The 453,395-nt window shown below is 62.3% G+C and carries 422 protein-coding genes and 30 pseudogenes (2 of these 452 running past the window's edge); 240 read left to right on the forward strand and 212 right to left on the reverse strand.

Annotation, left to right across the window (positions count from 1 at the left end; genetic code table 11):
• The 3 genes in view from IVB07_RS10950 to IVB07_RS10960 are tightly spaced (at most 5 nt apart) and all read left to right on the forward strand, a layout consistent with a single transcriptional unit that may run on beyond the window.
• Positions 1-146: the 3' end of a branched-chain amino acid ABC transporter permease gene (locus IVB07_RS10950; protein WP_085359164.1), read on the forward strand. The gene continues 811 nt to the left of window position 1, outside the view; 146 of the gene's 957 nt are visible here — the last part of the coding sequence; its start codon lies off the left edge, out of view; it ends in the stop codon at positions 144-146.
• On the forward strand, positions 146-889 hold the full coding sequence (locus IVB07_RS10955; RefSeq protein WP_018460416.1) for an ATP-binding cassette domain-containing protein: 744 nt from the start codon (positions 146-148) through the stop codon (positions 887-889). Before IVB07_RS10950 ends, IVB07_RS10955 begins: the two co-directional genes overlap by 1 nt.
• A 5-nt stretch (positions 890-894) precedes the next feature.
• Positions 895-1,557 carry an ATP-binding cassette domain-containing protein gene (locus tag IVB07_RS10960; RefSeq protein ID WP_039801403.1) on the forward strand — a complete coding sequence of 221 codons (663 nt, stop codon included), beginning with the start codon at positions 895-897 and terminating at the stop codon, positions 1,555-1,557.
• 51 nt (positions 1,558-1,608) lie between these two features.
• Here IVB07_RS10960 and IVB07_RS10965 read toward each other — a convergent pair whose 3' ends face one another.
• Both IVB07_RS10965 and IVB07_RS10970 read right to left on the reverse strand, forming a co-directional pair.
• Positions 1,609-2,085 (reverse strand): hypothetical protein, encoded by a 477-nt coding sequence (locus IVB07_RS10965; RefSeq protein ID WP_247361257.1) that lies wholly within the window; start codon positions 2,083-2,085, stop codon positions 1,609-1,611.
• 1,185 nt (positions 2,086-3,270) lie between these two features.
• Positions 3,271-4,677 carry a DHA2 family efflux MFS transporter permease subunit gene (locus IVB07_RS10970; protein ID WP_018460412.1) on the reverse strand — a complete coding sequence of 469 codons (1,407 nt, stop codon included), beginning with the start codon at positions 4,675-4,677 and terminating at the stop codon, positions 3,271-3,273.
• A gap of 197 nt (positions 4,678-4,874) precedes the next feature.
• On the opposite strand from IVB07_RS10970, the gene IVB07_RS10975 reads away from it, so the two are divergent.
• The 5 genes from IVB07_RS10975 (at position 4,875) to IVB07_RS10995 (ending at position 9,603) form a co-directional block, all read left to right on the forward strand.
• Entirely contained in the window at positions 4,875-5,183 is a 309-nt protein-coding gene (locus IVB07_RS10975; protein WP_026234026.1) for a hypothetical protein, read from the forward strand.
• Positions 5,184-5,203: 20 nt separating this feature from the next.
• Entirely contained in the window at positions 5,204-6,091 is an 888-nt protein-coding gene (locus IVB07_RS10980; protein WP_018460410.1) for a sigma-70 family RNA polymerase sigma factor, read from the forward strand.
• A 1,009-nt stretch (positions 6,092-7,100) separates the two neighbouring features.
• Positions 7,101-7,295, forward strand: a complete 195-nt coding sequence (locus IVB07_RS10985) for a hypothetical protein (RefSeq protein ID WP_018460409.1) — start codon at positions 7,101-7,103, stop codon at positions 7,293-7,295.
• Positions 7,267-7,719, forward strand: coding sequence for a hypothetical protein (locus IVB07_RS10990; protein WP_051113078.1), 453 nt, complete (start codon positions 7,267-7,269; stop codon positions 7,717-7,719). The genes IVB07_RS10985 and IVB07_RS10990 overlap by 29 nt, the downstream gene beginning before the upstream one ends.
• A 57-nt stretch (positions 7,720-7,776) precedes the next feature.
• Complete coding sequence (locus IVB07_RS10995) at positions 7,777-9,603, forward strand: SDR family oxidoreductase (RefSeq protein ID WP_026234024.1); 1,827 nt, start codon at positions 7,777-7,779, stop codon at positions 9,601-9,603.
• Here IVB07_RS10995 and IVB07_RS11000 read toward each other — a convergent pair.
• The 12 genes from IVB07_RS11000 to IVB07_RS11055 all read right to left on the reverse strand — a co-directional run bounded on the left by IVB07_RS11000 (position 9,563) and on the right by IVB07_RS11055 (position 21,998).
• Positions 9,563-11,941, reverse strand: a complete 2,379-nt coding sequence (locus IVB07_RS11000; RefSeq protein WP_018460406.1) for a glucose/quinate/shikimate family membrane-bound PQQ-dependent dehydrogenase — start codon at positions 11,939-11,941, stop codon at positions 9,563-9,565. The two genes, IVB07_RS10995 and IVB07_RS11000, sit on opposite strands and share 41 nt — an antisense overlap.
• A 26-nt stretch (positions 11,942-11,967) precedes the next feature.
• Positions 11,968-12,336: a c-type cytochrome gene (locus IVB07_RS11005; RefSeq protein WP_018460405.1), complete on the reverse strand. Its 369-nt coding sequence runs from the start codon at positions 12,334-12,336 to the stop codon at positions 11,968-11,970.
• Between the two features lie 16 nt (positions 12,337-12,352).
• A complete protein-coding gene (locus tag IVB07_RS11010) occupies positions 12,353-12,988 on the reverse strand; it encodes a cytochrome c (protein WP_026234023.1) in 636 nt (211 codons plus the stop codon).
• Entirely contained in the window at positions 12,988-13,827 is an 840-nt protein-coding gene (locus IVB07_RS11015) for a substrate-binding domain-containing protein (protein WP_018460403.1), read from the reverse strand. Before IVB07_RS11015 ends, IVB07_RS11010 begins: the two co-directional genes overlap by 1 nt.
• Positions 13,811-15,667 carry a PQQ-dependent dehydrogenase, methanol/ethanol family gene (locus IVB07_RS11020; RefSeq protein ID WP_026234022.1) on the reverse strand — a complete coding sequence of 619 codons (1,857 nt, stop codon included), beginning with the start codon at positions 15,665-15,667 and terminating at the stop codon, positions 13,811-13,813. The genes IVB07_RS11015 and IVB07_RS11020 overlap by 17 nt, the downstream gene beginning before the upstream one ends.
• A 111-nt stretch (positions 15,668-15,778) precedes the next feature.
• A complete protein-coding gene (locus IVB07_RS11025; RefSeq protein WP_026234021.1) occupies positions 15,779-16,567 on the reverse strand; it encodes a heme-binding protein in 789 nt (262 codons plus the stop codon).
• 58 nt (positions 16,568-16,625) lie between these two features.
• A complete protein-coding gene (locus tag IVB07_RS11030) occupies positions 16,626-17,564 on the reverse strand; it encodes a cytochrome c oxidase assembly protein (protein ID WP_018460400.1) in 939 nt (312 codons plus the stop codon).
• Entirely contained in the window at positions 17,552-17,905 is a 354-nt protein-coding gene (locus IVB07_RS11035; protein ID WP_018460399.1) for a hypothetical protein, read from the reverse strand. The genes IVB07_RS11030 and IVB07_RS11035 overlap by 13 nt, the downstream gene beginning before the upstream one ends.
• Positions 17,902-18,501: a cytochrome c oxidase subunit 3 gene (locus IVB07_RS11040; RefSeq protein WP_018460398.1), complete on the reverse strand. Its 600-nt coding sequence runs from the start codon at positions 18,499-18,501 to the stop codon at positions 17,902-17,904. Before IVB07_RS11040 ends, IVB07_RS11035 begins: the two co-directional genes overlap by 4 nt.
• Positions 18,498-20,411, reverse strand: a complete 1,914-nt coding sequence (gene ctaD, locus IVB07_RS11045) for a cytochrome c oxidase subunit I (protein WP_018460397.1) — start codon at positions 20,409-20,411, stop codon at positions 18,498-18,500. The genes IVB07_RS11040 and ctaD overlap by 4 nt, the downstream gene beginning before the upstream one ends.
• Positions 20,408-21,391: a cytochrome c oxidase subunit II gene (coxB, locus tag IVB07_RS11050; RefSeq protein ID WP_245288577.1), complete on the reverse strand. Its 984-nt coding sequence runs from the start codon at positions 21,389-21,391 to the stop codon at positions 20,408-20,410. The genes ctaD and coxB overlap by 4 nt, the downstream gene beginning before the upstream one ends.
• Before the next feature lie 139 nt (positions 21,392-21,530).
• Positions 21,531-21,998, reverse strand: coding sequence for a hypothetical protein (locus IVB07_RS11055; RefSeq protein ID WP_198293419.1), 468 nt, complete (start codon positions 21,996-21,998; stop codon positions 21,531-21,533).
• A gap of 17 nt (positions 21,999-22,015) precedes the next feature.
• Here IVB07_RS11055 and IVB07_RS11060 point away from each other — a divergent pair, with 17 nt between their 5' ends.
• Positions 22,016-22,483 (forward strand): metallophosphoesterase family protein, encoded by a 468-nt coding sequence (locus tag IVB07_RS11060; RefSeq protein ID WP_026234020.1) that lies wholly within the window; start codon positions 22,016-22,018, stop codon positions 22,481-22,483.
• Positions 22,484-22,503: 20 nt separating this feature from the next.
• Here IVB07_RS11060 and IVB07_RS11065 read toward each other — a convergent pair whose 3' ends face one another.
• On the reverse strand, positions 22,504-22,692 hold the full coding sequence (locus IVB07_RS11065) for a hypothetical protein (RefSeq protein ID WP_083926604.1): 189 nt from the start codon (positions 22,690-22,692) through the stop codon (positions 22,504-22,506).
• Between the two features lie 443 nt (positions 22,693-23,135).
• Between IVB07_RS11065 and IVB07_RS11070 the strand changes: the two genes are divergently transcribed.
• Positions 23,136-23,336: a hypothetical protein gene (locus tag IVB07_RS11070; protein ID WP_083926603.1), complete on the forward strand. Its 201-nt coding sequence runs from the start codon at positions 23,136-23,138 to the stop codon at positions 23,334-23,336.
• 503 nt (positions 23,337-23,839) lie between these two features.
• Here IVB07_RS11070 and IVB07_RS11075 read toward each other — a convergent pair.
• Positions 23,840-24,055 carry a hypothetical protein gene (locus IVB07_RS11075; protein WP_018460391.1) on the reverse strand — a complete coding sequence of 72 codons (216 nt, stop codon included), beginning with the start codon at positions 24,053-24,055 and terminating at the stop codon, positions 23,840-23,842.
• A gap of 423 nt (positions 24,056-24,478) precedes the next feature.
• Here IVB07_RS11075 and IVB07_RS11080 point away from each other — a divergent pair, with 423 nt between their 5' ends.
• The 5 genes from IVB07_RS11080 to IVB07_RS11100 all read left to right on the forward strand — a co-directional run bounded on the left by IVB07_RS11080 (position 24,479) and on the right by IVB07_RS11100 (position 27,362).
• A complete protein-coding gene (locus IVB07_RS11080; protein WP_247767637.1) occupies positions 24,479-24,988 on the forward strand; it encodes a DUF2243 domain-containing protein in 510 nt (169 codons plus the stop codon).
• A complete protein-coding gene (locus IVB07_RS11085) occupies positions 24,960-25,124 on the forward strand; it encodes a hypothetical protein (RefSeq protein WP_157643156.1) in 165 nt (54 codons plus the stop codon). Before IVB07_RS11080 ends, IVB07_RS11085 begins: the two co-directional genes overlap by 29 nt.
• 38 nt (positions 25,125-25,162) lie before the next feature.
• Complete coding sequence (locus tag IVB07_RS11090) at positions 25,163-25,948, forward strand: succinate dehydrogenase iron-sulfur subunit (protein WP_018460386.1); 786 nt, start codon at positions 25,163-25,165, stop codon at positions 25,946-25,948.
• Positions 25,949-26,021: 73 nt separating this feature from the next.
• Positions 26,022-26,501: an NUDIX hydrolase gene (locus tag IVB07_RS11095; RefSeq protein ID WP_247767638.1), complete on the forward strand. Its 480-nt coding sequence runs from the start codon at positions 26,022-26,024 to the stop codon at positions 26,499-26,501.
• Complete coding sequence (locus IVB07_RS11100; RefSeq protein WP_018460384.1) at positions 26,502-27,362, forward strand: SIR2 family protein; 861 nt, start codon at positions 26,502-26,504, stop codon at positions 27,360-27,362.
• Between the two features lie 109 nt (positions 27,363-27,471).
• Here IVB07_RS11100 and IVB07_RS11105 read toward each other — a convergent pair whose 3' ends face one another.
• The 4 genes from IVB07_RS11105 to IVB07_RS11120 form a co-directional block, all read right to left on the reverse strand.
• Positions 27,472-27,708: a DUF3551 domain-containing protein gene (locus IVB07_RS11105; RefSeq protein WP_083926601.1), complete on the reverse strand. Its 237-nt coding sequence runs from the start codon at positions 27,706-27,708 to the stop codon at positions 27,472-27,474.
• A 182-nt stretch (positions 27,709-27,890) separates the two neighbouring features.
• Entirely contained in the window at positions 27,891-28,226 is a 336-nt protein-coding gene (locus IVB07_RS11110) for a hypothetical protein (RefSeq protein WP_143273835.1), read from the reverse strand.
• A gap of 73 nt (positions 28,227-28,299) precedes the next feature.
• Positions 28,300-29,169, reverse strand: coding sequence for an MBL fold metallo-hydrolase (locus IVB07_RS11115; RefSeq protein ID WP_026234018.1), 870 nt, complete (start codon positions 29,167-29,169; stop codon positions 28,300-28,302).
• A gap of 29 nt (positions 29,170-29,198) precedes the next feature.
• On the reverse strand, positions 29,199-29,786 hold the full coding sequence (locus IVB07_RS11120; protein ID WP_088930861.1) for an NADH-quinone oxidoreductase subunit B: 588 nt from the start codon (positions 29,784-29,786) through the stop codon (positions 29,199-29,201).
• A 224-nt stretch (positions 29,787-30,010) separates the two neighbouring features.
• Here IVB07_RS11120 and IVB07_RS11125 point away from each other — a divergent pair, with 224 nt between their 5' ends.
• Entirely contained in the window at positions 30,011-30,508 is a 498-nt protein-coding gene (locus IVB07_RS11125; protein ID WP_026234016.1) for a ferritin-like domain-containing protein, read from the forward strand.
• A 107-nt stretch (positions 30,509-30,615) separates the two neighbouring features.
• Entirely contained in the window at positions 30,616-30,876 is a 261-nt protein-coding gene (locus IVB07_RS11130; RefSeq protein WP_018460379.1) for a hypothetical protein, read from the forward strand.
• A 43-nt stretch (positions 30,877-30,919) separates the two neighbouring features.
• Here IVB07_RS11130 and IVB07_RS11135 read toward each other — a convergent pair whose 3' ends face one another.
• The 15 genes from IVB07_RS11135 to IVB07_RS11205 all read right to left on the reverse strand — a co-directional run bounded on the left by IVB07_RS11135 (position 30,920) and on the right by IVB07_RS11205 (position 46,618).
• Positions 30,920-31,987 (reverse strand): UDP-glucuronic acid decarboxylase family protein, encoded by a 1,068-nt coding sequence (locus IVB07_RS11135; RefSeq protein ID WP_018460378.1) that lies wholly within the window; start codon positions 31,985-31,987, stop codon positions 30,920-30,922.
• A gap of 10 nt (positions 31,988-31,997) precedes the next feature.
• Entirely contained in the window at positions 31,998-33,122 is a 1,125-nt protein-coding gene (locus IVB07_RS11140) for a glycosyltransferase (RefSeq protein WP_018460377.1), read from the reverse strand.
• Positions 33,119-34,207: a glycosyltransferase gene (locus IVB07_RS11145; protein ID WP_204511967.1), complete on the reverse strand. Its 1,089-nt coding sequence runs from the start codon at positions 34,205-34,207 to the stop codon at positions 33,119-33,121. The genes IVB07_RS11140 and IVB07_RS11145 overlap by 4 nt, the downstream gene beginning before the upstream one ends.
• Positions 34,204-35,334: a glycosyltransferase gene (locus tag IVB07_RS11150; RefSeq protein WP_018460375.1), complete on the reverse strand. Its 1,131-nt coding sequence runs from the start codon at positions 35,332-35,334 to the stop codon at positions 34,204-34,206. The genes IVB07_RS11145 and IVB07_RS11150 overlap by 4 nt, the downstream gene beginning before the upstream one ends.
• The gene (locus tag IVB07_RS11155) at positions 35,331-36,434 is read right to left on the reverse strand and encodes a glycosyltransferase family 4 protein (protein WP_247767639.1); all 1,104 of its coding nucleotides are present in this window, start codon (positions 36,432-36,434) and stop codon (positions 35,331-35,333) included. Before IVB07_RS11155 ends, IVB07_RS11150 begins: the two co-directional genes overlap by 4 nt.
• Positions 36,431-37,717 (reverse strand): TIGR04295 family B12-binding domain-containing radical SAM protein, encoded by a 1,287-nt coding sequence (locus IVB07_RS11160; RefSeq protein ID WP_018460373.1) that lies wholly within the window; start codon positions 37,715-37,717, stop codon positions 36,431-36,433. Before IVB07_RS11160 ends, IVB07_RS11155 begins: the two co-directional genes overlap by 4 nt.
• Complete coding sequence (locus IVB07_RS11165) at positions 37,714-38,778, reverse strand: GDP-mannose 4,6-dehydratase (protein WP_018460372.1); 1,065 nt, start codon at positions 38,776-38,778, stop codon at positions 37,714-37,716. The genes IVB07_RS11160 and IVB07_RS11165 overlap by 4 nt, the downstream gene beginning before the upstream one ends.
• Positions 38,778-39,890 (reverse strand): NAD-dependent epimerase/dehydratase family protein, encoded by a 1,113-nt coding sequence (locus IVB07_RS11170; RefSeq protein WP_026234015.1) that lies wholly within the window; start codon positions 39,888-39,890, stop codon positions 38,778-38,780. The genes IVB07_RS11165 and IVB07_RS11170 overlap by 1 nt, the downstream gene beginning before the upstream one ends.
• A gap of 209 nt (positions 39,891-40,099) precedes the next feature.
• Positions 40,100-41,305: a phosphopentomutase gene (locus IVB07_RS11175; protein ID WP_204511965.1), complete on the reverse strand. Its 1,206-nt coding sequence runs from the start codon at positions 41,303-41,305 to the stop codon at positions 40,100-40,102.
• Positions 41,293-42,246, reverse strand: a complete 954-nt coding sequence (locus tag IVB07_RS11180; RefSeq protein ID WP_018460369.1) for a beta-xylosidase — start codon at positions 42,244-42,246, stop codon at positions 41,293-41,295. Before IVB07_RS11180 ends, IVB07_RS11175 begins: the two co-directional genes overlap by 13 nt.
• Positions 42,243-43,010, reverse strand: coding sequence for a TIGR04290 family methyltransferase (locus tag IVB07_RS11185; RefSeq protein ID WP_018460368.1), 768 nt, complete (start codon positions 43,008-43,010; stop codon positions 42,243-42,245). Before IVB07_RS11185 ends, IVB07_RS11180 begins: the two co-directional genes overlap by 4 nt.
• Positions 43,007-43,816 (reverse strand): nucleotidyltransferase family protein, encoded by an 810-nt coding sequence (locus IVB07_RS11190; RefSeq protein WP_018460367.1) that lies wholly within the window; start codon positions 43,814-43,816, stop codon positions 43,007-43,009. Before IVB07_RS11190 ends, IVB07_RS11185 begins: the two co-directional genes overlap by 4 nt.
• Before the next feature lie 2 nt (positions 43,817-43,818).
• Entirely contained in the window at positions 43,819-44,922 is a 1,104-nt protein-coding gene (locus IVB07_RS11195; RefSeq protein ID WP_018460366.1) for a glycosyltransferase, read from the reverse strand.
• A complete protein-coding gene (locus IVB07_RS11200; RefSeq protein ID WP_018460365.1) occupies positions 44,919-45,518 on the reverse strand; it encodes a histidine phosphatase family protein in 600 nt (199 codons plus the stop codon). Before IVB07_RS11200 ends, IVB07_RS11195 begins: the two co-directional genes overlap by 4 nt.
• Complete coding sequence (locus IVB07_RS11205) at positions 45,518-46,618, reverse strand: inositol-3-phosphate synthase (protein ID WP_026234013.1); 1,101 nt, start codon at positions 46,616-46,618, stop codon at positions 45,518-45,520. Before IVB07_RS11205 ends, IVB07_RS11200 begins: the two co-directional genes overlap by 1 nt.
• 354 nt (positions 46,619-46,972) lie before the next feature.
• Here IVB07_RS11205 and IVB07_RS11210 point away from each other — a divergent pair, with 354 nt between their 5' ends.
• Positions 46,973-47,260: a hypothetical protein gene (locus IVB07_RS11210; protein ID WP_018460363.1), complete on the forward strand. Its 288-nt coding sequence runs from the start codon at positions 46,973-46,975 to the stop codon at positions 47,258-47,260.
• Positions 47,261-47,272: 12 nt separating this feature from the next.
• Positions 47,273-48,235 carry a hypothetical protein gene (locus IVB07_RS11215; RefSeq protein ID WP_245288576.1) on the forward strand — a complete coding sequence of 321 codons (963 nt, stop codon included), beginning with the start codon at positions 47,273-47,275 and terminating at the stop codon, positions 48,233-48,235.
• Here IVB07_RS11215 and IVB07_RS11220 read toward each other — a convergent pair.
• Positions 48,210-48,992 (reverse strand): Crp/Fnr family transcriptional regulator, encoded by a 783-nt coding sequence (locus tag IVB07_RS11220; protein WP_085348983.1) that lies wholly within the window; start codon positions 48,990-48,992, stop codon positions 48,210-48,212. The two genes, IVB07_RS11215 and IVB07_RS11220, sit on opposite strands and share 26 nt — an antisense overlap.
• 574 nt (positions 48,993-49,566) lie before the next feature.
• The gene (locus tag IVB07_RS11225) at positions 49,567-50,574 is read right to left on the reverse strand and encodes a cupin domain-containing protein (RefSeq protein ID WP_198293418.1); all 1,008 of its coding nucleotides are present in this window, start codon (positions 50,572-50,574) and stop codon (positions 49,567-49,569) included.
• 209 nt (positions 50,575-50,783) lie between these two features.
• Here IVB07_RS11225 and IVB07_RS11230 point away from each other — a divergent pair, with 209 nt between their 5' ends.
• The 5 genes from IVB07_RS11230 (at position 50,784) to IVB07_RS11250 (ending at position 55,455) form a co-directional block, all read left to right on the forward strand.
• Entirely contained in the window at positions 50,784-51,341 is a 558-nt protein-coding gene (locus IVB07_RS11230) for a methyltransferase domain-containing protein (RefSeq protein WP_247295128.1), read from the forward strand.
• Positions 51,342-51,392: 51 nt separating this feature from the next.
• Positions 51,393-51,818, forward strand: a complete 426-nt coding sequence (locus IVB07_RS11235; protein WP_018460358.1) for a hypothetical protein — start codon at positions 51,393-51,395, stop codon at positions 51,816-51,818.
• Between the two features lie 154 nt (positions 51,819-51,972).
• On the forward strand, positions 51,973-52,575 hold the full coding sequence (gene mddA / locus IVB07_RS11240) for a methanethiol S-methyltransferase (protein WP_345946484.1): 603 nt from the start codon (positions 51,973-51,975) through the stop codon (positions 52,573-52,575).
• A gap of 316 nt (positions 52,576-52,891) precedes the next feature.
• Complete coding sequence (locus IVB07_RS11245) at positions 52,892-54,067, forward strand: helix-turn-helix transcriptional regulator (RefSeq protein WP_018460355.1); 1,176 nt, start codon at positions 52,892-52,894, stop codon at positions 54,065-54,067.
• Positions 54,068-54,246: 179 nt separating this feature from the next.
• Positions 54,247-55,455, forward strand: coding sequence for a multidrug effflux MFS transporter (locus IVB07_RS11250; RefSeq protein WP_026234011.1), 1,209 nt, complete (start codon positions 54,247-54,249; stop codon positions 55,453-55,455).
• Here the strand turns inward: IVB07_RS11250 and IVB07_RS11255 are convergent.
• Positions 55,452-55,867, reverse strand: a pseudogene (locus tag IVB07_RS11255) (RidA family protein). The gene IVB07_RS11250 and the pseudogene IVB07_RS11255 overlap by 4 nt on opposite strands.
• A 328-nt stretch (positions 55,868-56,195) precedes the next feature.
• Here IVB07_RS11255 and IVB07_RS11260 point away from each other — a divergent pair.
• The gene (locus IVB07_RS11260) at positions 56,196-58,517 is read left to right on the forward strand and encodes a molybdopterin guanine dinucleotide-containing S/N-oxide reductase (protein WP_018460352.1); all 2,322 of its coding nucleotides are present in this window, start codon (positions 56,196-56,198) and stop codon (positions 58,515-58,517) included.
• A gap of 83 nt (positions 58,518-58,600) precedes the next feature.
• Here the strand turns inward: IVB07_RS11260 and IVB07_RS11265 are convergent, their stop codons facing one another.
• Positions 58,601-59,584 carry an AraC family transcriptional regulator gene (locus tag IVB07_RS11265; RefSeq protein ID WP_018460351.1) on the reverse strand — a complete coding sequence of 328 codons (984 nt, stop codon included), beginning with the start codon at positions 59,582-59,584 and terminating at the stop codon, positions 58,601-58,603.
• A gap of 354 nt (positions 59,585-59,938) precedes the next feature.
• Between IVB07_RS11265 and IVB07_RS11270 the strand changes: the two genes are divergently transcribed.
• Positions 59,939-62,821 carry a winged helix-turn-helix domain-containing protein gene (locus tag IVB07_RS11270; protein ID WP_247767640.1) on the forward strand — a complete coding sequence of 961 codons (2,883 nt, stop codon included), beginning with the start codon at positions 59,939-59,941 and terminating at the stop codon, positions 62,819-62,821.
• Between the two features lie 49 nt (positions 62,822-62,870).
• On the opposite strand, the gene IVB07_RS11275 is transcribed toward IVB07_RS11270, so the two are convergent.
• The 4 genes from IVB07_RS11275 to IVB07_RS11290 all read right to left on the reverse strand — a co-directional run bounded on the left by IVB07_RS11275 (position 62,871) and on the right by IVB07_RS11290 (position 68,505).
• The gene (locus tag IVB07_RS11275) at positions 62,871-63,827 is read right to left on the reverse strand and encodes an alpha/beta hydrolase (RefSeq protein ID WP_247361268.1); all 957 of its coding nucleotides are present in this window, start codon (positions 63,825-63,827) and stop codon (positions 62,871-62,873) included.
• Between the two features lie 122 nt (positions 63,828-63,949).
• Positions 63,950-64,651, reverse strand: coding sequence for a type 1 glutamine amidotransferase domain-containing protein (locus IVB07_RS11280; protein ID WP_085384006.1), 702 nt, complete (start codon positions 64,649-64,651; stop codon positions 63,950-63,952).
• Positions 64,652-64,835: 184 nt separating this feature from the next.
• Positions 64,836-65,543, reverse strand: coding sequence for a hypothetical protein (locus IVB07_RS11285; protein ID WP_085348991.1), 708 nt, complete (start codon positions 65,541-65,543; stop codon positions 64,836-64,838).
• A 118-nt stretch (positions 65,544-65,661) separates the two neighbouring features.
• Positions 65,662-68,505 (reverse strand): winged helix-turn-helix domain-containing protein, encoded by a 2,844-nt coding sequence (locus IVB07_RS11290; RefSeq protein WP_018460345.1) that lies wholly within the window; start codon positions 68,503-68,505, stop codon positions 65,662-65,664.
• A gap of 331 nt (positions 68,506-68,836) precedes the next feature.
• Here IVB07_RS11290 and IVB07_RS11295 point away from each other — a divergent pair.
• The 7 genes and pseudogenes from IVB07_RS11295 (at position 68,837) to msrA (ending at position 74,071) form a co-directional block, all read left to right on the forward strand.
• Positions 68,837-69,507: pseudogene (locus tag IVB07_RS11295) on the forward strand (sensor histidine kinase).
• A gap of 33 nt (positions 69,508-69,540) precedes the next feature.
• Positions 69,541-70,266 (forward strand): VOC family protein, encoded by a 726-nt coding sequence (locus IVB07_RS11300; protein WP_018460343.1) that lies wholly within the window; start codon positions 69,541-69,543, stop codon positions 70,264-70,266.
• A 264-nt stretch (positions 70,267-70,530) separates the two neighbouring features.
• Positions 70,531-71,844 (forward strand): epoxide hydrolase family protein, encoded by a 1,314-nt coding sequence (locus IVB07_RS11305; RefSeq protein ID WP_018460342.1) that lies wholly within the window; start codon positions 70,531-70,533, stop codon positions 71,842-71,844.
• 62 nt (positions 71,845-71,906) lie between these two features.
• A pseudogene (locus IVB07_RS11310) lies at positions 71,907-72,754 on the forward strand (enoyl-CoA hydratase/isomerase family protein).
• Positions 72,732-72,959, forward strand: coding sequence for a hypothetical protein (locus IVB07_RS11315; protein WP_247375524.1), 228 nt, complete (start codon positions 72,732-72,734; stop codon positions 72,957-72,959). The pseudogene IVB07_RS11310 and the gene IVB07_RS11315 overlap by 23 nt, the downstream one beginning before the upstream one ends.
• A 1-nt stretch (position 72,960) precedes the next feature.
• Positions 72,961-73,383 carry an OsmC family protein gene (locus IVB07_RS11320; protein WP_018460340.1) on the forward strand — a complete coding sequence of 141 codons (423 nt, stop codon included), beginning with the start codon at positions 72,961-72,963 and terminating at the stop codon, positions 73,381-73,383.
• Positions 73,384-73,555: 172 nt separating this feature from the next.
• Complete coding sequence (gene msrA / locus IVB07_RS11325; RefSeq protein ID WP_026234007.1) at positions 73,556-74,071, forward strand: peptide-methionine (S)-S-oxide reductase MsrA; 516 nt, start codon at positions 73,556-73,558, stop codon at positions 74,069-74,071.
• 49 nt (positions 74,072-74,120) lie between these two features.
• Here msrA and IVB07_RS11330 read toward each other — a convergent pair whose 3' ends face one another.
• Positions 74,121-74,849: a TetR/AcrR family transcriptional regulator gene (locus IVB07_RS11330; RefSeq protein WP_247767641.1), complete on the reverse strand. Its 729-nt coding sequence runs from the start codon at positions 74,847-74,849 to the stop codon at positions 74,121-74,123.
• Positions 74,850-74,896: 47 nt separating this feature from the next.
• Between IVB07_RS11330 and IVB07_RS11335 the strand changes: the two genes are divergently transcribed.
• The 3 genes from IVB07_RS11335 (at position 74,897) to IVB07_RS11345 (ending at position 78,567) form a co-directional block, all read left to right on the forward strand.
• Positions 74,897-76,042, forward strand: a complete 1,146-nt coding sequence (locus IVB07_RS11335; RefSeq protein ID WP_018460337.1) for an HlyD family secretion protein — start codon at positions 74,897-74,899, stop codon at positions 76,040-76,042.
• On the forward strand, positions 76,039-77,535 hold the full coding sequence (locus tag IVB07_RS11340; protein WP_085361028.1) for an MDR family MFS transporter: 1,497 nt from the start codon (positions 76,039-76,041) through the stop codon (positions 77,533-77,535). Before IVB07_RS11335 ends, IVB07_RS11340 begins: the two co-directional genes overlap by 4 nt.
• Before the next feature lie 93 nt (positions 77,536-77,628).
• A complete protein-coding gene (locus tag IVB07_RS11345) occupies positions 77,629-78,567 on the forward strand; it encodes an aldo/keto reductase (RefSeq protein WP_026234005.1) in 939 nt (312 codons plus the stop codon).
• Between the two features lie 23 nt (positions 78,568-78,590).
• Here the strand turns inward: IVB07_RS11345 and IVB07_RS11350 are convergent, their stop codons facing one another.
• Positions 78,591-81,431 carry a winged helix-turn-helix domain-containing protein gene (locus IVB07_RS11350; protein ID WP_247295119.1) on the reverse strand — a complete coding sequence of 947 codons (2,841 nt, stop codon included), beginning with the start codon at positions 81,429-81,431 and terminating at the stop codon, positions 78,591-78,593.
• Positions 81,432-81,718: 287 nt separating this feature from the next.
• Here IVB07_RS11350 and IVB07_RS11355 point away from each other — a divergent pair, with 287 nt between their 5' ends.
• Positions 81,719-82,708, forward strand: a complete 990-nt coding sequence (locus tag IVB07_RS11355; protein ID WP_018460333.1) for a tripartite tricarboxylate transporter substrate binding protein — start codon at positions 81,719-81,721, stop codon at positions 82,706-82,708.
• Between the two features lie 6 nt (positions 82,709-82,714).
• On the opposite strand, the gene IVB07_RS11360 is transcribed toward IVB07_RS11355, so the two are convergent.
• The 7 genes from IVB07_RS11360 to IVB07_RS11390 form a co-directional block, all read right to left on the reverse strand.
• On the reverse strand, positions 82,715-83,854 hold the full coding sequence (locus IVB07_RS11360) for an MFS transporter (protein WP_247767642.1): 1,140 nt from the start codon (positions 83,852-83,854) through the stop codon (positions 82,715-82,717).
• Between the two features lie 860 nt (positions 83,855-84,714).
• Positions 84,715-85,947 (reverse strand): Zn-dependent hydrolase, encoded by a 1,233-nt coding sequence (locus tag IVB07_RS11365; RefSeq protein ID WP_018460331.1) that lies wholly within the window; start codon positions 85,945-85,947, stop codon positions 84,715-84,717.
• Entirely contained in the window at positions 85,940-86,725 is a 786-nt protein-coding gene (locus tag IVB07_RS11370; RefSeq protein WP_018460330.1) for an ABC transporter ATP-binding protein, read from the reverse strand. Before IVB07_RS11370 ends, IVB07_RS11365 begins: the two co-directional genes overlap by 8 nt.
• Entirely contained in the window at positions 86,722-87,495 is a 774-nt protein-coding gene (locus IVB07_RS11375) for an ABC transporter permease (RefSeq protein ID WP_007601313.1), read from the reverse strand. The genes IVB07_RS11370 and IVB07_RS11375 overlap by 4 nt, the downstream gene beginning before the upstream one ends.
• A gap of 73 nt (positions 87,496-87,568) precedes the next feature.
• A complete protein-coding gene (locus tag IVB07_RS11380; protein WP_026234003.1) occupies positions 87,569-88,513 on the reverse strand; it encodes an ABC transporter substrate-binding protein in 945 nt (314 codons plus the stop codon).
• Positions 88,514-88,619: 106 nt separating this feature from the next.
• Positions 88,620-89,348 carry a histidine utilization repressor gene (gene hutC, locus IVB07_RS11385; protein ID WP_018460328.1) on the reverse strand — a complete coding sequence of 243 codons (729 nt, stop codon included), beginning with the start codon at positions 89,346-89,348 and terminating at the stop codon, positions 88,620-88,622.
• On the reverse strand, positions 89,345-90,703 hold the full coding sequence (locus IVB07_RS11390) for a formimidoylglutamate deiminase (protein WP_018460327.1): 1,359 nt from the start codon (positions 90,701-90,703) through the stop codon (positions 89,345-89,347). Before IVB07_RS11390 ends, hutC begins: the two co-directional genes overlap by 4 nt.
• A gap of 84 nt (positions 90,704-90,787) precedes the next feature.
• Here IVB07_RS11390 and hutI point away from each other — a divergent pair, with 84 nt between their 5' ends.
• The 3 genes from hutI to hutU are packed head-to-tail and all read left to right on the forward strand — an operon-like array spanning position 90,788 to position 95,239.
• On the forward strand, positions 90,788-92,002 hold the full coding sequence (gene hutI, locus IVB07_RS11395; RefSeq protein WP_018460326.1) for an imidazolonepropionase: 1,215 nt from the start codon (positions 90,788-90,790) through the stop codon (positions 92,000-92,002).
• A complete protein-coding gene (gene hutH, locus IVB07_RS11400; RefSeq protein ID WP_018460325.1) occupies positions 92,002-93,558 on the forward strand; it encodes a histidine ammonia-lyase in 1,557 nt (518 codons plus the stop codon). The genes hutI and hutH overlap by 1 nt, the downstream gene beginning before the upstream one ends.
• A gap of 13 nt (positions 93,559-93,571) precedes the next feature.
• Positions 93,572-95,239, forward strand: a complete 1,668-nt coding sequence (gene hutU, locus IVB07_RS11405; protein WP_026234001.1) for a urocanate hydratase — start codon at positions 93,572-93,574, stop codon at positions 95,237-95,239.
• A gap of 7 nt (positions 95,240-95,246) precedes the next feature.
• On the opposite strand, the gene IVB07_RS11410 is transcribed toward hutU, so the two are convergent.
• Entirely contained in the window at positions 95,247-95,522 is a 276-nt protein-coding gene (locus IVB07_RS11410) for a hypothetical protein (protein WP_083926599.1), read from the reverse strand.
• Between IVB07_RS11410 and IVB07_RS11415 the strand changes: the two genes are divergently transcribed.
• Positions 95,515-96,831 carry an alpha/beta hydrolase-fold protein gene (locus IVB07_RS11415; protein WP_247295114.1) on the forward strand — a complete coding sequence of 439 codons (1,317 nt, stop codon included), beginning with the start codon at positions 95,515-95,517 and terminating at the stop codon, positions 96,829-96,831. The genes IVB07_RS11410 and IVB07_RS11415 overlap by 8 nt on opposite strands.
• An 11-nt stretch (positions 96,832-96,842) precedes the next feature.
• Here IVB07_RS11415 and IVB07_RS11420 read toward each other — a convergent pair.
• From IVB07_RS11420 to IVB07_RS11430, 3 genes and pseudogenes are all read right to left on the reverse strand, one after another.
• Positions 96,843-97,107, reverse strand: a pseudogene (locus tag IVB07_RS11420) (TonB-dependent receptor plug domain-containing protein).
• A 62-nt stretch (positions 97,108-97,169) separates the two neighbouring features.
• Positions 97,170-98,237, reverse strand: a complete 1,068-nt coding sequence (locus tag IVB07_RS11425; protein ID WP_157643161.1) for a hypothetical protein — start codon at positions 98,235-98,237, stop codon at positions 97,170-97,172.
• Between the two features lie 292 nt (positions 98,238-98,529).
• Positions 98,530-98,814, reverse strand: a complete 285-nt coding sequence (locus IVB07_RS11430) for a hypothetical protein (protein WP_018460320.1) — start codon at positions 98,812-98,814, stop codon at positions 98,530-98,532.
• A gap of 172 nt (positions 98,815-98,986) precedes the next feature.
• Here IVB07_RS11430 and IVB07_RS11435 point away from each other — a divergent pair, with 172 nt between their 5' ends.
• Complete coding sequence (locus IVB07_RS11435; protein ID WP_026234000.1) at positions 98,987-99,796, forward strand: substrate-binding domain-containing protein; 810 nt, start codon at positions 98,987-98,989, stop codon at positions 99,794-99,796.
• Here the strand turns inward: IVB07_RS11435 and IVB07_RS11440 are convergent.
• Both IVB07_RS11440 and hisC read right to left on the reverse strand, forming a co-directional pair.
• The gene (locus tag IVB07_RS11440) at positions 99,770-100,468 is read right to left on the reverse strand and encodes an ABC transporter permease (RefSeq protein WP_018460318.1); all 699 of its coding nucleotides are present in this window, start codon (positions 100,466-100,468) and stop codon (positions 99,770-99,772) included. The genes IVB07_RS11435 and IVB07_RS11440 overlap by 27 nt on opposite strands.
• A 217-nt stretch (positions 100,469-100,685) precedes the next feature.
• Positions 100,686-101,738 carry a histidinol-phosphate transaminase gene (hisC, locus tag IVB07_RS11445; protein ID WP_026233999.1) on the reverse strand — a complete coding sequence of 351 codons (1,053 nt, stop codon included), beginning with the start codon at positions 101,736-101,738 and terminating at the stop codon, positions 100,686-100,688.
• A 222-nt stretch (positions 101,739-101,960) separates the two neighbouring features.
• On the opposite strand from hisC, the gene IVB07_RS11450 reads away from it, so the two are divergent.
• The 5 genes from IVB07_RS11450 to IVB07_RS11470 all read left to right on the forward strand — a co-directional run bounded on the left by IVB07_RS11450 (position 101,961) and on the right by IVB07_RS11470 (position 107,904).
• Complete coding sequence (locus IVB07_RS11450; protein ID WP_247767643.1) at positions 101,961-103,439, forward strand: FAD-binding oxidoreductase; 1,479 nt, start codon at positions 101,961-101,963, stop codon at positions 103,437-103,439.
• A 258-nt stretch (positions 103,440-103,697) separates the two neighbouring features.
• On the forward strand, positions 103,698-104,549 hold the full coding sequence (locus IVB07_RS11455; RefSeq protein ID WP_018460315.1) for a 3-hydroxybutyryl-CoA dehydrogenase: 852 nt from the start codon (positions 103,698-103,700) through the stop codon (positions 104,547-104,549).
• A 139-nt stretch (positions 104,550-104,688) separates the two neighbouring features.
• Positions 104,689-105,153 (forward strand): group III truncated hemoglobin, encoded by a 465-nt coding sequence (locus tag IVB07_RS11460; protein ID WP_247295107.1) that lies wholly within the window; start codon positions 104,689-104,691, stop codon positions 105,151-105,153.
• Positions 105,154-105,406: 253 nt separating this feature from the next.
• The gene (locus IVB07_RS11465; protein ID WP_018460312.1) at positions 105,407-106,060 is read left to right on the forward strand and encodes a Rieske (2Fe-2S) protein; all 654 of its coding nucleotides are present in this window, start codon (positions 105,407-105,409) and stop codon (positions 106,058-106,060) included.
• A gap of 116 nt (positions 106,061-106,176) precedes the next feature.
• On the forward strand, positions 106,177-107,904 hold the full coding sequence (locus IVB07_RS11470) for a methanol/ethanol family PQQ-dependent dehydrogenase (protein WP_018460311.1): 1,728 nt from the start codon (positions 106,177-106,179) through the stop codon (positions 107,902-107,904).
• 306 nt (positions 107,905-108,210) lie between these two features.
• Here IVB07_RS11470 and IVB07_RS11475 read toward each other — a convergent pair whose 3' ends face one another.
• From IVB07_RS11475 to xoxF5, 7 genes are all read right to left on the reverse strand, one after another.
• Entirely contained in the window at positions 108,211-108,471 is a 261-nt protein-coding gene (locus IVB07_RS11475; RefSeq protein WP_018460310.1) for a hypothetical protein, read from the reverse strand.
• A gap of 57 nt (positions 108,472-108,528) precedes the next feature.
• Positions 108,529-110,841: a molybdopterin cofactor-binding domain-containing protein gene (locus IVB07_RS11480; RefSeq protein ID WP_085384846.1), complete on the reverse strand. Its 2,313-nt coding sequence runs from the start codon at positions 110,839-110,841 to the stop codon at positions 108,529-108,531.
• Position 110,842: 1 nt separating this feature from the next.
• Entirely contained in the window at positions 110,843-111,295 is a 453-nt protein-coding gene (locus IVB07_RS11485) for a (2Fe-2S)-binding protein (RefSeq protein ID WP_007601363.1), read from the reverse strand.
• Positions 111,296-111,937: 642 nt separating this feature from the next.
• Entirely contained in the window at positions 111,938-112,501 is a 564-nt protein-coding gene (gene gfa / locus IVB07_RS11490) for an S-(hydroxymethyl)glutathione synthase (RefSeq protein ID WP_018460308.1), read from the reverse strand.
• Between the two features lie 33 nt (positions 112,502-112,534).
• Positions 112,535-113,644: an S-(hydroxymethyl)glutathione dehydrogenase/class III alcohol dehydrogenase gene (locus IVB07_RS11495; RefSeq protein WP_018460307.1), complete on the reverse strand. Its 1,110-nt coding sequence runs from the start codon at positions 113,642-113,644 to the stop codon at positions 112,535-112,537.
• A gap of 61 nt (positions 113,645-113,705) precedes the next feature.
• A complete protein-coding gene (locus tag IVB07_RS11500) occupies positions 113,706-114,194 on the reverse strand; it encodes a c-type cytochrome, methanol metabolism-related (protein ID WP_007601366.1) in 489 nt (162 codons plus the stop codon).
• 109 nt (positions 114,195-114,303) lie between these two features.
• Positions 114,304-116,109 (reverse strand): lanthanide-dependent methanol dehydrogenase XoxF5, encoded by a 1,806-nt coding sequence (xoxF5, locus tag IVB07_RS11505; RefSeq protein WP_018460306.1) that lies wholly within the window; start codon positions 116,107-116,109, stop codon positions 114,304-114,306.
• 512 nt (positions 116,110-116,621) lie between these two features.
• On the opposite strand from xoxF5, the gene IVB07_RS11510 reads away from it, so the two are divergent.
• Positions 116,622-117,590: a helix-turn-helix domain-containing protein gene (locus IVB07_RS11510; protein WP_007601369.1), complete on the forward strand. Its 969-nt coding sequence runs from the start codon at positions 116,622-116,624 to the stop codon at positions 117,588-117,590.
• 58 nt (positions 117,591-117,648) lie between these two features.
• On the opposite strand, the gene IVB07_RS11515 is transcribed toward IVB07_RS11510, so the two are convergent.
• From IVB07_RS11515 to IVB07_RS11535, 5 genes are all read right to left on the reverse strand, one after another.
• Positions 117,649-118,074 carry a hypothetical protein gene (locus tag IVB07_RS11515; RefSeq protein ID WP_085350671.1) on the reverse strand — a complete coding sequence of 142 codons (426 nt, stop codon included), beginning with the start codon at positions 118,072-118,074 and terminating at the stop codon, positions 117,649-117,651.
• 130 nt (positions 118,075-118,204) lie between these two features.
• On the reverse strand, positions 118,205-119,194 hold the full coding sequence (locus IVB07_RS11520; protein WP_085384845.1) for a tripartite tricarboxylate transporter substrate binding protein: 990 nt from the start codon (positions 119,192-119,194) through the stop codon (positions 118,205-118,207).
• Between the two features lie 113 nt (positions 119,195-119,307).
• Complete coding sequence (locus IVB07_RS11525) at positions 119,308-120,237, reverse strand: transporter substrate-binding domain-containing protein (protein ID WP_018460303.1); 930 nt, start codon at positions 120,235-120,237, stop codon at positions 119,308-119,310.
• Entirely contained in the window at positions 120,234-120,590 is a 357-nt protein-coding gene (locus tag IVB07_RS11530) for a c-type cytochrome (RefSeq protein WP_018460302.1), read from the reverse strand. The genes IVB07_RS11525 and IVB07_RS11530 overlap by 4 nt, the downstream gene beginning before the upstream one ends.
• 10 nt (positions 120,591-120,600) lie before the next feature.
• Entirely contained in the window at positions 120,601-122,265 is a 1,665-nt protein-coding gene (locus tag IVB07_RS11535; protein ID WP_085350564.1) for a methanol/ethanol family PQQ-dependent dehydrogenase, read from the reverse strand.
• Positions 122,266-122,610: 345 nt separating this feature from the next.
• On the opposite strand from IVB07_RS11535, the gene IVB07_RS11540 reads away from it, so the two are divergent.
• From IVB07_RS11540 to IVB07_RS11555, 4 genes are all read left to right on the forward strand, one after another.
• Positions 122,611-123,003, forward strand: coding sequence for an EF-hand domain-containing protein (locus IVB07_RS11540; RefSeq protein ID WP_026233996.1), 393 nt, complete (start codon positions 122,611-122,613; stop codon positions 123,001-123,003).
• Between the two features lie 171 nt (positions 123,004-123,174).
• Positions 123,175-123,255: a pyrroloquinoline quinone precursor peptide PqqA gene (gene pqqA, locus IVB07_RS11545; protein ID WP_018460299.1), complete on the forward strand. Its 81-nt coding sequence runs from the start codon at positions 123,175-123,177 to the stop codon at positions 123,253-123,255.
• A 36-nt stretch (positions 123,256-123,291) separates the two neighbouring features.
• Positions 123,292-124,197 (forward strand): hypothetical protein, encoded by a 906-nt coding sequence (locus tag IVB07_RS11550; RefSeq protein ID WP_018460298.1) that lies wholly within the window; start codon positions 123,292-123,294, stop codon positions 124,195-124,197.
• Between the two features lie 118 nt (positions 124,198-124,315).
• On the forward strand, positions 124,316-124,525 hold the full coding sequence (locus IVB07_RS11555) for a hypothetical protein (RefSeq protein WP_018460297.1): 210 nt from the start codon (positions 124,316-124,318) through the stop codon (positions 124,523-124,525).
• 170 nt (positions 124,526-124,695) lie between these two features.
• Here the strand turns inward: IVB07_RS11555 and IVB07_RS11560 are convergent, their stop codons facing one another.
• From IVB07_RS11560 to IVB07_RS11575, 4 genes are read right to left on the reverse strand one after another with little or no spacing between them, the layout of a single operon-like run.
• Positions 124,696-125,049 carry a hypothetical protein gene (locus IVB07_RS11560; protein ID WP_018460296.1) on the reverse strand — a complete coding sequence of 118 codons (354 nt, stop codon included), beginning with the start codon at positions 125,047-125,049 and terminating at the stop codon, positions 124,696-124,698.
• Between the two features lie 47 nt (positions 125,050-125,096).
• The gene (locus IVB07_RS11565; protein ID WP_018460295.1) at positions 125,097-125,807 is read right to left on the reverse strand and encodes an ABC transporter ATP-binding protein; all 711 of its coding nucleotides are present in this window, start codon (positions 125,805-125,807) and stop codon (positions 125,097-125,099) included.
• Positions 125,797-126,534, reverse strand: coding sequence for an ABC transporter permease subunit (locus IVB07_RS11570; protein WP_018460294.1), 738 nt, complete (start codon positions 126,532-126,534; stop codon positions 125,797-125,799). Before IVB07_RS11570 ends, IVB07_RS11565 begins: the two co-directional genes overlap by 11 nt.
• 1 nt (position 126,535) lies before the next feature.
• Entirely contained in the window at positions 126,536-127,516 is a 981-nt protein-coding gene (locus tag IVB07_RS11575) for an ABC transporter substrate-binding protein (protein ID WP_204513979.1), read from the reverse strand.
• Between the two features lie 88 nt (positions 127,517-127,604).
• On the opposite strand from IVB07_RS11575, the gene IVB07_RS11580 reads away from it, so the two are divergent.
• Positions 127,605-127,964, forward strand: a complete 360-nt coding sequence (locus tag IVB07_RS11580; RefSeq protein WP_018460292.1) for a hypothetical protein — start codon at positions 127,605-127,607, stop codon at positions 127,962-127,964.
• 120 nt (positions 127,965-128,084) lie between these two features.
• On the opposite strand, the gene IVB07_RS11585 is transcribed toward IVB07_RS11580, so the two are convergent.
• Together IVB07_RS11585 and IVB07_RS11590 are read right to left on the reverse strand one after the other, a co-directional pair.
• Positions 128,085-128,903 carry a quinoprotein dehydrogenase-associated SoxYZ-like carrier gene (locus IVB07_RS11585; protein ID WP_026233994.1) on the reverse strand — a complete coding sequence of 273 codons (819 nt, stop codon included), beginning with the start codon at positions 128,901-128,903 and terminating at the stop codon, positions 128,085-128,087.
• A 50-nt stretch (positions 128,904-128,953) separates the two neighbouring features.
• Positions 128,954-129,877 (reverse strand): quinoprotein relay system zinc metallohydrolase 2, encoded by a 924-nt coding sequence (locus IVB07_RS11590; protein WP_026233993.1) that lies wholly within the window; start codon positions 129,875-129,877, stop codon positions 128,954-128,956.
• A gap of 127 nt (positions 129,878-130,004) precedes the next feature.
• Between IVB07_RS11590 and IVB07_RS11595 the strand changes: the two genes are divergently transcribed.
• Both IVB07_RS11595 and IVB07_RS11600 read left to right on the forward strand, forming a co-directional pair.
• Positions 130,005-130,886, forward strand: a complete 882-nt coding sequence (locus IVB07_RS11595; RefSeq protein ID WP_247295105.1) for a substrate-binding domain-containing protein — start codon at positions 130,005-130,007, stop codon at positions 130,884-130,886.
• Between the two features lie 10 nt (positions 130,887-130,896).
• Positions 130,897-131,454 carry a PQQ-dependent catabolism-associated CXXCW motif protein gene (locus tag IVB07_RS11600; RefSeq protein ID WP_018460288.1) on the forward strand — a complete coding sequence of 186 codons (558 nt, stop codon included), beginning with the start codon at positions 130,897-130,899 and terminating at the stop codon, positions 131,452-131,454.
• A 127-nt stretch (positions 131,455-131,581) separates the two neighbouring features.
• On the opposite strand, the gene IVB07_RS11605 is transcribed toward IVB07_RS11600, so the two are convergent.
• From IVB07_RS11605 to IVB07_RS11630, 6 genes are all read right to left on the reverse strand, one after another.
• A complete protein-coding gene (locus tag IVB07_RS11605) occupies positions 131,582-131,881 on the reverse strand; it encodes a copper-binding protein (RefSeq protein ID WP_007601401.1) in 300 nt (99 codons plus the stop codon).
• A 137-nt stretch (positions 131,882-132,018) separates the two neighbouring features.
• Positions 132,019-132,633, reverse strand: coding sequence for a hypothetical protein (locus IVB07_RS11610; RefSeq protein ID WP_026233992.1), 615 nt, complete (start codon positions 132,631-132,633; stop codon positions 132,019-132,021).
• The gene (locus IVB07_RS11615; RefSeq protein ID WP_247361277.1) at positions 132,630-133,478 is read right to left on the reverse strand and encodes an ABC transporter permease; all 849 of its coding nucleotides are present in this window, start codon (positions 133,476-133,478) and stop codon (positions 132,630-132,632) included. The genes IVB07_RS11610 and IVB07_RS11615 overlap by 4 nt, the downstream gene beginning before the upstream one ends.
• A complete protein-coding gene (locus tag IVB07_RS11620; RefSeq protein WP_018460285.1) occupies positions 133,475-134,281 on the reverse strand; it encodes an ABC transporter ATP-binding protein in 807 nt (268 codons plus the stop codon). The genes IVB07_RS11615 and IVB07_RS11620 overlap by 4 nt, the downstream gene beginning before the upstream one ends.
• On the reverse strand, positions 134,278-135,258 hold the full coding sequence (locus IVB07_RS11625; RefSeq protein WP_026233991.1) for a YVTN family beta-propeller repeat protein: 981 nt from the start codon (positions 135,256-135,258) through the stop codon (positions 134,278-134,280). The genes IVB07_RS11620 and IVB07_RS11625 overlap by 4 nt, the downstream gene beginning before the upstream one ends.
• 10 nt (positions 135,259-135,268) lie before the next feature.
• Complete coding sequence (locus IVB07_RS11630; RefSeq protein WP_018460283.1) at positions 135,269-136,450, reverse strand: ABC transporter substrate-binding protein; 1,182 nt, start codon at positions 136,448-136,450, stop codon at positions 135,269-135,271.
• Between the two features lie 127 nt (positions 136,451-136,577).
• Between IVB07_RS11630 and IVB07_RS11635 the strand changes: the two genes are divergently transcribed.
• On the forward strand, positions 136,578-137,078 hold the full coding sequence (locus tag IVB07_RS11635) for a DUF3280 domain-containing protein (protein WP_018460282.1): 501 nt from the start codon (positions 136,578-136,580) through the stop codon (positions 137,076-137,078).
• 9 nt (positions 137,079-137,087) lie between these two features.
• On the opposite strand, the gene fghA is transcribed toward IVB07_RS11635, so the two are convergent.
• Together fghA and IVB07_RS11645 are read right to left on the reverse strand one after the other, a co-directional pair.
• The gene (fghA, locus tag IVB07_RS11640) at positions 137,088-137,933 is read right to left on the reverse strand and encodes an S-formylglutathione hydrolase (RefSeq protein ID WP_018460281.1); all 846 of its coding nucleotides are present in this window, start codon (positions 137,931-137,933) and stop codon (positions 137,088-137,090) included.
• Between the two features lie 70 nt (positions 137,934-138,003).
• Positions 138,004-138,624: a response regulator transcription factor gene (locus tag IVB07_RS11645; protein ID WP_018460280.1), complete on the reverse strand. Its 621-nt coding sequence runs from the start codon at positions 138,622-138,624 to the stop codon at positions 138,004-138,006.
• Positions 138,625-138,770: 146 nt separating this feature from the next.
• Here IVB07_RS11645 and IVB07_RS11650 point away from each other — a divergent pair, with 146 nt between their 5' ends.
• From IVB07_RS11650 to IVB07_RS11690, 9 genes are all read left to right on the forward strand, one after another.
• Positions 138,771-140,129 (forward strand): histidine kinase, encoded by a 1,359-nt coding sequence (locus IVB07_RS11650; RefSeq protein WP_026233990.1) that lies wholly within the window; start codon positions 138,771-138,773, stop codon positions 140,127-140,129.
• A 153-nt stretch (positions 140,130-140,282) separates the two neighbouring features.
• Positions 140,283-142,802: a TonB-dependent receptor gene (locus IVB07_RS11655; protein ID WP_018460278.1), complete on the forward strand. Its 2,520-nt coding sequence runs from the start codon at positions 140,283-140,285 to the stop codon at positions 142,800-142,802.
• A 131-nt stretch (positions 142,803-142,933) separates the two neighbouring features.
• A complete protein-coding gene (locus IVB07_RS11660; RefSeq protein WP_085384859.1) occupies positions 142,934-143,233 on the forward strand; it encodes a hypothetical protein in 300 nt (99 codons plus the stop codon).
• On the forward strand, positions 143,230-143,463 hold the full coding sequence (locus tag IVB07_RS11665) for a hypothetical protein (RefSeq protein ID WP_018460276.1): 234 nt from the start codon (positions 143,230-143,232) through the stop codon (positions 143,461-143,463). The genes IVB07_RS11660 and IVB07_RS11665 overlap by 4 nt, the downstream gene beginning before the upstream one ends.
• A 169-nt stretch (positions 143,464-143,632) precedes the next feature.
• Entirely contained in the window at positions 143,633-143,800 is a 168-nt protein-coding gene (locus IVB07_RS11670) for a hypothetical protein (RefSeq protein ID WP_162847266.1), read from the forward strand.
• A 60-nt stretch (positions 143,801-143,860) separates the two neighbouring features.
• Positions 143,861-144,268, forward strand: coding sequence for a hypothetical protein (locus tag IVB07_RS11675; protein WP_018460275.1), 408 nt, complete (start codon positions 143,861-143,863; stop codon positions 144,266-144,268).
• Between the two features lie 863 nt (positions 144,269-145,131).
• Positions 145,132-146,595: a GH1 family beta-glucosidase gene (locus tag IVB07_RS11680; protein WP_247767644.1), complete on the forward strand. Its 1,464-nt coding sequence runs from the start codon at positions 145,132-145,134 to the stop codon at positions 146,593-146,595.
• A gap of 148 nt (positions 146,596-146,743) precedes the next feature.
• Positions 146,744-147,976, forward strand: a complete 1,233-nt coding sequence (locus IVB07_RS11685; protein WP_247335377.1) for an acetyl-CoA C-acetyltransferase — start codon at positions 146,744-146,746, stop codon at positions 147,974-147,976.
• Between the two features lie 357 nt (positions 147,977-148,333).
• Positions 148,334-148,636 carry an HU family DNA-binding protein gene (locus IVB07_RS11690; protein ID WP_007601427.1) on the forward strand — a complete coding sequence of 101 codons (303 nt, stop codon included), beginning with the start codon at positions 148,334-148,336 and terminating at the stop codon, positions 148,634-148,636.
• Between the two features lie 70 nt (positions 148,637-148,706).
• Here IVB07_RS11690 and IVB07_RS11695 read toward each other — a convergent pair whose 3' ends face one another.
• The 5 genes from IVB07_RS11695 to IVB07_RS11715 form a co-directional block, all read right to left on the reverse strand.
• Positions 148,707-148,862 (reverse strand): hypothetical protein, encoded by a 156-nt coding sequence (locus IVB07_RS11695; protein ID WP_247295101.1) that lies wholly within the window; start codon positions 148,860-148,862, stop codon positions 148,707-148,709.
• 5 nt (positions 148,863-148,867) lie between these two features.
• Positions 148,868-151,273 carry an endopeptidase La gene (gene lon / locus IVB07_RS11700; RefSeq protein ID WP_247767645.1) on the reverse strand — a complete coding sequence of 802 codons (2,406 nt, stop codon included), beginning with the start codon at positions 151,271-151,273 and terminating at the stop codon, positions 148,868-148,870.
• An 8-nt stretch (positions 151,274-151,281) separates the two neighbouring features.
• Positions 151,282-151,665, reverse strand: a complete 384-nt coding sequence (locus IVB07_RS11705; RefSeq protein ID WP_007601432.1) for an Hsp20/alpha crystallin family protein — start codon at positions 151,663-151,665, stop codon at positions 151,282-151,284.
• A gap of 154 nt (positions 151,666-151,819) precedes the next feature.
• A complete protein-coding gene (locus IVB07_RS11710; protein ID WP_085384836.1) occupies positions 151,820-152,386 on the reverse strand; it encodes a ferritin-like domain-containing protein in 567 nt (188 codons plus the stop codon).
• A gap of 100 nt (positions 152,387-152,486) precedes the next feature.
• Complete coding sequence (locus IVB07_RS11715) at positions 152,487-152,693, reverse strand: hypothetical protein (RefSeq protein ID WP_007601434.1); 207 nt, start codon at positions 152,691-152,693, stop codon at positions 152,487-152,489.
• Positions 152,694-152,782: 89 nt separating this feature from the next.
• On the opposite strand from IVB07_RS11715, the gene IVB07_RS11720 reads away from it, so the two are divergent.
• The 3 genes from IVB07_RS11720 (at position 152,783) to IVB07_RS11730 (ending at position 156,021) form a co-directional block, all read left to right on the forward strand.
• Positions 152,783-153,409: a MarC family protein gene (locus IVB07_RS11720; protein ID WP_247335370.1), complete on the forward strand. Its 627-nt coding sequence runs from the start codon at positions 152,783-152,785 to the stop codon at positions 153,407-153,409.
• 158 nt (positions 153,410-153,567) lie between these two features.
• Positions 153,568-154,221, forward strand: a complete 654-nt coding sequence (locus IVB07_RS11725; RefSeq protein ID WP_198957640.1) for a class II aldolase/adducin family protein — start codon at positions 153,568-153,570, stop codon at positions 154,219-154,221.
• 12 nt (positions 154,222-154,233) lie between these two features.
• Positions 154,234-156,021: a chloride channel protein gene (locus IVB07_RS11730; RefSeq protein ID WP_085361046.1), complete on the forward strand. Its 1,788-nt coding sequence runs from the start codon at positions 154,234-154,236 to the stop codon at positions 156,019-156,021.
• A 50-nt stretch (positions 156,022-156,071) separates the two neighbouring features.
• Here the strand turns inward: IVB07_RS11730 and IVB07_RS11735 are convergent, their stop codons facing one another.
• Entirely contained in the window at positions 156,072-156,329 is a 258-nt protein-coding gene (locus tag IVB07_RS11735; protein WP_085350586.1) for a DUF2798 domain-containing protein, read from the reverse strand.
• Between the two features lie 286 nt (positions 156,330-156,615).
• Between IVB07_RS11735 and IVB07_RS11740 the strand changes: the two genes are divergently transcribed.
• The gene (locus IVB07_RS11740; protein WP_247335410.1) at positions 156,616-157,005 is read left to right on the forward strand and encodes a hypothetical protein; all 390 of its coding nucleotides are present in this window, start codon (positions 156,616-156,618) and stop codon (positions 157,003-157,005) included.
• A 923-nt stretch (positions 157,006-157,928) separates the two neighbouring features.
• Here IVB07_RS11740 and IVB07_RS11745 read toward each other — a convergent pair.
• Positions 157,929-158,147: a hypothetical protein gene (locus tag IVB07_RS11745; protein WP_007612884.1), complete on the reverse strand. Its 219-nt coding sequence runs from the start codon at positions 158,145-158,147 to the stop codon at positions 157,929-157,931.
• A gap of 227 nt (positions 158,148-158,374) precedes the next feature.
• Between IVB07_RS11745 and IVB07_RS11750 the strand changes: the two genes are divergently transcribed.
• The 4 genes from IVB07_RS11750 to uraD all read left to right on the forward strand — a co-directional run bounded on the left by IVB07_RS11750 (position 158,375) and on the right by uraD (position 160,987).
• Positions 158,375-158,653, forward strand: coding sequence for a hypothetical protein (locus IVB07_RS11750; protein WP_018456703.1), 279 nt, complete (start codon positions 158,375-158,377; stop codon positions 158,651-158,653).
• Positions 158,654-158,742: 89 nt separating this feature from the next.
• Positions 158,743-159,156 (forward strand): DUF3830 family protein, encoded by a 414-nt coding sequence (locus IVB07_RS11755; RefSeq protein ID WP_018456702.1) that lies wholly within the window; start codon positions 158,743-158,745, stop codon positions 159,154-159,156.
• Positions 159,157-160,092 (forward strand): allantoinase PuuE, encoded by a 936-nt coding sequence (gene puuE / locus IVB07_RS11760; RefSeq protein ID WP_018456701.1) that lies wholly within the window; start codon positions 159,157-159,159, stop codon positions 160,090-160,092.
• A 7-nt stretch (positions 160,093-160,099) separates the two neighbouring features.
• On the forward strand, positions 160,100-160,987 hold the full coding sequence (gene uraD / locus IVB07_RS11765) for a 2-oxo-4-hydroxy-4-carboxy-5-ureidoimidazoline decarboxylase (RefSeq protein WP_018456700.1): 888 nt from the start codon (positions 160,100-160,102) through the stop codon (positions 160,985-160,987).
• On the opposite strand, the gene IVB07_RS11770 is transcribed toward uraD, so the two are convergent.
• Both IVB07_RS11770 and IVB07_RS11775 read right to left on the reverse strand, forming a co-directional pair.
• The gene (locus IVB07_RS11770; RefSeq protein ID WP_018456699.1) at positions 160,984-163,710 is read right to left on the reverse strand and encodes a molybdopterin cofactor-binding domain-containing protein; all 2,727 of its coding nucleotides are present in this window, start codon (positions 163,708-163,710) and stop codon (positions 160,984-160,986) included. The genes uraD and IVB07_RS11770 overlap by 4 nt on opposite strands.
• Positions 163,707-164,534, reverse strand: a complete 828-nt coding sequence (locus tag IVB07_RS11775) for an FAD binding domain-containing protein (protein WP_018456698.1) — start codon at positions 164,532-164,534, stop codon at positions 163,707-163,709. The genes IVB07_RS11770 and IVB07_RS11775 overlap by 4 nt, the downstream gene beginning before the upstream one ends.
• Positions 164,535-164,687: 153 nt before the next feature.
• Between IVB07_RS11775 and IVB07_RS11780 the strand changes: the two genes are divergently transcribed.
• A complete protein-coding gene (locus IVB07_RS11780) occupies positions 164,688-166,040 on the forward strand; it encodes an 8-oxoguanine deaminase (protein ID WP_247383993.1) in 1,353 nt (450 codons plus the stop codon).
• 109 nt (positions 166,041-166,149) lie between these two features.
• On the opposite strand, the gene IVB07_RS11785 is transcribed toward IVB07_RS11780, so the two are convergent.
• The 4 genes from IVB07_RS11785 to IVB07_RS11800 form a co-directional block, all read right to left on the reverse strand.
• Positions 166,150-167,226: a BMP family ABC transporter substrate-binding protein gene (locus IVB07_RS11785; protein WP_026233223.1), complete on the reverse strand. Its 1,077-nt coding sequence runs from the start codon at positions 167,224-167,226 to the stop codon at positions 166,150-166,152.
• 78 nt (positions 167,227-167,304) lie between these two features.
• Positions 167,305-168,222 (reverse strand): ABC transporter permease, encoded by a 918-nt coding sequence (locus IVB07_RS11790; RefSeq protein WP_247297941.1) that lies wholly within the window; start codon positions 168,220-168,222, stop codon positions 167,305-167,307.
• Positions 168,209-169,300: an ABC transporter permease gene (locus IVB07_RS11795; protein WP_247338200.1), complete on the reverse strand. Its 1,092-nt coding sequence runs from the start codon at positions 169,298-169,300 to the stop codon at positions 168,209-168,211. Before IVB07_RS11795 ends, IVB07_RS11790 begins: the two co-directional genes overlap by 14 nt.
• A complete protein-coding gene (locus IVB07_RS11800; RefSeq protein ID WP_247383997.1) occupies positions 169,284-170,855 on the reverse strand; it encodes an ABC transporter ATP-binding protein in 1,572 nt (523 codons plus the stop codon). The genes IVB07_RS11795 and IVB07_RS11800 overlap by 17 nt, the downstream gene beginning before the upstream one ends.
• A gap of 571 nt (positions 170,856-171,426) precedes the next feature.
• Here IVB07_RS11800 and IVB07_RS11805 point away from each other — a divergent pair.
• Positions 171,427-172,536, forward strand: a complete 1,110-nt coding sequence (locus tag IVB07_RS11805) for a hypothetical protein (RefSeq protein ID WP_247383999.1) — start codon at positions 171,427-171,429, stop codon at positions 172,534-172,536.
• A gap of 136 nt (positions 172,537-172,672) precedes the next feature.
• Here the strand turns inward: IVB07_RS11805 and IVB07_RS11810 are convergent, their stop codons facing one another.
• Genes IVB07_RS11810 through IVB07_RS11835 form a run of 6 tightly spaced genes read right to left on the reverse strand, consistent with a single transcriptional unit; the run spans position 172,673 to position 178,545 of the window.
• Positions 172,673-173,158 (reverse strand): nucleoside deaminase, encoded by a 486-nt coding sequence (locus tag IVB07_RS11810; protein ID WP_085361054.1) that lies wholly within the window; start codon positions 173,156-173,158, stop codon positions 172,673-172,675.
• A 13-nt stretch (positions 173,159-173,171) separates the two neighbouring features.
• The gene (locus IVB07_RS11815; RefSeq protein WP_247384001.1) at positions 173,172-174,704 is read right to left on the reverse strand and encodes an ABC transporter ATP-binding protein; all 1,533 of its coding nucleotides are present in this window, start codon (positions 174,702-174,704) and stop codon (positions 173,172-173,174) included.
• Positions 174,701-175,384 carry an isochorismatase family cysteine hydrolase gene (locus IVB07_RS11820; protein ID WP_247338205.1) on the reverse strand — a complete coding sequence of 228 codons (684 nt, stop codon included), beginning with the start codon at positions 175,382-175,384 and terminating at the stop codon, positions 174,701-174,703. The genes IVB07_RS11815 and IVB07_RS11820 overlap by 4 nt, the downstream gene beginning before the upstream one ends.
• Before the next feature lie 11 nt (positions 175,385-175,395).
• Positions 175,396-176,322: an ABC transporter permease gene (locus IVB07_RS11825; RefSeq protein ID WP_018456688.1), complete on the reverse strand. Its 927-nt coding sequence runs from the start codon at positions 176,320-176,322 to the stop codon at positions 175,396-175,398.
• 1 nt (position 176,323) lies between these two features.
• A complete protein-coding gene (locus IVB07_RS11830) occupies positions 176,324-177,436 on the reverse strand; it encodes an ABC transporter permease (RefSeq protein ID WP_247767646.1) in 1,113 nt (370 codons plus the stop codon).
• On the reverse strand, positions 177,433-178,545 hold the full coding sequence (locus IVB07_RS11835) for a BMP family ABC transporter substrate-binding protein (protein WP_247478464.1): 1,113 nt from the start codon (positions 178,543-178,545) through the stop codon (positions 177,433-177,435). Before IVB07_RS11835 ends, IVB07_RS11830 begins: the two co-directional genes overlap by 4 nt.
• Positions 178,546-178,948: 403 nt before the next feature.
• Here IVB07_RS11835 and IVB07_RS11840 point away from each other — a divergent pair, with 403 nt between their 5' ends.
• Both IVB07_RS11840 and IVB07_RS11845 read left to right on the forward strand, forming a co-directional pair.
• Entirely contained in the window at positions 178,949-180,232 is a 1,284-nt protein-coding gene (locus IVB07_RS11840) for an allantoate amidohydrolase (RefSeq protein ID WP_247767647.1), read from the forward strand.
• A gap of 72 nt (positions 180,233-180,304) precedes the next feature.
• The gene (locus IVB07_RS11845; protein ID WP_247767648.1) at positions 180,305-181,678 is read left to right on the forward strand and encodes a hypothetical protein; all 1,374 of its coding nucleotides are present in this window, start codon (positions 180,305-180,307) and stop codon (positions 181,676-181,678) included.
• Between the two features lie 10 nt (positions 181,679-181,688).
• Here the strand turns inward: IVB07_RS11845 and IVB07_RS11850 are convergent, their stop codons facing one another.
• Both IVB07_RS11850 and IVB07_RS11855 read right to left on the reverse strand, forming a co-directional pair.
• Complete coding sequence (locus tag IVB07_RS11850; RefSeq protein WP_247338209.1) at positions 181,689-183,008, reverse strand: dicarboxylate/amino acid:cation symporter; 1,320 nt, start codon at positions 183,006-183,008, stop codon at positions 181,689-181,691.
• Between the two features lie 213 nt (positions 183,009-183,221).
• Positions 183,222-183,443 (reverse strand): hypothetical protein, encoded by a 222-nt coding sequence (locus IVB07_RS11855; RefSeq protein ID WP_018456680.1) that lies wholly within the window; start codon positions 183,441-183,443, stop codon positions 183,222-183,224.
• A 351-nt stretch (positions 183,444-183,794) separates the two neighbouring features.
• Here IVB07_RS11855 and IVB07_RS11860 point away from each other — a divergent pair, with 351 nt between their 5' ends.
• Positions 183,795-183,992: a hypothetical protein gene (locus IVB07_RS11860; RefSeq protein WP_247767649.1), complete on the forward strand. Its 198-nt coding sequence runs from the start codon at positions 183,795-183,797 to the stop codon at positions 183,990-183,992.
• 3 nt (positions 183,993-183,995) lie between these two features.
• Here IVB07_RS11860 and IVB07_RS11865 read toward each other — a convergent pair whose 3' ends face one another.
• The 3 genes from IVB07_RS11865 to IVB07_RS11875 form a co-directional block, all read right to left on the reverse strand.
• Positions 183,996-185,372 (reverse strand): VWA domain-containing protein, encoded by a 1,377-nt coding sequence (locus IVB07_RS11865; protein WP_247564374.1) that lies wholly within the window; start codon positions 185,370-185,372, stop codon positions 183,996-183,998.
• A 5-nt stretch (positions 185,373-185,377) separates the two neighbouring features.
• Positions 185,378-186,325: a MoxR family ATPase gene (locus IVB07_RS11870; protein WP_007601482.1), complete on the reverse strand. Its 948-nt coding sequence runs from the start codon at positions 186,323-186,325 to the stop codon at positions 185,378-185,380.
• Positions 186,326-186,473: 148 nt separating this feature from the next.
• Positions 186,474-186,674 carry a hypothetical protein gene (locus IVB07_RS11875; protein ID WP_247564371.1) on the reverse strand — a complete coding sequence of 67 codons (201 nt, stop codon included), beginning with the start codon at positions 186,672-186,674 and terminating at the stop codon, positions 186,474-186,476.
• A 223-nt stretch (positions 186,675-186,897) separates the two neighbouring features.
• On the opposite strand from IVB07_RS11875, the gene IVB07_RS11880 reads away from it, so the two are divergent.
• Positions 186,898-187,872, forward strand: a complete 975-nt coding sequence (locus IVB07_RS11880; RefSeq protein WP_247297903.1) for a quinone oxidoreductase — start codon at positions 186,898-186,900, stop codon at positions 187,870-187,872.
• 143 nt (positions 187,873-188,015) lie between these two features.
• Here IVB07_RS11880 and IVB07_RS11885 read toward each other — a convergent pair whose 3' ends face one another.
• Both IVB07_RS11885 and IVB07_RS11890 read right to left on the reverse strand, forming a co-directional pair.
• Positions 188,016-188,291 (reverse strand): hypothetical protein, encoded by a 276-nt coding sequence (locus IVB07_RS11885; RefSeq protein ID WP_085395314.1) that lies wholly within the window; start codon positions 188,289-188,291, stop codon positions 188,016-188,018.
• A 96-nt stretch (positions 188,292-188,387) separates the two neighbouring features.
• Complete coding sequence (locus tag IVB07_RS11890; RefSeq protein ID WP_007612810.1) at positions 188,388-188,996, reverse strand: S24 family peptidase; 609 nt, start codon at positions 188,994-188,996, stop codon at positions 188,388-188,390.
• A 165-nt stretch (positions 188,997-189,161) separates the two neighbouring features.
• On the opposite strand from IVB07_RS11890, the gene IVB07_RS11895 reads away from it, so the two are divergent.
• Together IVB07_RS11895 and IVB07_RS11900 are read left to right on the forward strand one after the other, a co-directional pair.
• Positions 189,162-189,689, forward strand: a complete 528-nt coding sequence (locus IVB07_RS11895) for a GcrA family cell cycle regulator (RefSeq protein WP_247338212.1) — start codon at positions 189,162-189,164, stop codon at positions 189,687-189,689.
• Positions 189,690-189,735: 46 nt separating this feature from the next.
• Complete coding sequence (locus tag IVB07_RS11900) at positions 189,736-190,305, forward strand: hypothetical protein (RefSeq protein ID WP_247452794.1); 570 nt, start codon at positions 189,736-189,738, stop codon at positions 190,303-190,305.
• A 40-nt stretch (positions 190,306-190,345) separates the two neighbouring features.
• Here the strand turns inward: IVB07_RS11900 and IVB07_RS11905 are convergent, their stop codons facing one another.
• Entirely contained in the window at positions 190,346-190,702 is a 357-nt protein-coding gene (locus IVB07_RS11905) for a hypothetical protein (protein WP_247452796.1), read from the reverse strand.
• A 243-nt stretch (positions 190,703-190,945) separates the two neighbouring features.
• Between IVB07_RS11905 and IVB07_RS11910 the strand changes: the two genes are divergently transcribed.
• From IVB07_RS11910 to IVB07_RS11920, 3 genes are all read left to right on the forward strand, one after another.
• Positions 190,946-191,146 (forward strand): hypothetical protein, encoded by a 201-nt coding sequence (locus tag IVB07_RS11910; protein WP_247338215.1) that lies wholly within the window; start codon positions 190,946-190,948, stop codon positions 191,144-191,146.
• A 311-nt stretch (positions 191,147-191,457) separates the two neighbouring features.
• Positions 191,458-191,643: a hypothetical protein gene (locus IVB07_RS11915; RefSeq protein ID WP_247297873.1), complete on the forward strand. Its 186-nt coding sequence runs from the start codon at positions 191,458-191,460 to the stop codon at positions 191,641-191,643.
• Positions 191,644-191,774: 131 nt separating this feature from the next.
• Positions 191,775-192,116 (forward strand): phasin, encoded by a 342-nt coding sequence (locus IVB07_RS11920; RefSeq protein ID WP_018456669.1) that lies wholly within the window; start codon positions 191,775-191,777, stop codon positions 192,114-192,116.
• Positions 192,117-192,303: 187 nt separating this feature from the next.
• Here IVB07_RS11920 and IVB07_RS11925 read toward each other — a convergent pair.
• Positions 192,304-192,495: pseudogene (locus IVB07_RS11925) on the reverse strand (cytochrome c); the annotation flags it as partial.
• Positions 192,496-192,588: 93 nt separating this feature from the next.
• Here IVB07_RS11925 and IVB07_RS11930 point away from each other — a divergent pair.
• The 6 genes from IVB07_RS11930 to IVB07_RS11955 all read left to right on the forward strand — a co-directional run bounded on the left by IVB07_RS11930 (position 192,589) and on the right by IVB07_RS11955 (position 197,893).
• Positions 192,589-194,145 (forward strand): ISL3 family transposase, encoded by a 1,557-nt coding sequence (locus tag IVB07_RS11930; protein WP_247767650.1) that lies wholly within the window; start codon positions 192,589-192,591, stop codon positions 194,143-194,145.
• Between the two features lie 330 nt (positions 194,146-194,475).
• A complete protein-coding gene (locus IVB07_RS11935) occupies positions 194,476-194,964 on the forward strand; it encodes a hypothetical protein (RefSeq protein ID WP_018460212.1) in 489 nt (162 codons plus the stop codon).
• 276 nt (positions 194,965-195,240) lie between these two features.
• Entirely contained in the window at positions 195,241-195,468 is a 228-nt protein-coding gene (locus IVB07_RS11940) for a hypothetical protein (RefSeq protein WP_026233969.1), read from the forward strand.
• Positions 195,469-195,574: 106 nt separating this feature from the next.
• Positions 195,575-196,078, forward strand: coding sequence for a hypothetical protein (locus IVB07_RS11945; protein ID WP_157643149.1), 504 nt, complete (start codon positions 195,575-195,577; stop codon positions 196,076-196,078).
• 1,127 nt (positions 196,079-197,205) lie between these two features.
• The gene (locus IVB07_RS11950) at positions 197,206-197,427 is read left to right on the forward strand and encodes a hypothetical protein (protein WP_018460208.1); all 222 of its coding nucleotides are present in this window, start codon (positions 197,206-197,208) and stop codon (positions 197,425-197,427) included.
• Between the two features lie 58 nt (positions 197,428-197,485).
• On the forward strand, positions 197,486-197,893 hold the full coding sequence (locus IVB07_RS11955; RefSeq protein WP_247338217.1) for a hypothetical protein: 408 nt from the start codon (positions 197,486-197,488) through the stop codon (positions 197,891-197,893).
• 596 nt (positions 197,894-198,489) lie between these two features.
• On the opposite strand, the gene IVB07_RS11960 is transcribed toward IVB07_RS11955, so the two are convergent.
• Positions 198,490-199,557 carry an acyltransferase gene (locus tag IVB07_RS11960; RefSeq protein ID WP_256470637.1) on the reverse strand — a complete coding sequence of 356 codons (1,068 nt, stop codon included), beginning with the start codon at positions 199,555-199,557 and terminating at the stop codon, positions 198,490-198,492.
• 294 nt (positions 199,558-199,851) lie between these two features.
• On the opposite strand from IVB07_RS11960, the gene IVB07_RS11965 reads away from it, so the two are divergent.
• Positions 199,852-200,160, forward strand: a complete 309-nt coding sequence (locus IVB07_RS11965; RefSeq protein WP_018460205.1) for a hypothetical protein — start codon at positions 199,852-199,854, stop codon at positions 200,158-200,160.
• A 208-nt stretch (positions 200,161-200,368) separates the two neighbouring features.
• On the opposite strand, the gene IVB07_RS11970 is transcribed toward IVB07_RS11965, so the two are convergent.
• Entirely contained in the window at positions 200,369-201,304 is a 936-nt protein-coding gene (locus IVB07_RS11970) for a phosphatase PAP2 family protein (protein WP_247296969.1), read from the reverse strand.
• A 215-nt stretch (positions 201,305-201,519) separates the two neighbouring features.
• Between IVB07_RS11970 and IVB07_RS11975 the strand changes: the two genes are divergently transcribed.
• On the forward strand, positions 201,520-201,660 hold the full coding sequence (locus IVB07_RS11975) for a hypothetical protein (RefSeq protein ID WP_157642927.1): 141 nt from the start codon (positions 201,520-201,522) through the stop codon (positions 201,658-201,660).
• Between the two features lie 54 nt (positions 201,661-201,714).
• Here the strand turns inward: IVB07_RS11975 and IVB07_RS11980 are convergent, their stop codons facing one another.
• Positions 201,715-202,836, reverse strand: coding sequence for an acyltransferase (locus IVB07_RS11980; RefSeq protein ID WP_026232836.1), 1,122 nt, complete (start codon positions 202,834-202,836; stop codon positions 201,715-201,717).
• A gap of 563 nt (positions 202,837-203,399) precedes the next feature.
• Here IVB07_RS11980 and IVB07_RS11985 point away from each other — a divergent pair.
• Positions 203,400-203,687, forward strand: coding sequence for a glyoxalase superfamily protein (locus tag IVB07_RS11985; protein WP_245288406.1), 288 nt, complete (start codon positions 203,400-203,402; stop codon positions 203,685-203,687).
• Between the two features lie 72 nt (positions 203,688-203,759).
• On the opposite strand, the pseudogene IVB07_RS11990 reads toward IVB07_RS11985, so the two are convergent.
• The 4 genes and pseudogenes from IVB07_RS11990 to IVB07_RS12005 all read right to left on the reverse strand — a co-directional run bounded on the left by IVB07_RS11990 (position 203,760) and on the right by IVB07_RS12005 (position 207,785).
• Positions 203,760-204,012 (reverse strand): annotated as a pseudogene (locus IVB07_RS11990) (PilZ domain-containing protein).
• Positions 203,975-204,382, reverse strand: a complete 408-nt coding sequence (locus tag IVB07_RS11995; protein ID WP_247767651.1) for a diguanylate cyclase — start codon at positions 204,380-204,382, stop codon at positions 203,975-203,977. Before IVB07_RS11995 ends, IVB07_RS11990 begins: the two are co-directional and overlap by 38 nt.
• A gap of 619 nt (positions 204,383-205,001) precedes the next feature.
• The gene (locus tag IVB07_RS12000; protein WP_018454885.1) at positions 205,002-205,832 is read right to left on the reverse strand and encodes an alpha/beta fold hydrolase; all 831 of its coding nucleotides are present in this window, start codon (positions 205,830-205,832) and stop codon (positions 205,002-205,004) included.
• Positions 205,833-205,988: 156 nt separating this feature from the next.
• Entirely contained in the window at positions 205,989-207,785 is a 1,797-nt protein-coding gene (locus tag IVB07_RS12005; protein WP_247335314.1) for a POTRA domain-containing protein, read from the reverse strand.
• A 130-nt stretch (positions 207,786-207,915) separates the two neighbouring features.
• Here IVB07_RS12005 and IVB07_RS12010 point away from each other — a divergent pair, with 130 nt between their 5' ends.
• Positions 207,916-209,208, forward strand: coding sequence for a FecR family protein (locus IVB07_RS12010; protein ID WP_247767652.1), 1,293 nt, complete (start codon positions 207,916-207,918; stop codon positions 209,206-209,208).
• 59 nt (positions 209,209-209,267) lie between these two features.
• Positions 209,268-211,997, forward strand: a complete 2,730-nt coding sequence (locus IVB07_RS12015; protein WP_247767653.1) for an EAL domain-containing protein — start codon at positions 209,268-209,270, stop codon at positions 211,995-211,997.
• Positions 211,998-212,377: 380 nt separating this feature from the next.
• On the opposite strand, the gene IVB07_RS12020 is transcribed toward IVB07_RS12015, so the two are convergent.
• The 6 genes from IVB07_RS12020 to IVB07_RS12045 all read right to left on the reverse strand — a co-directional run bounded on the left by IVB07_RS12020 (position 212,378) and on the right by IVB07_RS12045 (position 216,320).
• Positions 212,378-213,121 carry a hypothetical protein gene (locus IVB07_RS12020; protein ID WP_247335308.1) on the reverse strand — a complete coding sequence of 248 codons (744 nt, stop codon included), beginning with the start codon at positions 213,119-213,121 and terminating at the stop codon, positions 212,378-212,380.
• Complete coding sequence (locus IVB07_RS12025; protein ID WP_018454880.1) at positions 213,118-213,534, reverse strand: phage holin family protein; 417 nt, start codon at positions 213,532-213,534, stop codon at positions 213,118-213,120. The genes IVB07_RS12020 and IVB07_RS12025 overlap by 4 nt, the downstream gene beginning before the upstream one ends.
• Positions 213,531-214,211 (reverse strand): hypothetical protein, encoded by a 681-nt coding sequence (locus tag IVB07_RS12030; RefSeq protein ID WP_247767654.1) that lies wholly within the window; start codon positions 214,209-214,211, stop codon positions 213,531-213,533. Before IVB07_RS12030 ends, IVB07_RS12025 begins: the two co-directional genes overlap by 4 nt.
• Positions 214,212-214,222: 11 nt before the next feature.
• On the reverse strand, positions 214,223-215,206 hold the full coding sequence (locus tag IVB07_RS12035; protein ID WP_247335348.1) for a DUF3618 domain-containing protein: 984 nt from the start codon (positions 215,204-215,206) through the stop codon (positions 214,223-214,225).
• Between the two features lie 406 nt (positions 215,207-215,612).
• Positions 215,613-215,798 carry a hypothetical protein gene (locus IVB07_RS12040; RefSeq protein ID WP_247767655.1) on the reverse strand — a complete coding sequence of 62 codons (186 nt, stop codon included), beginning with the start codon at positions 215,796-215,798 and terminating at the stop codon, positions 215,613-215,615.
• Between the two features lie 261 nt (positions 215,799-216,059).
• A complete protein-coding gene (locus IVB07_RS12045) occupies positions 216,060-216,320 on the reverse strand; it encodes a hypothetical protein (protein ID WP_247335302.1) in 261 nt (86 codons plus the stop codon).
• Between the two features lie 267 nt (positions 216,321-216,587).
• Here IVB07_RS12045 and rocF point away from each other — a divergent pair, with 267 nt between their 5' ends.
• The 4 genes from rocF (at position 216,588) to IVB07_RS12065 (ending at position 219,917) form a co-directional block, all read left to right on the forward strand.
• A complete protein-coding gene (gene rocF, locus IVB07_RS12050; RefSeq protein WP_247335300.1) occupies positions 216,588-217,565 on the forward strand; it encodes an arginase in 978 nt (325 codons plus the stop codon).
• Positions 217,566-217,726: 161 nt separating this feature from the next.
• Positions 217,727-218,989, forward strand: a complete 1,263-nt coding sequence (gene soxC, locus IVB07_RS12055; protein ID WP_247335297.1) for a sulfite dehydrogenase — start codon at positions 217,727-217,729, stop codon at positions 218,987-218,989.
• Entirely contained in the window at positions 218,976-219,518 is a 543-nt protein-coding gene (locus IVB07_RS12060; RefSeq protein ID WP_247335291.1) for a cytochrome c, read from the forward strand. Before soxC ends, IVB07_RS12060 begins: the two co-directional genes overlap by 14 nt.
• Positions 219,519-219,620: 102 nt before the next feature.
• Entirely contained in the window at positions 219,621-219,917 is a 297-nt protein-coding gene (locus IVB07_RS12065; protein ID WP_007601505.1) for a hypothetical protein, read from the forward strand.
• 5 nt (positions 219,918-219,922) lie between these two features.
• Here IVB07_RS12065 and IVB07_RS12070 read toward each other — a convergent pair whose 3' ends face one another.
• Positions 219,923-221,137: a mandelate racemase/muconate lactonizing enzyme family protein gene (locus IVB07_RS12070; RefSeq protein WP_247335289.1), complete on the reverse strand. Its 1,215-nt coding sequence runs from the start codon at positions 221,135-221,137 to the stop codon at positions 219,923-219,925.
• Positions 221,138-221,304: 167 nt separating this feature from the next.
• Between IVB07_RS12070 and IVB07_RS12075 the strand changes: the two genes are divergently transcribed.
• Complete coding sequence (locus tag IVB07_RS12075; RefSeq protein WP_247335286.1) at positions 221,305-221,493, forward strand: hypothetical protein; 189 nt, start codon at positions 221,305-221,307, stop codon at positions 221,491-221,493.
• A 148-nt stretch (positions 221,494-221,641) separates the two neighbouring features.
• On the opposite strand, the gene IVB07_RS12080 is transcribed toward IVB07_RS12075, so the two are convergent.
• Together IVB07_RS12080 and IVB07_RS12085 are read right to left on the reverse strand one after the other, a co-directional pair.
• Complete coding sequence (locus IVB07_RS12080) at positions 221,642-222,928, reverse strand: divalent metal cation transporter (RefSeq protein WP_247335282.1); 1,287 nt, start codon at positions 222,926-222,928, stop codon at positions 221,642-221,644.
• Between the two features lie 269 nt (positions 222,929-223,197).
• Entirely contained in the window at positions 223,198-223,383 is a 186-nt protein-coding gene (locus IVB07_RS12085; RefSeq protein ID WP_018454867.1) for a hypothetical protein, read from the reverse strand.
• A gap of 250 nt (positions 223,384-223,633) precedes the next feature.
• Here IVB07_RS12085 and IVB07_RS12090 point away from each other — a divergent pair, with 250 nt between their 5' ends.
• The 5 genes from IVB07_RS12090 (at position 223,634) to IVB07_RS12110 (ending at position 226,022) form a co-directional block, all read left to right on the forward strand.
• Positions 223,634-223,873: a hypothetical protein gene (locus tag IVB07_RS12090; protein WP_018454866.1), complete on the forward strand. Its 240-nt coding sequence runs from the start codon at positions 223,634-223,636 to the stop codon at positions 223,871-223,873.
• A gap of 450 nt (positions 223,874-224,323) precedes the next feature.
• Positions 224,324-224,515 (forward strand): SANT/Myb-like DNA-binding domain-containing protein, encoded by a 192-nt coding sequence (locus tag IVB07_RS12095; protein ID WP_247335279.1) that lies wholly within the window; start codon positions 224,324-224,326, stop codon positions 224,513-224,515.
• A 107-nt stretch (positions 224,516-224,622) separates the two neighbouring features.
• Positions 224,623-224,799, forward strand: a complete 177-nt coding sequence (locus IVB07_RS12100; RefSeq protein ID WP_198293354.1) for a hypothetical protein — start codon at positions 224,623-224,625, stop codon at positions 224,797-224,799.
• Between the two features lie 541 nt (positions 224,800-225,340).
• Positions 225,341-225,589 (forward strand): hypothetical protein, encoded by a 249-nt coding sequence (locus tag IVB07_RS12105; protein WP_085350655.1) that lies wholly within the window; start codon positions 225,341-225,343, stop codon positions 225,587-225,589.
• A 163-nt stretch (positions 225,590-225,752) separates the two neighbouring features.
• Positions 225,753-226,022, forward strand: a complete 270-nt coding sequence (locus IVB07_RS12110) for a hypothetical protein (RefSeq protein WP_247335274.1) — start codon at positions 225,753-225,755, stop codon at positions 226,020-226,022.
• Here IVB07_RS12110 and IVB07_RS12115 read toward each other — a convergent pair.
• Both IVB07_RS12115 and IVB07_RS12120 read right to left on the reverse strand, forming a co-directional pair.
• On the reverse strand, positions 226,016-226,222 hold the full coding sequence (locus IVB07_RS12115) for a hypothetical protein (protein ID WP_018454859.1): 207 nt from the start codon (positions 226,220-226,222) through the stop codon (positions 226,016-226,018). The two genes, IVB07_RS12110 and IVB07_RS12115, sit on opposite strands and share 7 nt — an antisense overlap.
• Positions 226,219-226,419, reverse strand: a complete 201-nt coding sequence (locus IVB07_RS12120) for a hypothetical protein (RefSeq protein WP_247767656.1) — start codon at positions 226,417-226,419, stop codon at positions 226,219-226,221. Before IVB07_RS12120 ends, IVB07_RS12115 begins: the two co-directional genes overlap by 4 nt.
• A 475-nt stretch (positions 226,420-226,894) precedes the next feature.
• On the opposite strand from IVB07_RS12120, the gene IVB07_RS12125 reads away from it, so the two are divergent.
• Both IVB07_RS12125 and IVB07_RS12130 read left to right on the forward strand, forming a co-directional pair.
• Complete coding sequence (locus IVB07_RS12125; protein ID WP_247767657.1) at positions 226,895-227,671, forward strand: DUF4261 domain-containing protein; 777 nt, start codon at positions 226,895-226,897, stop codon at positions 227,669-227,671.
• Between the two features lie 229 nt (positions 227,672-227,900).
• The gene (locus IVB07_RS12130) at positions 227,901-228,497 is read left to right on the forward strand and encodes a DUF1629 domain-containing protein (RefSeq protein WP_247767658.1); all 597 of its coding nucleotides are present in this window, start codon (positions 227,901-227,903) and stop codon (positions 228,495-228,497) included.
• Between the two features lie 208 nt (positions 228,498-228,705).
• Here the strand turns inward: IVB07_RS12130 and IVB07_RS12135 are convergent, their stop codons facing one another.
• The gene (locus IVB07_RS12135; protein ID WP_247361429.1) at positions 228,706-229,143 is read right to left on the reverse strand and encodes a hypothetical protein; all 438 of its coding nucleotides are present in this window, start codon (positions 229,141-229,143) and stop codon (positions 228,706-228,708) included.
• Positions 229,144-229,181: 38 nt separating this feature from the next.
• Here IVB07_RS12135 and IVB07_RS12140 point away from each other — a divergent pair, with 38 nt between their 5' ends.
• Positions 229,182-229,496 carry a hypothetical protein gene (locus IVB07_RS12140; RefSeq protein ID WP_247767659.1) on the forward strand — a complete coding sequence of 105 codons (315 nt, stop codon included), beginning with the start codon at positions 229,182-229,184 and terminating at the stop codon, positions 229,494-229,496.
• Between the two features lie 367 nt (positions 229,497-229,863).
• On the opposite strand, the gene IVB07_RS12145 is transcribed toward IVB07_RS12140, so the two are convergent.
• The gene (locus IVB07_RS12145) at positions 229,864-230,982 is read right to left on the reverse strand and encodes an acyltransferase (RefSeq protein WP_247767660.1); all 1,119 of its coding nucleotides are present in this window, start codon (positions 230,980-230,982) and stop codon (positions 229,864-229,866) included.
• A gap of 591 nt (positions 230,983-231,573) precedes the next feature.
• Between IVB07_RS12145 and IVB07_RS12150 the strand changes: the two are divergent.
• Positions 231,574-232,056: pseudogene (locus tag IVB07_RS12150) on the forward strand (transposase); the annotation flags it as partial.
• 261 nt (positions 232,057-232,317) lie between these two features.
• Here the strand turns inward: IVB07_RS12150 and IVB07_RS12155 are convergent.
• The 3 genes from IVB07_RS12155 to IVB07_RS12165 form a co-directional block, all read right to left on the reverse strand.
• Positions 232,318-233,856, reverse strand: a complete 1,539-nt coding sequence (locus IVB07_RS12155) for an FAD-dependent monooxygenase (protein WP_247767661.1) — start codon at positions 233,854-233,856, stop codon at positions 232,318-232,320.
• Between the two features lie 244 nt (positions 233,857-234,100).
• Positions 234,101-234,445, reverse strand: coding sequence for a response regulator (locus IVB07_RS12160; RefSeq protein WP_085384639.1), 345 nt, complete (start codon positions 234,443-234,445; stop codon positions 234,101-234,103).
• A gap of 81 nt (positions 234,446-234,526) precedes the next feature.
• Positions 234,527-234,727 carry a hypothetical protein gene (locus tag IVB07_RS12165; RefSeq protein WP_247361438.1) on the reverse strand — a complete coding sequence of 67 codons (201 nt, stop codon included), beginning with the start codon at positions 234,725-234,727 and terminating at the stop codon, positions 234,527-234,529.
• Between the two features lie 352 nt (positions 234,728-235,079).
• Here IVB07_RS12165 and IVB07_RS12170 point away from each other — a divergent pair, with 352 nt between their 5' ends.
• The 5 genes and pseudogenes from IVB07_RS12170 to IVB07_RS12190 all read left to right on the forward strand — a co-directional run bounded on the left by IVB07_RS12170 (position 235,080) and on the right by IVB07_RS12190 (position 239,346).
• On the forward strand, positions 235,080-235,379 hold the full coding sequence (locus IVB07_RS12170) for a hypothetical protein (protein ID WP_085384722.1): 300 nt from the start codon (positions 235,080-235,082) through the stop codon (positions 235,377-235,379).
• A 62-nt stretch (positions 235,380-235,441) separates the two neighbouring features.
• Positions 235,442-235,867 (forward strand): annotated as a pseudogene (locus tag IVB07_RS12175) (GNAT family N-acetyltransferase).
• 234 nt (positions 235,868-236,101) lie between these two features.
• Entirely contained in the window at positions 236,102-237,370 is a 1,269-nt protein-coding gene (locus IVB07_RS12180) for a CoA transferase (protein WP_247361441.1), read from the forward strand.
• A 185-nt stretch (positions 237,371-237,555) separates the two neighbouring features.
• Positions 237,556-238,785 carry an acyl-CoA dehydrogenase family protein gene (locus IVB07_RS12185; RefSeq protein WP_247767662.1) on the forward strand — a complete coding sequence of 410 codons (1,230 nt, stop codon included), beginning with the start codon at positions 237,556-237,558 and terminating at the stop codon, positions 238,783-238,785.
• Between the two features lie 9 nt (positions 238,786-238,794).
• The gene (locus IVB07_RS12190; RefSeq protein ID WP_247767663.1) at positions 238,795-239,346 is read left to right on the forward strand and encodes a flavin reductase family protein; all 552 of its coding nucleotides are present in this window, start codon (positions 238,795-238,797) and stop codon (positions 239,344-239,346) included.
• A 16-nt stretch (positions 239,347-239,362) separates the two neighbouring features.
• Here IVB07_RS12190 and IVB07_RS12195 read toward each other — a convergent pair whose 3' ends face one another.
• Positions 239,363-240,289 carry an NAD(P)-dependent oxidoreductase gene (locus tag IVB07_RS12195; RefSeq protein WP_247767664.1) on the reverse strand — a complete coding sequence of 309 codons (927 nt, stop codon included), beginning with the start codon at positions 240,287-240,289 and terminating at the stop codon, positions 239,363-239,365.
• A gap of 173 nt (positions 240,290-240,462) precedes the next feature.
• On the opposite strand from IVB07_RS12195, the gene IVB07_RS12200 reads away from it, so the two are divergent.
• The 6 genes from IVB07_RS12200 to IVB07_RS12225 all read left to right on the forward strand — a co-directional run bounded on the left by IVB07_RS12200 (position 240,463) and on the right by IVB07_RS12225 (position 246,817).
• The gene (locus IVB07_RS12200) at positions 240,463-241,446 is read left to right on the forward strand and encodes an ABC transporter substrate-binding protein (protein ID WP_247767665.1); all 984 of its coding nucleotides are present in this window, start codon (positions 240,463-240,465) and stop codon (positions 241,444-241,446) included.
• An 80-nt stretch (positions 241,447-241,526) separates the two neighbouring features.
• On the forward strand, positions 241,527-243,221 hold the full coding sequence (gene ilvD, locus IVB07_RS12205; protein ID WP_247767666.1) for a dihydroxy-acid dehydratase: 1,695 nt from the start codon (positions 241,527-241,529) through the stop codon (positions 243,219-243,221).
• Between the two features lie 121 nt (positions 243,222-243,342).
• Positions 243,343-244,188: an ABC transporter ATP-binding protein gene (locus IVB07_RS12210; protein ID WP_247767667.1), complete on the forward strand. Its 846-nt coding sequence runs from the start codon at positions 243,343-243,345 to the stop codon at positions 244,186-244,188.
• Positions 244,185-244,970 (forward strand): ABC transporter permease, encoded by a 786-nt coding sequence (locus IVB07_RS12215; RefSeq protein ID WP_247361454.1) that lies wholly within the window; start codon positions 244,185-244,187, stop codon positions 244,968-244,970. Before IVB07_RS12210 ends, IVB07_RS12215 begins: the two co-directional genes overlap by 4 nt.
• Positions 244,967-245,734: an ABC transporter permease subunit gene (locus tag IVB07_RS12220; protein WP_247361456.1), complete on the forward strand. Its 768-nt coding sequence runs from the start codon at positions 244,967-244,969 to the stop codon at positions 245,732-245,734. Before IVB07_RS12215 ends, IVB07_RS12220 begins: the two co-directional genes overlap by 4 nt.
• A 36-nt stretch (positions 245,735-245,770) precedes the next feature.
• Positions 245,771-246,817, forward strand: a complete 1,047-nt coding sequence (locus IVB07_RS12225) for a peptidase M29 (protein ID WP_247767668.1) — start codon at positions 245,771-245,773, stop codon at positions 246,815-246,817.
• On the opposite strand, the gene IVB07_RS12230 is transcribed toward IVB07_RS12225, so the two are convergent.
• The 5 genes from IVB07_RS12230 to IVB07_RS12250 are packed head-to-tail and all read right to left on the reverse strand — an operon-like array spanning position 246,814 to position 252,520.
• On the reverse strand, positions 246,814-247,806 hold the full coding sequence (locus IVB07_RS12230; RefSeq protein ID WP_247767669.1) for a 3-hydroxybutyryl-CoA dehydrogenase: 993 nt from the start codon (positions 247,804-247,806) through the stop codon (positions 246,814-246,816). The genes IVB07_RS12225 and IVB07_RS12230 overlap by 4 nt on opposite strands.
• Before the next feature lie 3 nt (positions 247,807-247,809).
• Positions 247,810-248,898, reverse strand: coding sequence for an NAD/NADP-dependent octopine/nopaline dehydrogenase family protein (locus tag IVB07_RS12235; protein WP_247767670.1), 1,089 nt, complete (start codon positions 248,896-248,898; stop codon positions 247,810-247,812).
• The gene (locus IVB07_RS12240; RefSeq protein ID WP_247767671.1) at positions 248,895-250,418 is read right to left on the reverse strand and encodes a long-chain-fatty-acid--CoA ligase; all 1,524 of its coding nucleotides are present in this window, start codon (positions 250,416-250,418) and stop codon (positions 248,895-248,897) included. Before IVB07_RS12240 ends, IVB07_RS12235 begins: the two co-directional genes overlap by 4 nt.
• 2 nt (positions 250,419-250,420) lie before the next feature.
• Positions 250,421-251,710: an acyl-CoA dehydrogenase family protein gene (locus IVB07_RS12245; RefSeq protein WP_247767672.1), complete on the reverse strand. Its 1,290-nt coding sequence runs from the start codon at positions 251,708-251,710 to the stop codon at positions 250,421-250,423.
• Positions 251,711-251,722: 12 nt separating this feature from the next.
• On the reverse strand, positions 251,723-252,520 hold the full coding sequence (locus tag IVB07_RS12250) for an alpha/beta hydrolase (RefSeq protein WP_247767673.1): 798 nt from the start codon (positions 252,518-252,520) through the stop codon (positions 251,723-251,725).
• A 214-nt stretch (positions 252,521-252,734) separates the two neighbouring features.
• On the opposite strand from IVB07_RS12250, the gene IVB07_RS12255 reads away from it, so the two are divergent.
• The 4 genes from IVB07_RS12255 (at position 252,735) to IVB07_RS12270 (ending at position 258,128) form a co-directional block, all read left to right on the forward strand.
• The gene (locus IVB07_RS12255; protein ID WP_247767674.1) at positions 252,735-253,496 is read left to right on the forward strand and encodes an SDR family oxidoreductase; all 762 of its coding nucleotides are present in this window, start codon (positions 252,735-252,737) and stop codon (positions 253,494-253,496) included.
• 43 nt (positions 253,497-253,539) lie between these two features.
• Positions 253,540-254,376, forward strand: a complete 837-nt coding sequence (locus tag IVB07_RS12260; RefSeq protein ID WP_247767675.1) for an enoyl-CoA hydratase family protein — start codon at positions 253,540-253,542, stop codon at positions 254,374-254,376.
• Between the two features lie 94 nt (positions 254,377-254,470).
• On the forward strand, positions 254,471-256,822 hold the full coding sequence (locus IVB07_RS12265; protein WP_247767676.1) for a bifunctional salicylyl-CoA 5-hydroxylase/oxidoreductase: 2,352 nt from the start codon (positions 254,471-254,473) through the stop codon (positions 256,820-256,822).
• A gap of 55 nt (positions 256,823-256,877) precedes the next feature.
• Entirely contained in the window at positions 256,878-258,128 is a 1,251-nt protein-coding gene (locus tag IVB07_RS12270; protein WP_247369609.1) for a flavin-dependent oxidoreductase, read from the forward strand.
• 9 nt (positions 258,129-258,137) lie between these two features.
• Here IVB07_RS12270 and IVB07_RS12275 read toward each other — a convergent pair whose 3' ends face one another.
• Positions 258,138-258,593, reverse strand: a complete 456-nt coding sequence (locus tag IVB07_RS12275; RefSeq protein WP_007601580.1) for a cupin domain-containing protein — start codon at positions 258,591-258,593, stop codon at positions 258,138-258,140.
• A gap of 29 nt (positions 258,594-258,622) precedes the next feature.
• Entirely contained in the window at positions 258,623-259,798 is a 1,176-nt protein-coding gene (locus tag IVB07_RS12280; protein ID WP_247297006.1) for an ABC transporter substrate-binding protein, read from the reverse strand.
• A gap of 250 nt (positions 259,799-260,048) precedes the next feature.
• Here IVB07_RS12280 and IVB07_RS12285 point away from each other — a divergent pair, with 250 nt between their 5' ends.
• The 3 genes from IVB07_RS12285 (at position 260,049) to IVB07_RS12295 (ending at position 262,884) form a co-directional block, all read left to right on the forward strand.
• On the forward strand, positions 260,049-260,567 hold the full coding sequence (locus tag IVB07_RS12285) for a MarR family transcriptional regulator (RefSeq protein ID WP_204511875.1): 519 nt from the start codon (positions 260,049-260,051) through the stop codon (positions 260,565-260,567).
• A 147-nt stretch (positions 260,568-260,714) separates the two neighbouring features.
• Positions 260,715-262,406 (forward strand): benzoate-CoA ligase family protein, encoded by a 1,692-nt coding sequence (locus IVB07_RS12290; RefSeq protein ID WP_247767677.1) that lies wholly within the window; start codon positions 260,715-260,717, stop codon positions 262,404-262,406.
• Between the two features lie 13 nt (positions 262,407-262,419).
• Positions 262,420-262,884, forward strand: a complete 465-nt coding sequence (locus IVB07_RS12295) for a RidA family protein (protein ID WP_201263214.1) — start codon at positions 262,420-262,422, stop codon at positions 262,882-262,884.
• 35 nt (positions 262,885-262,919) lie between these two features.
• On the opposite strand, the pseudogene IVB07_RS12300 reads toward IVB07_RS12295, so the two are convergent.
• Positions 262,920-263,890 (reverse strand): annotated as a pseudogene (locus IVB07_RS12300) (CHAD domain-containing protein).
• A gap of 12 nt (positions 263,891-263,902) precedes the next feature.
• Complete coding sequence (locus tag IVB07_RS12305; RefSeq protein ID WP_247767678.1) at positions 263,903-265,435, reverse strand: bifunctional aminoglycoside phosphotransferase/ATP-binding protein; 1,533 nt, start codon at positions 265,433-265,435, stop codon at positions 263,903-263,905.
• A gap of 192 nt (positions 265,436-265,627) precedes the next feature.
• On the opposite strand from IVB07_RS12305, the pseudogene IVB07_RS12310 reads away from it, so the two are divergent.
• From IVB07_RS12310 to IVB07_RS12330, 5 genes and pseudogenes are all read left to right on the forward strand, one after another.
• Positions 265,628-266,465 (forward strand): annotated as a pseudogene (locus tag IVB07_RS12310) (universal stress protein).
• Positions 266,466-266,534: 69 nt separating this feature from the next.
• Positions 266,535-269,228 (forward strand): bifunctional acetate--CoA ligase family protein/GNAT family N-acetyltransferase, encoded by a 2,694-nt coding sequence (locus tag IVB07_RS12315; protein WP_247767680.1) that lies wholly within the window; start codon positions 266,535-266,537, stop codon positions 269,226-269,228.
• Between the two features lie 103 nt (positions 269,229-269,331).
• Positions 269,332-270,468, forward strand: a complete 1,137-nt coding sequence (locus IVB07_RS12320) for an MlaE family lipid ABC transporter permease subunit (RefSeq protein WP_247767681.1) — start codon at positions 269,332-269,334, stop codon at positions 270,466-270,468.
• 2 nt (positions 270,469-270,470) lie between these two features.
• On the forward strand, positions 270,471-271,238 hold the full coding sequence (locus IVB07_RS12325; RefSeq protein WP_247767682.1) for an ATP-binding cassette domain-containing protein: 768 nt from the start codon (positions 270,471-270,473) through the stop codon (positions 271,236-271,238).
• Positions 271,239-271,241: 3 nt separating this feature from the next.
• Complete coding sequence (locus IVB07_RS12330) at positions 271,242-272,345, forward strand: MlaD family protein (protein ID WP_247767683.1); 1,104 nt, start codon at positions 271,242-271,244, stop codon at positions 272,343-272,345.
• Between the two features lie 6 nt (positions 272,346-272,351).
• Here IVB07_RS12330 and IVB07_RS12335 read toward each other — a convergent pair whose 3' ends face one another.
• A complete protein-coding gene (locus IVB07_RS12335) occupies positions 272,352-272,669 on the reverse strand; it encodes a cytochrome c (protein ID WP_247454416.1) in 318 nt (105 codons plus the stop codon).
• A 148-nt stretch (positions 272,670-272,817) separates the two neighbouring features.
• Between IVB07_RS12335 and IVB07_RS12340 the strand changes: the two genes are divergently transcribed.
• On the forward strand, positions 272,818-273,528 hold the full coding sequence (locus IVB07_RS12340) for a helix-turn-helix domain-containing protein (protein ID WP_247767684.1): 711 nt from the start codon (positions 272,818-272,820) through the stop codon (positions 273,526-273,528).
• 496 nt (positions 273,529-274,024) lie between these two features.
• A complete protein-coding gene (locus IVB07_RS12345; protein ID WP_018454810.1) occupies positions 274,025-274,753 on the forward strand; it encodes a Crp/Fnr family transcriptional regulator in 729 nt (242 codons plus the stop codon).
• Here the strand turns inward: IVB07_RS12345 and IVB07_RS12350 are convergent.
• The gene (locus IVB07_RS12350; RefSeq protein ID WP_018454809.1) at positions 274,750-275,526 is read right to left on the reverse strand and encodes a cyclase family protein; all 777 of its coding nucleotides are present in this window, start codon (positions 275,524-275,526) and stop codon (positions 274,750-274,752) included. The two genes, IVB07_RS12345 and IVB07_RS12350, sit on opposite strands and share 4 nt — an antisense overlap.
• A gap of 321 nt (positions 275,527-275,847) precedes the next feature.
• On the opposite strand from IVB07_RS12350, the gene IVB07_RS12355 reads away from it, so the two are divergent.
• The 4 genes from IVB07_RS12355 (at position 275,848) to IVB07_RS12370 (ending at position 279,567) form a co-directional block, all read left to right on the forward strand.
• Positions 275,848-276,819 (forward strand): TRAP transporter substrate-binding protein, encoded by a 972-nt coding sequence (locus IVB07_RS12355; protein WP_247767685.1) that lies wholly within the window; start codon positions 275,848-275,850, stop codon positions 276,817-276,819.
• An 86-nt stretch (positions 276,820-276,905) separates the two neighbouring features.
• Positions 276,906-277,454, forward strand: coding sequence for a TRAP transporter small permease (locus IVB07_RS12360; RefSeq protein ID WP_247767686.1), 549 nt, complete (start codon positions 276,906-276,908; stop codon positions 277,452-277,454).
• Entirely contained in the window at positions 277,445-278,737 is a 1,293-nt protein-coding gene (locus IVB07_RS12365; protein ID WP_085349490.1) for a TRAP transporter large permease, read from the forward strand. The genes IVB07_RS12360 and IVB07_RS12365 overlap by 10 nt, the downstream gene beginning before the upstream one ends.
• Before the next feature lie 23 nt (positions 278,738-278,760).
• A complete protein-coding gene (locus IVB07_RS12370; protein ID WP_247488504.1) occupies positions 278,761-279,567 on the forward strand; it encodes an SDR family oxidoreductase in 807 nt (268 codons plus the stop codon).
• Positions 279,568-279,576: 9 nt separating this feature from the next.
• On the opposite strand, the gene IVB07_RS12375 is transcribed toward IVB07_RS12370, so the two are convergent.
• From IVB07_RS12375 to IVB07_RS12390, 4 genes are read right to left on the reverse strand one after another with little or no spacing between them, the layout of a single operon-like run.
• Entirely contained in the window at positions 279,577-280,275 is a 699-nt protein-coding gene (locus IVB07_RS12375; RefSeq protein ID WP_247767687.1) for a substrate-binding domain-containing protein, read from the reverse strand.
• Entirely contained in the window at positions 280,272-282,404 is a 2,133-nt protein-coding gene (locus IVB07_RS12380; protein WP_247767688.1) for a molybdopterin cofactor-binding domain-containing protein, read from the reverse strand. The genes IVB07_RS12375 and IVB07_RS12380 overlap by 4 nt, the downstream gene beginning before the upstream one ends.
• On the reverse strand, positions 282,401-282,871 hold the full coding sequence (locus IVB07_RS12385) for a (2Fe-2S)-binding protein (protein WP_247767689.1): 471 nt from the start codon (positions 282,869-282,871) through the stop codon (positions 282,401-282,403). The genes IVB07_RS12380 and IVB07_RS12385 overlap by 4 nt, the downstream gene beginning before the upstream one ends.
• Before the next feature lie 15 nt (positions 282,872-282,886).
• Positions 282,887-283,843 (reverse strand): tripartite tricarboxylate transporter substrate binding protein, encoded by a 957-nt coding sequence (locus IVB07_RS12390; protein WP_247767800.1) that lies wholly within the window; start codon positions 283,841-283,843, stop codon positions 282,887-282,889.
• 252 nt (positions 283,844-284,095) lie between these two features.
• Here IVB07_RS12390 and IVB07_RS12395 point away from each other — a divergent pair, with 252 nt between their 5' ends.
• The gene (locus IVB07_RS12395; RefSeq protein ID WP_247767690.1) at positions 284,096-286,186 is read left to right on the forward strand and encodes a molybdopterin-dependent oxidoreductase; all 2,091 of its coding nucleotides are present in this window, start codon (positions 284,096-284,098) and stop codon (positions 286,184-286,186) included.
• A gap of 140 nt (positions 286,187-286,326) precedes the next feature.
• Positions 286,327-287,109, forward strand: coding sequence for an enoyl-CoA hydratase/isomerase family protein (locus IVB07_RS12400; RefSeq protein WP_018454799.1), 783 nt, complete (start codon positions 286,327-286,329; stop codon positions 287,107-287,109).
• 47 nt (positions 287,110-287,156) lie between these two features.
• Here the strand turns inward: IVB07_RS12400 and IVB07_RS12405 are convergent, their stop codons facing one another.
• Positions 287,157-288,458 carry a hypothetical protein gene (locus tag IVB07_RS12405; RefSeq protein ID WP_247767691.1) on the reverse strand — a complete coding sequence of 434 codons (1,302 nt, stop codon included), beginning with the start codon at positions 288,456-288,458 and terminating at the stop codon, positions 287,157-287,159.
• Positions 288,459-289,884: 1,426 nt separating this feature from the next.
• Here IVB07_RS12405 and IVB07_RS12410 point away from each other — a divergent pair.
• A pseudogene (locus IVB07_RS12410) lies at positions 289,885-290,532 on the forward strand (ArdC-like ssDNA-binding domain-containing protein); the annotation flags it as partial.
• A gap of 88 nt (positions 290,533-290,620) precedes the next feature.
• On the opposite strand, the gene IVB07_RS12415 reads toward IVB07_RS12410, so the two are convergent.
• The 3 genes from IVB07_RS12415 to IVB07_RS12425 are packed head-to-tail and all read right to left on the reverse strand — an operon-like array spanning position 290,621 to position 293,822.
• Positions 290,621-291,613, reverse strand: coding sequence for a tyrosine-type recombinase/integrase (locus IVB07_RS12415; RefSeq protein WP_247297730.1), 993 nt, complete (start codon positions 291,611-291,613; stop codon positions 290,621-290,623).
• A complete protein-coding gene (locus IVB07_RS12420) occupies positions 291,610-292,551 on the reverse strand; it encodes a tyrosine-type recombinase/integrase (RefSeq protein WP_247767692.1) in 942 nt (313 codons plus the stop codon). The genes IVB07_RS12415 and IVB07_RS12420 overlap by 4 nt, the downstream gene beginning before the upstream one ends.
• Positions 292,548-293,822 (reverse strand): tyrosine-type recombinase/integrase, encoded by a 1,275-nt coding sequence (locus IVB07_RS12425; RefSeq protein ID WP_247523560.1) that lies wholly within the window; start codon positions 293,820-293,822, stop codon positions 292,548-292,550. Before IVB07_RS12425 ends, IVB07_RS12420 begins: the two co-directional genes overlap by 4 nt.
• 81 nt (positions 293,823-293,903) lie before the next feature.
• On the opposite strand from IVB07_RS12425, the pseudogene IVB07_RS12430 reads away from it, so the two are divergent.
• Positions 293,904-294,080, forward strand: a pseudogene (locus IVB07_RS12430) (zincin-like metallopeptidase domain-containing protein); the annotation flags it as partial.
• Between the two features lie 115 nt (positions 294,081-294,195).
• Here IVB07_RS12430 and IVB07_RS12435 read toward each other — a convergent pair.
• From IVB07_RS12435 to IVB07_RS12450, 4 genes are read right to left on the reverse strand one after another with little or no spacing between them, the layout of a single operon-like run.
• Positions 294,196-294,855, reverse strand: coding sequence for a tyrosine-type recombinase/integrase (locus tag IVB07_RS12435; protein WP_247767693.1), 660 nt, complete (start codon positions 294,853-294,855; stop codon positions 294,196-294,198).
• Entirely contained in the window at positions 294,852-295,193 is a 342-nt protein-coding gene (locus IVB07_RS12440; protein ID WP_346659455.1) for a site-specific integrase, read from the reverse strand. The genes IVB07_RS12435 and IVB07_RS12440 overlap by 4 nt, the downstream gene beginning before the upstream one ends.
• Positions 295,190-296,566, reverse strand: coding sequence for a tyrosine-type recombinase/integrase (locus IVB07_RS12445; RefSeq protein WP_247767694.1), 1,377 nt, complete (start codon positions 296,564-296,566; stop codon positions 295,190-295,192). The genes IVB07_RS12440 and IVB07_RS12445 overlap by 4 nt, the downstream gene beginning before the upstream one ends.
• Positions 296,563-297,792 carry a site-specific integrase gene (locus tag IVB07_RS12450; RefSeq protein WP_247361518.1) on the reverse strand — a complete coding sequence of 410 codons (1,230 nt, stop codon included), beginning with the start codon at positions 297,790-297,792 and terminating at the stop codon, positions 296,563-296,565. The genes IVB07_RS12445 and IVB07_RS12450 overlap by 4 nt, the downstream gene beginning before the upstream one ends.
• Before the next feature lie 144 nt (positions 297,793-297,936).
• Here IVB07_RS12450 and IVB07_RS12455 point away from each other — a divergent pair.
• From IVB07_RS12455 to IVB07_RS12475, 5 genes and pseudogenes are all read left to right on the forward strand, one after another.
• Positions 297,937-298,071, forward strand: a pseudogene (locus tag IVB07_RS12455) (antirestriction protein ArdC); the annotation flags it as partial.
• 108 nt (positions 298,072-298,179) lie between these two features.
• Positions 298,180-298,416: a hypothetical protein gene (locus IVB07_RS12460; protein ID WP_247410217.1), complete on the forward strand. Its 237-nt coding sequence runs from the start codon at positions 298,180-298,182 to the stop codon at positions 298,414-298,416.
• Positions 298,416-299,477 carry a toprim domain-containing protein gene (locus IVB07_RS12465; RefSeq protein ID WP_247405938.1) on the forward strand — a complete coding sequence of 354 codons (1,062 nt, stop codon included), beginning with the start codon at positions 298,416-298,418 and terminating at the stop codon, positions 299,475-299,477. The genes IVB07_RS12460 and IVB07_RS12465 overlap by 1 nt, the downstream gene beginning before the upstream one ends.
• Before the next feature lie 330 nt (positions 299,478-299,807).
• Positions 299,808-300,731: a DUF2493 domain-containing protein gene (locus IVB07_RS12470; protein WP_247361522.1), complete on the forward strand. Its 924-nt coding sequence runs from the start codon at positions 299,808-299,810 to the stop codon at positions 300,729-300,731.
• A 1,144-nt stretch (positions 300,732-301,875) separates the two neighbouring features.
• The gene (locus IVB07_RS12475; protein ID WP_027562526.1) at positions 301,876-302,196 is read left to right on the forward strand and encodes a DUF736 domain-containing protein; all 321 of its coding nucleotides are present in this window, start codon (positions 301,876-301,878) and stop codon (positions 302,194-302,196) included.
• Positions 302,197-302,291: 95 nt separating this feature from the next.
• On the opposite strand, the gene IVB07_RS12480 is transcribed toward IVB07_RS12475, so the two are convergent.
• Positions 302,292-302,528: a helix-turn-helix transcriptional regulator gene (locus IVB07_RS12480; RefSeq protein WP_247361528.1), complete on the reverse strand. Its 237-nt coding sequence runs from the start codon at positions 302,526-302,528 to the stop codon at positions 302,292-302,294.
• A 146-nt stretch (positions 302,529-302,674) separates the two neighbouring features.
• Between IVB07_RS12480 and IVB07_RS12485 the strand changes: the two genes are divergently transcribed.
• The 13 genes and pseudogenes from IVB07_RS12485 to IVB07_RS12545 all read left to right on the forward strand — a co-directional run bounded on the left by IVB07_RS12485 (position 302,675) and on the right by IVB07_RS12545 (position 313,605).
• Positions 302,675-302,947, forward strand: coding sequence for a DUF2285 domain-containing protein (locus IVB07_RS12485; protein ID WP_247361530.1), 273 nt, complete (start codon positions 302,675-302,677; stop codon positions 302,945-302,947).
• 166 nt (positions 302,948-303,113) lie between these two features.
• On the forward strand, positions 303,114-303,308 hold the full coding sequence (locus IVB07_RS12490; RefSeq protein WP_247405952.1) for a DUF6499 domain-containing protein: 195 nt from the start codon (positions 303,114-303,116) through the stop codon (positions 303,306-303,308).
• A gap of 187 nt (positions 303,309-303,495) precedes the next feature.
• Positions 303,496-303,888, forward strand: coding sequence for a DUF2285 domain-containing protein (locus tag IVB07_RS12495; protein WP_247385471.1), 393 nt, complete (start codon positions 303,496-303,498; stop codon positions 303,886-303,888).
• Positions 303,889-304,019: 131 nt separating this feature from the next.
• Positions 304,020-304,301, forward strand: coding sequence for a helix-turn-helix domain-containing protein (locus tag IVB07_RS12500; protein ID WP_018454787.1), 282 nt, complete (start codon positions 304,020-304,022; stop codon positions 304,299-304,301).
• A 21-nt stretch (positions 304,302-304,322) separates the two neighbouring features.
• A pseudogene (locus IVB07_RS12505) lies at positions 304,323-305,203 on the forward strand (replication initiator protein A).
• Positions 305,204-305,368: 165 nt separating this feature from the next.
• On the forward strand, positions 305,369-305,833 hold the full coding sequence (locus tag IVB07_RS12510; protein ID WP_247767695.1) for a DUF2840 domain-containing protein: 465 nt from the start codon (positions 305,369-305,371) through the stop codon (positions 305,831-305,833).
• On the forward strand, positions 305,830-306,342 hold the full coding sequence (locus tag IVB07_RS12515) for a S26 family signal peptidase (RefSeq protein WP_247299381.1): 513 nt from the start codon (positions 305,830-305,832) through the stop codon (positions 306,340-306,342). The genes IVB07_RS12510 and IVB07_RS12515 overlap by 4 nt, the downstream gene beginning before the upstream one ends.
• Positions 306,343-306,572: 230 nt before the next feature.
• Positions 306,573-307,022: pseudogene (locus tag IVB07_RS12520) on the forward strand (lytic transglycosylase domain-containing protein); the annotation flags it as partial.
• A 103-nt stretch (positions 307,023-307,125) separates the two neighbouring features.
• A pseudogene (locus IVB07_RS12525) lies at positions 307,126-307,359 on the forward strand (IS110 family transposase); the annotation flags it as partial.
• Between the two features lie 547 nt (positions 307,360-307,906).
• A complete protein-coding gene (locus IVB07_RS12530; protein ID WP_247403484.1) occupies positions 307,907-309,670 on the forward strand; it encodes a DUF3363 domain-containing protein in 1,764 nt (587 codons plus the stop codon).
• Between the two features lie 37 nt (positions 309,671-309,707).
• Complete coding sequence (locus tag IVB07_RS12535; RefSeq protein ID WP_247767696.1) at positions 309,708-311,723, forward strand: conjugal transfer protein TraG; 2,016 nt, start codon at positions 309,708-309,710, stop codon at positions 311,721-311,723.
• 6 nt (positions 311,724-311,729) lie between these two features.
• Positions 311,730-312,158, forward strand: a complete 429-nt coding sequence (locus IVB07_RS12540; protein WP_027519220.1) for a CopG family transcriptional regulator — start codon at positions 311,730-311,732, stop codon at positions 312,156-312,158.
• Between the two features lie 112 nt (positions 312,159-312,270).
• Positions 312,271-313,605 carry an MFS transporter gene (locus tag IVB07_RS12545; protein ID WP_247531070.1) on the forward strand — a complete coding sequence of 445 codons (1,335 nt, stop codon included), beginning with the start codon at positions 312,271-312,273 and terminating at the stop codon, positions 313,603-313,605.
• Between the two features lie 10 nt (positions 313,606-313,615).
• Here IVB07_RS12545 and IVB07_RS12550 read toward each other — a convergent pair whose 3' ends face one another.
• A complete protein-coding gene (locus IVB07_RS12550; RefSeq protein ID WP_247531069.1) occupies positions 313,616-314,935 on the reverse strand; it encodes a type II toxin-antitoxin system HipA family toxin in 1,320 nt (439 codons plus the stop codon).
• A complete protein-coding gene (locus IVB07_RS12555; protein ID WP_247403472.1) occupies positions 314,935-315,186 on the reverse strand; it encodes a helix-turn-helix domain-containing protein in 252 nt (83 codons plus the stop codon). The genes IVB07_RS12550 and IVB07_RS12555 overlap by 1 nt, the downstream gene beginning before the upstream one ends.
• A 440-nt stretch (positions 315,187-315,626) precedes the next feature.
• On the opposite strand from IVB07_RS12555, the gene trbB reads away from it, so the two are divergent.
• From trbB to IVB07_RS12610, 11 genes and pseudogenes are all read left to right on the forward strand, one after another.
• Positions 315,627-316,541: a P-type conjugative transfer ATPase TrbB gene (gene trbB / locus IVB07_RS12560; protein WP_247531068.1), complete on the forward strand. Its 915-nt coding sequence runs from the start codon at positions 315,627-315,629 to the stop codon at positions 316,539-316,541.
• A gap of 1 nt (position 316,542) precedes the next feature.
• Entirely contained in the window at positions 316,543-316,869 is a 327-nt protein-coding gene (locus IVB07_RS12565; protein WP_085394394.1) for a TrbC/VirB2 family protein, read from the forward strand.
• Entirely contained in the window at positions 316,869-317,132 is a 264-nt protein-coding gene (locus IVB07_RS12570; protein ID WP_247403469.1) for a VirB3 family type IV secretion system protein, read from the forward strand. Before IVB07_RS12565 ends, IVB07_RS12570 begins: the two co-directional genes overlap by 1 nt.
• 10 nt (positions 317,133-317,142) lie before the next feature.
• On the forward strand, positions 317,143-319,584 hold the full coding sequence (gene trbE / locus IVB07_RS12575; RefSeq protein WP_247403464.1) for a conjugal transfer protein TrbE: 2,442 nt from the start codon (positions 317,143-317,145) through the stop codon (positions 319,582-319,584).
• Positions 319,581-320,313: pseudogene (gene trbJ, locus IVB07_RS12580) on the forward strand (P-type conjugative transfer protein TrbJ). The gene trbE and the pseudogene trbJ overlap by 4 nt, the downstream one beginning before the upstream one ends.
• The gene (gene trbK-alt / locus IVB07_RS12585) at positions 320,313-320,669 is read left to right on the forward strand and encodes a putative entry exclusion protein TrbK-alt (protein WP_247403461.1); all 357 of its coding nucleotides are present in this window, start codon (positions 320,313-320,315) and stop codon (positions 320,667-320,669) included. The pseudogene trbJ and the gene trbK-alt overlap by 1 nt, the downstream one beginning before the upstream one ends.
• Positions 320,666-321,895, forward strand: a complete 1,230-nt coding sequence (trbL, locus tag IVB07_RS12590) for a P-type conjugative transfer protein TrbL (RefSeq protein WP_247403458.1) — start codon at positions 320,666-320,668, stop codon at positions 321,893-321,895. Before trbK-alt ends, trbL begins: the two co-directional genes overlap by 4 nt.
• A 100-nt stretch (positions 321,896-321,995) precedes the next feature.
• On the forward strand, positions 321,996-322,679 hold the full coding sequence (gene trbF, locus IVB07_RS12595; protein WP_247403513.1) for a conjugal transfer protein TrbF: 684 nt from the start codon (positions 321,996-321,998) through the stop codon (positions 322,677-322,679).
• 17 nt (positions 322,680-322,696) lie between these two features.
• Positions 322,697-323,710 (forward strand): P-type conjugative transfer protein TrbG, encoded by a 1,014-nt coding sequence (trbG, locus tag IVB07_RS12600; RefSeq protein ID WP_247392692.1) that lies wholly within the window; start codon positions 322,697-322,699, stop codon positions 323,708-323,710.
• Positions 323,707-324,909 (forward strand): TrbI/VirB10 family protein, encoded by a 1,203-nt coding sequence (locus IVB07_RS12605; RefSeq protein WP_247767697.1) that lies wholly within the window; start codon positions 323,707-323,709, stop codon positions 324,907-324,909. Before trbG ends, IVB07_RS12605 begins: the two co-directional genes overlap by 4 nt.
• A gap of 4 nt (positions 324,910-324,913) precedes the next feature.
• Positions 324,914-325,153: a DUF2274 domain-containing protein gene (locus IVB07_RS12610; protein WP_247364588.1), complete on the forward strand. Its 240-nt coding sequence runs from the start codon at positions 324,914-324,916 to the stop codon at positions 325,151-325,153.
• Here IVB07_RS12610 and IVB07_RS12615 read toward each other — a convergent pair.
• From IVB07_RS12615 to IVB07_RS12630, 4 genes are all read right to left on the reverse strand, one after another.
• The gene (locus tag IVB07_RS12615) at positions 325,126-326,082 is read right to left on the reverse strand and encodes a LysR family transcriptional regulator (protein WP_247361554.1); all 957 of its coding nucleotides are present in this window, start codon (positions 326,080-326,082) and stop codon (positions 325,126-325,128) included. The two genes, IVB07_RS12610 and IVB07_RS12615, sit on opposite strands and share 28 nt — an antisense overlap.
• A gap of 1,740 nt (positions 326,083-327,822) precedes the next feature.
• The gene (locus tag IVB07_RS12620) at positions 327,823-328,821 is read right to left on the reverse strand and encodes an SIS domain-containing protein (protein WP_247361558.1); all 999 of its coding nucleotides are present in this window, start codon (positions 328,819-328,821) and stop codon (positions 327,823-327,825) included.
• 11 nt (positions 328,822-328,832) lie between these two features.
• Positions 328,833-329,786, reverse strand: a complete 954-nt coding sequence (locus IVB07_RS12625; protein ID WP_247403455.1) for an N-acetylmuramic acid 6-phosphate etherase — start codon at positions 329,784-329,786, stop codon at positions 328,833-328,835.
• 19 nt (positions 329,787-329,805) lie between these two features.
• Positions 329,806-330,744, reverse strand: coding sequence for a BadF/BadG/BcrA/BcrD ATPase family protein (locus IVB07_RS12630; protein ID WP_247403453.1), 939 nt, complete (start codon positions 330,742-330,744; stop codon positions 329,806-329,808).
• Between the two features lie 117 nt (positions 330,745-330,861).
• Here IVB07_RS12630 and nagA point away from each other — a divergent pair, with 117 nt between their 5' ends.
• The 4 genes from nagA to IVB07_RS12650 all read left to right on the forward strand — a co-directional run bounded on the left by nagA (position 330,862) and on the right by IVB07_RS12650 (position 336,489).
• Positions 330,862-332,037: an N-acetylglucosamine-6-phosphate deacetylase gene (nagA, locus tag IVB07_RS12635; protein WP_247767698.1), complete on the forward strand. Its 1,176-nt coding sequence runs from the start codon at positions 330,862-330,864 to the stop codon at positions 332,035-332,037.
• Between the two features lie 1,138 nt (positions 332,038-333,175).
• A complete protein-coding gene (locus IVB07_RS12640; protein WP_247403447.1) occupies positions 333,176-335,107 on the forward strand; it encodes an adenylate/guanylate cyclase domain-containing protein in 1,932 nt (643 codons plus the stop codon).
• 65 nt (positions 335,108-335,172) lie between these two features.
• Positions 335,173-335,832, forward strand: coding sequence for a hypothetical protein (locus IVB07_RS12645; RefSeq protein ID WP_247403445.1), 660 nt, complete (start codon positions 335,173-335,175; stop codon positions 335,830-335,832).
• Positions 335,833-336,489, forward strand: a complete 657-nt coding sequence (locus tag IVB07_RS12650; RefSeq protein ID WP_247767699.1) for a hypothetical protein — start codon at positions 335,833-335,835, stop codon at positions 336,487-336,489. It abuts the gene before it with no gap.
• Between the two features lie 151 nt (positions 336,490-336,640).
• Here IVB07_RS12650 and IVB07_RS12655 read toward each other — a convergent pair whose 3' ends face one another.
• Positions 336,641-337,219 (reverse strand): hypothetical protein, encoded by a 579-nt coding sequence (locus IVB07_RS12655; protein WP_247767700.1) that lies wholly within the window; start codon positions 337,217-337,219, stop codon positions 336,641-336,643.
• 668 nt (positions 337,220-337,887) lie between these two features.
• Here IVB07_RS12655 and IVB07_RS40640 point away from each other — a divergent pair.
• Positions 337,888-338,081, forward strand: a pseudogene (locus IVB07_RS40640) (cold-shock protein); the annotation flags it as partial.
• Between the two features lie 888 nt (positions 338,082-338,969).
• Here IVB07_RS40640 and IVB07_RS12665 read toward each other — a convergent pair.
• Entirely contained in the window at positions 338,970-339,155 is a 186-nt protein-coding gene (locus IVB07_RS12665; protein ID WP_247403436.1) for a hypothetical protein, read from the reverse strand.
• A gap of 247 nt (positions 339,156-339,402) precedes the next feature.
• On the opposite strand from IVB07_RS12665, the gene IVB07_RS12670 reads away from it, so the two are divergent.
• The gene (locus tag IVB07_RS12670; RefSeq protein ID WP_247403433.1) at positions 339,403-339,570 is read left to right on the forward strand and encodes a hypothetical protein; all 168 of its coding nucleotides are present in this window, start codon (positions 339,403-339,405) and stop codon (positions 339,568-339,570) included.
• A 419-nt stretch (positions 339,571-339,989) separates the two neighbouring features.
• Here IVB07_RS12670 and IVB07_RS12675 read toward each other — a convergent pair whose 3' ends face one another.
• A complete protein-coding gene (locus tag IVB07_RS12675; RefSeq protein WP_247767701.1) occupies positions 339,990-340,202 on the reverse strand; it encodes a helix-turn-helix domain-containing protein in 213 nt (70 codons plus the stop codon).
• 188 nt (positions 340,203-340,390) lie between these two features.
• On the opposite strand from IVB07_RS12675, the gene IVB07_RS12680 reads away from it, so the two are divergent.
• The gene (locus tag IVB07_RS12680; RefSeq protein ID WP_247403428.1) at positions 340,391-340,693 is read left to right on the forward strand and encodes a hypothetical protein; all 303 of its coding nucleotides are present in this window, start codon (positions 340,391-340,393) and stop codon (positions 340,691-340,693) included.
• 2 nt (positions 340,694-340,695) lie between these two features.
• Positions 340,696-340,941, forward strand: a complete 246-nt coding sequence (locus IVB07_RS12685; RefSeq protein WP_247403425.1) for a PilZ domain-containing protein — start codon at positions 340,696-340,698, stop codon at positions 340,939-340,941.
• A gap of 570 nt (positions 340,942-341,511) precedes the next feature.
• Here the strand turns inward: IVB07_RS12685 and IVB07_RS12690 are convergent.
• Complete coding sequence (locus IVB07_RS12690) at positions 341,512-341,688, reverse strand: hypothetical protein (RefSeq protein ID WP_247403422.1); 177 nt, start codon at positions 341,686-341,688, stop codon at positions 341,512-341,514.
• Between the two features lie 166 nt (positions 341,689-341,854).
• Here IVB07_RS12690 and IVB07_RS12695 point away from each other — a divergent pair, with 166 nt between their 5' ends.
• Positions 341,855-343,021: a methyltransferase domain-containing protein gene (locus IVB07_RS12695; protein WP_247767702.1), complete on the forward strand. Its 1,167-nt coding sequence runs from the start codon at positions 341,855-341,857 to the stop codon at positions 343,019-343,021.
• A gap of 1,283 nt (positions 343,022-344,304) precedes the next feature.
• On the opposite strand, the gene IVB07_RS12700 is transcribed toward IVB07_RS12695, so the two are convergent.
• Positions 344,305-344,574 carry a hypothetical protein gene (locus tag IVB07_RS12700; protein ID WP_247403417.1) on the reverse strand — a complete coding sequence of 90 codons (270 nt, stop codon included), beginning with the start codon at positions 344,572-344,574 and terminating at the stop codon, positions 344,305-344,307.
• A 1,632-nt stretch (positions 344,575-346,206) separates the two neighbouring features.
• Between IVB07_RS12700 and IVB07_RS40645 the strand changes: the two are divergent.
• From IVB07_RS40645 to IVB07_RS12740, 9 genes and pseudogenes are all read left to right on the forward strand, one after another.
• Positions 346,207-346,319 (forward strand): annotated as a pseudogene (locus IVB07_RS40645) (IS66 family insertion sequence element accessory protein TnpB); the annotation flags it as partial.
• Between the two features lie 42 nt (positions 346,320-346,361).
• Positions 346,362-346,493: pseudogene (locus IVB07_RS40650) on the forward strand (porin family protein); the annotation flags it as partial.
• 480 nt (positions 346,494-346,973) lie between these two features.
• Entirely contained in the window at positions 346,974-347,411 is a 438-nt protein-coding gene (locus IVB07_RS12710; protein ID WP_247403415.1) for a helix-turn-helix domain-containing protein, read from the forward strand.
• Positions 347,412-347,565: 154 nt separating this feature from the next.
• Complete coding sequence (locus tag IVB07_RS12715; protein ID WP_247403412.1) at positions 347,566-348,294, forward strand: hypothetical protein; 729 nt, start codon at positions 347,566-347,568, stop codon at positions 348,292-348,294.
• Positions 348,295-348,347: 53 nt separating this feature from the next.
• Entirely contained in the window at positions 348,348-349,595 is a 1,248-nt protein-coding gene (gene istA / locus IVB07_RS12720; protein WP_247767704.1) for an IS21 family transposase, read from the forward strand.
• 50 nt (positions 349,596-349,645) lie between these two features.
• Positions 349,646-350,454 (forward strand): annotated as a pseudogene (istB, locus tag IVB07_RS12725) (IS21-like element helper ATPase IstB).
• 291 nt (positions 350,455-350,745) lie between these two features.
• A complete protein-coding gene (locus tag IVB07_RS12730) occupies positions 350,746-351,219 on the forward strand; it encodes a transposase (protein ID WP_247564001.1) in 474 nt (157 codons plus the stop codon).
• Positions 351,200-351,553, forward strand: a complete 354-nt coding sequence (gene tnpB / locus IVB07_RS12735) for an IS66 family insertion sequence element accessory protein TnpB (RefSeq protein WP_148750250.1) — start codon at positions 351,200-351,202, stop codon at positions 351,551-351,553. Before IVB07_RS12730 ends, tnpB (IVB07_RS12735) begins: the two co-directional genes overlap by 20 nt.
• Before the next feature lie 52 nt (positions 351,554-351,605).
• Positions 351,606-353,177 carry an IS66 family transposase gene (locus IVB07_RS12740; protein ID WP_247384585.1) on the forward strand — a complete coding sequence of 524 codons (1,572 nt, stop codon included), beginning with the start codon at positions 351,606-351,608 and terminating at the stop codon, positions 353,175-353,177.
• 918 nt (positions 353,178-354,095) lie between these two features.
• Here the strand turns inward: IVB07_RS12740 and IVB07_RS12745 are convergent.
• Together IVB07_RS12745 and IVB07_RS12750 are read right to left on the reverse strand one after the other, a co-directional pair.
• The gene (locus IVB07_RS12745; RefSeq protein ID WP_247403405.1) at positions 354,096-354,524 is read right to left on the reverse strand and encodes a heme-binding protein; all 429 of its coding nucleotides are present in this window, start codon (positions 354,522-354,524) and stop codon (positions 354,096-354,098) included.
• A complete protein-coding gene (locus tag IVB07_RS12750) occupies positions 354,517-357,528 on the reverse strand; it encodes an FAD-binding and (Fe-S)-binding domain-containing protein (protein ID WP_247403402.1) in 3,012 nt (1,003 codons plus the stop codon). The genes IVB07_RS12745 and IVB07_RS12750 overlap by 8 nt, the downstream gene beginning before the upstream one ends.
• A gap of 241 nt (positions 357,529-357,769) precedes the next feature.
• Here IVB07_RS12750 and IVB07_RS12755 point away from each other — a divergent pair, with 241 nt between their 5' ends.
• From IVB07_RS12755 to IVB07_RS12775, 5 genes are all read left to right on the forward strand, one after another.
• Positions 357,770-358,969: an aminotransferase class V-fold PLP-dependent enzyme gene (locus IVB07_RS12755; protein ID WP_247403399.1), complete on the forward strand. Its 1,200-nt coding sequence runs from the start codon at positions 357,770-357,772 to the stop codon at positions 358,967-358,969.
• 27 nt (positions 358,970-358,996) lie between these two features.
• Positions 358,997-359,794: an enoyl-CoA hydratase/isomerase family protein gene (locus IVB07_RS12760; protein ID WP_027519069.1), complete on the forward strand. Its 798-nt coding sequence runs from the start codon at positions 358,997-358,999 to the stop codon at positions 359,792-359,794.
• A 140-nt stretch (positions 359,795-359,934) separates the two neighbouring features.
• Positions 359,935-360,921 carry a tripartite tricarboxylate transporter substrate-binding protein gene (locus IVB07_RS12765; RefSeq protein ID WP_247403396.1) on the forward strand — a complete coding sequence of 329 codons (987 nt, stop codon included), beginning with the start codon at positions 359,935-359,937 and terminating at the stop codon, positions 360,919-360,921.
• 227 nt (positions 360,922-361,148) lie between these two features.
• Positions 361,149-361,691, forward strand: coding sequence for a tripartite tricarboxylate transporter TctB family protein (locus tag IVB07_RS12770; protein ID WP_247403393.1), 543 nt, complete (start codon positions 361,149-361,151; stop codon positions 361,689-361,691).
• 12 nt (positions 361,692-361,703) lie between these two features.
• Positions 361,704-363,203 (forward strand): tripartite tricarboxylate transporter permease, encoded by a 1,500-nt coding sequence (locus tag IVB07_RS12775; RefSeq protein WP_247403391.1) that lies wholly within the window; start codon positions 361,704-361,706, stop codon positions 363,201-363,203.
• 47 nt (positions 363,204-363,250) lie between these two features.
• Here the strand turns inward: IVB07_RS12775 and IVB07_RS12780 are convergent, their stop codons facing one another.
• The 3 genes from IVB07_RS12780 to IVB07_RS12790 all read right to left on the reverse strand — a co-directional run bounded on the left by IVB07_RS12780 (position 363,251) and on the right by IVB07_RS12790 (position 367,611).
• Positions 363,251-363,739 carry a hypothetical protein gene (locus tag IVB07_RS12780; protein ID WP_247403388.1) on the reverse strand — a complete coding sequence of 163 codons (489 nt, stop codon included), beginning with the start codon at positions 363,737-363,739 and terminating at the stop codon, positions 363,251-363,253.
• Between the two features lie 2,147 nt (positions 363,740-365,886).
• Positions 365,887-367,080, reverse strand: coding sequence for a CoA transferase (locus IVB07_RS12785; protein WP_247403385.1), 1,194 nt, complete (start codon positions 367,078-367,080; stop codon positions 365,887-365,889).
• 135 nt (positions 367,081-367,215) lie between these two features.
• Positions 367,216-367,611 carry a hypothetical protein gene (locus IVB07_RS12790; RefSeq protein ID WP_345946359.1) on the reverse strand — a complete coding sequence of 132 codons (396 nt, stop codon included), beginning with the start codon at positions 367,609-367,611 and terminating at the stop codon, positions 367,216-367,218.
• A 117-nt stretch (positions 367,612-367,728) separates the two neighbouring features.
• Here IVB07_RS12790 and IVB07_RS12795 point away from each other — a divergent pair, with 117 nt between their 5' ends.
• The 3 genes from IVB07_RS12795 to IVB07_RS12805 all read left to right on the forward strand — a co-directional run bounded on the left by IVB07_RS12795 (position 367,729) and on the right by IVB07_RS12805 (position 372,865).
• Positions 367,729-370,815: a M10 family metallopeptidase C-terminal domain-containing protein gene (locus IVB07_RS12795; protein ID WP_247767705.1), complete on the forward strand. Its 3,087-nt coding sequence runs from the start codon at positions 367,729-367,731 to the stop codon at positions 370,813-370,815.
• 198 nt (positions 370,816-371,013) lie between these two features.
• Positions 371,014-371,856, forward strand: coding sequence for an epimerase (locus IVB07_RS12800; protein WP_247361586.1), 843 nt, complete (start codon positions 371,014-371,016; stop codon positions 371,854-371,856).
• A 1-nt stretch (position 371,857) separates the two neighbouring features.
• Positions 371,858-372,865, forward strand: a complete 1,008-nt coding sequence (locus IVB07_RS12805) for a glycosyltransferase family 2 protein (RefSeq protein ID WP_247403379.1) — start codon at positions 371,858-371,860, stop codon at positions 372,863-372,865.
• Between the two features lie 290 nt (positions 372,866-373,155).
• On the opposite strand, the pseudogene IVB07_RS12810 reads toward IVB07_RS12805, so the two are convergent.
• From IVB07_RS12810 to IVB07_RS12820, 3 genes and pseudogenes are all read right to left on the reverse strand, one after another.
• Positions 373,156-374,178: pseudogene (locus IVB07_RS12810) on the reverse strand (acyltransferase).
• Between the two features lie 343 nt (positions 374,179-374,521).
• Positions 374,522-375,310, reverse strand: coding sequence for an ABC transporter ATP-binding protein (locus tag IVB07_RS12815; RefSeq protein ID WP_247403373.1), 789 nt, complete (start codon positions 375,308-375,310; stop codon positions 374,522-374,524).
• A 2-nt stretch (positions 375,311-375,312) separates the two neighbouring features.
• The gene (locus IVB07_RS12820; protein ID WP_247403370.1) at positions 375,313-376,086 is read right to left on the reverse strand and encodes an ABC transporter permease; all 774 of its coding nucleotides are present in this window, start codon (positions 376,084-376,086) and stop codon (positions 375,313-375,315) included.
• Between the two features lie 293 nt (positions 376,087-376,379).
• Between IVB07_RS12820 and rfbC the strand changes: the two genes are divergently transcribed.
• The 5 genes from rfbC to IVB07_RS12845 are packed head-to-tail and all read left to right on the forward strand — an operon-like array spanning position 376,380 to position 380,865.
• The gene (gene rfbC, locus IVB07_RS12825; RefSeq protein WP_247403368.1) at positions 376,380-376,943 is read left to right on the forward strand and encodes a dTDP-4-dehydrorhamnose 3,5-epimerase; all 564 of its coding nucleotides are present in this window, start codon (positions 376,380-376,382) and stop codon (positions 376,941-376,943) included.
• Between the two features lie 12 nt (positions 376,944-376,955).
• Complete coding sequence (rfbB, locus tag IVB07_RS12830; protein ID WP_247403365.1) at positions 376,956-378,005, forward strand: dTDP-glucose 4,6-dehydratase; 1,050 nt, start codon at positions 376,956-376,958, stop codon at positions 378,003-378,005.
• Positions 378,006-378,013: 8 nt separating this feature from the next.
• Positions 378,014-378,898 (forward strand): dTDP-4-dehydrorhamnose reductase, encoded by an 885-nt coding sequence (gene rfbD, locus IVB07_RS12835; RefSeq protein ID WP_247403362.1) that lies wholly within the window; start codon positions 378,014-378,016, stop codon positions 378,896-378,898.
• A gap of 14 nt (positions 378,899-378,912) precedes the next feature.
• Positions 378,913-379,782, forward strand: a complete 870-nt coding sequence (rfbA, locus tag IVB07_RS12840) for a glucose-1-phosphate thymidylyltransferase RfbA (protein WP_247403359.1) — start codon at positions 378,913-378,915, stop codon at positions 379,780-379,782.
• Positions 379,783-379,818: 36 nt separating this feature from the next.
• On the forward strand, positions 379,819-380,865 hold the full coding sequence (locus IVB07_RS12845) for a hypothetical protein (RefSeq protein ID WP_247767706.1): 1,047 nt from the start codon (positions 379,819-379,821) through the stop codon (positions 380,863-380,865).
• Between the two features lie 72 nt (positions 380,866-380,937).
• Here IVB07_RS12845 and IVB07_RS12850 read toward each other — a convergent pair whose 3' ends face one another.
• From IVB07_RS12850 to rfbF, 10 genes are all read right to left on the reverse strand, one after another.
• Positions 380,938-382,770: a DUF5672 family protein gene (locus IVB07_RS12850; RefSeq protein ID WP_247403354.1), complete on the reverse strand. Its 1,833-nt coding sequence runs from the start codon at positions 382,768-382,770 to the stop codon at positions 380,938-380,940.
• 6 nt (positions 382,771-382,776) lie between these two features.
• Positions 382,777-384,336, reverse strand: coding sequence for a class I SAM-dependent methyltransferase (locus tag IVB07_RS12855; protein WP_247403351.1), 1,560 nt, complete (start codon positions 384,334-384,336; stop codon positions 382,777-382,779).
• On the reverse strand, positions 384,333-385,700 hold the full coding sequence (locus tag IVB07_RS12860) for a Wzt carbohydrate-binding domain-containing protein (RefSeq protein ID WP_247403348.1): 1,368 nt from the start codon (positions 385,698-385,700) through the stop codon (positions 384,333-384,335). The genes IVB07_RS12855 and IVB07_RS12860 overlap by 4 nt, the downstream gene beginning before the upstream one ends.
• Complete coding sequence (locus IVB07_RS12865; protein WP_247403345.1) at positions 385,693-386,466, reverse strand: ABC transporter permease; 774 nt, start codon at positions 386,464-386,466, stop codon at positions 385,693-385,695. Before IVB07_RS12865 ends, IVB07_RS12860 begins: the two co-directional genes overlap by 8 nt.
• Positions 386,467-386,834: 368 nt before the next feature.
• Positions 386,835-387,971 (reverse strand): putative sugar O-methyltransferase, encoded by a 1,137-nt coding sequence (locus IVB07_RS12870; protein WP_247403329.1) that lies wholly within the window; start codon positions 387,969-387,971, stop codon positions 386,835-386,837.
• A 904-nt stretch (positions 387,972-388,875) separates the two neighbouring features.
• On the reverse strand, positions 388,876-389,718 hold the full coding sequence (locus IVB07_RS12875; protein WP_247403327.1) for an NAD(P)-dependent oxidoreductase: 843 nt from the start codon (positions 389,716-389,718) through the stop codon (positions 388,876-388,878).
• On the reverse strand, positions 389,715-390,938 hold the full coding sequence (locus IVB07_RS12880) for a class I SAM-dependent methyltransferase (protein ID WP_247403324.1): 1,224 nt from the start codon (positions 390,936-390,938) through the stop codon (positions 389,715-389,717). The genes IVB07_RS12875 and IVB07_RS12880 overlap by 4 nt, the downstream gene beginning before the upstream one ends.
• Positions 390,935-391,486 carry a dTDP-4-dehydrorhamnose 3,5-epimerase family protein gene (locus IVB07_RS12885; protein WP_247403323.1) on the reverse strand — a complete coding sequence of 184 codons (552 nt, stop codon included), beginning with the start codon at positions 391,484-391,486 and terminating at the stop codon, positions 390,935-390,937. The genes IVB07_RS12880 and IVB07_RS12885 overlap by 4 nt, the downstream gene beginning before the upstream one ends.
• Complete coding sequence (rfbG, locus tag IVB07_RS12890; protein WP_247403320.1) at positions 391,486-392,565, reverse strand: CDP-glucose 4,6-dehydratase; 1,080 nt, start codon at positions 392,563-392,565, stop codon at positions 391,486-391,488. Before rfbG ends, IVB07_RS12885 begins: the two co-directional genes overlap by 1 nt.
• A 2-nt stretch (positions 392,566-392,567) precedes the next feature.
• The gene (rfbF, locus tag IVB07_RS12895) at positions 392,568-393,335 is read right to left on the reverse strand and encodes a glucose-1-phosphate cytidylyltransferase (RefSeq protein ID WP_247403299.1); all 768 of its coding nucleotides are present in this window, start codon (positions 393,333-393,335) and stop codon (positions 392,568-392,570) included.
• 1,065 nt (positions 393,336-394,400) lie between these two features.
• Here rfbF and gmd point away from each other — a divergent pair.
• Together gmd and IVB07_RS12905 are read left to right on the forward strand one after the other, a co-directional pair.
• Positions 394,401-395,471, forward strand: a complete 1,071-nt coding sequence (gene gmd, locus IVB07_RS12900; protein ID WP_247403295.1) for a GDP-mannose 4,6-dehydratase — start codon at positions 394,401-394,403, stop codon at positions 395,469-395,471.
• Entirely contained in the window at positions 395,452-396,390 is a 939-nt protein-coding gene (locus IVB07_RS12905; protein WP_276578207.1) for a GDP-L-fucose synthase, read from the forward strand. Before gmd ends, IVB07_RS12905 begins: the two co-directional genes overlap by 20 nt.
• A 332-nt stretch (positions 396,391-396,722) precedes the next feature.
• Here IVB07_RS12905 and IVB07_RS40655 read toward each other — a convergent pair whose 3' ends face one another.
• Complete coding sequence (locus IVB07_RS40655) at positions 396,723-396,980, reverse strand: ERF family protein (protein ID WP_346659456.1); 258 nt, start codon at positions 396,978-396,980, stop codon at positions 396,723-396,725.
• Between the two features lie 369 nt (positions 396,981-397,349).
• Between IVB07_RS40655 and IVB07_RS12915 the strand changes: the two genes are divergently transcribed.
• From IVB07_RS12915 to IVB07_RS12945, 7 genes and pseudogenes are all read left to right on the forward strand, one after another.
• Positions 397,350-397,754, forward strand: a complete 405-nt coding sequence (locus IVB07_RS12915; protein WP_247403294.1) for a transposase — start codon at positions 397,350-397,352, stop codon at positions 397,752-397,754.
• Positions 397,755-397,793: 39 nt separating this feature from the next.
• Positions 397,794-398,024, forward strand: a pseudogene (locus IVB07_RS12920) (transposase); the annotation flags it as partial.
• Positions 398,025-398,027: 3 nt separating this feature from the next.
• Positions 398,028-398,216 (forward strand): hypothetical protein, encoded by a 189-nt coding sequence (locus IVB07_RS12925; RefSeq protein ID WP_247296968.1) that lies wholly within the window; start codon positions 398,028-398,030, stop codon positions 398,214-398,216.
• Complete coding sequence (gene tnpB / locus IVB07_RS12930; protein WP_007601228.1) at positions 398,213-398,566, forward strand: IS66 family insertion sequence element accessory protein TnpB; 354 nt, start codon at positions 398,213-398,215, stop codon at positions 398,564-398,566. The genes IVB07_RS12925 and tnpB (IVB07_RS12930) overlap by 4 nt, the downstream gene beginning before the upstream one ends.
• 69 nt (positions 398,567-398,635) lie before the next feature.
• The gene (locus tag IVB07_RS12935) at positions 398,636-400,225 is read left to right on the forward strand and encodes an IS66 family transposase (RefSeq protein WP_247767707.1); all 1,590 of its coding nucleotides are present in this window, start codon (positions 398,636-398,638) and stop codon (positions 400,223-400,225) included.
• An 89-nt stretch (positions 400,226-400,314) separates the two neighbouring features.
• Complete coding sequence (tnpB, locus tag IVB07_RS12940; RefSeq protein WP_247295361.1) at positions 400,315-400,671, forward strand: IS66 family insertion sequence element accessory protein TnpB; 357 nt, start codon at positions 400,315-400,317, stop codon at positions 400,669-400,671.
• 122 nt (positions 400,672-400,793) lie between these two features.
• The gene (locus tag IVB07_RS12945; protein WP_247767802.1) at positions 400,794-402,272 is read left to right on the forward strand and encodes an IS66 family transposase; all 1,479 of its coding nucleotides are present in this window, start codon (positions 400,794-400,796) and stop codon (positions 402,270-402,272) included.
• A gap of 18 nt (positions 402,273-402,290) precedes the next feature.
• On the opposite strand, the pseudogene IVB07_RS12950 reads toward IVB07_RS12945, so the two are convergent.
• Both IVB07_RS12950 and IVB07_RS12955 read right to left on the reverse strand, forming a co-directional pair.
• Positions 402,291-402,978, reverse strand: a pseudogene (locus IVB07_RS12950) (ERF family protein); the annotation flags it as partial.
• Positions 402,962-403,387, reverse strand: a pseudogene (locus IVB07_RS12955) (endonuclease); the annotation flags it as partial. The pseudogenes IVB07_RS12950 and IVB07_RS12955, both read right to left, overlap by 17 nt.
• Between IVB07_RS12955 and IVB07_RS12960 the strand changes: the two are divergent.
• Entirely contained in the window at positions 403,295-403,681 is a 387-nt protein-coding gene (locus tag IVB07_RS12960) for a GtrA family protein (protein WP_247407436.1), read from the forward strand. The pseudogene IVB07_RS12955 and the gene IVB07_RS12960 overlap by 93 nt on opposite strands.
• A gap of 132 nt (positions 403,682-403,813) precedes the next feature.
• On the opposite strand, the pseudogene IVB07_RS12965 reads toward IVB07_RS12960, so the two are convergent.
• Positions 403,814-404,540, reverse strand: a pseudogene (locus IVB07_RS12965) (IS5 family transposase); the annotation flags it as partial.
• Between the two features lie 91 nt (positions 404,541-404,631).
• On the opposite strand from IVB07_RS12965, the gene IVB07_RS12970 reads away from it, so the two are divergent.
• On the forward strand, positions 404,632-406,569 hold the full coding sequence (locus IVB07_RS12970) for an acyltransferase family protein (RefSeq protein WP_247407438.1): 1,938 nt from the start codon (positions 404,632-404,634) through the stop codon (positions 406,567-406,569).
• A gap of 56 nt (positions 406,570-406,625) precedes the next feature.
• Here IVB07_RS12970 and IVB07_RS12975 read toward each other — a convergent pair.
• A pseudogene (locus IVB07_RS12975) lies at positions 406,626-406,960 on the reverse strand (single-stranded DNA-binding protein); the annotation flags it as partial.
• Here IVB07_RS12975 and IVB07_RS12980 point away from each other — a divergent pair.
• From IVB07_RS12980 to IVB07_RS13005, 6 genes are all read left to right on the forward strand, one after another.
• The gene (locus IVB07_RS12980; RefSeq protein ID WP_247407448.1) at positions 406,853-407,080 is read left to right on the forward strand and encodes a hypothetical protein; all 228 of its coding nucleotides are present in this window, start codon (positions 406,853-406,855) and stop codon (positions 407,078-407,080) included. The pseudogene IVB07_RS12975 and the gene IVB07_RS12980 sit on opposite strands and share 108 nt — an antisense overlap.
• Before the next feature lie 857 nt (positions 407,081-407,937).
• Positions 407,938-408,285 carry a hypothetical protein gene (locus tag IVB07_RS12985; RefSeq protein ID WP_247407441.1) on the forward strand — a complete coding sequence of 116 codons (348 nt, stop codon included), beginning with the start codon at positions 407,938-407,940 and terminating at the stop codon, positions 408,283-408,285.
• Positions 408,286-408,408: 123 nt separating this feature from the next.
• On the forward strand, positions 408,409-408,687 hold the full coding sequence (locus IVB07_RS12990; RefSeq protein WP_247767708.1) for a hypothetical protein: 279 nt from the start codon (positions 408,409-408,411) through the stop codon (positions 408,685-408,687).
• A gap of 45 nt (positions 408,688-408,732) precedes the next feature.
• Entirely contained in the window at positions 408,733-410,289 is a 1,557-nt protein-coding gene (locus IVB07_RS12995) for an ISL3 family transposase (protein WP_247767709.1), read from the forward strand.
• Positions 410,290-410,327: 38 nt separating this feature from the next.
• Complete coding sequence (locus tag IVB07_RS13000; protein ID WP_247767710.1) at positions 410,328-410,810, forward strand: hypothetical protein; 483 nt, start codon at positions 410,328-410,330, stop codon at positions 410,808-410,810.
• Between the two features lie 146 nt (positions 410,811-410,956).
• Entirely contained in the window at positions 410,957-411,160 is a 204-nt protein-coding gene (locus IVB07_RS13005; protein WP_247767711.1) for a hypothetical protein, read from the forward strand.
• A 209-nt stretch (positions 411,161-411,369) separates the two neighbouring features.
• Here the strand turns inward: IVB07_RS13005 and IVB07_RS13010 are convergent, their stop codons facing one another.
• Complete coding sequence (locus IVB07_RS13010; protein WP_247767712.1) at positions 411,370-411,576, reverse strand: hypothetical protein; 207 nt, start codon at positions 411,574-411,576, stop codon at positions 411,370-411,372.
• 410 nt (positions 411,577-411,986) lie between these two features.
• Complete coding sequence (locus IVB07_RS13015) at positions 411,987-412,619, reverse strand: transcriptional regulator (protein WP_247364607.1); 633 nt, start codon at positions 412,617-412,619, stop codon at positions 411,987-411,989.
• A gap of 102 nt (positions 412,620-412,721) precedes the next feature.
• Between IVB07_RS13015 and IVB07_RS13020 the strand changes: the two genes are divergently transcribed.
• On the forward strand, positions 412,722-413,516 hold the full coding sequence (locus IVB07_RS13020) for an outer membrane beta-barrel protein (protein WP_247767713.1): 795 nt from the start codon (positions 412,722-412,724) through the stop codon (positions 413,514-413,516).
• A gap of 478 nt (positions 413,517-413,994) precedes the next feature.
• On the opposite strand, the gene IVB07_RS13025 is transcribed toward IVB07_RS13020, so the two are convergent.
• Positions 413,995-415,218, reverse strand: coding sequence for an AMP-binding protein (locus tag IVB07_RS13025; protein ID WP_247767714.1), 1,224 nt, complete (start codon positions 415,216-415,218; stop codon positions 413,995-413,997).
• 86 nt (positions 415,219-415,304) lie between these two features.
• On the opposite strand from IVB07_RS13025, the gene IVB07_RS13030 reads away from it, so the two are divergent.
• Positions 415,305-416,456 (forward strand): AGE family epimerase/isomerase, encoded by a 1,152-nt coding sequence (locus IVB07_RS13030; RefSeq protein ID WP_247406033.1) that lies wholly within the window; start codon positions 415,305-415,307, stop codon positions 416,454-416,456.
• Between the two features lie 64 nt (positions 416,457-416,520).
• Here the strand turns inward: IVB07_RS13030 and IVB07_RS13035 are convergent, their stop codons facing one another.
• From IVB07_RS13035 to IVB07_RS13060, 6 genes are all read right to left on the reverse strand, one after another.
• Positions 416,521-417,360: an ABC transporter ATP-binding protein gene (locus IVB07_RS13035; protein ID WP_247406034.1), complete on the reverse strand. Its 840-nt coding sequence runs from the start codon at positions 417,358-417,360 to the stop codon at positions 416,521-416,523.
• Between the two features lie 121 nt (positions 417,361-417,481).
• Positions 417,482-418,765, reverse strand: coding sequence for an ABC transporter substrate-binding protein (locus tag IVB07_RS13040; RefSeq protein ID WP_247406036.1), 1,284 nt, complete (start codon positions 418,763-418,765; stop codon positions 417,482-417,484).
• A gap of 46 nt (positions 418,766-418,811) precedes the next feature.
• The gene (locus tag IVB07_RS13045) at positions 418,812-419,885 is read right to left on the reverse strand and encodes a branched-chain amino acid ABC transporter permease (protein ID WP_247406041.1); all 1,074 of its coding nucleotides are present in this window, start codon (positions 419,883-419,885) and stop codon (positions 418,812-418,814) included.
• A gap of 3 nt (positions 419,886-419,888) precedes the next feature.
• Positions 419,889-420,782 carry a branched-chain amino acid ABC transporter permease gene (locus IVB07_RS13050; RefSeq protein WP_204511807.1) on the reverse strand — a complete coding sequence of 298 codons (894 nt, stop codon included), beginning with the start codon at positions 420,780-420,782 and terminating at the stop codon, positions 419,889-419,891.
• 220 nt (positions 420,783-421,002) lie between these two features.
• Positions 421,003-422,934, reverse strand: a complete 1,932-nt coding sequence (locus IVB07_RS13055) for a long-chain fatty acid--CoA ligase (protein WP_247767715.1) — start codon at positions 422,932-422,934, stop codon at positions 421,003-421,005.
• On the reverse strand, positions 422,931-423,752 hold the full coding sequence (locus IVB07_RS13060) for an ABC transporter ATP-binding protein (protein WP_247361654.1): 822 nt from the start codon (positions 423,750-423,752) through the stop codon (positions 422,931-422,933). Before IVB07_RS13060 ends, IVB07_RS13055 begins: the two co-directional genes overlap by 4 nt.
• 331 nt (positions 423,753-424,083) lie before the next feature.
• Here IVB07_RS13060 and IVB07_RS13065 point away from each other — a divergent pair, with 331 nt between their 5' ends.
• The 3 genes from IVB07_RS13065 to IVB07_RS13075 all read left to right on the forward strand — a co-directional run bounded on the left by IVB07_RS13065 (position 424,084) and on the right by IVB07_RS13075 (position 428,932).
• Positions 424,084-424,761, forward strand: coding sequence for a Crp/Fnr family transcriptional regulator (locus IVB07_RS13065; RefSeq protein ID WP_247406046.1), 678 nt, complete (start codon positions 424,084-424,086; stop codon positions 424,759-424,761).
• A gap of 145 nt (positions 424,762-424,906) precedes the next feature.
• Positions 424,907-428,230 carry an adenylate/guanylate cyclase domain-containing protein gene (locus IVB07_RS13070; protein ID WP_247406049.1) on the forward strand — a complete coding sequence of 1,108 codons (3,324 nt, stop codon included), beginning with the start codon at positions 424,907-424,909 and terminating at the stop codon, positions 428,228-428,230.
• Between the two features lie 21 nt (positions 428,231-428,251).
• Positions 428,252-428,932 (forward strand): redoxin domain-containing protein, encoded by a 681-nt coding sequence (locus tag IVB07_RS13075; protein ID WP_085359998.1) that lies wholly within the window; start codon positions 428,252-428,254, stop codon positions 428,930-428,932.
• Between the two features lie 16 nt (positions 428,933-428,948).
• On the opposite strand, the gene IVB07_RS13080 is transcribed toward IVB07_RS13075, so the two are convergent.
• Positions 428,949-429,788 carry a uroporphyrinogen-III synthase gene (locus tag IVB07_RS13080; RefSeq protein ID WP_247361658.1) on the reverse strand — a complete coding sequence of 280 codons (840 nt, stop codon included), beginning with the start codon at positions 429,786-429,788 and terminating at the stop codon, positions 428,949-428,951.
• A 141-nt stretch (positions 429,789-429,929) separates the two neighbouring features.
• Between IVB07_RS13080 and purU the strand changes: the two genes are divergently transcribed.
• Positions 429,930-430,793, forward strand: a complete 864-nt coding sequence (gene purU, locus IVB07_RS13085) for a formyltetrahydrofolate deformylase (RefSeq protein WP_247392451.1) — start codon at positions 429,930-429,932, stop codon at positions 430,791-430,793.
• A gap of 36 nt (positions 430,794-430,829) precedes the next feature.
• Here the strand turns inward: purU and IVB07_RS13090 are convergent, their stop codons facing one another.
• The gene (locus IVB07_RS13090) at positions 430,830-431,114 is read right to left on the reverse strand and encodes a hypothetical protein (protein WP_018457287.1); all 285 of its coding nucleotides are present in this window, start codon (positions 431,112-431,114) and stop codon (positions 430,830-430,832) included.
• 531 nt (positions 431,115-431,645) lie between these two features.
• On the opposite strand from IVB07_RS13090, the gene IVB07_RS13095 reads away from it, so the two are divergent.
• The 6 genes from IVB07_RS13095 (at position 431,646) to IVB07_RS13120 (ending at position 437,507) form a co-directional block, all read left to right on the forward strand.
• The gene (locus IVB07_RS13095) at positions 431,646-432,836 is read left to right on the forward strand and encodes an ABC transporter substrate-binding protein (RefSeq protein WP_018457288.1); all 1,191 of its coding nucleotides are present in this window, start codon (positions 431,646-431,648) and stop codon (positions 432,834-432,836) included.
• A 165-nt stretch (positions 432,837-433,001) separates the two neighbouring features.
• Positions 433,002-433,871, forward strand: a complete 870-nt coding sequence (locus tag IVB07_RS13100; protein WP_007601971.1) for a branched-chain amino acid ABC transporter permease — start codon at positions 433,002-433,004, stop codon at positions 433,869-433,871.
• A gap of 8 nt (positions 433,872-433,879) precedes the next feature.
• Positions 433,880-434,908 carry a branched-chain amino acid ABC transporter permease gene (locus IVB07_RS13105; protein ID WP_247767716.1) on the forward strand — a complete coding sequence of 343 codons (1,029 nt, stop codon included), beginning with the start codon at positions 433,880-433,882 and terminating at the stop codon, positions 434,906-434,908.
• Entirely contained in the window at positions 434,905-435,660 is a 756-nt protein-coding gene (locus IVB07_RS13110) for an ABC transporter ATP-binding protein (RefSeq protein WP_085394522.1), read from the forward strand. Before IVB07_RS13105 ends, IVB07_RS13110 begins: the two co-directional genes overlap by 4 nt.
• A complete protein-coding gene (locus tag IVB07_RS13115) occupies positions 435,653-436,369 on the forward strand; it encodes an ABC transporter ATP-binding protein (protein WP_247361668.1) in 717 nt (238 codons plus the stop codon). The genes IVB07_RS13110 and IVB07_RS13115 overlap by 8 nt, the downstream gene beginning before the upstream one ends.
• 19 nt (positions 436,370-436,388) lie before the next feature.
• Positions 436,389-437,507 carry a cobalamin-independent methionine synthase II family protein gene (locus tag IVB07_RS13120; protein WP_247361670.1) on the forward strand — a complete coding sequence of 373 codons (1,119 nt, stop codon included), beginning with the start codon at positions 436,389-436,391 and terminating at the stop codon, positions 437,505-437,507.
• A gap of 143 nt (positions 437,508-437,650) precedes the next feature.
• On the opposite strand, the pseudogene IVB07_RS13125 reads toward IVB07_RS13120, so the two are convergent.
• A pseudogene (locus IVB07_RS13125) lies at positions 437,651-439,370 on the reverse strand (caspase family protein).
• A 171-nt stretch (positions 439,371-439,541) separates the two neighbouring features.
• Here IVB07_RS13125 and IVB07_RS13130 point away from each other — a divergent pair.
• The 4 genes from IVB07_RS13130 to IVB07_RS13145 all read left to right on the forward strand — a co-directional run bounded on the left by IVB07_RS13130 (position 439,542) and on the right by IVB07_RS13145 (position 445,321).
• A complete protein-coding gene (locus IVB07_RS13130) occupies positions 439,542-440,897 on the forward strand; it encodes a hypothetical protein (protein WP_018457294.1) in 1,356 nt (451 codons plus the stop codon).
• A gap of 60 nt (positions 440,898-440,957) precedes the next feature.
• The gene (gene metK, locus IVB07_RS13135) at positions 440,958-442,154 is read left to right on the forward strand and encodes a methionine adenosyltransferase (protein WP_247361674.1); all 1,197 of its coding nucleotides are present in this window, start codon (positions 440,958-440,960) and stop codon (positions 442,152-442,154) included.
• Positions 442,155-442,280: 126 nt separating this feature from the next.
• Complete coding sequence (ahcY, locus tag IVB07_RS13140; protein WP_007601979.1) at positions 442,281-443,702, forward strand: adenosylhomocysteinase; 1,422 nt, start codon at positions 442,281-442,283, stop codon at positions 443,700-443,702.
• Between the two features lie 158 nt (positions 443,703-443,860).
• A complete protein-coding gene (locus IVB07_RS13145; protein WP_247406803.1) occupies positions 443,861-445,321 on the forward strand; it encodes an NAD(P)/FAD-dependent oxidoreductase in 1,461 nt (486 codons plus the stop codon).
• Between the two features lie 19 nt (positions 445,322-445,340).
• Here the strand turns inward: IVB07_RS13145 and IVB07_RS13150 are convergent, their stop codons facing one another.
• From IVB07_RS13150 to IVB07_RS13160, 3 genes and pseudogenes are all read right to left on the reverse strand, one after another.
• A complete protein-coding gene (locus tag IVB07_RS13150; protein ID WP_247361679.1) occupies positions 445,341-446,390 on the reverse strand; it encodes a YbfB/YjiJ family MFS transporter in 1,050 nt (349 codons plus the stop codon).
• Positions 446,291-446,575, reverse strand: a pseudogene (locus IVB07_RS13155) (YbfB/YjiJ family MFS transporter); the annotation flags it as partial. The pseudogene IVB07_RS13155 and the gene IVB07_RS13150, both read right to left, overlap by 100 nt.
• Positions 446,576-446,604: 29 nt before the next feature.
• Positions 446,605-447,315 carry an SDR family NAD(P)-dependent oxidoreductase gene (locus tag IVB07_RS13160; RefSeq protein ID WP_247297097.1) on the reverse strand — a complete coding sequence of 237 codons (711 nt, stop codon included), beginning with the start codon at positions 447,313-447,315 and terminating at the stop codon, positions 446,605-446,607.
• A 214-nt stretch (positions 447,316-447,529) separates the two neighbouring features.
• On the opposite strand from IVB07_RS13160, the gene IVB07_RS13165 reads away from it, so the two are divergent.
• The 3 genes and pseudogenes from IVB07_RS13165 (at position 447,530) to IVB07_RS13175 (ending at position 449,818) form a co-directional block, all read left to right on the forward strand.
• The gene (locus IVB07_RS13165; RefSeq protein WP_247406806.1) at positions 447,530-448,453 is read left to right on the forward strand and encodes a LysR family transcriptional regulator; all 924 of its coding nucleotides are present in this window, start codon (positions 447,530-447,532) and stop codon (positions 448,451-448,453) included.
• 146 nt (positions 448,454-448,599) lie between these two features.
• Entirely contained in the window at positions 448,600-448,803 is a 204-nt protein-coding gene (locus tag IVB07_RS13170; protein ID WP_247364817.1) for a hypothetical protein, read from the forward strand.
• Positions 448,804-448,888: 85 nt separating this feature from the next.
• Positions 448,889-449,818: pseudogene (locus IVB07_RS13175) on the forward strand (aspartyl/asparaginyl beta-hydroxylase domain-containing protein).
• Positions 449,819-449,824: 6 nt separating this feature from the next.
• On the opposite strand, the gene IVB07_RS13180 reads toward IVB07_RS13175, so the two are convergent.
• Positions 449,825-450,367, reverse strand: coding sequence for a periplasmic heavy metal sensor (locus IVB07_RS13180; RefSeq protein ID WP_247361682.1), 543 nt, complete (start codon positions 450,365-450,367; stop codon positions 449,825-449,827).
• Between the two features lie 131 nt (positions 450,368-450,498).
• Here IVB07_RS13180 and IVB07_RS13185 point away from each other — a divergent pair, with 131 nt between their 5' ends.
• Together IVB07_RS13185 and IVB07_RS13190 are read left to right on the forward strand one after the other, a co-directional pair.
• Positions 450,499-450,957, forward strand: a complete 459-nt coding sequence (locus IVB07_RS13185) for a nuclear transport factor 2 family protein (protein ID WP_247364609.1) — start codon at positions 450,499-450,501, stop codon at positions 450,955-450,957.
• A gap of 140 nt (positions 450,958-451,097) precedes the next feature.
• Positions 451,098-452,438, forward strand: coding sequence for an MFS transporter (locus IVB07_RS13190; protein ID WP_247767717.1), 1,341 nt, complete (start codon positions 451,098-451,100; stop codon positions 452,436-452,438).
• A gap of 64 nt (positions 452,439-452,502) precedes the next feature.
• On the opposite strand, the gene IVB07_RS13195 is transcribed toward IVB07_RS13190, so the two are convergent.
• A complete protein-coding gene (locus tag IVB07_RS13195; RefSeq protein ID WP_085383345.1) occupies positions 452,503-453,204 on the reverse strand; it encodes a fumarylacetoacetate hydrolase family protein in 702 nt (233 codons plus the stop codon).
• 35 nt (positions 453,205-453,239) lie between these two features.
• Positions 453,240-453,395 carry the final stretch of an ABC transporter ATP-binding protein gene (locus IVB07_RS13200; RefSeq protein ID WP_247361686.1) on the reverse strand. It continues 1,647 nt past the right edge of the window, so the window shows 156 of its 1,803 coding nt (coding positions 1,648-1,803); its start codon lies beyond the right edge, outside the window — the gene reads right to left on this strand; the stop codon is at positions 453,240-453,242.

Genomic DNA, 453,395 nt, shown 5'->3' on the forward strand with positions numbered 1-453,395 from the left:
GCGTACGGTTCTATGCCGCGGCGCATCTGGCGGATTCTTGGCAGCTCATTCTCGGCGTCGTGCTGGTCGTCATCATTCTTTACGCGCCGAACGGCCTTATCGGCCTCCGCCAGCGCTACGGTCAATCCGGGCGGGGAGGGCATTAATGGCCAACGTCCTGCTTTCTGCCAAGAACATCAAGATCCGGTTCGGCGGCGTCATCGCCGCCGATGGCATCGACCTCGACGTCCTGGAAGGCGAAAACCTTGCCATCATCGGGCCGAACGGGGCCGGCAAGACGACGTTCCTCAACATCTCGACCGGTTATCTTCGGCCGCAAGCCGGCACCGTTACCTTTCTCGGCCACGACATCACCGCGCAGCTGCCACGTACGATCACCAGGCTCGGCATTGCCCGCGCCTTCCAGATACCACAGCTGTTCCTCGACCAGACCGTGATGGAGAACATGTTGATCGCGGCCGCCTCCCTGCGAGGCCGTCCGTCTGGTTTCCAGGCTCTTTCTCTCATGCCGGAAGTGCCGGAAATGAAGCGGCTGCTGGATCTCGTCGGTGTCAAATCGTATGCGGAACGAACGGCGCGCGAACTGCCCGAAGGGCAACGCAAGCTGGTCGATATTGCACTCGCGCTCGCGCTGAAGCCAAAGCTCCTCCTGATGGATGAGCCGACTTCGGGCGTCGCGTCATCAGAGAAACTCACCATCATGGACATTCTAACCACGGCGCTGGCAAAGGAGAAAGTCACCTCGGTCTTCGTCGAGCACGACATGGATATGGTGGAGCGCTATGCCAACCGCGTCGCCGTGTGGAATGTCGGCAAGATCCAGATGGTTGGGACGCCGGCTGAGGTTCTGGCGGACCCGAAGGTCCGGGAACAGGTGATCGGGATATGACACCGATGCTGAGTTTCGAGAATGTCAACGTCGCGATTGCTGACGCGCCTGTGTTGCGAAATGTGAGTTTCTCGCTGCTGCCGGGTGTGAGCGCAGCGCTTATCGGGCGAAACGGCGCCGGCAAGACCACGACCGTGCGCACTATCATGGGCTTCACAAAAGCGAGCGGCACCGTTCGTCTGGGCGGCGAAGATCTTGGAGCGATCGCGCCGCATCGCCGGCCGTCGCTGGGTCTTGGCTACGCGCCTGAGGACCGGCGTCTGTTTTCCGCCTTCACCGTCGAAGAAAATATTTTGCTTCCCGGTCGTGTCGCCAAGCTGAATCCGGACGAGACGCGGCGGCGGCTGGAGCGAGCGTATTCGGTGCTGCCGGAACTCAAAGAGCTTGCCAAACGTCCGGCGGGATCGGTCTCGGGCGGCCAAGGCAAGATGGTGGCGCTTGGGAGGGCGCTTATGCTTGGTACCCGGCTGCTTATCCTGGATGAGCCATTTCAGGGTCTCGCGCCTGTGTTAGCGCAGCGATATGCGGAAGCACTCCGGCGGCTTCGTTTGCAGGATAAGGACATTACGCTGCTGATCACCGAGTCGAATCCAAAGCTGCTCGAAACCTTTGCCGACGTGACGCTTACCATTGAAAGAGGTGAGATCGAGGCCCGCCAAGCTAATTGAAGACGCGGTGGAGGAGCCGCCGGCCTAAGCAGACCTCGGCGGTTTACCGATTCAGCGTCCGCTCTGCCACGTGATCGTGGCACTCTGTTTCGACCGTTCCTCGTAATCGTCGCGATTCAGATCGACCGTCGTTGGATTTCGGGCACGTCGGCTTAGTGCAGGTGTTTTAGTTTGTCCGCAGGGGCTGGCCGTCACATGGTCGCGGCCCGCTTCAGCCGCCCAGTTGAACAACCCCGAGGCGGCCTTGCGCATATGAGGTGCGTTGCTGACGGAGGGCTTGCCGAACTTGCCCGCGACGATGTCATTCGAGAGTGTCGCGATGTCATGCTTCGTCACCCGGCGCTGACGCACCATGAATTCATGGAAATGGTCGAGATTATCCGCGCTCTCGGCAATTCGTATCGCCTGGCTGCACTGGAGCCAGGAAGCGGCTTTCTCTACGGACGCTTCACCTTCAATTTCTGCCGGGTCGTTGTGTCGTGTGTCGAGCGGTAGGCGGCACTTCGGTGGCGCCCGGGTGTCGAGCATCTACGGCAGCGACCGTTTGCTGTGCGTGCCCATTATGGTTCAACCCGTGCAGACCATCGTGCGAGGCCCATGAACTGCCTCACGCGAAGGATCGGATCAGATATCGCAGGTCTGGTTGGTGTGGGGAAAGACGGTAGCACCCTAGTGACTCGAACCCCCGACAGATCACCGCATAATCTAATACGCTTACCCTCGCAGGCCTCGGCTGCTCCGCCGCAAGTCCAAGATCCCACTGACGCGCCGAGCGCCGTTCTCCCTCGCCGCCGCCGCAACGAAATCGCAACGAATTGGGTGAAACGAGCGTGAACAAAAACGGGACGGAAGCACCTGCCGATGAGAGAAAGATCAACAACTTAGAAGATGTTCACTGCGTTCGGGACGCAGCGGTCGCAGGTACAGAAGGCGCCGCCGAGCAATTTACATTTCGTCTGTAACCTGTTGATTTCGATAGTGCTGTTGTGACGGCGTTTTACAGCTAAGTAGCTGAAAGTTATTGTGAAAGATGAGACTCTTAATCTGCGGGTTCCAGGTTCGAGCCCTGGTGCGCCCACCAAGCATAAGCCCTCTTCTTCAAGAACTGACGAGAAGGGTCGCTGAGAACAAAACGGGTCTCGTGCGACGTTTTGTTGTCGGCGTTGTTGCGGTCGGATTGCTGCGAGACTTTCCTTTGTTTCTGCCCCGTCGCCGCAGGGGACCGCTGCTGCAGAATCGGTTGGTATCGTCACAGGATGCTGCCCAACGGGCTAGATGACCCCGTCTTTGCGCATTCGTTCCAGCTCGGGCTCCTGGAGCCCGAGAAGATCACCGAGTATCTCTCGGTTTCGTGCCTCGATAGCTTCGCCAACCAGAGAATTTCTCCAAGGCGTCGCGGCCCCGTGCGCATTCGCTTGTTCGCCGGGGCAGGTGATCGAGGAGCGACGTCAAGGCGCTGCCGGGGGGCGTCGCCGCGGTCGATGTCGACGCGGCCACAGGGCCAACCGGGATCGTTACCCGCGAAGAGCTCCAGCGCGAGTCCGATCGCGCAGCCGGCATCGTCCGCAAGGCCGCCGCGCCCTGACAGTGCCTTGGGCGCGGCGGCGGCGTGGTCGAAACTGCAACCGGTATTCTACCTGCTAGCCGATCATTGAAGGCCAGCACTTGGTCGCGAAGCGATCATCTCGCCTCCGGCTTTGATGGCTGTCAGTGTCACGCATCTTGCGGCGCGGCTGCTCCGGCGGTCCGCCGCCGTGCCGGCAGGAAACACCCCGCAATCGCGCCGGCCAGTGACAGCGTCGCGGCGAGGCTCATCGCCGCGGCAAATCCGCTCTCGAAATGCGCGGCCGAATCGACCCCGCCATGCGCCGAGAAGTTCGCCACCAGCGCGGCGATACCGAACATGCCGCCGAGGAAGCGGCCCATGTTGAAGATGCCGGACGCCTTGCCCATTTCGGCCACCGCGACCGAGCTCAGGATGGCGTTCTGTGCTGCCGGCATCGCCATCGAGACGCCGACGCCGGCCAGCACCAGCGGCGCGACCAGGGCGGAGTAGGTAACCGCAGAGCTCACGAGCTCCGCGATCCAGCCAAGTCCGATCGCCTGCATCAGCAATCCCGTCACCACTAGCGGCCGCTCGCCGAACCTGTTGACGACCGCGCCGGCGATCGGGGCGGTGACGAACAGCGTCGCGGTCCAGGGCAGCAGGCGAAGTCCGGCGCCGAAGGCGTCGAAGCCCAGCGCGGTCTGGAGGAACTGCGGCAGCAGGAACAAGACGCCGTACATCGCGGCGTAGAACAGCACGCTGGCGGACATGCCGGAGGCAAGCGCCCGCGATGCAAACAGCCGCATCGGCACCATTGGCGCGGTCGCGCGCAATTCCCAGAGAACGAAGCCGGCTGTGAACACCAGGCCTGCCATCAGCGCGGCCATGATTTCGGCGCTCGCCCAACCCACGGCGTTGCCGCGCAACAGACTCCACACCCACGCCAGCGCCGCAAGCGCGACAAGCGCCAGTCCGGGGATGTCCAATGCGGCGGCCGGGCCGAAGCTTTCGCGCAAGCGTGCCAGTACCAGGGCGATCGCGATCAGGCCGATCGGCAGGTTGATCCAGAACACCCAGCGCCAGCCGAAATGTTCGGTAATGAAGCCGCCGATGGCGGGACCGATGATCAGCGCGCAGCCGGTGATGCTGGCGAAAATGCCGAGCGCGCGAGCGCGCTCCTCGCGGCCGAACGTGCCGCTCAGGATCGCCATTGCCAGCGGCATCACCAGCGCGGCGCCGGCGCCCTGCAGCGCGCGGGCGGCGATCAGCGCGGTGGCATTGCCTGCGAGCGCACAGGCCGCCGATGCAACGACGAACAGGGCGAGCCCGGCCGCGAACATCCGGCGGCGACCGAAGCGGTCGCCGAGTGCGGAGCCGGTCAGGAGCAGCACGGCAAAGGTCAGATTGAAGGCGTTGACGGTCCATTGCAGCGTCTCGACCGGGCTGCCGAATTCGGCGCGGATGGTCGCGAATGCTGTCGTGATGATCATGGCATCGAGCGCCATCATGAAGGATGCCAGCGCGGTGACGCCGAGCACCCAGTTCTGCGCGGCGCGATTGATCGGGGTCTGCATCGCCCTGTCTCCGTGTGTCGCGCCAGCCTGTCGCGGCGCGTTCTGCGGGCTAGACGAGGGCTGAGCGGCAAAGGATGCGCCCAATAATAATTTGTTCCGGGCCGCATCCTTCGCCTGCCGGCAAACGTCCTAGGGGTGATGCGGCCATTTGCCCGATTTTGAGCGAACCAGGTCGCGACATCAGCAAGGAGCGCGCGATGAGAAGGACGTTGATCAGGTACAAGGCCAGGCCGGAGCTGGCCGATCGGAATGCCGAGCTGGTTTCGGCCGTATTTGCCGAATTGAAGGCGGCCGGCCCGGACGGCGTGCGCTACCTGACGCTACGGCTGGAGGACGACACCTTCATCCATCTTGTCGAGGCCGCGGCCGAAAACGGCTCGAGCCCGATTCCGAAACTCAAGGCATTTCAGACGTTCCAGGACGGCATCCGCGACCGCTGCGCGGAGCCGCCGCTGGTTCGTGATGTGAGGATCGTCGGCAACTATCGTATGCTGGACGAGTCCTGAACAAGCGAAGCGGAGGAGCAATGGCGCCAGACCCGCTGGCCACCATCGATACCGAGGCCCTGCTGGCGCGGATGCGGCCGAAACTGCATCGCTACTGCGCCCGCATGGTCGGCTCGGTCATCGACGGTGAGGATGTGTTGCAGGATGCGCTGATCAAGGCGATGGAAGCGCTGCAATCGGTCACGCCCGTCAATACGGAGGGCTGGCTGTTTCGCATCGCGCACAACACCGCGCTGGATTTCCTGCGTCGCCGCAACCGGCAGGAGGCGCTGCACTCGGCTGAAGAGGTGGAGATGATTGCCGACCAGCTCGATGATGTGGAAAGCCGCCAGATCGCCGCGACCAGCCTTCGCACCTTCATGCGGCTGCCGGTGGCGCAGCGCTCCAGCGTGATCCTGATGGACGTGCTCGGCTGCTCGCTTGCCGAGGTCTGCGACATCATGGATTTCAGCCTGCCGGCGGTGAAGGCCGCGCTGCATCGCGGACGCACGCAGCTGCGGGAGTTCGCCGGAGAGCCCGACGATGTGCCGCAGCCGGGCCTGTCGGAAGCAGATCGCACGCGACTCAACGCCTATGTCGGCCATTTCAATGCCCGCGACTTCGACGCGATCCGCGCCATGATCGCCGACGACGTCAGGCTCGAGCTCGTCAACCGTACCAGGCTGAAAGGCAAGGCCGAGGTGTCGAACTATTTCGGCAATTATTCGAAGAACAGCGACTGGCACCTGGTGACGGGGCAGGTCGAGGGACGTCCCGCGATCCTCGTGTTCGATCCGAATAAGCCGGCCGGGCGGGCGAAATATTTCATGCTTCTCGACTGGTCCGCCGGCAAGCTCGCCACCATCAGGGATTTTCGTCACGCAGCCTATGTTATTGATGGTGCGGAGTGCGTGGTGGATAGAGGGTGAACTCGCCTTCTCCATCGGAGCAGGCGCGTCGCTTGACTAGAAGGCCGTGGCAGGTTGAATGGGAGGACTGCCCGTCGGGCAAAACACCCGCCATCCCGTCAACCCCTCTCCACAAATATATTCCGCTTTACCGAAATTCGGAAACGGCGTATGTGTTGGCCATCCCGGCTCATCCTTGAGGGGCGATCTTGTGGTCGTCATGTTCGCGAGCCGGGCTTGCGGTGGACGCGGCAGCGTTCGGGTGCGAGAGGCCAAGGGCAGGGCGGATTGCTCTCCGTGAGCCCAAGGCTGCGTTCCGACGAGCGGCGCTGCTAGGCTTCGTCTCGTCTGTAAGTTTCCGGCTCCGTCGACAGGGCTGGAAAAACTGCGGCGAAATGGCGAGCCGTGCGTACGGCAAAACCGTGTGGTCCTGGCCGTCGTTGCTACGGTCAAGCTCTTGCGGATGCGGCAGTCGCGTCAACCGGCGCGGTGCCGGCGACTTTCGTTGGGACGAGGGAGGCCAAAAGGAACTCGGCTCCCGGGAGAGCACGGCATAAGCCGTCCAACCATCGCGCAGGGAAGGCCGAGTGATTGGCTACACCTGTATGCTGCTGTGCGGTTTCCCTTGCGCTACATTTTCGCGCAGCGGACCGCGGGTGCCAGCCGGCACCCGGTCTTCCCTGCGCCCTCTTGGCTTTGAGGGTGGAATGACCAGGCAAAGCTCGGGCGAAACGCCGCGAGGATGCGAAGCTGCGCGGTTCGCCATCACGCATGCCGAACTACAGTCGCAACCAGGAGGACGAGGACCGCGAAAACGACAATCTCCATGGCATGCGAACGATTGGCCGACGACGGAGGTTCCCCGATTTCACGAGCAATGCCGAGCAGGAGCCCGCAAGGTCGCGCACAGCAGGCCCAAGACATCGCCAAGCCGGCAGTGGCCAGGCAGCGAAATTTTAAGATCATTAACAATGTTGAATCCCTGGCCGGAGCGATTGCCCTACCGTGAACCTTTCCGCCGGGGCTTTCCATGATCGATACCGCGACCAAGGCGTTGTTGCGCACCGTTCTCGACGAGGTGTGTGAAGCTGTTCCACGCTGTGAGATCGGCGCCAGGACTCGCGTAGCCTCGAAGCTTCTGGAGACTGCAAGCAGGGGCGACATCTCTGCGGATCGCCTCAAACTAGCGGCCCGCAATGCCCTTTCAGAAGTCCCGACGATGTGATGATGGTCATGTGGGGGCAGGGGTGAATTTCCACGTGACGGTCCTCAAGATCCTGGTGAGCTACCCGGATGGGTTCGCGGCCATGGAGGATCTCAAGCGGGATATGGCCATTCTGGCGACCAGCGGTCGCGACTGGACCGAGCGCACCCGGCGGCTCGCCGGGCGGGTGCCGGGGCTGGACATCTTTTCGCAAGGGCTGATCGACCGGACAAATGGCGGGTGGCGCATCACGGCCAAGGGCCGCGCCGTGCTCGGTCTGATGGAAGCTCGTCCGGACCAAGCGCCGATTGCCACCCAACAACCTCCCTCAGAACCAGAGCTTGCCCCGGCGATCTCGCGGCACATTCCGGCGGAGAGGATCCGAGGACGACTCGCCGCGCGCCGTCGCCGACGCAATGCCCGCATGCAGGCTCGGGCGTCCTAGCGAGGAACGAGCGTCGCTCCCGAAGCTTGAGCAAACGCCTTGTGATGGAAGACGCTCATGCAAAGTTCCGACGCTACCTTGTCGACGGCCCGTTTGTCGCGAGCGACGGACGATATCTGGGTCGTGGACGATGCCCCGATCAGCGCTGCCGGTCTGAAACTTCCGGTGCGTATGACCGTCATTCGGCTCTCGAACGGCGATCTTGTGCTGCATTCGCCGGTGAGACATTCGCCGACTCTCCGCGGTGAGTTGGAGCGGCTAGGGCCGATAAGGTACTTGCTCGCGCCGAATATCGCGCACTGGATGTTCCTGTCCGACTGGCAGAGAGAGCTGCCACAGGTGACGACTTTCGCGGCGCGCGGCCTTTCGGCGCGTCGGCAAGTTCGAGCAGCACGGATCCACATCGACCGCGAGCTTGGAGAGGCGACGCCTGAGGAATGGAGGGCCGACCTCGAAGCCGTCTCGGTGAACGCTCCGATGTTCTCCGAGATCGAGCTGTTCGACAAGCGCAGCCGGACACTGATCCTGACGGATCTGGTGCAAAATCTCGATCCCGATGATCTCAGCGCGTCAAACGAGGCCGCGGCAAACCTCCTCGGCATTTCCAAGCCAAACGGAACGGCGCCGGTCTATCTCCGACTGCTGCTGCGCCTCGGCGGCCGTTCCGTGCGGTCGGCAGCCGAGCGGCTCATACGGCTGTCGCCGGAGCGGGTGATCTTCGCGCATGGCGACTGGTTCGAAGCGGACGGAACCGAGCGTCTCCGGCGATCCCTGCACTGGCTGCTTCCGGCGGGCGGCTCCGGATCCGAGCCGCGGCAAATGACTGGCACGCGCGTCGTCATAACCGGTGCCTCGAGCGGAATCGGGCGTGCTGCGGCGCTGGCCTTCGCCGGAAAGGGCGCAAGCGTGGTCCTGGCGGCACGCCGTGCCGAAGTCCTGACGAGCCTCGCTGCAGAATGCGAGGCGCTCGGAGGCCGCGCATTGGCAATCCCGACCGATGTCACCGATGCCGAGGCGGTGCAGCGGCTGGCCCGAGAGGCGGAAGACGCGCTCGGTGGCATCGACGTCTGGATCAACAACGCCGGCACCGGCGTTTTCGGGGCCTATCAGGACGCGGATATCGCACTTCATCGCCGAACGATCGAGGTCAATCTCCTCGGCACGATGCATGGCGCTTTCGCGGTGCTTCCGATCTTCCTGCGCCAGAACCGCGGTATCTTGATCAACAACATCTCGCTCGGGGGCTGGGCTCCGACGCCTTTTGCTGCGGCCTACACAGCGAGCAAATTCGGCCTTCGGGGCTTCACCGCGAGCCTGCGTCAGGAGCTCAGGGCTCATCGCAACATCCATGTCTGCGGCGTCTTCCCGGCCATGGTCGACACGCCGGGCTTCGTCCACGGCGCCAACATGTCCGGCCGGACGCTCGATCCCGGTCCGCTGCTGTATCAGGCGGAGGACGTTGCCGAGACGTTCGTGAGCCTCGTCCGCGCACCCCAAGATGAGGTCGCCGTGGGCTGGCCGGCGCGTGCCGGCCAAATTGCCTACGCGATGGCTCCGCAGATTACCGAGAACATCCTGGGGGTTGCCTTCCGCTACCTGCTGTCGCGCGCGCGCCCGGCGAAGAGCAGCGAGGGCACCATGATCGAAGCTGGTCCGCAGGGCACGTCAATCGATGGCGGTTGGCTGTCACGCAAGCAGCTCCCACCTGCCGGGGTCATCAGTCAGGGGCTCGCGGCGCTGGGACTAGCTGCGGGCGTGGCTCTCCTGGCTTCAGCAGTTGCGCGTCGCGCTGGCAGATCGGGACAAGGCGTCGCCAAGCACAAGCATGTCCTGCCGAGGCAGATCACGGCAGCGCGTAGGCCCGCACGTAATCGCCGAGTTTAGTTCCGAACGAGCCGTGGCCGCCATCGACCGTGACGACATATTGCTTGCCGTTGGCCTCATAGGTCATCGGCGTCGACTGGCCGCCGGCAGGAAGGCGGTCCTGCCAAAGCCGTCTGCCATCGCGAACGTCGAACGCGCGGATGTAGTCATCCATCGTTCCCGTGATGAAGACGACGCCGCCCGCGGTGACGATCGGACCGCCCAGCATGGGAACGCCGAGCTTGAATGGCAGCGGCAGCGGGGCCTGATCGCGGATCGTGCCGATGCGATGCTGCCAGACCACCTTGTGCGACTTGAGATCGATCGCGGCGATGTTGCCCCATGGCGGGGCAAGGCAGGGGATGCCGAGCGGTGAGAGGAAAATGCCGAGGTCGACGCCATAGGGGGCGCCGTACATCGGCTGCACGCCGAGCTCGGTTCCCGGCGGATGCGCCGCGTTCGGCGCTGCCGGATTGTCTTTCCCGCGCGGCACGAGACGCGAGACGAAGGGAATCGATTGAGGGTTCGCGATCGCGATCAGGCGTTGCGGATCGACGGCAATGCCGCCCCATTCGAACATGCCGAAGTCTCCTGGAAACACCAGCGTGCCTTGTTCAGACGGCGGCGTGAACGGCCCCTCATAGCGCAGGCGCTTGAACTTGATCCGGCAGGCGAGTTGGTCGAACATCGTGCTGCCCCACATCTGCGCGTCGGTCAGCATGCCGGGCGGGCGAAAGCTCAACTCCGAGAAGGGCTGGGTCGGCGACAGCCGGTCTCCCTTCGCGGCGCCCTGCGGCACCGGCTTCTCCGGTGCGGGCACCAGCTGACGCCCGTCGCGGCGGTCGAGCACGAAGATGTCGCCGGTCTTTGCCGGGATGTAGATCGCAGGCGTCACGCCGCCGTTAAGGCGCAAATCGACCAGACTGGGCTGCGACGGCATATCCATGTCCCAGAGATCGTGGTGCACGTTCTGGAACGACCAACGCAGTTTCCCGGTCATGAGATCGAGGGCAATCAATGCCGAATCGTAGCGCTCGTTCTCGGGCGAACGGCCGCCGCCCCAAATATCCGGAGAACTCGAGCCGAGCGGCACATAGACCAGTCCGAGCTTCTCGTCGACCGCGGAAATGCTCCAGGAATTGGGTGAGCCGGCCGTGAAATGATGCGAGGCCGAGGGCATCTCGTTCGGATCGGAATTGCCGGCATCGAATGCCCAGATCAGCCGTCCTGAATAGATGTCGAAGCCGCGGATCACGCCCGACGGCACGCGATCGGAATAGTTGTCGATCACCGCTCCGCCGACGATCAGCAACTTGTCCGTGACGACGGGCGGCGAGGTGCCCTCGTAGAAGCCGAGTGTCTGGATCTCGCTGCCCTGCTTGAGATCGATCTGTCCCTGATTGCCAAAATCCTGGCAAGGCACGCCGCTCTGCGCATCGAGCGCGAACATCCGTCCGTCGTTGGTCGGTATGAAAATGCGCCCCGCACAATCGCTCGGGGCCGGCGTGCCGTCGGCAGTTATCGCGCCGGGCTTGGTCGCGTGATAGGACACGCCGCGGCAGGTCATGTGCTGGAAGGCCTTGTTGTGCTGCACCTGCGGATCGAACTTCCAGCGCAGTTTTCCGGTCGCGGCTTCGAGCGCGAACACGATCTGGTGCGGCGAGCAGGTGTAGAGCAGATCGCCCACCTTGAGCGGCGTCGCCTGGTTGGTGATCTCGTCGGGATCGTCCGGGCCCTTGTGATCGCCGGTGCGGAATTCCCAGGCGAGCTTGAGGTCCTTGACGTTGTCCTTGGTGATCTGGCTCAGCGACGAGAAGCGCGTACCGAAGCCGCTGCCGCCGTAGGCCGTCCAGTTCTGGCCGGCAGCGGGCTGGTCCGGTTCGGGAGACGCAATGGCCCCCGTTGTTTCGCCCTCAGGTATCGTGCCGGCAAGATCGCGGCGATCGCTCGTCAGGGACATGCCGACGACGATGGCTGCGGCGACCAACACAAGGCCAAGCGCCCATCGCGCTGCGCGCAAGCGAGGCGCCAGGCGGGAGGCAATGAAGGGCAGCATCAGCCACAGGCCAAGCGGCACGAGTACGTCGCCGCGCGGCGCCAGCGACCAGAAATCGAGGCCGGCCTCCCAGATCGCCCAGGCCATCGTTCCGGCCAGCAGCGCGGCATAAACCCAGAGCGCCTCGGCGCGGCGGCGCCCGAGCAGCCAGCTCGTGAGCAGAAGCATGATGCCCGCGATCAGATAGTAGACGGAGCCACCGAGGGCCTCGAGCCAGGCACCGCCAGCCAGGAGGCCCAGTCCCATGATAGCGACGAGCACAATGGTGATGGCCAGCAATGGCGCGTCACGGAGCCAATTCATTGAACGATGCATGGGAGGCATGATGGTCACTTCAGCGTATAGAGAAACGCCGCGATGTCCCGCGCGTCCTTCTGCGGGATGCCCATTCTCGGCATGGCATTGCCCGGCAACGCCCGCTGTGGATCCTCGATCCAATCAGCCATGTTGTCCGGCGAGTTCTGGATGTAGCCGGCGATGTAGGTCCGCGTGCCGATCCGATGCAAGGGTGGGCCGACATTGCCTTCGGCGCCGGCAATGCCGGGAATATCGTGACAGCCGCCGCAGTGATACTGCTTGACGAGGTCGGCGCCACGACGCGCGTCGCCGGTGAAGTTGTCCGGGCCCGCAGCCTTGCAGGCGGCGCCTGTGGTAGCCAGCAGCGCGGTGACTAGCAATCTCGTGATCGGATTTGCCATCGCTGCTTCCCGGCGATCAGGGCTTCTGGCCGAAATTGAAAGACTTGGTGGCAGACCAGGGATCGGTCGTCGAGACCTGCTCGCTCGGGACTTGCTCGACTTCGGGCGAAGGCAGATTCGCGGAAAAGGTTCGGCCCCATTGGTGGCTCGGCTCGTTGCTGATCTTGCCGATATAGGTGACGAGATCCCAGATCACGCTGTCGGGCAGCACGCCGCCCCAGGCCGGCATTCCATTCGGCCGCCCCTGGTAGATCGAGAGAAAAATGTTCTCTGGCTGCGAGCCGTAAGTAAAGTTGTTGTTGCTCAGTGCCGGACCCATGCCGCCGCCGCCATTTGGCGCGTGGCAGCCGACGCAGTTGAAGTTGACGTAGTAGGTCATCCCGCGCTGCTCCGCATTGGGATCGCCCTGCACAGGGTTCTTGATCTGCGGCGGGTCCGGCTGCGCGCCGGGATGGAGGTGACTGACGGGGACCTGCATGAAGACGCCGGGCCTGCCATTGCCGACGCTGCCACCGAAGTTCGGGCGCGGAGACAGCGTCGGCATCTGCGCCTCCTGCGACTGCGGCAAAGTCTGCTGGGCCAGTCCCGCACCATTCGGCACAACCGCCAGCAGCAACGACAGGGCGCTCGCGCGCAGCACTGGAGCAGACATCACTCATGTCCTCCCGATACCGTAACCGGTTGGTCCACCAGCGGAACGCCGTAACTGCGCAGCAGCGAGGTGATCTCGGACCGGTGCTCGTCGATGAATGCATTCAGTCGGTCGCGCAAGGCGTCGTCGCCTTTGCGCACGCCCATCGCGATGGCGAACTGGAACTGCTGAGGTGCAAAGCGCTCGTAATCCCGGATCGGCGTGACCGTCAGGGGGACGGGAGAGCGCTGGGCGAAATATCCGGCGAGCGGACCCCAGGCTGCGGCGACATCGAGGCTGCCGCTTTCGACGGCTTCGATCAGGCGCGCCGGCGGATCGGCCTGGCGATAATCACCGTAGATGGAGTAGCCGCGGACGTTGTCAACGATGCCCTGTTCGCCGAGCGCTTGCGCGGGCGGCGGATTGTTGCCGTCATCGCCGATCAGATGCACGCCGATCGCGAGGTGATGCAGGCGCGGGTCGAGCAGGGACGAAAGGTCGAGGTGCTGGTCCTGCCGCGTGACGAACACGTAGCTCGAGCGATAATACGGCTTCGTCGTCTCGACGAGATCATAGCCGGACGGCACGCCCATGACGACGTCGCATTTGCCGGCTTTCAGCGTGTTACGGATGAAGCCGCGGCGCTGCGCCCACCAGGTGTAGGAGACCTGCAGGCCGAAATGCTCGGCCACCATGGCCGCGAGCCTGTTCTCGAATCCTGCTTCGGCGCTGTTCGAGAAAGGCAGATTGTTGGGATCGGCACAGACGCGAAGCTCGCGATCCGACGCTGCCGCCGCCGTGGTTGCAAGCCCGACCAGAAAACCAAGAGCGATGCCGGGATAACTATTTCGAAGGCGCATGGCTGGTGTCCTCACCATTCGCGCCGCCGAGTTTGAAGACCAGCAGCTCACTCCCGCCCGCGGTGTAGAACGGCAAATCCTGGGTCGCACCGACAAAACCGAGCGCGCCGTTGCGCACCCGCGGATCGACCTCGGCGTTGGCCACCACACCCGGCCAGCCGCCGACGCCCGACAGGATCGCGATGTATTGCTGTCCGTCGGAGCCGCGATAGGAGATCGGCTGGCCAATGAATCCGGAGCCGGCGCGGAATTGCCAGAGGACATGCCCGTCCTTGGCATCCACGGCCTTGAACAGCCGATCCATGGTGCCGTAGAACGCGACGTCGCCTGCCGTAACCAGCGCGCCGCTCCAGACCGGCAGCTTCTCGTGGATCTCCCAGACCTTCTTGCGCGCGACGGGATCCCACGCCATGAATTCGCCGCGGTGGCCGCCGGGGCCGGCATACATGTCGACATCGGCGCCCACATAAGGTGTGCCTGCGATATAGCCGACCTGCGATGCCTTGAAATTCATGCAAAGATGCTGATGCGGCACGTAGAGCAGCTTGGTGCGGGGCGACCAGGCGGTTGGCTGCCAGTCCTTGGCGCCCGGCGCGGCCGGGCAGATGTTCTCGACGGTCTTGCCGGCGAGCGGCGTCTTCTCCTCGTTGGGGATGATCTTGCCGGTCTTGAGATCGACGCCGTTATAGGCATTGACGAATTCAAACGCGTCCGCCGAGATGACTTCGCCGGTCGCCCGATCCATCACGTACATATAGCCGTTGCGGCCCGGGTGGATCAGCACCTTGCGCGGCTTTCCATTCAGTTCGAGATCGACGAGCACATTCTCGTTGATCTCGTCGTGGTCGAACAGGTCGTGCGGGTTGATCTGGTAAGCCCATTTGGCGCGGCCGGTGTCGGGGTCGCGGGCAAAGATTGTGGTGCTCCAGAGATTGTCGCCGCTGCGCTGGTTGGCGTTCCATGGGCTCGGATTGGCTGTGCCGTAGTAGATCAGATTGAGTTCGGCATCGTAGGAGATCCATCCCCACATCGTGCCGCCGCCGACCTGCCAGCGGTCGGCCGGCCACGTCTTCACGCCGAGATCCTTGCCCTTGAGACTGTCGTAGAACGGCTTGAAGTCGTCGCCGATCAGCACGTCCTTGTCCGGGCCCGTGGCGTAGGCGCGCCACGCAATGGCCCCGGTGTTTTCATCGAGCGCGGTGACCCAGCCGCGCACGCCCATCTCGCCGCCGCTGTTGCCGACGAGCACCTTGCCCTTGACCACGACGGGAGCCATCGTGATGGTCTCGCCCTTGTTGATCTCCCCGAGCTTCGTATGCCACAGCTCCTTGCCGGTCTTGGCGTCGATCGCGACCGTGTGGTTATCAAGCGTGTTGAGGAAGACCTTGCCGTTGTCGAAGGCGAGTCCGCGATTGACGACGTCGCAGCAGGCAACGCCCGCGGCTGCCGGTTCAGGCTTTGGCGCGTAGGACCATTTCAATTCACCGCTCGTGGCATCGAGTGCGAACACACGGTTGGGGTAGGGGCCAGCATAAGGGCCGACCACATACATGGTGCCATCGACCACGAGCGGCGCCGCCTCCTGGCCGCGATCGGCACCGACCGAGAACGTCCATGCAAGCTGGAGGCGCGATGCATTGGACGTGTTGATCTGATCAAGGTTGCTATAGCGGGTGTTGGCGTAGTCGCGCGCCGCCATCGGCCACTGGCCGGGATCTTTCATGCGGCTGGCGAGATCGCTCTGTGCCGAGGCGGACGACAGCAACGCGCAGGACGCGCAAAGGGCACAAAGGAAGCCTGGAAGTCGGCCCAGCAAACGCGTGAGACCACGCACTAACATATGTAAAGATCTCCACGGCAGTGATGAGGCCGTGCGCCGTTGCAGGCCGGTTTACGAACCTACAAACGTTCCGACTTCGCTTGGTTCCAAAGAGGTGAGACCGACGACGAGCTATCTCACGACGTTGCCGGACACGCCGGCGCCGAGGTCAACTGCGATCTGATCTTCCTTGCCGTTACACTTGGGGTGGCCAAATCCAGACGGACTTTTGCCGTCGGGTCCGATGTCATAGATGATTGCGTCTTTCATGTTGGGGCTGACGCCGGCCGGCACGCGGTCGAGCCCGAGCTGGTGACGCACGCGCCAGGCCACGTTGTGATCGGCGCAGGAGCTGTCGCCGCTGACGCCCAGCGCGCCCGTGATGCCGTTGCCGTCATAGAGCGCCAACCCGCCTCCGAACACGATGGTGCCGCCGATCGGCTTGCCTACCATCGGATCCTGGGCCGTGCCGAAGTTGTCGGGAGATCCGGCGTACAAGGCTTCCGGAGACGGCGGGTTGCCGAGTGCCGCTCCGAACAGGAACCCGCCGGGCTGCGCACCGGCATAGAGATTGGCGGTCGCGATCGCCTTGTCCTTCAGGCTGAACGCATTTGCCGTATTGGCCTTCTCGGCCGCGATGGCCCGGCTGCCGAGCCACTGGTCGTCGACCTTGCCGCCGCTATAGGCAACTGCGCAGACGATGCCCTGCCGATTGACGACGGCAGCCCACTCGTTGTTGTCGAGACCGCCGTTGCTGGGGCCGCCGCCCGGCTTGACACTCTTCTTGAGGATATCGGCGAGCTTGTCATGGTCGACCGGGCACGACATCCCTGACTTGGGTTGGTCCTGCGCGCTCAAGACTGCAGGCACCAAGAATGCTGCGGTGATTGCCGTTAGCACCATGACGGATCGTTTTTCCATGTGGCCTCCGTGGAGTGTCGCAGTCGGCAGGCGAACGTTCGAACAGAACTTGCGGTTCCTATGCAGCGTCGCTCAGCCCGGATGTTGAAGGGAGCGGCAGGCGGGAATGACCGCCGTTCGCAGTCAGCCAGCGGTGAGCAAAGAACAACGCGGCGCCGGTATAGAGTAGGCCCATGGGCACCCACATCAGGATGCCGGCGAGCTGCTGGTCCTCGAGTGCCGAGAGGCCGAATTCCCCGGCGAGGGCGCCCTGGCCTGGGATCCACAGCCGCGGCGACACGGTCAGCAGAGCTCCGAGCACGCCGGAATGCAAAATGGTGATGAAAAGGCACGCGACAGCGATGCCGTCGCGAATTCGAGTGCTACGGCCCTGACCGCGGCCATGCAGCAGCACCCACCAGAACAACAGCGCAGTCGCGAAGAAGCTGATGTGCTGGAGACGATGGATCGCCGTATTCTCGAGCGCCCACGCATATAAAGGCGGTGCATGCCAGACCCAGAGCGCTGCGCCGTGCAGGATGGTCGCGCTCATGGGGTGGCTTACAAAACGCCAGGGCCACGCCAATATCGGCAGATCGAGCATGCGGCCTGCCGCCGGGCGAAGCCGGGCCGGCAGGCTCCACAGCAGAGGACCATTGATCCGGGCGAACGCCATCAGCGGTGCCGCGACCACCATCAGCAGTTCGTGCTCGACCATGTGCGCGGTGAACAGACGCTCGCCGAGCCAGTGCAGCGGCGAGGTCACGGCAAGTGCGGCCACCAGCCATCCGGTCCAGAACGCGGCCACCTGGCGGAAGCTGACGCCACGGCCACCACCTGCATGATGCCAGAGCCGCTGCGTTCCGACATAGAAGCCGATACCGACGGCATAGAGCGGGGCCATGAGCCAGGGATCGTAGCTCCACAGCGAACCGGGATCGACATCCGATAGTCCGTGCGCATCGGCCGGCGCCGCGAGCAGCGCGAGCAGCAGTGCTGCAAAGCTCAGCGCAGGCATGGGCTGATCATGAGCGAGGCGGCGAACTGGTTCGCAATCACCAGCGCAAATAACACGCCGGAGCCGACGCCGAGCCAGGCCATGAACGTTCGTGGTCCGCCACCCCGCGCATCGGCCCATTCAGCCCCCGCGCCGCGCCGAACGGCGCGGGCCGAAATGACAGTGCCTGCCAGCGCGACGACAGCCAGAACCGCGCTCATGATCGCGCCGCTGAGCCTGGTCTGTTCGCAGGAGAAGTGCGCGAGCACGTAGACGCCCTGCAAGTTGATACCCCACGCGATGGGCCCGAGCGCAACGCCGGCCCAATAAAGCAGTCTGGAATGTCGATCGGCTGCGGTCATAGGCGTGGCACCCAATCGAGCAAGACATAGAGCGGCAGCCAGGCGAGCACGACGAAGTTCCAATAGAACACGTTGTCGGTCACGTCGCTGAACCGGCGCGGTTTCGCATGGCGCGTGAACATCAATACCGCCAGCACGACCGTGTCGCCGACATCGGTGGCAAGGTGGGTCGTGTGCAGCCCCAGAATGAGCCAAACAATGGAGCCGTAAGCTGAATTGTCCCAGCGGGTGTTGAGATGCGCGAACTCGAAGCCGCGCAGCACCAGCAGGGCAATGCCGATCAGGGCCATCACGATGAGTCCGGTCCGCACCTTCGCGAGATCCTGCCGGTGTGCGGCGCGGTTGGTGATCTCGTTCGGGATGATGCTCAGCAGATAGACCACGACTTCGGCTGTGCCTGGCCAGAGATCGGGCGGCGAGGCGCCGATCGGCCAGCTTGGGTTGACGGCGTAGAGATAGAGATAGGCACCGATGGCAATGGCAAAGCCCATACCTTCCAGCGCCATGAAGCCCATCGCGCCCCACCACGGTCCGCTGCGCGGGCCGTAGCCGTAAGTCGGCAGTTCAGCGACATTGCGGACGATGGTCTGTCTCACTCCTCGTCCTCCTTGCTGCCGCTCGGCCAGAACCAGCCGATCAAGGTGACGGCCATCGGCGGCGTGCCCCAGAGCACCGCCCAGGGCGTGAAGATCGAGCCGATGAAGAACACGGTCGTTGCGATAGCTGTGAGCAGTGGCCAGATGCTGGGTTCGGGCGAAGCCTCGCGGATCTGCGGCTCGGCTTCCGCGAGCGACGTCAGCAGGACCTCGCGCCGCTCGGCGCTCAGACCCGCGACCACGGGCAGGCTCTCGCTATCGGCCCACAGCGGATCGCGGTGCTTGACCACCGGAATGCGGTCGAAATTCTGCGGCGGGGGCGGCGATGACGTCGCCCATTCCAGCGTGGAGGCATCCCAGGGATTGTCGCCTGCGAGCGCGCCCTTACGCAAGCTGTAGACCACATTGACCAAAAGCAACGCGAAGCTGAGCGCGAAAATGAGAGCACCACCGCTGGACACGAGATTCAGGTGCGCCCAGTCCATGTCGGCGGTGTAGGTGTAGACCCGGCGCGGCATTCCGATCAGCCCGAGGATGTGCATCGGGAAGAAGGCGACGTTGAAGCCGATGAAGGCGAGCCAGAAATTCCAGCGCCCGAGTCGCTCGCTGAGCATGCGGCCGGCGATCTTGGGAAACCAGTAGTAGACCGCGCCGACCAGCGGGAACACAGCGCCGCCGATCAGGACATAATGGAAGTGGGCGACGACGAAATAGGTGTCGTGCACCTGGGTGTCGATCGGGACCGAGGCGACCATGACGCCGGACAGCCCGCCGAGCACGAAGATCACGATGAAGCCGATCACGAACAACAGCGGGGTCCGGTAGACCGGACGCCCGTCCCAGAGCGTTGCCAGCCAGCAGAAGATCTGCAGCCCGCTCGGCACCGCGATCAGCATACTGGAGGCTGTGAACAGGGCCGCGCCGAGTTGGGGCAGGCCCGTGACGAACATGTGGTGGACCCAGAGACCGAACGACAGGAAGCCGGTCGCGATCAACGAGAGGATCACCACGGGATAGCCGATCACCGGCCGTCGTGCGAACGTCGCGAGGATCGCCGAGACCATTCCCGTGCCCGGGATGAAGATGATGTAGACCTCGGGATGGCCGAAGAACCAGAACAGATGCTGCCAGAGCAGGGGATGTCCGCCCGAGGAGGAATCATAGAAGCGCGTGTTGACGAGGCGATCCAGGATCAGTGACGTCGATGCGACCATGATCGAGGGCATCGCGAACATCACAAGGAAGCTCGTCACCAGCATGGCCCAGACGAACAGGGGAATGCGGTCGAGCGTCATGCCGGGCGCGCGGAGCTTGAACACGGTCACGATGATTTCCACGGAGACGGCGAGCGCCGCGACCTCGGTGAAGGTGATCATTTGCGCCCAGACATCCGGGCGCTTTGTCGGCGTAAATTGCAGCGAGGAGAGCGGGACATAGGCAAACCAGCCAACGTCGGGGCCGACATTCAGCGCAAAGGAAATCCAGAGAAAGCAGCCGCCGAACAGAAACATCCAATAGCTGAAGGCGTTCAGTCGCGGAAAGGCGATGTTCCGCGTGCCGACCATCAACGGCACCAGATAAACGGCGAACGCCTCCATGACCGGCACGGCGAACAGGAACATCATCGTCGAGCCGTGCATCGTGAAGACCTGATTGTACTTGTCGGCGGAGAGAAACGTCTTCTCCGGCCCGGCCAGCTGAATGCGCATCAGGACCGCGAGGAGGCCGCCGAGGAGCAGGAATACGAACGCCGTGATGATGTAGCGGCGGCCGACCACCTTGTGGTCGACCGACGTCAGCGCGCCCATCCAGCCGGACGGCGTGCGCCACACTTTCTCCAGCTGTGTGGAAAGTCGAAGGCCGTTCAGGACGTCGTCCCGCAACTCATTTGGTTCAGCGGCGATGCTCACTTGAGCTGCTCCAGATAATGAATGATGGCGATCATTTCATCCGATTGCAGCGGCATCCTCGGCATGAGATTGCCGGGCTTGATGTGCTGGGGATCGGCGATCCAGGCGCCGAGCGTGGCCGAATTATTCGGCAACGTTCCCGCCGCGATGGTCGTGCGGCTGCCGATATGCGTGAGATCCGGGCCGAGCTGCCCGCCGGCCAGCGTGCCGCTAATGTTGTGGCACAAGGCGCATCCGCGCGCCCGGAACAGAGCCTCGCCCTGCTTGCCGAGCGGATCGGCAGGGCTGTTGGCGCTCTGGTTTTCATGGTGGCGCCAGCGGCCGAACTCGTCGGGTGACATCGCGATCACGGCAAATGCCATGTGGGCGTGCTGGATCCCGCAGAACTCGGCGCATTGCCCGCGATAGATGCCCGCGTTCTTCGCCGTGAATTGCAGCTCGTTCTTCTGCCCGGGGATCAAGTCCATTTTGCCGGTCAGGCTCGGCACCCAGAAGCTGTGGATCACGTCCGCCGATTCCAGCTCGACCTTCACCGGCTGGCCGGTCGGGATCCGGATCTCGTTGGCCGTCACGAAACTCTGCTGCGGACTGTCGGCCTCATAGCGGACCTCCCACCACCATTGGTGGCCGATGATCTTGAGGATGTGGGCTTTCTCGTCCTTGGCAAAGACGGTACGTTGTCCGGCATAGCTCACGAAGGAGAGACCGAGCACGACGGCGGTGGTCGCAATCCCAAGCGCGAGGATGACGCGCCCGGAGCATTCCTCGAAGGCTTGGTGAAGGTCAAGCGGCCGATCAGCCGAACGTTTTCGCCGCATCATTCCGATGCAGAGCGCGATCACGACGGCGGTCCAGACGACCGCCGACACAGCGAGGAAGATGAACAGCGTGTGCAAGATCTGGTCGGATTGCAGCCCTTGCGGATCGAGCGCCGATTGCCGGCCCGCACACGCCGTGAGCGGCCAGATCGTGCACAACACCAGAACCCTTCGCACCCAGACCTGCATTGACGCCTTGTCGCACTCCGCTTCACAGGCGGAACCGGGCAGGCCTACAAAGGTTCCTATCCGCTAATCGGAGCGATGGGCCGAAGAGGGATGTCCGACATCAATCATCGGGCTAGAATGGCCAGCCCTTCACGGCGATCACGATCGCCGCATCGCCAGCGGCCATCAGCAACAGGACGGCGAGACTGGCGATGATTGCGCCCGGCTGGGCAAGCACGCGCAACTCTCCGAGCATGTGTCGGCTCCAAAAAGCAGCAATGCCGCGATGACCCTGAGGGTTCCTGCGGACACGCCGGGCGTTGACGTGCGAGCGCCGGAACGAAGGCCCGAGATCGCGCGTTCCTGCGACGAATTGAGGGTTCACGTGCCGCGCTATCATTTTGATCTGGTCGACTCCGAGACCGTCGCCGACGAGGGAGGAGCTGAATTGCCCGACGACATCGTGGCGCTGGACGTTGCCGAGGAGATCGCGAAGAGGCTCCTTGCGGAGCGTCCCGAACTCAGGAATCGTCATTTTTCCATCCTGGTCACGAACCAGCAGGGTGAGGAGATCGGGAAAGTGCCACTGGATGTCCTGCACTGAAGTCGCGGCCTGACATGGCGTTGAGGATCGGAGTGATCTCGGATACGCACGGCCTTCTCAGACCTGAGGCCGGACGCCGTCTTGCAGGGGTGTCGCATATCCTCCACGCTGGTGATATCGGCGCGCCGGAGGTTCTGGAGAGGCTTTGCCGAATAGCGCCCGTCACCGCCATCAGGGGAAACGTCGATGTCGGCAGTTGGGCGAGGCGCTATCCCGAAACCGAAACAGTGCACCTCGGCGCTCGTTGTTTCTACCTCCTTCACGATCTCAAGGCGCTCGCCATCGACCCCGCGGCAACCGGTGTGAACGTGGTGATATCAGGACATTCGCATCGGGTGCAGGTCAACACGATCAACGGAGTGCTTTTCCTGAATCCTGGAAGCGCCGGTCCAAGGCGATTCAACCTGCCGATCACGCTGGCAACGCTCGATCTCGATGAGGGCGGCGACCTGCGGCCCACCATCCATGAGCTCGACGCGTGAACGAAGCGCATGCGTAGCAGCTAGTGGGTATTCGACTTTTGCCATCGCTCCAGATCAATCGGGGGACGCTTTGGGTCGATCTGCTCCTTCTCGGGATTTCCCTGCCAAGGCTGGTCCGTCTGCCGGTGGGTTGGCAAATCCGTCTGCTGTCGCGGATCGTCGACCGGTGTTTCTCTCGGGTCGTTTTCAGGCGCTTTCGCTTTCGGCATAACTTGTCCTCTCTGCGATCTGTCGGTGTGGTGGCACGCGATCAACGTACGCCAGCGATCCCGCCATCATCAGCTTCCGGGTGCCGTCCTTCTCCGTTTCCCGCGATAGAGCCTGGACCATGAACAAAAAGCCTTCCGTATGAACTGCGGGGTCAACACGGGCAGGAATCGTTCGTTCCTAGGGGCATGCATCAGCATCGATCAGGAACGACCGCCGCCCCATCTCATTGCCAGCGCATGAGGTCGCGAGACCGAAACAAGGAGCATGCAATGTCCAAATTGCCCCCCATACGCCAGAGCAGCGCAGCGACAAGGGACCCGGATCTGATCCCAGGATCGAGACGGATGAAAGAGTCCCCGACCGCGAGAACTTCGACACCCAGGGTCGTCACGGCAACATCAAGCAGAACACGACAAACCAAGGCTACCAGCAGGACCGATGAATGCCACACAAGAACTCAGACAGTGAACGCTTCGGTGGTCCGGGCTCCTCGCGGCAGGATCGCAAGCACCCCGAAAAGGGAGGTCGCGAGCATGAGCGCCCTGCGCCCGGAACGGCTACCAACGACCGCAAATCACACGTCTCGGGAGGCGGTGGTGAGCGCGATCAACATCACACGCACGACGATCGTGAGAGGAGCTGAGCAATGGCTAAGACAACTTCGAGCTTGATGCTGATCGCGTTCCTGGCGACCGCGTCGATAGGGGCCGCCTCGGCGCAGAGTGGCGGTGGCGGCGGTTCGGGAGGATCGGGCGGAGCAAGCGCGAGCAGCACGAGCGGCGGCACCGGCGGTGCCACAAGCCCTGGGTCGGCAGGCCTTGGGTCTGCAGGAGCTACAAACCAGACGGGCGGTGCATCGCCCAGCCTGGGCAATCCAGGCGACGCGGCCGCGGCTTCGCGTGGCACGACGGCTACCGGCACGAACACCGCTGGAACGGCCCAATCGAGCGGTGGCGGGCCGCGAGGATCGACCACCGTCGGGCGGGCCGGCAATCCCGCAGGGGGGACCAGCAGCGGACGGATTGACGGAACTGCGACACCCGGTCCGTCGATCCCGGGCGACGCCGAAATACGCTCGGAGAACTCTCAGGATTCCCACGTCGATCGAAAGATCAAGAGCATCTGCAAAGGCTGTTAGATCGGCGATCAGGACGCCGGGTTTTCCGGCGTCCAATCGAGGTCGTCCTCGCTTCGAGGTTCGGGGTCGGGCGAGCAGGGCTTGATCTTCAGGTCATCCTCGAGCCTGGGCTGACCCCCGCCGCTTTCGACCAGACCGGCGTCTTCGGCCTTTTTCAGGGTTTCCTCTTTGGTTGAAAACGTCCGGCTCAGTTTTTCGCCGTCCTTGAACAGGGCATACGCCATATTGGCTCCTCGCGATTGGAATCATCGAAGACTTTGACGTGGGCGGACACACACGGCCACCGTCGCGCCTTTGTCGCTTGGTGAAGCTCTAGCCGACTTCCCTGAGATTGCTCAGGATCGCCAGGTGACGCTGAATGATCGGCGGCGACATCTATGCGACCTGCTGTTCGCCGGGGTGCCATCTGATCGCAAATACGACGTGGAATCTCCAATGTTGGATTCACAAGACGCTGCGACCGTTTCGAACGTTCCTATCGCCGCCGAAAGCAGCCGGGCGATGCTCCACCTGATGTCGGCATCCTGGCACGAGCCCGCAGGTTAACGCAGGTTATTGGCACGGGAAGTGCGTCATGATCATAGGAACGGCAGCACTGAGGACGGTTTGTCCATCATCCAGATGCCGACCGGCGCACGAGCAAAATCATGCAACACAGAAATTCACGCAGCTTTCCGATTTCCGCGGGCGTCCTTCTCGGGCTTGGTCTGGGCGGGTTTTTTGACGGCATCGTGTTTCATCAGCTGCTGCAATGGCATCATATGTTAAGCGGCTGGTATCCGCTCAACTCCATCGACAGCGTCAAGCTCAACACGACCTGGGACGGCATCTTCCACAGCGCGGCCTATGTTGTTGTGCTCCTCGGCCTGTATGTGCTGTGGCAACGGGCGCGCGGGTCTGACATCCACTGGTCGCGCGGCCAGTGTCTCGGCGCGGTGTTGCTCGGTTGGGGCATCTTCAATCTGGTTGAAGGCGTGGTTGACCATGAGGTCTTCAAGCTGCACCAGGTGAATGAGACCGTGCCTCACGAGCAGCGCATCTTCTGGGACATCGGCTTCCTGCTATGGGGTGCGGCCATGTTGGTCATCGGCGCCGCCATGACACGCGCCGGCACGCAAGGGAGGGTCCATGCGGAAAGCAGTCTACAGCCTCGCTAGAGAGACCTCGCCAGCTCTGGTCTATGCCATTTTTATATTGCTGCTGATGCTCGCTACAGCACCGGCCTTTCGCATCGTGCTGTTGGGTGTGTCGCTGGATGATCTTCTGCAACTACGCTGCTTCAATCCCGGCTGATGCGCGGTTATCACGCCTCATGTCTTCCCGGAGGTAACATGGTCGAGTTCAGGCTTCCGAAACACTCCCGCGTCGAAAAGGGAAGGATCTGGCCCAAGCCGGACAGCAAATCGTTGCGCGAATTCCAGGTCTATCGCTGGAATCCCGACGACGGACGCAATCCCCGGCTCGACACCTACTTCGTCGATATGAGCGATTGCGGGCCCATGGTTCTGGATGGTCTGATCTGGATCAAGAACAACATCGACTCCACGCTGACATTCAGGCGGTCCTGCCGCGAAGGCGTGTGCGGCTCCTGCTCGATGAATGTCGCCGGCCAGAACACGCTCGCCTGCACCAAGTCCATGAGCGAGGACGTTCCGAACGGCGAGCCGCTGCGCGTGCTGCCCTTGCCGCATCAGCCAGTGGTCAAGGACCTCGTTCCCGACCTGACGAATTTCTACGCACAGCTCGCATTGATCGAACCTTGGCTGCAAACCGTGTCACCCACACCACCGAAGGAATGGCGACAGAGCCATGAGGATCGGGCCAAGCTCGACGGGCTCTACGAGTGCATCCTCTGCGCCTGCTGCTCGACATCTTGTCCAAGCTACTGGTGGAATTCCGAGCGTTTCCTCGGCCCAGCGGCCCTGATCCAGGCGGCCCGCTGGGTCAATGACAGTCGCGACGAGGCGACGGGCGAGCGCCTCGACAAGCTCGAAGACCCCTTCAGGATTTATCGCTGTCACACCATCCTCAACTGCGCGAAGGCGTGTCCCAAGGGCTTGAATCCGGGCGAAGCCATTTCCGGATTGCGCCTCAAGATGGTCGAACGGAAGTTCTGATCGGGGACGGACACTCGCGCATAAAGGAACGATGGCTGCGGGGTAGGCTTATCGACCAAACTGGAGGCGCCTGATGGGCAAGAAACAATGCGCCGCGTTGCCGTTCATGCTGAACAATTCCGAATTGCGCGTGATGCTGATCACGACCAGGCGCAAGCGCAGGTGGAGTGTCCCGAAGGGATCGCCGATGCGCAAGACGGAGCCGCACCGTACGGCTGCGCTCGAGGCGTACGAGGAGGCCGGTCTCGTCGGCGTCACCGCAAAGCGCGCGCTGGGCTCCTTCAAGCATCGCAAGCGGAAGGGTGATCGCAAGCGGACCATGAACGTTGCCGTCTTTCCCATGAGGGTCCACGGGCAGGAGCGCTGGTGGCCGGAAAAGGGAGAGCGTGAAGCAATCTGGGTCTCGCCGAAGACGGCGGGCCGTCTGGTGCACAAGGCGCAGCTTCGTCGTCTAATCGCCCGCTTCGCGGCGCAGACGGAGAAGACCGCCCCCTCACCGCTGAGCGATGGCATGGCTCCAGGAACCCGCGTCTCGTCCAGTTATTCAAGGTAGATGAACCAGCAACCGACCGGACTCGCATTCGAGGAGCGACCGCCTCATGAGGTCTTGGCCGCGGCGATCAAGCGACGCTGCGCGATCCTGTTCGTCGGCGCCGGCGTCTCGATGGCTGTCGGCCTGCCGTCCTGGCAATCTCTGATCGACCATCTGCTGGATGACCTTGGACTTGAGCGCGACGTGATCGCTGGGATGCACGGCGGCTATCAGATGCTGGCGGAGTACTACCGGCTGAAGCGCGGCGGAATCGGCCCGCTCCGCAGCTGGCTCGACCGCAACTGGCGCGTCGACCCGGACAGGATCGCGGCCTCACGGCTCCACCGGCTGATCGTGGAGCTCGATTTTCCGACCATTTACACCACGAACTACGACCGCAACCTCGAGACGGCCTTCGAGGTCCTGGAAAAGCCCTATGCCAAGATCAGCAACGCAAAGGACATTGCAAGCGCCCGTTCCGGCGTCACGCACATCATCAAATTTCATGGCGACTTCGACGACGATGCCTCGCTCGTCTTGACCGAGACCGACTTCCTCAACCGGCTCGCGTTCGACTCGCCACTCGATATCCGGTTTCGCGCCGATGCCTTGGGCAGCACGCTGCTTTTCATCGGATACAGCATGTCCGATCCCAACATTCGGCTCCTGCTGCATCGGATTTGGCAGAGTTGGGATGAGTCCGGGCACCGCCAGGACCGACCGAGGTCCTTCGCGTTCGTCACGCAGCGCAATCCGGTGCAGGAGGCTGTATTGGCGAACTGGGGCATCACCACCATAGCGTCGCCTGACGGCGTCAGCCCAGATGATGGTGTCAGCCAGTTTTTGCTGGACATCCGCCGGCGTATCGAGCGAGAGAGCTAAAGCGGTCCCTGGCGCGCCTTGAGCGTTTGCTCTGCTGCCGCGGGGCCGCTCGGCTCAGCGGCGGGATCGGTCAGAAGGAGGATCGATGACCAGTCTGCACCTGGGCCGGTCACCGATATCCCCTATATCGCCGTGCATAGGCATAGCGAGGATTGACGCCGCAATAGGCGTGCGTTCCCGATGCAGTCGCCATGCACTGAGCGTAACTGGCGAACTGGCAGTTGCCCGGATAGCCCCAGACGCGGCCCTGAAGGCAGTAGCGGTCTTGTGCGACGGCCGCCGTTGGGGAGCCGAGGCCCGTCACGAGCGCGAGAGAGGCGGCGGCCAGGAGCAATCGATGCTTCATGGAAATCTCCATTTCAACATTGAACGTGCCTCGTGAAGCGGCGTTCCAAGTGCAACGTTTACCGACTCCTCTAATTGCGACCTGAACGCGATGCGGCCCCGGCGAGGAGAGGATCTCACCGAGGCCGCTCTCATGCGCGCAACAGCAAGGGCGCGCTTTGGAGGATTGCTAACCGCGAACCGCTAGCGACGCGGCGTGGCGCCGTTGGACGGTGGGGTCGTTTCGTTGCGCATGCCGGAAGGACTGGAAGCACCTTGTCCGCCCCGCTCGACATGGGTGATGCCGCCGCCGCCGCCGGTTCCGCCTGAGCCGCCATCTCCAGCTCCAGCACCGCCTGCGCCTGCGCCGCCAGCCCCGGCACCAGCGCCCGCGCCGCCGCCAGCACCGCCTCCGGCCCCACCACCGGCGCCGCCTGCGCCACCACCGGCGCCACCGCCAGCACCTTGCGCGAACGCTGCGCCGACTGAAGCGCCTGCAAGCATTGCTGCCGTAAAGATCGTCAGGATTGTCTTACGCATCTGTCTTCTCCTTGAGGTTTCGATGTCGGATCAATCATGTGAAGCATCCACCGTTCCTAGCCGTGCAGCGTGATCAAGCTCTGTCGTCGACGACTCCGCGTCGATATTGCGAAGGCACGGCAACTTCGTCGAACCGTTGGGCGAGAGCATCGAGAGCCGCGCGCATCTGCGGCCCCTGCATGGCCGCGCCGTGCCCCGTGACGACGATCTCCGGAGCGAGTGCGGCAAGTGCGCGCACCGATGTCTTGGCGCTTCCCCAATCGGGGGTGAAATACATCGGGGGCCCGTGCATCTCCGGCGTTTGCGTCACTGCGGCGTAGACGGATTCCTGCCGCGTCGTGATGAAGGCATCGCCGGCAATCAGCACGCGGTCGCGTTCGCGCCAGAGCGAGATATGCCCTGGGGTATGGCCGGGGGTATGGATCCACTGCCATTCCGGCATGAAGGGCACGCTGTGATCACAGGGAAGATCATAAAGGCGCGATGCGACATCCACCGGCTTTGTCGGGAAGAGCGGAGAGAGCCGAGCGAGCAGCCCGCCACCGACGCTGGGATCGGCCGACGGATAGGATTGGCTTCCGTCCAGATAGGGATGCTCGGCCGCATGGGCATAAACCGGCACGTGCCATTCATTCCGTAGCGTTTCGAGCACGCCGACGTGATCGAAGTGCCCATGCGTCATGACAATGCAGGAAGGCCGGCCGTTTCCTCCAAACCGGGCTTTCGCGGCGGAGCGGATGGCGCCAGCCGATCCGGGAATGCCGGCGTCCACCAGCACCCAATTGCCGTCGCCGGCGTTTTCGAGGCCAACGAAAATCACGTTGACGATCGCGAGCTGACGATAGGCGACGTCAGCGACGATCTGCCGCGTGTTGTCATTGCGGTCGAGGTCGGATTGCGCGTGCTCCGCGTCGGCGGAAGAGGGAAGCGGGATCTGCGTCATGTCCATTCAAGTCCGAGTTGGTCAGCTCACTAGCGCTCGATTGTGCCGATCCGCCGGATCTTCCTCTGAAGCAGCATCACGCCGTACAGCAGCGCCTCCGCGGTCGGCGGGCAGCCGGGCACGTAGATGTCGACCGGCACGACACGATCGCAGCCGCGCACGACCGAATACGAATAGTGGTAGTAACCACCGCCATTAGCGCACGACCCCATCGAGATGACGTAGCGTGGCTCGGGCATCTGGTCGTAGATCTTGCGAAACGCCGGCGCCATCTTGTTGGTGAGCGTGCCCGCGACGATGATCACATCCGACTGGCGCGGCGATGCGCGCGGCGCGAAGCCGAAGCGTTCGGCGTCGTAGCGCGGCATCGACATCTGCATCATTTCGACCGCGCAGCAGGCGAGCCCGAACGTCATCCACATCAGCGACCCGGTTCGCGCCCAGGTGATCAGCTCCTCCGCGCTCGCCGTGAAGAAGCCCTTGTCCGCAAGATCGTCGCGGATCGTCATGAAGAACGGATCGGAAGTGTTGTCGGGCCGTCTCTCGCCCGGACGGCCAAGTGCAGGCCGGCCAAGCGGAGGGCTTGGGTTGCTAATTTGCGGAGAGCTGTTTGTCATTTTGTTCCTGAGCGCTGCGGCCGTTTGCCGATGCGACCACGCTCCGGAAACCCGTCGGCTGTATGCAGCGTTCCTGCGGCGGTAGAGGATTTGTGTTCTGTTATCGCAGGTTAGCCTCGGGTCCGGCGGCCGGAACCCAGCGTCGGCGTCACGGATCACTCTAGGAACGATCCACCGAAACTGCGGTTGGCGGCGACAAGGCCGGTGAAATGGAGGAACATGAAATGACGAACGCAGCCCGCGATACATTCGTGGTTGGATTACGCAATGCGCATGCGATGGAAGTGCAGGCGCGAGAGTTGATGGAACGTCAGTCGGAACGATTGGACGAATATCCCGAGGTCAAGGCCAAGGTTGCCGCCCACCTTCAGGAAACCAACGAGCAGCTGAAGCGGCTGGAGAGATGCCTGGAAGCCTGCGGGGAGAGCACCTCCAGCCTCAAGGATACGACGCAATCCATGATGGCGAACATGCAAGCCATGGCACACTCTGTCGCCGGCGACGAGATTCTCAAGAACACATTCGCCAACAATGCCTTCGAGAATTTCGAGATTGCTGCATACAAGTCTTTGCTCGCCCTCTGCGGCGCCGCTGGGTTCGCGGAGGCCAAGGAGCCTCTTGAGACGTCGCTGAAGGAGGAGCAGCGCATGGCCGCCTGGATCGACTCGAACGTCGAGAAGGTGACAATGGAATATCTGGCGCATCAGCGCCAGGCGGCCTGATCGCACTCCACACCCACCACGGCGAGACCGGCGGCTTCGGCCGCCGAGTCCGCCTGCGGTCATATCGGCTCGCAGGACCGGAACCCTCTTATCCACGTTTGGCTGTAATGGCGCACATCATTTTCAGCGACTACCGTAGTCCCGCTGCCGAACAGGCCTATGAGATCGCGTGGGACTTTCTGGCCCGCAGCGGGGCGATCCACGATGAGTTCGAGGCGTGCGTGTTTCTGGCCCAGCGCATCACCATGATGGTCGAGGAAGGCCAGGAAAACCGGATCCGGATGGCCAATCGCGCGATCTCCGAATACCAGTACCATCTCGAGAACTTCTGCAAGCGGGCCCGTGGCGCGGCTGCTACACGGGCTTGAGAGTTCGCGCGGGTTCCGCGCGTTCCTCGGCTCGTTCTGCCGTTTACTGCCCATCGGCGATCGTTAGCTGTCCGCGTGCCCCGGTACGTCCGCTCCTGCGCGGTGCAATGGCCGGAACAAGTGCCGGCGCTTCCCCGGCCATGCGCATGGCGAAATAGGCGATCGTCGCCTTGAGACCGTCTTTGAGCGCCACGCGCGGGCGCCATCCCAGCGCTCGAACGGCTGTGTCGATCACCGGTTTGCGGCGCTTTGGATCGTCCTTCGGCAACTCCTCGAATCGGAGCGGCGAGATTGACTCCGTATACGCCAGCACGTCCCGCGCAATAGCCTCGATGGTGACCTCGTGGGGATTGCCCAGATTGCACGGACCAGTAATCGAGGATGGACTCTCCATGAGCAGCTGGAGGCCGCGCACGAGATCGTCGACGAAGCAGAAGCTCCTGGTCTGCGTACCACCTCCATAGATCGTGATCGGCTCTCCGCGAAGCGCCTGCACGATGAAGTTGGAGACCACGCGTCCGTCATTCTCCAGCATACGGGGTCCGTAGGTGTTGAAGATGCGCGCGACCTTGATTTCGACGCCGTACATGCGATGGTAATCGAACATCAGCGTTTCCGCGGCCCGCTTGCCCTCGTCGTAGCAGGCCCGGGGCCCGATCGGATTGACGTTGCCGAGATAGGTTTCCGGCTGGGGATGCACTTCGGGATCGCCGTAGACCTCGCTGGTCGATGCCTGCAGCACCCGGGCGCCTTTCCGTTGCGCGAGCTCCAGCATGTTGATGGTGCCGAGCACGCAGGTCTTCATCGTGCCGACTGGATCCTTCTGGTAATGCCTGGGTGAGGCTGGGCAGGCAAGGCTGTAGATCCGGTCGATGTCGCCCTCGATCTCGATGGGATCGCGCACGTCGTGTTCGATGAAGCGAAAATTCGGATGATTGAGCAGCGGGCGGATGTTGTCGATCCTTCCCGTAAACAGGTTGTCGAGGCAGATCACGGTATGACCGCGCTGCAAAAGCGCATCGCAGAGGTGGGATCCGATGAAGCCGGCGCCGCCGGCCACCAGAACGGTGGGAGAGCGGCGGGACGCGTTGATGCGGGTCTGAACTGTCATGTGCTGCCTTTCAGATTTGAGCGACCTGCATGGGACGCGAGGCGGGAAGTTGCGGGGCTTTCCGGCGGCGGCGGACCGACGCCTCGGCGTAGTAGGTCTCGACTTGCCGGGCGCGGTGGTCGGAGGTGTGGTCAGCCAGAACGCGGCGCCGTGCGTTTTCCGCGATCGTGCGCCTTTGCTCCTCGGGCATGTCGCGCAGGATCTCCACGACGTCGCGGGGGCTCGATGCGAGCAGGATTTCCCGGGAAGGCTCGAAGACGGTCTCGATTCCAGGCCACCGGTCCGAGATGACGGGCGTGCCGCACGCGGCCGCTTCGAACAACCGAACGCTAGGCGAGAAGCCGAGCGCGCGCATGTCGGCGCGGGTGGCGTTTAGCGTAAAGCGTTGCTCTGCGTAAAATCCCGGATGATGTTTGGGCGTGAGGTGCTCGATCCGGGCGACATTGGCGGGCCAGACCACCTCATCGGGATATTGCGCGCCGGCGACGACGAATTGCTCGCGTGAGAGAGTGCGAGCAGGGGCGAGCAGCAGCTGCTCCAGAACCGGCTGCCGGTCCTCGCTGTAGGTTCCGAGATAGCCAAGTGCCCATTTCTTCTCCGCGCGTTGCGGCGCGTAGATGTCGGTGTCGGCACTGCAATACAGCACCCGAGCCAGCGGACTGCCATAGTTCTCCTCGATCATGCCGGGCACCGGGCCGCCGGCAAAGGACAGGTAAAGGTCGAAGCGCGGGATCATCGCCGCGGACAGATAGTTCAGGCCCTGCTCGAGCTTCGCAAGCGTGACAGGCGTGTCAATGTCGTAGAAGGCAGTAATCCCCCGGGCGTGGGTCGTGATCCATTCGGAGATCGCGATGCCGTCGGGCACGTAGGAGCCGATGACCACCAGATCGGCATCCCGGATCATCTTTCCGAAACGCTGCGGGATGTCCTTCAAGGATTGGTAAAGCTCGACAGTCCAACCGGAAGGCTTGGCAAGATCACGATGCTCGCGATACCAGGGGACGTCGCGTTCCAGAAACGTGACGTGGTGACCTCGTCGTGCCAGGGCTTCGATCAGGGCGCGATAGGTCGTGGCATGACCGTTGCCCCAGGACGAAGTAACCGAAAGACCGACGACGACGATGGTGAGGTTCATTCTGCTGCCTCGATTCGCGAACTGCTTGCGGCAAAGAGATCGTTGAACTGGCGGGCGCGCTGCCGGTAGGTGTGATGGCTCAGAATGCGCGCACGAGCGCGCGCTGCGATCGCCTGAGCCCGCTCGGGGCGCAGTGCGGCAAGATGCTCTGCGACCTCCGCCCCGCTCGCGGCCACCAGCACCTCGCGATCTGGCTCGAGAAAATGATCAATGCCGTCCCACTGGTCGGTGATCAGGCAGGCTCCGGCACCGATGGCCTCGAACACGCGCGTTGGCGGCGAGAAGCCGTAGCGCGCCATGCTGTCGCGATTGACGTTCAGCGTAGCCAGACCGGAGCCGAAGAACGCGTTGTGGTCGCCGGTCCCGACATGCCCGACCTTATGCAGATTGGATGGCGTGTCTTTGGAGTCCCACCCCGATCCACCGAGCACGAACGTTTTGTCGGGCAATTGGCGCGCGACGTCGAGAAAGAACCGCTCGACGCGCTGCTCGCGGTCCGGGAGGCGGTTTGCCAGCAAGCTCAGATCGCACGTGAAGTGTGGATTGGGCGGCGCCGGAAAGTGCGTGGCGGGGTCGAGCGCATTGTAGATCGGCACGCAGTCTCGCGCGCCGATGCCGCGATAAGCGGATACGACAGCATCGCCGCCGCCATAGGTCAAAACCATGTCGTAGGATCGGATCGCATGGCGCAGATGATGGTCTGGATTGTCCGCCACGGACTCCAGCGTCGCGGGGGCATCGACGTCCCAGTAGATGCGCATTGCATTCGACGGAATGTCGGCGACCGCGTTCTCCAGCTCCCGATCGAAGACGCCGACGCCGCTGGCTTTGACCAGCATGTCGGTCGAGCGGGCGGCTTCCTCAAGCGAGCTACGCCAGCCCTCGGGCGTCGCGGCGTAGACCACCACCTTCGCCCAGTCGGGATCGTCGATGTCGCGATGGGCCTGGCGCTCGAAGGCATCGGGCTCGAAGAATGTGACGTCGTGGCCGAGGGCCGCAATCTCCTTCAGCATGCCGCGGTAATAGGTGGCGGCACCGTTCCAGTAGGATGAGACGAGGCTGGATCCGAAGAAGCAGATCTTCATGCGGAGGCTCCGATGTATCGCAGGGGCTGTGTCGCGTGGCTTGAAGCCCTGAGGTCCTGCACGATGCCGACAAGCTGCTCCGCCCGGTGACGGCAGGTGTGACGCTCCTTGATCGCTCGGAGTCCAGTCTCCACCGTGGCTGACCATAATTCCCGGTCATCGAGGAGCGCACGAAGCGCCCGCTTCATTGCGGTGCCGTCGGAGGCGCTGAGATAGGCACCTTCCGGGAACAGGCCTTCCGCGTCCGACCAGGGGGCCGAGACCATTGGAATGCCGCACGCCATCGCCTCGAAGATGCGAATGGTCGGAATGCCCGGTAGCAAGCGGACATAGGGACCGCGGGGGACGTGGACAGTCGCGCGTGCGCCGGCGAAAGCGATGGGAGCCCAGTGTGCGGGCAGCCAGCCGCCATACCGAATGCCCCCCGCCTGAATGGTCGCGAGGGCTGCGTCCGAATAGCGGACGCCATAGACGCCCGCGCGCAGCTTCAGCTCGGCCACGGGTTCGACCAGAAATTCGTTGAGCTCGGCGCTGCGTTCGCCGTCGCCCCAATTGCCGATCCAGACGACATCGTCGGTGCGCTCGATATGCGGCAGCGGATGATACAGGGCGATGTCGGCCGCCTCGTGCCAGGTGAAGGCTCGGTCCGCCCAGCCGAGCTTCAGATATATTTGGCGAAGGACCTCGCCGAAGGCGAGCACACCATCGAAGCCGTCGAGGTCGAACTGCGCGAGTTCGTCCGGTGCGCTGACGGCGCGATGATGGGTGTCGTGGAACAGCAACGTGAAGGGCGCGCCGTGAGCCCGTCTCGATCCGATGTCTGCGATCAGATCAGGCGAATTCCATTCGTGGACGATGACGAGATCGGCGCCGTGCAATGCCTCATCGAGATCAAGGGAGGCGTCGTAGCGGCGGATGCCGATGCCGGGAAACAGCGTTGGAATATCCTCCATCGTCTGACTGCCACCCTCGCGGATCGCATTCAATCGGCTCCAGCCGTCGATCGGCTCGAACACGACGACCTCATGACCGAGCGCGTGAAGTTCGCGGGCATAACCGCGCAGGAAATGGGCATTGCCGTTGTTCCAGCAGGAGGTGAACGCGTGATAGAATAGAACGCATTTCATGCGCGTACCTCCATGGGGGCAGGCGCGTGATGGACGGCAAGCAGCTCCTCGTAGAGGCTGAGATAGGCGCTCGTGGTTCGGGTCAGCGAGTAGGTCAGGGAATGCTCAAAGGCGGCACGTTGCAGCCTCACCCGCTCGCGATCGTCGGTGCACAGACCTGCGAGCGCTCGATGCAACGCCTTGCTGTCGGTGGGATCGACGAAGAGCGCGGCCCCGCTCCACAATTCCCTGAAAGTCGGAATGTTGGACAGGACGAGAGCGCATCCCGCCGCCGCGGCTTCCAGAACGGAGAGGCCGAACGGCTCATAGAGCGCGGGGCTGGCGAAGATGCCGGCCTGCCGCAAATGCGCGCGCATGACTTCGTGAGGCAAATGCCCGAGCCAGGTGATGGAAGCCGAAGGGCACTCATCCGCCGGGCCCGCGACCTGAACGGGCCAGTCCAGCCCAGGCGCCGCGGCCGCCAGGACCTCGATGTTCTTGGCGCGGTCCCAGAGCCGGCCCGCCGCAAAGATCACGTCTTGCTTCCGTCCCGCAAAGCCCTGAGGGCCAATTCCATTCCAGATCACGATGCCGCACGAGCGAGGCCGATAAATTTCCGCAATGTCATCGTGGAAGGACTGGCTGGGACAAACCCAGGCCTGTGCCGTGTCGAGTGCGGCCGTTACCCGTTCGGTGTAGCTGCGCCATTTCGGTTCGCGGAGCCAGCTCGTATCGTGGCAGGCGTGCCCCCAGGAGTTGACGCAGGAATGCGCGACGACCATCACAGGAGCGCGCCAGGCGAAGGCCGCCTCGCGAAAACTATTGAGGTGAACGACGTCAGGCACGATTCCGGCCTCGAGCTTCGCAAGGACGCGCCTGGCCTGGACCAGATCTTGGCCTTCCGGATCCTGCCATTCGAGTGCAAGGTCCGTTTCGATCAGGCGGACCCGCGAACCACGCAGCATCTCTAGCTGGCCGGCCTGCGCGCGCGGGCCCATCGTCACCAGGGTAACGTCGGCGCCCTTCGAAGCAAGGGACGAAGCTAGAGAAGACGAGTAGGTCCAGACGCCTCCGACAGTATCGGTCGTCATCAGGATTCTGAGCTGCGAGCTGCGGCTCATGATGCCACCTGCAGTTCGAGAGCCTCGAGCGGGACCGGGCGATCGTTCTGCACGTCGCTGAACTGGTCGAACATCGCGAGATAGTGCCGGTGTGCGCGCTCCCAGGCGAAATCGTCGGGCTCGCCCCACAGCTTTCGATAATCCGGCGACCCGGGATAGGGATACAGCGGGACCGGATCGTTGGCCCAGATGCCGGCATCCTGCATGGTGCGACGCCAGCGCTGCACGATGGGGTCATCGTCCTCGGGGACTTCGATCAAATTGGCCTGGACGAAAGGAACGTGACGGCGCGCTTCGACCAGCCGTTCGGCAAGCTGGTCGGTCGTCATCTTGCAGTTCTTGGCGAGCGCGGCGCGACCCTCGACGGTGAGGCTTTCGATGCCGGCTTCAATCGAGACGCAGCCGGCGCGGCCGAGCAGAGCCAGCATGTCCGGCTTCCAAAGGTCGATGCGGGTCTGCACCCCGAACTTCAGTCCGCGTGTGGTCAGCCCTTCCAGCAGCTCCGCGTTCGGAAGGAAAATCTCGTCGATGAAATAGACATATTCGATGCCTTGACGGCGCAGACCGTCGATCTCTTCGAGAACGATAAGGGGGGGCCGCTTGCGGTAGGCGTTGCGAAAGTTCTCCTTGGCGCAGAACGTGCAGTTGTACGGACATCCCCTGGATGATTCGACCTCGGCGCCTGGCGCCTGCGGCTCGGCTTCGAAGCGGTGATGGTGATGGTGGTGTCGCCGGATCATCTCCTCCGGCCAGTCGAGCGGCGGCTGATCCTTGAACGCGACGGCCTGCGGGCCGCCATTGACGCGGAGCGATGCGCCATCGGCAAAGCACAAGCCCGGAAAGTCCCGTTCGCCATTGGCTAGACGCAGCAAGGACGCCTCGCACTCGCCCATCACGACGATGTCGGTGCCGAGCTTTCGAAGCGCCGCCCTTGGCACGGTCGAGCCATGGGGACCCACCGCGATGAGGATCGGAGCCAAGTCGCGCACCGCCATCGCAAGCTCCTGCGGAACGCGGAGCTCGGGAGGGGCGCAGCGCCAGAACAGATAGGTCGGCGCTGTCGTGATGACGATCTGGTCGGGGCCGAACGCGCGCAGCTCGGCTTCGATCTCGGTGAGAGAAAGGTCAAACATGTGGGCGTCGAGCAGCAGCGTCTTGTGCCCGGCCGCCTTCAGGTAGTGCTCGGAGATCCCGAGTTCGAGCGGAAGGTGAGGCGATCGGCAGCCGAAATAGATGCTGCCGCCAAAGTCCCAGTTTGGGTTGATGAGGGCAACACGCGTCATGCGAGCGCCTCGCGGTTGTCTTGTGACGATCCGAACCGGCCGGCCAGCCAGGTGTGAAGGGATCGGAGTCCGTCTGCGAATGAAATCTGAGGTGCCCAGCCGAGCGCGCTGGAGAGCGCGCGCGTGTCGGTCACGTACCAGGGCTGATCGCCGGGCCTCCAATCGGCAAAGCGATAGGCCACCTTGCGGCCGGTCAGATCGGTGATGCGGTCGATCAATTCCAGCAGACTGATCGCGTTGGCCGGACCACCGCCGAGATTGAATACGCGCCCACGGGCGAGCGCGATGCCATCGAGCACGGCGAGCCAGGCCGCGGCCGCGTCGGAGACGTGAAGCGCATCGCGGACCTGATGGCCGTCGCCATAGATCGTCAGCTCTTTGCTGCGGATAGCGCTGAGCAGGAAATGCGCGATCCAACCCTGATCCTCGGTGCCGAATTGACGGGGCCCGTAGATGCAGCTCATGCGCATTACCACGGTCTGGAGGCCGTAGACCCGCGCATAGTCGTGGACGTATTGATCCGCCGTTCCCTTGGAGCATCCATAGGGGCTGTAAAAGTCGAGCGGCGCATTTTCCGAGATGCCGGCCGCCAGCAGGCCGCTTTTCGGCGTGTAGCGGCGGCCGGTGAGCGCGATGTCGCCATCATCGATCAGGCGTCCGTAGACCTTGTTGGTCGAGGCGAACACGATCGGTGCGGCGTTGTTGTGGAGGCGCACGGCTTCGAGCACGTTCAATGTGCCACGCGCATTGATCTCGAAATCGGCGGCCGGATCGCTCACGCTGTCGGTGACGGCGACCTGGGCGGCCAAGTGCAGCACGGCGCGGGCTTCGCGTACGGCGTCGATCACCGGGATCGGCTCGCGAATGTCGGCCACGGTGATTGTGACCCGGTCGCCATGCCGGGACTTCAGCCACTGCGCATTCTCCCGCACGCCGGTGCGGGCGAGGTTATCCAGGATCAGCACCGGCTCGCCGCGCTCCGCGAGGCGGTCGGCGAGGTTGCAGCCGATAAACCCGCAGCCGCCGGTGATCAGGACGGGTCTGTTGTCTCGTTCACTCATCACGCGACCAATCCTCGTTGCTGCAGCTCCTTGGTGGCTCGCTCCGCCTGATCGTCGGCGATCTGGTCGGCGAGATATTCCGCCAGCTCTTCGAGCCCGTCCCTGAATGCGACGCGAGGCTCGAAGCCGAGCACGTCGCGGGATTTTCCCATATCGGCGAAGCAGTGCCGGATGTCCCCGGCGCGATATTTCCGCGTCAGCTCGGGCGCAATGTCGCGGCGCCCCATGACTTCGGCCAGATCCTCCGCGACCGACAAAATGGTGCGACTCTGACCAGAGCCGACGTTGAAGACGTCCTGCGCATGCTCCGCCTCCAGCGCCATCCGGCAGGCGCGGGCGACGTCATGGACATGGACGAAGTCGCGGCGCTGCCGGCCATCCTCGAACACGAGGGGAGGACGGCCGTTGAGCAGCCGGGCGGCGAAGATGGCCAGTACGCCGGTATACGGATTGGACAGGGCCTGACGTGGCCCGAACGCATTGAAGAAGCGTAGCGCCACCGTCGGAATGCCATACGCCTTGCCTGTGATCAGGCACATGCGCTCCTGCGCATATTTGTTGAGCGCATAGATCGAGCTCAGCGAAGGCTGCTTTGTCTCCGGCGTAGGGACGGGATCGAGCGGGTTGCCAGCGGCATCGCGCAGCTCCCAATCGCCGCGGCGAAGCTGCTCGACCGCCCGCTCCTCGCAGGCGACCACGCTCTGATCGGCGCTCCGGTAAAGGCCCTCGCCGTAAATACTCATGGACGAGGCCACCACGAGCCGCGCGACCGGGCGCTTGGATAGTGCTTGCAACAGCACGGCGGTACCGAGCTCGTTGGTTCTGACGTAGGGTTCGATGTCATACATGCTCTGGCCGACGCCGACCGCTGATGCGAGATGCAGGACCATGTCGGTGCCGCGCAACGCATGATCGACCGCGAGAGCGTCGGTGACGTCACCGACGACGAGCTCCGCGTCTTTGGCAAGATAGGCGGGACGCTGGCGGTTGCCTCCGTGGACCTGCGGCGAGAGATTGTCGAGCAGGCGGACTTCGTAGCCGGCCGCGAGCAGCGCGTCCGCTGCATGCGATCCGATGAATCCCGCACCTCCAGTGATCAATACTCGCGTCATTCACCGCTCCGTGCCGCCGTAAGATCGATCCTGCGGGATCAATCCGTGATGAGAATGAAAGCGCGCTGCTGTTCTGGTCGAGCGACCGGCGCGCCAGTCACATTTGGAAGTAGAAGCGGTGCAAGGAATGTTCGTTCCTGCGAAACCTACAAACGAAAATTTCTCTAACCTGGATCAATAACCCAGGTGAATCTGCGCGGTGCAGCAGGCTAAAAATACACGCCGTGACCCGGTGCCTGCAGCTCGAGATGGCTCGCGACCGTCGCGCCGATGTCCGCAAATCCGGCGCGCTTGCCGATCGGAGAAGTTAACCGCGCGCTCCACGCCAAAACCGGCACTTGTTCCCGCGTGTGATCGGTACCGCTCCAGGTCGGATCGCAACCATGATCAGCCGTGATGATCAGGAGATCATCCTCGCGCAGGCGGTTCAAAAGATCCGGAACTCGCGCATCGAAGGCTTCGAGCGCCGCTGCATAGCCTGCCACATCTCGGCGATGGCCGTACAGCGTGTCGAAATCGATGAAATTGGCGAACAACATCCCGCCCTCCGCGAGAGAGGCCAGCCCATCATACGTGGCATCGAACAGCGCTTGGTTGCCATCGCCGCGCAGGTTCCTCCCGGTGCCGCGATGGGCGAAGATGTCGTCGATCTTGCCGATCGTTACGATGTCACGGCCTGCGCTCTCGGCAAGATCGAGGATCGTTCGCTCCGGCGGGGGGACGGAGAAGTCCTTCCTGTGCGCTGTTCGCTTGAAGTCACCTACCGACGTGCCGATGAAGGGGCGTGCGATGACGCGCCCGATGTTGAGGGGGTCGACCAGTCGGCGTGCAACACGGCAGACCTCATAGAGGCGTTCGAGACCGAACGTCTCCTCGTGCGCTGCGATCTGAAACACGCTGTCGGCCGATGTATAGCAGATCGGTTCGCCCGTTCTGATGTGACGCTCGCCGAATTCGGCGATGATCTCCGTGCCGGAGGCGTGACAGTTCCCGAGGATGCCGGGCACTCGAGCCTGTTCGCACAGGCTCTCCGTCAGGTCGCGCGCGAAGCATGGCTTGGTTCTTGGAAAATAGCCCCAGTCGAATGGCACCGGCACGCCGGCGATCTCCCAATGGCCCGAGGGCGTGTCCTTGCCTTTGGAGATCTCGCTCGCGCAGCCAAATCGCGCATGCTCAGTTGGGCCATCGAGCCCCGGCGGCACGCGCCCGGTGGCGAGACGGCAAGCCTGGCCAAGGCCGAGCGCAACCAGATTGGGAAGCTGAAGCGGCCCCTCCCGGTGCGGTCCGTCGGCATTGCCGGCCATGCACATCTCGGCAATGTGGCCGACGGTATCGGCACCCTCGTCGCCGTAATTGATGGCATCGGGCGCGGCGCCGATCCCGACGGAGTCCATCACCAGGATCACGGCACGCATGTCGGCTCCGAGATGGCCGGGCGCGAAGACGCTGCGGACGGCGCGAGCCCGGTTTTCGCGCAATAGCGTTCGACCATCTGCGCGCAGAACTCGGCGAACTCGTTCACGTCGAGCGGCGGGCTGGTGTGATGAGGCTCGATACCCCGATGTTCCGGGGTGAAGCAGAAGGTCACCGTGACCTGAAACTCGGCCAGCGCGTCCATCTGCCGATCGAACCAGTCGAGCGCATTGGGACGGAAGCTGTCGGCCCAGGACAGGCCAGTCCTGAGATGCTGCACGCCCAGCCGGCGCATCCAGCGCACGGCGTCGTCGAGGCGGTGGTCCTCGAAGTGAAACCACTGGCACAGGCCCATCGCAGGTGCATATTGGGCGAACAGGTCCGCCGAGGCTTTCGGCGTTCCGTCCTCGCGTAGCAGGCCCATGTGAAAATGCCTGTAGTAGGATGAACCTTCAGCTTCCTTGTGCCGGGTCGTGGCCTCCCAACTCGAAGGCAGATCGTAGAGGCTGTACCAGTGAATGCGCGGAGCGCGGCCGATCAACAACTCCGCCGTTCGGGTCAGGCCCCAAGCCTGCACCTCCTCGGCGCCGAAAGACGAGACTCCCACCTCCGTGACCCAAACAGGCAGCGGGGTGACGGCCTTGATCTCGTCGATCTTGGCCGGCCATTCCGCGATCTGCCACAGGTTCCAGTCCAGCGGAAAGCCGTGCACGGCCACGACATCGACATGATCGAGTACGCCGCGCGCCTGCATGTTGCGCAGGAAGGACGGATCGATCGGCGATATGCCGCCAAGCACACGTGGGAGTGTGGGATGCGCGCTGCGGATCGCCTTTCCGGCAGCGAGCGACAGGCTCGCGAACATGGTCCAATCCGGATCGATCAGGATGTCCCAGTGCGACTTGTTGTTGGGCTCGTTCCAGATCTTGGCGGCTTCGATCATCGGCCAGTCTCCCGCGACGGATAAACCGGACCTTCCGCCTGCGGCCTTGTCACCCGTTTGCAGAGATAGACTTCCTCTTCCGGATGCGCCGCGATCGCAAAGCCGGCGCTGCGCAGCATGGCTTCGGCGCAGGCGCGGTTCGGCACCCACCAATTGGTGGGGTCGTCGGCATATTTGTTCTCGATGAAGTGCAGCTTTGGATAGCCCGGGGAATCGAACTGATCGGTGGTCCAGAAGTCATAGTTCTTGTCGAGGGAATCCACGCGGCTGTCGCCGCGCTGCATCGACTGGAACAGCAGGAGATCGTCAGCCACGTGCTCGTGGATCAGGTCGAGTGCCAGCAGAGGGTGCCGCAGGTGGTAGAGCACGCCCATGAAGATCACGAGATCGAATTTTTCGCGCAGCTGGCCGACATCATAGGCTGACATCTTGCGGAATTCGATCCTGAGCCCGTTCACCTCGGCCGCGAAGCGGGCTTGCGCGAGATATTCGTCGTCGGTGTCCAGGCCGAGGACGCGCTCGGCGCCGCGCCGCTTCATCTCCATGGCGTAGAAACCGGCATTGCAGCCGATATCGAGCACGGTCTTGCCTTCGAGGCGGTCCGGAATGATCCCGGAAAAGCGGCGCCATTTCACGTTGGGATAGTCGCCGAGAAAGTGTGAAGGCGCTGTCGGCACGCCGTTCAGGTCCAGATTGTGAAACCATGGCCCGAGCGCATCGACGCGCTGGCGGATTTCCTCGCGGGAGAGGGCGCCTCTGCTCATGCGGTCACTCCATTGTTCATTGCGGAGGCAGGGCGGATTGCCTCCGGCGAACCGCCGGCCAGCAGTCGAGAGCGTCCGTTCCCGGCGGAGCTTTCCGCGAGCAACGCCATTGCCGTCCGGTAGCCATCGATGGTGCCGACGTCGACATAGGATTCGCCGGCCTTGACGCCGAGACCCTGGCCGCCGCCCGCGATGTAGGCATTGACGAGCGTCCCGAAATATTCATCGCGGCGGTCGCGCTTCGTCCACAACGACTGAAGCTCGCGAAATCCGTGGCCGGACATCTTGAAGGCGCCCCATATCCATTTCGACACCGCATCCGGCTGCTTGACCTGGATCTCCGTGACGCGATCGCCGTCGAGCACGACGGCATCGAAGAACTCGGGATGTTCGACCGGAAACAGCAGAAACGACAGGTCGGCGGCCGGCAACGTCTGCAAGGCCGCCTTTGGGAACCATACGGTATCCGGAAGTCCGACCAGGACGTCTTCGTCGTGGCCAACGACCGTGCCCGCCCTGAACACGGCATCGCACAGCCCCGACGCATCGGGCTGCACGACATAGGCGAGCTGGGCGCTGCCATAATGATCGCCGAAATATTCGAGGATGTCCGATTTGCCGGGGGAGATCACGAAGCAGATCTTGTCGGCGCCCCCAAGGATCAGCCGCTCCAGCAGATATTCGGAGACGGCGCACGGACGGTCGATGCCGTCGTCCCGTTGGCTTCCGACCGGAAGCAACTCCTTGGAGAAGGCGAGCGGCTGGATGCGGCTGCCGCGGCCCGCGGCCGGAACGATGCCCCACATGATCAGGCCTCCTCGGGTTGCTGTCGGCGCGCGCCGAGCGATGCCGTCTGCTCGAGCAGCCAAATCAGTTCGGCTGCGCGCTTGTCGGATGTGTGCTGATCCATGGTCCGTTCATAGGCGCGCCCGGCAATGTGCTGAAGCTCGGCGTCGGCCATCGTCAACGCAGCAAGCGTGTCCTTCGCATCGCATGCGATCAGGATCTCCTGCCCAGGTACAAAGAATTCATCGAGTCCCGGCCAGTCGTCGCTGAGCAGCGGGGCCTTGCAGGCAGCGGCTTCGAACAGGCGGCCGGAGGGGCACCAGCCCATCTCGGCCATGGCGCGGCGCGTGACGTTGAGTGTCAGCCGGGATGACGCAAAGAACGCCGCGTGCTCCGACGGCGGCAAGTGCTGCACGAAGTAGATGTTTGGCGACCAGGGAAAATCTTCCGGATATTGTGCACCTCCAATCAGGAAGCGCAGATCCTGCCTGTTACGTGCGGGTTCGACGAACAGAGCCTCGAGTGCGCGCTGGCGATCCTGCGAATATGTGCCGAGATAGGACAGATCCGCACGGTAATGCGGCTGCGACGGCACCGGCCGATGGATGTCCGTATCGACGTGTCCGTAGAGCGGGCGGACGTTGCAGGCGCCGAGCCTGTCGCGAAATTCGTTGCAGATGCGGGAGCCGCCGGTGAAGCTCAGGACCAGGGCGAAATCCCGCAGGCCGCGCGGCCCGATATAGGGAACGGCCTCGCCGGCCATCAGCTTCGTCAGCGTGACCGGCGTGTCGAGGTCATAGAACACAGGCACCGCACGACCCTCGGACAGGACAAGCTCTGTCGCGGCGATCGCGTCGGGACAATAGGACGTTATGATCGCGACATCTGCATCACGGATTTCGCTCCGCGCCAAAGGCAGCACATCGTCCCAGTTCGAGAACAGTCGCAATTGCCCGCCGGGCAGTTCGTGCAAATCCCGCGCGCCCGCGTAGTAGGGCACGTCGCGCTCGAAAAAGACGACGCTGTGGCCGGCTCGCGCGAGATGCTTGCAAAGCCCTCGCCACAGGGTGGCGTGACCGTTGCCCCAGGACGAGGAAATTGTCAGGCCGAAAATGACGATCTTCACGCTGGCACCCGCTGATTGATCCCGGTGATCTTGAGTCCGCGATTGTCCACGCTGAGGGTGCTGACGCTGCCGGGGTCGATCTCGATCGAGAGGAAGTCGTCGAGCTCTTTCCGGGAATAGTGCAGCAGCGCCGCGCGGATCGGTTCGGCATGGCTGACGGCGACGACGACGGTGCCGCTACCATGATCGTTGCGCAGCTGCTCCAGATGGGCGACGACGCGCTTCTGAAGCGACCGCATGCTTTCGCCCCCCGGCGGGCGGTTCGTTCCGCGTTGTTCGTTCCAGCGCGACCAGCGGGGATCCCGGGCGAGCGCCTCGAACGACAGTCCGGTCCATTCGCCGTAGTCGAGCTCGTCGAGTGCCGGCACGATCTCGACCGGCAAGCCGAAGCGCGCCGCCAGGATGCAGGCCGACTGCATGCAGCGCCGCTGCGGGCTCGACTGAACCATGCTCGGCGGGGGCGTGAAAGTATCGGCGCATCGCGCGATTTCCTCGCAGCCGAGATCATCGAGCTCTACGCCCTTCATCCGGCCACAGAGCGTGCGGCCGAGCAGGGCATGATGCCCGTGGCGGATCAGATGAATGATCTTCGCCATCAGGTATACGCCTTGTCGTCGATGAAGGCGCGCGTTCGCCGTCCGGCCTCTTCGTCCGTGAACTGCTGAGGCGGCGACTTCATGAAATAGCTCGAGGGGCCCGTCAGCGCGCCGGCCTGCCCGCGGTCCATGGCGAGCTTGGCGCAGCGGACCGCGTCGATCACGACACCCGCCGAGTTCGGGGAGTCCCAGACTTCGAGCTTGACTTCCGCGCTCAAGGGAACACCGCCGAACGTGGTGCCCTCCAGGCGGATAAAGGCCAGCTTGCGGTCGGTCAGCCACGGCACATGGTCGCTCGGGCCGACATGGATATTATCGGCATCCATGGGCACGTCGAACTGGCTGGTTACGGCTTGGGTTTTGGAGATCTTCTTTGATGTCAGCCGCTCGCGCTCGAGCATGTTCTTGAAATCGGTGTTGCCGCCGATGTTGAGCTGGTAGGTTCTGTCCAGCCGTACGCCGCGTTCACGGAAGAGATTGGCGAGCACACGGTGCAGAATGGTGGCGCCGACCTGGCTCTTGATGTCGTCGCCGACGATCGGCAGGCCTGCATCCTCGAAACGCCGCCGCCAGTCGGGATTCGAGGCAATGAAGACGGGGATGCAATTGACGTAGCCGCAGCCGGCCTCGATCGCGCGCGCGGCGTAAAATTCGCTCGCACGCTGCGAGCCGACGGGAAGATAGGACACAAGCACGTCCGTGCGCGAGGTCGCGAGCACTTCGGAGACGTCGGCTTCCGGGACATCCGCAATCGGGACGTCGTCCTTTAGATAATGGCCGACACCGTCCATGACGGGGCCGCGTTGGACCATGACGCCGGTGGGGGCGACGTCGGAGAAGCGGTGCGTGTTGTTCGGCGCTGCGAAGATCGCCTCGGCCACGTCGCGTCCGACCTTGCCGGCATGGACGTCGAAGGCCGACGCGACCTGAATGTCGCTGATGTGGTAGCCGCCGAGATCGGCGTTCATCAGCCCAGGCACCGGTTCATTCGATTTGGCGTCCCGGTAATAGGAGAGCCCTTGAACGAAGGAGCTCGCACAATTGCCGACACCGACGATGCCGACGCGCACGCGCCGCCTGTCCTGAAGACGAGAATGCATGGCTAGAGGCCCTCCGGAAGACGTGCAGCGTTAAGGCATGCAGTGTTGAAGAGATGCAGTGTTGACGTAAGTACGTCGGCGAACGTGGGGAACGTATGTTCGTTCCTGAACTCACTGCACTATGTCCGCCTCACGTCGGATTCCGGCCGAAAAAATCTCGCGCGCTTAACCTGGGATAGAATCCCGGGCGGGTTGGTGGGAACGAAAAGCTTCCATGATGAAGATGAAGAAGATGATGTTTTGAGAGAGTCCGGCCTACGAAAGAACAAATGCTCGCGCCCGGCGTTCACGGCGAAACAGTCCGACGCGAGGGCCGATCCGTCGCTCGCTCCTTGTCAGCAATCGAGGTGTCACATGTCATCCAAATCACAAACCAGCGAAGCCCAGCAGACCACCAGCCATGATGTGATCCGGAAATGGGCGGAGGAGCGCGGCGGAAAGCCTGCAACGGTCAAGGCCACGGAGGAGGACGGACACGCCGGTATCCTGCGCATCGATTTCGATCCGCCCGACGAAGGTCTCGATCGGATCAGCTGGGACGAATTCTTCGCCAAGTTCGACGAGGCCGGCATTGCCTTCCTCCATCAGGACCAGACCAAGGATGGGAAGCCGAGCCGCTTTCACAAATTCGTACGGCGCTAGTTGGATCACCACGTGTCGGGCAGCTGGACCGAGGCGATGCGGGCAGGCGACTTCGAACGCGCCTGGGCAATCAATGACCGCGATCTGGCAATGCTTGCGTATCCACCCAAGCACACCGGGCCGCGTCACCTGCAGCGGATCTGGCGTGGTGAGGAACTGAGGGGCAAGGATGTGCTGGTCCGCTGCTACCACGGGCTCGGCGACACTATCCAGTTCCTGCGCTTCATGCGGCCGCTTCGTGACGTCGCGCGCCGCGTCACGGTCTGGTGCCAGGGCGAGCTTCTGCCGCTGGTCGAGCGAGCGGCTGGCGTCGATCGGGCCTTCGCGCTCCATGATGGTGCACCTGAGGTCGACTTCGAGGTCGATATCGAGATTATGGAGGTGCCGCATGCCATAAGGGCGAGGCGAGAGCAGGTCGAGATGCGCGCACCTTACCTGTCGTTGCCGACCAAGGTCGAACCAGCGCTCCCGCAAGACCGAGGTCTCGAACTCAGGGGCCTTGCCGTGGGCCTGGTTTGGGAAGTCGGCAATTGGGACAAGCGGAGGACCGTTCCGCCGTCCCTGTTGGGACATCTTGCCGTTCCCGGCGTGACGCTCTGCTCACTGCAACGCGGGGCCCGAACGTGCGAACTGGCCGAGATCGGCGCGAGGGACGTCAGCACGCCTGACGTTACGGTTCTCGGTCATCTCCTCCAGCGGCTCGATCTCGTCATTTGCGTCGACACTATGGTGGCCCATCTCGCGGGAGCACTCGGCTGTGAGGCGTGGGTCTTATTGCATGCGGATTGCGACTGGCGCTGGCCGGCATCCGAGGCCCATTCCCTTTGGTATCCGAGCCTGCGGCTGTTTCATCAGAGGACACCAGGCAACTGGGATAGCGTCCTTGAAGAGGTGCGGGAGGCCCTGATTGCACGCTCCGCAAGTTTCCAAGGTGTCGTCCGAAAGGAGCTCAAGCGAGCGCAAGGTCCGCCGTAAGTGGCCTGAGACGCGAGGACGACGCATCGTCGCGGCTGGACGAAATGCTCAGGTAAGTCGGATCGAATCTTGCGAGCCGCACGAGTCCCTGCCAGTCCGTGATCGTTACCGTCTTGCCCTGCCATTGCAGGAGATTGCATCGTCGCAGTTCCTGAATCGTGCGGTTGGCGTGGACCGGGGAGATGCTGCATGCTGCCGCAAGGTCCGATTGGGTGAAGGGTGACGGCAGTCTGAAATCTCTCGCCAAGCCGACGCTTTGCAGCCGGGTGGTGATCTCGCACAGCAGATGCGCCACGCGCGTCAATGCATCACGGCTACCCAGGTTCACTGTCCAGTTGCGCTGAATGGCGTGGGTGGTGAGCAGCATCAGCAGCAATGCGCGAGACATCGCGGGCGAACGCGCGGACAAATCGTGAAAGAAGCGGTGTGGCACGAGAGCGACGATGGCAGGGCCGAGCGCGATCAGGTTGCCGTCAACGCGAGGACGATAAAGCGTGTGTAGATCGGCGATGTCACCGGGAACATGGATTGACGTGATCTGCCCGTCCGCACTCTCTGCATCCTGCCACGACAGATATCCCTGAAGGAGCAGGCAGCACTGGGTGGCATCATCGCCATGCCGCAAAACGGCCTGACGCGAACCGAGATGCGCGATTGTGCTTGCCATGTCCGCGAGCAGGTGGAGATCGTCGGCCGTTACGGGAGTGAGGCTCGCCAACCGGTCGGCGAGCTTGGAGAACGCAAATCCTGCCTGCATTGGTCGCCTAATAACTCAGAACCCGTCCCCAATTTGATCGATGAGAACGACAGAGCGCATTAAACTTTGATAGTTTTACTCCATGCAGGTCATTGTTTGTCTGCCCAGCATGCGCCCAGAAGTGCGAGGGCGATCGGTCAAACGGTTCCGGAATAGTAGACGGCGCATGCGATCGTCCTCAAGGATCGGACGATTCGGGAACCGGAAGCGCGAGTCGCGCTCAGGCGAAGCATCTGTGTTTCTCGCGGCGGGATCCGCGGAGATCGCGCTAGTCATGCTCATACTGTTCCGAGAGAAACTGATTGATCGCGTCGAAGGCCTGCAACCGGTTCTTCTCCAGCAGGACCATGTGCGTGCCTTCGCCGATCTCGACCCGTCGCCGATATCGCGCGGGTTTGTGCGCACTGAAATTGGCGTGCGTGACGCGTGCCCGTGCTCCAGGTCCACGCCGAGGGCACTAGGACGTGCGTATCAGCTGGTCACATGCTCCGCTGTGCGAGATAGACAAGAGGTGCGATTCCGACCGTCCAGGGCCGGTTTGACCCGCTACGGCTCTCGCCGCGACGGCGACGCATCATTTCCTGATCGTCCCCCTATGGAGGCTCGTTCTGAAACTTGACGCTTGCGCAATCAATTGCGTTGTCAGCGTTGCCGCCATCGCGCAGGCGCCAGGCCGAATTCCCGGCTGAATGCTTCTCCGGATCCGTAACCCACTTCCTCTGCGATTTGGTCGATCGGCTTGCGTGTTTCTCGTAGGCTCACCTTGGCTGCCTGAAGCCGCCAGATGGTCAGATACCGGATTGGTGGCACCCCGATCAGGGTTGTGAAGCGGTCGACGAAGGCGCTCCGCGACATCGAGACTTCTCTCGCAAGGGACTTCCGCGGACCACGGCAGCCCGACGTTATGATGAATGGAGGCGAGCGCGCGTCCGATTTTCGGATCGGCAATCCCCTTCAGCCATCCTCCATCTTGATCGGTGTATGTCACGGAATATTGCCGCATCGCCTCTACGAACAGCAGTTCGGAAAGCCGAGACATCAGGTTTGACGAGGCGAACCTGCCGGCCGTCAGTTCGCCGGCTGCATATCGCACTGAAGCCTCGATCCAGTCGCGTGCGACCCCCTCGCGAATGTCGAGCTTCAGCACTCTTGGCAGGGCCGCGATCAACGGATTATAGGTTTCCTCGCTGCCGAGAAAACCGCACACGATTTGCGCCGGCTCACCGCCTCCGCCGTGCATAATTTTTGCCAGCCCCCCATCCGGTGACGGCTGAATGAGATGACGCGCGTTTGTCGGTACCAGACCCGCGTCGCTGGCGAGTGTATGAACATCGTTTCTGGGCAGCAGTACGATCTCGCCGGCCCGCACCTCGACTGTAGGTTCGCTGTCGACGCTGAGCAGAAATTTTCCGGCGATGACGAAGTGGTAAGCGATCAGCAGCGAGGGCTTGACCGCGAAGGTCACGCAGTCCTCAGCGACGATCTGCGTATGGACGCTCCACGGCGCGGTGAACCGCGCATCCAGAAAAATGCCGCCGGTCAGGCGAACCGATCGAAGCACTTCCGATAGCGGATCGATCATTAGGCTAATCTCAGATTTGGACGATCGGTCAACTGATCCGGCTGGGCGATCATTCACCGTGGCGGTCCCCGCGCTTATACGGGGCTCATGAATGAACTGCCAAGCAACCGATTCCTCCACGTTTCCTTGAGACGCTGTCCAGACGGTCAGGCGGACGCGGAACCGGTTGCGGAAGAATGGAAAAGCGGGACGCCACGACGGGGTTCTGGATGGCAACCAAGCAGACGGATATCCCGATCATGAGCATCGCGCAGGCTACCGCAACCGTCACGCCGTATATCGATTTCTGGAACGCTGTACTGGCTCCGAAATTCAATGCGTGGCGGCACATCCTCGCCGGCGGCCTTCACCTGCATAGCGCTAAAGTCTTCCCGTCGCTGCCGATCAGAGCCGGCGACAGGGCCCTGGATGTGGGATGTGGCTGGGGCGACACCGCAATTGAACTTGCGCGGCGCGTCGGACCGACCGGATCCGTCCTCGGCCTCGATTGCTGCAATGCCTTCCTCGACGTCGGCCGCGCAGATGCGAAGGAGGCAGGGGTGACCAATCTCAGCTTTCTCGAAGCGGATGTTCAGACCCATCCGTTCGAGCCGGTACATGATTTTTGCTTCTCTCGCTTTGGAACCCAGTTCTTCGAAAACCCAACGGCTGGCTTGAGCAACTTGCGATTTGCGCTCAAGCCGGGTGGACTGATGACGATGGTCGTCTGGCGCGAACGGGCGGACAATCCGTGGCTTACACTGTCGAAGGAGGTTCTGCTTCGCTAGCTGCCCCCCGTCAGGGAAGACGCTGCAACCTGCGGGCCCGGACCGTTTTCTATGACCGATCCCGAGGCCGTGACTCGGCAATTGATGATTGCCGGCTACGGCGGCATCAGGTTCGAACGGATCGATGCCGAAGTCTTGGTCGGGCGAGATCTTGACGAAGCGGTCGCGTTTCAGCTCGCGATCGGTCCCGCAGGGGAGGTTTATCGCGAAGCCGGTCCGAAGGCTGCTCGTTTGTTTGATACGCTGGTGGCGGCCTTGAAGGACGAGTTGAAACAATTCGTCCGCCCTGAAGGCGTGATGATGAATTCAAGCTCTTGGATGGTCACCGTGCAGAATCCGGGATCACCGCCGCGGCCCCGGGGTGACGTACCCGCGCCAGTCGCTGCTCGAAATCTCTTCATTGTAAGCACCGCCGCAGCCGCCGCCGCTATCGGACGAATCGATGCAAAAAAAATGAACTCTCTGGGAGAAGATTGATGGCAGGTCTAGTTGCGGTCCTCTACGGCACTGCCGCTTACGGTGTCACGCTCGTCGCCTTGCTCTATCTCACTGGCTTCACCGGGAACCTGCTCCTCCAAAGTCTATCGATTCCGGGGCCATTGGTCCGGTTCTGGCAAGCATTGTTATCGATGTGCTGCTAATCGGAGTGTTCGCGATCCAGCACAGCGTGATGGCGCGTCAGGGCTTCAAGCGCTGGTGGACGCGAATCGTGCCGGCTTCGGTCGAGCGCAGCACCTACGTGCTGTTCGCCAGCTTTGCACTGCTGTTGCTGTACTGGCAGTGGCAGCCGATCCCCACGCCGGTCTGGACCGTGAACCACCCGGTCGCGGCGGGGGCGATCGACGCCGTCTTCTGGCTGGGTTGGGTCGTGCTGGTGGTCAGCACGTTTCTTCTCAATCATTTCGAGTTGTTCGGCCTCAGCCAGGTGTTCATGCACCTGTTCGGTAAACAACCGCCCGAAGCCAAATTCCGCACGCCGTTGCTCTACCGGTATGTCCGCCATCCGATCTATCTCGGCATCCTGCTCGCAGTCTGGGCCACGCCTGCGATGACGGTCGGTCATCTGGTCTATTCGCTTGGCATCACAGCCTACATCCTGATCGGCATTCAGTTGGAAGAGCACGATCTGATCCAGCAGTTCGGCAACCGGTATCGCCGCTACCGCCGTCACGCGGCCATGCTCGTCCCGCTTTCATGCCGAAGCTTCGCCGCGTCCCAGGACGCCGACATCTGACCCGAGACGCTCGTCAAGACAGGCCAATCAGTCCGCAAGCAGGGGTGGATTCAAGCGGCGCGGCGTCCGGTCGCAGCCGTATCGACACGGCCAGGGCGGCGTGCGCATCGCGTTCTGATCAACTCATTTCAACCTGCGGCGTCCGGCCAAGAGGATCACCGACCGCATGACCATCCTCCATTTGAAGGATGGCCGATATTCCCTGCGGCTCCGGTGGGACACGATCAAAATGATTTGAGCGCGATACCGGCTCGCTATCAGCGGAAAAGCTTAAAGTTGTCTCACAGCTATCCTCACACCGGGGGCGCGTCTTCGAATGAACAGGGTTTCACATCCGCGGTCGGTTTCGGAATCGTCGAAAGACAATTCAGATGATCAGCAGCAACTGAGCGACCTGATCAGCGTCATCTACGATGCCGCCATCGATCCCTCTCGTTGGGAAGACGCCATCGTCAGCATCGTGCAATTCGTTGGCGGCGCAGCAGGCGGGCTGTTCTGCAAGGACGTCGGTGTCCAGCACGCCACGGTGCCCCATCGCTTTGGATTTGACGTGCCGTTGCGGGTCGAACTCTTTCGGCAGATTTATTCCTCCGCGGAGGGGCACTTTCTCGGTGACCTCGAGCAGCCGATCGCGACGACCGATTTGATGTCTTTCGCAGCACTCACCCAGAGTGAACTATACCGGCAGTGGGCCGAGCCCCAGGGGCTTGTCGATTTTGTCAGCGCGGTTGTCGACAGGACCACGGTCAGCACAGCTATTTTCGGGGTCTTCCGCCACCGGCGAAATGGGCTCGTCGACGAGCACGCGCGCCGGCAAATGAGGCTGATCGCGCCGCATATCAGGCGTGCCGTCGTGATCGGCAAGATGTTCGAGTTCAAGGCCGCTGAACTCGCGACGTTCGTTGACACGCTGGACGGGCTCGGTGCTGGCATGTATCTCGTCGATCCCGGTGGACGTCTCATTCACGCCAATACGGCCGGCAATGCCATTCTCGACGCTCGTGATATTCTGAGTTCCGTGGGCGGGCGGCTGGTCGCCAGCGATCCTCAGGTCGACCGCACCCTGCGAGATGTCTTCGCCACCGCGGGGCAGGGCGATGCCGCACTTGGTATAAGGGGCATCGCGTTGCCGCTGACCGGCAGGGAGGGCGACCGCTATGTGGCCCATGCATTGCCCCTCACGTCAGGCGCGCGTCGGCGTGCTGGTATTGTTTACACCGCCACGGCGGCCTTGTTCGTTCGCAAGGCGTCGCTGGCGGTTGCTTCTATTCCCGGAGCCATCGGCAGCGCGTTCAAGCTGACGCCGACCGAACTCCGCGTGTTGCTGGCCATCGTCGAGGTCGGTGGCGTTCCTGAGGTCGCTATGGCGTTCGGGGTCGCCGATAGCACGGTTAGGACGCATGTCAGCCGGTTGTTTGAAAAAACAGGCACCGCGCGCCAGGCGGATCTCGTCAAGCTGGTTGCAGGCTATACGACGCCCCTGGCGGGATAGGAGAGAGGGCGCTCATTGCAGCACCCAGAAGCAGCAAATATTTGCGCGCTCCTCCCACATTCGCAGGACGACACCCAAGCAGTGGTTGTTCAGGATGGCATGCGTCCGGCCAGCATGCAGTGGGTAGGTGATCAGGCGTCCCTGCCTCGCCGCATCTGGACAGGACTTGGGAGCGCAGCATGTCCATTGAAGTCGAGGGCACGGTTTCTGCGGCGGGGCACGGACGTCAAGCAGGGGCGGCGGCGCGCAGAATAGTGATTTGTGCCCTGGCGGCGACAGGAATCCTTGCGACCAACATCTTCTTGCCTTCGCTGCCGGTCATCGCGGACGATTTGCATGTATCCAGCGCGGCGGTCACGTCGGCCTTCACGATCTTTCTGGCGATTTTCGCCATAGGGCAATTGATTGCCGGCCCGCTGTCGGACCGGTTCGGGCGACGCATGCCGATTCTGATAGGGCTCGGAATTTTCATCGCCGGTACGATCTGGTGCGCTTTCGCGCGCGATCTATCGAGCCTGCTGATCGGCCGATCAATGCAGGCTTGCGGCGCATGTGCGGCTTCGGTGCTTTCACGTGCGATCGCCCGGGATCTGTTCGATGGCCAGGCACTTGCAAAGGTCATGGCCTCGATCACCATGGCAACCGCGGCCGCCCCAGGCTTTTCACCGCTGCTGGGGAGTGCGCTCGATCTATTCTTTGGCTGGCGCTCGGAATTTGCCTTTGTCGCGGCCTTCGCGCTCTGCACGGCTTTGGCCTATGCGACCTTCGTCGGCGAAACCAATGACGGCGCGCGTCGTTCTCTGAATCCGCTCAAAATTGCCGGCTTCTATCTGGAGCTTGTTCGGGATCGCCGGTTCGTTGCGCCTGCTAGAACCGCTGGACTGGTGATGGCCGGTCTTTTCGCGATTTTCTCCAGCGCGCCGCGGGTGCTGCTCGAATCGTTTGGATTCTTGCCAATCAAACTTGGTGAGCTATTTGCGGGCGTGGTCTTCCTGGTGTTTGCGGCCGGCATGCTGGCGCCTAGGCTATCGGCGCGGGTTGGTTCCTGCCGTGCGACGTCGGTCGGCTTGGGACTAACCGTCCTCGGAGGCGCCGGGCTGCTTTGCGCGGTGCTGCTCGCGAACGGCGCGCTGCTGCCATTTCTGTTAGCGGCTTCCGTCTTTCTGTTCGGCGTGGGAATAGTGAGCCCGCTGTCGAGCGCGGCAGCGCTGTCGCCGTTTGGCAGCAAGGCCGGTATCGCCGCAGCCCTGTTCGGATTCTCGCAAATGGCGGGCGCTGCATGCGGTGCCTCTCTCGCGGCGATTGTCGCCAGCGATCCGGCCGTCGGGCTAGGAATCGTGCTGACAGTAACGTCGCTCGTGGCGGTTATCCTTCACGAGCGGCGCTAATCTGAGGTGGATCTTGCCGAGAACACAATGGGTTTGGTGTGAGGTTCTTTGCGGCGCCCTGGCATGCCTCGAGCGGCGATGGCCGTGATCTCGAGTTTGACGCCGGGACCGAGATCCGCCACGCCGATTGCGGCGCGCGCCGGCAGATGAGCCTCTGCAAAATGCGCCTTCCAGGCCGCGTTGAAGTCTGCCTTCTCCTTGAGGCTCGTCATGTAGATGGTCACCTGCAAGACGTCCTCAGATCGGATCCGAGGGTCTTGAGCAGCTGCGCCAACTGCCCGAGGACGTCATTTGCCTGGCCCGACATGTCGAGGCTCGTGTCCTCTGGGACGATTCCACCGATGTAGAGCACGCCATGATGCTCGACCACTTCGTGGAGCAGACCCTCGTAGGGCAAGACGCGCTTGATCATGATGGGACCGATGTTGTGTGTGACGGGCGGCATATCGCACATTTCAATGTCAGTGTCGTCGCAAAGAGATCTCGCGCCAAGTCTCACCGAAAGACGGACCGCGCGGCTCTGAATGCAACCGACTAAAGCGTTGAAAATAAAAGCAAAATTGGACGAAAAATCGCCGCCGGGTCGTTCCTGCGAACGTTCGCCAATCTGTCCTTGCACGAGCGCCCGGCATTTTCGCCGGCCCTGACCCGACGACATCGAAGCGCGGATCGCTATACTGCGACGCGGATGACATCGGTGCGGCCGGGACAGTGCCGCGACCGGAACAAGGAATGCGACGATGGACGATACGATTGGCTTCCCCGACCCCGGCCTCGACCTGTCCGACGGCTTCAAGCCGCACACCTCGCATTGGGGCGTGTTCTCGGCACGTCAAGGCGAGGCCGGGCTCGAGGTCAGGGCCTATGCGGGCGATCCCGATCCGAACCGCATCATCGACAATTTTCCCGGCGCGCTACGCCATCAGGCGCGCATCACCCAGCCGGCGATCCGCCGCGGCTGGCTCGAACGCGGTCCGGGTCCGGACGATCGCCGCGGCCGCGATGAATTCGTATCCGTCAGCTGGGAAAAGGCGCTCGATCTGCTCGGCGACGAGCTGGCACGCATCCGTGATACGCGCGGCCCCGGCGCGGTGTTCGGCGGCTCCTATGGCTGGTCGAGCGCGGGCCGCTTCCACCACGCCCAGAGCCAGGTGCATCGCTTCCTCAACATCGCCTTGGGCGGCTATGTGCGCTCGGTGAACTCCTATTCCTCCGGCGCGTCCTCGGTGCTGCTGCCGCAGATCCTCTGCGGCTACGAGGATATCACCAAGCGCAATGTCACCTGGGAGCAGATCGCGGCTGATACCGACATCGTGCTGGCGTTCGGCGGCATGGCGCTGAAGAACTCGATGGTCGCAGGCGGCTCGATCAGCAAGCATGTCGAGCGCGGCGCGATGGAAGCTGCGCGCCGCCGCGGCTGCGCGTTCATCCTGGTCAGCCCGTTGCGCGAAGACCTGCCCGTCGAGGCCGGCGCCGAGTGGATGACCTGCGTGCCCGGGACCGACACCGCGCTGATGCTCGGCATCGTTCATACGCTGATCGCGGAGAACCTGCACGACCAGGCCTTCCTCGATCGCTACACCGAGGGCTGGCCGGTCTTCCTGCGCTATCTCACCGGCGAGAGCGACGGCCAACCCAAGCACGCCGAATGGGCCGCCGCGGTCTGCGGCGTCGACACCGACACAATCCGCAAGCTGGCGCGCCGGCTCGCCGGCAAGCGCGCGCTCATCACCGTCTCTCATTCGCTCCAGCGCGCCGAGCATGGCGAGCAGCCGGTGTGGATGGGCATGGTGCTGGCGGCAGCGCTCGGCCAGATCGGCCTCTCCGGCGGCGGCTACGCCTATTCGTTGGGGGCAATCGGCTATTACGGTCGCCGCGTCAACGACGTGCCGGGGCCGACATTAGGGCAGGGCCGCAACGCTGTCCGCGATTTCATTCCGGTGGCGCGCATCGCCGACATGCTGCTCAATCCCGGCAGCGCCTATCGCTACAACGGCGAGACGCGCACCTATCCGGATATCCGCCTTGTCTACTGGGCCGGCGGCAATCCCTTCCATCACCACCAGGACATCAACCGCCTGCGCAAGGCGTTTGCGAAAGTCGACACGCTGGTCGTGCACGAGCTCGCATGGACTGCCACGGCCCGGCATGCCGACATCGTGCTGCCCTCGACGATGACGCTCGAACGCGAAGACATCGGCTATTCCAGCAACGATCCCCTGATGGTCGCGATGCACCGGATCGCCGAGCCGTTCGGCCTTGCGCGCGACGACTACGAGATCTTCGCCGATCTTGCCGACCGTCTCGGTGCGCGCGAGCCCTTCACCGAGGGGCGGACGTCACGTCAGTGGCTGGAACATCTTTATGAGCCGACCCGCGCCTCGCTCGAAGCGCGCGGCCTGGAAGCGCCGAGCTTCGAAGAGTTCTGGCGGCGCGGCAGCCTGGTGGTGCCGCAGCAGCCCGACGACGGTGGCCGGCTGCGCCGCTTCCGCGACGATCCCGTCAATCATGCTTTGCCCACGCCGAGCGGTCGCATCGAAATATTCTCTGCCAAGATCGCAGGTCATGGTGATGCGGATTGCCCGGGCCATCCGGTCTGGCTGGAGAAGTCCGACACGCCCAAGCCGGGGGCGCCGTGCTTCCTGGTCGCCAACCAGCCCGTGACGCGTCTGCATAGCCAGCTCGATTTCGGCGGACATTCGCTTCAAAGCAAACATCGCGGCCGCGAGGTCGCGCGCATGAACCCGCAGGACGCAGACGCACGCGGGATCAAGCACGGCGACATCATCCGGCTGTTCAACGCGCGCGGCGCCTGTCTCGCCGCGGTCCACGTCACCGACGGCATCGCGCTCGGCGTGGTCCAGCTCCCGACCGGCGCCTGGTACGACCCGATGGACCCCGAAGACGACGCGCCGCTCTGCGTGCACGGCAATCCGAACGTGCTCACCCGCGACGTCGGCACGTCGTCCTTTGCGCAAGGCTGCACCGGTCAGCTCACGACAGTCGAGGTCGAGAAGTTCACCGGCAATCTGCCGCCGATCCGGGCTTTCGATCCGGTGTAGAAAAAAAGGGGCCGTCCTGTGTGGGTGCAGGGACGGCCCCGAGTGGCTCGCAGGCCCGGGAGGATGAGGGCGCGAGCGAATGCTTACGCGGCTGCGCTGATCCAGTCCCTCTCCGTAGCAGGACGACGCGGCGGGAGTGCTTGCACCTCTCGCCGTTCGCCCTTGCTGGCGAGGCGCCAGCGTGCCGGGGATTGATCGGTGATGCGCTTGAAGACAGTCGAAAAATGCGCCTGCGTGCTGAAGCCGACGGCGAGTGCGATCTCGGCCAGCGGCCGCTCGGTGGTCGCCAGCAACGTCTTGGCCTGCTCGATCCGGTGATTGAGCAGATATTCGCGGGGGCGATAACCGGTCGCGACGCGGAATTGCGCCGCAAAGTGCATTCTGGACAGGCCGGCGACATTGGCGAGCTCGGACAGGCTGATGCAGCGGTGGAAATGATCGGCGATATATTGCTCGACGCGCCGCAGCCGCCATTTCGGCAGGGCATTGACCTTGGCGCGTGGCAATTCCAGCCGCGCCAGATGCATCGCGAGGGTTTGGCCAATGCAGCGCGTGAACTCGTGGTCCGCGGCGTCGCCAAGTTCGATCAGCGCCTTGGCAAGCTCGGCCGCGAGCGGATCGCGCAACAGGACGAGATCATTCAAACCTTCAGTTCCGGAAAATTGTGCCGGAAATTGATCCGCGGAGATGTAAAAGTGCAAGAAGGCGCATGGCGACTGGAATTGTACGGCGAGGGGCTTTGACGGCGCGGTGAGATACAGTGTGCCCGCGGGCATGGTCCCGTCGAAAATGACCTGGCGATCCCGGGTCAGTTTCGCGCGCGTGGTCTTGAGGGCGATGCCGACGAAATAGCGATCCTCGGGCGTCGTCGCTTGGTGCGACGAGGTGCTCCGCGGGTCTTCCCATCGCGAGATCGCGATGTCCTCGGCCGCCGCTCCCGTGCGCGGATCGATCTGACGCCATTGACGCTCCCGAATGATCGCGTGTGTTGCCCGGGGGAACTCGCAATCCCCCGAGGTGCCCGGAAATTCAATCCAGGCATCACCTGCCTGCAAATTGGTCAACATCGTTCGTCCTCTCCGGGCGTTCTCCGCTGTTTGCAACCAGCAAACGCGCAAAGCCCACGTTTTCCATGGTGAGAGGATAGGCGTGAGCTGACCTGCAAGCTCGTTAGTGGTGATTAGGATGTGTTAGTTTTTGTGGGAGCGCATCAGGTGCGGCATCCCGTCTCAGGAAGCGTCGTTTTTGTACAGTTTATCAGACATTTGCGTATCCCCGACACGACTCAGGAGAGCACCGGTCATGGCGTGGAGATCGATGTGGAGGTGTGAGTTCTGTGGGTTGCCCTCGCTGGACCTCGCACTGGCGCCGGGTATAGTCGCGCCGCATTTCGCTGGAGCGGCCGTCAAGATGAGCCAAAAGTGATCGAGCTCTCGGCAGGACAGGGCCCCCGCGGCCGCGACGCCGCGGCGATCCCAGATTTCGATGCCGTCGCGTTCGGGCCATTTTCGCTGCGGTCGCGGCTGCTGGAGAAGGATGGCTTGCCGGTCAGGCTCGGCAGCCGTGCGATGGATATTTTGCGCCTGCTGGTCAGTCGCGCCGGCGAAGTGGTCCCGAAGAACGAAATTCTCGGCTATGCGTGGTCCGGACTTTCCGTCGAGGAGGTCAGCCTGCGCGTCCATGTCGCGGAGCTGCGCAAGGTGCTCGGCGACGGAAAGGATGGTGCCCGCTACATCACCAACATCCCGGGCCGGGGCTATTGCTTTGTCGCGCCCGTGCGGCGTGGCGGGCGCGCGGAGGTGGCTACACCGGCGTCGCGTGTGCCTGAAAGGGCCGCGCCGCCACCGTCGCTACCGCGCCGATTGGACCGGATGGTCGGGCGAGAGGACGCCGTGGCCGAGTTGGCAGCGCGCTTGCTCCGCGATCGCTTCGTCACGCTGCGAGGGCCGGGCGGCATCGGAAAGACCACCGTTGCGACTGCGCTCGCGCACGAGATGTGCGATAGCTTCGACGGCAACGTCCATTTCCTCGAATTCGGTCCGCTCAAGGACGGAGCGCTGGTCGCGAGCACGGTTGCAGCCGCGTTGGGCCTCGTCGTGCACCACGAGGACCCCTCGGCCAGCATCGTCAATTTCCTGCGCGGCCGCCGGCTGCTTCTCGTGCTCGACAGCTGCGAGCACGTCATCGAGGAGGTCGCGCGCCTTGCAGAAAACATCTACCGGGAGGCGCCTGGCATCGTCATCCTCGCAACCAGCCGCGAGTCGCTGCTGGTGGAAGGCGAGCAGATTTTCGAGCTCGTTTCGCTCCCCGGTCCGCCGCAGGGCACCCGCCTCAGTGCCGGCGAGGTGCTTGCTTATCCCGCCGTGCGCCTGTTCGTCGATCGCGCCGTCGCGGCGGGGCATCGCGACGACATCACCGACGAGCATGCCGAAGTCCTGGCCCGGATTTGCGGCAAGCTCGACGGCATCGCGCTGGCGATCGAGCTGGCTGCCGCACGTGTCGGTCTCTATGGACTGCGCGAGATGGCGGCGCTGCTCGACAACCGGCTGCAGCTCGAATGGCGCGGGCGGCGGACGGCGCCGCCGCGGCAGCAGACGCTCGGCGCTACGCTCGACTGGAGTTTCGGTCTGATCGGCGAGAGCGAGCGGATCGTATTTCAGCGCCTCGCCGTCTTCGCAGGTCACTTCACGTTGAGGGGCGCGATAGCAGTCGCGGCCGGGGCGGAGATGGCGGAGGATCGCGTCGTCGAGGCCCTGGAGCAACTCGTGGTGAAGTCGCTGGTTTCCACCCAGCCGGACGGCGCATCGCGGCGCTATCGCCTGCTCGACGCAACGCGTGCCTATGCCCTGCAGAAACTGGCCGACGGCGGACAGCTGGCGCAGATCGCGCATCGTCATGCTCTCTATGTTCAATGCACGCTCGAAGCGGGCATGAGGGACAAGGAGGGCGGCGATCATGCGTCACGTTTGCAGGAAAGCGCGAGCCTGCTCGCCGATGCCCGCGCTGCGCTGCAATGGGCTTATGCCAACGACGACGGCGCCGGCTTGCGCGTGCCGCTCGCCGGCAGCTGCACAAGGCTGTTCGTCGAACTCAATTTGCTGAACGAGGCCCGCATCTGGTCCGATCGCGCACTCGCAATGCTGGACGAGGCCGACCGGGGCGGCGCATGGGAGCTCGAACTTCAGTCGACGCTCGGTCACGCCTTGATGTTCACCGAACGTAACAGCGAGCAGGCGGAAGCGGCGCTCAGGCGCGGGCTGGAAATAGCGGAAGCGCTTTCCGATCACGCCAACACATTCAGGCTGTTGTCCCGGCTCAACATGTTCTACCGCCGGACCGGTCGCTATCGGCATCTGGTGCCGACTGCGCTTCACGCCGAGCGGATTGCCCGCGTCATCGGCGATACCGCGGGCATCGCCGGGAGCAAAGCGCTGCTCGGCGTGTCATATCACCTCGCCGGAGACCAGGCCGCGGCGCAGGCTCATCTCGACCAGGGCCTGCGAGACGACGCTGCGCTCCGCGGCACCCAACCCGGGCATTTCGCCTACTCACGCACACCGCAAATTCCGCTCGCGCGCGTGCTATGGCTGCGCGGCTTTCCCGATCGTGCGCTCGAATGCATCCGGCCGCTGGTCGGCGCTTCGGCGCCGCATGACGTGGTCATGCATTGTATCGCATTATGCTGGTCCGCTTCGGTATTCGGCTGGCTCGGCGACTGGTCGTCGGTCGAGGCGATGACCGGTCGTCTGACCGCGCATGCGAGCATGCACGGGCTCGTGCCTTACGAAGCCGTCGCGGCGGGTTTTCGGGCGCAGAGCATGATCGCTCGGGGCGAGGCGGCCGGCGGCGTCGACCTGATGCGGAGTGCGCTTCCACGCCTGCATGCCCACCGCTACGAACTCTATGCCTCGGCGTTCGCCGCGGATCTGTCTCGGGGCCTGGTCAGCTTGGGACAATTGACGGAAGGCATTCAGGTTCTTCACGAAACCATTCTGCGGGTCGAGCGGGAAGGCGGCGCGTTCGACATGCCCGAGCTGCTCCGTCTGCGGGGAGAGCTGGAGGTCCAGGGCGGCAATCCCGACGCGGCCGAGGCCGATCTTGTCGCCTCGATCTCGCTCGCCGAACAGCAGGGCGCGCTATCGTGGCGGCTGCGAGCCGAGATGTCGCTGGCGCGGCTTCGAACCCGGCAGCATGTGCAAAATCCGCTCGAACAGCTCGCTCAAACCTATGCCCGGTTCTCCGAAGGGTTCGAGACCGCCGATCTCATTGCAGCACGACGCATGTTGAACGAACCGGGGGCCTGAACAGTCGATACGACCGTCTCTTCTCGCTGCTGAGCGCGTCCATCAGCGCTCAACCCTTGTGTCCAGCCAGCTGCCCCAGGAAGTCGCGGACAAGCAAAGCGATCTCGTCGGTGGCTTCATCCAGCGCGAAGTGGCCGGCTTCGAGAATGTGAACCTCGGCATCCGGCACGTCGTCGCGATAGGCCGTCGCGCCTGCGACGGCGAATGACGGATCGTATTCGCCCCAGACCACCAGCGTCGGTGGCCGCGTCTGGCGCAACCAAGCCTGCCATTTCGGATAGGAGGCGACGTTGGTCCGGTAATCCAGGAACAGCGTGGTCTGAATCTCGGCCTGGCCGGGACGCGTCAGGAACGCGTATTCGTCGATCCAGGTGTCGGGGTCATAGCGCTCGGGACGCGGACTGGAGCCGAGATGCCGCTGACTCGTCGCCTCCAGGGACGTAAAGTTGGCCTTGAGCGCCTCGACCTCGTGCGCCGGGTCGGCCCAGTACTTCCTGCGCGCATTCCAGAGCGGGCTCAGCCCCTGCTCGTGCGAAACCGCGTTCTGGACGATGACACCGCGGACGCGTTCGGGATGCGCCAGCGCCATGCGGAAGCCGACAGGGCCTCCGTAGTCCTGCATGAACAGGACGTAGTCGGTGAGGCCGAGCTTCGTTGTGAGCTCGCCGATCACGGCGGAGATGTTGTCGAACGTATAGGTGAAGTCGCATGGCGGCGGCGCGCTGCTGTTGCCGAAGCCGGGATAGTCCGGCGCGATGAGATGATATTTGTCGGCGAGCAGCGGCATCAGCGGCTCCCACATCCGCGACGACGAGGGAAATCCGTGGAGCAGCAGCACCGTCGGAGCGTCGGTGGGCCCAGCCTCGCGGTAGAAAATCTCGAGACCCCGGATATCGGTCTTGTGATAGCTGATCGAGCGCCGGCTCGATCGCAGATCCTGTGCCGAGGCCTGCACGGTCGCGCAGGCCAAAGCGGCCGAGAGGGCAAGAGTGGCTGGGATGTTCATGTCATCGCTCCGAATCCGGCATGTGAAGTGAAGATGTGTCGCAAGTAGGGGACATCCGCTTGTGACGGCGGCGTCGAGAGGCACCATCGCGGGCGCCTCTCGCGATGTGCCGCATCTGGGCTTTACGACGCGCGCGCCAGCGGCTCGCCCTTCAGGGCGGCGAGCAGGGCCTGCGCGGCCGGACCCGAGGAGTGCGGGTTCTGGCCCGTGATCAAGAGGCCGTCGGTGACGACGTGAACGCCCCAGTTTGCCGTCTTCGAGAAGACGGCGCCAAGCTTCAGCATTTCGTCTTCGACCAGGAAAGGCACCACCTTGGTGAGGCCGACGTCCTCCTCTTCACCATTGGTGAAACCGGTCACCTCCTTGCCCTGAACCAGGGGCTTGCCGTCGGGCGTCTTGACGTGGCGCAGCGCACCAGTCGAATGGCAGACCACGGCGACTGTCTTGCCGGCGGCAAGGAAGGATTCGATGAGCTTGACCGAGTCCTTGTCCTCGGCGAGGTCCCACATCGGGCCGTGACCGCCGGGATAGAAGACGGTGTCGAAATCTTCCTGCTTGACGCTGTCGAGGCGAACCGTCTTGTCGAGTTGGGCTTCGGCGGCGACGTCGGCCTCGAAGCGTAGCGTCAGGTCGGTGCGGAATTCGCGCTCGTTGCTCTTGGGGTCAAGCGGCGGACGGCCGCCTTTCGGCGAGGCGAGGGTGATCTCGGCCCCGGAATCCCTGAAGATGAAATAGGGGGCGGCGAGCTCCTCGAGCCAGAAGCCCGTCTTGCGCCCGGTGTTGCCGAGCTGGTCGTGCGAGGTGATGACCATCAATATTTTCATGACCGTTCTCCTTGAGTGCGTTTGCTGCGATGACGCGCTCCATTGCGGTGGAGATGCGCGGAGCTGGGTCTCGTTCGAGCACGTCACGTCGTTCGTTGCTCGCGAACCCAATCTGCGCTCAAGGCCGACTGTTGGCTCGTTATGTATTGTTAGACGTTGAGAGTTGGAGATATCGCGCGGGCCGCTACTCGAAGACGGCGTCAAAGATCTCGACATCCATCAGCACGGGCTTGGCGACCACGGTTCCGTCGGGCCGCAGCGTCTGCGCGCGTCGGAGCGTCGGCACCACGATGCCGCCGAAGCTGTCATGGGCCCAGGAGTAATGCGCGACTTTCATTCCGAACAGATCGTGATCGGTCCGCCGTTGCAATGCGTTCTCGTCGAAATAGAAGATCTGTTCGGGCGCGAGCGTGATCAGGCTCGGTGGGAATTGCGCCCGCAGCCGCCGCCATGACTCGTTATTCTCCTGCCACGGCGGCAGCTCCTCCACCAAGACATCGGGATGGGCGAGCAGGAATGGATTGGTCAGATAATTCCAGATCGCGACGCCGCAGAAGAAGACGAGATGCAGCTCGCCCGCGAGCGCGGGCGAACCGGCCTCGGTGAACGCAAGACTCGGATTGCGCCAGGTCCGCAGAATCTCACCTTCGAGGCTTTCGATCGTGATCGCGTCCGGCTGAAACGAGCCGGAGTGTTCGCCTCCGGTGATGCCGGTGAAGCGGACCGATTGCGTGCGGGTCGAGCCCTCCGCCGTCACGTCCTTGAATTCGCTGGCATGTCCGGTGCTGGAGAACAGCGTTCCCGCGACGGAGAGGTGAAGCGTGAACCGGCTCAAGCTATTCCAGCGGGCCATTCCGCCGCTGGCATCAATTACATCGTCAAGAAGCGCCATGTCCCGCCATATCCACCATGAAGTGCCACCACCATGGCGGGGCGGATGCGGCTTGGCGTGTTAGAATTTGTTAGGAGTTGCGAGCGGATAGCCTTGCGGTATCTCATTGAAGATACTCTCAATTCAGCGCCGCAAGGAGCTCCCTGGCGGCGACGAGATCACGGGTCTGGAGGCCCTCCTGGTACCGCGCGACGAGGGGGGCGAGCAGGGCGCGTGCGTCGGCGGCTTTTCCGGCCCCGCGCCAAACCCGGCCGAGACTAATTGCCCCCCGCAGCTCCCAGCCGAGCGCGCTTTGGCGGCGTGACAGATCGAGCGAGTCCAGGAAGCAGCTTTCGGCTTCCGCGGCATTGCCCGACCGGGCGAGGATGTCGCCCTTGACCCTGAGCATCTCCGGCATGTCGAAGGATTCGCCATGATCGGGGATCTCTGCGATGGCATCGTTGATGGTCTGCAAGGCTTCGTCGGCCTGGTTCTGCGCCACAAGTCCCTCCGCGAGCGCGGTCGCAAACACCGTGGTCATGATCCGGTGTCGCGTCGCGTACAGCGTGGCCTGGCTGCGGCGGAGGTGCTCGATGCCGGCGGCGACGTCGCCGCGGCGAAGCAGCAGCTCACCCTTCTGGCCGATGCCGACCGCGTGATAGGGCCCGAGGAAGTGGCGCGCGGAATGATCGATCAGCCGCTCGATCAGGATTTCCGCATTGGCCAAGTCGCCGACCCAGAGGAACACGTAGATGGTCCAGATCAAGGAAATACCGAGAGTGAGCGGCTGTTCGAGCAGTTCGGCTTCGCGAACGGTGTATCTCGACGCCTCGATCGCACGATCGGGCCGGCCGGTGAGCCAAAGCCCGCGTGCCAGCGCCACCAGTGCGACGATGCGGTCGTCATAGCCGAGATGGCCGATATTCAGCCGCTGCGAGCCGGGATTATGCAACATCGCGCTCTCGCAGAGCTGCACCGCCTTGTCCTGGTTGCCGATCAAATGATGGGCGACGCCCAGCATCCATTCGACGTTCAGCGTGCTGGCGGGATCGTTCAGCTTCCGCGCGACGCTCTCGCCCTGTTCCCCGGTTCCGAGTGCTCCGTGAAAATCTCCGACCCTGGTGAGATAGATGTGCAATCCGCGGAGCAGCCAGAGCTGCCAGTGCAAATCCTGGAGCTCCTGGGCAAGCTGGAGACTGCGCGTGAATGCCGAGCGGACCGCTTCGGTATTGCCCTGCGTGAACATCGCGGAGACGCCGAGCGCGGCCTGCAAGATCATTTCATTGCGGCCATCCACCGCGCTCGCGTCGAGGGACGCCAGCGCCTGCTGGGTCCAGCGGTAGCATTCCGTCAGCAATGTCAGCTCAAGGAAGAATTGCGCCGCTGACGCCGCCAGATCCACGCCGATCGTTCGGTCCCCGCCGTCCGAAAAGCTCCAGGTCAGCGCGGCCCTGACGTTGGGCAGGTGGTCGGCATAAGGAAGGAAGCCGCCGGCGCTCTGCATGCCCGTGGATTTGACGGCGATGTCGCGCAGGAAGTCGCGGAAATATTCGGCATGGGCACGTGCGACGCGGTCCGCTTCGCCGTTCTCGACGAGCTTCTCCGCGACGAAGGCACGTGTGGTGTCGAGCAGGCGATAGCGCAGCCGCCGCTCCGCAGGCGAGGTCGCGATCAGCGATTTGGAAAGCAGATTGGAGATCGCCTCGGCGGCTTCTGCTTCGCCAATGCCCTGACAGGATGCGACCGCAAGCGCGGCTTCCAGGGTGAATGGCCCGACGAATGCCGACAATCCGCGCAGCGTTGCGCTTTCGGTTGCCGGCAGCAAATCATAGCTCCAGGCGAGTGCCGCACTCAGGGTGTGGTGCCGCGGCACAGCGGTGCGCCGCCCGCGCCACAGCAGCGAGAAACGGCTGTCGAGCAGAGAGGCCGTCCCAGCGATGCCATAGGCATTCACGCGCCCGGCCGCGAGCTCGATGGCGAGCGCGATGCCGTCCAGCCGACGGCAGATATCGGCGACGAGCGGCGCATCCTCTTCGCTGAGCTCGAATTCGCTCAGACTCTCTGCGATGCGTTCCACGAAGAGCTGAGTTGCAGGATAGGCAAGGATGTCGGCGATGCCGAGCCCGTCGCGCTGTGGCGGGCAATCCAATGGAAACAGCCGATGGACACGCTCACCTTCGGCGCGGAAAGATTCGCGGCTGGTGGCGAGAATATGCAGCTCGCCCGCTTCCCGGACGATGCGCTCGGCCAGGGGGGCGAGATCGTCGAGGATGTGCTCGCAACTGTCGAACACCAGCAACATCCGCCGGCTGCGCAGGAATGCCAGCAACCCCGGCATCGGGTCGTCGGAATTGACTGTCAGGCCCAGCGCGGCCGCAATCGTTCCCGTAACGAGCCGGGTCTCCCTCAGTGCGCCGAAATCGACAAAACACACTTGGCCGTCGAAGGCCTGGAACTCGCGATGCGCGACCGCCAGTGCGACCGAGGTCTTGCCGATCCCGCCGGGGCCCACGATCGTGACGAAGCGATGCAAGGCAAGCTCGGCGGAAATCTTCTCGACCGCATCGTCTCGCCCGATCATCTTCGCGAGCGGCGAGGGCAGCGAGCGCGGCGCAGCAACGGGCAGGCTGGTCCGGTTCTCCGATGGGGCGGCCCGGAGCAGCGCGGCCGTGAAGCAATAACCCCGTCCGGGGACGTTGACGACGTAGCGGGAGCCTTCGCCCGGATCGCCCAAGGCCTTGCGCAGCGTCGTGATGTGAAAGCGCAGGCTGCCTTCGTCCACATTCACGTCGGCCCAGACCCGCCGCATCAACTCACGCTTGTCCACGACCTCGCCCGCGCGCTCGGCGAGAAAAACGAGAATGTCGAGCGCACGGCCACCGAGGTGAACCGGGGCGCCGTCCTTCTCGAGCAGCCGCGTCTTTGCGAACAGCCGGAATGGCCCGAAAGCAATGGCCGAATCCTGGTCGTTAGTGTCCGGCACGGGCCAATCATTCCAGTGAGAGCTGAACTCTGCACTTTGATCTAGCAGAAGGGAACCCTGAGTAAACTGGCCGAAAGTGGCGAAATCGCGTGGAGGGTGCCGGCAATTGGCCGGTCGCGCGCGACGATCCGTCGCAAATTGTACTCAACGCGAGCCTCTTTCGAAGCGATCGGGACAACCCGGCAGTGTGCTTGACCGACCAGCTCACGTTCGGAGTGCCCGTCGTCGTACCCCATCATAACAGAATCTTGCAACGTCTAACGAGCAATGCGCGCGAACTGCATCCAGTATCTGTTCCGAGTTTGACGCTAATTCCAACGGGGAGGCTACGATGTCCGGTATCAATGCTCGGCCGAATGACGACGTCGTTCGATCTCAATTTGTGGCCAGTTTAGACGATCAGTCGCGTGACTGGGAGCTCGTGCTGCGGGAATCCCACCATCGGATGAAGAATACGCTGACGATACTCGGTGCGTCAGTCCGCCGCGATTTCACCAGAACGGGTACCAGGGATGTGTCGCTTGCAGCGGACCGGCTCGAGCGGCGCATTGTCGCCTTCGGCAGGCTCTATCAACTCTTGTCCGACAATGACGACCATACGGCGATCCCGGTGGCGGCCTTCTTCGAAAATCTGTGCGGAGCGATTTCCGAGGCCGTGCTGGAGCCGGCGGGCATCCGCTGCGAGGCTGCAATTGAAAGCGGCACGCTGCCGGCGTCGCAATGCCATCGGCTCGCGCTGATGCTGACGGAGCTGGTAACGAATGCGGCCAAGCATGCCTTCCCGAACAGGAATGACGCACTGATCCGCATCGAGACGGCCAATCGCGACGGCGCCTGGTTCTGCACGGTAATAGACAACGGGATCGGCGCGACGGGCCGCTTCAGGGCACCGGCAGCCGGATTCTCGAAGGACTCGCACGCAGCATTCACGCCCGGCTGCAGGGCGAGGCGGGAGAGGACGGCACACGCGTAACCATCGTGATGCCGATCGCAGCTGCTTGAAGCTCGTCTTAAATCCAACCCAGGGAGTTCGACATGGCCACTACCGAAATCGACCGCGACGCCGCGGCCAAGCCTTCCAACAAGCCTTCCAACAAGTCTGCCAACGAGCCTTCGGTATCGCGTAGCGTTGATCAGAGGCTCGAGGTGATCGTGATCCCCGTGTCCGATGTTGATCGCGCCAAGGCCTTCTACGCGCGTCTCGGTTGGCGACTGGACGCCGATTTTGCCTCTGGCGATGATTGGCGCGTGATCCAGTTCACGCCGCCAGGTTCGGCCTGCTCGGTGATTTTTGGCAGGAACGTGACGGCGGCAGCGCCGGGCTCGGTGCGAGGCCTCTACCTGATCGTCTCCGATCTGGAGGCGGCGCGAAAGGATCTGCTGGACCGCGGCGTCGAGGTCAGCGCTCCATTCCACGGTGCCGGCGATGTTCACGCGGGGACCGACGAGCCTTATCTCTCCGGCAGCGTTCGGGTGAGCGGTGCTGACCCGAAGCGCGGCAGCTACGGCTCATATGCGTCGTTCAGCGATCCCGACGGCAATGGCTGGTTGTTCCAGGAGGTCACGACGCGATTGCCGGGACGGATCGCGGGCGACGGCACGACATTCGCTTCGCAGGCTGCGCTGGCCGCAGCACTGCGCCGCGCGGCGGCGGCCCATGGCGAGCACGAAAAGCGGACCGGCGGGCACGACGAGAACTGGGCCGATTGGTACGCCGATTACATCGTCCGCGAACAGGCGGGCCAGCCGCTGCCATCCTGAGCTGGGCAGCACGGATTCTTCGACTGATGCAAGCCGACACGGCGCGCGATGACTGAGCTCATCGCGCGCCGTGTTGTTTTGGCGGCGCGCGTCGCGAGTCGACGATCGCTCTCCTCGGTGTCGCGCGGCTCGCAACGGCTAACGCGCTCTAACAACCCATAACGAGCAAATTGCCAGGGCCTGCGCCAATCTCTCGGCATGGCGAACCGAGGCGTTTATGTCAAATTCGGTCAGCGTCACCGACCAAAGCCAGGGAGATCGAACATGACCACGCAAGCACGTACCGACATTCTCAATCCAGACCGCCGTCAACTGTTGAGTCAAGCCGCGATGACCGCGGTCGCGGCAAGCGTGTCGAGCCTGCTGCCGCTGCATTCTGCGAAGGCCGGCGTGAGCGGGGCGGTCCGCCCGTTCCACGTCAGCGTGCCCGAGCAGGATCTGCTCGATCTCCGTCGCCGTCTCGCCGCGACGCGCTGGCCTGATCGTGAGATCGTTGCCGATCAATCGCAGGGCGTGCAACTGACGACGGTGCAGCAGCTCGTGAGCTACTGGCAGAACGACTACGACTGGCGCAAGATGGAGGCGCGGCTGAATGCCTTGCCGCAATTCGTCACCGAGATCGACGGCGTCGACATCCATTTCATTCACGTCCGCTCCAGGCACGAGAATGCCTTGCCGATGATCGTCACGCATGGCTGGCCCGGTTCGATCATCGAGCAGATGAAGATCGTCGGCCCGCTCACCGATCCCGCCGCACACGGCGCGACGGCGGCGGACGCTTTTGATCTCGTGATCCCTTCGCTCCCAGGCCACGGTTTCTCCGGCAAGCCGGCGGAGCTGGGCTGGGATCCCCAGCGCGTCGCGCGTGCCTGGATCGTGCTGATGAAGCGGCTCGGCTACAACCGCTATGTCGCGCAAGGCGGCGATTGGGGCAATGCCGTGACGGAGCAGATGGCAGTGATCGCGCCGCCGGAACTGCTCGGCATCCACACCAACATGCCCGCGACCGTTCCTGACGACATCGCCAAGGCGCTTCAGCCCGGCGGATCGCGGCCGTCGAACCTCTCGGCCGACGAGCGCTACGCTTACGATCAGCTCGATGACTTCTACAAGCACGGTCTCGGCTACGCGATCGAGATGTCCAACCGGCCGCAGACACTCTATGGCCTGGTGGATTCGCCGGCGGGCCTCGCGTCCTGGATGCTCGACCATGATGCGCGCAGCGCCGCAATGATCGCCCGGGTGTTCGACGGCAAGACGGAAGGGCTGTCGCGCGACGACGTGGTCGACAACATCGCGCTCTACTGGCTCACCAACACCGCGGTGTCGTCGGCGCGGCTGTACTGGGAGAACAAGCTGGTGTTCTTCGAGCCCAAGCACATCAAGATCCCGGTCGCCGTCAGCGTCTTCCCGGACGAGATCTACGCTGCGCCGCGCAGCTGGACCGAGAAGGCCTATCCGAGGCTGATGCACTACAACCGTCTCGACAAGGGCGGCCATTTCGCCGCCTGGGAGCAGCCCGCGTTGTTCTGCGCGGAAATGCGCACCGCCTTCCGACCGCTGCGTCAGTCGATCTGAGACCTGCGGGGACGCGCACTTCCGCGCGTTCCCTTCTTTCCCCACAGACCAGGAATCCAATCATGAACCGCCCCGAACGCACCTTCACGACCGACCAAATCCGCCTGGAACGTCGGCTGCCGTCGTATTGGCGTGTCACCTTCGACATGCCCCCAGTCAATATCTTCGGCCCCAAGCAGCTTCCGCTTCTTGATGACGTCGTCAAGGCGATCGAGACCGATCCTGAGGTGAAGGTCGTGGTGTTCGACAGCGCCGTCGAAGGCTTCTTCATCACGCATTACGACTTCCTCGCGCCGCTGGAGGATTCGCTTCGTATCCCGCCGGGGCCGACGGGCCTGCAGGCACTGCCCGACATGCTGGTGCGTCTCAGCCGCGCGCCGGTGGTTTCGATTGCCTCGATTAGGGGCCGTGCGACCGGCGTCGGCAGCGAACTGGCGCTGGCAAGTGATATGCGCTTTGCCAGCCGCGAAAAGGCGGTCCTGTCGCAATGGGAGGTCGGTGCGGGCCTGGTGCCCGGCGGCGGCCCGATGGCGCGGTTGCCGCGCCTGATGGGCCGCGGCCGCGCGCTCGAGGTTCTGCTTGGCGCCGACGATATCCACGGCGATCTCGCCGAACGTTACGGCTATGTGAACCGCTCGTTGCCGGATGCCGAGCTCGATGGCTTCGTCGAGGCGCTGGCCATGCGCATCGCGTCCTTCGACAAGGAGGCGATTGCCGAGACCAAGCGCCTCGTCGACGTTGGAGCCTGCCACCGGATATCGAGATCAAGCCGGAATGGGACGCGTTCCTGGCCTCGCTCAGCCGCCCGGCAAGCCAGAGCCGCATCAAGGCGCTGATGTCGCGCGGCTTCCACCGCGCCGGTGATGTCGAGAACCGGCTCGGCTTCCATGTCGGACAGATCGGTAGCTAAAGCGTTTTCAAGCGAAGTGGATACCGGTTCGCGTGAAGAAAACGCGTCAAAGCAAGAATCAAGTTCCGTTCCGATTTTATCGGAACGGGATTTGGCGGAACTGCTGCGGCGCTCGGCCGGTTGGAACGGCGACAGGCAGTCGTGCCAATGTCGCTTTCGTACCGTACCGAGTGCCGGTGCTAAAAAAATCAACCAGGAGAATTGAGATGATCCGCAAGGCAACAGCAGTCTGGAAAGGCACCGGTCGCGATGGCACTGGTCAGTTATCGAGCGAATCCGGCGTGCTCGCCGCGACGCCTTATTCGTTCAAGACCCGCTTTGAGAACGAGAAGGGCACCAATCCCGAGGAATTGATCGCTGCGGCCCATGCCGGCTGCTTCACTATGGCGCTGGCCTTCGGCCTGCAACTCGCCGGCTTCACGCCGGACGAGCTCACGACTGAAGCTGCGGTCAGCCTCGAGCCGGAAGGCAAAGGCTTCAAGATCAGCAAATCGGCGCTGACGCTACGTGCCAAGGTGCCGAACCTCGACGACGCTGGTTTCGCCAAGATCGCGGGCGAGGCCGAGAAGAACTGTCCGGTGTCGAAGGTGCTCAACGCCGCAATCACGCTCGACGCGAAGCTGACGTAAGGCGCGCTCAATTTATGTCCATCTGGTTCTGCTTGGGGAAGCTGAGGTCGTCGAAGCTTTGGCCTCCACGAGAGGAACCGGATGGGCAAATGCCTGGCTTTCGACTGGGCCGCCGAAAGCATAGGATGCGACGGGTTCAGAACGGACAGACCGATCAATTGGGAGTGGAGATATGACAACGGAACGCGCAATTTTGGCCGGAGGCTGCTTCTGGGGCATGCAGGATCTGATCCGCAAGCAACCGGGCGTGGTCTCCACCCGCGTCGGCTATACCGGCGGCGCGGTGAAGAATGCCACCTACCGCAACCATGAAGGTCATGCCGAAGCGATCGAGATCACCTTCGATCCCGCCAAGACCAGCTTTCGGACCATGCTGGAGTTCTTCTTCCAGATCCACGATCCGACCACGCTCAACCGCCAGGGCAATGATTTGGGCACGAGCTATCGCTCGGCAATCTTCTATACCAGCGACGAGCAGAAGCGGATCGCCAAGGACACGATTGCAGACGTTGAGGCGTCCGGTCTCTGGCCTGGCAAGGTCGTGACCGAGGTCGCGCCCGCGGGCGAGTTCTGGGAAGCCGAGCCGGAGCATCAGGATTATCTCGAACGCTATCCGGACGGGTACACCTGCCACTTCATCCGCCCCGACTGGAAGTTGCCGCGGCGCGGGGCTGCCGCGGCAGGCTAAAGCTGGTCGTCGCTATTGCCGGGGAGAGCCATGGCTGAAATCCGCGAGATCATCGCCGGCATCCGGAGATCACATCGACCGCTTTTCGGGCCATCTCCCTCAGCTCGGAGCGGCGGGCGCCGGCACGGGCGCGAATGGCGATGGTGTGCATCGTGGCTGAAGCGAGAATGGCAAGCGCCGCCGGATCGGCGTCGCGCTTCAGTTCGCCCTTGTCCTGCGCGAGCCGGAAGCGGGCTTCGAAATCGGCATCTATCATGCGCAGTCCCGCCGCAACGCTGCTCCGGATCGCGGCATCTTCTGCGACTTCGGTCACCGCCGTCCCCACCACGAAGCAGCCGCGTGCGGCTCCCTTGCCGGAAAAGTAGATCGACAGCGCCGCGTCATAGGCCAGGATCAGCGCTTCGTCCAAGGGATGGTCCCCGGCGAGAGCCTCACGCGTCGCGGCAAGGCTGATCTCCCAATACCGCGCGAGGGCCTCGAGATAGAGCGCATGCTTGTTGCCGAACACCGCGTAGAGGCTCGGCGGACTCATCCCGGTCGCGGCAGCGACCTTGTCCAGGGAGGTACCGGAATAACCGGTCCTCCAGAACGTTTCCGTTGCCCGCTTCAAGGCCGTCTCTGCGTCGTAGGCCGGTGGGCGTCCCCGGCGCGCCGGGCTCGTTTCGCTCTTTTTCCGTGCCATATCGTCAGAACCCCGGTTGGCATGTTCCACACGCATATTTGTATGGATCGTTATAAAAATCAAGGTCGCGGACTTGATCGCCGCGTCGGGGTACAATATTTGTAACGAACGTTATTAAATAGATTGAACCCGAGGATCTTCCGATGCGTTTCGATTTCGCGCCAATCGCCGGCGGGCTCGGCGTTCGCAACAGCTTCCGCCCGAGCGACGCAGCCGCCCAATGGTTTGGGGCAGGGCTCGGCAAGCCGCTGCGACGGCCGCTGATGCTTGCGCTGCCGATGGCGGCGGCCGTGGTCGGCGCATTCATCTATCTGGCGCAGGAGCAATATGTCTCGACCGACGACGCCTTTGTGCGTGCCGCCAAGGTGACCATCAACGCGCGCGTTTCCGGCCAGGCGGTCGAGATAGCCGTGCGTGACAACGAGCGCGTCCGGCGGGGGCAGGTGCTGTTTCGCATCGACCCGGAGCCTTATCAAATTGCCGTCGACCAGGCCGAGGCGCGCCTCGGCAGTGCGCGGCTCCAGATCGAATCCCTCAAGGCGACCCACCGTCAGCAGCAGGCGGAGCTGCAGTCGGCCAAAGAGACGGCTACGTTCGACGAGCACGAATTCGACCGCAAGAGGATGCTGGTTGCCTCCGACTTCACGCCACGCGCGGTCTATGAACGGGCCGAGACGGATCTCAAGGTCGCTCGCCAGCGCGTGGCGTCGGTCGAGCAGCAGATCGCCACCACGATCGTCGCACTCAACGGCGAGCTTGAGGGTGATGTCGATCGCCATCCGGCAGTCCGCGCAGCCAAGGCACAATTCGACCGTGCGCGGCTGGATCTCTCCTACGCCACCGTGACGGCGCCGGACGACGGCATCGTGACCAAGGTCGACGATCTCCAGATTGGTGGCTTCGTCAATGCCGGGGCACCGACGTTCTCGTTGCTGTCGAGCCGGCACGTCTGGGTCGAGGCGAATTTTCGCGAGACCGGTCTCACTCATATGCGCCCTGGCCAGGAGGCGACGATCGACGTCGATGCCTATCCCGATCGCAAGTTCAAGGCACACATCGTCAGCATGAGTCCGGGGACCGGCTCGGACTTCTCGCTCCTGCCGCCCGAGAATGCGACGGGAAACTGGGTCAAGGTCGTCCAGCGATTGCCGGTGCGCTTGGAACTCGACGATCTCGATCCAAACCGGCCGCTGTTCTCAGGCATCAGCGTGACGGCGCGGGTCGATACAGGCCATCGCCGCAGCTGGGCGCATCTGCTCCAACCGGCGCTTGCGATGGAGGGCAAATGAGTACGCCCCTCCCATCGTCCACGGCGCCCGGCGGTCATCACGCGATCGCCGCGGCCGCCCTCATGGCGACCTACATGCAGGCCGTCAACATCTCGATACCGAACGCGGCGCTACCCCATATTCAGGCGACGCTCTCGATGGCCAATGACGAGGTCGGTTGGGTGTTTTCCTCGTATATCGCGGCGAGCGCCGTGACCATGTCGATCACGCAATGGCTGGCGGGACGCTACGGTCGGAAGGTGGTCTATCAGGCCGCCGTCACGATCTTCGTGTTGGGTCTCGCGCTCGACGCGCTGGCGACGACGTCGATTCAGTTCGTGCTGGCGCGAATCCTCCAGGGCGCGGCGAGCGGACCGCTGGCACCGCTCTCGCTGGCGATCCTGCTCGAGGCGACATCGCCGGTGCGACATGCGCGCATGAGCCTGGCGTGGACCGTCTGCTCCCTACTCGGCATCAGCAGTGGCCCGGCCATTGGCGGCTGGCTCAGCGAATATTACGGCTGGCCCTCGATCTTCTATTTCAGCCTGCCGATGACGGGCTTCATTTTCCTGACGATGGCTCAGCTGCTCCGCGAGAAGCGGGCGGAGCGGAGCCGGTCCTTCGACTTCTTCGGTCTGACGACGTTCTCCGTCGGCATGATCGGGTTGCAGATGTTGCTCGACCGCGGGGAGCGCCTCGAATGGTTCGCCTCGACGGAAATCTGGATCGAGGCGGGCGCCTCCGTGCTCGGCTTCTATCTCTTCATCGTGCACGTCATGACGACAAAGGAGCACTTTCTCCGCACGGCGCTGTTCAGGGACCGCAATCTCGTGCTCTCGACGGTCATCTCCTTCGCGCTTGGCTTCGTGCTGCTGCCGACCCTGGCCTTGACGTCCCCGATGCTGGAGGAATTGCTCAACTACCCCGTCGACACCACCGGATACATGACCGTTCCTCGCGGCGTCGCGCTGGTGGGGGCGCTGGTGCTGACGAGCCTGGTCCCGGCGCAGATCGACTACCGGCCGTTCCTCGTGGGTGGAATGACGCTGGTGGTCTATGCCAACTGGCTGATGCTTGGCTATTCACCGGCGATGGATTGGCGGCCGGTCGTCGAGGCCGGCCTGCTCCAGGGAGCGGGTCTCGGCATGTTGCTGCCCGCGCTCGCCAGGGCCGCGTTCGGCACGCTCGATCCGAAGCTCCGCCCGGAAGGCAGCGCGCTGATCAACCTGTCGCGCCTCTATGGCAGCACCATTGGCATCGCGGTCGTCCAGCTCTTCTTCTACGCCAACACGCAGGCTGTGCATGTCGCACTCGCAAAGAACCTCACGCCCTATCGTGTCGCCGCTTACGTCGGGGGCTCGGTCGGCAAGCCGGGTCTTGCGGCCCTCAACGGCATGGTCACGCGTCAGGCGGCGACCGTCGCGGTCATCGACCAGTTCGAGATCCTGATGTTCGCCATGCTCGTCATGATTCCGCTCGTGTTTTTTCTCCGTAAGCCGCGGCCTACCGGTTAACGCCTGGAGTCGTGGAATGACATCGCATCGTCAATTTCGAATACCTCGTCCCTTACTTTTGAGGGAGCTGAGGGCAAACAAAGGAGCATCAGCATGACAACGTCGGATTCGCTTCGTTATACGAGAATTCTAACTCATCAATCCGGGACGATTCCCGCGGTGGGATTTGGCACGCTCATTCCGGATCCGCTCGTGACCAGGCGGGCCACCAAGGCTGCATTGGAGGCCGGATTTCGACATCTTGATTGCGCGGAGCGCTATCGCAACGAAGAGGCGGTCGGCGATGCGCTGCGGGAGGCATTCAAGGCGGGGACGCTTCAGCGCAAGGACCTGTTCGTTACGACGAAGCTATGGAACACCAATCATCGGCCGGAACGGGTCAGGCCTGCCTTCGACGGCAGTCGCCGGCGGCTGCAACTCGACGAGATCGATTGCTACATCATCCATACGCCCTTTGCCTTTCAACCCGGCGACGAGCAGGACCCGAGGGATGAGCACGGTCGGGTCATCTATGATTCAGGGGTTACGCTGGCGGAGACATGGGGGGCGCTGGAGCGCCTCGTCGACGAGGGGCACTGCAAGTCGATCGGTCTGTCGGACATCACCCTGGACAAGCTGCGCGAGATCGTTTCGATCGCGCGGATCAGGCCCGCCATGGTGCAAGTCGAATCGCATCCGTATCTTCCCGAATGGGACCTGCTCGACTTCTGTCGAGAGCACGGGATTGTCTTGCAGGCGTTTGCAGCGCTGGGACACGCCATGAAGCCGAACGTGCTAGCCGATCCGGTGATCACTGCCATCGCGGAGCGCTTGCACAGGACGCCGGCTCAAATTGCGCTGGCGTGGGCGGTCCAGCGCGGCACCGCTTTCCTGACGACTTCGACCAATTCCCGGCGCATCCAGGAAAACTTCGATATTTCGGCCTTGCCCGAAGACGCCATGCGAGAGATGAGGGACCAGATTACGACAAACATCAGGTTCAACACGGTCGTCGAGACCGGCGTGCCCGGATTCATTCCGCGGGCCGGATGAATCGGCGCCGGTCAGCCGACTCGTCAAGCCCGGAGCTGCTCGATCAGATCGTGGGCGCTGCGGATCTCGGCAATGCCGGCGCCCTCGGTGAACGGCCCGCATGCGCGTTGCAGAATTGCCAAGGCCTCCGCGCTCTGGCCGGCCCCGATCATGTACCGCGCCAGGCTGACCGCGCTTCGCAGCTCCCAGAAAAGCGCGCCTTGCTGGACGGCAATGTCCATGGCCTCGCGAAAGCGCGCCTCGGCATCCTCTGAATGCCGGGCGTTCCTGAGCATCAACTCTCCCTTGATGCGGATCAGCTCCGGCAGATACCAGAGCTCCTGCCGGTCGTTGCAGCGGGTCAGGACATCCTCGATCACGTCGAGCCCGCGATCGACCTGGTCGGCCTCTCCGGAACACGCGGCGAGCTCGCCGAGCAAGGGCAGAAAGCGCGGCAGGAAGCGCGCATCGCCGGCGCGATTGAGCTCCTCGCGCAGCAGCGGCAGGCCGGTCGTGACGTCGCCGCGCCTGACCATGACTGCGGCGTTGAAGGCCCGTGCCCACAGGCCCCACAGCCGGATGGCGTGGCGCTCGGTGTGTTCGAGCAGCTCGATGCCGTGACGCTCGGCGGCGTCGAAATCGCCGGACCAGAAGGCGATCGGGCAGGCGGCTTGTCCGAGCACGCTGCAGAATGTCAGCGCGTGGCCGTTGGCGCGGCCTTCCTCGATGTTTCTGGCGGTGAGGGCCTGAGCCTGATCGGCCAGACCCTGAAGCCACAGGATGCGAGCTCGAAAATATTGCGTCGATATTCTCAGATCGAGCGGGAAGATTTTCGGCTTCTCCGCCAACACATGCAACGATGCATTGACCCGGTCGATGCGCAGCCGAGCCTCGTTCTGATCCCCGAGATAATGCAGCGCGACGGCCATCAGCCGGTCGCCCAGCATGACATCGGTCCTGTCGGGCGAGTTCGCGGCTGCGTTCGCAAAGCGATCGGCGAGCGCACGGGCCTTGCCGAACTGTCCGTTATTGAACTGGTCGATGCACAAGCCCCAGAGCGCGCGCAGCCGGAAATCCTTGTCGTCGAGCCTGTCAGCCAGCTCGAGGGTCGTCTCGAGGATCGGCCGCGCCTCGCGCGCGCGGCCCTCGCCATACATCAGCGACCATCCGAGCGCCGACAGCAGCTGCATGCGGATGCGGTCGTCGTCGGCGGTGTCTCCGAGCGCCGCGAGCGCCGTTCTGCTGCGCTCACGGCATTCCGCGAACAGCGAAAGACGCACCCACAGCGTGACTGCGGCCGACGTCAGCGCGATCCCGAGTTTCGGCTCGCCGTCGGGCCCGAAGGCCCAGTCCAACGCCGCGCGCACATTGTCCAGCTCCGCGCCATACATGCTCAGCCATTCGGGCAGCGGCGTCGAAATATCGGCCTCCGCGCGCTGGAATAAATCGCGAAAATGCTCGGCATGACGCCGCGCGAACTGCCCGGCTTCGCCGAGCTCGTTGAGTTTTCCGTATGCATAGGTGCGCGTGGTGTCGAGCAGCCGATAGCGCAGCGTCCGCGAGCCGGACGGCGAAATCAGAGACTTGGTCACCAGGCTGTCGATTGCTTCGAGGGTCTCGGAGGCGTTGAGGCCGTCACCCGACGCGACCGCCGCAGCCGCCTCCGGCGCGAAAGGCCCGGCGAAGACCGACAGGCGTCGCAGCGTTGCGCTCTCCGCGGCAGGCAGAAGGTCGTAGCTCCAGTCGAGCGCCGCAGCGAGTGTCTGGTGCCGCGGCACGGCGGTGCGTCGGCCGCGCCATTGCAGCGAAAAGCGGCTGTCGAGCAGGGATGCCGTGCCGGCGATGCCGTAAGCATTGACGCGGCCCGCCGCGAGCTCGATTGCCAGCGCGATGCCGTCGAGGCGCCGGCAGATGCTCGCGACGAGGGGGGCCTCTTCCGCGCTGAGCTGGAACGGGCCCGAGCTCTGCGCAATGCGCTCCACAAAGAGCTGAGCCGCAGGGTAGGCAAGGACCTCGTCGACAGCAAGCCCTTCGCGCTCGGGCGGACAGTCCAGCGGGAACAGCCGGAAAATTCGCTCGCCTTCGCTCCGGAACGACTCGCGGCTGGTTGCGAGAACACGAAGCTGCGGTGCTTCGCGAACGATGCGCTCGACCAGCGGCGCCAAATGATCCAGCACATGTTCGCAACCGTCGAAGATCAGCAGGGCCGGGTCGGTCTTCAGAAACGTCAGCAGGGCCGGCGTCGGATCCTCCGCGCTGATGGTCAGTCCGAGCGCCGAAGCAATGGTGGTCGCGATGTGACTGGCATCCCTCAGCGGACCGAAATCGACAAAGAAGACTCGCCCGCCGAAATCCTGGGAGCGGCGATGCCCGACGGTGACGGCGACCGAGGTCTTGCCGATGCCGCCCGGGCCGACGACGGTCATGAAGCGATAGAGCGAAAGTCCGTTCGAGATCTTCTCGATGACACCTTCCCGGCCGACCATCCTGGTGAGCTGAGCGGGCAAGGAGCGGGGAGGGGCGCTTTCGGCCGGGAGCGGGGCGGCCGGAGGAGCTGCTTGAGCGAACGAGGCGACAAAGCAATAGCCGCGGCCGGGCACGTTGACGACGTAACGCGCCGACTTGCCGGTGTCGCCGAGCGCCTTGCGTAGCGCTGCGACATGGAAGCGGAGGCTACCCTCGTCGACATTGACGCCGGCCCAGATGCGCTTGACCAGCTCTCTCTTGTCGACCACTTCTCCGGGGCGTCCGGCAAGGAAGATGAGAATGTCGAGCGCGCGGCCGCCGACATGAAGCGGCGAGCCCTCCTTCTCCAGGAGCCGGGACTTCGGAAACAGTCGAAATGGCCCAAAGGAAATGGCCGAATCTTCGCTACGATCTGGCACGCGCCATCGCCCCCTCGAAGGGAGTCAAAAGGTATTACTTTCTGATCTAACAGAACGAGGCGTACAGTAAACCGGTCGAAAGCAGTGGGCAGGGCTGACAGCCCTGCGCGGACGGATGGCTCGCCGAAATAATGCTTGTGAAATAAAGAGTTAGGCCGACATGACAATGCGATGACGCCGGGGCACGGCCGGATGGAGCATTGACTGTGATGCCGGATTGCTGCGATGGCATGGTCCGGGAGCCGGTCCCGCCACCACATTGACTGCCGACTTCCGGAATTTCCAGCATGGCCTCTTTCACGCGGCGACAATTGGTGCACGCGTTGTCGGGCGCAGCGGCGCTCGCCGCGCTTCCCCGCAGCGGACAAGCCGCCGACTATCCGTCTCGTCCCATTCGCCTGGTGATTCCCTACGGAGCCGGCGGATCGGGTGACCAGATCGCGCGCCCCTGGGTGGACAGGATGCCGTCGCTGCTCGGGCCGACCTTCGTCGAATATATCGGCGGCGCGGGCGGCGCCATCGGGACCGCGGCGGTCGCGCGCGAGGAGCCCGACGGCTATTCGCTGCTGCTCGGCAACGGCAGCACGCAGGTCATCATTCCCATGACGGCGGCAAATCCCGGATATTCCGTTGGCGATTTCCGCGCCATCTACCGGCTGATCAACAGCGCGCTGGTTTTCGCCGTCAATCCTTCGGTGCCTGCCGCAAACCTGCGCGAGTTGATCACCTATGCGAAAGCCAATCCAGGAAAGCTGTCCTATGGCACGCCGGGGATCGCCACCGGAAACCATCTGGTCGGCGAATCCTTCAAGCAGCAGGCCGGCGCGCTGGACATCGTCCACGTGCCCTATCGCGGCATCGCGCAGGCGACCAACGACCTCGTCAGCGGCCAGATATCGCTCGTCATTGCCGTCATGTCCGTTCAATTGCAGCAGCTGGCCCAAGCGGGAAGAGTCAGGCTGCTTGCGGTCACCACCGAAACGCGGCTGAGCGGCGCGCCGGAGATCCCGACCGCCGTCGAATCCGGCATGCCCGGCATCCGGTATGAGGGATGGTTCGGTCTGTTCGCACCCAAGGACACCGACGATGCGATCATCGACCGGATCGCGCAGGCGACGCGGCTCGCCATGGCCGATAGGGCGCTTCTGGCGAGCTATCGCGCCCAGGGCATGGAGCCGGACAACGATTCAAGCCCGGACAAATTCCAGCGCATCGTCGAGGCCACATCCGCAAGCCTCGCGCCCCTGATCAAATCGATCGGGCTGATCAATTTGTGAAGCCGCTCAGGCATCGGCGCGCGTGACAATGCGCGCCGTCAGCGTGACGAGGCCCATCAGCGCGGTCAGGAGCCAGAACGCCACCGGCAATCCGCCAAGACGTGCGATGAAGCCGACACCGGCGGGGCCCACGAGAACGCCGGCGTAGCCGGCGGTCGTGATCGCCGCGACGGCGAGGCCCGTTGGCATCACCTTCTGCCTCGCCGCTCGGCGGAACAGCACCGGCACGAGGTTGGATGCGCCGAGGCCGATGAGTAGGAAGCCGCCTATGGCGACCGCCACGACGGGAGCGGTGAGCAGGACCACGAAACCCGCGATCGCAATCAGGCTGCCCCAGAACAATGTCGTGCGGTCTCCGATGCGCGCGACGACGGCGTCGCCGCCGAGCCGCCCAATCGTCATCGCGACCGAGAACACGATGTAGCCGATCCCGCCTTGCGCTTCGGAAACGAGACCCGCGCCGATGACGAGCAACGCGCCCCAATCGAGCATCGCGCCTTCGACGAGGAAGGTGATGGCGCAAAGCAGCGCGAGCAGGAGCACGGCGCCATGCGGCAGCACGAACAGCGGTCCTTCCTGCACCTGCACGGAGCGAAGCAGCCGCGGCCAGGCCCCAAGCATCGCGATCAGCATCAGGACGGAGCAGATCAGCGTGCAAGCGAGCGCGCCGAGTTGCAGCGAGAGCAGTGCGGTCATGAGCGCGGCCCCGGCGAAGCCGGCGATACTGAACAGCGCGTGGAAGCCGGACATCAGCGGACGTCCCGCGGCGCGCTCCACCTCAACCGCGTGGATGTTCATGGCGACATCGATGGAGCCGAGCGCGGCGCCGAATGCGAGGAGTGCCAGCGCCAGCATCGCGGGCGAGTTCGCGATTGTCAGCAGAGGCAGGACCAGGGCAAGACCGATCCCGCCCGCCATGATGATCGGCTTGCTGCCATAGCGCGCACTCAGCACGCCGGTCAGAAGCATCGCGACGACCGAGCCGATGCCGAGGCTGAGCAGGAGCAGTCCGAGGATGCCGTCGTCGACGGCGAGCCGCGCCTTCGCGAACGGCACCAGTGGTGCCCAACACGCCATGCCGAAACCCGCGACGAGGAAGGCAAGTCTGGTCGCAAGGCGTGTCGCTGGCCTGTCGGCAGAAGACATGGGAACTCCGGGAAGGGGGAATCAGGGCAGGGGCAATCGACAAGCCCCGCAATTGTCGCGTCTTTATGTCCGCGGCGGACTCGGATTGTCGCAGGCGGCCCCCGGGCGGCCGCAAGCGGACACCAGGCCTTTTGGCTCGTCACCGGCATCTCGGCGCGCCGGTGGGCTGCGCCGTCGGGCGAAACACCTTGACAGCCCGACCCGCACCGGTGTCAAGCCGCACTGATGAAAATATTCCGCTTTACCGAAATTCGGAAACGGCGTATGTGTTGGCCATCCCGGCTCATCCTTGAGGGGCGATCTTGTGGTCGTCATGTTCGCGAGCCGGGCTTGCGGTGGACGCGGCAGCGTTCGGGTGCGAGAGGTGTGGGCAGGGCGGATTGCTCTCCGTGAGCCCAAGGCTTCGTTCCGACGAGCGGCGCTGCTAGGCTTCGTCTCGTCTGTAAGTTTCCGGCTCGGTCGACAGGGCTGGGAATACTGCGGCGAAATGGCGGGCCGTGCGTACGGCAAAACCGTGTGGTCCTGGCCGTCGTTGCTACGGTCAAGCTCTGGCGAATGCGGCATCTGCGTCAACCGGCGCGGTGCCGGTGACTTTCGTTGGGGCGAGGGAGGCCAAAGAGAACTCGGCTCCCGGGAGAGCACGGCATAAGCCGTCCAACCATCGCGCAGGGAAGGCCGAGTGATTGGCTACACCTGTATGCTGCTGTGCGGTTTTTCTGCGTGTGCTTTTCGCGCAGCGGACCGCGGGTGCCAGCCGGCACCCGGCCTTCCCTGCGCCCTCTTGGACAAGAGGGTGAAGCGACGAAGCAAAGCTCGGGCGAAACACGCCGCGAGGATGCGAAGCTGTGTCTGTAATCGTTCTAGCCGCCGAGTATCCGCTGGCAAGCGTCGACAAACACCTGGGCGCCGGTGACGATGTCGACGTCGGCGGTGTTCTCGGTCCAGTGATGACTGATGCCGCCGATCGACGGTACGAACAGCATGCCCGCGGGCATGATTGTCGCCAGCATCTGCGCGTCGTGGCCGGCGCCGCTGGGCATGCGGATGGACCGTCCGCCGGCCAGGGCCTTGCTCGCGGCTTCGATCGCGTCCTGGATGCCCGCGTTCATCATGGCCGGCGCACCGGTGCGCAGTTTGTCCACGGTGACGGTGCAGGGGCCGTTCGCGCTGACCTCGTCCGCCATGCTCCGCAGCAGTTCTTCCAGCCGTGCGACGACGGAAGGATCGTCGTCGCGGATCTGGAACAGCATTTCGGCCGCACCCGGAATGATGCTCGGTGCGCCCGGATCGAGCGTGATGCGGCCGGTGGTCCAGACCGTGCGCAGGCCGCAGCTCTCGGGGAAACGCTTGTCGATCGCGACGCAGAACTTTGCCAGCGCCAGCCCGGCATCCTTCCGTGCAGCCATGCGGGTCGTGCCGGCGTGATTCTGTTCACCGACGAAATTGATCTGGTATTGCCAGATGCCGACGATGGAGGTGACGACGCCGATCGCAAGGCGACCGCTTTCGAGCGTGTCGCCCTGCTCGATATGGGCTTCCAGATATCCGACGTGCCGGCCCGGCTCGGCGGCGATGCGTGGTCGTCCTGCGAGCCCCATGTCGGCAAGTGCGGCCCGCATGGTGCGGCCGCTGGTGCGGTCGCGTGCGGCATCGATGTCGGTCTCGGTCAATTGGCCGACATAGGAGCGCGAACCGAGAAAGTGTCCAAAGTGTCCTTCCTCGTCGCACCAGGCGGCAACCTCGACCGCGCCTTCGAGCGAGGGATCGGCATTGAGCACGCGGGCCGCTTCGAGCGCGTAGACGACCCCGAGCGGGCCGTCGAGCCAGCCGGCGTAGTTCTGGCTTTCGAGGTGCGATCCCGCGAGCAGCTTGGGTCCCGACTTTGCGCTGGTGCCAAAGACATTGCCGATGCCGTCGATCGCGGCGGAGAGGCCTGCGTCGGGCAGCTTCTGCACCAGCCAATCCAGCGAAAGCTTGTGCGGCTCGGAGAAGGTCGGCTTGTGCACGCCGGTCTTGTACGCGCCAATGGCACGGAGCGCATTGAGATCGGCGAGAACGCGCTCGCCGTTTGCGCGTGAAAAGGTGTTAGGCATGCTCGGCAACCTTCAACGCCTCGGTGCGGATCTCCTCGACCAGCCGTTCCTTCAACTGCACAAATTCGGGCGTGGTCTTGATCTTGTAGGAGCGCGGATGCGGCAGGTCCACATTGATCTCGGCCTTGATGCGGCCGGGACGCGCGCTCATGACGATGACGCGGCTGCCGAGGAAGATCGCTTCCTCGATGTCGTGGGTCACGAACAGCACGGTCTTCTGGTCGCGCTCCCAGATCCCGAGCAGCATTTCCTGCATCAGGGCTCTCGTCTGGTTGTCGAGCGCGCCGAAGGGCTCGTCGAGCAGCAGGATCTTGGGATCATTGGCGAGCGCGCGCGCGATCGCGGTGCGCTGCTGCATGCCGCCGGAGAGCTGCTTTGGCCAATGGTTCTCAAAGCCGGACAAACCGACCTGGCGGATGAAGGCATCGGCGACCTTGTTTCGCTCCACCTCGGGCACGCCGCGCTCGCGAAGGCCGAAGGCGATGTTCTCGCGCACCGTCAGCCAGGGAAACAGCGTGTAGGACTGGAACACCATGCCGCGGTCGGCGCCCGGGCCAGTCACCTCGCGTCCGTCGAGCACCACACGTCCGCCGGTCGGGCGATCGAGGCCGGCGACGATGCGAAGCAGCGTGGACTTGCCGCAGCCGGAAGGGCCGAGGATGGTGACGAAGTCGTTGTTGCCGATCACAAGGTCGGTCGGCTCCAGCGCCCTCGTTGGCGCGTTGCCGTGGCGCGCGGGAAAAGTTCGCGAGACCTGTTCGATCTTGAGGATCGTCATGCGAGCCTCCAGGGAAACAGCCACGCGTTGAACGCCTTGAACAGGAAGTCCGAGACGAGGCCGATCAGCCCGATCACGATGATGCCGAAGATGATCTGGCCGGTGTTGAGCAGCGCCTGGCTGTCGGTGATCATGTGGCCGATGCCGGAGGAGGAGCCGATCAGTTCGGCGACGATGACATAGGTCCAGGCCCAGCCCAGCACCAGCCGCAGGATCTCGGCGATCTCCGGCGCGGAAGAGGGCAACAGCACGCGGCGGATGATGCCGCGGTCGCTGGCTCCCAGCGTATAGGCCGCCTCGACCAGGTCGCGCCGCGTGGTGCCGACGGTCACCGCGATCATCAGGATGATCTGGAACACCGAGCCGATGAAGATGACGAGCAGCTTCTGCAGCTCGCCGATGCCTGCCCACAGGATCAGGAGGGGAATGAAGGCGGAGGCCGGCAAATAGCGCGCAAAGGAAACGAACGGTTCGAGGAAGGCCTCGACCGGCTTGTACGCGCCCATCAGCACGCCGAACGGCACCGCGATGATTGCGGCCAGCACGAAGCCGCCGACGACGCGCCAGATCGTCATGCCGATGTCGAACAGGAAGCCCTGTTTGATGATCAGATCGACGCCTTCCTGCACCATGGTCAGCGGGTTGGCGAGGAACACCTTCGACACATGGCCGCCGAAGGTCGCCCAGGACCAGAGGGCTACGAACACCACGAAGAACGCAAGGCCGTAAGCCACGCGCTGCCTTGACGTCACGGGATCGAGGGGACGCATCAAACTGTCTATCCGGGCGGTGAACAAGTTTGCCGGCCCCGCGGCGAGACGGGGCCGGCGGCTCCTGGGAGATTTACTTGATATAGCTGGCGTCGAAGAGATCCTCGACCTTCGGCGCGGCCTTGATGATCCCGATCTCGAGCAGGAGGTCGGCGGCCTCCTTGTTGAAGGTCAGGAAATCGCCGGCGAAGAATTTCTGGTTCGCGGCCTTGTCCTGCCAGCGCAGATATTTTGCCGAGTTGCCGAACGCCTCGCCGCTCTGCTTCACGTCGGCACCCATGATCTCGTAGGCCTTGGCCTGGTCCTTGGCGATCATGTCGAGGGCCTCGAAATAGCTGTCGGCGAGCGCCTTGGCGGCCTTCGGGTTCTCGGTGAGGAATTTCGGCGTGCAGCCGAACGTGTCCATGACCATCGGATAGTCGAGCGTGGTCGCGATGATCTTGCCCTTGTCGGGGGCGGCACGAACCGTCGACAGATACGGCTCATAGGTCATCGCGGCATCGTTCTGGCCGGAGACAAAGGCCTGTGCCGCCGCCGCCGGCTCGAGGTTCACGACAGTGACGTCCTTCACCGACAAGCCGTTCTTCTTGAGCATCCAGGCCAGCGCGAAATAGGGCGAGGTACCGGGCGCGGAAGCAGCAACCGTCTTGCCCTTCAGATCCTTGATCGCGGCAAGCTCGTTGCGCACGGCCATGCCGTCGGCGCCGTAGCTCTTGTCGAGCTGGAAGATCTGCTTGGTCGCGACGCCGTTGGCGTTCCAGGAGATCCAGGTCTCCACGGTGGTCGCCGCGCACTGGACGTCGCCGGACGCGATCGCGAGATGGCGATCCTTCTGCGGAATCTTCTTGATGGTGACGTCGAGGCCGTTCTTCTTGAAAATGCCGGCTTCCTTCGCCAGCGTCAGCGGCGCGAACCCGGTCCATCCGGAAATGCCGACGCCGACCTTGACGTCATCGGCGAGCACGGGGGTGGAGACCGCAAGTGCAATGACTGCCGCAAATACTTTCGAACTACGCATGATTGTCGTCCTCTTGCCGATCGATGGATTGACGTCCTGTTGATCTTGGTCGGTCCTCGCGGACCGTTGCCCGAAGCTTTGCACGATTTGTGCCGACATCGTCCTCTCAGCCTCCCTTGAATCGGGCGACAAGGCGGTGAGAGTCACCGGGATAGAGCAGCCGCACGGCGGTGATCGTGCGCGCGCTGCGCCAGGTATAGCGGTCGATCACGAGGCAGGGCGCGCCGACGGCGATGTCGAGCGCTTCGGCCGTGCGATCGTCCGCAACGATAGCGCTGATCGTATGCTCGGCCTCTGTCCATGGCACATGGTGAAGCAGCCACGAGCCGGGCGGCTCACGCGAAAAATCCGCGGCCGCCGCATCCGGCACCGACGCGAGATCGATCAGCCGGTCCTCGACGGCGAACGGCACGTTGTCGGCGCTGTGGCGGCAGGTGATCGCGACGACCTTGCCGGCCTTCTTGACGCCGAGGCGGTCGCGGTCGGCAGCCGTTGCGGCGCGGAGCTTGCGGCCGATCAGCTCGTAGCCGTAAGCGCGCCCGAGCGCGGTGATCTCGGCGCGCATGTCGGCGATCTTGAGCACGGCGGATTGATGTTGCGGGCGTCGCACGAAGGAGCCGGCACGTCGCCGCCGCTCGATCAGGTCGGCTTGCGCGAGCTCCGACAGCGCCTTGTTCACGGTCATGCGCGAGCAGCCGTAACGCGCCACCAGTTCGTGCTCGAACGGGATGCGATGCCCGGGCGGCCACTCGCCGGTCAGAATGCGCTTCTCGATATCGGCGCGGATCCGCTTGTAGAGCGTCGGCTTGTCGCCGGCATCTGTGGCGAGGCTCATGCGACGAGCCTCCGCACCGATGCGTTGAAGTGTTCGCGCGCGGCCTGGCGCAGTCTGTGCCGCCCGCCTTCGACGACCTTGTCGCCGCCGGCCCAGACGCAATCGATCGCGCCGTTGCCCCCAGCGAAGATCCAGCCGTCGATGGCGGCATCGCGCGCGCGCCCCGCCAGCGAGGGATGCGTGATGTCGAGCGTGACGATGTCGGCGCGTGCACCTGGCGTCAGACCGACTGACATCTGGGCTAGTGCCCGCGCACCGCCTGCAAGCGCATGATCGAACAGGGCGCGTCCCGTCGAGCGGCCTGCGCCGGCAGAGAGCACGTTGCGTTCACGGTGCTTGAGCCGTTGGCCATATTCGAGCTGACGCAGCTCGTCGGCGACGCCGACCAGCACATTGGAATCCGTGCCGACGCCAAAGGCACCGCCGGCACCGACGAATTCGCGCGCCGGGAAAATGCCATCACCAAGGCTTGCCTCGGTGATGGGGCAGAGGCCGGCGACCGCACCGGTCCTAGCGAAGGCGCGGACTTCCTCGTCCGTGGTGTGGGTGGCGTGAATGAGGCACCAGCGTTGATCGACGGGTGCGTGCTCCAGCAACCATTGCACCGGACGTCGTCCGGACCACGCCAGGCAATCCTCGACTTCCTTCACCTGCTCGGCGGCATGAATGTGCACCGGGCCGCCCTCCGCGAGTGGAATGATCGGTGCAAGCTCGGCCGGCGTCACCGCGCGCAAACTGTGCGGCGCGATGCCGATATTCGCGCCCGGCAGTCGTTCAATCGCCTTGCGCGAGGCAGCCATCAGTGCGGAAAATTGATCAACCGTACAGATGAAGCGGCGCTGGCCGGCATGCGGTGCTGCGCCCCCAAATGAGCCATGCGCATAAAAACTCGGCAGCAGCGTCAGCGCAATACCCGAAGCTTCGGCGGCCTGCGCGATGCGTGCGGCCATTTCGCCGATGTCGGCGTAGGGCGAGCCGTCGCGATCATGATGCAGATAATGGAATTCGCCGACGCGGGTAAAACCCTGCTCCAACATCTCGACATAAAGCAGTGTCGCGACCGCTGCGACGTCGTCAGGCGTCATCGCCAGCGCGAAGCGGTACATCGTCTCGCGCCAGGTCCAGAAGGTGTCGGTGCTATCGCCGCGCAGTTCCGCGAGACCCGCCATGCCGCGCTGGAAAGCGTGGCTGTGCAGGCTCGCAAGTCCCGGAAACGCGATGTCGTGGCGTTCATCGCCGGAGACCGGCGCCATGCCCGGCGTCACCTCGGCGATCGCGCCGGCGGTGATCACCACCTGCACGTCATTGGCCCAGCCCGAGGGCAGGAGCGCGGAGGCGAAATGCAGTCGTGTCATGTTTCCATGCCGGCTGGACAGAACCGCGACACGATTATATGTCTAGACATATAAGTCAAGCATCCCACGCGAAGGGACAGTTGCATGGCAGAACGCTTCGACCGGATCTGGCATAACGCCCGGCTCGCCACGATGCGGGCCGATGGTCCCGATCTCGGTGAGATCGAGCACGGCGTGATCGCCGCGCGCGGCGGCCGTATCGCTTATGCGGGTTCGCAGACCGATTTTCCGGCGAGCGCCGATGCAGCCGACCGGATCGATTGCGGAGGGCGCTGGATCACGCCCGGTCTCGTCGACTGTCACACCCATCTGGTCTATGGCGGTAACCGCGCCCATGAGTTCGAGCTGCGCCTGAAGGGCGCGAGCTACGAAGAGATCGCGCGCGCCGGCGGCGGTATCGTCTCGACAGTGGCCGCGACGCGCAAGGCAAGCGAGGCCGAGCTCGTAGCACACGCGCTGCCGCGGCTCGATGCGCTGATTGCCGAGGGTGCCACCACGGTCGAGATCAAGTCCGGCTACGGCTTGGACACCGAGACCGAGATGCGGCAGCTGGCCGCCGCGCGAAGCCTGGGCCGTCAGCGGCCGGTCGCGATCCGCACGTCGTTTCTCGGCGCGCATGCGCTGCCGCCAGAGGCCGATGGCGACAAGGATCGCTACATCGATCTCGTCTGCAGGGAGATGTTGCCGGCGGTCGCGAAGGCGGGCCTCGCCGATGCCGTCGATGCCTTCATGGAGGGGATCGCATTTTCCGGCGAGCAGACGGGGCGGGTGTTCGAGACGGCGAGGCGGCTCGGACTTCCGGTTAAGCTGCATGCTGACCAGCTCTCGAACCTCGGCGGGGCTGCGCTCGCCGCAAAATTCTCGGCGCTCTCGGCCGATCACCTCGAGCACACCGACGAAGCCGGTGCAGCGGCGATAGCGAAGGCCGGAACGGTGGCCGTGCTTCTGCCCGGCGCCTTCTACTTCATCCGCGAGACGCAAAAACCGCCGGTCGAGGCGTTCCGCAAGCACGGCGTTGCCATGGCGCTCGCGACCGACTGCAATCCGGGCAGCTCGCCGCTGACCTCGCTGCTGCTCGCCATGAACATGGGCGCGACGCTGTTCCGGATGAATGTGGCCGAGTGCCTTGTGGGTGTCACCCGCGAAGGCGCGCGAGCGCTCGGCGTGCTCAATGATACCGGCACGTTAGAGGCCGGCAAATGGTGCGACCTTGCGATCTGGGACATCGATCGCCCCGCCGAGCTGGTGTACCGTATCGGCTTCAATCCGCTTCACCGCCGGGTGTGGAGGGGACAGTGATGGAGGAGAGCACAGCGATCGTCGTCAAGCCGGGAACGGTTAGCCTCGACGATCTCGCGCGCGTGCTCGAAGGCGCATCTGTCGTTCTCGATCCCTCGTTCTGGCCGCGCGTCGACGCGGCCGCGGGGATCGTTGCAAGGGCTGCGCGAGCCGACGTCCCCGTGTACGGGATCAACACCGGCTTCGGGAAGCTGGCGTCGAAGCGGATTCCACCTGACCAGACCGCGCTGCTCCAGCGCAATCTCATCGTCTCGCATTGCTGCGGCGTCGGTGCGGCGACGCCCGAGCCGATTGTCCGGCTGATGATGGCGCTGAAGATCATCTCGCTCGGGCGCGGTGCTTCCGGCGTGCGCCGCGAGGTGATCGAGCAGCTGCAGGCCATGCTGGCGCGGCGCGTCTCACCGCTGGTGCCGCAGCAGGGTTCGGTCGGTGCTTCTGGCGATCTCGCGCCGCTCGCGCATATGACCGCTGTGATGATCGGCGAAGGACAGGCGTTCGTCGACGGCAAGAGCGTATCAGGCAGCGACGCGCTCGCCGCAGCCGGCCTACCGCCACTGACGCTCAGTCCCAAGGAAGGGCTCGCGCTGATCAACGGCACGCAATTCTCCACTGCCTACGCCGTCTCCGGCGTGCTGCGCGCATTTCGCCTGGCCCGCGCCGCGCTCGTCACCGGCGCGCTGTCGGTCGATGCCGCGATGGCTTCGACGGCGCCGTTCCGCCCCGAAATCCAGGCGCTGCGCGGCCATTCGGGACAGATCGCGGCCGCGGCAACCTTGATGGCGCTGCTCGACGGCAGCGACATCCGCCTGTCGCATCTCGAAGGCGACGAGCGCGTGCAGGACCCCTATTGCCTGCGCTGCCAGCCGCAGGTCGCAGGCGCGGCGCTCGACCTGATCCTGCAGGCGGCGCGGACGCTGATTATCGAGGCCAATGCCGTCACCGATAATCCGCTTGTCCTGGTCGAGACCGGCGAGATCGTCTCCGGCGGCAACTTCCATGCCGAACCGGTGGCTTTTGCCGCGGATACCATCGCGCTGGCGCTGTCGGAAATCGGTGCGATCAGCGAGCGGCGCATCGCGACGCTGGTCGATCCCGCGCTCAATTTCGGCCTGCCGCCGTTCCTCACTCCCGATCCCGGTATCAATTCCGGCTTCATGATCGCCGAGGTGACGGCGGCCGCACTCTATGCCGAGAACAAGCAGCGCGCGGCCGTGTGCTCGATCGATTCGACGCCGACCAGCGCCAACCAGGAAGACCATGTCTCGATGGCCGCGCATGCTGCACGGCGCCTGTCTGACATGGCGGACAATCTCGCCACCATCCTGGGCATTGAGCTGCTGGTCGCCGCCCAAGGCATCACGCTGCGCGCGCCGCATGCGACCAGCGCGCCGCTCGCCGCCGTCATCGCCGCACTGCGCGAGCAGGTGCCGCAGCTCGGCGCCGACCGCTACATGGCCGGCGATCTCGCCAGGGCTGCAGCGCTGGTCGAAGCCGACGCGCTGCCGGCTGCGGCGCTCGCCGTACTGTCAACTGACCCGTTTCCGACACTTGCCTGACGAGGTGTTCCGCATGAACCGCCGACTGGACAACGACCGCACCATCCGCGCGCCCCGCGGCAGCGAAATCAGCGCCAAGAGCTGGTTGACCGAAGCTCCCTTGCGCATGCTCATGAACAATCTCGATCCCGACGTTGCAGAACGTCCGAGCGAGCTCGTCGTCTATGGCGGCATCGGCCGCGCCGCGCGCGACTGGGAGAGCTTTGACCGGATCGTTGCTTCGCTGCGCGAGCTCGAGGACGACCAGACGCTGCTGGTCCAGTCCGGCAAGCCGGTTGGCGTGTTCCGCACTCATGCCGACGCGCCGCGCGTCCTGATCGCGAATTCCAACATCGTGCCGCACTGGGCGACGCTCGATCATTTCAACGAGCTCGATCGCAAGGGCCTGATGATGTACGGCCAGATGACGGCGGGTTCCTGGATCTATATCGGCAGCCAGGGCATCGTGCAGGGCACCTACGAAACCTTCGTTGAAGTTGGCCGCCGCCACTATGGCGGCAGCCTCGCCGGCAAATGGATTCTGACGGCCGGTCTCGGCGGCATGGGCGGCGCGCAGCCGCTGGCTGCGACCATGGCCGGGGCCTCGATGCTGGCGGTCGAATGCCAGCCGAGCCGCATCGAGATGCGTCTGCGCACCGGGTATCTCGATCGCCAGGCCGCAACGCTGGACGAGGCGCTTGCGATCATGGCCGACGCAGCGAAGACGAAGAAGGCGGTCTCGGTCGGCCTGCTCGGCAATGCCGCGGAGATTTTTCCCGAGCTGGTCCGCCGTGGCGTCAGGCCCGACATCGTCACCGATCAGACCAGCGCGCACGATCCGATCAACGGCTATTTGCCGAAGGGCTGGACGCTCGCCGAGTGGGAAGCCAAGCGCGCTGCCGACCCCAAGGCCGTGGAGCGCGCCTCGAAGACCTCGATGGTTGAGCACGTCCAGGCCATGCTGGATTTCCATGCACTGGGCATTCCGACCCTCGACTATGGCAACAATATTCGCCAGATGGCGCAGGACATGGGCCTGAAGAATGCCTTCGATTTTCCCGGCTTCGTTCCCGCCTATATCCGTCCCTTGTTCTGCCGCGGCGTCGGGCCGTTCCGCTGGGCCGCGCTGTCGGGCGATCCCGAGGACATCTTCAAGACCGACGCCAAGGTCAAGGAGCTGATGCCTGACGACAAGCATCTGCACAATTGGCTCGACATGGCCAGGGAGCGCATCAAGTTCCAGGGCCTGCCGGCGCGGATCTGCTGGGTCGGGCTCGGCGATCGCGATCGCCTGGGCCTTGCCTTCAATGAGATGGTGGCGCGCGGCGAATTGAAGGCACCCATCGTGATTGGCCGCGATCATCTCGACAGCGGTTCAGTGGCGAGCCCCAACCGCGAAACCGAAGCGATGAAGGACGGGTCGGACGCTGTGTCCGACTGGCCCTTGCTCAACGCCCTGCTCAATTGCGCCAGCGGCGCGACCTGGGTGTCGCTGCATCACGGTGGCGGCGTCGGCATCGGCTATTCCCAGCATGCCGGCATGGTGATCGTCGCCGACGGTACGCCGGAAGCGGCGAAGCGGATCGCGCGCGTGCTCTGGAACGACCCTGCCAGCGGCGTCATGCGCCACGCCGACGCGGGCTACGACACCGCGATCGACTGCGCCCGCGACAAAGGGCTCGACCTGCCGAGCCTGCGCTAGGCGCGACTTAGGCCACGACCCTGGCTTCGGCGCTGCCGAGGCGCTGGCGTTCCTTTGCGAGATACTCGTCGATCGCGTCGCCGTGCATGGGCTTTGCGAAGTAGTAGCCCTGGATGAAGTCGCATCCCAGCCGGCCTGGAGTAACCGTGCCTGCCCGTTTTGAGCATGGCGGCCATAGCCGCAACGCGGCCGGCTGAGGTTTGACCGCGCACAGTCGGCTCGTCATACTTTGCGCCAAGGCGAGCCAGAAAGACTCGTCGGTATCGGGAGCTGAAATGACCAAATCATTCTCCGTCCTTGCGGGGACGCTGATTTCCGTCGTCTCCTTCACTTCGATTGCCTTCTCGCAGCCGGCCTGCGTCACCCAGAACATGGCCGTGCCGCCTGGGGCCAACACCACCGACAAGGCGGGCCCGTTCTTCATTGATACGACGGGTCTTGACTTCAAGACGGCGCCTCCGACGCGCGATCCATCCAATCCCAATTATCCACGCGCCACAGAGCTTCCTGACGGAACGCTGCCGCCACCGGGTGCCGAGGGCAATTTCATCATCGGTCCCACCCACAATCCTGCGCCGGAGACGATCGCGAAGGAGGGCGTGCCGCGTGGGACGACAAAGTCCTTCACGCTGTCGTCGAAGGAGAGCACCATCTACAATCCTGGCCTGATCCGCGATGACGCCGCCGGCTGCACCAATTCCTCGATCATGACGACCGTCACGGCGCCGGACGACAAGTCGCACATGATCGTCACCACCAGCCATCCCGGCGTCTGGTCGCGCACCATCGACGTCTATGTGCCGGCGCAATATGTGCGCGGCAGCGAGGCGCCGTTCATCGTGGTCGGCGACGGCGGCTCCAACGCCTACAAGGACCTCGCCGTCACGCTCGACAATCTGATCGCGCAGCGCCGCGTGCCGCCGATGATCGCGATTCAGATCGGCAATGGCGGGCAGGACGCGCAGGGCAGTCAGCGTGGCCGCGAATATGACGCGGTGTCAGGTGCCTACGCGCAGTTCGTCGAGCGTGAAGTGCTGCCGCTGGTCGAAAAGAACGCCGATGTCAAGCTGACCAGAAATCCCGATGGGCGTGCGACCATGGGGCTGAGTTCGAGCGGTGTGGCCGCCTTCACCATGGCGTGGTTCTATCCGGATCTCTATCACCGCGTGCTGGCGTTCTCGCCGACCATGGTCAACCAGCAATGGCCGCACGACCCGTCGCTGCGCGGCGGTGCCTGGGAGTATCACAGCGCATGGACGGGGCCAGCCACACCCCATCTCATCTCCAAGGCGGGCGTGCTCACGCCGGCCGAGCCGCCCGGCCTGCCGCTGATCGTCGCCGCGCCGACCAAGCCGATCCGGTTCTGGTTCTTCGGCGGCGACCAGGACCTGTTCTATCCGAACCCCACCATTCCCGATGGCATGCACGACTGGACCCTCTCCAACGCGCTGATGGCCAAGGTGCTCGCGGAGAAGGGCTACCACTATCAGTTTCTGTTCGTCCGCAACGCCAAGCACGTCGACCGTCCCACGATCGCGCAGACGCTGCCGTCGGCGCTGGAGTGGGTCTGGAAGGGCTATCCTATCCCCTGAGCGAAAGTAGCCTAGCGCCCGATCGTCACGCCGGCGGTCGAGCGCATGGCGTCCTTGAGGCTCGTCGCGTTCTTGTCGTCGAGGACCTCTCGCGTCAGCACGGTGGTCTGGCCGGGCGTGTTGAGGATCGTCTCTCCGCGCGAAAAGGAGAGGCGGTCGGCCTTGTAGGGTGAGGCCTGATCGGTCGTGGGCATGGCGTTTACTGGATGCGGCGAAGGCTCCTTGCGAGACGCAGAGGACGACAATCACGACCAGTCGCAACGATCTTGCGGGCATGCGATCTCCCAAATTCAGGGCGTTAGCCTAGCATATGGGCTGCTCGTCACTGGAATAAAGGGTCAGGCGAGAGCGGCCTGGCGTTCCCGCATTAATTCGCGGACCGGATCGGGTTTCCCCGGCTCGGCGAGCCGTGTAAAACTGCGCTGGCTTGCATGCGCGGGGGCTTCGACAATCACGCCTTCGCAGACGATCTGTCCGCCGAGCATCCGGAATTCCAGCTTGTCGTAGCGCGGCATCGTCTCGCCGGGCGCGGGCGGCAGCAGCCCGACGCTGCCCTGGATGTTCAGCGTGGCATCATCGGCGCCGTGGAGGCGGGGATTCCACATCCTGATCCCGGTCTCCGCCCAGCGCTGCCGGATTAGCGCGGCGCGGTCGGCGGGCTCTGCGGCTCTCACGCGAGCTTTCGGTGCATACGGGATCTCCGGAGCCGGAGACACGAGGGCCGGAGCTGGCTCGATAGTTGTGACGACGCCGAGCGTCTCGGTGGAGTCTTCCGCGGCGCCGGGGGAAGGATCGCTCTCGATGCTATCCTCAGGGACATGCTCCGGCGAGATGTCGCGATCGGCGAACGCGACACACGTGTCGTCGAGAGTCGAGGAAGTATCCACGTCGACGACCAGAGCGATGGCGTCAACCGTGACGACCTCGACATCGACAGAAGAGGCCTTCTCCGCCACAACGGGCTCAACGTCGGCCGAAAGTTCGGAAGTTGGATCGCTGTTGATGATGAGTTCGGGGACGTCGACCGCTTCGCGCACGACGTCGATAGTCGCGACCGAAACTTCCACGACGATCGGCTCGACTTCCGTCGGCGTCTCCTGGGATGAATCGTCGCTGCCGCTGACATCGGCTGGCGTTTCCGACGGGCTCTCCGCGATGACAGGGCTGGAGGTGTTGTCTTCGGCGGCTGAAGCCGCGACCGGGACGTCGCAGTGCGACGTATCCGCGTTGATGCTGGTGTCGAGAGCCGGAGCCGTATCTGCAATTTCTGCAACAATGGCGGGTGAGGCGTCTACTGCGTCAGGCGTGACGTCGATGCTGCCACCGTGCGGCGCGGGGCGAAGCCGGGTGAACGCCCATTTCACCGCGGCGATGCGGCGCAGCAACGATATCAGTCTCGAAAGCACTGGGAGTTGTCCAAGAGGTACTCGGCTTGAGGCCATCGCTGATTCGCCAGCAATGTAAAAATCCCCGGCTGTCACACTGATGTCAATGTAGGTAGGACCAATTGCAGAACATCCACGCCTTCAGGGCGCGCGGCTGCGATTTAGCCGGCGTGACTGTAACCAAGGTGCAGCCCCGCCAATACGCTTCGTTCGACACCAACACCTTCGCACATGACATCGACAAGCTTTGACGGCACAAAGGTTCTGGAGAGGGGACGATCGCCCCTCTCCAGGATTTTCGATCGATACCGGCCTACTTTCCGGCGCCGGAGCCGGAGCCAGCGCCGCCGCCGGCCTGGCTGCCCATGTTATTGGTGTTGCTGCCGCCGGCCGACGGGGTCTGCTTGCCCTTGCTGTCGGCGGCCTCGTTCTGCATGTTCGACGACGCGCCGGTTGTCATGCCCTTGGTCGCGGGGCCCCGCGACGAAGGGCCAACGTCGCCCTGGCCGGATGCGCCTGGGGCGGGTTGTGTCTGCGCAAAGGCGCCGCCGGTCGCCAGCGCCATGATGCACGCGGATGCCAAAATGATCTTCTTCATCTGGTTTCCTCCTGGGTTGCCTTGACGACAACTTGCGCGCGGAGCGGACGTTCCTCACTTAGGAGCGCCGCGAGGCTCATGACCAAGCGCATTGCGGCGCTGTCGAGGTTCCCTGTACAGCTCTATCGACGGTAAAGTTTGGAACATCGAGCATCTTGTGTAAGGACGAGGCATGAAAAGGATAATGACTCTCGGAGCGGTTCTGCTCTGGTCCACCATCGCGTTCGCACAGGAGCGCACCATTACTGTGGCCTCGACGACGTCGACGGAACAGTCGGGGCTGTTCGGTTACTTGCTGCCGCTGTTCTCGAAGGCCAGAGACGTTGACGTGAAGGTCGTTGCCGTCGGTACGGGTCAGGCGCTCGACATCGGGCGGCGCGGCGATGCAGATGTCGTGTTCGTCCATGACAGGCCTGCCGAAGACAAGTTCATGTCCGAAGGCGAGGGCGTGAAGCGCTTCGACGTCATGTACAACGACTTCGTCATTGTCGGGCCGAAGAGCGATCCCGCCAAGATCGCCGGCGGCAAGGATGTGGCCGAGGCGCTGCGCAAGATCGCGGCCGTGAAGGCGCCGTTCATCTCGCGCGGCGACAAGTCCGGCACGCACGCGGCCGAACTGCGGCTGTGGAAGGAGGCAGGCATCGACCTCGGTGCCGCCAAGGACGGCTGGTATCGCGAGATTGGCCAGGGCATGGGTCCAGCACTGAACATGGCGTCGTCGTCGAACGCCTATCTGCTGTCGGACCGCGGCACCTGGTTGTCATTCAAGAACCGCGGCGACCTTGCCGTCCTCACCGAAGGCGACAAGCGGCTGTTCAACCAGTACGGCGTCATGCTGGTCAATCCGGCCAAGCATTCGAACGTGAAGGCGCGGGACGGGCAGGCCTTCGTCGACTGGCTGATCTCTCCTGGGGGGCAGGAGGCCATCGCGGGCTACAAGGTCGGGGGCGAGCAGCTATTTTTCCCCAACGCGTCCCACTAGCAGGAAGGCGACGGTCGACACTGCGACGCTGAGTGCGAGCAGGATCAGCCCGAGCCCGAGCGCCAGCGGCAGGTCGCCCTTGCTGGTCTCCAGCGCGATCGCGGTCGTCATCGTGCGCGTGAAACCGCGAATATTGCCACCGACGATGAGGATGGCGCCGACCTCGGCGATCGCGCGCCCGAAGGCTGCGAGAAAGGCCGTCAGCAGCGAGGTCCGACCCAGCGCGAACAGCAAGCCGATGCTGCGTAGCGTTGACAGCCCGTCGATCCGTGCGAGGTCGCCATACTCCGCCCACAGCAGGCTCGCCGGCCGGTGCACCAGTGCGACCACGATCGGTGTGGCGAGCAGCGTCTGCGCGACCACCATGGCCGCCGGCGTGAACAACAGGCCGGCGGCCCCGAGCGGGCCCGAGCGCGACAGCAGAAGATAGAGCGCGAGCCCGACCACGACCGGCGGAAGGCCAAGCAAGGCATTGGTCAGGACGATGATGACCTGCCGCCCACGGAACCGGGTGATCGCAAGCAGCGCCCCGAACGGCGCCCCGATCAGAAGCGCGAGGATGCTGGCAGTCAGGCTGACGCGCACCGACAGCCCGACGATGCCCAAAAGCTCTGCGTCGGCCTCGCCGATCAGTGTGAATGCGGCGCCGATGGATCGCGCGAAGTCGTTCATCCGTGCCCGAGCTTCGGCGCCCGCCACGATGCCTCGGGTGCGCCGATTTCGGGACTGCGGGGGTGATTCACGTATATTTCCCTGAGGGCAGCGTCGTGCAAGGCAGCGGCGGAGCGGTTTGGTAACCCGAATTTGACCGGAAATCAAAGCCTTGCGCGGCATGGGTACGAGGTGGCGTTCGGCCTCATCTTTTGCCCGATGCGGGGACGGTCGGGGCTCAGATCAAGCCGCGCAGCACTTCAACGAGCCGGGCACACTCGGCCTCCGTTCCGATCGTGATGCGCAGAAAGTCCTCGATGCGCGGCTTTCCGAAATGCCGGACCAGAACGCCACGCTGGCGAAGCGCTGCCGCGAGATCTGCTCCGCTCCGGCTTCGATGGCGCGCGAAAACGAAGTTGGCGAGCGACGGCAGCACATCGAAGCCGAGTTGTCTGAGATCGCGGGCCAAGGTTTCGCGGCTTGCGATGATACGGGCACGGGTGTCTCGGAACCAGCCGTCGTCCTCGATCGCGGCGACGGCGCCGGCGATCGCGAGGCAATCGAGCGGATAGGAGTTGAAGCTGTCCTTCACCCGTTCCAGCGCTTCGATCAGCGGTCGTTGGCCGATGGCAAAACCAACCCGCAGGCCAGCGAGCGAGCGCGACTTCGAGAAAGTCTGGATAACCAGCAGATTGTCGTGGCGTGCAACCAGCGGCACGGCGCTCTCGGCGCCGAAATCGACATAGGCCTCGTCCACCACCACCAGCCGGTCCGGCTGTTCGGCGAGCAGCCATGCGATGGCGTCGCGCTGAAGGGCGATGCCGGTTGGAGCGTTCGGATTGCAGAGCAGGATGGCGCTCGATGGTCGCCTGTAGTCGGAGATATCGATCCTCATCGCAGCATCGAGCGGCACCTCGTCATGCGTTATTCCATAGAGGCCGCAATAGACAGGGTAGAAGCTGTAGGTGACGTCGGGGAATAGAAGCGGTGGTTCGTGCTTCAGAAGTGCCTGGAAGGTGTGGGCCAGCACCTCGTCGGAGCCGTTGCCGACGAACACTTGCTCGGGCGCCACATCGCAATGGGCCGCGATGGCCTCGCGCAGGCGCGTTGCGCGCGGATCGGGATAAAGGCGCAGCCGCTCCGCGGCCGATGCGATCGCCGCCAGCACGCGCGGCGAGGGCGGGTAGGGATTCTCGTTGGTATTGAGCTTGACGATGCCGTCCTGCTTGGTCTGCTCGCCGGGGACATAGGGCGAAAGCGTGTGGACGACTGGACTCCAGAAACGGCTCATGAGCTCCAATCCGAATTTGATCGGGGCACAGTAGGGTATGCGGGAGCCCGGTGGAAGTGCGCCTGCGTTCAGCATTGCAGGCAAATCCGCACGAGGCTTACTGCCGGAGACGTTCCCGCAAGCGCGACCCCTATGCTAGGGTCATTGCACCACCGCCCAGAATGAAAAAGAACGAAGGCCGGCGCGCCCCAAGGCGCGCAACGGCCGAAAAGAGAGGAACACATGCCGGGTGCAGCCCTTCCCACCGCCCCCTCGATTCCGAGCGCGCCGGTGACGTCAGCCGTTCTCGACCGCTTGCGGGCCATCGTCGGCGACAAAGGCCTGATCGTGGACGAGCAGGACAAGCTGCCCTTCGTGACCGACTGGCGCGGCACGCTGGCGGGGCAGGCCGCGGCGATCGTGCGTCCGGCCATCACCGCGGAAGTCTCCGCTGTCGTCAAGCTCTGCTACGACAACGGCATTGCCATCGTTCCGCAAGGTGGCAACACCGGCCTGATGGGCGGTGCCACGCCGTGGCCCATGCACCGCGGCATCGTGCTGTCGCTTGGTCGCATGAACCAGGTGCTGAATATCGATCCCGTCGGCTATGCTATGACTGTGGAGGCGGGCTGCATCCTCGAGACGCTTCAGGACACAGCCGCGCGCCACGACCGCCTCTTTCCGCTCAGCCTCGGTGCTCAGGGCTCGTGCATGATCGGAGGTAATCTGTCCACCAATGCCGGCGGCGTGCAGGTGCTGCGTTATGGCAATGCGCGAAATCTGGTGTTGGGTCTCGAGGTCGTGCTGGCTAACGGCGATATCTGGGACGGCCTGCGCGCACTCAAGAAGGACAACACCGGCTATGACCTCAAGCATCTGTTCATGGGCGCCGAAGGGACGCTCGGCATCATCACCAAGGCGGTGCTGAAACTCTGGCCGGCGCCGAAAGACGTGTGCACGGCATGGCTCGCAATTCGCGATCCCAAGGCAGCCATCGACCTTCTGTCGGAGGCGCATGCCGCTTCCGATGACAATGTCGGCTCCTGTGAGCTCATCAGCCGTGCGTGCACCGACATGGTGCTGCGCCACATTCCCGGCACCCAGGATCCCCTCAAGGCTGAGACGGAATGGTATCTCCTTCTCGAATGGTCATCGGTACGGCCACGGCAGGACGGAGGCACGGGCATGTCGGACAGGATGGAGCAGTTCTTGGCCGACCAACTCGAGACGGGCCGGGTGCTGGATGCGGTGATCGCGCAAACCGAAGCGCAGTCGCGCAACATGTGGCGGATTCGCGAGAGCGTGGCCGAGGCATCGCGCACCGAAGGTCCGGGCTTGAGCTACGACGTGTCGGTCGCGGTCTCCAGGATTCCCGAGTTCATCGACAGCGGTCTCGAGGCCGTACTCGCAATCCTGCCGGCGATCCGCCCCTATCCGCTCGGCCACATCGGAGACGGCAATGTGCACTTCTCCTTCATGGGCCCGAAGGGCATGGACCGCGATACGCTCTCCCAATATTCCGCGGCGATCACACGGGCCGTCAACGACCTCGTCACCTTCATGGGCGGCTCGATCTCGGCGGAACATGGCATCGGCATCGAAAAGCTCGACGAGCTCCAGCACTACCGTTCCCGGACCGAGCTCGACATCATGCGCACGATCAAGCGGGCGCTCGATCCCAAGAACATCATGAATCCGGGCAAGGTGCTTCGTCTCGGTTGAGCTGTGCCCACCTCAAGCCCGGTGCTCCCGAACGCTCGGCGCTCACGGAGACGGATGCCGCGGATAGGCCGGGCCAAACAGCCGGGGGCGTCAAATCATGCCGTGTGGCGGCCGAAAGGCGGCTTTATTCCCGCCTTGGATGCTTTAAGGAAGGGACAGGATCAGGTCGCACCCGCCCGGGGGCGGTGCTAGACCCTGATGCAGGAACAAAGGGGCGGGCCGGCATGGCACGTCCGCAAGGATGAAGGATTTGAGGCAATGATCCAAAGCGTTGGCATCATCGGGGCAGGCACCATGGGGAACGGCATCGCGCAGATCTGTGCCGCGGCCGGGCTTTCGGTCGTGATGGTCGATATTTCCGATGCGGCGGTGAACCGCGGGATTTCGACGGTTGGCGGCAGCCTCGAGCGCCTGGTCAAGAAGGAGAAGATGTCGGCGGGCGATCGCGACGCCACGCTCAAGCGCATCACCGGCACCACCGACCGCGCCAAGCTCGTCGATTGCGATCTCGTCATCGAGGCCGCGACCGAGAACGAGGAACTCAAGGTCAAGATCCTGAAGGATCTCTGTGCGACGCTGTCGCCACGCACGCTGCTCGCCACGAACACCTCGTCGATCTCGATCACGAAGCTCGCCGCGGCGACCGACCGTCCCGACCGATTCATCGGCATGCACTTCTTCAATCCGGTTCCAGTTATGGCGCTGCTGGAGCTCATCCGCGGCTTGCAGACCTCCGACGACACCCACGCCAAGGCGCTCGATTTGGCCAAGCGCGTCGGCAAGGTGGCGATCACGGCCAAGAACAGCCCGGGCTTTGCCGTCAACCGCATCCTTTGTCCGATGATCAACGAGGCGATCTTCGCGCTGCAGGAGGGGATTGCGACGGCGGAAGAGATCGATGCCGGCATGAAGCTCGGCTGCAACCATCCGATCGGCCCGTTGGCGCTCGCCGATCTCGTCGGGCTCGACACCATGTTGTCGGTGATGGAGGTCTTTTACAAAGGCTTCAACGACCCCAAATACCGTCCGGCCCCCTTGCTCAAGGAAATGGTCGATGCCGGCCATCTCGGCCGCAAGACGGGGCAGGGCTTTTATACCTACAGCGCCTGACAACGGCGCGGGCGGCGGGCGTTGAGTGTGCTCGCCGCCAGACCCCGCGATTTGCGCTGCGACAAAGACGCCGCGCGCAATCGGCCCGACAATGTCGAACGGGCGCCGTGCGGGAACAACGGAACGGATAACAAGGGACATGTCGGATCGACTGAAGGCCGAGCGCGAGGCTGCGACCGCGCGGCGGAATTTGCTGACCCAGGATGCAATCGAGCGCACGGGGATCACCGAAGAGATGATCGGGGAACTCGTGACCCGCTTCTACGGGCGCATCCGCGAGGATGAGCTGCTGGGGCCGGTGTTCGCGAACGTGCAGAATTGGGACGAGCATCTGGCCAAGCTCCGGGATTTCTGGTCGTCGGTCGTGCTGATGAGCGGCCGCTACCATGGTTCACCGATGCGGGCGCATATGCCACTGAACCTGATCGGGGATCATTTCGACCGCTGGCTCGATTTGTTCGAACAGACGGCACGCGAGGTCTGCCCGCCGCCGGCAGCCGCGCTCTTCATCGACAGGGCGCGCCGCATCGCCGACAGTTTTGAGATGGCGTCGGCAACGTTGGCCGGACGCATCGCTGCGCCGCGTCACGTGCTCCGCTCCTAGAACACAAAACGCCTGCCTGAGAAATGCGCAGCCGCGCTGATGGCGCCGAGCGTCGGCGCATTGCACCAATACCGGCAGCATTGATCTGATCTGCAAAATCATCATGCCGGTCGCGTAGCGTGACGTTGCAATTAGAAAAATGCGCGTAAATGCGCGTGTTCTCGTTCAATCAGTGCGAGCATAACCATGTGATGCACTGCGGGAAAAAATCTTTGCCTTTTTTTCGGCAGAGTTCCAGCGCCTGCTTGCGGGCATGTCGCGTGCATCGTTCAACACATCCTCTTCATCCTCCGACAACACAGCGGAATCCGACGCTGACGCCTGCACGGAGCAAACCCGGCGGGCGCTGTTGATGAATGCGCTGGCCACCACGGCGTGCCTCGCCTGTTCCACGCAGGTCCACGCGGGCGAGGATGCGCCCGGCTCCGACGAACGGCCTCAGAAGGGCGATCTGCTCGTGTTCTCCGAAGGCGATCAGGAGGGAAAGCCCGTCACCGCGGCCGCTCTGTCGGCCGGCGGACCGCCGGTGCATGCCTGGCCGAAAGATCCGAAGACATCGGTCGTGCGCAGCGCCTCGCGCCTCAATGAGATTCTGATCATCCGCCTTGACCCCACCGAGCTCGACGAGCAGACGAAAGCGCGCGCTGTCGACGGCATCCTCGCCTATTCGGCAATCTGCTCGCATGCCGGCTGTCCTGTCACGGCCTGGGTGAAGAGCGATGTCGGCGACAAGGAAGTGCTCAAATGCATGTGCCACAACTCCGAATACGATCCTCGCGCGGGCGCGCAGGTCGTGTTCGGGCCGGCGCCGCGACGGCTCGCTGCGCTGCCGCTGGCGCTGGCTGACGGCTCGCTCAGCGTCGCCGGGAACTTCATCGGAAAGGTAGGTGGCGCGCAGCCGGGATGATGGGCGTGCGGGTTGTGCCCGCGTCACGAGAGGCCGCATCCGCCGATGGGCGGACGACGGGACGAACGACAAGAATTCAAAACAAGAATTCAAACGGATATAAAAGGGGAACGTCCATGACCAGGAAGCAATGGTTACTGTCCGGCTTTGTCGCCTTCACGTGTCTTGCATCGACCGCCGCCATGTCAGGCCCGATCGAGAACTACGCGCCGGTTACCGCGCAGCGGTTGGAAAACCCGGAGCCCGCCAACTGGATGCTTTACCGGCGGACCTATGACGGGCAGGGCTACAGCCCACTCGACCAGATCAACACCTCGAATGTGAAGAACCTCACCCCGGTCTGGACTTTCGCGACCGGCGTGGTCGAAGGTCACGAGGCGCCGCCGATCGTCAACAACGGCGTGATGTTCGTGGCGACCCCGATGGGCCAGGTGATCGCGCTGAACGCCAAGACCGGCGACGAATATTGGCGCTACAAGCGGCAGCTCCCCGACGACCTGTTCCAGTTGCATCCGACCAGTCGCGGCGTCGGCCTCTGGGAGGACAAGCTCTATCTGGCCACTACCGACGACCATGTCGTCGCGCTCGACGCCAAGACCGGCAAGGTGGTGTGGGACACCAAGGTTCAGGATTACAAGAAGGGCCAGTACATGACCCTGATGCCGCTGATCGTCGACGGCAAGGTCATCGTGGGCGGCTCCGGCGGCGAGTTCGGCGTGCGCGGCTATGTCGCCGCCTATGACGCCAAGGACGGCAAGGAGCTCTGGCGGACCTATACGATTCCGGGCGAAGGCGAACCCGGCCACGACACCTGGCAGGGCGAGGACTGGAAGAACGGCGGCGGCTCGGCCTGGATGACCGGCAATTACGACAAGGACACCAAGACGATCTATTGGGGCGTAGGCAACGCCGCGCCCTGGCCCGGCGAGATGCATCCGGGCGACAATCTCTATACCTCGTCGGTGCTCGCGCTCGATCCGAACACCGGCAAGATCAAGACCTATCATCAGTATCACCAGAACGATTCCTGGGATTGGGATGAGGTCGAAGCGCCGATGTTGATCGACCTGCAACGCGACGGTCGCAACATCAAGAGTCTGGTCCATCCGGGACGCGATGCGATCTTCTGGATACTCGAGCGCACGCCGACCAAGATCAACTACGTCGCCGGTTGGCCGTTCGTCTCCACCGACGTCTGGAAGGGCATCGACGCCGAGAGTGGCAGGCCGATCGTCGATCCCGCGCACAAGCCGATGGTCGGCAAGCGCGTGGAGTTCTGTCCGTCGCTGTGGGGCGGCAAGGATTGGCCCTCGGCGGCCTACAGCCAGAAGACCGGCCTCGTCTACGTGCCCGCCAACGAGAATTTCTGCGGCGGGTTCACCGGCGAGAAGGTTCCGCTCAAGCCCGGCGAACTCTGGCTCGGCACCAAGCCGGAGGACATCGGGCTGAAGACGAAGCCCGGGGCGGATCATTTCGGCGAGCTCCAGGCCTGGGACCCCGTTACGGGCAAGAAGATGTGGCAACACAACTTCCCGAAATCGCAGCTGTTCGGATCGGTGACGGCGACCGCGGGCGATCTCGTCTTCGTGGGCGGCACCAACGACCGCAACTTCCGCGCCTTCAACGCCAAGAGTGGCGAGCTGCTGTGGGAGCAGAAGACCAACTCCGGTATCATGGGCATGCCGGTGTCCTATGAGATCGACGGTACGCAATACATCGCGATCCAGTCGGGATGGGGCGTGGATGCGCAGCGCATCCAGGATGCCCTCGTGACCAACAATATCGGCATCGAAGCCAACGTGCCGCAGGGCGGCGTGATCTGGGTGTTCGCGCTGAAGAAATAGGCCCCGCTGGCGGATCGAAAGAAGCGGAGTGTCAGGGGGCAAATGCGGCGGACGGTAACGTCCGCCGCATTTTGCGTGGGCGTTGTCCCTTCTTCCCCTGCGGGAGAAGGTGGCGCGAAGCGCCGGATGAGGGGTTCTATCCGCGCGTCTCAATGTGCGGACCCGCGCAGGCATACCCCCCACCCACGCGTGATCGTGGCAACTGGCGTCGCTGCCCTCTCCCGCAAGGAAAGAGGGCACATCGATGCGCTTCGGCGAAGAAGTAGAGCCGATATTCGCGATGTCAAAACGCCGATGCTCAGATCGCTACTTCCCCTCGCGCTCGACCTTGTCCTTTTCCTTCTGGTTCATCTCGCGAACCTTGGGATCGGGATTGTGCTGTCCGGTAGTCTGGGTGGTCGAGGGCGGCGTGGCATTGGCGTTGGGCAGCGAGTTCTGGTCCGGCGTGCTGGGGCGCGTCGCCGTTGTCGGCGGCGTGGTGTTGCTCTGGGCGTATGCGCCAGTGGCCGTCAAAAGAAAGGCGCTCGACAGCAACGAGACTGCGAGCGCCTTTGGGATATGGGTCATCGATCTGCTCCTGTCAGATCGATGCAAACGGCGCGAGGCCGCCTTGTGTTCCCGCCTTTACGCTTCCAATTGCTTGCCGAGCGGAAGGCTGCGGATGCGCTTTCCGGTCGCGGCGAAGATGGCGTTCATCAGCGCCGGCGCGAATGGCGGGACGCCAGGCTCGCCCACGCCGCTCGGCGGCGTGTCGGGTCCTGGCGGCACGATGTAGACGTTGGTCACCGCAGGGGATTCGTCGATCCTGAGGACCTGGAAGTCGTCGAAGTTCTTCTGCTGCACCTTGCCGTCCTTGAAGGTGATCTCGCCGTATTTGGCGAGACTGAGCCCCATGATCGCCGCGCCCTCGATCTGGGAGGCGATGCGCTCGGGGTTGACATAGGTGCCGCAGTCGATGGCGGTGTCCACCCGCGGCACCGCCAGCTTGCCCTTGTCGTCGACGGCCACCTCGACGATGGTCGCGATATAGCTGACGAAGCTGCGGTGCACGGCGATGCCGAGGCCATGGCCCTTCGGCACTTGACGGCCCCATTCGCCCTTCTCGGCGACCAGCTCGACCACCTTGCGCAGGCGCGCGGTGTCGATCGGATAGCTGTCCAAGGGCTCGCCGTAGTTCCACATGTCCTTCACGGCGGGCTTGACGATGCGCGGGCTCCCGATCAGCGCGAGCAGCGTCTCCTTCTGGTCGCGGCCGGTCGCATGGGCGATCTCGCCCACCATCGACTGGACCGCGAAGGCGCGCGGGATGTTCGAGACCGAGCGGAACCAGCCGATGCGGGTGAACGCCGCGGCTTCCGGGTTCTCGCAGGAGATGTTAGCGATCTCGAACGGCATGTCGACGAGGCCCATGCCGAGCTCGAAGGGCGCCTCATGCTTTGCACCCGCCGCGAACGTCGAGGCGATGCTCGGGGCCACGCTGCGATGGCGCCAAGCGATCACCTTGCCGCTCTTGTCGAGCCCCGCCTCGATCCGTTCCACGGAGACCGTGTGCAGGAAATCGTGGCGGACGTCGTCCTCGCGCGTCCACTGCACCTTGACGGGTACGCCGAGCTCCTTCGACAGCAACGCGGCCTCGAGCGCAAAGTCGCATTTCGACTTGCGGCCGAAACCGCCGCCGAGCAGCGTGACGTTGACCGTGACATTGCCCTCGGGAATGCCGAGCGTCTTCGCGACGTCCTCGCGCGTACCGCCCGGGCTTTGCACCGGCGCCCAGATCTCCGCCTTGTCACCCTTGACGTCGGCGACCGCCACCGGCGGCTCCATGCTGACATGAGCAAGATGCGGCAGATAATATTCGCCGACGACGACCTTGTCGGCGCCCTTCAGAGCAGCCTCGGCATCGCCTTCCTGGCGCACCACAAGGCCCGGCTTGCGCGAGGCCTCCTCGAGCTCCTTGCGGTAGGCGACGGAATCGTATTTGCCGTTGGCGCCATCGTCCCAGGTCAGCTTCAGCGCGTCGCGACCCTTGATCGCCGCGCCGGTATTGCGCGCGATCACGGCAACGCCGCCGAGCGGCTGGAATTTCGACGGCCACGGCCAGCCGCGCACCTCCATCACCTTCTCCACGCCCGGGACCTTCAACGCCGCGTCCGGATCGAACGAGACCAACTTGCCGCCGGTCACCGGCGGGCGCGCGATCACGGCATACTTCATGCCAGGCAGCCGCACGTCGGCGCCGTAACGCGCTTTGCCGGTGGTGATGTCATGGAGATCGACGATGCCGATCTGGCCCTTGCCGAGATAGCGGAAGTCCTTGGGGTCCTTCAGCTTGAGCCCTTCGATGCTCGGGACCGACTCCTTGGCAGCGTCGGCTGCGAGCTCGCCGAACCCGAGCTTGCGGCTCGTCGCGCTGTGGACGACTTCGTGATTGACGGCCTTGACCTCGGTTGCCGGCACACCCCAGCGTTTCGCGGCGGCCTGCTCAAGCATGGTACGGGCGGAGGCACCGATCTGGCGCATCGGCATCAGATAATGCCGCGTGCTGCGCGAGCCGTCGGTGTCCTGGTTGCCGAACTTGACCTCGTCGCCATGGGCCTGTTCCACCTTGACCCGTGACCAGTCGGCTTCCATCTCCTCGGCCACGATCAGCGGCAGGCTGGTGCGCACGCCCGTTCCCATCTCGGCGCGGTGGGCGAGGATGGTGACGGTGCCGTCGGGCGCGACCGCGACGAATACGCGCGGATCGACCACGACGCCGTGCGGCATCTTGCCGGCGCCGGTCTCGTAGGCGAACGCCTGGCGCGACATCACGGGCGCCGCGAGCACAAAGCCGCCGGTGATGCCGAGCCCCTTCAGGATGCTGCGGCGCGAAACCTTCTCGACCTTGATGTTCTTCTCGAAGCCACGAAGCTTCTTCGGGTTGTCGATGAAATTCATGTCACACTCCCGTCGATGCGAGATGGACCGCATTCTCGATGCGCTGGTAGCAGCCGCAGCGGCAGATGTTGCCGGACATCGCCTCGCGGATCTGGTCGTGCGACGGCTTCGGGTTGTCCATCAGCAGCGCAGCCGCCTGCATGATCTGGCCCGCCTGGCAGAAGCCGCACTGGGGTACGTTGACCTGACGCCAGGCCTTCTGCACCGGGTGATCGCCGTTCGGATGCAGTCCCTCGATCGTCGTGATCTCGCGGCCGGCGACGTCGTTGATCGACGTGATGCAGGCGCGCACGGCTTCCTTGTCGACGATAACGGTGCAGGCGCCGCACAGGGCCTGGCCACAGCCGAACTTGGTGCCGGTCAGCCCGGCCTCGTCGCGCAGGAACCAGAGTAGCGGGAGATCCGGGTCGCCGTCCCAGCTCTGTTCCTGGCCATTGATCTTCACCTTGATCATGATCGTCCCTCGCTCTTCATAAGCTTGCCGATTTCAGATTTTCCAGATGCCGGTCGGTGGAACGCCCGCTGCGCGGCGTCGCGTTCCAGCCGTCCTCCCGCGCGGGCAGATCCCGGCAGGACTCAGAGGAATGCCAATGTCATGTCCGGATGTGCTCGATACCTCCCGTCGTGTTCTTGATTATTGAATTTCGCGCGGCATCGTCACGACGCGATCGTAGCAGGATCGCTTCGGTCTGGCGTTCACAGCCAAGTGTTTTCCAATCAGCTGTTCTCGACGGGAAAAGATTGCAACGAAGGTTTGTCAAAAGCAGGGCGCCCCATCGCGCCGCGCGCCTCTCGAGATGGGCGCACTAAAAAAAGAGCTTCGTCCGCCAGAAGACCTGTGCGGACGAAGCAGGATGCCTCAGTCGAGGGAGGGAGAAACGCAGGCCGCGGACTTCAAGCCGGAAGCCGGCGGCCCTGCGCAGTCATTCAGAGACCAGGACTGAGGGAGTTGACGGTCCCCACACAAGTGCAGTTGAAAAGCGGCGGCATCGCCGCGATTGTCCCGGGCCGGCTCCGTCCGCTCGCTGGGTGTGGTGGAACGCGAGCGGACGGGGCGCAGCAAACGTCAGGCGACCTTTGCTCAGGCGGCCTTTGCTTAAGCGGCCTTGGCTTTCGCCACGTGGGTCGCGATCGCGTCCATCAGCGCCGGTGACAGGCAGTCATAGGGCTCAAGTCCAAGCTCCTTGAACCGAGCCCGTATTCCGCCCATCTGCTCCGGCTTCACGCCCGATTCGATCACCGACGAGACGAAGGCGGCGAATTGCGGCGCCTGCGAACCCTGCTCCTGGAACAGTTCGGGGTGGATGAAGTCGAGGCCGTAGAACGGGTGATCCTTGTTCTCGATGCGGCCGTACATGTGCGTGCCGCAGGCCTTGCAGGCGTAGCGCTGGATCGTCGCCGATGGATCGACGATCTGGAGCTTGTCGCCGTTCTCGAGCACGGTGACGTTCTGGCGGGGTACCACGGCGACGACGGAGAAATTCGCCCCCTGCGGTTTCCAGCACTTGGTGCAGCCACAGGCGTGATTATGCGCGACGTCGCCCTTGACGGCGACCTTGACCTGATGGTCCTTGCATTTGCATGCGAGCGTGCCGCCGGCGAAGCTGCCGCTGCCCTGTTTGATGCCGTTATCGATCGAGGGATGGAGTGCAACAGTCATGGGTCGATCCTCCTTGGGGTGACGCTTTTCGAACTAGAACACGACGACTGAACGGATGGACTTGCCCTCATGCATCAGGTCGAAGCCTTTGTTGATGTCTTCGAGCTTGAGCGTGTGGGTAATCATCGGGTCGATCTGGATCTTTCCGTTCATGTACCAGTCGACGATCTTCGGCACGTCGGTGCGGCCCCGCGCGCCGCCGAAGGCGGTGCCGCGCCAGTTTCGCCCGGTGACGAGCTGGAACGGGCGGGTCGCGATCTCCTTGCCGGATTCGGCAACGCCGATGATGATCGAGGTGCCCCAGCCGCGATGGCAGGCTTCCAGCGCCTGGCGCATCACTGTGGTGTTGCCGGTGCAGTCGAAGGTATAGTCGGCGCCGCCGTCGGTCAGGGTCACGAGATGCGGGACGATGTCGCCGGTGATCTTCTTGGGATTGACGAAGTCGGTCATGCCGAACCGGCGTCCCCATTCCTCCTTGGAGTCGTTGATGTCGACGCCGATGATCTTGTCCGCGCCAGCCATCTTGGCGCCCTGGATCACGTTCAGGCCGATGCCGCCGAGGCCGAACACGACCACGTTGGAGCCCGGCTCGACCTTGGCGGTGTTAACGACGGCGCCGACGCCCGTGGTGACGCCGCAGCCGATGTAGCAGCTCTTGTCGAACGGCGCGTCCTCGCGGATCTTGGCGACCGCGATCTCCGGCAGCACGGTGAAGTTCGAGAAGGTCGAGCAGCCCATGTAGTGGTAGATCGGCTTGCCTTTGTAGGAGAATCGGCTGGTACCATCGGGCATCACGCCTTTGCCCTGCGTCGCGCGGATCGCGGTGCAGAGGTTGGTCTTCTGGCTGAGGCAGCTTTTGCATTGCCGGCATTCCGGCGTGTAGAGCGGGATGACATGGTCGCCCGGCTTCACCGAGGTCACGCCAGCACCGATCTCGCGGATGATGCCCGCGCCCTCATGGCCCAGGATCGACGGGAAAATTCCCTCGCTGTCGAAGCCGTCGAGCGTGTAGGCGTCGGTATGGCAGATGCCCGTCGCCTTGATCTCGACCAGGACTTCGCCGACCTTTGGTCCTTCCAGATCGACTTCGACGATCTCGAGCGGCTTCTTGGCTTCGAAAGCGACGGCGGCACGTGTCTTCATCTTAAGCTCCTTAAATTCCAGCAGGGCGCCCAGATCCAGGTCCTGGTCGGGCTCCGCACGTTCATTTCTTGCCCATGCACGAATCTTCGTTCTTGGTATAGGCGTCGTTCTTGTCCTCGTGCTTGCCGGGTCTTGTGCGGCCCCAGGCCTCGTTGGAGCGGGCGCGCAGGTAGACGTAGAGATCGTCCATGTAGCAGGCGACGTTCGGGTTATCGCCGAAGGCCGGCATCACGTTCTCTGCAGCAGTCGAGATGTTCTTGCGGCCGGAGGCGACGACGCCGAGAAAATCGGCATAGCTCATCGTCTTCAGCGAATCCTTCAACGCCGGGGCGTAGGTCGAGCCCATGCCGTCCGGGCCGTGACACACATGGCAATCCGAGTGATAGCGGCGGTATCCGGAATAGGTGTACCAGTCGACGGATCCGTCGGTGATCTTGTAGGTTGGGTTGCCTTCCTTGTCGGACCATTCGCCGGTTTCGTTCTGCTTGACGGCAGTCGGGTCACCTGATCCGTCAGCGACGGCAATTCCCCCGGACGCGACCAAGAACATCGCAGCAATGGCAGAGCAGATTTTACGCAAGAGATTTTCCTCGGAAGGCATTCGGTGAGACGAGCCGGCGCGTGGAGTTGATCCACGCGCCGGAGCGATGCTGAGAGGCCTAGTTGGGCAGCGAGAACACGGTCAGCGTACCGCCGAGTGCCGTGTAGTTGCTGAGCGCCGCGTAGCCACCGACGGCGCCGAGACCGGCGGTCGGATCGGTCAGGCCTGCCGCCAGACCGATGCCGGCCCAGCCGCCCACGCCGGAGAGCACTGCGACATACTGCTTGCCGCCGTTCTCATAGGTGGTGACGTTGCCGATGATGCCGGAGGGAGTCTTGAACTTGTAGAGCTCCTTGCCGGTCTTGGCGTCGACTGCCTTCAGGTAGCCTTCGAGCGTTCCGTAGAACACCACGTTGCCCGCGGTTGCGAGCGCACCCGACCAGACCGAGAACTGCTCCTTGTTCGACCAGACGATCTTGCCGGTCTTGCCGTCCCAGGCGATGAAGTTGCCCATGTGGGTTTCACCCTGTGGCGGATACATCGAGAGCGTTGCGCCCACGTAGGGCTGACCCGCGGTGTAGCTCACCTTGAACGGTTCGTAGTCCATGCAGACGTGGTTGGTCGGAACGTAGAACAGCTGCGTGTCCGGCGAGTAGGCTGCCGGCTGCTCGTCCTTGGTGCCGAGCGCGGCCGGGCAGATGCCCTTCACGTTGTGGTCCTCGCCCGCCTTGTCGGTCGAAGCTGCATCGAGCACCTTCGGGCGGCCGTAGGTCGGCGAGTTCTTGTCCATGTCGACGCCGGAGGTCCAGTTCACCTTCGGATCGTACTTTTCGGCGACCAGAAGCTCACCGGTGGCGCGATCGAGCGTGTAGCCGAGGCCGTTACGATCGAAATGCGTCAGCAGCTTGCGCGGCTGGCCGTTGATGGCCTGGTCCGAGAGGATCATCTCGTTGACGCCGTCATAGTCCCACTCGTCGTGGGGCGTCATCTGATAAACCCACTTGGCCTGGCCGGTGTCAGGGTTGCGAGCCCAGATCGTCATCGACCATTTGTTGTCGCCGGGACGCTGCTTCGGATTCCAGGTCGAGGGATTGCCCGACCCGTAATAGACGAGGTTCAGCTCGGGGTCGTAGGAGATCCAGCCCCAGGTGGCGCCGCCGCCGATCTTCCACTGATCGCCTTGCCAGGTCTTCAGGCTCGAGTCCTTGCCGACCGGCTTGCCGAGTGCGGTGGTCTTCTCTGCGTCGACCAGGATCTGATCGTCCGGTCCTTCAGAGTAGCCGCGCCAAGCCAGCTTGCCCGTCTTGATGTCGTAGGCGGTCATATGGGCTTGAACACCGAACTCGCCGCCGGAGATGCCGATCAGCACCTTGTCCTTGACGACCATGGGGGCCGAAGTACCGGTCTCGCCCTTGCTGGCGTCGCCGTTCTTCGCGGTCCATGCCACCTGACCGCTCTTGGCATCGAGCGCGACGAGCGTGGTGTCGGCCTGATGCAGGAAGATCTTGCCGTCGCCATAGGCCAGGCCGCGGTTGACCGTGTCGCAGCACATCACTGGGATTACGTTCGGATCCTGCTTCGGCTCGTACTTCCAGACGATCTTGTTCTCATTGGAAAGGTCAATAGCGTAGACCTTGTTTGGGAACGGCGTGTGGACGTACATCATGTTGCCGATGATCAGCGGGCCGCCTTCGTGGCCGCGCAGCACGCCGGTCGAGAAGGTCCAGGCGACCTGGAGCTTGCCTACGTTTTGTGCGTTGATCTGGTTCAGCTTGGAATAGCGGGTGTTGGCGTAGTCGCCGGTCGGCATCACCCAGTCTTTCGGGTTCTGCGACATCTTGAGCACTTCGTCGTTGGCCGACGCGCTGCCGACGGCGAGAGCCGCCGCGGAGCCAAGATAGGCCGCGAGTAGTACCTTGCGCATAGTCATTCCTCCATTGGTCTCGTTTATTGTTTCCGAAGCATTGCTTAATCGCCGGGCTTTTCGTCCGGCGTCTGCTCGTGCAGGGCGGTCACGATTGGACCAGAAACGATGCTGTGGTGTTTCCTCCTCCTGATGAGAGCCACGGGTCCACGTGCGGAGCGGCCCGTTCTTGTTGTTCCTGATACAATCCCTAACGACTTCGTCATCGGGAAACTTGCCCAAGAGAGAAGCTGGTTTGCTTGACAGCGCACGGGTCGGAAGTTTTTGATTTTGCAGTAGCGAATTCAGCGGCTTCCGCAACGCTTTGGCAGCGCCTTCACCGCTCAGGTTCCGCTTGACGGCGCTGCAACTAAGGCGGAGGATTAACTTACAAGGGTGGCAATGGAACGATGGCGCTCGTTCTAGAAGATCGCTCAAAATCGAGGTAAACGTCACGCAATCACGGTTCAGGGCTCCGGCAGCGCGGCTCGCGATTCGCGTCAAATCTCCGGATCAAACCAGTGGCTGGATTAATGTCCGACACGATTCACACGCTCTCGACGACGGGCATGACGCCGAAACGTCAGATCCAAAGCTGGATCGACGGGCTGACCAGCCTGTGTGGGCATTTCGACGTAGATCCGCTGGAAGCGTCTTCGCTCGAAGGCCGCATCGACTACACCAGCGTCTCGCGTCTGAAGCTCTGCCAGATCGAGGTCAGCCAACATCGCATCGCGCACACGCTGGCGCGCGCCAAGGCCAATGAACACCCGTATATCAAGATCCACTTCCAGACTTACGGCGTGTCCTATTTCGAGCAGGAAGGCCGCCACATCGAGCTGAACCCGGGCGACATCATCGCCTATGACGTCTCCTGTCCGCATTCGATCATCAGTCCCGCTTTCACGCGCCATGACGTGGTGATCGTGCCGAAGGCGCTGCTGCGCGACCGTGGATTCCCGTCGCAGCGAATGCCCGCCTGCAAATTGACCTCACGCACGGGGACGGGGCGCATCGCCCATGATTTCGTCCATGCGACCTTCGACGAGGCGGCCAAGCTGTCGGCGAACAGTGCGGTCGGCGTCGCCGATTCGCTGATCGACCTCTTGCTGCTGCCGCTGCGCGAGGCCGACACGATGCTCGATCGCGTCGGACCCGAAGCGACCTATGTGCGCGCGCAATTCTTCATCCGCGAGCATTTGCGCGATCCGGATCTGTGCATCGACCAGATCTCCGGCGAACTGGGCTGCTCCAAGCGTTATCTGCACATGCTGTTCTCGGAGCGCGGCACCACGGTGAGCGACTACATCTGGCAGGCGCGTCTTCAGAATTGCCGCCAGGAGCTCGAGGCCCACGCCGGCAAGACCATTACCGACGTCGCGTTCTCCTGGGGCTTCTCCAGCTCATCGCATTTCAGCCGGGTGTTCCGGAAATATTTCGGCGTAGTGCCGTCCTCGATCCACAAGGCGCAACAGGGCGCGGTTGCGGCGGACGAGCACTAGGCAAACGCCAGGTTCGGAGTCGACGCGACGGTTGACCGTCACGCGCCCGCGATGTCTCTCATGCCGATATGGCGATGTAGGGAATGCTGGTCAGGAGAGCGACGAGCAACACCGCGTTGCCCAGCATTCCACTCCAATGCAGTCGGCGTAGCCGGCGCGGGGCCTCGGCATCGCCGGCGTCCCTGGCGCTGAGCTGTTCGTCCATCTGTTGCATGAACCAGCGGCGCCCATAGATCGCCAAGGCTGCAAGGAGGCCAACGCCCATCGCTGCGACCAGACGACCGTCGAGCAGGAAAGCGACCGCTCCGATGATTCCGGCAACGCGCATCACCAGAAAATGCGCATTGAACATTCCGCGCAAAAGCTGGGCGACGGGCTGGATATCCAGCTTCACCAGCAGGAAGGCCGGAGACGCCAGGGTGAAATAGCCCATCGGAAAGAGTAGGATGATCATGACGGCTACGGCAACGCCATCCGGTGTCATGGGATCGGCCTTTCTCGTCCGCGCCGGCGAGACCTTCCCGCCAGCGTCGCACAATCATAGCGGGAAAATGCGCTTCCGGCACTAGGCTTTGGTCGGACGCCGCGCTGCGAAGGGCGTCATGCCTCGCGGTTCAGGCGGGTTCGAGGCCGAGCGATCGCGCGCTCTCGATCCAGATCGGCAGCTCGCGCTGATACAGGGCGTTGGTTTCCTTGAAGCCGATCGCGGGTTCGAGCACGAACGTGTTGAGAACCTCCTTCACCTTCGGATCGCTGTTGGCAGCGACGCAAAGCTCCGCCAGGCGGTCGACGACCGGCTGCGGTGTCGCTTTCGGCACGGCCCAACCGGAGAAGCCGCTGACGGTGAAGAATTTCGACGTCGCGCCCTGCTCGGGGAGGGTCTTGATATCAGGGATGGCGTCGACCTTCTTCGAATGCACCGCGAACACGGTGCCGCGATCGCTTTGCAAGACCGATTGCGCTGCGGTGTAGCTGCCCATGGCCACATCGAGCGTACCTTCCAGCATGCCCGTCCACATCGGGGCTTCGCCGCGATAGTGGATCGGCTCGATGGCAAGGCCATACTGCTTGTTGAGCTCGTGGACCGTCATATGCGGGGCCGAGCCCGCGCTATAGGTGCCGAAGTTGACTTTGCCGCTCTTGCGCGCAAAGGCGACGAAATCCTCCAGCGTCTTGACGCCGGTTTTCGGGTTCGCCACCAGCAACAGGCCGGCGCCCGGAATGACGCTGACCAGCGTCAAATCCTTGTCCATGTCGTAGCCGGGAGTCTTCATCACCACCCGGTTCATGATGTAGGTGGTCGAGATCGAGCACAGGATTGTGTGGCCGTCGGGCTCTGCGCGGGCGACCTCCGCCGTCCCGATCGCGCCGGCGGCACCGGGCTTGTTCTCGACGACGACGGTCTTTCCGACCTGCTTGGCAATGAATTCACCATAGGCGCGCGCGAGCAGATCGGTCTGTCCGCCGGCGGGATAGCTGCAAATCATGCGGATCTGCCGCGATGGCCACGCAGCCTGCGCCGAGGCGCCACGCGAGACGAAAGGCATCGCGAGTGTGGTGGTGCCGGCGGCGATGAAGCGGCGGCGATCGAGTTTTGCGGACATGATTCTCTCCCGGGTTCTCGCCGACGGTACTGCATCGGGTCGCCTCTGCCATGGGTGGCTGGCGAGACAGATTGGCGCATTCGAAGGGCCGCGCTGGGTGCGCCAGCTGTCCACTAGCGCTGAATGATCTTCAACCAGACGTCGCCAAGGATCGCAGGCTCCCGCGGCGGCAGATAGCTCAGCCCCGCCTGTGTGCCGAATTCGGCGATCTTGCCCTCGGCAGCAAGCCCGGTCAGCGCCTTGTTGACGGCGTCGAGCAGTGCGGGATCGCTGGCCAGCCCGACATAGCCGCGATTGGCCCCGATCGGATAGTAATAGCCGGACGCGGTGATCGCCGTGTCGGGGTGCGCGGCGCGATGGGCGTCGAAGCGGCCGAGGTCGATCAGCGTCGCGTCATAATCGCCACGGGCAAGTGCGCCGAGGAGATCATCGCGGCCGGGGACGAGATGCGTGATGTCGTCGATCAGGCGCCCCTTGTCGAAGGTCATGAGGATCGCATCGCCGAGCGAGCCGCTCTCGATGACGAGGCGCAGGCCGGCGAGATCTCCGATATCGCCGATGTTGCGACCCCGCGCCTTCGGCCCGAGCACGACCGTCATCGGCGAGTAGACATAGGGCTGGCTCGGCGCGAGCACGCCGAGCGCGACGCGGCGGCGCCGGTCGTCGCGCGTGGCGCCGGCAAAATCCGGCAAGCGCGCCGTTTTCATGCCGGGCTTGACGAGGGAGTCCGTCGTCAGCGCGTAGCCGCCGACGAGCGAGCAACGCCCATCGGACAGCAGCGCATTGGCCTCGAGCTGCGGGCTCGAATCCTCGTCCAGCTTGCTCTCGAACCACTGGATCGTCAGCGGCCGTCCGAGCCGGTCGGCGATCGCCTGCGCCAGCAGCACGTCGAAACCCGAGCCGGGCTTGCCCTTGTGATGCACGGAGAGCGGCGGCCTGACCTCGTCGAGACAAATCTTGAGCGGATCGTCGGCCGCGCGTGCAGCTGCGGCCGCCGCCGCGAGAATCGCGGCAATGCTCCAAACGGCCAGCCAGCGCCTCATGGTTTTCTCCGGCTCGAGATGAAGGCCCAGAGATTCCCGATCTCCTCGTCGCTGAGAATGTCAGCCCAGGGCGGCATCTTGTTGTTCTTGCCGTTCTTCACGGTGGTGACGAAGCGCGTCTTGTCGTCGGGGAAGGCGCGCAGGTCCGGCGTGATGGTGCCGGGGTTCATCATGTTGGGGCCGTGGCAGTGCGAGCATTTCTCGGCATAGGTCGACTTGCCGTGGTCGATCTGTGCCTGCACGGGATTGCCGGTTGAATCATCCGCGGCACGAACGGTCGCCGCAAGCGCGACCGTCAGCACCGCGACGGCGGCGAGGATCGCCACCGTCTTGTGAGATAGCTTTCTCAGCATCGTGCCGTGGTTATTGCTTGACCGCAAAAACCCAAAGTGAGCCGCCGGGCGGGACTTTGGCCAGCCGTTCGTCGCCGGAGAACAGCGAGTAGACGCCGCCATAGCCGCTCGTCACGGCGACATACTGCACGCCGTCCTGCTGCCAGGTCACCGGTTGTCCCTCGATGCCCGAGCCGGTCTGGAACTGCCAGAGCTTCTTGCCGGTATCGGCATCGAAGGCCTCGAACTCGCCGGTCAGCGCGCCCGAGAACACGACACCGCCCGCGGTCGACAGCACGCCGGAGAAGCGCGGGATGTCGCTGGGTGCTTCCCACTTCGCCTTGCCGGTCATGGGATCGATCGCCTTCAGATGACCGCGCGGGCCGTCACCCCATTCCCAGAGATCGGTGAGGTCCATGCCGAGATACCATTCACCCTGCTTGAAGGTGGCGGGTTCGGTCTTGTACCTGCCGCCGAAGGCGAGCGTGTTGGCGTAGGCGAGGCCGGTCTGCGGATTGAACGACATCGGCTCCCAGTTCTTGCCGCCGAGGATCGACGGATAGACGGTCACCTTCTTGCCCTCACGCGCATCCTTCGAGACGTCGGTCTCGATGGGACGTCCGGTCTTCATGTCGATTCCCGTCGCCCAGTTGACCTTCACGTAAGGATTGGCCGCGAGCAGCTTTCCGTTGGTGCGGTCGAGCACGTAGAAGAAGCCGTTGCGGTTGGCGTCCATCAACACCTTGGTCGGCTTGCCCTCGACGTTCATATCGGCGAGGACCATCTCGGCCACGCTGTCATAGTCGAACGGATTGTTGGGCGAGAACTGGTAGTGCCACTTGATCTTGCCGGTCTTGGGATCCATCGCCAGCACGGAGCAGGTGTAGAGGTTGTCGCCCGGGCGTACCGCCGAGTTGAACGGTCCGGGATTGCCGATACCCCAGTAAACCGTGTTCAGCTCGGGATCATAGGAGCCCGTAATCCAGGTCGAGCCACCGCCGAGCTTCCAGGTATCGCCCTTCCAGGTGTCGCCGCCGGGCTCATCCGGAGAGGGGATCGAATGGGTGCGCCACAGGTGCTTGCCCGTTGCGGGATCCCAGCCGTCGATGAAGCCGCGGGTGCCGAACTCGGCGCCGGAGATGCCGGTGATCACGACGCCGTCGGCGACCAGCGGCGCCACCGTCATCGAATAGCCTTCCTTGATATCGGCCGCCTTCTGTCGCCACAGCTCTTTGCCGTCCTTGGCGTCGAGCGCGATCACGTTGGCGTCCAGCGTGGTGCGGAACACCTTGCCCTCATAGAGTGCTGCGCCGCGATTGATGATGCCGCAGCAGACGATGCGCGGCGTTTCGGCAGGATACTCGACCTTGGATTTCCAGATCTGCTTGCCGGTCTTGGCGTCGACCGCCATGGTCGCGTTGTGCGACGTCACGTAGATCACGCCCTGGTACACCAGCGGCTGCGATTCCTCGCTGCGATCGTCGTTGAAAGAGTAGTTCCAGACCGGGACAAGGTTCTTGACGCTGTCCTTGTTGATCTGGTTCAGCGTCGAGAAACGCTGAAGATTGTAGCCCATCCCGTAGTTGAGAACGTTCGATGTATCGGTCGCGCCTTTGACCAGCTGCTCGCTGGTTTGTGCACTTGCACAAGTCGATGCAAGCATGACGAGGCTCGCGGCCATCGCAAAGCGTTTCATCCGTCCCTCCCAATATGCGCGCCTATTGACGCTGCGACAGCAACACTCCGCCCGAATGCAAAACGCGTCAATACGAAAGTCGTAATTGCGATGCCGATATGGTAGGCGGCGCGGGATGCCGTCACCTGACGGAGACCTGACAAAGCAACTCTCACTTGTGCGCAGGCGCTGAAGAAATTCCGCGGCATGGAGCAGAGCGCGTGCGCCACGGCAGCGGTCGCGCCGACGGGTTCTGCAAGTTGTGCGGTGCGCAGGCTGCAATTCGGGACTTGAACCGAGGCTCGCTTGTGGACTTATGTCGTTTCGATCCGGTTCGAATCGGAGCTCTTGGTGAGGGAGGTTTTCATGATATCGCGTCGCTCTGTTGCACTTGCGCTCACGATTGCACTGCTGTCCGGTCCGGCATGGTCGGCCTCCGGCAACGCGGTCAAGACGTTCGATACCGACAATGACGGCACCCTCGATCTTGCCGAGGTGAAGAAGGCGGCGGCGGCGTTGTTCGCCAAGCTCGATCCCGATCACGACGGCACGCTCGACGCCCGCGAATTGCGCGGACGGTTAACAGCGAAAGAACTCGCCGCCGCCGATCCCGATCGCGACGGGACTCTCACGCTCGACGAATATCTCTCGGTGGTGGAGCAGCGCTTCAACGCGGCGAATCCCGACAAGGATGGAACGCTGGATGCGAAGGAGCTGAACTCGCGCGCCGGTCGCGCGCTGCTGCGCTTGTTGCGGTGAGAACCGCGCCGCTTGACTGGGAGCGAAGGCGAGTTGCCCGAGAGAGAAATTTGCAAGCGCGATGCGACAGTTCGCTGTGTCAACGGTGCGATTCCAGACTTGCGCTGTGGCTGACGCAGCCCTAGGTTTTCGCCGGCGCGATGTCGCGCTCAATCCCTTGGGAGTCCCCGAATGGCCTGGAAAGCTCCGAAGATCGTGGAAGTGCCGGTCGGCATGGAAATCAACATGTACGCCTGCGCTTTGCGCAAGTAAGACCACAAGTAAGACTGACGACCTGCCGCGGCTTCGATGGCAACCACCGTCGAAGCCGTGGTAGTGTCGGGGATGCGCGCGAGAGCCCTTACATTCTGGACCATAGCCGCCTGCACCGTCGCGCTCGCGCCGGCATGCGTCCGCGCCGAAGAGGGCTTCGATACCGAACACATCTTCGGCTTCATGATCGGTACCGATGTCGGCAATCCCGGCGAGCGCGAATTCCAGACTCAGACGACAGGCCGATTCGGCAAAGGAGGCGGGACCTATCGCGCCCTCTCGCAGGAGGTCGAGATCGAGATCGTGCCGCTGCCGAACTTTCGCATCGAGGTCGGCGGCACTGCCACCCTGCACGACATCACCGGCGTCCCCGACATCGGCGACCGCCGCCAGTTCAATTTTCAGGGCGCTTCGCTCGACCTGCGCTATCGCCTGCTCGATCGCGAGCGCGCGCCATTCGGGTTGACCGTCGCCGCCGAACTCCATGGCGACCGCATCGACGAGACTTCTGGAGCAAAAGGGCGGATGTACGGTACCGATTTCACGCTCGCCTTCGATCGCGAGCTGATCCCGAACTTCGCCATCGGGGCGCTCAACCTGATCTATCAACCCGAATGGGCGCGTTTCGAAATGGCGGGACTGTCCGAAAAGAGTTCGACCATCGGCGCGGCCTTCGCCGGCCTGGTGCGCGTGCGGCCCGATGTGCTGCTCGGCGGCGAGGTGCGCTACTTCCGGCAGTACGAAGGCATCGGCCTCGGCGAGTTCGCAGGACAGGCGCTCTTCGTCGGTCCGACCGCTTATTTCCAGCTTTCCGAGCGCTCGCGCCTGACCATGAGCTGGAGCATGCAGGCATGGGGCCGGCCGGCCGGATCGGGCGGCAATCTCGACCTCGTCAATTTCGAGCGCCACCAGGCAAGGCTGGTCTTTGGAGTTAATTTCTAGCGCTCGGGGAGAGTTGACAGGCAATTCCCGCTTTATTTCGGGCGGCCGGATTGAAACTTCCCGCTCATCGGAACGTAATCTTTTGTGCTAACTTCATCGCCTCTGCGAGGATCCCGGCATGAATCCGATCGACCTGGTGGTGACTGTGTGTGCGTTGCTCTCGCCAGCGACCTGCGAGGAGCAACATCTGGTGTTCAACTATGCGGGGTCGCCGACGCAATGCGCGATGGCTGCGCCGCCCTATATCGCGCAATGGATTGGTGACCATCCGAAGTGGCAGGCGGTGCGGTGGCGCTGCGAATATCCGCATCCGAACGACAAGGCGTAAAGCCCTGAGCTGCGTTGCCGGTCGCGACTGGCTTAGGTCCTCATCCTGAGGAGCTTGCGAAGCAAGCGTCTCGAAGGATGGCCGCAGGGCGACAGACGGGCCTGCATGGTTCGTGACGCGCGTTCCGCGCTCCTCACCATGAGGGGATAACGCTCGTAACGCAGCCCCCGTTACTTGCTGCAGTCCTTCAGATCCTTGTCGGCGATCGAGAACACCGCATCCGCCTTGATCTCGATGTCGCGCACGATGCATTGCCGCGCATTGGGATAGCTGACCCTGGCGTCGTAGCGGCCGGGCTCGACGCCGGTGATGCGCAGCCGCTCGTCGTGGTCGACCTCCTTGTCTTTGTCGTTCAGGCACTGGTTCGGCCCCCACTCGGTCTTCCCGGCCGGGGAGAGCTGGAAGCCGGAGATCGCCTCCGTCGTCAGATTCCAGAGCCGGATACCCTTGCCCTTGGCCTGGGCGAGCGCCGCGCCCGGCATCGCAACCAACAGGATGCCGATCGCAATCAGCGTACGCCGCATGATGACCCTCCCGCGAAGATGTCGTTGGTCCAATTGACCATGAGTTCTCATTGCGATTCAAGCTGCAACGCCGCGAGCTCGGCCCTGATCTTGCCGAGTTCGGCCTCGCTGCGCTCCGCGCGCGGGATGGCAATCGGCACCTCGCGCACGATGCGCGCCGGTCGCGGCGACAGCAAGAACAGGCGGTCGCCGAGCCGGATCGCGTCATCCAGACTGTGGGTGACGAGCAACGTCATCACCGGACGGCGCGCCACCAGCGTCGCGATCTCGTCGCGCAAACGGCCGGCGAGTGCGTCGTCGAGCGAGGCGAGGGGCTCGTCGAGCACGAGCAGGTCAGGCTCGACGGCAAAGGCGCGAGCGAGCGCGACGCGCCGGGCGAGGCCAAGCGACAGCTCGCCTGGAAAATGACTGCGATGCGCGTCCAGCTCCAGGATCCTGAACAGCTCGGCGAGCTTGGCGTCGGTGACATCGGGTGCCGCAAGCCGCACATTCTGCTCGACCGAGCGCCATGGCAGCAGCCGCGGCTCCTGGAAAACCATACCGATCCGCGCTTCCGGCGGGCGCGAGACGCGTCCCTCGAAATCGCGGTCGAGGCCGAGGATAATGCGCAGCATCGTGCTCTTGCCGCAGCCGGACGGTCCGATCAGCACGCCGACCTCGCCGGATTGAAGCGCGAAGCTGACCGGCGCGAGCACCTCCTGCGTCCCGCCCGCGGCACTCTTGAACCTCTTGCCTGTGATATCGACCTCAAGCCGCACGGGGTCGCCATCGTGTTGCGCGGGCTTCGAACGGTTGCACCAGCGCGGTCTCGATCACGAGCACGACGGCGGCGAAGGTTAGCGAATAGGCCAGCAGCCGCGGCGTGTCGAACAGCTGGAAGGCGACGCCGATCTCGAAGCCGACGCCGTTGGGTCGCCCCAGGAGTTCGGCGACCAGCACGATCTTCCACACCAGCGACAATCCGGAGCGGGCTGAGGCTGCGATATAGGGCGCCAGTTGCGGCAGCACGACGTGGCGGAAAGCGCGCCAGCGCGGCATCGCGAACACGCTCGCCATCTCGTCGAGCGAGCGGTCGAGCGCGCGCGCGCCCTCGCGCAGGGTGACGATGGCGGTCGGCAACTTGTTGATGGCGATCGCCGCGATCGCTGCGGCTTCGGTGAGCCCGGCCCAGATATAGGCCAGCACGATCACGACCAGCGCGGGCAGGTTCAGGAGCAGGATTAGCCAGGGATCGCCGAGCCGGTCGGCGAGCTTCACCCGTCCCATCAGATAGCCGATGGCGCTGCCGAGCGACATCGCCAGCACGAAGGCGAGGCTTACGCGGGCAAGCGTTGCGCCGAGATGCAGGAACAGCGCGCCGCTCGATGCTTCCGCGACGACGACGTCGAGCACGGCGGGCGGGGAGGGCAGCTTCGCGGCGCCGACGAAGAGGGCGGCGATCCACCAGATCGCGAGCAACAGGGCAAACGACAGAAGACGCAGCACCTCACTCCCCGGCAACTGCGTGAAAGAACGTGCCGGGATCGAGCTCGGCAGCCGGGCCGACGAGGTCGCGGCCGCCGGTCTCGGCCAGCACGCGGTAGAGCACGCGCGCGTCCCTTTCTTCGTCATCGATGCTCCGGCGCGGAATGCCGTCGCGATAGCGCTCGCGATAAGTCTTGAGCAGGGTGGCATCGCTCGTGCCGGTGAGCGGTGCGATCTTGTCCCAGGCGGCATCGGAGGTCACCAGCAGCTGCTTGGCCTTGCGGGTCATCGCGATGAAGCGCGCCACCGCATCGCGATGACTTGCCGCCCAGGTTTCGTCGAAGACATAGCCGACCGCGGAGACCGCGCCCTTGGCGCCGAGTTTCGGCAATATGTCCTCGATACCGGCAAGGCGTCTAAAACCCTTGGCCTCCAGCTGTGCGCAGAAATTCCAGAAATTGAGGCTCGCATCCATCTCGCCGTCGAGCGCCTTGGCGGCGAGCAGAGGCGGAGCACCATAGACGATGGTCGCCTCCGATTTCAGGTCGATGCCGTCCTGCTTCATGCGCGCCTGGAGCAGCAGCCAGCTCTTGTCGATGGGACCGCCGCCGACGGCGAGCTTGCGGCCCTTCAAGTCGGCGAGCGACTTGATCGGCGAGGAGGCCGGCACCATCACCGCGCCGAGCGCGCTGGAATAGGGATAGAAGGTGAGCTTGGCGCCAAGCGTGCGCTCGCGAGACACCCACAGCCAGTCGGAGAGGATGATGTCGGCATTGCCGGCGCGCAGCGCGATCTTGCCGGCCTCGGGGCTCGCAAGCTCGGCGACGTCGAGCGACAGGTCGGCCTCCTTGTCGAGGCCGTTGGCGCGGATCGCGGCCAGCTCCCAGGAGAATGTTCCGGTCTTCTGCACCGCAAGGCGAATCGTATCCGCGGCGCGGCCGGGCCCGGTTAGCGTCAGCGCCAGCGCCACCGCGAGCGCCAATGATCCACCAAATGTTCTCATCACGTTGTGAGCCGTTTCCTCTGACAGAAGTGCTTTTCAGGACAATACGCATAGCATAGCTTCCGTCGCAACCAGCGGGAGGACGCTCATGAATCTGGCCGGACAGCTACGACCGATTGTCGCCGCATTGGCGGTGTGGGCTGCGACCGCGCTCGCCGCGCAGGCTGAACAGGCCAATGATTATCCGACGTCGGCGCGTGCCGAGTATGTCTATGGCTGCATGAAGGCGAATGGCGAGAGCCGGCAGGCGATCGAACAATGTTCCTGCTCGATCGACGTGGTGGCCTCGATCGTGTCCTATGAGCGCTACGTTACCGCAGAAACCGCGCTCAGCATGTCCCAGGTCCGCGGCAATCTCGGCGTCCAGTTCCGCACCTCGGAGCAGGCGAACTCGGCCGTGAATGATTTGAGGCGTGCCCAGGCGGAAGCCGAGGTGAGGTGTTTCTGACCGCTTGGTTGTACGACCACCGTATTCGTCATGCCCGGGCTTGTCCCCGGGCATCCACGTCTTGGCGGCACCTAAGATCGTGGATGGCCGGGACAAGCCCGGCCATGACGACCGGGAGCCTCACGTCCCCGGCTTCTCCACGTCCCACTCGTTCCGGAACACGTGTCCGTCCGTGTCCTTGGCTTCCGCGCGAAAACGCCTGGCGCCGTTGGATACATAGGTGAAGCGCAGATTTGGATCTTCCGAGATCGAGATGCCGCCTTCCATCGACAGCACGGGGCTGTCGTCCTGCGTCAGCTTGAGCTGGTTGATGAAGAAGGCGGGAATGTAGAGCTGTGTGACCTGGTCCATCTGCAGGCCGGAATTGTTGGGATGGCCGATCATGATCTGCGCTTCCCGCATGCGGCTCGCCGGGGCCTCCTCGCGCGCGAATTGGCGGTAGCGCATCTGGCCGAGCCGGTTCTGGGCCTCCTCGGCATTCTTCCCTGCTGGTGCCGAGCAGCCGCCGGAGGCCTTCACGTAGACTTTCGAGACATAGAGCTGGCCATCGCTGAGCTCGGCCACCGCATGAACGTCGGTGTAATTGTTGACGCGCACGCGGGTCGAGATTTCAGTGACGTTGGCATCCGGTCCGAGCTCGAACTTCGCCGCCATCGGCGCGGGATTACGATCGATCACCAGCGTGATCGAACGGATGCGGCGGGCATCGCCGGGCGAGAGCTTGCTGCGCAGGGTCACCGGCACGATGGCCGCGTCTTCGGCACGATACGGCATCTCGATTCCAATGACATTGCCGCCGTCATTCATCGGACGGCTGCTGAAGATGTCCTGCACCAGGCCCGGCCAGGGATCGTAAGCCTCTTCCGCCTGCGCCGGCACGGCGAATGCAATGCCGAGGAGCAGGGCGATCAGAGGCAGTCGGCGCGTGCATCCCGTCATGGTCATGGTCCCGCGGACGAAGCAACGTTTCACGCATCGTAGCGCGTCCGCTACTCCCATTCAATTTCCGAAAATGCTGCGGTTGCGTTGCGGGCGTTGTAGTCGTCGAACAGCTCCCAGTGCGGCCGTTCCGAGGCGGCGGCCCTGTCTGCAGCGGTTCGGATCGGCTCGCCCTTCTTGTTCGACGCCCGGATGTCCGCCAGCAGTGCCGTCAGATAGCGCCGTTCATCGGTCAGCGCGGCAGGCCATTCACTCACAGGTCCGTGACCGGGAACGACGCGCTGCGCCGGAATGCTCTCGAGTTCCGCGAGGATGCGAAGCCAGCCGCGAATGCTGCCGTCCATCACCGGAATATGGCGGAGGAAGATGAGGTCGCCAGTGAACAGCGTCTTCGTCATCTCATCGAACACGGTCAGGTCATTGTCGCTGTGCCCGGCCGGCCAAGCCCGCAGGTTGAGGCGGCGCGCACCGAGATCGAGCATCAGGGTGTCCGTGACGAGCATTGTGGGCGGCACGATTTTCACGGGAGATATCAATTCGTCGCCCATGATGCGCCTAAAATTGTCGAGATAGTACGGCCCACGGGCAGCGAGCGCCCGCGGCAATCGGCTGTGACCGACGAAAATGGTGTCCCCGGCGACGAAAGCCGCATTGCCGAAAACATGGTCGGGATGGCCGTGGGTATTGATGACGTAGCGGATCGGCTTGCTGGTGCGGGCCCGCACCGCCGCCAGCAGCGCCTCGCCCTCGCGAACGCTACCGCCGGTATCAATCACGGCCACCGCATCTTCGCCCACGATGAAGCCGACATTGGCGATGTCGCCCTCGTTCTCGCGGGTCATCAGGGCGATGGTCCCGGAGTGTACGAAGATTCCCGGCGCGACTTCGCTCACAGGCAATTCGGCCGCTGCGGCGCATGCTAGCGTCGCTGTTACCAGGGACAAGGCTGCGATCACGAGAGCGATGCGAGACACTTTTCAGCCTCAGTTCAAAGGTTGCGCGCATTGCACTGCAACAAAGAAAGCCAGCACAAAGTCTGGCAAAACATGGCGCGTCATGCGTTGCATGGCTAGCATTCAAACAAGCCTAGGAGGAAGCGCGATGACGGAGGCCGGACGACATCGTCGCTGGTTGCTTTCACTGAGTATCCTGGTTGCGTCTTGCGCGTTCGGCGACGTCGCCATAGCGCAGACCAACGAGACGGGTGACCTCTCGTTCGAACTGGTCGACCCCAAGGTGCTACGCGTCTGTTCCGACCCGCGCAATCTGCCGTTCTCGAATGAGAAGGGCGAGGGGTTCGAGAACAAGCTTGCCGAGCTGTTTGCGGACAAGCTCCAGAAGAAGCTCGACTATGTCTTTTTTCCGCAAGCCACCGGCTTCGTGCGCATGACGCTCGGCTCGCATCGCTGCGACGTCATCATGGGCTTCCCCCAAGGCGATGACCTCGTGCAAGGCACCAATCCCTACTACCGCACGAGCTATGCCTTGGTCGCGAAAGCAGGTAGCGGGCTGGAGGAGGTCGACACGCTGGAGGATGCCAGGCTCAAGGGCAAGCATGTCGGCATCGTCGCCGGCACGCCGCCTGCGACCAACATGGCCATTGCGGGACTGATGGGTGATGCAAAGCCCTATCCGCTCATGATCGACACGCGCTACGACAATTCGGCGCAGGCAATGATCGATGATCTCACGGCGGGCAAGATCGACGCCGGCGTGCTGTGGGGACCGATGGCAGGGTTCTACGCGAAGAAGGCGGGGTCGCTTCATGTCACGCCGCTGGTGAAGGAAACCACCGGGCCAAAACTGGTCTATCGCATCGGCATGGGCGTGCGTGGCGCCGACCAGAACTGGAAGCGGCAGCTCAACAAGCTGATCCAGGAGAACCAGGGCGAGATCAACAAGATCCTGCTCGATTTCGGCGTGCCGCTGCTGGACGAGAACGATCGGCCGCTTGGCGCGGAGACGACCAAGAAGGCACCATGAGGCAGACGCCATGAGGCGGCACCTTGCGGCTGCGCTGGTCGGCGCCGTGCTGGTGGCGCCGGTCGTTGCGCAGCAGCAGGAGCCGTTCGAGCCCGAAGGCTATCGCACCGACAACTACCGCGCGCCCGTGCCGCCGACGCTCGGCGGCGCGCGCGTGCTGTCGACGTCAGAAGCCGAGGCGATTTGGCGCGCGAAGAGCGGCGCCTTCATCGACGTGCTGCCGCGCGCGCCGAAGCCGAAAAACCTTCCCGCGGGTACCGTTTGGCGCGAGGCGCCGCGCAAAAATATTCCGGGCAGCATCTGGCTGCCGGATACCGGCTACGGCACGCTGCCGCCCGCCATGGACGACTATTTCCAGCGCGGCCTGGCGCGTGCATCACACGGCGATAAGAACGCGCTGCTCGTGATCTATTGCCTGGCCGATTGCTGGATGTCCTGGAACGCCGCCAAGCGCGCGCTCGCGTATGGCTACTCCAACATCGCCTGGTATCCCGATGGCACCGACGGCTGGGAGCGTGCAAAGCTTCCTACTGAGGAGGCGCAGCCCGAGCCGCGGCCGGAGCAATAGGCAAGAGATCGTCATGCCTGGGCTTGCCCGGGCATCCACGTTCTTGGTGCCTCGTGGCTGTGCGTGGATGGCCGGGACAAGCCCGGCCATGACGCCCTGTCGCACGTGGGAAGAGGCGAGGAAAAGCTTACTGCTTCTGCAACTTCGTCAGCGTGCCCGTCCCGTTATTGTCGGTCGCAGAGTAGCTCACCCTGTCGCCGGCGTGGACGGCGTCGAGCATCGCGGCATCCTTGGCCTTATACTCCTGGAGCGCGCCGGCGCCGCCTGCGCTGCCGCCGACTGTGCCCTTCTGCGTCTGCTGGATCGAAATCGTGCTGTTGAGCCGATCTATCCGGGTGACCATTCCGGTCAGATCGTCAGCGAATGCGCTGCTTGCGAGCATGCTGATGGCTGCAGCGCCTGCGAGGATGAATTTCGTGGTTCCCATCGAGGCCTCCCGATGCCTTGGATTACCCGTCGACAAGACATCCTAGACCGATTTGGTTCCGGCATATAGCACGGCGGCAGGTTAATGATCGCCATGGAGGCGCGGGAACCGGCCGCAAGCGGTCAATGAGGCTGACTCTATTCCATTTCCTGCTGGATCACGCGTCCAAGCGCAAACAGCCGCTGGTCGATGGTGGTGGGAACCTCGCAGACGAATCGCACCACCTTGTGGCGGTCCTCGAAAATGCGAGTCTTCCAGATCAGCTCGTTGCTGAGCGCATCGACCTTAGCCTCGTCGCGCGGCGTGGCGCCTTGGAGCGCCTGAAGCTGGACGCTCTCCTCGCGGATCTTGTCGGCGGCTTCGCGCTGCTTGCGGCTGACGCGTTCCAGCCCGCTCATGACCTGCGAGCGCTGAGCGTTGAGCGTGTCGAACAGGCCTGCGAACAGCAGTTTTGCGTTCGTGGTCTTGTCGGCCGCGGAGCCCGCCAAAAACTCCTTCACCAACTTCTCGCCCTCGTCCAGCGGCGTCTTGCGTGCCGACAGTTTGGCGACCAGCGCGCTGACCTTGGCGTCGTCCTTCCATTTGTTCTGCACGTCGTCGAGCGGAGGACCGGCCCATACGGCGGCGAGCGAAATTTCCGGCACTTTGGCCTGCGTGCAGGGCCAATCCGGATAGCGCGGATCGGCCGCGCGTGCCGCCGTGCTCGCGGCTGCGAGCATCAGAGCGGCCATGGCCAGAACCCGAACCGTCATCCTTCGCCTCCCGCAGGCCCCCGTCGCGCCAGCCCGCGCGAGGGATCATAGGCCAGAATCGCGCCGATCATGAAGACGATTGTGCAGGTCGCGACCACCGCCAGCGAGATCCAGTTGATCTGTCCGTACAGCGCGAAGCGGATCAGCTCGACCGCATGGGTGAACGGATTGGCCTCGCAAACATAGTAGAGATATGGGCTGCCCTCCTGCACCCGCCAGAGCGGGTAGAGTGCCGATGAAGCGAAGAACATCGGGAAAATGACAAAATTCATCACGCCGGCAAAGTTCTCCAGCTGCTTGATGCCGGAGGAGATCAGCATGCCCAGCGAGCCCAGCATCAGTCCGGACAGGATCAGGGCCGGCAGCACGGTGAGATAGCCCGATAGGGGAGGGGTGATGTCCCAGAACCAGGCTATCAGCAGGAACGCGTAGACCTGGAGCAGCGACACCGCGGTGCCCGCGAGCAGCTTGCAGAACAACAGGTAGGCGCGCGGCAGTGGGCTCACCAGCAGCGTGCGCATGTTCCCCATCTCACGGTCATAGACCATCGAGAGCGAGGACTGCATGCCGTTGAAGAGCTGGATCATGGCCATCAGCCCCGGCGCGATGAAGACCTCGTAGAGGATGTAGGTCTCGTAGGGCGGGATGATGGAGATGCCGAGCACCTGGCGGAAACCGGCGGCGAAGATGAACAGCCAGACCAGCGGCCGCACCAGCGCCGAGACGAACCGCTCGCGCTGGTGCAGGAAGCGCAGTCCCTCGCGCCAGACAATGCCCGTGAGGCAGGTCATGTATTCGGCGGCCGAGAAGCCGCGCTGCGCCTCGCGCGTGGTGATGCTGCTCATGCGCCGCCGCCCGGCAGGGTCTGCGCGCCGGTCAGGCGCATGAAGGCGGTGTTGACGTCCTGCGCGCCGGCTTCCGCGACGACGCGGCTCATCGGTCCCTGCGCCAGCACCTTGCCCTGATGCAGCACCACGAGATCGTCACCGGCCATGATTTCGTCGAACAGATGCGTGGCCCAGAGTACGCCGATGCCTTGCTCGCTCACGAGCTGGCGCACATGGCTGATGATGTCGGCGCGCGCCTTGACGTCGAGGCCGACGGTCGGCTCGTCCAGCAAGAGCAGGCGCGGCCGGTGCAGCAGCGCCCGGGCGATCTCCAGCCGCCGCATCTGCCCGCCCGAGAGATCGCGCACCTTGCTGCCGGCGCGCTCGGTAAGCCCGATGCGACCGAGCAGCTCGGCGGCTCGAGCGCCGGCTTCGCGGCGGCTGATGCCGTGGAGTGCGGCGTGATAGAGCAGGTTCTGCGTCAGCGACAGATCGAGATCGAGCGTGCGCGGCTGGAACACGACGCCGAGCAACCGCAGCGCCTCGCCGGGACTCTTGCTGATGTCATGGCCGAAAATGCCGACGCGGCCGGACTGGATGCCGAACAGGCGCGTGATCAGCGAGAACAGCGTGCTCTTGCCCGCCCCGTTGAGGCCAAGCAGGGCCGTGAAGCTCGCGGGCTGCACGTTGAAGGACACGTCCATCAGCGCGCGGCGCGGTCCATAGGCGTGGCTGACGTCGTCGATCGATAGCGCGGGCACGGTCGCCGGATCGGGCCTTGGTGTTTCGCGTTGTTCGGCGATGGGAACAGGGCTGGTCATGGCGCGATCGTGATACCCCAGGGCAGTTCGCCCACTTGAATGGTCTTGATCACCTTTTGCGCGGCGACGTCGATGACGGAGACGTCGTTCGAGACGCCATTGGTGGTGAGCAGAAATTTTTCGTCCGGGGTGAATGCCATGTGCCAGACCCGCTGTCCCACCAGCAGATATTTCGTCACCTTGCGCGAGGCGGTATCGACCACGGCGACGCGATTGGCGGGACCGAGCGCGATGAAGGCGGTCTTGTCGTCCCGGGTCATGCCGATGCCAACGGGCTGGATCGCCTCTTTCCTCAACCCCGGAATCTCGAAATTGATCTTGCCGGTCACCTCGTGCTTTCCGGGGTCGATGATCGAGACGGTGCCGCCGATCTCCGAGGACACCCACAATTCGGAAGCGTCGTGCTTGAATTCGGCAAAGCGCGGTCGCGCGTCGACCAGCACGTTGGCGACGATCTGGCGCGACGACGTGTCGATGAAATGCGCCATGTTGGTGGTCTCGGACGTGTTGATCAGCGTCTTGCCGTCCGGGCTGATGGTCATGCCCTCGGGCTCGACGCCGACCTGGATGTCGCCAAGGCGAGCGCGCTTCTCGAGGTCGATCACGGTCACTGTGTTGTCGTTCTCGTTGGCGACATAGAGGACCTTGCCGGCGGCATCCTGGGCGAACAATTCAGGGTCGGGACCGGAGGGCAGGCTGTCCACCACGGTTTGCGTCTTCGCGTCGATCATCTGGATCGTGTCGTCGTCGCCGACCGCGACCATCACGAACTTTCCGTCGCGCGTGAAGTCGATGCCACGCGGGCGCTGGCCGACCTTGATGGTCTTGGTCACCGTCCAGCTTTCGGTATCGATCACCGACACCGTGTTGCTCTTCTCGTTCGAGACATAGGCGATGAACGCATGCGCCGGCGCTGCCGCCAGCGCCAATCCGGACAGCAACCCAACACGCCACGCGCGGAACGTCCAAGTCCTCACTTTAATGTCCTCACTTCAGCTTGCATTTGCTCTCCGGGCGGTCATAGCCGAGCGTGTCGAGCTCGGAGACCTGGTGCAGGAAACCTTCTTGCGGCGACACCGACACCACCATGCGGCCATCGACCAGCAGGATCGGCTGGCGCAGCTGCAGGTTCCAGTCGCGCAAGGTCAGCTTCGTGCCCTTGAAGGCGGCGACCGAGAACTCCGGGCCCTTGATGAAATCGGTGACCTTCTTGACCTCGCCGGAATTGGTGCGCGACGTGGCCTCTCCGATCATGCGCACGGCGGTCCACGCCTGCATGTCGAGCGCAGTCATCCGCCGCGCGTTGAGCTTGACGAAGCGGTTCTGCATCTGGATCGCGCCCCACTGGTCCTGCGCAGCGTCCCAGCTCCGCGGCACGAGGCCGGCCGAGCCCGCGACAGGCCGTGGATCCCAGGTGCGATAGGGCAGGTAGGCGCCGAACACCTCGCTCTCGTCAGCGGCGACCAGTACATCATAGGCCGGAGCTTGTTGCGTGAACACCGGCATCTGCCGCTGGATCAGCGTCACGCCGGAGTCCGTGCGGCGCGCGCCGCCTTTGTCTTCGAAGCTGCGCTCCTGCACGATCTTGGCGCCGAACCGCGTCGCGGTGCGCCGGAGCGCATCGGCGAACAGTCTGTCCTCGTCATGCGAGCCAACCACGAGCAGCCAGCGCTTCCATTGCTTCCACACCAGATACTGACCGAGCGCATCGGCCAGCATTGCGCGCGTCGGCGCGGTGTGGATGACGTTGGCACGGCAATCGGCCTCGCGCAGCCGCTCGTCGATCGCGCCGGCGTTGAACAGCAACGTGCCGCGCTCGCGCAGGGCGTCGGCGACCTTCAGCAGCGTGTCGGCCGGCAGGTCGGCGATGATGAAGCCGTTGCGTGCGGCGAGCTCTGTCGCGGCCTGCACGGCATCTTCGCCCTCCTTGATACGACGCTCCTCCAGCGCAAATCGCTGGTTGAGGAATTTGCCGGTAGTGTTGTTGTCCTCGATGGCCAGGCGTGCGCCGGCGACGCCGTCATTCTCCGCGGGCTGCTCGACCAGCGACAGCGTTGATCTGGTGCCGGCGATTCCGAGATAGCCGACGCCGATCATGACAGGGTCGGCTGCGAGCGCACTCGTCGCAGCAAAACCCAGGCAGATCAGGCCGACCAACCATCGGATCATGTTTCCTCCAGATGTTCTCCCCGGCTTGACCGCCGATGGAGAATTGTCTCTGCTAAAGCATGACCGATTTGTCAGGGCATGCAACCCCGCATTTCGTCCTCACGCCGCCACGCCGGGAATCACGATCATGCGAGCGCTGATATGTTTCGCCGCTTTGCTGTTGACGGGCTCGGCCGCATTCGCCGATCCGCCGAAACTCGCGGTGTTCGATTTCGAACTGATCGACACCAGCCTGCCTGGCGAGTTCTACGGCTCCAAGCCCGAGGAAGCGCGGCTCGACCTCATCAGCGAGCAGTTGCGCAAGGCACTGGTTGAGTCAGGCAGGTTCCAGCTGATCGATATTGCGCCGGTCCGGGATGCGGCCCGTCACGCCAATCTGCAGGCCTGCGGCGGCTGCGACCTCAAGCTTGCCGGGCAGCTGGGTGCCGATTTGGAAATCACTGGCATGGTGCAGAAGGTCTCGAACCTGATCATCAATCTGAACATCTACCTGCGCGACGTGAAGACCGGCAACATGATCACGGCCGCCAGCGCCGATATGCGCGGCAACACCGATGAATCCTGGACGCGCACGATGAGCTATCTGATCCGCAACCGCTTGCTGGCGCCGAACTACGGCAAGCCGTGAGGGAGATATTTACCCCTTCAATCGCTCCGCATGCCAGTGCAGGTGATCGCCCATGAAGGTCGAGATGAAGTAATAGCTGTGGTCGTAGCCCGCCTGCCGCCGCAGCGTCAGCGGAATGTTGGCCTTGGCACAGGCCGCCTGCAGCAATTCAGGACGAAGCTGCTCTTTCAAAAAGTTATCGGCCTCGCCGACGTCGACGAGGAAGCCTGAAAACTTCGCGCCGTCCTCGATCAGCGCCACCGTGTCGTGGCTGCGCCAAATGTCCTTGTTCGGCCCGAGATAGCCGGTCAACGCCTTGATGCCCCAGGGCACGAGCGACGGCGCGACGATCGGCGCAAAGGCGCTGGCCGCGCGAAAACGGTGCGGGTTGCGCAGCGCGACCGTCAGCGCGCCATGGCCGCCCATCGAATGGCCCATCACCGATTGGCGCTTCGCATCGACCGGAAAATTTTCCGCCACGAGTTTCGGCAGTTCGTCGGTGACGTAGCTCCACATGCGATAATTGCTTGAAAACGGCGCTTCCGTCGCGTCGACATAGAAGCCGGCGCCAAGACCGAAATCATAGGCATTATTGGCATCGCCGGGCACGTCGGGGCCTCGCGGGCTGGTGTCGGGCGCGACGAAGATCAAGCCGAGCTCGGCGCAGGCTTTGCGGAATTCGCCCTTCTCGGTGACGTTGGCGTGCGTGCAGGTGAGGCCGGAGAGATACCAGACCACAGGCAGCTTGGCGCCCTGTGCGTGCGGGGGAACATAGACCGAGAACGTCATGTCGGTTCCGGTCGCCTGGCTGGCATGGCGATACACGCCCTGCACGCCGCCATAGGATGTATTGGTCGAGACAGTCTGGATCGTCATGCCGTTATGCTCCGTGGCATCAAACCACATCAGGATTGCAACGCTTGTGTGACCGAATTCGCGGCGGCCGTCAGGCCACGCCGCTGTCGATCGCCAGCCGCACCAGCTCGACAGAGGTTTTCACCCCGAGCTTCTGGCGCATGATGGACGAGGTGTTGGCGACAGTCTTGTAGGACGACTGCACCAGCCAGGCGATCTCGGATAGGCTCTTTCCGGCGCTGAGCAGCCGCAAAATCTCCATCTCGCGCGCGTTCAGCTTCGACAGCGGGCTTTGCGCCAGCGCGGGTCCCGCAAAGGCGATGCTGCGCGCGATCGCGCTCGGCAGATAGGTGCCGCCGCCGCCGACGGTGCGAATCGCCTCGACGAGATCGTCGGGGTCACCGGTCTTGGAGACATAGCCCTTGGCGCCGCACTCGATCGCCCGCGCGGCAAAAGCAGGGTCGTCGTTCATGCTGAACATGATGATCCGGGCCTCGGGCGCGCGCTCGAGGATGCGGCGCGCGAGCTCGAAGCCGGACACGGTCGGCAGGTTGATGTCGATGATCGAGAGGTCGGGGCGCTCGACGATGAAGACGCACTCGCCGTCTTCGGCGTCGGCGGCCTCCAAAATCTCGATCTCGCCCTCGTCCGCCAGCACGGCACGGCAGCCGGAGGCGACGATGGGATGATCGTCGACGATCAAAATGCGCATAGGCGTTCCTCGCGACAGCGTCTTGGCCTGTTTCGCGCCCGGCCGGGATTGCTGTACGCTTTCGATTAGATATCGGGCGCTTCGCCTCTGTCAACGTTATCGGACAAGGGGCAGGCCAATCCTTCGCGGGGGCACGGGCGATACCAATGTGGCAAAATCTATCCTTGCGCGGGCGCATCAACCTGCTGCTGGCGCTGCTGCTGGCGCTGGGACTCGCCGTCAATATCGGCCGCCAGGTCGCGGAAGCCGGGCCGCGCGTGCAGGCCGAGGACCAGAGCGTGATCCGGCTCGCGCGCGAATTCATCGAGATGATCGTTGCGGATCTCAACGAGGCGCCCGATCCGGATGCCAGGCTGAACCAGATCGCACGCGACCTCAGCCGCCTGCGCCATGTCAGCATCGCGCTTCGGGACGAAGCCGGCCGTCCGCTGACGCAGCCCCGGACCGACGCCGATGACGACACCCGCGCGCCGCCGGCCTGGTTCGTCAGCCTGGTTCATCCCGAGCAGACCGCGGTGAGCGTGCCCGTCTCGATCCATGGCAAGCCGGGTTCGCTGCTGATCACCTCCCATCCCGATGACGAGATCGCCGAGATCTGGGACGCCATCGTGACCCAGCTCGAGGTCGGCTCGGTGATCGCGCTGGCGCTGTTCCTGGTGATGATGAATGTGATCGGCCGGGCATTGGCGCCGCTCCAATCCCTTGCGGACGTGATGGCCGAGCTCGAAGACGGGCGTTATCAGGCGCGCGTCGCGCCGGGCGGCGCGCCGGAACTCGCCGCGATCTGCACCAAGCTCAACCATCTTGCGGCAACGCTCAGTGACGCCATCGAGGACAAGCGGCGCCTCGCCGAGCGAACGGTGTCGCTCCAGGACGTCGAGCGCAAGGAGATCGCGCGCGAGCTCCATGACGAGTTCGGGCCATACTTGTTCTCGCTACGCGCGCATGCCAGCGCGCTGGCGAAGCAGGCGGACGGACGCGCCCCGAATGCGGAGGCCGTGCGAAAACACGGCAGTGCCATGCTGGAGCAGATCAACGCGCTTCAGCAGTTCAATCGCCGCGTGCTGGAGCGCCTCCGGCCAGTCGGCCTGGCCGAGTTCGGCCTGCGCCAGGCGCTGGAATCGCTGTCGCGGCTGTGGCGGGAGTCGCATCCCGATGTCACCATCGAGACCGTGATCTCGCCGGCGCTTGGCGTCACCGGGGAGACCGCCGACCTCACCATCTACCGCATCGTGCAGGAGGCGCTCACCAACGTGTTCCGCCACGCCGGCGCGACCTCGGTTAACGTCGTCATCGAGCCGGTGGCGGAGGCGGCAAGCGACGGCCGCAGCTGTGCCCGGGTGCGGGTCAGCGACAATGGCCGCGGCATGGAGCCCGGCCAAAAGCTCGGCTTCGGGCTCGTCGGCATGCGCGAGCGGATTCTCGCGCTGGGCGGCACGCTCAACGTCGTCTCGGGTGACGGTGGTCTGACCGTAGAGGCCCTGGTCCCGACGGCAGCGGCCTGATCGCGTCGGGAAAAATTCCCGATTTGGTCGGGAAATTTGGTGCGATACGGCCCGACCTTTTGTGGCTGGCGCACGCATTCCTGCCGATTACACTCGTCTCGACCAACCGGGGGAAGATCAAAACAGTCGGTGGTCACGGATGGGAAGGCTGGGATGGGCGATCGTGTTTGGTTCAAGCGTTTTCGGTTCAAGCCTATTGGGTTCAAGCCTCTTGGGTTCAATCGTCGTTTGTTGATCGCCTTGGTTTCGACCGGGCTGCTCTCCGTCTTCGCGATCCCCGCGGGGGCCGCGCAGGACGAGGAAACCAACGTCCAGAACCTGCCGCCGGTCGAGGTGACGGCGCCGCCGCGGTCAACGGCGCGGCGCACCGCGTCATCGCGTCCGGTCGCGCACATCGGAGCGCCGTCATCCGCCAGCCCCAAGACGCGCCTCTACGTCTATCCGACCGCGCCGGGTACCGGCAGAGGTCTTGACGTCGACAAGGTCCCCTCGGCGATCAACGCCGTCGACGCCAGCCAGATCAAGCGCACCGGCTCGCTGAACATCACCGACGCGCTTCGCGACAACATCGCCGGCGTCAACATCAGCGAGGTTACCGGCAATCCATTTCAGCCGGATGTCGAATTCCGCGGCTTCGTTGCCTCGCCGGTGACGGGCACGCCGCAAGGCCTCGCTGTGTATCAGAACGGGGTTCGCATCAACGAGGCCTTCTCCGACGCCGTCAACTGGGACCTGATCCCGACCGCGGCGATCCGGTCGGTGACGCTCGTGACCAACAATCCCGCCTTCGGCCTCAACGCGCTGGGCGGCGCGATCAATTTGCAAATGAAGGACGGTTTTACCTATCAGGGCGCGGAGCTTGATCTCATGGGCGGCTCGTTCGGCCGCATTCAGGGCTCGGCGCAATGGGGCAAGACGGTCGACAAGAACTACGGCGTCTATGCCGCGCTCGAAGGCCTGCACGACAACGGCTTCCGCAATTTCTCCCAATCGGACGTGCGGCGCTTCTACGGCGACGTCGGTTACAAGGCGGGCGACAGCGAATTCCACGCCAACATGGGCGTCGCCAAGAACGATTTCGGCGCCAACGCCACCGTTCCCGCCGAGCTGCTCGACAAATATTGGGGCGCGACCTACACGACCCCGCAGACCACTTCCAACCGCGTCGGCTATCTCAACCTGACGGGCAAGGTCGATGCGACGCCGACCTGGACACTCGAAGGCACCGCGCATGTGCGCAGGTACGAGCAGAAGCTCGTCGACGGCAATCCGACCGACGCGCAGGAATGCACTGACCCGGGGCTCGCTGGGCTTCTTTGCTTCGGCGACGGCGCCACACCGGCAAACGGCGTGAACGGCCTGCCGCTTGCCAATCCTTTCGCGTCCGGGACCATCCTCGGCGAGATCGACCGGAGCTCGATACGTTCGACCACCTTCGGCGTGTCGGGGCAGGCCACCAACACCGACCAGCTGTTCGGCCACGACAACCGCTTCGTGATGGGCGCGACCTATGACGCCAGTGTCACGCGCTATAACGCCACCGCCGAAATCGGCACGATCGGAGAAAGCTACGTCGTCAGCGGCGGCGGCCTCTTCCTGGGGCCGACTGGCGTACCTGATACCGTTGCCGGCCCTGTCTCGCTGCGGACCGTCAATCAATATAACGGCCTCTACGCAATGGACACGTTCAATATCACGGACGCCTTCGCCGTCACCGGCGGCGGCCGGTTCAACGTCGCGCGCATCACGCTGGAGGATCAGCTCGGGACCGATCTCAACGGCGATCACACCTTCACCCGCTTCAATCCGGTAATCGGCGGCACCTACAAGATCACGCCGGAGCTGACGGCCTACGCCGGCTATTCCGAGGCCAACCGCGTTCCGACGCCGCTCGAGCTCGGCTGCTCGGATCCAGCCCGTCCCTGTCTGATTGCCGCGTTTCTCGTCTCCGATCCGCCATTGAAGCAGGTCGTGTCCAAGACCGTGGAAGCGGGCCTGCGCGGCAGCAGGGAGCTGAACATCGGCACGCTCGGCTGGAAAATCGGCGGCTTCCGCGCCACCAATTACGACGACATCGTCGCCGTTCCCGCAGTCGGCCGCACCGGCTTCGGCTATTTCTCCAACGTCGGCCGTACCAGGCGTCAGGGGCTCGAAGCTGAGGTCAACATCAAGTCGCCCACGCTTCAGTTTCAGGCGAGCTACGCTTTCGTCGACGCACGCTATCTCGACGCTTTCGCGCTCGGTTCCGAAAGCCCGTTCAGGGATACTGTCACCGAGACCATTCAGGTGCTACCCGGCAACCAGCTCCCCGCGATCCCGCGCCATCGCGTCAAGGTCGGCATCGACTATGCCGTCACCGACGTGTGGAAGGTTGGCGGCAACGCGCTGTTCGTCTCCAGCCAATATCTGGTCGGCGACGAGTCCAACCAATATACGAAGCTGCCGTCCTACACCGTGTTCAACTTGCACACGTCCTACCAGGTGACCAAGAACGTCCAGCTCTACGGCAAGATCGACAATATCTTCGACAGGCGCTACGCGACCTACGGACAGTTCTTCGACCGCGAAGCCGTGCCCAACTTCACCAATGGCGGTGCCGAGTTCACCGACCCGCGCTCGCTCAGTCCGGCAAGGCCGCGTGCGTTCTATGCGGGGATGCGGGTGACGTTCTGATCTTGGCTCGGTAAGCCCGGGTTGGCGCCGCCCGGCATGGCGTGTCACGCCGGCTCTGCTCTACCTCAAGCCGATTGACTCATTGTTCATGTTTTGTTCTTATGCTGCTCGTCCAGCCAAGGGAGCGAGCCATGGACAACCGCATCAACGAAATCCGCAGGATCATCAGGGCGTTACGCGTCAGCATGCGTGAGGCCGAGGCGATCATGCATGAGCAGATCAACAGGGACGAGGACTGCAGCTTCGTCGCAGGCGAAGTCATGAAGATGCGCACGGTAATGAGCGGGCTCGTTCAGGAGCGGGCCGCGCTCGGAGACACCGACCCGATCGTCGTCGCCAGCCTGTTCGTTCCCCGCCGTCGGCCGATGCCATCGCGCGTCGGGGTTGAGAAGCGCAGCCTTGTTCCGCCGCGAAAGATGGCACGAGCATGAAGGGGGAGAGGCCGACCTACTTCTCCGACATGCAGGAGCCGCCGGAATTTCTGAAGGCGCTTCATCATGCGCGGCGCCTGTCCTGCCTCGAGGGTTGGTGCCGCATGCACATCGAGGCCATCCAGGTTGCGATTGATCAGTACGCGGAGGCGGCTCTCGGTAACCGGGAGTTCTTCCTCAATAAGCCGCACAGCATCGGTGGAAGTCGCAGCGGCGGCGACGTGCCGTGACAGCGGTGCGTGTCAGCGTATCGACCTTTTGACATCTCCGATGATCCCGCCCGCCGGCGAAGCTTGGCGTCGCGTTGTTTTTACCGATTGGAAACCATAGCGAATGATCCTAAAATTGTAACGAAACTGTTCGGCTGTCTCTGCGTCGGTTCGTCGGAGGGCCCGTCCGATGACAGAGCACCAGTTGAGAGAGCAGGAATTCCAGATCGCGCGGTACCGGCATTTGGAGCGCGAAGTGACCGATCCACTTGCCGCCTGTCTGCTTCACAGCATCATTGAAGACCTGGAGGCCGAGCTGCGCAGGAATAGCCCGGATTGGCTCGGGCCGCGCGATTAACGCTTTGTTAGCGCTGATCGTGTCGATATGCGCGAGGAAATACCAGGGGAGACTGCTCCCATGTTGAAGGACGGCACCTACGCCGCCTGGTACAAGACGCCGCTCGATCAGGGGACCGGGATCGTCCATATCGCAGACGGACAGATCTGGGGCTGCGACAGCCTGATGACCTATCACGGCTCTTGCAAGGTCGACGGCGATCGCTTCACCGCCACCGTGTCGACGAAGCGCCATACCGACGGACGCGCAACCGTGTTCGGCGTCGACGATGAGCTCACGCTGGACATCGAGGGAAACTGCCCGGGCAAGGTGGCGACCTACACGGCGACGGCAGCGCAAGCGCCGGGAATGATCCTCCAGGGTACGCTGATTCTGACGGAACAGCAGGCGCCCGCACCTGAACGAACCGGGCAGATGCCGCCGTTCAATCCCGACAAGCTGCCAAAGTTGCCGAAGCGCTCGCGCTGATCGCGGAAGCCCGCGCGCCACCGCGGCGGAAGGACCTCATGTCTGCTCCCGACCCAGGCAGACATTCCGCAATCCAGGCTCGCCAAGCAGCGAGAACGGTCCCGTCGTTGGTCATGGCAACACCGAGCCAATTCATCCGCGCTGGATTCCCGCCGTCATCAAGCGATCACTGCGAATACGAAAGCTGATCTTCCGTGACGACTCGCTCGATTTTCTCCGACTTGCACTTGATGCGGTATCGGAGACGTCCATCGGACTCGATGGGCATATGCTGGACGATGGTGTAAATCATCGGTGGCTCAGTTGCGGCACGTCCTTGTGGGCCTTGGGGCTGGTGGCGAACGTCTTCATTCAGCTTGTAGGCATACGACATATATCTACCTCGAATTCACGGTGGCTCTGACGCGGGTCAGTCATTGTATCCCTGGCAGGACAGGCGCTTGGTCAAGCGGAAGAGGTTACCACAGTCTGATGCGGTCAAACCGCGTCATAAGTCAGTCGTTCTCTTGCTTGACCGGTGCAGACAGACAATCGCCCAGAGCGGAGCGGCGATGGCTGCAGCATACGCCATATTTGCGAAGTTTGGTCGTAATTTCCGAGCGGTATATGGCATTCTGTGAGCCTACGGGCCCTCGTATCGAGGGAACTGACAACTTCCTTGCCGGATTGGGCTGGAATTCGAATGACGGTGGGGCTGGTATTTCGGCTTTGGGGTAGCTCTGCCGACGATCGCCCTAGCCCCTTTCGGACAACTTTGTCGCATTCCGCAATCCTGCATCCTCGGCCCTCGGCTCGCCCGCTTCTCAAACGACCCGCGATTCGCCATGGTGCCACCGAAAGAGCATCACCCCGGAGCACGATCAATGTCGGACAAGGTCTCGCGTCGCCAGTTCGCCACGCTGGCGGGATTGTCCGCAGCCGGAATCGCCAATCCTCTCGAGGTCGCGGACGCCAAGCCCGCATCGCCGCCGCGAAACGTGGACGGTTTCCCCGCGGGCTTCGTCTGGGGCACGGCGACCTCGTCCTATCAGGTCGAGGGCGCGGTCAACGAGGACGGGCGAGGGGCCTCGATCTGGGACAAGTTCGTCCGCATCCCCGGCAAGATCGAGGATGGCTCGACCGGCGACCGCGCCAACGAGCACTATCACCGCTACAAGGAGGACATCGCGCTCATCAGGGAGCTCGGCTGCAAGGCCTATCGCTTCTCGGTGGCCTGGCCGCGGCTGTTTCCGGACGGCGACGGCAAGCCCAACCCGAAGGGACTCGATTTCTACAACCGCCTGGTCGACGAACTCCTCAAGAACGGCATCGAGCCGTGGCTGACGCTCTATCATTGGGACCTGCCGCAATCGCTCCAGGACCGGTTTGGCGGCTGGCGGTCGACGGAGACCTGCAAGATCTTCGGTGATTACGCGGCCTATGTCGCCGAGCACCTGACCGATCGCGTCAAGAACGTATTCACAGTGAACGAGAGCGGTCGCTTCGTCTATTTCGGCTACGGCATCGGCATCGACGCGCCCGGCGTGACGCTGCCACAAGCCGAGGTCAACCAGATCAGGCACAACAGCGCGCTCGCGCACGGGCTTGCGGTGCAGGCGGTACGCGCCCATGGCCGCCGTGGCACCAGGGTGGGGCCGGCGGAGAACATCGATGCCTGTGCCCCCGCGATCGACACGCCGGAGAACGTCCGCGCCGCAGAGATCGCGCTGCGCGAAATGAACGCCGGCTATCTCAACGTCATCATGACGGGCCAGTACACCGACGCCTTCCTGAATTTCGCCGGGCGCGACGCGCCGAAATACACGGATGCGGAGCTGAAGATCATCTCCTCGCCGGTCGATTTCCTCGGCCTCAACATCTACGCGCCGCAGAACTATGTGGTGGCCTCCGACCAGGGCGCGGGCTTCATGCCGCTGCCGATCCCGAAATCCTTCCCGCACATGAATTCGGACTGGCTGCGCGTCGGCCCCGAGACGATCTACTGGGTGCCCAAGCTGGCGGCAAAGATCTGGAAAACGGACGCGATTTATATCAGCGAGAACGGCACCTCCGGCGACGACGTCGTGACGCCCGACGGCAAGATCTACGACACCGACCGCATCATGTATTTGCGCAACTACCTGGCCCAGCTCCAGCGCGCCACCGCCGAAGGCGTGCCGGTGCGCGGCTATTTCCTCTGGAGCCTGATGGACAATTTCGAATGGGTATTTGGGCTCAACAAGCGCTTTGGGCTCTACCACGTCAATTTCGATACGCAGGTGCGTACGCCGAAACTCAGCGCCAGCTTCTATCGCAACGTGATCGCGAAGAACGCAGCGGGGGTTTGATTGCTCTCCCTCGCCCCGCTCTTGCGGAAGGGCGACGAGCTTGGCTCGCGTTGAGAGGGCGGGGTGAGGCGGTTCCGCCAGCGCGCATTGACTCCCTTCGCCCGCTGATTCAAAACGCTTCCAACCGTTCAACAAGAGGATAATGCCAATGATCGACGCACTCATCATCGATGCCTGCCGGACCCCGCGGGGCGTTGGCAAGGCCGGCAAGGGGGCGCTCTCGGGCATTCATCCGCAGCAGCTGGGAGCAACCGTGCTGCGCGCGCTCGCGACGCGCACCGGCATCGACACCGCCGACGTCGACGACGTCATCTGGGGCTGCAGCGCGCAGGTCGCAACGCAAGGCGGCGATCTCGGCCGCATGTCGGCGCTGGACGCCGGCTACGACGTGCGCGCGAGTGCCGTAACGCTCGACCGCTTCTGCGGCTCCGGCATCACCGCCGTCAACATGGCCGCAAGCTCGATCATGTCGGGCACGGAGGACCTCGTCGTCGCCGGCGGCTGCGAGATGATGTCGATGGAAGGACGCCGCGGCGGCGGTCCGATGATGATGGACAACGGCAATCTGCGCCTGCGAGCGCGGCATCCGCAGTCGCATCAGGGCGTCTGCGCCGACGCGATCGCGACGCTGGAAGGCATCACGCGAAGGGACGTCGACGCGCTCGGCCTCGAAAGTCAGAAGCGTGCCGCGCATGCGATCGCGAACGGCCACTTCAAGAAGAGCCTCGTGCCGGTGCATCGCGAGGACGGCAGCCTCGCGCTCGACCATGAAGAATATCCGCGGCCGCAGACCACGATGGAAGGGCTGAGCGCTTTGAAGCCCGCATTCCCCGCAGTCGCCGACCATGCGCTCGACGACAGGGGCACGACCTATCGCGGCCTGATCCTGCAGAAATACCCCGACCTCGAGATCGACTTCATGCACCACGCCGGCAACTCGTCCGGCGTCGTCGACGGCGCCGCCGCGATCCTTCTGGCTTCGCCCGCTTACGCCAGGGCGCACGGCCTGAAGCCGCGCGCCCGCGTCGTCGCGATGGCGAATATGGGGGACTCGCCGACGCTGATGCTGAACGCGCCGGTGCCGGCGACGCGCAAGGTGTTGGCGAAGGCGGGGCTGACCATCGACGACATCGACCTGTTCGAGATCAACGAGGCCTTTGCCGTGGTTGCGGAAAAATACATCCGCGACCTCAAGCTCGACCGCGCCAAGGTCAACGTCAACGGCGGCTCGATCGCGCTCGGCCATCCCATCGGCGCCACCGGCTCGATCCTGATCGGCACCCTGCTCGACGAGCTTGAACGGCGCGACTTGAAGCGCGGTCTCGTCACCATGTGCGCGGCCGGTGGCATGGCCCCGGCCGTCATCATCGAACGTATCTAGCGCGAGCGAAGCTCGTCGCGCTCCCTAGAAATAAGGGAGAGAAAGTACCCGCGATCGCCACATCACGACGATCTAGGCTTATTTTCCAGGGTGAATCGCGACCGGACTCCGACAAAGAGGCCGGTCATCGCTTGTCGAAAGCATCGAATCAGCTTTAGCAAGGCTGCGTGCGGGCCTTTGAAACAAGGTAAAATCCGCTGCCTGAGGCTTCTCCCGCTCCGGAAGTGGCTAAAAAGCAGGGTTTTTTGCCACAGAGGGCCAAAAAAGCCCGTAAAACCCCGACAAAACTGTGCAGAAGGCTATAGGCCTTCACCGGTTGGTCTAATATGCAGCCGTCAACGAATCAGAGGAGACACGATGGCCACCCAAATGTCGAAATCGCAGCTGATCGAAAAGATCGCGACCACCACCGAGCTTTCCAAGCGTGACGTCAAGAGCGTCATGGAGACGCTGACCGACGTCGGTCACAAGGAGCTCAAGAAGAACGGCCTGTTCCTGGTGCCGGGCTTCGCCAAGTTCGTGGTCATCAAGAAGCCCGCCACCAAGGCGCGCAAGGGCACCAACCCGTTCACGGGCGAAGAGATGATGTTCAAGGCCAAGCCGGCCCGGAAGATCGTCCGCGCCCGCCCGGTCAAGGCCGCCAAGGACGCCGTGGGCTAACAACGCAAAGGCCCCCTCGAGCGAGGGGGCCTTTTGTTCGGGGCTGTCGCGAGGACTTGAGACGGAGGGCTCAACCCTTGCGGCGCTTCGCGCGGACCGGGATCGGCTGAAGCCGCGGTCCGGATGCCGCCAGCGCATCGCGAACCCCGTCTATGGCGCGATCGAGCAACTGGCGCAACCGCTGCGTCTTTCGCGATTGCTTCGCTTTTTCCAGCAGTTTCTTCATCGCATTCACTCCGCCGCTTCGACCTTGGCCTCGATTTTGGCCTCGGCCGGCTCGAGCGCCGCGGCGATGGCTTCGTCGACGCGCTCCAGCCAGATGAATTCGAGGTTGTCCCGCGCGCTCTGCGGGATATCGTCGTAATCTCGCTTGTTGCGCGCTGGCAGCATCACCCGCTTCAGGCCCGCGGCCGCGGCTGCCACCACCTTCTCCTTGATGCCACCGACCGGCAGCACCAGGCCGCGCAGCGAGATCTCGCCGGTCATGGCGGTGTCGCTGCGCACCGTGCGATTGGTGAGCAGGGACGTCAGCGCCGTGAACATCGCAACGCCCGCGCTCGGTCCGTCCTTCGGGGTCGCGCCTGCCGGCACGTGAACGTGGATGTCGCTCTTTTCGAACAGCTGCGGATCGATGCCGAGCTGCGTGGCCTTGCTCTTCACCAGCGTCATCGCAGCCTGCACGCTCTCGCGCATGACCTCGCCGAGCTGGCCGGTCAGGATCATGCCGCCGCGGCCTGATACCCGCGAGGCCTCGATGAACAGGATGTCGCCGCCGACCGGCGTCCAGGCCAGGCCAGTGGCCACGCCTGGAATGCTGGTGCGCTGCGCGATCTCGCCTTCGAAGCGCGGCTGGCCGAGCACAGTGCCGATGTCCTTTGGCGTCACGACGATCTTGGCAGCCGTGCCCTCGGCGACCTGCACGGCAGCATGGCGGAACAGCTTTCCGATCTCCCGCTCGAGGTTACGCACGCCGGCTTCGCGGGTGTAGCCCTTGACCACCAGCTTCAGCGCCTCCGGCTCGATCTCGGCCTGCTCGGCGGTCAAGCCGTTGGCCTCGAGCTGCCGGCGCACCAGATAGCGCTTGGCGATCTCCAGCTTCTCATCCTCGGTGTAGCCGGCGAGGCTGATCAGCTCCATGCGGTCCAGCAACGGACCCGGGATCTGGTCCAGCATATTGGCGGTCGCGATGAACACCACGCGCGACAGGTCGAAGGGCACGCCCAGGTAATTGTCCCGGAACGTCCCGTTCTGCTCGGGGTCGAGCACCTCCAGCATCGCGGCGGAAGGATCGCCCTGCACGCCGCGGCCCATCTTGTCGATCTCGTCCAGCATCATGACGCAGTTCCGGGCGCCGGCCTTCTTGATGCCCTGGATGATGTTGCCAGGCAGCGCGCCGATATAGGTGCGCCGGTGGCCGCGGATCTCGGCCTCGTCATGCACGCCGCCGAGGCTGACGCGCACGAAGGGACGGTCCATCGCGCGTGCGATGGACTGGCCGAGCGAGGTCTTGCCGACGCCGGGCGGTCCGACGAAGCACAGGATCGGCGCCTTGCCCTGCGGCGCCAGCTTGCGCACCGCCAGATATTCGATGATCCGGCTCTTGATCTTCTCCAGGCCAAAGTGATCGGCGTCGAGGATGCGGCGCGCTTCCTTGATGTCGATCGGCTTCTCCGCGGGCAGTGCCCACGGCAGCTCGATCAGCCAGTCCAGGTAAGTGCGGACCATGCCGGCCTCGCCGGCGGCCTCCGGCATGCGCTCGTAGCGGCGCAGCTCCTTCTTCGCATGTGCATCGGCCTCGGGCGGCATGTTGGCCTTGGCGATGGCAGCGGTCAGCTCGGCCACCTCGGCCGCCTTGCCGTCGCCTTCGCCGAGCTGGCGCTGAATGGTCGCCATCTGCTCGCGCAGGATCGCTTCGCGCTGCCGCTCGTCGAAGCTGGCGCGGGTCTGCTGGCCGATCTCGTTGCTGATGCGCAGCACCTCCAGCCGTTCGGCCAGATGCTTCGACACCTTCTCGACACGCAGAGCGAGGTCGATGGTCTCCAGCACCTCCTGCTTGTCCTGCGGCTTGATGTCCATGAACGAGGTCGCCAGGTCCGCCAGCGCGCCGGGCGCCGTGGTGCCCTGGAACATCGCGACCAGTTCGGGCGGCGCCTGCGGCAGCAGCTCGATCGCCTCGATGGCCTGGCGCTGCAGGTTCAGCCCGCGGGCCTCGATCTCGGGCGTGCTGGTGGTCGGCTCCGGAATCTGCTGGATCCGCGCGGCCGGGAACGGCGTCCCCGGCAGGAAGTCGAGGATGCGCGCGCGCTGCACGCCCTGGCAGACGATGTGATGGGTGCCGTCGGGCGCGGTGATGTAGCGCACGATGTTGGCGATGGTCGCGACCCGATAGAGGTCGTCCGGTCCGGGCTCCTCGGTCTCGGGGCTGCGTTGCAGGACGATGCCGACCGGTCGCTGCTCGCGCAGCGCCTGTTGCGCGGCGGCGACCGACTTCGGCCGCGCGATCGCGATCGGCGCGATGGCGCCGGGGAACAGCACCATTTCGCGCACGGGAATGATGATCAGCGCGTCTTCGGGAATCTTCACCTCGGAATTGCTCTGGGGATTGGTCGGTGCGGTATTCATTGGTTCGGTGGTCATGATCGACCTCAGGATTTGGCGAGGCGCAGCGCGACGCAGCCGTCCATCACGAAGCGGCTGATGGCGTAACGGCCAACGGGCAATGCAATGCGGCGCTCAAAACGCCCCTGCGGCAGTTCGAGCCGGTGGATGCGGGCGTTGCGAAGCTCTGGCGGAAGGGTGCGCTGGCCGGAGATGACGAGCACGCCGTCATGGATGACAGTCTCGACATTGTCGGGATTGACGCCGGGAAGCGCGACCAGGATCAGGAGCTCATGCTCGGTTTCGAGCACGTCGATCGGCGGCTCCCAGCAGGCTTCCTGCCGGCCGAACTGCTGGCGCAGCCGTTCGGCGCGGGTCAGCGAGTCCAAGGCTTCGGACAGCATCCAGTCGAGGGGATTTTTGGGTTGCATGATGCGGGCTCGGCGGGTGAGGAACGCTGAATATGGGGCCGGTTCCCGAGAATTCCAGCCCGGCTGCGCGCAGGTGCCATGCGGATCGTGCGATCCGAAAACAAGCGCCGCGGCCTTCCGGGCCGCGGCGTTCCGTCGTCACCCTATGTGTGCCTCAGGCCGCCTGGCGGTATTCCTCTTCCGCCTCGAGGTTGATCACGGAGGTGGCGAGCTCGGTCAGGGCGTGATCGGTCGCCTCTTCCTCGTCCAGCGTCGCCTGCAGCAGCTTTGCCGCGTCCTGCATGCCGAGCTCCTCGGCCCAGGTGCGCAGCGTGCCGTAGCGGGAGATTTCGTAGTGCTCGACCGCCTGCGCGGCTGCGAGCAGGCCGGCGTCGAGCGCAGGCGCGTTCTTGAACTCCTTCATGATCTCGGCACCTTCGTCGGTGATGCCGTTGATCGCTTCGCAAGGCTTGCCGCGGGCCGGCTTGCCCAGCATCTTAAAGATCTGGTCCAGACGTTTGACCTGGCCCTGGGTCTCGCGCAGATGCTTGTTGAAAGCCGCCGCGAGCTCCTTCGAGTTGGCAGCCTTGGCCATCTTGGGCAGGGTCTTGATGATCTTGTTCTCGGCGAAATAGATGTCCTTGAGCGTCTCCAGGAATAGGTCGCTCAACATCTTCGGCGCCTGACGGGCGCGGCCCGTCGACGATTTCTTGCTTGTGCGCTTCTTTGCTCGTTTTGCCATACATCCTCCTCTTGAGGTGACGCGCGAAGGCATCGCCTTCCGCAATCCTCAGGCGATCAAAAGCTTTCGGAGAACGAAAGTTCCAAACTGCAGCCTGCGCTCAGGTCGGGCGCTTGTAGGGATCTTCCTGCCGCTGCCGCGCCTCGGTGTTGCGGTCGAGCTGCGCGCGCTCGCGGCGCCGCAGGCGCCCCGCCTTCGCCACGCCGTAGACGAGGACCGCACCGAGCACGAAGGCACCGATGAACCAGAGCCAGAGCAGGTTGCCCGAAAGGTGACCCAGCAACATTCCAATTCCACTGTCACTCATTGTGCATCTCCGGTGATTTTCAAAGCGGTTCTATCGGGCTAAGTCAGTCCGCCAGCCATCGTTCCTGCGTCCAGGGAGCCCACCGAGACATGATCGACTTCACCCTGTCCGCGTTCGTGACGCTGCTGCTCGTGGTCGATCCGGTGGGCCTTGCGCCGGCCTTCCTCGCTGCGACCGGAGGCATGCCCGACAAGACCATGCGCACCATCGCGCTGCGTGCGCCGCTGATTGCGGCGTCGATCCTGGTGGTGATCGCCCTGATCGGAAACTGGCTGCTGCGCCAGCTCGGGATCGGCATCCCCGCCTTCCAGATCGCCGGCGGGCTGCTGCTGTTCGGCGTGTCCTACCAGATGATCTTCGGCGACCGTCCGCATCGCGAGGCCCGCGAGGCCGATAAGGCAACCTCGGAGCATGCCTCCGACGTCGCGGTATTCCCGCTGGCGATCCCGATGATGGCCGGTCCCGGCGCGATCGCGACCACGCTGCTCCTGACCGGCGATGCCGGCTACGGACCGAGGCTCGCGATCATCATCGCGGTCGTGCTCGCCGTGTGCCTGCTCTGCATGCTCTGCTTTGTCTCCGCGAACATGATCGCGCGGAGCCTCGGGCGCACCGGCAACGCCGTCCTCTCGCGCGTGCTCGGCATGCTGCTCGCGGCCTATTCGGTGCAGTTCGTGATCAACGGCATCGCTGCGGTCCGGGCAAGCTTGCCGTAGAGCTGCGACAATCTGTTAATGCGTTGATTTTCATGTTTATTCCATGATGCCATGAGGCGGCTGGCGGGATCGCGCGCGATCCGGTCCGCTTTCTCTTGCGCTGCCATATTGCTTGACGTACTCCCCGTCTGACAGGCGCCCATCGTCAGGAAATCGAGATGTCGATGACAGCGGACGAGCTCGACAAGAGACAGGCCATCATCGGCGCCTGCCGCCGCATGAATGCGCTCGGCATCAACCAGGGCACCTCGGGCAATATCAGCGTCCGGCATGTGGACGGGCTTCTGGTCACCCCGACCAGCGTGCCCTACGACGCCATGACGCCGGACCAGATCGTGTTCATGACGATGGACGGCTCGCACGCGCCCGATCAGAAGCCGTCCAGCGAGTGGCGCTTCCACCTCGACATCCTGAAGGCCCGGCCAGACGTCGACGCCGTCGTCCACGCCCATCCGACCTATTGCACCATCCTGGCGATCATGGGCCTGGAGATCCCGCCCGTGCACTACATGATCGCGGCCGCCGGCGGCGACAGCATCCGCTGCGCGCCCTATGCCACCTTCGGAACGGCGGAGCTGTCCGAACATGCCGTGCGGGCGCTGGAGGGCCGACTTGCCTGCCTGCTCGACCATCACGGCATGATCGCGATCGGCAAGTCGCTGGACAAGGCGATGTGGCTCGCGGTCGAGGTCGAGACGCTGGCGCGGCAATATCACGGCTGTCTCCAGATCGGAGAGCCGCCGCTGCTGTCGAGCGCCGAGATCGAGCGGGTCCGCCAGCGCATGTCCGGTTACGGCATGTCGGAAGGGTAGGGCGGACAGAACGTGTTCCTGCGGATCAGACATCTCGCCGACCGCAAGGGGACGAACCGCATCATGGTTCGGCTGCGGGCGCTGCTACGCAGCAACGAATTCTATCTGATCCCGCTGGCGCTGGTGATCGGCACGCTCGCCGGCGCCATCGTGACGCTGATGGCCGAGATTGCGCAGATTGCCCACATGGTGATCTACGGCATTCCCATCGACGTCCGCCTGTCCGCCAATACCAGCGTCAGTCCGTGGGCCGCGCTGATCGCGCCCGCGCTGGGCGGGTTGGTGCTTGGGATCATGGAGTGGTGGCGGCGACGGCTCAAGCTCTCCAGCGCGGTCGATCCGATCGAGGCGAACGCACTGCGCGGCGGCAATCTGTCGATGCGCGACAGCGTGGTGGTGTCCAGCCAGACGCTGATCTCGAACGGCTGCGGCGCCTCCGTCGGCCTCGAGGCCGGCTATACCCAGATCGGCTCGGGTATCGCCTCGTTGCTCGGCAAGTTCTTCAATCTGCGCCGCAACGATCTGCGCCTGATCGTCGGCTGCGGTGCCGCTGCGGCGATCGCGGCGGCCTTCGGTGCACCGATCACGGGCGCCTTCTACGCCTGCGAGCTGATCGTCGGCGTCTACTCGGTCGGCAGCGCGGCGCCGATCCTCGCCGCCTCGCTCGCGGGCGCCCTGACCGCGCAATGGCTCGGCGGCGCGCCATACTCGCTCGAAATACCCAAGGTCAGCGCCGTCGGCGTCGAGCAATATCTCGCGCTGATCGGTCTCGCGCTCGTCACCAGCGGTGTCGGCATCGCCGTGATGCGCTCGTCCTCGATGTTCGAGCGCCTGTTCAAATGGCTGCCGGTCTGGTTGCGCCCGGTGATCGGCGGCCTCATCGTCGGCGGTTTTGCGATCGTCACGCCGCAGGTGCTGGCGGCCGGCCACGGCGCAATGGTGCTCGATCTCTTTCACGACATGACGATCGGCCTGATCGCGCTGATCATCGCCTTGAAGGTGACGGCCTGCCTGATCTCGCTCGCCTCCGGTTTCCGCGGCGGCCTGTTCTTTGCCTCGCTGTTCGTGGGCAGCCTGATCGGAAAGTTCTTCTCCGCGGTGCTGCTCTTGATCAGCCCGAACTTCGTGATCGATCCGCTGGTCGCGATGCTGACGGGCATGGCGACGCTGGGCGTCGCCATCGTCGGCGGTCCCTTGACCATGTCGTTCCTCGTGCTCGAGATGACCCGCAACGTCGACGTTACCGCCGTGGTGCTCGCCGGCTGCATCGTCACCTCGATCTGCGTCCGCTTCATGTTCGGGCACTCCTTCTCGACCTGGCGCCTGCATCTGCGCGGCGAGACCATCCGCAGCGCCAACGACGTCGGCTGGCTGCGCAACCTCACCGTCGAGCGGCTGATGCGCTCAGATGTTGGCAAGGTGCCGTCGACCACGACGATCGCCGCGGTCCGCCGCGAATTCGCGCTGGGCTCGCGGCCCGGGATCGTCATCGTCAACAATGCGGACGAATATGTCGGCCTTGTCCTGCTGCCCGACCTGTTCTCGGGCGACCTCGACACCATCGCCGACGAAATCCAGGTGATCGAGCTCGCGCGCCTGACCGAGATCGTGCTGATCCCGGAAATGAACGTGAAGTCGGCGATGGCGGTGTTCGACGAGGCGGAGGCCGAGATGCTGGCGGTGGTCGATTCCACCGACAGCCGCAAGGTGGTCGGCTTCCTTACCGAGACCTTCGCCCGCCGCCGCTATGTCGAGGAGATCGACAAGGCGACGCGCGGCGTACTCGGCGCGCTGTCGTAAGGTCACGCGGAAGCGGGACGGCGTGCGTCATGCGCCGCCGTCCGCGCCTGCTATCGGCCTGGCTGCAAGGGAGCAGCGACGACGCTAGCCACGATCCGGCGGACCAGTGGCAGCACCATCAGCAGCGTCGGAAAGGCGACGAGCCATGACAGCGCCCAGGCGCCCGGCCAGGTCGCGAGGAACGCCGGCGTTGCGCCGAGGCTTCGAAGGGTGGAAATGACCGACACCACGGCTGTCATGAGGATGGACAGCACAAATGGCATCACGATCGACGCATAGCGCGCCGGCAGTTTGCGAACCGCAATCATCTGGTTTCTCTTGGAATAAGACGCGTCAGTCACGGTGAACCCAAGAATGGCATCGATCCCGACGGCGTCGGTTGATGCGTTGGTTCACGTAAAACGCTTACGGCGACCGAAAGACGGTGCGCCTGTTCATTATCCGCTCATGTTGGATGGTTCAAGCTGGATCTGGACGTTCGATCTACAATCGTTCAACGCGTGGCAGATTGCCGCGATCACGAAACCATTTCAGTGGTTTGGACGTTTAGTCTTGTTTGATTATGTCGCTTCGAGCGAGAACAGGAAGGTCAAGATGAATAAAGGACCGATGATTTCCGCAGCCGGCCGCAGCGTTGGGCTGGCAGCTTTCGCAAGTCTTGTTCTGATGACGGCCCCGATCACCCCTTCGGCTGCCAACTCGCCCGCGCCCACCAAAGCCGCTGCCGCGGGCTCGGTCGCTCCGGCTGCCACCGATTTCAGCGCGGCTCGCCGCCACCACTATTATCGGCGAGGTCCGAACGCTGCAGGCCTCGCTTTCATGGGCGTGGCGGCAGGTCTGATCGGCGGCGCGATCGCAGAGAGCAGGCGCCAGGAGTACTACGAGGACCGCTATAATTACGGTCCCGGTCCTTACTACGGCGGCCAGAGATATTACGGCGGCGGTCCCTACTATGGTCCGCGTGGCTATTATCAGCCGTATTAGGCGCCTGTCCTCGCCGCAGTCTCGTTCTCGCCAATGGGCGGTGTTTTGCACCGCCCCTTGTTGCTTCTGCGCGAGGCGTCTCATTGCGCGACCTGTGTCGCGGGCGCGTCAATCCCCTCCAGAAAAAAAGATTCCGCTTTACCGAAATTCGGAATTGGCGTATGTGTCGCCCATCCCGGCTCATCCTTGAGGGGCGATCTTGTGGTCGTCATGTTCGCGAGCCGGGCTTGCGGTGGACGCGGCAGCGTTCGGGTGCGAGAGGCCAAGGGCAGGGCGGATTGCTCTCCGTGAGCCCAAGGCTTCGTTCCGACGAGCGGCGCTGCTAGGCTTCGTCTCGTCTGTAAGTTTCCGGCTCCGTCGACAGGGCTGGAAAAACTGCGGCGAAATGGCGAGCCGTGCGTACGGCAAAACCGTGTGGTCCTGGCCGTCGTTGCTACGGTCAAGCCCTGGCGAATGCGGCATCCGCGTCAACCGGCGCGGTGCCGGTGACTTTCGTTGGGGCGAGGGAGGCCAAAGAGAACTCGGCTCCCGAGAGAGCACGGCATAAGCCGTTCAACCATCGCGCAGGGAAGGCCGAGTGATTGGCTACACCTGTATGCTGCTGTGCGGTTTTCCTGCGTGTGCTTTTCGCGCAGCGGACCGCGGGTGCCAGCCGGCACCCGGCCTTCCCTGCGCCCTCTTGGACAAGAGGGTGGAGCGATCAAGCAAAGCTCGGGCGAAATCAGCCGCGAGAACGCGAAGCTGTGTCTGCAAGTAAAAATGCGAGCTGGAAGAGTGGCGCTGCCGCCTCATACTCCGTCATTGCGATCGCAGCGAGCGATCCAGAAATGCATCCGTGGAAAATGTCTGGATTGCTTCGCCGCAAGAGCTCCTCGCAATGACGACGTGGAGGCAGTTTCGCTGATCGCGCTAGGCTTCCGGCATCACCGTCCCGCTGGTGCAGACATCGCGCCGTTGGAATAGCGGGACCAGTCGGGCCCGGTCGGCTGCGACGGCCAGAGCGCGGCGTTGGAGTCGCGCACCGACTGGGTGATGGGATGGGGCTGCGCCTTGCGGACATGACGGCGGTCGTTCGCCGCGGCAGTCTGGATGGTGGCGGCGGCAATCAGCGTCGCGCCGAGAATGATGAAAGTCTTTTGCATTGTTTCTTTCTCCCGTGACGACGCCCGGCTGTGAGATGTGTGTTTTGTGTGTCGCCGTCGCGGCTGACAAGGCGACGCGCCCGGCCGATATCACCGCTCGCGACATCACATTGGGGCGAGCCAATTTTCTAGCCTCGGCTAAATATTCGGCAATCGCGACCGGTGGCACCGGTGGACTTGCCTGCTCCAATCCGGTTCAATGGGCCAAATCTGGTTTTCAGGCGACAATGATGTCGAAATATCTGCTGGTCCTTCTGCTGATCGCCTCGCCGGCCGTGGCGCAGGTCAAGCTGACCCCAAAAACATCGGCGGCGCATCCGGACCCCTGCGCGCCGATCGGGCGGACCGCGGACGGCAAGCTGGTCTACTCCATGAAATGCGAGAATTTGCCTGTGCCGCCTCCGTCGCCGCAGGCGGAACTGAGGGAGGCGCCGCAGCCCGCCGCCGAGCCGGAGCCCGAGACGCGGCGGAGTGGCGTTTTCGGCTGGTCCTACGACCGCAGGTAACGGGCCGCGCCCCTTGCGCGAAGCCCGACGGAGTGCTCTTTGCCTGAAAATTCCCCGTGGGGCCACCGCCCCCGATCCAGAGAGATGAGATGACCAAACTCGTTATCCGCGCCGGCGACTTCACCTTCGATGCTCGTTTCGAGGAGCAAGCGGCCCCGAAGACTGTCGCCGCGTTCCGCAAGGCGCTGCCGTTCGAAAGCCACATCATCCACGTGCGCTGGAGCGGCGAGGGGGTGTGGATGCCGCTCGGCGACTTGGACTTCGGTGTCGGTTACGAGAACCATACCAGTTATCCCGCGCCCGGCCAGATCATCCTCTATCCCGGCGGCATCAGCGAGACCGAGATCCTGATGGCCTATGGCGGCGTGCACTTCGCGAGCAAGATGGGCCAACTCGCCGGCAACCATTTCATCACGCTGACCTCTGGCCTGCAGAATCTGGCGACGCTCGGCAAGAGCGTGCTGTGGAAGGGCGCGCTGCCGATCCGCTTCGAGGAAGTCTGAGTGACTGGTGCCCGCTACCCGCGCGATCTCCGCGGTTACGGCCGCAACCCGCCGCACCCGCAATGGCCCGGCAACGCGCGGGTCGCGGTGCAGTTCGTCGTCAATTTCGAGGAGGGCGGCGAAAACAACATCCTACATGGCGACCCGGCCTCGGAAGCGTTTCTGTCCGACGTGCTCGGCGCACAGCCTTGGCCCGGCCAGCGCCACGCCAATATCGAATCGATGTTCGAGTATGGCTCGCGCGCCGGCTTCTGGCGGCTCTGGCGGATGTTCAGCGAGCGGAAGTGGCCGACTACCGTGTTCGGCGTCGCCACAGCGCTGAAGCGCAATCCGGAAATCGTAGCTGCCATGAAGGAAGCGGGCTGGGACATCGCCAGCCACAGCCTGAAGTGGATCGAGCACAAGGACATGACCGAGGCGCAGGAGCGCGCGGAGATCGCGGAAGCGATCCGCGTCCACACTGCGGCGACCGGCTCGCGGCCGCTCGGCTGGTACACCGGACGCTCCTCGATCAACACCAACCGTCTGTTGATGGAGGAGGGCGGCTTCCTCTATCTCTGCGATTCCTACGCCGACGATCTGCCCTATTGGGTCAAGGGCGCCAGCGGCAAGCAGCTCATCATTCCCTATACGCTTGACGCCAACGACATGCGCTTCATCAATCCGCAAGGCTTTGCCGAAGGCGAGCAGTTCTTCACCTATCTGAAGGATGCTTTCGACGTGCTCTATGCCGAAGGCGAGAGCGCGCCGAAGATGATGTCGGTCGGCCTGCATTGTCGTCTCGCCGGCCGCCCCGGCCGCGCGGCGGGGCTGATCCGCTTCCTCGACTATATCGGCAAGCACGAGCGCGTCTGGGTGCCGACACGGTTGCAGATCGCCCAGCATTGGCACGACAAGCATGCGGGCCTTGCCGACGATGCTTTCGAGATCGGATAGGGCAGCAATGTCACAGATCGCCTTGTCTGATCTCAATGCCGCGAGCTTCGATGATTTCGTGGCCGTACTTGAAAACGTGGTCGAGTACTCGCCTTGGATTGCCCAAGAAGCGGCGGCGCGCCGTCCGTTTGCCGGCATCAATTCACTGCTCGACGCGATCAAGGCGGCGATCGCTAGCGCTGAGCCCGAGGTGCAGCTGGCGTTGATACGCGCGCATCCCGACCTCGCGAACAAGACCCAGCGCGCAGCGGGACTCACGCCTGACTCGACTGCCGAGCAGAGCAGCGCTGGTCTAGACCGTCTGTCGGACACCGAATATGCGGCCTTCGAGCGGGCGAACAATGCGTATCGCGAAAAATTCGGTATCCCCTATATCGTCTGTGCGCGCCGGCACACCAAGGACTCCATTCTGCGTGACTTCGAGTCGCGACTGCAGAACATTGCCAAGACCGAGACACGCCGCGCGCTCGAGGAAATCTCCCGCATCGCTGCGCTGCGGCTGGACCAGCTCGTCAGTGCTGACGACAAGCTGAAAGTGCACGGCCGGCTCTCGACCCATGTGCTGGACAACCACGCGGGCAAGCCCGCATCGGGCATTCCGGTCGAGCTGGTCGAGCTCGCGAACCTCGGCGAGAGCCGCGTGATTGCGCGCGCGGTGACCAACGCGGACGGCCGCACCGACCAGCCGCTGATTGGCGGCCGCCCGCTGCCGATCGGCCGCTACGAGCTCCGGTTTAGCGTCGCCAAATATTACGCCGAGCGCAACGTGCAGCTCACCGACCCGCCGTTCCTCGACGAGATCCCGCTACGCTTTGCGATCAGCGAGCCGGAAAGCCACTATCACGTGCCGTTGCTCGTCACGCCGTGGAGCTATTCGACCTATCGCGGCAGTTAATTGCCGAACTTCTCGTGCAGCGCCGGAAACAGCCGGTCCGGCTTGTAGGGCGGCGCCGTGAAGCGGATGCCGGTGGCATCGGCAATCGCGTTGCCGAGCGCGGCGGCGACCGGATTGTACGGACTCTCGCTCATCGACTTCGCCCCCAGCGGGCCGATCGTGTCGGAGGTCTCGGCGAAGAAGACCTCGGTGCGGGGGACATCGGCGAAAGAGGGCAGGTGATAGTCGCGAAATTTGGGGTTGGCGACGCGGCCGTCCGCGTCGATCACCATCTCCTCGTAGAGCGCGGCACCGAGCGCCTGCGCGACACCGCCTTCGACCTGGCCGCGGCATTGCATGGGATTGGCGACGACGCCGGCGTCCGCCGCATGCACGCTCCTGAGAATCCGGAGCTCGCCGGTGCCCTTGTTCACGGCGACGCGAAAGCCCTGCACGTTGAAGCCGACCGAACGCGGCGTCCCGCCGGAATTGCCGGCGCCTGCCAACGGCTGTCCGCGCTCGCGCGCGAGCTTTGCCAGCTCGACAAAGGACATACGCCGCACGCCACTGACGACGGCCTCGCTCTCGAGCGTGCAGCTGCCGACTTCGCAGAGCCATGCGCCGGCGGCGGCCGCCTTCAGCTCGGTTGCGAGCTGCACGGCTGCCGCATGCGTCGCCTTCCCGGCGACGAACATGCCGGCGCTGCCATAGGCGCCGGTGTCGTGGCCGCCATGGGCGGTGTCGGACTGGCGCAGGCGGATCCGGTCGACGGTGGTCGCAAGCGTGGTCGCCGCGATCTGCCGGTGCACGGTGCTGGTGCCGTTGCCGAATTCGGCGGTGCCGACGGTGAGGTCGAAGCTGGCGTCGTCGTTGAGGGTGACCATCGCGTCCGCGAGATGGCCCGCCGGGGGCACCGTGTCGATCATGGTCAGCGCGACGCCGTCGCCGATCAGCCACTCCGGCGACAGGTCCGGCTGCGGGCCATCGGCCTGCATCGCGCGCTCGACGAGGTCGAGGCACTGGTCGAGCCCGTAGGAGCCGTAGAACACGTCGTGAAATTCCGACGGCGGTGGGGACACCATGGGATCGCCGGGCTTGACGACGTTGCGCCGGCGCATCTCGTAAGGGCTGATGCCGAGTTGCTTGGCCAGTTCGTCGATCGCGGCCTCGACCGCGATCAGTGTTTGCGGCAAGCCGTAACCACGAAACGCGCCTGCCGGCACTGTATTGGTGTAGACCGCGTGGCCGTCGACCCGCTTGTTCCGGCAATTGTAGACGCTGATGGATTCCGCCAGCGAGTGGAACATCACCGGGCCGGCGTGATTGCCGAAGGCGCCGGTGTTGGAGAGCACGTCGAGCTGGAGCGCGGTGAGCTTGCCGTCCGCGTCGGCACCGGCCTTGACGTGGACCCGCATCGGGTGCCGCGTCGAGGTTGCGACGAACTGCTCCTCCCGGGTGAGCTCCAGCTTCACCGGCCGTCCGGTCTTGAGCGCGGCGAGCGCCAGAATGTCCTCGACGAACATCTCCTGCTTGCCTCCAAAGCCGCCGCCGACGCGCTCGCAGAAGACGCGAACCTTGTCCATGGGAAGCTCGAAGATATCAGACAGCGCGCGCCGGGTCAGGAACGGCACCTGCGTCGAGGTGCGAACGTTGAGCACGCCGGAAGCATCGAGCCAGGCGAGGCCGCCATGGGTTTCCAGCGCGGCATGCTGCACACGGTGACTATGGAAGGTGCCCTCGAAGGTGACGGCAGATGTCGCGAGCGCAGCCGCCACGTCGCCGAATTCGCCATGCGTCTCCGCGGCAAGGTTGCGCTGGGCGTCGGCGACGCGGTTCGCGGTGGTGCGGTCGGGATGAATGATGGGTGCGCCGGGCGCCATTGCTATTTCAGGGTCGATCAGCGCGGGGAGGACCTCGTAGTCGACCTTCAACCGGCGGCAAGCGTCCTCGGCGGCGGCTTCGCTGTCTGCGACGACGGCGGCAACCTTCTGGCCGATGAAGCGGACGATTTCGTCGAGAACACGAGTGTCCTCGGGATCCATCCAGTCCTTCTCATGCCGCGCGGTCGAGAGCAGGATCGTAGGCGCATCCTCATGCGTCAGCACCGCCTGCACGCCGGGAACGCCCAGCGCGTCCGACTTGTCGATCGCGACGATCTTCGCGTGGGCGTGGGGCGAACGGAGCAGCTTGATATGCAGCAGGCCGTCGATCTGCGTGTCGAACGTGTAGCGCGCCTTGCCGCGCACGACATCGGGGCCAGCTGGCGCCGGCAGGCTGCGGCCGAATGCGGCGCCGGCCTCGACGCTCTCCTCGATGTTGGTCTTGCCTAGCAACGCGTCCTCGATGGCGCGATAGCCGGTGCAGCGGCAGATATTGCCCTTCAGCGCGACGCCGAGATCGGTGCGCTGCGCCTGGTTCAGCGAGGCGCAGGTCAGGATCATGCCGGCGGTGCAGAAGCCGCATTGAAAGCCCTGCGCATCGAGGAAAGCCTGCTGCATCGGGTGCGCGCCGCCGTCTCCGTCCAGACCTTCGATCGTGGTGACGGCGCGACCTTCGGCGCGGAAGGCCGGGATCAGACAGCTATGCACCGGTTCGCCGTCCAGCAGCACGGTGCAGGCGCCGCAATCGCCGGCGTCGCAGCCCTTCTTCACGCCGAAATGGCCGAGCTCGCGCAGGAACGTGCGCAGGCACTGGCCGGCGCGTGGCTCCTGCGGAAACGTCGTGCCATTGACCTCGAAGCTCATGACGACGGTGCTCCGAGGAGTTCGTCGCGAATCTCTTCGGCAAGCCGCAATGTCATGTGCTTGCGCCAGAGCGGCTTGCCGTGGATGTCGGTGTGGTACAGATCGTCCGTAATCTGCTGCGCGATGGCGTCGCGAAGCGCTTTCGTGTCGGGGGCCTCGCGAAAGGACAACCGGATCGGCCGCACCGTCGATGCGGTGACCGTGAGCGTCAGCGTGCCATCGGCATCCAGACTGCCGATCAGGAGCGCCGCCGAGCGGCCGACCGGCGCCAGCGAGATCTGGCGGAAGGCCGTACGACGCTTCAGCGCGGCGATCGGAATATCGATCTGCCGGAGCAGATCCCCCGGCGCCAGAAGGTTACGCTGGTTGCCGGTGACGAAGTCGATGACGGGCATCATCTGTTCGCCGCCGCCGGCCTTCCAGATGGTGCAGACGCCCTCCAGCGCCGCGGTGAGCGAGATCATCGGTCCCGCCGGCAGCGACATGCAGAGATTGCCGCCGACCGTCGCCGTCTTCCATATCTTGAACGAAGCAAGGAAGGCGCGGCAGCACTGGTTGATCAGCGGTGCCGCGAACCAGTCGGGTGGGCAGGCGAATCCATCGAGCTGCGCAACGGTGCAGGTGGCCGCGATGCTGAAATGGCTCTCGGTGACCGTCAGCGCCGGCCATTTGAGGTCGGTGAGATCGATGAGCCGAGTCAGGTGAACTTGCGGCTCCGAGAACAGCCAGGTGCCGCCCGCGAGCCAAGCATCACCTGGCGTCCAAACGGGCAGCTGCGCGCGCGTTTGCGGATGGGCGACCGCTGTGATGGTATTCAAGTCCATGGCGACGCCAACGCTTCCAACGAGTGAATCGAGCCCGGAGAAAGTCTTGCAAGACGAGCGCCAAGTCGCAACAACAAGTCGCAGCAAAAGCGCAATCGGGCCGGCCCCTGCCTTGCAGGCCTGTCGGGAGCGGATGTGAGGAGGAGCAGATTCATGAGCGACGCAAAGCCGATCTGGATCAGGGATCCCCTGGCTATCCTCGCCGATGGCGCCGAGCGCGGCGTCGTGGTGCGGGACGGCCGAATTGTCGAGCTGGTGCCGGCCGGCGGTGCGCCCGCAACCGCTGACGTCGCGGTGTTCGATGCTGGCGACCACGTCGTGCTGCCCGGCCTCATCAACACCCATCACCATTTTTACCAGACGCTGACGCGGGCACTGCCCGCGGCGATGGACCGCGAGCTGTTTCCCTGGCTCCAGGCGCTCTATCCGGCGTGGGCGAAGCTGACGCCTGATGCGCTCGAGCTCGCTGTCACGGTGGCGATGGCCGAACTGCTGCTGTCGGGCTGCACCACGACGACGGATCATCACTACGTCTTCCCGGCGGGGCTCGAGGAGTCCGTCGACATCGAGGTCGAGGTCGCAAAGCGGCTCGGCGTGCGCGTGCTGCTCACGCGCGGCTCGATGAACCTGTCGCAGCGCGACGGCGGTCTGCCGCCCGATAGCGTCGTACAGGATGAGGACACCATCCTCGCGGACAGCGCGCGCGTTGTGGCGAAATATCATCAGCGCGGTGCTGATGCGATGGTGCAGATCGCGCTGGCGCCGTGCTCGCCGTTCTCGGTGACAACGTCCCTGATGCGCGCCACCGCCGATCTCGCCGACAAGCTCGACGTACGTCTGCACACCCATCTCGCCGAGACCGAGGACGAGAACAAATTCTGCCAGGAGATGTTTGGCTGCCGTCCGCTCGACTATCTCGAACAATGTGGCTGGCTCAATGCACGGACGTGGCTCGCCCATGGCATCTTCTTCAATGCAGACGAGATGAAGCGGCTAGGCAAGGCGAAGACGACGATCAGTCATTGCGCCTGCAGCAACCAGCTCCTGGCCTCCGGCTGCTGTCCCGTCTGCGAGATGGAGGAGGCCGGTGTCGGCATCGGCATCGGCGTCGATGGCTCGGCCTCGAACGACGGATCGAACCTGATGCAGGAGGTGCGGGCCGCGTTCCTGCTGCAACGGGCGCGCTACGGGGTGACGAAGGTCAGTCACAGGGATGCGCTGCGCTGGGCCACCAAGGGCTCGGCGGCCTGCGTCGGCCGGCCGGAACTTGGCGAGATCGCCATCGGCAAGGCGGCCGATCTCGCGCTGTTCAGGCTCGACGAGCTCCGCTTCTCCGGCCATGGCGATCCCCTGGCTGCACTGGTGCTGTGTGGGGCGCATCGGGCCGACAGGGTGATGGTGGCGGGAAAATGGGCCGTGATCGACGGCGCGATCCCCGGCCTTGATGTGGCAGACCTCATTCACCGCCACAGTTCGGCGGCGCGGGCCATGCAGGCCGGACAATAATCAGGCGAAAATAGAAAGAGGGGGCGACCACAAGTGCCGGGTGCTTCTGGCCACCCCCTCCGAACCTCCTCCGGGAGGAGCAGGTGATTTAGGCGATGCAAGAAGCGTGCTACTTGCCCGGCAGCTTGTCGTCGATGCCTTTGACATAGAAATTCATGCCGAGGATCTGGCCGTCGTCGAGATTGGCGCCGCCCTTGCACTCGACCTCCTTGCCGTCCTGCCCAAGGACCGGGCACTTGAACGGATGCAGCTTGCCCGCGGTGATCGCCGCCTGGGCATCCTCGGCGATCTTCTTCACGTCGTCAGGCATGTTGGTGTAGGGCGCCATCGCGAACATGTGGCTGTCGAGGCCGCCCCATGTGTCCTCGGATTTCCAGGTTCCGTCGAGCTCGGCCTTGACCCGGGCGATGTAGTAGGGACCCCAGGTGTCGAGGATCGAGGTCAGCTGGGTCTTCGGCCCGAACTTGATCATCTCGGAATCCTGGCCGAAGGCGAGCTTGCCGCGTTCGCTGGCGATCTGCATTGCCGCCGGCGAATCCGTGTGCTGCATGATGATGTCGGCGCCCTGGTCGATCAGCGCCTTGGCGGCGTCGGCTTCCTTGCCTGGGTCGAACCAGGTGTTGGCCCAGATGATCTTGACCTTGATGTTCGGGTTGATGGTCTGCGCGGCGAGGATCGTCGCGTTGATGCCGGAGACGACCTCGGGAATCGGGAACGAGCCGATATAGCCGAGCACGCCGGACTTCGACATCTTGGCCGCGATCAGGCCCTGGATGTAGCGGCCCTGGTACCATTTGGCCGAATAGGTCGACATGTTCGGGTTGCGCTTGTATCCGGTCGCGTGCTCGAAATGCACGTTCGGGTATTTCTTCGCGACCTTCAGCGTCGGATCCATGTAGCCGAACGAGGTGGTGAAGATCAGCTTGTTGCCGGCGCGGACGAGCTGCTCGATCGAGCGTTCGGCGTCGGGGCCCTCAGGCACGTTTTCGAGAAAGGTGGTCTCGATCTTGTCGCCGAGCTCCTTCACCAGCGCCTGGCGTGCCAGCTCATGCTGATAGGTCCAGCCGAGGTCACCGACCGGGCCGAGATAGATAAATCCGACTTTCAGCTTGTCGGCGGCGGAGGCTGCACCGACGCTCCCGGCAAGCAAGAGCCCGGCGGCCAGCGCAAGAAGTGATTTCCTCATCGTCAATCTCCAAACATCAGGGGAAAGCCATGATCCGCAACGTGCGCGCCCCATCGCGCACGGTGCGGAAATGAAACGCTAGCGGTCAGGCACGAACACGGTGCCAAGCGCAGCCGGTGCGGTCGATCCACCCGTGCGCGCGCGGGAGAGCAGGACCAGGACGATGACAGTCGCAAGGTAAGGCAGCGCCGACATCAGCTGCGAGGGAATGCCGACGCCCCAGCCCTGCGCGTGCAGTTGCAGGATCGTCACCGCGCCGAACAGATACGCGCCGACCACGAGGCGGCCCGGCCGCCAGGACGAGAACACCACCAGCGCCAGCGCGATCCAGCCGCGGCCTGCGGTCATGCCCGGAATGAAGAAGGGCGTATAGGCGAGCGGCAGATAAGCGCCGGCAAGTCCTGCGCAGGCGCCGCCGAACATCACCGCTAAGGTGCGGATGCGCAGCACGGGATAGCCGAGCGCATGCGCAGACACGTGGTTGTCGCCGCAGGCGCGCAGGATCAATCCCGGCCGCGTACGGTACAGGAACCACCAGACGCCGATGACCAGCGCCAGCGAGAAATAGACGAAGGCGTCCTCGCCGAACAACACGCGGCCAACCAGCGGAATATCCGTGAGACCGGGAATGTTGAGATGCAGCGCCGGCGTGATGCGCTCGCCGACGAAGCCAGCGCCGATCAGGCCGGAGAGTCCGACACCCAGGATGGTCAGCGCCAGCCCTGTCGCAACCTGGTTGACCGCAAGCCCGAGCGCCATCAGTGCGAAGACCAGTGATATCAACGTGCCGGCGACGATGCCGAACAGTGCGCCGATAAAGATCGAGCCGGTCAACCACGCACCTGCAAAGCCACATGCGGCGCCGACGATCATCATGCCCTCGACGCCGAGATTGAGCACACCGGAGCGCTCGGTCACGAGCTCGCCGGTCGCCGCGATCAGGAGCGGCGTCGAGGCGGCGAGCACCGCGAGGATGATGGCTTCAATGAGTTCCACGAGCCACCTGTCGGTTCGGGAAAACCAGCTTGAAGCGGTAGAGGATGAGGGAATCGCAGGCGAGCACGTAGAACAGCAGGATGCCCTGAAAAACCTTTGTCACGTCCAACGGGATCTTCATCGCGATCTGCGCCTGCTCGCCGCCGATAAAGGTCAACGCGAGAAAAAGGCCTGCAATTAATATTCCAAGGGGGTTCAACCGGCCGAGAAAGGCGACGATGATCGCCGTAAAACCGTAACCCGGCGAGATGCCGGGCTGGAGATGCCCGACCGGACCCGCGACCTCGATGATGCCGGCGAGGCCCGCCAGCGCGCCGGAGACGGCGAAGGTCAGGATGATCAATTGGTTGGAATTGAAGCCGCCGAACCGCGCGGCGCGTGGCGCGGCGCCCACCACACGGATCTCGAAGCCCTTGATGGTGCGTCCCAGCAGGATTGCGGCTGCCGCGACGACGAGCAGGGCGATGATCGAGCCCAGATGCAGCCGGCCGCCTTCGATCAGCAGCGGCACCGTTGCGACCGGGTCGAACTCGGCGGTGGTCGGAAAGTTGAAACCGTGCGGATCGCGCCAGGGGCCGCGCACGAGATAGTCGAGGAAGAGATCGGCGACATACACCAGCATCAGGCTGGTCAGGATTTCGCTGGCGCCGAACTTCACCTTGCAGATTGCCGGGATCAGTGCGTAGAGCGCGCCTGCGGCGGCGGCGAGCACGAGCATGACCGGCAGCACCCAGACACCGGCGTCGGTGCCCTGCGTCTTCACCGCAATCCAGCTTCCGGCGACTGCACCGATCAGGAACTGCCCTTCGGCGCCGATGTTCCAGGCATTGGCGAGATAGCAGAGCGACAGCCCGATCGCGATCATCACCAGCGGTGTCGCCTTCACCGCGATTTCCTGGAGCGAATAGCTGTCGGTCAAAGGCGCGACGAAATATGCGTGCAGCGCGAGCAGCGGATTCTTGCCGAGGATCGCGAACAGGATGACCATGGTCACGATCGTGAGGCCGATCGCGATCAGCGGCGAGATCAGCGCGATCGTGTTGGAGCGTTCGGCGCGCTTCTCAAGCACCAACTGCATGCGCGGCCTCCTTCGGCTCCAGCGTGCTGCCGCCCATCAACAGGCCTAGTTTTTCGCGCGTCGCCTCGCTGGTGGCGAGCGGTGCGGACAGATGGCCATGGAACATCACGGCGATGCGGTCGGCGATTTCCGCGAGCTCGTCGAGGTCCTGGCTGGTGACGAGCACGGCGGCGCCTGCGGTTGCGAGATCAAGCAGCGCCTGTCGGATGACGGCGGCAGCGCCAGCGTCGACGCCCCAGGTCGGCTGGCTCACCACCAGCACCGCGGGATTGCGCAGGATCTCGCGTCCCACGATGAATTTCTGCAGATTGCCGCCGGAGAGGGATGCTGCTTCCGGATCGCGCTTGGCCTTGCGGACGTCGAAGGTCTCGGTTGCGCGGTCAACCGTCTTCAGCGTGGCGGCAGTATCGATGAAGCCGTGATGGACCATGCCGCTGGCGGCGTGCCCGGTGAGAAGCGCATTCTCGGAAAGCTTCATGCGCGGCGCGGTGCCGTGGCCGAGCCGCTCCTCGGGAACGAATGCCGCGCCGAGCTTGCGGCGCTGCGTGATCGAGAGATGGCCGGCAGCAAGGCCTTCGATGACGATCGTGCCGGGATCCCTCGACAGGCGTTCGCCGGACAGCGCGGCGAAAAGTTCGTCCTGGCCGTTGCCGGCGACCCCGGCGATGCCGAGGATCTCGCCGCCTTTCAGCTCGAACGAGATGTGCTCGAGCCGCACGCCATGCGCTTCGCCGGGGGCGAGCGAGAGGTCGTTGACGACGAGACGCGGCACCGTGGTCTGCCGGCCGGCGGCCGCCTTCACCTCCTTGATCTCACCGCCGACCATCATGCGCGCCAGCGAAGCGGCGGTCTCAAGCCTGGGATTGCAGGTCTCCACCTTCTTGCCGCCGCGCAGGATCGTTGCCGTGTCGCACAGGCGCTTCACCTCCTCGAGCTTGTGGCTGATGTAGAGGATGGCGCGACCTTCGGCCTTGAGCCGCTCCAGCACGACGAAGAGCTGGTCGGCTTCCTGTGGCGTCAGCACCGCGGTGGGCTCGTCAAGGATCAGGAATTGCGGATCCTGCATCAGCGCGCGGACGATCTCGATGCGCTGGCGCTCGCCGACCGACAATTGCCAGACCTCGCGTTTGGGGTCGAGCGGCAGACCATAAGTCTTCGACACCTGCTCAAGCCGCGCCGACATGTCCTTGAAGGATTCTCTTCCGTCGAGGCCGAGCGCGACGTTCTCGGCGACGGTGAGATTGTCGAACAACGAGAAATGCTGGAACACCATGCCGATGCCGCGGCTGCGCGCTTCCGAGGGACCGGACAGCACGATCGGCTGGCCCTGCCAGAAAATCTGGCCAGCGCTGGGCTGGATCAGCCCGTAGATCGCCTTGACCAGCGTCGACTTGCCGGCGCCGTTCTCGCCCAGCAGCGCGTGGATTTCCGTTGGCCAGATATCGATGTCGATGGCATCGTTGGCGAGGAAATCGCCATAGCGCTTGGTGAGCCCGACCGTCCTGAGGAGCGGGGACTCGCCAGAATGCAGGCTCTTAGCCGTGGGATCCAACATTCGCTGATGCGCTTGCATGGGGTGAAGTGCCTCAATACTGGGCTAGTTTGAACCGCCGCGTAAGGTGTGAAAAAGCGTCATCCCTTGCTCAACGCTTCGGCAGGCAGGAGGTGTCGGCGAGTCTCGGCTCTCGCCGGCGGCGATCGTCCTCAGACACCTTCCGAGCAGCCTTTGCAGTCCCGGCTTGCGTGTGACGCCTGTTGCAAATTTGTGACGGCTCAAGCCAAATCGGAACCGCTATGCAGGCTTGGCGTGAAGTTAAGCAGAGACGCGCCAGCACGCGTATGCATTTGCGAACACCGCGACAGTAGCTTCCACCCATCTTGTTTGCCTTGTCCGGTCGACATGAAAAGGCGAACGAAATCAAATGGGGATATCCGGCAATGGGTCGCTCTCGGCCGACGGCGTGGCGGTGAGGTTGGCCTTCCAAATCGGCCGGTGAACGCCGCGCCCTGTGCAAACAAGCGGCATGCCTTGAAACAAGTTGAGGCTTCTCACTCCGGGAGATCGGCGCAAGTGTCGCACCCAAGGGACGTTCATTTTTACGTGTCCAAACTTGGGGGTATTCAGGATGTCGTTTCGTTTCAAGGCAATTGCAGCAGGCGCGCTGTCACTTGCTACGCTTGCTACCAGTGGCCTGGCTCAGGCGGCGGATCTGCCGGTCAAGGCTGCCAAGAAGGCGGCCGACCTTCCGTTCTTCCTGGTGATCGACGACCGCGTCACCTTCTCCTATATCTTCAATGCCTCGCAGCCCGGAGCGTTCACCAACACCAACGGCGTGATCAACGCCAAGACGACGAAGCAGGTCTACTCCTTCACCCACTTCGATGCCTGGACTTACGGCACCAACTTCTTCACCATCTCGATGTTCAAGTCGGACCACAACGATCCGGCAGGCCCGTGTACCGCCACAGGCGTGGTCGTGTCGCCGGCTGCAGGCTTCGCAGCGACACCCACGAGCTGTGCCGGCGCGACAGAAATCTACGGTCTTTTCCGCTCGACCTTCGGCTGGAACGAGATCTTCAACACCAAGGCCTTCACTCAGGGCCCGCTGCATAACATCTCGTTCGAGGTTGGCATGGATGCCAACACGGAGAACCGGTATTTCGGCGCCGCCAAGCGCGACGTTGTCGCGGGTCTGCAGTTTGCCTTCGATCTTCCCTATAAGGGCTACTTCAACGTCGCGCCGCTGGTGTATTGGGAGTTCGCCAACCACAACTCCTTCTCGCAGTGCGGCGCCGGTTGGTCCGCTCCGTGTATTGCCGACGGCAACACGTCGTTCAAGCCGACCTGGGCGATCGAAACCAATTACTATATGGACCTCGGCTTCCTGCCGCAGAACGTGCAGTATTTCTCGATCAGCGGCCGCGCGGCGTGGTATGGCAAGAAGGGCACCGACACTGAGCCGCTTCCCGCCAGCGTCGCCAACGGCGTCTATCCCACCAAGGTCGAGTTCAACTCCGAGCCGATCCGCCTGACCCTCGATGCCTCGAAGGCGATTTGGGGTGATAAGTACTCGCACTTCGTCGACGTCTGGGTCGCCTATCGCTATTGGCAGAACAAGTTCGGCCTCGATCACAACAACGCCGTGGCCTGCACCACTTTGGCCGGTGGCGCGAGGGTGAGCACCGGCTCCTGCACCGAGTCCTCGCTCTACTCCGGTGTCACTGTGAAATTCTAGCCACCTGACACGCTTCAGGTGAACGACGATGGCGCCGCGTCAAACCTCCGCGGCGTCATCTTCGTTTGTGGGCAGGAAGGTAGGTAGGGGATGAGCCGTAGGCGCAATCCGCTCTACGAAATTGAATTGGTGTTTGCTACTTCGTCCACACGCCGTCGTGCAGCGCTTCGGCCTCGTCTTCGAGCAGCGGCCCCGCAACCTCTGTCGGCCGCTGGCCGCTGGCAAAGACTTCGCGACAGGGCAAGTCGAGCGTCGGGTTCTCCGGATGATCGCCGGTGATGCCGCGCAGGCGGTGCTCGCTGAGGCCATAGACGACACGGCCGATGCCGGCCCAGTAGATCGCGCCGGCGCACATCGCGCAGGGCTCGGCGGAGGAATAGAGCGTGGCTCTCGCCAACACCTCGCGGCCAAGCGTGCGACAGGCCTGCGTGGCGGCGAGGCGCTCGGCATGCGCGGTGCCGTCGTGATCCGGCATGTAGCCGTTCTCGGCCTCGATCAGGACCTTGCCCTCGGCATCGACCACGATGCAGCCGAAGGGATGGTTGCCGTGCGTGAGGGAACGGCGGGCGACCGCGAAGGAAAGGCGAAGGAAGTGCTCGTCACGCTCGGACCCGCCGCTCATCGCTCTTCCCTGGTCAATGCCCCGCCATGTGCCGGCCGATCACGGTGAGATCGGCTTCGCTGGTCCGTGCTTCATACACGAATTCGCCGTGGAACATCACCACCAGCCGATCGGAGAGTTCAAGGAGTTCGTCGAGGTCCTCGCTGACCAACAGCACCGCGGCGCCGCGGTTGCGCGCGGCCATGATCTCGGCATGGATTTGCGCCACCGCCGCGAAATCGAGCCCGAAGCAGGGATTGGCCGCGATCAGCACCTCGACGTCGCCGCCGAGCTCACGGGCCAGCACGGCGCGTTGGACATTGCCGCCCGACAGCGCCGAGATCGGCGTGTCGGGCGTGCGGGTCTTGATCTTGTACTGGGCGATCTTCTTCCGCGCGTCGACGCGGAAGGCACCGCGGTTGAGCCACCAGCCGAGGCTAGCGAAAGGCGCGCGGTCGAATTCGCGGAAGGCGATGTTGTCGGCGACGCTCATGCCGCCGACACAGGCGTTCTTCAGCGGCTCCTCCGGCAGGAGTGACATATTGTGCCGCCGCATCTCCTCGCGGCTGGCGTGATAGGGATCGCCGGCGACGCGGATCTCGCCACTCTCAGCGCCGCGCTGCCCGGCCAGCACCTCGACGAGCTGGCGCTGGCCGTTGCCGGAGACGCCGGCGATGCCGACGATCTCGCCGGCGCGGACCGTAAGGGAGACGTCGTGCACGGCGATGGCGCCGGCGTCGTCGCGCGCGCGCATCTTCGCCAGCTCCAGCCTCGCCTTGCCGGCCTCACCGGTGCGCGGCGGCTGTAGCGTCAGCTCCTCGGCGCCGATCATGGTGCGCGCCATGGCGTCCGGCGTCAGTTCGGACACCTTGCCGGCGCCGGCGAGCTTGCCGCGGCGCAGGATCGTAACGTCGTCGGCGAAGGCCATGACCTCGCGGAACTTGTGCGTGATCATCAGGATGGTCAGCTCGCCCTTGACGACCATGTCGCGGAGCATGCCAAGCACCTCGTCGGCTTCCGCCGGGGTCAGCACCGAGGTCGGCTCGTCCAGGATCAGGAAGCGACGCTTCAGGTAGAGCTGCTTGAGGATCTCGCATTTCTGGCGCTCGCCCGCGGAGATGTCGGAGACCTTTGCGCTGAGCGGTACCTTGAATGGCATGCGCGCGAGAAAGGCCTCGAGCTCCTTCATCTCTTTCGGCCAGTTCACGACAGCCGGCACGTCATCGCGCGCCAGCACCAGATTTTCGGCGACCGTCATCGCCGGCACCAGCGTGAAATGCTGGTAGACCATGCCGAGGCCGAGGGCGTGGGCGTCCTTCGGATTGCCGATCGCCTGCTCGCGCCCGCCGACGAGAATGTCACCCTCGGTGGCGTGGTAATAGCCCATAATGCATTTGACGAGCGTCGACTTGCCGGCGCCGTTCTCGCCGAGCAACGCATGGAACGAACCCGGCCGCACTTTCAGCGCGACATTGTCCAGCGCCAGGAAATCACCGAAACGCATGCTCATGGCGATGGCATCGACGCCGAAGGCGCCCGATGGCGGCGACGTTTCGCCGACGATCACGAAATCGCCCCGATGAAGGCGTCGGCGGTCGAGACCGCGCCAAACACGCCACCCTGCATTTTGATCATCTTCAGCGCGTGCTCGTGGTTGCTCTTGTCGGTCGCACCGCAGCAGTCATGCAACAGCACGCATTCGAAGCCGCGGTCGTTGGCCTCTCGCATGGTGGTGTGAACGCAGACGTCGGTGGTGATCCCAGTGAGCACGATGTTCTCGATGCCGCGCACGCGCAGGATCAGCTCCAGATCGGTGGCGCAGAACGAACCCTTGCCGGGCTTGTCGATGATGGGTTCGCCGGGCAGCGGCGCGAGCTCGGGGATGATGTCCCACCCGGGCTCGCCGCGCACCAGGATCCGGCCGCATGGGCCGGGATCGCCGATGCCGGCGCCGATCTGCCGGGAACGCCAGCGCTTGTTGGCAGGAAGATCAGAGAGATCGGGACGGTGGCCTTCGCGGGTATGGATGATGTGAAAGCCTTGAGCGCGCATTGCCGTCAGCAGTTTCGTGATCGGCTCGATCGGCGCCCGCGTCAGTGAGAGATCATAGCCCATCTTGTCCACATAGCCGCCGACGCCGCAGAAATCGGTCTGCATGTCGATGATGATGAGCGCGGTGTTCTCGGGGCGCAGATCGCCGTTATAGGGCCATGCATAGGGTTCGGACTTGATGGTGCGCTCGGGCATGATTTCGCTCTCTAGCGGGTGATCGACAATTCGGCCGGGGCTCCGGTCAACGTGCGTTTCGGCGAGCAGGTGATGATCATGATCGCCAGCGTCAGGAGGTAGGGGGCTGCGTTGAAGAGGTGGTAGCCGGAGGTGACGCCGACCGATTGCAACGCGGGTCCCAGCGCTGCGGCGCCACCGAAAGCGAGCGAGGCCCAGAGACACAGCAAGGGGTCCCAGCGCGCGAAGATCACGAGCGCCACGGCCGTGATGCCCTGGCCCGAGGACAGGCCCTCGTTCCAGCTTCCGGGATAGAACAGCGACAGAAAGGAGCCACCGATGCCGGCGAGGAAGCCGCCGACCATGGTCGCGCGCAAGCGGATCAACAGCACGGAGTGGCCCATCGCACGCGCGGCGTCCGAACTCTCGCCGGCGGTGCGGATCAGGAGGCCCCAGCGCGTGGTCCGGAAGGCCCAGTAGAGAGTTGGGGCGAGCGCGACACCAATCAGGAACAACACGTTGACCCGTAGTGCCGCGCGCACCTGTGGAATGTCGCTCCACCAGCCGAAATCGATCGCGGGCAGCCGCGGCGCGGTGGGCTCGATCAGCGGCTTGCCGAGATAGAAGGCAAGCCCGGTGCCGAACAGCATCAAGGCGATGCCAACCGCAATGTCGTTGACGCGCGGCAACGAGCAGATGCCGGCATGCAGCGCGCCCAGAAGCGCGCCGGTGATGCCAGCGGCGAGCACGCCGAGCCACGGCGATCCCGTAAGGTAGGAAATCCCGTAGGCGCTCATCGCGCCCATTACCAGCGTGCCTTCGAGGCCGAGATTGATGCGGCCGGAGCGCTCGGTGATGCATTCGCCCAGGCTCACGAACAGGAACGGGGTCGAGACACGAATGGCGCCGCCGAGCACGGCGAGCGGGACGGTCCAGAGTCCGATCGAGCCGTCTGCCATCTCAGGACTTTCCCTTCAGAAACCCGATGCGGCCGTAGAGCGCATCGCTGGCGAGCACGAACATGAAGATGATGCCTTGCAGCACCAGCACGGATGCGTCCGGCAATCCGAGGCGGCGCTGCAACAGCCCGCCGCTGGCGCTGATACCACCGAGCAGGATCGCGACGGGGATAATGGCGAGCGGATTTTGCCGCGCCAGGAAGGCGACGAGAATCCCGGTGAAGCCGTAGCCTGCGGCGAGGTTGGCATTGGTGCGCCCCTGCACCGCGGCGACCTCGACCATGCCGGCAAGGCCAGCGGCGCCGCCGGCCAGGAAGCAGATGGTCAGGATCAGCTTGCTGACATTGAGACCGACGATCTTCGCAGCGCGGATGTTGCCGCCGGCAACACGCGCGGCGAAGCCAAACACAGTGTGATAGATCAGGATATAGGCGGCGAACGCGGCGATCAGGCCGAACACGAGACCCCAATGCACATCGGTGTCGGGGATCGATCCGATCATGTTGGCCGCGCCGATCTCGCGGGTCGACGGCTTGTTCAGGCTGCCGGGGTCGCGCATCGCGCCTTCGACGAGATGGTTGAGGACCGCGAGCGCGATATAGACGAGCAGCAGGCTCGAGATCGTTTCGTTGACGCCGCGATATTGCCGTAGCGCGCCCGAAAGCATGACCCAGAGGCCGCCGCCGATCACGCCGGCGACGACCATGGCGATCTGCACGATGAGCGGCGGCATGCCCTGAAGCACCAGGGCTGCGCTGGTTGCCGACAGCGCGCCGATCAGGAGTGCGCCTTCGCCGCCGATGATAACCATGCCGAGCTGCGCGGGCAGCGCCGTGCAGAGTGCGGTAAGGATCAGCGGCGCCGCGCGCGTCAACGTGTTCTGCCATGAGAACCAGGTGCCGAACGCGCCGTAGTACATGTAGAAAAAGAGGTCGAGCGGGCTCTTGCCGAACATCGCGACGAAGATGCCGAAGACCCCGAGCGCGCCGGCCAGCGCCGCGCCCGGGATCAGGATATATTCGATCGCTCCGCCGTGACGCTGGAGGAATCCCGGATCGGCGGCCGGGGCAACGGTCCCGACCGCTTCAGCGAGATCTCCAGCTTCCGTCGTCACGAAGTCGCCCCGACCACGCCCTCCACGAGATAGTCCATCTTCTCGAGTTCGGGATCCTTCTGGCCGCGATCGGTGCCGGCCGCGATCACCGTCTTGCCCTTGTTGTCGACCAGCCCTCCCTTGAAGATGGCGTAGCCGTCACCGGACAAGAACTTGGCCTTGACGTCGTCGGCGTGCTTGCGCGCCTCGGCGGAGACCGCTTCGCCATAGGGCGAGGTCTTGACGATCTCCTCCTTGAGGCCGCCGCGATAGAAGTTCGGAATGCTCTCGCCGGCGGCGATCATCTTGACGAACTTGGGGTACAGCGCTTCCCAGTTCCACTCGGCGCCCGTGAGATACGCTTTTGGCGCGAGCGGCGACTGGTTGACGTGATAGCCGCACACCATGGCGCCTCGACGCGCGGCGTTCTCGACCATAGTCTTGGGACCATCGACATGGCAGGTGAGGACGTCGACGCCCTGATCGATCAGGCTGTTGGTGGCCTCGGCTTCCTTGACCGGCATCGACCAGTCACCAGTGAAGATCACTTGCGTGGTGGCCTTGGGATTGGCAAGCCTCGCGCCGAGCGCGAATGCGTTGATGTTGCGCAGCACCTGCGGGATCGGTTTCGCGGCGACGAAGCCGAGCTTGCCGCTCTTGGAGCTATAGCCGGCGACGATGCCCGAGATGTATTGGGCTTCATCGATGTAGCCGAAATAGCTGCCGGCGTTTTTCGGGTCCTTGTCGCTCCACAGGCCGCCGCAGTGCTCGAAGTGCAGCTTCGGGAATTTGTTGGCCATCTTGACCATGTGAGGATTGTAGTAGCCGAACGAGGTCGGGAAGAGCAGGGTGGCGCCGTCGAGATTGATCATGGACTCGATCGTCTTCTCGACCGCGTCGGTCTCCGGCACCTTCTCTTCTTCCACGACTTTGAGGCCGGGAATCTTCTTCAGCGCCGCCGCGCCCTGCGCATGCGCCTGGTTGTAGCCATAGTCGTCCCGCGAGCCGACGTAGATGAATCCGATGGTGGTCTCGGCCGCGAAGGCCGGACGAATGCCCGTCGCCGCACCGAGGGTGACGGCCGCGCCGCCCTGCAACAAATGACGTCGTGAGACCCTGCCAAATTCCATTGCTTGCTCCCCTTGGCGGATGCACCGCCTCATCTCGCGCTGCGCCGGTCTGGCGGAGCCCGGGATAGATTGTCGCAAGCTTCGTGCCAGAGGCTTCCGAGGGAGGATTTCTACTTAAGTTATTGAGAGTAATTTGCTTTTCGGTGATCCGAGCTTGATCAGGAAAGCAGCAGATGAAAATATAGGCAGTATTTTATAATTGTATGCAATGGAGTTAAGCAGTCTTAACCGGCTTGGACATGTGCAATGACGAGGGTCGGGTGGTCTGCCGGCAACCGCATTCATGCTAACCACGCGCTGATCGGAACGATGTCGACAGCGTGATTTCGCTGGCACCGAACTTGAATCGATTGCCGCCAGGACCGCCGTCGCCGCGGTCCCAAGAGATGGAAAGCCCGCCGAGATGGCTGCTGGTACCGCCGTTCATAATGGTTCGCTCGGCGAAGAGATCGTGCGAAGAATCAACGAGCTCGCGGCGATCTCGGAAGAAGGCGACAAGCTCACCCGCATCTATCTGACCGGCGAGCTGCGCAAGGCCGCGGACCTCATCCTGAGCTGGATGCGCGACGCCGGCATGAGCGCGCGTCTCGACGCGATCGGCAATGTCTGCGGGCGCTACGAAGGGGAGCGGCCGGGTGCGCCCTGCCTGATGCTCGGCTCGCACTACGACACCGTGCGCGATGCCGGCAAATGGGACGGGCCGTTGGGCGTGATCACGGCGATCGCCTGCGTCGCCGATCTCAACCGCCGCGGCAAGCGCCTGCCGTTCGCGATCGAAATCGTCGGTTTTGCGGATGAGGAAGGGGTGCGCTTTGCCTCGACCCTGCTCGGCAGCCGCGCCGTGGCCGGCACTTTTGACGAAAGCGTCCTCAACACACGCGACAGCGATGGCGTCGCGATGCGCGATGCGCTGGTGCAGTTCGGGCTCGACCCCGATCATATCGGCGCGGCCGCGCGGGCCCGGCGCGAGCTGCTTGCCTATCTCGAGCTGCACATCGAGCAGGGGCCGGTGCTGGAAACGCAAAACCTCCCCGTCGGAGTTGTCACTGCGATCGCGGGCGCGACACGGCTTGCCGCGCGGCTGACCGGCATGGCGGGGCACGCAGGCACGGTGCCGATGGCGCTCCGGCGCGATGCGTTGGCGGGCGCGGCCGAATGCATCGGTGCGATCGAGCAGTTTTGCCGCACCGACGAGGGCGGGCTGGTCGGCACCGTCGGCTACATCCAGGCGAGGCCCGGCGCGACCAACGTCATCCCGGGCGAGGTGTCGTTCACCATCGATATGCGGGCGCCGACCGACATGCACCGCAAGCGCGCGGTCGCCGATGTCGTGAGGCAGATCGAGGCCATCGCAAAGCGCCGCCAATTGATACTTCAGCTCGACGTCACCCACGAGAACCGCACCGCGCCCTGCGCGCCCTGGCTCAAGGAGCAGATCGCGCAGGCGATCAAAGCGGAAGGTTTTTCCGTGTTCGAGCTGCCGAGCGGGGCGGGGCATGACGGCATGGCCATGATCGACATTGCCGACGTCGGCATGATCTTCGTTCGCTGCCGCGGCGGAATCAGCCATCACCCCGACGAGCATGTCGAGCTCGCCGATGCCGACGCCGGCGCGCGAGTGTTGCTGGGGCTGATCGAGAATTTCGGCCGCGGCAAGGGTAAATCGGCTCCTCACGTCACCGGCTAGAGATAAGAATCAGACAGGTCTAGCGTCGTAACGACGTCCCGCCGGACCACGAGACAACATTCGACGGCGCGTATGAACAGCGGCATCTCTTTTCCATCCCATGGCGAAAACCGATTTTACCAGGGTATGGCGGCGACCTTCGTTGCCAACGCGCTTCAGGCGGTGAACTTTCTCGGTGATCGATTCCTGAGGAAGTCGCATCATCCGTTCACGGCCATCGGGGACCTCTACCGGTACTCGATGGACAGTGCCTTTGCGGTATCTGAGACCTTTCTCGTTACGGGCGCGCCGCACGCTTCTGCGTACTATCCGCGCGACTTTGCCTGGTTCTATCCCAACATCCTCGACCCCGACACCATCATGGATTCGCAGGATGCGGTTCGCCGGGCTCGTCTGCTCGAAAAGAGCGTCCGCCTGCTGCTGGAAGCGGTTCGCGCCAACGTCGTCACGACGACCATCGTCCCGGCTGGGCGCGCCCGGTATCTCGGCGTGAACTATTTCTCGCGCCCTTCGGATACGCTGCTCGGCATTCTGGCCGGCCTGCGGCAGATGATCTCTGCCGAGGAGAGAGCGTCATCCTATCTGGCGATGTCGCAATGCGTGCATGCCGGTCGCCTGCTGCTGGCCGAATATTGCTGTGATCTGAAGCGCGCGATCCTCCAGCTCGCAAGCGAGCTCGAGCCGTTCAATGATGATGGCTCTACGTATTTGCTGTGCGATGCCAGTGCTCCGCGCTCTGCGGCAACGGACACGCGCGCCGAGCGCAGGCGTTTCGTCACCAATGCCTGCGTCTACACGACCTTCGTGTGGGGCGTGCGGCTCGGGATCATCGACGAGAACGAGCTGAAGCGGCGGCTCGGACGCGACCTGGCGCAGTACAAGAGGGACCTGCTCCGCCTGTTCGGCAAGGGTGGCTATATCAGGCATTCCCTGGATGGCCCCCCAGGCTCGCCGGTGTCCTCGGTCGCTCTGGATTTCGTCAGTGTGCATCGCGGCTTCTGGGATATGAGCGAGCCGGCCGAGCGCGCGCTGTTCGCGGCCACGGCGGATCTGATCATTGCGGAGCCGCGCTTTCGCATCCCCGGCACATTCCACTTCCTGGTGTCCGCGGATAATCCGCGGAACAAGATGATCCACAAGATCGCGGCTCCCGCGTACCAGGGACGTTCCTCCTGGCCGACTTTCAACGTCGAGTTCGCGGATCGCATGCTGGACTATGACGAATTCTCGTGCAGCGATACCTACCGTTCCTCTGCCCAGGGAATTCTGAAGGACATTCGCACCGCAACCGAAGTCCACGGCGGCTATCAGGAACTGATCTCGGAGCGGGGCCTGAAGTATCGCACCTGGGCCTACAAGGGTGCCGTGGCCCACTCCTGGTTTCCGCGTTTCCTCTCTGTCTGGAGGAGGGCGCATGGAACGCCGCTCCTCCATTGGAATGACTGAACGGCGGTCGTTACCCAGCCGTCACGTCCACAAGCTCGCCACCGTCGAGGACCTTGGCCGCCTTGGCGCGGTCGAGGTCGCCTTCCCAGGCGGCCACCACCACGGTCGCAACGCAATTTCCGGTGAGGTTGCCGACCGCGCGAGCCATGCCGATGAACCAGTCGACCGACAAGACCAGCACGAGGCCGATCGCAGGGATGCTGGGCACCGCGTTCAGCGTCGCCGCCAGAATCACGATCGCGGAGCCCGGCACGCCATGCGCGCCCTTGGAGGTGATCAGGGAGACGCCGAGCACCAGTAGGAGGTCGCCGAAGGACAGCGGCGTGTTGGTCGCCTGCGCGATGAAGACGACCGCAAGCGTCAGGTAGATCGAGAACGCGTCGAGGTTGAAGGAATATCCGGTCGGAATCACGAGGCCGACGACGGAATCCTTCACGCCCATCCGCTCCAGCTTCTTCATGATCTGCGGCAGCACGGCGTCGGACGAGGCGGTCGCGAGCACGATCGTCAACTCCTCGCGCAGGTAGGCGAGGAATTTGAGGATGTTGATGCCGGCAAGCGCCATGACGCCGCCGAGCACGCCCAGCACGAAGATGCCGACCGAGAAGTAGAACAGCGCAACCAGTGAGACGAGCTGCTTGAGCGAGCCGACGCCGTATTTGCCGACGGTGTAGGCGACTGCGCCGAGCACGCCAAGTGGAGCAACGCGGACGATAAGCCCCATGACGCGGAACAGCACGGTCGAGGCGGCATCGATCATCGACGTCACGAGCTTGCCCTTCTCGCCGCCGACCAGTGCGAGGCCTACGCCGAACAGCACGGCGAAAAACAGCACCTGGAGCACGTCGTTGCGCGACAACGCGTCGAACGAGGTGCTCGGGATCACGTTGAGGAGGAAGGAGCCGATGCCGCCGCCCTGAAGCTTGTGGGCGTTGTCGGCATAGGTATTGAGCGCCTTGGCGTCCAGCGTCGAGGGGTCGATGTTCATGCCATGACCGGGGCCGAAAGTGTAGGCCAGGATGAGACCTACCACGAGCGCGACTGTGGTCATCACCTCGAAATAGACCAGCGCTTTGACGCCGACCCGTCCGACCTTCTTGAGGTCGCCCGCGCCGGCAATGCCGTGCACGACGACGCAGAACACGATCGGCGCCACGATCATCGAAATCAGCTTCAGGAAGGCGTCGCTCAGAATCTTGAGCGAGATGGCAAAATCCGGCGCGGCCACCCCGAGAATGATGCCGAGGATCAGCGCGGCCAGGACCTGGACGAACAGCGACGTGTAGAGCGGCTTTGGCTCGGCGGCCGGGGCCGCGGCAATGGTCGACATGGTGACTCCCCCGTTTTGACGACGTCTCGATCGTCGAAAGGAGCAACTAGCGTGCCAGATTGTCGCGGTTTTCGCTGAGGAGGAGGTCTATTCGGTCTTTTTGCGGTGCGACCGGCATCCGCATCGGCGCCGGGAAACCGTTCCAGGTGCCGTCGGTCACGTGGACAGACGATTTTGCGGTCCACAGTCACGTTCTGCGCGCGGGTGGCCGCGTCACGCCGCGAGATCCAGCAGCCGACACGATCCGCGTACCAGCACCTTGCGTCCATTCGGCGTCATGACCGGCACGCCGTCGCAGACGACGACAAGACCGAACTTGACGAGGCTCTCGATGAGATAGGCCTTGGAAAGGCGACCGTTCGACACCGGGTCGCGAAGCGCCTTCAGAACCTCCCATTGGTCTGGCGAAAGATCGAAGTCGATGTCGTTGCTCATGTTGCCTCAAGCCGTGGTGCCGTTCCTGCGCCTCTGTTAGAGGCGCTGCATGAAGACCGTGCGACGACAATGAGTCGGGAATTCGGTGAGGCGTTTAGAACTTCTCTTCACAAATTGCTGCACGCCATTGCGCCACAAGAGTTAAGACCGCTCGGTCACGAGGACCGTCCGAGCCTCGATCACATATTGATGATGTAGGCTTGATGTTGGTCCGCGAACTACCGCACTGCACGGGAAGCGCTGCTGTCCCATTCTGCGTCGCAATATGCACAGAAATCATGAGAACGAAGGGTTCGGGATTCTGTTACGCTGATTCGCGGGGAATGGCTTCACACGGCAGGAGTGGAGTGCATGAACAGGCTGGTCGAAATTCGCAGTCAGGAATCCCTGTGCCGGGAGCGTGCCGCGCTTGATTTGCAGCGCCGGCTTTTCTGGCTTGCGCAAGCTCAGGAATGGGAGCAGCGCGCGCTTGACGAGATCGCCTATCATTTCCGGGAGTGCAATGTGGCTCAGACGGAGCTGGGGCGAAATGACGTCGGCTGTGGGTAAGGCCTACTGATAAGTCGCCACAATATCGGACACCGCGCGCTCGAGCTGCTGCGCGGTGGCGCACTGGCGCACCACGCTGCAGAAGGTCGCATAGCGCGGCATCTCGGAATCGCCAAAGCCCCAGGCGAGACGTCCTTCGGGATTGAGCCACACCAGTCGCTTCGAGCGCTCAGAGATGCGGCGCAGGATGTCGGCGCGCGGATCGAGATTGTTGCTGCGGGCATCGCCCAGCACGATCACCGTGGTCTGCGGCGTCAGCGTGCTCATAAACTCCTTCTCGAAATCGACCAGCGACGAGCCGTAGTCGGAGGAGCCGAAGCCGACCTTGGACATGATCTCGGCCATCGCTTCTTCCGGCGATTTCGATTCCAGGATGTCGCTGACTTCGATCAGATGCGAGGAGAAGGCAAAGGAATGGACGTCGTCGACCACCTCGTGCAGCGAGTGGATCAGGAGCAGGAAGAAATCCGAGACCTGCGCCACCGAGCCCGAGACGTCGCAGAGCGCCACGATCTTCGGCCGATCGCGATGCTTGCGCTTCCAGGCCGTGAGAAAGGGGATGCCGCCCCAGGCGGCATTGCGGCGCAGCGTGCGGCGGACGTCGAGATGACCGCGCCGTTGGCGCTTGCGTGGTTTCGAATAGCGCTCGCGCAGGCGACGTGCGATCTGGCGGATGAGAGCGCGCATCTCCGCGACATGGCGGCGCTCGATGCGGGCAAGCGGCGCGTTGCGAAGAATCTCGTTGCGGAGGTTTTCAGCTTCCTCGCGGGCATAGAGCGCAAGCCCCTGCGCGACGGTGTCGCGGACGGCTTCGCGCAAGGCATCGAGCGCGGCGCGAAGCCGCTCGGCCAGTGCCGGATTGGTCGCGGTCAGCTCCTCGAGATCGTCGCGCAGCCGCTGGAGCCCCATGGCGTCAAGGATGCGGCTGGAGAAGATGCCGCGCTGGGTGGAGTAGCGGATGTCGGATAGGGAGGCCGCACCTGAGGCGCTGGCGATCGCGGCGGTGATCGCGTTGCGATCCTGCAACAGCAGCATCTGCGCGAGGGGCCCCAATTCTGCGGGAGGCGAACCGGCGCTCGCATCGCTGGCCGCACTCGACGACGGAGATTGATCCGCGTCCTCCGAAACATAGTTGCTGTCGGCTTCAGGCTGTTCCTGTCGCGGCTCCGGCTGGCTGAAGAACAGATCGAAACAGTCTCCGAGCGCGAGCTTTTCGTCCTGCGACTTGGCGAGCGTCAGAAGGAGCGCATCGCGCAGGATGGTCCGGTCGGAGACGCCGACCTGCGCGACCGCACGCATCGCATCGATGCTTTCGGCCGGCGAGACATGGACACCGGCGCCCCGTGCGGCACGGAAGAAACGATGGATATTCTCGCGCATCGGGGTCAACCGAAGACGTTGGATCGTGCTGCCTTGGCAATGAAGGTCGTAATCTGAGGCTGAGCCGCCTCGATGTCGGCCTCGTATTTCAGGAGCACGTTGAGCGTGTCCTTGACGATCTCGGTGTCGAGCTCCGAGGCCTGCAAGAGCACCAGCACGCGTGCCCAGTCGATGGTCTCGCTGACCGAAGGCAGCTTCTTCAGGTCGAGCGAGCGGATTTCGTGGATGAAGCCGACCATCTGCCGCCGCAGCGTCTGCGAAATGTTGGGGACGCGGCTCTCGACGATGCGCTCCTCGAGCCGCTGCTCGGGGAAGCCGATGTGCAGATGCAGGCAGCGCCGCTTCAGGGCGTCGCCGAGATCGCGCTCGCTGTTGGAGGTGAGGATCACCGTTGGCGGCGTGATCGCGGAGACGGTGCCGAGTTCGGGGATCGTGACCTGGAAATCGGAGAGAATTTCCAGCAGCAGCGATTCGAATTCCGCATCCGACTTGTCGATTTCGTCGATCAGGAGCACGCAGCCGCCCGGCTGCTCCAGCGCTTGCAGCAGCGGCCGCGGCTCGACGAACTCCTTGGAGAAGAACACGTCACCGAAATCGTGGAGTTGATTAAGTGCAGCGTGCAAAGTCTGCGCGCCGCCAAGGACTTCTCCGAGCTTGTCCTTGAGGATCTGCGTGTAGAGAAGCTGCTTGGCGTATTTCCATTCATAGAGCGCCTTGGCCTCGTCGAGACCTTCGTAGCACTGAAGGCGGATCATCTTCAGGCCGCGCCAGGCCGCGATCGCCTTGGCAAGCTCGGTCTTGCCGACGCCCGCGGGTCCTTCGACCAGGATCGGCTTCTCGATCTGTTGCGACAAATAGACGGCGGTCGCGATCTGCCGGCTCGCGATGTAGCCTTGAGCGGCGAGGCCGCTCTCCACTGCCTCGATCGCTGTTGAGGGCTTCTGTTCAGCCACGAAAAGGCGCTCCCAAAGGTCTTGATTGAGGCTTGTTCTGCCTGCGTTCACGGCAAAGAACAAGCCTCGTTTGGGAGAGGCCAGACCCGCGCGAATGGGCGTTTTTTCCGCTCAACGCAAATAGTCGGGCGGCCAACCGGCCGCGGGATCAGTGCCGCAGCAACTCCGGCTTACGGATCGTCTGTCTGACCTCGGCGCCGCAATCGGCGCATTCATAGACGAAGTCGATCTTGGCAAGACTCCAATGCGGTTCGACCTCGCGCACATACATTGGAAGGAACCCCATGCAAGCAGGGCAAAACACAGGCGCGATCTCGATATCCTGATGATGCTGTACATAAGCTGGCATCTCGGCTCTCCTTCGCAGACGACCTCCAAACCCGCGCGAAGGCTACTGCCGGCCGGCGAAAGGCCGACATCAACTCTTTCGAACAGAGGCGGAACGGCGGAGGTTTGTCGTTCGCTGTGACATTCTTGTTACGTCTCTGTACTGTGATGGGTGGAGCAAATACCTATTTCAAAGCCCGATCCGATATTCGGACTTCGACCTCAACGATAAGGGAGCAACGCCCATGACGCATGCCATTCGCTTTCATAAGACTGGTGGTCCGGAAGTGCTGGTCTGGGAAGAAGTCAGTGTCGGCAAGCCCGGACCAGGCGAGGCACGAATCCGCCATACCGCCGTCGGTCTCAACTTCGTCGACATCTACAATCGTTCGGGCCTTTACCCGGTGCAACTGCCGAGTGGGCTTGGTAGCGAGGCTGCTGGCGTCGTCGAGGAGGTCGGGCCTGGCGTCACCGATCTGAAGCCCGGCGATCGCGTCGCCTACGGCGCGTCGCCGCTCGGGGCCTATTCCGAGGCGCGGCTGATCCCGGCCGACCGACTGCTGAAGCTGCCGGACGGTGTCGACGACAAGACCGCAGCGGCGATGATGCTGAAGGGGCTTACAACGCAATATCTGATCCGGCAGACCTATCGGGTGAAGGCCGGCGACACCATCCTGCTGCATGCGGCCGCCGGCGGCGTCGGCCTGATTCTCTCCCAGTGGGCCAAGCATCTCGGCGCAACCGTGATCGGCACCGTCAGCAACGACGAGAAGGCCAAGCTCGCCAAGGCGCATGGCTGCGACCATGTCATCATCTATAGCCGCGAGGATTTCGTGAAGCGCGTGGACGAGATCACCGGCGGCAAGAAGGTGCCGGTGGTCTATGACTCGGTCGGCAAGGATACGTTCTTGAAGTCGCTCGATTGCCTCGCGCCGCTCGGCGTAGCCGCGCTGTTCGGTGCGTCCTCCGGCGCCGTCGAGCCGCTCAATCTCGGTCTGCTGGCGCAGAAGGGCTCGCTCTACGTCACCCGGCCGACGCTGTTCACCTACGCCGCCAAGCGTGAGAGCCTGGTCGCGATGGCGGGCGAGCTGTTCGATGTCGTCAAGTCCGGCGCGGTCAAGATCGAGGTGCGCCAGACCTATCCACTGAAGGACGCCGCCAAGGCGCATGCCGATCTCGCCGCGCGCAAGACCACGGGATCGACCGTCCTCACGGTGTGATCTCCGACCGGGCTGTGGCGCAGGCTGGCAGAGCGTTTCGAGCGAACTGGATTCCGGTTCGCGTAGAGAAAACGCGTCAAAATAAGAAATCCAGAGCCCGTTCCGATTCGATCGGACCGGAAAAGGTCGGCCCTGGGCCTGCGTTATGTCCGCTCGTGCTTACGCAGATCGCGGGCGTGATCGAGGCGGAGAGCCTGGAGGTCGACTTCTTCGGGCGGGATCCGGGGCAGGGCAGCCTCAGCGAGGATCGCCTCGGTCACGTCTTCGACCGAATTCTCCACGATTTCCTGGATGAACGAGATATTCCGATATTCCCCTGAGGCAACGCGGGAAATGACCTCGCGCCTGGTGATTTCAGGGTCGACCACTGCCTCGCGGCCGCGGCGCCCATAGTCGATCATCACGACGAAATACTGCATGAAACGATCCTGCCGTGCCCATGGTCGGGAACGGCAGAGTATTTCCGAAAAACGGAATCAAGTCAAGGTGAATTTCGTAAAAACGGAAATTGTAGCCTACTTGCTCCTCTTGCGCGGGCGCGCCGACTTGGCGCGCAGCCGCTCCAGCTGCCCCTTGGGCATGGACAGGCAGATCTCGCCGACCCACTCTAGTTTCACGCCGACGATCTGCTTGGCATTGAAGCTGCTGAGATTGACGACGGAGGGGGATTTGCCTCGTTCGATGGTCTTCAGATAGCGCTCGCCGGTCTTGAGCCGGACCACGGCCTCCTCGCCGTAGAAGCTCGACAGGGGATGGCGCTGGTCCTTGTAGACTACGATTACGTCGCCGCTCTCGTATTTGGGCAGCATCGAATCGCCCACGATCTCGAATGCGATGGTCTCCTCCATGATCGGAAAGGGCAGCGCGATGTCGCCAAGGCCTTCGGGGGGAACCTGCTCATAGTCCGGCTCGATCACGGCACCGGCCCCGACGCGGCCCATGATCGGCGCGAGATTGAGCTCGAGATATTCCATGATCGGAATGATTTCCGAAGCCTTCACCAGGCGTTCGCCGCCGAGGATCTCCGAGACAGCGCCGGGGCGTACGCCCATGGCAGCCGCCAGGCCGCCCTTGCTCTTGCCCGTCTTTTCCAGGCCCCGTTCGATCATTGCAGCGTCCAACATGGTGATTCCCTCGATTGTCCATCGTCCGTCTCTTGTAATCCGAAATTCGGAATTGATGCAATTATGAATATCAGAATTATTGCTTGACTCTGACTTCGGAATACCGGAATGTAGGCTCCGCTTCGCGATCGTGCGATCGAAGGAGGCGCATCACAGGACAGCAGCATGGAACCGGGCCATTGGCCGTCGGAGCACTCCGACGCGCTTCGCGACTATTTTCTCAAGGGAATGTCTTATACGGAGATCGGAAGACAGATTAACGCAAGGTTTGGAACGGCTTACACGCGCAGCGCGGTGGTCGGCCGTGCCAAGCGGCTCGGGCTGATCGTGCAGGTGCGGATGACGAGTCCGTCGATCGTGCCGGTGCTGCCGTCTGGAGCCTGTCTTATCCTCCCGCACCGTCCCGCGTTACTGAACCTGCCGCCGAAATCTGCGAGAAAGCCTGCCGCGCAGGTCAAATTGCGCTGCGTCGGCGTCCAGCCGCGCCTGGTCCCGTTGGTCGAACTCGCTGCCGAGGACTGTCGCTATCCCTATGGCGGCGACAAGGACGGGGAGGAGATTACCTTCTGCGGCCATCCAAGTGAGCCGGGCTCGAGCTATTGCACGCCGCATGCGCGCCTGACGCGCCGCGCCGGAGCTGGATCCGCCCGCGTCGCCGGTCCCGCCGTGCTGAGGCTGGTCTCTGCCGCGTGACCTGACGACCGTCCGTTCAATCGTCAATTTCGCAAGGAGTATCCGAGTGGCACGTGTCCGACGCAACAGGTCCTTTAAACTGGCGAATGTCCACGACCGACGCTCACGTGAGATTCCGTTCAATGCGGAGGTGGCGGAAGTCGAGGTGGACAATCCGCTGGCGCTCGACCCCGGCGAGAAGATTATGGCCGTGCGGTCGATCCGCAGCGATCCGCTCGGCCGGCTGCATGCGCACCGTCAGATCGACGAGGCGCAGTATCGCGGCGGGCGCGCCTTCCAGGACGATTGGGAGAAAGCCGAGCGAGGCCCTCAGGCAATGGACCCGACTCGTGAATATGTCGATGGCGCGCGCATGCGCGAGCCGGTCACCGAGAGCCAACGCCAGGCGGTGCTGCGGCTGAACCGGATCGAGCGCGAACTCGGCACAGACGGTGCCGCGCTAGTGCACGACGTGTTGGTGCTAGGCCTGACCATGGACGAGATCGGCCAGCGTCGCGCCGTCCGTACGCAGCGCTGGATCGACTATTTTGCCCGACGTTTCCGTGAATGCCTGGACCGGCTGGCACTGATCTATGGCTTTGCGACGGAAACGGGGCGTGCAGGGCAACGAAGATGACAACGCCGCGATCACGGTCGTGGGCGCGCCGGTCCGCTGCTTAGGGATGCGGTAGGATCTGGTAGGTCGTGGCATAGGGCTCGACCCGCAGCGACGCGTTGGCCAAAAGGCCGATTCTGGCGGTCGGCGCCTGCTGCAATTCGCCGTTCGGACCGCGATGCACGTTGTATTGCCAGACGGTGAGATCGCCCTTCTGTGCCAGAGCATGTGCAACGGCGCTCGCATCATTGCCGCCGAGGACCTGAAGCTCCTCCGTCGACAATCCGACGACGATTTCGTCCTTGATGGTGACGATCTTGAACAGGTTCATCCTGGTCTCCTGCGCCCACGCGCTTTGTGTCGAGAAGGTGAGAAGCGCGACTGCGGCGCCCTTGATGAGATCGCAGCGAGAAAGCATGCCGTCGTCCTTTGGTGCTGGGGCGCCCGAATCGATCAATGCATCGGCCACGGCGCCCGTGATCTGCGTGACTGTTACGCCACCGCTTTGTCGTTTGCTCCTCGAAAACAGTTCACGGCCGGAAACAAATGGGGCCCGATGAATCCTGATGCGAAGAGGCGGGTCCAAGTCCAAGAGCTCGAGGGGACGGGTTTGAATGAAATCCAAACGTAATAGTTTGTCTCTTGGTCAGAAGGCCCCGCTGTGGCTGCCGATCCACAGCGCGAGATCGACGCCTATTTCGTCGACGATACAACCGCCGACGCCAGACTCAACAATTACGTGTATACGCTGAAGAAGCACTGGTTCGCGTCCACCAACGTCCATTCACATCCGAAACAACACGAAACGCAGCGTCGATTGACGGCAATCGAGGCTGTATGCCTGATCGATGACGCTTCTTGACGCAGGTGGGTGACGGCGGGCCCTATTCCTGTTATCCGGAATTGCCGTGGTGCGATGCAGACGAAGCATCGCTGCGCCAACCGTTGGGCTTGCCGGACGGGTTGTTTCTTGACATAGTTACAACCTATTCAGGTGCGCGCTTGCACATGTAGCTCGGCGTGCGAACACACCGGGCTTCCCCCCGGCCGAAGGCGCGCCGTCGCCATGGCATCCGGTTATGGCATCCGGTTATGGCGTTGGGTTCTTAGTTGGGTTCTTAGTTGGGACCTCGATGTTGGATCACGAAGTCCGATGCTTGTCATAGGTGCGAGATGAAGAACCTCGATTTCGCAGCTGAGCTGCACCTCAAGCTCGGCGCGCCCGCAAGCGGCACCGTCGAAAGCCTGCGCCTGCTCCGCGCCTTTCTGAAGCTCGCGCCCCGGCAGCGTTTCGAGGTCATCAAGCTCGTCGAAGACCTCGCCACCGAAGAAACCCTCCCCGAACACCCCCTTTCCTGAGCCGGCCCGCGCGCCCGCCTTACGATTTCCTGCCAAAGCCGGCCGCCAAGCGACGACTTCCCCGGGGCTGGACGCTGGCAGGCGATCCGGCAAGTGTGGTATTCAGTTCTGAAAACGGGAGGAGTGCGACCATGATCGAACCGAAGCTCGAAGTTCCGGCCGAACTGCGCGACCTGGCCGAGAAGACGATTGACCAGGCGGAAAAGGCATTCGGCATGTTTTTCGAAGCCGCCACCAAGTCGATGACGACCGTTCCGGGCGCGGGGGCGGACGTGTCGAAGCAGGCGCTCGCTTTCACCGAGCAGAACATGAAGTCGGCGTTCGAGCATGCTCGCAAGCTCGTCCATGCGACCGACCTTCAGGAGGCGATGCGAATCCAATCGGATTTCCTGCGCAGCCAGTTCACCAGTGCCGGAGACCACATGCGCCAGATGACCGGCAGTCTCATGCAACCGGGTAAGGACAAGTCCTGATTCTCGGTGTGTTCACGCCGCGTCCACAGATTGGACTTGTCCGGCGTGAATATCGCCACTGGTGCCGGTCCATGATGGCCGTCGAATGGACCTCATTCGTCGCCCATCATCCTTTCCGCTGATCCCTGTCGATTCTCAGGCAGGGATTTGCATCTGTCGCAGGTGTCTTGACCAATCGGTCGCTCTGCTAACGCAGCGATGCGATGTAGGCCGCGATGTCGCCGGCTTCAGTCCGGCTCAAGGGGAAATTCGGCATCTTCGGGTGCGGGTCTAGCAGGAAAAAAGCGCGTCTTTCTGAACTGAAGTCGGGCCTGCGCGCAACGGACGCGAAGGAGGGAACGTCGGCGCTCGCCTGGATCTGGCCGTTCGCCACGACATGGCGGCTGGTGTCAATCGGCGTTCAAATTTGGGTCTGACTCATTTCTGATGAAGTTTGCCGGGCGACTGTGTTCTCAAACGGAGAATCAGCGCCATGCGGACAGGCTTTCGAATTTCATCGCTCGTACCGAGTGGTTTGGTGTTTGATGGCGTAAGTGATTCAGAGGATTCGGTTATTCTGGCTGTTCGGTCAGAGGCTACGGAGGCCCAGTGCCCTTTGTGCACGACAGCATCGCGCCGAATCCATAGCCGTTACATCCGGCACGTGGCTGATTTGCCATCAGCGGGCAGAAAGGTGCGCCTCCGATTGCTCACGCGGCGCTTCACATGTGAGGTGCCGCATTGCCGCCGGCGGATCTTCTCAGAGCGGTTTGGAGAAGACATCGTTCCGCTTCGACGGCGCCGGACGGCACGGCTGGAATACATCGTCCATCACTTGGGGTTGGCGCTGGGCGGCCGGCCGGCGGCAAGCTTCGCCAAGCGGCTCATGCTGCCCGTTAGCAACGATACCTTGCTACGGGTGGTCCGCCGGCGGGCGGCGATGCCGACAGATCCATTGCTTGTTGTGGGCATCGATGACTGGGCGTTCCGGAGAAACCATCGATACGGGACGATCGTGTGCGATTTGGAGCGCCGGCGGATCGTTACCCTGCTGCCCGACCGGGAAACTGCGACCGTTCGGGCGTGGCTATCGAAGCACCCAGCGATCAACATTGTGTCGCGAGATCGCGGTGGTGGATACGGCGAGGCAGCAGCCAAGGCGCTGCCGAACGCCATCCAAGTCGCCGACCGCTGGCATCTGATGGAAAATGCGAGCGCGGCCTTCCTTCATGCGGTGCGCCGCTCCATGAACAGAATCCGAACCGCAATCGGAGCGACGACGATCGACCCGGAATTGCTGACCTGTGCGGAAAAGCTGCGCTATCAGGGCTATCTGCAGCGCCAGGACAGCCATGCCTTAATTACGGCTCTCGTCAGCGACGGTGTGCCGCTCAAGGAGATCGTCCGCCGCACAGGACATAGTCGCAATCTGGTTCGCCAAATTAGCCGCGGCGGCGGTACGGATATGTTCCGCACCCGTCAAAGCACCCTGGACGGGCATCTGCCGTTCCTGGACGCGCAGTGGTCAGGCGGCTGTCGCAACGGTGCCGAGCTCTGGCGCCGCTTGAAGGGACAAGGCTTCAAGGGATCGCTGCGCGTGGTGGCGGAATGGACGACGCGACGGCGGCGTGCCGAGACTATCAGCCATCAACAATTGCAGAAGGTCCCCGCCGCCAGGACGATAGCGCAGCTGATGACGACGAAGCGCGACCACCTAACCAGGGCGGAGACCGTCACGCTTGCGGTCATCGAACAAAACGTTCCTATGCTGGCCGATGCCCAAGCTCTCGTTGGCCGCTTCCACGCGATGATCCGAAGGAAGGCCGAGATCGAGCTCGAACCTTGGATTGAAGAATCCAAGCGGAGCCTCATTGCCTCGTTCGCGAATGGAATCGCCAACGATAAGGGCGCGGTGCACGCCGCTATTACGCAACCATGGTCCAATGGCCAAGTGGAAGCGCAGATCACTAAGCTCAAGCTGGTCAAACGGCAGATGTACGGGCGCGCTAAGCTCGATCTCCTTCAGGCTAGGCTGATTGGCGCGCCATAAAAACAAACACGATCATCGAATATGCGTCAGAGCCAATTTTGGACGCCGATCCCCCGGCTTAGGGGGTCAATATTGCAGGCCGAATGACAAAGGAAGGTGCGACTTCGTCCTACATTACGCTGCCGATCCAACCGGGGGCCCTGTTCCGCTGCCGCAAACCGAGCTTTATACCCTGACGGCACGCACCCTTCGCAGGGCGGACAAAGCAATATGGAGGCAAATTACTTTCGACCTCTTTCCTCTCTTGATCCATCGTAGAATTCGTCCTGTTCGCTAGACCGGCAGGATGTAAGATTATGTCCGGGCGGCGCTGGGCGAACGGGCTCAAGTGTGCTGGTGGAACTTTATAGCCCCTTGATCTTTGCGTTAGGCGCCGAAGTGAATAGGCAGACGATGCTCCGCTGGCTTAGCTCAGATCGTCGAAAGATCAAAAGCGATCGAAAGCAGCTTGAACGCAGGGCTCGCCGCCTGCTGCAGAGTTACCTGACGGCCAATGAGTGGCAAAAGCGCCAATACTATCAGGCAATCGCCGGCGCGGCTTCTGCATGTCAGCCTGGTATTGATGATCCGAGCTTAAGTAACGAGAAGCTTGCTGAATTAACCGCTCAGGCCGCGACAAAAGTCGTCCAAGTACGTAATCGGAAAGCAAAAGATGCGCACGATCATTCAGCTGTACTGATCACGGATGCATACGCAACGGTTGCAATCGCCTATCGACGAGCGGCTTCAGCCTACACTGCTGACAAGGAAATGGAGCAGCTGGGCACCGCCGCAGTACACCTGGTCACGATAGCGAATTCATTTATGAATGCTGAATAGGACCGACAACGACAGAAATGTGACTGCGGCTTCGGCAAACCAGCCTCGCTTCTCGCTCAGGCGTATACCTTGCGCAAACCCTTTCTCCTAAGCTGCCCGTAAGACGTTATTTGTACCGTCGTCACCAACAAGAAAAGGCGGGCGGCATGTCGATTGCATTTCGAATTTTTGTTCTCCTGTTCTGTGCTTACGCCGGTTGGGAGACCGCGAGCATCCAATTCGGCGATTTGCGAGAGCCTCAGCAGCAAGGGCGTTCTCCAACCGGATAAGCAAGGAATGAACAAAACAACCCTTCACCTGGAACGTCCGCAACCAAGCCAAGTTCGGCGTGCTGACCTCGCGCCGGCTATCGGTTATGCGATGCTCGTCGATGGTCGTTTCAAGACCGAATTTCTTGATCAGGACGCCGCGACTAACGCGGCCCTTGAATTGTCGGCCAAGTATCCGAAGCTGAAGATCGAGATCTACGATGCAGCATCGAAGTCACGAACGCCGGCGAAATAGCCGCTGCGCCGCAGCATGCGTGATAACCATGTCTTCTGTTTTAATCTACCTTTAGCTTTTTGCTAACAATCGAGGTCTCAAGGTCGTCGCCAAACGGAGGCGGCCTGTGCCTTTGATGAAGTATTTCGGATTCGTCGGCAGCGCTCTCGTCCTGTTGCTGATCGCTATCGGCTGGTGCTTGCCGCAGCAGGCGATGGGCCCCGGTAACAGCGACGTAGAGCGACCGTCCATCAAGATCAGCTCAGCCGAGAGGGCGCCTGAACGGGTCATAATCGATACCAGCTTGCCGACCATTGTGGCTCCGTCGAACATCAGTCCTTCTACATCAATGACGTCGGTGCAATCTGCTCGGCCTCTGCAGAGCGCATTCTCCGAACTTGACGTCGCCCGGAAGCCGGTCACTCCGAAATCAGGCGGCGAGGTCTTGAAGCCGAAGCATACGGCAAAAGGCGAATCCGCGAAAAAAGTCTCTCACCGTCGAGCAGCGAAACCGTTGAATATTATTCCCGCACCCGCAACGGGAGCGCAAGCTGCGGCGCCTGATACGAGAATGTCGTTACTGGAAACACTCAAGGAGCGGCTAGGGCAGACGTTTTTCAAGCTGAACTGATGACGGTGTCCAACGATAGGAGCCGACGAGCGCCATTCACGCCGGAGGCGCACTCGGCTCGATTGGACCGACCCAATAAATAGTCTCTGAAGATGGCATCCGACGGCGGCAAATCGGCCTCCTGCGTCACCGGGGCGGCTGGAGCAAGCCCGCACAAAACGGCTTTAGTCCGAAAGTCGAATAGCGCCACGTCATCGGGCTCGCGGAAGCAGCAAAACCCCGCCCGCGTAAGCCCGCTTATTTGGAAGGGCGCCCTGTCGTAGAGCGGCTGAGATAGACGTCGCGATGGGCGATCGGCGGGCACATAGACGGCGAGGGACGCATTGCGCTTACTGCGATACTACGATTCGTTGAAAGACGGCCCGGGTCGGGCGCTTGGGTTTAGGGCGGTGGCCGCTTTAGGTCATCGGCAAGCCGTTGCGGATTCAGCAGAATGCGCTAGGCCGGTTCTCCGTCCTGCTCACAATGGTGAGACCGTTTACGCGGGCAGCCCTGCCTAAGGCAGCCTCTGACCGCAGGAACAGTGGAGGGAAGGTAACCTCGGCCGCAGGTCTCGGCCTGAGGTCGCTTTTTGCGAGCCGCAACCGTCGACCCTGATTCACATAGTGAAATGCAGATGCGGGTCAGAATGCGGCAACGTCCACGTGCCGCGACCTTGACGCTGGCAGGTTTCTCCGACCTGCTCCCTCCCAGGCGCCGCCGGCTCTTGAAGTTGCGCCCGACGGACGGCGCCCGCCCCTCCGGACTGTGGTTGAGCCGTCCCGGACCTGGCGATGGATCTCTCCATCGCAGGCGCGCCCTGCGCAAGTATCATGGCACTGGGCCACATCCGGCCAATCCCTCGGCCGTCTTGATTGCCGCCGGCGTCTCTCCGAAATCGTACCGGCCCGCAAAGGCCGCACCGGGCTGGTGGATCTCGTCCCGCTCGCGCTCGGGCATTGTCAGCTCCTCAATCGTTCTCAGTCCACGCGTGCGACATTGACGAAGCGAGCGCTTGTCCGTCGTGCCAGGCGGAATACACAGTCGGGCTAGTGAGGCGCACAACTAAAAATATCTCGGCGCTTACGAAAATAGGAACGAGGTCTGCACTTTCACATTCCTTCCGAAGTGCAATCGGGAGCCTCAGCATGGCAACGCAGATCGTCATGGATCACAGCGGCGACAGCCGCTACTTCTTCGACAACTCCAGCGGTGATGCTCTGGCGGAGGCGGAGAGACGTTTTCTGGAATTCACCGGGAAAGGATACACTGCAGCGGTGCGGAGTAGCCCGGAGGAGGTAACCAGGATCACCACGTTTGATCCGACCGCCGAAGAGACATTGTTTTTTCCGCGGCTCGTCGGTGGGTGATGGCCAGGTGAAGAGGAACTTAGCTCGAGTCAGCCGGTGGCCCCTTCGTAGCCTCTGTATTGGCAAGCTCTATGAAGCATCCAAGGACGAGAAAACGATTCACGCTCGTGCGCTACGCCTCCTTCGTTCTTGGCTTTCACCTCAGCAGAGGGCGGACTTTGACAGGAAGGGATATTTCGACGTCGTGGGATGCGACACTGGGAAGCGGTACCGAATCCGACGCGGCACGTCCGCCAACGTCAACGAGATAGACGAATACGGGCGGCTCGGAACGGGGCGCTGCTTCGTCCCGTTAGGTGGCTTGGCTCAGGGCGACGTCATGCTTGCCCAGAAAATAGCTCTCGAAACCGACGAGAACCGCGCGTTGGGCATCGCCAACAGCTTCCCGGGACCGCTAGGGTTGCGCCTCCCAGGCGTTGCCCCGCAGAGGCTAGGAGCTCGGGGGTACGCCTGTCCCCGGGGCTAGAAGTTCGTCGTGTGTCGAGTATGCCGCCATCAGGCCTGATCGATAGCCGAAGACTGAGGCGTTCGAACGGGAGCTATCTTGTCTCAAAGAATGCAGTTCTGCACCTCGTTTGCTTGAACGCAGCCCTGATGAAAAGGGCCGAAGAGCCGAAGGGCTGCGGGAGGGCTAGAACAGTCCGCCGCCTTCGGATTGCTCCCTCGAGTGACGCTGCCCGGACGCGCGGGAAAGCTCGACACAAAGGTGGCGCGACGTGAAAGCCTTCAGGCTCGATGGAATTTCACCGCCCGCTGTTTCAGAGAAACTCTGGCCGCGAAGCCTGCCTGCAGCCACGCCATGGCCTGCGTGTGCCCCGCTTTGCGCGAACTCTCATTTTCTCACCAGGCACTGAACTTGTAAGCTGACGGCGGTAACGGCCTCCCGAGAATTTCCTCGATGTCCGAGAACGTGAGCCGAATAGTTTGCTCCCTTGTGCGCCCCAGCTCCTCTGTAGCGGATCGTAAACCCTCGTCGCAACATCGAGGGTGAGTCGCCTCATTTTATGGAGGGGACATACAGTCTAGCGGACATCGGGCAGTGCCTGGCTTGGTCCAAACGATCTAAGTGCTCGACGAGACCGCCTTCAACAGGAGTGCCCTATTTGTCGCCTGCCGCGTTCGTTCAAACCGGCTCTGTCGCCAATGGTCAATCGGGCATTCCACCCATCGGTAAAACGCCATCGAAACAACGAGCGATAAGGCCAGCGATCCGTACGCGCTCGCAACGGTTTCCGGCAATGTGATCCACCCAACCAGGAAGTGGCAGATGTAAAGCGGGTAGGACAGCTCGCCGAGATATCGGTCCCACGCGACGTTTCTGGTAAGTTCGAACAGACGGGGTATGCCAATGATGACGGCCCCCAAAATTGTCAACGACATCAGTCGTGAAATGCCATTCCACTCGCTGCAGGCCAGGCCGGCGAGCAAAGGGATAATCAGCAGGAGCCGTCCGGCATTGGCGCGCTTGCGTTCCGCTTCGCCTCGCGACGCAGACGCGTAGTAGCCAAGCGAGCCAGCCAGGAACAGAGCCAACTCGGACGGAAAAAACCGACAAGTCCATGGATCTCTGCCGAAATCGAAACCCCAAAGCAGTGTCAATCTCAAAAGAATGCTCGCGACAATTGCTGCCCCGACAACCAAGGGGCCCCTTCGCACGATAAATGGCGCGACTAAGTAGAAATAAATTTCTAGCGCGAGCGTCCAAGCCTGGGGAACCGGTGAAAATTTAAAGAGGATGGTGGGTGTATCGGCCGCATGGAGAGAAAAACGCAGAGCGTCATGATCCGCGAACAGGAAGAAGTAGCTTTCCTGTCCGACGACGAAAATCTGTGAGACAAGGAAATAGGCGATACTAATGAAATCTAGGGACGCAATCGGCCACCAATTCCTGGCGACTCCAAAAGATGCGACCAACACCATAAGGTAAGTCGGCCAAAGCCTGAGCACGCGATTTGAAATGAACAGCCAATATGAGCCAGGCGGGTACTTCTCATTGAGGACCAGCGCCATATAGAATCCAGAAACGACGAAAAAGCATTGGACTGCAACATCGCTGGTGGGCATTTCAAGGGGGATCTTGAAATGGCTCAATGCAACGGCGAGTGCTAGGAATAATCTGAGGCTGCCCACTCAACGGATTTTAGTCGGGCAACGTTAAGGCTTCGTCAAGGCTGTGACGAGAGGACTGCCCGAGGAGATGGAGGAGCAAAGTTCGGACCAGAGCGACAACCTTGCGGGAATGGTCGTTGGGTTACCTCCCTTGGCTGCTCTTTTTATTCGTAAGGGCGTACTCCGGCGAGGGTGACAGATCTTATGAGTGCACGTCCTTGTTCGAAATCTTTGCAAATCTCTGAAACTCTTCAAAGTCCGCAGTTTGTCCGTCGCGGATCTCGAACGAAAGGTTGATCCTTCCTCCGACACTTGATGCGCGCGCTCCTGCGGTTTGGCCTCATAGTTTGCGGCCGGCTCATGGCCGAATCTTCTGCATTTGCCGCGGGAACGATCTCCGGCATCTCAATGATGCAGCAGCTTGACGAGTTCGCAAAGCCGCTTGGAGGTGGAAAGCTCTTCCTTATTCAAGCTGGCACCACATCCGCCCCTCAGAACTGCTACCAAGACACGGCTCTCACCCTAGCCTGGCCGAAGCCGATCACGCTTGATGCCGCCGGCCGCGTGCCGCAGCTCTTCTGCGTTGACGGCAACATCAAAATCCGCTCACGGGGACGGCCCTAAAAAAATTGACACCCGAGCTACAAAAGACTTTTTCAACAGAATCGGTCAAAAGGCGAAGAACTGGACGTGAGCAAATCTAGTCCGCCATGCCTCGCTGAGCAGACCTCAATATGGCGCGCCACGACTTCGCTGATGGGCCACAAGTGGACTTCAATCTGCTTGACCTCTGCCAAGACAAATCGCTCTGTCGCTTGCAGGGCGTGGATTACTATCCGGCCGCGTGAGATGGCGAGGTGTTCCATCGCGCAAACAAAACGCCCCAGCGAAGCTGTCGAAGGCAAGCGAGGCAGAGAACGACACCCGCGCCAGCGATGACATCAATGAAATAATGACCGCCGACAGTAGGTGTTGCAGCAAGCATCACCATGTTCAAGACAAAGTATAGCGGGAAAAGCATCTTCACGCCTCGACTGGCGTATATAAGTATTATGGCCAGCGCAGCGTGGAACGAAGGAAATGTGATCAGGCCATTCACGTGCGTCAACGAAATGCGTGTCATCTCGCCGCTTCGGAGTGCATTAAAATCGATCAAATGGTACGCGTCGACGCGTTCGACGACGCCGAAGTATACCCATGCGCTCGCTGCCGGCAGTATCCACGAGATCGGAAGAATCACGAGGAGGGATGTTACGAACAGCCAAACAAACTCTCGCATCCTTTCAAATCGCCCGCACGCACTCAACCACACCAACAAGATGGCGACCTGCGGCATACAGCTGTGATACGCGACTGCGAGGACCGCTTTGATAATTGGTCTGACCTCAACCCACTCAAAGAAAGCCAGCCAATTCAGTTTCAGCAGGGTGTCGACACCGGCCAGCTGGGAATCGACCAACGGAAACTTTGCCGTGATGGTTAGATAACTCAGGATCGCGCCCACGACCGTAAAGGCAATGATCTGAGCCAAAGCCGTGGCAAGCTCAGCGATACGCCGATCCGGCCTCAACCTCGTGTAAACAAACGAGAGAAGAGCGGCAGCGCAGAACGCAATTGCTTGCGTCGGATCGATGGCCATCGTCATCCCAGCGGCGCGAAGCCATATGAGGTCGACGGCTGCAACAATTGCAATTGCGATCCATAAGCGCAGAATTTCGCTGCCTCGATAAGCATTCAAGACGGCAAAGACAAAGCCTCCCTTTCGCATCACTCAGTCCATCCATCGCATCGTTTGGGATCCCTGACCCCTCTTAGATTGTCGATACCTGAGGCTCATCTAATGCTTTCTTAATTCGGCTTGTACATGTTCAGGGTGTGCGCCTCGGTAGGTTCCGCGCTGCTCATCAAATTTTACTACGCCTGTTCGCATTGAATCATCGGCTGGCCGTAGGCCCGGCGGGGCTCACGTAGGTACGAGTCACCGTGGCCCTGGAACGGCTGCTGGCGGCAGGTCGGCTGTGGGCCATGTGCGGCATCAGCGGTATGTCGACTGAGGAGTCGCCGGACAAGCATGCCGCTCGCCCGGTGACCACGGTCATGGCTGCGCAACAGGACAAGGGCTGAAGGGAAAGCTGGCGCCGATCAGACTGCTCGAGGGAACGCGTTCCGGAGCATACATCAGCACGACGACGTCTGATCGCTACGTAGCGCCGCTGCCGCTATACTGAGCGAGACTTGTGTATTTGGCTTTGTATAGACCCGACGAAGCCGAAGAAAAGGCGCTTCCACGTAAGTGAAACTGATGACCCCGATCGGAATCATCAGGGTGAAACAGGCGAATGACCACGCGAGCGCAACGTAGAAGTTAGAGATGTCCATGAAGTGGCGTTGAACGAATTCCGCTAGTTGGAACACGAAGAACGTATGCAGCAGGTAGATCGAATAGCTATATTCGCCGATCTTCGAGAACGCCCATGAAATGCCAGCGCTTCCCAGCTTGAAGCTCGTGTCATAGTAGGCAATAAGCGATGAGTAGGTGACGGCTTCGGCGGTAGGGAGGATTATCCACAGCGGATTGCGCTCTGTTCCGTAGAAGCCTCCGGCAAGGTCGAAATTCCAGAACCCAATAGTGAACGCTGTGAGTATCCCGACGGCGGAAAAATGCCTTCCGGTGAAAATGTGACGATAGCTGAACGCGGTGATGCCCAAAGCGAACTGGTCTATGCGGCCAATGATCGTGTAGTACGCGAAGTATTCGATTTCCCCGAGCATCAGGAAGATGATGGAGCGCAGGGCCATCGCTGCCGCCACGAAGACGACTGGCGCCCACTTGTGGCGCCTGCTCATGTAGATCAGGAGGGGTAACGCGATGTAGAAATGCATTTCGACCGTGATGGACCATCCGCCATTCGGCCAAGCGGGGACGACGAATCCGCTGACCATATTGGCGACGTATACACCTAGGCTCTCGCCCACCGCATACCTGCTGATCCCAACTAGGATGAGGACGAGGACTAGGAGGGGTGCGAGCCGGATGAAACGGTTCCAGAAAAATGCAAGGTAGTTTATCGATTTTCCGTCAAGCAATTTCGCGAAAAGATATCCGCTAAGCACCATGAACAGCGCCACTCCCGTGTGACCTTCATCAAATAGGGCCAGCGGAAACACAGCTGGGGCGCCCTCGAACGTCCCAGGATAACCACCAGTGGCATGCGTGAAGTGCCAAGCGAACACCATGAGCACCGCCACTGCCCGAACGTGGTCAAGCCCGATGAAGTGCAAGCCGGATGATGACCTCAATTGTGACCCTCAACTATCGAAACGTGCGGAAACCCAAGTGGCTTTGCGTCTTAGAGATAGATGAGCAAAGTAACTAACGTTTAAGGCCAGGTTCTCACGAAAGCTGCTTCGGTTCTCGAAATCGGTCAACTGTAGGTCTAACCCGTTACTCGGCTCCTAAAAATGTCCGCAATCAGTCAAAAGCGCCGGTCCGGCGCTCCATTGTAAACTTCCGGTCTGCCCTCTAAACCGACATGCCGCGGCTCCACGTCAACGGTAGCGAAGGGCTAAAAGCTGCCCTTGCGCACCATTCCGCGATTGGGCCGCTATGGGCCATGCGCGCAAATTCAGCCGGCCCGTGTTGGCGCGAAACGCCTGATTGACACTCGGCTATATCTCGGCGAAACTTCGCGCCGGTTGATACGACCAGCTGGTTGCACCCTTACGGGAACGGTAAAAGTATCGGGCCGCCCTTCATGGCTTCCCTTGATCGGAGCATCCGGGTCAGAAACGCACCACCTGACATACCGGGTTCGCTCTACTCAAAGGAAGAAGTCACGCGCGATTTTCGCGATGCAAAGGCTATGGCGCATACGCTGCGCAGTTCTCTTTCCGCAAGAGCTGTCAATATCAGTCATAGCGAGAGCCTTGAGCTGGTTTCTAAGATGTTTGGCGTTGCGGATTGGAATACGCTGTCTGCCGAAATCGAGAGCGGTGGTCAAAAGCTGTTAGTGCGGTCGGACGCGCCGATGAATAGGGCCGTGAGACGCTTCTTTGCGATTCTATGCGCGACCTTGAGCCATTCCCCGGTGCGACTTATCCGGTGTTCGCCTGCCGCCCGAAACCCTTCATGCATTGAACCAAGCTTCTAGACAGCAGCGCGAAATTGTTATCGCAGTTCAGAAGACTTCGTCGGTCGACGATCCAATCTTGGATGATATCCATCATATCGGCGTTCTCGCCGGTACCCACGCCAGTTCGCATCGGCGATAGGCAATGCCCGGTGGACGAGCACCAGGAAAAACTCCTTCAAAAGCAGCCCCTCCACGGAGCCCTCAATGAAAGCTTGGCTCCGACGTCAGATACGTCTTTCAAAGTGCAAGCGCGCTGCCGCGTTCCGTCGATCGCCATCATGCTCGCCGGAATGGCCCGCTCGAACTCAACTCGCCGTGTCCCTCGCTTGTCCGGTGCTCTCATCACGCGCCCTCCAGATCAGGCAGTGAGGGCACCAGCGACGGCATTTCCAGGCGCGAGGATACCAGCGACGAGTCTGCGACCGAGCAGTCCCGGCCCTGTACCTTTGCGTGGTACAAGCGATGTCAGTGTCACGGGTGAGCGCCAACTCATCCGTGGTGGCGTCGCCCTTTTCGGCAACGCCCAGGCTTATCGTCACGTACTTTCGTGGCGAGCGCGGATGGTGGATCTGCAAACGAGCGACCAGCATCCGAATCGCGTCGGCCACCTTCACCGCCCTTTCTTCGTTCACGCCGGGCAGGATCACCGCGAATTCCTCGCCGCCATACCGCGCCGACAATCCTCCGGTGTTTGCGGTGGCGCTTCCGATCACCTCGGCAATGCGCTGGAGGCAACTCCCTGGCCTGGTGGCCCAGGGCGCCCTTGAACTGGTCCATGTCGATCAGCAGCACCGATTGAATGGCGTGCTTGACATAGGCCTCCCGCAGGAAGGTATCGAAGCTGCGCCGGTTCGCGAGCCTCCTCAGACCATCTGTGGTCGCGAGCTGCGCCAATGTGAGGTTGGCCAATGACAGCGCCAGAAGCGGACGGGACATGGAGGAAGTACTCTTGTTTCAAAATTACGCTAGGCAGGAGCGGACGACGTGCCCTCGCTTGAGGGCATTGCAACCAGCAGGCAAATTCGTCTTAAATGCCGGTGCATAGGGAAGCCCTGTGTGTTGTTGGCTCGCGACGCCGTCCTCATCCGCAACACGAACCCGGAAACTGCGAGAGGTCGATGCGGGCGATGATCGACCGCAGCAGCTTTCGAGCCGAACGATAGAGATGCCGGGCGAATCTCGGCGTCCTTGCCGCGGGCAGGCCAAAGCTTGTCGTATCGAGTCTTTTTGTATCGAGGCTTTCGATGGAGTGCGACACGTGCCTCTCCGAGATGGCGAGGCCTTTCTATCGTGGTCGGCTCGCGGCAGCCTTGATCTGCCGCAAGGGCCGGACTAATAGTCGCCGGGGTTCATGATCATCGGGCTTCGCGTATCGGCCGGGGCGAGCGCGCTGCTGGCGCTGTCGCGCAGGAAGCGGTCGAGTGTCGCCTGGATCTTCTCCTTGACCGCATCGGGACCGCGATCGCTCATCTCGGTATGCTGTGCGCCAGTGTGGATAATGTCGATGCCGCGCGCCTTGGCCTCTTCCGGCGTCGGCAGCACGCCGGGATCGGTTACAAAATGCGGATCCTTCGAGCGGAACGACAGGATCTTCATGTTGTCGCTAAGCACGAAAGGCACCCGCAGATTGTCGAGCGTGATCACTTTCGACACCAGCTCCGGGTGCTGATGGGCGACATACATCGAAACGTCGCCACCGTTGGAATGGCCGACGAGCGTGATGTGGTCGTAGTCGGCGTTCTCCTGCCGCCGCTTCAACTCGCCCAAGGTGAAGAGGATGTTGGCCTCGCAGCGGATATAGACCTCGCGCCGGCCGACATATTGCTGACCGGCCTTGGTCATCAGCGGCGGATCGCTCGGCAAATCCTGCTGGATGCTGGCGACGAGATAACCGCGTGCGGCGAGCACGTTGGCCAAGAAGGAATATTCGGTGGCCTTGACGGTATTGCCGTTGCTGATGATGGCGAGCGGGAGCTTCCAGAGCCCGAGATTGGCCTTGGTCTCGTAATCGCGCCGTACAGCGATTTCGACCGCAATCGGCCGCTGGCGGGCGGCGTCGAACAGGGTCAACACCTCATGGCGGATCGCGAACCGGCTGACGACGAAATACTGGCCGACGCCGAGGACGGAGAGAAACGCCAGAACTGCAAACACCTTTTTCATGGTTCCGTCTCAAATCACTTTTGACTGAACATGGTCGTTGGGAACTCCCGGATCGAGCGATCGTGAGCAGGTTACGGGATTAAATTTAGGCAAGACTATGAGCCTGGGCCCAAAAAGGGCCGCACCTCGAGGGCTACAGCGCGAAGGACAAGGGGTTTACAGACAACCGCCCTTGCCGCGTTCGGAGCAGAGCCGCAGCGCGCTTGACAGAGTAAACAGGAAGCGCGGGCTGCGGCGCTCGTTGTCGGGCGCCCGGTAGCTCAGGGGGAGGGCCACGCCGAGATCAGCCTGGAAATCGTCCGGCAGGAAGAACCGCACGCCAGCTCCGGCCGAGGTCAGCGACAGGCCCTCGCTCAGGCGGTAACCGTAGTTCCAGACTGCACCGGCGTCACCGAACGCGTAGAGCTGATAGCCGGTCCAGTAGCGGAAATTGAGCTTCTGGTCGAAGCGCAGTTCGAGCGAGCCGGCAAGACCGTTGTCACCGCTGATCTCGGCTGCGCCATAGCCGCGCCCGAAGGCAGCGCCGCCGAGATAGAATTGCTGCGAGGTGAACAGCGGCCGTGACGCCGTCTGGCTCGCAGCGGAGACCTTGAGCGACCAGACATCGTTGAGCGTCTGGTAGCGCGTGAACCAGAGGTTCAGCACGGAGAAGTTCGATGACGCGCCGTCGCGCGACAACAGGTCGTCGTCGAAATGCGAGGCACCGAAGATGTCGAGGCCCTGGCGGTAGGTCAGCGTCGCGAAATTGGTGCCGCCGAAATGATCCTGGAGCCGGTAGTCGGCGGTCAGGCTCGCGGTCCTGATGTGGTCGTTGTACCAGGGGCCGTAAAGATCATGCTCGGACACGTTGCTGAAGGTCGTCGCCGCGGTCAGGGTCAGCGAGGAGGATTGCGACTGCAATGGGACGATGCCGGCACGCAGCTCGAACGCCTCGGTCGTGGTGATGTCGCTGTCGAGGCGGCGGGCATCGCCCGGCCGAACCGCGCTGTACAGGACGGACCCGCCGAGACGCACGCCGTCGACACCGACAGGTGCATCGTAGGACAGCCGTGCGAAGCCAAGCTGGCGGGGGTCGTTGGCGATGGTCGACAGGTTGACCGCCAGCGTGTCGCCGGGGGTGAGATAGGAGTTGAACGCGCCGGTCGCGTAGGTCTGCCACGGCCCGACTGATGATGAGCCGAGATTGTCCAGACCGAATGAGGAGAAGACGTGCCAGGTCTTCAAATAGACGATGAGGCGGAAGCGGCCGGTCGCACCGCCGATCTCCTCCAGTGCGGTATCGGTGATCCGGACACCAGGTCTGCCGTTGATGAGAAAGAGCTGGCGTTCCAGCGTTGCCAGGCGCGACGGTTGCTCGGCCAGAACCGGCCCAAGCATCGGTCTCACGCCGAACTGCTCGGCGCCATCGCCTTTCAGTTCGGCCTGCACGATGGCCCCTTCGATCACCTGGATCCGGAGCAGGCCGTCGGCAATGTCCTGCGGCGGCACGATCGCCCGGCTCAAGTGAAAACCATCGGCGCGGTAGAGATCGCTGATCGCGCCGGCGATCGCGGCGAGATCCGCCTGCGAAACCTTCTTACCGACATAAGGCTGATAGACCGCGGCGATACGATCGGGCGAAACGGCCCGGGCTCCGCTGACGTTGATGCCGCGCAGCACGAACTGAGGCTTGGTAGCGCCGCCGGTGCTGGGCTGGTCGACTGTCGGGAGCCTGACCGGCGGACGGCTCAGCGATTCCCGCTCGGTTTGGTTTTCAAAATATTTCTGAGGTTGGCGCGGATCGAACCCTGGCTGGTTCGCCTGCTGAGCGAAAGCCTGAGGAACTCCCGCGAAGATCGGCGCCAACAGCACCGCTGTGGTAACGAGATGCCGCTTCCCAACGCGCGCGACTCGCTTGTCCCCGTAGTTTGACGGAGATGCGCCCGTGAAGCGGTAAGGGTTCGTTAGCCACATGATTTTTCATAGTTTTTTATGGTCAACGAATGGTTAACGCGACCGCTCCGGTGGCCGCTTCCTGCTAATCCTATGTTGAGTGATTTCGGATACCCCTCAAGGCCGGCTGTAACGGGGACTGAGGATCGTCATGCTGAGCAAAATTGGAATGCGGTGCGCCTTGGCGGCTGCGCTGATCCTGGGAACGGCCTCCGTCGCATCCGCCGCGGACGAGGGCGTCTGGTCGGTCGGCAAGGCCAGCGGCGAGGTCTGGGTCGCCACCAGCGGCGCGCAGCAGGTTTCGCTGGACCAACAGGAGGCACTCAAGCCCGGCGATACCATTCGCACCGGACGAAATGGCCGCGTGCTGCTCGTCCGCGGCGAGGAAACGATCCTGATCTCTCCCAACTCGGTGGTGGGTTTACCGACCGAGAGCAAGGAAGGCCTTTCCACCACCATCATCCAGCAGGCGGGCTCGATCCTGCTCGAGGTCGAGAAGCGCAACGTCAAGCACTTCGAGGTCGAGACGCCCTATCTCGCCGCCGTGGTCAAGGGCACCCAGTTCAGCGTCACCGTGAATGCGGGCAGCACCAAGGTGGGCGTGCTTCGCGGCCAAGTCGAGGTCTCCGACTTCAAGACCGGGCAGATCGCCCAGGTCCTGCCGGGGCAGGCCGCCACCGTCTTCGAGCATGGCAAGCCCGGCCTCTCTCTGAGCGGCTCCGGCACCTTCAATCCGATCGAGCACGGCAAGCCGCGCGCCTCGAGCATCGAGCGCGTCCCGGTCCCGAAATCGGGCCTGTCGGCCCCGCGCAACGCCGCGAACGGCCATGCGATCCATGCGCTCGGTCCGATCGACAAGGGCGCCAAGGCGGCCGCCGCGCCCAAGCCATCGCAACAGGCGGCCGGAGCTCACGCGCCCAAGGGCGGTGCTGCCAAGGCTGATGCTGCAAAGCCCGGCGTCGTGCGCATCTCGAGTTCGCTGGGCGAGGTCAAGCTGAACGTCCACAAGGTCACGCACGGGCTCGCCCACGGCGGCGGTGCCCCCGGACAGGCGCGCAACTCTTACGCCAGCACCGAGACGGTCTGGGGCGACTCGAAAGCGGGCACAACGGCATCCAACGGCACCGCCCAGACTGCGGTGACCACGAGCAGCGGCGTGACGGCTGGCACCAGTTCGTCGGCTGCGAGCACGACAATAGCCGCCACCAAGGCCGGTGCATCCAGCGACGGCTCTGGCGGCGGCAACGGAGACTCCGGTGGCAAGACCAAACCGGACGAGGGCAAATCCGGTAACGGCAATTCCGGCAGTGGGAATTCCGGCAATGGTAACGGCAACAACGGCGCCACCGGTAACGGCCGGGGTAACAACGGCAACGGCAACGGCAATGGCGGCGGCAACGGCAGCAATGGTCACGGCAATGCCCTTGGCCACAACAAGCACTGAGGCGATGTCTTAGGGGATGAGGGGGCGCACCTGCGGAAGCGGGTGCGCAGGAGGATCGGGTGGGACGCTTTCGGCCGCATATTCTTGTCGTGACAGCGCTGGCGATCGTGCTGTCCACGGGGTGGCATGGTGCGCTTCGCAACGCGCTGACCGACCTGCGGTTCGCCTGGCAATCGCGTGCCGCGACCGGCAATGTCGTCGTGGTGGCCATCGACTCGCCCTCGATCGATCAGATCGGGGTGTGGCCCTGGCCGCGCCGGCTGCACGCGGAACTATTGCACAGGTTAGAGGCCGCGGGGGCGCAGGACGTCGCTTTCGACGTCGATTTCAGCTCGCCATCCGATCCGGCCTCCGACGAGGCTTTCGTCAAAGCGCTGCGTGAGGCCGGGGGCTCGACCATCCTGCCGTCCTTCAAGCAGCCCGCGCCGAATGGCGGCGCAGCTCACATCAATCGCCCCCTGAAGCCGTTCGGCAACCAGTCGTGGCCGGCGCTGGTCAATGTCGCGATCGAATCCGACGGGCTCGTTCGCCGCTATCCGTTCGGCGAGAAGCTCGGCGAGGCCGTGATGCCGTCGATGGCCGTCGTGCTGGCCGGGCAGGACGCCAATCGGCGGCCGCCTTTCCTGATCGATTTCAGCATTCGGGCGGGCTCGGTTCCGAGTGTCTCCTACGTCGACGTGCTCCGCGGCGAAACCGCCACTCTCGACAAGCTGAGAGACAAGAAGATCATCATTGGAGCGATGGCGCTCGAACTCGGCGACCGCTTCAGCGTTCCGAATGGCCGCATTATCTCCGGACCCATCCTCCAGGCGCTGGCAGCGGAATCGATCCTCCAGAACCGGATGCTGCGCTGGACCTCTGATACCGGCATGATCCTGGGTCTCGCTGGGATCTGCCTGCTGATGGTGTATTCGTGGCGCCGCTTGGGACCGGGAATTCGCGTCGCAATCCTGATCTCGGTCGGGGCGGTTTTCGAGCTGGTGGCGGTCCTCGTGCAGGCAAGATGGCCCTTCATCATCGACACATCGCTGTTCCACATCGCGATTGTCGCCTATCTGACGGCAATTGCACTCGACGAAATCGATTTCCGAGGTCTCCTGGGGCGCATCGCCGAAAGCCGCTTTCATCGTATCGCGATGTCACTCGGCGATGCCCTCATCTGCACCGACGAAGATCAGCTCATCACCGTGTGGAATCCCGGCGCCAGTGCGATCTTCGGCTATCTGCCCGCCGAGATCATCGGCCGCCCGTTCGAAACGTTGTGCGCCGTGGCGGGGGACGGTGACGCGAGGCCGTCCATGCGCGACGCCGCGCGCCAGGCACTCCTGGTCCCTGGCGGGGCGGTCGTCGTCGAGTTCGAAGGGCGGCGCAAGAACGGTGAAACTTTCCCGGTCGAGGCGAGCTTCTCGGGCTGGCAGGGAACGGACGGCTTCCAGTACGGAGCCATCCTGCGCGATATCTCGGTCCGCAAGCGTGAGGCCGAACGCGTCAGATATCTCGCCGAGTACGACGCGCTGACCGGTCTTGCCAACCGCAACACGCTGCATGCCGGACTGGTCGGCATGATCGCGGATGCGGGGCAGCGCCCTTGCGAGGTCGCGTTGCTCGTGATCGGGCTCGACGGCTTCCAGAGCATCAATGACATGCTGGGTCATTCGGCCGGAGATCTCGTGCTGCAGGCGGTCGCTGGTCGCCTGAGAGCCGAGGCGCGCGGCGCTGTCGTTGCCCGGCTTGGCGGAGACGAATTCGCCATTGCGCGCAAAGGCGCCGATGGTGACGCAGAGTTCGCCGAGCGCATCGCGCGCGCCTTCGAAGCGCCGCTTGCGACCGGCACGCGGCAGCATCGCGTCAGAATCAGCATCGGCGTCGCCATCCATCCGGAAGGCGGGCACAACGCCGACGATCTCCTGAGCAATGCCCATCTCGCTCTGAGCAAGGCAAAGCTGACCCGGCGGGGCAGCCATGTGATCTTCGAGAGCGCGATCCGGGAGGAGCTGGAGAACCGGCTGACGCTGGAGAGTGAATTGGCGCTTGCCGCCGATCGCGGCGAGTTCGAGCTGTTCTACCAGCCCCAGGTTCGCCTGGTCGATGCCAGCCTGGTCGGGGCCGAAGCGCTGATCCGCTGGCGGCATCCCGTGCGCGGCTACGTTTCGCCAGGAGAATTCATGCCGGTGGTCAATAGCTCGGCCCTGTCCGAGCGGATCGGAAACTGGGTGATGGAGACCGCCTGCCGTCAGGCACGCGCCTGGGAATTGTCCGGCGACAGAGTGCGCGTCGCGATCAATTTGTCGCCCTCGCAGTTGCAGTCCGGCGATCTGGCGCATTCGGTTGCGGGGATGCTCGAAGCGACGGGGCTCACGCCGTCGCTGCTCGAGCTCGAGGTCACCGAGGACATCCTGCTTCATGATGAAGCGCGCGTGCTCGACATGTTCAAACGCATCCAGCAGCTCGGCGTCCGCGTCCTGTTCGACGATTTCGGTACCGGGTATGCGAGCCTGAGCTATTTGAAAAAGTTTCCGCTCGACGGGCTCAAAATCGACCGCTCGTTCGTGCTCGGTCTGCTCGCGGATTCCGACGATGCGGCGATCGTCGGGTCGACCATCAGTCTCAGCAAACAGCTCGGTCTCACGGTCGTGGCCGAAGGCATCGAGAACCGCGCGACGGCCGATTTCCTGGTGAGCATGGGATGCGAGGAAGGCCAGGGCTATTTCTTCGGCCGTCCGATGCCGGCGGAAGCATTCGAGCGGCAATTCTTCGCAGCCGAATGCGCCGCCGTCAGTGCCGCCTGAACACCTGAGCTTCGATGCAGGTTCCCGCGACATCGCTCAAGTCGCAGGACGGCCGTTGACGGGAAAACCGGAAAGCTGATCGATCTTCCGTATCTGGCCTATCGGCGAAGTGTCGGCCCCTCCCAAGAGGTCCGCTTATCAGGGCATGACGGACCAGAGTTGCTGACGTTGAGATCTTGGCATTGTGACCACAAGCGGTCGTCGCGATGACCAGGAGCTGTTCTTACCGACAGCGCGCCATCCCCGAAGCGGATCTACTGCTACGAGGAGCGCTGATCACGAAGCGGGGAGCGCGAGCTGGGCACCTGGATGATGCGCTGATGTTGTACGCGGAATAATTCTGAAGAGTCGCCGCGGACGTCGCGACGACTCTTCAGTGGTCACAGCACACTAGGCGACTGGGCCCTTTCACGGGCTGCTTCGACTGCGTCCATCCCGGTCTGCCTGATCCGATCCAGAGCCTCGCCGCCCGTATCGGAGACCTCTGCTAACAGGGTGTCGGAGTTTTCGCGCAACGCCTGCGAGACGGCACCAACACGGCTGTTCAGGTCGGCCTTTACAGCATCGCTGGTCTCCCCGACATACTCATTCTCGATGTCGGTTGTTCTAAATGCCCCTGCGACTGCGGCGCCAATGGCCAAGCCGACGACGCCAAGCACCAGCGGTTGCTTTTCTAGCATATCAGACAACGACGACTTTGCTTTTGAGACGGCTTCGCCGCCCGGAACCTGGTCGCGCACTTTAGCGAAGCCGTCCCGCGCCATCTCTAGGCCGTCCTCGAACTGAGCCCTCATCTTGTCCGCGGTTCCTGACAGAACGCCGGATGCAGCGTCCTTGGCTGACTGCAACGTGTCTTCGCCATCGAGGGACCCTATGTGATCCATTTCGGGCGCCGTGGGAGGCGCCGCAGTGCGCTGGATCGCTGATGCCGCAGTCCGCATCGTGCTCACCCCGCCATCGACCACACCGGACGCGGCGGCCGCCGTCGACCGAGCTGCGCCCTTGATCCTGTCGTCACCAGCCATAAGCCACAGCGCGCCGCCTCCAATTAGAACGGCGGCAAGGGGATTTTCCTTGGCCGCTGCGACCAGATTGTCGAAAAAGCCAGTTTGCGTGCTCCTCATCGGACCATTCCCTTCACGGTGTCCTTGTCCTTTTCCAGCTGCCGGATGGTCTCCCGCGGCGCAAGATTGCGGGCGTCCATCCGATTGATGCCGACCGCAAACAGCACGCCCGCAATGGCGCCAGCGAGGATCGCGGATGTCAGGTAGGAAAGCGGTTGCGACCATCCCGCGGAGATCAACGCCGCCGACAATGCGAACAGCGCCATCACAATGGCGGGGGTCACCAGAAGGGCGCCACCGGCAATGAAGCCTGCTGCTCCCGTTATCTTCTGCACTCTGTCGCTGAGTTCAGCCTTGGCCAAGTCGATTTCGTTCTGGAACAGCTTGGCGAACTGCCCCATCGCGTCCGCTACAAGCGTGGAGATGGTCCGAAGATCGTTCTGGCTTGTCTTGATATCGTGCTGAATGGTCATGATACGCTGCCGCCTTTGAAGGACGTCGTTCGCTGCGGATTGTTGCCGGGCGCCGACGAGCCCTGCATTGATGCGTGACCGGTTTTGGCGGAAGAGGTGGTTCCGCGCCATTCGTCGCCCTGTGTCGAGGACATTCCGCTGTTCGTTCCAGGTCGCGATGAAGGCGAGTCACCGCCGGAGGCCTTCAAGAAGCGGACGGCGGCGAAACCGGCTAGCACCGAGACGCCAAGGAAAGCGGCTGGCTGACGCTTCGCGAAATCGGTTGCGCCATCGAGGAGATCGCGGAAGCTGCCGTTGCGGATCTTCTCGGCGGTATCTTCAACATAGTCCGCGGCGGAGTTGATGCCGCGGGCGGCAAAAGGCACATCGCTCTCGAAGGCGCGAGCCGCTTCCCGAACATTGCCGGCAAGTCGCTCAATGAACTCGGCTCCAGTCCGCTGCTGCTCGCGTGCCTGGCCGCGAATCTGGTCCATGGTCCCCGAAGCGAGGTCCTTGGCCGCATCCCCGGCTTCCTTGAACTTGTCCTGGGCGATGTCAGCGGTTGCCCGGAAGGCCTCGTCCGCCCGCTGCTTCACAGTCGCTCCAGCCTCCACCATTTGGTCCTTCAGGTTCTTCGGAGAACCCGCGTTCCGATCTTCATTTGAATTCGTGCCTCTGCTCAGGTCTAGATCGCTCATGGTGTGTTCCTTCAGGTATTGGAATTGCGGGAGGGATTGAAAGCGGCTCCGACGACGTCGTCGGCGGCTGTCTTGAGCGAGTCAGCGAGGTTCTGAGTCATGCGGCTGGCATGCTCACCGAGGCCGGCCTCGGCGACTCTGCTTGTTGCCGCGTCGGCTGCCGACATTGCGGCATCTTTGGCCGCGTCAAATCCGGACTGAGCGGCCTCGGCGGCGGCCCGCTTCACGCCGTCGCTCGCCTGGCCCATGGCCTTGGCTTCAACCTTGGTTTCCGGAAGAGCGGCTGCGATAATGGCTCCGATCGCCACCCCAAGCCCGGCGATTAGCGCGGCATTATCGCTAATGATCGCGCGAGCTTGTTCGGGCGCCCTTCCGGCAGCGTCCTTAGCTGCGGAGGCACTGTCCTTCGCCGCATCCACCCCGCTCTTGAGCTTCTCGCCAATCCTCTCGGCGGCTTGGGAGGCCTGTGCGCGTAAATCCGCCGCGAGACCGGCAGTCGAATCTTGCGCCTCGTCGGCCATGCTCGCGGCCTGATTGCGGGCGGAAGATAGTTGATCCCTGAGATCGCCTTGCATGGCGCGCGCTCGATCCGCCATGTCCTCGAAAACCTCGTTCGCCTTGTCCATCGCAGGGCCGGAAACCTCGGCGGCGCGGTCTCGCACGGTTTTCGAGGTGAGCGCCAAGCCGGCACCGATCATCAAAAGCGGCAAGGGGACGCCACGCGCCAAGCGTAGGAGTGGAACCGCCACGGCGGTCCCGGCGGCCACGCTCCGCATCGGGTTGTCCATAACTTGCTGTTTCAGTCCGTCCACCCAGCTCTTTGTCGTGTGGGTGACATAGTCCGATACTTCCGACTTGATGTGCTGCGGCGACACCTTATGGCGGATGTCCTCGGCCGTCTCCGAGACCTGCTCTTTCAGCCGATCGACCGTAGCGGCCAACTCAGCGCGACTTCGCTCGGACTCACGCCTCAATTCTTCCACGGACCGCGTCATCACATCCCTCTCTCGCTTTTCGGATTTCTTGTATTCAAACTCACGGTTTTTTGAATTGTTCCTATGAGCCGCTTCGCAGTGGATTCGATCCACAGAGCGCACCTGGGATGAGCGAGAGCGCGACCTGATCTTCGTCAAAGTCGAGACCGCAATACAACTCAGGAGCCATTAGCGGCCTCTACCCCACGTGCGGCCCGGGGCGTCGACCGTCGTCCGTGGTGTGCACCGCTACTGCAAGCCCTTCTTGTCATAAGCAGCAATTTTGGTGCCGAAGAGGATCGAAAGAGCCGGAGCTGTGATTGAGGACCCAACTGGCTGAGCGCCAGGAACGAACCAGCTGAACGACAGCCGATCTCCGGTCAGGAAGAGTGGCGCACATGAGCTCTGGACGATCGCCCAGCGGCATCTAGTCAGCTTCTGGACTCGCCGTATCGGGGGCAGAAATCTGCAGTCCCGCCTCGTTGAGAGCATCCGCAATTTGCTTCGCGAGCAGCTTGGCTTCTTCAATTCCCATTTTTGCGTCTGGGTAATGTGCAAAAAATGCGCAAATGGTCGTGGAGATAATCGTATTCACCTGGTGCGGATCAATCATTCTACGGCACTCGAAAATGCCGCTGCTTATCGCGCGACAATTAGGATGAGATCAGTGAGGAAAAGTCCGGCTCTCATTGCGATGATGATCCCAATCGCGGCAGGTCCGCCTCTTTCTGCGGTGACCGAAAGGGACACGCCTGCTGGGTGTTTCTGAAAGAACGCAATCCCACTCCCAGAAGCGCTATTTGCCCCCAACGCTAAAGACGTTGTGCGGAAGCTCTCAGGCGCCAAGCCGAAGTGGGGCAAGTTTGATGTCTTTCTAGCGCCGACGTGCCACCGCGACGCCGAACAGGAAAGCAACGAACAGGCTGGCAAGCGGTGCTTCGCGCGTGATCGCGGCGACGGTCGCGAGGGGTTTTCCGGGCTTGCGCGCGTCGTCGATTGCGGAGGTCATGCGGTCGACAGCTGCGTGCAGGCCACCTGCGACTTCACCGATGGTGCGGGATACGTCCGTCGCGACATCAATGGCGCGCTCGGCCATGCCGGGATGTGAGGTGGACTGCGGGATCTCCGTGCTCAAGTGCGCGACCTCCGGGCTGATCAAGTGGCGGAGGCCGATACCTTTGGCTATCCGCGCGAGCGCTCGTTCTGAACAGCGGGTCGCATGACCTTTGGCTATCCGCGACAGGCGCCGTGGTTTTACGGCGGGTACCGGCCTTGAATGAGCAATTCGGCGCGCGGGCTTTTGTTCCGAGACGATGCGCCCCCCGCGCCGACCGCCCCCGTGAAACGACGGATGCGAATCTCTGTTAGGCTGGCTCAATCTTGCTGATCTCAGGAGACAGCTGTGACCGACCGGACCACGACGGATCGAGCCCGGCGCATCGCCTTGCTCGGCGCTCCCATCGACATGGGGGCTTCGCAGCGCGGTACCCTGATGGGCCCTGCGGCGCTCCGCACCGCCGGCCTTGCGACATTGCTCGAGAGCCTGGATTTCGAGGTCGTCGATTACGGCGATCTCTCGGTGGCCGAGCTCCGGGACCTCGCAGACAGGCCCCCCGACAAAGCCAATCACTACCGCGAAATCCAGCGCTGGACGCGTGTGCTGAGCCGCAAAGGCTACGAGATAGCGAAAACCGGCGCGCTGCCGATTTTTCTCGGCGGCGATCACACGTTGTCGATGGGATCGGTGAATGCCATGGCCCGTCACTGGCAGGAGCGCGGACGCGAGCTGTTCGTGCTCTGGCTCGATGCACATGCGGACTACAATACGCCGGAGACGACGATCACCGCCAACATGCACGGCATGTCGGCGGCATTCCTGTGCGGCGAACCCGGCCTCGACGGATTGCTCGGCGATGATCCGCGCGCCTCGATCGATCCCGACAGGCTCGACCTGTTCGGCGCGCGCTCAATCGATAAGCTCGAAAAGGAGTTGATGCGCACGCGCCGGATCAGGGTTGTCGACATGCGCCAGATCGACGAGTTCGGCGTCGCCGTGCTGATCCGCCGCGTCATCGAGCGCGTGAGGGCCAGCAACGGCGTGCTGCATGTCAGCTTCGACGTCGATTTTCTCGACCCCTGCGTCGCACCCGGCGTGGGCACGACGGTGCCGGGCGGAGCGACCTATCGTGAGGCGCATCTGATCATGGAGCTTCTGCACGATTCCGGCGTGGTCGGATCAGTCGACATCGTCGAGCTCAATCCGTTTCTCGACGAGCGTGGCCGCACCGCGCGCACCGCGGTCGAACTGATCGGCAGTCTGTTCGGCCAGCAGATCGCCGACCGGCCGACCCCGAGCAATGCGATCGCGCCGGGCGAGTGACGGACGAGCCGTTTGTGCATTGCGAAGAAGAGAACTGCCGTCGCCGCCACCGGATTTAGATCAGTCCAGATGGAAATCGACTGTTTTTGAAACAGGTGCGAATTGCAAATGCTCGTCGCAGAATGTTTCATGCGGGTCGCGCTTCAGCCGAGGATCCGCCAATGAGCAGAACATTCGACAAACCCGCGGGGACGACTCGCCGCCGCTTTCTGCGCGGCGGTGCTGCGGTGGCGGGTGGTACCGTCCTGGGCGCCCGCGCATCGGTTGCCGCCGAGACCCACAACCTTCCACCCAACATTCCCGAATGGATGAAGGCGCCCGGCGAACCGATGGGAAGCCAGCCCTACGGCGCGCCGTCACCGTTCGAGAAAGGCGTCGTCAAGAACATCTCGAAGACGCTCAAGCAGTACATCTCGGCCTCCAGCCGGACGCCATTGCAGGAGCTCGATGGCATCATCACGCCGAACGGACTGTTCTACGAGCGTCATCATGGTGGCGTTCCGACCATCGATCCGGCCCAGCACCGGTTGATGCTGCACGGGCTGGTCGAGCGCCCGCTGATTTTTACAATGGACGATCTCAGGCGTTTCCCGTCGGAATCGCGCGTCCACTTTCTCGAATGCTCCGGCAATCCCGGCTACAGCAAGCCTTACGGCAAGACCGCGTCGGACCTTGTAGGTCTGGTGAGTTGTGCAGAATGGACCGGCGTCAGCCTCAAGCTGGTGCTCCAGGAGGCCGGATTGAAGCCGGATGCCAAATGGATCGTCGCCGAAGGTGCCGACGCGGCTGCGCTGACGCGCAGCATCCCGATCGAGAAATGCCTTGAGGACGCCATGCTGGTCTACAGCCAGAACGGGGAGCGGCTGCGTCCGCAGCAGGGCTATCCGCTGCGGCTGTTCCTGCCGGGCTTCGAGGGCAATATGAGTGTGAAGTGGCTGCGGCGCCTGCATGTGACTGCGGAGCCGGTTTACTCGCGCGAGGAGACCTCGAAATACACCGACCTGCTGCCGGACGGCACCGCGCGTGAATTTTCGTTCTACATGGAGGCGAAGTCGATCATCACGCGGCCTTCGGGCGGCCAGCGTCTGAACGGGTCCGGCTTCCACGAGATCACCGGTATAGCCTGGAGCGGGCATGGCAAGATCGCGCGCGTCGAAGTGTCCGTCGACGAGGGAAAGAGTTGGCAATCCGCGCAATTGCAGGAGCCGGTGCTGACGCGAGCGTTGACGCGCTTTCGCCTGCCCTGGCAGTGGGACGGCAAGCCTGCCGTGATCCAGAGTCGTGCTATCGACGAGACCGGCTACGTGCAGCCGACGCTCTCCGAGTTGCTCGCGGTGCGCGGCGAGAACTATTTCTACCACAACAACGCGATCTGGCCTTGGCGCATCGCGGCTGACGGCGAGGTGACCAATGCGCTGGCGTGAGACTTGCGGCATTGCTGTCGTCATCGTGCTGTGTGCGTTCGCGAGTGGCGCGCAGGCGCAAGCCCCGTACGGCCTCGGACGGCCCGCGACGGCTGCGGAGATTGCGGGCTGGAATATCGATATCGGACGCGACGGCAGCACTCTGCCGAAGGGAAGCGGCTCGGTGAGCCAAGGGCGCGAGGTGTTCGCCCAGCAATGTGCATCATGCCATGGCGACAAAGGCGAGGGCGGGCTCGGTGACCGGCTCGTCGGTGGGCAGGGCACGATCGCAACGCCAAGGCCGATCCGCACGGTCGGTAGCTATTGGCCGTATGCGCCGACGCTGTTCGACTACATCCGCCGCGCGATGCCGCAGAACGCGCCGCAATCGTTGAGCGATGAGGAGGTTTATGCGGTGTCCGCGTACATCCTGAACCTGAATGGACTGGTGGGAGCGGATGCGACGCTCGATGCCAAATCGCTTGCGGCGGTCAAGATGCCGAACCGCGACCAGTTCGTCGGCGATGCGCGGCCGGATGTGAAACACTGAGCGCCTGGGGGCGATCAGGTTCCCGTATCGGCCTGGAACTTGCCTTGGCCAAGGGCGGAACTCGCAGGACGCGATTGCATTAACCTGTGAGAGGAAAAGCATATGGATTCCACGATGGCAACGGATCGCTTCGCAAACTCCATGTCCTCAGCGCTTCGCCATCCCGGCGTAATCGCGTTGATTGTGGCCGCGGTGACGATTGCTGCGATGCTCATCGTCGATCACGGACCATGGAATCGCGCCAAGACGCAGCCCGCCCACGTTGCGATGTACGCAACCACGGGTGAAGCCGCGCGCGCCGCTGGTGCCAAAATTCTCCCGACGGAACCGAAATCACCAATCGAGCCAGCGCGGCCGGGGCCAAAGACGTCCCCGACCGTCAATCCAGTGACGCCGTAAGACGCTTAGCTCTTGCGGCCATAGTTGAGCAACCCGCCGCTGCTCTTGGGAGGATGCGCGCGAAGGGCTTCCTCGTTCGGATCGGTGCCCCAGCCGGGCCGGTCCGGAATGACCAGATGGCCGTTCTGAATTTCGGGCTCATGCGTGAATAGTTCGCGGTCCCACGCCAGGCGATCGATGTCGATCTCCATGATGCGCAGGTTCGGCACGGCGGCGCAGAAATGCGCGTTCATCATCGAACAGAGGTGGCCGTAGAAATTGTGCGGGGCAACGTTGACTTCGAACGCTTCCGCGGCGGCTGCGATCTTCATCGACTGCCAGACGCCGTTCCAGGGCGTGTCGATGATCGCGACGTCCATGGCCTGCTCGCGAAAATAGGGCAGGAATTCCCGCAAGCCCAATAGCGTCTCGCAGGACGAGATCGGATGCGGGCTTTGCCTGCGGATGTAACCGAGCGCTTCCGGATTGAAACTGTCGATCTCGATCCAGAACATGTCGAGGTCCGCGATGGTGCGCAGGATCTCCAGATAGCCCTCCGTCTTGGCGTTGAAGTTGCAGTCAAGCAAGATGTCGACGTCGGGGCCTGCACCGTCCCGGATCGCTTCCAGATGCATTCGCAGATCGCGCAGGATTTTGCGATCGACGTTGATCTCGGGAGCGAAGGGCGAGCCGAAGCCCGGTCGCCAACCGGTCGGTTTGCCGTTATCATAGGAGAAGATGTTGGTTTTGAGCGCGGTGAACTTCTTCTCGCGCACCTCGCGTCCGATTGCCTTGACGCCGTCGAGGTTCTCAATCGGCGGCTTGTACCAGGACGGATGATTGATCCGCCACGTTGCGCAATGCGACCAATAGACCCTGACATGGTCGCGGATCTTGCCGCCGAGCAGTTCGTAGCAGGGAACACCGAGACATTTCGCCTTGGCATCGAGCAGCGCATTCTCGATTGCGCCGAGCGCCTGCGCCACCACGCCGCTGGCGGCAGGGCGGGTGGCCGCGAACAGCTCGGCGTAGATGCGCTCGTGCCGGAAAACGTTCTGCCCGATGACGCGGGCAGACAGGCGCTGGATCGCAGCACCGACGCCGGGCGAGCCGAAGCCCTCGTCGAACTCGCTCCAGCCCACGATGCCGTCCTCGGTCGTCAGCTTGACGAAGTGGTAGTTTCGCCAGCCGGCGTCGCAGGCGAGAATTTCGAGACTTGTTGCTTTCGACGATTGGGTCATGTCGCTCCCTGTTGCCCGGCTGGGCTTTTTTCTTTGGCCGGCGCAAGCCCGGCTCCAGCCACGATTGTTAGGCTAACGGCCCTGCGCAGTGAAGCCTGGCGAGGTGTGCAGGGAAGCCCCTTCCGAACGTTCTATTGGAAAACGCGGGGAATCCGGTGGGGACAGCCATGATCTTGCCCGGGATCGTCCTGAAAAGGCGCCATGCTCTGACTTTTTTGGCCACAATCGGGATCGACCCTCCGGCCATGAGATTTCTGGCTGTGATTTCGATCCTGGCGCTGCTCACGATGAGTGGAGCCGCCATTTCCGATCAGTTTCTGACGGCCGATCAGCACGCCGCGCACGGGGTGGAATAGCGCGGCGGGCGTATACGTTTTTGTCTTGGGGGAGACAGCGATGCTTTCGATCGACCAATTCCTGCGCTTCATCAGCGTGCCGGCTGTGTTTGCGACCTTCATCATCGCCTCGCAGATCTCGGCAGCCTTGTCGCAAGGCAAAGGCTAGTCAGCCGATCAATGACGAGCCGAGCAGGGCGAGCACAGCCAGCGCCATCAGCGCGGTGCCGAGCCAGCCCAGCGCGACGAGCCACGACCGGCCCTTGAAGCGACCCATGATCGCCTTGCTCGAGACGATCAGCATCATCATGGCCATGATCGGAACGGCGACGATGCCGTTGAGCACGGCGCTCCAGACCAGCATGTGGATCGAGTCGATGCCGGTGAACCCGAGACCGAAGCCGATGATGGTGGCGGCGGCGATGATGGTGTAGAAGCCGACCGCCTCGTCGGGCTTCGCCTCCAGCGTCGCGCGCCAGCCGAAGATCTCCGCCACGCCGTAAGCGGCCGAGCCCGCCAGCACCGGAATTGCGAGCAGGCCGGTGCCGATGATGCCGATCGCGAACAGGGCGAAGGTGAAATCGCCGGCGAGCGGCCGCAGCGCCTCGGCGGCCTCCGTCGCCGAGTTGATGTTGGTGACGCCATTCGCGTGCAGCACCGAGGCGGTGGTGAGGATGATGAAGAAGGCGATGCCGTTGGAGAGCAGCATGCCGGAGAGGGTGTCGGCCCGGATGCGCGCCAGCTCCGGACTGCCGCCGCGCTTCAGCTCGCGCAGCGGCTTGTCGCGCTTGCCCTGGTTCATCTCCTCGACCTCCTGCGAGGCCTGCCAGAAGAACAGATACGGGCTGATCGTGGTGCCGAGCACGGCGACGACCATCATGAAATAGTCGGCGCTGACATTCGTCTTCGGCCACACCGCCGCGAGCAGCGCCGTGCTCCACGGGATCTTCACGGTGAAGGCGGTCGCGACATAGGCGAACAGCGCCAAGGTGAGGAATTTCAGCACCGGCGAATAGCGCCGATAGGGCAGGAACACCTGCAGCAGGGTCGAGCCCGCCGCGAAGATCAGCGCGTGCTCGTGGTTGAGGCCGCCGATCACCAGCGAGAGCGCCTCCGCCATCGCCGCGATGTCCGCGGCAATGTTGAAGGTGTTGGCGGCGACCAGCATGGCGACGAGCGACAGCACCGCCCAGCGCGGCGCGATCTGCATGACGTTGGCCGCCAGCCCCTTGCCGGTGACGCGGCCGATCCGGGCGCTGACGAGCTGGATCGCGATCATGAACGGCGTGGTCAGAAATACCGTCCAGAGCAGTCCGTAACCGAATTGCGCGCCGGCCTGCGAATAGGTGGCGATGCCGGACGGATCGTCGTCGGCGGCCCCGGTGACGAGACCCGGCCCCAGCCTCTGCAACAGCGACGGTGCGGATTTCGTGGGGCTGACGGCATCGTCGGTCATGGCAGGAGGGGTCTCGGTCGGGGCGCGTCCTTCACAAATGCTAATGAGGGAACAAGGTTCCCGGGCTGCGGGTAACGCGCGCCTCGCTGATTTCTGATAAAGCTAATTTCGTTTGACTCGTCGGGCAAAACACCTGTATAAGTGCATCATCGAAGAATACCCGGTGCAGCGTTGGCACGCATTCCGAGCGCGACCGGACTGCGATGGCCGGCCAGTGCGCAACCCGCGCACCGGCGAGACGTTTGTCTCCTGAGCGCGTGCGGTCGGGACTATTTGATGCTGACGAACATGCCCCAGGCGCCGGCCAGCGCGGCGCCGGCAAAGACGATCAGCGGGTTGTTGCAGAACGCACTGCCATAGGTGCACATGGTGACGCCGAACGAGCCGATCTCGTGATGGCTCGCGGAGTAGAACAGTCCCGACAGTACCAGCAACGCGGCGGCGACGTAATACATCGATGATCTCTCCGGCCCTTGCCCGATTGCGTTGGTCGCAAGGGACATTGTCCAGCATGGCGCGAACCAATTGCATCCTGGCGAACCCGCCCTGCTGCATTTGAACTAAAGTCGACCAATCCCGGGAGATGCCGTCCCAGCGGGCCGCAATCTGAACGTGCGATCGGGGCCAGAACATCTGCGCGGGAACTGTTGGACGCGCTCTCCATTAACGAACACGAACAGTCGGACCAATCGAGGGGAGTGGCCCATGGGCACCGAGCGGATGCACCCTCCGCGCTACTGGCGGATGCGGGCGGAAGAATTTCGCACCAAGGCGGACAATTGCGAGTACCCCGAGACGCGGGACGTGCTGCGCAAGGTGGCGCAAAATTACGACGAACTGGCCCGCCGCGCCGCGCGCATCTGCACCGTCGAGAGCCTGGACGAACTGCGGGGGGGGGGGCGCCAACAGCAAGCCGGTTTGATCGTTCAGGGCAAACCCGCTTGATGGTTCACGACGAAGCCGATGATCGGCGGGCGCGATCATGGGGCGTCTAGGCCGTCGCTTCCATCAGAAGCGCTGCCCGTGCGATTTGGAACGAATGTCCACTTTGCTACTTAGGAACTCAGTCCTCCAACGAGGGATGAGATGAGCAGCGAACAGCAAGCAGGCCCGGCAACGAGGCCGGATCAGCATTACAAGCCGGGGCCGGCGTGCCCCAAATGCGAGAGGGGCACGCGCTGCCTGACCTCGATCTTCGACGTGAGGCGCGATTGCTCGATCCTGATCTATCGGTGCGATTCGTGCCGCGAGGACGTCTGGATTTGAGCGCGCGCCGTCGTCGGCCCATCTGCGGGACGCCCCGTCGGAGATCTCATAGCAATCTCGGATAGGAACTTCGCGGGTTTCGCCCGCTTGTCGCCTGCATCGACCACGCAGGCGAGACAGCTACTAATCATGCAATCACGCTACCCGTTGTTGAAGAAGTGGACAGCGGAAGAGCACGAGCGGCTGAAGGCGTTGGCCGAAGCGGGCTCGCGGCCGGACGAGATCGCCGGCGAGCTTGGTCGCAGCGAAGCGGCAGTGAGGGTGCGCGCCTGGCAGCACGGCATCGCGCTGCGCCTGGTCACGCAGAAGCGCGGACCCTGAAGACCGGCTGGGTCGAAGGCGGGCATCCCGCCCTGTGTTCACTTGTGAACGGTCCTCAATCGTCTCTCGACGTACTCTGCGAATGGGCAGCAACACGGGAGCTTGTCATGCTCACCCGCGAGGACTTCGAGACGGATCTCGACCGGCAGAAAATGCACCAGCTCGATGCAAGCCAAACGACACGACAATTGCTGCGCCGTTCGCGGGAGCAGATCGCGGCATCGATCTCACTGCTTCAGCAGCAAGTTCCGAAGATCTGGCACCCTCAACCTCCAGAACGATAGAAACCTCTTCCGCCGTTCCCGCGTTTGCGCGCATGGCGGATCAAGACACCAGGCAGCGGCCGATTTGTGCTGCGTGCAACAAACCCATGACATTCATCGACGCGGTGAGTTCACCGGACGGCGCGATGGCCATCTTCCGGTGTTCCGGCTGCAACAAGCTGTCTTGGGAGAAGCCCAGGCAAGATCAAAACTAGGCCGTCGAAAAGAAACGGCCCCAGCCCGGGGGGCGAGCTGAGGCCGTGGGGGGCGCCGGTCGTGCATCCGGACCGACGCGCGAATAACTTTTTGATCCCAAAAGCTGTTCCTATTTCAGGCGAGCGTGGACATGGCGCGCCGCGACGAAACACGCCTGAAACAGTGCTGAAACCAGGTTGTCTCGAACGCCCCGCCCATTGCGCCCGACCAACCTAGCGAAAAGGAGATCATCATGATCCAGGTCGGTTCGAAGGAAGAAGTCGCGTTTTTGCTGGCGCTGTTCGGCACACACACCCAGCCGGTGAAGCGGCCGGCGAAATCACGGCAGGCGTGAGGCGCTGATCCCATGCCAGGCTTGGCCGAATGCCAGAGCCTCTTGCGGCTTCTGATCGCAAGGGGCGACCCGAAGGCCATCCCGCTCGCGACCGGCGCCATCGATCAATATCTGAACACCGCGCCGGTGTGCATGCGCGGCCGTGGCCTGCGCGTGCTCCAGCGCGACGCGCTCGACCAGCATGGCACTGCGGTCGGCGTGCAGCGCTCGTTCGCGGAAACGGTGGATGCCTACATCGTCGGGAAGCTTGCGGAGGAGTGAGGGGGCCGAATGTCGTTTCGCCCTGTCGCTTTCGGCTTCCTGAAGAGGCACGAACGCGGTAGGAACCGCGAAGTTCCCGGAACCCATTGATCTCCCATAGATTTTTTCGCGACTTCCGGAAACCTTTGTCCGCTTCGGACCTATTCGGGCAAAGGATGCTGCAATGCCCCGATATTATTTCGATCTGCGCGACGACACCGGTGTAGCGCTCGACGAGGAAGGCTTGGAGCTGGCCAGCTGGCGCGCCGTTCAGGCGGAAGCCGCCAAGTCGGTCGCGGACATGGCGCGCGATGCTATCCTCTCCGCGCCTGCCGCGGGCGGCAGGCAGACGATGGCGATCGACGTTCGCGATGCCAAGGGTCCCGTGATGCAGGTCAAGTTCTCGTTCGCCATCGAGACCTTCAGGACGCCTGCGGCATCACGCGATCATTGACGCGTGAGAACGCCCGGCGGGGATTGCTCGGGCTCGAGCACGGCGATCTTGCGGCCGAGCTGCCAGACCTCGACCTTGCCGTGCTGCGTGAACTGCTGCGCGAAGGTGAGGGCGTTCGCATCCGACGCGGCCTCGAACGCTTCGGCCGATCGGAACACGCCGTTGTCGCCGACCAGGTAAGCGCGATATTGCTGGGTCATGTCGGTGGCCTCAGCCCTGGCGATTGCAGCCAGGCGGCAATATCCATGGCGGTCTCGTCCTGCCGCGCCTGGCGCAGCAGCATCTCGCGGCGGCGCCCCGGCGCGAGCGTGCGCGCCTCCTCGCGCAGCCGCGCGGCCTCCGCGGCGAGCCGTTCGTCGAGTGTCGTGGTCTGCTTGAATCGTCGTCGCTTCTGCATGCACGTCTCCCTCGTTCGCGTGGGGCGGGAGCGCTGTTGGGCGTTCTCATCACCGGCAGATGCCAATGGATAAAGCTTACAGCCGTCGTCTGAGAAGAAGACATATCATATGATATGTCGGTGGATTAAATTGCGAGAGCAGGTTCAGTGGTTTGAGCGGGTTACTCAAGTTGAGGCAATGTTCACTTTTGGACAGAAGCGAGCTGAGCTGGCGCGGGAAGGGACGCGCCGGATGATCAGCGTGGCATGTGTGGTCTCTGCGGCCGGCTCGAGCGCTGCCCAGCTCAGTGCAGCAAAGCCGATGTCATCGTCACGCGCGAGAAGATTTCAGAACAACGTGCGTGTGGCTCGCCACCCGATGCGGGCGAGAGGATGAGTTGACAGTGTTCGCGTTTGTTCTAGCAAGGCAAAAATTCACCTCGGGGCGAAGAGCAGTGTATCTGATCTCGCTCCCAAAATTTGTGCGGGGTAGCCGATGAGCAATTCACTGCTCGCTTTGGTCCTTTTGGACACGCCGGCAACGCCGGACATGGCGGCGCTTGCGAAGGCCCTCCGCGCTCGACATCCTGAACTGGCAACTGAGGTTGCAGAGAATGGAGACGCGCAACAGGCTCAGGCAAACTCGCCGCTCATTCGCTGTGGCAACGAGCTTGTTGCCGTCATGTCGATGCCGGCGCCCATTCCTGACGATCTCGGCTTGTGGTCGCGCGCTTCCACGACATGGCCGCAGGCCAAGGCGGCCGCGGCGCGACATCGAGGGCATCTGATCGTCTCTGTGCTTGGCCAAAATCAGCGTCCGTTGCCCGCCGCTCGTCTCACGACTGCCGTTATCGGCGCATTGATTGCGACGGTGCCGGAATGTTGCGCTGTTGTATGGAATGGCAAGGTCGCACGATCCGCCGATCTATGGTTGGACATGTCCAGCCGATCGTTTGCGCCGTATCCAGACTATCCTTCCTCACTGTGGGTGGACATATTGCCGTTCCGATCAAAGACAGGCATCGGAGCGGTAACGATGGGGCTGTCAGCATTCGCTGAGCGTGAAATCGAGTTCGAGACCCACAAGCTGACACTTCCCACGCTGGTCAATAAGGTGGACGGTCTTGCCGTCTATCTGGTTGAGCACGGGCTTGTGGTCAAAGACGGCGATACGTTTGGTCGCGACTCGCGCGAGCGCTTCTCGGCTCGTTATCAGGCCTCCGATCGATTCGAAGGCTTGCCCGTTCTTTTCTGTACCGATGGTTCGGCATAATTGACTGTAACGATACGCGGAGAGAGTTGCGCGCGTCCCATTCAGGATACGTCATTTGACACGTCGGGCAAAACACTGGCAGAATGGCATGATCGAGATGAATTTGGATCGAGCCCGCGGGGGTTGCCGCGGGCTTTTTTGTTGGCAGTTGATGGCCGTTCTTCGTCGTGCCCCGATGGGCATGATGTTCAATGGGACGTAGTCATGGGCGCGGATAGGGCAGTTTCTATTGCGAAACGACCCAGAGCGCGAAACCACAGCTTTTACGAAATGGGCCCTACTACAGCGTGGGAGGCAAAGGGGGTATTGGCTCGAGGACGAAAGTATCCTTCCTCCGTACAGGGTATTCCGTCTGCCGGCTTCTACCGCGCCTGCGCGGTTCGTGTATGATAGATCGGCCGGCAGCTTGCCAATTGACCTGGAGCCCTACTACGGCTGGTGGCTCATTTCGGGTCGGACAAAAGCAGTATTGGAGTGGCTTGATCCGGAGGCCTTTGTGTTTGTGCAATGCACGGTGCGAGTGCCGCATGGTAGCTACGATGGCCCGGACTATTGGATCTGCGATGTTGTTCGCGTCCTTGATGCACTTGATGAAGCGCAATCGCGTTTGACCATCCGAACTGAGGACGATCCTCGCTCCCTCAAATTTGGAAAGAAGGTCTACTTGACCATGCTTGGCTCCAAGCTGATCTTTACAGAGGCTGCAGTCGGCAAAGCGCATATCTTTCGTATGGCTCATAGCGAGGCTGACGTCGTATGCGATCAAGACATGAAGGATGCCTGCAAGTCGGCCGGTCTGATGCATAGTCAGTGCAGGCCATACTAAACTGTCGGGGCAGCTTAATCCTGGGGACACATACCGTGCAGATTAAGCTACCCGAAACGGACCTCAAATCAGCCCAGAGCCTCCTAACCCTTGAACTCAAGGATGGTAGCGGCCAGCACGTGGGCCAATACTTCTTCGGAAAGGGACACGGCCGAACGGTTTTCCTGTTCGGCAAGTACAAGGGCGCCTTCAAAACGCACGCTGAGTGTCAGGCCTTCGTCGACGGCGTTCTTGCAGTGCTCTTCCCCTGAGAGTGGGTAGCAGCGACTGCCCTGAAAGGAGTGGAATGCTGGCGAAGGAAGCTCGCCGAAGCGGAGATACCAGATCGATAGAGGTTTGACATGATGCCTCCAGAACAGACGGGTGCGAACCCTTTACTGCGCGACCACACCCTTGACGCCCACATGGCGGCTTCTTCGACCTTGGTCTTGGAAAGGTCGAGCTCGCGGATCGGGTTGCCATTGGGCGCGAGAAAGGCGATCAGATCGAGGAACGCGGCCTCGGCCGCCCTGATCTCGCCTATGCGCGGGCGCTTGCGGTCGTTGAGTTCGACGCCGCCCAGCTCGGTCACAGCCTCGCTTGCGTCTGCCGGCGGCGCCTGATCGGCCCGCATCTCCGGAGGCTTGGCGTTCGTCTTCGCGTTCATGGTTGCCTCTCGTGGGATTAGAGGAAGTCACCGCCGAAATGATCTTCGAGCTCGTTGTCGCGGCGGTCGTAGATCACCAGCGTTTTGAGTTTCTTGGGCCGGACTTACTTCTGACCAGCAGCGGATCGACGCGATTATCCAACGACGACGTGATGAAACCGGCGCGCATCGAATGTCCGGAGAAGGCCGCCTCGTCGACGCCGGCGGCCACGATCGGGCTTCGCGATCCGCGCGACGGATCTGTGGGACTGGGCGCCGACGGGGCCGTGTCAATCGACTTCGCGGAAGACCGAGCTGCCATTGGCCGAAAGGCGGGCAATCTCGCATCGATCGTCAAGGAGAGCTGTTTGTAAGTCCGCCCCATGGCAACACCTCCAGATGGAAGTGTTGCACTTCGTTTGTGAACTCAGGAGACCTTTCCGCCTCGAGATAGGCCCGCACCGCGGCCATCGGGTCGACGAAAGCGCCAGGAACCACTAGTCTGCAACTTCAGTCGAGGATAATACTTGTCTTCGAAGGCTACATCCCGCGAAACTGGGCGATAATCCTGGTCATCAGCGGATTTGGTGTGCCGCCCGCTTTGATCGGCTGGCCCAGGAAACGCACGATCTCCCAGGCTCAATGAGGCGGAGGCAGGCCACCGCCGCCGGCTGGAGTCCGTTAAGGGCGGACCCATAGCAGACCTCAGACATAGCTGCCCCTGAGGTAGCGGACAGGATTTCAATGCGTATGCGGCGCCGCCGAACCCGTTTTAGATCGCACGATGTAGGCCTTCCGCAGTCGTAGAAGCGGTTTCTCGAAGAACTCGAATGACAGCCCCGCCAACGGTGCGAATGCCGCGAAAAGCACGCTCGCAGCTGGGAGTGCCCACCAAAAATTGGCGTCTTGGCCGGCACGGTCTTCGATGAGGGGTATCGAGACTTCGCGCAGGAAAAAATGCAGGAGATAAATCGAATATGACCACTCTCCGACCTTGCGAAGGCAGAGATCAACCTTTGGAGGAACGCTTATTCCTGAGTTGTCGTACCACGCCACGAAACTGCCAAAGGCGACGGCCTGCGCCGACGGTATTATTATCCACAATGCTGAGGGAGACGGATAGGCCCCATCGAGGTTGAAGAAGCCGCCCTTGGCATCGAATATTTGCCAGAAGACCAGGAACAGCAGCCCACACGTGAAAGCCAAGATGCGACGTGCCTTTACGCCAAGTCCAGCCGTTGCGAAGAACATGCCCATAAGAAATTGGTCGATCGCCCCGACAATGGTCCAATACGCCACGAGCTGGACCTCTCCGTATTTTACCCAGAGGAGCGCACGCAGGCAGAGGCTTAGACAGATGCCGATGAGTAGGGCACAAGGCCCAAAGCGGTTGCTCAGCGCAAGTAGGTACGGGAACAGCAGGTAGAAGTGAAATTCGACCGTGATTGACCACGCTCCGTTCGGCAATGTCGGCAACAGGACTCCGCGCCAGATCTGATTAAAGTAAATTGGAGACCCAACGTGAAGCTTGCTAAGAATATACCAAGCGGCCAAAGACCCGGCGAGCAGAGGTACTAATCTTACTGCTCGACTCCAAAGAAACGCGGGATAGTTGATCGCTTGCCCGTTGACCAGCTTGGCGAATAGGTAGCCACTCAGTGTCATGAAGAGCCCAACGCCAACGTGGCCCTCTTCCACCAGCGCGAAAGGGAACGGCGGCACGGTCGAGAACGGCACCGGAAATTGAGTAGTTAAATGGGTGAAGTGCCACACGAAAACGAGGTAGGCCGCCAGAGCTCTTATGTGATCGAGGCGAGAAAAATATAAGCCACTGCTGGATTTCATGAAATCACGAACCATGCTCGGTCTAAATTGACCAGATATGCTAGGACCAAGTCTTCGGTCTGAGCCTGGAGTGCGGCGTTCCGATAGATGACAATCTCGGACTCGTCAGCCCTGCGAACTATCAACTTCGCCGTCGAGAAGCAAAGCGGCACGCCGAGTTCGTGGGCAACGTCTCGTTAGGCCTGATGCAGAGGCCGGGATCGGCCGACGTGCCGATAGTGTCGTTTTTCACGCGATCGCTTTTGCTGTTGAGGTCTTTGAAGGCGCTGCGACTTCATTTTTGTGATCAACCTAGACGAGCAATCCTTCCAGTTTCATAAGGAGCGGTCTGCCATGGGCAATTTCTCTCAGAATGGATTGTTTGGTTAGCAAAGCCTTAGTGGAACTGATGATCGTTTAAAGTGGCCGGCCGCAGGGACGCGAGTTCGCATTGGGCCGCCTTCATGGTCCTCTGGTCGCCGAATGCGCCCGTGGAAGATGCGTTGACTGCTTGGTCGCCGGTGAGCATTAGTTGCGCCTCCTCGTATGGATTAAAGGCCGCGCCGGTCGCAAGGCCGTTCGCGTGATCTCAGGGGCCATCGGCGAGCTACCGCGTATGTCTGCTCAATGAAGCGCTTTGTTAAAAGGGCAGATCGCGAGCAAAGCATGCTGTTTCCGGCATCGCTCGATGACTATGTGACCGTGGATAATCCAGTGCGGCGGTCGACGTGTTCGTCGAGAGTCTAGATCTCGGCAAGCTCGGGTTCATCGGCGTCCAGCCATGGGCCGACCCAGCCATCACCCGGGTACGATGCTCAAGCTTACATCTACGGCTATCTTAATTAGGTTCCGTCGAGCTGACGCTTGGAGCGGGAATGCCAGCGCAATATCGAGATGATCTGGTTGACTGGCCAGCTGGCGCCGGATTTCAAGACGATCTTTAAGTTCCGCAAGGACAATGGCAAGGCCATTCGTGAGGTCTGTCGCGAGTTCGTAGCGTTGTGCCGAAAGCTTGAGCTGTTCAGTGCGGCGGGCATCGCCATCGACGGGCCAAAATTCAAGGCCGTCAATTCGCGGGACAAAAACCTCGCAGGGGCCAAGATGAAGAGGCATGAGCACGGAAGCGAAAGGGCGTCTAAATCGCGTTGAAGCAGGTAGGGGCACCGGATGGCCACAATGGATCGCCGATGGGCTAGCATATGAATCGGAAAGGCCGGCTCTGGAATTTGGCTTGCCCGGAAACGCAGCCGCACCGGAAGCCGACGAGCGGCGCAACATCCGAATCTTGAGTCGGGTTGCAAAAACCTGATACTCAACAGCCTGCGGCGAACCGCGGGCTGTTTGTTTCGGCGGCGGGTGCACTGCTTCTCGTTACGCCGCAGGCGCCCCGAACCACCTCGTCAGCGCGTCCGCAAGTCCGTGATGACTTTGATCTCTCACCCAGGCCACGTGCCCGTCCGGCCGCACCAGCACGGCGCTTGGTACTGCGACTTGTCCGATGTTCGGAAGCTCCCAGGCGCCGTCGTGTTCGACATCCACTGTTTTGATGCGATCAGCCCATGGTGCGGTATCGAAGCTATTCTTCTCGCCAAAATTGAACAGCAAGCCCCGCGCGTCGTGCAGCAGCGTGAATAGTCGCAGCGGACGCCCTTCGACTGTCAAATCGAGATCGGGGATGCGGCGCCCGAGCAGTGCGTGTCCTTTGCCGAGATCATAGTGCACGTCGAGCCCGCTCATCATCGCGCCAAAACGCTTACGCGGCTCGTCCATGCCGAGCAGTTCGGAGACGACCTCACGCGCGGCCTTGAGGCCGTCCTCGCCGCGGCGGAGCAAGGCGATTTGCGCCATGGTGTTGCGCAAGGTCCGCGCGCCGACGGGATGGCGCTCGGCATGGTAGGTGTCGAGCAGGGTTTCGGGCGATAGGCCCTTGACCACTTGCGCGAGCTTCCAGCCGAGATTGACGGCGTCCTGCACGCCGGTGTTGAGGCCTTGTCCGCCGACGGAGTGATGGATATGCGCGGCATCGCCGGCGAGCAGCACGCGTCCGCTGCGATAGGACGCGGCCTGCCGTGCCGCATCGGTGAAGCGGGAGATCCAGGACGGGTTTTGGAGCCCGAAGTCGGTGCCGTATACGGCGACGAGGGCTTCGCTGAGATCGCGGGGGCCGGGCGCGCCCGTGCGATCGAGCGTCGCTTCGGTCACGACCACCAGCACGCGCCCACTCGCGGTCTTGCTGAGGCCGTGAAAGCCGAGCGCGTCGTGGCGCAGGCCCCATTCTGGCTCCACTCGCATCTCGACTTCGGCCATGAGGTTGCTCAGCGTCGGACCTGTGCCGATGAAGTCGATGCCGGCGGCCTTGCGCACCAGGCTGCGGCCGCCGTCACAGCCGACCAGATAGTTTGCGCGCAAGGTCTCGCCGCCGGAGAGCGTCACGTCGATGCCGGTCTCGTCCTGCGCAAAACCCGTCACCTCGCGGTTGCGATAGATCGGCACCGCGAGCTCGCTGACCCAGTCAGCCAGGATGCGCTCGATGTGGCTCTGCCGCAGGGCGAGCCCGTAAGCGTGGCGGGTGGGGAGGTCGCTGATGTCGAGCCTGGTCCAGGCGAAGCCAGCGAGCTGGGTGATCTGTCCTTCGCGCAGGAAGCGATCCGCGACGCCGCGCTGGTCGAGGATCTCGATGCTGCGCGCGTGCAAGCCGCCGGCGCGCGTGCCTGTTAGCTCCTGGTCGGCGCGCCGTTCGACCACGGCGACGTCGACACGCGCGAGCGCGAGCTCCGCGGCCAGCATCAAGCCGGTCGGGCCAGCGCCGGCGATCACCACCGCGTGGTCTTTCACTTGGTCTTGCGCGTGGCGGGCGCCAGCCCCTTTGGCGTGGCCGCGCGTCCGGGACGTCGGAAGCAGTACAGGCATGTGATGACCCTTGGTGTTGAATGGTGTTCGGGTCGAGGGTTCTACGGCAGGGTCGGGGGCTTGAAGCAAGCCCGTTGCACACCACATATCTGAGTGGGGAGAGAGAATCCTTTGTCCGCGTTCGCCGCGTTGACACGTCGGGCAAAACACCGGCATAATGCCATCATCGAAAAAGAGTTTGGTTCAACCCGCGCGGACGCGATCCGCTGCGGGTTTTGTTTTGCGTTTTCTGGGCTTGCGACCTTCAGCAGATGCCGGTGGTCCGCTGCATGGTGCTGGCGAGTTCCTCGAACGAAAACGGCTTTCTGATCATGGGAAGGCCGTCGCGCCGGGGTTCACGCCCGGACAATTGCAGGATCTTCAGTTCCGGGCGGTCTCGCCTGGCCCGCTCGGCCAGTTCATGACCGTCCATGCCAGGCATGTTGATGTCGGTAATGAGGATGGAGATATCCTGGTTCTGCTTGAGCCGGTCGAGCGCATCGTGGCCGCTCCGGGCGCTGATGACTTCGCAGCCGAGATCTTCCAGCATGTCAACGATGACGTCGAGCACGCTGGGATCGTCGTCAACAACCAGTACGGTATGGCTCATCGCACAACGTTCCTTCTGAAGGAATAAACGCGGCCGCCGTGGCGTAAGTTCCGGCGAGATGCGCCCCGTCTGCGGAGCGGCCTAATCGTCCTTCGACAAATCGCCGGGCTTGGTGGGAAGGTCGATGGGGCCGCCCTCGCCATTCACGAGATCGCAGTCCTTGTCCTCCATGTCGCCGGCGTCCTCAACGACGGCTTCCTGCGTGTCCCGCTCCTTGTCGCTGCGCGGCTTTCGTCCAGGAAGATTTGGCGACGTGTTTTGTGAGGTCGTCTTGAGTGTCATCTGCCGGCCCTCCTGATCGCCTAACGCGGCTTAAGCGAATTCGTTCGTTTGACACGTCTGCGAAAACACTGGCAGAATGGCATCATCGAAACGAGTTTGGTTCACCCGCGCGGAAAGCTTCCGCCGCGGGTTTTTTCGTCTCGATCGAGATCGGACGGCCGCGGCGCGTTGCGGCCACGCACTCGTCGAACCTGGTGCGCCGCCGGCCGTACCATTGCTGGCCGCGTACGCGCGAACGTGCCGGCCCACGGCGCTGGGCCAGTGCTCGCGCCGCTGCGGTCTCCGGAGCCAATCTGGTTGTCTCCTACTTCGCTACGCGCGGCTTCGAGAACTTTGAAAGGATCATCAAGCGGTGAAGATGACAGATGATGAAGTCAGGGCGATGGTTGCCGAGATGCTGGCTGAGCAACATAGGCTTCAGCAGGCGAACTTTGATGCCATCGTATTGCGGACGGTGGCATCGGTGCTGGCGTCTTTCGGAATTGATAATGACGATCGAAAGGAGCTAAGGGCGGATTTTCAGCATCTGCGCCGATGGCGAACGAGCGTCGAGCAGGCGCAGAGCTACACGCTCAAGGCCGTGATTACGGTGATCGCCACCGGTCTGATGGGTGTGGTTGGGCTAAGCGTCAAGGTCGTGCTCGGCAAGTGAGCCTCAGCCGCGACGACATTGCTGCATTCCACTCACGTCGTCCTTACCCAACGGACCGTCTCATGCACAGAATTCGCATCGTCGATGCATCCGATGGCGACATCGCCGATACATTGGTTGACCTTCACCGGTTGACGTACTTCAATGCGGCTCCCTTGCCACAATTCAAGTTAGGGGCGTGGTGGCTTGCCTATCACGGCGCTGAGCCAGTAGCCTTCGCCGGTATCGTGCCGTCAACGCACATTCGAAATGGCGGTTATTTCTCCAGAGTCGGTGTGTTGCAGCGGCACCGGGGACGTGACCTCCAGTGCAGGCTGATGCGGGTGATCGAGGCAAGGGCACGGCGTACTGGACGGGACAGCATCGTCCCGGATACGACGGACAATCCGGTGTCTGCCAATAATTCATCCGGGCGGGCTATCGGCTCTTCGAACCCCATGTGCCCTGGGCTTGGCCGCATACGGTACTGGCGAAAGCGGCTTCGCTGAACGAGGAGCCAAGTTTCCCGTGGTGCGGAACGCGATTCACGCAACGCAAAAATGGTTCGCGCGAGATGAAGCGAAACACGGAACGTTCAAGGCCCGGCAGCTTGACAGCTGCCGGCCCTGTTTGCGTATTGAAGCGATGCGGGCGAAGGACTTGCGAAGTCCGCGGTGCCGGGCTTTAAGTTTGCTCCTGCGGAAAATTCGGCAACGATAAGCCGATGTAAGGGAGCGCCGTCGATGCCCACCAAGCCTCAATTGCCGGAACGTTCGTCGCGGGCGACGGGCGCGCCTACCGCGCTCGATGGTCTGCTGGTCGTCGATTTCACGCGTGTGGTTGCCGGCCCGGCCTGTACGCAGACGCTTGCTGATTTCGGCGCGCACGTCATCAAGATCGAGAATCCAGACGGAGGCGATGACACGCGTGCGTATGAACACGCCGAGATCGGTGGAGAGAGTGCTGCCTATCTGAGCCTCAATCGCAACAAGCGTGGCATCACGCTCGACCTTACCGTGCCGGAGGCTCGTGAGATCGCGCTGGATTTGATTCGCCAGGCCGACGTGGTCGTCGAGAACTTCTCCAGCGGAGTCATGAAGAAATTTGGCCTGGACTATGAAACTGTTGCGCCGCTCAATCCGCGGCTGGTCTATTGCTCGATCTCCGCCTACGGGCGCACCGGGCCGTTTGCATCGCGTCCCGGCTTTGATCCGATCACGCAGGCGGAAAGCGGCTTCATGTCGCTCAACGGATTTGCCGATGGCCCGGCGGTTCGCACCGGACCGCCCATCGTGGACATGGCGACGGGGATGTCTGCCTGCAACGCCATCCTGATGGCGCTGTTGGCGCGGGATCGGCTCGGTCGCGGCCAGCATGTCGAGGTCGCCCTGTTCGACGTCGCGATGGGCATGACCGGTTTCTATGGCATGGCCTATCTGATCAACGGCGAAAATCCCGGTCGGTTTGGTAATTCGCCGAGTGGCTCACCTACCGTCGGCGTGTACGAGGCCTCCGATGGACCGCTTTACATGGCCTGCGCGAACGACCGGCTCTATCGCCGGCTGGTGGTTGAAGTGCTGAACAGGCCCGATCTCATCACCGATCCGCAGTTTGCAACGCGCAAAGCCCGCTCCGAGCACAAGGAGCTTTTGCGAGCAGCCATCGCGGAGGTCTTTGCGAGCGATACTCTCGAGAACTGGATGACCAAGATGAAGCTGGCCAATATTCCGGTCGGCTATCTCCGAACGGTCGAGGAGGGGTTCAATGCACCGGAGGCGCGAGAGCGCCATCGCTTGAACCGGATTCCGCATCGTACGGCGGGGTGGGTCCCGAACATCGAGCCGCCGATTGCCATGAGCTTGACCGGCCCGGTTGATCCTGTGGCTGCTCCGTTGCTGGGCGAGCACACGGAGCAGGTCTTGCGCGATACGCTCGGTTACGACGAGCGTCGGATATCGCAGTTCACCCAAAAGGGCGTTTTCGGGTCGGGCAAACCCTCGACGTCGGGCTGAGCCTGAAGGGCGATCCTACAGGCCAGGCCTCGCGCGGCTGGCGGACCATCGCTTGGCAATGCCGCCACCTTCGCTGTATCGCATCCTTCCCGCGCCTGTTCAGGACGGCCATACTCAGACAGCGCTGCCCCGGCTTGATTTGGCAAGGGTCTCGCCGCATAAATGCATGAAAGCGAGGGATACGAATGGCGCCTGGTCAAGAGCGGAGCGTGGGCCGGCCCGCAGCGGCGCAATCCGATGAACCTGCCCATGCGGCAATGATCGCGAAGGCCCGGGCGCTCGTCCCACGGCTGCGCGAGCGAGCGGCCCGGACAGAGGAGTTGCGGCATCTGCCGCCGGAAACGGAGAAGGATCTGCACGACGCCGGCCTGTTCCGGATGCTTCAGCCTAGGCGCATTGGCGGCGCCGAGCTCGATTATGTCGCCTTGATCGATTGCGCGGACCTGCTCGGACAAGCAGACGCCTCGGTGGCCTGGAATCTGGCCAATCTGGCGAGCCATCACTGGATGCTCGGCATGTTCGAACCGACGGCGCAGGATCTGGTCTGGAGTCGTGATCCGGACACGCTGATCGCGTCCTCGTTCATTTTTCCGGCCGGACGTGCCACGCGAGTCGAGGGCGGATACCGGCTCCACGGCAGCTGGCCGTTCTCCTCGGGCGTTGCCTCCTGCGCGTGGAACATGCTTGCAAGCGTCGTCTACTCCGACGATGAGGCAGACGGCATCGAGTATCGGATATTTCTGCTGCCGAAAGCCGACTACAAGGTTCTCGACACCTGGAATGTCGCGGGGCTGCGCGGGACAGGGTCTTGCGACGTGGAGGTCAGGGACGCTTTCGTGCCTGAGGACATGACGGTTGCGGTCGGCGATCTTGACGGTGGGCCGACGCCGGGAAGCAAGCTCAATCCCAACCCGTTGTATGCTCTCCCGGTGTTCTCGCTATTTCCCTACGTCCTCTCTGGCGTCGCGCTGGGAAACGCGCAGGCGTGTCTCGACGATTATGCGGAGGTCGTCCGTCATCGCATTTCCACCTACAACCACGCCAGGCTGAGCGACTTTCAAAGCACCCAGATCAAGATCGCCGAGGCCTCGGCGAAGATCGACGCTGCACGCCTGATCATGCGCTCGGCCTGTCTGAATGCCATGGAGGATGCAAGGCGGGGTCATATCCCCGATATGGCGACCAAGACCCGATATCGGCGCGACGGCGCTTTTTCAGTAAACTTCTGCACGGATGCGGTGTCGATGCTGTTTGCCGCGAGCGGAGCACGGGGCCTGTTCACGACGGGCGCCTTGCAGCGGCAGTTCCGCGATGCGCACGCGATCAATTCGCATCTCGCGTTCAATTTCGATGCGGCCGGGACCAATTATGGACGCGTGGCGTTGGGCCTGCCGTCCGAGAATCTCACGCTGTGAGGCCGGCCGATGAATGATCTGCCGAAGCAGCCGGCCGTTCCCGATCCGGCCAACGAACTCGCAAGCGACAGCTCGCCGATCGATCCCCGTGATTTCCGCAGTGCGCTAGGCACCTACGCCACGGGAGTGACGATCATCACAGCCGCGGCTCCTGACGGCAAGCCCTATGGCCTGACGTGCAATTCGTTTGCCTCGGTCTCGCTGAATCCTCCGCTGGTTCTTTGGAGCCTGGTCGTCTATTCCTCCAGCTTGACCATCTTCCAGAATGCCAGTCATTTCACCGTCAACGTTCTTGGCGTTTCGCAACAGGCGCTTGCGAGCAAATTTGCCAAGTCGTCGGATGACAAGTTCACCGGTGTCGACTGGACGCCGGGCCTCGGCAACGCGCCGGTGCTCGCCGAGAGCGTCGCCAATTTTCAATGCCGCTCGGTCAATCGCTATTACGGCGGCGACCACGTGATCTTTCTCGGTGCGGTCGAGGCTTATACTTACAATGCGAAGGAGCCGCTGCTCTTCGCGCGAGGTGCGTTTGGCCGATTTCTTGCCGACGAGCGCAAGTAGTCACTCCAAGCGTGCTTCAGCTCGCGGTCGACGGTTCGGCGTGCCCCGCCGAAAGCTTGTAGATTTCGAGCGCATCCGCGTCCGCGCCTCGCGCGGCCTTGGCGAGCCTGAAAAGTTGTCCGGCAAGCGAGGCCATGGGCACCGGGGTCGACGTCGTCTGCGCGACATCGGCGACGGTATCGAGGTCCTTGAGCATTGTAGCGATGTGACCAAGCGGGGGTGAGTGAATGCCCTGGACCATCCGCGGAACGAACAGCTGCAACGGAATGGAGTCAGCAAAGCCGCCGGCGAGTGCTTCGGGCAATCGGTTGGCATCGATTCCGGCGTTCACGGCAAGGCGTGTTGCCTCCGCAAGAACGGCCATCGCGCATCCGACGATCACCTGGTTGCATAGCTTTGTGGTCTGGCCGGCGCCGGTCGGGCCCATGTGGGTGAACCTGCGTGCCATGGCGAGCACGTAGGGGCGGACCCGCTCGATATCGCTGGCTTTTCCGCCGGCCATGATGGCAAGCGTGCCTTCCTCGGCCCCCTTGGTACCACCGGACACCGGCGCATCGATCCAGCCCGCGCCGTTCGCTGCTAACAATCGCGTTGCAAGGTCTCGTGCGGCGTCAGGATGGATCGACGAGAAGTCGACCACGAGCTTGCCCGCGCCGGGCGCAGTTGAGATGCTCTCGGGCCCGAAGATCACCTCTTCCACGGCAGCCGCATCCGTCACGCACATGAAGACGATGTCCGAGCTCTCCATCAAGTCGCGGGGGGTGGCTGCGCGCCTGGCACCGGCCTCCACGAGTGCGGCCATTTTCCCTTCCGAACGGTTCCAGACAGTGATCTGATGGCCGGCCTTGAGCAGGCGCCGGCTCATAGGTGTCCCCATCAGTCCAAGGCCGAGATAGCCGAGCCGCTCGACGCCTTGCGGGTCTGTCTTGCTTCCTTCAGCCATAGGTTGCCTCATCTGTCCCTCCGCGACCGCGCGACGCTGCGCTACCATACATGGCGTATCCCACGACGAAACCGCCCGGCCTGCATGGCTTGCTTGATTGTTTGAACCATGAAACATTTGCCGCGGTCGGGTTGGATGGCGCCGGTCGGCGCCTGGGCAGCGGAGTGGGCACGATGCGAACCGTTTCGAAGTGGATCCTGGCTTTGGGGGCGGCAGCCGCCGTGAGCGCGAGCGCAGGCTCGTCATGGGCACAGCAGACAATTCGCGTCGGCTGGACGATTCCGGCCGAGGAATCCAAATACTGGATGATGCGCCGCCCGGCTGAGTTTCCCAATCTCGGCAAGACCTACAACATCGAATGGACCCAGTTTCAGGGTACCGCTCCGATGACGCAGGCATTGGCGGCGGGCGCGCTGGATTGCGCGACGCAGGCGCCGCTGTCGCTCGCCAACGGTGTGGTTGGCGGCAACCTCAAGGCCTACATCGTGGCGCAGCATGTCTTCGAGAAGGCCGGTGGTTTCTCGGTCTACTGGGCTGTCATGGACGACTCCCCGATCAAGACGATCGCCGATCTCAAGGGCAAGACGGTCGGGATCTCCGTGATCGGCGGCGGCACCCAGGGCCCGTTCAATCTGTTGCTGAAGCAGAATGGCATCGATCCGGCCAAGGACATCAAGCTGGTCGAGGTCGGCTTTGCCGTCTCCGAAGATGCGTTGCGGCAGGGCCGCGTCGATGCGGTCAACATGAACCAGCCGTTTGCCGCGCGTGCGGAGGCAAAGGGCGGCACGCGCAAACTGTTCTCGCTGTCGCAGGCGATGCCGAACATCGTGCACATCCTGGAAGCCTGCCGTGCCGATTTCGTCCACAAGAACCCGGAACTGGTCAAGGCTTACGTGCGTGACATTACTTCCGGCATGAAGAAAGCGCTGGCGAACCGCGAAGAGACGTTGAAGGTCGTCAACGAGGTCCTGAAAGCACCTATTCCGGTTCTCGAGACCTATCTGCTCAAGGACAATGATTTCGGCCGCGATCCGGGGGCGGCACCGAATTTTCCCGCGATCCAGAAGATGCTGGACATCTACGCGGAGACAGGGATGCTGCCAAAATTGGATGTCGCCCAATTCAAGCATTCGACGATTGTCGCTCCGCTTCAATAAGGCGATCGGGGCGACTGAACCAAGCGAGAAGGTCGCGGCGTCCAGGATGATCCGGGACGTTGCATGAAGAAGATGCGCGTATGATGAAGCTCCGATCTCGGATCACGACGGATGGCCTCGACCGGGCTCCGCACCGTGCATTCATGCGTGCGATGGGGCTCGACGACGCTGCGATTGCCAAGCCGATGGTAGGCGTCGTCAGCATGAAGGGCGAACAGACGCCCTGCAACATGACGCACGACTTTCAGGTCGCAGCGGCCAAGACCGGAATCGAGGAGGCCGGCGGCACGCCGCGCGAATTTTCGACCGTGTCGGTTTCCGACGGTATCAGCATGAATCACGAGGGGATGAAGTTCTCCCTGTTTTCGCGGGAGCTGATTGCCGACTCGATCGAAGCCGTCGTCCATGGTCTCGCCTACGATGCATTGATAGGCTACGGCGGATGTGACAAGACGCTTCCCGGCGTGATGATGGGCATGGTCCGGTGCAACGTGCCGGCCATTTTCATCTATGGCGGCAGCGCGCTGCCGGGCCGCGTCGACGGGCGGACCCTGACCGTGCTCGACTCCTATGAGGCTGTCGGCAGCTTCATGACCGGAGAGATCGACGGTGCCACGCTCGAACGGATCGAACGCGCCTGCCTGCCGACCATCGGCGCGTGTGCGGGCCAATTCACTGCCAACACCATGGGGATGGTCTCGGAGGCGATGGGTCTCACCATTCCCAACGTGTCGATGGTGCCGGGTGTCTATGCCGAGCGCGCGCAGATATCCAGGCGGGCCGGGCGCCTCATCATGGAGATGCTGGAGCGCGGCGGGCCGTTGCCGCGCGACGTCGTGACGCGGAAATCCCTGGAAAACGGTGCGGCGATCGTGGCTGCCACGGGCGGTTCGACCAATGCTGCGCTGCATCTGCCGGCGATCGCGAACGAGGCCGGGATCGCATTCACGATCGATGATGTCGGCGAGGTTTTTGCCAGGACGCCGCTGATCGGAAACCTGCGGCCGGGAGGCAAATTTACGGCGAAGGATGTCTACGACATCGGCGGCGCTGCCGTGGTGATCCGGGAGCTGATCCAGAGCGGGCATATCGATGGCAATTGCCTGTCGATCACGGGCCGTACACTTGCCGAAGAATATGGCGCCGCCAACGCACCTGACGGAGATGTTGTTTACGCGGCTCGTGCCCCGATCATGCCAGATGGTGGTGTGGCCGTGCTGAAGGGAAACCTCTGTCCCGATGGTGCGGTGATCAAGGTCGCGGGCCTTAAGAACCAATTCTTTGAAGGCGTGGCGCGCGTTTTCGAAGACGAGGAGGCCTGCGTCGCGGCGGTTCGTGATCGCACCTATCAGGCGGGCGAGGTTCTCGTGATCCGCAATGAAGGGCCGGTGGGCGGTCCCGGCATGCGCGAAATGCTCGGCGTTACCGCGCTGATCTATGGCCAGGGCATGGGCGAGAAGGTGGCCCTGATCACGGATGGGCGGTTCTCCGGCGCCACCCGCGGAATGTGCATCGGCTATGTGTCTCCGGAGGCCTTCGTCGGCGGTCCGCTGGCGCTGGTACGCGATGGCGACAGGATCCGGATTGATGCCGCGAACCGGCGGATGGATATGCTGGTCGACGAGCAGGAACTCACTGCTCGCCGACACGATTGGGAGCCGCCTCCGCCTCGTCACCGTGCCGGTGCGCTCGCGAAATATGCGCGATTGGTTGGCCAGGCACCGGGCGGGGCCGTCACCCATGAGGGGCCCGCAGAATGGCCCTGGTTCGGATGACGCGGCGCACCTGGCCCGAAACAGCCACTGGTCCGGCAAGTTTCTTGCTAAGCTCGCATCGCTGACGGAGGATGTTCAGCAAGCCTGTTGCGCAGGGTTCGCGCGAATGAAGTGAGACGGGATGAAGGTAGTGCCTTCGAGATCGAGCGAATGGGTGAGACCGGTGACGCCGCAAAAGCCGGCTTCTGCAATCATCGAGATCGAGAGCGTCTCTCAGGTATTTCAGACCTCGGCGCGCAAGGACCATGTGGCGCTATCGGACATCTCGCTGGCGATCGAGGAGGGAGCCTTCGTCTCCATCCTTGGTCCATCCGGCTGCGGCAAGTCGACATTGCTTTACGTCGTCGGCGGCTTCGTCAGCCCAACCAGCGGCTCAGCAAAGATCAGGGGACGGATAATCACGGGACCAGGGCCGGATCGCGGTCCGGTATTCCAGGAGTTCGCGTTGTTTCCGTGGAAGACCGTGCTGGGCAATGTGATGTATGGCCCGCGCCAGCAGGGCGTGCGCACCACCGAGGCGGAAGCACAGAGCCGAGCCTTGATCGAAATGGTCGGGCTCAAGGGCTATGAGAACTTCTATCCCAAGGAGCTGTCCGGCGGCATGAAGCAGCGCGTGGCGCTGGCTCGGACGCTGGCTTACCATCCTGAGGTTCTGTTGATGGACGAGCCGTTCGGCGCGCTCGATGCTCACACGCGAACGCGGCTGCAGAACGATCTGTTGAACATCTGGGAGCGTGATCGCAAGACGGTGCTGTTCGTCACGCATTCTGTGGACGAAGCGGTTTTCCTGTCGGACAAGGTCGTGATGATGTCGAAATCGCCCGGCCGCATCCGCGAGGTCATCGACATCGATCTGCCGCGGCCGCGCCGCCGCAGCGAGCTGCTGCTCGACACTCGCTACCAGAAATACGTTGTCGACATCGAGCGGATGTTCGACGAGGTCGAAGATACGGGATCAGCGTCATGACATCGCTGACGGCCCTGGCCAAGCGTACCGCCCCGGTGTTTGCCTGCATCGGGCTTCTTGCGGCATGGCAGGTTGCATCACTCGCGCTAAAGAACGACAGCTTTCCGACGGCGATCGAGGCAATCCGCGCAATCCCGGACATCCTCGGAGACAAGGAAGCGCTGATCAACATCCTGGCCTCGCTCCGCCGCATGGCGGTCGGGTTTGGCATAGCGGTATCGGTTTCGATCCCGCTCGGCCTGTTGATGGGCCGCAGCCGGGCCGTCGCGGCCTTCTTCAATCCGCTCCTGATGGTGATCTATCCGGTGCCGAAGGCCGCCTTGATGCCGATCATCATGCTGTGGCTCGGCGTTGGTGACATCACGAAGACGCTGGTGATCTTCCTCGGCGTCAGCCTGCCCGTGATCTATCACAGCTTCGAGGGCGCCAAGGCGGTGGAAGAGAAGATGCTATGGTCGGGCGCGGCGATGGGGCTTTCGCCTGCGCAACGGCTGGTCCGGATCGTACTGCCGGCGGCGCTGCCGGAAATTCTGACCGGTTGCCGCACCGGACTCGTGCTGGCGCTGATCACGATGATCACCAGCGAGATGATCGCGCGTCAGTCCGGCGCCGGCAACATCCTGTTCAATGCACTCGACATGGGCCAATACGACACCGTCTTTGCGATGATCATCATCGTCGGCGCGATGGGAATCTGCCTGGATGCAATCTTCGAGCGGGTCCGCGCAAGGCTGGTGCGCTGGTCCGAACCGCAGTTCGATATGCCGCTGAGCTTCTCATGATGCCGCAGCTTCGCTCCACCAGCATCATCCTTGGGCTCGCGCCGATTGTGCTGGTGATCGCGCTGTGGCAGGGCCTTGTGTCATTTGGCTTTGCGCCTGCGGTGTTGCTGCCGCCGCCGGGATATGTCTTCGGCAGGTTGCTGCAGCAACTCGTGACATGGTCGTTTCAGCAGGAGATCGCGGCGACCCTGATCCGGTTGTTTGCCGGCTTCGCGATTGCGGTCGTGCTCGGTGTCAGCTTCGGCATCGCGGCCGCCGCCAGTCCGGCTATCAACGCCGTGGTCCGGCCGATCGTGCGCGTGCTCGCGCCGTTGCCCAAGGTCGCGCTGTATCCAGCATTGCTGCTGCTGCTCGGCTTCGGTCACGGATCGAAGATCACCCTGGTCGCGGCGGATGCACTCTTTCCCATTTTGTTGTCTACTTATTACGGCGCTTCAACGGTGGAGCAGAAGCTGATCTGGTCGGCCATGGCGGCGGGAACGCCGCGCTATCAGATCCTGTTCAAAGTGGTGCTGCCGGCCGCGATGCCGTCGATCCTGACCGGTTGCCGGATCGGCCTTGTCATTTCCTGCATCGTGGTGTTTCTGGCGGAGATGATCACGTCGAGCGACGGGCTCGGACATGTGCTCGTCACGGCGGCCCGGACCTTTCAGGCCGTCGACATGTTCGTGCCGCTGATCACGATCTCGCTGTTGGGCCTGATCCTCAATGGTCTGCTGGGGGCAGTGCGCGCGTATCTGCTGCGGGGTTTCCCCGAAGCATGAACTGACGAAGAAGAAACAGAAAGACGGGAGTAGGCCATGCTGGCTGATCGCATTGAGGCAAAATGGATCGACGCATTTTGCGAGATTTTTGAGCGATGCGCCGTCAAGGCCGGCGATACCGCGGCGATCCTCTCGGAAACCCAGTCACGTGCGTTGAATGTTCACCTGGCGGAGCTCGCGCTGCTGCGCCTGGGCGCGCGACCGTTTCACGTGGTCATGCCGACCCCGCGTAACCGGAATATCGTTCCGGTTCGCTCGACAGGGGCGAGCGAGGCGATCCAGCGGCTCGGCCCGGTCATCACGGCGCTTCAACAGGCCGGCTTTGTGGTGGATTGCACCATCGAGGGCCTGATGCATGCGGTGGAGACACCCGAGATCCTCAAAGCCGGCGCGCGCATCCTGGTGATCTCCAACGAGCATCCCGAAGCGCTGGAGCGGATGGTGCCGGATCCCGCACTCGAGAAGCGCGTTCGCGCGGCGGCGAAGATGCTGCGCGGGACCAAGCGGATGCGGGTGACTTCAAAGGCCGGCACGGCGCTCGACGTCGATATGGTCGGCGCGTCCACGGTCGGCGTGTGGGGGTGGACGGACAAGCCCGGTACGCTGGCGCATTGGCCTGGAGGCATCGTCGTCAGCTTCCCCAAGAGCGGAACGATCAATGGCACGCTGGTGATGGCGCCCGGCGACATCAACCTGACCTTCAAGCGTTACCTGACATCGCCGGTGAAGATGACACTGAAGGACGATTATGTTGTCGAACTGGAAGGCGAGGGCACTGATGCCGCAATGATGCGTGCCTATCTTGCCGCCTGGGGCGATCGGGAAGCCTATGCGGTCTCGCATGTCGGGTTCGGCATGAATCCGGGTGCGCGCTACGAGGCGCTGTCGATGTATGACCAGCGCGACACCAACGGCACCGAAATTCGTGCCGTCTCCGGCAACTTCCTGTTCTCGACCGGTGCCAACGAATTCGCCGGCCGCTACACGGCCGGCCATTTCGATCTGCCGATGATGGGGACGACGATTGAGCTCGATGGCGTCGCGGTGGTGCGTGACGGGGTGCTGCAGGACGTCTTCGGCTAGTTCCGATCGAGCACGGGCGGACGAGCCAGGTCAAAGTGACGGAGCAGGTCGACCATGGCCTGAAGCCGTTTTGTCCGATAGGCGTCGACGTCCATGCCTGAATAATCCAGAAAGCCTGCGCCCGTGCGCAGGCCGATCCGGCCCTCGTGCATGTTCCGCGAAATGACCTCCGGTGCACGATAGCGGTCGCTGCCGAGCGCGCCTTCGAGATAGCGGCTGGCATAGTAGAGGATGTCGCCGCCACCCCAGTCGATGAATTCGAGCAGCCCTAGCACGGCGTAGCGGAAGCCGAAGCCGAAGCGGATCGCCTTGTCGATCTCCTCGGCGCTGGCGACGCCTTCCTCGACCATGCGCGCGGCCTCGTTCATCGCCAGCGCCTGGATGCGCGGGACGATGAAGCCGGGTGTGGCTGCGCAGACCACCGGCACCTTGCCGATGCCTTCGAGCAGCGCCTTGACCTCCTCGATGATGGCGGGGTCGGTGGCGTTACCGGGCGAAACCTCCACCAGCGGGATCAGATAGGCCGGATTGAGCCAGTGCACATTGAGGAAGCGGCGAGGATTCACGATCGCGCCCGAGAGATCGTCGACAAGGATGGTCGACGTCGTTGATGCGATGATGGTATTGGGCCCGACTTGCTTTGAGGCGGCCCCCAGCACATTCCGCTTGAGCGCGACGACTTCGGGGACCCCTTCGAAGACTATTCCCGCATCGGACAGTGCCGCCGCGCTCTGGCTGGCGGGCACCACCGAGACCCGCGCAATCAGCGGATCGACATCCGCCTCGGTCAGTAGCCCCAGCTTCGCCAAGCTGGCAAAGGTCTTGCTGATTTCGCCGAGCGCATCTGCCTCCAGCCTGGCGAAATCTTCGGCTGAACGGGCCTTGATGTCGATCATTGTGACCGTATGCCCGGCGTAGGCGAACGCGACGGCGATGCCGCGGCCCATGCGGCCGGCCCCGAGACAGGCGATTGTGGCTCGGTTGGTCATCGGTCAAAATCCCTTGCGAAGAAGCGTCTGCAAACCGGCCTTGTCGAGATTGCCGAGGCCCAGCGTCTCGAGGGTTCGGCCGCCTTGCGTAAAATCCTCACCGCAGATTGCGCCGCCAATGGCCAGGAATGCCTTCGCCAGCGGCGTAGCCACGCCCGCGAGGCCGGCGACAGAGACCAGCAGCGATAGCCCAAGCCGCAAATCTTCTCTCATGTAGCGATGCTCGGTCAGAACGATCCGCTCGCGCCAGTCGCCGGAATCGGTCAGTCGATCATGTGAGCCGCGGCCATACATCCAGATCTCGCCTTCCTTGGCATAATGATGGGCGAGCGGAAAATGCGGTGCGCCATATCCGAGCGCCTCACGCACGGCAATCCGTTCGCCGTCGAGCGCGTCGGTGACCTGGCGAATCGCGGCTTGCGTTCCTTCCTTGTGGATGTCCCACTTTTCGAAATGCTCGATCGGGCCTGCATTCATGACGATCAGCGGCGGATGGATAATCGGACCTGCGTTCATCAGCGCCCCCGAAAGAGCGTCTCCGCACGGCTCGATTGCGCCGGGGAAAGCCTGTCCGATCACCTCAAGTGCGCGCGGCGCCTGATCGAGCGGGAAAATGCCGACCGGCAGTCGCTTGGCGCGGATGGTGATCGCGACCTCGAACGCGCCGTGCTTGCGGGTTAGCCAGGGCAAGGTCCCGGTTTCGGCAAAGCTCGCCTTGGCGTGGTTGCCCGCATCCCGCGCAGCCTGGGCGAAGATCATCGAGCCGAAGGTCGCCGGCGGCAGAAACACGACCTGTCCATCCCGCAGATGTGGAGCAAGCAGGCGTGCGATATCAGTCTGCGCGAAGGCGGGGGCAGGGCACAGGATCAGCTCTGCACCGTTGACGGCCTCGGCGATGCCGGTCGTCACCAGCGCTAATTTCACGTTATGACGGCCGTTATGATCTTTCACCAGGACGCGCGAGCCGGCGGCGCGATGTGCTGCGACCTGATCCGCGTCGCGGCGCCAGAGCCGGACCTCATGTCCCGACAGCGCAAAATCCCCCGCGGCCGCGAAAGAGCCGTTTCCTCCCCCCAGAACCGCAATCTTCAAGATGCTTCTCCTTGCGTGCGCGATTGCGCATCAAGCTGTTTCAGCAGGAAATGCTGGACCTTGCCGAGCGCTGTGCGCGGCAGGTCCGTGACGAAAATGATGTCGCGCGGAACCTTGTAGCGGGCGAGCTGGGCCTGGAGATGCACTTTCAACGCGTCTGCTTCCAGTCGACCGCCGGATCGCGGGATCACATAGGCGATAGGCACCTCGTCCCAGCGTGGATCGGGCCGGCCGATCACGGCGCATTCGCTGACATCGGGATGTTCGAGCAGGACGCGTTCGACCTCCGCCGGATAGATGTTCTCGCCGCCGGAAATGATCATGTTCTTCTTGCGGTCGCGCACCCAGAAATAGCCGTCCGCGTCGCACAGGCCGATATCGCCGGTACGATACCAGCCGTCGTGCAGCGCATCGCGCGTGGCGTCCGCATTGCCCCAATATTCGAAGAACACGTTCGGGCCGCGCACCGCGATCTCGCCCGGTGCGCCCGCCGGCACCTCGTTGCCGGCCTGATCAATCACTTTCGCTTCGCAGCACAGGCCGGCAAGTCCGGTCGAGCCCGCGCGCGAGAGATCGCCACCAAGCCGGGTGTAGACTGCAATGGGGCATGTTTCCGTCGAGCCGTAGACCTGGAGCACCGGGACGCCACGCGCGACGAAACGGTCGATCAGATGCGGCGGCACGATGGTCGAGCCGGTCGCGACGGCTTTGAGTGACGAAAGGTCGGTCGTGGTCCAGGCGGGATGCTCGCTTACGGCCTGGATGATCGCCGGCACCATCACGGTCAAGGTCGGCCGCTCCCGTTCGATGGCTGCAAGCGCGGTGTCCGGCGTGAAGCGTGCGTGAACCGTGACCATCGCGCCCAGCTGGAGCGCCGCCGTGGTCTGGATGTTGAGGCCACCGACGTGGAAGAACGGCAGCAGCGTCAGCACATGGTCGTCAGACGTCATGTTGTGCATGTGTTGGCTCATGACGCCGTTCCAGAACAACGCCTCCTGGCGCAGCACCGCGCCTTTCGGTCGTCCGGTCGTTCCCGATGTGTAGACAATGAGGAGCGGGCAGGAGAGATCGGTGTGCGGGTTGCGGCCGGTGCCCCGGCTCCGAGCCAACAGGTTTTCGAACGTCGTGCCGTGAGGCGGTTCGAAATCGAGCCCGACAATTGCAGTGCCCTCGAGTTCGGCAAGAATTCCCTCAAATGCCTGCTCGAGCACCAGGACCTTGGCGCCGGCATCATTGAGGATGAAAAGCTGCTCGGCGACAGCCAGCCGCCAGTTCAGGGGCACCAGCATCGCGCCGAGTCGCGCGCAGGCATAGAGCAGAACCAGATAGTCCGGCCGGTTCAGACCGAGGATGGCCACGCGGTCGCCCCGGGCGACGCCGAGCTCCTGCTTCAATGTCGCCGCCGTTCGTTCGATCCGTGCAGCGAACGCTGCATAGCTCAACCGTTCGCCTTCGAAGGCGATGGCTGTCTTGTCTGGCGCGAACGCCGCGTTGCGATCGATCAGACTACAGAGGTCCACCGTCAGTCGTCCGTTTCGCCGGCCTCGTACAGTGCCTCGCGCCCGATCCGGTCGAGGCAGAGCTCGGCTGTCCAGGGCAACATCAGCGAGCCGCAGCGGCTGTCGCGATAGATCCGCTCGAGCGGCAGCGAGCGCAGCATAGCCTGACCGCCACAGGTGCGGATCGCGAGCGCGGCGAGCTCATTGGCGCCCTCCATCACCGAATATTGCGCGGCATAGGCGCGCAGCACCTGCTCCTTGCTCGGGTTGGCGCGCGCCTCGGTGACCGCCTGGAACCAGATTGCCTTGATCTGCTCGAGCTTGATCTGCATCTGCGCGACCGCAATCTGCTTGGTCGGATACATCCTGCGCTTAACCGGCGGCATGCCCGGTACTTCGCCGCGCAAATATCGCACGGTGAAGTCATAGGCGGCTTGCGCAAGGCCCATATAGGTCGGCGACAGCGTCAGGAACATGTGCGGCCAGCGCATCGCGGCCTGGAAATAGACGCCCCGCGGCATCAGCGCCGAATCTGCCGGCACGAACACGTCCTTGAACAGCAGCGTGCGCGAGACCGTTCCGCGCATGCCGAGCGGATCCCAGTCGCCGACGACCGAAATGCCTTCCGATTTTGCAGGGATGGCGAGGTAAAGCGTGTTGCGGCGCGAAGCCTTCTCGCCTTCCTCGATCTCGGTGCAGAGAACGCCGTAATAGTCCGCATGGCCGGAGAGTGATGCAAAGATCTTCTTGCCGTTGACGATCCAGCCGCCCTCGACCGGCCTTGCTTCCGTGCCGAAAGCGACCCCGCCTGCCGCTGCCGCGCCGCCCTCAGAGAAGGGCTGCGAATAGATCGCGCCGTCCTCGACGATGCGCTTGTAGTGGACTGCACGCCGCCCCTCGTGCTCGTTCCGGGTCTCTGCATCCATGTCGAGATCGTCGGCGAGCGGGCCCGACCACAGCGTCGAGCAGACATGCATGTTCCACGTGAGCGCAGTCGCGCCGCAATAGCGGCCGATTTCGGCTGCCGCGAGGGCGTAGGTTTGATAATTCGCTCCGAGGCCGCCATGCTTCTTGGGCACGGCAATACCGAGCAGGCCGACGCGATGCAGGTCGCGATAATTCTCGGACGGGAAAATCGCCGCGCGATCGTAAGTCGCGGCGCGGTCGGCGAACACGCTCTGGCCGATCTCGCGCGCCCGGGCGATGATGCCGGCCTGCTCGTCGCTCAGTCGGAATGCGACGGGATCGAAGATCGGTGCATCCAGCGCGACCTTGTCACTCGCGCCGATGGTCTTGCTGACTTGCATGGTCATGGCGCAGTCATCCTACGTGTTGATCGCGACGGAGTTCAGGAACCGGCCGAGGGCCTCGTCAAAGGCATCGGGGCGCTCAAGGTTTGCAAGATGGCCGACACCGGCCAACTCGACATACTCGGCAGATGGAATGTAGGTCGCCGTCTTCGCCATCATTGGCGCTGGCGCGTTGTTGTCCTTAGAGCCGGACAGCAGCAGCGTCGGGATGGAAATGTCCTTGAGGGTGCTGCGTTGGTCGAAGCCAATCAACGCCAGCATCATGGCGCGATAGCTCGCCTCGGGCACGCTTGCCATGCACTCGCGTGCAAGCTCCATTCCCCTGGGATCAGGATCGTCGCCCACCAGTTCCTTCACCAGAGAGGGCGCCAGCGACTTCATCGTTTCGCCGCGATCGAGCGGCCCCAGCCGTGCGGCGATAAACGATGTCTGCCAACCGCCGTCGGCCTTGCCGAAGGCGGGGCTGGTCTGCGCCAGCACGACCGCGCGCGCCGGTTTCGCGGATTGCACCAGCCATTGCTGAACGATCATGCCGCCGATGGAATGCCCGACCAGAATTGGCTTGCTCGCACCAAGCTGCTCGATGAATCGCTGAAGCGCATCCGCCAGGGCAGCGATGCTGACCCTGGAGAGCGGCGCCGATCCGCCATAGCCCGGCATGTCCCATGCAATCGCGTGGAAGCGGTCGCCGAATGTGGCAAGCTGCTGCCGCCAGGCCCGTGCCGCACCCCCGATGCCATGCAGGAAAATCAGAGGTGTCCCGCCCGGATCGCCCGCTGCTTCATAGGCGAAGCGGCCGTCCTTTGTTATCATTGGCGCAGGCTGCGACACGCGACATCCTTTTGTCCGGCCCTTCGATGCTAACAGGCCTGTGAGGGATGGGAAGAGATAATTTTATACTTAAAGCAATTTTCGGGCCGGGGTCCGGCGTGCGGCTGTTTGCGGCCGAGTCGAGCTTTGTTTGCAAAAGTTTGAAGGTTAAAATATATCGAGAGAGCGATTAGCTGAATGCAAGGAAGGCCAGCGCATGTCCGGATTACCGCATTCGCCGCACGCGCTGGTGACCGGTGGCGGTCGCGGCATTGGTCGCGCCATCGCAGCAGCGCTCGTCGAGGCCGGTGCAACGGTGACCGTCCTTGGGCGGAACGCTGCGACGCTTGAAGAGGCTGTCAGCGCAGGGGCAGCGCATTTTGCGGCCGTCGCCGACGTCTCGGACGAAACCTCATTGAAAACGGCCATCGCTGACGCGAGCGCGCGGAAGCCGATCGATATTCTGATCGCCAACGCGGGAAGCGCCGACTCTGCGCCGTTCTCCAAATCCGACAGCGCCCTGTTCGCGCGCATGATGGATGTCAATTTCATGGGCGTGGTCCATGCTGTCAGCGCTGTGCTGCCCGGGATGAAGGACCGTCCCTATGGTCGTATCGTCGCGATCGCGTCCACGGCGGGGCTCAAGGGATACGCCTATGTCAGTGCTTACACCGCGGCCAAGCACGCTGTGGTCGGTCTCGTGCGGTCTCTCGCTCTCGAGATGGCCGGCAGCAACGTGACCGTCAACGCGGTGTGTCCCGGTTTCACCGACACCGATCTCGTCGCCGGCAGCATCGAGAACATCATGAAAAAGACGGGGCGGAGCCGCGAGCAGGCCATTGCTGAGCTCGCGAAACATAATCCGCAAGGGCGATTGATCTCTCCTCGGGAGGTCGCGGATGCCGTGCTCTGGCTGTGCGGCGAGGGCGCCGGCGCAATCACCGGGCAGGCGATCGCTGTTGCCGGTGGTGAGATTTAGCGCGCATGGCAAAGGCGCGGAGCAAGGAAGCCAAGGAGATCGTATGAGGAGACCAGCCAATCCCGTGACCTTACCGCTTGCGGACTATTCGCCGCAGCACTTCCTGCTGGCCGTCGTCGATGGTGTTGCAACCGTGACGCTCAATCGTCCGGAACGAAAGAATCCGTTGACCTTCGAGAGCTATCGCGAACTGACCGATTTCTTTCGCGCCTGCGCGTTCGACGATGCGGTCAAGTCCATCGTCATGACCGGCGCTGGCGCCAATTTCTCGTCCGGCGGCGATGTGTTCGAGATCATCGGTCCGCTCGTGAAGATGGACACCAAGGGGCTGACGGCGTTTACGCGGATGACCGGCGACCTCGTCAAGGCGATGCGGGCCTGCCCGCAGCCGATCGTTGCCGCGGTTGAAGGCATCTGTGCCGGCGCGGGCGCGATCATCGCCATGGCGTCGGACATGCGGCTTGCGGCGAGCGGGGCCAAGGTAGCATTCCTCTTCAACAAGGTCGGCCTTGCCGGTTGTGACATGGGCGCCTGCGCGATCCTGCCGCGGATCATCGGACAGTCCCGCGCTTCCGAGTTGCTCTACACCGGCCGGTTCATGACCGCGGAGGAGGGCGAGCGCTGGGGCTTCTTCAGCCGCCTCGTCACCCCGGAGCAGGTGCTGCCCCAGGCACAAGTGCTCGCCAAGCAAATCGCGGAGGGACCGACCTTCGCCAACACCATGACCAAGCGGATGCTGGCCATGGAATGGGCGATGTCGGTGGAGGAGGCGATCGAGGCGGAGGCTATTGCTCAGGCGCTGTGCATGACGACGGCCGATTTCGAACGGGCCTTCGAGGCCTTTGCCAACAAGGTCAAGCCGGTCTTCAGGGGCGACTAAGCCGGGCTTTGCCGGCAGCCTGCCGCAATGGGGACTTGCGCGCAATTAGTTTAGGCTTAAAATAGTTTCGGCGGGTTGAATTGGCGAGGCTCCCATGAAAGTCGCGATCATCGGTGGCGGACCTGCGGGTCTCTACGCTGCAATCCTGCTCAAGAAGCAGCGACCGAGCGCCGAGATCGCGGTATACGAGCGCAACCGCGCCGACGACACCTTCGGCTTCGGCGTGGTGTTCTCGGACGCCACGCTCGATAATTTCGAGAAGCACGATCTTCCCAGCTATCGCCGGATCACCCAGGAATTCGCCTACTGGGACGACATCGCAGTGCACTTCCGCGGAACGGTCCATCGGGTCGGCGGCAACGGCTTTTGTGGCTGCTCGCGGCAGAAGCTGCTCCTGATCCTCCAGGCGCGCGCGCGCGAACTGGGCGTCGTCCTGAATTTCGAAGCGGACGTCGAAGACGAATCCCGCTTCGCCGACGCCGATCTCATCCTGGTCGCGGACGGCATCAACAGCCGCTTCCGTGACAAATACGTCGATCATTTCGCGCCGAAAGTCGACCTGCGTGCCAACAAGTTCGCCTGGATGGGCTCGACCAGGCCGCTGGATGCCTTCACCTTCATCTTCCAGGAGACGGAGTGGGGGCCGTTCATCGCCCATGCCTATCAATATGAAGCCGGCCACTCGACCTGGATTTTCGAGACCGATCCGGAGACGTTCGAACGCGCCGGGCTGACAGGGCTGAACGAGACCCAGTCGGCTACGCGAATGGCGGAGATTTTCGGCTGGTTCCTCGACGGTCACCAACTGCTCACCAACCGCTCGACGTGGCGCAACTTTCCGATGATCCGCAGCAAGCGCTGGGTCAAGGACAACATGGTTCTGCTCGGCGACGCCAAGGCGAGCGCGCATTTCTCGATTGGCTCAGGCACCAAGCTCGCAATGGAAGACGCGATCGCGCTGGCCGAGGCGATGGACAAGGCGCCCAGCATCAAGGCGGCGCTGGACGTCTATGAGCACGGGCGGCGCGAGGAGGTCGAGAAGACGCAGCACGCCGCCGACGTTTCGCTGGTCTGGTTCGAGCATGTCGACCGCTTCTGGGATTTCGATCCGGTGCAGTTCGCCTTCGGCGTGATGACGCGCTCGAAGGCGATCACCTATGACAATCTGAAACTCCGCGCTCCCGACTTCGTGGCGGAGGTCGAAAGATCGTTTGCCAAGCGTGTTCGTGACAGCGGTTTCGACGTCGACACCGAGAAGCCGATGGTGCCGCTGTTCCAGCCATTCCGGCTGCGCGAGATGGAGATCGCCAATCGCGCCGTGGTGTCGCCGATGTGCATGTATTCGGCGAAGGAGGGCATGCCGACCGATTTCCACCTGGTGCATTACGGATCGCGCGCGATCGGTGGCGCCGGTCTGATCTTCACGGAGATGACCTGCGTTGCCCGCGACGCCCGCATCACGCCCGGCTGCACAGGACTGTGGAATGACGAGCAGGAGGCATCCTGGCGGCGCATTGTTGATTTCGTCCATGCCAATTCAGCCGCAAAAATCTGCCTGCAACTGGGGCACGCCGGGCGCAAGGGTGCGACCAGGCTGATGTGGGACGGCATGGATCGTCCGCTCGAGGAGGGTGGCTGGGAGGTGTTTTCGGCATCGCCGCTGCCCTATTTCCCCGATAGTCAGGTTCCGCGCGAGCTCGATCGGGCCGGCATGAACGTAGTGAGAGATGCTTTCGTCGCGGCGGCCGAGCGCGGCGAACGCTGCGGCTTCGACATGCTCGAATTGCACTGCGCCCACGGCTATCTGCTTGCGAGCTTCATCTCGCCGCTGACGAACACCCGCACGGATGAGTATGGCGGCTCGCTCGCCAATCGTTTGCGCTTTCCGCTCGAAATCTTCGAGGCGCTGCGGGCCGTGTGGCCGTCGCACAAGCCAATGTCGGTGCGCATTTCCGCGACCGACTGGGCCGAGGGTGGCATCGGCGGCGACGACGCGGTGGCGATCGCGCGCGCCTTTGCCGAGGCCGGCGTCGATCTCGTCGACGTCTCGACCGGGCAGACCGTGCGCGATGCGCAGCCGATCTATGGCCGCATGTTCCAGACCCCGTTCTCCGACCAGGTCCGCAATGAGGCGCGCGTGGCCACGATGTGCGTCGGCAATATCACGACGGCGGACCAGGCCAACACCATCCTGGCTGCGGGCCGGGCGGACCTCGTTGCGCTCGGGCGGCCGCATCTAGTCGATCCCTTCTTCACCATGCGGGCGGCGGCTTGGTACGGGGCGGACGACGCGTTCTGCCCGCCGCAATATCTTCCCGGAAAAGATCAGATTTTCCGCAACAGCGTGCGCGACCGGCAGGATCTCGAGGAGCTGAGAATTAAGGCTAAGCCCAAGACCCGGGCCGAGCTCAAGGCGGAGGCGACAAAGCCGCTTGCGGCGGAGTGACCGCCCGTGCGAATTTGGCCGCGTTGCCTGGTGTGTACCGAGTGGAGTGAGGGCGATGAAGGCGATTATCGTCGGTGGCGGTATCGGTGGTCTCACCACCGCATTGATGCTGCGCTCGCGGGGCCTCGCTTGCGAGATCTTCGAGCAGTCCGACACCATCCGCGAGCTTGGCGTCGGCATCAACACGCTGCCGCATGCCATGCGCGAGCTGGCAGGCCTCGGTTTGCTCCAGCAGCTTGACGATGTCGCGATCCGCACCGACCAGCTCTATTACCTCAACCGTCACGGCCAGGAAGTCTGGCGCGAGGCCCGCGGCATCGACGCCGGCCACGATGTGCCGCAATTCTCGATCCACCGCGGTCGCCTTCAGGGCGTCATCCATCGGGCTGTCGAGGAGCGGCTCGGGCCGGAGGCCATCCACACCGGCTGCCGCCTCGGTGCCTTCACGCAGGACGAGAGCGGCGTCACCGCGTACTTCTTCGACCGCTCAGGCGCGCACATCCATACCGCGCGCGGCGACATCCTGATTGGTGCCGACGGCATCCATTCGCGGGTCCGCGACACGCTGTTCCCGAGCGAGGGGCCGCCGTGCTGGAACGGTCTGATGCTATGGCGCGGTGCGCGGGATTGGCCGCTATTCCTTACCGGCAAGTCGATGATCGTCGCCGGTGGCCTCAACGCCAAGGTGGTGATCTATCCCATTGCGGAGGGATCGAGTCCGGCGAGCCGCCTCACCAACTGGGCGGTGCTGGTGAAGGTGGGCGAGGGCAATGCCCCGCCGCCACGCAAGGAAGACTGGTCGCGGCCGGGCCGTCGCGAGGAGCTGATGCCGCATGTGGCGCGCTTCTCGGTGCCTTACGTCGACGTGAAGAGCCTGATTTCGGCCACGCCCGAGTTCTACGAATATCCGACCTGCGACCGCGATCCGTTGCCCTATTGGTCGTCGGGCAGAGTCACGCTGCTCGGCGATGCCGCGCATCCGATGTATCCGGTTGGCTCCAATGGCGCTTCGCAGGCCATCCTCGACGCGCGCTGCCTCGCTGACGCGCTGGTGCGCGCCGAGCATCCGCGCCAGGCATTGCTTGAATACGAAAAGAAGCGCCTGCCGATGACCGCGGATATCGTCCGCTCCAATAGGCGTGGCGGTCCCGAAGGCGTCATCGACGCCGTCGAGCAGCTCGCGCCTGATGGTTTCGACAATGTCGACAACGTGCTGAGCTATTCCCAGCGCGAGGCGATCGTGCGCGGCTATGCCACCAAGGCCGGCTTCGCCGCAGTGCCGGGACTTGCGGCGGTGCGGGCTTAAGATGCCCTGCTAGCCGCCGGGAGGTGGCGGCAGGAAGTGGATGTTGAACTCGGCGGCCATCGCCACCACGTCCTCGGGCTTCTGTTCCTTCATGTTGTGGAGGCCCCAGAACAGGTCGAACAGCTTGCGGGTCGGTGACACCCAGAACAGCACCTTCGCGGTCTGCTCCGATTTGTTGAAGATGCCGTGCGGCACACCCATGCCGAGCCGGATCAGGTCGCCCGCGGTCGCCTGCGACTCGGAATTGCCGAGCATGAAATCGAGCTTGCCCTCCAGCATGTAGAGATATTCATCCTGGTCGGGATGGATGTGCGGCGGCACGAACGTGCCCGGTGGCAGCGTCGCATGCCAGGAGAAGCTGTGCTCCGTGTTGCTCTTCGGCACATAGGTCTGGCCAAGAATGTTCCAGGAGATGCCCTGGATTCCCTCATTGGCCCGTGTAATGCCGGTGATTTCGCTCTTCATTGTGATCCTCCCTCAACGCGACGTGCGGCTTAGTTCGCCGCCTTGCAGTCCTTGGCGTAGCGGTCGCCGTAATTCTCAAAGACTTTCTGAACGATCTCGGTCTGGAACTTGCCGTCCGCGCGCTTGGCGACCTTGGTCAGATAGAAATCCTGGATCGGATAACCATTGGTGTTGAACTTGAAGGCGCCGCGCAGCGAGGTGAAGTCGGCCTTTTTCAGCGCGGCCGCGACCGCATCCTTGTTGGAGAGATCGCCCTTCACGGCTTTGACGGCGCTGTCGATCAGCATCGCGGCATCATAGGCCTGGAAGGCGTAGGTGCCGGGCACGCCGTTAAAGGCGGTCTCGTAGGCGGCGACGAACTTCTTGTTCTGGGGATTGTCGAGATTGGGCGCCCAGTTCGCGCCGCCGAACATGCCGACCGCCGCGTCCTGTTGCGCCGGCAAGGTCGATTCATCCACGGTGAAAGCGGAGAGCACCGGAATGCTGTCGGCGAGGCCGGCCTGCTTGTATTGCTTGACGAGATTGACCCCGAGGCCGCCGGGCATGAACGTGAAGAGCGCATCCGGTTTCTGCGATGAAATCTTGGAAAGCTCCGGCTGGAAGTCCAGCGTGTTGAGCGGCATGTAGGATTCCTCGACGATCTCACCCTTGTAGTCGAGCTTGAAGCCGGCGACCGAGTCCTTGCCGGCCTGATAATTCGGCACCATCAGATACATGCGCTTGTAGCCGCGATCCTGCGCGACCTTGCCGAGAATTTCGTGCACCTGATCGTTCTGGTACGAGGTCACATAGAAGAACGGGTTGCAATCCTTGCCGGCAAAAGTGGATGGGCCGGCATTGGGGCTGATCAGGAAGGTTTTCGATTCCGTCACCGGCCGGTGGATCGCCTGAAGGATGTTGGAGAAGATCGGGCCGACCACGAAGTCGACCTTGTCGCGCTCCAGAAGCCCCTTGACCTTGGTGACCGCTGCGTCCGGCTTCAATTCGTCGTCGACCACGACGACCTCGACTTCGCGGCCGCCCATCTTGCCGCCGAGATCCTTGACCCCGAGCGCAAAGCCGTCGCGAACCTGTTGGCCGAGTGCAGCGGCGGGTCCCGACAGGGTCACGATCACCCCGAGCTTGATTTTCTCCTGAGCGAGGGAAGGACTCACCGCGGTGCCAAGCAGCAAGGCGGCTGCGGCCAACGTCATTTGCGTCTTCATGATCTGTCCCCCGTGATAACAGGACTTGCGCTGCAAGCCGCTACTTCAATCCAAGTTTATGCCGATGATTGCTGCCGCGGCAAGCGAGCTCAAAGCGTCGTCATCCGGCGGGCAGCGCCGCATGCAAGTGGCGCGCCAATTATTTGAAGCCTAAAGAAATCGGCATGCGGTTGATTGTTGCGGCTTTACGCTTGCAGCCGGCGTCGATTTATTTGAAGCTCAAAACGTGGGGGATCCGTGCCGGGCGCCAATGCCGGCCGTGAGTGACTGCATCAACATGCTCGATTCCGAGACCAAGGCCGTCGAAACTCCGGAGGATCACGCCGAAGAGCTTCGGCTGTGGCTGCGCCTCTTGACCTGCACGACCCTGATCGAGGGCGAGGTTCGTGGCCGGTTGCGGCAGCGCTTCGACGTCACATTGCCCCGTTTCGACCTGATGGCGCAGCTCGACAAGGCACCCGACGGCATGACGCTGTCCGACGTCTCCAAGCGCATGATGGTCTCGAACGGCAACGTCACCGGTCTGGTCGAGCGCCTCGTGGAATCCGGTCATCTCGACCGCCGCACGTCGGAGACAGACCGCCGCGTCCAGGTGATCCGGCTGACTAAACTCGGTCGCGCCGAGTTTCGCAGAATGGCCGCGGAACACGAAACTTGGATCGCCGATCTCTTCGCCGATCTGACGCCGAAGGATGTGCGCGAATTGATGCGGCTGCTCGCCAAGACCAAGGCATCGGCGCAGAAATCGGCCGCTCGCCGCCGGGCGTAGGTCCGCGGCTGAGGCACCCACCAATCCCGTTTGCCGCCGGAAAAAGCACGGGATGCCCAAAATGCGCTATTGCGCGAAATTGCTTTAAGCCTAAAATGTTTCCGAGTGAGTGCTGCCGGATGCTTTCCATGCTGAAAGGAGCGTGCGATGGCCAACGCCGCCAAGGTTCAAATCTCGGGCTCGCATGACGACAATGCCGCGACAGCCCATGTCGATGCGTTCGCGCGGCAGCATCTTCCGCCACGCGAGCTCTGGCCGGAATTCATCTTCACACGACCGGAACTGCAATATCCGCCCCGCCTGAACTGCGTCAGCTATTTCCTAGACCGCTGGGTCGAGCAGGGACACGGCGACGCTGCCTGCGTGATCAGCCCCGCCGTCAGCTACACCTATCGTGAGCTGCAAACCCTCGTGAACCGCATCGCCAATGTGCTGGTCGGCAAGCTTGGTCTCGTCACCGGCGGGCGCGTGCTGCTTCGCTCGGCCAACAATCCGATGATGGTCGCGACCTATCTGGCGGTGATCAAGGCTGGAGGCATTGTCGTGGCGACGATGCCGCTGTTGCGCGCCAAGGAGCTGTCCTATCCGATCCAGAAGGCGGAGATCACACTCGCGCTCTGCGACGGCAAGCTCGCCGAGGAAATGGAGAAAGCGAAAGCCGCAGCCCCCAGCCTCAAGCGCGTGGTCTATTGGGGCACCGGCAGCGGCGACTCGCTCGAGACGCTGATGGGGGATGCAAGTCCGGAGTTCAAAGCTGTCGATACTGCATCCGACGACGTCTGCCTGATCGCTTTCACGTCGGGCACGACCGGCGATCCCAAGGGCACCATGCATTTCCACCGTGACATGCTGGCGGTCTGCGATGGTTATGCGCGCAACATCTTGCGGGCGGAGCAGACGGATCGCTTCGTCGGCTCGGCACCGCTCGCCTTCACGTTTGGCTTCGGCGGCGTGCTGTTTCCGATGCACATCGGCGCCTCCTTTGTCGTTCTGGAGAAGACGGCGCCCGACGACGTTCTGAATGCGATCGAGCAGTACAAGACCACGGTCTGTTTCACGGCGCCGACCGCGTACCGGGCGATGATTGGCAAGCTTCCGGGCCGCGATATTTCCTCGCTTCGCAAATGCGTGTCCGCCGGCGAGACGCTGCCCAAGCCGACATTCGATGCCTGGCTAAAGGCGACCGGCATCAAGCTGATGGACGGCATCGGCTCGACCGAGCTGCTGCACATCTTCATCAGCGCGACCGAGGACGAGATCCGCCCCGGTGCGACGGGCAAGCCGGTGCCGGGCTATGAAGCGAAGATCGTCGACGATTCCGGCAATGATTTGCCGCCGGGGACGATGGGACGGCTCGCGGTCCGCGGGCCGACCGGCTGCCGCTATCTCGCCGACGAGCGGCAGCGCAAATACGTCCAAAACGGCTGGAACATCACGGGCGACACCTATCTGATGGATAGCGACGGCTATTTCTGGTATCAGTCGCGCTCGGACGACATGATCGTGTCGGCCGGCTACAACATCGCAGGCACGGACGTCGAGGCGGCGCTGCTCACGCATCCCTCCGTCGTCGAATGCGGGGTCGTCGGCGCACCGGACGAGGCGCGCGGCATGATCGTGAAGGCCTATGTCGTTGCCGCGCCAGGCGTAACGCCGGATGCCGAGCTCGTGGCTGCGTTGCAGGAGCATGTCAAACGCGAGATCGCGCCCTACAAATATCCGCGCGCGATCGAGTTCGTGACGCAACTACCGAAGACCGAGACCGGCAAACTAAAGCGCTTTGCCCTGCGGCAACTGGCGCAGACCGCGGTGCCGTCCTCCGGCGTCGCGGCGGAATGAGAAGGATAGAGAATTGTCAGTGACCACGCCGAAAGGCCCGCACCTCGCGGTGCTGCCGACAACAGCCGAGGATGAAACCCGCTCCAGGGCGCAGGTGCTCCAGCCGTCCGGTTGGCCGGTACCGAAAGGCTATGCCAACGGTATGGCCGCCGAGGGACGCATCGTCGTCACTGGCGGCGTCATCGGCTGGGATGACGAGGAGCGTCTCGCGGAGGGTTTTGTCGCGCAGGTGCGCCAAACCCTAGGCAACATCGCCGCGATCCTCGCGGAGGCCGGCGCGCAGCCCGAGCATCTGGTGCGCTTGACCTGGTACGTCGTCGACATGGACGAGTACCTGACGAACCTGAAAGAGCTCGGCAAGGCCTACCGCGCCATCTTCGGCGCGCACTACCCGGCGATGGCGCTGGTTCAGGTCGTCCGGCTCGTCGAGAAGGCGGCGCGCGTCGAAATCGAAGCCACCGCCGTCATTCCGCGCTGAGCCGACGGCTGGCCCAGCTCGTCTGGCGAAAGCGTCTAATCCTCAGGCTCCGCTTTCGGCGCAAGGTCGGCGGAGCGGAACGGCTTGGCTTGTCGAGTTTCCGGTAGGCGTCCGAGGCGATCCGCAACAGTTTCTTTTCGCGCTTGCGGTTGAGGAAGCGAATGCCCGCCTCGAGGACGGCCTCGTTCAATGACGCCGCCAAGGTTTGCCCTCGCGCATCGTCATTCAACCGCCCGAGGGACTTTTGCGCCTTGCGCAATTGCTTGAGGATCGACCGTTGCTTTGTCAGCGACTCGTCTGCGAACAGGTCGTCGAGCGACTCGATCGAATAGGTCAGCCGCTTGTTGAGAAGCCGCAGCTTGTGCCGTTTCTCGACGTCGAGCTCGCGCAATTTTCGCGCTTTCTTGAGCAGCGTCTTTTCCCATTCCGTGAGTTTCGCTGTTGCGTGGTCCGCGAGCGTGCAGCGGCGTAGCCTGGCAGCTTCCTTGCTGCGCCGGGTCGACCAGGGGCCGCTCTCGATCCAGGCTGACGTCTGCGCGACGAGACGGCGATACCGCGCGGATTGCAGCGCGCGCGCCAACTGGCGATGCCCCTCGGCGCGCTTCTCATCCCAGTGCTGGAGCTCGGCAATCACGGTCAACTCGCCGCTACTTTCGGCGATGACCCGCTCGATCGCCACGTCGAGGTCCCGCACCATGCCGAGCTGGCTATTCAGCCATTTCAGTTCGGTCCAGATCTCCGGCCGAAGGGCGTCATCGACCATCGGCGAGAAGAAGCGGATGGCGGTGCGCAGATGCGTCAGTGCAATCCGGATCTGGTGCAGTGCCTCGGGATCGCCGCGGCAGGTGCCGTCATGCTGGGCGCGAACGGCGGCGAGGTGACGGCGCGCGATGATCCGGAACGCCGTGTCGCAGACCATGCCGGGGCTGAGGCGGCCGGGCAGGGCATTGCGCCTCGCCGCAGGCTTGACGCGCGCGGCCGTCGAACTCGTGCTGGGTCGCGCCATTTGCAGATTGCCTTACTTGCTCTCGGCGATCGCGTCCCGGCAGTTCTGGAGCGTCTGCTCTTGCGTCCCGGATGCATCGATGGTCGCCCAACCGACATGGCCGATATTATAGTGCTCTTGCAGCGCGGCAACCTCTTGCGTGGCGTCGGATGCGTCGCCCCGGCGGCCCCCGATCCGCGCCTGCCGGGTCGCGAGGTCTGCAACCAAAAATAGGCCGCTCAGCGGCACGTTGCGCTTGCGCGCCAGTGCGGCAACCGCGTCTCGTTCGTCCTCACGGGCGAACACGCCGTCGATGATCGTTGAATGGCCTTGCGCCAGCACCCTCCCGGCGTGCTGAGCCAACGTGTCGTAAACGCGGGCCGTGACCTCGGGTGTGTATGCGGATGCCGGCAGCCGGTCGGTGTCCTCGACCCCTAACATCTGCTTGCGGACGAGGTCGCTGCGCAGCACGACGGCGCCCGGCTGCGGCGTAACCTCCGGCGCGAGCGCGCGTGCCAAGATTGTCTTTCCGGTGCCTGACAATCCGCCGACTGCAATCAGCCGGGGAGCGGGCGGCTGGATCAGCGCGCGGGCGAGGCCAAAATAGCGTCGCGCCTCGTCGAGAATACTGGGATCATCGGAATGCGGCGGCTTCAGCCGTGCCAGCGCGACTTGGGCGCGGATCGCCGCGCGGATGGACATGAACAGCGGCAGTGCGGAGAGCGCGTCGAGATTTTCGACCGGAGTCGCGGCGAGATAGCGGTTCAGCACGATATTGGCCGCGCGTGGCTGATCGTGGTGCAATAGGTCCATCAATCCGAATGCGAGATCGTAGACCACGTCGGTGGTTGCCATCCGGGCGTCGAACTCGATGGCGTCGAACAGCACCGGCCGCTCGTCGATCGACACGATGTTCGCAAGATGCAGGTCGCCATGGCAGCGGCGCACGAAGCCTTGACGGCCGCGCTCTTCGAGCAAAGGCCGGAGGCGGAGGAACATTGCTTGCGAGTCTCTGCCGAGTTCTGCGATCTCTTCGGCTTCGAAATGATTGCCGGTCCGCAGGCCATTGCTGTTGCCATCGATCAGGCCGGGGATGGAGGAAACCCATGCGTAGCCGTCGGCGCGAACAGCCTGCGCATGCGAAGCCGCGATCGCGTCGGCGACAGCCGAGGCAAAAGTGTCATCCAGCGCTCCGGCCTTGGCCAGATGATCCAACGTCCGGCTTTCGTCGAAGCGCAACATCTCGACCGCATACTCGATCGGCCGGCCGCTTCCATCGACCTTCACCGATCCATCGGGCTCTTCCGTGATCGCCACGACGCGGTGATAGATCTGCGGCGCCAGCGGCCGGTTGATCCTGATCTCCTCCTCACACGCCGCCTTGCGCTTCTCGAGCGTGGAGTAATCGAGGAATGGAAACTGCACGGCGCGCTTGATCTTCAGAGCGCGTCTGCCTTCAAGAAAGACCGAAGCTGCGTGCGTATCGATCCGCCTCACGTTCGGATGACCTACGGAATCGGTGAGCGCCGCAAAGATCCGGTCCTGGGTCGCAGAATCGTCTGTCATTCCAGCTGGTACGTCCAGATGCGTCGGAAGCGGCTCACCCTGCGATCAGGGTAATCCATAGAAGCAGATCGCGGCCAGTCCTTGACTTCGGTCAACGCCCGTCTCCTTCCGAACGGTCGGAGTTCCCGGGCTTGACGAGGATCAAGCGTCCCGACCAAAGCCGGCCTATTCTGGCGCCTGAGGAGAATCCCGATGCCGATCAAGGACGTCTTTCTGCCGCTCGTCGGCCAGCCACGCGGCCCGGCCCTTGCTGCGATCGAGACATGCGTGGCCGTTGCCGCCGACCTCGGCGCCAGGATCACCGCGCTTGCACTCGAGGAGGATGTCTTCGTGCGGCCGAAGGTGATGCTCCCCGATAATTCCGATGCGGCCGAGGCAAACGGGTCGGTTGGCGCGGGCGACAGTCAGCACCTCCTGGATGCGTTCACCCGTGCAACCTCCCGCACCGGCATTCGCGCTCAAAGCCGGTCGGCCAAGGTGCCGGCAGACCAGATCGCGTCAGTCCTGGCCGAGCACGGACGCTTCAGCGATCTCACGCTGCTCCCCGTGACGCCACACGACAGCCGAACCGAGCACATCATCGAGACGCTGCTGTTCGAATCCGGACGGCCAGTGCTGCTCTGCCCGGAGCAGCATGTGGACGAGCTGCGCCCGGAATTCGAGAACGTCATGATCGCCTGGGACCACTCCGCGCGTGCGGCGCGTGCGGTCGGCGACGCGCTGCCTATCCTTCAGGCAGCAGCCCTAGTCCGCGTGGTGACCGTGGCGGACGACAAGTCCGACGCGATCGTGCAATCCGGCACGGCTCTCGTCGATCATTTGAGGGAACACGGGGTCTACGCCTCGTTCGAAACCGCGAAGGGCAACGGCAGCTCGATTGGCAAGGTGCTCGGAACCTGGGCGTTCCCATGCCATCGATGCGATCGTGATGGGCGCCTACCATCATTCGCGCCTGAACGAGATCGTTTGGGGCGGTGTGACAAAGACCGTCATTGGCGAACCACCGTGCTGGGTTATGCTCTCGTACTAGGCGGATCGCCAGTTTATCGGCCTGATCGTCAACCATCGGAACCGCCACCGACCGGGCGCATTTGCTTTCATGTCAATCTATCGTCTGAAGAACCTGCTGTCGCCGCGTTCGGTTGCGCTCGTCGGTGCGAGCGCCCGCCCGGTCTCCGTTGGACGCGCCGTTCTGGAGAACATCCGTAAGGCCGGATTCAGGGGACAGTTCGGCCTCGTCAATCCGCGCCATGCCGAGATCGGCGGCGTCGCGGCCGTGGACAGCCTCGGTCAATTGCCGTTCGTGCCCGAGCTTGTGATCATCACCGCGCCGGCGCGCGCAGTTCCCGGCATCGTCGATCAAGCCGCGCGGCGCGGCTCGGCGGGTGCCCTGATTGTCTCGGCCGGGCTCGGTCACGGACCGGGGTCCCTCCACGAGGCCGCCATCACTGCGGCCCGCAAATACGGCATGCGGCTGATCGGGCCGAACTGCTTGGGCATCATGATGCCCGGCGTGAGCCTCAACGCGAGTTTTGCCGCGCACATGCCGGGGCCGGGAAATCTCGCGTTGATCTCGCAATCAGGCGCAATTGCGGCCGGCATGGTCGATTGGGCCGCGCAGCGCGGCGTCGGCTTCTCCGGCATCGTCTCGATCGGCGATCAGATCGACGTCGATCTCGCCGATCTGCTCGACTATTTCGCGATGGATCACAAGACCCGCGCGATTCTGCTCTACATCGAAGCCATCAAGGACGCGCGCAAGTTCATGTCGGCCGCGCGCGCCGCGGCGCGCGTGAAGCCGGTCGTCGTGGTGAAGTCCGGCCGAATGGCGCAGGGCGCGAAAGCGGCCGCCACCCATACCGGTGCGCTCGCGGGCGCCGACGCCGTCTATGACGCGGCGTTCCGCCGCGCGGGTGTCCTGCGGGTCTCTGATCTGCGCGAGCTGTTCGATTGCGCCGAGACGCTCGGCCGCGTCGAGTCGCCGGCGGGAAAGCGCCTCGCCATCCTGACCAATGGCGGCGGCATCGGTGTCCTCGCTATCGACCGGTTGGTCGAGCTCGGCGGCATTCCGGCGACCATCTCGGCGGACGCCCGCAAGAAGCTCGATGACGTGCTGCCGCCGACCTGGTCCGGCGCAAATCCCGTCGACATCGTGGGCGACGCCGATGCGTCGCGCTATGCGGCAGCGCTTGAGGTGTTGCTTGCCGATCCCGACAATGATGCGGTCCTCGTCCTCAATGTGCAGACGGCCATTGCCTCGGCTGCGGACATCGCCACGGCCGTGACGGAGCTCGTCGGCAAGTACCGCGAGCAGCACCGCAGTTGGGCGAAGCCCGTGCTGGCCGCTTGGGTCGGAGCCGACCAGGACATCGTTCAGGCACTCTCTGGCGCGGGCATTCCGAACTATCCGACCGAGGATGATGCGGTGCGCGGATTCATGCACCTGGTCCGGCACCGCGAAGTGGTGGAGGAATTGAGCCAGGTTCCGCCCGCAATGCCCGAGACTTTCGTGCCGGACGCACGTGCTGCGAAGCAGATCGTAGCTGCTGCCATCGCGGACGGCCGCCAATGGCTCGAACCCGTCGAGATCAAGCACCTGCTCGAAGCGTACGATATCGCGATGGTGCCCACATACGCCGCGGCCGATGTCGAGCAGGCGGTGGCCTACGCGAAAGACATCTTTGCGCAAGGCGCCACGGTCGTGCTGAAGATCATGTCGCGCGACATCGTCCACAAATCCGATGTCGGCGGCGTCGTGCTCAATCTCACCATGCCTGAGGCGGTGCGCACCGCTGCCACCGACATTATCGCTCGGGCGAGAAAGCTGCGTCCCGAAGCTCGCATCGAGGGCGTCATCGTGCAGGCGATGGTGGTGAAGGCTAAGGCGCGCGAGTTGATTCTGGGCCTCGCCGACGATCCCACCTTCGGCACCGTCGTGGTGTTCGGCCGCGGCGGGACCGCGGTCGAGATCATCAACGACAAGGCGCTCGCGCTGCCGCCGCTCGATCTGCAACTGGCCCGCGACCTGATCGACCGCACGCGCGTGTCCCGGCTGCTTCGCGCTTACCGGGACGTGCCGGCGGTGAAGCCCGACGCCGTCGCCATGGTCCTAGTCAAGCTGGCGCAGATGGCCGCCGACATTCCCGAGATTCGCGAATTCGACGTCAATCCGCTGCTGGCGGATGAAACCGGCGTGACCGCGGTCGATGCCCGCGTCGCGGTCGGGCCGCCGCAACGGAAGTTTGCCGGCTCCGGCGCCGCCAACTTCGCCGTTCGGGCCTATCCGTCGCAATGGGAGCGCCACCTCAAGCTCAAGGAGGACTGGCGGATCTTCGCGCGGCCCCTGCGTCCGGAGGACGAGCCGACCATCCACGCATTCCTGCGTCATGTCACGGCGCACGACCTTCGTCTGCGTTTCTTCGCGCCGATGAAGGAGTTCACCCACGAGTTCATCGCGCGCCTGACCCAGCTCGACTATGCGCGCGCGATGGCCTTTATCGCATTCGACGAGGCGACCGGTGAGATGGTCGGCGTGGTCCGACTCCATTCGGACTCGGTCTACGAGAGCGGTGAATATGCGATCCTGCTGCGGTCCGACCTCAAGGGCAAGGGTCTGGGATGGGCCCTGATGCAGCTGATCATCGATTACGCGAGATCGGAGGGCCTCAAAGCGATCTCCGGTGATGTTCTCAGGGAGAACACCACGATGCTGGAGATGTGTCGCCAGCTCGGCTTCGATGTGAAGCCGGATCCGACCGAGCCGGATATCTGCGATGTCAGGCTGAAGCTCTGAGTGCGCCGCTACAGCTGGCCTTGAGACAGGTCAAGCCGGCCGCCCCATGCTAGCCTAGAACTGCCGGCTGAACGGGCCCCGGTTGTCCCGATGAGGTGGAATCGTGAACTCCGAACCGCTGTTGCTGGCGAGGCCCTCCGGCGAAGAGCTGAAATTGTGCCCGGAAGGGCCGTGGATTGCCGCGAACGTGTCGATGCTGGAGACGTTGTCCCGGTCGGTCGGGGCGGACGTCGATCGATCCAGAGCCGTGACGCTGGACTTGTCGGGCGTCAGTGCGCTCGACACGCTCGGCGCCTGGGTCCTGGAAAAGCTATCGCGCAGGGCCTCATCATCCGGTCGACCGGCCGAATTTGTCGGTGTCGCCGACCATTTCAGTGGCCTGATGGAGGAGGTGCGTCAGGTCAACCGCCACACGCCGCTGCCGGCGCCCGCACCCAACCCGGTTCTGCTCAGACTGAACGATCTCGGCAAGTCCGCGGTCGGCGCGCGCGAAGACGTCACGATCTTTCTCCAAATGCTGGGCGCGTTGTTCATGGCCGTGATCGGCGTGCTGCGCCGGCCGCGCTCGCTGCGGCTGACATCGCTGATCTATCAGCTATACCGCATCGGCTGGCAGGCCATCCCCATCGTCGTGCTGATCACCTTCCTGATCGGCGCCATCATCGCCCAGCAGGGATTTTTCCATTTCCGCAGGTTCGGCGCGGAGTCCTACACCGTCGACATGGTCGGCATCCTGGTGCTGCGCGAGCTCGGCGTGTTGATCGTCGCCATCATGGTCGCCGGCCGTTCGGGAAGCGCCTACACTGCCGAGCTCGGCTCGATGAAGATGCGCGAGGAGATCGACGCGCTTTCGACCATGGGCCTCGATCCCGTCCACGTCCTGATCCTGCCGCGGGTTGCGGCCCTGGTGATTGCGCTGCCGATCCTTGCTTTCATCGGATCGATCGCCGCACTCTATGGCGGCGGCCTGGTCGCGCAGTTCTACGGCGGCATGGCGCCGGCGATCTACATCGCGCGGCTGCACGAGGCGATCTCGGTCACCCATTTCGAGGTGGGCATCCTGAAGGCGCCGTTCATGGCGCTGGTGATCGGAGTAGTCGCCTGCAGCGAGGGCTTGCGCGTGAAGGGTAGCGCCGAATCGCTGGGACGACAGACCACGACGTCGGTGGTCAAGTCGATTTTCCTGGTGATCGTGCTCGACGGCCTGTTCGCGATCTTCTTCGCCTCGATCGGAATGTGATCATGGGCGAATCGCAAGAGCAGTTCGCGATCCGCGTCCGCGACCTCGTGGTCGGCTTCGGCCGGCAGACCGTGCTCGATCATCTGACGCTCGACGTACGCCGGGGTGAGATCCTCGGGCTCGTGGGGGCGTCCGGTGGCGGCAAGTCGGTGCTGATGCGAACCATCATCGGCCTCATCCCGCGCCAAGGCGGGACCATCGAGGTTACGGGACGGCCAATCGGCGGCCGCACCGAAGGTGCGGCCACGACCTGGGGCATCCTGTTCCAGCAGGGCGCGCTGTTCTCCTCGCTGACGGTCCGGCAGAACATCCAGTTTCCGCTCCGTGAAAATCTCGTGCTGTCGCAGGAGCTGATGGACGAGATCGCGATCGCCAAGCTCGAAATGGTCGGGCTGCGGCCGCAGGATGCCGATAGATATCCGGCGGAGCTATCCGGAGGCATGACCAAGCGCGTGGCGCTGGCGCGCGCGCTCGCGCTCGATCCGCCGATCCTGTTCCTGGACGAGCCGACCTCAGGCCTCGATCCGATCGCGGCGGGCGATTTCGATGCGCTGATCGGGACGCTGCAAAAGACCCTCGGCCTCACCGTGTTCATGGTCACCCATGATCTGGCGAGCCTGACCACGGTCTGCGACCGCGTCGCCGCTCTCGCTGACGGCAAGATCGTGGCGATCGGTCCGATGCGCGAGCTGCTGCAATCCGAGCATCCCTGGGTGCGCGCCTATTTCCACGGCAAGCGCTCGCAGATGCTGCAACACGAGATGAGATGAGACATGGAAACCCGCGCTCCCTACGTGCTGATCGGCAGTTTTGTCCTGGCGGCGATCCTCGCGGTGTTCGGCTTCGTCTATTGGCTGAACAACACCGGCGGGATCGGGCCGCGCACCAGCTATCACGTGCAATTCCAGGGCCCGGTGCCCGGTCTTCTGGTCGGCGCCGGCGTGCTGTTCAACGGCATCCGCGTCGGCGAGGTCACCCAGCTCGGGCTTGCGCCGGACAATCCACGCTTCGTCAATGCGACGATCTCGGTTGCTTCAACCACGCCGGTGCGTGCCGACAGCAGGGTCGGGCTCGATTTCCAGGGGCTGACCGGCGTGCCGGTGGTGACGCTTGAGGAAGGCGTCATCGTCACTAAATCCGGCGAGCCCCAGACCTTGATTGCCGAGGCCGGTGCGGGCCAGAGCATGACGCAGGCCGCGCGCGATGCACTGCGGCGGGTCGACACCGTGCTGGAGGACAATTCGGGCCCGCTGAAGGACACCATCGCCAATCTCAAGACCTTCTCCGACGGGCTTGCGCGCAACACCGGCAAGATCGACGGCATTTTGGCGGGCCTGGAGAAGATGACCGGCGGCGGAACGCCGGCGCAGAAAGTCACCTATGATCTGCGCACGCCGCAGAACCTCGGTCCGGGCGGTAAGACGCTCTCTGCGTCACTGGCCATCCCCGAGCCGACAGCGGTCGCCATGCTCCAGACCCAGCGCATGCTGTTCGCGCCGGGCGGCGATAATCCGGGCTTTGCGGACTTCCTCTGGGCCGACAGCATTCCCAAGCTGATACAGGCGCGTCTGATCGACAGTTTCGAGAACTACGACATCGCCCACGCGCCGTTGCGCACGGCCGATCTCGGGCAGGCGGACTATCAGCTCCTGATCGACATCAGGCGCTTCCGCATTGCCACCGAGGGGGAGACGCGGGTCGAGATCGGGCTGTCGGCGCGGATCGTCGACAAGAACGGCAAGGTGATCGCCTCGCGTCTCGTCGAGACCAGCGAAAAACTCGACAAGATTGTGCCGGCCATGGCGGTCGCAGCGTTCGATACGGCCTTCACGCGCATCGCGAAGGAGCTGATCGGCTGGACGGTGCAGGCGGTGTGACGCCGGCTATTCCAGGGTCTTGAGGTAGGACAGGAGATCGTGGATCTGGTCCGGACTGAGCTCGAAGGCCGGCATGTCGGCGTGGCCGGTGTTGATTCCCTCAGCCAGCGCCTCCCCAAGGCTCTCGATGGGATAGCGCTTGTGCAGGGCCCGCAGCGGCGGTGCGATCTTGAGCGGACTGTTCGACGCACGGTCGATCGCGTGGCAGCGCGCGCAATGGGCTCGCGCAAAGGCCTTGCCGCGTTGTTCGGCGGTCGGGGCAGCCAGGACAGGCGTCATCAGAAGCAACCCGATCAACCCGTGACGCAGCATTCCTTGCAGCATGTAAAGTGACCCCGTTTAAGTCTGGGAGAAGAATAGGGCGGGGATTCCCTCCAAAATTGATCTGGGTCAACCGGCTTTGGCGCACTGCAGTAAAATGCAGCTGCGCGGCGGGATGGGCCTGATGGGCAGCCGGCGCTTGGAGCGGTCGATGAAGCCCGTAGTCACGATTGAGCCGAACCGGCAGCTCTGCAGCGATTGCGCCGTCCGCGCATCAGCGGTCTGTTCGTCTTTGGATGCGGCCGAGCTTCGGGAATTCGAGCATCTCGGTCGGCGCGTCCATTTTTCCTCAGGCGAGACTGTGTTCTCCGAGGAGGACATCACGACCTCGTTCTACAATCTCCTCGAGGGCGTCATGCGGCTGTACAAGCTGCTGCCCGACGGCCGCCGGCAGATCGTGGGCTTTGCCTTGCCCGGCGATTTCCTGGGGATGAATATTTCTGGCAGGCACAATTTTTCGGCCGATGCGATCGGCGCGGTGACCGTATGCCAGTTCGCGAAGTCACCCTTCGGCCGTTTCATCGAGGACCGGCCGCATCTCCTCAGGCGGATCAACGAGCTGGCGATTCGCGAGCTGAGCCAGGCCCGGGACCACATGGTCCTGCTCGGCCGCCGTTCGGCGGACGAAAAGGTTGCGGCCTTTCTGCTCGGCTGGCGCGAGCGGCTGGTCTCGCTGAAGCGGGCGTTGGACACGGTTCCGCTTCCAATGAGCCGCCAGGACATCGCCGACTACCTCGGTCTGACCATCGAGACCGTCAGCCGCACCTTCACCAAGCTGGAGCGCCACGGCGTGATCGAGATCATTCATGGCGGGATCAGCCTGCTCGATGCGGCGAAGGTCGAGGCCTTGGCCGCAGCCTGATTCCGACGCAGCGCTGCTCGATTTTGATCGGGATCAATGCATTCGGCTGCCTGCCCCGGATAATGCCTGAAACCACAGCGGAGGGCATTATGCCGGCTGACGCGGTGCTTATGAGCACCATTGTCGTGGCAATCTTTGTCACATTCGCCGGGGCTCTGGCCTGGGCAGACCGGCAAACCGGTGCAGTCCGGCCCGAGTCGGACGTCAAGCGTCGAAGCTTCTGAGATCACCGTCCCATCTTGCGGCGCCCGCGGGGCGGGCTATGCCGTGCGAGTTCGGGACGGTGGCAGCGCCTCAACGCAAGGTGGCGTGCGGCACTTGCAACTCTGCATCGACTGGGACGCATTGGCTCATCCTTCGGCTGCCGGCTTCACGCCTGGCCGCGGCATTTTCGCCGCGTTTGCCTCAAATAGGGCGCATGCTTTCCGGTTGAAAAACTGGGCTACACTGACTACGCAGGGACCCCAGTGCCTCGCAGTCTTAGGAGCCCAGTGGCGTGCCTCAGGACAAGACCGGCGACGACCCCCGACAAGCGGCGGGGAATAAATTATCGGTCCTGCGCAAGCACCCGATCTTTGCGGATCTGGAGCCGGAGGCGCTGGATCAGCTCTGCCGTTACGCCAAGCACACCACGGTGAAGCGCGGCGCGACGATCGCTGCCAAGGGCGATCCCGGCAACAATCTGTTCGCGGTGATCACAGGGACGGTGAAGATTTCCTCGTCGTCGCCCGACGGCCGTAACGCCATTCTCAATCTGATCGGTCCCGGAGAGATCTTCGGCGAAATCGCGGTGCTCGACGGCGCCCCCAGGTCGGCCGATGCGACCGCCAACACCAATTGCGAGCTCTACATCATCGATCGCCGGGACTTCCTGCCGTTCGTGAAGAGCCAGCCGGCGCTCGCAATGAAATTCATCGAGCTGCTCTGCGCGCGCCTGCGCTGGACCAGTCAGCAGGTCGAGCAGGTGATCCTGCAAAATCTGCCGGGCCGGCTTGCGAGCGCGCTGCTCGGCCTCACCGAAGAGCGCAAGTTCGACTCCGGCAGCGGCACGCTCGCCATCACGCAGCAGGAGATCAGCGAGATGGTGGGGATGACGCGCGAGAGCATCAACAAGCAATTGCGCGCCTGGGCGGGCCGCAACTGGGTTCGCCTCGAGCACGGCGCCATCGTCGTGCTCGACATAAATGCCTTGCGCGAACTCGCGGAGAGCGGGCTCGACAGCTAGCTGTCGATGATCGCGACGGCGCGGGTCCAGCCCGCGGACGCGCGCTCGATCTTCACCGGAAAGCACGAGACCGTGAACCCGGTCGAAGGCAGCTGGTCGAGATTGTGCAGCTTCTCGAGATGACAATAGCCGATGTGCCGTCCCGCCTTGTGGCCCTCCCAGATCAGGCCGGCATCTTTCGTTTCGGCATATTTCTTCGCGGTGTGGACGAACGGTGCGTCCCAGCTCCAGCCGTCGGTGCCGGTCAGCCGCACGCCGCGTTCGAGCAGGTACATGGTGGCCTCATAGCCCATGCCGCAGCCTGAGCTGACATAGTCGGCTTGGCCGAACCTGGCGCCGGCGCCGGTGTTGACGACGACGATCTCCAGCGGCGACAGCGCATGCCCGATCCGCCTCAACTCCTTCTCGACGTCGTCGGCGCTCGCCACGTAGCCGTCGGGCAGATGCCGGAAGTCGAGCTTCACGCCGGGCTGAAAGCACCATTCCAGCGGGACCTCGTCGATCGTCCATGACCGCTCGCCGCGATTCATGGTCGGATGGAAGTGCCAGGGCGCATCGAGATGCGTGCCATTATGGGTCGACAGCGAGACCTGCTCGACGGCCCAGCCCTGGCCGTCCGGCAGATCCTGTGCCGTGAGGCCGTCGAAGAACTGCAGCATCCGCGGCAGGCCCTGCTGGTGATCGATGTACTGGATCGTCGGGTGATTGCCCGGCGGATCCGCCGTCACGTCGTTCCTGAGCGGCACGGAGATGTCGATCAGCTTCCGCGGCATGGGCATTCCTCGGGATGTCCGTTTTGCTTCGCAGCATCTTGAGAGGACCGCACCGGCGGCGTCAAGCGACGCGCATGAACGCTTGCCGCGCCAGACGACAGATGATTTCGGAAAAACTGGACGAGGAGCCGGCTGTTGCCCAAAGCCGGTCTGATCCATCGATGCAACTCTAGCATTGATCGATGCCGGATTTGGCTTGGACAGAGAATGCCGCGCGCCCTAGGGACGACGATGGCGCTTGACTTCACACCGGAAGTGGAGCGACCCAAGGCGGCCCGCAGCATCTGCCCAACGATATAATCACCTCAGGAGGAAGCCCAGATGAAGATACTCACCGGCGTCATCGCAGCCGCTCTGCTGGCGGTCTCAGCCCCCTTGGCGACCGCACGCGATTTCCGTTCCGCCGACATCCATCCCGCCGATTATCCGACCGTCGAGGCCGTCAAGTTCATGGGCAAGCAGCTCGCCGCGGCGAGCGGCGGCAAGCTCGGCGTGAAGGTGTTCCCCAACGGTGCGCTGGGCTCCGAGAAGGACACCATCGAGCAGCTCAAGATCGGCGCCCTCGACATGATGCGGATCAACGCATCGCCCTTGAACAACTTCGTGCCGGAAACCATCGCGTTGTGCCTGCCCTTCATCTTCCGGGACACGCAGCACATGCGCACCGTCCTTGACGGGCCGATCGGCGACGAGATCCTGGCGTCCATGGCGCCCGCAGGCCTGATCGGCCTTGCCTATTACGACAGCGGCGCCCGGTCCATTTACACTGTCAAGGCACCGATCAAGTCGCTTGCGGACGTCAAGGGTCTGAAGATTCGCGTCCAGCAATCCGACCTGTGGGTCGGCATGATCCAGAGCCTCGGGGCCAATCCGACCCCGATGCCCTATGGCGAGGTCTATACCGCTCTCAAGACCGGTCTGGTGGACGCTGCCGAGAACAACTGGCCCTCTTACGAGTCCTCGCGCCACTTCGAGGCCGCCAAGTTCTACAACGTCACCGAGCACTCCCTGGCGCCCGAAGTTCTCGTGATGTCCAAGACGGTCTGGGACACGCTGAGCAAGGAGGACCAGGCGATGGTCCGCAAGGCGGCCAAGGAATCGGTGCCCGTCATGCGCAAGCTCTGGGACGAACGCGAGCAGGCCTCCCGCAAGACGGTCGAAGCGGCCGGCGTTCAAGTCGTGACGATCGCCAACAAGGCGGAATTCGTCGACGCGATGAAGCCGGTGTACGACAAGTTCGCGGGTGACGAGAAGCTGAAGAGCCTCGTCAAGCGTATCCAGGACGCGAAGTAAGGCCATAGCGTCGGTTCGGCGTTGCCGACTGGCGACGCCTGACCGACGCATTGGATGCGCGCAAGGAGACTTGCAAGGAGACTTGGATGACAGACCCTCACGTCGCAGACCACGAACTGGACGTAGCCGGACCCCCGTCCACCGGCTTGCTGTCCCGGATCAATGCACCCGTCGCTCGGCTAGGGATGTACCTGTCGGTGACCGGGCTGCTCGTCATCGTCACCATCGTCTTCTACCAGGTGTTCGGACGCTACGTGCTCAATTCCAGCCCGACCTGGACGGAGAACCTTGCGTTGGTTCTTATCCTGTATGTCACGTTGATCGGCGCCGCCGTGGGCGTGCGCGATGCCGGACATATCGGCATGGACAGTTTGCTGGTGATGCTGCCGGATCGCGCGCGGGAGAAGATCGAGCTTGTCATCCACGTCCTGGTCGCCGGCTTCGGCGTCGCGATGGCCTGTAACGGCTGGATCCTCGGAGCCTCGGTTGGAACCGTGAAGATCCCCAATCTCGGGCTGCCCGAGGTCATCCGCTACCTGCCGCTGATCGCCTCCGGCGTCCTCATCGTCTCCTTTTCAATCGAGCACATCATCGCTCTCCTGCGCGGCGAAGAGGTCGTCCCCTCATGGAATTGATCATCCTCGGCGCCACTTTCTTCGGCTTCCTGGTCCTCGGCGTCCCCGTCGCCTTCGCGATCGGCCTCTCGGCGATTTGCACCATCCTCTACGAAGGCCTGCCGGTCGCCGTCATCTTCCAGCAGATGATGTCCGGGATGAACATCTTCTCCTTCCTCGCCATCCCGTTCTTCGTCTTCAGCGGTGAGCTGATGCTGCATGGCGGCGTCGCCGACAAGATCGTGCAGCTTGCCAAGAATCTCGTCGGACACATCCGCGGCGGGCTCGGCATGTCGAACGTGGTCGCCTGCACGCTGTTCGGCGGCGTGTCCGGTTCGCCCGTGGCCGACGTGTCGGCGATGGGGGCCGTGATGATCCCCATGATGAAGAAGGAAGGTTTCGACACCGACTACGCCGTCAACGTCACCACCCATGCCTCGCTGGTCGGAGCGCTGATGCCGACCAGTCACAACATGATCATCTATGCGCTCGCCGCCGGCGGCAAGGTTTCGATCGGCGCGCTGATCGCCGCCGGGCTCCTGCCGGCCCTGGTGCTGATGGTGTGCATGCTGGTCGCCGCTTACGCGGTCGCGGTGAAGCGAGGCTATCCGGCCGGCAAGTTCCCGGGCTGGCCCGCGGTTTTTCGCTCGTTCGCTGCCGCTCTGCCCGGGCTTCTGATCGTCGGCATCATCCTGGCGGGCATCCTGTCCGGTGTGTTCACGGCCACCGAATCCGCGGCCGTCGCGGTCACCTATACGATCCTGCTGACGTTCTTCATCTACCGCACCATGACCTTGCCGAACTTCCTGCGCGCTGCGGCCAAGGCGGTGAAGACGACGGGGGTGGTGCTGCTGCTGATCGGCGTCTCCACCATGTTCCAGTATTTGATGGGGCTTTACGAGGTCGCCGACTTCGCCGGCGAGATGATGAGCAGGGTCTCGACGCAGCCCTGGGTCATCTTCCTGCTCATCAACGTCATCCTGTTCGTGCTCGGCACGTTCATGGACATGGCCGCGACCATCCTGATCTGCACGCCCATCTTCCTGCCGATCGCGATGAAGGCGGGCATGGACCCGGTGCAGTTCGGCATGCTGATGCTGATCAACTGCGCGCTCGGGCTGAACACCCCGCCGGTCGGGACCACGCAGTTCGTGGGCTGCGCCATCGGCGGCATCTCGGTGGGCGCGGTGATGCGCACCATCCTGCCGTTCTACGCCGCCCTGATCGCAGCTCTGATGTTCGTGACCTACGTCCCCGCCTTCTCGCTGTGGCTGCCCCGCCTGTTGATGGGCTACAAGGGATAGCAGCAATACAGGAGAATCTATCCGTGACCGACTATCGCAAGCTCTTCGATCTCACCGGCAAGACGGCCGTGGTGCTCGGCGCGGCCTCGGGCATCGGCAAGTCGTCAGCCGAGGCGCTGGCCGGGCTCGGCGCCCGTGTCGTCTGCGCCGATCGTGCGCTTGACGCCGCCGAAGCAACCGCCGCCGGCATTCGTGAGAAGGGCGGCTGGGCCGAGGCGGCTGCGTGTGACGCGGCGAGCGCCGCGGACGTCAATGCGCTGGCCCAGACCGTGATGCAGAAATTTTCGCGGCTCGACATCGCGGTGACGACGCCCGGGCTCAACATCCGCAAGACCATCCTCGATTACACCGAGGAGGATCTCGACCGCGTCCTCAACCTCAACATCAAGGGCACGGTTTGGTTCTTCCAGGCCTTCGGCCGCATCATGGTCGAGCAGAAGGGCGGCAGCATCATTGCCTGCTCCTCGGTGCGGGCGGTGACCATCGAGCCCGGCCTCGGCGTCTACGGCTCGACCAAGGCGGCCATTGGCCTGCTGGTGAAGGGCTTTGCCTCCGAGGTTGGGCGCTCCGGCGTGCGCGTCAATGCGATCGCGCCGAGCATCGCCGAGACCGCGCTGACCGGCCCGTTCAAGCAGCGTCCCGACATCTACAATCTCTATGCCGGCCACACCGTGTTCAACCGCTGGAGCAGCGCCGACGAGGTCGCGACGGCCGTCGCCTATCTCGCCTCGGACGCCGCGAGCTATGTCAGCGGCAGCACGCTGTTCGTCGATGGCGGCTGGACTGCCGTCGACGGCCCGCCGACCGGCCTCACCCAGTTACACAAATAGAGCGGTTATCTAGCCGGTAAAGCCGGCGCGCTGGCGCAGGTCCTTGCGGTCTGCGCCGGTCAGCAACGAGATCAGCACCGCCGCCTCTTGCGGATGTGCGGCCCGCGTGGTCACGCCGGCCGTGTACATCGTCACGAGCTCGCAGCCCGGCGGCAGCGCTCCTGACAGTGCGATGCCGTCGGTCGCGATGATCTCGGTGGCCTGGGTGCAGCCGATCGGATGCGCGGCGGTGGATGCCGCAAGCTCCCGCATCGCGGTCGCGCCGTTCGGAAAGATTTTCAGGCGCGAGGCGACCTCGTAGGCGATGCCCAGCTGATCCAGCACCTTTGCAACGTGTTGTCCCGCCGTCGAGGCTTTCGTATCAGGGACGTAGATCGCGTCGGCGCTGCGCAGCACCTCGCGCAGGTCAGTCTCGGTCTTCACCGTCACCATGGGATCGCGGCTACGGACCGCCAGCGCGGTCTCGACCCGTCCGATATCCGAAATCGAGGAGGGGACGACGAGCGTCTCTTCGGCAAGCTTTGCAAGCAGCGCCTGCGTCAGGATCACCAGATCGGCCGCCGTTCCCGCGCGCAGCTTGTCGGCCATGATGCCGACCGCGCCGAACTCGCCGTCGATGCCGAAGCCGGTCTGCGTCTTGAAGGGATCGCTGAGGCCGCGCACCAGGCCTTGCGCCGCGCCTCCGCTCAAAATGCTCACTGTCGTCACGATGCCAGCTCCATGGCTGCAATGATCTTGTCGCGGGTGATCGGCAGGTCGCGCACGCGCACGCCGAGGCAATCGTAAACGGCATTCGCGATCGCCGCCGTCACCGGGCCGTGGGCAGCCTCGCCGGCGCCGACCGGTTCGATCTCCGGCCGCTGCACGATCTCGACATCCACCATTGGCACCTCGCTGAAGGTGAGGATCGGATAGTCGGTCCAGGACGTCGATGTGATGCGCATGCGGTCGAAGCGGACGCGTTCCTTCAGCACCCAGCTCGTCGCCTGGATCGCGCCGCCCTCGATCTGGTTGATGACGCCGTCGGGATTGATGGCCTCGCCGACATCGACCGCAAGCGTCAGCCGCTTGACGCGGATGTCATCAGTGCCTTCGATCTCGGCAATCGCGGCGCAATAGGCCCCCATGTTCTTGTAGCGGGCGAAGCCGACGCCATGACCGATGCCGGCCTGCTTCTGCGGTTTCCACTGCGCGCGTCGTGCCGCGGCCCGGATGACGTCCTTTGCGCGTTCGTCGCGCAGATGACGCAGGCGGAACGCAATCGGGTCTTCGCCGCGCAGGGCGGCGATCTCGTCGAGCAGGGACTCGATCGCGAACACATTGCCTTGTCCGCCAAGTGTCCGCAATGCCGAGGTCCGCACCGGCATGGTCAGCAGCCGGTGGCTCGTGACCGTCCAGGCCTTGAGGTCGTAGAGCGGAACGGAGTTGCGGTCGCCGCCGCCGCCATTGGCCGCCGGCGGATTGGTCGAGATCATCCGGGGGTAGGGGTTCGTGATCTCGGTTGCGGCGAGCAGCGCGGGCTGCGCCGCGCGCCCCGGCCGCGCCGCGTGGCCGTTGCTCCACATCGAGTGGCGCCAGCCGACGATCTCGTTGTCCGCATCGAGATCGGCCTCGATCTCGATCGCCATCGCCGCGCCGAACGGTGCGTGGGCCATCTCGTCGTGGCGCGACCATTGCACCCGCACCGGACGGCCGCCGGCAGCCTTCGCCAGCAGCACGGCATCGAGCGCGACATCGTCGGCGGCATTATGTCCGTAGCAGCCCGCGCCTTCCATGTGCTCGACCACGATGTTTTCTGGCGGCAGCTTGAGCACGATCGCAAGATCAGCGCGCAGCAGATAGACGCCTTGGCTGTGCGTCCAGACATGGACGCGATCGCTGTTCCATCGGGCCATCGCACAGGATGGTGCGATCGAGGCATGCGCGATGTAGGGACGGATGAATTGCCGGCGGAGGGTGCGCGCAAGCTTGGGTGTCGCCGCAGTCGTCCGGACATCGATCACGGTGGTCTCGACTGGCTGGCTCTTCAGGAATCCGGCCAGATCAGCTTCATCGGGCAGCGGCTCGCCAGCCGACCATGTCGCCCCCTTGCGCAAGGCTTTCAGCGCGGCTTCCGCCGCTACCTCGCTGTCGGCAACCACGCCGGAAAAGCCGCCGTCGCGGAGGATTGCGACGAGGCCGGGAACGGCTCGCGTCGCGGTCTCGTCGAGTGCGATCAGCCTGGCGCCCGAGATGTCCGGCCGCAGCACGCGTCCGTGCAGCAGGTCCGGCAGCGGACAGTCATGGATAAAGCGCGCCCGTGCGAACACCTTGTCGGGAATGTCGATGCGCTGAACCGGATGTCCGGCCACAGTGCGCTTGGCGACAATCTTCGCCGTCACGCCCGCATTGGCGTCCTCGTCGAGCGAAACGTCGCCGGCCAACTCCCAATAGCTGGTCCTGACATTGCCGGGGCCCGAGATCGTGCCGTCATCGATCTCGAGCAGCGATGCATCGACACCGAGACGTTCGGATGCCGCGGTGAGGAAGCGCTGGCGCACCTCGGCACAGGCGTGGCGCAGCGCGCGGCCGGATTGCTGGACCGAAAGGCTGCCCGAGGTGACGCCCTCGTTCGGGCTTGCCGCCGTGGAGGCGCGGATCATCTCGATGCGGGCAATATCGACGTCGAGCTCGTCGGCTGCGATCTGCGCCAGGGCTGTGACGATGCCCTGGCCGATCTCGACCTTGCCGGACGAGATCGCCACACCGCCGTCGCCGACGAGCTTCACCCAGGATGACAGCTTGGGATTGGCCGAAAGGCTGACCGGCAGTGTCGGGGCAGGGGACGGCGCAGTCATGATGTCGCCATCTCCGCGGCCGCCCGCAGCACGGCGCGCACCATGCGGTTGTGCGATCCGCAGCGGCACAGATTGCGATCAAGCGCAGTTTTCACCTCCGCGTCCGTCGGCGACGGATTGCGCTTCAGCAGCGCCGCCGCGCTGATCAGGATCCCCGATACGCAATAGCCGCATTGCATCGCCTGCTCGGAGATAAAGGCGCGTTGCAGCGAATGCGGTTGCTCCGCGGTGCCGAGGCCTTCCACCGTGACGACCTCCTTGTTGGCGACCGACCACATCGGCATGTCGCAGGAGGCCATCGCGCGATCACCGACCATGACATGGCAGGCGCCGCACTCGCCGGCCCCGCAGCCGAAATGCGGACTTGTGACGCCGAGCCGGCCGCGCAGCACATCGAGCAGCGTCTGATCCGGATCGGTCTCGACGGCCGTCGCCGTGCCGTTGAGCTGGAATTGAATGGTCGGCATTGTCGCGCTACGGCCTCAGGACTTGTCGAACTTCTTGACGACGTCCGCCCATTTCTCGATGTCGCCGCGCAGGAACTTGTCGAATTCCTCCGGCGTCATCGACATGGGCACCGCGCCCTGCGCAGTCCAGAGCTTGACGATGTCGGGCCGCTTCACCATTGCGTTCACGGCGGCATTGAGCTTGTCGATCACAGGTTTCGGCGTCCCGGCCGGAGCCATCAGGCCGAGCCAGATCGTGGCTTCATAGCCAGATACGCCCGCCTCGATCGCTGTCGGCACATTCGGCAGCACCGCCGAGCGCTGCTTGCCGGTGGTCGCGAGCGCGCGGACCTGGTTCTCGCCGATGTTCGGCGCCATCGCCGGCACCGCGTCGATCATCATCTGCACCTGCCCGCCGATCACGCCGCTGCGGGCCTCGCCACTGTTGCGGTAGGGGACATGGACGAGATCGATGCCGGCCATCGCTTTGAACAGCTCGCCGGCCATGTGATAGGGCGTGCCCTGGCCGGAGGAGGCGTAGTTCAGCTTGCCCGGCTGCGACTTGGCGAGGGCGACGAACTCCTGCAGCGTCTTCGCTGCGACTTGCGGGTTCACCACGATGACGAGATCGGAAGAGTTCACCGGTGCGATCGGCGCGAGGTCGCGCATCAGCTCGTATTTGCGCTTGTCCGGCGTCAGCAGCGATTCGTTCGCGGTTTGGGTGTTGGACATCATCAACAGCGTGTAGCCGTCGGCGGGCGACTTCGCCGCTTCGACCGTGCCGATGACGCCGCCCGCGCCGGTGCGGTTCTCGATCACGAAGGGCTGGCCAAAACTCTCCTGGAGCGCATTGCCGATCTGCCGGGCCGCGACATCGGCGGGCCCGCCGGCGCCGAAGGGCACGACGATCCGGACCGTGTGGTTGGGATAATCCTGCGCCAGGGACGGGACTGCGGCGAAGGCGCAGAGCAGACCGGCGGCCAGCGCCAGCATGAATTGTCGGGCCGTCACACCCACCTCCCTGTTGTCGTTCTTGTTGGCGGGCACTGTAGCGGCAGGGGAGGCGGACTGTCGACGCCTCACAAGGCCGATGGTGCCTGGAATATCCTGCGGTTTTCGGTGTGGCCGCGCCGCTCTTCGCGGTCGCGGCAGGAACCGGCGGCGCACGCGGTCTGAGCAAATCGCATGGGCGTTGCCGGATAAATACCCTCGGCTGACAGGTATTTTGGTGTTACCAAATTGGACATGAACCAGCACGCCAAGATCGAAATCCGCCATTCGACCTGTCCGCATGATTGCCCGTCGGCCTGTGCCCTCGACATCGAGGTGGTCGAGGGGCGCAGCATCGGTCGTGTCCGCGGTTCGAAAAAGCAGACCTATACGGCCGGCGTGGTCTGCGCCAAGGTCGCCCGTTATGCCGAGCGCATCCATCATCCCGATCGGGTGACGTATCCCATGCGCCGCACCGGGCCGAAGGGCTCCGGCCAATTTGCGCGGATCAGCTGGGACGAGGCGCTGGACGAGATTGCGGATCGCTTCAACCAGGCCGAGCGCGAATTCGGCGCGGAATCGGTCTGGCCCTATTATTACGCCGGCACGATGGGGCTGGTGATGCGCGACGGCCTCAACCGCCTCACCCATGTGAAGAAATATTCGCGGTTCTATCAGACCATCTGCGCAAATGTCGGCCGCATCGGGTTCGCGATCGGCACCGGCAAGATCGCCGGCGTCGATCCGCGCGAGATGGCGCTGTCCGATCTGGTGGTGATCTGGGGCACCAACCCCGTCAACACGCAGGTCAACGTGATGACGCACGCCGCCCGTGCCCGGAAGGAGCGCGGCGCCAAGATCGCGGCCGTCGATATCTACGACAACGAGACCATGAAGCAGGCGGATATCAAAATCATCCTGCGGCCCGGCACCGACGGCGCGTTCGCCTGCGGCGTGATGCACGTCCTGTTCCGCGACGGCTATGCAGATCGCGCCTATATGGACAAGTACACCGATTGCCCTGATGAGCTCGAGGCGCATCTGAAGACGCGTAACCCCGAATGGGCATCCGCGATTTCAGGCGTGCCGGTGGCGGAGATCGAGGCTTTTGCCAAATTGGTCGGCGAGACCAAGCGGACCTTCTTCAGGCTCGGCTACGGCTTCACCCGCTCGCGCAACGGTGCGGCGCAGATGCATGCCGCGAACTGCATTCCCGCGGTAACCGGCGCCTGGCAATATGAAGGCGGCGGCGCCTTCTTCAACAATTACGCGCTGTGGCACTTCAACGAATCCATCATCGAGGGTCACGACGCCATCGACCCAACTATCCGCGCGCTCGACCAGTCGCAGATCGGCCGCATCCTCACCGGCGATTCCAAGGCGCTGCACGGCAAGGGTCCGGTCAAGGCGCTGCTGATCCAGAACACAAACCCGATGACGGTGGCACCGGAACAGGCACTGGTGCGGCAGGGGTTTGCGCGCGAGGATCTGTTCGTCGCGGTGCACGAGCAGTTCATGACCGAGACGGCCGAGATGGCCGACATCGTGCTGCCGGCGACAATGTTCATGGAGCATGACGATCTCTATTACGGTGGCGGGCACCAGCACATCTCGGTCGGCCCGAAGCTGATCGACCCGCCCGGCGAGTGCCGCTCCAACCACGAGGTCTTGCAGGCGCTGGCGCCGCGGCTTGGCGCCAGGCATCCAGGGTTCGAGCTGACGCCGCGCGAGTTGATCGACGCGACGCTGAAGCTGAGCGACCACGGCGACATTGCCGGCCTCGAAGCTGACCTCTGGCGCGACCTGCAGCCGGACTTCCGGACGTCGCATTATCTCGACGGCTTCGGCCACGCCGACAGGAAATTCCATTTCAAAGCGGATTGGGCGCATCCGCCGTTCGGCCAGACGATGGGTGACTTCGACAAGATGCCGTCGCTGCCGGACCATTGGGCCGTGATCGAGCATTCCGACCAGGCCCATCCGTTCCGGCTTGCCACGAGCCCGTCGCGCAGCTTCCTCAACACGACCTTCAACGAGACGCCGTCCTCCCAGGCGCGCGAGGGCAAGGCGAGCGTGATGATCCATCCCCTGGATGCGGCCGCGCTCGACATCGCCCATGGCGACGCCGTGACGCTCGGCAACGCCCGCGGCGAGACAACGCTGATCGCCACGCTGTTCGAGGGCGTGCGCCGCGGCGTGCTGATCGCGGAGTCCGTTCAGCCCAACAAGAACCATATCGGTAACCGCGGCATCAACATGCTGACGGGCGCGGACACGATCGCGCCGATCGGCGGCGCCGCTTTCCACGACAACAAGGTCTGGATCAGGAAAGTGGTGGCGGCCTGATCCGCAACATGCGCTTCGATCGGGTTACAAGTTTGTGTCGAGACGCTAAAGCGGCGCCGCGCCGCAAATTGCCCTTGCACCTTTGGCCCGAGCTGCCGCAAATGGCTGCAAAACGGAGAGCCCAAGGAAGCGAGCGCGCCATGACCGACACCACAGCCGTGATCACCGAGAAGCGCGGGCAGGCGCTCTGGATCACCATCAACCGGCCCGAGAAACGCAATGCGCTGAATGGCGAGGTCATCGCCGGCATCACGCGCGGTTATCGCGACGCGCATGACGACAAGGATGTCCGAATCATCGTGCTGACGGGCGCGGGCGACAAGGCGTTCTGCGCCGGCGCGGATCTGCAGAACTCCGGCGCGGCCTTCGCGATGGATCATTCGAAGCCGAATGTCGACTATGCTGATCTGCTGCGGTTGTCGCAGAACGCGACCAAGCCCGCGATTGCGCGCCTCAGCGGCGTCTGCATGGCAGGCGGCATGGGCCTGCTCTGCATGACCGACATGGCCGTCGCCGCCGATCACGTCATCTTCGGCCTGCCGGAAGTGAAGGTCGGCGTGTTCCCGATGCAGGTGTTGAGCCTGTTGCAGGCGATCGCGCCACCGCGCCTCGTCAACGAATGGGCGTTGACCGGCGAGCCGTTCGACGCGAAAGCGGCATTGGCAGCAGGCCTGCTGAACTACGTCGTGCCCACGGCCGAGCTGGATGCCAAGGTCGACTGGCTGATCGGCCGCATCGTCGACAAATCCCCGACCGCGATCCGTCGCGGCAAATACGCGATGCGCGCCATCGCCTCGATGTCGTTCGACGAGAGCATCGCCTACACCGAAAGCCAGATCGCGCTGCTTGCCATGACCGAGGATGCCAAGGAAGGGCTGAAGGCGTTCAGCGAGAAGCGCAAGCCGGTGTGGACGGGAAAATAGGCGATCCTTTCAGCGCATTGATCGTGCTGCCATCGGCCGACGTGCCATTATTCCGAGGGGAGATTGGCGTTTAGCCGAATAAGGAGAGATCTTGTCCGCTCTTCGCGACGCTTTTTTGTGGCAATGATCAACTGCCTGGCCGTACGCTTGGCGTAGGTTGGCAGTTGGCGACTTGATCTATGACGACCAGCCGCGCGCAACTCTGCATCCGTGAGATCGCTGTCGGCGCCCTCGGTAAATCCTCCGTGTCGGAAAGACCTAAAAGAAAGCTCCTGACGTAGGCCAGCCTCTGTGATGATGGTTTTTACCACACTACGTAGATAGCGGAGATCCTTGCGTGGGGTAATCCATGGTAGCGGGATTGCCGACTGACGATGCGCATGATCACGACGGAATACCAGACCGGAGAGGGTGGTCCTCTTGATCTCGTCGAGTTCCTCCATAAGCTCAGGAAAGAGAGGGGTGCCCGTTTCGTCCGATAGGGGCCACCAAGCCTCCTCTCCATTCTTCGGATGCACGATTCTGACGCTATTTGGCCGCTCGCTGGGTCGATAATGCGAAATGTCGAAGGCGCCAAACACGTGCTGCTCTCGTTGCAGCCACTCCCACGACAATAAAGCAGCTGTTGCGATCGAGCGGTAATCAAGCTTTCTCGCGGCAGCTCTGAACGCGACGAGTTCGTCCCAAGTTGCGGTCGGTGTGGGCCGTATCGGTTGCCCAGGCGGATGAGATTTTAGTCCCATCCGGGAAAACGGATTGGTCGCTGGTACGATCCGTTCTTGAGCACGCTGACCAACGAACCAAGCACGGCGACAGGCCGCCATGGCCATAGTTACATAGCGACGACGCTCGCGAACGACGACCTCTCCACTGTTATTGACTTTCGTCACGCACAATAATTTTCGATAAACTGCGTCGACGAACGCTTTGGTGAAATCGGACAACTGTTTAGACCCAACGCGACTTCCATCTTTCAGCTCGTGATTGGCGAACAGTGCGAGACTTTTTGTATAGTGCCGCTGCGTAGCGCTTTCGATTTCGGTCCACTTCTGGTGAGCTTGGAAGACGCCGACGAGCCAATCGAACGTGCCGGGTTCGATCGTCGCCGGCATGATGTCGCTTAGACCCCGTGAGTGCCAACTGTCGAACGCCGGCAGGAGGACTTTCTCTGCCCGCTCGACGGCAGTTGCGTAATCGCAGCCTAGAGCTTCAGGGTTTAAATCGCAGCCCTGTCGACGAGCCCAGGTTGGGGGTTCAAAATAGTAGGCTATTCTATTCTTCGCTAATATTTTGCGGCGACAATAACGGGGCAGATGCGATGCCTTTTCAAGCGAAATCACACCAGGCATAAAAGATCCTCCCCCTGCTTAAGATCTCTTTTTCGGGTCGACGCTGCGAAGTGATCCATAGTCGCCTTCGACCAAACTGGCTGGCGCAGGCGCCCAGTTCCGCGAAAGCCGATTGGCGGGGGGGCGTCTCCTCGGCTGATCGCGCGCGTGAGTTCGCTTGTGTCTCCAAAGTCAAGGTAAGCGGCGGCCATGTCCGCTCTCATCATCGTGGGCCAGGTTCCAGCGAGAGGGTAGCGGGCAGGTAGTGCGGTGCGCGGCGAGACTAAGCGGTTTGATCTGACTGCTGAATGCCCGTGGTGTAACATGTGCTGATTCCACTGACGAACGAGACGGGATCTGGTCGATCCGGATTGCTCTTCGTCCCTGGTCGGGGGAGCGAGAGTTCGGATTGCGGATCAAGCGGAGTGTTACGGCCAAAGAGTTTGCACCTCTACTGCAAAGGGCGGCCCGGCGGGAAAAGGCTGGATTGGCGCGCGAAAAGGAACCCTTTTGGTGTGTAGTTCTCCAAGAAAGCCAACGTCGCTCGCGAAAGAAAAGGGGAACAGTTGCGGCGCTCCGTTGGTAGGGGCCGGTATCCGGCAGGCAGCTGCTTTGGATGATAGGTCAATCGTCAATCCGACAGGTCCGATGGGAGACTTGTATCGAAGCCTTCGGATCGCTTTCGAGCGTCGGAATTTGAACGTGCGGGTTGGACTAAGCAGGCTATGGTTGCTGGGCTGAGCACTGCTCGGCCGGCCATTGCTCGAATGGTTCAATTGCTCACGTATTCGGAATGATAGTTGCAGATATCCGTGAGCTGCAGGCCTTTCGTGATGCGCTTGAGCCGGATGGACGATGCAAGGCAGAATGCAGCCCGAACTGCGCCTGGATGGGTAAATAGGACTAAGAGACTTTTCGACGCGCCGACGAATTCAAGCGACGAAACGAGGTCCTCTGGTCGAGCCCTGGCGAGTTCTCCCGTTTGCGCGCGTGCGGCTGCGCCGCAACGGGCTCTTGTGAACCGAGCCGCGCTGCGTCTCGGCCATCCGGCTTCGATCCCTCGCGCAGGGATAGCGGAGCTCCTCGCCGGGGGCACTCGGAAAAGGGGCTCGCCTTGCGGCGATCGCTATCACTGCCCCGTTCCCGGGTGCCGCTATTAAACCGGTCTCGTCGCTGCACTCGGATCCGCGTGCCCCTTCGGGTCGCGATGCTCACGCTCTCCGGGTGCCATTTTCCATAGGGCGATACGCCCCTGGCGCACGCCTGGTGGGGCCTGCGGCCCCGGTCGCTCAACTCAATTTCCATGAAGATACGATGGAAGGCGGGCTGCGTTACAGATTTCGCATTCTCTCAATTAGGAGGAGAGAGTCAGAGTGTCGGCCGGGTTTTGCCATGACGGGTTACAGGCTGCGAGAGAGGCTCGCGGTCCCCGTCGCGGAGACCCGCGATGTCCAGACACTATCTTCGGGCGCGCACCGGTGAGGACCGGGCAAGCCTTTATGACGACATCACCAACAAGATCATCGCCGAGCTGGAGGCTGGCCGAGTGCCGTGGGTGAAGCCCTGGGGCACGGCGGCGGCGAAGGCGCCTTTGGCCATGCCGAAAAGCGCAGCATCCGGCCATCAATACAGCGGCATTAACATTTTATTTCTCTGGGGTGCCGCGACCGAACACGGATTTACAGGGCAGAGCTGGCTTACCTTCCGCCAGGCGCTGTCGCTCGGTGGTCACGTCCGCAAGGGCGAGCGCGGCACGACCGTCGTCTACGCCGACCGCTTCGTGCCGGTCGACGAAAAACGCCGCGCACATGAGACCGGTGAGGAAGCGCAGGGCATTCCGTTCCTCAAGCGCTTCACGGTCTTCAACAGCGATCAATGTGACGGCCTGCCGCCAGAGATCGCAAAAACGGCGCCACCTCCGCCGCCAGGCCTGATCGAGCCGCAGGTCGAATACCTGATCAAGGCGACCGGCATCGACTTCCGCATCGGCGGCAACCGTGCCTTCTATATGCCGACGGTAGATTATGTGCAGGTGCCGCCTCCGCAGGCCTATTTTGAACCAATCAATTGGCATCGAACGGCCCTCCACGAGCTGGCGCATAATGCCGCGATCCAGATTATGCCGCATGGCCTCTGTTGGAGGCTGGATATCCCGGTGTTGGCCATGCGGCTGTTCGGCATAATCAGAGCCCTTCAAGGAACGCGAGCAGTTTGTCGTCCGGCCGGAACCGACCCGGCGGCGCGGATGGTGCGGCGACGAGAGCGAGCGCCTTTTCCTTCATCCGCATATCGGCGTGGATGTAGATCTGGGTGGTCTCGACGTTCTCGTGACCAAGCCAGAGCGCGATCACCGCAGGATCGACGCCATGATGGAGCAGGTCCATCGCCGTGCTGTGGCGCAGCGTATGCGGTGTGACCCGCTTGGTGCCGATGCTCGGGCACGCGCGCGACGCCGTGAGGCAGTGCTTGCGGACCAGATGCTCAAGAGCGTCACGGCTCAGCCGTTCGCCCCGGATCGACGGGAACAGCGGCTTGCTCTGGTCTTTGTCGTTGCCGATCCACGTCGCCAGCAGCTTGGCTGTCTCGCGGCGAAGTGGGGTGGCGCGCTCCTTGCGGCCCTTGCCCATGCAACGGATGTGAGCGCCGGTTCCAAGCGCGACATCGCCCCGGGTAAGGCCGACCAGTTCGGAAGCTCGCAGGCCTGTCTGGATTGCGAGCAACAGCAGAGCATGATCGCGCCGGCCCGCCCATGTGGTGCGATCCGGAGCCGCCAGCAACGCCGCCATCTCTTCGGCATCGAGGAACGTAACTGCACGCTTCACATAGCGCTTGTTGGGCATGGCCAGGATACGCTGGCAGTGTAGTAGCCAGGTCGGATCGGTCATCGCGACGAAGCGGAAGAACGATCGGATCGCCGCGAGCCGGGTGTTGCGGCTGCGGGCGCTATTGCCCCGCGTGGTCTCGGTATGGGCGAGGAAGTCCGCGACCAGATCGGCGTCGATATCTTCGACCGTCAGGTTGACTGGCGGCTTGTTGCGGCGAGTGCTCGCGTACCTGAGCAGTAGCCGGAACGTATCGCGATAGCCAGCGACCGTATGTCGGCTCGCCTCCAGTTGCGTGCAAAGCCGCTCGGTGAAGAAGCGCTGGATCAGCGCAGGTAAGGCGATGGTGCTCATTGTGCCATCTCCCCGCCGCTCGCGGTGGCGCGGCCCATCGCTAGATCGAGCAGCTCCGGGACCGCCTCCAGATACCAATATGTTCCAGAAGGGTTGCTATGACCCAGATAGGTCGTCAGCCGGATCATCTCGCGCGCCGGGTCCTTGCCAGTCCGGTACCAGTTGATCATCGTACGCACGGCGAAGGTGTGGCGCAGGTCGTGGATGCGCGGTCCCCGGCCGTGCCGCTGGTACTGCTGCTCGGATCGCAATCCGATCTGCTGGCATGCTTGCGCAAAGTTGTAGCGGGCCCCACAGTCGGTGAGCCGAGTCGCCTTGTCAGTTATGAACATCGGCTTCGCCGGATGACCGATCAACCGGTCGCGTTTGACGTGATAGTCTAGCAGTCGCTCGACGGCGCTGGGGTCGAGCGGCAGCAGTCGCTCCTTACCGTTCTTACCTTGTCGGACGCGTAACGCACCATTATCGGCATCGAGGTCGTCTCCATCGAGCGCGAGCGCCTCGCTGACGCGCAGGCCCGTGATCGCGATGAGTGCGAACAGCGTCGAGCAGGTCAGCCCGCGCAATCCGCAAATCGACGGAAGTGCCATTGCGGCCGCGATGATCGAAGCGACTTCCGCGTCGCTGTAGATATACGGTCGGGAGCGCATCACGGTATTCGGCAACAATCCCCGGGGCGGGGCTTCATGCGCCAGATCGAAGCTACTTAGCCACTGCGCGAAGAGGCGCACGACGGTAAGCCGCGCCGCTCGCGTCCTGCCGTTGGCCTCGTCGAGCGTAGCATGCCAGCGCAGGAACAGCGCCGTGTCGATATGCGTCGCACGCTCGCGGTCGGCAAACCGCGTGAAGCGGCGGAGGATGCGCTCGCTGGTGCTCAGGTCGTAGCCGAGGCTGCGCCGCACGGCCAGATAGCGATCGAGTTGGGAGGTGAGGCTCATTGCGCGCCTCCCACTACGGGCCAGGGCATTGCTATCGATCGCAGCCCATCTATGTCGAGACGGGCATATATCATGGTCGATGTGCGTGAGCGATGCCGCAGCACGTCGCCCACCTCGTCGAGCGATGCACCCGAGTTCACCAACTGGACCGCAAGGCTATGACGCAGCAGGTGCGATCCCACATAGGGCGTCACCGGTTTCTGGCCGGTCGCCTTCAGGGCATCCTTTAGGACGGCGTTGACGATTTGGCCGTCATTGAACGGACGATGTGGCGCGCGATGGGTAACGAACATCATGCGGCAGGACGTGGGGCCGCGCTCCTCGCGCAGATAGCGGCTCAGCGCATCGCCAACCTCCGAGCTGATCGGCACGCGATCGTGGAGTTTGCCCTTGCCACGAACCAAGAGTTCGCCCGCGCGCCAGTCGACGTCGTCCAACCGGATCGCGATGACCTCGGCAGCACGCAAGCCAAGCCGGGCCATGATGAGCAGCATCGCATAGTCCCGAGCCCCGTGCCGCGGGTTGTGGCGCACGCAGGCGAGCACCGCCTCAACGCCCTCGGGCACCAGATGGCGCGGCAGTCGTGCTCCCCAGCGTTTCGCCGTTCTAGGCAGACTCAGAGCTAGATTGGTCGCTGTCGCGCCACTGCCGAACAGATATTGCAGGAAGATACGAACATGCGTCGCTACCGTCTTGTCGCGCCGCGCACTTGCCATTACGTGCTCAAGGAAGCTGATCACGTCGGCGGGCCGCAACCGCCCCGGATCAACCATCGCATCGCCAAAGCGATGATCGAGGAACCGGTTGGCGAACCGCAGCGTGTGATAGATCGTCCGCGGGCTAAGGCCGCGATGCTTGACCAAATAGGTCTCGAAGTCCGCCAGTAGGGCCGCACGCGCTTGCTGCGCCTCGCTCAACGGCACTGGATGCGTCACGCCGATATCGAGGAGATGCTGCGCGAACCGGCGGGCCAACCTATACGGCCATATCGTGCCGGTTTTCTTACGCGGCACCTTGCGTCCCAGATGCTCGGCCATATCGAGCGTCAACGCTGAAGGACCGATGCCCTGGACATCCATCGCGTGACCCACCTTTCGTAGGATCGATAGGTAGGTCTTGACCGTGCCGGCGCTGTAATTCTCCGCCGCAAAACTCGCTGCGAACGAGCCAAGATGCGGCTCGATGCAGGTCTGCAAATATTGAGACATGATCTTCGTGCTCCTTGTTGTTGGAGCGACGAAGATTATGCCGAATGGGATTGGCGGGATCATGCCGCCAACCGGGCCCAGCCGAGCAGATGCGGCATAATCTGGATCGCGGCATTATGCGCCTTATGCCGATATCGGCATAAGGCGCATGCCAGTGGCCATCCATCGCGCCTCAACCGTGACCTGTCAGGCAGCTACGGTACCAAGAAGTATGCCTTTGAGGAGCTGGTTGCGGAAATCTCGTCTGCGTTCAGTTGCGCCTCGCTCGGCATCGTGCCGATGGTGCGGCATGCCGACTATATCGGCTCATGGCTTGAATAATGGCAAGCTCGCCATTACTCCAGTAATCAGCAGCAGATCATAATGTGAAGGAGCACCACGTTTCCGGTGTTATGCTGGGATAGTGCGCGATCTCCTCCACATTATTTCCTTGCCGCTAAAGGGTATCGAGCCAGGCCAGAACGCTCTGGTCCTGTTTCCACGATGGTCGTTTTGCCGATCGTGACGGGCTTTCGAGGCGCTCCAACGCCAGGCGCTTTGTTTCCAGATTTGCCTGAGCGTAGTGGTTTGTGGTGTCGAGGCTGACATGGCCGAGCCAGCTTCGGATCACAGTGACGTCAACGCCTGCCGCTACCAGATGCACCGCCGTCGCATGACGGAAGCTATGAGGTGTTACGTGCTTTGAGGCCAGGCTCGGCATGATCTTCGCTGCCGCTTCGACGTATTGCGCCAGTTTGAAGCGGACGCCCGATGCGCCGAGCGGGACACCATACCGATTGACGAAGATGGGCTCGTCGTCGGCCCTCGGCTGTCGCATGAGCTGCGATCTTAGCAACGACACGGTTTCTGGCCAAAGAGGGCTCAGCCGTTCTTTTCGTCCCTTGCCGTAAAGACGCACGCAGGTTGGCGAGTCGAACCGGATCGCCCGCGGGCAAACATCGAGCGCCTCCTGGATGCGCGCGCCGGTATTGTAGAGGAAGCAGAAGAGCGCGTGGTCGCGTTGCCCCTCAATCGTCGAGCGGTCGGGCTGCGCCAGAATGGCCTTCACCTCCTCGGGCTCCAGATAGCACGGCGCATGGATCGGCGCTTTCTTCATGGGCACGTGCAGAATCTGGGTGCATTGCTCGATAGCCGTCGGCTCGCGGTCAGCAACGAAGCTAAAGAAGCTGCGGACAGGCGACAGTTGCGCGTGCCAATCGTATCTCCGCGTTCCTGCTCGGTGTATTGCAGGAAGGTCTTGACCTCGGAGGCCGTCAGGTCCCCCAGTGCGAGCTGGGCTATCGGCCGGCGTCGGCGTTGAGCCACGAACCTGAGGAACAGGCGCCATGTGTCACGGTAGGACCGAACGGTGTGCGCAGAGGCATTTCGCTGCTGAACCATCCACTCGTAAAAGAAGGCATGAAGCAGCCTCGGGAACGGGTCGACCGGTTTCATGGCTGCACCCCCTCTGACGCGTGCAGGCAATGTGACGCGAACGTCCGGAAGCGTTCGTTTGCTTGCTGAAGGAGTTCCTGGGTGACCGTGATGTAAACCAGCGTCGCGTGGATATCGCGGTGCCCCAGATATGTCGCGAGGAATGGAAGCTTGTCCTGCGGATTGATGCCGGCGCGGTACCATTCGAGAATGCGGTTCACCACAAACGAGTGACGCAGGTCGTGGATGCGAGGGCCAGTCTTGCCTTTCGCCGCCTTGAGTCCGGCACGCCGCAGGATGTCGACAAGGCAACCGGCGATGGCGTGCGACGTGTAGCGCGCATTGCCCTGATCGTGCCAGAACAGGCCAGATTCGGGGCTTTGTGGCATCTTCGCCTTGCGTCTCGCCTCCAGATATTCCCGCAGCGCCGACAACGCACTGTCAGCCAATGGCAAGATCCTCGATTTGAAGAACTTCGTCTCCCGGATGGTAATCGTGCCAACCTGCAGATCGATATCGGCAAGGTTCAGGCGTGCGAGTTCTCCCAACCGCAATCCCGCGCAATAGGTCAGGACCAGCATGGTGTAGAGGCTGATCGGCCGCAACGGTGAGCGTGGAGAGGGGTAGGTCAGAGCGATGTCGAGGAGACGGCGAACCTCTTGCGCGCTGTAAATATATGGCCGACGCCAATGTCGCGCGACCTGTTGTGCAGGACGGGGATCCGGACGCCTTGGTTTGGTGCTGGGATCGAGATGATGCTGTGCCTTGGCCAAGGCACGAGCGAGCTTTTCGCATTCGGCGGCATGGTTGGCGGTTGATCGCGCGGCCGCCCAGTGCTGCAACATGATCGATACTGACTCTCCCGCCAACTCCGGATGCGCTTGCAAGAAGCGATCGAACCGCCAGAACCAGCGGGTCTGCGTCTGATAGCGATAACCTCTCGCCTGCATCAGCGCGATGTGGTTGCGCATGAGGTCGCCGAGAACACTGCTGAACGGTGGGAACTGCCGTAGCGCTTCGAGTGCCTGATCGGGATCGGGCGCGAGCAGCGACCGCACGATAGCCTTGTCGCTTTTCGCATGGTACTCGGCACGCAAATCAGCAATGGGATTGCTGACGATCAGCGCTTCCCCCACGAGGAAGTCGAGGAAGCGATTGACGATGCGGGCGCGATGCAGCAGCGTCGCCATGGGCCAGTGCATGGCATATTCGCGCAACCACGTTTCGAGCACTTCTCGGCCAAGCTGTCCGGGTGTGCGCTGATCCCGGACAACCACTTCCTGGAAGGTTCGGAGCGCCTGACGGTAATAGATCGGACTGGTCGAGCAGCGTAGCCGGAGCCGACCAAGATAACGGGCAATCGTTCTGCCATCGGTGTCGGGCCAAGCGTTCATGAGCGCACCTCCTGTCCCGGGATCTCTAGGGCGATTGCGCGCAGGTCCTCCGTGGCAAGTTTCAGGTAGGGGATCGTCGATTCCGTTGAACGATGACCCAATACGTCTCCGATCAGCTTTCGCGGGACCGACGCCCGTAGCAGACTGACTGCACGTGCATGCCGGAAGGTATGCGGGCCGCGTTTGCCGCTTGGTGTGACGCCTGCCGCCTCAATCCGCCGGCTGACTTCGTTATAAATGCGCACCATGGGAACGTAGGGTGCGCGGGTGCGAACAAAGATCTCCCGCACACCAGTTTCAGGGCGGCCGTGCCGGAGGTACTCGATCAGCGCTTCCCCAACGGCCTCAAACAAGGGCAGAAGAGAATGATCACCCGTTTTGGAGCGGCGGATGTGCAGAATGTCCGCCCGCCAATCGATGTCTTCTAACCGCAAACGGCTTATCTCGCCGGAACGTAACCCATAGGTCGCAAGAAGCTGAAGGATGGCATAGTCGCGCAAGCCCATCGGCGACCGGTCTTTTCGAACAGATTTCAGGACAATCGAGATATGATCCGAACTTAACGCGGACGGGATGCCTTCATAGGCATAGAGCAGCGGAGCAATAACGTGCTGGGAGAGATCGGCCGTGGTGCGACCTGTCCTGTGAAGATGTTTCAGCAGCGAACGAAGCCGCTCGGCGACATCTTTCAAGGATTTCCGCGTCAGCCCGCGAGCCCGCATATCCATGTAAATATCGAGATCGCGGACGGTCAGGCCTGCAAAATTGGCGTTCGAATGCTTGATGAGCCAAGCACAAAAATTTCGAGCTTCCCACAGTAAGGCGTCGACCGAGGCCGTGGCGAGCCCGCGTTCCTCCCGCAGCCATGTCTGATACTGATCGCACACCTCTCGACAAAGACGCCCGCCAGCATTGATGGCCGCAGTTTCAGGTGGCCAGCGCTTCAACGCGAGTTTCAGCAGCGCGTGGATTCCTGATCTGGGAATGCCTATCCAATAGCGAGCTGGAGCGCGGCCATGACGCTTGCGAAATTGTCGAACCGCAAACCGCAGATAAGCCGTTACGTCGGCCGGCGTGACTGCTTCGAGAGCAATTTCGCGTACCGTCAGATACGCAAGAAAGTGGTCGGCGTTGCGGCAATAGTTATGAACTGCAACTCGGTTATATCGCAGTCGCGTGAGAGCATCCCTAAGCTCCGAGACAAGGGCGCTGTATCCATGTGTCATGAAGGCTTCCTCAACTGTGTTTGATCAACAGCCGAGGGTCTCATGCCGGAAATAATGCGCAGCAGATCGCGAGCCGTTTTAGCCGATCTCCACAAGCCGGCCGCGCTAAGAATCTTCCTTCACATTATGATCTGCTGCTGATTACTTGAAGTCTTGCGCGAGGACAAACGTGCCATTGTCCGGGCTGCTTCCAAGGCCAGCAAGGTTGCCGATTATCTGCTTGGCTTTCTCCCAGAACCCGTCGGCGACATGCCGAGGGAGGACCAGCAGGCGGCGTAAGGCTCTGCTCGGTGGCCGCGGTCACAAGAGTAAGAGGGGCAGGGTCGTTTCCGTGACGGGTTGGAGGCCGAGAGAGAGGCTCCCGGCTGCCTGTCGTGGAGAATCAGCATGCCAAAAGCTGTCCAAAAGATCACGTCGGCCGATGTCGGAGTGATCCGTGGAAAGCGCATCGAAGTGTCGGGATCCCATGCCAAGATGCGCAAGAGCTTGCGAGGCTACGGCCTCTTTATCACCTTTTGTAAGCTCCGCATGTTCGTGCGGATGCACGCGAGCGGCATAGAGATGCTGTCGAAGGTGCTCAACCGGTATCCAGTCGAAGGTGTCCTTTGGCAGGAGGCGGCCTGATGTCCCGCCAACCTTGCGAACTGGCACGCCGCCTTGCGCGAGAGGCGGAGGCGGTATGCCGACGCTATCTCTCCAATGGCAAGCGGGCGGGGCGGTATTGGGTGGTCGGCGACGTCCACAACAACCCGGGCCGCTCACTATTTGTGCGGCTCCAGGAATCGCCGAAGGGAGCGGCGGGCAAGTGGACCGATGCCGCAACCGGCGCGCATGGTGATCTCCTCGACATCATCCGCGAAACGCTGGCTTTGCGAGACTTTCGTGAGGTCGCCGAGGAGGCGAGGCGCTTTTTGAACCTGCCTCGCTCTGAGCAGAAGCTGGCCCCAAGCCCTCTTCCCTCAGTCGTACCGCCCCGATCGCAGGAAGCCGCCCGTCGGCTCTTTGCGATATCCCGCCCGATCGAGGGGACCATTGCCGAGGCTTATTTGCAGGGCCGCGGCATAACCCGCATCCACCATGGCGGCAGTCTGCGCTTCCATCCACGCTGCTACTATCGGCCGGACGACCATCTGCCGACCGAAACCTGGCCGGCAATGATCGCCGGCGTCACGAATCTCGATGGTCGGATCACCGGCGTGCACCGGACCTGGCTCGATCCGGACGGCTTTGATCGCGTGCGGCTCGGCAAGGCTCCGATCGATACGCCACGGCGCGCGATGGGCGATCTGCTCGGCAACGCCGTTCGGTTCGGCGTGGTGGATGACGTGCTCGCTGCCGGCGAGGGTATCGAGACCATGCTTTCGCTACGCTATTTGCTGCCGACTATGCCGATGGCGGCCGCGCTTTCGGCTAATCACCTCTCCGCCATGACGCTGGCGTCTAGCCTGCGCCGGCTCTACATTGCGCGCGATGCCGATGCCGCCGGTGGTGCGGTGGTGGCAACTCTCAGCCAGCGCGCAGCAGACGCCGGCATTGAAGCGATCGTGCTGTCGCCCTGGCTGGGCGACTTCAACGAAGATCTGCAGCTATTCGGTCTCGAAGCCCTCCGAGCAGCGCTGCGGTTTCAGCTTGCGCCAGAGGATGTCGTTCGCTTCCTGCATTCGTCGATCGTGGCCGCGGAATAGCTCCCGGTCTTTGATCGACGTTGATGGGCCGGTCATAGGCGAGGCCAATACCGGAAGAGGACGCGACCTCGGCCTTCTAGAGGGCGATCGGACGGCAGCCGGCCCGGGCCGGCAATGGCTGCCTCCGGCTATTTTCCGCCGCGCGCCAGCGATGTGAAGACACATCATGCAGTTGGCCGCGCGCTTTGCATCGCGAAGCAAAATAGCCGGCCTCCGCCATCCTCCGCTGCCGCTTCGGCCCTGTCGGGTTCTGGCCCGGTCCGCCCGCCGTCAGAGGATCGCCACGAAGACCGCGATGGTCGCGGCCGATCCGGCAAAGGACCTCTTCCCATGACCGACGATGACGACATCGAACCGCCGCATGCCTCTTCCCCGACCGACCACATCCTCACTGAATTACAGCTGTTCGGCTATCGACCCTTCGACGACCAACCCGATCCAAGACCGCTCCCGGAGGGCAAGATGATCGTCGGCGCCATAGCGGACATCTTTGATGCCCTGGTTGCGACCCTGAACGACACGCGACTTGAGCCGGACCTTGACGATCTGCTCTGGTCGACTGTCAACCTGTTCCATCGTGCCCTCGACCGCATCGAATTGCAGCTCGATAACAACGAACAGGCGCAGCATAAGAGCCAGCGCGAGCAGAATGGCTCGGAAGTGCGATCGGTCGAACTCGAGCGCCTGACGGCCGAAGGGCTCACCCTGATCGAGCGCCGCAACTGCCTGGAACTGTTCCGGGATCAGGCCATCGAGCGATTTGAGGTCCACACCGGCTCAGCTTGGCGTCCTCGATCGGGATCGTTGGTCAATCACCGAACCCTCACTGCAGCAATGATCGACTCCCGCGACTTCATCGCCGCCAAGCGTCGTTCCGAGACCGAGGTCATGTTGCCACCAGGACCGAAAATTGCACTCACCGGTGGGCTCGACTTCAATGACCATCATCTGATCTGGGATCGTCTCGACAAGGTTCATGTCAAGCATCCCGACATGGTCCTGCTCCATGGCGGCTCGCCCAAGGGTGCCGAACTGATCGCCTCCAAATGGGCGACCACCCGCAAGGTTCCTCAGATCGCCTTCAAGCCTGACTGGACGAAACATGCCAAGGCTGCCCCCTTCAAGCGCAACGACGCCATGCTCGAACTCCTGCCGATCGGCGTCATGCATTTCCCGGGCACGGGAATTCAGGACAATCTCGCCGACAAGGCGAAGCGGCTCGGCATTCCCGTCTGGAAGTTCGGCGGCGCATGAGCGCCGTCGCCTCGAAGACGCCAAGGTGGAGTTGCACGCCGCAACTCCGCCTCGTTTCGTTTTTACATCGCAAAACTGCGCCGTGTGGTGGTGGAAGGCGCGATTGATAAATCCATGCACATGGAGCCACCACCATGCTTGCCATTGGGCTTGTTCTGGTATCGGTTTGTTTTGCTGGGCCATGTTTGCGCTCGCGGTGTACGCTTTGCCGTTCTTCGTCGCACTCAGTATCGGGATGTTGGCATTTCGCCATGGGGCAGGCGTCTTCGGCGCACTGCTTATCGGAACTACTTCTGGCGCGCTAATGCTTGCCGCTGGTCAGGTCACCGTCGCCTTTGGTCGGTCCTTGGCCTTGCGCGTCGCGATTGCAACCGTATTCGCACACCTGCGGCAATCGCCGGCTATCATGTGGTGTTCGCCCTATCGCAGATCGGTGTGCCGTCGTCGGCTTGGCGCCACGTCTTCGCTTGTTTGGGCGCCGCTTGCATCAGCGGCACGGCATAGGCGCGTTCCCCGCCCGTCGGAGTCGGTCGGGGTGCTGGAGAATACGGCTCGCCCAGTTCTTCCAGCAGCGACGCACGAGTGATGAGGCTTCGTCGCCATCATCGGCCGAGCAAGACCGCACAGGGCACCACGTTGAACGAGGCGGCGTCGAGCTTGAGCGAGAGGTAACCGCACTTCTCGTCAGAGCGCTCTAAGCAAGCCGTAGCAATCTCTGTCTGATCCACATAGTTGCGTGGAGCGGCGCGCCGCGCTCGATCATTCGTTCCGAGACGATACCGCCCTTTGCGGCAGATTGTTTCTCTTTGTGCGGCGAACCGTACCGACCTCTTGTTCTGCACAATCGAGATTCGCCAAATCTTCTCCCAAGGTTGCGGTTCAGCACGCGGACGCACGTGGCCTCTTTGATGGCTTGATCTGGCCGAAGACCGGCTGCGCCTCGATCGTCTGAGCCGCAACGCCGTTGATGCGACTTTCTTCCCCTGGGCTTGCGCCCATTCCTCGCGAGGCAAGAAAGTCGCAACAACGGCGTCCTCCGCTGCGCTCCGGCCCGCGAGCGGGTGCGTCGCCGATCGTCCTCGGCCTCTAGATCGCCATCGAGGTCGCGGTGGTCGCGGGCTCGAAACACAACAGGAGAAGTGACATGGCTAACATCGGTTCTTTCAAGAAGGTCGGCAACGACTTCCAGGGCGAGATCGTCACCCTGAGCCTGCAAGCCAAGGGCGTCCGTATCGTCGCCGAGACCAACCGATCCAACGACAACGCTCCCAGCCACCGCATCTACGTGGGCCGGGCGGAGATCGGCGCAGCTTGGTCGAAGCGCTCCGAAGAGGGCCGCGATTACCTCTCGCTCAAGCTCGACGATCCCTCGTTCAACGCGCCGATCTACGCGAACCTGTTCGATGACGAGGGCGGCGAGGGCTACACGCTCCTGTGGTCGCGGCCGCGCAAGAGCGGCGAGTAGACGCTCCGCCAAGCCCCGTCCGGTCCGTCGGGCGGGGCTTCTCACTCTGGTGCGCATCAGCCGGCGTCCGCCAAAGGGCCGGCGGCTCGCATCAGCTATTCGGCTTGGTCCCGCGTCTTTCGCTTGGGACGAGCCAGCAGGTCGGCTGCCTCTACACCCAGGCTACGCGCCAACCGATCGACAACGTCGATACCCGCCGCATAGACGCTTCGTTCGAGCGCGCTGATATAGGTGCGGTCAATATCCGCCCTGTGGGCCAATTCCTCCTGGGATAAACCGCGCGCCTGTCGGAGCTTCCGCAAATTGATTGCAAGTACCTCGCGTATGTCCATACGCGAGAGGGCACGTCCTTGAAGAGTATTTCACCACGGAGTATTCTCGACAAAACGTGCACGTCCGGTCGGGCGACCCAGATATTAACGGTTCAGCCTCTTCAGGTCTGCGTGTTAGAAATCGTCTAATCTAAGGCATGGAGTTTATGAAGAATCCGCCGCTCGATCCCGATGTTGCCGACGCCGCGCCCACGGACCAGATTCTGACGGCTTATGACGAACAGCATGTCGTCACCTACATTCGCCTCCTGCAGGCTGAGAGCGAAGGGGCTGAGTGGATGGAAGTCGCGCGGGTAGTGCTGCATATCGATGCGGAACGCGAGCCGGATCGTGCAATGCGCGCATACCAGAGCCACCTCGCGCGCGCCAAGTGGGTGACTGAGCAGGGACGCCTCTTACGCGGTACTGGCTCAAAATAGAAGAGAATTGCCGACTACAGACTTGCAGCAAGAACGATTTTCTCCCGCTAACCGGCGGTCATTCTCATGCACCACGTGGTGCCAAATTAGGGGCTTCCTACAACCGCCTCGTTCATAATTATTGCGCCACAATCCTTGTTCGTTAAGTGCAATGGGGGCGGAAGCAATGCCTGAATTCGACTGGCGATCGCCGGATTCGTTCAAGAGCCTGGAGAACGCCGAGATCACTGAAATCGCCTGGGTAGGCCTTCGTATGAACGTGGACTACCAACGTGACTACGATGAGATCGTCGCTAGCAGCTCAGACGGCGAGGTGAGCGAGGAATTCAGGAGGAGGTGGGGCCTCTGCTTTCGCGCATGACCCGCAGAGGTCGTTCCACGAGCAGACAATCTTTTGGGCGCCCGAGGTTCTCCCGACCGTCGTCCCGGTCGTTGTAACCGATTCAACGCCTGGTCAAGGCCCAACGCCTCAGCCGCCGCTTGATCCTGCATCTGGTCAGGTGCGCCGTGCCGCTGACGGCTGGCATGCCGTGCTGCAAATCGGTTCGGTGAAGCATCGCATCTGGTCGAAACAGCCGCTGACCGCAGGCGCTCGCTATGCGGCCGAGTTGCCATTTGACGGCGATTTCGAGGCGCGCGCGCATGCCGCCACGCGGCTGTGGCGCGCGATGAATGGACGCGCGCCAGGGCCTCCGTTTCATCGCGTGCCCAAACAGCGGCGCGAACGACTGTGCGCAGCCCTTCGCGCGGCCGCCGCGTATCTCGCTGGCGCGACTTATCGCAGCATCGCAGAAGCTCTGTTTGGCAAGCCGCGCATATCGGATCGTGGCTGGAAAACACACGATCTGCGCAGCCGAACCCGTCGCCTTGTACAAAGCGGCCTCGCATTTGTGCGCGGAGGCTATCGCAAGCTGCTTCGGCCCAGGCGCAGGGTCGAGTAGCGCCCTTCATGGGTGGCCGAAAATGGACCCCCCAATATTCGGCATCCCCCTCCGAGATCGCGCTTCTCCATGATGACCCCACACACGCCGGCGCCGCCATCCGCGGTGCGCTGTCATCCTGGAGTGCTCAAATGCCCGATTCGACGGCCGGTCTACCTCCGCGATTCCTGCGAACACCGGAGGCTGCGCGTTACCTTGGCCTCTCCGGTCGCACGCTGGAGAAGCACCGCACGTACGGCACCGGGCCGACGTATCGGAAGATCGGCGGACGTGTCGTCTACGCCGTAGACGACCTGAAAGCCTGGGCTGACCTCGGCGCCAAAACGTCGACGTCTGACCCCGGGAAGGGGACCGTGCTGCCGGCAAAGAAGCATCCGGTACTGCGCCCATATGCGGGCCAGGAACGTCGCTAATCGCGGGCGAGGGCAGTGACCATGCGGCGCAAACAACATTCCGAGCGCGATCAGCTGGAGCTCTTTAGGGCGCTACCCGGCGATCTCGCGCCACGCGATTCGCAGGATCTGATGGCTTATCCGTTCTTCTCGCTTGCAAAAACGAAGCGAATTATTCCGATCGACTTCCGTGTCGGCGCGCTCGCAATTCGGGTCGAAGCGGTGCCGGAACACGGCATGGCGACCATCTGGAATGCCGACGTTCTGATCTGGGCCGCATCCCAGATCGTCGAAGCCCGTGACAACGGCTTGAAGAACTCGCGCCTGATGGCCGCAACGCCTTATGAAATTCTGACATTTGTCGGCCGCGATACGAGCGCGCGAGATTATGATCGCGTCAAGGCCCGTCTCGACAGACTTCAGTCAACGACCGTCCTGACCTCGATACGTCAGCCGACAGAGCGCCGGCGGCATCGCTTCTTCTGGCTTAACGAGTGGAAGGAGACGGCCGATGCAAATGGCCGTCCATTTGGGCTCGAGCTGATCCTGCTTGATTGGTTCTATGCCGGCGTCATCGATGACGCGCTCGTGCTCACGATTGACCGCGGCTATTTCGAACTTACGGGCGGGCTTGAACGGTGGCTCTACCGCCTCGCGCGCAAGCAGGGTGAACGTCAGCACCGCGGCTGGAGTTTCGACCTTGTACGCTTCCATACCAAGTCCGGCATCCTCTCCCCGCTCGAGCAATTTAGTTCCGACATACGGCAGATCGTCCAGCGTCAGACATTGCCCGGCTATCGGCTCGTGCTCACGCGCGATCCGAGCGGCACAGAGCGGCTGAACTTCGTGCCCACGCTCGTTGCTCCCTTAACGGCACGCCTTCGTCGGCGCGGACTCACTCCAATTCGGAGGACAACCTGTGAATCAGTTCGTGCTATCGAGGGATGCAACCTTCGTGCCATCAGGGACTCGATCTTCGTGCATTGGCGAGCGCGGGCTGGGAGTCGTGCTTGCCTTCGCCTGCCGCATACGTACTTCGCCGAGCGCAAAGCTTACGGCTCTCAGCTCCAGCATCAAGGAGCCGCTGCATGAGTGACCTCACCGAAGTAGAAATCTTGTGGCTTGAGATGCGTATCGAAAACCGCATTCGGTTCGGTCGCATCGTCAAGGAACGGAAGCTTGATGGTCACCGGCGTGTACTGTCATTCGCGCCTGGCAGCATCTTTGCCTTCGTCCGTTGGACCTCCAGCGACTTTGGCACGATCATCTCGCGGATTGACATCTTGCGCGCGGTCGCACCAGGACAGCGCTGCTCGACCGTGCCGTATGTGAAGCCGGGCGGAGAGATTTTGCTGCGGCTCTCCGGTTGGCCGAAGGTCGAACGGGTGCTGCAGATGGTCGATGCGGTCGAAGCGCTCGGCATCGATCCCGCCGATGTCGCTCCTGATCATTGGCATCACGTTCATAACCGTCTGTCCGTGAACGAAAATCCGCGTCCGTATACGAAAGCGCGCCGTCAGGCGTGGCTTAATCGTCAAAAGGTGATGCGATGACGTGCCGTTTCATCATGCTGATAACGACGTTCGTGGTTGCTGCCGCCCTTGTCACGACAATCTTTCTGGAGCCGCTTCCGCTCTACATCTGGAATGCATCGACGAGCGTACCTATCGGTCTCTATCGCTTGCGAGCGGCAAAACTCTTTCGTGTCACAGAGCTGGTCGCCATTCAGCCGCCGGAACCACTTGCGACCTTTCTAGACCTGAACGGCTATCTGCCAGTCGGCGTCCCCATGCTCAAGCGGGTCTTGGCGCTGCCGGGGCAGACGGTCTGCAGAAGCGGTCTCACTATTTCCGTGAATGAAATTGAAGTCGGCGAGGCCCGGGATCGTGACGGACGCGGCCGGCCGCTGCCGAAATGGCAGGGCTGCCGAGTCGTCGGGGAGGGCGAGCTCTTTCTCATGAATTGGCAGTCGGATGACTCCCTTGACGGCCGATATTTTGGATTTCTTCCGGCGTCGGGCGTGATCGGCCGTGCCCTCCCGGTGTGGACGTGGGAGGAGTGATCGTGCGTGTTCTACGTTTCCGTTCTGCCATTCCTCTGTTCGATCAAGTGCAGGACCATTCCTCCGTCTCGACCAAAGCTTGCAAAGCCGACGCGCGCAGCGGCGGTCCAGCGCGGCCGAAAGGCCGGCGCGAAGCGGCTTTACCCTGGACGGGCGCGAGCACGCCGGCACTCTTGCATTTTTTCGAGAGGAGCCTGTGCGCTGCCGTGCCCCTGTTCGTGGCACTGACTGTGAGTAACGCTGCTGCTGTCGCCGAGACGCGACCGGCAGAGCTCACAGCGAGTTATCGAACTGGCAATTCATTTGCGGATTTCGTTGAAAGCGGCCTCGCGTCGCTTTGGCATGCCGGTGCGCTGGATACTGGCAGTCATAGACGTCGAGAGCGCCGGAGACATGCGCGCCAAATCACCCAAGGGCGCCATGGGGTTGATGCAGATCATGCCAGAAACCTGGGCGGAGCTACGCGGTACGACCTCGGCAACGATCCTTACGATCCCCATGACAACATACTTGCAGGTACGGCGTACCTGCGCGAACTGCGCGACCGTTACGGTGCGCCGGGCTTATTTGCAGCCTACAACGCGGGGCCTGCTCGTTACGATGAGCGTCTCGCCGGCCGCCCATTGCCAGTAGAGACCGAAGCCTATTTGCGGAAGCTCGCGCCAGTCATCGGCAGCGACCTTACTACTTCCAGCGCAGTCGCTCGTCTGCGGTCATCCGCTGGAGAACTCTTCGTTGTGCGGCCTGAAAGCCCAATGAGCGCTGCAGGGCGACGTTGCCGTCCGAGAGGCGCTTTGCGAGGCAGCCGCAAGCCTGCTGCTGCGGGTCAGAAAATGGTCGGCCCTGCGAGCTTGGGGCCTGCGGATCGCCAAACGGTCCAGCATGTTGTGCGCGATCACCGCGGTGGCGCGCAAGCTCGCCAGCATTCTGCACCGGATGTGGGTCAGCGAGACCGACTTCCACGTCGGGTTTGGCGCAAAGATCACGCAGCGGCTGCGGTTGAAACCGGCGCGGTAGCCGCGGTGCAGGTGACGATAGATTAGCGCTGGGTCTGCGCCCGGCATGTTGAGGAGGAACGTAACTACAGATCCGCGCGCGCGGTGAGCGTCCCCTGGCGGGCCGCGAAACGGGAAATGTCCGCTATCGCTTGCCTGCTGCCGCCCTTCGGGGACGAGAGCGCCGGACTGCTTGGACATCCCTGTTTACGAACCTGATGAAGAGCATGCGACGGCCGAAGTGCTGAACGCGAAGGAACGCACGGACCCCGCCTGGTGAATGCAAGTGGCGTACGCGGCTGCGGTGAAGTTGCGCGTTGTTGGTGCAGGGAGTCGGTAATGACTGAAGTTCGAAGAGTCGAAGAAAAGCGTAGGAATGAGTTGACTTTGCCCGCCCGATTAGGAAGGCGAGATAAAAGGGGCTCGCCGGTCGAACCGCAAGCCATTGACATGGCTTGGGTCCTGGCGTGCCGGTCGGTCGGAGCGCGTGCCGCGCGTTGGATTTTGGCGAATGCAATCAAAGGCGTTTTCGGCACTGTGTGCGCTTTTGTTCGTTGGGAGGCCCTGCCATGAGCGTGGGCGACAGCGATTTACGTATTCGGCCTGGGCGTATCCGGAGTACCCGCTCGCCGAAGCCCAAGAGCTTTATCAACCAGGTGCTACGTGCCGCGACGAAAGCCGGTCACACCTCAGGACAGGCCGCGGCTGGCAGGCGTTCTGTGGCCTATGGGCGCTCCACGTTTGGCCGCGGGCGCCTCGCCTTTAGCCGCGCCAGATTGTTCGGCCCGGCACGACGCGTTGTGGCGAAGGCGCGTGTTGTCCGGCACAAGGGCCGAGCCTTCCGTTCAGCACCACTGACCGCCCATCTTTCGTATCTCAAGCGCGACGGCGTGACTCGAAGTGGTGAGCGGGCCGAGATGTTCGATGGGGGCAGCGACCGCGCCAATAGCGCAGCCTTTGCTGACCGGTGCAAGGACGACCGGCATCATTTCAGGTTCATCGTCTCACCAGAGGATGCAGGCGACATGACCGACCTGAAGGCCTTCACCCGCGATCTCGCGAAGCAGATGGAGACCGATCTCGGTACGCGGCTCGATTGGGTGGCCGTCGATCACTGGAACACGGATAACCCTCACGTCCATCTTCTCGTGCGGGGAGTAGATGAGCAAGGGGCAGATCTCGTGATCTCCCGCGACTATATCAGCCAGGGCCTGCGCTCGCGCGCCGAGGAACTGGTCGCCATCGAACTGGGCCCAAAACCCGAGCACGAGATCCGCAATTCACTGGAGAGGGAGGTTTCGGCTGAACGATGGACGCGGCTCGATCGGGAGATCCGGCTGGCGGCAGATGAGACCGGGTATATCGATCTCCGCCCCGAACATCCCGGTAGCTCCGATCCTGAAATCAGACGCCTGATGGTCGGCCGCCTGCAGCATCTGGAGAAGATGCGCCTTGCCGTATCCGCCGCACCAGGCGAATGGATGGTCGGCCTCGAGGCCGAGCGCAGCTTGCGCGACCTCGGCATGCGCGGCGACATCATCAAGACCATGCACCTCGCCTTTACCGAGCGTGGAGAAGCGCGCGGCGTTGCCGACTTTGTCATCGAAGGTGGACAGCCTTCGTCCCAGATCATCGGACGGCTGGTCGATCGGGGATTGCACGATGAGTTGACGGGTGAGGCTTACGCCCTGATCGATGGAACTGACGGACGCGCGCACCACGTCCGCTTCCGAGGGATCGAGGCCTTCGAACAGGCGCCGCCGATCGGCGGCATTGTCGAAGTCCGGCGCTTCGGCCAAACCGGCGATCCGCGCCCCACCTTTGTGCTCGCGACCCGCTCCGATCTCGATCTCAGTGGGCAGATCACCGCAAGAGGAGCAACCTGGCTTGACCACAGGCTGGTCGAACGCGACCCCATGCCGCTCGCCATGGGCGGATTCGGCCGCGAGACCCGCGACGCCGTGGAAGCCCGTACCAAGCATCTGGTTCAGGAAGGTCTGGCGCGCCGGAAGGGCCAACACATCATCTTGCAGCGCGACCTTCTGGACACGTTGCGCCGACGTGAACTGGACGAGGTGGCGGCAAAAGTCTCGACCGACACCGGCCTGCCTTACGTGAAGGCGGCCTACGGGGAGCATGTGGCAGGTACGTATCGCCAGCGCCTGACGCTCTCCTCGGGGCGCTTCGCCATGATTGATAACGGTCTGGGCTTCCAGCTCGTGCCTTGGTCGCGCGAGTTCGAGAAGAGGCTCGGCCAGCACGTCACCGGCGTCGTGAAGGACGACGGTGGCATCGAATGGGGCTTTGGTCGGAAGCGCGACCTCGGCCTCTAGCATTCTCTCCAATGCAGTTGCGCAAAGGACTTTCGCGATGTCTGGAACCAAGATCCTCTGGGGACAGGTGATCGTTGTCGGCCTGATCGTCTTGCTGGCCATCTGGGGCGCGACCGAGTGGACGGCTTGGCGGCTCGCCTGGCAGCCCGAATTGGGACGTCCCTGGTTCGAACTGGCGGCCTTCAAAGTCTACTACCCGCCTGTCTTCTTTTGGTGGTGGTTTGTCTACGACGCCTATGCGCCGCACGTCTTTGTTGAGGGCGCCTTCATCGCGGCGTCGGGGACATTCATTTCGATCGCCGTGGCGATTGGCATGTCGGTCTGGCGGGCGCGCGAAGCCAAGAATGTCGAGACCTATGGCTCGGCGCGCTGGGCTGATGCGGGAGAGGTTCGAGCGGCAGGGCTCCTCGGTCCAGATGGCGTGGTGCTCGGTAAGCTTGGCCGCGACTACCTCCGCCATGACGGACCCGAGCACGTATTGTGCTTTGCGCCCACCCGGTCGGGCAAAGGTGTCGGCCTGGTCGTTCCCTCGCTGCTGGCCTGGCCCGGCTCGGCCATCGTTCATGACATCAAGGGCGAGAACTGGCAACTGACCGCCGGCTTTCGCGCGCGGCATGGCCGCGTCCTGCTGTTCGATCCGACGAATCCAAAGTCGTCAGCCTATAATCCGCTTCTCGAGGTCCGTCGTGGGGAGTGGGAGGTTCGCGACGTTCAGAACGTGGCCGATGTCCTGGTCGACCCCGAAGGCTCGCTCGACAAGCGGAACCATTGGGAGAAGACCAGTCATTCGCTCCTGGTCGGCGCCATTCTCCATGTCCTCTATGCCGAGGCGGACAAGACCTTGGCTGGCGTGGCCGCCTTCCTGTCGGACCCGAAGCGGCCGATCGAAGCGACGCTGAAGGCGATGATGACCACGCCACACCTCGGCGAGCATGGCCCCCATCCCGTGGTCGCCTCGACCGCACGTGAACTACTCAACAAATCCGAGAATGAACGCTCCGGCGTCTTGTCCACTGCCATGTCGTTCCTCGGGCTCTACCGGGATCCTGTCGTGGCCCAGGTGACCCGACGTTGCGAGTGGCGGATTGCAGATCTGATCGCTGATAGCCGGCCGACGACGCTTTACCTGGTGGTGCCACCCTCCGACATCTCGCGGACCAAGCCGCTGATCCGCCTGGTGCTGAACCAGATCGGCCGGCGCCTGACCGAGGACTTGCACGGCCGTGAACGGCGGCATCGTGTCCTGATGATGCTGGATGAGTTCCCAGCGCTTGGGCGGCTTGATTTCTTCGAGTCCGCGCTCGCTTTCATGGCGGGGTACGGGATCAAGAGTTTCCTGATCGCGCAGTCGCTCAATCAGATCGAGAAGGCCTATGGGCCCAACAACGCCATCCTCGACAACTGCCACGTCCGGGTCAGCTTTTCGACCAATGACGAGCGGACCGCGAGGCGAGTATCCGATGCGCTTGGTACGGCGACCGAGATGAGGGCGATGAAAAACTATGCCGGACACAGGCTAAACCCGTGGCTCGGGCATCTGATGGTCTCGCGGCAGGAGACGGCGCGCGCGCTTCTGACTCCTGGCGAAGTCATGCAGCTTTCGCCGTCGGACGAGATCGTCATGGTGGCCGGTACGCCGCCGATTCGAGCTCGGAAGGCTCGCTACTATGAAGATCGGCGGTTTACCGAGCGGGTCTTGCCGCCGCCCGATCCAGCCGCATCCGGCCGGTCACCGCGAACGGACGGATGGTCTGCATTGGGAGCGCCCAAGCCGGCGTCGCTTCCAACCGAAAGGGGGCGAGCGGAGGAAGATTCGGCGAATAGCGGCCTTCGTCGCGAGCCCGAACTCCCCGATCACGTCGCGATCGCCAAGGAGACAGCCGAACCGACGCCAGCCGAGGAATTTGCCGTCGTTCTTGACGACGACGAGGACGCGGTCCGCCAGTCCCGGCTTCTCCGTCAGCAAATGCGCGGCGTCCGGCTTCTCCGTCAGCAAATGCGCGGCGTCGCCCGTCAAGCCGCCATGGACCCGAATGACGGCATGGAGCTCTGAGGCAATATGCGCGACCGGATGAACGTGTATTTCCCGCCAGAGCTTCTGAAGCAGATCTCGGATCTGGCCGATCGCCAGAAGCTCTCCCGGTCTGCGATCGTGGAGGCGGCCGTTGCTTCGTTTCTGTCGCCGGATGGATCGGACAGGCGGGAGGCGGCGTTTACCCGTCGCCTGGATCGACTGTCGCGTCAGCTGCAGAGACTGGAGCGAGACGTCGGTTTAACGGCTGAGACCCTGGCTCTCTTTGTCCGTTTCTGGCTGACGGTTACGCCACCGCTACCGAACGACGCGCAGGCGGCTGCACAGGCAAAAGGCCGGGAGCGGTTTGAAGGATTTGTCGAGGCGCTCGGGCGTCGTTTGCAAAAGGGGCAGAGCTTTCTGCGTGAGATACCGGAAGATATCGTCCGTCAGGAGCCCGCCGGCGGACCTGACTGATCGCTCTCAATCCGCCATCGCGCGAACCCTTCTTTTTCTACGCCAGCCTACGACCGCAGCAATTTAGCCGAGCCTATAAAAAGCTGAACGCGCTATCGGCTCGAATGACTTGATGAGCAAGAAGGCCGGCATGCAAGTTACAAGGACGTGGCGTCTCACCGTGCGCGTATTTCTACCGTTTGCTGCTGGCTACTATCTTTCGTATCTGTTTCGGACGATCAACGCTTTGATCGTGAGTCATCTCAGCTCGGATGCCGGGCTTGGGTCAGCCAACCTCGGACTGCTTACGTCAGTCTATTTCCTGGTCTTCGCGGCGGCTCAGATCCCCGTCGGTATATTGTTGGACCGCTTTGGTCCGCGTCGGGTCCAGAGCGCGCTGCTCTGGTTCGCAGCACTGGGCGCCGGACTGTTCGCCGTATCGACCGGCTTCCTGTCGTTTTTGATCGCGCGTGCGATGATCGGGCTTGGCGTCGCGGGGGCGCTGACGGCAGGACTTAAGTCCATCATCCTTTGGTTCCCCAGGGAGCGAGTTGCCTTGCTCAACGGCTACATGATCATGCTGGGATCACTAGGAGCGGTGACCGCCACAGTTCCCCTCGAACACCTGCTCGCTTGGATGGGCCGGCGGCAGCTCTTTGAGGTCCTGGCGGCTGCGACCGGTGCCACAGCGATCCTCATCTATGTCGTAGTTCCTGAGCAACGCGTTATCCCATCGAAAGCACCAGCCTCCGCCACCCTGGGATCCGTTTTCAGCGACAGGCGCTTCTGGCGGATAGCCCCGTTGTCGGCGACTTGCGTTGGTTCAGCTTGGTCGCTGCAGGGATTGTGGGCATCACCGTGGCTTGCAGACGTGGAGGGCCTCGATCGCGCAGGCCTCGTCAGACAGCTGTTCATCATGTCGATCGTACTCAGCGGCGGTGCCTGGTTGTTCGGTATGACGATCCATCACGTCAAACGAACAGGCCTCACGGCTGAGACGATATTCGCGATGGTGGCCGTGCTATTTATCGCAGCCGAGCTAGCCTTGATCCTGCGAGTACCTCTGCCGTCCATCTTGCCCTGGTCGGTTGTCGCAATCATCGGAACGGCAACTGTGGTCAGCTTTGCCGTTATAGCTGATTACTTTCCGTCGGAGCTTGCCAGCCGTGCCAATGGCGCCTTGAACGTCTTGCACTTTGGTTGGGCTTTTCTGGCACAATATGCGACCGGACTGATCCTGGAGCAATGGTCCACGAACGATGGCCATAGGTCGATCTTGGCTTATCAAGTCGCGTTCAGTCTCAACGCAGCGCTGCAGATCGCGGCGTTGGTTTGGTTCGGGCTACCTTGGATCCAATCCTTTGCTTGCTGGATGAATTCAGTCCCTTCCACCATGCCGGTCAGTGCTTTCGACGTGGTCGAAGCGAGCATTTTCTGCGAGCAATCGGACGGCGAGGTGGAGTGGTGACGCGCGCGACCTAAGCGCCACTCTCCATCGTGACGAGGCTGTCGAGGCGTCGCTTGGCGCCGGTCGCGATGGATTCTGCCATCGCCTGCGGGAAATCCTTCGGCAGCTTCGCAATCGTTGTGTCGATCTTCGTGCCAGCCGTATCCGCGAGCTCTTGGATGATACCGCGAACCACGCTGTCGGGCAGGCCGCAAGTCCTTGCGGTTTGCACGAAATGTCGGCCGAGAATCGTGTGTACTACGTAGTGGCGACTATTGCCGATCGCCATGGCGAGCTTCATCTGGTTTTGCGTGATCTGCTTGGCATCGAGGCTCGGTTGCGTTGAGATGATGTCGTACAGCGGCGCGAGGACGAATCGTCCGCCGGGCGAGAGGTGGATGCTGAAATTCTTGGCGTGGCCGTCAGTAGCCGCCAGAAGCCAGAAAACGATTTGTGCCTTGAAGAAGGTCGCCTGGTCGGTCGCCGGTGTATCGCTGCCTTTGAGGAGATCAGAGATATTTCGGATGCCCGGGCCGCCGTCCGATTCGTATTTGCGCCCGGGCGGGACGGAAAGCGCCTGACAGCAATCTTCCTGTGGCAGGCGCAGAAGTCGTCCGTCGTGCGCCCATGTGCGGTCGAAGCGCTCAATGGCGAGCACGCGCCGGCCCGCGAAATCAACGATGCGCGACTTGGCGACGGGCAAGTCGAGCGCGGCGACGAGCTTCAGGCAGAGATGCTCGTTTTCAACGCTGTGGGTCAGGTCGACGCCGTTCGGTAACCTGCCGATCTGCGGTTTGATGATGTGCGTGGTGGCGGTCGTGCCGTGCGGCACATGCCACTTGTCCTTCCAGTAGAGAAGGGCGGTTTTTTCCTGGGCTCCAGCCAGAGAGATACGAAACTCCTGATCGGGACCGATGCCGAGCGGATTGTTGGCGAGATTGGCAAGGATCGCCGCGATGTCCTGGTCGCTCGCGACGCGAGCGTCAATCGCGCCCGCCGCTCCGGGTGCCGTTCCATCCGGAAGGAACTGCAGGGCGCCGACACAGTCGCGGCCGATCGCGGAAAGCAGGCTGTAAGCATCGGCTCCGCCGGCATGCGCGCGTTCGGCGACACGCCGGCGGATGTCGTCGTTATCGGGAAGCAGGTTATCGAAGACTGCAATGACGGGGTCACCGATATAGCGGTCTTCGCGTAGAGGCATCGATACCGAGACCGGGATGGCGTTCTCCCATCCCAGCCAGGCTTCGTCGTATTGGAAATCGATGGCGCCGCTGCTCTCCCGCCGCAGCCGCCCGACCAGACGAGCGTTCAGGTAGACGTTGAGAGGCGCTCGGATAGGACGGCGTCCCATCAGAACAGATCCTCGATGGCTTTGGCCGACACCTTCGTGCGTGGTCGGAGGACCAGTTCCAGGTCGAGCGCGGCCAGCGCATCCATGAGGATGCGCAGTTGCGTCGCTGGTGCGCCGGCCTCCAGCTTCGAAACAGTCGCTTGGCGCGCGTGCATCTCGTCGCCTAGGCCGCCCTGGGTGAGTTTTTTTTGCCGGCGGTGCCGCTTAATGGCGGCGCCAAGCTGCTGCGGGGTGCGAGCGATCGTTTCCATTGGAGCTTGATACGGGAACGCGTATAAAATGTCAATATACGTGGATGCGTATATCGATAAATATACGACATCGCGTATAGGATATTAATATACGCAGTCGCGTATAGCGCTTTGGCCCGATCACACCGCAGGCGGACGTTGCAGTGATTGAATGAATAGCGCCGGCGCCACGGTCATACTATGAGCGCGTATGATGAGGCCGAGTGGTGAGCAGCAACTCGCAAGCGACCCGGTGCGATTGAGTAAGCCTCAAACATCGGTTCTCGGTCTTTCTTTTTCTACGCCAGTCTACCATCACCGAAAGCGCTCGTTGCGCCAAGCCCATTGATGCCTTTTCTAATCATCCCCACCTGAGGGCCCGCTGTGGAGGTCCTCATTCGGTGGGGACGTCGGTGGCAATCCATTCCATCCAATCGGAAGCGAATTCGCGCGGTGCGCGAATGCTGCGTAGCGCGCTTGGCGCGGCGATTGCCAGCTACCTCGAGGATGAAACGATCATCGAGGTGATGCTGAACCCGGATGGGAGGTTGTGGATCGATCGGTTGTCGAGCGGCTTGATCGATACAGGCGAAACTTTGTCCGCAGCAGATGGCGAGCGCATTGTTCGCCTGGTGGCGCATCACGTCGGCGCCGAGGTGCATGCCGGCGCGCCTCGGGTCTCGGCCGAATTGCCCGAAACCGGGGAGCGCTTCGAAGGTCTCTTGCCTCCCGTCGTGGCAGCTCCGGCGTTCGCGATCCGCAAGCCCGCTGTCGCCGTCTTTACGCTCGACGACTACGTCGCCAGAGAGATCATGTCCTCGAAGCAGGCCACAATCCTGAAGGGTGCGGTCGCCGCTCGTAAGAATATCCTTGTCGCCGGTGGGACATCGACCGGCAAGACAACGTTGACGAATGCGCTCCTGGCCGAGGTGGCAAAGAGCTCCGATCGGGTCGTTCTGATCGAAGACACGCGCGAACTTCAGTGCAAGGCGCCCAATCTTGTAGCGCTGCGGACCAAGGACGGCGTAGCCACGCTGTCGGATCTCGTCCGCTCCTCGCTGCGCCTCCGTCCTGACCGCATCCCGATCGGCGAGGTCCGCGGGGCCGAAGCTCTCGACCTTCTCAAGGCGTGGGGCACCGGTCATCCCGGCGGCATTGGCACCATTCATTCAGGCAGTGCGCTCGGCGCTCTGCGGCGTCTTGAGCAGCTGATCCAGGAAGCGGTCATCACGGTTCCGCGTGCCCTGATCGCCGAGACCATCAACCTCGTCGCCGTGCTTGCGGGGCGCGGCGCCGATCGTCGCCTCGCAGAACTCGCCCTTGTTACAGGGCTTGGCGCCGCCGGCGACTACAGCCTTTCACCAGCAGGAGACTGACATGCGTCCACGATTCCGTATTCCCCGAGAAGCTGCTTTGCTGGCGATTGCCAGCCAGGTTGTACTGACGACGGCGCCCGCATGGGCGGCCGGCTCGAACATGCCATGGGAGCAGCCGCTCAACCAGATCCTGCAATCGGTCGAAGGCCCTGTCGCCAAGATCATCGCCGTTATCATCATCGTCGTAACCGGCCTTACCCTCGCTTTCGGCGATTCATCCGGCGGGTTTCGCAGGCTGATCCAGATCGTGTTCGGTCTGTCGATCGCGTTCGCCGCCTCGAGCTTCTTCCTGTCGTTCTTCTCGTTCGGCGGCGGCGTGGTGATCTGATGGACGAGGCGGTCGCAGGTTTTGTCGTGCCGGTTCACCGTGCGCTTACCGAGCCGATCCTGATGGGCGGTGCGCCGCGGGCGGTCGCCATCGTCAACGGCACGTTGGCGGCCGCCCTTGGACTCGGACTGCGGCTCTGGATCGCAGGTCTTGTCCTCTGGTTCATCGGCCACATGGGCGCCGTCTGGGCCGCCAGGCGCGATCCCGCCTTTGTGGATGTCGTGCGGCGACATCTGCGCATTCCCGGTCATCTCAACCTCTGAGTTCTCGGTCATGATGAACCTTGCCGAATATCGCCATTCCAATGCGCGTCTTGCCGATTTCCTGCCTTGGGCCGCCCTCGTCGACGAGGGCATCATCCTGAACAAGGATGGCTCGTTCCAGCGGACAGCGAAGTTCCGTGGACCCGACCTCGATAGCGCGGTGCCAGCTGAACTTGTCGCGGTCGCCGGTCGTCTGAACAACGCACTTCGCCGCCTGGGTTCCGGCTGGGCCGTGTTCGTTGAGGCGCAGCGCCATTTTGCCGGCAGCTATCCTCCGAGCACATTTCCGGATGTTGCATCTGCATTGGTCGACGCCGAGCGCAGGGCCCAGTTCGAGGAGGCCGGCGCCCACTACGAGTCCAGCTACTTCCTGACTTTCCTCTATCTGCCTCCAGAGGAGGGCGCAGCCAAGGCAGAGCGACTGCTCTATGAAGGGCGCGATCGGACCGTTGGAGCCGATGCTCGCGAGGTACTTCGCGGCTTTATCGATCAAACCAGCCGCGTACTCGGACTTCTGGAAGGATTCATGCCCGAATGCGCATGGCTCGATGATCAGACCACGCTGACCTACCTGCATTCGACGATCTCGACCAAGCGTCATCGGGTTCGCGTGCCCGAAATTCCCATGTACATCGATGCGTTGTTGGCGGACCAGCCGCTGACCGGCGGGCTAGAGCCGATGCTGGGATCAGCCAATCTGCGCGTTCTCACGATCGTTGGCTTTCCGGGCGCGACGACGCCAGGAATTCTGGATGATCTCAATCGCCTGCCGTTCTCTTACCGCTGGTCGACGCGCGCGATCATGCTCGACAAGACCGATGCCACCAAGCTTTTGACCAAGATCCGGCGGCAGTGGTTTGCCAAACGAAAGTCGATTGGCGCGATCCTCAAGGAGGTGATGACTAACGAGGCGTCGACACTGCTCGATACCGACGCCCACAATAAGGCGCTGGACGCCGACGCGGCGCTACAGGAACTGGGTTCGGACCAGATCGGACAGGCCTTTATCACCGCGACCATCACGGTCTGGGACTCCGACCCCGGTGCCGCCGATGAAAAGCTCCGTCTGGTTGAGAAGGTCATTCAGGGCCGCGATTTCACCTGCATGATCGAGACGGTCAACGCCGTCGAAGCCTGGCTCGGCAGTCTGCCCGGGCATGTCTATGCCAATGTGCGGCAGCCGCCGGTCTCGACCCTCAACCTCGCCCATATGATTCCGATGTCGGCTGTGTGGGCGGGCGAGGCGAGGGATCTGCATTTTGGCGGTCCGCCGCTCCTGTTTGGCAAAACTGAAGGTTCAACCCCGTTCCGGTTTTCGCTTCACGTCGGTGACGTCGGCCATACTCTGGTGGTGGGGCCGACAGGTGCTGGCAAATCCGTCCTGCTGGCGCTGATGGCAATGCAATTCCGCCGTTACCCGAACTCCCAGGTGTTTGCGTTCGACTTCGGTGGATCGATCCGCGCGGCCGCGCTCGCCATGGGCGGCGATTGGCATGATCTCGGTGGTGCCTTGTCTGACGGAGGCGATCAAGCGATCGCGTTGCAGCCGCTGGCCTGGATCGACGACGCTTCCGAGCGCGGATGGGCCACCGAATGGGTCGGTGCGATCCTGGCACGGGAAAAGGTCGAGATCACCCCAGAGGTCAAGGACCATCTGTGGTCGGCACTGACGTCTCTCGCGTCAGCGCCGAGGGAGGAACGTACGCTTACGGGCCTGTCGGTCCTCTTGCAATCGAACTCCCTGAAACGCGCCCTGCAACCCTATTGCCTCGGCGGTTCTTCTGGCCGGCTGCTTGATGCCGAATTCGAGCGCCTTGGCGAGTCCTCGGTTCAGGCGTTCGAGACCGAAGGGTTGATCGGAACGAGCGCGGCGCCAGCCGTGCTGGCGTACCTGTTTCATCGCATTGGAGATCGTCTCGACGGGCGTCCCACGCTTCTCATTGTCGATGAAGGCTGGCTCGCGCTCGACGACGAGGATTTTGCCGGCCAGCTTCGCGAGTGGCTAAAGACGCTTCGCAAGAAAAATGCGTCCGTCATCTTCGCCACCCAGTCGCTTTCGGACATCGATGGTTCGGCGATCGCGCCGGCGATCATCGAAAGTTGCCCGACGCGTCTGTTGCTGCCGAACGAGCGGGCGATCGAACCGCAGATCACGGCCATCTACCGTCGCTTCGGCCTCAATGATCGTCAGATCGAGCTTCTGAGCCGGGCAACGCCCAAGCGTGACTACTACTGCCAATCTCGCCGCGGCAACCGGATGTTCGAACTCGGGCTTGGCGAAGTTGCGCTCGCATTCACCGCAGCCTCCTCCAAGACGGACCAGGCGGCCATCGCACAGCTCCTCGCCGAGCATGGACCTGATGGCTTCGTGCCGGCCTGGCTCCAGCATCGCGGCGCCGCCTGGGCCACGGACCTGATTCCGAGTCTCGTCAATCTGGAGAAGTCGCAATGAGACGCCTTGGCCTATTCGCCGCGGCTGGCACGATCGCCCTGACGATTTGCGTCACGGCACCCGCTCGAGCGCAGTGGATCGTCTTCGATCCCAACAATTACGTCCAGAACGTGCTGACTGCCGCGCGTGAGCTGCAGCAGATCAGCAATCAGATCACCTCGTTACAGAACGAGGCGCAAATGCTGATCAATCAGGCGAGGAATCTGGCAAGCCTGCCGTATTCCTCGCTCCAGCAACTGCAATCCTCGATCCAGCGGACCCAGCAGCTGCTGGCCCAGGCCCAGCGCATCGCCTACGACGTCCAGCAGATCGACCGTGCGTTCTCGACCAGCTATGCGCCTGCCAGCGGCAGCCAATCCAGCCAGCTGCTGATCAGCAACGCCCAATCCCGCTGGCAAAACTCGGTCGCCGCGTTGCAGGACGCCCTCCGGGTCCAGGCCGGTGTCGTCGGCAATCTCGACACCAATCGCGTCCAGACATCGGCGCTCGTGACGTCGAGCCAGGGCGCCAGCGGCGCCCTACAGGCGACCCAGGCCGGCAACCAGATCCTCGCACTTCAGGCGCAGCAGCTTGCCGACCTCACCGCCACTTGTCGCGGCACAGGGCAGGGCCCAGAGCCTTGAAGCGGCCCAGCGCGCGGCAGCCCAAGACCAGGGGCGCGAACAGCTCCGGCGGTTTCTGGCGCCGGGGCAGGGCTATCAATCCCAGGACGTGCGGATGTTCCACTGATGACTGAGACAGGCTCATTCAAGGCACTATCGTTACTCGTGTCGGTCGGGGTGCTGGCCGTCGCGGGCTGCGCAATTCACCTCCGTGGCGGGGAAGAAACCTCTGCGTCACCAACGGCAGAGCAGACCAAGGACGTCGATCGTTCCGAGCTTGCGCGCTGCCGCACCGTCTCTGCGGAAGATGCAGCGGACTATCAGCATTGCCAGAAGGTCTGGGCCGAAAACCGCCGTCGCTTCTTTGTCAGGCGGGACGGTGCTGCCGCTGCGGTAACCGGCCCGACAGCCGTGCCAAAGGATCAGAGCCGGATGCCGCAAGAATATCCGTCCGTCGGGGTGCCCGGGGAAGCTAAGCCATGACCGGCACCGGCATCATCGACCAGTTCCTCGAGACATTCACCCGCTATATCGACAACGGCTTCGGGCTTTTGGGCGGCGAGGTCGGGTATCTCGCGACAACGCTGGCGGCCATCGACATCACGCTTGCCGCGTTATTCTGGAGTTGGGGCACGGACGAGGACATCATCGCGCGTCTCGTCAAGAAAACGCTATTCGTTGGCATATTTGCGTATCTGATCGGCAACTGGAACAGTCTGGCACGCATCGTTTTTGAGAGCTTTGCCGGGCTTGGTTTGAAAGCGTCCGGTTCAAGCCTCTCCGCATCAGACTTCCTGCGGCCGGGAAAGATCGCCCAAGTCGGGCTCGATGCCGGAAGGCCGATGCTGGATTCGATCTCGAACCTGATGGGCTACATCAGCTTCTTCGAGAATTTCGTGCAGATCGTCGTTCTCCTGTTCGCGTGGGTCGTGGTGCTGCTCGCCTTCTTCATCTTGGCGATCCAGCTCTTCGTCACATTGATCGAGTTCAAGCTTACGACACTGGCCGGCTTTGTGCTCATTCCCTTTGGCTTGTTTGGCAAGACGGCCTTCGCGGCAGAGCGTGTGCTCGGCAACGTCATATCCTGCGGGATCAAGGTCTTGGTCCTGGCCGTTATCGTGGGCATTGGCTCAACCCTGTTCTCACAGTTCACGGCGGGTTTGGGCGACGCGCAGCCTACAATCGAAGATGCGATGACCCTGGTGCTCGCGGCGCTGTCCTTGCTGGGTCTCGGCATCTTCGGTCCCGGAATCGCAAACGGCCTGGTGTCGGGCGGACCCCAGCTCGGCGCCGGCGCCGCGATTGGGACGGGCCTTGCTGCCGGCGGTGTTATTGCGGCAGGTGCCGGCCTTGCCGCGGGTGGCGCTGGTCTCGCGGGTGGTGCGCTCGCCGGTGCAGGGCGTGGTGGCGCTGCAATGGTGAGTGGCGCATCGGCGGCGTATCGAAGCGGCGGCCTTGCTGGTGTCGCGGGGGCGGGTGGCTCGGCTGTGATGAGCCCGTTACGTCGAGCCGCGGCCGCATTCACCAGCAGCGGACAACCGAGCGAGCCGGCCGCGAGTACGTCCACCGAGGGGCAGCCCGATTGGGCGCGCCGCATGAAGCGGGCCCAGACCATTCGGCACGGCGCCTCCGCGGCCGGTCATGCTGTTCGCTCTGGTGATCATGGCGGCAGCGGGTCGTCTGTCGATCTCTCCGAAGGAGAGCGCTGACAACCAGCCAACCGCCAATTTACCGCCCGTTGCCAGCAGGGCCTCAAACGGCACGCCGCACCAGTTCAAGCCAATCACTCGATCTCAGGGGCAACTATCCATGTTCAGACGACCTTCCGTTCACTACGGGCGTATGCCCGAACCGGTCACGCCCTACCAAAAAGCAGCGCAAGCCTGGGACGAACGCATTGGATCGGCGCGCGTGCAGGCCAAGAACTGGCGCTTGATGGCTTTTGGTTGCCTCATGCTCTCGGGCGGCCTGGCCGGCGGACTTGTTTGGCAATCAGCACAGGGATCAATCACGCCCTGGGTCGTCGAGGTCGATCGCCTGGGCCAGACTCAACGGGTTGCGCCAGCCAACATCGACTATCAGCCCACGGACGCCCAGATCGCCTACCATTTGGCGCGCTTCATCGAGGACGTCAGAGGCTTGCCGGCTGACGGCATCGTTCTGCGCCAGAACTGGCTTAGAGCGTATGACTTTACCACTGATCGCGGAGCAGCTGCGCTCAACGACTTCGCGCGCAACAACGACCCCTTTGCCAAGCTGGGCAAGGCGCAGATCTCGGTCGATGTGTCGAGCGTCATCCGTGCGTCTTCAGAGAGCTTCCGGGTCGCATGGACCCAACGCATTTACGAGAACGGTTCCCTGAGTGCGACGGAGCGCTGGACCGCGATTCTCACGGTGGCAATCGAGACGCCGCGCGATGCCGAACGCCTGCGCAAGAATCCCCTTGGTGTCTACGTCCACGCCATCAACTGGTCAAAGGAGCTGGGTCAGTGAACAAGACGACGCGTGACATGTGTTCAAAAGGGCCGATCCAATACCGCAGGTCCAACTCGAGCAGGTGCAAGCTCGCGGCTTTGAGGCGAGCCCTTCTACCAGCTTTGCTGCTTGGCACATCGGCCCTCGCCGGGTGCGCGACCTACATTCCGCCGGAAATCAGCTATGACGCGGAGGTCCCGCCGTTGCCAGCGCCTCCAGCGGCACTCGATGACCGACCTCAGCCCCTTCACCTTCCGCCGCTCTGGAAACCCGTTCTCGGCGGCAAGGCGGGGGCCAAGGAAGAGGCTGAACCCGTGAGCCGGGTTGAGACCGCAAATAGCGCGGCGCGAGTCGAGCCGCGCAAAAGGGGATACTTCAACGCGGCGCAGATTTACGCCTTCAGTCCGGGGGCACTCTATCAGGTCTACGCCGCCCCCGGACAGATCACGGACATCGCGCTGGAAGAGGGAGAGCAATTGACGGGATCCGGACCGATCGCGGCCGGAGATACCGTGCGCTGGGTGGTGGGAGATACTGAGAGCGGGAGCGGGGATACGCGTCGCGTCCACATTCTGGTGAAGCCGACCCGGGCCTCGATCGAGACCAATCTTGTCGTCAATACCGACCGGCGCACCTACCTGATCGAGCTCCGCTCCCGCGAGCGGCCGTACATGCCATCCATTGCCTGGTACTATCCGGAAACGGTTCGCGAGCGATCGCGATCGGCGACGCTAAGACCCGTTCTTCCCGATCCAGCCCAGCGCGTCTTTCGTTACGCGATCGAGGGCGACAGTCCGCCCTGGCGGCCGCTCGCCGCGTATGATGACGGCCGAAAGGTCTATATCGAATTCCCGCAAGGGATCGTCCAGGGCGAGATGCCACCACTCTTTGTCATCGGTCCTGACGGGAAGACCGAGCTCGTCAACTACCGCGCGCACGGCAATGTGCTGATCGTAGACCGGCTGTTTGCAGCCGCAGAACTGCGGCTCGGGGGTGAGCATCAGCAGAAGGTCAGAATTGTCAGGACTGACGGGAGGCCGTCGTCATGAACGCGCAGAACGAAAACAATCCTAACGGGGGCATTCCGCCGCAAACACCGGAGGAGCACTCCGTGAGCTTCCGGCTCCGAGCCGAACCTCCGCGGGTCACCCGATTGTCTCGCAAGGTACTGGCGGGAGGAAGCGCGGTTGCCCTGCTGGTTATCGGCGGAACTGTACTGTGGTCATTGCAAAGCAATCGCCCACGCAGCCACGCGCCCGACGAGCTCTATAGCACGGATCATCACAATCTTGCCGATGGTATCGAGGCGCTGCCGAAGGATTACACTGGAGTCTCACGCCAAACCGTGCCGCAGCTTGGTCCGCCGCTCCCAGGCGACCTCGGTCGACCGATCCTTGCCGCTCAAGGCCAGTCGCCGACGACCGGTGGAGACCCGGAACAGCAGCGCCGGGATCAAGAGAGCGAGGCGGCCCGTATCAGCCATCTGTTCGCTTCGACCAATGGCAGAGAAGTGCGTCCGCCTGCCGCTACGGCAGCTGGAGGCGACCGCGTCATGCCGCCGAACGCGACAAGCAGTGGCGACGAGCAGAACGGGCAGGACCGCAAACTTGCCTTCGTGAACGCTTCTGTGGATCGTCGCACAATTAGCTCTGACCGCGTCACCAGGCCGGCTTCGCCATATATCGTGCAGGCTGGGACGGTCATTCCGGGAGCCCTGATCACCGGAATCCGATCGGACCTGCCCGGTTTGGTTACAGCGCAGGTGACCGAAAATGTTTTCGACACGCCGACCGGGCGCTTTCTGCTTGTGCCTCAGGGAGCGCGTCTGATCGGCATGTACGACAGTCAGGTCACCTTCGGCCAGTCACGTGTACTGCTCGTCTGGACACGCCTGATCATGCCAAATGGACGTTCGATTGTTCTCGAGCGGCAGCCTGGCGCTGATACCGCCGGGTATGCAGGCCTCAAAGACCAGCTCGACAATCACTGGGGTGAGCTATTCAAGGCTGCGGCATTATCGACGTTTCTGGCGGTCGGGACCGAACTAGGTGCCGGCTCGGACGCCAACAGCAACGACAGCGCAATCATCCAGGCATTGCGACACGGCGCCTCCGACTCCCTTAACCAGACCGGACAGCAGGTGGTTCGGCGCAGTCTCAACATTCAGCCGACTCTGACCGTGCGGCCTGGTTTTCCGGTTCGTGTCCTTGTCAATCGTGACCTCGTACTTGCGCTATACGGAGGCTAACGGTTTGCCCAAGCTTAGAATAGGGGCACTGCCCGACGACAAGCCCGTCAAGGTCACCACTGAGATTCCAGCATCAGTGCATCGGGATCTCGTCGCCTATGCAGAGGCCCTCGCAATCGAAAGCGGGCAGCGCGTCGATCCGGCAAAGCTGATAGCGCCCATGCTGGCGCGCTTCATGGCCACGGATCGCGGCTTTGCGAAGGTACGGCGTGCGATTTATTCGCGAGAATTAAGCGCAGGATAGCGTTCACCCAAAAGTGTGAGGAGGCTCAGTAGGGCCGGGCTTTCGTTATCAGGTCGCCAGTGTGCGGATAAGCCAATCCTGCTAGCTCCTGTTCCATCGCGCAGTTCGCGGTAGACCAAGCCAGGGAAAGTCGCGCCCGTCTCCGACTCCATGACCAGGCTAATCCCAAGGCCCATGCTGATGAGGCTTTTGATGATACCTCTGCTGACATCGTGCCGTTCTATCCTCGGTCGGTCAGCGCATACGAGCTTGGATGTCAGCAAGTCCTCGAGTTCCGGCCCGGGATCGTGTTGGCTCAACAAAACCTTCTCATTCCTAAGGTCGGTCCAGTAGATACTATCGCGTGCAGCCATCGGGTGATCTTGAGGCAAGGAAATGAGCACCCGCTCACTCCAAAGTGGCCAAACATGGTTGCCCGGCAATGGCACCTCGCCCGTAAGGAAAAGAAGATCGAGGCTGCCGTTCCGGAGAGCCGTCGTTAAGCCAGTTTTTGATCGTTCCGCCGTGACTAGTTCGATAGCCGGAAAGCGACGCTTGAAGTCCAGCAATGTGGCGCGCAAATTGCCTGCTGACATAGATGTGCAAAACCCCACGCGCAGGTATTCTGGTTCGCACCCACCGCTGGATGTCCGCGTTTTCATAAGGGCATCGATCTGCTCCAGGATAGTTCTCGCAGCCCGCAAGACATTTCGACCGGCGGGCGTCAGCCTCACTCCGCTGCTCGAACGCTCGAACAGCATCATCCCGATGGACTGCTCGAAGTGCTTGATAGACCTGCTGAGCGCCGAATGGCGAACGGAGAGCAGTTCCGCAGCCCGTCGGAAGCTACCGCAATCGGCCGCGGCGACTGCGGATCGGAGATGATGGAGATCGACGTTGTTGATGGTGGCGCGGTTAGTATCGCCGTCCTTTGATGCGTTGATATTCATCCCAGAGAGCCGAACAAGACCACATTTTCGACGGGCCAAGAATCTTTCGACCTCAGCTTTAGGTTGTAACTTCAACCAAGAGATGATGACAGATTTATGAACACAAATGCCAGCGTCCAGAAGCAATGGCCACGGTTGCGTAGGCATCCGTGATCAGTACAGCCGAGTGATCGTGCTCATCCTTTGCTTTCCAAGTGCGCAATTTGACAACATTCATAGCCGCCTACGAAATGAGACGCTCGCTGAGCTGACGGCGGAGAGGTGCGCGCCACCTAAGGGTGGCGGGAGCGGAGATGCGATAATGCCGGCTGCATCCGCCAAATCCATCGACACCCTACCAACTTGGAGGATCAGGAATGTTGCAAGGAATGCAAAAATATTCGCTCGGCGCCGCGGCGGCAGTTGCTCTTTTTGTAATTCCAGTCTCGGCGCTTTCCCAATCACTTGAGATTGTACCGGACGGCGTCCGGATGCGAGGTGGGGAATGCGAGCAATTGCGGCGAGCCTGCGAAAACAAGGACGTGCTAGGTGAGCGGGGCGAAGGAAATTGTCGGCGATACAGGGAGACCTGCCAACGGCCAGTTCGGAGGGATGCGTGCGCCGAATTGCGACAAGCCTGCCTCAACAAGGACGAATTGGGCGAACGAGGCGAAGGAAATTGCCGCAGGTACCGCCAGACCTGCAGAGGGCGCTTGTAAAGCGCTGATGGTCGGTGTGGTACAGTGATCCGCCATCGCTCGCGACCCCACATGCACAGCACCCCGGAGGCCGCCCCGATCGGCGGCTTTCGTTTATGTCGGGTCTAGCCTGCGACGTCGCCTTTGGGCCCCATAACCGAATTCGAGACGCATCTCATCAACGCCCGCTTCATGGGGCTGGAGCGGACGTCTGACCGCCATCTTCGCGCCAAGCTCCTGCTTGAGGATTATCGAAGCCGCGTTATCCCGCCGCGCGTTCCTGCTGCGCGCCAACGGAGCCCGTCATGTCGAAATTGGCAATCGTATTAGTGTCGGCATTTGCTGTCACTTTGGCCACGGCGCAAGATACTGCGTCAGGACAAAGGCGAGGGCCGGCCACTACCAGCACGTATGAAACACACCTTTTCCTATTTGATGGACCGATGCGAGGTGATGGCATCCGGCACCGAAGCCAGCCCACAATCGTCACCCCAACGCCGGGGCCATTGACCCCTGAGGCACTGGAGACCCCGACAAGATCCGGATCATTCCCGACCGCACTAACGCGAGCTGGCCCGGGGTGCGGCGCGTCTCAACATTTCCCGGCCTCCCTCCGGCCGAAGCCCTCGATCATACCTTAGATACGATCACAGCCCGCTACGGAGAGCGCACAACCAACATGGTAGCCATGCAACTCGAATATCCGCGAGGCTAGGCGCTCTCTGAAGTACCGCTGATGCATCTCTAGGGGACTTACAAGAAGGAAGCGGTGCCCTGTTAAGACATCTGCGGCATCTCAGCGGTCCCGTCCTCTAAGACCGATAGCTAACAACCTCTGCAAGTGCAGCATACCGCGCCCAGCCACGTGATGGACTACGTCATCCAGCGATCGACCCCTTTGCGGTCAGGCTAACATTGGCCAGCGGCTTCTAGTATCCCTTTTTGAAGGCAGGCAATACGTTCGGTGCACTCACCGCCTGTTCGGCTTGTAGATAAACATAGCGAAGGCCGCGCGTTGTGCGAAGTCCCAGCTTTCGGTGACTAGCCATTGATTGGTCAGCCGTCAGAACGTCTCGGTGATCTTGCTCAGGCGAGGTGGACGATCCGGGTCAAATCCGCAGGCCCGGGCGGCCTGCTCGATCATCCGATAGGCCGGAATCAGCATGGTCATCGGGTCGGTGGCGGGATCATCCGCGGCCAGCCAGGGCAGCGAGCCACGCGGTCCGCCGCATAGATGAAGCGCGATTTTTTGCCCGCGCAATTCTTCTGCCAGCGCGTCCACCATGGCCGCCGTTTCATCCATCAGGCGCATGATGATGACCGGCGTGCGCGAGGATAACGCGGCGCGCGGCCCATGCTGCAGCTCGGCGGCGCTCAGACCAATGGAAGGCAGGCGCAGGATTTCCGAAAGTTTGAGCGCGATCTCCCGCGCCGAGCCCAGGCCTAGGCCCCGCGCCGCCACAAACACCGCTGACGCTTTGGTGAGATCGTCAGCAATTCCCGACCAGTCGAGCGGTAGCGCGCAGTGCAGGCGCTCGGGCAGCCTGTCGAGGGCTGATCGCAGTGCATGATCTCCCGCCAGCTCGGCAACAAGTCCGGCGCCGGCGGCCATCGAGCCGATCACGGTCTTGGTCGCCGCTACGGAGTGCTCCTGTCCGGCTTCGATCGGAACAACGAATTCCGCTTCGTCAGCCACCGGCGACGACGTCGCATTGACGATGGCGATGGTGCGGGCACCCGCGGCGCGCGCCGACCTGGTCGCCGCGACAAGATCCGGGCTGCGCCCGGATTGCGAGATCACGATGAACAGCGCATGGCGCAGCATCAACGGCGTGCGAAAAGCCGTGATCACCGAAGGAGCGCTGGCTGAAACGGGAAGGCGAAGCCGCGTCTCGACAAGGTATCTCAAGTAAACCCCGGCATGCCCCGAGCTGCCCCGGCCGCACACGACGCACAGGGGCGCACAGCCAATCCCAATTCGCTGTGCGATGTCGCGCGTGGCCGGGCGATTACCAAGGGTTTTGGCGACAACATCCGCGCTTTCTCCGATTTCGCTCGCCATCGCGGATGTCGTCACGGCTCGACCGCTCCGCCTTGCTTGCGCGCCGCTCCCATGGGATGCCGATCACGATGCGAGTCACGATCCCCGGCGAGCTCGGCAAACACGCGCCGAAGATTGCCGTCACAGTTTTTCAGGATGGTCTCGGCATCGAGGCTGTCGACCCCCAACGCCAGCAGGCCTGCCGTCTTGATGTCTCCCTCGGCCTGCTCAAGCCAGTGTGCCGCGTGCGACGGATCACAGTGCGCGATTCGCGCCACCATGGCCTCGGCGCGCCGCTTCAGCTTGGCATTGGTCGGCTGCATGTTCACCATCATGCCGCGGTACACCCGGCCAAGGCGCAGCATGATTCCTGAGGAGATCAGGTTCAGCACGACCTTTTGCGCGGTGCCGGCCTTCATCCGCGTGGAGCCGGCAATCAACTCGCGGCCCGTCTCGATCAGCACCGGAAACTTTGCCGACGCCAGCAGTACGGTGCCGGGATTGTTGGCAACGCCGATCGTCACTGTACCAAAAGAGCCTGCCTGCTGCAGCGCCGCGACCGTGAATGGCGTTGTTCCGCTGGCGGCAACGGCGATCACAACGTCGTGCGGGGTGAGCCGCGCGGCATTGATCTGTGTGACCGCGTCATCGATATCATCCTCAGCACCTTCGATGCTGGTGACGAACGCGCTGTCTCCGCCGGCGACGATGAAGTGAACGCGCTCGCTGGGCCATGCGAAGGTCGGCATCAACTCGGCGCCGTCCTGGACCGCCACGCGGGCCGAGGTGCCGGCGCCGACATACACAATGCGTCCATGATCACCCAGCGCCGCTTTGGCGGCCTCGGTCGCCGCAGTAATCGCGGGAAGGGCATGGCCGATCGCCGCGACTGCCGCAAGCTGGCCCTCCCACATCGCTTCCATTGCTGACGCGAGCTGCCATGCGTCAAGATCGGCAAAGCGGGGATCGACTTCTTCGGTGGCCATATAATTGATCCATGCTCCATCAAACGCGGAACTTTGAAGCCTGCTCATGGTCAGCTTCTCTCTTGGGCAGGTCTTTGTTGGGCACCTCAAGCCGCCCTCGCGCCAACAGTAATGCGCCGGCCGCCGCATCGGCATCAGGACACCTCAGGCGCGCGCGCAGGTCTGGCGTCAGCCACGGCGTAATGGCATCCGCGAGCCCGCCTACGAGCGAGAGCCGGTCAATTCCTCTCGCCAGGAAAAGATCAAGCAGATCGCCAATGGCATCGGCCGCGCGTTCGACAATGCGACGGCCGACCGGATCGCCCTGATTAGCGTGCCGCATCACGATCGGCGCGAACGCTGCGTAGTCTGTGGCCCTGGCTTCTTCAGACCAGGCCACCGCCTGATAGGGATCATGATCGAAGGCGCCCAGCACCTCTGAAAGCAATGGGGTCAGCTCGCCGCGGCGATCCGCGGCCCGCAGCGCCAGTCGAACAACCTGCAGGCCGATGTCGGCACCGCTGCCTTCGTCCGACACGGGAAAGCCGTAACCGGCGAGACGGACTTCGCGGCCGTCGATCAGGCCGACACCCACCGAGCCCGTGCCGGCTACCACGATGGCCCCGTCCGCACCGCTATGGGCGCCGAGACAGGCCGCCAGGCCGTCGCTGATGAAGATGACCGACGCAAAGGGATGCGCGATCTTGTTGAGCGCCGCTTCCGCACCGCGGCGACCGAGACCGGCAAGGCCAATTCCGGCGTGCATCCGCGCGAAATCCTCGCGCGTCAGTCCGGCCTGTGCGGCTGCCGCTTCAGTGGCTTCCATGATGGAGCGCCAAGCATTGTCAAAGCCAATCCGCGTCGTGGCAGGCCCCGCGCTTGCTCCACCGAGTACCCCGCTGCTTTCGTCCTCGATCCGGGCGCGGCAGCGGGTTCCGCCGCCATCAATGCCGAGATACGTGGTACCTTTTGTTCCCATGGAAAGTTAACGCGGAGGTTTCTTTCCGGGTCCCGCCGAAGCTGCCTGGTGTACATTTGAGGCCTTCTACGGGACTCGCCTCACGAGTCCGTGACTGCCATTCTCGGATCAATACAGATGGGCAACGCTGGTTATTCCGCTCCCACGATTTCCGCGCAGCACATCTTTGATGGTGCCGACATGCGCGGGCCGGGGTCGGTCAGAATCTCGCAGGGGCGGATTGAAAGCATCACCTTCGGCGAGGCGGAGGCGCGCGCCTCAATCCATCTTCCCGGAGACGCGATCCTTGCACCCGGATTCATCGACATCCAGGTCAACGGAGGCGGCGGCGTTCTTCTCAACGACCAGCCCACGGAGGCTGGCGTCCGACGCATCGTTGAGGCGCACCGCAAGGCGGGGACCACGGGCTGCTTGCCGACCCTCATCACCGATCGCAGCGAGGTCATCGAGCGATTGGCTGCAGTCGGCCAGGCTTGCCTGACGATTCCCGGCGTTCTCGGCTTTCATCTGGAAGGACCGGCCCTCAACAGGTCTCGCAAGGGCATTCATCCGGAAGCCGAGATACGCGTGCCGGATCGGCGCGATCTCGCGGCAATCAAAAGTTTTGGGGGGTGCGGCCGCTCCATGGTGACCTTGGCCCCGGAATGCGTGCCCGCATCCATGATCGATGAGTTGATCGGCGCCGGATTGCGTATCGCGGCCGGCCACAGCGATGCCACCGCAGCCGAAATCGGGCAGGCGGTCGATCGCGGTGTCTCGGGGGCGACCCATCTGTTCAACGCCATGTCGCAGTTGAACCCCCGGGAGCCGGGCCTGGTCGGCGCCGCGCTTGACGATGACCGGCTGTTTGCAGGGATCATCTGCGACGGCATCCACGTTGATCGCGCCGGTTTGCGCGTTGCGTTCCGCTGCAAGGGACGTGATCGATTGATGCTGGTCACCGATGCCATGCCATTGGCGGGCACCGACGACCGGCAATTCTTGCTGCAAGGAAGGCAGGTCACGTTGCACGAAAATCGCCTGACGGGCCCCGATGGCACACTCGCTGGCGCTCACCTCACCATGATCGAGGCGCTGCGCAACGCTGTTGAGTTGCTCGAAATCTCCCTTCTCGATGCCCTCATCATGGCTTCTCGGACGCCCGCGGCATTTCTGGGCCTTGAGTCCGAGCTTGGACGGATCGCGCCCGGATACCGCGCGGACCTTGTCGCCTTCAATCCGAACTTTGAAATCGTCGGCACATGGATAGGCGGTGTCGGTTCGACGGGCAGAGAACTTCACGCTGAAGATTGAAGGAGAGGACGCAAGTCGGCGACCCGGTTCATAGTGGACCACCGACTCGCAACCGCGACACGGAGGCGGGCGGTGTTGACCATCTCTTCCCGCTGGTGCTTGGGAAAGCCTCCAAGAGATCCGTCAAGCAACAGTGGCTGCCGTTCTCTCAGAACTCCGCAACGAAATCGCAACGAATTGGGTGAAGCGACCGTGAACAAAGCGGGACGGAAACGCCTGTCATCTCAATAATCAATAACTCAGGAGATGTTCACTGCGTTCGGGACGCACGAGATGGGCTCGATCAGATCGCAACTTGAACCGACTGTCGGTATTGGTAGTTGCGCTTCCCCGCGACCACCGACTCTTTCGATACCGGCGCAGGCGACCGGAAGGGTCGCCTTTAGGTGACTCAAGCCTGCGCGCCTCCCTTGATCGGCATCACCTTTTTGGAATCGAGCCAGTTGTCGATCCGATCAGCCCAGTGCTGCATCAGCTTCCTGCGCGAGCCGATCACCGCGCGGGGTCCGTGCCTCTTGTGGAGACCTTCCACAGTAGAGTTACCGGAATGCGCGAGCTGCAGCTCGACGACACCGCCATCTCAAGCCTTGGCGTCCTTGATCTCATCGTGGTGAGACAGGCTCGAGAACGTGGTTCGGAAACCGTGGGCACAACGAGAAGGATACGTATTGACCGGTCCTTCGATCGGCGGCCGGGTATCGCAAATCGGCGGTCAAACTCTTGAAGGTGCGGACGGCTAAAGCGGGGCTGATGCAATCGTTCCTCACGGCGAACAGATGAGCCGCCGCAAGCAGTGCCTTGTTTTTGGCAAGCATCGCATTTCGGGGAACGACGATGCTCGCCATTGATCCCGGGGCGCCATCGATTTCGATGGCCAGTGCCTTCAAAGGCCTGCATCTCCGGCGCTACGGCCTCCGCTTCGGGCGCCTCAGACGTGGAAGAGCGGAAGGGTGATCGGCATCAAGGCGAACGCCACGATGGACCTTCAGAGACCGTGCTTGACCGCGCCGACCCTTAGCCAGGAGGAGTGCCGGTTTTGCGTTGCGGGAAGATCCGGGCTTCATGCCTTCGACTCAGATGTGCCTCCGCTTACGTTCGTGACGTGCTATGCTAATTATAAACAGCCAATAGGTGTGCCATGTCCGGTATTGCAGAATGGCTATCATCGATCGGTTTGGGAGAGTACGCTCAGCGCTTTGGCGAGAACGCCATTGACCTATCAGTTGTTGGGGATCTCACCGAGCAGGACCTGAAGGACCTCGGTGTCCTGCTCGGCCATCGCCGCAAGATGTTGCGTGCTATCACGGAGCTCAAGGGCGACATTGCGCGCACGCCTCAATCGGGCGGCAAGGCGGCGCGGGACGGAGCCGAGCGGCGTCAACTCACGGTTATGTTTTGTGATCTGGTCGGCTCCTCGGCGCTCTCGGCCCGTCTTGATCCGGAAGATTTACGAGTGGTTATTGGCGCATACCACAGCTGCATTGCGGAGGTGATCGCTCGGAATGAGGGTATCATCGCGCGATACATGGGCGACGGAGTGCTCGCCTATTTCGGTTATCCACATGCCCACGAGGATGATGCTGAGCAAGCGGCGCGCGCCGGGCTGGCGCTGGTCGATGCCGTGGCCAACCTCCAGACATTCCCGTCCACGCAACTTCGGGTCCGCGTCGGGATTGCTACCGGGATGGTGGTCGTAGGCGATTTGACGGGAGAAGGTGCGGCGAAAGAGCAGGCGGTTATTGGCGAAACACCAAATTTAGCTGCGCGCTTGCAGACGCTCGCCGATTCGGGCGCCGTCCTGATCTGCGAGAGTACTCACCGGCTAACCGAAGGACATTTTGAATTCCGGAATCTTGGCCCGGTCGTCCTGAAAGGTTGGGCGGAGCCAACACAAGCATGGCAGGTGCTGGGCACTACCGGCATCGACAGCCGCTTCGAGGCGCAGCACAAAACTCAGCTGACGCAGCCAATTGGACGCGAGGAGGAGATCGAGTTGCTGTTGCGTCGCTGGCAGCGCGCCATGAGCGGCGAGGGTTGCGCAGTAATGCTTACCGGAGAGGCGGGCATCGGTAAATCGCATATCGCCTTGGCACTCGACGAGCGGCTGCAAGGAGAGGAGCACATCACGGTGCGCCAATTCTGCTCCGCGCATCATACTAATAGTGCGTTGTACCCGTTTATCCGGCAACTCGAACGAGCCGCCCGGTTCGAGCGGAGTGATTCGCCGACGGCTAAATTCGCCAAGCTTGAGGTCCTGCTCGGTCGATCCGGAGCTGACGCAGATCGCGTAGTGCCTCTGGCCAATCTCTTGTCCTTGCCACTCGGTGAGCGTTACCGACTGCCGGATCTGAGCCCGCAAAAGCGCAAAGAAATGACATTAGCGGCGCTATTGGCTCAGCTGAAAAGCCTGGCAGCACTGCAACCAGTGTTCGTCATTGTTGAGGATGTCCATTGGGCGGACCCGACTTCTCTCGAGCTCCTGACGATGACCTTGGAACAAGTACCGCGGCTTCGGGTGCTGCTGCTCATCACCGCGAGACCGGAATTCACGCCGCCCTGGCCTGGTCATGCGCATGTCACGACGCTCTCTTTGACGCGACTTAACCGTCGCAACGGAGCGGCGTTGATCGAGCGGGTGACCGCCGGCAAGGCGCTCCCGAAGGAGGTTTTGGATCAGATACTCGCCCGCACTGATGGCGTGCCACTGTTCGTAGAGGAGCTGACCAAGACCGTGCTCGAAACCGGGTTCTTGCAAGAGCAGGACGATCATTACACCCTAAGCCGCCCTCTGCCAGCGATGGCGATTCCGACCACGTTGCAGGCATCGCTGATGGCCAGACTCGATCGATTGGCCCCGATAAGGGAGGTAGCTCAGGTCGGCGCCGTGGTGGGTCGCGAGTTTTCGTACGAACTGCTGAGCACGGTGGCCGGGTTGCCAAGAGAGAGACTGGAGGACGCTCTTGCCCAGTTGGTTCGATCGGAGTTGATCTTCTGCCGCGGCGTGTTGCCGCAGGCGGTGTATACCTTCAAGCATGCGCTTGTGCGGGACGCTGCTTATTCCGGCTCCTGAAGAGCCGACGCGCAGCGCTGCATGCCACGATCGCGGAGGCCTTCGAGCAACGGTTCCCGGAAATAGTGGACGCTCAGCCCGAAACGCTCGCGCACCATCTCACCGAGGCCGGACTGTTCGAGAAAGCGGAGGCATACTGGCTGCAAGCCGGCAAGAAGGCAGCCATGCGCTCCGCCAATCTTGAGGCCATTGCGCACTTGCAACGAGGGATCGAGGCCACGAGCCACCGGCCCGATGACGCACGAAATGACAGGCTTGAACTTGACCTCCAGTTCGCTCTGGGGCCCTGCCTGATCGCTACCCAAGGGCCGGCCTCCAACAAGGCGATGGCTACCTTTACCCGCGCGCGAGAGCTCTGCGAGCGCCTGCGAGATCCTCCCGAGCAACTTCAGGTCATGTTCTGGCTAACCACTGCGAGCGTCATTCGCGGTGAGCTGCCGCTGGCCCAGGAAACGATCGCCGCTTTGCTTCATCTCTCCCAAACGCGGGGCGACCGGCCAGCCTTGCTCAATGCGATGCGCGGGCAGGCGATGATCCGCCTGTTCATGGGACAGATCACCGGAGCCCAGGAAGCGATCGAACGGGCCTTCGAAGCCTTCGAGGCGAGCAGCGAGGAGGATAGACTGGCAGCGCGTGTGGCTGGCCAGGATGCCGGCGTGGCCGACCTTGCGCTGATGTCGTGGCCACTCTGGCTGCTTGGCCGCGACGATACGGCCATTATGTGAATGGACGCTGCAATTCAGCGCGCCGATGCCATTAGCCATCCGCATTCGCAAGCATACGCATGCTATTATGCGTGCATTCTCCAAGCTCTCCGCGGCGAGTTCCTGATAGCGCAGAGTTATGCCGAGCGCTGTATCTCCCTGTCGGAGGAGCATGGATTCCGGCAGTGGCGTTTGGCCCGCGCTGTTCGCGGCATATGCATGGCATCGCTCGATCGCTCACCCAACGCGCTTGGGGAAATCCGTGCTGCGTTGGACGAGTACCGCCACGCAGGTTATCAGTTGGCCATCACCGCACTCTTGGTACTCTTGTGTCCGCGCCTGTTGATTGATCGCGACTACGAGCCCGCGCTGGAGTTGATCGAGTCGGGCCTCGCTATAAGTACCCGCAACAGCGAACGAATTTTGGAAGCCGAATTGTACCGACTCAAAGCACGGGTGCTAATAGGCCGCCGTGGGCCAGATGTCGAGGCTGTGGCACAGTCACTGCTCGAACATGCATTGGCCACGGCAAGGGGGCAACGCGCCAAGGCCCTGAGCTTCGGGCCGCGACAGACCTTGCCGCGCTGTGCATCGATCAGCAACAACGCGAGCAGGCGCTCGATTTACTTGCGCCGATCTATGACTCCTTCACCGAGGGCTTCGACACGAGAGATATGAAGCAGGCGAAGGCGCTGCTCGACAACCTGCGGTGACTATCGCAAAACCCCGGTTCGTTGCGTCTGGCCCGGATGATTGGCCTCAAAATCATTATTCGAGGTCGAGGATTTCCGTTCGGAAGACTTCCGCCTTTCCAATGATGCTCGAGCCTTTATGCAGCGGCTCGCTTCAGCTCCTTGTGATATTCGCACACGCTTTGCCAAGCTGGCCCCTCTGGCTTCTCGTTGATGAAATGCGGCCCGTTGTGCGCAGGGCGCGCCTCATGCTTTCCGAATGCCTCGAGCGCCTGTTCTGCAGCGGCCTTTCCCAGCTTGCGTCCATTATCGAGATTGCTGTGATTCCATTTGAAATTGATGTGACCCGGAACGTGAATCTCTATGATCTTGAGTTTCTTGTCCCTTGCCTCCTCCTGTTTCGATTTTTTGTCACACCGGATGTGGTATTTGAAAAGCTTGACGTCATCTTCGCCAACCGTTGAGGCGAACAATTGGCAAAGATTTGCCAGGGCGTCATGAAGATTCTCCGGCTTGCGGATTTGCTTTGAATCGACAATCCGGCTCACCCATATCTCTTCCAGCTCCGGGTGCTCCTCCAGCAAACTTTCGAAGTTGACAGTATCGACAAGCGCCCCTTCGCAGTAGGTCACTCCGCCAATCTCTACGGTACCTTCGACGAAGGGAAGAGCTGAACACGCACACAAGGTGCTTGCGTCGATAGGGCCCTCAAACATAAACTTTTCGCTCGCCCTTTTCATGGGACGATTGGAAAATAATGCGAGCTTCTGCTGATCAAGGTTCCAAGCGTTATGGAAGATTGCTGGTTATCGTTACAACCGCATTGAGCAACAAGGCGTGTTCACCAGGTCGTATCCCGCCGGGAGGGAGGGCTTAAGGTTTTAGGAACGACCGCGCAGTTCAGTCTGCTTCTTTAAGCTAGAATAGCGAGCTTCGACTGATGCCTGGCTACGGCCGAGTTTTGCTGCAATGTCTGTGAATGACGCTCCGCTCGCCCGCATCCGTAAAAGCATTTCGTCGTCCTCTGCGGACCAAATCGTCGAACTCTTTGGAGCTCCGGTTCGGACCATTTCCACCCGCTGCCGATTTTTTGCGATCAGATAAAGTAGGATCGCGATCAGGCAAATTATGGCGGCTGGCATCCCGAAAACAACCGCTTACAGGTTGGGCAGTCGTAGAGGCGCACGCCGCATCGGCAGTGTTACCACTGTGTCTCCAGCAGGAGGGCCTCACCGCGCGTTTGGCGCTGCCGTCAAGGACGCCAAGATGGCGGATGCCGGGGGAGGACCCCAGCCCACCCTTTGCGCAAAAGCGCGTCCGCACCAGCCTTGCTTTGGTCTGAGTTCCAGTAGTAGTTTTCGATTTTGCAAAATGGAGAAGTTAAGTGGCTATGGGGACTGTGAAGTGGTTCAACCCGACGAAGGGCTACGGGTTTATTCAGCCTGACAACGGTGGCAAGGACGTCTTCGTCCATATCTCAGCGGTTGAGGGCTGGCTTGAGCAGCTTCAACGAGGGAGCCAAGGTCAGCTGATATCGTGAACAATCGCGGAAAGGACTCGGCGGAAAATCTGCGCGTCGGGTGCGCTTTTCGAAGTGCGCCAACCTGGGCGCGCGTCCGCTACTTACCGCTCTGTCCGCATGAAGGGGCTGCGCTCCGATACCAAACGAAGGTCGGGATCGGCGACCACCGTCAGGGAAGCCTCGCTCCGCAGGGGGGCTTTGGGGGACGCTTAGCTACCATCGCCCAGGTGATGACTCCGACTGCAAAAAGGGGTGTCACTATCCAACGATACTGCATTGCGTGCTCGCTAGTCTGGTATCAAGGTCCCGATCGAGTTGGGCAGCGCGCTGCTCCGGACCGTTAGCGCTGTCCCGTAGGAATTTGGCAACTTAATGTACGAGCTCCGTCCTCCTGAGTTGGCATTCGGATGCTTCGCGACTGGCGTGCTCGAAGGTGATTGCCGCGACAAATACCAGATGTCGCCGTTGCCACTTTTATACAGAACCCGATCGCTCATAGCGACGTAATATGCGTCCGCTTGGTTCGGTTCCTATGGGATCGTGCCGAGGACGCACTGCTAGAGTACCGCCTCGCTGAAAGGCGTCGGCCGGCCCCAACGAAAAGGCCGCAGCGGCGGCCCACTGCGGCCTGCCGGGTAAAATGAAAACGTGAAATATGGAAACCAGCCCCGGCGAAACAAACCCTACTGCGACTGCGCCCGATCGCAATTCATCGATGTCACACTTTCGAAAACCTTAAATGTCAGCTTTGCCGACTGACAGAGGGAGGGCTCACCGGGGCTGGCTGGCGAGCCCTCAACCTCGTCAAAGCGCGAAGCCGCGTTTACAGACTTCATCGCACTAGCGATAATCTGCACCCGATCGCGTCAGATTGATGTCAATGCGATATCGAATTCTGGCAGGTCGCTTCTGATCGAGTGTGATCGAAGCAGCCCGCGGTCCAATCAACGCTGATGGCCCAGACCAATTCCCAAGTACAGCGCCTTCTGACGCAGCGAGCCCTCGGTCCGCTTGGTCTCCTTGGCAATCTTCGCGACAGGCGTTCGAGCTTTTGAGTGCGCCTTTAGTTCCTTGATGTCTTCCTTCGTCCATTCCCGGCGAACGGTCTTCTTCTTTGCCTTCTTGGCCAACGTGACGCTCCGTCGATGTTGAGGGCGCGGTCTAACAACATAGCGCGGCGTTCGCAAGCCGCGCACTCACCCATTACGCGCAACAAAATTGAAGCGCGCCTTCACCGACAGGAGTCACGCGCATCTTCAGGGTTGTAGCTGCGGCGTTGTGGACTCCAACTCATCGCGAAGTTGGGGTGGCAACCCATCCGCTATCCCTAGAAATAACCAATCCAGGGTAAGGCCGGGAATCTTTTGCACCAGCAAAATGCCGACGCTCTTCGACAAGGCATGCTCCCGTTCGAAAATTGTTCCAGCGCTGCACTTCAATTCCGATCCGCTTACAAAACGCCGTCTGCGTCCCGGCAACGGCTTTCCGCACGAGCTTGAGCCTTTCGGCGACGTTCTCGTTACTCAATGGATTTTCGGGCATTGATTGCTAACCTTGGAGGCTGCGGTGAGGGGCATCTGAAACTGTCTCAGTGTGGGTGCCGATTTGCTTCAAGAAATGGCCCACTGCAGCGCCAGTCTCAGGTACGAGAAAAAGTAGCGATCAACGAATAGGCCGAGGGGCGGCCATGCGATGATGCCGATGCCGAGTAGGATTATGATGCCTGAACCGATCAGCATCTCTTTGATTTCGCGGTGCATCGCGTCAGTTTAGGCAATCCTCCGCTATCCCGTCCATTCCCTCAGGGTCCGCGCAAGTCAACACCCTTCGAGGGTACGTCGCCTCGACGCTTGCGATCGTCCAGCTGGCGCGCGCGCAACACGACGCCGCACTGCCGAGGAAGGTTGTTGCCGCGGTTAATGATGCAAAGCCGCGGCGGCTGTTGTGCCGGGGAGGGAAGCCGGCTAACCGATCCATTGCGCAAAGGGGCGTCCGTTGGTGCGGCTTACTCGGCCTCGCTGCTTGCGCAAACGTTGTAACCGACCGTAGACGGCCTGGCGACTGCGACCCAAGCGCTCGCCAAGCTCGGTTGCAGTCATGCCCTCGTCGAGTAGCGCAAGCAGTTGCGCTTCTTCTTCGGGCGACCACGGGCGGATCTCTTGTCGATCGTTGGACATCGATTCATGCCAGCACAGACGCTGCGAAGCGCGATCGCACGTCAAGATCGTAAACGATGAGTTCCAGGTTTGGGAGCGTGAACGTCGCGAGGTTGCGCTTGCACCCAGCTTTCTCGGCCAGGGCGGAACTGGCCACGCGCCTATAGGGCGGTCGAGGGTACCCGCGTAACGATCTGTAAGTATTGGGCATGCAAAATAGCGCTTTTCTGCGCGTGATCCGTCCGACCAAGGAGATCGCCGTGACATCACATAATGATGACGAGCTGGCTGTTTTGACGCGAGAGATCGCTGACAAGGTGACCTATGTTCAGAGCCAAACAATCCTGATCGAGGTCCTAAAGCGAGACGGACACGACGTATCCGACTATGAGAGAGAGCTGGCCAAAGAGCGGTCGGGCTTGGCAACACGGATCGCGAGGCAGTTTAGACTGCTTGAAATAGCTTTGACCAATGAAGGACCCGAGACAGCCACGTCAACTCAAGGTAAGTAATCATGTCGGATCGCCGGAAGATCGATCGTTCGGACGTCGACTTGGTCGCATACATTTTTGGAGATGGCGGCAGCCAACGTTGCCGCGTTTTCAACTTCTCGGAGGACGGGACTGGGATCGAGCTACCGGCGAAGCTGCACATGCGTGCCACATTCAAGATGATGTTGGAAAGAGACCGTATCATCCGAGATTGTCGTCTCGTTTGGTCCAGTGATACTCGCATCGGCGTCGTGTTCAAAGCCGATTGAGTCGCCTCTGCTGAACAACCGCACCGGCAAGAAGCGCGAAGCATGAAGCGCCGGCGCAGAATCCACCGGAAGGGCGACCGGCAGCGGCTGAGGCGGTAACCTGGCGTCAACGGGAAGCACGGTACGATGACCATCGTGGATTGGTGACGAGTACCGCGGTATGCACGGGAATAGAGAACCCGTCGGCTACCGGAGCTGGCGGGTTTTTCATAAGTCAGAGCTTGGAATAAATGGGCCCCCCGGCGCACGCTTGCTGGGCCTTTCGCCAGTCAATTCGGCTGGCCCGCTTTGTTCCAGGCGCTAATCATTCGTGAATTGCCCGGCTGCGGCCATAGCGATACTGGCCCGGTATGGTGGTAGGTCTGTTGATTACCGGGGGCGTAGGCGTTTTGGCATTAGCCATCACGTTCGCCACGGTCAGGTATATTGACGCCCGGGCGGAGCGTCGGCGCAACTAAGCCGCCAATGGCGGATCTTGGCCTCATTGCCGGACCTGGGAGATTTCGCCGCCGGTACGAAACGGCTTCGTGCGAGGCGCGAAACAGGCCCGCCGGTTCACGCTGGCGGCTCTCAGGCGGTCAGATGTTCCGACCCGCTTCCGGAGTGAGACTTTGACATCTGTGCAAGGATAGTTTCCGCCTGGGCTTCGAACAGGCGCCAGGCGTCCGTAGGATAGCCGTTCTTTTCCGCTTGAAGCATCGCGATCTGGATTAGACGCTGGTGTCGCCAAGTGGCTTCAGTGCCCATTGGGCTCTCCTGCCGTTGCGAAGTCCTCCTTGTAAGACGCGGATCACCTCTTAAAGTTCAATTTGGAGCTTTCGCGGGTTCCGCCACTTCGGTTGGAACCGGGGGACCACGTTATCATTGAGCCGAGCACTCCGACGGGTTTCCCTCATTAAGGGCAGTTTACAACATGGTTTCTGTTTTGAAGAAGTTCGTTCTTTCAGTGTTGGTCCCCGTTCGTCGGCTCGAGGAGCACCGCAATATTCTCCGGGCCGAGTCCGCCCTCCTAAAAGAGAAACTAACCGAGGCAGAGATTGAACGGAACGAATTGAGGAGCCGCGTGCATGCCTTGCGCAGCGAAGTAGAGAAATTGCTTTACGAGCACGGGCCGCTTACCGCCTCACAACTCGACGAAATTCGCAAGAGATCCGCGGAAACCGATTTTATCGAAAAGAGTCCGATCGTTTTGCAGTATCGAAGGGCTCATTTAGAGGTGTACGGCACCATCGCACCCGGAATGCCCGATGCAAAATCATGGCCCGCCGCGGGCGCCGGCCTTTCCTATCGCGACAAGTTGATCGGCCACTTAGACGTAGAAGGCGGGCGCGGGGCTGAAATTGGCCCCCTCAATGATCCGCTTCTTTTCAAACCAGGTGCCAATGTTTTGTATGTCGACCATTTGGACACGGCAGGCATCCGGGAGAAATACAAATCTCTGAACGACGACATCTACGAAGTCGATCGCCCGATGGTGGAGGACAGCCTTTACGAAGCCCTCAAGGATGATGCTCCGCTAGACTATGTTGTTGCCTCTCAGGTCATGGAGCACGTCCCTAATCCGATACGCTGGATGCTCGAAATTGCTTCCGCCCTTCGCGCGGATGGCGTGTTCTCACTGTCCCTTCTCGATCGCCGAATGACTTCCGACCTGTATCGCCAAGAGTCTCGAGCATCCGACATGATCACCGCATACTTTCATAACAATACCGTTCCGGACGTTCGCTCCGTGTACGATCACTATTCCGAGGCGCCCGCCGTCAACATGCATTCGGCCATTCCTGATTCTGTGGTCGAGCGCCTGCAAATCAATGATGCGAACGATCCTATGGCGATGGCGCGGCGTGCTTACTCGCGCAAATATTTAGATGTTCGGTGTTGGGTCTTCACGCCGGTGTCATTCCTCCTGCTCATGGCGCAGATTGCAGGTGAAGGCCTTGTTCCGTTCCGCCTGAAGCAATTCTATCCTACCGACCCCTCATCGCGAGATCGCGGTAACCACAGCTTCGCCGCCGTCCTTGAGAAATCGACCGCCCCGGCCAGCGAGTTGCGGCGCAGCTTCCTTGAAGCATTGGCGTGAAGGTAAACGAGCAGGTCGCTAACGCGGATCTCACGCATCTCGCCCAAAGTGATCTTTACCGGGCGGCCGTTCGCGGGCGGGGCGGGGCATGGCGCCATCGAAACGCAGCGCAGGCCAGAGTCAAATTATCAATCCCTTGGGCCTCGGAACGCGCGCTACTTTAGTGGGTGGGAAACGTCGCCTGAAGCTCCGCCGGTTCGCGCTGGCAGGTGCTCGCCTGACCCCACAAACGAAAATAACGCCGCCGGGCAAACAATACCTTGTCCCGGCGGCGATGGGTTTAGTCCAGCCCCGAGAGGGATCAACAAAATCCCGGATACTGATACTACGGACAGAAGCGCGCGAAGTTTCAGTGCACCTCTCCGTGCATTGCAATTCGAGGACCCGCCGGTTTCACGCCGGCGGGCAGCCCCTCCTTGAGAGATCGTTAACCATAAAATCGGATGCTTTGCGCGCAGCATTGGAGCCGAAATGAATCTCGCGATGATTTTACTCTACTTTGCATTCGCCGCTATCGGCGTCCTGAACCTGGCTGACGCCGGTCTCTTTCCGCTCTGAGCGTAGCTGAAGGATAGCCCGGCTTAGTGGTCTCTTCGTGTGCGCCCGGTTCACGCTGGCGAGCCCCGGTGCCAGCACCGCGGGTGCCGTGTCGATCGTGCGGAACGTCGCGGCGTCGGTCGCAGGAGCAGCCTCTTAGCCGTTCCTGCGACCTTCGATTTTGCGGCTCCGGCGCTCTGATCCGCAATTGGATTCGGCAGCCGGGAGCATAGGGGGCTGGAAAGCAAGCCGTGCCATGTTCGCTCTAATGTGACAAGGCGCCACCGGTAGTTGTCCGGGGTCCATTTTCGGAACGGGTGTTCTAATGTCGAACACCGGCGAGATTTGAGTACAAGCTATTTGTAGTTGCCCGGGATGGCCGCAGTGGAGGCTGGAACCATGCTGCGGCCTTTCCCTTGAGCGAACCCAATTCTTTGTTGAGCCGCATCTGGCCGGGGCAATGTTTTCTGCGGGGGGATTTGTGAGCATCCAAAGCATCGTGGCGACTATCTTGGAGCGCGAGCTGGCAGCGCGCGGGGTGCAATCATTGCGGCATTCCGATTGCATGGAGATAGTGGAAAATCTAATCGTCCGCTTGAAGGAGCTGGACCAGGAATTGGCCGCACGAAATAGAGGGCTAAGCTAAGCTCGTAGGAGAGAGACCCCGGTTGGATTGCCTGGGTGGTCAAAGGCCGGGGCCGCTCCGCCCGCTCGAAGGAGACAGCTAGCGCGGATCCGGCTGGTTCCTAACGGAGCGCCGGCAGATCACCGCCAGTTGTCAGTAGCCGCACATAAGTACCGCTCTCGTGCAGCTCCAGCCAGCCCTTTTCAACCGCGTGCCTGATGCCGGCGCCGAACTCCGCGCCGCTTGCCTCGAGCGTATAGAGGAATGAGTAGTTGATCTTCTCGATATGGATTCTGCCGTCCTGTACTGCCTTGATGCCTGAAGCCAGCTGAACGAGCTGACGCGCGGCGACTTCCGGATTGGCAAAAGGGCGTTCGGTGACGTGCTTCATCGCTGGAATCAAAACCTCAGCCCCATGCTTGGCCTGACTTGCCCGCGACTGTCATGCCAGTTCGGGACGATATGCACAGATCCTGCGGCGCCGCATGCTGAGCAGACCAGGCGCAAGCCACGCGCGACCACGGCTGATCCTGCGGGAGTGTGTCGAGCCGCACGTCCACCCTGCGACGGCAGAGGCCGTTCAGGCATTGGATGTTGCAGGTCACGTGGCCGTCAGCGAGCCATTCCGCTGGGCTGCGGGGCGAGTAGTGGCCTGCCCATTTCGTGTATCGGCGAGTGCGCATGCCGCCATCAAAGCGACTTCGCAAGTAGCTAGCAAATTATCGATATCTGGTAGGCCCAAACACGCCCGAACTACTGCGCCTCGTGGGGATCTCTAGGGATGTTGTCGCTCAACAGCGCTGGCAGATATTCATCTTCCGTTTTAGCTGATCTTCGCCCGCTTGCTGTCGGGCGTTTTCTTCTTCCCAAGTCATCGGCTTGGATACCGACGAAGGTTTTGGCCCCACTGCGTTGGCACGCCTGCGGGTCCGTTGGTTTTGCGGGGAAGTCTCGGGTGGTGGTGGATATAGCCCGTCTGGCCCCACCGACCCCTCTTGGGCAATGCAAGCATTTCCGAATGCGCAGCAAATCGCGGCCAGCAATAGACCAGAACGGATGTTCATGGGTACTCCAAGCGCCAACTCGCGCGCCGCAAATTACGCCGCCGCGCAAAAAATACCTTGTCCCGGCGCGTTTGTCTAATCCAGCCCCGAGATTGGGATTAGCAAAAAATCCCGGATACTCATCAGTATGGGCGTGGAGTGTGAAGGTTCAGTTCGTTTGATGAAATTACAAAGCCCGCCGGATCACCCCGGCGGGCCTCTGCCCGAGGAAAGACTCGCTGGCAAGGTTGGTCTGGGATAGGTTGCTCGAACTACGTACATCTCGAGGTGACAGCTTTTTCAAAATGCATATTGGAGCAGCAAATGTCGATTATGAGAGCTTTTGCCCTGTTCGTAATTCTTGCATTCGGGGGCGCCATGATCGCCTCCGGCTTCATGACATCGCCAGCATCGGCTAACAAAATGGATGGCAAGGCTGGGGGCTATGGCTCTCGTGGCTCAGCGAATTATGGTCCCCCGAAGAGCGGCACAGCGAAGCCGCCAACCGCGACGAAGAAGCCTCCGCAGTGATCTGATCAAAGGCCCGCCGGTTCACGCTGGCGGGCCCTAGCACTCCGGCCAGGAACTCGGTTCAACTCCTGGCGTTAGCCGACATGCCCAAAGAGATCAGAATAACGCTCTGGTCATTGGCCGCCGCCTGTGTGGTGGCCTTTAGCGTGGCGGCTCTCGTGTCTCCTCATTAGATGCCCAACAAACCAAAAGAGACGACCCCGGCTGGGGTGCCTGGGGATTAATGCCGGGGCCGCTCCGCCAGCTCGAAGGAGACAGCTAGCAAACCCTCCAATTTTTCCTCTGCGCGTTCGTTCCTCTAACGGGCGTTCGGGGTCGCAAATTTGGCCGGCTTGCCGCTGCTGAAATCCGGCCTGACCTCAGCCCCTCGGTTGCCGCATCCAGCGCACAGTCTCCCTCCGGCGAGGGCCGCCTTGTTGGATTGGTCTAATTGGTGCGTAACAGTCCTTATGGACAGCCATAAGCGCAGTACTCAGCTTGAACGGCTTGAGGTGGTCGAGACTGGTCGTCGTCGGCGCTGGTCGGATGACGAGAAGCTGCGGATCGTGAGCGAGAGCTTTGAAGCGCCGCGCGCTATATCGTCGACGGCACGGCGCCATGGCATATCGCCGGTCTGTTCGCCGACGGTCAGTTCGGAAGCATCCGCGCCACCATCCAGGATCCGGTCGGTGTCACCGGTCCGATTACTGCCAACCAGAAGCTTGCGACCTCCTTGGCCGCCGGTGCTCGCTTCGGCTAGCTGGCTGGTCGCTCCGAATGTTTTCTCGTATCTCAACAGCGGTTAGGCCGCAGCATCAGCCGGGGCTTTTTTGTTGCATTTAGCGGCATCTGCTCGGAATGCGACGTTGCCTGAGGAGCGGCAGCCCCGGAGATCATAGCCGTCACTTATGAGCAAAGGCCAGCAGACTTCAACACAGCTCGGTGGTTAGCAAATGGTCGGGGGCCGCGCGGCACTTAGGCAGAGCGCGGGTGAGAGCTTTTGGTTGGGATCTTGTGGTTGAAATGCGCCCCAGGCGCCGAATCACTCAGGCAGGAGTGAAAGGCCGCGGCAAGTCGAGTTTAGTGAAGGCGGACCCGACAAATTGAGATCGTCCGCGTAAGAAAATCCAGAAAGCAAAGACCCTCCGCGCAATCACAACAAAATCGACAAAGCCATCGCTTTGACGGCAATTCAGTGATCCCAAGAGCATGCTGGGGCCTCAAACGAGAGCAAAGCATGCGAAACGATCAGCTGATGTCACCGCGGCAAGTCACCAACGAACTGGGCGTCGTCTACCAAACGGTTCGATATTGGGTATCGCGGGGCAAATTGACTCCGGTTTCCCAGATCGTAGGCGGTCACGCGCGGTTTGCTAGAGCTGATGTTGAGGCGATCAAAGCCAAAGGCAAAAGGCCTGTAAACGGGGCCATCACTCCGCCCATCGAGGAACGCCCGACCTCCATCGAAAAGCCAGTAGACAACTCGCTTGCGCCCTCGGGAGTCTATCTCGATGAGAGGAAGACAGTTTCGAAGGAGATTGAGAAAGCGATGCTCGCCGCAGCGCACGGGCGCCGGCTGATCGATCAACTTGAACAACTTCAGGAACACGTCCTGGAACGCATTACGGGCTCTCAAAGTACGAACTCTTCGTCAGGGTTTGGAACGCGCCAATGACGCGAGTAGGAGACGGAATTGGCCTCGATAAACAGGTTCTGATGCGGATTTGCAAACTGTACGGCGTGCCGACGCCCCCGAAGTGCTATTTCCAAACGAGTATCGCTCGCCGCTCAGTCAGGATCATCCGTCTGCCCTTAGCGGATTCAAAATCATGAGCGTCGTTCCACTCTTGTACGAGGAATGCGAGGTACTTGAGCGACTAGAATTGCGAGGTTACGAACTTGACGGCCTCCTCGACGTCGGCTCAATCGCTCCGGTCGCCTGCGGCGCGGGCGGGCGGCCAATGTACTGCGCCGAGACCATCGATCGTATGGCTACACGAGGCGAGCGTGATCGGCTGTCTGATCTACTATGGTGGGACTTCGATCTGAAGAGACCGAGCTTCCTTCCCGCGGACACGCCTTGGGCGCGCGCAGTTGACCTGCCCTTCTATCCATTCGACGATGAAGAACAGCAGGCTTGGGCCCGACGGTATTACAAGCTGAAGAAGGCCTGCGCGCCCGGTCCATATCCAGACCCCGGGCGCCTGGCGCGGCGGCGGCTGAAGCTGGAGGCCGAGGCCACGAAGGCGTTCGAGCGGAAGCACGGGATCAAGCGACCGCGGAAGAGCAGAGATATCGATGTGCGGATACGTGGCACCGACGTGAAGATCAGCCGCGCAAAGCTACGCGATCTCGCGTGGAGCAAGACTATGATTCGTGCGGCCGCCGATCTCGGCATTTCGGAGTGCGCCCTCCGGCGGCTCTGCAAGCGTCAATTGATCCCGCTACCGACCCGCGGCCACTTCAACCACCAGGATCTGTCGCGCGCCATGGAAAACTGCCCCCTCGGCGCCACGAGGAATTGCCCCTCCTTGGGTAGCCAAGGAGAGAGCAAATGAACGAGGAGCGAATCACTAGAGGCTCGTCGTGGAGTGATCCACGGGGGCAGGTAATGAAGACGCCGGATGACGTGGCGGAGATGTTGCGCCTGAGGGCGTGCGGATGGGGGCTGAAGCGGATTGCGCGCGAGCTGGGCTGCAGCCATCACACGGTGAAGGGTTATGTGGCGGCGGGCGGGGTGAAGCCGTTTAAGTCGCCCGATAGGCCGCAACGGCTCCATGGCCTTGAGGGCTGGCTGCGTGAGAGGTTCATTCGCCATGGTGGCAATGCGGACGTGGTGCGCCAGGATCTATTGAATGAGAAAGGCGTGACCGTCAGCCGGCGAACGCTGCAGCGCACGGTGCAGCCTTATCGGCAGGCGCTGAAGGCGGAGCCGCTTGCGACGACGCGGTTCGAGACACCTCCGGGTCGCCAGCTGCAAATCGACGGGGAGCGTCTGGTCGAGATCGGCGGAACGAAGGTCAAGGCATTCGTGTTCGTGGCGACGCTCGGACATTCGCGACGGCTCCACGTGCGAGCGTTCCGGGCTGAAAAGCAAGAACACTGGTTTGCCGGGCTCGAGAGCACATTCACCACCTTCAGCGGTGTACCCGAGGAAGTGCTGATGGATAACCCACGCGCACTTGTGGTGCGCCACGACGCGGTGAGCCGGTCGGTTCAGTTCAACGACAGGCTGATTGCCTTCTCGAAGCACTGGGGCTTCCGTCCTCGTGCCTGCGCACCATATCGGGCACGCACAAAGGGCAAGACGGAGAATGGCGTCGGCTACGTGAAGAAGAACGCGATCGCAGGTCATTCCTTTGCAAGTTGGGAAGCGTTTGAGGCCCATCTCGCCAGGTGGGAGCGAGAGGTTGCGAACGTCCGTATCCACGGCACGACCGGCGAAGTACCGATCATCCGCTTCGCACGAGACGAGGCCCACCGGTTAAAACCGCTCGGCGGGCGGCCTTCGTTCGGATCATCGCGCGAGTTAACCCGGATCGTCGGCAATGATTGTGCCATCGAGATCGATACCAACAGTTACTCGGTACCGTGGCGCCTTATTGGTGAGCGGGTCGCGGTGACCGTCGCGGCGGGCGAGGTGCGAATCCGCCATGGCGTGCACCAGGTCGCGGTTCACGAGCAATCGAAGGGGCGCCGGCTGCGGATCGTCGATCCGATCCATCTCGATGGTGTTGCCGGGCGTAATGGCGCGGTCCGCCGCCCGGAGATTGCAGCGGCGGTGCAGGAATCGTCTCCCCCGCATTCATTATTGCGTCCGCTTGCCGAATACGAAGCCGTGATCGGGGGAAGCTTCTGATGACGCGCGCAAAGAAGGCAACCGAAGCACCGACTGATCCCCTTGATGCCATGCTGGCGCGATTGCAGCTCTCCGGCATCCGCGATCAGCTCGACAGCCTGCTCGACGAGGCGGCGCGCGCGAACCTGTCGGCCCGTGAGACGCTGATCCTGCTGTGCGAGCGCGAGATCGCGCGCAAGAATCATCGCCGCATCGAGATGGCGCTGAAGCTCGCACACTTCCCGGCCGTGAAGGAGCTTGCGGGCTTCGACTTCGAAGCGCAGCCGTCGATCGACCCAAAGCAAATCCGCGACCTAGCCGCATCACGTTGGATAGCCAACGGAGAGAACGTGCTGCTGCTCGACCCGTCAGGCGTAGGTAAGACGCACTTGTCGATCGCTCTCGGGCGAGAGGCGATCCTGGCCGGATACACGGTGCAGTTCACCACTGCGACGACGCTGGTCGCAGGCCTGGCCAAGGCGCAGGGCGAGCGACGCCTGGACGAGAAACTGCTCGCGAGTCGAAGCCAAAGCTGCTCATCGTCGACGAACTCGGCTACTTGCCGCTTGAACCTGACGCGGCGCATCTGTTCTTCCAACTGGTCAGCCGGCGCTACGAAACCGGCGCCATGCTGATCACGTCGAACCGCAGCGTTGCCGAATGGGGCACAGTGTTCGCCGATCCCGTGGTCGCGACCGCGATCCTCGACCGGCTCCTGCACCACAGCCACGTGCTGACGATCCGAGGCGACAGCTATCGGCTCCGCGCCAAGCGCAAGAGCGGCCTCATCAAGACGCCGACCGCCGCTGACGGCCCTCCGGTCGGCTCCGCCTCCCTCCGGCCCGTCACCGGCGGAAACAACCTTCAACCGAGATCATAATCGCGATGGTGGGGGCAGTTCTTCATGACGCAAAGGGGGCAGTTCCGGATGGCGTTTGACAGGATCCGAGAAAGCGGCCGCCGAAGCCGGCGCTGCGGCCTCCTCCGCGCGGCGCGAAGTAGCTCAAAAAAGCCGCTGAGCAGAGCCATCGGCGGGAAAGGGGCCGCGAAGTGCATGACTAGCCCGCTATGCTGAAAGACAGAACGAATGTAAGCGCGAATTTCCCTGCACCTTTTGCTTTTGAGTGCTCTGATGCATGAGGTGTCCACCAAAATAGGTGGACACCTTGTGATGGCAGACGATGATCAGAAACTGCGGGTCAGGCTTGTTGGTCGGAACGGTCGCCGGCGCTACGAGGCGGCATCGAAGGAGCGTCTTGTCGCGAGTTGTCTTGAGCCTGGCGTTTCGGTATCGAGACTTGCGCTCGAACACGGGGTCAACGCGAACCTGCTTCGGAAATGGATCAAGAAGCACACCGCGACCAGGTCTCTCCCGCGGTCTCCCCCATCGGCGTTCATCCCGGTTCAACTTGAGGGGGCTTCCGATCGCGCCCTGTCGCGGGGGAGCAGCGTGGCGATGATGGGTTTGCCGGCGGCTTGCGATGAAGTGCGCGGGTCGGAACCCAAGGGGACTACAGCTTTTTGTTCTCCGGCCAAAGTGAGCGCGTCGCTGCCGAACGGCGTGAAGGTCGCGCTGGAATGCGGCGATGTGGATGCATTGACGGCGATCATCGGAGCCCTGGGCCATGTTCAGACTGGGCGGTGACCTGCAGGTCTATCTGCACCGTGAGCCGATCGACTTCCGGGCTGGCATCAACAGCCTTGCGGTTCTGGTCCAGGAGACGATGGCGCTCGATCCGTTCGCTCCGGCGGTTTTTGCGTTCTGCAATCGCCGTTGCGACCGGATGAAGTTGCTGTTCTTCGACCGGTCCGGCTTTGTGCTGGTCCTGAAGCGGCTGACCGAGGACAAGTTCCGATGGCCGCGCCGCCAGGAGGCGGTCGTCACGCTGACGACCGAGCAATTGCACTGGATCCTTGACGGCATCGATATCGATGCGATGGTCCGCCATCCGGTGCGGCAATATCAGGTTGCCGGCTGAGCTCTCGACTTGAGCGGTTGACGCGTCGGTACGGTTCAGATTCAAGAATCCGATGAATCGAACCGGCGAACCGAGTGTCGAAGCGCTGTTGGCGCGCATTGCTGCGCTGCAGGTGGAGAATCGTCAGCTCACGGAGCGCGTCGTCAGGCTCGAGGAAGAACTGGCGCTGGCACGCCTGCATCGTTTTGCGCCGCGCAGCGAAAAGCACGTCGACCGTCTGTTCAATGAAGCCGAGCAGGCCGCCGACGAGGATGATGCCGGCAGCGAAACGGACAATATCGCCGAACTTCCGGACACGGGCTTGCCACCCGTCGAAAGCACAACGGGAAAGAAGCGCGGCCGCAGACCGCTGCCGGCGAACCTGCCGCGTGAGCGGGTCGAGTATGACCTGCCCGACGATCAGAAGGCGTGTCCTTGCTGCCGTGGCCAGATGCATCGCATGGGCGAGACTGTCACCGAGCAACTTCATATCGAGGTGAAGGCGAAGGTTTTACAGAATGTGCGCTTCAAATATGGGTGCCGCCATTGCGATCGCACCGGGATCAATGCCCCTGTCGTGACCGCGCCGATGCCGACGCAGCCCTTGCCGGGCAGCGTTGCCACGGCCTCAACGCTGGCGTTCGCGCTGGTTCACAAATATGTCGATGGCACGCCGCTCTACCGTCTGGCGCAGGCCTTCGAACGCGCAGGTGTTCCTGTCAGCCGCGGCGCTTTGGGTCACTGGGTGATCGGCTCGAGCGAGAAGCATCTGCATCGCATCTCAGACGCCCTGAAGCTGCGGCTCAGACTGCAACCTCTCATCCATGGCGACGAGACGACGGTTCAGGTCCTGAAGGAGAAGGACAAAAAAGCCACCAGCACATCGTACATGTGGGCTTATCGCAGCGGCCAGGGCAGTCACGAGCCCATCGTTCTTCTGGATTATCAGCCGGGCCGCGGCCAGATCCACCCGCAGGCCTTCCTCGGCGATTACCGTGGCATCGTGATGAGTGACGGCTATACCGCATGGCGCACGCTGGAAGGGACCACCCACATTGGATGCATGGCCCACTCCCGACGGCGCTTTGTCGATGCCCTCAAGGCGAGGAAGAAGGGCGGCGGCCCGCCAGAGCAGGCGCTGCGGTTCTTCGAACAGCTTTACCGGGTTGAAAGGCAGGCGCGGGACGAAAAACCAGACAGAGGCGAAACGCCAGATCAATGCATTCGCCGCTTCCGCCAGCAACACAGCATTCCCGTCCTGAACGCCCTCAAGGAATGGCTCGATCAAATCGCCCCGAAGGTCTTGCCCGACAGCAAGCTTGGCGATGCCGTATCCTACACTCTGAACCAATGGTCATATCTGACGCGCTACACGCAAGACGGCAGGATGCCGATCGACAACAATCTCCTGGAGCGCGATATCAGAATCTTTGCCACTGGCAGAAAGAGCTGGCTGTTCAGCGACACCGTCGAGGGAGCCAGGGCCAGTGCCGTCGTCTACAGTCTGATGCTGACCTGCCGCGCCTCACGCGTCGAGCCGTTAGCCTGGTTGCGCCACGTGCTCACCGAATTGCCTCAGCGCGCCGACGACGCCGATATCACCGACCTGCTGCCCTTCAACTTCCCCAAAACCGCCGCTGCCTGAACGGGTCAGATGCCGCCCTCGATACGAAGGCCATCCGTCAAAAGCGCGGGCGTCATCGTGCGGAGAAAATCGCGCTTACGAACGAATCGGAGCCCTGTTAAACCGGGATGTCGATCGGAACGGGAATTGGCAGGCCGATGCTGGTGCGGATGGGCGTGTAAATGTTCACATCGGGATTAAGAGCCCGAAGCGTGACAATGAGCGCATACCGGCTTTTGCGATTGCAGATCTCCAGCGAAGCCCGCTGGCGCCACCATCCGTTGACGGGCTTTACGCAAAGCGTATCGCGATCGAGTGCTTCCGGCGTGAATTTCGCGGAGAGCACGATCGAGGTAAGTGTTTGAATTAGCTGGTGCTGCCAGACAGGATTGAACTGTCGACCTCTCCATTACCAATGGAGTGCTTTAAACGTTCTGTATGACCCAACCGTCGAAACGCGCCGGGGGCTGACGACCGATTGACCACCGAAACATCGTGGACAAACAGCGATAAAGGTGGTCAATCGCAGGCGAACTCCATTGTTTTTGTTGATCTTCTCGCCTGCTACTTTCGTTCGGTACGCAGGTCGCGCGCGCGATTTACAATTCGCCTGTAAGCGATTGATCTATATAGGCACTTAAAGCGATTGTTTTACAAGTAAGTAGCTGTTTGCACTCGTAAAAGATGAGACTCTTAATCAGCGGGTCCGTCGGAATCGTGAATTTTGTCGACGCACCGCGTGCGTACACCGCGTAAGAACGGCGGTTTCTGGCGGGCTATCAAGGCGCGATGTGGGGAGTTAAGCTGCCCTCCGTAAGGGAACGGCGCCTCACAGTAGTGGGTTTAGCCATGTAGCGGGACTCGAACCCCGACAAGCCATCTTACGAGGCGCACTCCATAACTTGTCAAGCGCAGGAGCTCTGGGTGCGTGGACGATCACTACGCCGCGTTGGCCTTCAACCCCGCTGCCTGGATGCCGGCCACCGCGCACGCCTCGTCATTGTCGGAGGTGTCGCCGGAGACGCCTACGGCGCCTAGCAGCGTGGCGCAGTCCATGATCAGCACGCCGCCGGGGACCGGCACCAGCGCGCCCTTGGCCATGGTGTTCACGGCGTCGATGAAATACGCCTGCTCCTGCGCGCGCTGGAAGAGTGCGCGCGAGCCCATGCCGAGCGCGAGCGCGCCATAGGCCTTGCCGTGCGCGATCTCCGCGCGCATCAGGCTGGTGCCGTCCTGCGCCGCGGCGATCTTGAGCACCCCTCGGGCGTCGAGGATGGTGACGACCAGCGGCTTCAGCTTCAGCTCCGTGGATTTCGCGAAGGCGGCGTCGAGAATCTTGCGGGCGGTGTCGAGGGTGAGGTCAGCCATGGCTGGTTTCCTTTGCAATGAGAGGGATTGTGGATTGGGTCTCGGCACGATCGAGGCTCATCGCCAGCACGCGCGCGACGTGAAGCGCCTCGCGTTGGGCGCCGTCGTGGATCTGGTGCCGGCAGGAGGTGCCGTCGGCAACGACGAGCGTATTCTGGTCCGCGCGCCGCATGGCGGGTAGCAGCGAGAGCTCGGCCATCTCGATCGAGGCATCGTAGGTGTCCGCGCCATAACCGAAGGCGCCGGCCATGCCGCAGCAGCTCGACTCGATGGTCTCGACCTCAAGGCGAGGGATGAGGCGCAGCACCTGCTCGACCGGCTTAAAGGCGCCAAACGATTTTTGATGGCAATGGCCGTGCACCAGGGCTTTGTCGGCAACGGCGCCGAGCGGCAGTTGCAGCCGGCCGGCCTCGGCCTCGCGCACCAGGAATTCCTCGAAGGTCAGCGCGTGGGCGCCGACGGCCTTGGCGTCGTTGTCCTGGCGCAGCGAGGTGAGCTCGTCGCGCAGGGTCAAAAGGCAGCTCGGCTCGAGCCCGACGATCGGGACGCCGCGCGCGGCAAAGGGCGCGAAGGCGGCGACAAGACGATCGAGCTCGACTTTGGCTTCGTCGACGAGACCGGCGGACAGGAAGGTCCGGCCGCAGCATAGCGGACGGCCACCGCTTGCGGGTTTCGGCAGATGCACGCGATAGCCGCCAGCCGCGAGCACGCGCAGCGCGGCCTCGAGATTCTCGCGCTCATAGACGCGGTTGAACGTGTCGGCGAACAGCACGACCTCGCGGCCGGTTTCCGGCCCGACCGCTTCGGCCGGCGGCACGAAGATGTCGCTGCGGAAGGCGGGGAGCGCGCGGCGGGCGCTGATGCCGGCAAAGCGCTCGAACAGCTTTCGCAGAAGCGGGCTGCGGTTGCGCAAATTCGCCAGCGGCGCGAAGTGCGACGCGAGGCCGGCATAGCGCGGGAGGTAGCCGACCAGCCGATCGCGCAAGGTCAGGCCATGCGAGGCTGCGCGCGCCGCGAGCACCTCGATCTTCATCTTGGCCATGTCGACGCCGGTTGGGCATTCGTGGCGGCAGGCCTTGCAGGACACGCAAAGCTTTAACGTCTCCATCATCTCGTCGGAGGAGAGCGCGCCCGCGCCAAGCTGGCCCGAGATCGCGAGCCGCAGCGTGTTGGCGCGGCCTCGCGTCACGTCCTTCTCGTTGCGCGTCGCGCGGTATGACGGACACATCACGCCGCCCTCGAGCTTGCGGCAGGCGCCGTTGTTGTTGCACATCTCGACCGCGCCTTGGAAACCGCCGCCGGCCCCGGGATAAGCGGACCAGTCGAGTTTTGTCTTGAGCTCAGCGACGCGATAGTCCGGTTTGAAGCGAAAAAGGGATCGATCGTCCATCCTGGGGGCGTCGACGATCTTGCCAGGATTGAGCACGCCCTCGGGATCGAAGCGCTGCTTCACCTCGCGGAAGTCGGCGACGAGGCGCTCGCCGAACATCGTTTCGTGGAATTCGGAGCGCACCAGGCCATCGCCGTGCTCGCCGGAATGCGAGCCCTTGTATTCGCGCACCAGTTCGAAGGCTTCCTCGGCGATGGCCCGCATCGCCTTGACGTCCTTCTCCAGCTTCAAATTCAGCACGGGCCGCACGTGCAGGCAGCCTTCGGAGGCATGAGCATACATGGTGCCGCTGGTGCCGTGCTTCGCAAACACCTCGCTCAGTCGCGCGGTGTAGTCGGCGAGATGCGGCAACGGCACGGCGCAGTCCTCGACGAAGGAGACCGGCTTGCCCTCCTGCTTCATCGACATCATGACGTTGAGACCGGCGGCGCGGAAATCGGCGATCCCGCTCTGGAGCGCGGGCTCGGTGATTTCCACCACGCCGCCCCGTTTGCGCTTGTCGTTGTTCCAGCCGAAGCCGAGATCGCCCATCAGCTCGCCGAGCTGCTTCAAGCGTACGAGGTTGTCCGCCTGATCCTCCTCGGCGAACTCGACCACGAGCACCGCATCCGGATCACCCTTGATCGCCGCGGAGATGATGGGCCGGAACATCGTAATGTCGCGGCCGAGTGCGAGCATGGTGCGGTCAACCAGCTCGACCGCGATCGGCTTCAACTTGACCAGATGCTGGGCCGCGTCCATCGCCTCGTAAAAACTGCCGAAATGGCAGATGCCAAGCGCCTTGTTGCGGATGATGGGCCACAGCTTCAGCTCGACCTTGGTGGTGAAAGCGAGAGTGCCCTCGGAGCCGACGAGAAGGTGGGCCATGTTGTTGCGGGCATTGCGCGGCACCAGCGCATCGAGATTGTAGCCGCCGACACGGCGCTGCACTTTTGGAAAGCGCGCGGCGATCTCCCCGGCCTCGCGGGCGCCGAGATCGAGCATGTCGCGGAACAGGGCGCGCGCGCTTTCGTTCGCACCGAGATCGGAGAGATCGCGCGACACCTCGCCGTAACGGTTCAATGTGCCATCGGCGAGCGCGGCCTCCATCGACAGCGTGTTGTCGCGCATGGTGCCGTAGCGCAGCGAACGGCCGCCGCAGGAATTATTGCCGGCCATGCCGCCGATGGTGGCGCGCGAGGCCGTGGAGACGTCCACCGGAAACCAGAGGCCGTGCTTCTTCAGCTGGCGGTTGAGGTCGTCGAGCACGATGCCCGGTTCGACCACGCAGGTGCGCCCTTCGACGTCGAGCGACAGGATCCGATTCAGATGTTTTGAAAGATCGACCACGAGACCGTCATTGACGGTCTGGCCGCATTGCGAGGTGCCGCCGCCGCGCGGGGTCATCTTCAGTCCCTCGTCGCGCGCGATCGCCAGTGCCTTGAGGGCCTCGTCCATGGTGCGCGGCACCACCACGCCAGCGGGCACGATCTGGTAGAAGGAAGCGTCCGTGGCGTAGCGGCCCCGGCTGAAAGGGTCGAACAGGACGTCGCCGGTCACTTCCCGGGCCAGACGTGCCGCGATGCCGTCCTTTTTCGCCGATTCCTGTGATTTCCCGGGCACTTCCGCCGCCATGGTCCGCTCTTGCCTGTTCGCCGCCCCGTCTTGCCTCCGGTTACGGCCCTTGGCAAGGCGAGCCCTGCTTCTTGTGCATTGACGGACCACGCCCGGCGAGGGACAAGCCCGGCGAATAGTGATATTCGAGCGGCTCGCAGCCCCCTTGAGGCCAAAGGGCTCGAAGTCAGGCTGGGTTCAAAGCCAAGACAGACTCAAGAGACAGACGCTAAGACTGACTCAATGACCGGGAAGGACGCCGATGACCGTGCATACTGGAAGGCATTTTCTCCAGATTCCAGGACCGACCAACGTGCCCGACCGGGTGCTGCGGGCGATGGACATGCCGACGCTGGACCATCGCGGTCCGGAGTTCGCCGAGCTCGGTTTCGCCGTCCTCGCGGGCATGCAGCGGGTGTTCCGCACCAAGCAGCCCGTGATCATCTTCCCCTCGTCCGGAACCGGCGCCTGGGAAGCTGCGATGGTCAACGTGCTTGCGCCCGGCGACAAGGTGTTGATGTGCGAGACCGGCCAGTTCGCCGTGCTGTGGCGCGGCATCGCCGACAAGTTCAAGCTCGACGTCGACTTCATCCCGAGCGACTGGCGCCATGGCGCCGATCTCGCCGAGATCGAGAAGCGCCTTGCGGCCGACAAGCAGCACACCATCAAGGCGGTCTGCGTCGTCCACAACGAGACCTCGACCGGCTGCGTGACGCCGCCGCTGGAGGTGCGCAAGCTGCTCGACGGGGTCAAGCATCCCGCGCTGCTGATGGTCGACACCATCTCCGGCCTCGGCTCGATGGAGTACGAGCACGATGCCTGGGGCATCGACGTCTCGGTCGCCGGCTCGCAGAAGGGCCTGATGCTGCCGCCGGGCCTCGGCTTCAACGCCGTCTCGGAGAAGGCGCTCGCGGTGGCCAAGGCCAACCCCGGCATGCGCTCCTATTGGGATTGGCAGGAGGTTATCGGCTTCAACAAGCTCGGCACCTTCCCCTATACGCCGGCCACCAATTTGCTCTACGGCCTGCGCGAGGCGATCGAGATGCTGGAAGAGGAGGGGCTCGAGAACGTCTGGACCCGCCACAAGCGCCACAGCGCGGCGACCCGTGCCGCCATCAAGGTCTGGGGCCTGGAGACGCAGTGCGCCGATCCTGCCGCGCATTCGCCGGCGCTGACCGGCGTGCGCGTGCCTGATGGCCACGATGCCGACGCCTTCCGCAAGGTGGTGCTGGAAAACTTCGACATGTCGCTCGGCACCGGCCTGAACAAGATTAAGGGCAAGGTGTTCCGCATCGGCCATATCGGCCATTTCAACGATCTGATGCTGATGGGCACGCTAGCCGGCGTCGAGATGGGCCTCGATCTTGCAAAGATCCCGCACCGGAGCGGCGGCGTGTTGGCGGCCATGGACGTCCTGAAGGGACGCGACGCGGTGCCGAAGGCCAAAGCCCAGGTGGCCTGAGCCAACTTCGAGAAAAGAGAGCGCGCGATGAACGCACCGACGACCGCCAACGAAGACCTGCTCTACTCCGTCACGGACGGCATCGCGCGGATCACCTTCAATCGCCCGCAGGCGCGCAACGCACTGACCTTCGCCATGTACGAGCGCATGGCGGAGATATGCCAGGAGATCAACGCCGACCGCTCGATCAAGGCATTGATCCTGACTGGCGCCGGCGACAAGGCGTTTGCCTCCGGCACCGACATTTCTCAATTCCGCGCCTTCAAAACCGCGCAGGATGCGCTCGACTATGAGGCCCGCATCGACCGCGTGCTCGGCACGCTCGAGCAGTGCCGCGTGCCCGTGATTGCGGCGATCGCGGGGGCCTGCACCGGCGGCGGCGCGGGAATTGCGGCGTGCTGCGACCTCCGCATCGGGACTGAAACGACGCGCATCGGGTTTCCGATCGCGCGCACGCTCGGCAACTGCCTGTCGATGTCGAACATCAGCCGCGTCGTCTCGCTGGTCGGCCCCGCCCGCACCAAGGATCTGATCTTCAAGGCGCGCCTCGTCGAGGCACCGGAAGCACTGGCCCTCGGCCTCCTCAACGAGATCGTCCCTGATGTTGAGACGCTGCAGCGCCGCGCCGACGAGACCGCCAGGCTCGTGGCGAGTCACGCCCCGCTGACGCTTGAAGCCACCAAAGAGGCAGTGCGCCGCATCCGCCGCACGCTGTCGCGCGAAGAGGGCGAGGATCTGATCCTCAAGGCCTATATGAGCGAAGATTTCCGCGAGGGAATGGACGCCTTCCTCAATAAGCGCACGCCGAACTGGAAGGGCAAGTAGCGCATCTGCGGCTTGGCTTCGTCAGCCGAAAGTCATAGGCGGCCCGATGCTCGCGTGCTTGAACTCGCCGGCATTAGTCCGCACAATGCGCCGATAAATTCCTGGCAAACAAAGCCAACAATAACCAGGGGACGAAACTCGTGCGAATTCTAGTGAAAGCTGTTGGCGTTGCAGCCGCGCTATCGTTGAGCGCGCCGGCCTTTGCCGGCTGGGAGCCGAGCAAGCCGGTCGAGATCGTGGTCGCGGCGGGCGCGGGCGGCGCCTCCGACCAGATGGCGCGGATGATGCAGGCCGCCATCCAGAAGAACAATCTGATGAAGCAGCCGATTGTGGTCTCGCTCAAGGGCGGGGCTTCCGGCGCGGAAGCACTGATGTACATGAAATCCAGCGAGGGCGACCCCAACAAGGTGCTGATCGCCTATTCGCTGATCTACATGCTGCCGCTATCGGCGAAGATCCCGTTCAATTGGCGTGAGTTGACCCCGGTTTCGGTGATCGCGCTCGACCAGTTCGTGCTGTGGGACAACAGCGCGGGTCCCAAGACGGTGAAAGAGTTCGTCGCCGCCGCGAAGGCGGCAGCCGCACCGTTCAAGATGGGCGGCACCGGCTCCAAGCGCGAGGATCACGTGCTGACCGTCTTCCTCGAGCAGAAGACCGGCGCGAAATTCTCCTATCTGCCCTACAAGTCCGGCGGCGAAGCCGCGACCCAGCTCGTCGGCAACCACACCGAATCCAACGTCAACAATCCATCCGAAAATCTCGAAGTCTGGCGCGCGGGCCAGGTGCGTCCGCTCTGCGTGTTCGACAAGGAGCGAATCTCCTACACCAGCAAAGTGACGGAGACGCAGTCCTGGGCCGACATCCCGACCTGCAAGGAGGAGGGCGTCGATGTGCAGTATCTAATGCTGCGCGCGATGTTCCTGCCCGGCAAGGTCATGGCAGAACAGCAGGCGTTCTATGTCGAGCTGTTCCACAAGGTGACGCAGACCTCCGAATACAAGGACTACATGGAAAAGCAGGCGCTGAAGCCGATCTTCCTCACCGGCAAGGACATGGTGCAATTCCTCGAGGAGGACGATGCCGTCAACAAGTCGCTGATGACGGAAGCCGGATTCGTCGCGAAGTAGCCGGTCTTCACCTCGCCCCGCTTGCGGGGAGAGCATAGGCCGCCTAGGCGGCCGTTCTTAAGGGACGCCGAAGCGAAGCTTCGGCTACGTTGCATCGAAGATGCAATCCGGGTGAGGAGGACTCTCCGCGAGTCCAACTCTCGCTGTCCCCGCCGTGACTCCCTCTCACCCTAACCCTCTCCCCGCAAGCGGCGGAGAGGGGGAACGCAGTTTGCACCTGACGGCTCATGCCCCAAACCGATCTTGAAATCGTCGTTGACGATCCGACCGCGCCCGAAGACGATTCGCCTTCCGTCGTCTCCTCCGGCACAATCGAGATATTCGTCTGTCTCCTGTTGCTCGCGCTGGCCGCCACGCTCGGCTACGACAATTGGCGCACCGGCGCGTCCTGGGATTCGACCGGACCCGAGCCCGGCTATTTTCCGTTCTATCTCTCCGTCATTCTCGGTGGTGCCAGCCTGTACGGCTTGGTCGTGGCGCTGGTCGCGCACCGGGGCGCACCCGAAACCTTCGTCACGCGCGCGCAGGCCCGCCGCGTGATGGCGGTGTTCGTCCCGACGCTGCTGTTCTGCCTGGCGACGCAGTTCCTCGGCCTCTATGTCGCGAGCTTCCTGCTGATCGCCAGCTTCATGCGCCTCGTCGGCAAGATCGCGCTGTGGAAGTCGCTGCTCACCGCTGTCGTATTCACGGCGATCATGTTCGTTACCTTCGACGTCGCCTTCGACGTCATCATGCCGAAAGGGCCGCTCGAAGCGGCCTTCGGCCACTAAGGCGAGCCCGCGATGGAAGCTTTCGGTCTGTTGCTTCACGGCTTCGCCGTCCTGCTGACGTGGAAGACTCTCGTGCTGATGATGATCGGGCTGGTGCTCGGCATCTTCGTCGGCGTCTTGCCCGGACTCGGCGGACCCAACGGCGTCGCGATCCTGCTGCCGCTCACCTTCACGATGGATCCGACCTCGGCGATCGTGATGCTGTCCTGCATCTATTGGGGCGCGCTGTTCGGCGGCGCGATCACCTCGATCCTGTTCAACATCCCCGGCGAAGCCTGGTCGGTCGCGACCACTTTCGACGGCTATCCGATGGCGCAGCAGGGCAGGGCGGCGGAGGCGCTGACGGCGGCGTTCACGTCCTCTTTCATCGGCTCGCTGGTCGCTGTGCTCCTGATCACCTTCCTCGCCCCGATGATCTCGTCCTTTGCCTTGAAGTTCGGCCCGCCCGAGTTCTTCGCGGTGTATCTGCTGACCTTTTGCTCCTTCGTCGGGCTGGGGCGCGAGGCCAAGCACAAGACGGTCATCTCGATGTCGCTGGGGCTGTTGCTCGCCGGCATCGGCATGGACACGGTGTCCGGCAATTTGCGCATGACCTTCGGCTCGTCCGAGCTGCTCCGCGGCATCAACTTCCTCGTCGCCGTCATCGGCCTGTTCGGCATCAGCGAGATCCTGCTGACGATGGAGGAGCGCCTGGCGCTACGCGGACACGCGGCGAGCATTTCGTTGCGCGTCGTGCTGAGTGTGTGGAAGGACCTGCCGAAATACTGGGTGACGCTGCTGCGCTCCTCCTTCATCGGCTGCTGGCTCGGCATTACCCCGGGCGGCGCGATCGCGGCCTCCTTCATGGGCTACAACCTGGCAAAGCGTTTCTCCAAGGATCCCGAGAGCTTCGGCAAGGGCCGCATCGAGGGCGTGTTCGCGCCGGAGACGGCGGCGCATGCCTCCGGCACCGCGGCGCTGCTGCCGATGCTGGCGCTCGGCATTCCCGGCTCCGGTACCGCCGCGATCCTGCTCGGCGGTTTGATGGTGTGGGGGCTCAATCCGGGACCGCTGCTGTTCGTCGAGCACAAGGATTTCGTCTGGGGCCTGATCGCCTCGATGTATCTCGGCAATGTCGTCGGCCTTGTGCTGGTACTGACAACGGTGCCGATCTTCGCCTCGATCCTGCGCGTGCCGTTCGCCGCGGTGGCGCCGATGATCGTGGTGTCATGCGCGATCGGCGCCTATGCGATCCAGAACGCGATGTTCGACATCTGGCTGATGCTGGGCTTTGGCGTCGTCGGCTACGTCTTCAAGAAGATCGGCATTCCGCTCGCGCCGTTCACGCTGGCGCTCGTGCTCGGCAACCGCGCCGAGGATGCCTTCCGCCTGTCGATGATCGGCGCGGGCGGCGACCTCAAGGTGTTCTGGTCGAACGGCCTGGTCGGCTCGATCACGACTTTGGCGATCGTGCTGCTGTTTTGGCCTGTGATCGATCGTCTCCTTAAACATCTAAAATCGAGTAGGCGCTAGAAAACCGCATGAAAGTCCGAAGAAGTTCACGCTGCTGGTCTTCTCGCTTATTGCTTTGCGACCAACGCGGTTGCCGCGATAAGTGCGGCGAAGGCGGCCTGGGACACGATACCAATCTGCCAGTTCAGCCTACGTTTAGTGTGTATCCAGACATGGAACCGTTGAAGCGTCACTAGCGGTTCTCGCTTGTAGAGGCTATGCATGAACTGGAGCGGGTCGGGCAGCATGCCGGCGGCCGCTCCCAGCGCGATCATCCAAATCGGCGCCCTTGGGTAGAAGAGAAGGATCCCCAGGGCGAATCCAGTCGATGCATCGGTCGCAATCGTGAGCAGGTCCATCCACAATCGACTATCTGCCTTCAACAGTCGGTTATCGGCATTCTTGCGAACTGAGATTGCTTGAAGGGGATAGTCCCAATGTGGAATTGCATCGATCACAAAATGGCTCGCAAATCCTGCGACAGCGACCACGATTGGATGGGAGGGCAACATATAAGCGATGGCGCCGCCAACAATCGCGTGTGTACTTAGAATCATACCGGACCGTGCCGCTCGAGCATCCGCCCCCTACAAAAGCACGGCCTCACCCATAAGCACAAGGCCGTCCCCAGGGTGCGTCCCCCAGACAGCGGGTATCGCCCATGCCGCTATTAAGCGTAACTTGGTTTTGTTCTTATTCGCGGGTCACAACGGTGAACTCGCGACCTTTAACGAGGAGCCGGTCAGTAAACGCAGGCTGAACGAGCGTCTTCCGTTTGCTGACCACCTTGTTCCAAGACGACTCGCGCCGGGTACCGGACTGTGCGCGAGCGCGTTCACTCGGCGAACTGAGACGAACGTGCTTGCGCGTGCATTTCATCTCGCTTTCTTCGCTCAGTTCAAATTCTCGCGGCCCTGAGAGCTACAATTTCTTCTTGTTCAAAGCCGAATTCGGCGAGCCGTTCGCCAGTCTGCTCGCCGGATTCTCGGCGGCCGAGCCACCATCCTGTTCAGCGGGCGCGACACCCTGACGGGCTGACCGACCAAGCTGATGTCTGATCCTCATTGTTCGGCACTTCCTGCGCGATGCTTGTTGACATGATTGAGACCCAGCAATCGAGCCTATGAGAGTAGCCTGAGACGGTATCCGCTCAGGTTTCTAACGAAGCCTGAGCGGAATGATGCCTTTACATCGCCAGGGGAGTGACGAGGCTCGTTCCGCTATGGCCAAGTTGGCCCGCGCTGGTGAGTCCCTTGTTATTCAATGACAACTTCGCTGATGAGTATATCCTTTGTGCGGCGGAACTTGATTCGTCATGCTTGAAACCATTCTCTTGTTGCTGACAGTCGGGGCTATTGCTCTCGTGCTGGTCGCATTTTGGGGATTGCACAGGCATATTTGATTGCGGTGTTGGTCGGGCCGCCGCACGCGTCACATGAAAGCTGAGACTCAGAGCCTCAGACAGTCCCAGCTTTTCTCTATTGCGATCTCGATCTTGGTAACATGGCCTGCTCCCGAATCGGTGGCCGAGCCACCATTCTGCTCTGGGCGGCTTGACACAATGCCGGCCAACCATGGGTCTCAGGCTGGAACCAGGTTCGATCGGGCTGATGCGCTTCTCTTCGTGGGTTCTGGGAGAAGCCGCTCGACGCCCTGTGCACGCTTATGCTAGTTTAGGTCGATCGACTTACTGGTGCTTGGGATGTTGGATGCTCCATTTCGATCGAGCGGTTTGCTGACCTCCATAAAGATAATGGGAGGCGCCGTTGCGCTTGCGACAGGTTTTCTTGTTTCCTCCTGCGTGAGCTCTGACGAAATCTCATCGAAATCAACACCGGCAACAGGTGCTCCTTGGGCCCGAGATTTGAATGAGCCGCCGCCTAGCAGAGCGCCAGCACGTAGACCTGACTAGGCCTTGCAGGCAACAGCCAGGGCGTCACGTATGCTCGCCTATGCGGTAAGTCCGGGCGCAATCCAGGCGGACCGGCAGAGGCGCCCCTCAGCCGCGCAGACCCTGGCTCCGGAGCACGCAAAATGAACGGGATGCATTTACTGTGTTTAGCGCTATGCTGTTAAATGGGCGTTCGACAAGTTTACGATCTTACAAGTAATCGCTTCGGTACTTTTCCGAGCAAGTTGCCGACAATGGATCACCGGTAGACCGAGCAGGCAATGAGAGTAGATCGTTTTCACCTTTTAGCTGTCGGAGGTCTGTTTGGGCTTATCGACCAATGGAAAGCCATGCGTCTGCCGCTTGTATGTCCAAGCTGTTTCGAGCGAGCCTTAGAAGCGACTTTGACGCAGGGACAACGGCTGATCATCGAGAAGATCCTCCATTGCCAGGCGTGCGGTACAACCCATGATATCGCGGGATGGCGACTAGCGGCGGACTATCAGAAGAGGGGCGATAGCCTCCCCTTTCTGGCTAAAAATTAAACCCTCGCTAGTGAGGTGCGAATTGCGGCGGCGAAGTTCACGGATCGACGGTGGTGCCGAGCACTGGCCATCCTCTCGCCTTTAGACCCTTGCTGGCCAAACGTCGATTTCGCTACGTAATTGGATATGCTCACCAACAGGCTGAGTCTCACGTACCGCGCTTACACCATTTCCCCATGCCAATGGGCTAAGAGCTTCGTTCGTTTCTCCGCGAATAGCCTCTCGCCGATGCAACTGCGCTGGAAAGCGTAGTTCAAAGCGAGCGCTCTTAGATGACCCGGGCTTCTTTTAGGTTTGCGATCTCGTCCGCGCCGAACCCGAACTCCTTCAGCACTTCCTCGGTCTGCTCCCCGAATTCCGGGGGCCGCGCCACCATCCTGCTCGGCGTCCGCGAGAGCGTCACGGGCTGGCCGACCAGGCGGATCTCGCGACCCTCGTCATTCGGCACCTCCTGCGCGATGGCGAGATGCTTGACCTGCTCGTCTTCGAACATCTGGTCGATGGCGTAGATCGGCCCGCAGGGCACCCCGGCCTCGTTGAGCTCACGGACCCAGGCCTCGGTGGACTTCGTCAAGGTACGCTTCTCGATCTCGGCATTCAGCGCGTCGCGGTTCTTCGAGCGGGCCGGCGCAGTCAGATAGTCGGGATGGCTGTAGAGTTCCGGCGCGCCGATTGCCTGCGCGCAGCGCTCCCAGATCCGGCCGCCCGTGGTGGCGATGTTGATGTAGCCGTCCGAGGTCTTAAACACGCCGGTCGGAATGCTGGTCGGGTGGTTGTTGCCGGCCTGCTTTGCCACTTCCTTCTCCATCAGCCAGCGTGCGGCCTGGAAGTCGAGCATGAAGATCTGGGCCTGCAGCAGCGAGGTCTGCACCCACTGGCCCTTGCCCGAGACCTCGCGTTCCAGCAGCGCGGTGAGGATGCCCATGGCACAGAACAGGCCGGCGGTCAGGTCGGCGACCGGAATGCCGACCCGCATCGGGCCTTCGCCCGGCGCGCCGGTGATCGACATCAGCCCGCCCATGCCCTGCGCGATCTGATCGAAGCCCGGCCGCTTGTGATAAGGCCCGTCCTGGCCGAAGCCGGAGATGCTGCCATAGACGATCCGCGGGTTGATCTCGCGCAGGCTCTCATAGTCGATGCCGAGCTTCTTCTTCACGTCGGGCCGGAAATTTTCGACCACGACGTCGGCCTTGGCGGCCAGGCGCTTGAACACGGCAAGCCCGCGCTCGTCCTTCAGGTTTAGCGTCATGGCCCGCTTGTTGCGGTGCAAATTCTGGAAGTCGGAACCTCGCCGGGGGCCGCCCGGCTGCTCGCCGCCGGAATCCTCGGTGAGCGCGTCGATCTTGACGACATTGGCGCCCCAGTCCGCCAGTTGCCGCACGCACGTCGGCCCGGACCGGACGCGGGTCAGATCCAGTACGGTGAAGCGTGAGAGGGCTTCCGAGGCACGCGGAAAGGGCATCTTGATGGGCTCCGGGACTGATTGCGGACCTACCATAATGCCGAACGACCATGCAGCAAGACATCACGCGGCAGGTCAGGGCCGCGCGGATGCCGCCTGTCGAAATGCAATACCTGAAGGGGCGCCCGCGAGGGATCAGCGCGCCAGCTGTTTCAGCTCGGCGCGCGCCCGCTCGGCCAGGGGGTCATCGCCGTGGCGCGCAATGAATAGCTCGAGCGCCTCCCGCGTTCCCTTGCGGCGGGCGGATTCGTACTCCTCCGCGACCGCAGCAGAGGGAGCGCGGGCCATTGGAACGGAGGGGTCACGCCCCTCTGGCCCGCCTTGCTTGCCGCTCTCATCCGCGTTGGCTTTCCCGACCATGATAGGCAGTCCTCCGAAGGGTAGATGGCCCGGCCCGGCGAGCGCCACCAAGACGCCGAACAGACCGGCCGAGAGTGAACGTAGCTTCATGATTTCGCCCGCAACGCGCAGGTAGCCGGAACCGGCATCCTTGTCCTGGTCCGTATGAATACGGGATTTGATGGCTAACACGGCCTTATGGAAGGAGTCCGGACCGGCTCGCCAAAATTAAAACAAACGTTTACTCCTCAAGCTAGAATCACCTGTCGCGCCCCGAATCGAACAGGGTTTGCTGCTCCGGAGATTCCCTTGGCCACCGCCGTCAACGTAAGTGCCACCAACTACGCCGAGATCGACGGCTTGCTGTCGGGCTACAAATGGTCCGGCACGATCACCTACAGCTTTCCGGACGCTGCAAGCGACTACGCCAGTTCCTACAGCGGCGGCAGCGGTGAGCCGACGAAGTCGGGCTTTGCCTCGGCGCCGAGTCAGATGCAGGCGGCGATCAATTACGCGATTGGACTGATCCTCGGCTACACCAACGCCAACATCCAGTACGCCGGGACGAACGGCGCCGACATCATGGTCGCGCAGTCGCCAGCGGCCAATCCGACATCTTACGCCTATTACCCCGGCAATTACGCGGCCGGCGGCGATGTCTGGTTCGGAACTGCCTACAACTATTCGCAGGCTGCACTTGGCAATTACTATTTCACGACTGCGTTGCACGAGCTCGGACACGCCCTTGGCTTGAAGCACAGTCAGGAGGCAGGCGGCCCCGCCAATGTCGCGGTGCCGAGCGCGCATGACGACAGCGAATACACCGTCATGAGCTATCGCAGCTATGTCGGTGCTTCCACCACGAGCGGCTACACCAACGAAGCCTATGGGTATCCGCAGACCTATATGGCCAACGATATTCTCGCCCTGCAGACGATGTACGGCGCGAACTACACCACCCAGGGCGGGACCACCGTTTACACGTGGAGCCCGACCACCGGGCAGGAGTTCATCAACGGGGCTGGCCAGCCGGCCGACAATGGCGGTGTCGGTGGCTCGGCCAATCGCATCTACGAGACGATCTGGGATGGTGGCGGCGTCGATACCTACGACCTGTCGAACTACACGACGAACTTGAGCATCAACCTCAATCCAGGTGCGTCGTCTCTGTTCTCGTCGGTTCAACTCGCCAATCTCGGCAACGGCCATTACGCGTCGGGCAACGTCTACAATGCCTATCTCTACAACAACGACGCGCGTTCCTACATCGACAACGCCACCGGCGGCTCCGGCAACGATACCATCGTCGGCAACGCCATCGCCAACGTTCTGAACGGCGGGTCTGGCAACGACACAGTCACCGGAGGCGGTGGCAGCGACACCATCATCGGCGGCGCCGGCACCGACACGGCGGTGTATTCCGGCAATCGGGCGAGCTACGGCATCTCTTACAATTCGGCGACGCAGACATTTACGCTGATTGACCAGCGCTCGGGTTCGCCTGACGGCACGGATACCTCGTCCGGCGTGGAGAATTTCCAATTTGCCGACGGTACCGTCTCAAACACTACGCTCATAAGCCAACTTGCACCCGTCGTCATCGAGACGTTCGGAATGACCAATCTGGTGCAGCAGGGAGGCAATTACTTTCTCGACCCGGTCGCCGGCGGAAGCGGTCCGGAGCTCAAATATGCTGGCTTCATTGTAACCGCCGGACAGTTCGGTAGTGCTTGGGCACCGATTGGTACAGAAGTGATCGGCGCCGGCTATGACGTGGTCTGGAAGGACTCTGCCACCAATCAGTACTCGGTGTGGACCACGGACAGCAACGGCACTTACGTCTCCGACATCGGTCTCGTCGCGGCAAACAACGCTGCCCTCGAACAGCTTGAGACGATCTTCCATCAGGACCTCAATGGCGACGGAACGATCGGGCCCATCACTGCGAATATCGAGACACTCGGCGTCACCAGCTTGGTCCGAGTTGGAGGCAATTACTTTCTCGACCCGGTCGCCGGCGGAAGCGGTCCGGAGCTCAAATATGCTGGCTTCATTGTAACCGCCGGACAGTTCGGTAGTGCTTGGGCACCGATTGGTACAGAAGTGATCGGCGCCGGCTATGACGTGGTCTGGAAGGACTCTGCCACCAATCAGTACTCGGTGTGGACCACGGACAGCAACGGCACTTACGTCTCCGACATCGGTCTCGTCGCGGCAAACAGCGCTGCCCTCGAACAACTTGAGACGATCTTCCATCAGGACCTCAATGGCGACGGAACGATCGGGCCCATCACTGCGAATATCGAGACACTCGGCGTCACCAGCTTAGTCCGAGTTGGAGGTAATTACTTTCTCGACCCGGTCGCCGGCGGAAGCGGTCCGGAGCTCAAATATGCTGGCTTGATTGTAAGCGCCGGACAATTCGGCAGCGCTTGGGCACCGATTGGTACAGAAGCGATCGGCGCCGGCTATGACGTGGTCTGGAAGGACTCTGCCACCAATCAGTACTCGGTGTGGACCACGGACAGCAACGGCACTTACGTCTCCGACATCGGTCTCGTCGCGGCAAACAGCGCTGCCCTCGAACAGCTTGAGACGATCTTCCATCAGGACCTCAACGGCGATGGTACGATCGGCCTTGTCGGCACGACGATCGAGGCACTTGGTACGACCAGCCTGGTACAAGTTGGGAGCAACTATTATCTTGAACCGGTTGGGAGCAATAGCGGATCGGTGCTGAAGTTTGGTGGGGCGGCGCTTACTGCTGGCCAGTTTGGCAGCTACTGGACCATCCTCGGTGCAGAGGCTGTCAGCGGCGGTTACGATGTTGCCTGGAAGAATTCAGCCAGCGGTCTCTACAACATCTGGAGCAGCGACAGCAGCGGCAACTATGTCACAGATCTCCTCTCAAGCGCGTCGCCAAACAGCGGATCGCTGGAGTCATTCGAGACGATCTTCCATCAGGACCTCAACGGCGATGGTACGATCGGCTCTACTTCTGCCTCTAGCGCCATGGCCGCACCTGATGGTGCACCCGTTGGGCCTCCTCAATGGCTGGATCAGCATTTCCGGAATGACTTCCATTTTGTTGACGCCCCGAACGCTGGAGCGCTCGCCGCTACTCAGCCCAGCCAAAGCGCCAGCTTGCCATTCATTCATATTGCGCACGATAGTTTCGTGTTCACGCCGACTCTCGATCAAAGCAGCCTCTATCTCGCAGGCTCAAAGCATGCACGTCAATTCGATAAAGGTGCCGATTTGGGCTCCGTATTGACAATCATTCACGGTGATACGCTCGGAGAAGCCGCCATAGACACTCCCGGTGATGCCACCATCCTCCAGCATTTTGAAATTGCGCAGTTACTGGCGCATCAAGGCAACTTTCATTTGGTATAGGGGACACTCGCCACTGCTTAAGGGCAACCGCCTCCGTAGGAAGCAGAATCACTTAGGTCAATCCGGTGCCATGCTGAGGCTTGAACTCGGGCAAGCTTAGCCGTAACCAGCGGAAGGCGATTGGGCGTAAGGCAGATAGACCGATAAACGACATCCTGATCGCGTTGTTCGCCGCCGCGCCGCAGTGAGTTGATGGGGATGCAGAGTTTCGTTGTGGGCGCCACCGGGATCGTCGGAGGCTATATCGTCGAACATCTGGTCAAGTCCGGTGAAACCCCGCTGGCGTTGTCCCGGGTGAACCACCGCAGCTGCGGTGTAGTGTGGCTCCAGGGTGATCTCGCCACGCCCGAAACCTTGAAGGTGCCTTCGTTCGAGACCTTGTATTGCACCGCGGAGGTTGCTCTGCTGGCGGACGCACTGCCGTACATCTATACGACGACCTTGAAGCGCGTCGTCGTCTTCACCTCAACCAGCATCGTCACTAAGATAGAATCCGAAGTCGCGTCGGAGCGCGAACTGCTGCAGCGGCTTGCGGAGGGGGAGAGACGGCTGATCGCCACATGCGAGCGCTACAATGTCGGTTGGACCATCCTGCGCCCGACCATCATCTATGCGGAGGGCCGCGACGGCAACGTCTCGCGGCTGGCGCGGCTCTGTGGACGCTTCGGCGTGCTGCCGTTGATGGGCAACGGTGCTGGGCTACGGCAGCCCGTGCACGCCGAAGACCTGGCGATCGGCGCCATTGCCGCGGCCGCAAGCGAGGCGGCAATCGGCAAAACGTATGCGCTGCCGGGCGGTGAGACGATTAGCTATCGTGAGATGGTCGGTCGGATTTTCGATGCACTTGGTAAACCGCGCCGGATCATATCCGCGCCACCATTCGTCTGGCGGCTGGCATTTGCCCTGGCAAAGCCGTTCCTTCCGAATGCAAATGCCGCGATGGGCGCCCGGATGGCGAAGGACATGGTGTTCGATCCCGCGCCGGCGGTCCGCGATTTTGGCTGGAATCCGCGGGGTTTTCATCCGCGATTTGAAGAATAAGATGGATAGTCTAAGAGAAGCCGAGCCCCAGCGTCGCCGCAGTGATGGCTGTAAGAAGCTCAATCAGGAATCTTCCCAGTTGCCGTTAGCAAGCCCTAAAGTCGTCATTCTGCTCGCGACCAGAAACGGCGCCGCATTTATTCAGGAGCAAATCGACTCCTATAAGGCGCAAACCTATCGCAACTGGGAATTGCTGGTGTCCGACGATGGCTCGACGGATGATACGATTCAGATCATCCAGGAGTTTGCCAAGCAGGTTCCCCAGCGGGTGGTGGTGCGGCGAGGGCCGCAGATGGGTTTCTGGCAGAATTTCGCGTCGCTGGTCCGATCTGACGATATCGACGGCGAGCTGTTCGCCTACAGCGACCAAGACGACGTCTGGTTTCCGGAGAAACTTGCGAAGGCGGTGAGCTGGTTCGAAGCGCGTCCAAGCGATCGTCCGGCTCTGTATTTTACGCGAACCGAGTTGATCGAAGAGAGCGGCGCGCTGATCGGCTTCTCACCTCTCTTCTTACGCGAGCCAACTTTTCAGAATGCGCTGGTGCAGAACATCGGCGGCGGCAACACGATGGTCTTCAATCGCGCGGCGCGGCTGGCGCTTCGGGCCACGCCGACTGAGATTGCTTTGGTATCGCACGATTGGTGGACGTACCAGGTCGTGACGGGGATCGGCGGCGTTGCGCATTACGATCCCTGGCCCAGCCTAAGATACAGACAACATGTGGAAAATCTTGTCGGAGCTAACATCGGTCTGCGGGCTCGGCTTGTTCGATCGTTCGCATTCCTGGGCGGCCGCTTCGCAATGTGGAATGAGGTAAACCTGAATGTGCTAGGCAGCATTCGAAGCCTGCTGACGCCGCACAACGCACTCGTCCTCGCCCGCTACACCCAAGCGCGTTTGGCAGCATCACCCAAGCGGCTATGGCTCCTTTGGAAATCTGGTGTTTACCGGCAAAGCTTCCTCGAGAATCTCGCGCTTTTCGTAGGGGCGCTGTTTGGTCGCCTGTGAGGCCGCTTCACGCCCTCTCGAAGTTGCCCCATTGCGCCTCTGCATACATCTGATAGTGCCCTAATCCATCCAAAGTGGGAAGCAGCATCAGAATCCTCGCCTTCGCGACGAATTGTCAATGCGATGCCTGACCTTAGTGATGAATCTGTCATGGTCAGCCATAAACCACTCGTCCGCTAACAGAAGGGCAAGCTGGTCGCCACGACGAAGGCCCAACGAACCCGAACCTCCGATTTCGCTGTGGAATGACTCATCGAGCCTCTGGGCAGCTCAAGCGGGACTGATCGCGATCAACCTATGTTTGTCGCCGTGTGTGTTGTGACAATCTCTCCCGCCTTCTTACTTCGGGCAATTCGAACGATTGCTAGCTCCAAATAATTGAAGCTCAATACGCCCCAAATGTTCGCTGCAATTATGCACAAACCTGCGAATAGAATCTGCGCGACTAAGCCGTGCTGTTGGGTCGAGAAAAGGCGGGTCAAAAGTGCAAGCAACAGAAAGTGGCTGAGGTAAGTGGAGTACGAAGCATCGCCCAGTTTGATCGCCCACCGAGGGGGCGTCCCCCAACCAGTGCTTTCAAGCGAAATCGCTCCATATACCACCAACATGTAGGGTGAGCCGATGAGCAACATGCGCAACCATTGCTGACTGGGATCAAGTAATCCACACAAGGTTTGTCCAACGGCGACAAGGGCTGCGCCGGTTACGAGTATTGCCAATCCATGACGCCGTACATTGGCTAACGCGATGAATCCGCCAGCAATGAATTCAATCGTGGAGGCGCGCGTCACGATCTGCAACACAGGATTCGTGGATGTCGTAAACAGCTGAGCGGCGGCGATCAGTACGGCCCAGCCTGTGAGAAGCCGCACCATAGAGAGTCCCAGCGCGAGTGCGAGCGCTACCACTGCGTAGAAATAGACCTCATGGACCAGCGACCATCCCGCCGGTAAAAGTGGGGTCGTTGCAGGCAGAAGAAAAACCGAATTGAGAAAGGCGGGGGCGGGATCGGGCCAGCCTCTTGCCAAATAAAACGCCAGCATCAGCGCCAATTAAGCCCAGTAAATCGGGTAAATCCTAACAATTCTCAAAAAAAGAAATCGCTGCCAATTCTCACGCTGCGCAACAGTCGTAATCACAAACCCGCTAATAACGAAGAAGCAATGGACGCCCCCGATGCCCAGATTTGCAATGGCGGACTCGATTGCTCGGTACGGCGGGTCGATCCTCGCGTTAAGGCCTACGAAGTGGAATACGACCACCATGTTGGCGGCTAAAGCGCGCAGTGCTTGGATGGTTTGGAATTTTTGCATGGTGCCGGAGCCTAGTGGCGCAACCCGACTGCGTAAAGACTTTCACCCAGGCACCAGCGTGGCATCGCTTACGTCGTGCTTTTGCTAAAAAGTTTTAGAAAGGCCGTTTTCGCCCGTTCTCCCATATCTTGTGAGCCAGCGACAGAGAAATGTCTGCCATCTGTATAGCGACACTCCATTGCTCGTGATCGGGCAATGCTCATCCGTCCTTGACCGTTACGGCAGGATCAGGCAGGCAGCTTGGTCGCTGTGGCTGATCTGGAAGTCCGGTTTCTTGCGGCAAAGCTTCATCGACAATCTGGAGCTTCTCGTGGGGTATTGTTCAGCCGCCTCTAACGGACGCTCACGCCAGTTCGACGCGGTCTCTTTGCGTCTCCGCGTACATTTCGAGGATCTCCTCGAGGGAACCTGCCGCTTTGATAATGCCCTGATCCATCCAGAGGGCCTTGTTGCAGAACTGGCGGCAGGTCTCGGCACTATGGGAAGCGAGCACCAGGATGCTCGCCTTCGCGACGAAATTGTCGATGCGATACCTGGCTTTGGTGATGAATCTGTCGTCGCCAGCCATGATCCACTCGTCCATCAATAGGATTTCGGGGGCAAAGCTGGTCGCCACCGCAAAGGTCAATCGCGTCATCATACCCGAGGAATAGGTGCGCACTGGGATGTCCAGATATTCGCCAAGCTCCGTGAAGTCGGAAATGTCCTGCATTTTGCTGGCGATTTCGTCGGACGTCATGCCGAGGATTAGGCCGCGCATGCGGACATTCTCATAGCCGCTGATGTCCGGATCAATGCCAAGACCGATGTCAAGCATCGGAGAGATCGTCCCGCGAGTGCGGACCGTGCCGACGACCGGCTCATAGATGCCAGCCATCACGCGCAGCAAGGTAGTTTTGCCGGAGCCGTTTGATCCGATCAGTGCGACCCTATCGCCAGCGGCGATATGCGTTGAGACGTTTCGCAGCGCTTCGACGACGATGCGCTGGTTAGCGTCGGTTGCCAAATGGCCACCGGAGCTACGGAATAGCAGGCTCTTCTTCAACGACCGCGACCCGCCATGATAGATGGGAAACGACACGCTGACATTTTCCATCGTCAGTTCTGACCGAATATTGTCGGTGTTCATCATCGTCAGATCCAGTAGGCGATACGCGGGCGAAAGCGCGTGAAGACCAAACCGGCAAGCCCTAGATTGACGGCCGTGATCAACAGCACGGCAAAGTAGTTCTTGAGGTTGGGGACATTTCCCAACAACGGCGTCCGCACGATCTCGATCAGATGGAAAAACGGATTGATGTCGGCGATATAGGCCCGGCGATGGAGCAATTCCGGCTTCCACATGATGGGCGTAACAAAAAATATTAGCTGCACGATAGAGTTGATGAGTGGTGGGATGTCGCGGAATCGGGCGGACAAAATGCCGATATAGACCGTTGCCAGCGTGCCGTTCAACACAAGGAGGATCAGTCCGGGAATCGCCAGTAAGGCCGTGGCACCGGGCCAGATCCCAAAATAGACAAGGACCCCAAAATAGATCACGCAGTTATGGGCGAAGACGATAATCTTGCTCCAGCTCGACCGATAAACATAGATCGAGTAGGGCAGCCGGACCTGCTTGATATAGGACTCGGCCGCCGTGAAGATCATGCCGCCTTCGCTGAGGAAGGTCGCGAGCAGATTCCAGACCAGCAGACCCGTGCAGAGAAAGGGCAGGAAATCGCGAATCGGGGTGTTGAACAGTTCAGCGTATAAGAATCCCAGCGCCACCACCATGATTGCCATGCTGGCTGTCAGCCAGAACGGTCCCAGCAACGAGCGGCGATAGCGCTGAAGGATGTCGTTCCATCCCATCCGGCCCCACAGACGCCAGGCGGCGAAACCGTCCCGAATGTCAGCAATGGCCATTTCGGAGGACTTTTGTCCGGCGCCCCAGGTAACGGTCTCGGTGGGACGTCTTTCGCCGGTTCGTGTTTCGACAGTCGCTAACATTGATCGATTTCAACTTGTGTTGGCTGCAGGCGCGTCTCGGATCATTGTCCGGAACGCGAAAACCTCTTGAGTATTGTGATACCTTCAAGATATTAGCACGTTGACGCCAGGAATGCTTTAGGTTCCAGAGGGGATGCCTTAAGCCATAGAACGTCAGACGCGTCCAGCGCGCAGACGCTTGAAGAATTATAGATCATCCGAAAGTGGCTATGAAGATTGAACGGCTCGAGATTCCGGACATTCTGCTGGTGAGCCCAGCGAGGCATAACGATCCGCGGGGATTTTTCTCGGAGACGTTTCGTGCGGATGCGCTACTTGCGAGCGGCGTCGAAGCGGCATTCGTGCAGGACAATCACGTGGTTTCGACGCAGAAAGGCGTGCTGCGCGGCTTGCATTATCAGCTTCCGCCCCACGCGCAGGGCAAGCTGGTGCGGTGCTCGCGCGGAGCAATTCTCGACGTTGGCGTTGACATCAGGGTAGGCTCGCCGACTTTTGGCCGCCACGTCGCCGTCGAGCTGTCGGCGGCGAACTGGCGTCAATTGTGGGTGCCGCCCGGCTTAGCTCATGGCTACGTCACACTGACCGACCATTGCGAGGTCATCTACAAAGTGACCGATTACTACGCGCCGGAATGCGATCGTGGTATCGCATGGGACGACCCTGATCTAGCCATCGATTGGCGGATTTCGGCGGGTGACGTGGTCTTATCCGACAAGGACCGGAGGCAACCGCGGTTGAAAGACGTCCCTCCGGGTTTTCAATTCGGGGGGTGAGGAGGTCGCGCAATGCGGGTGATCGTGACTGGAGGAGCCGGTTTTATCGGATCGGCGGTATGTCGTCATTTCATCGCCGATCTCGGCCATAACGTCGTCGTGGTCGATAAATTGACGTATGCCGGCAACATGGCGTCGCTGGCGCCGGTTGCCTCCAGTCCGCAGTTTGCGTTCGAAAAGCACGATATCTGCGACGGCGCCGCGATGGCTGCGATCTTTGAGAAATACCAGCCGGACGCACTGGTTCATCTTGCCGCTGAGAGCCACGTCGATCGGTCGATATCCGGCTCCGACCTGTTCTTAAAAACCAATGTCGTCGGTACCTTCACGCTGCTCGAGACGACTCGCCGCTACACTGCGTCGGCGAGGAAAAAGGCGGATGATTTTCGTTTCGTCCACGTCTCGACGGACGAGGTTTATGGGTCGCTGGGAGAGGCCGGCTTGTTCACCGAAACCACGGCCTACGATCCCAGTTCTCCCTATTCGGCCACCAAGGCTGCTTCCGACCATCTGGCGAAAGCCTGGCACCGAACCTACGATGTGCCTGTCATCGTTTCCAATTGTTCTAACAATTACGGGCCGTATCATTTTCCTGAAAAGTTGATTCCGCTGGTTATCCTCAACGCACTGGATCGCAAGTCTCTTCCGGTCTATGGCGACGGCTCCAACGTTCGCGATTGGCTGTTTGTCGAAGACCACGCCCGGGCGCTTGGCGTCATTCTCGCAAAAGGCAGACCGGGCGAAACCTACAACATCGGCGGACGCAATGAGCGGACCAACATCGAAGTGGTCCAGCAGATCTGTTCGTGGATGGATCGCCTGCGTCCGAACGAGGCCTCGCATCACGAGCTGATTTCGTTCGTTGCCGATCGCCCGGGGCACGATCAGCGTTACGCGATTGATGCCAGCAAGCTCGAAACCGATCTGGGATGGCGAGCGCAGGAAACGTTCGAAACCGGGATCGAAAAAACAGTGCAGTGGTATCTCGCGCGCGAAGATTGGTGGCAACCGTTGCGGAACAAGGTCTATGGCGGCGAACGTCTCGGTCTGGTGGGGGCGTGAATCCACGGATGCGGATCTATGTGATTGGCGGCGAGGGCCAGGTCGCGCGGTCGCTCCGGGAGGCTGCGGCCGCCGACAAGGAGATTGAGTTTGGCTTTGGCCGACGACCGGATGTCGATCTGCTGAACGCAGTCTCGATCCAGCGAGCCATTGCCGCTTTCCGTCCCGACGTGGTGGTCAATCCCGCGGCCTACACGGCGGTGGATAAGGCTGAGTCGGAACCCGATCTCGCATTTGCGCTCAATCGCAATGGCGCAGGCCTTGTAGCGGCGGCGGCCGCAGATCAACGCATTCCGGTCATCCATCTGTCGACCGACTACGTCTTTGACGGGATGAAGACCGGCGCCTATGTCGAGAGCGATCCGGTCAACCCACAAAGCGTCTATGGCCGCTCCAAGTTGGCGGGCGAGCTAGCTGTCGCCGCGGCGAACCCAAGGCACGTTATCTTGCGTACGTCATGGCTCTACGCGCCGTTTGGAGGTAATTTCGTGCGCACGATTCTTCGCCTTGCATCGGAACGCGACCGGCTGCGGGTAGTGAACGATCAAGTAGGTTGCCCCACATATGCGCCGGATATCGCCGACGCGATCCGCGCCATCGCCGGGCGGGTGGCGGGGGGCTGGCAGCCGCATTATGCGGGTGTCACGCATCTTGCTGGGCCCGACCCGATGACTTGGTACGCCTTCGCGAAACAGGTCACCGATCTCGCGGCGTCCCGCGGCGGGCGGTCCGTATTGCTTGACCCGATCTCGACTCCCGATTATCCGACAGCTGCCGTCCGACCAGCAAATTCGCAGCTTTCGAGCGCGAAACTGGCGGCGGTGTTCGATGTGGGGCTGCCTCCGCTGAAGCAGTCTCTGACGGATTGCCTTGATCGTCTTCTTGGGATTTGAACGGGAGATCTGCTTTGAAGGGCATTATTCTTGCTGGCGGAAGCGGGACGCGCCTTTACCCGATGACGCTCGTGACCTCTAAGCAGTTGCTGCCCGTCTACGACAAGCCGATGGTCTATTATCCGCTGACCACGCTCATGTTGGCCGGCATCCGCGACATCCTGATCATTTCGACGCCGCAGGACTTGCCGTTATTCGAGGCTTTGTTGGGAGACGGCAATCAGTGGGGCCTGTCGCTGTCTTACGCGGTGCAGCCCAAACCTGAAGGGCTGGCGCAGGCGTTCGTGATTGGCGCCGATTTCATTGGCGGCGACGCCTCGGCGCTCATTCTCGGTGACAACATCTTCTTTGGCCATGGGCTGCCGAATTTGCTCACCAGCGCCACGTCGCGGACCACCGGCGCCACGGTGTTTGCCTATCGTGTCGCCGATCCGGAACGCTACGGCGTGCTCGCGTTCGACAGGAAGGGCAATGCGACCTCGATCGAGGAAAAGCCACTACAGCCGAAGTCGAACTTCGCCGTTACGGGACTCTATTTCTATGATAACCGAGTTGTCGATATTGCGGCCAACATCAAGCCGTCAGCACGCGGCGAATTCGAAATCACCGATGTGAACCGGGCCTATCTTGAGCGCGGAGAGCTTGCGGTTGAGCTGATGGGGCGCGGCTTCGCCTGGCTTGACACCGGTACGCCGGATAGCCTCTTGCAAGCCGCCGAGTTTGTCGGAACGATCGAGCGGCGACAGGGATTTCGGATCGCCTGTCCCGAGGAGGTGGCTTTCGGCCAAGGATACATCGATCGCGATCAGCTGGCACGCCTGGGCGCAGCGCTGGGAAAGGGCGCCTATGCCCGCTATATTAGTGATCTCGCTGAAGGCCGGTGAGCCTGGTCTTTCGGATTATCGTCGCAGGTCATCTAGATGTTTCGATTATCCAGCAACAACGACAACAACATCGCACCAGGTCAGGCATCAATCTTCACCAGCGATATCGCGGTTGTTTACCTGGCACGTTATTCCGAAGGAAAAGGACCGGTCACAAATTTCATTGAATCGCTCGAGCGTCATCCACCCGGGATTGCGCATGATTGCGTGGTGATCCGAAAAGGCTTCCCACCGGGGGAATCTACGCTCGACAATGTCCTGAGGCGCGCATTTCCTCATTCCATTTCAGTATCGGATGACGGCTTCGATATCAACGCCTATGCCAAGGCTGCCGCGCAGCTTCCGCACACGCATGTGGTCTTCCTCAACACGTTCTCGGAAATCGCGTCTGACGATTGGCTTCGCAAACTACGTTCGACGTTTGCTGATCCTGCGGTCGGAATCGCCGGGGCCACTGGTTCCTATGAAAGTCCTGTGAGCAGCATGAAGCGCGCCCAAAAGGGATGGTGGCTGTTTCAAAACAAAGGAATTCCAAAACCGGCCGGCCTTAGACGGATCTTCCAAGTAATTAGGACTCGGCTGCCGCGGCGACTAGCGAATATCGTGGTGACCACCGCGATTTCCTATTTCGCCGCGCCCTCGTTCCGCGCCAACTACGACGGAGCGCTGGATGAAAAATTTGAAGCCTATTGGGCCAACCAACTAGCTGCGGATGGCGCGCTGGAGCACTTGAAGGAGTTGGCGCCTTTTCCGAACCCGCACATCAGAACGAATGCCTTCATGATCGAACGACAGGTCTTTCTCGATGCGCTGCCCGATTCGATCGATACCAAACACGATTCATACCTTTTCGAAAGCGGGCCGAACGGGCTGACGCAGCGAATTCTTCAGCGAGGCTTGACGATCGTAGTGGTGGGTGCGAATGGGAATGTATACCCGATGGAGGAATGGCCAAAAAGCGGCACCTTCCGACGTGAAGATCAGCGCAACCTTCTCATCAAAGACAACCAGACCCGTACATTCGAAAATATGAGTGCAGCCGGTAAGCGAGTTTTCACGGCCATGACATGGGGTGATGACTGAATGGTCACTTCATCAGCTTCGAACGGTCCACGTCAAGAAAAGGTCGATGCGCGAATTGAGCCAGAGGGATTGTCATCTAAGCATATGTTGGATCTTATTTTTGAGGACTTTGAATAGACCGCGAGACCGCAACTGATTCCAACACCCTTGAATAAGCAGGTTTCGAAGCCGACGATCCTTAATCTTTAGAATGCTTCGCGCGTAACTTACGAAGCCGCGATCAGCAGCGGTCCTAAATCCGTAAAGTCCCCTAATCTCGTCGTCATTCAAATAAAGACCTATCGAAGTGAGTTTCTTCATATAAGTCAGATAATCTGAAACCGTGGATTCATAATTCTCCCCTGAATACATCGTTGTACTCAATCCACCTACCCGATAGTCCACGATATACTCCTTGATAGCGCAAACTTTAAATCCCGCCATCAATGTCGCGACAAAAAGATAATTTTCAGCAGTGACGTGCCCGCTACCAAACGGGTTGATCGCCTGAATAATGGCCTTCTTGAAAATCGTGGCTTGATGTACAACGCCAAAACAATTTAATACTGAAGGAAGATGGGTAGGAAATGGAAAACTTCCCGTTTCAGTAGTCAGCATTGTATTTCCGTAGGCCCAATCTGCGCCAGTCTTCACTAAGCGCGCGACTAGCAGCTCCAACGCGTAAGGGGTTCTGTAGCAGTCGTCTGAGTTCATGAATGCGATCAGATCGCCTTTCGAAAACGCCACGCCATTCGCCATGGCCTCCCAAACACTCCGGTCTGGTTTGACAAATATCCGGACGCCGGGACTACTCCCGTAGCGAGATCGCAATATTGCCTGCGTAGCGTCGGTCGAGCCGCCATCTACAATCACAATTTCAAAATTCGTGTAACTCTGCTGCAGTACAGATGTGATAGCACTCTCAAAACACTCCAGCCTGCGCTGAACGATGAGATTCTTGACAATCATCACCACCGAAACGAATGGCGAATTCTCGCAACGATTGAGCTCTTTCACAAGCAGCCTATATTCGGAAATGCTTTTAATGTAGGCAAGATAATCTGAGGCGACGTACTTGTCGTATCCATGAACGCCGAAGGGGATCGTATTTACGAGTACCTCTTTCTGCAGGAGCTCAAAATTTACCTCACAGGCAAAGTACTTTGCAATCGAACTACTCGGAATGCGGATTTTGGCGCCCAACAATGGAGCGATTACCGTGAAAAACACGTCTTCATAGATGTTGTATTTTTCGCATGTCCCGCGCCAGTCCTTGCGCAATGAATTCAATAGTCGAAGTAATATTTGCATCAAGTCAAATCTGCGGTTTCGGGCCAAGAAAGCGACAGCACTGAATATCCGAACTAAGTTCGGGCGCGGTTTAAACGTCTCAAGCACTCGAATGCAGGCATCAACCTTGCGTAGGCTAAGACCTCCGTTCGCCCCAAACGGGGCCATGCGCCTTAGAAAATGACCGCGCCCTACATCCGGCAGAAACAGTGGCGCTCCAATAAAGTCGTATCCTGCCGCAAGCCAGGCATCCAGCTGATCGCCGAGAATGAGCGCGTCAAGATGGCAAATAAGAACATAATCATACTCTTCGTACATCTTGTAAAACTTAACGTCGGTCCCCATCCGGTTAACGGCCACAGTACTTCCGAAATACTCAGATTTTACAAGTCGCGTGCAACCATTGATCCGATGTTCTTCAAAGAGGCTTTCATACCAGGTCGGGGAACAGGTCTCTGGCAGGATAACCTCTAAATGATAACGCCGTAACATTCGGGCATTGTGCAACAACACCTCTTCAAGAGTTGCGTCCAGTCTCTCCAGGTGGGTCGGCACCAATACAGCGACGCGGCTGCTGTGTCCTGACCCAACCGGAGTCTCTGAGCTACGCAACCATTTAGAAACACTGCGCCCCATGATATGTTATCTCGTCCACGAGCGCATACGCTTCATTTTTCCGTGCTGCCAGCTCCATCGTAACTGATGACCTCCAAGCCTGCCCAACCCAAGCCACGTATCGGCCCATACGCGAAGTTTGCGCCAAACTGGCAGATTGGCGTAGGCGCGCGTGTGGTTGTCGGAAACCAGCAGATTTCGCTGCAGCCCCATACGAAAAATCCCTGAATACCAGAGGTTGTCTCGCGAATATACGCCGTTGTAGCCGACAATCACAACCTTTAAACCTTCAGCCTCGATCACGCGGGTCATAGATGTATTGCCACACTCAAAAGCGTAGGCATCATCCTTGTTATTAAAAGTGCGACCTGCCAAAACTTTTCGAAACCGCTCCTTGTCGATCATAAAACCCGTGGAGCGCGCGTGGTAGTTTGGAAACTCCGGAAAATTCGCACGCATCGGATGATGAGTCTCATATGAACCAGTGCACGCGGCCAAACCAACGTTCGGCAGGGAGAATGCTGCATGGACTTTATTCAGCCACCCATCACTCAGCGGCGTCGAGTAGGTGTTCATGAAAAAGACGGTTTCCTCTTCAATCTCATCCAAGACTTTTCCATATGCCGTTAGGTCAAAGCCATCGTCACTGATATCAACAAACCGCGGCTTCAGATCTGAAAACAGATGATATTGAATCGGCAACGTCTCTTCGTTAAAGCCCTTGTTTATGACATAAAGCTTATAATCGATGCTCGGTTTGAATTGCGTGAAACTCTTGATGAATTCGTCCCGTCCAGCTGCTTCTTCCGGTGTCGCCGTTCGATTCAGATAGACCACCGCGATCTTTGGTTCTGGTGGGGGCGCCTCGTTTTGCAATAAGCGAATATTGAACGTACGAAGTTGATCTATCGAACAAACGGGCCATTCATCGCCCACCAGTAAGCGCTCGCCAATATCCGCCCGCCCCTTCTTGATCGCAATCATCGAATTGACGAACGATATTTCGTTTATGTGCTCGACTATGCTGTTGCAGTCTTCCTTGGACAAAAAGCGACGCATCATCTGGTAGGCGGCATTCTTCGAACACAACGATGGGTCCACCGAAACAAGTGTGGGCAGCGCTGCGAGCGAGCCAAAGAACTCATAAACAGACAGCCCATAATAGTTGGTCGTTTTGAAAAGATCTGAGAAGTCCGTATGGCAGTCTTCAATCAGAAACGTGCCACCATCCCGCAGCAAAGCGAAATAGAGCAGAAAGTTTTTAATGATGTCGTGCTGAGTGTGTGATGCATCGTCCAGGATCAGGCTAAATGTTAGATTCAGTGCCCTGATCTGTCGCGACGTCTCAGAACGCGTGGAGTCTCCGACGATGATGTCGGTGAACCGCGTCCCGGCCACATGGCTCCCAATGGACGGATTTACGTCACACGCGACACAGCGAGTAAACTTGTGTTCTTGATCAAGGATGCTGATCCAACCCATGTTCTGGACGCCAATTTCTAAGTACGCGCTGTCCGGGCGAATTTCAGCCATCACACGTTCATAAAGTGGTAGATAAGCACTCCATTTGTCGTATCCGCGCGTCAATGGATCACCTCTTTGATCTCGATGTCGCTGTTATCGAGCCCAACGAAACCATATCGGAACCTTTCCGACGACACGCGAATAACAAGCACGTCATGGCGCCAGATAAGCTGCTGGTGCACATGAAAGTCGCCCTCGGCAACCGCGACGGATATTGTGTAGTCGCCACTCGGCAAGACCGGGAGCTTAAATCGGAAGGCAACTCGATATGTGCGGTCCTCAGCAAAGTGAAAGCGATTATACTCCGAAACATGCAGGGTATTTTCGCCAAAAATTTCTACTCCGCGACTATTTTTAACCAAGAAGCCGACAATGGGTTCTTGAACTTGCTTCAATGCGCGCACGAGAACGGACAAGGTCATGTTTTCTCCATCTGAAAACAGTCTTCGTTTTCCGCCGTCCTCGCTTTGGACCGCGACGTCAAGAATTTGAATGCTATGTCCGCCGAAGCCATTCTGCAGATCTGTGCGATCGTCAATTTGGAACGATGAGCTCGGCAACTCAGGAGACGCCTGTGCAACAGCCACTTCAACCCTATGCTGGCAAACTAGGTCTGACGAAATTGCCGTACTTGACAATTTGTCAGCCGGCAATTCGGGGTAATCCTCGGCGAGGGTGAATTCCAAGTATTGTTCACAGACCGACTTAGCGTTGCCGTATGCTTTGATCTCGCCTTCGTGCAGCCAAATGGCTTCGTCACATAAATTTTGCAAGGTGTTGAGATCGTGGCTGACGAGCAGAATGGTGCCGCGCGCTTTGAACTCTTTGATAAAGCGCATGCACTTTTGGGCGAACACCGCGTCACCGACTGCTAAGGCTTCATCGACCAGAAGAATATCGGCGTCAAGGTGCGCAATAATGGCGAATGCCAGGCGAACCGTCATCCCGCTCGAGTACGTTTTTACAGAGTCCCTGATTTTGGCACCCAAGCCAGAAAAGGTGATGATCTGCTCGATCTTGCCGGCAAAGAGATTGCCGGGAATCCCGTAGATCGTAAGGTAACTGCGTATATTCTCGAGTCCGGTATCTTCTGGATTGAAGCCTGCCCCCAATTCGATGATAGACGCGACCCTGCCGTTGACCTTCAAGTCACCATCGTTCGCGCTAAGAATCCCTGCGATAACCTTCAGTAGGGTCGATTTTCCGCTGCCGTTCTGCCCCAGTATTCCGAACGTGGTTCCTACTTTCAGATCCAAATTGATATTGCGCAATACGTAAGTTGTCTTGAAGAAGCGCAAGCTTCGTCGCCCGCGAACGAGAAAATTTGCGAAATCGAGGATACGCGCAGCGCGGCTTTTGTGATTATGATAATACTTAGCCAGGCTGCGCGCGTGAACGGCTACGCTCTCGTTGACGGAATCACGCATCGACAAACCTCGACAATGCTCGTTGGAGCCACAAACCGGAAAATCCGAAGCTCACGGCAAAACAGAAAATTGCGGTGAGAGATCCGACCGACGCGGTATGGTGCGGGTCGAACGTAGTTTGACGGAAAATCTCGATGAAATGCGACAGTGGGTTTACGTAGAGAACCCGCCGGAATTCCTCGGGAAGGTGATCCACAGGATACAATATTGGGGAGAGAAACAAAAAGCCCATACTGATCAGTCCGATCAGTTGGATCCAATCCTTGATCAGCGCACCAAGGACCGAAGACAGCAAGGTCGCGCCTACGCAAAAGATGCCGAATAGGAATAGGCAGAGGATTGTCAATCCGACACTCGTGAATGATGCTCCAAACATCACGAGAACCACGACATACCAGCCGCCAATCGCGATCAGGAATGGAATAAAGCTGGCCAATACGCTAGCGAGAATAAGGTCAAGTACATCAATGTTTAGCTTGGTAGTGATGCTGGTGTATGCGTCGTATGCGTTCGCGCCCTTCTGCAAAAGCTCAATAAAGACCTGGAACATCATAAGCCCTGGGAACAAGACTAAGGCGTAGTTGGTGTACTCGCTTGCTCCCAGAAATTGCCAGCGAGCTTTGAAGATCGTGGAGAACACGAACGCGTAAAGCAAAAGAGTGACTAGCGGTGTGATAAGGAGCCAAAAATTGCCCATAAGGGAACCACGATAGCGCTGCCGGAGATCATTGCGCGCTAGCGTGATAACTAGGGGTACATTAGTCACGGCAGATCCTTCCTACTGCTCGTCGGGGGATTAACACTGAGTAGCACAAGCAGTTTTTCGTTTGAATGCGGGGATCGGCAGAAACCAAAGTCACCTCGCGGAGCATCTTTTGTTTTCACGTTGACCTTTCCGTACAGAGATGCAGATGGGATCGACAGCTCTTCGCGATATTCTGTGTAGAGCTTCCAGCACGAACGAACGGCCAAACTGTCTTTTTCATTGCCACTAAGGTGTATGGTGATATTTCAGCCGCGGGAACATGCCGAAGCACTTCGATTTAACTTTGTCCTAGACTCGGCAGCGCTACTGCAATTACCCTATGCGTGATTACGATCGAGCGTTGCAGCTTTAAACTCCCCGACCGACCATCATTGCCAATCCTTGGCGTAAAGTTCATCTACATACCCTTCGCGTACCCAGTTTCTGCCACGCGACAGTCGTTTAAATCCTGTGTGCTGAGCAACAAAGGTCGACACCCGTCGCAATCCAAATACCTCGTGGTTGAAGCTGTAAAATTTGTCATTCACACAGCGTTCAATATTGCGCAGGAGAAACTGCACCGTGATGTCGTCAATTTCGGGCAGCCCATCTTGGTTGAGTGCGAGATCCACAGCGCCATCGGCTAGATCTGCGATAGACCAATACGGCAAGATCTTCACTGCATCTCGGTTGGGCGTTTCACCAAACAGGCAGACTTGATCCTTGCCAAGGGCATTCATTAAGAAGAATCCGGAGATGAAGCAAGTAAGCGGCAGATCATAAATGGAATAATCCAGCGGCTGAAAGCGCCTGGCGTACAGGCAACTCAGGCCAAGCCCGGCACCGATCTCGATTACGCTGGCTCCTGGCTTCAGATAATGCCGACATTGTGCAGCCGCATAGAGCGAGTTGATATGACGATAGTGGTAGACGCGTTCATCGGCGATGAAACCAAAGGTGGGAAGAATGTCGTCCGGCGGAGCTATATCTATCCCAAGCTCGCTCTGCATCTTTAGAATCAAGTCTCGCGGGTTTACGTGAATGTTCTTGAGATAGGGGCCACTCTCCGGGTTTTCACAGTTCAGGACACCTTGGCTTTCGGCCAAAGCCACCATTTTTTCCCAGTAAAGCAATGCAATTTCAGACTGCCTGAACTCGACGGGCGTGTACCCGTCAATGCCGAGCGACAACCCTCCAAACCAAGTGTAATCACGTCCAATGTTGGGCATGAAGCTCTGAATGAATTGTAAGTCTCCTGCGGCCAATGCGTCGCGGAACTGCAACAGATCATTGCTCAAGATGTGATCCCATAAATCAACACCAGGAGTCGGGAATTTAGCTACTTTCTGATTTTCGAGGGCGGCTTGATAGGCGGCCATCAAGCGCTGAACAATCTCGGGATCGTGGTTCCGCTGCGGCACCGTAAAGCGATATTTCAGAGTCGGCTTACTACTCTGAGACAATAACGAGCGAGCGTACAAGCTCTTCACAGCAACCTTTGCCCTTATCGACCAAAGGTTACGCATCTTCGCCCCGTCTCCTGCTTTGCTGAACACTCCGAAATAGTGTCAGCTCACTCGCGGGAATCGAGCGCTCGACGCCATGCTCGGTTAAGCTTGTCTTTGCCTGCATCGGACAAATCTGCGGCGACCATTTCCCGCGCCCGTTCATCGAGTGATACGCGCAGTGTCCAAACGTCTGTCCCAACAGCTTCATTTCGGGCTGACCACGGAATGCATTGCGGTGAATAGCATCATCAAGCTTCCTCAAGCATTGCAGTGTTGGACGCCGTAAGTTGAGCCTGTCTTAGCCGGTTTGGCGGAGAGGTGAAACCTCAACTTTAAAAACCCAAAAGCTCGAAATAAGCAAGCTTTATCCGCGCGATAAGCGAGCATGGGTCCGAAGTTGTATGGTCGGCCGAGGCAGCGAAAATGACGTCGGTACACTGGGCTCGCCTAATGCACCAAAATCGGAATCCATTTTGCGGAGCTCCCCTTTGGGGCCTAGCGAGTTCCCCGCCGGCTAATAATGCTCCACTGGCGCCCCGGTCGCCGTGACCTCTGTCAATCGGCTGGTGACTCATGCGGCACGGCGCTGCAAACGTTGGGCCGCCCGGTTCAGAATCACGAAGGTGATATCGGAACCTATGAAAAAAGCAGACCCAGCAACGGCATGACCCGATCGCCTTGAGGTGATCAATCGGTAACCGACCCAGGCCTATCGATTTGGCAACCGCGCGCGGCCTGTTTCCGTGCAACTGATTCCCACCGACGCGCCAGCGGTACCGTCTCCTCGAACGGCTTTAAGAACGAAGGTAAGCCTGACACCGATCAGCAATGAAAGGCTGTTTGCAAATTTTCGGAGCTTTAAGAGATGATCGTGCCTACGGTCGGGCGGCTGTTGGCCGTTTTCCGTGTCTATCCCGCTTCGCTAGCGCAGACTATTGAGCTTGGCCGGCACCCCCCAGAATGCCATCGGTTCATAGTCGGGGTAGGTGTAGTAGCCGCGGTTGAGGCTAATGTTGCTTCCGCGTGTCTTACAGCGCCGCGTAACGAGGTCCACTACCGCTGTCGGCTTGCCGCTGCAGCAATTGATGACTCCATGGCATTTCGTGGGGCTCTCGAGCGCTAGGGCGAAGTTGCTGGCGACATCTTCGATAGATGAATAGTCCCGCAGCTGATCGCCCATCGACATGTTGAACACATCGTCGCCGTCATCGATGGCCTGGTCGAGATGCGCCAGCAGACTGTTCGGGTTCTGGCCGTCGCCGAACATGTAGAACAATCGCATCCATTGCAGCGTGAAAGGGCGCTCTCGCTGCAACATTTGCAGGCTCTTGCGCAGCGAGTCCTTGGCGAAGCCATAGGTCGTATGCGGCGCCGTCACCATCTCCTCGGTTAGCGGCCCGTTCTGCAAGCCGTATTCGAGGCAGGTGCCGGCCACCATGATCTGCGAAATGCCGGCGGACACGGCTGCGGGCAGAAAAGCAAGGTCAGCGCGCAGATTAGTGCCGATATGAAAAAAGTTGTGATAGTTCGGCAGGCCGGGCCATGCCAGATGCACGAGGGCATCGGGCAGGGGCCGGCGGCTTAGCAGCGCCGCGTGATCAACAATGAGGTCGCAGGCGACAAATTCGGCCTGCTTGTGCCAAGGCATCGTTCCGGCACGCTTTGCGTCCCGGGCGACGGCTATGACTTGGTGCCCGCGCTGCAGGAGTTCGTTAACGACATGCCGCCCGACGAACCCGGTAGCACCTGTCACCCAGACTTTCATGCGAGCACTTTGATCTCGGGGACAGCGATCACGAACTGCCCGCCCCACGACTTGATCTGCACCTGCTGCATCACCTCTGGGGCGATATTCCAGGGAAGGATTACAACCCAATCAGGCCGGCGTTTGGTGATCTCGTCCGGATGCAGGATCGGAATGTGACTGCCCGGCATGAACTTGGTCTGTTTGGAGGGCGCGGCATCGCAAATGAAAGAAATCAGGTCAGGTCTTATCCCGGCATAGTTCATCAGCGTGTTGCCCTTCGCAGCCGCACCATAGGCCGCCACCGACTTGCCGGCGCGCTTTTGCTCAATGAGGAAGCCGATGAAGTCGTTTTTGACCTTGTCGGCCTTCTGTTGGAACGACCGATATAGCGAGATGTCCTTCAGGCCAAACGCCTCCTCCTCGGCGATCATTGCAGTGACGGAAGACGTAGCCGCGCGCGGGTCGTCCTTGTGACAGCCATAGATGCGCAGCGAGCCGCCGTGAGTCGGCAGTCGCTCGACATCGAAAATGCGAAGCCCTGCCCTTTCGAAGATGCTAACAACAGCGATCAGCGAGAGATACGAGAAATGCTCGTGGTAAACCGTGTCGAACTGGTTCTGCTCGATCAGGTTCTTGAGGTGCGGAAACTCCAAATTAATGGTGCCGCCTGGCTTGAGCGCAACCTGCAGGCCATTCGTGAAATCATTAATGTCGGGCACATGGGCGTAGACGTTGTTGCCGCAGATCAGATCGGCCTGCTTACCTTCATCGGCGAGCGTGGTCGCGGTATCTACGCCGAAGAATTTGCGCAGCACCGGCACGCCGATCTTCTCGGCGGCATCGGCGGTGCTGGCGGTCGGCTCGACGCCGAGGCAGGGGATGCCAGCGGTGACGAAGTTCTGCAGCAGATAGCCGTCATTTGAAGCAACTTCGATGACGAAGCTCTCCTTGCCGAGGCCGAGCAGAGCTGCGATCTTATTGCAATAGGCCCTGGCGTGTGTCAGCCAGCCTTTCGATGTCGACGAGAAATAGGCATAGTCATCGGAGAACAGCTCGTTGGCCCCGGCATAGTCTTCCGTCTGTACGAGCCAGCAGGCGTTACAAACGAATAGTTTGAGCGGATAGGTTGTCTCGGGGGCGCGTAGCGCTGACTGCGAAAGGTAGGCATTCGAGGGCGGTGCATGGCCCAGGTCGAGAAATACCTGTGTCAGTTGGGACTGGCAGTGGCGACACTTCATACGCTGATCCCTTCAAACTCTTCGTCGAGGCGGGGGTGAACCAGATCCCGCGCCGACAGATCCGTCGGCGGAAGCGGCCAGTCGATCCCGATGGCCGGGTCGTCAAATCGCACCGCGCCCTCGGCGATCGGCGTATAGAACGCGGTGTGGAGATAGAGCAATTCGGAACTATGTTCCAGCACCTGGAACCCATGGGCACATCCTTCGGGGATGATGAAGGCCAATCGGTTCTCGGGGGCCAACTCGACGGACGTCCATTTCAGGAACGTCGGAGAACCCTTGCGGAGATCCACGGCGACATCAAGTACGCGACCACGGAGACAGCGTACGATCTTCATTTCGGCGTGCGGGGATTTCTGAAAGTGCATACCGCGCACCGCGCCGACCGCGCGTGTCAAGGAGTGATTGATCTGCACGATCCGTCGCCCGCCCAGGATCACCTTCTCCTCCTCGGCGCAGAACAGCCGCGAGAACGCGCCGCGATTGTCCCGAAAGGCGCCGCTTTCGGCGGTCCACACGCCGGAGATAGGGGTCTCGGTCAGCTTCATCACGTGTCTTGGGCCCAGACCAGGCCGCGCTCGGCGGCGGCGCGGATATAGTCGTGCAGTTGCTCTCGGCTGACAATCGCGTTGCCCTCCAGCCAGGCGCGATACCAGTTGGCGGTGGCCGCGACACCTTCCTCGAAACTCCAAACCGGCCGCCATTTGAGTTGCCAATGTGCTTTGGTGCTGTCCAACTGCAGCAGCTTAGCCTCGTGCGGCTGCTTCTTATCGGTGACGAGCCAGTCGACGGCAGGCCAGCTCGCCTTTAGCGTGGTGAGCACTTCCTTCACCGTACGGTTGCCCTCATGGCCCGGACCGAAATTCCACGGCTCGGCGCAAGCGCGGTCGCCCTGCAGCAGGCGCTGGCCGAGCAGCAGATAGCCTGACAGGCATTCCAGCACGTGCTGCCAAGGCCGAGTCGAATTCGGCGAGCGAATCTCGACTGGCGTCCCACCGCTGGCCGCGCGTACCAGATCGGGGACCAAGCGGTCCTCCGACCAGTCGCCGCCACCTATCACATTGCCGGCACGGGCGCTCGCGAGCAGGGCGCTATCTGGCTCGGAAAAATATGAGCGGCGAAAGCTCGCCGCCACTAATTCGCTGCCGGCCTTCGATGCGCTATAGGGGTCGTAGCCTCCGAGCGGATCGTTTTCACGGTAGCCCCAGACCCATTCATTGTTCTCGTAACATTTGTCCGTGGTGACCACGACCACGGCCTCGAGATCAGGCAATTGCCGGCACGCCTCGAGTACATGGGCTGTACCCATGACATTGGTTGCCCAGGTTTCCAGTGGTGAACGATATGATCGTCGCACCAGCGGCTGCGCGGCGAGGTGAAACACGGCATCGGGGCAGGCGGCGACGATGGTCTTGCGCAGCTCCTGCTCGCTGCGGATGTCGACATAGTGCGAGGCGACCCCCTTGAGGCCGAGCACGTCCCAGTGATTGGGTGAGCTCTCCGGCGGCAGCGATATTCCGGTGACCTTCGCCCCAAGCAGCTCCAGCCACAGTGTCAGCCAGCTTCCCTTGAACCCGCTATGCCCAGTCACAAGGACATGACGGCCTTCGTAGACATCGGCGAACATCGTTACCAGCTCTTCCAAGGTGCTTTGCCAGAGGCCCATAGCTCTTCGAGCAGATTCTTCTCGCGCAGGGTGTCCATGGCTTGCCAGAAGCCGTCATGCTGATGTGCAGTCAACTGGCCGTTGGCAGCAAGACGGTGCAGCGGCTGTTGTTCCCACGCGGTCTCATCGCCATCGATATATTGCATCACGCTGGGCTCCAGTACGAAGAAGCCGCCATTGATCCAAGCGCCGTCGCCGGCGGGCTTCTCCTGGAAATGCTGAACCACATTGTCCTCGATCAGCAGTGCGCCATACCGGCCGGGCGGCTGGATCGCGGTAACCGTCGCCTGGCGGCAAGCCGCCTTATGCGTCGCAATCAGTGCCGAGATATCGATATCTGACACGCCGTCACCGTAGGTGAAGCAGAACGTCTCGTTGCCGATATAGGGCGCGACACGCTTCAGTCGGCCGCCGGTCATGGTCGCCTCGCCGGTGTCAACGAGTGTGACCTTCCAAGGCTCGGCATATTTCTGGTGAATTTCCATCTTGTTGTCGCGCATGTCGAAGGTAACGTCCGACGTGTGCAGGAAATAGTTGGAGAAATACTCCTTGATGACGTACCCTTTGTAACCAAGGCACACGATGAAATCGTTGATCCCGTAATGCGAATACATCTTCATGATGTGCCACAGCATCGGCTTGCCCCCGATCTCGATCATCGGCTTCGGCTTAAGGTGCGACTCCTCGCTTATTCGCGTCCCCAAACCGCCAGCTAGTAGAACAACTTTCATGATGGTCTCGCTGCAATGGCACTATGTGCCTAAAATACACATGGCTTCTAAAGCATTGAACACATGCGATCCAGTGGAGTCACCGTTTTTATTCGAACAGACTTGGATCGCGTGTGATCCCCTCTCGACGGCCATGGGTTGTACCATTCTGCTTTCGGTCATCGCGCACGGGGAAGGGTCGGTAGAGCAGGTGAAAGAACAAAGCGACGGATCTGCCTGTTCTTTCTTTGTTTCTGACGCAATTTTCGCCAGCGGACCCCAGGTCCGCGTGTCTTCTGAGTTATGGAATGAACGGGATTTGTGGGAGGGCGGCGGTCTAATATGTCCCCTATGAGATCTTGGCATACCGGTTGCAAGGCATTGTGCGAGTGGCGCGCCACTGAATGGAAATGACGAACCAGTCGTCGGCAGCGAGGCATACTGACTGAGCGGCTACTATTCGTAGCCGATCGTCTTCCAACAAGCTGCGCAGTATGCATCCGTCCAGTACCCGCTGGCGCGCTGGTCAGCCGTGGCGCTCAGGCAGGAACGGCACCTTGGACTGCTGGTTCGCGTTCCAAGTCCACGCGCAGGTCGGCGGCTCTGTTAGCGTGGTGATCTGAAAGCCGCGCCAGCACGTCAGCGAGCAAGGCATCTTGCAAGTTTCGATTGGGGTATAGACGGCGGCGGCTCGCTGGCCGCCAACGTCCGAACCGGCGAAGACGCAGACGAATTTTGTTGATTTCAAACAGATACTCACTCTTGACGTTCAGAACACCATCACGGCAAAGAAGACAGCAGGGCGCAGCACCTGATTCAGCGCTTTGCTCTCTCGGTTTCGGAACGTTCCGACTCGATACTGCGATTTGTGTGGGGCGAACAAACCCGCTAATACAGCTTCATCGCTCTGTGTGCTCACGTGCGCCGTGTGCTCGGTCCATCGTTGCGCCCCGTTAATCCGAGTTCAGACCTGCCTGGGGTTGACCGGCGCATTGCAATATGTCCAAGAATAAGGCGGGAATACGCTTCGCTTAGCGCTTCGCGTGCGTCGATTTCATTTCTAATTCTGCGGGAACCGGGCTGGCCATGGCCGAACGAATCGCTCTCATCACCGGCGTCACAGGCCAGGATGGCGCCTACTTAGCCGGCTATCTATTATCGCTCGGCTATGTCGTGCATGGCATCAAGCGGCGGTCCTCGTCCTTTAACACCGCGCGCGTTGATCATCTCTACCAGGATCCGCATGTCGGCGACGTGCCGTTCCTGATGCACTACGGCGACATGACGGATTCGAGCAATCTGATCCGCCTGGTGCAGCAGATCCGGCCGACCGAGATCTACAATCTCGCCGCCCAGAGCCACGTCGCCGTCAGCTTCGAGAGCCCGGAATACACGGCCAATGCCGACGGTATCGGCGTACTTCGCCTGCTGGAAGCGATCCGCATTCTCGGCATGGAGAAGGAGACGCGGTTCTACCAGGCGTCGACTTCGGAGCTCTACGGCCTCGTCCAGGAGATCCCGCAGAAGGAGACCACGCCGTTCTATCCGCGCTCGCCCTACGGCGTGGCAAAACTCTACGGCTACTGGATCACGGTGAACTACCGCGAAGCCTATGGCATGTTCGCGAGCAACGGCATCCTGTTCAACCATGAGAGCCCGATCCGCGGCGAGACGTTTGTGACTCGCAAGATCACGCGCGCTGTCGCCCGTATCGAGGTCGGGCTGGAGGAGACGCTCTATCTCGGCAATCTCGAAGCCAAGCGCGACTGGGGCCACGCGCGCGACTACGTCGAGGGCATGCACAAGATCCTGCAAGCCGACAAGCCCGACGATTTCGTGCTCGCCACCGGCGAGATGCACTCGGTGCGCGAGATGGTCGAGCTATCGTTCGCCCAGCTCGGTCGCCGCATCGCATGGCTCGGGACAGGCGTCGAGGAGACCGGCGTGGACGAGATGAGCGGCAAGACTGTGGTGAAGATCGATCCGACCTATTTCCGGCCCAGCGAGGTCGATCTCCTCGTCGGCGACGCCAGCAAGGCGCGCGAGGTGCTCGGCTGGACGCCGAAGCGGAGCTTTGCAGAGCTGGTCGCGGAGATGATGGCGAGCGATCTGGCGGTAGCAAAACGGGACGCGACGAGTGGCAAACGCTCCGTTTGAGCTGACAGGCAAGAGTGTCTACGTCGCTGGCCATCGCGGCATGGTCGGCAGCGCGCTTGCGCGCCGGCTGGCGCGGGAGGACGTCAAGCTCGTCACCGTGGACCGGCGCGAGGTTGATTTGTGCAACCAGGCCGCGGTGTTCGACTGGTTCGCGAGGACGCGGCCGCAGGTGATCTTCCTCGCCGCGGCAAAGGTCGGCGGCATCGTCGCCAACAACACGCTGCGCGCCGAGTTCATCTACGACAACATCGCAATCGCGGCGAACGTGATCCAGGCCGCGCATCGGAACGGCGCCGAGAAGCTGATGTTCTTGGGTTCGTCCTGCATCTACCCGAAACTGGCGGCGCAGCCGTTGCGCGAAGATTGCGTGCTGACCGGCCCGCTCGAGCCAACCAACGAGCCCTATGCAATTGCAAAAATCGCCGGCATTAAGTTGGCGGAGGCCTATCGCAGCCAGTATGGCAGCGACTTCATCAGCGTAATGCCGACCAATCTCTACGGCCCTGGCGACAATTATCACCCCGAAATGAGCCACGTGGTCGCGGCGCTGATCCGCCGCTTCCACGAGGCCAAGGTGTCGGGAGCGAAGACTGTTATTGTGTGGGGCACCGGCACGCCCCGGCGCGAGTTCCTTTATGTCGACGACATGGCCGATGCCTGCGTGCATCTAATGAAGACCTATTCGAGTGCCGAGCTGGTCAATATCGGCACGGGCGAGGACATCACCGTCGCCGACTTCGCGCGGGTCGTCGCCAGAACCGTCGGTTACGGCGGCGAGATCAGTTTCGACAGCTCGCGGCCCGACGGCACGCCGCGCAAGCTGCTCGACGTCAGCCGCCTCGCCAACCTCGGCTGGCGCGCGACGACAAGGCTCGAGGATGGAATCCGGCGTGCTTACGACGCCTATTTGTCCAAGTAGTCCTCGCCGGCTCTTGGTGCACTAAAGTCCTCTTGAAAGCCGAGCGGTTCAATCAGGTGCCTCGTATCTGCAGTCCGAGAGAGGGTACAGGGACCTCAGATGGTGGCAGATCAGCTTTGGTCTCAGACCGGGTCGTCTCCTCGAACCTGACCTGATAGGCCGCCTCAAGCGCCCGGGCGTCGACCTCCAGGAGGGTGTTCTTCAGGGGCAGGGTGGCTTTGGTTTGGCCCAAGCCAGGAGGTCGTCGCTATTCCCCAACGCTGCCGCCAACTCGGCCAACAGCCGCTCCCGTAGCTCAGCCGATTCCTGAGGCTTCAGGACAGCCGGTCGGTTCAAGACCGCTTTGGCAGGCTTTCCCTTTTGGCCGGGCGCCATTTGCGGCTCGGCGGCAGCGGGAGGCCGGCGATTGCATCAGGGGCGCCGAGGTCGTCCTCACCGGCAATGCCAACCAGAGCAAATAGGGCGTATCGGCGGGCATAGGTCAATGAGGCTCCCATTCGATGCGGCGCCTTGACCTCCTTTGCGCCGCAAGCCGGCCAATCGGAGGAAAGCCTCGTGATGTGAACGGCATAAAGGCTCGGTAAATTCATCGCTCACTTTGCGGCCTAATGTTGTGGGTTGGGAGAACTTCAGGTGATGTGCGTCTGTCGGAGATTTCTTGCAGACGAGGCAGGGATGTTCGCGGACAAAGGCGAGGTGTGCCCTTGTCTCTTGCGACGCGGTTCCTTTGGGATGGCAAGGCCGCCTTCGATTGCCATTTTGGCGGGTTGAATTTTGTCGACCGCGGAAACAGCCAGTCTGGTTTCTGCGGGGGCAGCAAAGGATCGGACGGGCACCTTGGCCGGTTGCTCCTCTTCTTGGCTGAGGGGCGATTGAGCGTAAGCGCTGTTCAGCGGCCACCTACCCGATGACGGTGTGATCTGCGAGTCTGCGGTTCGGTTTGGACCGTTAGGCTTAGAATGGACACAGTGCATACTGCTATCACGGAGCCGGTGCGGCGGCTCGAGGTCTTCACCGGAGCCGGTCGTCGGCGGAAGTGGAGCGACGAGGACAAGGTGCGGATCGTCGCGGAGATCGTGGCGAGTGGCGACTCGGTGTGTTCCGTGGCTCGACGGCATGGATTGTCGCCGCAGCAGCTGTTTGGCTGGCGACGTCAGTTGCGAGAAGCAGCAGGCGGTCATTCCGAAGCTAACGAAGTACAGTTTGTGCCGGCGGTGGTGGACGCAGTGGTACCGGCGCCAAGTGCTCACCGGGAGCGCAAAACGGTGCGCAAGGCAGATAGCGGGATCATCGAGATTGAAGTGGACGGCATCACGATCCGAGGTAAGCGCGAAGCCGATACCCTTGCTTCAGAATTCGAATGAACGTGCGAAAGAAGCCTCCGGCTTGGACGGAGGTTTCGGATGGGATTGGACAGCAAAAAGGACGTCCATTTGGACGGCTCAACGAGGGGATCGGTGAGCCGGCTGGAGGTTCTTGAAGGACCATCGGGGCGCCGCGTACGTTCGGAAGCTGAGAGAGCTCGGATCGTCGCCGAGAGTCTGTTACCCGGTGCCCAGGTGTCCGAGGTGGCGCGCAAGCACGGAGCGACGCGCTGGCAAATCTACGATTGGCGGCGGCGGTTTCGACAGCGAGGCATGTTGCCGCCGCGCGAGGTATCGCAGCCGACATTCGCGCCGCTAGTCGTGGAAGGTGCGTTGGAGGAGCGTCAGGTTCCGGCGATCAAGCTTGAGATCGCGATCGGCGATGTCGTGCTGCGGACGGACACAGCCATAGATGGCGAGCAGCTGTCCCGTGTGATCCGCGCGATGCGAGCGTCACGATGATCGCGGCCGGTGCCGATCTGAAGATTTACATCGCGACGCGGCCGATCGACTTCCGCTGTGGCCACGATGGGCTTGCGGCGAAGGTGCAGGAGATGCTTCGTCTCGACCCGTTCAGCGGCGCAGCCTTCGTGTTCCGATCGAAACGAGCGGACCGGATCAAGATTTTGGTCTGGGATCGAACGGGTCTGGTGTTGGTGCACAAGCGTCTTGAAGGTTGCAAGTTCGTTTGGCCAACGATCGCAGACGGCGTGATACGGATATCGCCGGCGATGTTCGCAGCCCTGTTCGAGGGGCTGGATTGGAGGTTGGTCCGCCCGGAAGAAGCGCGGCGTCCCCAGGCGGCTGGATAACTGCGGCAGAATGACTCGGAAGCTATTTTGAATGTGGCACGCGCGGCGGCGATGTGCTCGAAATAGCGCATGAGCATCGCGGCGCTGCGCGACGAAAATGAACAATTGAAAGCGCTTTTGGCGCAAACGCAGGCGGCCTTGAGCGAACATCAGGCGGCGCTGGCGACGTCGGAAGAGGCGCGGCGTCGGTTGGAGGTCATTCTCGGCGAATTGCGACGCGAGAAGTTCGGCGCGACGTCCGAGAAGCTGCGGCCAGATCAGTATCACTTGCCGCTGGAAGACGTGGAGATCGCGCAAGGCATCCTGGACGCGGCGCAGGAGAGAGCCGAGGCTGTGATCAAGGGCCGATCGCGGAGCGCGCCGGATCAAGGTTCTCATCGCAATCGCGGCTGCCTGCCTGCCCATTTGCCGCGGGTGGAACGGATCATCGAGCCTGCGAGTACGCTTTGCCCGTGCGGTTGCGGCGCCATGACGAAGATCGGCGAGGACGTCAGCCAGCGCCTCGACGTGATCCCGGCGCAATGGCGCGTGCTGATCACACGCCGCCCAAAATACATCTGTCGCCGCTGCTCCGGCCCCGTCGTGCAGGCGCACGCACCGGAGCACGTCGTGCCCGGCGGGCTGCCGACCGAAGCGGCCATCGCGCATGTGATCGTCTCCAAATTTGGCGACCATACGCCATTTTACCGTCAGGCCGAGATCTATGCGCGCCAGGGCATCCGGCTTGATCGGGCGACACTGGGCAACTGGTCCGGCCGCGCCTGCTTCCATCTTCAGCCCATCGCGGAACACATGCGCCACCACCTGGCCATGGCGGATCGGCTGTTCATGGACGAGACCAAGGCGCCGGTACTCGATCCGGGGCGCGGCCAAACGAAGAAAGGCTACTTCTGGGCGATTGCCTCAGACGACCGCGGCCACAGCGGCCCAAGTCCGCCGATCGTGCTGTTCCGATATGCCCCCAGTCGCAGCGGTGCCTTCGCTGAGCAGTTCCTGGATGGCTTTGGCGGACGCTTCCTGCAATGCGATGCCTATGACGGTTATGATCGACTGACCGAAGTCGCTCGACTGCAAGGGCCTTGGACGCTCGTGCATTGCTGGAGCCACTTGCGCCGACGCTTCGTCAAATTGGCCCGCAATAGCAAATCGCCGATCGCCGAGGCCGCCATTCGGCACATCGCACAGCTTTACGCCATCGAAGCCATGGTCCGCGGTGCATCGCCGGACATACGGTTGGCCGCGCGCAAGGAGCACTCGCTGCCAATGGTAGCCGCGTTGAAGTCGTGGTTCGAAAAACAGCTGTCGATGATCTCCAGCGGTTCGACGCTCGCCGAGGACATCCGCTACGCGCTCAATCACTGGCAAGGTCTGACCCGCTTCCTCGAAGACGGGCGCCTCGAGCTCGACACCAACCCTGTCGAGAACGCCATCCGGCCAGTCTGCCTGACCAGAAAAAATGCGCTCTTCGCCGGTCATGAGGTCGGAGCCGAAAACTGGGCCTTGCTCGCCTCGATCGTCGCCACCTGCAAGCTCAACGACGTCAACCCGGCCGCCTACATCGCCGAAACACTCGAGACGATCATCGACGGCCATCCCCATAGCCGCATCGAAGACCTCATGCCGTGGCGATTCCGCAAAACGTCAAGCCAGCCTCAATAGGGTTGCGGCTAAGCGCTTACGATCCGAGCCGGTCGTGGAGCGGATACGGCGATGATTGCGTCGATTGTCCAGGCGCTGAAGGTGAGCCGGTGATCGGTCCGTCAGGTGCGGTCCGGGTGATGGTGGCGACCAAGCCGGTAGACTTCCGCAAGGGCATGGAGGGTCTTGCGACCCTGGTGCGCGAGAGCATGGGTGCAGATCCATTCTCGGGAGCTGTCTATGTGTTCCGGGCCAAGCGGGCGGACCGGATCAAGCTGGTGTTCTGGGATGGAACGGGCCTGTGCCTGTTCGCCAAGAGGCTTGAGGATGGGACCTTCCGCTGGCCGAAGATCGAGGACGGTGTGATGCGCCTGTCGGCAGCGCAATTGTCGGCGCTGCTGGAAGGACTCGACTGGCGGCTTGTGCACGAGGCACGGGGGACGCCGGCGCCAGCGCAGCCCGGGTAGTTGTTGGCAGCGCTGCGGCGAAGTGAATCAGGACCGTCGGATGCGTCGCCAGATGGCGGCGAATATGCTCTGATTTGGCTGTGAGCGACGTCCTGCCTGACGATCCGGAGACGCTGAAAGCGATGCTGCTCGCCGAGCGGTGCGAGAGCGAGCGGCTGCGTCAGATCATCAAGGAATTGCAGCGGCATCGGTTTGGCCGACGGGCAGAGACGCTGCCTGAAGACCAGATGCTGCTGGGCCTGGAAGACGTCGAGCAAGTCGCAGCGTACGGCGAGACGGCACAGGACATCAGTGCACCTGAAGGCCGTGATGCGCGAGCTCGCAAGCGCCGGGGCAACCGTGGCGCCTTGCCGGCGCACCTGCCGCGGATCGAGGTCATCGTCGACATCGAGGACAGGACCTGTCCCTGCTGCCAAGGCGAGTTACATCGGGTCGGCGAGGATAGAAGCGAGCGGCTGGACCTGGTCCCGGCGCAGTTCCGGATCCTCGTGACCCGGCGGCCCAAATACGCCTGCCGGGTTAGCGAGGATGGCGTCATGCAGGCGCCAGCTCCGGCTCGGCTGATCGAGGGCGGACTGCCAACGGAAGCAACCGTCGCACAGGTTCTGGTGTCAAAATATGCCGATCACCTGCCGCTCTATCGGCAAGCGCAAATCTATGCACGCCAGGGCATTGAGCTCGATCGTTCAACGTTGGCGGACTGGGTCGGGCAGGCAGCCTTCCATCTGCGTCCCTTGCATGAGCGCCTCCTAGGCAAGCTTAAGCAACGGCCAAAGCTGTTCGCCGACGAGACGACGATGCCGGTGCTCGATCCCGGCCGTGGGCGCACCAAGACCGGTCAGCTCTGGACCTATGCTGCGGACGACCGGCCGTGGGGCGGCGCAGATCCGCCCGGCGTCGCCTATGTCTATGCCCCCGATCGCAAAGCCGATCGACCGATCGCTCATCTGGCAGGCTTCAAGGGGATTCTGCAGGTCGACGGCTATGCCGGTTATGGCAAGCTCGCCGAGCGTGGCGATGTTCGGCTTGCATTCTGCTGGTCGCACATGCGGCGTAACTTCTACGAGCTTGCCACACCCGGTCCGGCGCCCATTGCGAGCGAGGCGCTCAAGCAAATCGCCGAGCTCTATGCCGTCGAGAAGGACATCCGTGGCCGCAGCGCCGAGGGGCGCCGTCTCGTTCGGCAACAGAAAAGCCGACCGCTGGCGGAAGCGTTCGAACGGTGGCTCCGCGCCAAGCTTGCGCTGATCAGTCAAAAGGGCAAATTGGCAGACGCAATCCGCTATGCGCTCTCACGCTGGGAGGGCCTGACGCGCTTCATCGATGATGGCCGTATCGAGCTCGACAACAACGCCGTCGAGCGCTCGATCCGTCCGATCGCACTCAACCGGAAAAATGCACTGTTCGCTGGCTCCGACGGCGGCGCCGAGCACTGGGCCATCATCGCATCCCTGGTAGAAACTTGTAAGCTGAACGACGTCGATCCCCTTGCCTTCCTGACTGACGCGCTCACCAGGATCGTCAACGGTCACCCAAACAGCGAAATCGATCAGCTGCTTCCCTGGGCCTATCGCGCGCAATCCCTCAAAGCCGTGGCCTGAGAACGACGCTTACGATTGAGCGGCTAGCTCGATCCTTTCCTGGTAGGCTGCCTCGACTGATCGGGCATCGATCTCCTGGAGCGTGTTCTTGAGCGGCAGGTTGGTCTTGGCCCACGCAAAGAGGTCGTCGGAGCTGGCGAGTTGCGCCAGAAGCCGCTCGCGGAGAGCTACCGAGTCTTGGGCCCCCAAGGACCGGTGGCCGGTTTAAGACGGCCTTGGGCGGCTTTCCTTTGGAGGCGGACCCAGGGCGCGGCTCGGTCGAAGCCGTTGGCCCGGCGATCACATCGGGCGCATCCAGATCGTCCTCGCCTGCGATTCCGACCAGGGCAAACAGGGCATAGCGGCGGGCGTAGGTGAGCGCCGCCCCCATCCGGTGCGGCGCTTCTACTTCCTTGCCGGAGCAGACCCGCAGGTCGGAGGAGATCCATTCGCCGGAGGCGTGCGCGAGCAGGGTCGGCAGGTGGATTTGCCCGGTGGCCGCCACGGTACGGGTCGTCTGGATGGTTGCGATCTCCTGCTGGCTCAAAGTCTTGCGGACGATGTCCAGGCCCGAAGCCAAGGACGCATAGCGAAATGTTCGATCATGCTCGCGCGGGAAGGGCGAGCGGATTGTGGCCGTCAATGTCTTCTCGGGATTGGTCAGCGCGGCCTGGGCCTTGGCCAAAGCTGCTGCAATCGCGCCAATTCGTTCACTGGATTGATGCATGAACCACCTCCGCCGACAGAGCTTCAAAGCTGATCGCGCCTGACTTTGACCGCTTGGCCTTGATGCCGTGGCCAATCGCTTCTTTGGCGTCCTCAGGAACGAGCTTCTTCAGTTCAGCCTTGGCGACCTCGAGATTAGCGTGAGCTTCGCGAGTGCCGACATATGCTGCGGCTAACTGTGCCCAGGAGTTGGACGAGGCCATGTCCACGATCTTGATCGCCTCAAGCCGCGCGCGGGGCATCTCGATCCCGAACAGGTGAGGCGTCTCGCCGGTTTGGACACATCGCCAGAACTTCTTCTCGGCAGTCAAAAGCAGATGCTGATAGAGCGGGTCGGCGTGGACCGTGATCTCAACCCACTTGCCGCCGCCTGTGATGATGGAGAGAACAGCCGAGCGCGCCGCGATCATCTGCCGCTGATCTTGTCGAATATTGTTGCATGGCTAATTGCCGTCACAGGCTCTTACGCCATGAATAGCAAGATCACCTTCCGGCGTGAGACCGGCGGAGTTTTGAATCTTGGACAGTATCTTCGCTTTGCGTCGTCCGGCATCCTCGGCTTGACAGTTGCAACAACGGTGCTGGTCGTGCTCTCGCAGTATTCCAATGTTCCCAGTGCGAAGCTCGCCTCAATATCGCGGCGTTCGGAGCAAATTTTTGTATCTCACATTTCCTCGTGTTCAAGAACTCTGAACCTGAAATAGGACGGATCCAGCCGATCTCGTGCGGAGGCAATTAATCTGACCCGGCCGCCAAGCTTTATGCGGTTCTGAGTTCGCCCCGGTCGTTGGATTTACCCGGTTGGGGGATGGGGAGCGGCGGGAGCTGGCGCGGAGGCGCCGACATCTTCCGAACCATGCAAAGGTGCGCTCGACGACCCAGCGCCTGGGCAGGAGCTGGAAGCCTTTGACCCCAGGCGGTCGCTCGACGATCTCGATTGTCCACGGCCCGCAGTCCGAGAGTGCGTTGAGGATCTGTTTGCCGCGATAAATCCGATCGGCAAAGACATGCTCAAGCCTTGGGAAGCGGCTCGCAAGCCCTTCAACAGGGGCACGGCGCCATGGACATCCTGAATGTTGGCGGGATGAACATAGGCCGCCAGCAAGAGACCGTTGGTGTCGGTAGCGATATGTCGCTTGCGCCCATGGAGGCGCTTGCCGGCGTCGAATCCGCGTGGCCCGCCAGCCTCCGTCGTAGATGCGGTCTGACTATCGATAACGGCAGCTGTCGGTTTGGGCTTTCGTCCGAGCCTTCGGCGCGCCTTCCGAACCAAGGCCTCGACGATCTGCTGCCATCGACCCGTATCGCGCCAGGCGTAAAAATAGCCCTGCACCGTCGAGTATGGCGGAACTCTTTCGGCAAGGCTCGCCATTGGCAGCCGCTCGACAGAATATAGAAGATCGCCTGCACGATCTCGCGCAGATTGACCTCCCGCGGTCGGCCCAATCGCCGTCGCGGCGGCATCATCCGGGCGATCAACGCCCATTCTGTATCGGTCAGATCACTTGTGTAACGCAGCCCACTGCGCTGATATTGCATACGAGCGGCTTTGGTCCACGGCATGGTGTTCTCCCTCGAATCTTTGCAAATCCGAAGGAATCACAGGCCCGCCAAAACCGCTCACCTTTTTCGGTCAGGCTCTGAGGACGGGCGGTTGAAATATCGAGCGGACATTGACGTTCTCAGAACTATAGCCGTTCTCGGGGTCGTGTTTTTTCATGCCGGATTTCATTTCGCGTTTGGCGGATACGTCGGCGTTGATATGTTCTTCGTGATCAGCGGGTACCTGATCACAGGCAAGGTCGAAGATGAAGTCCGACGAGGTGTTTTTTCCTTCTCGACCTTTTATGTAAATCGAGCAAGACGGCTCTTCCCAGCACTGTTTGCAACAGTCCTATTGACGTTCCTTCTTTCGTTCCTGTTGTTGGCATCCGACCACTTCAAGCAATTCGCACAGTCAGCGATATGGACGGCTCTATCTGCTTCGAACATATATTTTTGGACGGATTCGGGATATTGGGCAGCTGACAACCACCTCAAGCCGCTCTTGCATACGTGGTCGTTGTCGGTTGAAGAGCAGTTCTATCTTGCTTGGCCTCTTGGGCTGCTTTTTCTTGCAAGGTTTAGACCAAAGTATGCACCGATGGCCCTTGGCGTAATCGGCGTCCTGAGCTTGATCGCGAGTGTCGCATATTACAGGATCGATCAGGAAGCTGTTTTCTTTCTGACGCCGTTTCGCGTATTCGAGTTCGCAATCGGCGGCCTGCTTGTCTGGCTCAAGCGCGCATCAAAACATCACATACGGGACAATGCCCTTTCGATCCTGGGACTTTGCCTCGTCGTGACCTCTATGATCACGTTCAGACCCCACACGCCAACTCCACTCGTGATTATCCCATGCGTTGGTACAGCGTGCATGATTTATGGAGGCGTGGTCGCTTCTCTCGAACGAGCGTGGAACAATCCACTGGCTGTCTACGTCGGGCGCATTTCCTACTCGGTGTATTTAGTCCACTGGCCGGTTATAGTTTACTACGAATACTGGCGGTTCAATCAGATCGAACCCTCCGAGCGGGTAGGGCTGGTTATCGCGTCTCTCCTTCTAGCCATTCCGCTCCATCATTTGGTTGAGCAGAGATACCGGCGGGGACGGTCTGATTCACGTCTGAATTTTGCCGTCGCTTGGGGCTCTCTATCCGCCCTCATAGTTGTCACAGGCATGGCCTTATCGGCGATGGTCAAGCCGGCAATTCAACCGCTTTCCGATCCATGGATCATCGAGCGAGTGTCGCGACCGCTTTGCGAAAGCGGGTTCGGACTTTGCGCTGTCGACCACCCCGATGTCGTACTTATTGGCGACAGTCATGCGATTCACTATGCCCCAGCGGTAGCAGAAACGTTAAAACAGTCCCGCGTTCGCGGAAGCTTCTATCCGCCGATGCCGAGTTGTCCATTTTTGCGGGATATTCATCCTAACGATGTTCCAGTGAAAGCCGCTGAGTGTACCAGGGCAAAACAAGAGTGGTTGGCACGACTGGCGCAGGACCAGCCTCGCGTGGTCATATTGGCGGGTCTTTGGGAAGTCGGCATGGCGAGGGGGTTTGGCAGACGCTACGCATTTGATGTCGGACAGCGCGAACTGAACCTTGCGGAGGCTCGGAGCGTATGGGCTGAGAAGATGAGTGAGACCGTCGATCTGCTCGTAGAGAATGATCGCAAAGTGATCTTGATGGGTAATGGTCCGTTGGTCGCAAATCCCCCGTCAGCCTGCTTTAATCGTCCCGCTTTCTTGGGCCGCTTTGACTGCTCCAAAATGAACGTCATCGTTGATCCCGAAATCCATGCCTTCACAAGAGGAGTCCTAAAGCGGATCGAATCCAACGAGCCGACGCGGGTGTTTTTCTTCGATGCATGGCCGTACTTTTGCAATGGCGACTTGTGCGCATTGAGCGATGGCGGACAGACCTTTTACAAGGATCAGCATCATCTCACCCCATACGGGGCTTTGTGGTTACAGCATCACGCTTTCGCAGGCCTATCGCAGTTTCTGGCGATCGCGCTGCAGAACTTGGCGCGATCGCCCGTCAATTGAACCGAAGGCTTCCGTACTTTGCAGTCATGAAAAGGTAATCCCCTCCTCAAAATCCCTCAATGAGGGGTCGGGGCAGCGCCGCTATTGGCCGTGTTTGCTGCACCTTCCGAATGCTCAGGGCTTGCCTCCCAAAGCTCCTTCGCAATCGGTAGCGGCGCGATCTGCCCCACCATGCTCTCTCATCGCCGTGCCGATGCAGGCCTTGGTGATGAGATCGGCAAAGCGGAACGGTGAATTCATCGCTGACCTTGCGTCCGAGTGTTCGCAGTTGGGCGAACTTCAAATGATGGGCATCAGCGGGACTTTTCTTGCAAACGAGACAAGGCTGGCTTCGCACAAACGAAAGGTGCATCTTGCTCCGCTTCCGTGGCGCTTCCTTGGGGAAGGCGAGGCGGAGGTTTCCTTGATTGGAGAGGGAGAGTACATCCGCTCCGCCCGGGTTCGTATTCGCCGAAGGCTGCCGATCGACCTGAGCTATATCGACAGGAGACATCTGATCTTGCTCGGCTAAGGTTGGCGCAAGTGTTTGGCGAGGTCAGGCTGCAACCACTTATGGGCCTTTCCGAGCGAGATGCGATGCTGGCGCAGGCTCAGAGCAGGCTTCTTCCCGAAATACATGGTGATCTACTCGTCGATCAGTCAGCGGCGTTCGCTGGATTGCTGCGTCGCTTGATTTGCTCGCGATTGACTTGATCGGATTTGTCTCTGGCGCAAGGGTGAGTTCGCATCATCCTCACTTATCTTTTCAACCAGGGACGTGCACGGTCTGGACCGGAGAGGGAACGAACATAACTATTTTGTCGAAACGCGCATGTAACCGCGCGTTGGGTAAGACGAGGCGATTTGGATTTGTTGATCGCGAACAATTCTGCGCTGCAGGTCCAATCTTTGCCCCAATTGGAGCGCGGTCCAGGAAGCTGGCTATCGATCTGAGCGCCAGCTTTCGGGGAAGGACATTCATGCCAAAGCGATATCGCGCGGAAAGCTACCGGCCTGCACCACGCTGGCTTTCGATCTGGGATTCGATGATTTCGCCGCTCGCACCTCATGCCGTCTCGATTTTGCAGCCGACCGGGTTCTAGGAGAAATTCAATATCGAGTTCGACGCGGCGGACCCGGCGCGAGGACTCGAGGGGGAGGAGAAGGTCGCCATTGAGGCGATTGCAACGGCGCTGACCGTTGCCGCGCATTGTTCGCACGAGACCAAAGTCGGTGTCGTCCGCGCCTGGCTCGAGCGGATTGCGAAGCAGCCCGCCGTTTCGCTCCCGATATCTGCCGCCGGAGGTGCACTGGAAGATCGTATCCAACTATTGTCGGGACGGCGAACCGCCCGGTAGGCATCTGCAGGATGTTTGGGGGCACCGGCGGGTGCACTTCGAGGCAAAGGCGCGGCGGCCCACGGCAAGCAATATTGCAAAGGCGGCGCGCAGGGCAGTGCTCGACCAACGGCGTTCGCGCGGCCGGCCGCACAATATCGCCAATCGGATGCTGGCCGAGAGCCTGGCGCAGTTGTTCAAGAGCTTTGGTGGCCGGATCGTGCGCAGGCAGATCCAGGTCGACGTCCAGGGCGGCGGGGTTCTCGATGTCGACGGTGGGCCGTTCTTCTGCTTTCTAGAAAAGGTGATTGGTCCGCTGCAGGTACACCTGCGCCCGCATGGTTTTCCCCTTGTAACCATCGAGACAATCGAGCGAATTGCCTCCGAACAGTTTGCCTGACGCGACAGAGTTGGCTGCCCCTTTTCACCCACAAGAGATCGCTTCTCGCAGAGCTCCAAGTCAGGCTCTGTTGCGGCACGGCATGCGGTGGTCGCGTGCCATGACACCAGGAGCTACAGCCGTATGGTTGAAAATCTGAAGCAACCCACCTCGCCGGAAGCCGGACCGTCGGCGCCGATCCCGCGTTTCATTCAGACCCAGCTTGACCATCCGCCGATCGGCCCCAACGAAAGTGCTGCCGAATTCAAGTCGCTGTTCTATCAGTTGACGGAGGCCGTCCAGGGCAGTCAGCGCTCGGCCGCCGAATGCGCCATGTTGTTTCAGGCGACGCTCCTGACTGTCAATCGGCGTTCGACTGGGACCCCGTATCGGCATCCAAAAGGGGCTCTGACTCATTTCTGATGAAGTTCGCCGGCGACTGTGGTTCTTCAACGGAGAATCGGCGCCATGCGGACAGGCTTTCGAATTTCATCGCTCGTACCGAGTGGTTTGGTGTTTGATGGCGTAAGTGATTCAGAGGATTCGGTTATTCTGGCTGTTCGGTCAGAGGCTACGGAGGCCCAGTGCCCTTTGTGCACGACAGCATCGCGCCGAATCCATAGCCGTTACATCCGGCACGTGGCCGATTTGCCATCAGCGGGCAGAAAGGTGCGCCTCCGATTGCTCACGCGGCGCTTCACATGTGAGGTGCCGCATTGCCGCCGGCGGATCTTCTCAGAGCGGTTTGGAGAAGACATCGTTCCGCTTCGGCGGCGCCGGACGGCACGGCTGGAACACATCGTCCATCACTTGGGGTTAGTGCTCGGCGGCCGGCCGGCAGCAAGCTTCGCCAAGCGGCTCATGCTGCCTGTCAGCAACGATACCTTGCTGAGGGTGGTCCGCCGGCGGACGGCGATGCCGACTGATCCATTGCTTGTTGTGGGTATCGATGACTGGGCGTTCCGGAGAAACCATCGATACGGGACGATCGTGTGCGATTTGGAGCGCCGGCGGATCGTTACCCTGCTGCCCGACCGGGAAACTGCGACCGTTCGGGCGTGGCTATTGAAGCACCCAGCGATCAACATTGTATCGCGAGATCGCGGTGGTGGATACGGCGAGGCAGCAGCCAAGGCGCTGCCGAACGCCATCCAAGTCGCCGACCGCTGGCACCTGATGGAAAATGCGAGCGCGGCCTTCCTTGATGCGGTGCGCCGCTCCATGAACAGAATCCGAACTGCAATCGGAGCGACGACGATCGACCCGGAATTGCTGACCTGTGCGGAAAAGCTGCGCTATCAGGGCTATCTGCGGCGCCAGGACAGCCATGCCGTAGTTACGGCTCTCGTCAGCGACGGTGTGCCGCTCAAGGAGATCGTCCGCCGCACAGGACATAGTCGCAATCTGGTTCGCCAAATTAGCCGCGGCGGCGGTACGGATATGTTCCGCACCCGTCAAAGCACCCTGGACGGGCATCTGCCTTTCCTGGACGCGCAGTGGTCAGGCGGCTGTCGCAACGGTGCCGAGCTCTGGCGCCGCTTGAAGGGACAAGGCTTCAAGGGATCGCTGCGCGTGGTGGCGGAATGGGCGACGCGACGGCGGCGTGCCGAGACTATCAGCCATCAACAATTGCAGAAGGTCCCCGCCGCCAGGACGATAGCGCAGCTGATGACGACGAAGCGCGACCACCTAACCAGGGCGGAGACCGTCACGCTTGCGGTCATCGAACAAAACGTTCCTATGCTGGCCGATGCCCAAGCTCTCGTTGGCCGCTTCCACGCGATGATCCGAAGGAAGGCCGAGATCGAGCTCGAACCTTGGATTGAAGAATCCAAGCGGAGCCTCATTGCCTCGTTCGCGAATGGAATCGCCAACGATAAGGGCGCGGTGCACGCCGCTATTACGCAACCATGGTCCAATGGCCAAGTGGAAGCGCAGATCACTAAGCTCAAGCTGGTCAAACGGCAGATGTACGGGCGCGCTAAGCTCGATCTCCTTCAGGCAAGGCTGATTGGCGCGCCATAAAAACAATCACGATCATCGAATATGCGTCAGAGCCCCGATTGGATGCCGATCACCCCGAAAACGGGGTCCTTATTCCATGCCGAAACACACTCCTGACGTTTCGCAGCATTGCTCTCGAGCGCATCCGTAGTGCGATCATCCAGCACATGCGCCCCGAGGCAGTCATGGCGTTGATCCGCCTGACGGACGGCACGGTCGAGCGCCATTCCATCGCGGATTTCGAGGTCAACGACCGCAGAAAGGAGTACTTCTCGAACAAAGACGGCAAGTCGAAAATCGAGGCGCGTTTCACCCGCATGGGCTATGCAGCGGACGCGGTCGATGTTGAGGCCTTCCAGCTCGCACTGCCCTCGCTCGCACTGATCGATCGCCAGATCAATGCCGCCCAGAAGCAATTAATGGCACTTCTGAAGGAGATCGACCGCCGCGATGACAAACGTGCCGAAGAGCTGCGCAGGGCGGCGCTCAGCGCGGTCTCCCGCGCAGGCTCGGAGGCGACCGCCAAGCGCGAGGCGAACTGATGGCGACTGAGAAGCAGATTGCCGCCAACAGAAGGAACGCAGCCCGCAGCACGGGACCACGGACGATGTCGGGCAAGGCACGCTCCAGGACGAATGCGCTCCTCCACGGGTTTGCCGCAGCGCTTGCGAGCCAGTGTGGGGGCACGATGTCCGACACGAGCCTGGACCTGGAATCGCTATCTGAGCGGATGGCGCGCATCGAAGCGGAACGGAGCAAGCTCACCTTCGAGATCGAAACGCAATTCTGGGAGGGGAATGGTGGTAGCAAGGAGTTCGACAATCTCTTGCGCCGGTTGCAGGCTCTCGACCGCTATGCCAAGCGCACTGCCTCGGCGCTTCGCAAGAAATAGGCGGTCAGCCTGCCTGTGCCGTGTTTGGCAGAACGAACCCAATTCCAGAGAGTGAACGAGGTTTCAACGCCTGAGCACCTACAAGCGGCAAGATCGCCGAGATCGCTTTCACGAGGGACAGTGGCTGCCCGCCAATCAAATCGCGCGGCAATCAGCAGGAGGTAGCTGTAAAACGGGGTGTAATTGGTGAAAGGTTCCCCCAGCGCCGATCAGTGATCTCGAGCAAAGCTATACCACGGGATCAGGAACTGAATGGCGTCGTCGGTAGCGTGCTCCCGGGCGAGGTAACGGAGCGCAAGGCCGGCAAACCCGCACACTATCACCAGGGTAATCGCAAGCCGCGAGTTCGTGTCGTCTGAATTGATGCAGCGGCCGGGCCGTGCCGACGTGCCGATCCCAGTAGTCTCTTTGGTCACGCGATACTCTTGCTGGCGATTTCCTCGTTGTGATCACTGTAACGAATAACAATGCAAAGGTTGTATGAGCAGCGTGTGTGCAGCTCACTGACCGTCTTCGAACGAATTGTTTGGTTACCGAAAGCTTTAGAGAATTGGCGCTCATCGAAAGGAACTCGCAGCAGGAGAGTAAGCCCGTATCCAACCGGCCTTCACCGTCCTCAGGTGTGCTGTTGGGGGGAGTATGGGCCAAAGGTTTAGATTTAGGTGCTGCGGAGCGTTTGGTGACGCGCGACGAGAGCTGATCGGAGCGCCGACTGGCTTCGATCGCGGACAAGAAATGGGACGGGCCGATCTCAATGGTGTCCTCGGCGGGCCCCTTGGTGCGCGAAGATGATGGCGCGCAATTCGGCCGTAAAATTGGCGGCTCGCTAGCTAGAGGCTTTTGAAGCTTTTGGTGGCCGACCAAGTTTGGGTCGCGGTAGTCCTGATCTGTGTGGAAGCGGAACGACAAGCAGCCGAAGCTGCATTGCCGCGAGGACCTTCAAAATTCGGCTGAGATTTGGATCCACGGCGCCGCCGAATGTTTTGTACATTGTTCTTCGCTCGATCCCGGCCTCCCTCGCCAGGAAGGAGACATTCTGGGCCAGCACGGCTTCTTTCAATGCAAGGACGGCTTCCTCGAAGCGATTGCTGGCGAGGCCTTGCGTTAGTCGCTTTGCGAACCCTTCGGAGGCACCGTTGGCAATCCCGCTCGCTGCACTCTGCACCTCAGACGCATCCGCTCGCACCACGCAGGCCTGTACGTTGAGCGCACGAAACAAGCCCAGGACGCGGCTGAGCTGAGGGTCGATTCGACCCCCGAATGTTCTGTAAAGGGTATCCCGTCTTAAACCGGCGCCGCGCGCTAACATCTGCACGTTTTGAGCCTGCATAACGAGGCTCAGGCTCGTCCGCACCGCATCAAAGTCGTTTTTGCTAAATTTCTCAGTGAGATAGGTCGCTATGGTCACTGAATTGTCGCGGAATAATTCAGCCAGGATTGCCTTATTGTTAGTCAGCATCACCGTCGATTGCCCGTCACTGTGGCCCCTAGGTTACAGCATTTTTGGTGGTTCGAGGTAGATTACCTGAGACATTGACGCACACCGCTTGGGGATTTTGTGATGAAGAAGATTTTGCTTGCTCTCACCGCTGTTGCGGCGATGACCGGTTCGGCCTCGGCCGCTGACCTTGGCGCCCGTCCCTACGTGAAGGCGCCGATGGCGGCACCGGTTGCCAACTGGACCGGCTTCTACATCTTCGGCGGCGGCGGCGGCGGCGGCGGCCTGTCCAATGCCGACCAGCACATTAATGACACCGCCACCGGCATCCCGCTGACCATCGATCAGCGCCAGGGTGGTTCGGGCTGGTTCGGCACCGTCGGTCTCGGCTACGACTGGCAGTTCAACAGCACCTGGGTCGCCGGTGTGTTCGCCGACGGTCAGTTCGGCAGCATCCGCGCCACCATTCAGGATCCGATCTTCGACATCACCGGAACCCAGAAGCTGGAAACCTCCTGGGCCGCGGGCGTGCGTCTCGGTTGGCTGGTCGCCCCGAACGTTCTCTCCTACGTCAACGGCGGTTATTCGGGCGCCCACTTCGGCCGCACGAATTTCATGGATCTGGCCGGTGTTGACGCTGGCGTCCATCTCAACGGCTACAACCGCAACGGCTGGTTCGTGGGCGGTGGCGTCGAGAACAGCCTGAACATCTTCGGCATTTCTTCGCCCGGCTGGTTCATGAAGACCGAATACCGTTCGGCGTTCTACGAGCGCAAGACGCAGAGCGAGCTGGACAACGTCACTAACCTTCCGTTTGTCGGCGGGCACGACGTCCGCGCCAACAGCTGGAACCAGACGATCTCGACTTCGCTGGTCTACCGGTTCAACTGGACCGGTCCGGTGGTCGCGAAGTACTGATACGAACGCAAAGCTCAGAGGAAAAGCCCCGGCATCGTCCGGGGCTTTTTCGTTGTGTGACGTGTATCTGCCTGGCTAAGCATTTAAGTTATGATGCCAAGCGAGGCTTGGACCATGCGCTCCGAGTACTACGGTGCAGGACCGCCACCATATGGTGCTTAGGACTGAGGTGGCCGGAGCGGCTACAATATCGTGCCGGAAGCCGGCGGATGCGTCCGGCATCTCCAGCTGAGTCGACTTCTCCGGCGCAAGGTCCAAGACGTGACGGTCAGCACCGGGTCGCTCGACAAGTCAAGCGGCTGAGCTTTCCAACGGCTAAACCAGTGGCTTCCCTGCTTCGGTTCCGCAGCTTCCCTGTTGTTGGACGGGAAATTAACTGATCGGAGCTTGGAATTACCTGTGATTTTTCGACGACCCTACATGTACGAACCGCGTAAGCCTCGGACAATCGGGCGTTTTGCGCAAGCTTGTGCCAGCTCTATCGCTCGTCCGCGATCACTTTGCCGTCGTTCGGCAGCGCGCCGGGCCTCACCAGTTCAACCTCACCTCCGAGTTTCGTCACTGCCCGCAAGGTGCCTGCAATCTCCTCGCGCAAGGCATCATTCGCGGTCGCCGTCTCTGCTTTCAGCGTCATTGCATCGGCCTCGCCCTGGCGCGTGACGACGAGGCGTAATCTTCCGAGCGCGGAATGACGCTTGCCGATCTCGGCGACCTGCTCGGGGCGGACGAACATGCCCTTGACCTTGGTGGTCTGGTCGGCGCGGCCCATCCAGCCCTTGATGCGCATGTTGGTGCGCCCGCAGGGGCTGGTCCCCGGCAGTGCCGCGGTGAGGTCGCCGAGAACGAGCCGAATCCAGGGATGGTGTGGGTCGAGTGAGGTCACGACGATCTCGCCGACGTCGCCGGGTGCCACGGGATCGCCGGTACCGGGCTTGACGATCTCCATGATCAGATCCTCGTTCACGACCATGCCGTCGCGCGCGCTGGTCTCGAAGGCGATGATGCCGAGATCGGCGGTGCCGAAGGCCTGGTAGGCGTCGATGCCGCGCGCCTTGATATCGGCCTGCAGCGAGGGCGGGAAGGCCGCGCCCGAGACCAGCGCGCGCTTGATCGAGGAGACGTCGCGGCCCGAGCTTGCGGCAGCATCGAGCAAGATCTTCAGGAAGTCCGGCGTGCCGCTGTAGCCGACAGGACGGTAGGCCTCGATCAACTCGAATTGCTGCTCCGTATTCCCCGGACCAGCCGGGATCACGGCGCAACCGAGCGCGCGGGCCGACGCATCGAAGATGAAGCCGCCGGGGGTGAGATGGTAGCTGAAGGTGTTGAGCACGATGTCGTCGGGCTGGAACCCGGCCGCGAACAGCGCCCGTGCGCCGCGCCAGGGGTCGGCCTGCCGCCCCTCCGGCTCGAAAATCGGCCCGGGGGAGGTGAAGAGGCGGGCGAACGAACCTGGCGCCGCCGCGACGAAACCTCCGAAAGGCGCGGAGACCTTGTGCAGGGCCGGCAGTTCCGACTTGCGCAGCACCGGCAGGCCCGCCAGGGCCGCCCTAGAGGTCACGGCGGCCGGATCCACGCCTTTCAGCCGATCGGCATAGGCGGGCGCGGTCATCGAAGAGCGCAGCACGCCTGGCAGGCGGGAGAACAGATCGGCCTCGCGCGCGGCTTGTTCGCGCGTCTCGAGGGCGTCGTAATGGGCGGTCATGGCTGATCTTTCCGGGTTGGCATCCGTTGCGCGCCGCCGCCGGCATGGGTATCAGACGGCCATTGGCGAGGTTTGAAGAGGACGCGATGGCGGACGAGGGAATCAGTGCGGCGGACGAGGCGGCGGACGTCGTCGCGCGCCTGAAGCGCCGCATGATCGACGAGGCGCTGCCGCTCTGGTCGACGGTCGGCTGGGACCATGGCGCGGGCGGTTTCATCGATCGGCTGCATCGTGACGGCACGGCGGACAGCGCCGCGCCGCGCCGCGTGTTCGTGCAGGCACGTCAGATCTGGTGCTACGCCAAGGCTGCGCAGATGGGCTGGTACCCTGAGGGGCGTGCCATCGCACTGAAGGGGCTGGAGCATCTGCTCGCCAAGGCAAAGACGCCCGACGGCCGGCCCGGCTACGTGCACCGGCTGACGCCGGAGGGCGCGGTGCTGGACGGCCGGCGCGACGCCTACGACCACGCCTTCATCCTGTTTGCGCTCGCGGCCGTCTATGCGCTCGACCAGGACGCACAAATTCGCACCGAGATCGATGCGCTGCTCGCCTTCCTCGATGGCCATCTGCGCTCGCCGCACGGCGGCGTGCACGAAGGCCTTCCGGTCTCGCTGCCGCGCCGGCAGAACCCGCACATGCATCTGTTCGAGGCGATGATCGCGTGCTTCGACGCGACCCACGATTTGTCGTTCCAGAACCGTGCCGGCGAGTTCTTCGCGCTTTTCCTCGCCAATCTCTACGACAAGCGGACGCGTGCGCTCGGCGAATATTTCGAAGAGGACTGGTCGAAGATCGCGCCGGTCAGCGTCGAGCCGGGCCACCAGGCGGAATGGGTCTGGCTGCTGAAGGGTTTCGAACGCATCACGGGCTGCCCGACCGGACAGCGGCGCGCCGAGCTGCTGAAAACCGCGCTGCGCTATCGCGACGAGGCCACCGGCTGCCTGATCGACGAGGGTGACGACGCCGGCAAGATTCGCCGCAAGACGCGCCGGCTGTGGCCGCAGACCGAGATTGCGAAGGCGTGGATCGCGCAGGCCGAGTCCGGCGAGGCCGGCGCGGCTGACGAGGCGCGCATGGCGCTGGCGCGGCTCGAATGGCATTATCTCAGCCATCCCGTGCGGGGCGGCTGGTACGACCAGTTCGACAGCGACGGCAAATCGCTGATCGACACCATTCCTGCGTCGTCGTTCTATCATATTCTCTGCGCAGTCACGGAAGCGGAGCAGGTGCTGCAGTAAGAGTGTCCTGTATTGACGCGTTTTCTTCACGCGAACCGGTCCCACTTCGCTTCAAAACGCTATGTCAAAGCCACCGCTTGCGCCGCTTGAAGCTCTTGAGGTTCTTGAAGCTCTTGCGCTGGTCGCCGGCGCCACCGAGGTAGAATTCCTTGACGTCCTCGTTGTCGCGCAATTCGTCCGCGGTGCCGTCGAGCACGACCTTGCCCTGCTCCATGATGTAGCCGTGGCTTGCCACCGACAGCGCGGCGCGGGCATTCTGCTCGACCAGGAGAATGGTGACGCCGAGGTCACGGTTGATCTTGTGGATGATCGAGAACACCTCTTTCACCAGCAGCGGCGACAGGCCCATGGAGGGCTCGTCCATCAGGATCATCTTCGGGCGCGCCATCAGCGCGCGGCCAATCGCGAGCATCTGCTGCTCACCGCCGGAGAGATAACCCGCAAGCCCGGTGCGCTCCTTCAGGCGCGGGAAATAGTTGAAGACCATGTCGAGATCGACGCCGACCTCGCGGTCCCTGCGGGTGAATGCGCCGAGCTTGAGGTTTTCCAGCGAGGTCATGTCGGCGACGATGCGCCGGCCCTCCATCACCTGGAAGATGCCGCGGCGGACGATCTTGTCGGGATCGATGCCGTTGATGCGCTCGCCCTCGAACAGGATCTCGCCGCGCGTGACTTCGCCGTCCTCGGTCTTGAGCAGCCCGGAGATCGCCTTCAGCGTCGTCGACTTGCCGGCGCCGTTGGCGCCGAGCAGCGCCACGATCGCGCCCTTGGGCACGTCGAGGCTGAGGCCGCGCAGCACCAGGATGACGTCGTCATAGACGACCTCGATGTTGCGCACGGCAAGGAGGGGCGGCGCGGGTACGACGCCGGGGGAGGGGCGAGCTGCTTCGAGGGTGTCGGTCATATCAGGTGCGCCATTTGCTGAGCTCGTCATGCCCGGGCTTGGCCCGGGCATCCACGTACTTCGTCCGAGTGGTCAGGCGTGGATGGCCGGGACAGGCCGGCCATGACGTCCGATGTTGTGGCTACCACCCAAGCAATTCCGGCTTGCGCGGAAGCTCGACAGTATTGACTTTCTCGAGCTTGATCGCGCCCTTGGCCATGAGGTCGTTGAGGTCGCCGTCGGTCGCGCCCGCAATCTTGGTGCGGTAGAGATCGACCTTCAACGTGCCGCGGTGGTCCTTGTCGGTCCAGGTCGAGGCATTGCAGACGCCTTCCATACCTGCCGGCACCCAGTCCTTCTTCTGGTAGAAGCCCTTGGCGACGTTCTCGCCGGTGGCGCCGCCGTTCTTGGCGGCCCAATCGATCGCCTCCTTCATGTAGAGCGCCGAGCACACCGCCGCGATGTAGTGCACGGGCCGATAGACCTTGCCGGTCGGGTCGGACATCTTCGAGATCTCCATCACGGTCTTCATGCCGGGCGCATCGCCGCCCCAGCTCACAGCGGTGCGCAGCGGGAAGATCACGCCGTCGGCGGCATCGCCGGCGGTCTTGGCGGCGTTCTCGTCCATGCCCCAGACATTGCCCATGAACTGGATGTCGACGCCGGCGGTCTTGCAGGCCTTCATCACCGAGATGTTGGAGGCGGCGGTGTTGCCGAGATAGGCGTAGTTGGCGCCCGAGGATTTCAGGCTCAGGCACTGCGCGCTGTAGTCACCCGGCGCGAGCGCGAACACCAGCGGCGGCAGCACCTCGAAGCCGAGCTCCTGCGCCATGGCTTCGCCGGCGGCCTTCGGCGCGTTCGGATAGGGGTGGTTGGCGCCCATGTGGACGAATTTCGGCTTGCCGGACTTGCCCTTGGCCTTCCAGTCTTCGGCTGCCCACATCAGCATCGCGCGCAGCGAGTCCGAATAGCTCGGACCATAGAAGAAATTATAGGGCGCGGGCTTGGCCTTGCCGCTGATGCCTTCGGGATCAGTGAGGGCGGCGGCGTAGGAGCCGGAGAGATCGGGGATCTTGTCCTGTGCGAGGAAGCCGGTCAGCGCCTCGGTGTCTGCCGTGCCCCAGCCCATGATCGCCGCGACTTTGGAGTCCGGCGCCGACCACTTCTTGTAGAGCGCGATCGCGCGCGGCACCTGGTAGCCATAATCGTTGGTATCGACGTTGAGCTGCTTGCCGCCGACGCCGCCGTTCTTGTTGACCCAGGCGAAGGTGTCGGCGACGGCCTGCCCGTAGGGCGTGCCGACGTCGGACGTGCCGCCGGAATAGTCTGCGAGATGCCCGATCGCGATCTGGGCCTGCGCGCCTACCGAGAATGCGGCGATCGCCAGCGCAAGTGACGCGGTGCTCAAAAGGGATTTTGTCTTCATTGGTTGCCTCCTCCTGTTTATTTGTTGGTTAGAGAGTTGCCCGCACTCAATGTGAGAACGGGTAGAGTTTCCAGTACGCCTTGATCTGCCGCCAGCGGTGGGCGAGCCCGTCGGGCTCGAACATCAGGAACGCGATGATGATCACTCCGATCGCGATCTCGCGCAGGAAGGTGATGTTGTTGTTGAGCGACAGCGCCTTGTCGATCGCGCCGCCCTTCAGCGTCACGCTGAGGAACTCCATCGTCTCGGGCAGCAGCACAACGAACGCGGTGCCCATCAGCGTGCCCATGATCGAACCGGTGCCGCCGATGATGATCATGGCGAGGAACAGGATCGAGCGTTCGATGCCGAAACCCTCTTGCGACACCACGAGCTGGTAGTGCGCATAGAGAGCGCCGGCGATGCCGGCGAAGAACGCGGCGAGGCCAAATGACAGCGTGCGGTACTTGGTGAGGTTGATGCCCATGATCTCCGCGGAGAGATAATGGTCGCGGATCGCCACCAGCGCGCGGCCGTCGCGCGTGCGCATCAAATTGGTGACGAGGACGTAGCTTGCAACCACGTAGGCGAGCACGACATAGAAATATTGCCTGTCGCCGCGCAGCGTGTAGCCGAAGATCGAGAACGGATTGGCGCTGGCCGGCACCGAGCCGCCGGTGAACCACTCGGCGCGCGAGAAGAAGTCGAGCAGGATGTATTGTGCCGCGAGTGTCGCGATCACAAGGTAAAGCCCCTTCAGCCGCGCCGCCGGGATGCCGAAGATCAGCCCGATCAGCGCCGTGATGATGCCGGCAAGCGGGATCGCGAAGAAGACCGGGATCGGCGTGTTGTTGGAGATGTAGGCCGAGGTGAAAGCGCCGAGCAGGAAGAAGGCGGCATGGCCGATCGAGATCTGGCCGGTGAAGCCGACCAGGATGTTCAGCCCCAGTGCCGCGATCGAGAAGATGCCGATCTGGATCAGGATACTGAGCCAGTAACCGCTGAAGAACTGGGGCGCGAAGCACAGCAGCAGCACGCCGACGATCGCAAAATTGCGGCTGGTCGTGGTCGGAAAGATCGTGGTGTCGGCCGCATAGGAGGTGCGGAAGTCACCAGCAGGGATGAGGACAGGGCCGGCCATGGATCAGATCCGCTCGATGTCGTGGGTGCCGAACAGGCCGTAGGGCTTGATCATCAGCACGATGATGAGGACGTAGAACGGCGCGATCTCGTAGAGATTGCCCCAGTGAAGGTATTCGCTGTCGACATATTGCGCGATGTTCTCGAGCAGGCCGATGATGATGCCGCCGAGCACGGCGCCGCCGACGGAATCGAGTCCGCCGAGGATCGCCGCCGGAAACACCTTAATGCCGTAGCCGGCCAACCCGGACGAGACGCCGTTCACCACGGCAACAACGACGCCCGCGACCGCGGAAACCGTCGCTGAGATCGCCCACGCCATCGCGAACACGCTTTTCACGGAGATGCCGAGCGACTGTGCCACCTGCTGGTTGAACGCGGTGGCGCGCATCGCAAGTCCGTACTTCGAGGCGCGGAAGAACCAGGCCATGCCGATCATCATCGCGACCGAGACGACGAGGCTCATGACATAGACGGTTTGGATCTGGAGCCCGAGCAGGCTGACGGACTGGCTCTCGAACACACGCGGGAACGGCTGTGGATTGACACCGAATATCCATTTCAGCGTCGCCTGCAGCACGGTGGAGAGGCCGATCGTCACCATGATGACCGAGATGATGGGTTCGCCGATCATCGGTCGCAGGATCAGGACCTGCACCGCGATGCCGAACACGAACATGAACACCAGCGTCATCGGCATGCCGATCCAGAACGGCACCTGGTATTTCGCGAGCAAGGTCCAGCACACCCAGGCGCCGACAAGCAAGAGCTCGCCCTGCGCGAAATTGACGACCTGGCTAGCCTTGTAGATCAGCACAAAGGACATCGCGACCACGCCATAGAGCGTGCCGACCACGAGGCCGTTGACCAGGAGCTGGATGAGGAAGGCGGTGTTCATGAAGTGGTGCTCGCTGACAAATCCGGCGCGATCTTCCCCTCTCCCCTTGTGGGAGAGGGTGGCTTGGCGAAGCGAAGACGGGTGAGGGGTTGTCTCAGCAGTAAGGGCGGGGAGAGAGGACCCCTCACCCGAGTGGGGTCTTGGCTAATAGCGGAGATGCCCTCTCCCGCAAGGGGAGAGGGCGCATCGACCCGCATCGCGCTCTCGGTTCGAAGTAGGCTCACTCCGCGGCCTCCGCCATATGCCCGGGTCCGCCCAGGTCCACGACCCTCAGCGTTGTACGTACCCTTTGCGTGCTGCCGTCCTGGAAGCGGATCACGGTGTCCACGGGGATGTCGGCCTGGCCGCGGTAGATCGCGTCGATGATGCCTTCGTATTTTTCATTGATGACGCTGCGGCGCACTTTCCGCGTGCGGGTGAGCTCGCCGTCGTCGGCGTCGAGCTCCTTGTAGAGCAGCAGGAAACGGGAGATGCGCTGTGCCGGCGGCAGAGTCGCGTTGACGGTCTCGACTTCCTTCTTCAGCAGCGCATAAACCTCGGGCCGCGAGGCCAGGTCGCTGTAGGTCGTAAACGAGAGCCGGTTCTTCTCCGCCCATTTCGAGATAATGGAGTAGCGGATGCAGATCATTGCGGCGAGCGCGTCGCGGCCCGAGCCCAGCACCACGGCTTCCGCGATATAGGGCGAGAACTTCAACTTGTTCTCGATGAATTGCGGTGAGAAGCGCTCGCCGCGCGAGGTCTCGGCGAGATCCTTGATGCGGTCGATGACCACGAGCTGGCGATTCGCGTTGAAATAGCCGGCGTCGCCCGACAGCATCCAGCCGTCCTTGACGTCGGCGACGCTCGCCTCCGGGTTTTTGTAGTAGCCGAGGAACATGTTGGGATGCCGCACCACGATCTCGCCGACGGCGTGGACGTCGGCATTGTCGATGCGGATCTCGACGCTGTCGGCCATCGGCACGCCGGTGGTGTCGGGGTCGACCTTGCCCGCAGGATGCAGCGTGTAGGCCCCCAGCAGCTCGGTCTGGCCGTAGAGCGTGCGCAGCGGCACGCCCATGGCCTGGAAGAACTTGAAGGTCTCGGGCCCGAGTGCCGCGCCGCCGGTTGCGGCTGAACGCAGACGGGTGAAGCCGAGGCGGTCGCGCAAAGCGCGGAACAGGATGGCGTCGGCAAAGCCGGAACGCTCGCCCTGTTCGAGCGCGGCAAGCCCGCTCTTCATGCCGATGTCGAACAGGCGCTGCTTGAACGGCGTTGCGTCCATCACCCTGGCGCGGACGTCGGCGGCGATCGATTCCCAAACGCGCGGTGCAAACAGGATAAACGTCGGCGCGATCTCGCGCAGATCGTTCATCATGGTCTCGGGCTCTTCGACGAAGTTGATCTTCATCCGGCACAAGAGGCCTTTGCCGAGTACATAGACCTGCTCCATGATCCAAGGCAGCGGCAGCACCGACACGTATTCGTCGTCCGGCCCCTTCGGGTCGAAAGCGAGATAGGTCGCGCAGTGGCCGAGGACGCGGCCGGCGGCGAGCATCGCAAGCTTTGGATGAGAGGTGGTGCCTGATGTCGTGCAGAGGATCGCGACGTCCTCGCCCTTGGTGGCGTCCACCAGCCGGTCGTAAAGTTCCGGTTCGCGCGTAGCCCGCGCCCGGCCGAGTTCGGCAAACGTCTCCGCCGACATCAAACGCGGATCGTCGTATTTCCGCATGCCGCGCGGATCGGAATAGATGATGTGCTTCAGCTTTGGGACGCGGTCTGCCAGGGTAAGCAGCTTGTCGACCTGCTCCTCGTCCTCGGCGAAAACGAGCTGCGCCTCGCCATAATTGAGGAGATACGAAGCTTCTTCGTCGAGCACGTCGCGGTAGAGCCCGAGGCTCAAGCCTCCAACCGCATGAGTGGCGATTTCCGCCGCGACCCAGTCCGGCCGGTTGTCGCCGATGATGCCGATGACGTCTTGGCGCCCAAGGCCCAGTTCGACGAGGCCGAGCGCGAAATCACGCACCCGTGCCTGGTAGTCGTTCCAGGTGAACGGGCGCCACAGCCCAAGATCCTTCTCGCGCAGCGCAATTTCGTTGCCGTACTCCTTCGCATTGAGCCGGAGCATCTTCGGATAGGTGTCGGCCTGCGCAACGCGGCCTGCGTAATCCATCATGCCGCGCTCTCCTGCTCCGGCGGAGCATCGTCAGGGTCGACCAGCACCTCGTCCTCTTCGCCGAGATAGGCCCGCCTGACGTGGGGATCAGCGAGCACGGCGGCCGGATCGCCCTCAGCGATCTTGCGGCCGAAATCCAGCACCATGACGCGGTGGGAGATGTCCATCACCACGCCCATGTCGTGCTCGATCATCACTACGGTCATGCCGAACTCTTCGTTGAGATCGACGATATAGCGGGCCATATCCTCCTTCTCCTCGAAGTTCATGCCCGCCATCGGCTCGTCGAGGAGAATGAGGCGCGGCTCGAGCGCCATGGCGCGGGCGAGCTCGACGCGCTTGCGCAAGCCGTAGGAGAGAGTGCCGGCCGGCGCCTTTCGCACCGACTGGAGATCGAGGAAATCGATGATTTCTTCCACCTTGCGGCGGTGCTCGAGCTCTTCCTTGCGCGCGCCGGTGAGCCAGTACAGCGAGCCCGTGAGAAAATTGTTCTTCAGGAGGTGATGGCGGCCGACCATGATGTTGTCGAGCACGCTCATCTGGTGGAACAGCGCCAGGTTCTGGAAGGTGCGGCCGATGCCGAGCGAAGCGCGCGCGTTGGGCGTCAGGCCGGTGATGTCGCGGCCCTGGTAGAACAACTGGCCTTCGGTCGGCTTGTAGCGGCCGGAAATACAGTTCACGATCGAGGTCTTGCCGGCGCCGTTGGGGCCGATGATCGAGAACAGCTCGCCTTCCCTGATGGCGAAGCCGACATCGGTCAGCGCACGAACGCCGCCGAATCGCAAGGACACGCCGCGCACTTCAAGACTGGTAGCCACCAAACAGATCCCTCCCGGTGATGGCGCTTTCAGCGGCGCTCTTCGTCCGTTCTATCGGGCGATCCTAGTACGACCGTGCCGGTGAGGCCATGCAGCAGATGGTCTCGACCGCAGCCGCGCCGCTCTCGTTCCCGTTTGGGATCAAAAGCCGCATCGCCCGAGGTGGTCCTCAATAGGGGAAAGCGCTATTTTGAAATGTCTCCCGCCTGACAATTCTGCGACAAAGTTTTTTGGATGGGGATCATCCATCTTTCGTCGGATGGCGGTCGAAAGGGTCATGCTGCGTTGCAGCAGAACAGGAGTGACGAGCGGTGCGGCTGGCTTCGGGATCATGATTTCAGAGGATCAACTGAAGCGCGTCGCTGCCTGGTCGCGCGAGCTCACGCAAGCGGAGATCGAGGTCGCTCGTACCGGGATCACGGATCGGTCCTACGGCACTGGCGAGACCGTCTTCATGCGCGGCGATACGTTCGACTATTGGGCAGGCATGGTCTTCGGCCTTGCCCGGATGGGTGGGGTCTCGCGCGACGGCAAGGAGACGAGTCTTGCCGGGCTGACGGCAGGGGCCTGGTTCGGCGAGGGCAGCGTGCTCAAGAACGAGCCGCGCCGCTACGACGTGGTCGCGCTGCGCAACAGCCGTGTTGCGCTGATGGAGCGCAGCGCCTTCATGTGGCTGTTCGAGAACAGCGTCGGCTTCAACCGCTTCCTGGTGCGCCAGCTCAACGAACGGCTCGGCCAGTTCATCGGTATGCTCGAGGTCAACCGCACGCTGGATGCCACTGCGCGGCTTGCCCGCAGCATCGCCTCCCTGTTCAATCCGATCCTCTATCCGGAGTCCACCGCGCATCTGGAGATCACCCAGGAAGAGATCGGTGCGCTTTCCGGCATGTCCCGCCAGAATGCCAACCGCGCGCTGAACCGGCTGGAGAAGGAGGGCTTGCTCCGGCTGGAATATGGGGGCGTGACTATTCTGGATATCGAACGGCTAAGGGGGTACGGGGAGGAGTGAAGCCGCGTTCGCGGCCGCAACTGCGAGCGCCGCAAACCCATCGCTTGCTCTTCCGGCACGACGCGCCCATCCTTGCCGAGATCCTGGGCCCATCTGAGCGGGTCCAGCAGGCTGCGCCATCGCGGCGCCCGCGGGGTCTCGACCCATGAACTGCTCCTGTTGCGGTTCCGAGGTTCAGAGCGGCTTTGCTTTCTGCCCGAAATGCGGCACGAAGCAGCCGAACGCCTGCCCCGGCTGCGGCTATGCGTGCGCACCGGATTTCGCGTACTGCCCGAAATGCGGCGCCCTCGTCAGTGAAGCCTCCAAGTCCGGCGGGCAGGCATCAATGCGGGCCAGCCGCGTGACAGTCCCGACCAGTGCGTCCTCGGCACCGCTGGCGCCGACGGCGGAAGCCCAATACGGGTTTCGATCGCAGCCGGATAAGATCGACAGCGAAGCCAACCGCCGCACCATTACCGTGCTGTTTGCCGACCTTAGCGGCTTCACCACGATGAGCGAGCGACTCGATCCTGAAGTCATGCAGGCGCTTCAGAACGAATTGTTCGAGGAGCTAACGGCGGCGGTGCAAAGCTTTGGCGGCTTCGTGGACAAATTCATCGGCGACGCGCTGCTTGCGCTATTCGGAGCGCCGGCCGCGCACGAAGACGACCCCGAGCGGGCCGTCCGCGCCGCGCTCGACATGATCGGCCGAACGGCGCAACTCAGCGAACGTGCAAAGGCGTATGCCGGGTCACCGCTCCTGCTTCATGTCGGCATCAACACCGGGCACGTGGTTGCTGGCGGACTGGGTGTTGGAGTTGCCAAATCCTACTCGGTCACGGGCGATACGGTGAATACGGCTCAACGATTGCAGTCGATGGCTTCCACGGGCGAGGTGCTGGTCGGGCCGCTGACCTACCGTCTTACGCGGCATGCATTCTCATATGAATCGCTTGGCGAGGTCTCGCTGAAGGGCAAGATGGGCAGCGTCCTGGTCCATCGCTTGAACGGACCGCTCGACACGCCCCGTGCGGCACGCGGCCTCGATACGCTGGGCTTGAGTGCGCCGGTGATTGGGCGCGACGCCGAGCTCGCCCGTCTAGTCGACAATCTTGATCTCGCGTGTGGCGGCGCGGCGCAGCTGGTGCGGCTGGTCGGTGAAGCCGGCATCGGCAAAACGCGTTTGGTGGACGAATTCGTTGCCCACGCCCGCGATGAGGACCGTTTCGCCGGCGTGGCGATCCGGCGCGCTGTCTGCTCGCCGCTGGGCGAACAGTCCTATGGCACCCTTGCCGCTGTGCTGCGCAGCGCCTACGGCATCGCGCAGAAGACGACCGTGGCGGAGGCCCAGGCCAAGCTGGCGACGGCACTGTCGGAGCTCGGCCTTGCGGTCGAAGAGGCCGATCGCCTGATGCCCCTTTATTTCCACGTTCTCGGCCTCGGCGATCCGGACGCCGCGCTGCAGCACGTCGAGCCCGAGCAGCTTCGGCGGCAGATATTCTTTGCGATTCGTACCGTGTTCGAACGGCGCCTGGTCCTGTCGCCGCTCCTGATCATTGTCGAGGATCTGCACTGGGCCGATGCCGTATCGCTTGAAGCGCTGCGGTTCCTGATGGACCGGCTGGAGCGTACGCGGCTGATGCTGTTGTTTACGCATCGGCCTATGCTGGAACTGGATCAGTTCGGCTCGGGGCGGATCAGCCATACAACCCTTCGATTGCTTCCGCTTGGTGATGCAGACGGACAAAAGCTGCTCGCGGCCTACTTCAGCCACGGTTGGAGTGAACCGCCGGGAAATCTGTTCAGTCGAATCCTGGAGCGCGCGGGCGGCAATCCACTCTTCTTTGAGGAAATCATCCGCGGTCTCATCGAAGCTGGCGCCTTGGAGCGTGACGGCTCACGGTGGCGGATCAAGTCAGATGAAGCCGCCGCCGATATACCGGCAAGCATTCAGGCCCTGTTACTGGCGCGCCTGGACCGGCTGCCGCATGAGGTGCGCCGCTTGGCCCAGGAGGCCGCGGTGATCGGCCCACGTTTCGATGCGGCTCTTCTCGGTGCGATGGCATCGCAGCGGACGAAGGTGGAAGCGGGGCTCGAACTTCTGTGCGATGCCGAGATTGTCGAGGAGGTCGCGGGCGCGAACTCGATCTCGCTGCGATCTTATCGCTTTACGCAAACCATGCTTCAGGACGTGATCTATCAAAACCTGCTCTTGCAGCGTCGGATCGAGCTCCATGGACGGATTGGTGCCGCGCTGCAGCGGCTCTATGGCAATGAGCCCGAGCGCCTCGAGGACCTCATACTGCTCGGACATCATTTCAGCCTGAGCGCGAGCAAGCCGAAAGGTGCGCGCTATCTGCGCGCGGCCGGCGATCGCGCCCGCGCGACCTACGCCAATGACGATGCCATCCGCTTCTACCAACAGGCTCTCGCCGTGTTGTTGGCCGGCGGTGAACGGGAGCCCGAACGCCTGATCCTCTGCGAGCGGATCGCGGAGCTGTGTGCCGCGGCCGGCCGGAGGATCACGGCTGAGGAGCACTACCAGAGTGCGCTGGAAGGTCATCGCAATGCGGAGGACCGCATCGGCGAAGCGCGAATTCTCCGCAAGCTTGGCCGATTGTTGTGGGACGCCGGCAAGCGGATCAAGGCAGAGGCGCATTATGCCGAGGCGGCCGAACGGCTGGGAGGGACCGACGCGCCCGTTGAGTGGGCGCACCTCCTGCAAGAGCGCGGCCGTCTTTCGTTTCGCACGGGCGATCACGTGGCCGCCGCGAGATGGGCGGACGAGGCGCTTGGCTACGCCCGAAGCGTACCGGCGGACGCCGACAGGCAAGTCGGATTCGAGGCGGCGCGCGCCATTGCAGAGTCGCTCAACACCAAGGGGGTGGCACTGGCGCGGCTTGGCCGACACCAGGAGGCGGTGCGCGAGGTGGAGCAAAGTGTCGCAGCAGCCGAGGCCGCCGGGCTCCTCAACGTGGCCTGCCGCGGCTACACCAATCTGGGTGTGCTCTACACGATTGTCGACCCGGCGAAAGCCGTGGAGGTTTGCCGGCGCGGACTCGATGTCGCGTGTCGGATCGGCGATCTCGGGTTCCAGGCGCGCCTTCTTGCCAATTTTGCTGTTGCCTGTTGCACCTTCACGGACAAATGTACTGAGGAGGGGGTGCCCGCCGCCGAAAAGGCGATCGAAATCGACCGCGCGCTTGATCAGCGCGAGCATCTCTCCGTGCCGTTGATCGTGCTCGGGCAAATCCATCAATGCCATTTCCGGCCCGATCTGGCTGCTCGTTGCTACAATGAGGCAATCGAGGTGGCGAGCGAAACCGGCGAGCCGCAGCAGCTGTTTCCATGCTATGATGGTCTTGCGACGCTGAACCTTGATCGAGGCGACATGCCCGAGGCCGAGCGATATTTCGCGCTGGCACAGGACGTCTGCACGCGGCACGGGCTTGATCCCGCAGGGCTGATCGTACTGCCGTTTCTTGACTAGATCATGTGAAGGAGTGCCATCATGTCTGAACGTCACGTCGAGGGACCACTTCAACCGGGCGATCGTGCACCGAACGTCGTGCTGGACGCGATCACACGCGACGGAAAGATCGCGCTCGAAGACTTTCGCGGACAAAGCCCGATATTGGTGGGCCTGTATCGGGGGCTGCATTGCCCGTTCTGCCGCCGCCATATCGCGGCACAGGCGCAACTTGATGCCGCCTTGCACGAGAAAGGCGTCGAAAGTCTCACGGTGGTCAACACGCCGATCGAGCGCGCGCGACTCTATTTCCGTTACCATCCGTTGCCCAACCTGCTCGCTGCGTCCGATCCCGAGCGGCTCTCGCACCGCGCGTTCGGCCTGCCCAATCTCGAGTTCACGGAGAACGAGACCGAGTGGCCGCACAAGGTCGGCATGAACGTGGTCATGAGCATGCAAGTCGACATGCCCGGCGAATTGCCCGGCCCGATGAACCGGCCCGCGGCCGCGGAGTACCTCAATAACAAGGACGGCTATGAGATAACGGAAGCCGATCAGCGCATGGCGGCAACCGGCCAGGGCCAGCTCTTCGGGCAGTTTCTGCTCGACCGCGAGGGTGTTGTGCGCTGGAGCTTTACCGAGGTGCCCGAAGGCGGCCATCGCATGTTTGCCGCGCCGAGCCCGCAGGAGCTGATGTCGGCCGCCTCGCAGATGGCAAGCTAGGCACCGCGTCAGGCGATCATTCCGCCACCTTCGGCCGCTTGTCCACCAATGCTGCCGCCATCGCCGAGATCAGCGGGCGCATGAAATAGTGGTCTTCCACCGGCGAGACGTCCGTGCGCAAACCATGCGCGGTGAGCTCGCCCGAGACCGCCGGTCCGACCGACGCGATCAGCGTCCGCTCGAGGCCCGCGCGCAGCTTCGCCTCGCTGCCGTGGGCTCTCGCAGCTTCGATCAGCCGTCGGACCTGGCCGAGATTGGTCAGCGCGATGGAATCGATCCGCCCTTCGGCCATGTCATCAATGGCGGCGACGATGTTGGCGTCCGCTGCCTTGGTGTCATAGGCATAAGGCAGCACGGTATCGACTTCGGCACCTTGCGCCGACAGCGCACCGGTCAGCGCGCTGTGATCCTTGTCGGGATAGAGCTGAAGGCCGAGGCGGTGCCCCTTCAAATCGAGCTTGCCGAGCATCTCGATCACGCCCTCGGTGGTCGGCTTTTCCGTGGTCTGCTGCGCCTCGAGCCCGACTTCGCGCAGTGCCTTGCCAGGCTTCGGGCCGCGGGTGAATTTTCGCGATCTGGCAAGCGCCGCCACGAGGGCCTGATCGAGGCCTCGTGCGACGGCGAGCTTCATGATCCGCCGCAGCCCTTCGCCGGTCATCAGCACGAGATCGTCGAAGGGTCTGTCGATGGCGCGGCGGATCCAGGCCTCGACCGGGGCGGGGTCCGGTGCATCCTGGATGGTGAACATCGGGCATTGCACGACCTCGGCGCCTTGCTCGGCCAGCAGCTTCGAAAACTGCGCCTCCTCGCGCGTTTCCAGGATCAGGATGCGGGTGCCGTTCAAGCGGTCGGCCATGAGCCTACTCCGGTTAGTCAAAGCAATCGTGCGTTCATCCTGACTCCACGGTCGGGATTGGCGCAAGGTGGGGGCGGTGATAGAGCAGGGCGCAAATCGCGGGTCGTTCCGCAGCCGCTGCCCAAACCTTCATCAAGGCCCATGCCAGATCATCAATATGTCCTGACCCTGTCCTGTCCGGATCGTCCCGGCATCGTCTCGGCGGTGTCGACCTTCCTGGCGAATTCCGGACAGAACATCCTCGACGCCCAACAGTTCGACGATATCGAGACCAACAAGTTCTTCATGCGGGTGGTGTTCACCGCTGCCGATCTCGCCGTGGAGCTGTCGGCGCTCCAGACTGGCTTTGCCGCGATCGCCGAGCGTTTCGGCATGAAATGGCAGATGCGCGATCGGGCTGCGCATCGCAAGGTGATGCTGCTGGTGTCGAAGTCCGATCACTGCCTGGTCGACATCCTCTATCGCTGGCGCACCGGCGAGCTGCCGATGACTTTGGCCGCAATCGTCTCCAATCATCCGCGGGAGGTCTATGACGGGCTCGATTTCGGCGGGGTTCCGTTCCACTATCTGCCTGTTACGAAAGAGACCAAGCGCGAGCAGGAAGCGCAGATCCTCGATCTCGTCGCCGGGACGGGGACGGATCTCGTCGTGCTCGCCCGCTATATGCAGATATTGTCCGACGATCTCTCGGCAAGTCTGTCGGGACGCTGCATCAACATCCACCACTCGTTCCTGCCGGGTTTCAAGGGCGCAAAACCCTATCACCAGGCCCATGAGCGTGGCGTCAAGCTGATCGGCGCCACCGCGCATTACGTCACGCGCGACCTCGACGAGGGCCCGATCATCGACCAGGACGTCGAGCGCATCAGCCATCGCGACACGCCTGAGGATCTCGTCCGAAAGGGCCGCGACATCGAGCGCCGCGTGCTGGCGCGCGCGATCCGCTACCATCTCAACGACCGCGTCATCCTCAATGGCCGCAAGACCGTGGTGTTCGTGGATTGATTTGCTACGCTCGCCGCAAGCGGCGAGGGGGCGCGACTAGCGCACCGCGGTGCCGGACGCCGAGCCCGTTGCGCCCTTCTGCGCCTGCTCTTCCTTTTCGCGATCCGCCGCCGGCATCAGTCGCCTGCGCTCGCGCTCCTTCATGTAGGCATCGTATTGCGGCGTGCCCGCCCGCGGCGGGGCGTCCGCCGGCAAGCCGCCGGCCCATTGCGGGACGTAGTCGCCCATGCCGGAGGAGAGCTTTTCGTTGACGGTGCCGCAGCCGGACAGGCCCGCGGAGAGCGCGAGGAGGATCAGGAGGGAACCGAAGGATCTGGGCATTGTACCCATTGTACAGAGGTGAGGTCAGTCGTGTTGGACGCCAGGTCAGGCTGTCGCCGGGAGAGTAGCCTTCAACAAGGTAAAATAGGCTTATTCGAGGTAGGTAATTCGATACCGGAGTGTACCGACCCAAGCCTTGCCGATGTTCAAATTCTGCAAACAAAAGACGAAATCCTCCATCCACCCGGCTGGGAGCGTTTCTAGACTGCGGCAAGGGTTTGCGACAAAGTGGCTTGATCAGCAAAGAGGCTTTTTTGTTGACAGGTCCATTTCATTTGTACAATCGTACAAATGAAAGCGAGCGCAATCATGATGCCGGCGGTACCCGGACGTGACCCGATATCGCTTCTGCCGTCGGCAATCGGAACGCTCGGCTTGCGCCGAATGGTCGCCAAACGTCCGATTGACAATAAGGGCGCGAAAGACGCCATGTTGCGCGCGACATCACGCGTGCGTGAGCTAGACGTAAGGCAAGGATCGGGCACTCGGTCCGGCGCACAAGAGATCAGGAATGAAGGGGAGGGACATCTGATGTTCGAACGCAAAAAACTGTCTCATAAGACTGCTTGGGCCGCGGCAGCTGCCGCCATCGCGGGCCTCGTGGCCGTCGCTCCGGCCAAGGCCGAGGACAGCGTCAAGGTCGGCCTGATCCTGCCGATGACCGGCGGCCAGGCTTCGACTGGCAAGCAGATCGAGAACGCGATCAAGCTCTACATGCAGCAGAAGGGCGACACCGTCGCCGGCAAGAAAATCGAGATCATCCTCAAGGACGATGCTGCGATTCCCGACAAGACCAAGACCGCCGCGCAGGAGCTGATCGTCAACGACAAGGTCCATTTCATCGCCGGCTTCGGCGTGACGCCGGCCGCGCTCGCGGCGGCGCCGCTGGCCACGCAAGCCAAGATCCCGGAGGTCGTGATGGCAGCGGGCACCTCCATCATCACCGAGCGCTCGCCCTATATCGTGCGCACCAGCTTCACGCTGGCGCAGTCCTCCACCATCATCGCCGACTGGGCGGTGAAAAACGGCATCAAGAAGGTGGCGACGCTGACCTCGGACTACGCGCCGGGTAATGACGCGCTCAACTTCTTCAAGCAGAACTTCACCGCCGGTGGCGGCGAAGTGGTCGAAGAGGTCAAAACGCCGCTTGCAAATCCTGATTTCGCACCGTTCCTCCAGCGTATGAAGGATGCCAAGCCTGACGCGATCTTCGTGTTCGTGCCGGCCGGCCAGGGCGGTAACTTCATGAAGCAGTATGCCGAACGCGGGCTCGACAAGGCCGGCATCAAGGTGATCGGACCGGGCGACGTGACCGACGACGATCTCCTCAACAACATGGGCGACGCCGTGCTGGGCACGGTCACCGCTCACCTCTATTCCGCGGCGCATCCCTCGCAGATGAACAAGGATTTCGTCGCGGCCTACAAGAAGGCCTACGGAAACCGGCCGGGCTTCATGGCGGTGAGTGGCTATGACGGCATTCACCTGATCTACGAAGCGCTGAAGAAGACCAATGGCGACACCGACGGCACCAAGCTGGTTGAAGCGATGAAGGGCCAGAAGTGGGAGAGCCCGCGCGGCCCGATCTCGATCGACCCCGAGACCCGCGACATCGTGCAGAACATCTACATCCGGAAGGTCGAGAAGGTCGACGGCGAGCTCTACAACGTCGAGTTCGCGACCTTCGAAGCCGTCAAGGATCTCGGCAAGACCAAGAAGTGACGCACGAAAGTGCGCCATCCCGGCGCGCGCATTAGCGCACATCGGGGATCTCGCCCTCCACTCTCGTCATGCCCGAGCTTGACCCCGGCATCCACGCGAGAACCGAACCAAGAACGGGGATGACCGCGACAAGCCCGGCCATGACGATAACGCCAAGCTGAGACGATGACCTCAATCCTCACCAACCTGTTCGATGGCGTCGCCTACGGCATGCTGCTGTTCGTGCTGGCTTGCGGGCTCGCGGTTACGCTCGGCTTGATGAACTTCGTCAACCTCGCCCATGGCGCCTTCGCCATGGCCGGTGGCTATGTCTGCATGGTGCTGGTCAACCGGATGGGCTGGCCATTCTTCGCGGCATTGCCGCTTGCATTCGTCTCCTCCGCTGCGATCGGCATCGTGCTCGAGCGCACGTTGTACCGACACCTCTATGCGCGCAGCCATCTCGACCAGGTGCTGTTCACGATCGGCCTCACGTTCATGTCGGTCGCGGCCGTCGACTACATCCAGGGCTCGTCGCGGGTCTTCATCAACCTGCCGGCGGCGCTCCAGGGTCAGTTCGACCTGTTCGGCGTTGGCATCGGCCGCTACCGGCTGATGATCATCGTGATCTGCGGGCTGCTCACCATCGGTCTCCAAATGGTGCTGGCCAAGACGCGGTTCGGCAGCCGCCTGCGCGCCGCGGTCGACGATCCCCGCGCCGCGAGCGGCCTCGGCATCAACGTGCCGCAGGTGTTCGCCTTCACATTTGCTTTTGGCTGCGGCCTGGCCGGTCTCGGCGGCGCGCTGAGCGCCGAGATCCTCGGCCTCGACCCGTACTTTCCGCTGAAGTTCATGATCTACTTCCTGATCGTGGTCACCGTCGGCGGCTCATCCTCCATCACCGGCCCGTTTCTGGCCTCGCTGCTGCTCGGCATCGGCGACGTCGCCGGCAAATATTACGTGCCGAAGATGGGACCTTTCGTGATCTACACCATGATGATCGTGATCCTGATCTGGCGCCCGAACGGTCTGTTCGGCCGCACGGCCGCGCGTTGAGTTCGCCGATGAGCGCCTCCTCCGACGTCGGCTATCACGCCCAGCGCCAGGCACGCTGGCACTATGGCGAGGCCGCTTTCTGGCTGATCGTGCTGGCCTGCGGCTTCGTATTTCCCTCGCGCTACTTGATCATGACGGATATCCTGCGGCTCGCGCTGTTTGCGATGTCGCTCGATCTGATCCTCGGCTACGCCGGCATCGTCTCGCTCGGCCATGCCGCCTTCTTCGGCGTCGGCGCGTACGCGGCGGGGCTTCTTGCGCTGCACGGGATCATCAACGAGCCCGTGCTTGCGCTTGTCGTCGCCGGCATTGTCGCGATGGTGCTCGGCTTCGCCACCAGTTTCCTGGTGATCCGCGGCGTCGACCTGACGCGGCTGATGGTGACGCTCGGCATCGCGTTGTTGCTTGAGGCGCTGGCCGAACGCTTCTCCAGCATCACCGGCGGCACCGACGGCCTGCAGGGTATCGAGATGCAGCCGATCTTCGGTGAGATTCCGTTCGACATGTTCGGCAAGACCGGCTTCTTCTATTCGCTCACCGTTCTGTTCCTGTTGTTCCTTTTCGCCCGCCGGGTCGTGCATTCCCCGTTCGGGCTGTCATTGCGCGCGATCAAGAACAATCCGCTGCGCGCGGCCGCGATCGGCATCCCCGTCAACCGCCGCTTGATTGCGATCTACACGCTCGCGGCGTTCTATGCCGGCATCGCAGGCGCGCTGTTCACCCAGACTACCGCGATCGCCTCGCTCGATGTGTTCGCCTTCGAGCGCTCGGCGGACCTGATGCTTGTGCTCGTGATCGGCGGCACCGGCTATCTCTACGGCGGGCTGATTGGCGCGGTGCTGTTCCGCATGCTGCAGGAATTGTTCTCGACCATCACTCCGCAATACTGGCAGTTCTGGATCGGCCTCGTGCTGGTCGTGATCGTCCTGGTCGGCCGCCAGCGCCTGCATCGCTGGATGCTGTATGTGCCCAATCTGGTCATCAGGCAGATAGCGGGGCGCAAGGCCGTCGTCGCCGTGCCGGAGAGCGACGCATGACCATCGTGCTCGAAACCCAGAATCTCGAAAAGCAGTTCGGCGGTCTGCGCGTCACCCGCGACTTGTCGCTAAAAATCGAACAAGGCGCCCGCCACGCGCTGATCGGCCCCAACGGCGCCGGCAAGACCACGGTGATCAACCAGCTCACCGGCGTGCTCAAGCCGAACTCGGGCCGCATCCTGCTCGAAGGCCAGGACGTCACGGATCTGCCCGTGCACAAGCGCGTGTTGCGCGGCCTGTCGCGCACCTTCCAGATCAACCAGCTCTATCCCGACCTGACTCCGCTTGAGACCATCGGTCTCGCTGTCTCCGAGCGCCTCGGCCATGGCGGCGACTGGTGGCGGCGGATGGGCACGCGCAGCGACGTCAACGGCGAGATCGCCGACCTCCTGACGCGCTTCCACCTGCTCGACGTCATGAACGAACAGACGGTGACGCTGCCTTACGGCAAGCAGCGCCTGCTCGAGATCGCGGTCGCGATCGCCGCCAAGCCGCGCGTGCTGCTGCTGGACGAGCCCGCCGCCGGCGTGCCCGAGAGCGAGCGCCACGACATTCTCGCCGTCGTCGGCAGCCTGCCGCGCGACGTCACCGTGCTGCTGATCGAGCACGACATGGACCTCGTGTTCTCCTTCGCCGACCGCATCTCTGTCCTGGTCTCCGGCGCGCTGCTCACCGAAGGCCCGCCCGAACAGGTCGCGCGCGACCCGCAGGTCAAGGCGGTCTATCTCGGCGAGGAGGCGGTCAATGTCTGACCTGCTCGCGATCGACTCGCTTCGCGCCGGTTACGGCGAGGCAGTGGTGCTGCCGAACATGTCCCTGCGTCTCGCCGAAGGCCAGGTGCTGGCGCTGTTGGGGCGCAACGGTACCGGCAAGACCACGCTGATCAACTCGATCGTCGGCGTCACCCGTCGCTTCTCCGGAACTGTCAGGCTCGCCGGTACCGACGTCACGACCTTGCGGCCCGACCAACGGGCGCGCTCCGGGATCGGCTGGGTGCCGCAGGAGCGCAACATCTTCCGCTCGCTCACGGTGGAGGAGAACATGTCCGCAGTGGCCCAGCCCGGTCCCTGGACCGTCGAAAGGGTCTACGAGATGTTCCCGCGGCTGAAGGAGCGGCGGAGCAATTTTGGCAACCAGCTCTCCGGCGGCGAGCAGCAGATGCTGGCAATCGGCCGCGCGCTGACCCTCAATCCCAAAGTGCTTCTCCTGGACGAGCCGACCGAGGGCCTTGCCCCCATCATCGTCGAGGAGCTCTTGAAGGCGATCGGGACCATCACGCGGGCGGGCGGCATCTGCTCGATCATCGTCGAGCAGAATGCCCAAAAGATTCTGGGGCTGGCCGACCGTGTTGTGATATTGGAGCGCGGAACGATCGTCCACGACGCCCCGAGCGCCGCGCTGAAGGCCGACCCGTCGGTCCTCGAGCGCCACCTCGGCGTTGCAGGGGCGGCGGCCCACTAAAAATAACTGGGAGTAAGAAATGCAGCGAACCAAAGCCCCCTTCCGCGCCGACGAGGTCGGCAGCCTCTTGCGTCCCGCCAAGATCAAGGAAGCCCGCGCCAGGCTGGAGAAGGGCGAGATCTCGGCCGACGATCTGCGCAAGATCGAGGATTTGGAGATCGAAAAGGTCGTGCATAAGCAGGCTTCGCTCGGCCTGAAGCTCGCAACCGACGGCGAATTCCGCCGCTCCTGGTGGCATTTCGACTTCCTGGCCAAGCTCACCGGCTGTGAAATGTTTCACCCCGACACCGGCATCCAGTTTGCGGGCGTCGAGACCCGGCACGACGCGGTGCGCGTGATCGGCAAGCTCGATTTCCCCGATGACCACCCGATGCTGGATCACTTCCGCTTCCTGAAGAAGGTTGCCGACCAGGCTCACGTCACCGCCAAGATGACGATCCCGTCGCCGGCGGTGCTGCACTTCCGTGGCGGCCGCAAGGCGATCTCCAAGGACGTCTATCCCGATCTCGATGCCTTCTACGAAGACCTTGGCAAGACCTACCGCAAGGCCGTGAAGGCGTTCTACGACGCCGGCTGCCGCTATCTCCAGTTCGACGACACCGTGTGGGCCTATCTCTGCTCGCCGGACGAATTGCAGAAGGCGCGCGAGCGGGGCGACAATCCCGAGGGTCTCCAGCAGATCTATGCGCGCGTCATCAACTACGCGCTGGCCGAGAAGCCTGCCGACATGGTGGTGACGACGCATGTTTGCCGCGGCAATTTCCGCTCGACCTGGATTTCGTCGGGCGGCTACGAGCCGGTTGCCGAGACCATGCTCGCCGGCACCAATTACGACGGCTATTTCCTCGAATACGACAGCGACCGCGCCGGTGGTTTCGAGCCGCTGCGCTTCCTGCCCAAGGGCAACAAGGTCGTCGTGGTCGGCGTCATCACCTCGAAGTTCGGTGAGCTCGAGAACAAGGACGCGATAAAGCGGCGTCTCGAGGAAGCCGCCAAGTTCGCCCCGCTGGAGCAGCTCGCGCTCTCCCCGCAATGCGGCTTTGCCTCGACCGAGGAAGGCAACATCCTCTCGGAGGAGGAGCAGTGGGCCAAGCTCAGCCTCGCCGTGGACATCGCAAAGGAAGTGTGGGGCAATTGAGCTCTACGCAGCCTGTCGCGTGAGTGAGGGTTAACTGGCGCAACACCCCCGATGTCGTCCCGGCCTAGTGCGCAATTGCGCACTAGGCTGGGACGATACGGAGTATGAGGCACGACGCTTCGCACCCGTAGCAAACACGCCCCTCATTTCTCCGCCAGATGGACCTCTCCCAGCAGCGACGAGTTCGACCACGGCACCTGCTTGCTCTTCGTGGTCGAAACCACCTCCGCCCGCACCCGTGTCAGCATCTGCTGCACTTCCAGGCCGGGCGTGCCGATGTGGCGGGAGAGCGCGGCGGAGAACGGCGAGTTGGCGCCTTCGCCGTCGAGAGCGACCTGGCCCGGCGCAGTGGCGAAAGCGATCAGCGTGCCGGCGCCGAGCGTCGCGCCGGCGCCCAGGCTCGTTGGCGCTGCGAGGCCCGAGGCAGCTTCGATGGCGCGGTTGGTGCTGGCTGATGCGACCTGCTGTGCCATCGGATTATTGCGGCAGGCATCGAAGATTAAAATGTTGGTGCGAACCTGGTCGTCGAGGCCGGCCATGATCGTGTCCATGTCGATCATCGCGTCCGTCATCCTCGCGCCCGGCTTGAGTTCGACGTCGACGGGAATGAGATAGTTGCGACCGTCGACCTGCACGCCGTGGCCCGCATAGTAGACTAATACGACCTGCGCCCGCGCCGCTTCCCGCAAGAAGTCACGCGTCATTTTTTGCATCGCCGCGCGGTCGAGATCGACGCCTTCCGACACGATGGAGCCGATGTTGCGCAGGCTCTTCGCGACAGCGCGCGCGTCATTGGGCGGATTTGGCAGCGCCTTGACATGCGCATAGGCGCCGTTGCCGACGATCAGCGCCATGCGCGTGCCGCGCGCGGCCGGAGCAGGCGCGGGGGGGCGGCGCGGCACCGGTCTGCTGGGGAGCCGGTGCCTTTGCCGCCTCGGTCGTCGGTGACGGCGCATCGCGCGGGATCGGTGCGCTTGCGTCGGTGATCAGCGACAGCCGCACCTTTGTGGTGGCTTGATTGGCCTTGCTGCCGGCATCGGACGCCGCGATCGCCAGCGTTGCCTTGTAGTCGTCGCTCGCGTGCGCGTAATCGCCTTTCGCCTCATAGGCCAGCGCGCGATGAGTGTAGCCTGAGATCAGCACGCTGTTCGGCGGCGTCATGATGTTGACGGGCGGCTTCTCTTTTGCGAGCCGAATCGCTTCGCTGCCGTCGGCAATCGCGCGATCGTAATGGCCTCTGACACGCCAGATCGCGGTCCGGTTGATCAGCGGCTGCGGCAGCGTCGGGTCGAGCCGGATCGCCTGGTTGATGTCGGTCAGCGCGCCGTCGAGATCGCCAAGTGCCTCCTTAGCGATACCACGGTTCTGGAACGAGAACGCCGATTTTGGATTGGCCTTGATCGACATATCGTAGTCGGCGATCGCCTTGGCGTAATCGCCTTTGCCGCGCCAGGCATTGCCGCGATTGTGGAAGATGGTGCCATCAGGCGGGCCAAGCTTCAGCGCATCGTCGAAGTCAGCGACCGCGATCTCGTAGTCGCCTTTGTCGTAATACGCTGAGCCGCGCAGGTTGTAGGCCGCTTGGCTCGGCTGGAGCCGGATCGCTTCCGTGGCGTCGGTGACGACCTTTGGGTATTCGCCCTTCTTGTTCCAGCCCACCGCGCGCCAGAAATAGACCGTCGCGAGCTGCTCGCCTTTGAACACCTTCAGCGCGATGATCTTGCTGCAGGCGTCGATCATTTGTTCCGCCGGCGTGGTGTCGGTGGTGCAGAGCGGCCCAAGCTGGTTGCGCGCCTGTGCAAAAGCTGGCGCCGACCACAGGGTTGCGGCAAGCAGGCAGAGCGCGACGAGCAGGCGACGCATTGGCGGTGGTCCCGTAGAGGAGAGGCGTCTGTTTGTTGCCCGGCAGGGAAGGTGGTTCACGGCCTCCCAGTTGTGCACACGGCAAACAAGGGGGATCTATCCCTATTCCCTCAGTGGGCAGATTTTGCTAGGAGGCACTACCCAATCCTTCTGCCCACCGCGTCCCACTCCATGAAGAATGACGAAATCCTGAGCCAAATCACCGAGTTCTGCCGTAAGGCGGACATGGCGGAGTCGACGTTCGGCCGGCGCGCGGTGAACGATGGGAAGCTCGTGCACCGCTTGCGAGAGGGCAAGCGCATCACGATCGATACCCTGGACCGGATCCAGGCCTACATGGCCGCATCGATGGCCGGCGGCGTGCCGCCGCCGCGGGGGCTTCAGGTGCCCCCGGAAAAGCGCGATCCGCGCGGCAATTTCCGCTTTTTCGAGAACCGGCAGAAATACCTGCTGTTCGTCCACACTTGCAGTGAGAAGCGGGTGGTCGCCGAGCGTGTGGCGCTAGAGCTTGCCAGCATCCATCCCCGGCCCCCGGCGCTGCGCGTGTTCGATGCCGGCGTTGGCGACGGCACGGTACTGGCGCGCGTGCTGCGCTCGATGCACCAGCGCTTTCCGCACATGCCGTTCTATGTCGCCGGCAAGGAGCTCAGTCTCGAGGACCTCCGCCTGACCTTGGACAAGGTGCCGGATCGCATTTTTGAGCATCCGGCCTCGGTGTTTGTCTTTACCAACATGCTCTACGCGGAGGCGCCCTGGCTCACGCCGGCATCGCCCGCGGCGGCCGCTGCCACTGTCTGGCATGAGGTTCCCCTGCGGGGAGCTTCCTCGGGCGAGTTCGAGACGCAAATCGCGGAGTTGAAGCCGTTTTTGGAGCAGAACTGGCGCGCGGCGGTCAGCCCGCGCACGGGGATGCCGCTCTATGAGCGGCCTGTCGTGCTGGTGCTCTACCGTGAAGATCAGCGGTTTTTGCTCGATTCGACCATTCCACGGCCCGGCCAGGCCGAGGCCAATTTTGACCTCGTTATTGCATCCCAGCCATACCGCGCGCTGTCCTCGGTCAATTTTCGGGCAAAACGGATCATTGCGCCCCTGGCCCGGGCCTTGCGGGCGGGCGGCCGCTTGATCGGTATTCACTCCCATGGCCAGGATCCAGGCATGGAGATGATCCAGGCGATCTGGCCCGGAGAAAATCCTTTCTCGGTGAGCCGTCATGAGCTATTGCGCGCGGTGAAGTACGAGCTCGGCTCGGTGGGCCGCGACTTAAATTTTAATGCTTACGCTGATAACCGCTCGATCTTCAGGTATGATATGGAAGCGCTGCCCAACGAGGTGACAGGCACTATCGGAACCTCGACAGCCTTTGCAGCCTGGAATGCGGCGGTGTATGTCGCTCAGATTGAGGACGACCGGTTGACGGAAATGACTCAAAACGGCCGCACTCTGGACGCCGCCAGGGACGTGCTGCGAAAGTACAATGGGCTCTGGTTTCTCGACGAATCCTACGTCATCTCGCGCCGGCGTGATTGACATCATTCAAAGCTAAATATCGCAACACCCGCCAGCTAGCGGCGGAACAAGGGGTTACTGATGCGCGCGTCCTATCTCTTCACCAGCGAGTCCGTGTCCGAAGGCCATCCGGACAAGGTGTGCGACCGGATCTCCGACGAGATCGTCGATCTGTTCTACCGCGAAGGACCGAAAGCAGGCATCGATCCGTGGCAAATCCGTGCCGCCTGCGAAACGCTCGCGACCACCAACAAGGTCGTGATCGCCGGTGAGACCCGCGGTCCTGCCTCCGTCACCAATGAGCAGATCGAAGGCGTCGTGCGCGCCGCGATCAAGGACATCGGCTACGAGCAGGAAGGTTTCCACTGGGAGAAGGCGGACATCGAGATCCTGCTGCATCCGCAGTCGGCCGACATCGCGCAGGGCGTCGATGCGCTGCAGCCGGGCGAAGTCAAGGAAGAGGGCGCGGGCGACCAGGGCATTATGTTCGGCTACGCCACTAACGAGACGCCGGATCTGATGCCGGCGCCGATCTTTTACGCCCACAAGATCCTGCGCCTCATCTCGGAAGCGCGCCACTCCGGCCGCGAGAAGGTGCTGGGCCCGGACTCCAAGAGCCAGGTCACCGTGCAGTACGAGAACGGCAAGCCGGTCGGCGTGCGCGAGATCGTGGTGTCGCACCAGCATCTGATCGAGGACATCTCGTCCAAGCAAATTCGCGACATCGTCGAGCCCTATGTGCGCGAGGCGCTGCCGAAGGACTGGATCACGTCGAAGACCATCTGGCACATCAACCCGACCGGCAAGTTCTACATCGGCGGTCCCGACGGCGATTCCGGCCTGACCGGCCGCAAGATCATCGTCGACACCTATGGTGGCGCGGCTCCGCACGGTGGCGGCGCGTTCTCCGGCAAGGATCCGACCAAGGTCGACCGCTCCGCGGCTTACGCTGCCCGCTATGTCGCCAAGAACATCGTCGCGGCCGGTCTTGCCGACCGCTGCACGCTGCAGCTCGCCTACGCCATCGGCGTGGCGCGTCCGCTGTCGATCTACATCGACACCCACGGCACAGGTAAGGTGTCGGAGGATCAGCTCGAGAAGGCCGCGGCCAAGGCGATGGATCTCACCCCGCGTGGCATCCGCAGCCATCTCGATCTCAACCGCCCGATCTACGCGCGCACCTCCGCCTATGGCCATTTCGGCCGTACTCCCGACAACGAGGGCGGCTTCTCCTGGGAGAAGACCGATCTCGTCGAAGCGCTCAAGCGCGCGGTCTGATCACCGACGACATTTCGGGGCGCCGCGACAGCGGCGAACCCGGAATTCCTAATCGATCGCATCGAGATTCCGGGCTCGCCCTCCAGGGTGACCCGGGATGACCAATTCAACAACAGGACGCCCGCAATGAACGCGAAGCCCGGCTTCACAGATTACATCGTCAAGGACATTTCGCTCGCCGATTTCGGCCGCAAGGAGCTCTCGCTCGCCGAGACCGAGATGCCCGGCCTGATGGCCACCCGCGAGGAGTACGGCCCGAAGCAGCCGCTGAAGGGCGCCCGTATCGCCGGCTCGCTGCACATGACGATCCAAACCGGCGTGCTGATCGAGACGCTGGCCGCGCTCGGCGCCGACATCCGCTGGGTCTCCTGCAACATCTATTCGACGCAGGACCACGCCGCGGCGGCGATCGCAGCCGCCGGCATTCCAGTGTTCGCCGTCAAGGGTGAGAGCCTTACCGAGTACTGGGACTACACCGCCAAGCTGTTCGACTGGCACGGCGGCGGTCACCCGAACATGATCCTCGACGACGGCGGCGACGCCACCATGTACGTCCATCTCGGCCTGCGCGCCGAGAACGGCGACACCAAGTTCCTGGACAAGCCGGGTTCGGAAGAAGAGGAAGTCTTCTTCGCGCTTCTGAAGAAGCAGCTCAAGGAGAAGCCGAAGGGCTACTTCGCCGAGATCGCCAAGAGCATCAAGGGCGTTTCCGAAGAAACCACCACGGGCGTGCATCGTCTCTACGACATGCAGAAGGCCGGCACGTTGCTATGGCCCGCCATCAACGTCAACGACAGCGTCACCAAGTCGAAGTTTGACAACCTCTATGGCTGCCGTGAATCGCTGGTCGACGGCATTCGCCGCGGCACCGACGTGATGATGTCCGGCAAGGTTGCGATGGTCGCGGGCTTCGGCGACGTCGGCAAGGGTTCGGCCGCCTCGCTGCGGCAGGCCGGCTGCCGCGTCATGGTCTCCGAAGTCGATCCGATCTGCGCGCTGCAGGCGGCGATGGAAGGCTATGAAGTCGTGACCATGGAAGACGCCGCGCCCCGCGCCGACATCTTCGTCACCGCGACCGGCAACAAGGACATCATCACGATCGAGCACATGCGCGCAATGAAGGATCGCGCCATCGTCTGCAACATCGGTCACTTCGACAATGAGATCCAGATCGCGGGTCTGCGTAACCTGAAATGGACCAACATCAAGCCGCAGGTCGACGAGATCGAATTCCCCGACAAGCATCGCATCATCATGCTGTCGGAAGGTCGCCTCGTGAACCTCGGCAACGCGATGGGCCATCCGTCCTTCGTGATGTCAGCCTCCTTCACCAACCAGACGCTGGCGCAGATCGAGCTTTTCGCCAACAACAAGGACGGCAAGTACAAGAAGGAAGTCTACGTGCTGCCGAAGTCGCTCGACGAAAAGGTCGCGCGCCTGCACCTTGCCAAGATCGGCGTCAAGCTCACCGAGCTGCGCAAGGACCAGGCCGACTACATCGGCGTCAAACAGGAAGGTCCGTACAAGTCGGACCATTACCGCTACTGATCCGCTGATCGTATCTATTTTCGATGCAAAGCCCCGGAGCGATCCGGGGCTTTATTGTCTTGAGCGTGACGCACGCGTCTCCTCGAGGTTGTGTCAGGCCGATTGCCAGTTGACGAGCAATGATCGCGGTCAGACAATCCTTGGCATCGGAGGAAACAATGGCTCAAGACCATTTCGACGTGCTGATCGTCGGTGCCGGCCTGTCCGGGATCGGCGCGGGCTATCATCTTCAGACCAAATGTCCGACCAAGAGCTACGTCATCCTTGAGGGACGCGACTGTATCGGCGGCACCTGGGACCTGTTTCGCTATCCCGGCGTCCGCTCCGACAGCGACATGTTCACGCTCGGCTATTCCTTCAAGCCCTGGACCGATCCGAAGGCGATCGCCGACGGCGCGCAAATTCTCAGCTACGTTCGCGAAACCGCAGCCGAGAACGGCATCGAGAAGCACATCCGCTTTCACCATCGGGTCAAGCGTGCGGCGTGGTCGACGAGTGAGGCGCGCTGGACCGTCGAGGCCGAGCGCATCACCGGCGAGGGCGTGGCACAAACCGTGCGCTTCACCTGCAATTTCCTGTTCATGTGCTCGGGCTATTACAAATACGAGGCGGGCTACACGCCGGAGTTTCCGGGGGTTGCGGATTTCGCCGGCCGCATCGTGCATCCGCAGAAATGGACCGACGACATCGACTGCGCGGGCAAGCGCGTCGTCGTGATTGGCTCGGGCGCGACCGCGGTGACGCTGGTGCCGGAGCTCGCCAAGACGGCCGCGCAGGTCACCATGCTGCAGCGCTCGCCGACCTATGTGGTGTCGCGCCCTGCACAGGATCCCGTCGCCAACAAATTGCGGCGCAATCTGCCGACGCGGCTTGCCCATCACCTGATTCTCTGGCGCAACGTGATGTGGGGGATGTTCTTCTTCCAGCTCAGTCGGCGCCGCCCTGCGAAGGTGAAGGAGCTGGTTCTCAAGGGCGTGCAGATGGCGCTCGGCCCCGACTACGACGTCGCGACCCATTTCACGCCGCGCTACAATCCGTGGGACCAGCGGCTCTGCCTCGTGCCGGATGGCGACCTGTTCAAGGCGATCCGCGAGCAGCGCGCCTCCGTAGTCACCAAAGAGATCGACACGTTCACGCACGATGGTATCCGCCTGAAGGACGGCAGCGAGCTTGCGGCGGACATCATCGTGACCGCGACGGGACTGGTGCTCCAGGTCGTCGGCGGTCTTGACATCAGTGTCGACGGCCGCGCCGTCGATTTCGCCAACACGCTGACCTACAAGGGCATGATGTATGCCGACGTGCCCAACATGGCTTCTGCGTTCGGCTACACCAACGCATCATGGACGCTGAAATGCGACCTCACCTGCGAATATGTCTGTCGGCTCATCAACTACATGGACCGGCACAATTTCCGGCAGTGCATGCCACATAATGACGATCCCACGATCACGGCGCAGCCGTCGCTCGATTTCACCTCGGGTTATGTGCAGCGCTCGGTCGCAAAGATGCCGAAGCAAGGCTCGAAGCAGCCGTGGCGGCTCTACCAGAACTACGCGCTCGACATCGTCTCCTTGCGGTTGGGCCGGATCGACGACGGCGTGATGCAATATTCCTGATCGCGACGACCGCGACGTTCTAAGCCTTGCGCGTGGCAAGCGGCAGGGCAAGATCAATCGCGAGTGCAAGCACCACGGCGCCGCCGCCCAGCGCGAACAAGACGAGATAATCGCCGCCGGTCTGTGCGTAGATCCAGGAGAAGCCGTAGGCCGCGGCCGCCTGGAACAGCGCAAAGCTGGTCGCGGCATGGCTCCATGTCGTGCGCTGCTGCTCGGCAGAAAGTGGGACCAGCTCATGGATGCGTCCGAGCACGAGCGGTACGATGCCAGGTGTGAAGCCGCCGACCACCACGCTCGATACGATCAGCGGGAGAGGCGCGGTACTGACGGTCGGGAGCAACACGGCGGCCGCTTCGATCAGGAAGGCGGCGCGCAGCGCCGGTCTAAACCCAGCGCGGTCCCCGAGATGACCGGTGACCACCGGGCCGACGATTGCGCCAAGGCCATAGAGCACCCAGTAGTGCGATCCCGCAACAATACCCTGGCCGAGGCCGCGCGCGACGAAATCGACGATGAAGACCATGTGCGGCACCAGCGCCACCGCGTTGAGGCCGTATTGGACGAGCAAGCCGCGAGCAGCGGGCGAAGCGTGCTTCGCCCGCTGCGATGACACGGTATCGGCCTTGGCCTCAGCGGGCCAGTTCCACCAACTCACCAGCGTGAGCGTGCCCGCGAGCACGCCAAGACCATACCAACTCTGTTGCAAGCCTTGCTGCAGCAACAGCGGCACCAGCGTGCCGGATGCGGCGACACCGAGCCCGACGCCGGCAAAGATCACGCCGCCGACGATGCCGCGCCTCGCCGCCGAGATATGCGGCAGAATGACGGAGGCCACCAGTACCATGATGATTCCGCCGGTGAGCCCCGACAGGAAGCGCCAGGCGAAGAACCAGGTGAACGACACCGGGTCGAGCTGGCAAAAAAGGAGAGGGTCGCGAGCAACATCATCGCCCGCAAGCCGCGAACGGCGCCGATGCGCGCGGCCACGGTCCGCGCCGCGAGCGCGCCGGCAAGATAGCCGACCAGGTTCGCTGCACCGAGATAGACGACGTCGGACGGGTCGAACCATTTTGCGGCGATCAGGGCCGGGATCAGCGGCGTGTAGGAAAAGCGCGCGAGGCCAAGCCCGACCAGCGATGCGGACAATCCTGCTACCGCATATCGCCGGGTTTGCTGTGAGGAAGTCCGTGATGTCGAACCCGACCGCTGATGCGATCGGGGGTGGACTTGCTGCTTGGCATCTGCGTCTGTCATGTCGTCCTCGTGCGCGAAGGCGCTAGCGTTCAGTGGCCGGCGCTCTGGCCGCCGTCGACATGCAGGATTTCGCCGGTGACGAAGGAGGCGCCCTCGAGGTAGAGCACGGCATCGACGATGTCGGACATCTCGCCCATATGGCCGACGGGATGCAGCGCATCGAGCTGGGCGTGCGTCGCGACGGGATGCATCGGCGACTTGATGATGCCGGGCGACACCGCGTTCACGCGGATACCACGCTTGGCATATTCGATCGCCAGTGACTTCGTCGCGGCGCTCAACCCACCCTTGCTCAGCGAGGCTAGCACCGAGGGCACGTTCGAATTGGCCTGGTCGACCAGCGTCGTCGTGATCTGGACGACGTGGCCGGACCCCTGCTTTTCCATCTCGGCGATGCCAAGCTGCGTGACGTGGAAGAAACCAGCGACGTTGGTGCCCATCACCGCTGCATAGTCCTCCGCCGTATACTGCGTGAACGGCTTTGCGACGAAGATACCGGCGTTGTTGACCAGCGTGTCGACGCGGCCGAAGCGGGCGACGGCTTGCGAGACCGCGCGCTCGGCGGTCTTCCGGTCGGCGATGTCGCCGGCAATGGTGAGGACATCTTCATCGCCCGACGGCTTAATGGAGCGCGCCGTCGCGACGACGCGATAGTTGCGATCGCGAAAACCCTGGACCAGGGCGGCACCGATGCCCTGCGAAGCACCGGTGATGATGGCAACCTTCTGTTCGATACCCATGATGGGCTCCTGTTGTTGGCTTTCAGAACCTGCGCCAGCAGCGGCTGGCTTGGTCGACGAGGTACGCCGCAGCGGGCCGGCTGCGAATACACGTTGTCCGGCAGACACTCTTTCGCGCCGCGAACGAATGCCGGGTGGGCTCCCGGCGGTGGTTGTCGCGGCAGGAGCGAAAGCCTAACTTCCAGTCTGACCTCGATGGGCCGGCGGGAAACCTATGGATCGTCTGGATGCGATGAAGGTGTTTGTCCTTGCGGTGGACGAGGGCAGCCTCGCCGCCGCCGGCCGCAAGCTCGGCCGTTCGCCAGCGGCGGTGAGCCGCGCCATTGCTTTCCTGGAGCAGCGGGTCGGTGCCGAGCTGCTGCACAGGACCACACGCTCCATCAAGCTGAGCGAGGAGGGCGAGCGCTATGTCGCGGTCTGTCGCCGCGTGCTCACCGAGTTGGAGGAGGCCGACGACATCGCGGCCGGGCCGCGCACGGCGCCCCGCGGCCTGCTCACGATCACTGCGCCTGTGGTGTCGGGTGAGATGGTGCTGCGGCCGATCCTCGATGCGTTTCTCGACGCCTATCCGACCGTCTCGGCAAAACTCCTGCTGTTCGATCGCGCGGTCAATCTGATCGAGGAGGGGGTCGACGTCGCGCTTCGCATCGGTCATCTCGCGGATTCGGCAATGGTCGCGATGCGGGTCGGTGAGATCAGCCGTGTCGTGGTAGCATCACCGCGCTATCTGAAGCAGCACCCGCGCATCACCGAGCCCGGCGACCTCGCCAAGCACCAGATCGTCGCGATGGCGCACCTTCCCAATTCCTGGACCTTTGCACCGCAGGCCGGGTCGTCAGCCGCCCGCACGGTGCAGTTCACGCCGCGGCTCGTCGTCAACAGCACCTATGCGGCGGTGGCCTCGACCGTCGCCGGCCGCGGTGTGGCGCGAATGTATTCGTACCAGGTAGGTGAGCAGGTCGCGCGCGGCGAACTCGAGATTGTCCTGGCCGGCCACGGGGATCCCGAGATGCCCGCGCATTTGATCTGTCCGCAGGGCCGGCTCTCGGTGCCGAAGGTGCGGACCTTCACGGACTTTGCGGTGCCGCGGCTGAAGAAACAGTTTGCTCGGCTCAAGAACGGCATCACTGCCCGGTGAGCCGCTGCGCGCACGGGCAATGCGTTGTTTTGCGTATACGGCGGGTCGGGTTAATCGGCCATGTTGCCCGAACGGTTAACGCCGGATTAACCGCGGAGTCCTAGCCTGTCTCGGCCGGGGTTACTTGCAAGGCCGAGGTGAGCCCAATGGAAGCCCAGAGAATCGCGGTCGACGCCGTCGTCGCGTTGACCGATTGCGACCGCGAAACCATCATCGCGTTCATCCGCCGCCTGTATCTTGCCGGCGTCACTGACCCCAAGCGCCTGACCTTCAAGGGCCTCCAGGCCCTGTCACGGGCTGATTCGGCTCGGTTCGGCCTCAAGTTCCCAGCCCTGATCTCCGGAGCGTGATTGCAACCCACCGGCGAATATCTTGCCGCTCGGGCCGCGTCGGGATAGATCACGTCCCCGGTTGAATCACCGGGGAACGGGGGAGATGTTAAAACAGCTTTTTGCGCCGCAACTCGTCATTCTCTATGTGCTGGCAGCATCGACGATCTACGTTCATTTCCGCGGCAAGCAGCGGCTGCGCTTAGCGCGCCAGCTCGGGGACCACTCCGCCTATCTCGCGCCCTACAATGTGCTGATGTAAGCGGGCTCGGCGGTGCCGAACAAGCCGGTGATCCCGGTGGAGCAGTTTCCGGAGCTGAAAGCCCTCAGCGAAAATTGGGAGACCATTCGCGACGAGGCCGTTCGCCTGTTCGACGAAGGCTTCATTCGCGCGGCGGCGAAGAACAACGATTGGGGCTTCTATTCGTTCTTCAAGAGCGGCTGGAAACGCTTTTACCTGAAATGGTACGATGACTTCCTGCCTTCGGCGCGCACGCTGTGCCCGAAGACGGTGGAGCTGCTCAACTCCATTCCGAGCGTGCATGGTGCGATGTTTGCGATGCTGCCGCCGGGCGGCAAGCTCGGCGCCCACCGCGATCCCTTCGCCGGTTCGCTGCGCTACCACCTCGGTCTTGTCACGCCGAACTCGAACAAGTGCCGCATCCTGGTCGACGGCGTCGAATGCGTCTGGCGCGACGGTGAGGCCTTTATGGTCGGCGAGAGCTTCATCCACAGCGCCGAGAATGCCACCGACGTCAACCGCATCATCCTGTTCTGCGACGTCGAGCGTCCGATGAAATACGGCTTCATGACCGCGATCAACCGTTGGGTCAGCCACCACATCGTCAAGGCCTCTGCAACCCAGAACGTCGACAGGGAGAGCGTCGGCCTGCTCAACAAGGTGTTCGGCAAGCTCTACGAGATCCATCTTGCGAGCCGCAAGGTCAAGGAATGGAATCGCAACGTCTACTACACGCTCAAATATTCGCTGACGGCGGTGATCCTCGGTCTCATCGTGCTGTTGGCATTGCGGTGATCGCGTTTAGTGACGGTGCTTGTGTTCTTCGGAGCCATCAGGGCGTTGGTAACCGCGCAGCTCCGCGTATCGCTGCATTTGGCTCTGATCGAGCAGGGCGGTTGTCGACAGATGATATTTGAGGTGGCTTTCGCGGAGCAGTGCCTGGGTTTCCGAAATGGCAACGAGGGCTGTCTTGAGTGACTCCGATGTCACGACGCGGGCGGAGAAGAGGCGGTCCAACTCCGTTTCCTGCTCGACCAGCGTGTTACCTAGCGGGACCGCCTCTTGCTTCATGGCATCGAAGAGGCGCTGAACCCGGATGCGCTGATCCGCAGTCAAATCAAGCCGATCACCGAGCTCGAGAACATGGCTCGGACCGGGATATCCATTGAGCTCGGCGGCAAGTGCCAGGCCCATGCCACGTCCGACTCGCAGATCGTCGATCTGCTGCGGCGACAGCGCCTTGATGGGGCGATGCTCAAGACCGGCATAGGGCTGAACGGACTGCGCGCTGGCAACGTTGCACGAGACGATAAGCATGGCTGCAAGCAGGAGAAGGCGTCTCATGAGTCTGGCTCCATGAAATCGGCCCGGCTGGTCGATCGATCTCCACCGGTGCTCTCCACATATCTTGCTGGACGGTTCGCCTCATGGCAACAAAGATTGCCGCGATTGAGTTGCCGAACATGGAGCAGACGATGGCCTCCTTGCCGACCGCGAATACCGATATCACGCAGTTCTTTCAGCACTGGCTGGAGACCTTCGCGGGCTATGTCCGCGAGGTCGACTATGCTTCGGCGCGGCCGCTTTTCCATCCGGAAGTGCTGGCCTTCGGCACGCACAATGACGTCATTCCCGGCCTCGACCAATGGGTCACCACGCAATGGGACAACGTGTGGCCGAAGACGTCCGACTTCCGTTTCGTCATCAACCAGGCCTCGGTCCTGGCATCGTCCGATGACACGATAGCGACCGTGATCGTGCCGTGGACGAGCACCGGCTATCATCCCGACGGCAGCGCGTTTCCACGTCCCGGCCGGGCCACGATGGTGTTTTCAAGACATGGCGATGCTTGGCTATGTGTGCATTCGCACATGTCGCTCAATCGGGGTGTGCCGCAGACAAGCCACGCCAATCGGCCGGTGAAGGCTTGGTAGTGCCGCCGGGCTTGTGGGCCGACTAAAGTTTTACCCTCTCATCCCAGCTCGGTTGGAACCCTTGGAACCCAATGTCGTTTTTTCAGCAACAATAACAGGTGAAACCACGCAAGCGGGGGCCAATCTGAGGAAGCGCTCCCATGGCAACCCTTGATCTCGACGCCGCCCGACTTACCGCCCCCGAGCATCAGCGCCAGCTTCGCCGCGCCGTGATCGCCTCCACAATCGGGACCGCGATCGAGTGGTATGACTTCTTTCTTTACAGCACCGTCACGGGTCTGGTTTTCGCAAAGCTCTTCTTCCCTCACTCGGATCCCTGGGTCGGCACGCTGGAGGCGTTTGCGATCTACGCGGTCGGATTCGCCGCGCGGCCCGTCGGCGCGGCAATCTTTGGCCATTATGGCGACCGCATCGGACGTAAATCCACGCTGATCGCGACCTTGCTCTTGATGGGACTGGCGACCGCTGCGGTGGCCGTGGTGCCGACCTATGCCAGCATCGGTATCTGGGGCGCCGTGATCCTGACCGTGCTGCGGTTCATTCAGGGCGTCGGAGTCGGTGGTGAGTGGGGCGGCTCGGTACTGATGTCGATGGAATGGGCGCGCAACGACCGATCCCGTGGATTGATCGCATCATGGCCGCAGTTCGGTGTGCCCTGCGGGCTTTTCCTCGCCAATCTTGCCGTGCTGGTGTTCAGCCAGATGGCGGGTGATCAGTTCCTGGCATGGGGTTGGCGTATTCCCTTCGCGCTCAGCATCATCCTGGTCGGCGTGGGCCTCTATATCAGGCTCGGCATTCTCGAAACCCCGGTGTTCTCCAAGCTCGTGGCCGAACGCCAGGTCGATCGCACGCCGATGCTCACGGTGATCCGGGAATACCCGAAGGAGATCCTACTGTCTGCCTTTGCGCGCATGTCGGAGCAGGCGCCGTTCTACATCTTCACGGCGTTCGTATTCTCCTATGGCATCGGCACCCTGCACGTATCGCGCGACTTCCTGCTGACCGCGGTGCTCTCGGCCTCGGTGCTGTCGTTCGTGTCGATCCCGCTGTGCGGACATATCTCCGATCAGATCGGCCGCAAGAACATGTATATGCTCGGCGCTGCCGTGACGGGCATCTTCGGCTTCGTCTATTTCGCCATGCTCAATACGGGGTCGCTGACCATCATCTTCCTCGCGATCATCCTGTCGCTGATTCCGCACGACATGCAGTATGGACCGCAAGCCGCCTTGATCGCCGAGAGCTTCACCGGACGCCTGCGCTACAGCGGCTCCTCGCTCGGCTATCAGCTCGCATCCGTGATCGCCGGCGGCCCCGCACCGCTGATCGCTACCTGGCTGTACGGCACGTTCCACTCGGCGACCGCGATCGCGGTCTACATCGCGATTTGCGCCGTCGTGACGCTGGTGGCGACCGCGATGATGACCGATTACACGGGAAAGGACATCAACGCCGCGGGGGCGTACGAGCGGCGAACTTGAATCCGCAAAAAAGCCCCGGACGCGATGCCCGGGGCTTTGCTGTCCCGTGATCTCGAGCCCAGCCTTATTCCGGCTGACCGATGCTCACCTTCAGCGTGCCGACGCCGTCGACGCCACATTCGAGCTTGTCGCCGGGCTGGAGCTGCGACACGCCGGCCGGCGTACCCGTCATGATGATGTCGCCGGCGGCGAGCTTCACCTGCTGCGAGAGCTGCCAGATGATCTCGGGCACGTTCCAGATCAGCTCTGTGAGGTCGCCCTTCTGCGCTTCCTTGCCGTTGACCGTGAGCCAGATCTTGCCCTTGGCGGGGTGGCCGATCTTCGATGCCGGCTGCACTGCGGAGCAGGGCGCCGAATAGTCGAACGACTTGCCGACCTCCCACGGACGCTCCTTCTTGCGCGAGGCGATCTGCAGGTCGCGGCGGGTCAGGTCGATGCCGACGGCATAGCCGTAGACATGGTCGAGCGCCTTGTCGGCGGGAATGTTGAGGCCGCCGCTCTTCATCGCGACGATCAGCTCGACCTCGTGATGGAGATCCTTGGTCAGCGGCGGATAGGGAATGGTGGCGCCGTCGGGCACCAGCATGTCGGCGTGCTTGGCGAAGAAGAACGGCGGGGCGCGCTCGTCATTGCCCATCTCGCGGATGTGCTCGAGATAGTTGCGGCCGACGCACCAGATGCGGCGCACGGGATAACGGCCGCTTTCCCCGACGACGGGAAGCGAAGCCTGGGTCGGAAGCGGGATGACGTAGGAGGCGGCGTTCATGGTGCGATCTCGCTGCTCTTGAGGTGAAGGGAACTCTATGCGGTTGCGCTGATCGGCGCCAGAGCACCGGCGTCGTGATGCTGCAGGCGGAAGAACGAGGCGTAGCGGCCGCCGCGGCGGAGCAACTCGTCATGCCGGCCCTGCTCGACGATCTCGCCGCCCTCGACCACCAGGATCGCATCGGCGTGCAT

Origin of the sequence: Bradyrhizobium sp. 172 (assembly GCF_023101065.1) — a bacterium.
Classification (GTDB): domain Bacteria; phylum Pseudomonadota; class Alphaproteobacteria; order Rhizobiales; family Xanthobacteraceae; genus Bradyrhizobium; species Bradyrhizobium canariense_D.

Bases quoted from the DNA above. Each gene is read 5' to 3' on its own strand.
- IVB07_RS10955 (WP_018460416.1), top strand. From the start codon at position 146: ATGGCCAACGTCCTGCTTTCTGCCAAGAACATCAAGATCCGGTTCGGC.
- IVB07_RS10960 (WP_039801403.1), top strand. From the start codon at position 895: ATGCTGAGTTTCGAGAATGTCAACGTCGCGATTGCTGACGCGCCTGTG.
- IVB07_RS10965 (WP_247361257.1), bottom strand. From the start codon at position 2,085: ATGCTCGACACCCGGGCGCCACCGAAGTGCCGCCTACCGCTCGACACA.
- IVB07_RS10970 (WP_018460412.1), bottom strand. From the start codon at position 4,677: ATGCAGACCCCGATCAATCGCGCCGCGCAGAACTGGGTGCTCGGCGTC.
- IVB07_RS10975 (WP_026234026.1), top strand. From the start codon at position 4,875: ATGAGAAGGACGTTGATCAGGTACAAGGCCAGGCCGGAGCTGGCCGAT.
- IVB07_RS10980 (WP_018460410.1), top strand. From the start codon at position 5,204: ATGGCGCCAGACCCGCTGGCCACCATCGATACCGAGGCCCTGCTGGCG.
- IVB07_RS10985 (WP_018460409.1), top strand. From the start codon at position 7,101: ATGATCGATACCGCGACCAAGGCGTTGTTGCGCACCGTTCTCGACGAG.
- IVB07_RS10990 (WP_051113078.1), top strand. From the start codon at position 7,267: ATGCCCTTTCAGAAGTCCCGACGATGTGATGATGGTCATGTGGGGGCA.
- IVB07_RS10995 (WP_026234024.1), top strand. From the start codon at position 7,777: ATGCAAAGTTCCGACGCTACCTTGTCGACGGCCCGTTTGTCGCGAGCG.
- IVB07_RS11000 (WP_018460406.1), bottom strand. From the start codon at position 11,941: ATGAATTGGCTCCGTGACGCGCCATTGCTGGCCATCACCATTGTGCTC.
- IVB07_RS11005 (WP_018460405.1), bottom strand. From the start codon at position 12,336: ATGGCAAATCCGATCACGAGATTGCTAGTCACCGCGCTGCTGGCTACC.
- IVB07_RS11010 (WP_026234023.1), bottom strand. From the start codon at position 12,988: ATGTCTGCTCCAGTGCTGCGCGCGAGCGCCCTGTCGTTGCTGCTGGCG.
- IVB07_RS11015 (WP_018460403.1), bottom strand. From the start codon at position 13,827: ATGCGCCTTCGAAATAGTTATCCCGGCATCGCTCTTGGTTTTCTGGTC.
- IVB07_RS11020 (WP_026234022.1), bottom strand. From the start codon at position 15,667: ATGTTAGTGCGTGGTCTCACGCGTTTGCTGGGCCGACTTCCAGGCTTC.
- IVB07_RS11025 (WP_026234021.1), bottom strand. From the start codon at position 16,567: ATGGAAAAACGATCCGTCATGGTGCTAACGGCAATCACCGCAGCATTC.
- IVB07_RS11030 (WP_018460400.1), bottom strand. From the start codon at position 17,564: ATGCCTGCGCTGAGCTTTGCAGCACTGCTGCTCGCGCTGCTCGCGGCG.
- IVB07_RS11035 (WP_018460399.1), bottom strand. From the start codon at position 17,905: ATGACCGCAGCCGATCGACATTCCAGACTGCTTTATTGGGCCGGCGTT.
- IVB07_RS11060 (WP_026234020.1), top strand. From the start codon at position 22,016: ATGGCGTTGAGGATCGGAGTGATCTCGGATACGCACGGCCTTCTCAGA.
- IVB07_RS11065 (WP_083926604.1), bottom strand. From the start codon at position 22,692: ATGCCGAAAGCGAAAGCGCCTGAAAACGACCCGAGAGAAACACCGGTC.
- IVB07_RS11070 (WP_083926603.1), top strand. From the start codon at position 23,136: ATGCCACACAAGAACTCAGACAGTGAACGCTTCGGTGGTCCGGGCTCC.
- IVB07_RS11075 (WP_018460391.1), bottom strand. From the start codon at position 24,055: ATGGCGTATGCCCTGTTCAAGGACGGCGAAAAACTGAGCCGGACGTTT.
- IVB07_RS11080 (WP_247767637.1), top strand. From the start codon at position 24,479: ATGCAACACAGAAATTCACGCAGCTTTCCGATTTCCGCGGGCGTCCTT.
- IVB07_RS11085 (WP_157643156.1), top strand. From the start codon at position 24,960: ATGCGGAAAGCAGTCTACAGCCTCGCTAGAGAGACCTCGCCAGCTCTG.
- IVB07_RS11090 (WP_018460386.1), top strand. From the start codon at position 25,163: ATGGTCGAGTTCAGGCTTCCGAAACACTCCCGCGTCGAAAAGGGAAGG.
- IVB07_RS11095 (WP_247767638.1), top strand. From the start codon at position 26,022: ATGGGCAAGAAACAATGCGCCGCGTTGCCGTTCATGCTGAACAATTCC.
- IVB07_RS11100 (WP_018460384.1), top strand. From the start codon at position 26,502: ATGAACCAGCAACCGACCGGACTCGCATTCGAGGAGCGACCGCCTCAT.
- IVB07_RS11105 (WP_083926601.1), bottom strand. From the start codon at position 27,708: ATGAAGCATCGATTGCTCCTGGCCGCCGCCTCTCTCGCGCTCGTGACG.
- IVB07_RS11110 (WP_143273835.1), bottom strand. From the start codon at position 28,226: ATGCGTAAGACAATCCTGACGATCTTTACGGCAGCAATGCTTGCAGGC.
- IVB07_RS11115 (WP_026234018.1), bottom strand. From the start codon at position 29,169: ATGACGCAGATCCCGCTTCCCTCTTCCGCCGACGCGGAGCACGCGCAA.
- IVB07_RS11120 (WP_088930861.1), bottom strand. From the start codon at position 29,786: ATGACAAACAGCTCTCCGCAAATTAGCAACCCAAGCCCTCCGCTTGGC.
- IVB07_RS11125 (WP_026234016.1), top strand. From the start codon at position 30,011: ATGACGAACGCAGCCCGCGATACATTCGTGGTTGGATTACGCAATGCG.
- IVB07_RS11130 (WP_018460379.1), top strand. From the start codon at position 30,616: ATGGCGCACATCATTTTCAGCGACTACCGTAGTCCCGCTGCCGAACAG.
- IVB07_RS11135 (WP_018460378.1), bottom strand. From the start codon at position 31,987: ATGACAGTTCAGACCCGCATCAACGCGTCCCGCCGCTCTCCCACCGTT.
- IVB07_RS11140 (WP_018460377.1), bottom strand. From the start codon at position 33,122: ATGAACCTCACCATCGTCGTCGTCGGTCTTTCGGTTACTTCGTCCTGG.
- IVB07_RS11145 (WP_204511967.1), bottom strand. From the start codon at position 34,207: ATGAAGATCTGCTTCTTCGGATCCAGCCTCGTCTCATCCTACTGGAAC.
- IVB07_RS11150 (WP_018460375.1), bottom strand. From the start codon at position 35,334: ATGAAATGCGTTCTATTCTATCACGCGTTCACCTCCTGCTGGAACAAC.
- IVB07_RS11155 (WP_247767639.1), bottom strand. From the start codon at position 36,434: ATGAGCCGCAGCTCGCAGCTCAGAATCCTGATGACGACCGATACTGTC.
- IVB07_RS11160 (WP_018460373.1), bottom strand. From the start codon at position 37,717: ATGACGCGTGTTGCCCTCATCAACCCAAACTGGGACTTTGGCGGCAGC.
- IVB07_RS11165 (WP_018460372.1), bottom strand. From the start codon at position 38,778: ATGAGTGAACGAGACAACAGACCCGTCCTGATCACCGGCGGCTGCGGG.
- IVB07_RS11170 (WP_026234015.1), bottom strand. From the start codon at position 39,890: ATGACGCGAGTATTGATCACTGGAGGTGCGGGATTCATCGGATCGCAT.
- IVB07_RS11175 (WP_204511965.1), bottom strand. From the start codon at position 41,305: ATGCGTGCCGTGATCCTGGTGATGGACTCCGTCGGGATCGGCGCCGCG.
- IVB07_RS11180 (WP_018460369.1), bottom strand. From the start codon at position 42,246: ATGATCGAAGCCGCCAAGATCTGGAACGAGCCCAACAACAAGTCGCAC.
- IVB07_RS11185 (WP_018460368.1), bottom strand. From the start codon at position 43,010: ATGAGCAGAGGCGCCCTCTCCCGCGAGGAAATCCGCCAGCGCGTCGAT.
- IVB07_RS11190 (WP_018460367.1), bottom strand. From the start codon at position 43,816: ATGTGGGGCATCGTTCCGGCCGCGGGCCGCGGCAGCCGCATCCAGCCG.
- IVB07_RS11200 (WP_018460365.1), bottom strand. From the start codon at position 45,518: ATGGCGAAGATCATTCATCTGATCCGCCACGGGCATCATGCCCTGCTC.
- IVB07_RS11205 (WP_026234013.1), bottom strand. From the start codon at position 46,618: ATGCATTCTCGTCTTCAGGACAGGCGGCGCGTGCGCGTCGGCATCGTC.
- IVB07_RS11210 (WP_018460363.1), top strand. From the start codon at position 46,973: ATGTCATCCAAATCACAAACCAGCGAAGCCCAGCAGACCACCAGCCAT.
- IVB07_RS11220 (WP_085348983.1), bottom strand. From the start codon at position 48,992: ATGCAGGCAGGATTTGCGTTCTCCAAGCTCGCCGACCGGTTGGCGAGC.
- IVB07_RS11225 (WP_198293418.1), bottom strand. From the start codon at position 50,574: ATGATCGATCCGCTATCGGAAGTGCTTCGATCGGTTCGCCTGACCGGC.
- IVB07_RS11230 (WP_247295128.1), top strand. From the start codon at position 50,784: ATGGCAACCAAGCAGACGGATATCCCGATCATGAGCATCGCGCAGGCT.
- IVB07_RS11235 (WP_018460358.1), top strand. From the start codon at position 51,393: ATGACCGATCCCGAGGCCGTGACTCGGCAATTGATGATTGCCGGCTAC.
- IVB07_RS11245 (WP_018460355.1), top strand. From the start codon at position 52,892: ATGAACAGGGTTTCACATCCGCGGTCGGTTTCGGAATCGTCGAAAGAC.
- IVB07_RS11250 (WP_026234011.1), top strand. From the start codon at position 54,247: ATGTCCATTGAAGTCGAGGGCACGGTTTCTGCGGCGGGGCACGGACGT.
- IVB07_RS11260 (WP_018460352.1), top strand. From the start codon at position 56,196: ATGGACGATACGATTGGCTTCCCCGACCCCGGCCTCGACCTGTCCGAC.
- IVB07_RS11265 (WP_018460351.1), bottom strand. From the start codon at position 59,584: ATGTTGACCAATTTGCAGGCAGGTGATGCCTGGATTGAATTTCCGGGC.
- IVB07_RS11275 (WP_247361268.1), bottom strand. From the start codon at position 63,827: ATGAACATCCCAGCCACTCTTGCCCTCTCGGCCGCTTTGGCCTGCGCG.
- IVB07_RS11280 (WP_085384006.1), bottom strand. From the start codon at position 64,651: ATGAAAATATTGATGGTCATCACCTCGCACGACCAGCTCGGCAACACC.
- IVB07_RS11285 (WP_085348991.1), bottom strand. From the start codon at position 65,543: ATGGCGCTTCTTGACGATGTAATTGATGCCAGCGGCGGAATGGCCCGC.
- IVB07_RS11300 (WP_018460343.1), top strand. From the start codon at position 69,541: ATGGCCACTACCGAAATCGACCGCGACGCCGCGGCCAAGCCTTCCAAC.
- IVB07_RS11305 (WP_018460342.1), top strand. From the start codon at position 70,531: ATGACCACGCAAGCACGTACCGACATTCTCAATCCAGACCGCCGTCAA.
- IVB07_RS11315 (WP_247375524.1), top strand. From the start codon at position 72,732: ATGTCGGACAGATCGGTAGCTAAAGCGTTTTCAAGCGAAGTGGATACC.
- IVB07_RS11320 (WP_018460340.1), top strand. From the start codon at position 72,961: ATGATCCGCAAGGCAACAGCAGTCTGGAAAGGCACCGGTCGCGATGGC.
- msrA (WP_026234007.1), top strand. From the start codon at position 73,556: ATGACAACGGAACGCGCAATTTTGGCCGGAGGCTGCTTCTGGGGCATG.
- IVB07_RS11335 (WP_018460337.1), top strand. From the start codon at position 74,897: ATGCGTTTCGATTTCGCGCCAATCGCCGGCGGGCTCGGCGTTCGCAAC.
- IVB07_RS11340 (WP_085361028.1), top strand. From the start codon at position 76,039: ATGAGTACGCCCCTCCCATCGTCCACGGCGCCCGGCGGTCATCACGCG.
- IVB07_RS11345 (WP_026234005.1), top strand. From the start codon at position 77,629: ATGACAACGTCGGATTCGCTTCGTTATACGAGAATTCTAACTCATCAA.
- IVB07_RS11355 (WP_018460333.1), top strand. From the start codon at position 81,719: ATGGCCTCTTTCACGCGGCGACAATTGGTGCACGCGTTGTCGGGCGCA.
- IVB07_RS11360 (WP_247767642.1), bottom strand. From the start codon at position 83,854: ATGTCTTCTGCCGACAGGCCAGCGACACGCCTTGCGACCAGACTTGCC.
- IVB07_RS11365 (WP_018460331.1), bottom strand. From the start codon at position 85,947: ATGCCTAACACCTTTTCACGCGCAAACGGCGAGCGCGTTCTCGCCGAT.
- IVB07_RS11370 (WP_018460330.1), bottom strand. From the start codon at position 86,725: ATGACGATCCTCAAGATCGAACAGGTCTCGCGAACTTTTCCCGCGCGC.
- IVB07_RS11375 (WP_007601313.1), bottom strand. From the start codon at position 87,495: ATGCGTCCCCTCGATCCCGTGACGTCAAGGCAGCGCGTGGCTTACGGC.
- IVB07_RS11380 (WP_026234003.1), bottom strand. From the start codon at position 88,513: ATGCGTAGTTCGAAAGTATTTGCGGCAGTCATTGCACTTGCGGTCTCC.
- hutC (WP_018460328.1), bottom strand. From the start codon at position 89,348: ATGAGCCTCGCCACAGATGCCGGCGACAAGCCGACGCTCTACAAGCGG.
- IVB07_RS11390 (WP_018460327.1), bottom strand. From the start codon at position 90,703: ATGACACGACTGCATTTCGCCTCCGCGCTCCTGCCCTCGGGCTGGGCC.
- hutI (WP_018460326.1), top strand. From the start codon at position 90,788: ATGGCAGAACGCTTCGACCGGATCTGGCATAACGCCCGGCTCGCCACG.
- hutH (WP_018460325.1), top strand. From the start codon at position 92,002: ATGGAGGAGAGCACAGCGATCGTCGTCAAGCCGGGAACGGTTAGCCTC.
- hutU (WP_026234001.1), top strand. From the start codon at position 93,572: ATGAACCGCCGACTGGACAACGACCGCACCATCCGCGCGCCCCGCGGC.
- IVB07_RS11415 (WP_247295114.1), top strand. From the start codon at position 95,515: ATGACCAAATCATTCTCCGTCCTTGCGGGGACGCTGATTTCCGTCGTC.
- IVB07_RS11430 (WP_018460320.1), bottom strand. From the start codon at position 98,814: ATGAAGAAGATCATTTTGGCATCCGCGTGCATCATGGCGCTGGCGACC.
- IVB07_RS11435 (WP_026234000.1), top strand. From the start codon at position 98,987: ATGAAAAGGATAATGACTCTCGGAGCGGTTCTGCTCTGGTCCACCATC.
- IVB07_RS11440 (WP_018460318.1), bottom strand. From the start codon at position 100,468: ATGAACGACTTCGCGCGATCCATCGGCGCCGCATTCACACTGATCGGC.
- hisC (WP_026233999.1), bottom strand. From the start codon at position 101,738: ATGAGCCGTTTCTGGAGTCCAGTCGTCCACACGCTTTCGCCCTATGTC.
- IVB07_RS11450 (WP_247767643.1), top strand. From the start codon at position 101,961: ATGCCGGGTGCAGCCCTTCCCACCGCCCCCTCGATTCCGAGCGCGCCG.
- IVB07_RS11455 (WP_018460315.1), top strand. From the start codon at position 103,698: ATGATCCAAAGCGTTGGCATCATCGGGGCAGGCACCATGGGGAACGGC.
- IVB07_RS11460 (WP_247295107.1), top strand. From the start codon at position 104,689: ATGTCGGATCGACTGAAGGCCGAGCGCGAGGCTGCGACCGCGCGGCGG.
- IVB07_RS11465 (WP_018460312.1), top strand. From the start codon at position 105,407: ATGTCGCGTGCATCGTTCAACACATCCTCTTCATCCTCCGACAACACA.
- IVB07_RS11470 (WP_018460311.1), top strand. From the start codon at position 106,177: ATGACCAGGAAGCAATGGTTACTGTCCGGCTTTGTCGCCTTCACGTGT.
- IVB07_RS11475 (WP_018460310.1), bottom strand. From the start codon at position 108,471: ATGACCCATATCCCAAAGGCGCTCGCAGTCTCGTTGCTGTCGAGCGCC.
- IVB07_RS11480 (WP_085384846.1), bottom strand. From the start codon at position 110,841: ATGAATTTCATCGACAACCCGAAGAAGCTTCGTGGCTTCGAGAAGAAC.
- IVB07_RS11485 (WP_007601363.1), bottom strand. From the start codon at position 111,295: ATGATCAAGGTGAAGATCAATGGCCAGGAACAGAGCTGGGACGGCGAC.
- gfa (WP_018460308.1), bottom strand. From the start codon at position 112,501: ATGACTGTTGCACTCCATCCCTCGATCGATAACGGCATCAAACAGGGC.
- IVB07_RS11495 (WP_018460307.1), bottom strand. From the start codon at position 113,644: ATGAAGACACGTGCCGCCGTCGCTTTCGAAGCCAAGAAGCCGCTCGAG.
- IVB07_RS11500 (WP_007601366.1), bottom strand. From the start codon at position 114,194: ATGTTCTTGGTCGCGTCCGGGGGAATTGCCGTCGCTGACGGATCAGGT.
- xoxF5 (WP_018460306.1), bottom strand. From the start codon at position 116,109: ATGCGCAAGGTACTACTCGCGGCCTATCTTGGCTCCGCGGCGGCTCTC.
- IVB07_RS11510 (WP_007601369.1), top strand. From the start codon at position 116,622: ATGTCCGACACGATTCACACGCTCTCGACGACGGGCATGACGCCGAAA.
- IVB07_RS11515 (WP_085350671.1), bottom strand. From the start codon at position 118,074: ATGACACCGGATGGCGTTGCCGTAGCCGTCATGATCATCCTACTCTTT.
- IVB07_RS11520 (WP_085384845.1), bottom strand. From the start codon at position 119,194: ATGTCCGCAAAACTCGATCGCCGCCGCTTCATCGCCGCCGGCACCACC.
- IVB07_RS11525 (WP_018460303.1), bottom strand. From the start codon at position 120,237: ATGAGGCGCTGGCTGGCCGTTTGGAGCATTGCCGCGATTCTCGCGGCG.
- IVB07_RS11530 (WP_018460302.1), bottom strand. From the start codon at position 120,590: ATGCTGAGAAAGCTATCTCACAAGACGGTGGCGATCCTCGCCGCCGTC.
- IVB07_RS11535 (WP_085350564.1), bottom strand. From the start codon at position 122,265: ATGAAACGCTTTGCGATGGCCGCGAGCCTCGTCATGCTTGCATCGACT.
- IVB07_RS11540 (WP_026233996.1), top strand. From the start codon at position 122,611: ATGATATCGCGTCGCTCTGTTGCACTTGCGCTCACGATTGCACTGCTG.
- pqqA (WP_018460299.1), top strand. From the start codon at position 123,175: ATGGCCTGGAAAGCTCCGAAGATCGTGGAAGTGCCGGTCGGCATGGAA.
- IVB07_RS11550 (WP_018460298.1), top strand. From the start codon at position 123,292: ATGGCAACCACCGTCGAAGCCGTGGTAGTGTCGGGGATGCGCGCGAGA.
- IVB07_RS11555 (WP_018460297.1), top strand. From the start codon at position 124,316: ATGAATCCGATCGACCTGGTGGTGACTGTGTGTGCGTTGCTCTCGCCA.
- IVB07_RS11560 (WP_018460296.1), bottom strand. From the start codon at position 125,049: ATGCGGCGTACGCTGATTGCGATCGGCATCCTGTTGGTTGCGATGCCG.
- IVB07_RS11575 (WP_204513979.1), bottom strand. From the start codon at position 127,516: ATGAGAACATTTGGTGGATCATTGGCGCTCGCGGTGGCGCTGGCGCTG.
- IVB07_RS11580 (WP_018460292.1), top strand. From the start codon at position 127,605: ATGAATCTGGCCGGACAGCTACGACCGATTGTCGCCGCATTGGCGGTG.
- IVB07_RS11585 (WP_026233994.1), bottom strand. From the start codon at position 128,903: ATGACGGGATGCACGCGCCGACTGCCTCTGATCGCCCTGCTCCTCGGC.
- IVB07_RS11595 (WP_247295105.1), top strand. From the start codon at position 130,005: ATGACGGAGGCCGGACGACATCGTCGCTGGTTGCTTTCACTGAGTATC.
- IVB07_RS11600 (WP_018460288.1), top strand. From the start codon at position 130,897: ATGAGGCGGCACCTTGCGGCTGCGCTGGTCGGCGCCGTGCTGGTGGCG.
- IVB07_RS11605 (WP_007601401.1), bottom strand. From the start codon at position 131,881: ATGGGAACCACGAAATTCATCCTCGCAGGCGCTGCAGCCATCAGCATG.
- IVB07_RS11610 (WP_026233992.1), bottom strand. From the start codon at position 132,633: ATGACGGTTCGGGTTCTGGCCATGGCCGCTCTGATGCTCGCAGCCGCG.
- IVB07_RS11615 (WP_247361277.1), bottom strand. From the start codon at position 133,478: ATGAGCAGCATCACCACGCGCGAGGCGCAGCGCGGCTTCTCGGCCGCC.
- IVB07_RS11620 (WP_018460285.1), bottom strand. From the start codon at position 134,281: ATGACCAGCCCTGTTCCCATCGCCGAACAACGCGAAACACCAAGGCCC.
- IVB07_RS11630 (WP_018460283.1), bottom strand. From the start codon at position 136,450: ATGATCCGATGGTTGGTCGGCCTGATCTGCCTGGGTTTTGCTGCGACG.
- IVB07_RS11635 (WP_018460282.1), top strand. From the start codon at position 136,578: ATGCGAGCGCTGATATGTTTCGCCGCTTTGCTGTTGACGGGCTCGGCC.
- fghA (WP_018460281.1), bottom strand. From the start codon at position 137,933: ATGACGATCCAGACTGTCTCGACCAATACATCCTATGGCGGCGTGCAG.
- IVB07_RS11645 (WP_018460280.1), bottom strand. From the start codon at position 138,624: ATGCGCATTTTGATCGTCGACGATCATCCCATCGTCGCCTCCGGCTGC.
- IVB07_RS11650 (WP_026233990.1), top strand. From the start codon at position 138,771: ATGTGGCAAAATCTATCCTTGCGCGGGCGCATCAACCTGCTGCTGGCG.
- IVB07_RS11655 (WP_018460278.1), top strand. From the start codon at position 140,283: ATGGGCGATCGTGTTTGGTTCAAGCGTTTTCGGTTCAAGCCTATTGGG.
- IVB07_RS11660 (WP_085384859.1), top strand. From the start codon at position 142,934: ATGGACAACCGCATCAACGAAATCCGCAGGATCATCAGGGCGTTACGC.
- IVB07_RS11665 (WP_018460276.1), top strand. From the start codon at position 143,230: ATGAAGGGGGAGAGGCCGACCTACTTCTCCGACATGCAGGAGCCGCCG.
- IVB07_RS11670 (WP_162847266.1), top strand. From the start codon at position 143,633: ATGACAGAGCACCAGTTGAGAGAGCAGGAATTCCAGATCGCGCGGTAC.
- IVB07_RS11675 (WP_018460275.1), top strand. From the start codon at position 143,861: ATGTTGAAGGACGGCACCTACGCCGCCTGGTACAAGACGCCGCTCGAT.
- IVB07_RS11680 (WP_247767644.1), top strand. From the start codon at position 145,132: ATGTCGGACAAGGTCTCGCGTCGCCAGTTCGCCACGCTGGCGGGATTG.
- IVB07_RS11685 (WP_247335377.1), top strand. From the start codon at position 146,744: ATGATCGACGCACTCATCATCGATGCCTGCCGGACCCCGCGGGGCGTT.
- IVB07_RS11690 (WP_007601427.1), top strand. From the start codon at position 148,334: ATGGCCACCCAAATGTCGAAATCGCAGCTGATCGAAAAGATCGCGACC.
- IVB07_RS11695 (WP_247295101.1), bottom strand. From the start codon at position 148,862: ATGAAGAAACTGCTGGAAAAAGCGAAGCAATCGCGAAAGACGCAGCGG.
- lon (WP_247767645.1), bottom strand. From the start codon at position 151,273: ATGACCACCGAACCAATGAATACCGCACCGACCAATCCCCAGAGCAAT.
- IVB07_RS11705 (WP_007601432.1), bottom strand. From the start codon at position 151,665: ATGCAACCCAAAAATCCCCTCGACTGGATGCTGTCCGAAGCCTTGGAC.
- IVB07_RS11710 (WP_085384836.1), bottom strand. From the start codon at position 152,386: ATGGCAAAACGAGCAAAGAAGCGCACAAGCAAGAAATCGTCGACGGGC.
- IVB07_RS11715 (WP_007601434.1), bottom strand. From the start codon at position 152,693: ATGAGTGACAGTGGAATTGGAATGTTGCTGGGTCACCTTTCGGGCAAC.
- IVB07_RS11720 (WP_247335370.1), top strand. From the start codon at position 152,783: ATGATCGACTTCACCCTGTCCGCGTTCGTGACGCTGCTGCTCGTGGTC.
- IVB07_RS11725 (WP_198957640.1), top strand. From the start codon at position 153,568: ATGTCGATGACAGCGGACGAGCTCGACAAGAGACAGGCCATCATCGGC.
- IVB07_RS11735 (WP_085350586.1), bottom strand. From the start codon at position 156,329: ATGATTGCGGTTCGCAAACTGCCGGCGCGCTATGCGTCGATCGTGATG.
- IVB07_RS11740 (WP_247335410.1), top strand. From the start codon at position 156,616: ATGAATAAAGGACCGATGATTTCCGCAGCCGGCCGCAGCGTTGGGCTG.
- IVB07_RS11745 (WP_007612884.1), bottom strand. From the start codon at position 158,147: ATGCAAAAGACTTTCATCATTCTCGGCGCGACGCTGATTGCCGCCGCC.
- IVB07_RS11750 (WP_018456703.1), top strand. From the start codon at position 158,375: ATGATGTCGAAATATCTGCTGGTCCTTCTGCTGATCGCCTCGCCGGCC.
- IVB07_RS11755 (WP_018456702.1), top strand. From the start codon at position 158,743: ATGACCAAACTCGTTATCCGCGCCGGCGACTTCACCTTCGATGCTCGT.
- uraD (WP_018456700.1), top strand. From the start codon at position 160,100: ATGTCACAGATCGCCTTGTCTGATCTCAATGCCGCGAGCTTCGATGAT.
- IVB07_RS11770 (WP_018456699.1), bottom strand. From the start codon at position 163,710: ATGAGCTTCGAGGTCAATGGCACGACGTTTCCGCAGGAGCCACGCGCC.
- IVB07_RS11775 (WP_018456698.1), bottom strand. From the start codon at position 164,534: ATGGACTTGAATACCATCACAGCGGTCGCCCATCCGCAAACGCGCGCG.
- IVB07_RS11780 (WP_247383993.1), top strand. From the start codon at position 164,688: ATGAGCGACGCAAAGCCGATCTGGATCAGGGATCCCCTGGCTATCCTC.
- IVB07_RS11785 (WP_026233223.1), bottom strand. From the start codon at position 167,226: ATGAGGAAATCACTTCTTGCGCTGGCCGCCGGGCTCTTGCTTGCCGGG.
- IVB07_RS11795 (WP_247338200.1), bottom strand. From the start codon at position 169,300: ATGCAGTTGGTGCTTGAGAAGCGCGCCGAACGCTCCAACACGATCGCG.
- IVB07_RS11800 (WP_247383997.1), bottom strand. From the start codon at position 170,855: ATGTTGGATCCCACGGCTAAGAGCCTGCATTCTGGCGAGTCCCCGCTC.
- IVB07_RS11805 (WP_247383999.1), top strand. From the start codon at position 171,427: ATGTCGTTTCGTTTCAAGGCAATTGCAGCAGGCGCGCTGTCACTTGCT.
- IVB07_RS11810 (WP_085361054.1), bottom strand. From the start codon at position 173,158: ATGAGCGGCGGGTCCGAGCGTGACGAGCACTTCCTTCGCCTTTCCTTC.
- IVB07_RS11820 (WP_247338205.1), bottom strand. From the start codon at position 175,384: ATGCCCGAGCGCACCATCAAGTCCGAACCCTATGCATGGCCCTATAAC.
- IVB07_RS11825 (WP_018456688.1), bottom strand. From the start codon at position 176,322: ATGGCAGACGGCTCGATCGGACTCTGGACCGTCCCGCTCGCCGTGCTC.
- IVB07_RS11835 (WP_247478464.1), bottom strand. From the start codon at position 178,545: ATGGAATTTGGCAGGGTCTCACGACGTCATTTGTTGCAGGGCGGCGCG.
- IVB07_RS11840 (WP_247767647.1), top strand. From the start codon at position 178,949: ATGGCTGCTGGTACCGCCGTTCATAATGGTTCGCTCGGCGAAGAGATC.
- IVB07_RS11845 (WP_247767648.1), top strand. From the start codon at position 180,305: ATGAACAGCGGCATCTCTTTTCCATCCCATGGCGAAAACCGATTTTAC.
- IVB07_RS11850 (WP_247338209.1), bottom strand. From the start codon at position 183,008: ATGTCGACCATTGCCGCGGCCCCGGCCGCCGAGCCAAAGCCGCTCTAC.
- IVB07_RS11855 (WP_018456680.1), bottom strand. From the start codon at position 183,443: ATGAGCAACGACATCGACTTCGATCTTTCGCCAGACCAATGGGAGGTT.
- IVB07_RS11860 (WP_247767649.1), top strand. From the start codon at position 183,795: ATGAACAGGCTGGTCGAAATTCGCAGTCAGGAATCCCTGTGCCGGGAG.
- IVB07_RS11865 (WP_247564374.1), bottom strand. From the start codon at position 185,372: ATGCGCGAGAATATCCATCGTTTCTTCCGTGCCGCACGGGGCGCCGGT.
- IVB07_RS11875 (WP_247564371.1), bottom strand. From the start codon at position 186,674: ATGCCAGCTTATGTACAGCATCATCAGGATATCGAGATCGCGCCTGTG.
- IVB07_RS11880 (WP_247297903.1), top strand. From the start codon at position 186,898: ATGACGCATGCCATTCGCTTTCATAAGACTGGTGGTCCGGAAGTGCTG.
- IVB07_RS11885 (WP_085395314.1), bottom strand. From the start codon at position 188,291: ATGCAGTATTTCGTCGTGATGATCGACTATGGGCGCCGCGGCCGCGAG.
- IVB07_RS11890 (WP_007612810.1), bottom strand. From the start codon at position 188,996: ATGTTGGACGCTGCAATGATCGAACGGGGCCTGGAAAAGACGGGCAAG.
- IVB07_RS11895 (WP_247338212.1), top strand. From the start codon at position 189,162: ATGGAACCGGGCCATTGGCCGTCGGAGCACTCCGACGCGCTTCGCGAC.
- IVB07_RS11905 (WP_247452796.1), bottom strand. From the start codon at position 190,702: ATGCTTTCTCGCTGCGATCTCATCAAGGGCGCCGCAGTCGCGCTTCTC.
- IVB07_RS11915 (WP_247297873.1), top strand. From the start codon at position 191,458: ATGAAGAACCTCGATTTCGCAGCTGAGCTGCACCTCAAGCTCGGCGCG.
- IVB07_RS11920 (WP_018456669.1), top strand. From the start codon at position 191,775: ATGATCGAACCGAAGCTCGAAGTTCCGGCCGAACTGCGCGACCTGGCC.
- IVB07_RS11930 (WP_247767650.1), top strand. From the start codon at position 192,589: ATGCGGACAGGCTTTCGAATTTCATCGCTCGTACCGAGTGGTTTGGTG.
- IVB07_RS11940 (WP_026233969.1), top strand. From the start codon at position 195,241: ATGAACAAAACAACCCTTCACCTGGAACGTCCGCAACCAAGCCAAGTT.
- IVB07_RS11950 (WP_018460208.1), top strand. From the start codon at position 197,206: ATGGCAACGCAGATCGTCATGGATCACAGCGGCGACAGCCGCTACTTC.
- IVB07_RS11965 (WP_018460205.1), top strand. From the start codon at position 199,852: ATGCGCGCGCTCCTGCGGTTTGGCCTCATAGTTTGCGGCCGGCTCATG.
- IVB07_RS11970 (WP_247296969.1), bottom strand. From the start codon at position 201,304: ATGCGAAAGGGAGGCTTTGTCTTTGCCGTCTTGAATGCTTATCGAGGC.
- IVB07_RS11985 (WP_245288406.1), top strand. From the start codon at position 203,400: ATGGCGCATACGCTGCGCAGTTCTCTTTCCGCAAGAGCTGTCAATATC.
- IVB07_RS12000 (WP_018454885.1), bottom strand. From the start codon at position 205,832: ATGAAAAAGGTGTTTGCAGTTCTGGCGTTTCTCTCCGTCCTCGGCGTC.
- IVB07_RS12005 (WP_247335314.1), bottom strand. From the start codon at position 207,785: ATGTGGCTAACGAACCCTTACCGCTTCACGGGCGCATCTCCGTCAAAC.
- IVB07_RS12010 (WP_247767652.1), top strand. From the start codon at position 207,916: ATGCTGAGCAAAATTGGAATGCGGTGCGCCTTGGCGGCTGCGCTGATC.
- IVB07_RS12020 (WP_247335308.1), bottom strand. From the start codon at position 213,121: ATGAGGAGCACGCAAACTGGCTTTTTCGACAATCTGGTCGCAGCGGCC.
- IVB07_RS12025 (WP_018454880.1), bottom strand. From the start codon at position 213,534: ATGACCATTCAGCACGATATCAAGACAAGCCAGAACGATCTTCGGACC.
- IVB07_RS12030 (WP_247767654.1), bottom strand. From the start codon at position 214,211: ATGAGCGATCTAGACCTGAGCAGAGGCACGAATTCAAATGAAGATCGG.
- IVB07_RS12035 (WP_247335348.1), bottom strand. From the start codon at position 215,206: ATGACGCGGTCCGTGGAAGAATTGAGGCGTGAGTCCGAGCGAAGTCGC.
- IVB07_RS12040 (WP_247767655.1), bottom strand. From the start codon at position 215,798: ATGATTGATCCGCACCAGGTGAATACGATTATCTCCACGACCATTTGC.
- soxC (WP_247335297.1), top strand. From the start codon at position 217,727: ATGAGCAGAACATTCGACAAACCCGCGGGGACGACTCGCCGCCGCTTT.
- IVB07_RS12060 (WP_247335291.1), top strand. From the start codon at position 218,976: ATGCGCTGGCGTGAGACTTGCGGCATTGCTGTCGTCATCGTGCTGTGT.
- IVB07_RS12065 (WP_007601505.1), top strand. From the start codon at position 219,621: ATGGATTCCACGATGGCAACGGATCGCTTCGCAAACTCCATGTCCTCA.
- IVB07_RS12070 (WP_247335289.1), bottom strand. From the start codon at position 221,137: ATGACCCAATCGTCGAAAGCAACAAGTCTCGAAATTCTCGCCTGCGAC.
- IVB07_RS12075 (WP_247335286.1), top strand. From the start codon at position 221,305: ATGATCTTGCCCGGGATCGTCCTGAAAAGGCGCCATGCTCTGACTTTT.
- IVB07_RS12080 (WP_247335282.1), bottom strand. From the start codon at position 222,928: ATGACCGACGATGCCGTCAGCCCCACGAAATCCGCACCGTCGCTGTTG.
- IVB07_RS12085 (WP_018454867.1), bottom strand. From the start codon at position 223,383: ATGTATTACGTCGCCGCCGCGTTGCTGGTACTGTCGGGACTGTTCTAC.
- IVB07_RS12090 (WP_018454866.1), top strand. From the start codon at position 223,634: ATGGGCACCGAGCGGATGCACCCTCCGCGCTACTGGCGGATGCGGGCG.
- IVB07_RS12095 (WP_247335279.1), top strand. From the start codon at position 224,324: ATGCAATCACGCTACCCGTTGTTGAAGAAGTGGACAGCGGAAGAGCAC.
- IVB07_RS12100 (WP_198293354.1), top strand. From the start codon at position 224,623: ATGCTCACCCGCGAGGACTTCGAGACGGATCTCGACCGGCAGAAAATG.
- IVB07_RS12105 (WP_085350655.1), top strand. From the start codon at position 225,341: ATGCCAGGCTTGGCCGAATGCCAGAGCCTCTTGCGGCTTCTGATCGCA.
- IVB07_RS12110 (WP_247335274.1), top strand. From the start codon at position 225,753: ATGCCCCGATATTATTTCGATCTGCGCGACGACACCGGTGTAGCGCTC.
- IVB07_RS12115 (WP_018454859.1), bottom strand. From the start codon at position 226,222: ATGACCCAGCAATATCGCGCTTACCTGGTCGGCGACAACGGCGTGTTC.
- IVB07_RS12120 (WP_247767656.1), bottom strand. From the start codon at position 226,419: ATGCAGAAGCGACGACGATTCAAGCAGACCACGACACTCGACGAACGG.
- IVB07_RS12125 (WP_247767657.1), top strand. From the start codon at position 226,895: ATGAGCAATTCACTGCTCGCTTTGGTCCTTTTGGACACGCCGGCAACG.
- IVB07_RS12135 (WP_247361429.1), bottom strand. From the start codon at position 229,143: ATGAACGCGAAGACGAACGCCAAGCCTCCGGAGATGCGGGCCGATCAG.
- IVB07_RS12140 (WP_247767659.1), top strand. From the start codon at position 229,182: ATGATCTTCGAGCTCGTTGTCGCGGCGGTCGTAGATCACCAGCGTTTT.
- IVB07_RS12145 (WP_247767660.1), bottom strand. From the start codon at position 230,982: ATGGTTCGTGATTTCATGAAATCCAGCAGTGGCTTATATTTTTCTCGC.
- IVB07_RS12155 (WP_247767661.1), bottom strand. From the start codon at position 233,856: ATGCCTGTACTGCTTCCGACGTCCCGGACGCGCGGCCACGCCAAAGGG.
- IVB07_RS12160 (WP_085384639.1), bottom strand. From the start codon at position 234,445: ATGAGCCATACCGTACTGGTTGTTGACGACGATCCCAGCGTGCTCGAC.
- IVB07_RS12165 (WP_247361438.1), bottom strand. From the start codon at position 234,727: ATGACACTCAAGACGACCTCACAAAACACGTCGCCAAATCTTCCTGGA.
- IVB07_RS12180 (WP_247361441.1), top strand. From the start codon at position 236,102: ATGCCCACCAAGCCTCAATTGCCGGAACGTTCGTCGCGGGCGACGGGC.
- IVB07_RS12185 (WP_247767662.1), top strand. From the start codon at position 237,556: ATGGCGCCTGGTCAAGAGCGGAGCGTGGGCCGGCCCGCAGCGGCGCAA.
- IVB07_RS12190 (WP_247767663.1), top strand. From the start codon at position 238,795: ATGAATGATCTGCCGAAGCAGCCGGCCGTTCCCGATCCGGCCAACGAA.
- IVB07_RS12195 (WP_247767664.1), bottom strand. From the start codon at position 240,289: ATGGCTGAAGGAAGCAAGACAGACCCGCAAGGCGTCGAGCGGCTCGGC.
- IVB07_RS12200 (WP_247767665.1), top strand. From the start codon at position 240,463: ATGCGAACCGTTTCGAAGTGGATCCTGGCTTTGGGGGCGGCAGCCGCC.
- ilvD (WP_247767666.1), top strand. From the start codon at position 241,527: ATGATGAAGCTCCGATCTCGGATCACGACGGATGGCCTCGACCGGGCT.
- IVB07_RS12210 (WP_247767667.1), top strand. From the start codon at position 243,343: ATGAAGGTAGTGCCTTCGAGATCGAGCGAATGGGTGAGACCGGTGACG.
- IVB07_RS12215 (WP_247361454.1), top strand. From the start codon at position 244,185: ATGACATCGCTGACGGCCCTGGCCAAGCGTACCGCCCCGGTGTTTGCC.
- IVB07_RS12220 (WP_247361456.1), top strand. From the start codon at position 244,967: ATGATGCCGCAGCTTCGCTCCACCAGCATCATCCTTGGGCTCGCGCCG.
- IVB07_RS12225 (WP_247767668.1), top strand. From the start codon at position 245,771: ATGCTGGCTGATCGCATTGAGGCAAAATGGATCGACGCATTTTGCGAG.
- IVB07_RS12230 (WP_247767669.1), bottom strand. From the start codon at position 247,806: ATGACCAACCGAGCCACAATCGCCTGTCTCGGGGCCGGCCGCATGGGC.
- IVB07_RS12245 (WP_247767672.1), bottom strand. From the start codon at position 251,710: ATGACCATGCAAGTCAGCAAGACCATCGGCGCGAGTGACAAGGTCGCG.
- IVB07_RS12250 (WP_247767673.1), bottom strand. From the start codon at position 252,520: ATGATAACAAAGGACGGCCGCTTCGCCTATGAAGCAGCGGGCGATCCG.
- IVB07_RS12255 (WP_247767674.1), top strand. From the start codon at position 252,735: ATGTCCGGATTACCGCATTCGCCGCACGCGCTGGTGACCGGTGGCGGT.
- IVB07_RS12260 (WP_247767675.1), top strand. From the start codon at position 253,540: ATGAGGAGACCAGCCAATCCCGTGACCTTACCGCTTGCGGACTATTCG.
- IVB07_RS12265 (WP_247767676.1), top strand. From the start codon at position 254,471: ATGAAAGTCGCGATCATCGGTGGCGGACCTGCGGGTCTCTACGCTGCA.
- IVB07_RS12270 (WP_247369609.1), top strand. From the start codon at position 256,878: ATGAAGGCGATTATCGTCGGTGGCGGTATCGGTGGTCTCACCACCGCA.
- IVB07_RS12275 (WP_007601580.1), bottom strand. From the start codon at position 258,593: ATGAAGAGCGAAATCACCGGCATTACACGGGCCAATGAGGGAATCCAG.
- IVB07_RS12280 (WP_247297006.1), bottom strand. From the start codon at position 259,798: ATGAAGACGCAAATGACGTTGGCCGCAGCCGCCTTGCTGCTTGGCACC.
- IVB07_RS12285 (WP_204511875.1), top strand. From the start codon at position 260,049: ATGCCGGCCGTGAGTGACTGCATCAACATGCTCGATTCCGAGACCAAG.
- IVB07_RS12290 (WP_247767677.1), top strand. From the start codon at position 260,715: ATGGCCAACGCCGCCAAGGTTCAAATCTCGGGCTCGCATGACGACAAT.
- IVB07_RS12305 (WP_247767678.1), bottom strand. From the start codon at position 265,435: ATGACAGACGATTCTGCGACCCAGGACCGGATCTTTGCGGCGCTCACC.
- IVB07_RS12315 (WP_247767680.1), top strand. From the start codon at position 266,535: ATGTCAATCTATCGTCTGAAGAACCTGCTGTCGCCGCGTTCGGTTGCG.
- IVB07_RS12325 (WP_247767682.1), top strand. From the start codon at position 270,471: ATGGGCGAATCGCAAGAGCAGTTCGCGATCCGCGTCCGCGACCTCGTG.
- IVB07_RS12330 (WP_247767683.1), top strand. From the start codon at position 271,242: ATGGAAACCCGCGCTCCCTACGTGCTGATCGGCAGTTTTGTCCTGGCG.
- IVB07_RS12335 (WP_247454416.1), bottom strand. From the start codon at position 272,669: ATGCTGCAAGGAATGCTGCGTCACGGGTTGATCGGGTTGCTTCTGATG.
- IVB07_RS12340 (WP_247767684.1), top strand. From the start codon at position 272,818: ATGAAGCCCGTAGTCACGATTGAGCCGAACCGGCAGCTCTGCAGCGAT.
- IVB07_RS12350 (WP_018454809.1), bottom strand. From the start codon at position 275,526: ATGCCGCGGAAGCTGATCGACATCTCCGTGCCGCTCAGGAACGACGTG.
- IVB07_RS12355 (WP_247767685.1), top strand. From the start codon at position 275,848: ATGAAGATACTCACCGGCGTCATCGCAGCCGCTCTGCTGGCGGTCTCA.
- IVB07_RS12360 (WP_247767686.1), top strand. From the start codon at position 276,906: ATGACAGACCCTCACGTCGCAGACCACGAACTGGACGTAGCCGGACCC.
- IVB07_RS12365 (WP_085349490.1), top strand. From the start codon at position 277,445: ATGGAATTGATCATCCTCGGCGCCACTTTCTTCGGCTTCCTGGTCCTC.
- IVB07_RS12380 (WP_247767688.1), bottom strand. From the start codon at position 282,404: ATGACTGCGCCGTCCCCTGCCCCGACACTGCCGGTCAGCCTTTCGGCC.
- IVB07_RS12385 (WP_247767689.1), bottom strand. From the start codon at position 282,871: ATGCCGACCATTCAATTCCAGCTCAACGGCACGGCGACGGCCGTCGAG.
- IVB07_RS12390 (WP_247767800.1), bottom strand. From the start codon at position 283,843: ATGCTGGCGCTGGCCGCCGGTCTGCTCTGCGCCTTCGCCGCAGTCCCG.
- IVB07_RS12395 (WP_247767690.1), top strand. From the start codon at position 284,096: ATGAACCAGCACGCCAAGATCGAAATCCGCCATTCGACCTGTCCGCAT.
- IVB07_RS12400 (WP_018454799.1), top strand. From the start codon at position 286,327: ATGACCGACACCACAGCCGTGATCACCGAGAAGCGCGGGCAGGCGCTC.
- IVB07_RS12405 (WP_247767691.1), bottom strand. From the start codon at position 288,458: ATGCCTGGTGTGATTTCGCTTGAAAAGGCATCGCATCTGCCCCGTTAT.
- IVB07_RS12415 (WP_247297730.1), bottom strand. From the start codon at position 291,613: ATGAGCACCATCGCCTTACCTGCGCTGATCCAGCGCTTCTTCACCGAG.
- IVB07_RS12420 (WP_247767692.1), bottom strand. From the start codon at position 292,551: ATGAGCCTCACCTCCCAACTCGATCGCTATCTGGCCGTGCGGCGCAGC.
- IVB07_RS12425 (WP_247523560.1), bottom strand. From the start codon at position 293,822: ATGATCCCGCCAATCCCATTCGGCATAATCTTCGTCGCTCCAACAACA.
- IVB07_RS12435 (WP_247767693.1), bottom strand. From the start codon at position 294,855: ATGAAGAAAGCGCCGATCCATGCGCCGTGCTATCTGGAGCCCGAGGAG.
- IVB07_RS12440 (WP_346659455.1), bottom strand. From the start codon at position 295,193: ATGAAACCGGTCGACCCGTTCCCGAGGCTGCTTCATGCCTTCTTTTAC.
- IVB07_RS12445 (WP_247767694.1), bottom strand. From the start codon at position 296,566: ATGAACGCTTGGCCCGACACCGATGGCAGAACGATTGCCCGTTATCTT.
- IVB07_RS12450 (WP_247361518.1), bottom strand. From the start codon at position 297,792: ATGACACATGGATACAGCGCCCTTGTCTCGGAGCTTAGGGATGCTCTC.
- IVB07_RS12460 (WP_247410217.1), top strand. From the start codon at position 298,180: ATGCCAAAAGCTGTCCAAAAGATCACGTCGGCCGATGTCGGAGTGATC.
- IVB07_RS12465 (WP_247405938.1), top strand. From the start codon at position 298,416: ATGTCCCGCCAACCTTGCGAACTGGCACGCCGCCTTGCGCGAGAGGCG.
- IVB07_RS12470 (WP_247361522.1), top strand. From the start codon at position 299,808: ATGACCGACGATGACGACATCGAACCGCCGCATGCCTCTTCCCCGACC.
- IVB07_RS12475 (WP_027562526.1), top strand. From the start codon at position 301,876: ATGGCTAACATCGGTTCTTTCAAGAAGGTCGGCAACGACTTCCAGGGC.
- IVB07_RS12480 (WP_247361528.1), bottom strand. From the start codon at position 302,528: ATGGACATACGCGAGGTACTTGCAATCAATTTGCGGAAGCTCCGACAG.
- IVB07_RS12485 (WP_247361530.1), top strand. From the start codon at position 302,675: ATGAAGAATCCGCCGCTCGATCCCGATGTTGCCGACGCCGCGCCCACG.
- IVB07_RS12490 (WP_247405952.1), top strand. From the start codon at position 303,114: ATGCCTGAATTCGACTGGCGATCGCCGGATTCGTTCAAGAGCCTGGAG.
- IVB07_RS12500 (WP_018454787.1), top strand. From the start codon at position 304,020: ATGCCCGATTCGACGGCCGGTCTACCTCCGCGATTCCTGCGAACACCG.
- IVB07_RS12510 (WP_247767695.1), top strand. From the start codon at position 305,369: ATGAGTGACCTCACCGAAGTAGAAATCTTGTGGCTTGAGATGCGTATC.
- IVB07_RS12515 (WP_247299381.1), top strand. From the start codon at position 305,830: ATGACGTGCCGTTTCATCATGCTGATAACGACGTTCGTGGTTGCTGCC.
- IVB07_RS12530 (WP_247403484.1), top strand. From the start codon at position 307,907: ATGAGCGTGGGCGACAGCGATTTACGTATTCGGCCTGGGCGTATCCGG.
- IVB07_RS12535 (WP_247767696.1), top strand. From the start codon at position 309,708: ATGTCTGGAACCAAGATCCTCTGGGGACAGGTGATCGTTGTCGGCCTG.
- IVB07_RS12540 (WP_027519220.1), top strand. From the start codon at position 311,730: ATGCGCGACCGGATGAACGTGTATTTCCCGCCAGAGCTTCTGAAGCAG.
- IVB07_RS12545 (WP_247531070.1), top strand. From the start codon at position 312,271: ATGAGCAAGAAGGCCGGCATGCAAGTTACAAGGACGTGGCGTCTCACC.
- IVB07_RS12550 (WP_247531069.1), bottom strand. From the start codon at position 314,935: ATGGGACGCCGTCCTATCCGAGCGCCTCTCAACGTCTACCTGAACGCT.
- IVB07_RS12555 (WP_247403472.1), bottom strand. From the start codon at position 315,186: ATGGAAACGATCGCTCGCACCCCGCAGCAGCTTGGCGCCGCCATTAAG.
- trbB (WP_247531068.1), top strand. From the start codon at position 315,627: ATGCTGCGTAGCGCGCTTGGCGCGGCGATTGCCAGCTACCTCGAGGAT.
- IVB07_RS12565 (WP_085394394.1), top strand. From the start codon at position 316,543: ATGCGTCCACGATTCCGTATTCCCCGAGAAGCTGCTTTGCTGGCGATT.
- IVB07_RS12570 (WP_247403469.1), top strand. From the start codon at position 316,869: ATGGACGAGGCGGTCGCAGGTTTTGTCGTGCCGGTTCACCGTGCGCTT.
- trbE (WP_247403464.1), top strand. From the start codon at position 317,143: ATGATGAACCTTGCCGAATATCGCCATTCCAATGCGCGTCTTGCCGAT.
- trbK-alt (WP_247403461.1), top strand. From the start codon at position 320,313: ATGACTGAGACAGGCTCATTCAAGGCACTATCGTTACTCGTGTCGGTC.
- trbL (WP_247403458.1), top strand. From the start codon at position 320,666: ATGACCGGCACCGGCATCATCGACCAGTTCCTCGAGACATTCACCCGC.
- trbF (WP_247403513.1), top strand. From the start codon at position 321,996: ATGTTCAGACGACCTTCCGTTCACTACGGGCGTATGCCCGAACCGGTC.
- trbG (WP_247392692.1), top strand. From the start codon at position 322,697: ATGTGTTCAAAAGGGCCGATCCAATACCGCAGGTCCAACTCGAGCAGG.
- IVB07_RS12605 (WP_247767697.1), top strand. From the start codon at position 323,707: ATGAACGCGCAGAACGAAAACAATCCTAACGGGGGCATTCCGCCGCAA.
- IVB07_RS12615 (WP_247361554.1), bottom strand. From the start codon at position 326,082: ATGAATATCAACGCATCAAAGGACGGCGATACTAACCGCGCCACCATC.
- IVB07_RS12620 (WP_247361558.1), bottom strand. From the start codon at position 328,821: ATGGCGAGCGAAATCGGAGAAAGCGCGGATGTTGTCGCCAAAACCCTT.
- IVB07_RS12625 (WP_247403455.1), bottom strand. From the start codon at position 329,786: ATGGCCACCGAAGAAGTCGATCCCCGCTTTGCCGATCTTGACGCATGG.
- IVB07_RS12630 (WP_247403453.1), bottom strand. From the start codon at position 330,744: ATGGGAACAAAAGGTACCACGTATCTCGGCATTGATGGCGGCGGAACC.
- nagA (WP_247767698.1), top strand. From the start codon at position 330,862: ATGGGCAACGCTGGTTATTCCGCTCCCACGATTTCCGCGCAGCACATC.
- IVB07_RS12640 (WP_247403447.1), top strand. From the start codon at position 333,176: ATGTCCGGTATTGCAGAATGGCTATCATCGATCGGTTTGGGAGAGTAC.
- IVB07_RS12650 (WP_247767699.1), top strand. From the start codon at position 335,833: ATGGACGCTGCAATTCAGCGCGCCGATGCCATTAGCCATCCGCATTCG.
- IVB07_RS12655 (WP_247767700.1), bottom strand. From the start codon at position 337,219: ATGTTTGAGGGCCCTATCGACGCAAGCACCTTGTGTGCGTGTTCAGCT.
- IVB07_RS12670 (WP_247403433.1), top strand. From the start codon at position 339,403: ATGCCGACGCTCTTCGACAAGGCATGCTCCCGTTCGAAAATTGTTCCA.
- IVB07_RS12675 (WP_247767701.1), bottom strand. From the start codon at position 340,202: ATGTCCAACGATCGACAAGAGATCCGCCCGTGGTCGCCCGAAGAAGAA.
- IVB07_RS12680 (WP_247403428.1), top strand. From the start codon at position 340,391: ATGCAAAATAGCGCTTTTCTGCGCGTGATCCGTCCGACCAAGGAGATC.
- IVB07_RS12685 (WP_247403425.1), top strand. From the start codon at position 340,696: ATGTCGGATCGCCGGAAGATCGATCGTTCGGACGTCGACTTGGTCGCA.
- IVB07_RS12690 (WP_247403422.1), bottom strand. From the start codon at position 341,688: ATGGGCACTGAAGCCACTTGGCGACACCAGCGTCTAATCCAGATCGCG.
- IVB07_RS12695 (WP_247767702.1), top strand. From the start codon at position 341,855: ATGGTTTCTGTTTTGAAGAAGTTCGTTCTTTCAGTGTTGGTCCCCGTT.
- IVB07_RS12700 (WP_247403417.1), bottom strand. From the start codon at position 344,574: ATGAAGCACGTCACCGAACGCCCTTTTGCCAATCCGGAAGTCGCCGCG.
- IVB07_RS12710 (WP_247403415.1), top strand. From the start codon at position 346,974: ATGCGAAACGATCAGCTGATGTCACCGCGGCAAGTCACCAACGAACTG.
- IVB07_RS12715 (WP_247403412.1), top strand. From the start codon at position 347,566: ATGAGCGTCGTTCCACTCTTGTACGAGGAATGCGAGGTACTTGAGCGA.
- istA (WP_247767704.1), top strand. From the start codon at position 348,348: ATGAAGACGCCGGATGACGTGGCGGAGATGTTGCGCCTGAGGGCGTGC.
- IVB07_RS12730 (WP_247564001.1), top strand. From the start codon at position 350,746: ATGGCAGACGATGATCAGAAACTGCGGGTCAGGCTTGTTGGTCGGAAC.
- tnpB (WP_148750250.1), top strand. From the start codon at position 351,200: ATGTTCAGACTGGGCGGTGACCTGCAGGTCTATCTGCACCGTGAGCCG.
- IVB07_RS12740 (WP_247384585.1), top strand. From the start codon at position 351,606: ATGAATCGAACCGGCGAACCGAGTGTCGAAGCGCTGTTGGCGCGCATT.
- IVB07_RS12745 (WP_247403405.1), bottom strand. From the start codon at position 354,524: ATGGCTGACCTCACCCTCGACACCGCCCGCAAGATTCTCGACGCCGCC.
- IVB07_RS12750 (WP_247403402.1), bottom strand. From the start codon at position 357,528: ATGGCGGCGGAAGTGCCCGGGAAATCACAGGAATCGGCGAAAAAGGAC.
- IVB07_RS12755 (WP_247403399.1), top strand. From the start codon at position 357,770: ATGACCGTGCATACTGGAAGGCATTTTCTCCAGATTCCAGGACCGACC.
- IVB07_RS12760 (WP_027519069.1), top strand. From the start codon at position 358,997: ATGAACGCACCGACGACCGCCAACGAAGACCTGCTCTACTCCGTCACG.
- IVB07_RS12770 (WP_247403393.1), top strand. From the start codon at position 361,149: ATGCCCCAAACCGATCTTGAAATCGTCGTTGACGATCCGACCGCGCCC.
- IVB07_RS12775 (WP_247403391.1), top strand. From the start codon at position 361,704: ATGGAAGCTTTCGGTCTGTTGCTTCACGGCTTCGCCGTCCTGCTGACG.
- IVB07_RS12780 (WP_247403388.1), bottom strand. From the start codon at position 363,739: ATGATTCTAAGTACACACGCGATTGTTGGCGGCGCCATCGCTTATATG.
- IVB07_RS12785 (WP_247403385.1), bottom strand. From the start codon at position 367,080: ATGCCCTTTCCGCGTGCCTCGGAAGCCCTCTCACGCTTCACCGTACTG.
- IVB07_RS12800 (WP_247361586.1), top strand. From the start codon at position 371,014: ATGCAGAGTTTCGTTGTGGGCGCCACCGGGATCGTCGGAGGCTATATC.
- IVB07_RS12805 (WP_247403379.1), top strand. From the start codon at position 371,858: ATGGATAGTCTAAGAGAAGCCGAGCCCCAGCGTCGCCGCAGTGATGGC.
- IVB07_RS12815 (WP_247403373.1), bottom strand. From the start codon at position 375,310: ATGATGAACACCGACAATATTCGGTCAGAACTGACGATGGAAAATGTC.
- IVB07_RS12820 (WP_247403370.1), bottom strand. From the start codon at position 376,086: ATGGCCATTGCTGACATTCGGGACGGTTTCGCCGCCTGGCGTCTGTGG.
- rfbC (WP_247403368.1), top strand. From the start codon at position 376,380: ATGAAGATTGAACGGCTCGAGATTCCGGACATTCTGCTGGTGAGCCCA.
- rfbB (WP_247403365.1), top strand. From the start codon at position 376,956: ATGCGGGTGATCGTGACTGGAGGAGCCGGTTTTATCGGATCGGCGGTA.
- rfbD (WP_247403362.1), top strand. From the start codon at position 378,014: ATGCGGATCTATGTGATTGGCGGCGAGGGCCAGGTCGCGCGGTCGCTC.
- IVB07_RS12845 (WP_247767706.1), top strand. From the start codon at position 379,819: ATGTTTCGATTATCCAGCAACAACGACAACAACATCGCACCAGGTCAG.
- IVB07_RS12850 (WP_247403354.1), bottom strand. From the start codon at position 382,770: ATGGGGCGCAGTGTTTCTAAATGGTTGCGTAGCTCAGAGACTCCGGTT.
- IVB07_RS12860 (WP_247403348.1), bottom strand. From the start codon at position 385,700: ATGCGTGATTCCGTCAACGAGAGCGTAGCCGTTCACGCGCGCAGCCTG.
- IVB07_RS12870 (WP_247403329.1), bottom strand. From the start codon at position 387,971: ATGCGTAACCTTTGGTCGATAAGGGCAAAGGTTGCTGTGAAGAGCTTG.
- IVB07_RS12875 (WP_247403327.1), bottom strand. From the start codon at position 389,718: ATGAAAGTCTGGGTGACAGGTGCTACCGGGTTCGTCGGGCGGCATGTC.
- IVB07_RS12880 (WP_247403324.1), bottom strand. From the start codon at position 390,938: ATGAAGTGTCGCCACTGCCAGTCCCAACTGACACAGGTATTTCTCGAC.
- IVB07_RS12885 (WP_247403323.1), bottom strand. From the start codon at position 391,486: ATGAAGCTGACCGAGACCCCTATCTCCGGCGTGTGGACCGCCGAAAGC.
- rfbG (WP_247403320.1), bottom strand. From the start codon at position 392,565: ATGTTCGCCGATGTCTACGAAGGCCGTCATGTCCTTGTGACTGGGCAT.
- rfbF (WP_247403299.1), bottom strand. From the start codon at position 393,335: ATGAAAGTTGTTCTACTAGCTGGCGGTTTGGGGACGCGAATAAGCGAG.
- gmd (WP_247403295.1), top strand. From the start codon at position 394,401: ATGGCCGAACGAATCGCTCTCATCACCGGCGTCACAGGCCAGGATGGC.
- IVB07_RS40655 (WP_346659456.1), bottom strand. From the start codon at position 396,980: ATGAATTTACCGAGCCTTTATGCCGTTCACATCACGAGGCTTTCCTCC.
- IVB07_RS12915 (WP_247403294.1), top strand. From the start codon at position 397,350: ATGGACACAGTGCATACTGCTATCACGGAGCCGGTGCGGCGGCTCGAG.
- IVB07_RS12925 (WP_247296968.1), top strand. From the start codon at position 398,028: ATGTTGCCGCCGCGCGAGGTATCGCAGCCGACATTCGCGCCGCTAGTC.
- tnpB (WP_007601228.1), top strand. From the start codon at position 398,213: ATGATCGCGGCCGGTGCCGATCTGAAGATTTACATCGCGACGCGGCCG.
- IVB07_RS12935 (WP_247767707.1), top strand. From the start codon at position 398,636: ATGAGCATCGCGGCGCTGCGCGACGAAAATGAACAATTGAAAGCGCTT.
- IVB07_RS12945 (WP_247767802.1), top strand. From the start codon at position 400,794: ATGCTGCTCGCCGAGCGGTGCGAGAGCGAGCGGCTGCGTCAGATCATC.
- IVB07_RS12960 (WP_247407436.1), top strand. From the start codon at position 403,295: ATGCTGATAGAGCGGGTCGGCGTGGACCGTGATCTCAACCCACTTGCC.
- IVB07_RS12980 (WP_247407448.1), top strand. From the start codon at position 406,853: ATGATGGGCATCAGCGGGACTTTTCTTGCAAACGAGACAAGGCTGGCT.
- IVB07_RS12990 (WP_247767708.1), top strand. From the start codon at position 408,409: ATGGTTGAAAATCTGAAGCAACCCACCTCGCCGGAAGCCGGACCGTCG.
- IVB07_RS12995 (WP_247767709.1), top strand. From the start codon at position 408,733: ATGCGGACAGGCTTTCGAATTTCATCGCTCGTACCGAGTGGTTTGGTG.
- IVB07_RS13005 (WP_247767711.1), top strand. From the start codon at position 410,957: ATGTCCGACACGAGCCTGGACCTGGAATCGCTATCTGAGCGGATGGCG.
- IVB07_RS13015 (WP_247364607.1), bottom strand. From the start codon at position 412,619: ATGCTGACTAACAATAAGGCAATCCTGGCTGAATTATTCCGCGACAAT.
- IVB07_RS13020 (WP_247767713.1), top strand. From the start codon at position 412,722: ATGAAGAAGATTTTGCTTGCTCTCACCGCTGTTGCGGCGATGACCGGT.
- IVB07_RS13025 (WP_247767714.1), bottom strand. From the start codon at position 415,218: ATGACCGCCCATTACGACGCCCTCGAGACGCGCGAACAAGCCGCGCGC.
- IVB07_RS13030 (WP_247406033.1), top strand. From the start codon at position 415,305: ATGGCGGACGAGGGAATCAGTGCGGCGGACGAGGCGGCGGACGTCGTC.
- IVB07_RS13035 (WP_247406034.1), bottom strand. From the start codon at position 417,360: ATGACCGACACCCTCGAAGCAGCTCGCCCCTCCCCCGGCGTCGTACCC.
- IVB07_RS13040 (WP_247406036.1), bottom strand. From the start codon at position 418,765: ATGAAGACAAAATCCCTTTTGAGCACCGCGTCACTTGCGCTGGCGATC.
- IVB07_RS13045 (WP_247406041.1), bottom strand. From the start codon at position 419,885: ATGGCCGGCCCTGTCCTCATCCCTGCTGGTGACTTCCGCACCTCCTAT.
- IVB07_RS13050 (WP_204511807.1), bottom strand. From the start codon at position 420,782: ATGAACACCGCCTTCCTCATCCAGCTCCTGGTCAACGGCCTCGTGGTC.
- IVB07_RS13055 (WP_247767715.1), bottom strand. From the start codon at position 422,934: ATGATGGATTACGCAGGCCGCGTTGCGCAGGCCGACACCTATCCGAAG.
- IVB07_RS13065 (WP_247406046.1), top strand. From the start codon at position 424,084: ATGATTTCAGAGGATCAACTGAAGCGCGTCGCTGCCTGGTCGCGCGAG.
- IVB07_RS13070 (WP_247406049.1), top strand. From the start codon at position 424,907: ATGAACTGCTCCTGTTGCGGTTCCGAGGTTCAGAGCGGCTTTGCTTTC.
- IVB07_RS13075 (WP_085359998.1), top strand. From the start codon at position 428,252: ATGTCTGAACGTCACGTCGAGGGACCACTTCAACCGGGCGATCGTGCA.
- IVB07_RS13080 (WP_247361658.1), bottom strand. From the start codon at position 429,788: ATGGCCGACCGCTTGAACGGCACCCGCATCCTGATCCTGGAAACGCGC.
- purU (WP_247392451.1), top strand. From the start codon at position 429,930: ATGCCAGATCATCAATATGTCCTGACCCTGTCCTGTCCGGATCGTCCC.
- IVB07_RS13090 (WP_018457287.1), bottom strand. From the start codon at position 431,114: ATGCCCAGATCCTTCGGTTCCCTCCTGATCCTCCTCGCGCTCTCCGCG.
- IVB07_RS13095 (WP_018457288.1), top strand. From the start codon at position 431,646: ATGTTCGAACGCAAAAAACTGTCTCATAAGACTGCTTGGGCCGCGGCA.
- IVB07_RS13100 (WP_007601971.1), top strand. From the start codon at position 433,002: ATGACCTCAATCCTCACCAACCTGTTCGATGGCGTCGCCTACGGCATG.
- IVB07_RS13105 (WP_247767716.1), top strand. From the start codon at position 433,880: ATGAGCGCCTCCTCCGACGTCGGCTATCACGCCCAGCGCCAGGCACGC.
- IVB07_RS13110 (WP_085394522.1), top strand. From the start codon at position 434,905: ATGACCATCGTGCTCGAAACCCAGAATCTCGAAAAGCAGTTCGGCGGT.
- IVB07_RS13115 (WP_247361668.1), top strand. From the start codon at position 435,653: ATGTCTGACCTGCTCGCGATCGACTCGCTTCGCGCCGGTTACGGCGAG.
- IVB07_RS13120 (WP_247361670.1), top strand. From the start codon at position 436,389: ATGCAGCGAACCAAAGCCCCCTTCCGCGCCGACGAGGTCGGCAGCCTC.
- IVB07_RS13130 (WP_018457294.1), top strand. From the start codon at position 439,542: ATGAAGAATGACGAAATCCTGAGCCAAATCACCGAGTTCTGCCGTAAG.
- metK (WP_247361674.1), top strand. From the start codon at position 440,958: ATGCGCGCGTCCTATCTCTTCACCAGCGAGTCCGTGTCCGAAGGCCAT.
- ahcY (WP_007601979.1), top strand. From the start codon at position 442,281: ATGAACGCGAAGCCCGGCTTCACAGATTACATCGTCAAGGACATTTCG.
- IVB07_RS13145 (WP_247406803.1), top strand. From the start codon at position 443,861: ATGGCTCAAGACCATTTCGACGTGCTGATCGTCGGTGCCGGCCTGTCC.
- IVB07_RS13150 (WP_247361679.1), bottom strand. From the start codon at position 446,390: ATGGTTCGACCCGTCCGACGTCGTCTATCTCGGTGCAGCGAACCTGGT.
- IVB07_RS13160 (WP_247297097.1), bottom strand. From the start codon at position 447,315: ATGGGTATCGAACAGAAGGTTGCCATCATCACCGGTGCTTCGCAGGGC.
- IVB07_RS13165 (WP_247406806.1), top strand. From the start codon at position 447,530: ATGGATCGTCTGGATGCGATGAAGGTGTTTGTCCTTGCGGTGGACGAG.
- IVB07_RS13170 (WP_247364817.1), top strand. From the start codon at position 448,600: ATGGAAGCCCAGAGAATCGCGGTCGACGCCGTCGTCGCGTTGACCGAT.
- IVB07_RS13180 (WP_247361682.1), bottom strand. From the start codon at position 450,367: ATGAGACGCCTTCTCCTGCTTGCAGCCATGCTTATCGTCTCGTGCAAC.
- IVB07_RS13185 (WP_247364609.1), top strand. From the start codon at position 450,499: ATGGCCTCCTTGCCGACCGCGAATACCGATATCACGCAGTTCTTTCAG.
- IVB07_RS13190 (WP_247767717.1), top strand. From the start codon at position 451,098: ATGGCAACCCTTGATCTCGACGCCGCCCGACTTACCGCCCCCGAGCAT.
- IVB07_RS13195 (WP_085383345.1), bottom strand. From the start codon at position 453,204: ATGAACGCCGCCTCCTACGTCATCCCGCTTCCGACCCAGGCTTCGCTT.